The organism is Actinoplanes sp. NPDC049598, assembly GCF_040675435.1.
Lineage (GTDB): Bacteria > Actinomycetota > Actinomycetes > Mycobacteriales > Micromonosporaceae > Actinoplanes.
In genome coordinates, this window is the sequence record NZ_JBFAOX010000001.1 from 791,413 (window position 1) to 1,160,813 (window position 369,401).

A 369,401-nucleotide genomic window follows, 5' to 3' on the forward strand; every position below is an offset into this window, starting at 1 on the left:
CCGGCTGGCGGATCGTGTTCGGCGAGGACAGCCGCGCCGCCTGCCTCGACTACGTCGAGAAGAACTGGACCGATCTGCGCCCGAAGAGCCTGATCGATCGCATGGACGCCGTCTAAAGACGCCCGAACGCGGACCGCCGCACCGGATTCCGACCGGGGCGGCGGGCTCCGCCCTGCGCTCAGCACCGCAAGGAGCCACCACCGTGCCCGATCGACTCGAACTCTCCGCGGCCCAGGCGGGTGTCTGGTTCGCCCAGCACCTCGACCCGGGGCCGGCCTTCACCACGGCCGCCGCCGTCGATGTCGACGGCGACGTCGACCCCTCGCTCTTCGAGCGTGCGTTGCGCCGGGTGCTGGGCGAGGCCGAGGCGCTGCGCGCTCGATTCGGCGGTACGGCGGAGCAGCCGCGCCAGGAGATCGTGGCCGAACCCGAGTGGCAGCTTCGGATTCTCGAGCTCGACGACGCGGAAGCCGACCGGTGGATGCGGGCGGATCTGGCCACCCCGATCGATCTGGCCGCGGGGCCGGTCTTCGCCGAGGCGCTGATCCGCCGTGGCCCCGGGCGCTGGACCTGGTACCAGCGCTGCCACCACATCGTCATGGACGCGTACACGTCGGCCTTGGTGGCCCAGCGGGTCGCCTCGGTCTACACGGCTCTGGCGGCGGGGTCGGAGCCGTCGGCCAACCCGTTCGGGTCGCTGGCCGACGTGGTCGCCGAGGACGTCGCGTACCAGGGCTCGGAGAAGCGGGCCCTGGACCGCGAGTTCTGGCGCGAGCGCCTGGCCGGCGTGGAGGTTCCGGACCTCGCCGACGGGCCGACGCGACCCAGCCCCACCTTCCTGCGTCACCGCGTGCTGCTTCCGGCGGCCGCGGGGCGGGGGCTCAACGAACTCGGGGCGACCCGGGTCGAGGCGATCCTGGCCGCCACAGCCCTGTACGTGCACCGGCTGACCGGCAGCGACGAGGTCATTCTCGGCCTGCCCATGATGGGACGGCTCGGATCGGTCGCGGCCCGGGTGCCGGTGACCGCGGTCAACGTGGTGCCCCTGTGCATCCCGGTCAGCCCCGCCCAGAGCGCCGGCGACCTGATCCGCCGGGTGGCCGCGGAGATCAAGGCGATCCGGCCGCACCAGCGGTATCGCGGGGAGGACATCCGCCGCGATCTGGGGCTGGTCGGCGGCGAGCGGCGCCTGGTCGGGCCGTGGGTCAACATCAAGCCGTTCGGGGCTTCGCTGGATTTCGCCGGGATGCGAGGCACACCGCGCTACATCGCGGCCGGGCCGGTCGACGACCTGTCCATCACCGTGGACGACCGGGGCGGGGACGTCCTCGAGGTCGTGTTCGACGGAAACCCGGCCCGCTACTCGGATTCAGACCTCGCCGCGCACGCCGCCCGATTCGTCGCGCTGCTCGAAACGCTCGCCTCGACCGATCCGGGCGTGCCCACCGGCCGCCTCGGGCTGCTGGGAGCGCCGGCGGTCGACGACACCGTTCACGCCTTGCCCGCGGCGGGTTTCGACGCGCTCTGGCGCGAGCAGGCGGCCCGTACGCCGTCGGCGGTGGCCGTGACGACGCCGGGCGGGACGCCGCTGACGTACGCCGAGTTGGACGCCCGGGCCGGTGAGCTCGCCGCCCGTCTCGCCTCGTTGGGCGCGGCGCCGGGGCGCATCGTGGCGATCCGCCTGCCCCGCACGGCGGAGCTGCTCGTCACCCTGCTTGCGGTGCAGCGCACCGGGGCCGCGTACCTGCCGTTGGACCCGTCCTTCCCGGCGGACCGGCTGGCGTGGATGGTGGCCGACAGCGCCCCCGCCCTGCTGGTCGACGCGGAAGGCATCGCCGCTCTCGAGAACCCGGGATCGGTGAGCGCGGACGCGGCCTACGTTCTCTACACCTCGGGCTCGACCGGCCGCCCCAAGGGCGTCGTCGTCACGCGGCGCAACCTCGTCAACTTCCTGCTGGCCATGCGCGACTCGATCCCGCTGTCCGGCGACGACCGGCTGCTGGCGGTCACGACGGTCAGCTTCGACATCTCCGCCCTGGAGCTCTACCTGCCGCTGCTGAGCGGGGCGGCGGTCGTGATCGCGGCCAAGGAGGCGGTGCAGGACCCCGAGGTGCTGGCCGATCTGGTCGCCGCCACCGGGGCCACGGTCGTGCAGGCGACGCCGACGCTGTGGCGGGCGCTGACCGACGTGCCGGGCGGAACCTCGGCGGTGGCGGGCCTGCGCGTGCTCGTCGGCGGCGAGGCGCTACCGCCGGATCTGGCCGTGGCGCTGAGGGCGACGGCGGCCTCGGTCACGAACCTGTACGGGCCGACCGAGACCACCATCTGGTCGACTTCGTCCCCCATCGTGGGAGACACCGTTTCCGTCGGGCGGCCGATCTGGAACACCCGGGCCTACGTTCTCGACGCGGCGCTGCGGCCGGTGCCGGACGGCTTCCCGGGCGAGCTGTACCTCGCGGGCGAGGGCGTGGCGCTCGGCTACCTCAACCGGCCCGCGCTGACCGCCTCCCGGTTCGTGGCCGACCCGTTCGTGGCCGGCGAGCGGATGTACCGGACGGGCGACCGGGCCCGGCGCCTGCCCGGCGGCGACTTCGACGTGCTGGGACGCGTGGACCACCAGGTCAAGCTGCGCGGCTTCCGGATCGAGCTCGGCGAGATCGAGGCCGTGCTGGGCGCGGTGGACGGCGTGCAGCGGGTCGTGGCCGTCATCCGGGAGGACCGGCCGGGGGACCGGCGGCTCGTCGCCTACTTCGCCGGTACCGCCTCGATCACGGAACTGCGCCGGGTCGCCGGTGAGGCGCTGCCCGACTACATGGTGCCGTCGGCCTTCGTCGCGCTGGACGAGCTGCCGATGACACCGAACGGGAAGCTCGACCGCGCCGCGCTGCCGGAGCCGTCGTTCTCGGGCCCGGGCGCGGAGGACGCGTTGCGCACGCCGCAGGAGGAGATGCTCGCGGGCGTCTTCGCCGACGTGCTCGGCGTCCCGGCGGTCGGGCGGCGGGACGACTTCTTCGCGCTCGGCGGTCATTCGCTGCTCGCGGCCCGGGTGGCGGCACGGGTCCGTACCCTCTTCGGCGCCGACCTGTCGCTGCGCGACGTCTTCGACGCTCCGACGGTGGCCGCCCTGGCCGGCCGGATCGACGGCGCCCGCCCGGCCACGGCCATCACGCGCGGCGCCGGCAACGAGATGTCGGCCGCCCAGCGCCGGCTCTGGTTCCTGTCGCGGCTCGACGGGCCGAACGCGACGTACAACCTGCCCTTGGCCCTGGAACTCGACGGACCGCTCGACGTCGACGCCCTGCGGGCCGCGATCAACGACCTCGTCGCCCGCCACGAGCCCTTGCGGACGGTCTTCGTGGACCGGGACGGCGAGCCGCACCCCGTCGTCCGCGACGCGGTCATCGAGCTGCGGGCCGGAACGTCGATCGCCGAGGCCGTCCGCGAGCCCTTCGACATCACCGCCGAGGCGCCGATCCGGGCCCACCTCATCGAGAACGTGCTCCTGCTGGTGGTGCACCACATCGCCGGTGACGAGTGGTCGCTGACGCCGATGCTCGACGACCTGGCCACCGCCTACGCGGCCCGGGTGGCCGGGCCGGCGCCGGCGTGGCCGCCGTTGCCGGTCCGGTACGCGGACTACGCGGCCTGGCACAACCGGCTCGACCTCGAGCGGCAGCTGGACTACTGGCGTACGGCCCTGGACGGCGCCCCGGAGAGCCTGCGCCTGCCCACCGACCGCCCCCGGCCGGCGCGCGCGAGCCAGGCCGGCGGCGTCGTCTCGTTCCCGGTCGACCCCGCGGTGCGCGCGCTGGCCCGGCGGCACGGCGTCACCCTGTTCATGACCGTGCAGGCCGCCGTGGCCGCGCTGCTGAGCCGGATGGGCGCGGGCGACGACATCCCGCTCGGCACCCCCGTGGCCGGCCGCGGCGACGACTCGCTGGAGCGGCTCGTCGGGTTCTTCGTCAACACCGTCGTTCTCCGCACCGACGTGAGCGGCGATCCCACCTTCGCCGATCTGCTCCAGCGGGTCCGGGAGGCCGATCTGGCCGCGCTGGCCCATCAGGATCTGCCGTTCGAGCGGCTCGTCGAGGAGCTCAACCCGGCCCGGTCCCTGGCCCACCATCCGCTTTTCCAGGTGATGGTGTCCTATCAGGCGGCGCTGCCGGAGGTCGCCGGCTTCCCCGGCCTGACCGTGTCGCCGCGCCTCGTGGACACCGGCACGGCCAAGTTCGACCTGACCTTCGACGTCGCCGAGCGCCCGGAAGGCCTGGTCGGTTCCCTCGAGTACCGCGCCGACCTGTTCGACGCCGACACCGCCGCCGCGCTCGCGGACCGCTTCACGCGGCTCCTGTCGGCGGTCGCGGCCGCGCCGGACCGTCCCATCGGCGACATCGACCTGCTCTCCGAGGGCGAGCGGGAGGCGGTCTTCTCGCGCTGGCAGGGGGTACGCCGGGAGATTACGCCCCGCACCCTCGCCCAGCTCTTCGCCGACCAGGTCGCCGCACGGCCCGGCGCCGTGGCCGTCGAGGACGGCGAACGCTCGCTGACCTACGGCGAGCTCGATGCCCTTTCCAACCGGCTGGCCCACCGCCTGATCGCCGACGGCGCCGGCCCGGAGCGGGCCGTCGCCGTGCGCCTGCCGCGCTCGGCCGACCTGCTGGTGGCCCTGCTGGCCGTCACGAAGACCGGCGCCACCTACCTCCCGCTCGACGTGCACCACCCGGCCGACCGCATCGCCTACCAGCTCGCCGACGCCGGCCCGGTGCTCACCATCGACGGCGTCACCGATCTGAGTGACGACGACTCGACTCCGTCGGTGGTGGCTGATCCGGCCACCGCGGCGTACATCATCTACACCTCAGGCTCGACGGGCCACCCCAAAGGCGTCGTCGTGCCGCACGCCGGGCTGGCCGCGCTGGTCGCCTCGGTGCGCGAGACCTTCGGCGCCGGGCCGGGCTCGCGGGTGGCCCAGTACGTCTCGCCGACGGTCGACGTGGCCTTCAGCGAGCTGGCCGCCTCGATCCTGTCCGGCGGAACGCTCGTCATCGTGCCCGAGGAGGCGCGGCTCGGCTCAGCCCTCGGCGAGTTCGTCACCGCCCGCCGCCTGACCCACGCCGACCTTCCGCCGGCGCTGCTCGCCGCCCTGCCCACCGAGGCGATCCCGGCCGGCGTCACGCTGACGGTCGGCGGCGAGGCCACCTCGGCCGACGAGGTCGCCCGCTGGCGCCGGGGCCGCAAACTCATCAACGCCTACGGTCCGACCGAGGCCACCGTCACCGCCACCTCCTGGCCGGCGACCGACGGCCCGGTCCTGATCGGTCACCCCGATCTGAACCGCACCGCGCACGTCCTCGACGCCCGGCTGCGGCCGGTCCCGCCGGGCGTGCCCGGCGAGCTCTACCTGGGTGGTGACGGCCTGGCCCGCGGCTACCTGGGCCGCCCGTCGCTGACCGCGGCCCGCTTCGTCGCCGACCCGTTCGGCGCGCCCGGCAGCCGTCTCTACCGCACCGGCGACCTGGTCCGCCGCACGGCCGCCGGGGATCTGGAGTTCCTCGGCCGCACCGACGACCAGGTCCAGATCCGCGGCTTCCGCGTCGAGCCGGCCGAGATCGAAGCCGTCCTCGCCACCCACCCCGCCGTCACCCAGGTAGCCGTCGTCCCACGCGCCGGCCACCTCGTCGCGTATGTCGCCGCCCGCACCGCGCCCTCGAGCGGCAGCCGCGAGGAGGGTGACTCGGTCAGCGCGGAAGAACTGCGTGAGCATGCCGCCGCGGTGCTGCCGGCGCCGCTTGTGCCGGTGGTTGTGCTGCTCGATTCCCTGCCGCTGACGGCGAGTGGGAAGCTCGACAAGCAGGCGCTGCCCGAGCTGACGGCGGAGCCGGGCGCGACCGCCGCCGAGGCGCCGGTGGGGCCGGTGGAGACGGCGCTGGCCGGGATCGTCGCCGGTCTTCTCGGGGTGGAGGACGGCGCGGTCGGCCGCCATGACGGGTTCTTCGCGCTCGGTGGGGACAGCATCCTCTCGATCCAGCTCGTGTCGCGGGCCCGGACGGCGGGGCTGAAGATTGCGCCGCGGCAGGTGTTCGAGCACCAGAGCGTGGCCGAGCTGGCCCGGGTGGCCGAGGCGGCCGAGACGTCGGCGGTGGCCGAATCGGGTGTGGGCACCGTCCCCGAGACGCCGATCATCGCCTGGCTGCGCGAGCTCGACGCGCCGATCGACCGTTACTCGCAGGCCCTGCTCGTCCACACGCCCGCGGGCGTGGACATCGAACATGTCGTGCGCACGGCGCTGGCCCCGCACGACTTGCTGCGCGCACGCCTCGTCGCACGCACGGAGCCGGTCGGGGCCGAGAGCCCGGCGGCCTACGGGTCGGACGCCGACGGCTCGGCGGTCGAGAATTCGGCAACCGAGGGTGCGATGGCGTCGAAGCGGTGGGCGCTGCAGGTGCCCGACGGGCAGCTCGGGCTGACGGTGCGGGTGGTCGACGCGCGGGGGCGGGATCTGGCCGAGCTGGTCGCGGTCGAGCGGGAGGCGGCGGCGGATCGGCTTCGGCCCCGGGACGGCGTGATGGTGCAGGCCGTCTGGTTCGACCGGGGGGACGAGGCGGGGCGGCTGCTGCTCGTCGCCCATCACCTCGTCGTCGATGGTGTCTCGTGGCGCATCCTCGCCGAGGATCTGGCCGCCGCGGCGCGTGGCGGGCAAGTGCTCACGAGTGGAACTCCCTTCCGGGCCTGGGCGCTCGGGCTGAACGCCGCCGCAACCGACCGGGTCAGCGAGGCGGAGCGCTGGCGGGCCACGCTGGACGGACCGGTCACCCGCCTGGGCGGGCGGCCGCTCGACCCGGTTCGAGACACGGCGGGAACCCTGCGGCATGTCAGCGTGACGGTTGACGCGTCCATCACCGCGCCGCTTCTGACGACGGTTCCCGAGAGGTTCCGGGCTGGTGTGCAGGAGGTGCTGCTCGCGGGTCTGGCGCTTGCTCTCTCGCGCCGCACCGGTCCCGGATCCGAGCCGCTGATCGGTCTCGAGGGCCACGGCCGTGAGGAGCAGGTCGTCCCGGGTGCCGACCTCGTCCGTACGGTCGGCTGGTTCACCAGCGAATATCCGGTGCGGCTCCCGGCCGCGGCGGGAGGCCCGGCCGCGGCCGTCCGCGGGGTGAAGGAGCGCCTGCGCGCGATCCCGGACGGCGGCATCGGCTACGGCCTGCTGCGGTACCTCGGCTCGTTCGAGCCCGCCGCCGAGCCCGAGGTGCTGTTCAACTACCTCGGCCGTTTCGGGGCGGGGGAGACGGCCGACTGGGCGCCCGCACCCGAGCTGCCGGCCGCTCATGCGGTGGCGGAGCCGCGCATGCCCGTACGGTACGGGCTTGCTCTGAACGTCCTGGCCGTGGACACGGCGGACGGGCCGGTGCTGCGCGCCTCGTTCGACTATCCGGCCGGAGCCCTGGGCGAGCAGGACGTGCGGCGGCTGGCCGACGACTGGCTGGCGGCGCTGGTCGCGGTGCGGGCGGCCGCCAGCGAGCCCGGCGCCGGGGCGCTGACGCCGGCCGACGTGGCGCTGGCCGGCGTGGGGGAGAAGGAGCTGGCCGAGCGGTGGCCGGACGCGGTGGACGTGTTGCCGCTGTCGCCGCTGCAGGAGGGCCTCTACTACCTGGCCGGGCTGGAGGACGAGACCGATGTCTACACGGTGCAGCAGGTCTTCACGCTGACCGGGCCCGTCGACGCGGCGCGGCTGCGGGACGCGGCGGCCCGGCTGCTCGACCGCTATCCGAACCTGCGGGGGGCCTTCGATCGCACCGAGGACGGCCGGCCGGTCCAGGTCGTCCCCGGTGCCGTCGAGGTGCCGTTCGAGGTGGTCGAGACGGGTGACCTCGACGCGCTGCGGGAGTCGGAACGGCGGCGGCGCTTCGATCTGGCCGCGCCGCCGCTGCTGCGGTTCGTGCTGGCCCGGGTCGGCGAGGACGACCACCGGCTGATCCTGACCCAGCACCACCTGCTCATGGACGGCTGGTCGGGGCCGCTCGCGATGCGGGACCTGTTCGCCTTCTACGCCGGCGAGGCGGTCGCCGCGCCACGCCCGTACCGCGACTATCTGGCCTGGCTGGCCCGGCAGGATGCGGCGGCCACGCCGGCCGCCTGGCAGGAAACGCTCACGGGGCTGGCGGAGCCGACGCTGGTCGCGCCGGGCGCCCCGGCCATCACCACGCTGCCCGAGGTCGCCGAGATCGTCCTGGACGAGACGGCGACGGCCGCGCTGACGGCGGCGGCCCGCGGCCACGGGCTGACGCTCAACACGGTCGTGCAGGGCGCCTGGGCGCTGCTGCTGGCCGAGGTCACCGGGCGGACGGATGTCGTCTTCGGCGCCACCGTCTCCGGGCGGCCGGCCGCGCTGGCCGGTGTGGAGGACATGGTCGGCCTGTTCATCAACACCGTGCCGGTCCGGGTCCGGTTGCGGCCCGAGCAGACCTGGCCCGAGCTGCTGAGCCGGGTGCAGGCCGAGCAGGCCGCGCTGCTGGACCACCAGCACGCGAGCCTGGCCGAGATCCAGCGCCGGGCCGGGCTGGGCGAGCTGTTCGACACGCTGACCGTCTTCGAGAGCTACCCGAGCGGTACGGCCGTGCCGGACGCGGGTGGCCTGCGGATCGGCGGTGGCATCCCGGTCGACGCCACCCACTACCCGCTGAGCCTGGTCGTCGTGCCGCACGACCGGCTGCGGCTGCGCCTGGAACACCGGCCCGATCTGTACGACGCGGCAGCCGCCGAGGCCGTGCTGAATCGCTTCCGCGCCCTCCTGGACGCGTTCGTGGCCGCGCCCGGCACCACCATGGCGGCTCTGCCCGTCAACGGGCGACAGGCCGAGACAACGCTGGAGGTCCCGTCGACGACGGTGCTCGACGCGTTCGAGGCCCAGGACCCCGGTGCTGTCGCTCTGCGCTTCGGTGACGCTTCCTTGACGTACGGCCAATTGAATGCGCGCGTGGAGCGACTGGCTCGCGTGCTCGTGGCCCACGGGGCCGGCCCGGAGAAGGTCGTCGCGGTCCTGCTGCCGCGAACGGAGGACGCGGTCGTGGCGTGGCTGGCCGCGTTGAAGTCCGGTGGCATCTATCTGCCGATCGACGTGGATTATCCGCAGGAGCGCATCGACTACCTGCTCGAGGACGCCGCGCCGGCCGTAGTGGTGACGCCCGCGCTTCTCGACGAGACGGCCGACGCGCCGTTGCCGGTGGTTGATCCGCGAACGGGCGCCTATCTGATCTACACCTCGGGGTCGACCGGGCGGCCCAAGGGCGTGGTGGTCGAGCACGCGAGCCTGGCCAACCTGTTTCACCACCACCGGCTGCGGCTGATGGAGCCCATGGGCCGGCGGATCCGGGCCGCGTTGAGCGCCGCGCTGGTCTTCGACACCTCGTGGGAAGGCCTGCTCTGGCTGGCCGCCGGGCATGAGCTTCACCTGCTCGACGACGAGACGCGCCGCGACCCCGAGCTGTTCGCGGCCTACGTCGACGAGCACGCCATCGATTTCCTCGACGTGACGCCGTCGCTCGCCGGGCCGCTTGTCGCGGCCGGGTTGCTGGCCGAGGGCCGTCACCACCCGGCGATGGTCGCGCTCGGGGGCGAGGCCGCGGACCCGCGCATCTGGGCCGCCCTGCGGGAGGCCCCGGACACCAACGGCATCAACCTGTACGGGCCGACGGAGTGCACCGTGGACACGTTGATGGCGACCGTGTCGGACAGCGAGACGCCGCTGGTCGGCCGGCCGATCGGCAACACCCGCGCCTACGTCCTGGACGACTGGCTGCGCCCGGCCGAGACCGGCGAGCTCTATCTGTCCGGGGCCCAGCTCGGCCGGGGCTACAAGAACCGCGCGGGCCTGACGGCGACCCGTTTCGTCGCCGATCCGTGGCAGCCGGGGCAGCGGATGTACCGCACGGGCGATGTCGTGCGATGGACCGCCGACGGCCGGCTGGAGTACGTGGGCCGGGCCGACGACCAGGTGAAGATCCGCGGCTTCCGGGTCGAGCCGGGCGAGGTGGCCGCGCTGCTGAGCGAGCACCCGGCGGTGACGCAGGCGGTGGTCGTGGCGATCGAGGGGCGCTTGGTCGCGTACGTCGTGGGAAGGACCGACGGCCTGCGGGAGTGGGCCGCCGAGCGGATGCCCGACCACCTCGTCCCCGGCGTTGTCGTGGCGCTGGAGACGCTGCCGGTGACGGTGGCCGGGAAGGTGGACAAGCGGGCCCTGCCGGTGCCGGACTTCGGCGCGCTGACGGGTTCGGAGACGCCGCGCACGCCGGCCGAGGAGATCCTGTGCGGGCTCTTCGCGGAGGTGCTCGGCCTCGGAACCGTGGGAACGAACGACGATTTCTTCGCCCTGGGCGGGCATTCGCTGACCGTCACCTCGCTCGCCGCGCGGGTCCGGTCGGCCTTCGGCGTTCCGCTGTCGGTGCGTGAGGTGTTCGACGCGCCGACCGTGGCCGCGCTGGCCGCCCATCTGGAACGGACCGGGCCCCAGGCCGGGCTGCCCGAGCTGACCGTGGCCGAGCGGCCTGATCCGCTGCCGGTCTCGCCCGCGCAGCACCGGCTCTGGCTGCACCACCAGCTCAACGGCCCCGGCCCGACCTACAACGTGGCTTTCGCGCTGCGCCTGGAGGGGCGGCTCGACGCGCCCGCGCTGCGCGCCGCCCTGGACGATGTGCTGGCCCGCCACGAGAGCCTGCGCACGGTCTTCCCGACCGTCGACGGGCGGCCCGCCCAGCGGATCCTCGCCGACGCGCGGCCGGAATGGCGACAGGTCGAGTGCTCGGAGGACGAGCTGCCCGGGCTGCTCGCCGGCGCGGCCCGCCACGGCTTCGATCTGGCCGCGGAGCTGCTGGTGCGCCCGCACCTGTTCGTGCTCGGCCCCGACCGGCACGTGCTGTTGCTCCTGCTGCACCACATCGTGACCGACGAGTGGTCCGAGGGCCGGCTGCTGGCCGACCTCGGCCTCGCCTACGCGGCCCGGGCCCGGGGAGCCGAGCCCGACTGGGCCCCGCTGCCCGTCCAGTACGCCGATTACACGCTCTGGCACCACGACCTGCTCGGCCAGGTGCAGGAGCGGCAGCTCGACTTCTGGCGCGAGACCCTGGCCGGGATTCCGGCCGAGCTGGAGCTGCCGGCCGACCGGCCGCGGCCCGCGGTGGCCTCGCACGGTGGTGGCATCGTGCCGTTTGAGGTGGGGGCCGACGGCCATCGTCGCCTTCGGGAACTCGCCCGGCGTACCGGCACCACGCCCTTCATGGTCCTGCAGGCCGCCCTCGCGGCCCTGCTGAGCCGGCTGGGCGCGGGCACCGACATCCCGCTCGGCAGCCCGGTCGCCGGGCGCCCCGATCAGCGTCTCGACCGGCTCGCCGGGTTCTTCGTCAACACCCTCGTGCTGCGGGCCGACGTCAGCGGCGACCCGACGTTCGCCGAGCTGCTGCACCGGATCCGCGCCACCGATCTGGCCGCGTTCGGTCACGCCGACGTGCCGTTCGAGCGGGTCGTGGAGGCCGTCAACCCGGAGCGGTCGCTCGGCCGGAACCCGCTGTTCCAGGTGATGGCCGCCTTCCAGCACGTGCCGGCCGAGACGCCCGGGCTGCCCGGCCTCACCAGCACGCCGCTGCCGATCGACACCGGGGTGGCCCAGTTCGACCTCGGCGTGGTCGTCACCGAGCAGGACGGCGTGGACGGCCTGCAGGGCGTCATCGAATACAGCACCGACCTGTTCGACCGGGAGACCGCCGCGACGCTGGCCGCCCGGCTGGCGCGGCTGGTGACCGGCGCGGTGGCGGACCCCGCGCGGCGCGTCTCCGATCTCGACATCTTCGGGACCGAGGAACGGGAGGCGCTCGCCGCGGGGTGGCAGGGCGTTCGCGGAACCACGCCGGAGGTCACGCTCCCGGATCTGTTCACCGCCCAGGCCGAGCGCACCCCGGACGGGCTCGCCATCGAGGACGGCCCGCTGCGCCTCACCTACGCCGAGCTCGACCGGCGGACCAACCGGCTCGCCCGGCGGCTCAAGGAGTGCGGCGTCGGCCCGGACCGGATCGTCATGGTGCTGCTGCCGCGTTCGGCCGACCTGTTCGCGGCCGAGCTGGCCGTGTCCAAGGCCGGCGGCGCCTACCTGCCGGTCGACCCGTCCTACCCGGCCGAGCGGGTGGCCGCCCTGGCCGAGGACGCGACGCCCGTGCTGGTGATAGCCGCCCGGGGCACGGCCACCGTGCCACCCGGCGTGCCGGTCGTCCACCCCGGCGACCTGGCCGACGACGACAGCGAGGTGCCGCGGGCCGACCTGCGGGCCGCCCACGCGGCGTACGTCATCTACACCTCCGGATCGACCGGCAAGCCCAAGGGCGTGGTGGTGCCGCACGCCGGCCTGTTCGACCTGAGCGAGACCTTCGCCGAGCTGTGGCGGGTGAGCGAGGGGAGCCGGATCGCCCAGTTCGCCTCGCCGAGCTTCGACGTCACCGTGGCCGAGCTCGCGGTGTCGCTGCTGCGGGGGGCCACGCTCGTCATCACGCCCGAGGCGGACCGGCTGGGCGCGCCGTTCGCCGCCTTCGTCCGGGAGCACGGCATCACCAACTTCGCATTGCCGCCGGCCGCCCTCGGCGCGCTGCCCGAGGGCTCGCTGCCGCCCGGCGTGACCGTCGTGACCGGCGCCGACCGCTGCCCGCCGGAGCTGGTCCGGCGCTGGACGGCGACGCACCGGATGCTCAACGCGTACGGGCCGACGGAGGCGACCGTCAACTCGACCTACTGGGAATGCGAACCGGACGGCCCGGTGCTGATCGGCCGGCCGGACCGCAACAAGAGCGCGTACGTCCTCGACTCCGCCCTCAGGCCGGTCGTGCCGGGCGTTCCCGGCGAGCTTTATCTGGCCGGCGCGGGTCTGGCCCGCGGCTACCTCGGACAGCCGGCGATGACCGCGTCCCGGTTCGTGGCCGACCCGTTCGGCGCGCCCGGCGCCGCCATGTACCGAACCGGCGACCTGGTCCGGCGCACCCGCGACGGGCAGCTGGAGTTCCTCGGCCGGGCCGACGACCAGGTGAAGATCCGCGGCTTCCGGATCGAGCCCGGCGAGGTCGCCTCGGTCCTGGTCGAGCACACCGGCGTCCGGTACGCCGTGGTGGTCGCCCGCGAGGGCCGCCTGATCGGCTACGTCGAGGGTTCGGTGGACGCCGCCGCCGTCAAGGCGTGGCTCGCCCGGCGGCTTCCGGATCACCTGGTGCCGGCGGCCATCGTCGTCCTCGATGCCCTGCCCCGCACGACCGCCGGCAAGATCGACCGGACGCGTCTGCCCGACCCCGTTCTCGAGCGGGCCGTCGAGCGGCCCGCCACGGTGCTGCAGGAGCTGCTGGCCACGCTCTTCGCCGAGGTGCTCGGTCTGGACGAGGTCGGCGCCGGGGAGGGCTTCTTCGCCCTCGGCGGGGACAGCATCGTCGCCCTGCAACTCGTCGCCCGGGCCCGCGCGGCCGGTCTCGAGCTCTCGGCCCGGCAGGTCTTCGAGCACCAGACCGTCGCCGCGCTGGCCGAGGTGGCCGGGGCCGCCCCGGGGGCCGCGGAACCGGCCGCGGTGGCGGTCGGCGAGGTGCCGCTGACCCCCATCATGGCCTGGCTGCGCGAGCAGGACGCGCCGATCGCCTCCTTCAACCAGTCCTTGCTGGTACGGGTTCCGGGATCGCTGACGGTGGACGTGCTCGAGGCCGCTCTGCAGGCCGTGCTCGACCGGCACGACGTGCTGCGCGCCCGATGGACCGGGGACGGGCTCGTGGTGCCGCCTGCCGGTGTGACGCCCTCGCTGCGCCCGGCGCGCGGCAGCTTGCGGGAAGAACACGCCGCCGCAGTCGGTCGTCTCGACCCGGCCCAGGGACGAATGGTCGAGGCGGTGTGGTTCGAGGCGGACGCCCGGCTGCTTCTGGTCGCGCACCACCTCGTGGTGGACGGCGTCTCCTGGCGCGTGATCGTCGAGGACCTGGCCACCGCGGCCGAGGGCAAGACCTTGACCCGATCCGGTACGTCGTTTCGAGGATGGGCCCGGAGCCTGGAGTCGGCGGCGCGCGACCGGGCGGCCGAGCTGCCGTACTGGCTCGGTGTCGTCGACGGGCCCGCCGCGGCCATCGGCGCCCGCCCTATCGTCCGTGGGGACACCGTTTCGCAGTTGCGCCACCACACCCTGCGCCTCGCCCCGGACGAGACCGCGCCCTTGCTGACCACCGTGCCCGAGGCGTTCCACGCCGGCGTGCAGGACGTGCTGCTGGCCGGGCTGGCCCTGGCCGTGCGGCAGTGGCGGCCCGAGACGGCCCGGCACGGCGTGCTCCTGCGCCTCGAGGGCCACGGCCGGGAGGAGCAACTGGTGCCCGGCAGCGACCTCACCCGTACGGCCGGCTGGTTCACCACCGAGTTCCCGGTGCGGCTCGACCCGGGTGGCGACGACCCCGGCCCGGCCCTCAAGCGGGTCAAGGAACAGCTGCGGGCCGTGCCCGACAGCGGCGCCGGATACGGGCTGCTGCGCTATCTCCACCCGGGCTCGGCCGAGGCGCTACGTGGCCGGCCGGCCCCGGAGATCCTGTTCAACTATCTCGGCCGGATGGCCGCCGGCGACGGCGACTGGGTCGCGGCGGCCGAGAACGACACCCTGGGCGACGGGCTCGACCCCGCCTTCCCGGCCGGGCAGGCGCTGGAAGTCAACGCCGCCACGGCCGACCGGCCCACCGGTCCCGAGCTCGACATCCGCTTCTCCTACGTGGACGGAGTGCTCACCGGGGCGGACGTGACCGCGCTCGCCGAGCGCTGGCGGGCCGCCCTGGAGGGCCTCCGCGCCGCCGCCCTCGACGGTGGCGGCCACACCCCCTCCGACCTGCTGGTCACCCTCAGCCAGGACGAGATCGACGAGTTCACCGACGAGTGGAGGCTTCTGTGACCAGCCCGGGCGGACTGCAGGACATCCTGCCTTTGTCGCCGCTGCAGGAGGGTCTCTACTTCCTGTCCACCTACGCGGGCGACGGGCCGGACGTGTACGTCGTGCAGCAGGTGCTGACGCTCGACGGACCGCTGGACGCGGACCGGCTGCGGGCGGCGGCCCAGGCGGTGCAGGACCGGCACGCCAACCTGCGGGCGGCCTTCCGGCCCCGCAAGGCCGGGCAGCCGGTGCAGCTCATCCCGGCCGCGCTGGCCGCCGACTTCACCATCGTCGACCACGCGGGCGACCCCGATGAGCTGATCGCGGCCGAGCGCCGCCGGCCGTTCGACCTCGCGCGCCCGCCGTTGCTGCGCTGGACGCTTCTCGCGATGGGCGAGGAGCAGCACCGCCTGGTGCTGACCGCCCACCACATCCTGCTCGACGGCTGGTCGGCCCCGCTGGTCGTCCGCGACCTGCTCACCTTCTACGCGGGCGCCAAGCCGCCCGCGGCCCGGCCGTACAAGGACTATCTCGCCTGGGTCGCCCGGCAGGACCGGGACGCGGCGGAGCGGGCCTGGGCGTCGTCGCTGGCCGGCGTCTCCGAGGCCACTCTGGTGGCGCCGGGTGTCGAGCGGGCCGCCGCGGAGCCGGAAATCATCGAGCGTCAGGTGGACGTCGTCCGGGTCGCCGAGGTGGCCCGGGGGCTCGGCCTGACGCTGAACACCGTCGTGCAGGGCGCTTACGCGCTTGTGCTGGCCGAGCTGACCGGCCGGGACGACGTCGTCTTCGGGGCGACCGTCTCGGGCCGGCCGGGCGCGCTGGCCGGTGTGGAGGACATGGTCGGCCTGTTCATCAACACCGTGCCGGTACGCATCCGTCCTCGGCCCACCGACACCTGGGCGGGCTATCTCGCGCGGGTGCAGGCAGAGCAGGCCGCCCTGCTGGACCACCAGCACGTCGGGCTGGCGACCATCCAGCGGCAGGCCGGGGCCGGGGCGCTCTTCGACTCGCTGCTCGTGTTCGAGAGCTACCCGCTCGACGAGGACGGGTTGCGGACGCTGCAGGACGCGGCGGGCCTGCGCCTGGCCGCCGTGACGGGAACCGACGCCACGCACTACCCGCTGACGCTGACCGTGGTGCCGGGGGCCAAGGAGATCGCGCTGGGCGCGGAGTACCGGGCCGACGCCGTCGACCGGGACACCGCCGTCCGCGTGCTCGACCGGATCGCCGCGCTGCTCGAAGCCTTCGCGGCCGCACCGGACGGGCGACTCGCCGCGATCCCGCCGGCGGGATCGCTCGTCCCGATCGACACGGCGTTCCCCGTGCCGTCCTCCTTGCTGCTCGACGCGTTCGACGCCCAGGAGCCCGGTGCTGTCGCTCTGCGCTTCCGTGACGCTTCCCTGACGTACGGCGAGTTGCAGGCGCGCGTGGAGCGGTTGGCTCGCGTGCTCGTGGCCCACGGGGCCGGCCCGGAGAAGGTCGTCGCGGTCCTGTTGCCGCGCAGCGAGGACGCGATCGTCGCCTGGCTGGCCGCCCTGAAGTCGGGCAGCATCTATCTGCCGATCGACGTCGACTATCCGCAGGAGCGTATCGAGTACCTCCTGGAGGATGCCGCGCCCGCTGTTGTCGTGACACCCGCGCTCCTGAAGGAGACGGCGGACGCGCCGCTGCCGGTGATCGATCCGCGGTCGGGCGCCTACTTGATTTACACCTCGGGTTCGACGGGGCGGCCCAAGGGCGTGGTGGTCGAGCACGCGAGCCTGGCCAACCTGTTCCACCACCACCGTGAACGGATCTTCGCGGTGGACCGGCGCTTCCCGGTGGCGCTCTCAGCCGCCCTGGTCTTCGACACCTCGTGGGAAGCCCTGCTCTGGCTCGTCGCCGGGCACGAGATACACCTGCTCGACGACGAGACCCGGCGCGACGCCGACCTGTTCGTCGCCTACGTTCGCCGGCACCGCATCGAGGCGCTGGACGTCACCCCATCGCTCGGGCAGGAACTGGTCAACGCGGGCCTGCTCGGCTCCGGCCACGTGCCCGCCCTGGTCCTGATCGGCGGCGAGGCGGCCGGTCCCGCGCTGTGGGAAGCCCTGCAGAAGACCCACGGCGTCAACCTGTACGGACCGACGGAGTGCACGGTCGACACGCTGATGGCCCGGGTCTCGGACAGCGGGACGCCGATCGTCGGCCGGCCCATCGCCAACACCCGGGCGTACGTCCTGGACGGTTGGCTGCGGCCAGTCGCGCCGGGCGTCGCCGGAGAGCTCTACCTGTCCGGGGCTCAGCTCGGGCGTGGGTACAAGGATCGCGCCGGGCTGACCGCCACCCGTTTCGTGGCCGATCCGTGGGCGCCGGGCGAGCGGATGTACCGCACGGGTGACGTGGTGCGGTGGAACGCGGACGGCCAGCTGGAGTTCGTGGGCCGGGCCGACGACCAGGTGAAGATCCGTGGCTTCCGGGTCGAGCCGGGCGAGGTGGCCGCCGTCCTGAGCGAGCACCCGTCGGTGCGCCAGGTTGTAGTGGTGCCGCGCGACGGCCGCTTGGTGGCGTACGTCGTCGGGCAGCCGGACGGGCTGCGGGAGTGGGCCGCCGCGCGCCTGCCGGATCACCTGGTCCCGGCGGTGTTCGTCGGCCTGGACCGGCTGCCGGTCACCGTGGCCGGCAAGGTGGACAAGCGGGCCCTGCCGGCGCCGGACTTCGGCGCGCTGACCGGCTCGGCGGCCCCCCGCACGCCGGCCGAGGAGACCTTGACCAAGCTTTTCGGCGAGGTGCTCGGGCTGCCCGCGGTCGGGGTGGAGGACAGCTTCTTCACGCTCGGCGGTGACAGCATCGTCTCACTTCAACTGGTGGTGCGGGCCCGGCAGGCCGGGTTGCGCATCACGCCCCGGCAGATCTTCGAGCTGCGTACCGTGGCCGCGCTGGCCGCGGTGGCGGCGCCCGCCACCGTCCCGACGGTCTCGGACTCCTCGGCCGGGCTGGGTGACGTGCCGCTGACGCCGATGCTGGCCTGGCTGCGGGACAACGGACCGGCCGAGCGGTACAGCCAGTCCATGGTGCTGCGGGCGCCGGCCGCGCTGACCGCGGCCCGGCTGGAGGCGGTCGTGCAGGCGCTGCTCGACCGGCACGACCTGCTGCGGGCCCGCTGGACCCCCTCGGCCGGCCTGACCGTGCCGCCGCCCGGCTCGCTCACCGCCGCGACCGTCATCGGCGCGGACCGGCTCCGCCCCGGGGAGGGTGTTCCGCTGCGGGTGGTGTGGACGCCGGGGCAGGTCGAGATCGTCGTGCACCACACCGTGGTCGACGGGGTCTCGTGGCGGATCCTGCTGGCCGACATCGCTGAGGCGTGGGCTGCTGTGCTCGCCGGAAAGCCGATCGTGTTGCCGCCCGTGGCCACCTCGTTCCGCGAGTGGGCCCGAGCCCTCCGGCCCGATCCGGCCGAGCTGCCCTACTGGCGCGACGTCGTTGACGCCGACGAGCCCCTGCTCGGGGCCCGGCCGGTCGACCCGGCACGGGACACCGTGGCCACCGCCCGCACGGTCACGGTCTCGAGGGACGCCGCAGTCCTGTCCGGCGTGCCGGCCGCGTTCCACACCGGCGTCACCGAGGTGCTGCTGGCCGGGCTCGCCGTCGCGCTCGGCGGGCGGGACGTGCTCGTCGAGCTGGAAGGGCACGGGCGCGACAGCACCGAGGCCGACCTGTCCCGCACGGTCGGCTGGTTCACCACCGAGTACCCGGTGCGCCTGAGCCCGGGCGGCGCCGACCCGGCGACCGCGCTCAAGCGCATCAAGGAACAGCTGCGGGCCGTGCCCGGCCACGGCGCCGGGTACGGCCTGCTCCGCCCGCAGCTGGCCGGCGCGCGCGAGCCGCAGATCCTCGTCAACTATCTCGGCCGCTTCAGCGGCGGCGACTCGCTCAGCGAGGACTGGGCGCCGATCGGTGGCCTCGATGGCGACGCCGACCCCGCGATGCCTTTGGCGCGGGCCCTGGAGGTCAACGCCTCCTGGCCGGACGACCGGCTGACTCTCGCGCTGACCTATCCGGACGGCGTGCTCACCGAGGATGCCGTACGGGCCCTGGCCGATTCCTGGTTTGACGCGCTGGCTCGCCTCGCCGAGGCCCCGGGCGGGCACACCCCGTCCGATCTGCTCCTCGCCGGCCTGGCCCAGGACGAGGTCGACGCCCTTTCCCTGCGGGCCGGTGGCCTCGAGGACGTGTGGCCGCTGTCGCCGTTGCAGGAGGGCCTGGTCTTCCTCGCCGCGGTGGCCGACGACGTGGATCCGTACGTCGTGCAGCAAGTCATCGAACTCTCCGGCCCGGTCGACGCCGAGCGGATGGCGGCGGCGGGGCAGGCGCTGCTCGACCGGCATCCCTCGCTGCGCGCCAGCTTCGTGGCCGGCCCGGGTGGTGCGCTGCGGCAGGTTGTCGCGGCCGAGGTGTCGCTGCCCTGGCAGGTCCTGGACCTGACCGAGGACGAGTTCGCGCGGTTCGCGGCCGACGACCGGGGGCGGGCGTTCGACCTCGCGGCCGCCCCGCTGCTGCGCCTCACCCTGGTCCGGCTCGGCGAGCAGCGCCACCGGCTGGTGCTCACCAACCACCACGTGCTCCTCGACGGATGGTCGACGCCGCTGGCCGTCCGGGAGCTCTTCGACCTGTACGCCGGCCGGTCGCTGCCCGCGCCGCGGCCGTACCGGGACTACCTGCGGTGGCTCGCCGGCGCCGACCGGGCCGCGGCCGAGACCGCCTGGCGGGAGGCGCTGGCCGGGCTCGACCAGGCCACGCTCGTCGCGCCCGGCGCCGGCGCCGTCCTCGACAACCGGCCCGGCCAGCTCGACAGCGAGCTGCCGCGCGAGGTCACCGAACGGCTCACCGCGCTCGCCAGCGAGCGTCAGGTCACCCTCAACACCGTCGTCCAGGCGGCCTGGGCGGTCCTGCTCGTGCAGCTCACCGGCCGCACCGACGTCGTCTTCGGCACCACCGTCTCCGGCCGCCCGGCTACCCTGCCCGGCGTCGACGAGATGATCGGTTTTTTCATCAACACCCTGCCGGTACGGGTTCCGCTCGACCCCCGGGAGAGCTGGGCCGCCCTGCTCGATCGTCTCCAGGCCGGGCAGTCGAAGCTGCTGGAGCACCAGCATCTGCCTCTTAGCGACGTGCAGCGGATCGCCGGGATCGGTGAGCTGTTCGACACTCTGACCATCTTCGAGAGCTACCCGCTCGACACCGAGGCACTGCACGACGCGACGGGCTCGGCCGGGCTGCGGATGACCGGCGTGACCGGCGACGACGCCCCGCACTACCCGTTGACACTGGCCGTCGCGCCGGGAGAGCGGCTGCGGCTGGGCCTGGCCTACCGGACCGACGTCTTCACCGCCGGCGCCGCTTCGGAGATCCTCGACCGGTACGGCGCTCTGCTCGCCGAACTGGCCGCCGACCCGAACCGGCCGGTCGGGCGGGCTCTTCCCGACCGGCCGGCCGTCGACGTGGTCGAACTGCCGCCGGCGACGCTGCCGCAGTTGTTCGCCGACGCCGTGCGGGCCCACCCGGACCGGGTCGCGGTCGTCTTCGAAGACACGGAGCTGACCTACGCCGAACTCGACGCGCGGGTGGCTCGTCTGGCCGGCGGGCTGCGGGAGCTTGGGGCGGGGACGTCGTCGGTGGTGGCGGTGGCGCTGCCCCGGTCGCTCGACCTCGTTGTGGCCCTACACGCGGTGCATCGGGTGGGGGCGGCCTATCTGCCGCTCGACCCGTCGCATCCGCGAGAGCGCAACGACTTCCTGCTGGCCGACTCCGGCGCGACCATCGTGCTGACGCCGTCATCGGCCACCGCTACGGGCACGCCTGTCGCCGAGGCCCCGGACCTGCCGGGCGATGCGGCCGCGTACGTCATCTACACCTCGGGCTCGACCGGCCGGCCCAAGGGGGCCACGATCTCGCACCGGTCGATCGTCAACCGGCTGCTCTGGATGCGGGACCAGTACCGGCTCCAGCCCGGCGAACGGGTGCTGCAGAAGACGCCGGCCGGCTTCGACGTGTCGGTGTGGGAGTTCTTCTGGCCGCTCATCACCGGCGCCACCCTCGTCGTGGCCCGCCCCGACGGGCACCGCGACCCCGCCTACCTGGCCGACGTGATCACGCGCAACGACGTCTCCACCGTCCACTTCGTCCCGTCGATGCTGCGCGCGTTCCTGGCTGCCAGGCCCGATGTGGCCCCGCTGCGGCGGGTCATCTGCAGCGGCGAGGCCCTGCCCGGCGATCTGGCCCGTCGCTTCGGCGAGGTCCTGCCGGGGGTCGAGCTGCACAACCTGTACGGACCGACGGAGGCCGCGGTCGACGTCACGTACCACCGGGTGGACCCCTCCGCGGACGGCCCGGTGCCGATCGGCCGCCCGGTCTGGAACACCGAGGTGCACATCCTCGACCCGTGGCTGCGCCCCGTCCCGCCCGGCGTGACCGGCGAGCTCTACCTCGGCGGCGTCCAGCTCGCCCGGGGCTATCTGGGCCGCCCCGCCCTGACCGCGCAGCGCTTCGTGGCCAATCCCTTCGGCGCTCCGGGCAGCCGCCTCTACCGCACCGGCGACCTGGCCCGCTTCACGGCCACCGGCGACCTCGAATACGCCGGCCGCACCGACGATCAAGTCAAGATCCGCGGCCTCCGTGTCGAACCGGGCGAGATCGAGGCCGCCCTGACCGCCCTCCCCGGCGTCACCGCGGCCGCCGTCGTGGCCCGGGACGACGGCCCCACCCGCCGCCTCGTCGCCTACGTGGTCGCGGATGCCGCCCCCTCTGGCGTCGCCCTCACCCCTGGCTCCGTTTCCGACGATGGCCGTGGCGCCTCCTTCCGCCCGGTGACGTCCGACGGACTGGCCGAGGCGCTGGGCGCGACGCTGCCGGAGCATCTCGTGCCCGCCGCGTTCGTGTTCCTTGCCGAACTGCCGCTCAGCCCGAACGGGAAGCTGGACCGGCGGCGCCTGCCCGCGCCCGACTTCGCCGCCGCCACCGGGGACGACGAGCCGCGTACTCCCACCGAGGAGCTCTTCGCGGGGCTTGTCGCCGCTGTGCTCGGCCTCGACCGGGTCGGCATCCGCGACAGCTTCTTCACCCTGGGCGGGGACAGCATCCTCGCGCTGCAGCTGACCGCCCGGGCGCGCGCGGCCGGCTGGCGTCTGTCCGCCCGTGACGTCTTCGCCCGCCCGACCGTGGAGGGCCTGGCTGCGGCCGCCTCGCCCCTGGCTGTCGCGGGCACGGAAACGACTGCCGCCTTCGGCGACGTTCCGCTCACCCCGTTCATGCGGTCGCTCGACAACCCGGCCGACCCCCGGCTGACCCAGTCGATGGTGATCCGCGTACCGGCCGGCCTCACCCGGGTGGACCTGACGGCCCGTCTCCGGAAGCTGATCGACCATCACGACATGCTCCGGGCCCGCTGGACCGGCGCCGCCCTGCACGTCCCGCCGCCCGGCACGGTCAACGCCGCCGACCTGATCGACGGCGACCTGGCCCCGGCCGACGGGCGGATGGTCAACGCGGAGCTGCTCGACGGCGACCGGCTGCGGCTGACGATTCACCATCTGGTCGTCGACGCCGTCTCCTGGCCGATCCTGCTGGCCGATCTGGCGGCCGACGGGCCGCTGCCGCCCGTCGGCACGTCGTTCCGCTCCTGGGCGCTGGCCTTGGCGGCGACCACCCGCGACGAAGAACGTCAGCACTGGGATGCGGTCCGGGCCGGCCCGCCCGCCTACCTGGCCGAGGTCGAGCTCGACCCGGCCGCCGACACCCTCGGCACGCTCGAGCAGGTCACCGCGCGGATCCCGGTCGGGGGCCTGACCACCACGGTCCCGGCCGCCTATCGGGCCAACCCGCAGGACGTGCTGCTGACCGCCCTGACCGTGGCCGCCGGCCGCGACGTGCTGGTCGAGCTGGAGGGTCACGGCCGCGAGGAGCAGATCCTGCCCGGGGCCGACCTGTCCCGGACCGTCGGCTGGTTCACCACCAGCCACCCGGTCCGCCTCACCCCATTCGGCACCGACCCGGACGGCCTTACCCGGTGGCCGGCCGCCCTGAAGCAGATCAAGGAGCAACTCCGCGCCGCTCCCGACGCCGGCATCGGCTACGGCCTCCTCCACCGAACCGACCCCAGGCCGCCGATCCTCTTCAACTACCTCGGCCGAGCCGCCGGGGAGCAGCCGTCGCGCGTCATCGAGCGGCCGCTGCTTGCAGGAGCTGAAGGGGCTGCCGGGGAGCAGGGGTCGCGCGTCGTCGAGCGGCCGCTGCCTGCGGGTGCCGAGGGGGCCGCACGCGACAAGCTGCCGCCCGACGGTGTCGGAGGTGGCGGGCCTGGGGAAGGCGAAGGCGGCTCCGGGCGGCCATGGCAGGTCGTGGGCGGGCTCCGAGGGGATGCGAGTGACGAGCTGCCGGTGCGGCATGTGCTCAGCGTCGAGGCGACCGTGGTCGGCGGCGAGATTGTGCTGTCGGTGGCCTACCCGCGGCGGGTTCTGGCCGAGGAGACGGTGCGGGGGCTGGTTGCGGCCTGGGGCGCGGCGCTGGTCGAGCTGGATGCGGCACCGGGCGACGGTGGGCTGACGCCGTCCGATGTGCTGGCGCCGGTGGACCAGGGTGGGCTCGACGAGCTGGCCGGGCGCTATCCGGGGCTGGTCGACGTGTTGCCGCTGACGCCGTTGCAGGAAGGGCTGTTCTATCTGCACGCGCTCGACGGGGCGGGGGACGTCTATCTCGTACAGCAGCAGCTTGAGCTCGACGGCCCGCTGGAAGCCGAGCGGCTGCAGCGGGCCGCGGCGACGATGCTGGAGCGGCACCCCAATCTGCGGGCCGCGTTCACGACGACGGCTGGTGGGCGGCCGGTGCAGGTCATCCCGGCCCGGGTCGAGGTGCTGTGGCGCGAGGTCGTGGTGGACAGCCCGGCCGAGGCGGATCGGCTCGCCGATGTCGAGCGGGGCACGGCCTTCGCTCTGGATGAGGCGCCGCTGATGCGGTTCCTGCTGATCCGGCTGCGGGAGGGACGGCATCGGCTGGTGATCACCCAGCACCACGTGATCGTGGACGGGTGGTCGGGGCCGCTGATCGGCCGGGAGCTGCTGTCGGCCTACGCCGGGAAGGCGGGCCGGGCCGCGCGGCCGTACCGGGACTTCTTGCGGTGGCTCGCCGCGGCGGACCAGGAAGCGGCGCGTACGGCCTGGAGCGCGACCCTGGCCGGGGTCGCCGAGCCGACTCTGGTGGCGCCGGGGGTCACGGGACGCTCGGCCCTGCTGCCGGGCGAGGTGACGGCACAGCTGTCAGGAAAGGCCGTCGACTTCGCCCGGGAGCAGGGCGTCACGCCGAACACGCTCGTGCAGGCGCTGTGGGCGGTGCTGCTCGGGCGGATGACCGGGCGGGACGACGTCGTGTTCGGCGCGACCGTCTCGGGGCGGCCGCCGGAGCTGGCCGGGGCCGAGGAGACGATCGGGCTCTTCATCAACACCGTGCCGGTCCGGGTGAAGCTGGTGCCCGGCGAAAGCTGGGCCGATTTTCTCGGGCGGCTGCAGCAGGAGCAGGCGGGACTGCTGGTCCACCAGCACCTCGGGCTCGCGTCGATCCAGCAACTCGCGGGAGTGGGCGAGCTGTTCGACACGCTCCTGGTGTTCGAGAGCTACCCGGTGGACGAGGACGGGCTCGACGAGAGCCAGCGCGATGCCGGGCTCAAGCTGGCCGGAGTGACGGGCCGGGATGCGACGCACTACCCGCTGACGCTGGTAGCGGCGGAAGAAGGGCCTTCAGACCGGTCAGGGGCGGCTGGTGGGGCGGTTGAATGGGGTCTGCACCTGGCGCTCGAATACCGGCCCGACGTGTTCGACGAGGACACGGCTCGGCAGCTGCTCGACCGGCTCGTGGCGCTCGCCGAGGAAGTCAGCGAGCATCCGCGGCAGGCGGTGGACCGGGCCGACGCGCTGACGCCGGCCGAGCGGCACCGCGTGCTGGTGGACTGGAACGAAGGCTCGCTCCCGGTCACGCCGCGGACGCTGCCCGATCTGATGCGCCGGTGGAGCGGGCCGGCCCTGGTCGTGGGCGAGCGGCGCTGGAGCTACGCCGAGCTGGTGGCCGAGATGGACGCGCTGGCGTCGGCGCTGGCCGACCGGGGCGCCGGGCCGGGCCGGATCGTGGCCCTGCTGCTGCCGCGGGGCGAGCAGATCGTCCCGGCCATCTTCGGGGCGATGGCCTCGGGAGCGGCCTATCTGCCGATCGACCCCGACTACCCGGCGGCCCGGATCGCGGCCATGCTCGAGGACGCGCGGCCGGTCGTCACCCTGGTCGTGCGGGAGACGGCGCACCTGCTTCCGGGCGGGGCCCAGCATCTGGTGCTCGACGAGCCGTACGAGCCGGGACGGAGCACGCCGCAGGCGATCACGCCGGACCACCCGGCGTACGTCATCTACACCTCCGGATCGACCGGGCGGCCCAAGGGCGTGCTGGTGCCGCACCGGACGATCGCCAACCTGCGCGCCAGCCACACCGAACGGATCCTCGGCCCGGCCGCGGAGAGGCTCGGGCGGCCGCTGCGGGTGGCGCACAACTGGTCGTTCGCGTTCGACGCCTCCTGGCAACCGCTGCTCGCGCTGCTCGGCGGCCACGAGCTGCATCTGGTCACCGAGGGGCCACGCCGCGACCCGGATCTGCTCGCGAAGCTGTTGCGGGACAACGGGATCGACATGATCGAGGTCGCGCCGTCGCACCTCGACCAGCTGCTCGCGGCCGGGTTCGACGCGGCGGGGCTGGCCGTGCTCGGCGTCGGCGGCGAGGCGGTGCCGGATCCGCTCTGGGCCGGGATGGCCGCGCTGCCCGGCACGGAGTCGTACAACTTCTACGGGCCCACCGAGTGCACGGTCGACACCATCGTGCAGCGGGTCAAGGAGGTGCCGCGCGCGCTGATCGGGCGGCCGGTCGCCAACACCACGCTCTACGTGCTCGACGGCCGGCTCCGGCCGGTGCCGCCGGGCGTGGCCGGGGAGCTCTACATCGGCGGCGCGCAGCTGGCCCTGGGCTACCTGCATCAGCCCGGTCTCACCGCGACCAGGTTCGTTCCCGACCCGTTCGACCGGGCACCCGGCCGCCAGATGTACCGCACCGGTGACGTCGTGCGCTGGACCGCCGACGGCCGCATCGATTATCTGGGCCGCTCCGACGACCAGGTGAAGATCCGCGGTTACCGCATCGAGCTGGGCGAGGTCGCCACCGTGCTTTCACAGCACCCGTCGGTCGCGCAGGCGGTCGTGGTCGCCGATGCGGGCCGCCTCGTCGCGTACGTCGTGGGCCAGGCGCCGGGCCTCCGGGCCTGGGCGGCCGAGAGGCTTCCGGATCACCTGGTGCCGGCGGCCGTCGTCGAGCTGGCGGCGCTCCCGTTGACGGTCAACGGGAAGCTCGACCGGGCCGCGCTGCCGAGCGCCGTGTACGTCTCGGCGACGAGGAAGCCGCGGGGCGAGGCCGAGGAGAGGCTGGCCGCGCTCTTCGCCGAGGTGCTGGGGGTGCCGGTCGGGGCCGAGGACAGCTTCTTCGACGTCGGTGGCGACAGCATCGCGGCGATGCGGCTGACGAGCCTGGCCCGCGCCCGGGGTGTGCCGCTGCGGCTGGCCGACCTGGTGGCGCTGAAGACCGTGGCCGCGCTGGCGGAGGTGGCCCGATGAGCCCGTCCGTGCTGCTGCGCTGGGCCGTGCGCGACTCGGCCCGGGGTCTCACCGCCTCCTGGGTGGGTGGCCTCGGCTATCAGGCCGGTCTGATCCTGCTGCCGTGGTGCCTGGGCAAGGCGCTCGACGAGGGCATCACGCCGGGCGACCGGTCACCGCTGCTCTACTGGGCGGCGGCCACGCTGGTCGTCTCGGTCGCGCTCACCGGCGCGGAGTTCACCATGCGGTGGTGGGCCACGCTTGCGGGCGTACGGACCGGCAATCGTCTCCTGCTGCGGCTCAGTGAACGAGTCCTCGGCTGGGACTCCGCCACGGCCCACAGGTTCTCGGCCGGCGATCTCGTCACCCGGGGCACCCGCGACGTCGAGCAGATCACCATCTGGCTGTCCACCGTGCCCTCGCTGGCCAGCGGGGTGCTCGGCTTCCTGACCGTCCTGGTCGTGGTGGCCACCCTGGACCCGATGCTGGCGATCGTCGGGCTCAGCACGGTGCCGCTGCTGATCGCGGTCAACCTCTGGTACCCGCGCCGCTACGAGGGGGCCAACGCCGCGCTGTCGGCGGCCCACGGCGCCCGCGCCGACGCCGTGGAGGACCTTCTCTCGGCCAGCACGGCGGTCCGGGGTCTCGGCGGCGAGCAGGTGCTCATCGAGCGGCACCACGAGGTCAGCGCCACGGTCCGCGACCGCACCCTGGCCCTGGCCCGGATCGCCGCCGGCTGGGCCGCCAACGCGCCGTTCGTGCCGTGGCTGGCGACCGCGATCGGTGTCGCCTTCGGCGGCCTGGCCGTGCTGGACGGCCGTTTCTCGGTCGGCGGACTGGTCTCGTTCGCCAGCTGGATGACGCTGCTCGGCCGCCAGGTGATGATGCTGACGTTCCGCTTCGGCCAGCTCGGCGACGCCTGGACGGCCGCCGGGCGCATCGAGACGGTCCTGTCGGCCGCCTCGGGGCTGGCCGAGAAGGGGGAACCGGAGCCGCTGAAAAGCGGTGCGCTGGTGGCGGAGAACATCACCGTGGCGCTGGAGGACCGGGCGCCGCTCCGGCTGCCGGACATCGCCGTCCAGCCGGGTGAGATGGTCGCGGTGGTCGGCCCGGTCGGCACCGGCAAGTCGACGCTGCTGCGCCTGCTGGCCCGGCTCGCCGATCCGGCGACAGGTGCGATCCGTTACGGGGGTACGGATCTGCGCGACGCCGCCGTCGAGGACGTCCGCGACACCATCACGATCGTCGGCCAGCGCCCGCTCCTGCTCTCCGGCACCCTGGCCGAGAACCTGCGCCTGGGCCGCACCGAACTGACCGACGAGCAACTGCGGCAGGCGTGCCGGATCGCCGGGATCCTCGAGCACATCGAGTCCCTGCCCGAGGGGTTCGGCACCGTGGTCGGCGAGCGGGGCAGCACCGTCTCCGGCGGCCAGCTCCAGCGCCTCGCCCTGGCCCGCGGCCTGCTGCGCGGGGCGAAGGTGCTGCTGCTCGACGACGTCACCTCGGCCGTGGACGCCCGCACCGAGCAGCGCATCCTCGACGGGCTCCGCGGCCTCGACGTGACGATCGTCTTCGCCACGTCCCGTACGGCGGTGAAGGACCGCGCCGACCGGGTCGTCGACCTCGGCGTGCACGACGGAGAGCTGGTGTCCCATGGCTGACGTCCGCCTGCTGACCGAGGAGCCGGACCAGCGGCACGTGCTCCGCCGGGTCTGGCCCCACCTGCGCGAGCACCGCCGCTCGATGGCCGGCGCGGTCACGGTCAACCTGCTCTCCACGCTGTCGCTGACGCTGGTCCCGGTGATGATCGGCCGGGCGGTCGACGCCCTGCTCGACGGCGACCGTACGGGTCTGCTCGTCATCGCCGGTGTCGTGCTCGGCCTGGTGGTGGCCCGGACCGTGCTGTTGCGCTGGTCCGAGCTGCTGCTGACCCGGGTCGGCGAAAAGGTCGTGCACAGCCTGCGCGACCTGGTGGTCGAGCGGCTGGGCAACACCTCCCTGCGCTTCCTCGAGGCGCACCGCGGCGGCGATCTGCTGCAACGGGCCACCGTCGAGATCGCCGAGCTGGCCACCTTCGTCCGCAGTCAGCTCCCGGACCTGATCTCACTCGGCGGCTATCTGCTGTTCAGCGTGATCGTGCTGGTCTCCTCTTCGTGGCAGCTGTTCGGGTTGCTCGTGCTGGTGTTCGCGCCGCCGATGTGGTTCATCTCGCGGCGCTTCCGGCGGGCGGCCGCGAGCGCCTACCCGGCCGAGGCCGCCGCCCAGGCGACGCTGGCCGCCACGTTCTCGGAGAGCCTGCTGGCCCGGGAGCAGCTGCAGATCGACGGCGCCACCGGAACCTGGCTCGGCCGGCTGAGCCGGGACGCGGGTGCCTACCTGGAAACCGCCCGGGCCGCCCAGCGCGGGGCCACCTGGATCGACGCCACCTGGGTGGTGCAGGGCCTGACCAGCGCCGCGCTGCTGGTGGCGGGCGGCGTGCTGGCCGGCGAGGGCGTCGTCACCATCGGCGTCGTCGTCACCTTCGTCCTGGCCAGCCGCGACCTGTTCAGCTCCATCGACGACTTCACCCTGGTCGCCGGCGAGATGCTGGAGTCCCGCGTCGGCCTGGCCCGCCTGCTCGACCTGCTCGACGCAACTTCCGCCAAGAGCCCGGTAAATACCGAAAAATCGGGCACGGGAGGGGCGGCCCGGGGAACGGGCGCGGCCGCCGCGGCGGCGGAGGGCTCAGCGGGTGGCGCGGCGGTGGAGGGCGCGGCGGTGGGTCGGGTCGTCGGTGGTCTTGTGGCGTCGACGGCGGGGCTCAGTGCTGACGGGGTGAGCTACAGCTATCGGCCGGGGGAGCCGGTGCTGCACGGGGTCAGCGTGAGTTTCGGGCCGGGGGAGCATGCCGGCATCGTGGGGGAGACCGGGTCGGGGAAGACCACGCTGGCCAAGCTGCTCTGTGGGCTCTATCTGCCCGACAGCGGCGCGGTGAGGCTGGGTGGCGCCGGCCTCGCGAGCTTGGACGGCGGGGATCTGCGGCGGCGGCTCGTGCTGATCCCGCAGCAGGTGCACATGATCGCCGGGACCTTCGCGGACAACTTGGCGCTGACCCCGGGCCGGCCCGGGCCCGGGGACTTCGCGCGGGCGGCCGAACGGCTCGGGCTCGACGGGTGGGTGGCCGGGCTGCCGGGCGGGTTCGACGCCGAGCTGGGGCGGCGCGGCGAGCGGTTCTCGGCCGGTGAGCGCCAGCTGGTCGGGCTGCTGCGGGCCGCGATGACCGATCCCGAGGTGCTGATCCTCGACGAGGCCACGGCCGACCTCGACCCGGCGACTGCCCACCGCATCGAGGAGGCCCTGGCCCGGCTGCGCCGCAACCGGACCGTCCTGGTCATCGCCCACCGTCCGTCCACCATCGACCGTCTGCCCCGCGTCGTGCGCCTGCACGCCGGGCGGATCACATCCCCGGAGGGCTGAGAGATGCCTGTCATCGACGGCGTGCACTACCAGGAGACCGGCCGCGGTCCCGGCGTGCTGCTGCTCGCCGGCAACGGCGCGCGCGGGCGCACCTGGCACCTGCACCAGGTGCCGGCGCTGGTGGCGGCCGGCTACCGCGTCGTCACGTACGACGCCCGGGGCGTGCCACCCAGCGACACCCCGGAGGTGGTCACCATGCCCGGTCTGGTGGCCGACGCGGCCCGGCTCATCGAGCGGCTGGACCTCGGCCCGTGCCGGATCGCCGGCTCCTCCATGGGCGCGCGGGTGGCCGCCGAGCTGTGCCTGGAGCGTCCGGATCTGGTCGACCGGGCGGTGCTGATGGCCACCTTCGGCCGCCGCAGCGCCTACCAGGCCGCGATGACCGCGGGCGAGCGCAGCCTGCAGCAGGCCGGGATCGAGCTGCCCGACGCCTATCTCGCCGTCGTACGGGCCGCTTTCAACCTGTCGCCGCGCACGCTGGCCGACGACCGTGCGGCCCAGGACTGGCTCGACGTCTTCCAGATCCCGCTCCAGCCCAGCACGGTCAGGACGAGCAGGCAGGAGGCCGGCGCCGACGAGGATCGCCTGAAGGCGTACGGCGCCATTGAAGTGCCCTGCCTCGTCGTCGGCTTCGCCGATGACCTCATCGCCCCGGCGAAGGGTGCCCACGAGGTCGCGGAGGCCATTCCCGGCGCCCGGTACGCCGAGATCCCCGACGCCGGTCACTACGGCTACCTGGAACAACCCCAACGGCTCAACGCCGAGCTGCTCGCGTTCTTCGATGGAGAAACCGCATGAACACCACCGCCCGCGAGGTCGAACTCGTCTGGCACGACCTCACCCCGCGCCTGCTCGAGGTGCGCCGCGTCGAACGGCTCACCCCGGGCATGGTCCGGGTCACGCTCACCGGCGAGGACCTGGACGGCTTCAAGTACGGGGCCCCGGACGACCACGTGAAGGTCTTCTTCTGCGAGCCCGGCGCCGATCTGCCGGTCATGCCGACGATCGGCGAGGAGGGCCTGGAGCCGCCGCCGCCCGGCTCGCCGCTGCCGGTCTACCGCGACTACACGATCCGCTACGTGCGGCCCGAAGTGCGTGAGCTCGACATCGACTTCGTGCTGCACGAGCACGGCCCGGGCGGCTCGTGGGCGGCCCGGGCCGAGCCCGGCCAGCGGGTCGGGATCCTCGGGCCGCGGGGCTCCACTGTGGTCCCGTACACGTTCGACTGGTACCTGCTCGGCGCCGACGAGACGGCCCTGCCGGCGCTGGCCGCCTGGCTCGAGCAGCTCCCGGCCGACGCCACCGTGCTCGCCTTCGCCGAGGTGGCCGACGAGAAAGAGACGCAGGAACTGCCGAACGTGCGGTGGCTGTACCGCGATCGCGGCGAGACGCTCGGCGCGGCCGTCCAGCAGCTGACCCTGCCGGAGGGCGACGGCTACGTCTGGATCGCCGGCGAGGCCACCGGTCTCAAGCCGATCCGCCGGGAGATCCGGGCCCGGGGCCAGAACCGGAAGTGGACGGAGATCGACGGCTACTGGAAGAAGGGCGTCGAGAACCTGGACCACCACGAGGACGACGATGAGTAGCCCGCTGCCCGGTCTGGCGCCGCACAGCCTGCTGGTCTTCCTCCTGCAGGTGTCGTTGCTCCTGCTGGTCGCGCTGGCCCTGGGCCGGCTGGCGGTGCGGCTGGGCCTGCCGGCGCTGGTCGGCGAGCTGCTCACCGGCGTGATCCTCGGCCCGTCCCTGCTGGGCGCGCTGGCCCCGGGCGCCTTCGACTGGGTCCTGCCGGCCGACGCCGACCAGCTGCATCTGGTCGACGTGGTGGGCCAGGTCGGAGTTCTCCTGCTCGTCGGGGTCACCGGCGTCCAGCTCGACACCGCGATGCTGCGCCGGCGCGGCCTCACCGGCGTCAAAGTCAGCCTGGCCGGCCTGCTGCTGCCGCTGGCCCTCGGCATCGCGGCCGGCTTCCTCGTGCCGGCCGCCCTGCTGACCGGAACCAGCGACCGCGGCACCTTCGCGCTCTTCCTCGGCGTCGCGATGTGTGTGACGGCGATTCCGGTCATCGCCAAGACGCTGTCGGACATGGGCCTGCTGCATCGCGACATCGGCCAGCTGACGCTGGCCGCCGGGATGGTGGACGACGCCGTCGGCTGGTTCCTGTTGTCGGTGGTCTCGGCCGCGGCGACCACGGGCGTACGGGCCGGAGCGGTCACCCTGTCCGTGGTGTACCTGATCGGCTTCGTGGTGGCCGCGCTCGTCATCGGCCGCCCGCTCGTGCGCTGGGTGCTGACGCGGGCCGGCCGGGCGGGCGACGGCGGCCCGCGGGTCACCGCCTCGGTGGTGCTGATCCTGCTCGGCGCGGCGGCGACCCACGCGATGGGCATGGAGGCGCTGTTCGGCGCGTTCATCGCCGGCATCCTCATCGGCCAGGCCCGCGCCGCCGAGCCGCCCGACCCGCGGCCGGGACGCTCGATCTGGCAGGACCTGTCGCCGCTGCGCACCATCGTGCTCTCGGTGCTGGCGCCCGTCTTCATGGCCACCGCCGGTCTGAGGATGGACCTGACCGCCCTGGCCGACCCCAAGGTGCTGCTGGCCGGCATCGCTCTGCTGCTCGTGGCCGTCGTGGGCAAGTTCGCCGGCGCGTACCTCGGGGCGCGGGCCGGGAAGCTGTCGCACTGGGAGGGCATCGCCCTCGGGGCCGGCATGAACTCGCGCGGCATCGTCGAGGTCGTCGTGGCCGCGACCGGCCTGCGGCTGGGCGTGCTGTCCATCGCCACCTACACGGTCGTCGTGCTCATCGCCGTCATCACCTCGGTCATGGGACCGCCGATCCTGCGCTGGGCGATGTCCAAGGTGCAGGTCACCGAGCACGAGGAAAAGCGGGCGCTCGAGTTCGCCGGAGGACGGGCGTGATCGCGCTGGTCACCGGGGCGGGACAGGGCATCGGGCGGGCCGTCGCCCACGCGTTCGCCGCCACCGGGACCCGGGTCGCAGCCGTCGACCGGGAGCCGAAAGGCGTGGAAAGCCTCGCCGCGGAACACCAGAACATCACCGCGTACGTGGCCGATGTGGCGAGGACCCAGGAAGTGGAGGGCGTCGTCGAGGCGGTCGAGCTCGGCCTGGGCCCGATCTCGGTGCTGGCCAACGTGGCCGGCGTGCTGCGTACCGGCGCGGTCGTCGACTTCGCCGACGCCGACTGGGCGGCGCTGTTCGACGTCAACGCGGGCGGGGTCTTCCGGGTCAGCCGGGCGGTGGCCCGCCGGATGGTCCCGCGCCGGGCGGGGGTGATCGTCACGGTGTCGTCCAACGCGGCCGGCATCCCGCGCTCCGGCATGGCCGCCTACGCCGCGTCCAAGGCGGCCTCGACCGCCTTCACCAAGAGTCTGGGGCTCGAGCTGGCCCCGTACGGCATCCGCTGCAACGTCGTGGCCCCCGGCTCCACCGACACCCCGATGCAGCGGTCGCTGTGGGACCACAGCGGCCCCGAACCGGTCATCGCCGGGGATCCCACCACCTTCCGCACCGGGATCCCGCTGGGACGGCTGGCCGAGCCGGAGGACGTCGCCGACGCGGTGCTCTTCCTGGCCTCCGACCGCGCCCGGCACATCACCATGCACGACCTGTACGTCGACGGCGGCGCGACGTTGCGGGCCTGAACATTAGGGAGAACCATCCAGTGACTACCGTGTCTGCCGCGAAGCCCGCGACCTCCGGGGCCGAGCTGCTCGCGGGCTACCGCCCGGGCAGCTCCTCACTGTTCGCCTCGCCGAGCGGCACCCTGCTCGCCGAGGGTACCTACTTCGCGGTTCCGCCGTCGGGACGCCCGGACGGCCTGGCCGACCTCGCGCACCGGGTGGACGCCGTGCTCGGCGTGGCCGAGGCGGCCGGCCACGAGGTGCGTACGGTCGTCGGCGCGGTCCCGTTCGCGCCCGGGGCCGACGCTCATCTGGTCGTCCCGATGCGGTTGCGGCGGGGCGGCCCGCCGGTGGCCTCGGTGAGCGATGAGGCCGCCGCCCCGGTCAAGCAGATCCGGCCGGTGCCCGAGCCGGAGCGCTACGCGGCCGCGGTGGCCGAAGCGGTCCGGCAGATCAACGCCGGCCGCTACACCAAGGTGGTCCTGGCCCGCTCCCTGCGGGCCGACGCTCCCGGCTTCGACCCGGGTCCGGTGGTCCGCGCCCTGGCCGGCCGCGAGCCCCGCGGGTACACGTTCGGCGTCGACCTCGGCGGCGGGCGCACGCTGTTCGGGGCCAGCCCCGAGCTGCTGGTCTCCCGGCACGGCGCTCAGGTCACGGCCAACCCGCTCGCCGGCTCGGCCGCCCGCAGCGACGACCCGGCCGAGGACCGGCGCCGGGCCGAGGCGCTGCTGCGGTCGGAGAAGGACCGGCACGAGCACGCCGTGGTCGCCACCGCGGTCGCGGAGGGCCTCCGGCCGTACTGCTCGTCCTTGACCGTCCCGGCGGAGCCGTCGCTCGTCCGTACGGCCACCATGTGGCACCTGTCCACTCTGGTCACCGGCGTCGTGGCCGATCCGGCCGTCTCGGCGCTGCGGCTGGCGACCGCGCTGCATCCCACGCCGGCGGTCTGTGGGACACCGACGGCGGCCGCCCGCGTGGCCATCAGCGAGCTGGAGCCGTTCGACCGCGGCTTCTACACCGGCATGGTCGGCTGGGTCGACGCCACCGGCGATGGGGAATGGGCGGTCACCATCCGCTGCGCCACCGCCGACGAGGACGGCCTCGACCTGTTCGCCGGGGCCGGCGTGGTGGCCGGCTCGGATCCTCGGGCCGAGCTGGCCGAGACCACGGCCAAGCTCGGCACCATGCTCGCCGCCCTGGGATTGGAGCATTCCGATGTCGTTTGAGGATCTGTACCGTTCGCGCGGCTATTGGATCGGCCAGACGTTCGACGATCTTCTGACTGGATCAGCAGTGCGTCACCAGGACCGTATCGCCGTCGTCGACGGTGGCCGGGAGGTCAGCTACGCCCAGCTCCGGGACAACGCGCTGCGCCTGGCCGCGGGCTTCCACCGGCTCGGCGTGAAGAAGGGCGATCGTGTTGTCGTCCAACTGCCCAACACGGCCGAGTACTTCGACGTCATCTTCGCCCTGTTCCGGCTGGGCGCGCTGCCGGTCTTCGCCCTGCCGGCCCACCGTGCGGCGGAGATCGGCTACTTCTGTTCGCACACGTCGGCCGTCGCCTACGTGACCACCGACGTGCATGAGGGCTTCGACCACCGCACCCTCGCGGCGGCCGCCGGTGACGCCCGTACGGTCATCGCCGGTGACCCGGGCGAGCACACCGCCCTCGCCTCGCTCTACGCCGACCCGGTGGACCTGCCTGACGGCCCGGCCCCGGACGAGCTGGCCTTCCTGCAGCTCTCCGGTGGCAGCACGGGCCTGCCCAAGCTGATCCCGCGCACCCACGACGACTACCTCTACAGCGTGCGGGCCAGCGCCGGCATCTGCGGCCTGACCCCGGACAGCGTCTACCTCGCGGTGCTGCCGGTGGCCCACAACTTCACGATGTCGTCGCCCGGCGTGCTCGGCGTGCTGCACGCCGGCGGCCGCATCGTGCTGGCCCGCCGGCCCGACCCGGCCACCGTGCTGCCGCTGATCGCGGTCGAACGGGTCACCATCACCGCCGTCGTGCCACCGCTGGCGCTGCTCTGGGTGGACGCGGTCGAGGCGATGGACAAGAAGCCCGACCTCTCCAGCCTGCAGGTGCTGCAAGTGGGCGGGGCCAAGCTGGGCAGCACCGTCGCGGCCCGGGTCGAGCCGGTGCTGGGCTGCCGCCTGCAGCAGGTCTTCGGGATGGCCGAGGGGCTGGTCAACTACACCCGGCTCGACGACCCGGACGAGATCGTGCTGAACACCCAGGGCCGGCCCATCTCGCCCGACGACGAGATCCTGGTGGTCGACGACGCCGACGTCCCGGTCGAGCGGGGCCAGGTCGGCCATCTGCTCACGCGTGGTCCGTACACCATCCGGGGTTACTGGAACGCCGAGGAGCACAACCAGACCGCGTTCACGGCGGACGGCTTCTACCGGACGGGCGATCTCGTGCGGCACCGCCCCGACGGCTACCTCGTGGTCGAGGGCCGGGCCAAGGACCAGATCAACCGCGGCGGCGAGAAGATCGCGGCCGAGGAGGTGGAGAACCACCTGCTCACCCACCCGGCCGTGCACGACGTGGCGGTGGTGGCGGTCCCGGACGCCTATCTGGGCGAGCGGACGTGTGCCTTCGTCGTGCCCCGCCCCGGCGAGACGGTGACGCTGCCGCAGGTGAAGAAGTATCTCCGCGAGCGCGGCCTCGCCGCGTACAAGATCCCGGACCGGGTGAACGTGGTCGACGCGTTCCCGGTCACCGGCGTCGGCAAGATCAGCCGTCGCGAGCTGCGCGCGGCCCTGCGTGCGTCCCAGGAAGGATGAGCATGCTGCCGAGGATCACCCCCTACCCGCTGCCCACCGGCTTCTCGATGGCCGGCGCCCGCGTCGGCTGGCGACCGGACCCGAGCCGGGCCGCCCTGCTCGTGCACGACATGCAGAACTACTTCCTGGCCCCGTTCGGCACGGCCGACCACGCCCTGCTGGCCCGGGTCGTCGACAACATCGCGGCCCTGCGCAAGCACGCCCACGAACACGGCATGCCGGTCGTCTTCTCGGCCCAGCCCGGCGGCCAGAGCCTCGCCGAACGCGGCCTGCTGCAGGACTTCTGGGGCGACGGCCCGCCGCCGTCCGAGCACGCGCTGGCCATCACCGACGCCCTCACCCCCGGACCCGGCGACCAGCGGATCACCAAGCGCCGCTACAGCGCCTTCGCCGGCACGCCCCTGGCGTCCCTGCTGGCGGGCCGCGACCAGCTCATCGTCACCGGGGTCTACGCGCACATCGGCGTGCTCGCCACCGCCCTGGACGCGTTCATGCGCGACATCCAGCCGTTCGTCGTGGCCGACGCGGTGGCCGACTTCAGCCCCGCCCACCACCGCGACGCGCTGCGGCACGTCGCCGACCGTTGTGGCGTCGTGGCCACGGCGTCCGAGATCGCTGCCCACCTGTGAAAGGCAAGCCCATGTCTCAAACCGAAGAGCCGGTGTACGACCTCGTCGGCATCGGCTTCGGGCCGTCGAACCTGGCGCTCGCCATCGCCCTCCAGGAAAGCGACACCCCGATCAGCGCCGTGTTCCTGGAGAAGCAGGAGGACTTCGGCTGGCACCGGGGGATGCTCTTCGAGGACGCCACGATGCAGGTGTCGTTCCTCAAGGACCTGGTCACCATGCGGAACCCGGCCAGCGACTTCAGCTTCGTGTCGTACCTGCACGCGCACGACCGGCTGGCCGAGTTCATCAACTTCAAGTCGGTCTACCCGCTGCGCGTGGAGTTCCACGACTACTTCGTCTGGGCCGCCCGCCGGATGAGCCACGCCGTCCGCTACGGCCACACGGTCACCGACGTCGTGCCCGTGGCCGACGAGAACGGCGAGGCGTGGGCGGTCGACGTCGTCAGCTCCGAGGGCACCTTCCGGGCCCGCAACGTGGTCGTGGCGGTCGGCCTCGAGCCGAGCCTGCCGCCCGGGGTGACCCCCGGCCCGCGCGTCTGGCACAACCTCGACCTGCTGCACCGGGTGGCGTCGTTCGAGGTGGCCGAGCCGCGCCGGTTCATCGTGGTCGGGGCCGGGCAGAGCGCCGCCGAGTCGGTCGCCTTCCTGCACTCCCGCTATCCCACGGCCGAGGTCGACTCGGTCTTCTTCCGGTACGGCTACAGCCCCGCCGACGACAGCAACTTCGCCAACCAGATCTTCGACCCGGCCGCGGTGGACCTCTACTACGACGCGCCGGCCGACGTGAAGCGGATGCTGTTCGACTACCACCGCAACACGAACTACTCCGTGGTCGACGGCGAACTGATCGACGAGCTGTACCGCCGCTCGTACCGGGAGAAGGTGCTGGGCCGCAGCCGCCTGCGGATGATGCGCGCCTCCCGGGTGGCCGAACTCATCCCGGCCGCCGACGGCGTCACCGCGGTGGTCGAGGACCTGCCGACCGGCGAGCGGACGACCCTGGCGGCCGACGCCATCGTCTACGCCACCGGCTACCGCCCGGTCGACGTCACCCGCCTGCTCGGCACCGCCGGCCAGCACTGCCAACGCGACGAGGAGGACCTGCTGCGGGCCGGGCGCGACTACCGCCTGGTCACCGACGCGCAGCTGCACGCCGGGCTCTACCTGCAGGGCGGCACGGAACACGCCCACGGGATAACAGCCACCCTGCTCTCGGCCGGCGCCGTCCGGGCCGGCGAGATCGTCGCCTCGCTGACCGCGAGCCTGGCCGGCCGCCACCCCGTGCCCCCGGCCGGACCCCGCGACCTGGTGACGACCGGCTCAACTTCTCCGGATGGCCGCCGATAGGACGAACGTGCCGGAGCAGCTGTACCTGCTCGCGAACCTGGTCATCATGGTCGCCTACTCGGGGATCATGGTGGCCATCGTGGTGCCCGTCGGACGGGCGGGACAGCTGCGCACCAACCGGCTCGCGGTCGCCACCGCCTTGATCTTCTTCAGCTGTGCCATCGGCCACGGGCTGCACGCCTGGACGTCGTACCAGGCCATCACCGCCCAGGCGGGCCACCACGCCCTGGCCGGCAGCTGGGCGTGGACCCTCGCGGTGTGGGACGCGGTCACCGCCGGCGTGGGCGTCTACTACTGGTCGCTGCGCCGCCGCTACGGCATCCTGCTCGGCCGGGACGCCATGTACGTCTCCCTCGGCGAGCAGAACCGTGAGGCCGAGGCCGAGCGGGCCCGCTCGACGCTCGCCGCGGTCGTCGAGTACACCGACGACGCCATCATCGGGCTGGGCATGGACGGGCTGATCACCGCCTGGAACGGCGGGGCCGAACGGCTGTTCGGCTACCGGGCCGACGAGGCCCTCGGGCAGCCCGCCTCGATGCTGACCGACGAGGCCGGCCACGCCGAGCAGCAAGCGGTGCGCAGCCGCATCGCGAACGGCGAGCGGGGCGTCTACTACGAGGCCCGCCGGCTGCACAAGGACGGCTCACCGGTCGAGGTGTCGCTCAACGTCGCCCCGATCCGCGACAGCTCGGGCACGGTCACCGGCGTCTCGGTGGTGGCCCGTGACATCCGCGAGGCGCGTGAGGCGGCCGAGCGCCAGCGCGCGCTCGAGGAGCGCACCCATCAGGCGCAGCGCATGGAGAGCCTGGGCAAGCTGGCCGGCGGCATCGCCCACGACTTCAACAACATCCTGGCCATCATCGTCAACTACACCGAGTTCGCCCTCGAGGAGAGCGCGGACAACCCGGGCGTCCGCAATGACCTGACCCACGTGCGCACGGCCGCCGACCGGGCGATGGGGCTGACCCGTCAGCTGCTCACCTTCACCCGGGGCGACACCGTGCAGCCGCAGGACGTCGACCTCAACCTCGCCCTGGCCGAGGTCCGCGACATGCTGGAGCGCACCATCGGCGAGCACATCGCGCTGATCGCACGCCCGGCGGCCGCGCCGGTCGTCGTCCGCGCCGATCCCGGCCAGCTCCAGCAGATCCTGCTCAACCTGGCCATCAACGCCCGCGACGCGATGCCCGACGGCGGCTCGCTGGTGCTGGAGGCGGACGTCGCCGACGTCGACGGCAACGAGGTCAAGATGCAGCCCGCGCTGCCGGCCGGCCGCTACGCCCGGCTGCAGGTCAGCGACACCGGCGAGGGCATGCCGCCCGCGGTGGTCCAGCGCATCTTCGAGCCGTTCTTCACCACCAAACCCCGAGGGCGCGGTACGGGTCTGGGGCTGTCCACGGTCTACGGCATCGTGACCGAGGCCGGCGGCGCACTGAACGTCTACTCCGAGCCGGGGGTGGGCACCACCTTCCGGATCTACCTCCCGCTGGCCGCCGTCTCGGGCGACACCGCGGTGGCGGCCCGGCCGGCCGCTCCGCCGCCCGGCGACGGCCGCACGATCCTGGTCGTCGAGGACGAGGTCGACCTGGCCCGGGTGGTCACCCGCATCCTGACCGCCGCCGGCTACCACGTGCTGCTGGCCGACAGCGCGCCGCACGCCCTGGAGATCTTCGCCGAGAAGAGCTGCGACGCCCTGCTGACCGACGTCATCATGCCCGAGATCTCCGGCCCCCGGCTGGCCGAGCTGCTCCACGAACACCGCCCCGACCTGCCGGTGGTCTACATGTCCGGCTACAGCAACGGCCTGCTCGGCGAGACCCGCGTCCTCGACCCCGGCATCCCCTTCGTCGAGAAGCCCTTCACCCGCCAGGACCTGCTCCACAAGGTCCACGAAGCGCTCACCGTGGCCGTCGCCCATTGACCGCCGAGGACACTGCCACAACCGGGACCGCGCGGCCGGCTGAAGACGTACGGATCGATCGAAGGTGTGGTCCGAAGCGGAAACGGCAGCGAAGAGGCTCGACGTGCCGCTAGCGTCGCAGTCCTGATGATCTTCCGCGCGCGGTAACGGCAGCTGCCGCGCGCGGAGCAGGCGAATCGCCCGGGAGCCCACCGAAAGCTGGATGACCGGCCGGCCCAGGGGAATCCCGGGCGATTCGGTTCAGCTCACCGCGGGCACGCCGCCGGTGAGGGTCGCGAGCATCTCGTCCAGCCGGGGCACCGGCATCGCCTACGCGGCCACGCCCGGCCTCGGCCGCCGGGACGCCGCACAGCCCGAGTAGGTCCTTCCTCCGCGGCGACGACCTCTATGGCGACAGTAATCAATGGAGGAGGTGTGATGAACGAGTCGCCCTTGAGCCGCCGCGAGATCCTCGAGGCGATGCTGGTTCTGCGCGGCGCGGGCATCACCGCCGAGCAGTACCGCGACCTTGACCTGACCGAGCACTGGCGGTAGGCAGCCTCGAGGGTGAGTCCACCGGCCGGGAGCCGGCGTTCGCCGCGGCTCGCGCCCGGGCTGCGGACACCGGCGACGATGTCGAGGTGTGGCGGAGCTTCGGCCGGCACGACGACGGCGCCGAACGGTGGATCGTGAAGCCCGACGGGACGACCTGGTCGCCCGGATGATCTGCCTTCCCCCGGGGGACACCGGTCGCCGTGCTCAGCACCGGACGGAAAGCTGATAGTGCACGGCGGTGGGACGGAGGATGCTCAATCCACCCGAGACCGTCCGGGAGGGACGAACGTGCCGACTGAGCTCATGCGTGTGCAGGCCGACGACGGCAGCGCGGTGCTGATCGAGATCGACAAACCGGACTCCGGGTTCGGGGAGGTGGCCTTCGACGGGGCCGTCTTCAAGGCCCGGGAGACCCTCGAGCAGGCCCTGAACGGGGTGCGGACGGTGGCGCTGAAGGCGCTCGACGAGTTCCGGGCCGGGGACGGGCGGGGGCACGGGCCCGACTCCGTCGAGCTGGAGTTCGGTGTGAAGTTCAAGGCCGAGGCGGGGGCCGCGGTCTTCGCCCGGACGGCCGGGGAGGGCCACATCGTGGTACGGATGGCCTGGTCGGGCCGGGAGCATCCGGTCGGGCGGCCGGCGCTGGACGACGACGATGACGCCATTGGCGACGTCGAGGGGCCCCGGGCTTGACCGAGGCGTTCTGGCCGGCCCGGATCGAGATTCCCGGCACCGCCCGCCGGGGCGCCGGTTTCCTGGTCACCGACCGTCACGTGATGACCTGCGCGCACGTGGTCCGGGGGCACGACGGGGCGCGGGTGACGCTGCGCGACGGCACGTCGGCCATGGCCACGGTGGTGCGCGCCGGGCCGTGGTGGACGGAGACCGCGGCGGGCGCCGACGTCGCCGTGCTCGAGCTGCCGGCGGCGGTCGCGGTGCCGCCGGCCCGGCTGGCGCCGTACGCGGCGCTGGAGATCTATGCCGGGCAGACCCTCGACATCTTCGGGTTCCCGGACCAGTACGGCGTGGGCGGCGTGCACACCAACTATGTCGCCGAGCCGCACCACCTGGTCGGTGACGACATCCAGATCGAGGCCGAGGGTGCGACCGGGGTCCGGCTCCAGGAGGGTTTCAGCGGCGCCGCCGTCGTGCACCGGGCCACCCGGCAGGTGGTGGGCATGGTCCGGCGGGCCGCGACCGGCGACGAGCGGATCGGCCTGATGACGCCGGTGGCGAGTCTGGCCGGGCATTGCCCGGCGCTGGCCGACCGCATCCGGCTCGGCCTGATCGACCCCGCGGCGTACGGGGAGCTGCGGGCGGCCCTGCGGTCGGTCGATTTCCCCCGCGAGCGGTTCACGCAGCTGCTGACCTGGGTCCGCGGGAAGATCCCGAGCCTGCGCGAGGACCTGACCTCGGTGCCGGGCCTGGTCGAGGCGCTGGTGGTCGATACCGTCGCCGTCGACGACCGGGAGATGCGCTACCACCTGTCCGGCCTGTTGAGCACGTTCGAGAACGAGGACGTGAGCCGCTGGGCCGGGCGGCACCTGGGCCGGGTCGAGGCGCCGGCCGCGAAGCCGGTCCGTGACGGGGCGGTCGTGATCTGCCTGGAGCCGACGGCGCGGGAGGGCGGTGAAGCGTACCGCCTGAAGGTCTGGACCGTGACCGAGGCCGACGGCCTCCTGGAGGAGCCGGTGGCCGACGTGCCCGGCCTGAGCCGCGACCAGTGGCAGCCCGCGGTCGAGCGGGAGCTGGCGGCGGCGATCGACCGGATCCCGCGGTCGGTGCGGGAGGTGACCGTCGAGTTCGTCCTGCCGCGCATGTTCCTGGCCGAGCCGGTCGACGAGTGGCTCAACCTGCGCGACGACCGGACCCCGCTGGGCATCTCCAAGCCCCTGGTCGTGCGTGATCTCGACTGGTTCCAGGACGGCCCGCCCGACCTGGCCTGGCGGGCCGAGTCCCTGCGCGAGGGCAAGACCGGGCTGGCCGAGGTGCTGCGGGTCTGGGACTGCGGGCAGCCGTTGACCAAGCCGGTCGTCTTCAAGGCCAACCTGCGCAAGAACGGCGGCCCGCACGCGGTGTGCCTGGCCGGCGAGTGGGCGCTGCCGGCCCAGGTGAGCGTCGCGGTCGGCGCCCAGCCGCCGGTGCTGCTGTGGCGGCGTCACCCGTGCCCGCCGGGCCGGCACGCCGATTACGCCGAGTGTGTGAGCCAGCGCTTCGTCCGGGAGCTGACCGGGCACCTGGCCGGCGTCACGATCGACGACGTGGCGAGCCACGTGCTGGAGCTGCGGCGCGACTCCGTGGCCGGCGAGGACGAGACGCATTGCGGGAGCGGGCTGGTGCTGCTGCGCGACGACGCCCGGCGGCGCCCGATGCCGCTGGGATTCGCGGGATGAGGGGCGGTTCTCTTGGCTGACGACGCTTGGTACATCTACCGGGGTACCGGCGTGCCGCACACGCGGATCACCGACCTGCCCGATCCGCCGCCGTGGCGCGGTTTCGATCCCGACCCGAAGGACGAGCCGGAGTTCGTGCCGGAGACCCGCGACAAGGAGAAGCGGGCCGGTACGCGGTATCGGCCCGACGCGGAGACGGTCCGGCTGGTCAACGCCGCCCTCTACCTGCGGCGGCCGCTGCTGGTCACCGGCGCCCCCGGCACCGGCAAGTCCACCCTGGCCACGGCGATCGCCCACGAGCTGGGGCTGGGGCGGGTGCTGCGCTGGAACGTCACCAGCCGGGTGAGCCTGCGCGACGGCCTCTACCAGTACGACCCGCTCGCGCGCCTCTACGCGGCCAGCCGGCACGAGGGCGCCGAGGGGGAGTGGGACGAGGACCTCGGCCAGTACATCCGTCTCGGCCCGCTCGGCACCGCGCTGCTGCCCCGCAAGCGCCCGCGGGTGCTGCTCATCGACGAGGTCGACAAGGCCGACCTGGATCTGCCGAACGACCTGCTGACCGTCTTCGAGGACGGCGAGTTCGAGATCCCCGAGCTGCTGCGGCATCCCGAGCGCAACGCCGAGGCCGAGGTCGGCACGATCGACGGCACCCAGCGGGTCGTGGTCCGCAACGGCCGGGTCCGCTGCAGCCGGTTCCCGATCGTGGTCATGACCAGCAACAACGAGCGCGAGTTCCCGCCCGCCTTCCTGCGGCGATGCGTCCAGATCAAGATCGAGACGCCGGACGCGGTGAAGCTGCGCCAGATCGTCGAGGCGCACCTGCCGGGCATGGCCCCGGGCAGCGAACGCGAGATCCTGCAGTTCCTCGAGGGCCGCGGCGACGACCGGCTCGCCACCGACCAACTGCTCAACGCGATCTATCTGGTGCACGCGGCCGCGCTCGACACCGATCAGGCCCGCGAGGCCCTCGCCGCGGCCGTGATGGCGTCGCTGGTGCCGGAGTAGGCATGAGCCTCGACCACCTCGTCCAGGCGATGCACCGGGCCGGCCTCGAGCCGACGGCCCGGGAGCTCGCCGAGTCGCTGTGGCTGGCCACGCAGATGGCGGCGGCCGACCGCGGGCCGCCGGCCGCGCCGCCGACCTCGCCCCGGCCCCTCCCGGAGCCGGTGGTGGCCCCGCCGCCGGTTCATCTGCCCGAGCCGGCGCCGCCGGCCCCCGTACCTCTCTACTCGCCGCGACCGGCGCGCCGGCCGGAGCGCCCGCCGGGAGAAGCCCGCGCGGCGGGAACGGTCGAGGTGCCCAAGCCGATCGCCCTGGCCGACCGGCTGGCCTTCCAGCGGGCGCTGCGCCCGTTGCTGCGCCGCGTGCCCGCCCCCGGCCTGGGCACCCTCGACGAGGAGGCGACCGCCCGCCGGGCCGCCGACATGCCGGCCGGGCATCCGTGGCCGGCGGTGCTGCGCCCGGCCGACCGGCTCTGGCTCGACGCCGCCGTGGTGGTCGACCGCGGCGACTCGATGGCGATCTGGCAGGACCTGGCGGCCGACATCGTCGACGTGCTGCGCGAGTCCGGCGCGTTCCGCCAGGTCGCCCGGTACCGCCTGGCCGGTGCGGACGAGACGGGCGCGGCCGTGGTGACCGACTGGACCGGCCGGCCGCTGCCGGCGGCCCGCCTGATCGACCCGGGGAACCGCCGCGTCATCTTCGTCATCAGCGACTGCGTCGGCCCGGCCTGGCGCTCCGGCGGCGCGGCCCGGGTGCTGCACGAGTGGGGACACCACGGACCGGTCGCCATCCTGCAGCCGCTGCCCGAGCGGCTCTGGGCCCGCACGGCGGCCCGGACCATCGCCGGCACCCTGGTCGCGCCGCGCGCCTGCGCCCCGAACAGCACGCTCAAGTTCACCGCCTTCGGCGGGCGCGACCGTCCGCAAGGGACGCTTGTTCCGGTGCTCGAGGTCGACCGGACCTGGCTGCGCCGGTGGACCGGACTGATCGCGGGCGGCCCGGGGATCACCGCCGCGGTCACGGTGGCGACCGGGCGGCCGCCCGAGCCGGCGCCGGTGCCGCCGGCCCCCGCGCTCAGCGCCGAGCAGCGGGTACGGCTGTTCCGTGCGGCCGCCTCGGAGGAGGCGTTCCGCCTGGCCCGGTACGTGGCGGTGGGTGACCCGCAGATCGACGTGATCCGGCACGTGCACTACGCCATGTTCAAGCCGGCCTACCCCGCCCACCTGGCCGAGGTGCTGCTCAGCGGGCTGCTGCGGGTCGAGGACGGCCGCCACGGGTGGTACAGCTTCGTCGAGCAGGTGCCGGACGTGCTGCTCTCCACCCTGTCGATCAGCGAGACCGTGCACGCCACCCAGCTGCTGGAGGAAGTGTCGGCCTCGGTGAACCGGCAGATGGCCGGCAACCGGGCCCGCCTGAAGGTGCGGACCCCGGGTGAGGGCGCCGGGACGATCGGCGGGCACGAGGCGCCGTTCGCGGTCACGCCGCTGGCTCGCCGGCGTCTCGAGATGGCCCGGGCCCGGTTGCAGCGCCACGCCGAGCCGCCGCCGCTCCCGCCGCCCGACGACCGGGGCCCGGCCGAGCCGACGGAGAAGCCCCGGCCGGAGCGGGCGGTCGATCCGGCCGAGCTGGTCAGCCCCGGGGCCGCCGTCGTCCGCTTCGTTCAGCGCGGCGATGAACTCGATCGGATCCTGAACTGGGCGCGAAGCCCGGAGCCGGCGATGACCTTGTGGATCACCGGTCCGGCCGGGATCGGCAAGACCCGCCTGGCGCTGGAGGTGGCCGCGCAGCTCGGGGCGGACGGCTGGCGCGTCGCCAAGGCGGGCGCGCCGACGCCTCCGGACGACAACCCGCTGCTGATCATCGCGGATTCCGGCGACGGCGACCTCGCGGTGGACGACCTCATCGCGGAGGTGGACGACGGCGAACCGCGCGGCTCCACGATGATCGGCGCAGCGCCGGTGCGCGTTCTGGCGCTGGCCCGATATGCCACGGCGGCGGAGCAGGGCCCGCGGTCCACGCCGTCGGTCCGGCTCACCGCGCTCGACGGGAGCAGCTTCTACTGGACGGCTGTTACCGACCTCGCCGAGCATCTGGGGGCCGCCCAGCCGGCCAACCGGGACCACCATGGCGGGACGCCGGGCGCGGTCGTTCTCGCGGCGCTGGAAGCCGTGGACAGCTCACTGGCGAGCGCCGCCGCCGACGCGCTGGCGCAGCGCGAGCGGCTCCTGGCCGAACGCTCCACCGCCGGCACCGGCATCTCGTTCGCCGAGCACCGGCAGCTCGACGCCTACCTCGCGGCGGCGCAGCTGTTCGGCGCGCGCTCGGCCACCGAGGCCCGCGAGGTGGCGCGTCTGGCCGGCGGCCTCGAGTCGTACGAGGCGAGCCGTCAGGCGGCCGACTGGCTGCAGCGCCTCCACCCGGGGGAGGGCCAGGAGTACTGGCGGCTGCTTCCGGAGCCGTTACGGGAGCGCCTCGTCGTCCCGGCCCTCCTGCGCGACCCGGCCGTGCTCGGCCTGCTCCCGTCGGTCTCCGCGCAGCAGGCGGGCCGGGCGATCGAACTGCTCGTCCGCGCCGCCCGCGGCCGCCGTGCCCTCGCCGCCGCGGTCTGGGCGGCCGCCGTCCAGCGCCCCGAGCTCTGCACCGCCGTCCTCGACGAGGCCCGCCGCACCGGTGGCCCGGACGACGACCTGCTGGAGCTGGCCCGCGCCACCGTGGCCGACGAGAGCACCCCGGTGGCCGTCCTGCGCGCCGTCGTCGAGGGCGTCCCCGGCACCGAGGCGGTCTTCACCGGACAGTCGGCCGGGCGGGCCGCCGCGCTCGCCGACGGCTACCGGCGGCTGGCCGTGTCCAGCGCGCCGCACCGGTCGGCCCTGGCCGACGCGGCGTACCAGATGGGGATGATCGCCGAGCGCGACGGCCGCGACGACGAGGCCCTGCGCACCGTCGAGTGGGAGATCGATCTGCGCCAGCGGCTGGCCGGGGCCGAGCCGGGCAACAGCCGGGCCCAGGCGGCGCTGGCCCGCGCCCGCACCACGCACGCGGCCCGGCTCGACCGGGCCGGGCGGCCCGTGCAGGGCAACGCGGCGATCACCGGGGCGCTCGCGATCTACCAGCGCCTCGGCGACGAGTACGCCGACCAGGAGGCGTACGCCCGGGTGCGGCAAGCTCGCCTCCTGGCGCAACTCGGCCACCTGGCGGAGGCGGCCGAGGCCGCCCGCGAGGCCACCACCCGCTATCGGCGGCTGCGGTCGGAGGATCCGCGGCACGCCGCCGGGCTGGCCGGCGCGCTGCTGGTGGAGGCGGCCACGGCCCGGGCCCGCGATCAGCGCGACACCGCGGTCACCGCCGGGGCCGAGGCGGTCGACCTGTACGAGCGGCTGGCGGCCGACGACGCCGAGCGGTACCGGGCCCGGCTGGCCTACGCGTGCGCCGCCCACGGCATGGACCTGGGCGAGTACCGGTCGCACACCGCGGGTCTGGACCGGTTGGACCGGGCAGCCGGGCTCTACCGCGGCTTCGATCCGGCCGGCCTGGCTGCGGTCCAGCTCGGCCGGGGCCTGCTGCTGGGCGAGCTGGAACGCTACGACGAGGCCATCGGCGCCTTCGCCGAGGCCGTCGCGCTGCACCGCCGGCTCGGCCCGCGCGATCGGGCGCTGGCCGGTGCGCTGGCCGCGCAGGCCCAGGTCACCGCGGCGGCGGGCGGCGGGGCGGAGGCGGTCGCGCTGCTCACCGAGGCGTGCGTCCTGCGCGATCAGCTGCACGCCGCCGACCCGGTCGACGCCGGGTTGCGCCGGGAGGTGGCGACCGGATACGACCAGCTCGCCGCCCTGCACGAGCGCCTGGGTAACACGGAGGAGGCGGCCCAGGCCCGGGTCCGGGCCCGCCTGATGGGATAACGCGGCTTCGTGACGGAGTCAGGCGGCCAGCTTGGGATCGTCGAGGACCGTGGGTAGCGCCACGGTCAGCATCTTGGCCCGTACGGACCGCAGGAGCCGGCCCATGAAGAAGCCGCCGATGCCAGTGAAGCCGGTGTGTTCCCAGGTGAAGCGGGTGCCGCCGTCGATCGGCTGGAGGCGGTAGGCGACGAAGCTCGGCGCGGCCCCCTCGTCGCCGATCCACGAGTAGCGCAGCAGCGCCGGCGCGTCGACCTCCAGAACCTCGCAGTCGACGATGCCGCGCCAGCCGGCGACCGGCTTGGCGATGAACCGGAACTTCGTGCCCACGACCGGCGCGAAGCCCTCGGGGCGGCCGCCCTGGCCGGTCGTGGTCCAGCGCGGGACCAGCTCGGGGTCGGTGAGCACACGCCAGACGCGCTCGATCGGGTGCGGGTAGTCGCGGGTGATCCGGAACTCGCTCATCGCGGTCTCCTTTTTACTGTGACTGTAAAAATACTGTAGCAGTAAGATCGAGTGGTGAGCCTGCGCGAGGAAAAGAAGCGGCAGATGCGGCAGCAACTGTCCGACACGGCGACCCGGATGTTCGTGGAGCGCGGGTTCGACGGCGTACGGGTGGCCGAGGTGGCGCAGGCGTGCGGGGTGTCGGAGAAGACGGTGTTCAACTACTTCCCGACCAAGGAGGCGCTGCTGCTCGACCGGCTCGAAGGCACGACGACGGCCCTGCGGGAAGCCCTCGCCTCGAGCGGGCACACGCCGATCGAGGCCGCGCTGCGCCTGCTCGACGCCGAGCTCGACGGGTTCACCGGCGACCCGGAGGGCTACCGGCGCTTCGGCGAGCTGCTGGAGGCGGCGCCGTCGCTGCGGGCCTACCGCAACGACATGATGGACCGGTTCGTCGCGGTGGCGGCCGAGGCGCTGGCGGCCCGCGACGGAGTCGACCCGGCCGATCCGGAACCGCAGATCACGGCGGCCGCCCTGCTCGGCCTGTGGCGCGTGCAGTACGAGAGCCTGCGCCGCCATCCCGGCCGGCCGGCGACGGTCCGCGCGGAGGTGCGGCGGGCCGCGGACGTGCTGCGTAACGGGCTGGAGAAGCGGGCTTAGCCGTCGCGGCGGACGATGCGGCCGATCGCGCCGCGCGGGCGGACGTCGCGGATGTATTTGGCCCAGTCGGCCGGCCACGGGTCGGGCAGCAGGTCGATCTGTTTGTTGACCGCCTCCAGCCGCGAGCCCGACGCGCGCCGCGCGAAGTCGGTCACGGCCCGGCCGAGCTCCGCCAGCACCGCCCGTTGAGGATGCGAGAGCACGTGCTCGCGCCGGTCCGGGTAATAGCGGTCCTCCATCGCGTTGGTCTGCTGCAGGATGAAGGCGGTGGCCAGGTTGACCGCCCGCCACTCCTCGTAGAGCAGCTCCCGGGTGATCCGCTCGGCGTAGGCCCAGCGCAGCTCCAGCGTCTCGGTGAGCACGGCCAGCCGGGCGGCGGCGACCGGCGCCCGGACCATCGCGTCGAGCAGCGCGCCGGCGTGCCGGAGGACGACCCGGCCGGGGATGCGGCGCATCAACGCGGTGAGCCGGCGGGGCGGGGCCGACTCCCGGTCGAGCAGGTCCATCACTTGGCGGATGGCGCGCTCGTCGGCGATGCTGCGGCGCACCGGTTCCGCGGGCTGCCAGGCCGGAGGTTCGCCGGTCAGCGCGTCGGCCGCCTGGAAGTGCTCCTCCGCCACCTTGGGCTCGCGCATCGCGTCGGCCAGGATGGGGAAGTGCCCGGGCCCGAGGATGAAGTTCGGCGGCATCAAGCTGACCAGCCGTCGTGCCTCGGCCGCGGTCGGCGCCGTGCGCCGCCAGAGCACCACGGCGAGCCGGCCCAGGGCCGGCCCCGGATCGGGGCCGTTGCGGGCCTCCAGCAGCATCTCCTCGACGAAATCGGACCGCTGCCGCGCGTCCAGGCTGAGCATGGCGGCGCTGACGATCGCCCGGTCGAACTCGGTGTCCAGGTCGGCCGGCTGGGTCAGCAGCGACTCCCACCAGAGGTCGCCGAGCCGGTCCGTCTCGACCGGGTCGCCCGTGACCCGCCGCAGCAGCAGCCGGCGCAGCTTGCGCTCCACCTCGACCCCGTCGGCCCACAGCTCCGACCGGTAGTCCGCCTGCGGGTTGGCCGCCCAGAACGCGATGAAGCGCTCCAGACCGGGGTCGAGCAGGTTGTGGGCCGGGGCCAGACGGAACCGCGCGGCCAGCCGCAGCAGCCGCTCGAAGACCTCGGGCTCGGCCCGGCACATGGCCTCGGCGAGCAGGCCGGCGGCGGTGCGCTCGGCTTCCCGGTCCCACACCCGCGGATCGACGGCGGGCAACTTCTCCGTCCGTACGGCATGGGTCTGGCCCGTCTCCCGCAGCTCCGCCCGGAGCAGGGCGAGCCGGACCGAGACGGCCCGGCCGGGAAGGTTGCGGGCGATCGCGGCGTCCAGCCGGATCAGGTCCTCGGCCGGCCAGCGCGCCGCCTCGGTGAGCAGCCGGTCCACGAGGTCGTCGCCGTACCGGTCGATCAGGCCCGCCGGCGCGCCCAGCAGCCAGCCCACGATCGGCCGGATCGCGTCCGGCTCGGGCGGCCGGCCCAGCACCACGGCCAGCGCGAACGAGGTCTGGGCGGGCCGCAGCCCGGAGTCGGCCGCGGTCGCCTCGGCCGCCACCTCGACCGCGTCGGCGATGTCGTACGGATCCTCGGACAGGAACAGGTCGACCCAGCGGCGGCTGTCCGGGTCGTCGGCCAGCCGGGTCCAGCCGTTGCGCTCCAGGTCGATCACGACGAAGCCCTGCTCCTGGTCGAGACCGGCCGGGCCGCCGGACCACTCGGGATGCACGGCCAGGATCCGGTGGGCGGCGTAGGCGGGGTTCGGCGCGAAGACCTTGAAATCGATCCGCAGCGCCTCCCGATGGGGCACCAGCAGGGTGGCCGCGGTGATCCAGCGCAGCACGGCCTCGGCGTCGCGGGCGACGAACAGCACCCGCCGGGGGTCGCGGTCGCCGCGGCGCAGATGCGACAGCAGGGCGGTGAGCAGCGCCGGGCCCCGGTCGTGGGCGCGGACGAACTGCTGCGCCTCGGGGGCGCCGAACGGACCCGGCTGCCAGCCCGGCTCCAGCGGCGGGCACTGCTTGGCCGGCGCCGGCACCGTGGTCCAGAACGGGGCGCCGAACAGCTGGGCCGGGCGCACGAGCCCGTACGCGCCCGGATCGTCGGTCGCGATGGCGTGGGTGAGCTGGTTGCCCTCGCGGCCGCCGGTGGGCTCGCGGCCCAGATAGAGGCCGGCCCCGGTGGCGTAGAAGCGGTCGTGCACGTGGGCGAACGACGGCGGGTAGTCCGCGATCGGCCGCTGCTCGCTCATCCAGCGCACCGGCGCCTCGTACAGCAGGCGGTTGCGGATCAGCGGCATGGCGTGCAGGTTCGCCTCGGGCGACATGGCCTGGAACTGGAAGCCGGCCACCGACTCCAGGCCCTCACCGGCCCGGCAGTTGGTGTAGATGTAGGTGTCGAAGCGCCCGGTCACGGGCGTACCCGGGTGAGCAGCCCGGCCTTGTGCATCAACCAGAGCAGCGGCTCCTCGACGCGGTCGGGCCGCACGCCGGCCGAGTCGACCATGCCGCTCGCGTAATCCGGCTCGGCGCCGAGCGCGGAGACGAAGAAGTAGCGGTATTCGCGGTAGTAGCTGCGCAGGTAGTCGTTGATGGAGTCGCCGCCCCAGGCGTGCAGCAGCGACGCCATCTCGGCGTGGACGCGGCGGCCGGCCTCGTCGTCGTACCCGTGGCGCCGGCGCCGGCTGCGGCGCAGCGGATGGGTGTCACCCAGGTAGGCGTAGAAGGCGTCCATCTTGGCGAAGGCGACGGCCACGGGCACGGTCACCTGCTTGCCGTTCCAGTGGTGGCTGCTCTTGAGCACCTCGGTGATGTTCTTCAGCACGTCCCGGGTGGGCTCGGGCCGCCCGAACGGCTGGTCGACGGCGGCCGGCGGCAACGGCACCACGTCGCGTACCCCGGGCAGGTGGAACGGGTCGAGCAGCAGGATGAGGTAGTCGGCCGCGCTCAGGTAGTGCAGCTGAAAGGCCCGGTCGCCCTGCAGATCCTCGCCCGCGGTGTCGAAGAAGGACAGATAGTTGGTGCGCGGCCGGTCGCGGCCCAGCAGGCCGGGCTTGTGGCCGCGCCACTCGAGCACCAGCGGCTCCCGGCGGCCGTTCTCGGCCCGCTCCGTGGTGCGCAGGAGGCGCTTCTCCTCGTACAGCCGGTGAATGTCCTCGCCCAGCCACCGGGCGGGCCGGGCGAAGGTGTCCTCCCCGCCGCCGACCGGCTCGACGGTGGCCCGGAACTCGCCGGCCAGCTCGCCGCGCTGCAGCTCGTGGGTGAGCACGGCCAGGTAGACCGTCTTGCCGGTGCCGCGGGCGCCGACCATCGCGACCAGGGGGCTGGCGTCCGCGCCGAACTCGGCCGGCAGCCGCGTGTGGCAGTGCGGGCACGCCCGTACGGTCGTCTCGCCCTGACATCGCGGGCACCGGCCGGTCTTGCGCGGCGGCAGCAGCTTGTTGGGCTCGGTGAGCGGCGGGAAGCTCGGCAGCGCCGGCAGGGCGAAACCGGTGTGGTTGCGCCGGGCCTCGTCGATCACCGGGCGGCACGCCGGCCGGGCCGAGGTCGGCTTGCCCCGGCACTGGAACCACAGGTCGGAGCGCCGCTTGATCGCGTTGTAGCAGAACGGGCAGTGCAGGCTGGGACTCATCGGGTCCTCATCCGGTCGGGGTCCGGGTCGTCGGGGGCCACGTCGAACGGCGCGTGGAAGAAGCAACGGATCCAGTACGGCCGCTCGTCGCGACCCACCTCGGGCCAGGGCAGGGTGAGCCGCAGCGGGGTGCCGGCGGTCAGCGTCAGCCCCGGGCGGCGCGCCACCCGCCGCCCGTCGCCGGGGTCGCGTGGCATGAACTCGCCGACCGTCAGGACCACCTCCAGGTCGACCCCGGCGCAGTCCCGGTCCGCGGTCAGCGTGACGACCAGATCGGCGCCGGCCAGGCGGCGCTTGCGCTTGAGGTCGTACGCGATGACGGCCGGGGCCGGGGACAGGGAGGCGCTCACCGGCGCCGACCGGGCCAGTCCCTCACCCACCGGGGTGAACGCCCGCACCACGACGTCGCCGCCGGCTCGCGCCTCGCCGAAGCGCAAACCGTTGGCCGCCGTGTACTCCGATCGGGTCATGGCCCGGCGCTCGCCCGCGAACTCGGCCTCGATCGAGGTCGCCCGCTGCGGCCACTCCCACGAGACGAGCGCGCCGTCGCCGTCGCGGTCGATGCGCAGGTGCCGCACCGGCCGCGCGATGATCAGCCCGACCGGGCGGCCGGCCCGTTCCCGCTCGCCGTCGGCCTCGAACGGCTGGTAGTAGAGGTATCCCGTCCCGACGTCGGCCTCGAGCACCAGGTGGCCGCCGCGGCGGACCGGCTCGCCGGGCAGGACGGCGCCCCACTGATCCGCCTGCTCGGTGTCGACCACGGCGCCGTCGACGATCGGGGTCGGCCGGGGCGAGCACCGCACCCGGACTGCGACGCCGGTGTCGGGCCAGGTGAGCCGGACCCGGGCCCGGTCACCGGCGGCGGTCGTCTCCTCGACGCGCAGCCCGTCACCGTCCGTCCGCGGCTCCTCCTCGACGACGACGGGGCCGGCCGTGGTGGCGGTGGCCTGGCCCGCCGGGGCGCGGTCGAGCCGGGCCAGGGCGCTCCAGAACTGGGCCCGGACGTCCGACCGCCAGTCGTGGGGCCGGGCCGGGCCCTCCGCGGCCGCGGGAGCGTCGGCCGGCGATCCCGGCCCCGGCTCCTCGGTGACCGGGGAGAGGTGGGCCTGCTCGCGCCACCAGGCCGGGTCGTCCAAGGCGTCGCCGCTGGTGCGGCGCAGCTCCTCGTCGGCCCGGATCAGCAGCTTGCAGACCTCGGCCCGGAAGTCGGGGGCCCTGGCCCGCTCGCGCCACCAGGCCCGGATCTCGGTGAGGTGGCGGGCCAGCTCGGCCGCCTCCATGGCCGGGTCGACCGCGTAACGGGCCAGCAGGTCACCCGGCGGCAGGTGGCCGTGGGTGCCCCGCAACGGCCGCAGCACCTCACGGTCGTAGCGGGCGGCGTCGAACAAGAGCGACCTCACAACCGACAATGGGGAGGAGGACAGGCCACCACAGGGCGCGGAGTGATCGCAAGAGGACGAACGGTCGTCAGAGTGGCGTCTTCACGACGAAGGCCGTCGCCTGGGCCGGCGGCACCTCGGCCAGGTAGACGCCGCGCTCGTCGGCCACGAGGAACTGGCCCGGATAGTTGGTCGACTCCAGGACCAGGGACGAGCCGAGTGATCGAGGGCAGAAGGTGGCGTCCAGGCGGAACAACGGTGAATCGTCCTGCCGGTCGAGGCGCAGGATGAAGTTGCGGTGGCGCAGGAAATGACCGGGGAAGTTGACCGATTCCAGAGAAACGCAGCCGTGGCCGGCCAATCCGCTCCGGACGGTGAAACGGGAATCGGCGCGCCCGGCCTCGGTGCGGATCACCTCGACCCGGGCCCGGTAGTCGCGGTGGCGCAGGCGCCGGCCGGACTGGTCGGCCGCCTCGAGACCGATGGTGGCGCCGGGGATCAGGGCCGGGGCCGGGGGTTTCGTGGTCGGCGGGGTGGTGGCCGGGGGCTTTGTCGTGGCCCGCTCGGCCGGGGTCGTGCTCCGGCTGACCGGCTCGGCCGGTGGAGCGGCCGGTGGCGGGGGCGGCGAGGCGGAGGGGCTGGTCGGGGAGGGCTGGATCGAGACGGGGGCGGCCGGGGTGAACGGCGGCACGACCTCCTGCTGGGCCACCGGCGGCAGCGCGGGATCGTCGTCGCGCAGGGCCAGGGCGGCGCCGCCGGCGATGGCGATCAGCAGACCGGCGGCCGCGGCGAGCAGGGCCCGGCGGCCGCGCAGCGCGGAGCCGCCGTCGGCCGGTGACTTCGCGCCCGCGATGGCGGCGATCAGGGCGCTGCGGGCGAGCAGGGGTCTGGGCGGGTCGGCCAGCGGGGGGACCTGGCGCGGGGACTGCGGGGCGCGCTCGGCGGGGCCGTCGCGATAAGGTCCCCAACCGCCGATCGGCACGCCCGCGTTCTCGTCGTTTTCGGTCATGTGATTTCCACTCCGAGGGCGCCCGCTAAGACTTTCTTAAGCTGTCGAAAAGGCATTCTTACGGCGAAGGACGCCAATGGCAAGATTCCCCACGCGCTCGATCGTGATCGAACGATCCTCGGCTCCGGGCCGTACTCCCGGTCGACGGAGCCCGCACGAGGAGAGAACGCCATGGACGGCTCTGCCCCGCAGCAGCCCACGCTGGACCAGACCGCCAACTGGCCGAAGATTTCGGACTACTGGCCCGACCAAGCCGCCCCCGCTCCTTCCGCGCCGGAAGCCGATTCGGCCTCCGAAGATGCCGACCCGGCGCCCCGCCCGGCCCCGGCCCGCAGGCCGCGCCGCCTGACCCTGGCGGTCGCCCTGGTCGCCGGGGTGGTGCTGGTCGGCGTGAGCGGGGTCGTCCTGCTGCGCATGGCCACGACGTACGACCGTCCGGCCGCGACCGCGCCGACCGCCGCCACCAACCCGGAGATCGTCGTGCCGTCGCCGAGCCCGCCGGTGTCCATCGAGCCCGCCCCGGTCTCGCCCAGTGCCTCGGCGTCGGCCGCCCCCTCGTCCCCGCCGCCCTCCTCGGCGGCGCCGACCACGGCCGCGCCGCCACCGGCCGGGCCGGCCTTCCCCGCGGCCACGTTCGTGGTGGCGGGCGGGATGCGCGAGCTCACCGTCACGGCCGGCCGGCCGCCGACCAACGGCATCGCCCGGGTCAGCACGCCCGACGACAGCGGCGTGACCCCGGACGCGACCCTCAAGGGCACCGTCCTGACCCTGACCACCAAGGAGAACGGCAAGGACGGCGAGGCCCGGGTTGACGTGGTGCTCGACGAGCGGATCGCCTGGACGATCAAGACGACCCATGGCGTACGGCGGGCCTCGTTCACGCTGGCCGGCGGGAAGGTCGGCGCCTTCGACCTGCAGGGTGGCGCCAACAGCTTCGACATGACGCTGCCCCGGCAGAAGGCGGCCATCCCGCTGCGGATGTCGGGCGGCGTGCACACCTGGAAGATCCGTACGAAGGGATCCTTCCCGGTCAAGCTCGTGGTCGGCAAGGGCGTGGGGGAGTCCGAGCTGAACGGCCGGAACGACAAGGATCTGGGGCCCGGCGACACCCGGCGGGCGGGCGGCGACGACTCCTCGGGCGGCCTTGAGATCGACGCGGTGGGCGGGATCGGGACGCTGGACGTGGCGCCGCTCTAGCCGGCCCTTGACTTCGAGTGCGCTCGAACACCTAGCGTTCCCTCCCATGCAGACGATCGAATTGGGCCGTACCGGGCAGCAGGTCAGCCGGCTGGCACTGGGGGCCATGCAGATGGGCAACGCGACCAGTGAGGAGGACTCGGTCCGCATCCTCGACCGCTACCTCGACGTGGGTGGGTCGTTCGTGGACACCGCGAACTGCTACGAGTGGTGGGCCCGCCGGGACAGCCGCGGCGGCGAGAGCGAGGAGCTGCTCGGCCGCTGGATGCGCCAGGGCAACCGGAGGGACCAGGTCTTCCTGGCCACCAAGGCGACGGCGCTGCCGCACTACTCGCCCGACCTGTGGGCGGCCGACGGCACGCCGGACTGGGAACTGGCCCGGCGCACCTTCGAGGGCGCGGGGGCCGCCACGCTGCGGGAGGCGCTCGAGGGCAGCCTGCGCCGGCTCGGCACCGACCACGTCGACCTGTTCTACGTGCACGTCGACGACCGGAACACCCCGCTCGAAGAGACCCTCGAGGCCCTGGCGGGGCTGGTCCAGGCGGGGAAGGTGCGCCATCTGGGGTGGTCCAACGTCCGTACGTGGCGGCTGGAACGGATCCGCGGATTGTGCCGGGCCCACGGGTGGCCGCTGCCGGTGGCCGTCCAGCAGCAGCACTCGTACCTGCGCCCCAACGCCGGCGCCGACAGCCCGTCCATCGTCGACGGGGAGCAGCTGGACTATCTGCGGGAGCACGACGATCAGACGCTGGTCGCCTACTCGGCCATCCTCAAGGGGATCTACGACTCGGCCGAGAAGCGCAACGAGCACTGGGTCTTCAGCTCCTACGGCGGGCCGGACACCGACGCCCGGCTGGCCGCGCTGCTGGAGGTGGCGGCCGAGACCGGGGTGACACCGAACCAGCTGGTGCTGGCCTGGCTCATGCACCAGACGTCGCCGCCGGTGATCCCGCTGATCGGGCCGCGCACCCCCGCGCAGTTCGAGGAGATGCTGCCGGCGCTCGACGTCAAGCTGAGCGACGAGCAGCTGACCCGGCTGAACGAGGCCGGCGCCTGAGCCATCCCAGATGGTCGGCTCACGGCAGCCGGTGGGCTCACGGCAGCCGGTGGGCTCGCGGCAGCCGGTGGGCTCACGGCAGCCGGTGGGCTCACGGCAGCCGGTGGGCTCACCGCAGGCGGTCGGCGATCCAGTCGGCGACGGTCTCGGTGGAGGCGAAGACGGCGCCGTCGTGCGTCTGGCCGGGCAGCTTGTCGTAGCGGACCGGGCGGTAGTCGTCGAGCTGGTCGACCAGGATGTCGGTGACGGCGGCCGGAACGGCCTCGTCGGCGGTGCCCTGGACGATCAGGACGGACGCGCTCGGCGCCGACCGGCCGGGGTTGTCGTACTGCGCCAGCTTGGTCACCCAGGCCGCCGGGAGCTGACCGCCGTTCAGGAGCTGGGCGGCGGTCAGCGGGGCGTAGGCGGCCAGGATCTCGGTCAGGCAGCCGCTCTCCAGGACGCCGGCCCGCTGACGGGCCGGGGCGGCGAGCACGTCGGCCGGGCGGAACGAGGGCTCGACGGCGTTCAGGCCGTAGACGCCCATGACCAGGTAGCCCTGACCGGGCGTGCCGGGGATCTGCGGCGCCAGCAGGTCGACGTTGGAGACCGGGGCGATGCTGGCGGTGCCGCGCAGCTGCAGGTCACCGTCGTAGGCCGGGGCCAGCTGGTTGGCGAACAGGGCGCCCTGGCCGCCCTGGGAGTGGCCGGCGATGGCATAACGCGGGCCCAGGGCGGGGTTGAGGCGGCGGGCGGCCCGGACGCTGTCGATGATCGAGCGGCCCTCGCTGCCGCCGATCAGGTACGGATGCTGCTGCGGGGTGCCGAGGCCGGGATAATCGGGGGCGGCCACGGTCCAGCCGCGGCTGAGCAGCTCGGCGACGGCGGCCCGGGCCTCCGGCCAGAAGACGTCCGGGTGGGTCGAGGGCGCGCAGCGGTCGGCCAGGCCGGTGGTGCCGTGCGCCCAGACGACGACGTCGCCGGTGCGTTTGGCCCGCGGCGTCATCACCAGGCCGGTCGCCTGGATACGCCGGCCACGCACGTCGGTGGTGACGTACTTGACGTACTTACCGGTGGCGGCCTTGGCCAGCGCCCCGGGCAGGGTCGCGGCCGACGAGCTGACGACACTCCCGGGCGGCGCGCCATTGTGGCCGCCGTCGTGACCGCCGTTCTGACTGCCGGAGACGGGTTGCGGCCCGGCCTGATCATCGCCAGGGGTAGGGGTGGCGACGGGCGCGGGCCGACTCGTGCGGAGCGCTTCGGACCGCGCCACCCGATGGGCCGGGCCGGCCTCGGCGGCGGTCGGACCGGCCTCGGCCGCGGTCACCATGGCGCCACTGCCTATCAGCAGCGAGGCGGCCAGCAGACGGTGCACTCTCCTCATGCGAACTCCCCAGCGTGCGACATCAACGCTGGAGAGGGTAAGGGCGACGAATCCGAAATAGCCGCTTTATCACCCCGGCGCAGCGCGGCGAACCCGAAGGAGTGACCCCGGCCTCCGCCTGGCCGGCCCCCGCCTGGCCGGCCCCCGCCTGGCCGGCCCCCGCCTGGCCGGCCCCCGCCTGGCCACCCGCCACCCGCCACCCGCCACCCGCCACCCGCCGCGGGCCCGGGCCCGGGTGCCGCGCCCGCCCCGGTAGCGGTCTTCGGTCTCCTGGCCGGCACCGCCGCGGTGACGCGCGCATGGGGCCGCCCTGAAACATTGATGAATTACCCTCGTCCCGGTGGAGCTGGAGCTGCGCCACCTGCGACTGATCTGCGCGATCGCCGACGCCGGCAGCGTCACCAAGGCTGCCGCCGTGCTCGGCGTCGCCCAGCCGGCGCTCGCCACCCAGCTGCGCCGGGTCGAGCGCATGCTGGGCGGCCCGCTGTTCGAGCGCGGCCGCCGCGGGGTCCTCCCGACCGAGCTCGGCGACCTGGTCCTGGCCGCCCTGGCCACCGCCTCCTACCTGGAGATCGTCAACAGCCGCCCCCGCTACGCCGCCTGGCTGAAGGAGCACCCCGACTTCGGCGCGGTTCAGGGTTAGGCCAGCCGATGTCCTGGCCGAATGTGGCGGTGGTGGACGCGTGTGTCCGGCGGGACGGCCGGGGTGGCAGCCCTACGGCCGTCGCCGACGACGACCCGGCGGCGACGGACGCGGACCGGCGGGCCGTCGCGGTTGAGGCTGGCACCTCGCACGCGGCGTTCCTCGGGGCTGGGCGGACGCCGGACGGTGGCCGGCCGATCCGGTTCTTCACCGCCACTGCCGAACTGCCCGGCTGTGGCCATGGCACTGTTGCCGCCCAGGCCGTCCGGTTGACCCGCACCGCGCTGGGCGAGTTGAACGACCGCCAGCACACCGGTGGCCGCACCTTCGACACCGTCGCGATCCGCCGTCCCGCCGCCATCGAGGTGTGGTTCGACCAGGGACTCGTCGCCCTGCGCGACCCGGCGCCGGACGAGCTGGCCGCTGTCGTCGGCGCGCTCGGGCTCGACGCGAGCGATGCGCAAGCGTCGCGGATCGCCGCGCCCGGCGCGCCACGCATGCTGGTACCGGTCCACGATCGGCCGGCCCTGCTCCGACTCCGACCGCAGCTGGCCCGGCTGGCGTCGGCGTGCCGGCGGTACGGCCTGCTCGGCTGTTTCGCGTACGTGCCGCCGGTGGGCGATCGGCCTGGTGCGGCGCGGATGTTCGCCCCGGCGATCGGGGTCGACGAGGACATCGCCAACGCCAACAGCACCGGATGCCTGGCGGCCCACCTGCTCGACACGACAGGAGCCGAGGCGATCGCGATCGAGGTGGAGCAGGGTGACGCCCTCGGGCGACCGGCCAGTGTGCTCGCTTCGGCCCGGCGCCGGCCGGCGGGCATCACCACCCGAGTCGGCGGGTTGGCGGTGGTTCGCAGCCGGCCGCGGCCGGACGGTGTCAGAGGTCGTTCGAGGTCATCAGGGCCTTCAACAGGGTGACCCGCTCGGTGATGCTCTGGGCCGAGACCCACTCGTGGCGGGCGTGGGCGCCGCCGCCGCGGGGGGCCAGGCCGTCGACGGTGGGGATGCCGAGGGCGCCGGTGGTGTTGGTGTCGGCGGCGCCGTCGGCCGGCGAGCCGCTCAGCGTCTGGCCGATGGCGGCGGCGATCGCGGTGATGTGGTCTAGCAGGGTGGGGTCGCCGGGGCGCCAGGTGGGGCGATGGGCGAGCAGGGAGGCGCTGACCTCGGCCCGGGGACGTACCGGGGCGAGCGCTTGCAGGGCGTCCAGCACGGCTTTTTCGTTGTCCGGGTCGAGGAAGCGCAGGCCCAGGTCGGCGTGGGCGTGGCCGGCGACGACGTTGGTGCGGCCGCCACCGGTGATGGCGCCGGTGTTGAGCAGGACGGGGCGGCCGTCGACCAGGGCGCGGACGCGCAGCAGCTGGTCGATCAGCTCGTCGATGGCGTTGACGCCGGCGTCGGGGTCGAGGGCGGCGTGGGACTCGACGCCGGTGACCGAGACGCGGGCGCGGGTGCTGCCGCGGCGGCCGGTCTTGAGGTCGCCGTTGGGGTGGGGTGGTTCCAGGCCGAGGACGGCGGACGCCTTCGCCGCCTCCGAGCGGACCAGGGCGGTCGCGGTGGGGGAGCCGATCTCCTCGTCGGCCACGACCAGCACGCGGATCCCACGATCGAGGGAGGCTGTCTGCGACGACGCGGTCAGCAGCGCGGCCAGGCCGGCCTTGGTGTCGTACACGCCCGGGCCTTTGATCTCGTCGCCCGTGACCGACCAGGGCATGTCACGCAGTGTGCCCACCGGCCAGACGGTGTCGTAGTGGCTCAGGAACAGCAGCGGCGGCCGGGAGCCGCCCGGACGGGACCAGATCAGGTGCCCGTCCTCCCGGTCGGTGTGGAATCCGGCGCGAGCGGCGTCCGCGGACAGGACCTCGGCCAGCTGGTCGAGCGCCTTCCGGTCGCCGGTCGGCGACTCGATCAGCGTGTACGTCTGCAGGGCCTCGATCGGATCCATATACGAACGCTAAGTTCGCACCCCGGCGTTGTCAATGAACGCGGAAGGGAGCATCATGCCGGTTATACGTTTCGTAAAAGGAGGGCGGCGTGGTCCTGGTGCGCACGCTCGACGGGCTCGCCGAGTGGACGGCCGCGTCGGCGCTCTACCGGTCGGTGTTCGGTTACGAGCAGCCGGAGTACGGCCTCAGCCCCCGGCTGCTGGCCGCCCTGCGGGAGAACTCGGGCACGGTCCTCGGCGCGTTCGAGGGTGCGGAACTCGTCGGGTTCTGTTACGGCTTCTGCGCGGTCGAGGAGGGCGAGATCTACCACTACTCGCAGGCCGCGGCCGTCGCGCCCGGGCAGCAGGGCGCCGGGGTCGGCCGCCGGCTCAAGCTGGCGCAGGCCGAGGCGGCGCGGGCCACGGGAGCCCGGACGATGCGGTGGACCTTCGACCCGTACGCGTTGCGCAACGCCCACTTCAACCTCGCCGTCCTGGGCGCGACCGCGATCCGCTTCCTGCCCGATTACTACGACGACGGCAACTCGGACCGCCTGCTGGTCTCGTGGGACCTCGAGCGGCCGGCGCCCCGAGCGCCTGAACTGTCCACGGTGACCGCACCGGCCGATCAGCGATACGCCGCCCCCGCGGACGAGGATCGCGCCACGCTAAGAGGGCACCTTCAGGCTGCCTTCCGGGCCGGCGGACGGCTCGTCAGCGTCGAGCGGGAACACGACCGGGTGAGCTACACCTTCGTACGGACGCCGGCGTGACCACCCCCGCCGAGCGCTTCGACCGCAACGTCCAGCGCCGCTCGGCCCAGGTCCTCAAGCAGCGCGTCCTGGAGCAGCAGCGGGCCGAGTTCGGCAAGGCCCTGGCCTGGGCGGCCGAGCACGACGCCATCGAGCGGGCCGCCGCCCGCATCGTCTCCGCCCGGCGGCGCTACATCCTCGGCCACGGCAAGTCGCACGCGTACGCCGCGCTGCTCGCCGCCGACCTCAGCGCCGGCCTCTCCGGCGTGCATCTGGTCGACGGCGCGACCGTGCGCCCACTCGACATGCTGAGCGACCTGCGCCAGGGCGACCTGCTCGTCGCCGTCTCGATGGAGCGTTACCGCCGGGACACCGTCGACGTCGCCGCCGCCTACGCCCGGCACGGCGGCGAGCTGGTCCTGGTCACCGACTCGCCCGCCGCCCCGCTGACCGACGCGGCGACCACGGCCGTCGTCGTCGAACGCGACAGCGCCTCCTACGCCAACTCACCCACCTCGATCGTGCTCGCTCTGCACCTGCTCGCAACCCTGACCATCGCCAGCTCCAAGGGCGCCGGCCGCCGCCTGCACGACCGCGACGCCCTCGCCGCCGAGCTGAATCTGTATGTGGACGAGACATGACCCGAATCGACACCGTTCAACTCCGCCGTGTACGCCTGCCCCTGGTCCACGAGTTCCAGACCAGCTCCCACGCCAAGCGCGAGCTCGAGCACATCCTCGTCACCCTGATCGCCACCGACGGCGCCGTCGGCTGGGGCGAGATCGCCTCGCCCGGCGGCCCGTTCTACTCGGCCGAGACCGTCGAGTCGTGCTGGGCTGTGGCGCGCGATCATCTCACGCCGATCATGTTCAAGACCGAGTTCCCCGAGCCGTACGAAGTCACGACGGCGCTGGCCAAAGTGCGCGGCAACCAGTTCGCGCGGGCCGGTTTCGACATGGCCGCCTGGGCGCTGTGGTCGGCCGCCGCCGGCACGCCGCTGGCCACCGCGCTGGGCGGCACCCGGGCCCGGGTCGAGGCCGGCGTCTCCCTCGGCATCGAGCCCACCATCGACGACCTGCTGACCCAGGTCGCGCACCACGTCGGCGAGGGCTACCGCCGCATCAAGCTCAAGATCGCCCCCGGCTGGGACGTCGAGCCGGTCCGCGCCGTCCGCTCCGCGTTCCCCGCCGTCCCGCTGCACGTCGACGCCAACGGCGTCTACACCCCCGGCGACCTGCCGGTTCTCAAGGAGCTGGACGGCCTCGGCCTGCTGATGATCGAGCAGCCGTACGCCCCGCGGGCGCTGGCCGCGCTGGCCGACCTGCAGGCCCGGTTGGACACGCCGGTCTGCCTGGACGAGTCGATCGAGGAGCTCGACGACCTGCGGACCGCGCTGCGCCTGGGTTCCGGCCGGATCCTGAACATCAAGGTCTCCCGGATGGGCGGTCTGACCACGGCCGTCCGCGCGCACGACCTGGCCCGCGAGCACGGCCTCCCGGTCTGGTGCGGCGGCATGCACGAGTTCGGCCTGGGCCGGGCGGCCAACGTGGCCCTGAGCGCCCTGCCCGGCTTCACCCTGCCGTCCGACGTCTCCGGCTCCGACAAGTACTACGCCCGCGACATCACCACCAGCCCCGTCGTCAGCGTCGCCGGCCTGGTCGACGTGCCCACCGGCCCCGGCCTCGGCTTCACCCCGGACCTGGAGTTCATCGCCACGCGGACCAACGATTTTCTCGAACTCCGGCGAAGTTAATCGACGCATATTGATTCGTTCACGTCCGTGACGGAGTCTCTGAGCACCCCCCACCAAGGAGGCTCCGATGACCCGTCGCATCCTCGTCGTCCTACTCCTCACCCTCGGCCTCGCCGTGGCGCCCACCGGCGCCGCGCTCGCCGCCGACTCGAAGGCCACGGTGCTGTCCAATTGGACGCAGCCGACCGCGGCGAGCTTCACCGCCTGGAACGGTGCCAACAACAACCGCGGCGCGTGGGCGTCGTACGGCTTCGACTGGTCCACCGACTACTGCTCGTCGAGCCCCGACAACCCGCTGGGCTTCGCCTTCGAGACCCCGTGCGCGCACCACGACTTCGGCTACCGCAACTACAAGGCCATCGGCACGTTCTCCGCTAACAAGGCCCGCATCGACAGCACGTTCTACGCCGACCTGCAGCGTGTCTGTGCCGGCTACAGCTCGGCCGTCCGCCCCGCCTGCACCAGCCTCGCCTGGACGTACTACCAGGCGGTCAAGGTCTTCGGCTCGCTCACCGCCGTGCGGCAGGAGGACCTGGACCGCGCCGCCGCCCTCATCTGACCGCTTTCCCGGCGACGAACTTCGCGTGGGCCTGCTCGAGGCGCTGCCACAGGGCGGCGCGCTCGGGTGGCGTGACGTCGTCGAGGGTGAGGCCGAAGCGGTCGGCCAGGACGCCGAAATACTCGTCGGGGCCGGCCAGTTCCGTACGGCTGCTGCTGTCACCCACCCGGGTCAGGATGAGTCCGCGCAGCTCGTCGGCGCCGGTGGCGTCCCGGCGGGCCACGACCGCGGTGCGGACGAAACCCGACTCGGGTGAGGTGGACAGGTGGTGGTGCCGGTCCGCGAAGGCCGGCATCTCCACCGGCTCGGGACGGAAGTCGATGCCCAGGAAGGCCCCGCGCGGGTCGTGGACGAAACGCCAGCCGCCCGGCTCGGCCTCGGAGGGGGCCAGGCCGTACGTGAACGGGCCCTGCCGGTACGTGCCGGGGACCAGGGGCAGCGGCTCGTGCAGCCCGTCGCCCATGCCGAGGTCGACCAGCCACCGTCCGTCCGGCGCCTCGTCCGACGGCAGCCCCGACACGGTGAGCACCAGATGGTTCCCGTCGGCCCCGGCCGTGCCCGCCGTCCGGCTCTGCACCCCGCCGAAGTGGCGGTCGACGTGATAGCCGATCGTGCGCAGCAGCAGCGAGAACGCGCCGTTGAGGTGGTAGCAGTAGCCGCCGCGGCCCCGCAGGATCCGCTCGGCCGACTCGGGCGGCTCGACCGTGGTCGGCCGCCCGAGCCAGATCTCCAGGTTCTCGTACGGGACGCGTTCCGCGTGCGCCCGGTGCATCGCGCGCAACGCGGCCACGCTCGGCTCGTAGCCCACGCTCTCGTCGAGTCCGAGCCGCCGCAGATAACCAGGTACGTCGATCACCATGCGGCCAGGTTAGAGCCTGCCCGCCGGTGTCACCGGTCGGTGAGGTCGCACTCGCGGGGGTCGCGCACGGCCTCGGCCCGGGGCTTGGTCGTCCTCAACTGGGTGAGCAGGGAGCTCACCGACGCGCCGGCGATCTGCTTGCGCAGCGCCGACTCGCCTTTCTGGAACGAGGCGCGGGCCTGGTCGAGGCTCTGCACCCGGCCTTCGAACTCGCCGGCCCCGACGACCCCGGCGTCGTAGGGGATGGTGTCGCCCGAGCCGAGCCCCTCCCACGTGCCGACGTTCGGGTCGGCCGAGCACGGGTCGTCGACCCACTCGACGGCCTTGACGTAGGAGTGGCCCTTCTCCAGGCGCGAGGCCCCGCCCATGGCGAACTTCACGTCGCCGGCCCGGTTCCCGTGGTTGTCGAAGACCCAGCCGGCGACCGCCATCTTCAACGCCTTGGGCGCCGCCTGGGGCGCGTCCGGAGCCGACCAGAGGACCTTGTCCACGGTCAGCTGCGCGTTCCGGCCGATCATGCCTTCGCCGCGCTCGATCTCCTTCTTGCTGGGTTCGACGCGGCTCTCGGCGGTCACGGTGACCACCAGCACGTGGTCGGCGTAGGTCACCCAGTCCTGCACGGAGGAACTGGCCGTCCGGTCCCGGCCGTCACCGAGCACCACCCGCTGGACCGGGCCCTGGGCGACCGGGGACGGCCCGGCGGCCGGCGGCGCGGCCGGCGCGGCCGCGGTCTTCTCCGGGGCCGAGCACCCGGCGGCGCCGGCGATCATCGCACCGACCGCGAGGGTCAGGACCCCACTTCGCATTCGTCGCATGACATCCCTCCGATCAGTACGTCTGGTTGATGAAATAGACGTTGTTGGCGCCCAGCGCGGACGGGTTCTGATCCGCGTTGTTCATGCAGCCCACCGCCGCGCTGCCGTCCGAGATGGCAGGGTAGGCGTCCGACCCGTGGACCAGGCCGACCGCGTGCCCGGTCTCGTGACAGCCGATCGACCCGCCGTCGATACGGTAGCCGTCCGGCGAGTCGATCCGAATATAGGCCTGATCGCACTCGTAGTAGGCCGGCGCCTGGGTGTTGCACCACATGAAGCCGTAATAGCCCGACGGGATGGGCAGCGCGGCCTCCGCCTCCTGGTAGACGATGTCGGTCTGCGCGGAGCCGTCGAACACCGGCGTCGAGTCGTAGTGGATGGCCAGGTCGGTCGGCGAGTACTGGTTGGCCAGCATGGACCGGACGGCGTCCTGGTCGTTCTCCTCGAGCTCACCGGGGTCGTTGGAGTCCGCGTACCAGTAGACGTCCGCGTTGTCGGTCTGGCAGGGCGTGCCGTTGTCCGGTCCGGAGACGGTGAGACAGGCCCGGTCCAGGTTGCGGGTGGGGACGATGCCGTCGTAACTCGGTGCGGCCTGGGCCGGCGCGGTGACGGCGACGAGCGAGAGGATGATGCCGACGATGACCGTGAAGCGCAGGGTGTGGCGCAATCTGCCTCCTCTTGAGGTTCCTGCGCGGCAGCCTATTGTTCATTCACCGTTCACGATGCCCCAGGCGGCATTCCGGTCCTTTGTGGACGATCAACCGCGCACCGTCGCAAGGTGGCCCGGCCAGGCCTACGGCTGACCGAGGCTCTGCCTACCGGGAGGGGCGGCCGCCATGGTGGCCCTGCGGGCCGCCCGGCCCGCCGAGGCGAAGGGGTGGGGACATGGCTGGGGAGCGGGTTCTGGTCACGGGTGGGTCGGGGTTCATCGCCGGGCACATCATTCTGCGGCTGCTCGGGCGGGGCTTTCAGGTCCGTACGACCGTGCGGGCGCTCAGCCGGGCGGACGCGGTCCGCGGGGTGCTGCGGGCGCGGGCATGGTGAACGAGGAGGCGCGTGCTGGCGATGACCGAGCCGGCCGCGGCGGGGGAGCGGTTCCTGCTGTCCAGCGGGCCGGCCATCCCGCTCAGGGAGGTCGGGGCGCTGCTGCGGGCGAATCTGGGCGCCGCGCCCGGCCGGGGAGGCCGTCGTCGCCGCCGCCCGCAGCATGCTCGCGCTCAGGAGCTGAGGCGGGGGGCGGTCTGCGTGGCCGCCCAGACACCGGCGATGAACAGGGCCGGCACGAGCATCCAGAGGACGAAGTTGTCCTCGCGGCCGTCGCCGGCCAGCACGACGGAGAGGGCGAAGGACGCGGCGACCAGGCCGATCGCCCACGACGCGTAGAAGCGGCGCGAATGGGCCCGCGGCGCCGGCTCGTCGGTCACCCGGACGCCGGGGTTGAGCGCGATCCACTCCATCGCCACCTCGAGCGGCACACCCGGGATGCGCAGGTCGCCGAGGTGGGTGCGGACCGGCTGCTGCTGGGGCAGGCCGCGGCCCTGCACCGAGTCCCAGACCGGGCCGATCAGCGCGCCGAGCAGGGCGAGGGCCGAACCCTCGCGGACGGCGACGAACAGCAGGATCAGACCGATCGCGGAGATCGGTAAGGAAAGCGGGGCCAACCGGACATAGCGCCGGACGCTCCGGGCGGTGCGCGCGTCGACGGGGAGCCGCTGGGCGGGGCGGCGCCGGAACCGCCAGATGCTCATCGGCACGTCGACCCACTCCGGGCCGGCCGAGCCGTCCGTCACGGCCAGCGGCGGAATCTGCAGGCCAGGCAACGCCGAGGCGGGAACGACAAGATCCATGGTGGGTCCCAGCGTAGCGGGGTGCCGCTACGCTCAGCGCCATGCCGAGGGCCAGGGTCGAGGATGTGCACGAGCTGGCGACCGCGATGCCGGGCGTGACCGTCGAGGAGGGCGACTTCCCGGCGTACCGGGTCAACAAGAAGCTTTTCGTCGCCTTCCGGTCGCCCCGCCCCGATGCGCTCGACCCCGTCACCGGCGAGCGCCTCACCGACGTCATCGTGCTCTGGGTCGAGTCCGAGGCCGAGAAGCAGGCCCTGGTCCTCGACGAGAGCACGCCGTTCTTCACCACACCCCACTTCGAGGGGTACGCCTCCGTGCTGCTCCGGGCTTCCCGGATCGGCGAGCTGACCCGGGCCGAGCTGGCCGAGGCGATCCAGGACGCGTGGCTGTGCCGGGCCCCCAAACGGGCCGCCCAAGCCTGGCTGGCCGGCCGGTGATCGCGGCGGTCGTCCGGTGGCGGCGGGTCCTGCTGGTGACCGCGGTGGCCTTCGAACTGGCACTGGGTTTGTGGGGCGGCGACGGGCTCGTGACCGGCCTGGTGAACCTGGCTGTGGTCGGGTTCTTCTTCGTGCTCGGCCTCGTCGCGCTGGGGCGGCGCCGGCCGGCCGGCCTCGAGGTGATGGACGGGGCCTTCGCCGCGCTCATCACGCCGCAACCGATGATCACCGGGGTGGCGGTCACGCTGCTCGGCGTGGGCCTCGTCTACGACGACGTGGCCGACGCGTTCAACGGGGACCTCGAAGTCCTCAACACCGTGTTCGCGGTGGTGTACCTGATCCTTCTCGCCGTGCTGGGGGTCGTCGTGTGGTCGCCGCCGCGCCTGCGGATCACCCCGGAGGGGATCGCCGACCGGCGGGTCCTCGGGTCGCGGTTCGTGCCGTGGGAGGCGCTCGACCCGGCGTCCCCGATCACCGGCAAGCAGCTCGCCGTCGCACGCCCGGAGCTGGTCACGACGACCGGGCGCCCCGGGTCCTCGTACGCGCTGGAGACCGGAACCGACCCGGCCTTCCTGGCCCGCGTCATCTCCGATTACGTGGCCGCTCCGCGGACGCGCGCGGCGATCGGCACCCGGGCCGAGCTCAATCGGCTGAAAGTCGGATAACGGCCCACAGTTCCTTTTAGAGTCGGGAAAGCCGATCGAAAAGGGGTGCGCCGTGTTCGAGCTCAGCGCGGGCGGGGTCCAGATCGACTGGGCCGAGCCGGACGGGGTGCTCGCCACCTACGTCTCGCAGATGGACCGCCTCAGCGAAGCCGTCGACCCGGGCGTGCCGCTCGGGCTCAGCGTCGGTGGCCTGCTCATCAGCGGCGAGCTGATCCCGCAGTGGCAGTGGTTCGCCGAGGTGAGCGAGCTCAACGACCACGAGGACGCCTTCTACGTCGGCACCGCCGAGCACGTCAAGGAGCAGTCCGACCTGGCCCACGCGGCCACCAAGTCCCGCGACATCGGCGACGAGGTCACCCAGCGCCAGTACGCGGCCCTGATGGCCCCCACCCGCTTCATCCACCTGCGCAACGCCCGCATCCACTACCCCGGCACCCAGCCCACCAAGGGCCGCCTGTGGCGCGGCCGCCTGGCCGACATCTCCGGCTGGACCCCCGGCGCCAGCATCTGACGCGGCCCCACTCAACACCGGCGCAGCTGGACGGTGATCGTCGGGTCGGTGATCTTGTGGTCGGCGGCCAGCATGATGGCCTTGGAGAGGATCACCGAGAGCACCGGGTCGTCGTCGAACGGGAGCGCGACCTTCTTGGCCGGGCCGCGGCTCGGGACGATGCACAGATTAGGTGTCGTCGGGCTCCATCAGGATGTTGCCCGAGCCGAGATGGATGCGGTAGGCCCCGAGCTCGCCCCGCACCCGGAGGAACCGGTCCTGCAGCTCGCACCGCGGGCCGATGGCCAGGCGGGGCAGCAACCGGGCGAGCGCGTCCCGGCGCATCTCGCCGCCGGGCGTCAGGTCGGCGAACGCGGCCTGCCGCCGATAGTCGTGATGGCGGTCCTCACCGCGGTCCTGCCAGTCGTCGTCGGCGGCGATCGTGGTCACGCCGACGAACAGGTCGACGTCCCGCATGGCCTCGCTCAGCACCAACGGCGGCACCTCGGTCAGCGGGGCCGGCTGCCAGCCCCGGCCGTCGCGGCGGCCGAAGCGTACCTGGTCGGTCGTGCAGTAGGGCCGCTCCCACGTGCTGTCGGCGACCCAGTCGTGGAAGAAGACGGCCTGCCACTCACCGCCGCCGAGCTCCTTCTTCGCCTCGCCGTGGTAGCCGTCGTTCCAGCCGCCCAGATAGTTGGCGACCCAGCCGCGCTCGCGCATCAGCGCGTTGGTCTGCCGGTAGTGCAGGACATGCCCCGCGAACCGGTTGGAGTAGACCCGCGTCTGCTCCTCCGCCGGCGTCAACCGGTAGACCTCACGGAACGCCTGCTTGACCGGCTGCCGCACCCCCGCCGCAAGGACGCGGTCGCGCCAAAGGGCCACCTCCTCCGGCCCGGCCAGCGCCGGATGCCAGAGCCGCACCCGCCAGCCGTCCCCAGGCCGCACGCCGGGGCCGGCCGGATTCGCACCCTCGCCGGGTGGCACGCCGGGGCCGGGCGGGATCACGGCCGGGCCGAACAGGGTCCAGCCGGTGGTGGTTCGCTCCGGCAGCCCGGAGAACCAGGTCGTGCCGTCCGGGGTGGCCTGCCAGATCAGGCCGCGGGCGGTGATGCCGGTGATCGGGTGGTCGAGGTAGCGGCGGGTCCATGTCTCCCAGGACCACACCCTGTCCTGCTGGGAGAACAGCCCCTCGACGCGCAGGCGCTCCACGCCCAGCGACTGGTTGACCTCGGTGACGAGGCGACGGGCCGGGGCCAGCTCTTCCTTCCACGCCGGCGGCACGGCGCGCAGCGCGACCCCGTCCCGGTACGCCCGTAGCCGGGCCCGGCCGGAACCGGTCTCCACGACGGCCTCGCCGCCGTCGTCCATCCGCCAGGCACGCCGGCCGTCACGGTCGAGGCCGTGGTCGTCGACCGACAGCTCGAGCGCCTCGCCCGGGGTCCAGCCGCGCTGCCGCCCGACCCGGTCCAGGGCGTCCCGCACCCGCTGCTGCAGCTTGCCGCGCGTGGTCAGGCTCAACTGGGCCAGCACCGCCACCGGGACGTCGCCGGGTCGCTGGGCCAGCACCTCGACCGCGGCGGTGGCCGCCTTGGGGGCAACGGCCTCAGCCCCGCCACGCCGGACCGACGTGGCCACCGCGGCCGTCACGTCGGCGAGCAGCGCGGTCGTCTCGGCGCCGGGGTCGCGCGACGCCAGCCAGATGAGCCCGCGCAGCAGCGCGTCGACGTAGTCGTGGACCGGGTCGGCGCCGCCGCGATAGGCGCCGAGCAGGACCGCCACCGCTGTGACGGCCCGGGGCGCGGCGGCCAGCCGCTCGTCGGCCTCGCGCCGCCACGCCTTGGCCGGCACCGGTTTGGCCAGGTCGGCGGCGAACCGGAACACCTCCTGGACCTGGGCGTCGGCGAGCAGATCGCGCAGCCCCGCGGCGTCTCCGTGGGCGTAGGCGGCCGCGATCGACAGGTCGGCCGGCACACCCTGATCGAAGTGGCTCAGCGGGGTGCCGTAGAGCCGGGCCAGCCGCCGCAGACCGTCGGCCGCGGCGAACCGACTGTTGTGCATCGCGGCGAAGGCAGTCGACAACTGGCCCTCCAGACCGTCCAGCTCGGACGCCGGGAGCGCAGCGGCGATCAGCCCGGGCACCCAGAACGGCGCATCCGAGATGGTCTCCAGCGGCTCCTCACGCAGCAGCAGGGTCAGCGCCCAGACCAGGTCGTTGCGGGTCCACGGCGTGTGCATGAACTCGACGGGCGCCAGCGCCCGGCCGAAGTACCCGAAGTGCGACGAGTCCTCATCCACCACGTATTGGTGGATGAGCCGCAGGGCCCGGCGGCGTACGTCGGTGCCCTGGCCGGCCAGCACGTGGCCGTCCTCGCCGCGGATGATCAGATCCGCGAGCTCGCGCGCCGTGTCGAGGCGTTGGTCGGTCATCAGCCACCGACCAGCGGTGTCAGCTTGATGAAGGCCACGGCGTGCGCCCGCTCGAGGTCGACGACCTCGTCGAGATCCTCGATCTGCCGGTCTCCGGCGATCATCACGAACGCGTTCCGGGCGAACCCGGCACACGCGGCGTCGGCCTGCGCCTCCCAGTCGAGCCGCGTGCGCCCCGGATCGGAGGGCCGCACCAGCCCGGCGAACAGAGCCGGCGCCGCGTTGTGCCGGCCCACCTCCTCGCGCACGCGCAGCCGCACCAGCTCGCGGGCGCTGATCCGCTCCGGCAGGCCCGGCAGCACCCACTCCGTGATGGCCCGGCCGGCCATCGTCTCGTCGCGCACGACCACCTCGGCCATGGCACCTCCCCGTCCTCTGTGGGCGAGATGATGCCGCAGGGGTACGACACTTTCTACGAGGGGGCCGCCTCGAGGTCGAGGACGAAGATCGACCCACCGGTGGGGTTGGGGACGTGGCGGATGTCGCCCTCGTTGGCCCGGGCCAGGCCGCGCACGATGTAGAGGCCCAGGCCGGTGCCACGGACGCTGGTGGCGTCGCGTTCGGCCCGGGCCAGGCGTTCGAACAAGCGGGGGCGGAACTCGGCGGGCACTCCCGGCCCGCTGTCGGCGACGCTGACGAGCGCGCGAGAATCCGTACGGCTCAGGGTTATCGCAGTTGCCCCGCCGCCGTATTTGGCGGCGTTGGAGAGCAGGTTGGCCAGGATCTGCTGCAGGTGCCCGGGGTTGCAGAGAGCCCACCCGTTCTCACCGTGCACGGGCAGGTCGTCCAGGTCCATCGCCACGAGGGCCTGGGCGATCTGGTCCCGCAGATCAACTTCCTGCCGTACGGCCGTGAGCGAACCCGCGTCGATCGACACCATGGCCAGCACCTCCCGGACGATGTCGTCCAGCCGGCCGGCCTGCCGGGCGATCGCCTCGATCGCGCGTTCCCGCATGGCGTCGGTGGTGCCGTCGGTGAGGACCTCGGCGTACCCGCGGATCGAGGACAGCGGGTTGCCGATCTCGTGGCCGAGCATGCCGATGATGTCGAGCTTGAGCCGGTCGGCCGCCTCCAGTTCGGCGTTGCGCTCGGCCAGCGCGGCGGCCGAGCGGTCCCGGTCGGCCTCGGCGGCGCGGCGGGCCGAGATGTCGGTGAAGACGCCGATCAGGTGTTTGGGGCGGCCACCGGCCTCGCGGACCACGGAGAAGGTGGCCGACACGTCGACCCAGTGGCCGTCGGCGTGCCGCAGCCGGCTCTCCTGGGTGTAGGCGTCGCGTTCGCCGGTGAACAGGTCGGCCCGGTGGCGGCGGCTCTCGTGCAGGTCGTCGGGATGGACGAAGTCGCGGTCGGGGCGGCCCACGAGGTGCTCGACGGTGTGCCCGAGCATCGCCGCGTAGGCCGGGTTGACCGACATGAGCGAGCCGTCGAGCCCGTAGACGGCCTGCCCGGCCGCCGAGTGGGTGAACTGGGCCCGGAAGCGCTGCTCGCTCTCGGCCAGGGCCTGCTCGGCGGCGCGGGCCGCGGTCACGTCGGTGTTGATCTCCAGGACCTGGTCGGCCGGCAGGTGCAGCACCTGGCGGCTGAGCACGGTGACGACCCGGCCGGCCGCGGTCAGGTGCTCGAGCTGGCCGTCCCAGTGACCGGCCCGGACGAGGCCGTCGAGCGCGTCCTGGGCGGTGCCGTCGTCGGGGAAGACGGTGCGGAGCAGGCGGTGGATGTTCTTGCCGGCCACCGCGGCCAGCGGCCAGCCGTAGAGCTGCTCGGCGCCCGTGTTCCACCAGCGGATCGTGCCGTCGCGGTCGCGGACGATCACGGCGGCCGGGATCAGCTCGAGCAGGCGGGCCTGGCGGCGCAGCTGGGCCTCGGCCGCCCGTTGCGCGGTCACGTCCTCGATCTGGCTGACCAGGTAGAGCGGCCGCCCGGTGTCGTCGTGGACCTCGGCCGTGCGCGAGGACACCCAGACCTCGTGGCCGTCCTTGTGCAGGTAGCGCACCACTTCGCGGGAGGACCGGAAGTGCCGGTCGTCCGGGTGCACGAGGTCGGCGTACGTCATCCGCAGCAGCTCGCCGGCGCTGTAGCCGGTGATCGCGGTCATCGCGGGGTTGGCCTGCAGGTAGCGCCCGGGGACGCCACCGTCCAGGCTGATCAGGCCGAGCCCGAGCGGCGAGTTGTCGAACGTCATCCGGAAGCGGGTCTCGCTCGCCTCCAGCAGCGCGAGGGCGTGGGTGCGCTCGGCGAGCAGGGCCGAGTTGCGGGCGGCGTCGTCGGCGTGCTGCAGGGCCGAGCTCAGGCTGTCGGCCAGCAGGGCGAGCTGCTGCACCTCGGGCGGCCCGAACGCGCCGGTGCGGGCCGAGGCGACCTTGAGGCAGCCGATGACCCGGTTCTCGGCGTAGAGCGGGGCGATCATCATCGAGCCGATGCCGTGCCGTTCGCACGCGGCGCGGTCCACCCGCGGGTCGACCGAGGTGTCGGCGCAGTGGGCGGGGGCGCCGGTGGTCAGCACCTGGCCGCTGAGCGAGCCGGTCACCGGCACGCGGGCGTGTTTCGCGGCGGCCAGGGTGCCGGCCGTGGCGGCGTACACCAGGTCGTCGCCCTCGGCCAGCTCGACCGTGGCCCCGTCGGCGTCCTCGAAGAGCTCCACCGCGCGGGCCGCGACCACCCGCAGCGCCGCGTCCCGGTCGGCCGCGGCGGCGGTGACGTCGCGCTGCACCACCAGCGTGGCCCGCAGGCGCTGGCCCTCACGCTCGGCGGCCAGCGCGGCGTCCCGTTCGGCGGTGATGTCCTGCAGCTGCACGAGCCGCCAGCGGCGCCCGTCCGGGCCGGGGATCAGCGACAGGCTGACCCGGGTCCAGCTGATCCGGCCGTCGGCGTGCCGCAACCGGTTGTCGTACCGCACGTCGGTGGCCCCGCGCAGCAGCGCCAGCCGGGCCCGGGCGCTGGCCTCGATGTCGGCCGGGTCGGTGATCTCGCGGTGGGTGAGCCCGATCAGCTCCTCCACCGACCGGCCGGTCAGCGCGGCGGCGGCCGGGTTGGCCCGCCGGAACCGGCCGTGCTCGTCGGCGATGAGCAGACCGATCGGGCTGCCGTCGAACGCCGTCCGGAACTGCTCCTCGCTGCGCTCGTGGGCCTGCTGGGCGGCCAGGGTGGCGGTGACGTCGAGCAGCTGGGTCAGGAAGTGCGCCGGCGCGCCGTCGTCGTCGCGCAGCAGGGTGACGGTCAGCAGGCAGTGGGTCAGCCCGCCGTGGCGGCGCCGGTAGCGCTTGTGTGCCCGGTAGCTGTCGATCCGCCCGGCCACCAGATCGGCCGCCTGGGCGGCGTCGTTGTCGACATCCTCCGGGTGGACGACCGACTCCCGGCGGCGGGCCAGCAGCTCGGCCGGGGTGTAGCCGAGCATGGCGGCGATGGCCGGATTGACCCGCACCCACTCGCCGTCCAGGCTGACCACGGCCATCCCGATCGGCGACGACTCGAACAGCGCCCCGAACGAGGGTGGCGCGGCCGCACGGAGCATGCCTCTCTAATCGGCCACGCGCGGTCTTACGTGAGCCGCTCCCGGCCGAGCAGCTTGCGCAGCAGATCACGGCCGTCCTCGAGGATGTCGCCGGTCTCGGACACGACCCGGTCGCCCACGATCGCCCACTCGGCCAGCAGCGAGGCGACCCGGTCCATCGTGCGGCGGGCCTGCTCGAAGTCCTCGTCGTCGTTGCGCAGCAGCCACAGCCGGCGCGCCTGGTCCCACGCGTGCTCCCGGGTCGTGGTGACCAGCAGGCGCTGGCTCCAGTCGTCGAGCGGGCCGACGAACTTGTCCAGCCACAGCTGCCAGCGGTCGGAGAAGCCGCGCCGCAGCGGCGGGATCTCCTGGTAGAAGATGTCGTTGACCAGCAGGTAGTCCGGGTGGATGAGGTCGTCGGTGGGCGCGCCCTGGTCGGCCCACGTGGCGATCAGGGCGAGCGCGAGATCGTGGTTGATGTGCGCGTTGACGCCGAGCATGGCCGCGGTCAGGCGGGTCATCTCGACATCACCGGCCCGCTTGAACAACACCTCCCACACGTCGGGGGTGTCCTCGTTGTCGTTGTTCCACAGGTCGATCGCCGAGAAGTAGCGCCGGGCGAACTCGACATCGAGCTGCTCCAGGAAATCGGGCGAGTTGACCCCCTCGACCAGGGCGCCGTCGACCCGGCGGGTGATCTTCAGGTAGAGCTCGTTGAAGGCCGACACCCGGTTGTTGGCCGGGCTCGGCGGCAGCTCGTCCAGGATGCGCTGCAGGGTGACCAGCATCGTGATCACCTCGCCGATGGTGCTCGGCTGCTTCACCAGGCACTCGGTGACCTGATCGCCGAGCGGCGCCCAGCCCCGGCCGGTCGGGACGGCCAGGGCGGACAGCTCGATCCGCTTCGCGTGCACGAGCTCCGCGCTGCCCCGCGCGGCAGCACGATCGAACGTCGTAGTCATGGCGACAGCCTCCTGATCGCAACGCCGTTTCGCCACCAACTTGTCAGTAACTTGTCCCGCGACGTCGATCACAACCGGAAAACCGGTCGACCGGGGGACAACGGTCTCCTATGGTCGGCGGATGCCCACGCACGCTCTGATGATCGGGGCCTGGACGCCCGCGGCCCGGCTCCGCGCCGGTGTCCCGCCCTGGCCCGCGCTGTCTGACCTCTGACGTTTCGCCCCGCCAGGGCCTTCGCTGAGTCCACCCTCCTCAGCGGACGGGCCCCGACGACGCCTGTCCGCGTTTCCGCGAAGGATTCCCGGCCTTGGCCATCAACTCTGAGCGTGCCCGCAACCGGCGGGTTCTCGGGCAGAACTTCCTCAACGACCCGGATGCGGTACGGAACGTGGTCGACGCCGCCGATGTGAAGCGGGGCGAGCTGGTCTACGAGGCCGGCGCCGGCCGCGGGAGGCTCACCACCGAGCTCCTGCGGCGGTCGGCGCGCGTCGTCGCGTACGAGGTCGACCCCGGCATGGCCACCGCGCTGCCGCGACATGACCGGCTCAGCGTGCGCACGGAGGACTTTCTGGCGGCGAGGCCGCCGTCCGGGTCCTTCTCCGTGGTCGGCAATATTCCGTACGCGCTGACGTCAGCGCTCGTCACCTGGTGCCTGCGCGCGCCCATGATGCGGCGGGCCACCCTGGTCACGCAGTGGGAGTACGCCCGCAAACGCACCGGCGACTACGGCCGCTGGTCCAAATTGACCGTCCTGACGTGGCCCTCGCGGGTGTGGGAGCTCGCCGGGCACGTGCCGCGCTCGGCGTTCCGCCCGGTCCCGCGCGTGGACGGCGGCGTCCTGCGGCTGACCCGCCGCCCCGGACCGCTGGTCTCCTCGCTGTCGTCCTACGAGGCGATGGTCGAGTGCGGCTTCGGCGGCGCGGGGGGCTCGGTGCGGGCCTCGCTGGGCCGGCGTTACGGGACGCGACGGGCCGATGCGGCTTGCCGGGCCGTACGCCTGGACGCCGAAGCGGCGGGGGAGGTGTGGCCGGAGCAGTGGCTGACATTGTTCCGGCTCCTGTCATTCGAATAGCCGCCGGTTGTCCCGGCTCCACCGGATCCGCTCCGCCGTCTCGTCGAGGAACCCGGTCGCCAGCCACTCGGCCTGCGGCTGCTGCCCCTGCTCGGCGAGCCGGCGGGCCCGCTGCCAGACGGTCTCCTGCTGAGCGATGACCTCATCGACCAGGTTGCCGTCCGGGAGCCCGTAGGCCTCGGCGAAGATCTCCATCCGGCGCCGCCGATCCGGCGGCGCCGGGTAGGACAGCCACCGCAGGCACGTCTCGTCGTCCCGGAACGGAGCGACATACTCGAGCGCGTACGCCACGTCGTGGATCGGCTTCGCGGGCCAGGCATAGTCCCAGTCGATGATCCCGACCGGTTCGAGACCGCGCCACACCAGATTCCACGGCCCGAAGTCCCCGTGACAGACGACCTCGTCGCCGCCCATCGGCTCGTCCCGCCCGGCCCAGCTCGCCGCGGGCCGAAAGCCCCGCACCGCCTCGTGATACTCACGCAGCAGCCGCGCCATCGCGACAAGCCCTCGCTCGTCGACCACCTTGGCCCAACCGTCCGGCCCGGACTCCCCGTCGACGTAGGTGAGAACCTCGTGCCCGTCTCCGTCGACCCCACGCACGCGCGGCGAGCAGGGGAACCCGGCACCTTCCAGATACCGCAGGAGCTCGTGCACGGCCGGCGACCAAGGCTGCAGCGGCCGCCGCACCGTGTCCCCGACCCGCACCACCTGCCGATGAGGCTTGTCCTGCAACATCTCACGATCGGCCATGCTGCGACGCTACTGGCCGCGGCGGCTCAGCCGCGCGCGAGATACAGCGGTTTCCAGCTTCTCCGGCTTCGCTGCGCGCCGCTGCAGCAGGCGGGAGCGGACAAGCGATCGATCAACGTGTCGAGGCCTTCCAGGGCAACCTCGGCCCGATAGTCAGACGGCATGAGCGAGGCGGGCCACGGTGACGACGGCCCCGGTCACCGCTGGCCGCCGGCTGCCGGTCATCGCGTCGTCATCGCAGGCGCCCTCTAGGCTGCGATGGAGGAGAGCCGCCGAGGTGGTGCGGTCGCCGGCCCTGCAGCGGGGGCTGGTCGTCGCCGGTCTCTTCGTGTGGTCGATGGTCGTCTTCGGTCTGTCCATGGCCATGGTCGAGCGCGGCGTTCCGCAGTGGTGGGTCGTCCCGGTCTTCGGCTTGCTGATGGCCGTCGTCGCCGTGCTGGCCGTCCGCCGCGTTCCCGCGCCGGTGACCGCGGCCGAGGAACGTGTCGTGGGGAGGACGAGGGTGCCCGTCGAGCCGCTCAGCGCGCGGGACTGGTCTTCCTCGGTGACCGGCTCGACTTCGCCTCGGCCGAGCGGTCCACGACGCCGCTCACGGCGGCCGAACGGGCCCAGTTCGCCGAGGCGCTGCATGTCGACGACCCGCGCTGGATCCTCAACCTGCTCATCTTCGGTGTCTTCCTGGTCGCCGCTCAGACCACGAGGCGTACGGCCGAAGTGACATCCGATGCCGTGTAGGTGGGCGCGCAGCCGGCGAGGCTCCACGCCCGGCCGTTCGCGACCCACACGGTGCGCAGGCCGAGCGCGGCCGCGCCCGCGATGTCGGCCCGCGGCGAGTCGCCGATCATCCAGGCGCCGGCGAGGGGGAGCCCGGCCGTCGCGGCCGCGGCGTGGAAGATCTCGGGTTCGGGTTTGCGGCAGCCGGCCGCCTCCGACACGACCCAGCCGTGGACGAGCCGGTCCAGGCCGGTGCGGCGGATCTTCGCCTCCTGCTGGGCCGTCCGCCCGTTGGTGACGATCACACTGGTCCAGCCCCGCGCCCGGGCGTCGGTCAAGGCCCGGGCGACGGGCGGCTCGAGCACGACGCAATCGGCGGCGCCGGTGTCGAGCAGCGGCCGCGCGTCGACTCCGTACCTCTGGGTCAAGGTTGTCGCGACCTCGTCCCGGGGCACGAAGCCGCCGCCGTCGACGGTCATCACCCAGTCGACGTCGGCGGCGGGCAGCCCGTGCCCGGCCAGGAACGCCGTGACGGCCGCGCGGAACGCCGCGTCCCGGTCGATCAGGGTGTTGTCGAGGTCCAGCAGAAGGAGCGGCACGGTCAGGCGGTGACCTCGCGCAGCTTGCCGGTGGTCACGTCGTAGACGAAGCCGCGGACCGAGTCCTTGACCGGGATGAACGGGTCGGCCCGGATGCGGCGGATCGACTGGCGGACGTCCTCGTCGAGGTCGGTGAAGGCCTCGGCCGCCCACGGCGGGCGCAGGCCCACCTCCTGCTCGATGGCGGTCTTGAAGCCGTCGTCGGTGAAGGTGAGCATGCCGCAGTCGGTGTGGTGGATCAGGATGATCTCGGTGGTGGCCAGCAGGCGCTGGCTGATGGCCAGGCTGCGCAGCTCGTCGGCGGTGACGACGCCGCCGGCGTTGCGGATGACGTGGGCGTCGCCCTCCGAGAGGCCGAGCAGGCCGTACGGGTTCAGGCGCGCGTCCATGCAGGCGACGACGGCGACGTGTTTGGCGGGCGGCAGCGGCAGGCCGCCCTTGTCGAAGGCGGCGGCGTAGTCGGCGGCGTGGGCGAGCAGATCGTCGGTGATGCTCATACCGTCAACATACATCTCCCACCTAGAAAGTAGGAGACCCGAACCAGGACATGCCCTCGCCGTGGCCCTGCGTCCAGGCGAGCGGCTTGCCGTCCAGCGCCAGCACGTTCTTGTGCCGCGGCCCGCCCGGCGCCGGCGGCAGGTCGGGGTAGACCAGCACCTCCGGGTCCTCGACGGCGATCCAGTGCCCCGGCAGCGACCCGGCCAGCGTGGTGAACCGGCGACGGCGCTCGTCGGGCACCTGATACAGCACCGATGTGTGGAAAACGACGAGGGTGGCGTCCTTCGGCGCGGTGGCGGCCAGGGCCGGCAGATCGTCCACGAGGTCACCGCGTACCAGCCGGGGTGGATCGGCCGCGGCGATCGCCGCCGCCTCCCGGAGGCGGGCCCGGCGGTGGTCGTGCTCGGGCCAGATCAGGGCGTCGAGCCAGGCCAGGTCGTCCGGGTCGCGGACGTCGAGCGGGTTGAGGTCGATCCCGGCCCGCCAGACGACCGACGGCAGCGAGGTGGGCAGCGGCGGGCCGGACGCGGTGCAGGTCAGCAGCGGACCGGACGAGCCGACGCGGTGCTCGCCGTACTCGTACTCGCTGTATTCGTACGAGTAGCGGTCGGGGTAGAGGTTGAGGCCGGCCGAGCAGCCCACCTCGAGCAGCGCGAGCGGCTGCGGCAGCGCCGCGAGGACCGGCAGCAGCAGGGCGCAGCGGTTGACCTCGTTGGTCTGCGTGGCGCGGGTCAGCAGCTCGTGGGCGACGACCGGCCAGTGTGAACGGACAAAAGCGGCGAACGCGGTCGGGGAGTGGACCGGCCCGCCGAGCCGCCGGACGACGCCGAAGAGCAGGTTGGGCTGGCGCTTCGGCTGCGGCACCGTGTCGAGCAGGGCCAGCAGGCCGTCGTCGCGGGCGACCGAGCGGGCCAGACGCTCGTAGGTGAGGGAAACCCCGCGCGCCTGGCGCTCGGCGAAGTCGTCATACCAATCGGCGGCCGTCATGATCGGCATGATCGCAGACGCACGGGAAGAACGGTGCCCGCTCCATACTGGAAGCGTGACGCTCACCGGGCTCTACCTGGAGCCGGCCACCTCCGCCGGCGTGCTGGTGGCCCACCCCAGGGTGGCGGAGCGCTGGGCCACCCCGAGCGCCCTCGCCCGTCTCCGCGTCGGCCCGCTGGCCGCCCACCTGGCGAGCCAGCTGACCCAGGTGCCGCCGGTCCTCGACGCACCCGTCACCCACGAGCGCCTCTCGCTGCCGGACCATTTCGCGTAGTCAACGTGGACCGACGGCAATATTGACAGCGACATCAACACGTACATCCGTCAGCTGTCGGAGGAGGCAGCCGCGCCCGGCCCGGCCGCCAAGCCGAGTAGACCGACCCTCGCGTCTCATGCCACCTTGATGACAGCCTTGCCCGAAATATGACCGCTTTCGACGGCGGCGAGGGCGGCCGGCGCGTCGGCGAGCGGGTGGACCGCAGTGATGACGGGGGTGAGGACTCCGTCAAGGGCCAGCCGGGCGGCCCGCTCCAGACTCTCGCGGTCGAGGCGACGTTCGACGGAACGCCCACCGATCTCGGACACCGACATGTCATTCACGGCGATGACGTTGCGGGGATCCCTGGCCAGTGGGGCGACCGCCCGCAGCGAGGCGCCGCCGACCAGGTCGACGATCCCGTCGACGCCGTCCGGAACCAGCTCGCGGGCCGCGGCGACGACGTCCCCGGCGGTGTAGTCGATGAATCGCACCCCGATGGCCTCGGCCGGCTCGCGTTTGGTGCCACTGCCGGTGCCGATCACCCGCAGATCGCGCCCGGCGGCCAGCCGGGCGACGAGGAGTCCGACGCCACCCCCGACCCCGTTGACCAGGACCGTGGCACCGGCCGTGAGGCCGAGCTGGTCGAGCGCGTCCACCGCGGTCGTCCCGGCCACCGGCAACGTCGCCGCCACGGTCGCGGACAGGCCAACCGGGATACGAGCGGTGTGCGGTGCGGACAGCACCGTCGTCTCCGCGTAGGTACCACCACCGGTGAGCGCGAAGCCGAAGACCGGGTCGCCCACCTCGAGCCCGTCGACGCCCTCGCCCAGGGCGAGAACGGTTCCCGCTGCCTCCATGCCCAGAACGCGGGGAAACGGACGTCCGCTGTCGAGCCCGGGGAGCGGCGCCGAGCGCAGCACGTGGTCCATCGGATTCACGCCGGCGACGTCGACCCGGATCAGCACCTCGCCCGGACCGGGGACCGGGGCGGGACGATCGAAGAGCTCCTGCACCTCAGGCCCGCCGAACTTGCCGAAACCCCACGCCTGTCCCATGTGCTGCCGCCTCCGGTATGACCGGCCCGGTCGTTCCGGGCGCTGCGGCCATCCTCACCGCTCACATCGGTGTAAAGGGCAACTGGCTGAGGTGCAGGTCACAGCGTCAGACCCGCGGTGTCACCCCGGGACCGGGGCCGACGTCAGCTCCGCCCAGTACCTGCGGTTGATCCCGGTCAGTCCGTCGAGCGCATCCCGCGTCTTGAGCAGATGCGCGATGTCGGCGTCGATCCGGTCGCGCTCGTGCATCATCGTCACGAACGCGGACTCGGTGATGTCCGGGTCAGTCGGGGTATCCACGCACGGCAGCACAGACGCGATCACCCGGCTTGACATACCCGCGTCGAACAGCTGCCGGATCAGCGCCACGCGTTCGACATCGGCCTCGGAATAGTGACGCTGCCCGGCGTCGGAGCGTGAAGTGGTCAGCAGTCCCTGCTCCTCGTAGTACCGCAGAGAGCGCGGACTCACGCCCGTACGCTTGGACAAGTCGCCGATCCGCATCTCTGAACTCTACGCTCGCAAGATCCAGAGCTCAGGCGACCACGTCGCGGCGCAGGGGGAGGTCCATGGTCGCGCCGCGCTCGATCGGGCGTATGCCCGAAAGGCCCTGGTCCTTGGCGCGGGTGAGGAAGTCCGAGAGCGGGCTCTTCATGACCTTGTAGTCGTCGTAGTGGACGGGCAGGGTCAGGCCGGGGCGGATCAGGTGGGTCAGTTCGACGCCCTGGTGGCCGTCCATGGTGAGGAGCATTCCCAGAAGCCTGGTGCCGCCCAGGTGGATCACCATGGCGTCGATCTCGCCGAAGCGGCGGGGGACGGCGGCCAGCGCCGAGTCGAAGAGGGTGTCGCCGGTGATGTAGAGGCGCAGCGCGCACCGGCCGTCCACCTCGAGTTCGATCACCGTGCCCATCACGTCCGGGAGCAGGTGATCGGCCAGGCCGGGGCCGTGCCGGCCGGGGACCGCGGTGACGCGCAGGCGCTGGCGGTGCCGGGTCCACTCGTGGCATTCCCAGGTGGGCAGGCCGGTCGCGGCCAGGTAGCGGCGGCGGCGCAGGCGGCGGGCGGCCTGCGGGGTGGTCAGGATGGGCAGGGTGGGCTCGATGACGCGCCGGGCGGCCCGGTCGAAGTGGTCGCCGTGCAGGTGGGACAGGAGCATGGCGTCGACCTCGCGCAGGTCGACCGCTTCCAGGACCGGGTCGCGCAGGCGTTTGGACCAGGCGCCGTAGCCGAGGTAGACCCGGCTCCCAGCGGGGCCGAAGGCGGGGTCGGTGAGCAGCGTGAATCCGCCCAGCCGGAGGACGGTGGTGGCGTTGCCGACGAAGGTGATGCTGGCTTGCATCCGGCCCGGCTTCCCCGTTCCCGCCGGTTTACACCCGCAACGACGACTCGCCGGCTTCCCAGGCGCCCAGGACCGAGCGGGCCCACAGCTCGTCCAGCTTGAGCGCGCAGCGTGCTCCGAACAGGACGTCGCCGGCCAGTTCGGGCTCGGCCGCGGCGAACGAGCCGCACAGGTCGTAGGCGGCGATCTGCTCGTGGACGGCGTCGGCCTCCACGTGCTCGTCGTAGTAGACCGTGGACGAGTCGTCCCCGCCGAGGCGGCGCAACCCGTTGCCGTACGCCCGGTTGGGCAGGGTCGAGGTCATCTCGTACGCGGCGAGGTGCCCGATCATCGCCCCGCGCCAGCGCCGGTGCAGGCCGAACAGCGACATCACGTTGTTCACGGCCAGGGTGGGCGCACCCACCGAGTCCACGTACGTGCCGTAGGTGGTGTCGAGGCCGAACCACCGCATCGTGCGTTTGAACAGCTCCTGATGCATCTTGGGCAGCTCGCCGCCGCCGTACTCGTCGGCCTGGATCTCGATCAGCGCGGCCTTGGCGCGCCCGCCGAGCCGGGGGATGGCGAAGGTGTGCGGGTCGGCCTCGCGCAGCTGGTAGACGGAGCGGTGCGTGACGAACTCGCGGAACTGCTGGTGGGTGGCGCGGCCGCGCAGGTAGCCGGAGAGCGACGGCCCGTCGTCCGCCTCGACGGTCTTGACCAGCTCGGCGGGGACGGTCGCCGGGTCCAGGGTGGGGACCGGGCCGGCCAGTTCGATCAGATCCGACCAGAACGCGCGCTCGGCCGCGGCCCGCACCCGCAGCACGTCCGGGTCCCACTCCCACTGGTCGTCCACGCCGTCCCAGCCACGGTAGGCGAGCTCGTAGGCGACGAACAAGGTCAGGTGCAGGTCCTCGTCACCGTCGAAGACCGGCGCAACCGGCAGGGACCCACCCCGGCCGCTCAGCACGTCGATCAGTGCGGCCGAGACGGAGCCGCGAGCCGTGGGGAGCTTCATGCCGCCAAGGCTTCCCCACCACGACTTCCGTAAACGATCTGTTTCGTTCGCAGCTCAGTGGGCATCTGCCCGGCCATGACGACAAGGATCGTGCCGTACCAAGACGGCCCGCTGATCGTGCGGGGCGACTTCGAGCTGGAGACCCCCGACGGCGAGAAGATCGACCCGGGCCGCGGCACCATCGCCCTGTGCCGCTGCGGCCGGTCGGCCGTCAAGCCCTTCTGTGACGGCACGCACAAGGCCGTACGCTTCCGCGCCGGGACCGGCCGGGAGACGCCCGCCCCCCGCTGATTCCCAGGTTTCGCCGCGCCGCAAAGGGGTAGGCCGCTGCGGCGAATGAGGGAGCTGATGCGGGTGATCCCGTTTGGGGCGGTGTCCGGCCCGCCGGTCGACCGGGTCATGTGTGGCGACAGCCTGGGCCGGGCGCTGCTGGCGACGGTCGCCCACGATCACGGCGCTGTGCAGGGCCGGATCCCGCTGCTGGGGCGGCTCGGGCAGCTCCCGCCGGCGGAGCGCCGGGGCGAGATCGCCCGCGAGGCGCGGGCCGAGGCCGTGCCGCACTACGCGGCGGGGGCGATCGACGCCGAGGCCGTCGCGGAGTGGATCACCGGGCACTACACCGCGGCCACCTACCCGGCGGTGCTGCTCGGCTCGCCGCACGGGGCGGCCGTCCACCTGGCCGCGGCGCTCGGCGCGGCGTGGCTGCCGACCAGCTTCACCACGACCCTGACCTGGCCCGACGGCGACGCCGGGGACTGGCCGGCCGCCCTGCGGTGGGGCGCCGCGCTGGCCGAGCGGCTGCTCGCGCGCAATCCCGGCGTCAGCGTGCGCCAGGTGCACGACCCGCTGCGCGACGGGCCGCCCTGCGGCTCGACCGTGCGCCTCCATGTGCGCTGGCACCACATGCCCAGGGCGTACGAGCGCTTCCTGCGCGACCGGATGACCGAGAACGGCGCCTCCCTGCTCCTGCGGGACCTGCGCACCTGGCCGGTCCGGTCCCTGTCGGGCCGGCACAGTTTCCAGCTGGGCAGCCCGGTCGGCGGCTGGGAGCCGGAGGACTACTCGATCGGCAACCCGGCCTTCCGGGTCGTGCTCGACGACCTCGGCGTGGACCACTGGCCGGCCCCGGCCGAGGCGCCGCCCCGCTACGCCGAACGCTCGGGCGAGCCCGCCTTCGGCATGGACCTCAACCGGCTCTCCGTGCAGACCGGCCGGCCCTCGCACCGGGTGCTCTACGCGCAGCCGGAGACGCTGAGCGCCTGCGTGGCCGACCTGCTGCGGGAGGCTTCGGGGGCCGAGCGCTGCGTGGTGACCTGCGGGCGGCTGCTCGACCCGTGGCAGGCGCGGGCCGGCGGTCTCGTGCCGTACTGGTGCGAGTCGGCGGCCCGGCCCGCGGTCGAGGCGGCCGAGTGGTGGCTGGCCGGCGGTGAGGCGTTCGACGAGGTCACCGTGTTGCCGGAGGCGCCCGGGCACGACAGCGACCGGGTGGCCACGCTGGCCCATTGGCGCTCGCTGACCTCGTTCGGCCGACGGCGGGGCCGCCTCGACCAGCTCGTGGCCGGCCGGTACCCGATGCTGCCCCTGGCCCCGGGCCACGCCAGCCGGGTGCTCGCCTCGGCCGGCGAGGCGCGTCCGGCTCCACCGACGCTTCCCATGCCGTACGCGCTGACGCGGCTCCAGAGAACGGGGACCTCCCTGGGACTGTTGGTGAGCTGACGCTTCCCGCACAACAACCTCACAGGACGGCGCGGCAGATTGGGTCCACGCTTTGTAGTGGAGGAACTGTCGTGCACTTCTCGGGGCTCGTCACCGCGATCGTCGTCGGCCTGGTCATCGGCGCTCTGGGGCGCCTGGTGGTTCCGGGCCGGCAGAGCATTCCGATCTGGCTCACCATTCTCATCGGCATCGTCGCCGCCGTCCTGGGCACGTTCATCGCGGCCGCGATGGGCGTCGCCCACACGCCCGGCGTCGACTGGATCGAGCTGGTCATCCAGGTGATCCTGGCCGCGGCCGGGGTCAGCCTCGTCTCGGGCTCACGAAGCTACCGGTAACGACTTGGTCAGCCGTACGTCCTCCTCGCGGTAGCCGAGAGCCGCGTAGAAGGCCCGGGCCGTCGTGTTGGCGGCGCCCGTCTCCAGCGTGAGGCGGGTCAGGCCGCGCTCCCGGGCCCACTGCTCGGCGGCCCGCACGAGCAGCGTGCCGAGCCCGCGGCGCTCGGCCGCCGCGTCGACGACCAGCTCGCCCACGTAGGCGTCGGTGTCCCCGGTGAAGTGGCGGCGTAAGCCCAGCGTGACCAGGCCATCCACCCGGCCGTCGCGCTCGGCCACCAGGACCTCGCCACGGTCCACCGAGTCGCGGACCCAGCCGGTCACGGCCTCGCGGACGGCGTCCGGGTCACGCCACGGGGCGACCCCGATCCGCAGTCGTTCGGCCAGGGCCAGCGCGCGGTCCCGGTCGGCCGGTTCGTACGGGCGAATTCGGATGCCGGTCATCGGGTCATGATGGCAAGGTGGGGCCTCGTGAATAAAGCATCGCGAGTCTTCGGATCGGCCGCCGCGCAGTACGACGCCGGGCGGCCCGGCTATCACGACGGGCTGGCGGCGGCGGTGCTGGACTACGCCGGGCCGTCGCGGCGCACCGCGGTGGAGATCGGCGCCGGCACGGGCAAGGCGACCGTGCACTTCGCGGGCGCGCTTGCGCTGACCTGTCTCGAGCCGGACGCGCGGATGGCCGAGGTCCTGCGCGAGAACCTGGCGGCGTTCCCGTCGGTCTCAGTGGAGGTGACGGACTTCGAGAGCTGGCCGGCCCGGCCCGCCGGCATCCTGCTCGCCGGGACGTCGTGGCACTGGGTGGACCGGGCGCGTCGCTGGGACTTTGCTGCGAATGTGCTCGCTCCCGACGGCGTGGCCGCCCTGTTCTGGAACCCGCTGGGCATCGTGGACCCGGCTGTGCAGGCCGCGCTCGCCGCCGTCGAACGGGAGGCCGGCATCGACGAAGCGACGCTGACCCCGCTCGCGTCGTCGTTCGGCCCGCACGCCGGCGACTGGGACCACTCGGGCCTGTGGCCGGCCGGGTCGCTCGACCCGCGCTTCGGCGACGTCCGGGAGATCCGGTTCCGCGACGAGATGACGTACAGCACCGATGGTTATCTGGCCCTGCTCGACTCCACCTCGACCTACCGGCTGCTGGAGCCCGCGAAGCGGGCGCGCACCCTGGCCGCGGTGGCCGGCGTGCTCGGTGGCGACGGCCTGCGGCTGCTGCGGGTCACCGACCTGTTCCTGACCCGAATGCGGCCGTGAAGGCCGTCCGGTCGCCCAGGACGGCGAAGACGACCTCGTCGAACCAGGGGCCGTCCTGCAGCGCGACCTTGAAGGCGGAGGCGACGACGGCCGGGTCGTTGGCGAAGACGCCGCAGCCCCAGGCGCCGAGCACGAGCCGCCGATGACCGTGGGCGGCGGCCACGGCCAGCACCCGGGCCGCCCGCCGCTCGAGAACGGCCGGGATCCCGGGCAACAGCGCGGGCTGGTTACGGGCGATCGCGCCCGCGTTGGGCGCGGCGGCGGTCAGGAATGAGACCGCGTACGGCTCGCCGAGCAGTTGACCTTTGTCGTCGCGGAAGACCGGCACCGCGGGCGAGTAGATGATCCGGTCGGTGTAGGTCAGCTCGGTGTGCGCGCGGTGGTGGGCGTAGAACTCGGGGGCCTCGCGCAGGCAGGCGTAGAGCGCGGAGCCGCGGGCGAGGCTCTCCTCCTGCGCCTGCGCCCCGTTGAGGAAGCCGCCGCCCGGGTTGCGGGCCGACGCGAAGACCAGGCACGCCACATCGCCGCCGAGCCGGCGGGTGGCCTGCAGACTCGACTCACCGGTGACTTCGATCCGGGGAGCGGCCACGGTCGACGCTTTCGCCGCCGGGAGCGCGTCGGTGGGGCCGTACAGCCGGGTGCCCGCCTTCGCCCGCGCGACCTGATCGGCGATGCTCACCCCGGGGTAGGACCCGCGCTCGACGATGCTGACCGTCTCCTGGGCGATCGCCCGCAACCTGCTGCTCACGGCCGCCATCATCCCGGCCGGGCCGCCGCGGCCGCGAGCGCGTTTCCGGTGGCGCTTGCCGAAAGCCTAGTTTGGCTATAGGAAATAGCCATGGCCGTTCCCCTGTCGATCCTCGACCTCAGCCCGCTCGTCGCCGGTGGCACCGCCGGTGACGCCCTGCGCCGGACCATCGACCTCGCCCGCCACGCCGAGCGGTTCGGCTATCACCGGTACTGGGTGGCCGAGCACCACTTCACGCCCGGGGTGGCCAGCTCGCAGCCGGCGCTGCTGTTGGGGCAGATCGCGGCGTCGACGTCGCGGATCCGGCTCGGGTCGGGGGCCGTGCAGACCGGTCACCAGACCGCGCTGACCATCGTCGAGCAGTTCGGGCTGCTCGACGCGCTCTACCCGGGCCGCTTCGATCTGGGCATCGGACGCTCCGGTCAGCAGCGCACGGAAGCGCTGACGCAGAAGGAGAAGCCGGTCGAAGAGGAGCGGGTCGTCGACGGGCTGCTCATCCCGAAGCACTTCTCGTGGGCCCCGATCCACGCCTCCACCCGCTCGGCCCTGCTGGCGTCGTTGCTCACCCAGCCCGGGGCCACCCCGCTCGGTCTCGGCGAGATCCTGGACCAGATCGAGACGCTGCTGGCCGGACCGGCCACCGACGCCGAGGGCAACGAGGCCCGGGCGGTGCCCGGCGAGGGCGCCGACCTCGAGATCTGGATCCTCGGCAGCAGCGGCGGCGAGAGCGCCCGGGTGGCCGGCGAGCGCGGCCTGCCCTTCGCCGCCAACTACCACGTGGCCCCGGCCAAGGTGCTCGAGGCGGTCGAGGCCTACCGGGCCGCCTTCAAGCCGTCGGAGCTGCTGGCCGAGCCCCGCGTGATGGTCTCGGCCGACGTGCTGGTGGCGGAGGACGACGAGACGGCCCGGCGGCTGGCCGCGCCGTTCGGGCTGTGGGTGGCGAGCGTGCGCAGCGGCCTGGGCGCGATCCCGTACCCGAGCGTCGAGGACGCGCTGGCGCACGAGTGGACCGGCGAACAGCGGGCCCTGGTCGACGACCGGGTCCGCACCCAGTTCGTGGGGGCGCCGGCCACCGTGGCCGAGCGGCTGGAGACCCTGCAGCGGGTCACCGGCGCCGACGAGCTGCTGGTCACGACCATCACGCACGACCACGCGGACCGCGTCCGCTCCTTCGAGCTGCTGGCCGAGGAGTGGCAGTAGTAGCGCTACAGGCCCAGCACGGGTCGGCACTCCTCGACGCAGGACAGCTCGATGTCGGCCCGCCGCCGCGACTCCCACACGTCGCGCGGCAGCCGCCAGCGCAGCAGCTCGGCCGGCTCGCCGCGGCGGGTGGCCCAGTCGGTGCCGTTGCGCAGATAGCCGAGCGCCTCGGACACCCGGTTCGAGGCGTGGTTGTCGGTGAACGCGTCGCTGCCGGCCTCACGGGCGCCGAGGCCCTCGAACGCGAGGTGCAGAATCGCCGCCCGGGCCTCCCGGCCCAGCCCCCGACCGCGTACGCCCGGGGCCAGCCAGGAGAACGTCGTCACCGTGCCCAGCGCGGTGAAGTCACGCCCGACCAGGTCCTGCATGCCCACGGGCTCACCGTCGTCGCAGACCACGAAGTAGAGCCGCCAGAAGTCGGCCCCGACCCGCGAACGGCCGGCCCAGACGCGGCGCATCCACCCCCACTCGCGGGCCGGGCTGTCGTCGTAGAGCGTCATGGGGTCGTCGAACGGCAGCGGTGCGCCCTCGGTGACCACCCCGGCCCGCACGATCGGCACGAGCCGTTCCAGCATCTCGTCGGTGGCGGCGGCGAGCGTCAGCCGTGGCGTGCGCACGGCCAGGTTCAGCGGGGGGTACGCGGAAGGCATCCGCGCACGGTACCGCCGCGGTCAGGCGCCGGGCAGCCGGATTTCCGTGCTGTCGCGGAACGCCGGGACCCGGTACAGGTTCCGTCCGTACCGCTCCAGGTTCGGGTAGGCGCGCAGGTCGGCGCCCGAACGTGCCATCGGTCCAGCTCCTCGATCTCGTCGCGCAGACCCCGGGGGTACGTCTCGACGGGCTCGGCGGCCAGATGACGGAACCGGGTCGCCCGGTCGATGCCGATCGCCGTCGGGTCGTTGCCCGCCACCCGCGAGGTGAAGCGGTCCCACAAGGCCGGCACCCCGGCGTGGCCCTCGAACCCCTCCACCGTCGCCTCGTACGCCTGGCTGAGCAGCGTGAAACCGTTGACCAGGCCGGGGCCGCGGGTCGCGCGGAAGGCCCAGCCGCGCCCGTCACGCTCGTCGTCGACGTACGACATGGTGACGATGTCGTGCAGGCCGGCCAGCTCCCGGGTGATGGCCAGCCGGTGCGTCCACGGGCATCCGGACGTCGACGGGGCTCGCGAGGTGTGTTCGGGCGGACAGCTGCGGCACGAGGGGCCTCCTCCGGTCAACACTGACCCCGTCACCCTGGAGCACCACCGGCCAAAAGACAATAAACTCTATAGGCTAAGTAGGTAATCGGATCGGCGGAAATAGCTGGCGGGGAGTGTCTGCCGGTACCACCCTGGGGCGATGGAACCGCTGGACGCCGCCCGCGCGATCGTGCGCGACCGTTTCCCGTACGCCTCCTGGGCCATGCTGACCGGAAGCGTGCTGGGCCCGGACCGCACGGCCGGATCCGATCTGGACATAGTCGTCATGCGGGAGGACGGCCCCTCGTACCGGGAAAGCCTGTATTTCGAGGGCTGGCCGGTGGAGCTGTTCGTGCAGACGCCGCGCCGGCTCGAGGAGTTCCTCGGGCGTGAACTCGCCGCGCGCAAGCCCAGCACGCATCGCATGCTCGCGCGCGGCGTGGTCCTCACCGGCGACCCCGGGGATCTGCCGTCCCGCTGCGCCCGGGTTCTCGCCGCCGGCCCACCACCGCTCTCACCGGCCGAGAAAGACCGTTGGCGGTACGGGTTGACGGACGCGCTCGACGACCTGGCGCACGTGACCGACCCCGGCGAACGGCTGGTCATCGCCGCCGAGGTGTGGACCGAGGCCGGCCGGGCGGCGCTCGCCTTCGCCGGCCGCTGGATCAGTCGCGGCAAGTGGCTGCTGCGGGAGTTGCGCGAGCTGGACCCGGCCCTGGCCGACCGCTGGCTGGCCGCGCGCGACGAACCGGCGGCCTTCGCCGGCGAGGTCCTCAACCGAGGCGGCGGCCCGTTGTTCGACGGCTACCGCGCCTGAAGTCGGGCGATCGCCGGCAGGTCGGCGCCGAGGCGGAGCCGCTCCAGGAACAGCACGATGGTGGCGGCGACCGTGCGGCACGTCCGCTCATCAATCCGCTGGCCAGAACTGCGCGAGGATCGTCGCGCTGGGCAGCTGGTCCGGCTCGGCCTCGAGGGTGCGCCAGGCCAGCCGGGTGTGCCAGCGGCGGCCCGGTGGCAGCCGGTAGACGCCGGACTGCGCGCCCATGGTGATCTCGTCGATGCCGAGCAGGCCGGAGGGCAGCACGACCTCGACGACGTCGTGCGCCTCCCAATCGGTCTCGTCGAACGGCGCCGGACCGTCCCAGGTCTCGAAGCGTACGGCCGCGCCGAGCACCTCCTCGCCCGGGCATTCCAGATAGATGTTGCCGGGAGTGACGGCGATCCAGTCGCCCAGCGTGTGCGGCGACGGGGGTTTCTCGCCGCCGTCGCTCGCCTCGTCGACGATGCCGACGAGCCGGTGGTCGACGATCACATCGACGTCCTCGAAATTCGTGCGCTCCGTCATGGGTGACCAACCTAGTCCATGGAGTGGGAACCCATCTTGCTCATAGTCGATGGGTCGAGTAGGAATTAGGCGCCCGGTACGGACGTGCCTCCTGGAGTGTCCTGTGACGACTTCGCTCGATGCCCCACCCGCCCTCGCCGCCGAGGTCACGGCGCGGCGCGCCTCGCCCCTGGCCCCGTCCGGCGGCCGCCGGCGGCGGATCGCCCTACGGGTGCTGGCTCTGCTGGTCCTCTATGGACTATGGGAGCTCGCCGCGCGGACGACCAGGAATCCGACCTTCATCCCCTCGCCCGGCGCGGTCTGGCATCAGCTGATCGTCACCTCCAGCGTCCACGACGGGGTACGCGGGTACAGCGGGCACCTGCTCGTCGAGCACCTCGCGGTGAGCCTGCGCCGCATCCTGATCGGCTCGGCCATCGGCGTGGCCGGCGGCCTCGTGCTCGGCCTGCTGATGGGCACCGTGTCGTGGCTGCGGATCGTCACCGAGCCGGTCGTCACCTTCGTGCGGGCGCTGCCGCCGCTGGCCTACTTCAGCCTGTTCATCATCTGGTTCGGCATCGACGAGACCCCGAAGCTGTGGCTGCTCTCCATCGCCGCGCTGCCACCCGTGGCCGTGGCCACCGCGGCCGCCGTGCAGGGCGCTCCGACCGGTCTCGTCGAGGCGGCGCGGGCCCTCGGGGCGGGCCGCTGGCAGATGACCCGCGACGTGACCATGCCGCACGCCCTGCCGGAGATCTTCACCGGGGTGCGGCTCGCGGTCGGCGTCGCGTACAGCTCGGTCGTCGCCGCCGAGACCATCAACGGCGTGCCCGGCATCGGCGGCATGGTCCGCGACGCCCAGCGCTACTCGCAGACCGACGTCGTCGTGCTCGGGCTGTTCGCCATCGGCCTCTCCGGCCTGCTCATCGACGCCCTGCTGCGGACGGCCGAGAACCGGCTGATCCCGTGGCGCGGCCGCGCATAGATAGGGATCCTCTGATGAAGAAGTTGATTTCCGTGTTGGCCGTCGCGGCTCTTTCCGTGGCGGCGTGCGGCAACGGGGCCGCGAGTGGGGGAGCGAGCGCCGACAAGAAGACGATCCGCCTGGCCTACCAGGCCTTCCCGAGCGGCGACCTGATCGTCAAGAACCAGGGGCTGCTCGAGAAGGCGCTGCCGGACTACCAGATCACCTGGACCAAGTTCGACTCCGGCGCCAGCATCAACACGGCCTTCGTGGCCAAGAGCGTGGACATCGCGGCGATCGGGTCCAGCCCGGTGGCCCGCGGGCTCTCGGCGCCGCTCAACATCCCGTACAAGGTCGCCTTCGTCCTTGACGTGGCCGGTGACAACGAGGCGCTGGTCGCCCGCAACGGCAGCGGCGTGACCGACGTGAAGTCGCTGAAGGGCAAGAAGGTGGCGACGCCGTTCGCGTCGACCGCGCACTACTCGCTGCTGGCCGCGCTCGAACAGGCGGGCCTGCAGGAGAAGGACGTGAACATCGTCGACCTCGAGCCACAGGACATCCAGGCGGCGTGGACCCGCGGCGACCTCGACGCCGCGTACACCTGGCTGCCGTCCCTGGCCGAGATCAAGAAGACCGGCAAGGTGCTGATCGCCAGCCGCCAGCTCGCCACCGCGGGCAAGCCCACGCTGGACCTGGGCGTGGTGTCGGCGGCGTTCGCCGACGCACACCCGGAGGCGGTCGACGCCTGGCGCAAGGTGGAGGCGCAGGCCCTCGACACCATCGCCGCCGACCCGGCGGCGGCGGCCAAGGCGGTCGCGGAGGAGCTCAACCTGGACCCGGCCGACGCCGCCGACCAGCTCTCCCAGGGCGTCTTCCTCAAGCCGGCCGACCTGTCCTCCCCGGAGTGGCTGGGCACCGAGGCCGCCGTCGGCAAGCTCGCCGACAACCTGGTCAGCGCGGCCGGGTTCCTCAAGTCCCAGCAGAAGATCGACGCCGTCCCGCCCCTGGTCGACGTCCAGAAAGCCATCTACGTCAAGGGCCTGCCCGATGTCCTCGGCTGACCTCCCACCCGCCGTCGCCGGCCCCCGGTCCTCCGGCCGCCCCGCCTCATTGGCCGGCCACCTCGGCTCATCCTCCGGCCACTCCGCCTCATTGGCCGGCCACCTCGGCTCGTCCGCCGGCCACCCCGCCGGGGCTTCCGGCAGCCCCGGCTCGGGTGCGGGTGTCACGGTCGACGGCGTCGAGCACCGCTATGGCGATGTGACGGCGGTCGGCCCGGTCTCGCTGAGCGTTCCCCGGGGCGAGTTCCTCGTCCTCGTCGGCGCCTCCGGCTGCGGCAAGAGCACCCTGCTGCGCCTGATCGCCGGCTTCGAACAGCCGACATTCGGCACTGTCCGCGCCGGGGGCGAGCAGCCGGTGCCCGGGCGCGGTGCGGGGCTGGTCTTTCAGCAGCCGCGGCTGTTCCCGTGGCGCAGCGTGGGCGGGAACGTCGCGCTGGCCCTGCGGTACGCGGGGTTGCCGGCCACGCCGGACAGAGTCAACCAACTGCTTGAGAGAGTCGGGTTGCACGGCGTGGCCAAGCGCCGCACCTGGCAGATCAGCGGCGGCCAGCAGCAGCGGGTGGCCATCGCGCGGGCGCTGGCCGTGGACAACCCGTTGCTGCTGCTCGACGAGCCGTTCGCGGCGCTGGACGCGCTCACCCGCGAACGCCTGCAGGAGGACCTGCGGCGGGTCAGCCACGAGACCGGCCGTACGTGTGTCTTCGTCACCCACAGCGTCGACGAGGCCGTGTTCCTCGGCAGCCGGGTCATCGTGCTCACCCCGCGCCCCGGCCGCGTCGCCCTGGACCTGCCCGTCGACCTCCCCCGCGCCGGGCTCGCCCCGGACGAGCTCCGCGGCCTGCCCCGCTTCGCCGCCCTCCGTGCCGAGATCGGCGCGGCGGTCCGTTCCCGCTCTTCCGATCAGACCACTGAAGGGGTGTCCGCATGATCAAGGAGTACGAGCAGCTCGGCCCGCACTTCGGCGCCGTGGTGCACGGCGTCGACCTGGCCGCCGCGACCGACGACGACATCGCCGAGATCCGCGCCGCCCTGGTCGACCGCAAGTTGCTGTTCTTCCGCGACCAGACGCTCGACGACGACGGCCAGGTCACCCTGGGCCGGCGGATCGGCGAGCTCACCGCCTCGCACCCGGTGGTCGGCGGCGTCGACGAGGCCCACCCCGAGGTGTACGCCCTGGACAGCACCGACAACGGCTTCGCCGACGTCTGGCACACCGACGTGACGTTCATGCGGCGCCCGCCCCTGGGCTCGATCCTGCGCGCCGTGACCCTCCCGCCGACCGGTGGCGACACGAACTGGGCTGACAGCCAACTCGCGTACGACTCCCTGTCGGAGCCCGTCAAGCAGTTGGTTGACAAGCTCACCGCGGTGCATGACGGCACCCGCGAGTTCGGCTACTACCTGGCCCAGCGCCGTGGCGGCCAGGGCAACGAGTGGGACGGCGAAGTGGTCACGCGTCTCGACCCGGTCGAGCATCCGGTCATCCGGGTCCATCCGGAGACCGGCCGCAAGGGCATCTTTGTCAACCCCGGCTTCACGTCCCACATCACCGGCGTCTCCGAGTTCGAGAGCCGGGCCATCCTCGACCTGCTCTACGCCCACTTGACCAAACCCGAGCACATCGTCCGCCACCGCTGGCGCCCCGGCGACGTCGCCATGTGGGACAACCGCAGCACGGCCCACTACGCCAACCGTGACTACGCGGACGCCCGCCGCGTCATGCACCGCATCACGCTGCGGGGTGACGTCCCGCTAGGACCCACCGCCTGACCTCAGATATCCTCCGTGCGCGGCTGATGCGGCCCACCCGCCGCCGGTCCGGTCCCCGGCCCGGCGGCTCTTGCCGCTCGCTCCTGATCGCGGTTCGGCTGCCTTGGCGGGCAGCCCGACCAGGCGCTGCAGGGCGTCATGAGCAAGCGTTCAGCCTTGGGTTGATGACGTCCGATCGCGTGCCCCTCAGCTCAGAGGCTGTCCGGCCGACCGCGCCTCGTCCTGGTCGGTGCCGTTGATCAGGTTGGCCAGGCCGTAGGGTGCGCGGTCGCCGAAGATGAGGTCGACGGTCTCGTGCGCGGCGACTGCTTCGGCCTCGCTGCGGGCGAACATCACTTCCTCGTACGCGGCGAAGGCGGCCTCGATGTCGCCGGGGTGCGCGGCGATCGCCTCGCCGAGTTCGGCTCCGTCGAGCATGGCGATGTTCGCGCCTTCGCCGCCGGGCAGGGTGACGTGGGCGGCGTCGCCGAGCAGGGTCACCCCGGGCGTACGGATCCAGCGGTGCCGGTCGGGCAGCCGGTAGATGCTGCGCAGGATCGGCGCTGTGTCGGCGTGGACGATCAGGGCGGTCAGCTCCGGCGCCCATTCCGGGAACTCGGCCGCGATCCGCGCCTTCGTGGCGTCCGCGTCGGCGAAGTCGATCCCGGCGAACCACTCCACGGGCCGGTTGAGCACGACGTAGGTGTGGATGATGTCGCCGGCCTCTCGGTGCGCGAGGAAGCCCTTGCCGGGGACCAGCGCGTACATGGCGCCGGGGCCGACTGCTTCGGCCGTCGCGGGATGGCGGTCGTCGACCTCGTACAGGTAGGTGTCGATGTAGCTCATGCCCGCGTACGCCGGCTTCTCGTCCGACAGCAGGCCCCTCACCCGCGACCAGGCGCCGTCGGCGCCCACCAGAGTCTCCGTGGTGACCGTCGAGCCGTCGGCGAACGTGAGCTCGTGCCGGCCTCCGCCGAGGGGCGTCGCCGTGGTGAGCTTCTTGCCCCATTGCACGATGCCGGCGGGCAGTGACTCGATCAGGATGCGGCGGATGTCGCCACGCAGCGCTTCCGGCCGGGCCATGGAGCCGTCGTCGGGAAGCTCGGCGAGCACGGCGCCGTGCTGATCGAGCACCCGCTGGGCGCCGCCGCCCGCGTGGATGATCGCCCGGTATTCCTCGGTGAGGCCGGCGACGGCCAGGGCGCGCTGGCCGTTGTGCTCGTGCAGGTCGAGCTGGCCGCCCTGCGTACGCGCCGCAGCCGACGCTTCCGCGTCGTAGACGGTGACCGGGATGTCGTGCCGGTGCAGGACGCGGGCGAGCGTGAGGCCGCCGAGGCCGGCGCCGACGATCGTGATGTGAGGAGCCATGTTGTTCCTTCCGAAAGTTGGACCGGTGGTCCAATGCGCCAAGGTTGGACCGCCGGTCCAATTGTGTCAAGATGACGAACATGACCCTCCCTACGTCGCGGAACACCCGGCGCAGCGATGCGCTGTCCCGGGAGCGCATCGTCGAAGCGGCCGTCGAGATGCTCGACACGACGGGGGAGGGAGGCCTGACGGTCCGCGCGCTGACGGCGCACCTCTCGACCGGCCGCGGCGCGATCTATCACCACGTCGCCAACAAGGAAGAGCTGCTGGCCGCGGCCACGGACGACATCGTGGTCCGAGTGACGGCCGGCGCCGGTGATGACGAAGACCCGGTGCGGGCCATCCGCGCTCTCGCGCTCGGAATCTTCGACGCGATCGACGCGCACCCCTGGGTCGGTACTCAGCTGTCCCGGGAGCCGCAGCAACCCGCCGTCTTCCGGATCTGGACGGGCGTCGGCACGCAGTTGCAGCGCCTCGGCGTGTCCGGGCCGGCGCTGGCCGACGCCGGGTCGGCGCTCATCAGCTACGTGCTGGGTGCGGCAGCGCAGTACGCCGCCGGGGCCCGGCGGGTGACCAGCGACGCGGACCGCACGGCCTACCTGGAGACCCTGGCGGCACAGTGGGCGCAACACGACCCGGACCCGATCGTGCGGGAAGCGGCGTCTCAGCTCCAGGACCACGACGACCGTGAGCAGTTCCTCGCCGGGGTGGACATCTTCCTGGCCGGTGTCAGCGCCACCAAGACCCGCAGATAGTCATTGCGCCCGGAGGCCCGACGGTCCTCAGCGCGGGCTACTGGCTCCAGGGGCACCATCGCCAGGCTTCCTCGTTCGCACGCCCGTGTAGCGCCGGTGTCCTCGCCTCCGGCCCGCGCCGGCACCGCCCCCGGGGGACATCCGCCGCCGTGGCACCACTCCGAGATCCGGCCCGGTCGTTCTCGACGGTGGGGAACCCGGGGTGTGGATCTCGCGTCGGAGTCTTCGCATGGGTCGGCGGGGGAGGGGGACGGCGTGGTGAGACGGTGGGTTGTCGGGGTGATGGCCGTGGTGGCGCTCGGTGGCTGCGGTACGCCGGCGGCGGGGCCGGGTGAGGAGGCTCCGCCGGTTCCGGTGGATCAGCGGGCACGGGAGGTGCTGGCCGGCTATGAACAGGCGGCCGGGGCGGCCGGGGCGGCCGGTGGCGGCCCGCGCTTCGTACCGGCAGGTGGGTTGACCGGCTATGCCGGCGGGCTGGAGGAAGAGAACGAGGACTACAAGGCGGCGATCGGCGCCGGGCGGATCGAGGCGGCGGTGGTGCTGCCCGCGGCGCCCCGCGAAACGGGCACGGTGGTCTGGGACGGTGCCGCGAAGCTCATGGTGCCGCTGCTCGACGCCGACGAGGCGCTCCATCAGGTGGTCGCCGAGAACGGCGGCGAGTGCGCGGACTGCACGACAGTCCCGGTGACCGGCGCACGGCTGACCACGACCCGGATCTCGACCACCCGCGGCGAAGCCGAGGTGCCCGCGTGGGAGTTCGCTTTGAAGGACAGCGCCTTCCGGATCACGCGGGTCGCGGTTGCGCCGTCGGGGGCAATGACCTACACACCGCCGCCGGGGACCTCGGGTGGGCTGGCTGCCGAGTCGGTGACGGTGTCGGGCCGGACCCTGACCGTCCGGCTCACCGGCTCTCGGGGTCCGGCCAGCGAGCCTTGCGGCGCCGACTACTCGGCCCGGGTGGTCGAGTCCTCTCACGCCGTCGTGGTCATCATCGACGAGCGGCGGTACGGAGACGGCTATGCGGACGACGAACTGTGCACGATGGCCGGTTTCCCGCGCACCGCGACCGTCGAGCTGGCCGAGCCGCTCGGCGAGCGCGCCGTCCTGGACGTCCAGCAGGGAATCCCGATCCCCCTGTCGATCCAGCCGCGATAATCACACCGGCCGCCCCTGAGGACGCGCCGGCCGGTGGCTTCCATTCGTCAGCGGCATGGAGCGGCGGTGGAGAGCCGGTGGGGCCTTGAGGACGGGCCACGGTGGGTATTTGGGAAACCGCGGCCCGTTCTCGCAGGGCTCAAGCCGCGGTGACCGGCACCCTGACGGGGGCGTCGAAGAGGTAGCCGAGGGTGTTGAACCGGGCCACCTCGGGTTGGGTGTTCCCCCGTACGTCGGTGGCGCGGGCCAGCAGCACGTGGTTGCCGGCGGCCGGCCGCCAGTCGACGTGCCAGCGCTGCCAGGCGTTGTCGATGGACGGGCCGGTGAAGCGGGCGCGGCGCCAGGTGGTGCCGCCGTCGGTGCTGACGTCGACCCGCCTGATGCGGCCGGAGGCGGACCACGACCGGCCGGTCAGGCGGGTGCGGGCGCCGGCGGCGAAGGTGGCGCCGGGGTCGAGTTCGAAGGCGCTCTTGATGGACTGACGGTCGAACGGCCGGCCCTCGTCGGGGAAGCCGGGACCGAACAAGCGGTAGAACTGGGTGTTCCACGGGGAGAACAGCGGCTCGTCGGAGACTTCGATCCGGCCGACCCATTTGATCGAGGAAATGCCGATCCAGGAGGGCACGACCAGCCGTACGGGGTGGCCGTGATCCGGTGGCAGCGGGGCGCCGTTCAGCTCGTAGGCCAGGATGACATCGTCCAGCGCCTTGCTGACGGGCATCGGGCGGCGCACGGGACCCAGGTCCACGCCACTGGTGAGGTAGTTCGGGTCGAGGCCGGACGCCTGCACGTCGACGGCGTGCGGGCCGATCCCGGCCTGGCGCAGAACCGTGGAGAGCCGTACGCCCCGCCAGCGCCCGACCCCGACGGCGCCCAGGCCCCAGGCCGTGCCGGAGACGGTCTGGCCCTGCTGGGAGGCGAAGTAGCCGCGGCCGTTGCCGGCGCACTCGATGGTGACCGAGCGGGTGACCGACGGCAGGCGGCGCAAGTCGGCCAGGGTGAAGGTCCGCGGGCCGCCGCGCAGGCCGGCCCCGAACACTTCAAGCGACCAGGTGGCACTGTCAAGCAACGGTGTACTTGTGTGGTTGCGGACGAAGAACCGGTCCACCGGCACGTGGTAGCCGGCGTCCTTGAGGGCCGACCAGCGTGTCTCGGCGTTGGTGCCGAAAACGGTGAAGAGCGAGGGCGGCAGCGGTTTGACGATCGGCCCGGCCGCGAGCGCGGCGCCTGCCCCACCCGAACCGGCGGCGGAACCCGCGGCCGGGGGAGCAGCAGAACCCGCGGCCCGCGAACCGGCGGAGGCGGCGGCCGAAGCGGGTGCGGCCGCGCCGGCCAGACCGGCCGCGCCCACCGCCCCGGCCAGGGCGAAAAGGGTTCGGCGGGAGAAGCCGCGGGCCTGGCCGGCCCGCCACTGCCGGAGCCGCAGCGCATCGTATTCAAACTCATCCATGACCGTTAGCCTATCGATTCGATAGGAGATGGGGATAGGGTGGCGCCATGGACTTTCACTGGTTTCTGCCGACCAACGGCGACAGCCGGGACATCGTCGGCGGCGGCCACGGCGTGCCGGTCGGCGCGGCCGGTGGCGTACGCCCGCTGACCATCGGCTACCTGGGGCAGATCGCGCGCAGCGCCGAGCAGCTCGGCTTCGTCGGCGCGCTCACCCCGACCGGCGCCTGGTGCGAGGACGCCTGGATCACCACGGCCATGCTGAGCGAGGTCACCGAGCGGTTGAAGTTCCTGGTCGCGTTCCGGCCCGGGCTGATCTCGCCGACCCTGGCCGCGCAGATGTCGTCGAGCTTCCAGCGGCTCTCCGGCGGCCGGCTGCTGCTCAACGTGGTGACCGGCGGCGAGTCGAGGGAGCAGCGCCAGTTCGGCGACTTCCTGGACAAGGACGCCCGGTACGCGCGTACGGCCGAGTTCCTCGGGGTTGTCCGCGCGCTGTTCCGTGGCGAGACCGTCGATTTCGCCGGCGAGCACGTGCAGGTCGAGGGGGCCCGGTTGACCAAGCTGCCCGACCCGGCGCCGGACATCTACTTCGGCGGCTCGTCGCAGGCCGCCGGTCCGGTCGCCGCGGCCCACGCTGACGTCTACCTGACGTGGGGGGAGCCGCCGGACGCAGTCAAGCAGAAGCTTGACTGGATCAGGCAGCTCAAGCCGGACATGCGCTTCGGCATCCGGCTGCACGTGATCAGCCGGGACACGTCCGAGGCGGCCTGGCTCGAGGCCGACCGGCTGCTCAAGAACGTCGACGAGAGCGCCATCGCCGCGGTGCAGGCCGGGCTGCGCAAGAGCGAGTCCGAGGGCCAGCGCCGCATGCTCGAGCTGCACGGCGGCAACCGCGACGGCCTGGTCGTGGCGCCCAACCTCTGGGCCGGCGTGGGCCTGGTCCGCGGTGGCGCCGGCACCGCCCTGGTCGGCAGCCACACCGAGGTCGCCGACCGGATCGAGGAGTACGCGGCGCTGGGCATCACCGAGTTCATCCTCTCCGGCTACCCGCACCTGGAGGAGGCGTACTGGTTCGGCGAGGGCGTCCTGCCCGAGCTCGCCCGCCGCGGCCTCTGGCAACACCCCGCAGGCGGCAACGTCAGCGCCACAACCGCCATCCCGTTCGCGGGAGTGCCCAGCCCGTCGTGATGTGTTGACGGCGCTCAGGGCGCGTCATGTTGACGTGTTGACGGCGCTCAGGGCACGTCGTGTTGATCGGGTTGAGGGCGCGACCGTGTGGACATGCTGACCCGAGCTGACGGCGACGACCGGGATGTATCGGCCGCTGGGGAGCGATGGCCGGCGGGGCACAGGCGCCGAAGGCCGCCGCGGTGGATCGCGGCGGCCTTCGAGCGGGTCCGACAGCGGATCAATCCGTCGTGGTCGCGGGAGCAGGGGACGAAGTGGGGGCCGCCTTGGCGGCCGGGTTGCCGGGCCACCAGAAGCGGTCGCCGCAGAGGGCGGCCAGGGCCGGGACCAGGACCGTGCGGACCAGCAGGGTGTCCAGCAGGACGCCGATGCCGACGATGATGCCGATCTGGGTCAGCGTGATGACCGGCAGGACGCCGAGGACCGCGAAGACCGCCGCCAGCAGGATGCCCGCGCTGGTGATGACGCCGCCGGTCACGGCCAGGGCGTGCACCATGCCGTCCCTCGTGCCGCGGGCCGGGGTCTCCTCGCGGGCGCGGGTGACCAGGAAGATGTTGTAGTCGACGCCCAGGGCCACCAGGAACAGGAACGACAGCAGCGGTACGCCCGTGTGCAGCGCCCCGTAGTCCAGCACGTGCCGGAACAGCCACGATCCGGCGCCGAGGGCCGCCCCGAAGCTGGCGATGACCGTGAGCAGGAGCAGCACCGGCGCCACCAGTGCCCGCAGCAGCCCGATCAACACGAGCAACACGAGGATCAACACGACCGGCACGATCACGGTGAAGTCGCGCCGGGCCGCGTCGCGGTCGTCCAGATTGGCCGCCACGCTGCCACCGACCAGCGCCCCTTCGCCGCCGACCCGCGAACGCAGGGCCTTGATCGTGTCGTAGGCCGGCCCGGTGTCCGGCGCCGCCTCCAGCACGGCCGAGATGCTGGCCAGCGAGGCCGTCTGCTCGCCGATGCGGGCCTGCGCGACTCCGGGCGTCTTGGTCACCAGCGCCAGAACTTCGGAGGCACGCGAAGGGGTGGTGATGATCGTGGCCGGGTCGGTGGCCCCGGCCGGGAAGTACTTGCTGACCGTGGTCAGGCCGTCGACCGACTCGGCCTCGACCCGGAACTGTTCCGTCTGCGACAGCCCCAGCCGCGTACCGAACAAGCCCGAGGCCAGCGCGCCCAGAACGACCACCGAGGCCAGCAGGATCGCGACGGGACGTCGCGAGACGCCGCGGCCGACCCGGGCCCAGACGCCGCGCTCGGCCTCGACCCCGGCCTGGCCGACGCGGGGGATGAACGGCCAGAACAGCCCGCGCCCGCAGACCAGCAGCGCCGGCGGCAGCACGAGGAGCGCGAAGATCGCGGCGATGGCGATGCCCGCGGCCCCGGCCACGCCGAGCGCGACGTTGTTGCCGAGGCTGGCCAGCAGCAGTGTGAGCAGCGCCAGGATCACCGTGCCGGAGCTGGCCAGCACGGCCGGCCCGGCGCCCTTGAGGGCCCGGCGCATCGCCTCGAAGCGGTCCTCGTGCCGGTGCAGCTCCTCCCGGTAGCGGGAGATGAGCAACAGCGCGTAGTCGGTGCCGGCGCCGAAGACCAGCACGGTGATGATGCCGTTGGTCGAGGCGTCGATGGCCAGGCTCGTGTGCTGCGACAGCAGGGCCACCACGGAGCTGCTCAGCCGGTCGGCCAGGCCGACCACGGCCAGCGGGACCAGCCACAGGATCGGGCTGCGGTACGTCACGAGCAGCAGCAACGCCACCACGACGACGGTGACGATCAGCAGCCGGGTGTTGGCCCCGGAGAAGCTGTCGGCCAGGTCGGCGGTGAAGCCGGCCCCACCGGTCACCTGCGCGGTCACCCCGGCCGGGGTCTCGGCCCGGAGTTTGTCACGCAACTGGGTGACTGCGTCAACCGTCTGCTCAGCCGAGTAGTCGGCCGGCAGCGGGCGGGAAACCAGGGCCGCGTCCTTGCCGGGAGCCAGGATCGGTGTGCCGAAGCTCCCGATGGTTTCCAGCTCCCCGGCGGTGAACGGTCCCGATTCCTTGGCGAAGACGATCAGCGCCGGGTTGACCTGGCCGGACGGGAGCTGCTTCTCCAGCTCGGCCACCTTGGTCGACTCGGCCGAGGACGGCAGGGTGGCGGTCGGGTCGTTCGCCGTCTCGAGCGGACCGGCGAACGCGAGGACGGCACCCCCCAACAACAACGCCACCACGAGCGTCAGCCAGGCGCGTCGCATGAATCCTCCATGGTTAAGTATCTCGACGATCGAGAGTCTTACCCACCCGGAGGGAATCTGCAACACTGGCACGGTGGAAGATCGGGAACAGTTGCAGGCCGACGTGGTGGACCTGCTGCGCCAATACAGCATCGAGGCGCAGCACGTGGCGAGCGCGTTCGCGCACCTCCAGGGCCTGCACCACACCGATCTGCAGGCCCTGGCCGCGGTGATGCACGCCGAGCGCCGTGGCGACCCCCTGACGCCCGGCCGCCTCGGTCAGCAGCTCGGGCTCTCGTCGGGGGCCACCACGGCGGTCATCGACCGCTTGGAGCGGGTCGGGCACCTCAGGCGTACGAGGGAGAGCGCCGACCGCCGCGTCGTCCATCTCCGCTACGCCGAGCAGGCGATGGTCGTGGCCCGGCAGTTCTTCGAGCCGCTGGGCGCGCGCAGCCACGCCGTGATGGGGGACTTCAGCGTGGACGACCTGGCGATGGTGCGCCGGTTCCTCACCGGGATGCTCGGGGCGGTGACCGAGCACCATCGCTCCCTAACGCCTACCGGCGACGCCTGACCTGCACCCGGCCACCGGCCGATCCTTTACACAGTGACATCGAGGTGACTCTGCAGGGTGCGGCGGCTGTCCATGACGGCCGCCCGGTCGGCGGCGATGACCTTCTTGTCGGCGCCCGCCACGACGTCCGTGGTCAGTTGCAGGCAGTCCTTGCGCAGGTGAACCAGCGTTGCGTGGGTGGCCCAGGGGGAGGGGCCGATGCGCATGCTCATGGCGATTCCTTTCGCTCCACATTTGCAACCGCCTAGATCGGCGGCCCTGCGCGCCGGTTGAGCCCCCGCGCCGTGGTCTGCGCCACTTTCACGCGGGCGGGCCGCCGCATATCGCGAAGAGCCCGGGGTATGCGCCCCGCGTGAAACTCACTCTCCCCGGAATCGTGCTCGGCGTCGGCCTCGGCGGGTTCGTCGACGGCATCCTGCTGCACCAGCTGCTGCAGTGGCATCACCTGTTGACGAGCACGGACACCGACCGCGTGGGCGTCAAGTACTACTCACCGGACACAGTAGACGGTCTGCGCATGAACACGTTGTGGGACGGGGTGTTCCACACCTTCACCTGGCTGGCCGTCCTGATCGGGCTCGGTTTGCTGTACTCGCGGGTGACCGCCGGCCGGGGCCGCATGTGGGGGTCGCGGGCGCTGTGGGGCTGGATCCTGGTCGGCTGGGGCCTCTTCAACCTGGTCGAGGGGCTGATCGACCATCAGCTCCTCGGCATCCACCACGTCCGCTCGGGGCCGCATCAGCTCGCATGGGACCTCGCCTTCCTGGCCTTCGGGGCGGTGCTGATCGGGGTGGGCTGGCTCGTGCAGCGCAACGCCCGGGTGCTCGAACGCGCGTGAGCCACGTCCACCACCTCGACATCGGCCTGTTGCTGCTGCTGGCCGCGATCGGCTACGAGGCGCTGGCCACGGTCGCCCGGTTCCCGTGGTGGCGCACCGCGTTCTTCCTGACTGGTTGCACGCTGCTGGTTGCCGGTTTCGCCTTGCCGGGCGCCGATTTCGGCACGCACATGCTGCAACATCTGCTCATCGGCATGCTCGGCCCGCTGGGGCTCGTCCTGGGTGCGCCGGTCACGCTCCTGCTCCGTACGCTGCCCCGCCCGGCCGGCCGCTTCGCCGGCCGGCTGCTGCGGAACCCGTACGTCCACGTCATCTCCCACCCGCTGGTCGCGCTGACCCTGAACCTCGGTGGGCTCGCCTTGCTGTTGCTCACTCCTCTGTATGAAACAGTCACCCGCTCGGCCGGCCCGCACCTGCTCGTGCACGTGCACTTCCTGCTCGCCGGTTACCTCTTCGCCTGGGTGATCGCCGGCCCCGACCCCGCCCCGAACCGCCCGCCGGTCCCGGCCCGCCTGGTGGTGCTGGGCGTGGCCATCGCCTTCCATGCGGTCCTGTCCCAGCTGATCTACGCGGGCCTGGTCGACCTGCCCGTGCCGGCCGCCGACCGCCGGGCCGGGGCCGAGCTCATGTACTACGGCGGCGACATCGCCGAGCTCCTGCTGGCCGCCGCCCTCGTCGCCACCTGGCGCCCCCGCCGCGCCCCGGCCGGCCGGCTCGGGCGGGCCGTGGCTCCCTGACCGCACCCCGGGGGTACTCCAGCGGGACCCGGGCGCCACCGATCTCGTCTGGTGTGCGTACCGAACTTCTCCTCGACCGTGCCGGTGACCTGCTTGTCAGCGGTCGTGCCGGGCAGGCCGCGTCCCTGTTGGCGCCCGTAGTGGGGGCCGAGCCGGGCAACGCCGGCGCCTGGCTGCTGCTGGCCCGGGCCCACCTGGCGCTGGGGCGTCCCGGTGAGGCCCTCGAGGCGGCACGGGCCGCGCTCGGCCTGCGGCCGGGTGCGGTGGACGCCCTGTACTGGGTGAGCGCCGCCTACACGGCGCTGGGCCGGCACGAGCTGGCCATCAACGCGGCCACCGTGGCCGGGCAGGAGGACCCGGGCAATCCGCGGCTGGCCGAGCGGCACGGGCGGGCGCTGCTGGCCGCGGGCCGGGTCGCCGAGGCCGAGGTGCTGCTGGCCGCGCACGCCGAGTTCGCCCACTACGACGCGGATCTGCAGGTCGCATACGGCATGGCTCTGTTCGCCGCCGGACGGCCGTTGAGCGCGCGCGAGGCGTACGGCAAGGCTGTGAATCTCGAGCCCGGCCATCAGGCCGCGCTGGCCGAGCTGCGCCGTCTCGGCGCGGCCGAACGGAAGATCACCGACGCCGGCTCGCTGGTGCGCGTGTGCGACGAGTTCGCGGAGTCGCTGCGGATCCCGGCCGGTGGTGTCGTCCCGCCGCGGGGCGTCGTGGCTCACGTGGCCGGCGTGACCGTCGGGGTCAGCCTGGTCACCATGATCATCCTCGCCGTGCTGGTCCGGCTGGGCGGGGCCGACGTGCCGATGCCGCTGCTGATCGGCGTCTTCTCCCTGGCCGGGGCCGCGGCCTGCGTACGTCAGGTGTCGTCGCGCAGCTTGCCCAGGACGCGCAGCAGGTCCTGACGGTCGGCCGGGTCGAGGACGGCGAACAGCCGCGCGCTCGCCGCCTGCCGGGCCGCCTGGATCTCGGTGGTGACCGCCGTGCCGTGCGAGGTCAACGTGACCAGCACGGCTCGCCGGTCGTCCGGGTCGGGCCGCCGCTCCACCAGGCCGCGCTGCTGCAGATCGTCGACCACCTCGGTGGCCGAGCGCGGAGCGATCCGCAAATGCTCGGCCACGCTGCTCAGCCGGAGATCGCCGTGGCGGGCCAGCACGGTCAGGGCCCGGCCCTGGGACGGGGACAGGTCCCACGGCTCCAGCGCGACCTTCGTCCGATGCCGCAGCTGGCGCGCCACCGCCCAGAAGGCGTCGGACAGGCTCTCCTCCTCTTGCACGGGAATACCGTACCAGCGATTACCGTTGTAGCCTCATGTTGAGGTAACCTCAGTAATCATTCCCGTGGAGAGTAGGTCGCACTTGGAAAGCCCAACCGAAGGCCGCGGACGCGGCAAGAAGCTCACCCAGGCCGAGATCGCGCAGGCCAAGAACGTCTCCCTGCGCCGCATCGGCGCCCTGTTCACCGGACACCGCTGGCCGCTGGCCGTGGTCGTCCTGACCCTCGTCGCCTCGTCCGTCGTGGGCCTGGCCTCCCCGTTCCTGCTGCGCGAGGTCATCGACGTCGCGCTGCCGCACAGCGACATCCGGCTGCTGGTCTGGCTCGTGATCGGCATGGTCGTGGTCGCCGCGGTCACCTCGGCCCTCGGCGTGGTGCAGACCTGGATCTCGACCGCGGTCGGCCAGAAGGTCATGCACCGGCTGCGCGTCGACGTCTTCGCCCACCTGCAGCGGCAGTCGATCGGGTTCTTCACCAGGACCCGTACCGGCGAAGTGCAGTCCCGCATCACCAACGACATCGGCGGCATGGAGTCGGTGGTCACCTCCACCGCCACCTCGATCGCCTCCAACCTCACCACCGTGGTCGCCACCGCGGTCGCCATGGCCGCCCTGAGCTGGCAGCTGTCGCTGGTCACGCTGGTCGTGCTGCCGCCGGCCGTCTGGCTGACGCGCCGCGTCGCGACCATGCGCCGCGCCATCACCGCCCAGCGCCAGCGCGAGCTGGCCGACCTCAACGTGATCATCGAGGAGGGCCTGTCGATCGGCGGCGTCCAGCTGTCCAAGACGATGGGCACCGGTCCGGCTCAGGTCGAGCGCTTCACACAGTCATCCAGCCGTTTGATTGACCTCGAGCTGCGCTCCGAGCTGGCCGGCCGCTGGCGGATGGCCTCCATGAGCATCGTCTTCGCCGCCATCCCGGCCGTCATCTACCTCGCCGCGGGCCTGCCGTTCACCGCCGGCTCGATGAGCATCGGCACCCTGGTCGCGTTCACCGCGCTGCAGTCGAGCATCTTCCGCCCGCTCATGGGCCTGCTCAACGTGCAGGTCACGGTCACCAGCTCGCTCGCGCTGTTCGCCCGCATCTTCGAATATCTCGACCTGAAGGTCGAGGTCGAGGAGCCGGCCACGCCCGTGCGGCTGACGGCCCCGCGCGGCCACTTGCGCTTCGAGGACGTCACCTTCCAGTACGCGGGCAGCACGGCGGCCGCCATCGCGGGCGTCAATCTCGACGTTCCCGCCGGCACCTCACTCGCCCTGGTCGGGGAGACCGGCAGCGGCAAGAGCACCCTGGCCGCCCTGATCGCCCGTCTCTACGACCCGACCGCGGGCCGGATCACCATCGACGGCGTCGACCTGCGCGACCTGTCCTTCGCCGACCTCGCCGCGACCGTGGGCGTGGTCAGCCAGGAGACGTACCTGCTGCACACCACCGTGCGGGAGAACCTGCGGTACGCCAAGCCGGACGCGACCGACGCCCAGATCGAGGCCGCGGCCCGGGCCGCGCAGATCCACGACGTGATCGGCGCGCTGCCCGACGGCTACGACACGATGGTCGGCTCCCGCGGCCACCGCTTCTCCGGCGGGGAGAAGCAGCGGATCGCCATCGCCCGGACGCTCCTGCGCGACCCGCGGATCCTCGTGCTCGACGAGGCCACGAGCGCGCTCGACAACGAGACCGAGCGCGCCGTGCAGAAGGCTTTCGACGAGCTGTCGCGGGGCCGGACCACGGTGACCATCGCGCACCGGCTGTCGACGATCCGCGACGCCGACCAGATCGCGGTCGTCGACCACGGCCGGATCCTGGAATCCGGCACCCACTCCGCCCTGCTCGAGGGCGGCGGCCGGTACGCGGCGCTCGCCGCGTGAGCGGACCCCTCCGCCCGCGCCCACTCGGGCGCGGGCGGGCGAAAAGGTCACTTCTTCTTCTTGCCCTTCTTGCCGCCGGGCTCGCCCGGCACGGGCAGCGGCGGCGCGCTCTTGGCGTAGTCCACGACGATCGGCAGGCCGATCCGGACCAGCTCCTTGGCGCGCCGCTGCACGTCGTCCGGGGTCTGGGCGCGGGTCACCGGCACGTGGATGGCGACGTGACCGACGAAGTTGATCAGGTCGTCGACCGTGCCCGGGAAGATGTGGCACATCCGCGAGGCGGCCAGCAGCTGCGACTCCGGCACCCCGGCCACTTGCTCGGCCAGGCCGGCCTCCCACGCCGTCGGGTGCACCAGGTAGCCGGCCGGGAGCCGGCCCGGGCCGCCGATGCCGTTCAGCGCGTGGGCGCGGCTGCCCTTGCCCGGCCTGGACGCGCTCACGATGTAGAGGAAGCCCGCCCCGCCCAGGATCCCGCAGACGATCAGGGCCGCGGTCACGTTGTTCGCGCCCGCCATGATGATCAGGAACAGCACGACGATGATCAGCGCGCCCGCCATCATCTCCGGTGTGCCGTCGCGGGCCTCGTCGTCCTCCGCGTTGGCGACGCAGCGTTCCAGGATCCCCTCGTAGATCCGGTCCTGGGGTTTCCAGTGGTCCTCGCGCACCGGCATGGCGCGCAGCGTCGTCTGACCCATCCGTGGGTCCTCCTATATCGGCGGTCTTGTGACCACGGATATCGGCTGCCGCCGCGCCCTCTTTAGTTCTCCACGCAGAACTCGTTGCCCTCCGGGTCGCGCATCACGATCAGGCCGTTGACCTCCCAGGCGAACGTGGCGCCGAGCCCCTCGAGCCGTTTGCGCTCGGCCGGGATGTCGGCCGCGCGCAGGTCGAAATGCATGCGCAGCTTGCCCGTCTTGGGCTCGGGCACCCGCTGGAACCACAGGTTGGGCCCGCCCCAGCCGGGCGCCTCGACGAACGCCTTGTCGCTGGTCGAATCCTCGTCGAGTTCCCCGCCGAGAACCTCCGCCCAGAACCGGGCGACGACGAGCGCGTCCTGGCAGTCGAAGGTGATGCTCTTGACGTACGTCATGACTCCGTACGGTAGCGCTCGTGGAACACGACCTCCTCCAGAGGCCGCCGCTTCGGCTGGGACCACTTGCCGCGGGCCGGGTAGCCGAGCGGGATCAGCGCCATGGTCAGGGCGTCCTCCGGAAGACCGAGCAACTGCCGAACGTCCGCCTCGTGCCCCATGTAGAGGGTGGTCAGGGTCGACCCGATGCCGTACGCCCGCGCGGCCAGCATCAATTGCTGCACGGCCCCGTAGATGGACGAGCCCAGCCGCGGATTCTTGCTCGCGGCCGCCCCCAGCAGCACCGGGAAGACCCAGACCGGCGCCTCCTCCAGGTGGTTGGCGAGGTGGTCGGCGGCGCGGAAGCCGGCCGCGCTCATGCCGTACGGGTCATCGCTGTCGAGGATCTCCTCCCGCCGCGACCCGTAACTCGCCTCCCAGCCCTCCCGGTACCAGCCGGCGATCCGCTTCTTGACCGCGGCATCGCGCACGACGATCCAGGCCCAGCCCTGCCGGTTGCCCCCGCTGGGCCCCCGGATCGCGGCGTCGAGGATCGCCCGCACGATCTCGTCACTGATCGGCTCGGCCGACAGGTAGCGCCGAGCCGGCGTGGTGTGCAGGGCCTCGAGAAGCGGCAGATCATTCGACATGCCACCTACCTTTGCAGACGCCCGGCCGCGCCTGCTTCAGGCTCGGGTGTGTGCCTCTTCGGGGCCGAGGTCCAGGCTCTGGGCGAGGAGGGCCACCTGCTCGGCGTAGTGGTCGAGGAACTCGGGGTCCCGCGGATCGGTCCGGCAGAGTCCCGCGATCACCTGGGGCATCGTGGTGGGGGCCATGGCGGCGGCCATCAGCATGATCAGCAGGCAGTTCGGGTCGACGTCGGGGTTGTCGTCGCCGAGCCGCTCGGCGATCTGCCGGACGCCGTTCTCGAGCATCGCGGTCCGGGCCTCGCGGCCGGGGTCGTCGCCGTCGCGGCCGCCGGCGTACTGCAGGCCGCTCCACGCGAGCATCCGTACGCCCTCGGGGTTGTCGAGGTTCTCCCGCACGTAGCGGCGCAGCTGCTCGGGCAGGGGAGTGCCCGGCTCGGAGATCTCCGCCTGCCGGCGCCCCCACTGCTCGTTCATGGCCCGGAACAGGCCCTCCTTGCCGTCGAAGTAGTACGACAGCAGCTGCTGGTTGACGCCGGCGCGCTCGGCGATCGCCCGGATGCGCGCGCCCGCGAACCCGTGCGCCGCGAATTCCTGGGCCGCGGCATCGAGGATCTTCTGGCGCGTGCGCTCCGGGTCGCGCTGACGCTCTTGCGGCTTGGGTGACCTGCGGGGACCTGGCACGCCGCTGATTGTACGCATGAGCCAATCAACCATCTGCTTGACAAGATCAAGCATGCGGTTGATACCGTCAGGTCATGCGAATTCTCATAGCCGGCGCCGGCATCGGCGGTCTCGCCCTCGCCCACGCCCTGCGCCAGGGCGGCCTGGACGTCGCCGTGTACGAGCGCGACCCCGCCCCGCACAGCCGTCAGCAGGGTTACCGCCTCCACATCGACCAGAACGGCAACGCCGCGTTGCGCGCCTGCCTGCCCCCTTCGATCCTCGATCTCGTCCGCGACACCAGCGGCGCCCTGGGCGACCGGGTGGCCTTCTACACGCAGGACCTCGTGGAGATGTCGGCCCAGGTCTTCCCCGATCTGCCCGCCTCCGAGATCACCAATGTGGACCGGGACACGTTCCGCCGGGGCCTGCTGACCGGACTCGATGTCACCTTCGGGCGGGCCGTGAGCGGCTACGAGCTGACCGCCGCGGGCCGGGTGCGGGTCTCGTTCGAGGGCGGGGGCTTTGACGAGGGCGACCTGCTGGTCGGCGCGGACGGCGTCGGCTCGGCCGTGCGCCGCCGGCTCGTCCCCGATGCCACGCTGCGGGATCTCGGCCTGACCTGCCTGTACGGCCGGATGCCGCTGGACGGCGCCACCCTGCCCGCCGACTTCGACCGCGGCTTCTGCTGGGTCGCCGGCGCCAACGGCTACGGCGCCGGCTTCGCCCCCGTGCAGTTCCGCACCCCCACCGGCACACCCGACTACCTGATGACAACTCTGGTGGCGCCGACGTCCCGGCTCGCCCCACTCCCCACCGAGTCATCCGAGCTGAGGCAGATCTGCCTGAACGCCCCCACTGCCTGGCATCCCGCCGTCCACCAGCTCTTCGCCGCCGCCGACCCCACCTCGTTCTTCCCGATCACCATCCGCGCCGGCGCCCGCGTCACCCCCTGGCCCACCGTCCCGGTGACCGTGCTCGGCGACGCCATCCACACCATGCCCCCGGCCGGCGGCGTCGGCGCCAACACCGCCCTGCAGGACGCCGCCACCTTGGCCGCCGAGCTGCTCTCCGAAAAGCCGCTCCTCGCCGCCGTATCCGCCTACGAGCAGACCATGCTTCCCCGCGGCTTCAACACCGTCGACAGCTCAGTCCGCATGCTCGGCCACCTGGCCCCAGCACCGTCGTAGCTCGGGCCGTCGGGCGAAGACGTCGGCTCAGCTGAGTTGCGGTCACGCCGGTGGACGGCCGGCGTAGCGGCCGGACGGGCGGAAGCGGGACGGCCTGTCGCCGTACTCCTCGAGGGCGTGAGCGAGCCACCCGGCCGTGCGGGCGATGGCGAAGATGGTCTCGCCGGCGTCGGCCGGCATCCCGCTGTCCAGAGCGAGGGCGGCGAGCGCGAGGTCGACGTTGGGGTGGACGCCGGAGCGGTCCCACATCGCCTCGGCGATCTCCTCGGCGCGGATGGCGGCCGGCCCGTCGTCGAGCAGGTCGAGCAGGAGCTTGGCGCGCGGGTCGCCCGCCGGGTAGAGCCGGTGCCCGAAACCGGGGATCGTCTCGCCCGCCCGCAGACGGCTGGCGACCGCCTCGACCGAGTCGCGCCGCGACAGGGCGTCGGCCAGCAGCTCGTACGCCAGCCCGCTGGCCGCCCCGTGCAGGGGCCCGTCCAGCGCCGCCAGCCCGGCCCCGACCACCGCGTACGGATGGGCCCGGGTCGACGCGGCAACCCGCGCCGCCAGCGTCGACGCGGCGATGTCGTGGTCGGCCAGCAGCACCAGCGCGGCATTGAGGACCGCATGATCGGCCGGCGTCCCCGGGTTGCCGGTCAGCCGCTTCCACAAAGCGGCCGCCAGCGGCGAACGGACAACGCCTCCGCCCCGCCGGGCACCCACGACGGTGACCTCCCAGCCATCCACCGATTCGGCGCCGAGCGTCCTCGTACTCCCCGCGCCGGACCGCCCGATGTCATTCCCGCCCTCGGCATCGGCGCCGGACGATGTCGCGGCCGCATCCCAGTGGCGGCCGGGCGATCGCGAGAAGGGGCCGGCGAGATATGGCATGGCGGTGGCGGTGGGCAGGGCGGCGACCATGGTCGCGAGCAGGGTTCGCCCGGTGCTGACGACCGAGGCCGGGGTGATGTCGAAACGAAGAGGGTCGGCGGCGGCGGCCGCGGCGACGATCACGCGGAGGCGGTCGGTGTGGCGGGCCGCGGCGGGCAGGGGAGCGGTGACCGCGGTGGCCAGCTCGAGCAGGTCCACCGGGGCCAGGAGATCGGTGTGCTCGGGCTCGCCGGTCCACAGCAGATTGGCGACCGACTCGAAGCTGACGGTGGCGGCGAGGTCGACGGCGTCGCGGCCCCGGTAGTACAGGCCGCCGTCGGTGATCAGCGTGATCCCGGTCTGGATGCTCGGCGTCGCGCGGCCCTTGCGCTTGGCCTCGAACGCGTCCACGTCGGCCCGGGCGAACAGACTCACCTTGCCGTCGCCGTTTCGCACGCTGCGCAGCAGGCCCCGACTGACGTACGCATAGACGGTCGCGGGCTTGACGCCGAGCCGTTCGGCGACTTGTTCGGTCGTCAACGTGTCCATGTGCAGATCCTCTCATGTTGACTGGATCAACATTGACGTCAAGATGTACGGGCCGCATGGTGAGACGCATGCTGACTGTGAACCCAGGACTGGCCGGTGTCGTCGCTTTCGACACCGAGATCGCCGAGCCCGACCGAGACGGCGGCGCACTCCGCTACCGCGGTGTCGACGTCCATTCCCTCGCCGGCGTCGTCGGCTTCGGCGACGTCTGGGGCCTGCTCACCGACGGCGACTTCACCCGTCCGCTGACATCACCCCAGGCCGCCGCCACACCGGCGCCGCCGCGGACTGCGCCGTCCCGGACCGCCGCCACACCAGCGCCGCCGCGGACCGCGCCGTCCAGGACCGCCGCGACACCGGGTCAGCGGACCGGCGACGCGCGCGTGGACGTGCAGGCGCGGGCCGCGGTGCTGGCCGCCCGCTCCGGTCTGCGGCCGCTGATCGACATCGACCACGCACAGGCCCGCGCGGATCTGGCGCTAGTCTCGGCCGAGATGCTCGATCAGGTCGCGGTCTCGGCCCGGGGCGATTTGGCCCCGGTGCCGCAGCGGCTGGTCGACGAGGGCCGGGACGTCACCGAGCGGTTCATGATCCGGTGGCGGGGTGAGCCGGATCCGCGGCACGTGGCGGCGATCGACCGGTACTGGGTCTGCGCGGCCGAGCACGGCATGAACGCCTCGACCTTCACCGCCCGCGTCGTGGCCAGCACCGGAGCGGACGTCGGGGCTTGCCTCTCCGCGGCGGTCGCCGCGCTCTCCGGGCCGCTGCACGGCGGGGCGCCGGCGCGGGCGCTCGGCATGGTCGAGGCGGTTGAGCAGGGCCAGGACGCGAGGCGCTATGTCAAACAGGTGCTTGACAGTGGCAACCGGCTGATGGGTTTCGGCCACGCCATCTACCGGGCCGAGGACCCGCGGGCCACCATCCTGCGGGACACCGCCCGCGAGCTGGGCGCGCCCCGCTACGAGGTCGCGCTGGAGCTGGAGCGGGCCGCCCTGGCCGAGCTCCGCGAACGCAAGCCCGACCGCGTCCTGGCCACCAACGTCGAGTTCTGGGCCGCCATCGTCCTCGACTTCGCCGAGGTCCCGGCCGACCTGCTGGCCTCGGTCTTCACCTGCGCCCGGACGGCCGGCTGGAGCGCCCACATCCTCGAGCAGAAGCGCCTGAACAAGATCATCCGCCCTTCCGCCGATTACGTGGGCCCGCCCGAGCGTGCCGCCACGGACCTCCCCGGCTGGTCCGACACCCTCAAACGCCGCAGCGTCTGAGACCGGCGCCCGCGGTCCCTCAGGCCGCACTGCCGGGAGGGGTTGCTGCGGGTGAGGCGCGAAAGCCGCCGCGGACAGGCCCGGAGGGTGGGGTTGGGCGGACGGAGCCGGCGCAGCGGGCGACACGGGCAGGCTCGGGGTGACGGGTTGGGCGGACCGAGCCGGCGCAGCGGGCGACACGGGCAGGCTCGGGGTGACGGGTTGGGCGGGTGGAGCCGGCGCAGCGGGCGACACGGGCAGGCTCGGGGTGACGGGTTGGGCGGGTGGGAGCTGCTCCGGTGTGGCGGCGCGCGGTTGCCGGCGGGCGGCCCGCGGTGGGCGGTGGGTCGCGGTTGGTTCATGGCAGCAGGGCCGGTACGGCGGTGAGCGAGCGGACGCGGTACACCCCGGCGGGCGCGGGTGAGTCGGTCAAGCGGTCGATCCAGACCGCGGCCGCCAAGGCGGCGTTGTGGGCGCCGGCGACGTCGCTGACCAAGCTGTCGCCGATGTGCCAGGCGGCGCTCGGCGGGGCGCCCAGTTCGCGCAGGGTGTGGTGGAAGACCTCCGCGGCGGGTTTGGCGTGCCCGGTCTCGCCGGACGTGACGACCAGATCGAGGTGGGCGGTGAGGCCGGTGGCGGTCAGCTTCTCGTGCTGGGTGTCGGCGGGGCCGTTGGTCACGACGGCCAGCGCGTCGACGTGGTCGCGCAGGGTGGCCAGGGCGGCCGGGACGTCGGCGTACAGGCGGTAGCGGCTCAGCCGGTCGCGCCGGTACAGGTCGAAGGCCAGCTCGACCAGCGCCTCGTCGTCGTGGCCGTGTGAGGCGAGGGCCTCGTGCCAATGCTCCCGCCAGATGTCATGGCCGTGCGGGGATCCGCTCGGCGCAAGCATCACCGCGGATTCGGCTGTTCGCCAATGGGCGAGGCAGACCCGTTCGTACGTCACCGCGAGCGCCCCCGCGTCGATGCCCGGCACCGCCGCGGCCACACCGGCGCAGGTGGCCCGGACTGTGGCGCGCCAGTCGTCGTCGGAGTAGTCGAGCAGGGTCCCGTCGAGGTCCAGCAGGACGACTGAGATCACGAGCGGCCCAGGTCGATCCAGTAGCGGCGGACGGGGCCGTGCTCGGTGTCGCGGATCTCCTCGAGGACGCCGCCGTTGCGTTCGATGGTGCGGGCCGAGGCGAGGTTGCCGGCCAGACAGGGGATGAGGACGCGGTCAGCGGTCAGGACGGCGCGGGCCTCCGTCAGCATCTCGGCCAGGGCCCAGGACGCCACGCCGCGGCGGCGGGCCGACGGGCGGATGCCGTAGCCGATCTGCCCGAGGCGGTCGTCGTAGAGATGGCGCAGCGCGATGCCGCCCAGGACGCGGCCGTCCTCGACGATCCAGCGGTTGGTGGCGTGGCGTTCGGGCGGGCACGGGGCGCCGGCCGGGTGGGCCAGGCGAAGCCGGTCCCGCACCCAGGCCGCGAAGCCGCCGGGCGAGTCGACGTCGTCACCGGGGCCGAGACCGAAGCCGTCCTCGTGCAGGCCCGGGCCCCACTCGTCGCGGCAGTCGAGGAACGCGGCGTGCAGCCGGGTGGTCGGGGCGATCAGCTCAGGCATGCGGCCACCGTAGACACCGCCGGTGGCGGGCGGGCCCGGGCGCGTCACGCACACGCTTGGCTGTGCTTGCCGAACGCATGACTGCTTCAGGGCTGTACGTGACGGAGCCGCGCGGCGCTCTGCGGCGGGCTCACGGCCGTGCGCGGGCGGGGAACGGCGGGCGACCGGAGCCGGGCCGATGTGATCTGGGGCACTTTGAGGGAAGCGCCCCCATTCACTCACGTCGTTGTGATGGAGTGAGCGTTCCGTCCAGCCGCGTCACCACGGTCCCCCGCGGGAGAGACGGCCGGTCAGGGGCGGCATCAGAGGTTTGAAAGACCACAGATTCAGCAGGGGCGGATCGGGGAAGCAGAGCGGCATGAAAATCTGGCCCGGGAACCCCTACCCGCTGGGCGCGACGTACGACGGCGGGGGCACCAATTTCGCGCTGTTCTCGGAGGTGGCCGAGCGGGTCGAGCTCTGTCTCTTCGACGACGACGGCGTGGAGACGCGGATCGATCTGCCGGAGCGGGAAGCGCTGGTCTGGCACGGCTATCTGCCCCGGGTGGTCCCGGGGCAGCGGTACGGATACCGCGTGCACGGGCCGTACGACCCCGCGAACGGGCTGCGCTGCAATCCGAACAAGCTGCTGCTCGACCCCTATGCCAAGGCGATCGACGGGCGCAACGACTGGAACCAGGCGCTGTTCTCGTACAATTTCGGCGAACCGGACTCGGTCAACGACGAGGACTCGGCCCCGTACGCGCAGAAGTCGGTCGTCATCAACCCGTTCTTCGACTGGGGCAACGACCGGCCGCTGAAGATTCCGTTCCACCAGACGGTCATCTACGAGGCCCACGTCAAGGGCATGACGCAGCGGCACCCGGACATCCCCGAGGACGTCCGGGGCACCTATTCGGGGCTGGCCCACCCCGCGATGATCAAGTACCTGCAGAAGCTCGGCATCACCGCTGTCGAATTGATGCCGGTGCATCAGTTCGTGCACGACAGCACGCTGATCGACCGAGGCCTGACCAATTACTGGGGCTACAACACCATCGGCTTCTTCGCGCCGCACAACGGTTACGCGTCCTTCGACGGGCACGGCGGCCAGGTGCAGGAGTTCAAGTCGATGGTGAAGGCGCTGCACCAGGCCGGCATCGAGGTCATCCTCGACGTGGTCTACAACCACACCGCCGAGGGCAACCACCTCGGGCCGACCCTGTCCTTCCGCGGCATCGACAACCCGGCCTACTACCGGCTCGTCGACGACCAGAAGCAGTACTACTACGACACCACCGGCACCGGGAACAGCCTGAACGTGCGCCATCATGAGTCGCTGCGGCTCATCATGGACTCGCTGCGCTATTGGGTGACGGAAATGCATGTCGACGGTTTCCGCTTCGACCTGGCGGCGGCGCTGGCCCGGGAGTTCCACGCGGTGGACCGGCTGGCCGCGTTCTTCGACCTGGTCAACCAGGATCCGGTGGTCTCGCAGGTCAAGCTGATCGCCGAGCCGTGGGACGTCGGCGACGGCGGCTATCAGGTCGGCGGGTTCCCGCCCCTGTGGACCGAGTGGAACGGCCGTTACCGCGATTCGGTGCGCGATTTCTGGCGGGGCGAGCCGTCGAGCCTGGGCGAGTTCGCGTCGCGTTTCACCGGCAGTTCCGACCTGTACGAGATCGACGGCCGGCGCCCGATCGCGTCCATCAACTTCGTGACGGCGCACGACGGCTTCACGCTCAACGACCTGGTGTCGTACAACGAGAAGCACAACGACGCCAACGGCGAGCAGAACCGCGACGGCGAAAGCCACAACCGCTCCTGGAACTGCGGCGTCGAGGGCCCGACCGACGACGCCGAGATCGTCGCCCTGCGGGAACGCCAGAAGCGCAATTTCCTGGCCACGCTCCTGCTCAGCCAGGGCGTCCCGATGATCGCCCACGGCGACGAGCTGGGCCGCACCCAGGGCGGCAACAACAATGTCTACTGCCAGGACAACGAAATCGCCTGGGTCGACTGGGAGGACGCGCGCAACCAGGACATCCTGACCGGCTTCACCAGCCGCCTGCTGGAATTGCGGGCCAAGCACCCGATCTTCCGCCGCCGCCGTTTCTTCACCGGCGACCCGGTGACCGACGACAAGACCCCCGACATCGCCTGGCTGCGCCGCGACGGCCAGCCGATGACCGAGGCCGACTGGAACACCCGCAGCGGCATGACAATGACCGTCTTCCTCAACGGCCACGGCATTCCGGAACGCGACGCCCTGGGCGAGCTCATCACCGACGACTCGTTCCTCATCCTGTTCAACCCCCTCGAGGAACGCGTCGCCTTCACCCTCCCCGACCGCCAATTCGGCCGCACCTGGGAAGTCGTCGTCAACACCGCCGACCCCCTCCTGGCCGCCCGCCGCAAAACCACCAAAGCCGGCGGCCAATACGAAGTGAACGGCCACACCATGGTCGTCCTGAGGTGCCGCTACTGACAGGGCGAACCTCGGCGTAAGGCCGGCCCGAAAGCGAGAGTCAACCTCACGTCGTAGCGGGGAGACAGCCTTCAGTCCTGTCAAGGGCGGCGGTGGGGTGGTTGGTAGTGGGGTACAGACCGTCACTCCCGTCGAGGCCCGGGCGGGGCGAGCAGGGCGCTGCGCGCCCACAACGCTCACCCCACCCGGGCGGCCTGCGTGAGTGGTCACGCTCCCACCCCGAGCAGTCTCAAGCAGGCGGTTGACTCACTCATGCGCCGGCGCAAAGACGGCCGGGCTGGGGCCGAGCGGTTTGCGCTGCGGCGGCGCTCGTCATGCTCTGGTCCATGAACCTTTGACGCGGGGCACCGGCTCCCGGCAGATCGCGCGGCATCTCAACCAATGCGATTAGTCGCCGCAGAACCACAGGTACAGATGTTGACCTTTCTCGACCAGAGCCGCGAGCCGGTTGACGTCGGCTCGAGCGGATTCCGGGATCGATCCAGCCGGGAGCCGCTCCAACTCCGCCAGCAGGATGGGTATCTGACGCTGGTTGAAAATCGTGTCGAGATAGGCGCACAACCCGGCCAGCATCGGAAACACTGCGGGATCGAGATCGATGACCTCTTGAGTCCACTCGAAGCCACGCGCACGCGCCACGATCCGGCCGGACTCCGCACGCACCTGCAGGTCGATCACCGCACCACGGTAACGGCACCTTCCGACAAGATCGATCATGGTGTTCGCAGCAGCATCTGCACACCGCCTTGGGGGCTCGTAGCGCGTTCGCGGCGAGAAGTGGGTCGCACCGAGGGACGGCTCTGCCGACTTCCCGAGCATGGGGAGATCAGGCGCGACGCCCCATGCGCGGCGCTCGACCTCGGCACCGGCACCGGCGTTGTCTCGGCACAGGCACAGGCACAGGCACAGGCACAGGCACAGGCACCGGCACCGGCACAGGGACGGGCACAGGCACAGGCACCGGCACAGGCACCGGCACAGGGACGGGCACAGGGACGGGCACGGGCAGCGGCACCGGCACAGGGACGGGCACGGGCAGCGGCACCGGCACAGGGACGGGCACGGGCAGCGGCACCGGCACAGGGACGGGCACGGGCAGCGGCACCGGCACAGGGACGGGCGCCGGCACCAGTAGCTGGAGCCGCGATCGCGGCCCGGCACTCTGGGCGGGTGGCCAACACCGCCGCCGAGCGGGGTTCCGGGCTGTCGGGCGCATGCGGTCTGGGGCGGCGGTGCAGCGTGGCCGGCTGCAGTACCCGTCATGGCCATGGTCGAAGGCGGCTGTAGGGTCCTGCCACTGTCTATATGGGGGCGTGGCGTGTTCGAGCATGAGCCTGACGGGTATGTGTGCCCGTTCTGCCGGCTGGTGGGTGGGGGTGAGGACGCGCGGCGGATCAACACGCAGCGGGATGTGGTGCGGCGGAACGGGCGGGCCACGGCGTTCGTGTCGCCGCGGTGGTGGCCGGGGAATCATGGGCATCTGCTGGTGGTGCCCGACGCGCACCACGAGAACCTGTATGAGCTGCCGAGCGAATACGGGCATGCGGTGCACGATCTGGTGCAGGAGTGTGCGGTCGCGCTCAAGCTGGTCTACGAATGCGACGGGACGTCGGTTCGGCAGCACAACGAGCCGGGTGGGAACCAGGATGCCTGGCACTATCACGTGCACGTCTTTCCGCGGTATCACGGGGACGATCTCTACGGCGCGGCGCCCTATCCGGAGTTCATGGCGGCCGAGGAGCGGTGGCCTTACGCGGATCGGCTGCGGGCCTACTTCGAAGAAAAGGAACGAGTGGACCGCGGGTAAATCATGGAGCCCGGAGCCCGGAGCGAGTAGAGGCCAAGAACGCCGCGTGGCGGGGCGCGGCGAGCGGTGGGCGCTATGAGCGGCGGCGGCGGTCGATCTCGTTCATGACGGTGGGGTCCCACTTGGAGGCGTCCCAGTCGTCGGCGGTGACCAGGGGCCGGCGGGCACCCAGGGTGGGCTCGCCGGTGGTGCGGCGGATGCGGGCGCGGACGGTCAGGACGCCGGCGATCAGGAGGGCGGCGGCGGTCAGGCGCAGGGCCAGGTTGGTGCCGACGATGGTGGCGACCGTGGGCATCCGCTGGGGCAGGACGTAGGCGAGGGCGGTCAGGACGGCGAAGAGCGACACCGAGGCGTACGCCGTCAAGCCGGCGCCTAGGCGCTGGGCCGTCACCGCCCAGACGATGGTCGAGATGAGCAGGACCAGGACGCAGACCAGGGCGATCAGGCCGGTGACGCTGCCGAAGAGCAGCACCGAGGCCTGGGTGCCGACGTCGTTCGGGTCGGCGGCGCCGCTGCGGAGGGCGGCCGAGGCGGCCAGGGTGACCACGTGGACGAGCACGGTCAGGGCGGCGTAGATGCCGGCGAACAGGACCACGCGGCGGCCGGCCAGGGCGAACGTTTCGGTGGACATCAGAGGACGGAGAATCCCTTCGGCAGGGGCGCACGGCCGGTGAGAGCGAAGAGTACCGCGGGGCCCTCGCCGACGGCGGCCGCGATCCGGGCCGCCTGCACGGTGGTCTCGGTGACGGCGCCGTCCGGGAAGGCGACCGGCACCTCGGCGGCGGCCGCCACGTCGAGACCGTGCACCACCAACTCGAAGGTGCGGGTGGGCAGCCAGTCGCGCACGCGCATGCCGCCGACCGGCGTGGAGACCACGTCGTCGTCGCCGACGGCGGCCAGGGCCTGGGTGGCCCGGCCGGCCAGTTCGCCGATCAGCCCGGCCGGGTCGTCGCCCAGGTCACGGGCCGAGGCGCGGGCGAGCTCGGTCGAGGCGGCCACGGCGGCGGCGTACACCTCGGCGGGCACCGAACGGGCGTACGTCCAGTAGGCCTCGGGGGAGATGACTTCGGCCGAGGCGGCGGAGGCGGTGAGCACGCCGGGCACCTGGCGCAGGGCGGAGCCGGCCGTGTGGGCGACCAGCTCGCGCAGGGTCCACTCGCCGAGGCCGGGCGCGTCCCAGCGGCCGGCGGGCACCCGGGAGACGAGGTCGACGAAGGTGACGGCGGCGGCGCGGAAGGTCCGGCGGTAGTCCATGGCGACCAATCTGCCATCGGTCACCGCCCGGGCGGAAATCTCAGCGCGGGGTCGACTCGTCGGAGTCCGCGGCGCGGTGCCGTCCGCCGGAGGGGCGGTCATCGGCGGGGCGGTTGCCGTACGAGCGGGGGACGTATCCGGGCGTGTGGGGGAACCGCTCGGTCGCGTCCTGCCGGTCGCTGGGCGGTCCCGCCGAGTGCCGGCCCGAGTAGTCCGGCGGTTCGAGCTCGGGTCGCCCGGAGGGCGGGATCAGGCGCGGCGGGTAGGGGCTGCCCGGCGGCGGCACAGTCCTCGGAAGAGCGGCCTGAGGGTTCGGCGGAGGTGAGGGCGGCAGTGCGGACGCGAGGTTCGGTGCCGGCGAGTACGAAGGGGACGGCAAGGGTGAGGGGGCCGACGAGGACGAGGTGGGCGGCGAAGATGAGGGGGACGAGGACGAGGTGGGCGGCGAAGATGAGGGGGACGAGGACGAGGTGGGCGGCGAAGATGAGGGGGACGACGAGGGCGACGGTGATGACGAGGGCGACGCGGCGTCGGGCAGACCGGAGGGGCGGCCCGGGCGGTCCGGTTCGGTCGTGGGCCGGGCGGGCAGGCCGGACGGCATCGGCCCGCGGCGTTCCGGCTTGTTGGCCGCCGGCGGGGCCGCCGCGGCCGTCCGCGGGGCGGACGGGTCGATCGGGCCGGGGGCGGCCGGGAACGGCTGGCGGTCCGTATGGGCGTCGCCGGTCTCACCCGCGTACGGATCCGGGGTGAACCTGGCGGCGAGCCGCCGCAGCTTCACCACCCGCCGCAGGCAGACCATCGCGTAGATCACGGCGAGCACGGGCAGCGCGAAGACGTAGTAGAACGTGAACAGGTCGTCCGGCCGGGTGATCGCGAGGTAGCCGCCGTAGCCGAGGAAGCCGAGCCCGAGCAGCGCATCCACCCCGCGCAGGAACCCGGACTGACCGAGACCGGCCACGGCCAGGGCGAGCAGCACGAGGCCGCTGAGCCCCAGCAGCCCGATGTACGTCCAGAGTTGTCCGTCCGGCACACTTCACCGTAGGACGGTTTGCGACCTTGTGTGCCGGGAACTGCCAACACATGCCAGCGCGTGAGGAGATGCCGGCGACGCTGAAGCGCTCGCCGAAGAAAGCACAGGACACGTTCGCCGCGACCCACGACTCGGCGGTCGAGCAGTACGGCGAGGGGGAGCGGGCCCACCGCACCGCGTTCTCCGCCGTCAAGCACTCGTTCGAGAAGGTCGGCGACCACTGGGAGCCCAAGGCGAAGAAGGGCCCGAGCGACGCCAAGGCGGCCGGAGGCCGGGGCACGAAGGCCGAGGCCAAGGGCGGGGTCGACGCCAACGCCAGCAAGGAGCACCTGCTCCAGGTGGCCCGGAAGCTCGAGATCTCGGGCCGGTCGCGGATGACCAAGGCCGAACTGGTCGACGCGATCCAGAAGGCCAACAAGCGAGCCGACCGCAAGGCGTCATGAGCCTCGACCGATTCGTCCAGGCGCAGGGCGACGGCGTCTACGAGACCGCACGGGCCGAGCTGGCCGCGGGCCGGAAGCGCACCCATTGGATGTGGTTCGTCTTCCCGCAGCTGGCCGGCCTGGGGTCGAGTTCGACCGCCCAGCACTACGCGATCAGGGATCTGGCCGAGGCCCGCGCCTATCTCCAGCACCCGATCCTGGGCGCCCGCCTCAAAGAGTGCGCGGAAATCCTGAAAAATACGGATCAGACGGCGGCATCGATCTTCGGTTATCCCGACGACCTCAAGCTCCGCTCGTCAATGACATTGTTCGCGGAGGCAGCGGCCGAGCCGGCCCCGTTCCAAGCGGTGCTGGACCACCTCTACGACGGCCCCGACGACCGCACCCTGCAGCTGTTGAAAAGCTGAAAGCTGACTGTGGCGCGCGTCGCGTGTCGCCCCGCGCGGTTCTGGGGAAACGATCCGTCATGCAGCCAGAGAAGATCTCCCAGACCGAGTACGCCACCGAGCTGAACCGCCTGCACACCCGGCGCGAGGAGCTCGAGGAGACCGAGTCGACCCTGGTCAGCCACGACCACGGCGGCGGTCTGCCGCATGACGAGCAGAACCGGCTGGAGAAGGTGCGCGGCGAGCTCGCCGACGTGCTCCAGCAGATCGGCGACCTCAAGGACCGCTTCGCCGACTCGGGCGGCGCTAAGCCGGACCCCGAGGGTGCGCTCGGCGAGTGAAGGACGCGAACTGCACCTGGTGGCTGACCTGGAAGCCGAGCCGCTCGTAGAGCCGGATGGCGCCCTCGTTCTCCGCGGTGACGTGCAGGAACGGCAGGTCGCCGCGGTCGAGGATGCCGGCCGCGACGGCCATGGTGAGGCGGGCGCCGAGGCCGCGGCCGCGGAAGGCGGGGTCGGTGCAGACGGCGCTGACCTCCGTCCAGCCGGGGGTCTGCAGGCGCTCGCCGGCCATGGCGACCAGCCGGCCCTCGTGCCGCAGGCCCAGGTAGCGGCCGAGCTCGACGGTGCGCTTGCCGAACGGCCCGGGCTGGGCCCGCTCGACCAGGTCGAGGATCTCGGGCACGTCGGTCTCGCCGAGGACCACCGCCTCCTCGTCGGGCACGCCGGTCATGCCGTGGCCGACCATCTGCGCGCCGGTCACCACCCGGTGCGGCTCCCAGCCGTCCGGTGGCGTGATCTTCGGGCCGGTCAGGAACGCCTTGTCGGTCAGTTCGGCCAGATCGGCCCAGGCGGCCGGGTCGTCGAAGTCGGCCACCGCGCAGAACGGCGAGACGTCGGGCTGATAGCGGGCGGCGTCCCCGGACGCCTCGGCGAAGCAGGCCTGCGGCCCGGAGAGGGCGGCCCACACGGGATTCTCCAGCACGCCTCGACCCTGCCCTGTGGCGGCCCATGACCGCCAGCGATTAACCGGTATTACCCTCGGGCCGGGGACGCCACCAACGTCTGGGCGTCGTGGGCCAGGGCCGGGATCTCGTTCGGCCAGACCGGCTTGGCGAAGTGGTAGCCCTGTCCGTACGGGCAGTCCATCTCGATCAGCGCGGCCCGCTGCCCGGCGTCCTCGATGCCCTCGGCCACCACGGCCAGGTTGAGGTTGCGGGCGAGGGTGACGATCGCGTCGACGAGGGCCCGCTGCTGCTCGCTGCCGACGATCTCGTCGATGAACGACTTGTCGACCTTGAGAACGTCGACCGGCATCTGCCGCAGGTAGCTCAGCGACGAGTAGCCCGTGCCGAAGTCGTCGATGGCGATCCGCACGCCCAGGGCCCGCAGGGCCCGCAGGTCGGCCGCGACCTGGTCGGCGTCGCGCAGCAGCAGGCTCTCGGTGATCTCCAGGAGCAGCCATTCGGGTTTGGCGCCGGCCTCGGTGATGGCCCGGCGCACCTGGTCGACGAAGCCGGGGGTACGGAACTGGCGGGCCGAGACGTTCACGCTGACGTAGCGCAGGGTCATCGCCGGGTCGGCCGCCTTCCAGGCCGCCAGCTGGGCCAGGGCCTCGCGCAGGACCCAGCCGCCGATCTGGACGATGGCGCCGCTCTCCTCGGCCACCTCGATGAAGTGGTACGGGCCGAGCAGCCCCCGGCTCGGGTGCTGCCAGCGGACCAGCGACTCGACCGCGACGATCTCGCCGGTGCGCAGGTCGACGATGGGCTGGTACATGACCCGGAGCTGGTGGGCGTCGATCGCCTCGTGCAGGGCGGCCCGGGTCTCCAGGCGCTGCACCATCTCGGTGTGCAGCTCGGGGCGGTACCGCTGCCAGGTGCCCTTGTCGGCCCCCTTGGCCTGGTAGAGGGCGAGGTCGGCGTGGCGCAGGAGCTCGGTCGGGGCGTCGGCGCCGTCGCTGGTGGCCACGCCCACGCTGGCCGCGCCGCTGACGATGTGGGTGCCGCCGAGGCCGTCGCCGACCTCGACCGGCACGGCCAGGGCCTCGACGAGGCGGGCGGCCACGGCCTCGGCGTCGTCGCCGATCAGGATGGCGAACTCGTCGCCGCCCATCCGGGCCGCGGTGCCGGTGGTGCCGATGGTCTCGTCGATGCGCTTCGCCACCGCGACGAGCAGGTCGTCGCCGACCGCGTGCCCGAGGGTGTCGTTGACCTCCTTGAAGTCGTCGAGGTCGACGAAGAGCACGCCGATCTCCAGTCCGGACTCGGCGGCGGCGGCGAACGCCTCGTCGAGCCGCTGGCGGAACAGCACCCGGTTGGCCAGCCCGGTCAGGCCGTCGTGGAAGGCCAGGTGGGACAGGTCCTGCTCGAGGCGCCGGCGCTCGGTCACGTCGCGCACGGTCAGCACGACCCCGCGGACGGTCGGATCGTCGCGCAGGTCCCGCCCGGTGCACTCGACCTGCAGCAGGGAGCCGTCGGCGCGCAGCACGGCCAGGTCCGGCGCGTCGAGCTCGCTCTGGCCGTCGCGCAGGAAGCCGAGGATCTCGTGCATGGCGTCATGGTGGCCGACCGCGATCAGCGCCGAGAGCGGGGTGCCCTCGAGGTCGGGGTGGCCGAGCACGGTGGCCGCGGACGGGCTGGCGTAGCGGATCAGGTCGTCGTCGCCGACGATGAGGATGACGTCGGTCGCGTTCTGGATGAGCGTGCGGAAGTAGGCCTCGCTCTCGCGGCGGTTGACCTCGCCGGTCAGGCCGATGCGCTGCATCACGACCTCGATCTGGGCCAGGTACGCCTCGAACGAGGGCAGCAGCTCGCGCAGCACGGCGCCGTCGCCGCCGAGCAGACCGGCGCCGAGCCGGCCGGTGCCCGGCAGCGGCATCGTCGCGTACAGGAAGTGGTCGAAGCCGTGCGAGGGCACCCCGGCCGGAAGCTGCTCGGCGGTGATCAGCCGGAGGCCCGGCACGTGCGGGACCTCGCCGGCGTTCGCGGTCAGGCTGAGGCGGTACGGCTTGTCGGGCGGCATGAGCGTGGCCACGGCGTCCCGGACCGCGCGGGCCGCGTCCTGCTCGGTGGCGGCCGAGAACAGCATCGCGCCGGCCTGGCGCAGCGCCCGCTCCCGGGCCCGGGCCTGCCGCTGGGCGCTCGCGAGGCCGTTGACCCGGGCCAGCACGAGCAGGAACATCAGGGCGGCGGCGCCCGCGATGACCGGCGCGTCGACGACACCCTGCCGGGCCGCCTCGACCTCCTGGCCGTTCATCCACTCGATGTAGAGCACGACCGGCGCGATCAGCGCGGCCGCGGCCATCCAGACGATGCGGCGGGTGCCCAGGTCCGTACCGGCCTGCGGGGGAAGCTCTTCGGTGAGCTCGCGCATGGACGGCATCAGGGCCGTGTAGCCCATGACGGCGTAGAAGACGATCCAGCCCAGGTCGACCGGCCCGCCCAGCGTCCAGTCGCTGTTGAGCTGGGACTGGCCGTAGAAGACGTCCGAGACGAGCAGGCCGACGGTGGCGACGCCGATCGCGGTCAGCGCCCGCGGCCGCCGGCCCGGGCCGGTCAGCATGCGCAGGGTCATGGCCAGCGCGAGGACGTCGCCGAGGGGGTAGCCGATCGAGACCAGCTTCTCCAGCAGCGACAGGTCGTGCGAGCGGGTGAACGGTGCGATCCAGTAGACCCACGAGAGCAGGCCGAGGCCGACGGTGGGCACGAGCGCGTCGAGCAGCGCGGCCCGGTTGCTGCCGGTGCCCCGGTAGCGCACGAACAGCAGGAACCCACCGGTCAGCAGCGGGTAGACGAGCAGGTAGAACAGGTCGGCGAGGCCGGGGAAGCGCGGTTCGCGGCCGAACGCGAGGATCAGGTTGTACCAGGTGTCGCCGGTGGTGAAGAAGGCCAGCGCGGCCGAGATGAGGTACCACGGAAGCCGCCGGCCGGGTCGGTTGCGCCGGGCGCCGAGCAGCACGACGGCGGCGCTGGAGTAGCCGAGCAGGGCCCAGGTGTAGAGGTGGCTGTCCGGGAAGGCGTAATAAACCGCCATCAACGCGACAATCCACGCACAGAACCCCACGCGAGCGGCTCGCATCGTCATCCGCCCTCCGATCGGCTCCGCGGGACGGCCGGCTTGCCCCGTCCCGCGTCCCATCGGGTGCGGGTGGCGAGGTCTTAGCTTAAATCCACGGAGGGGCGTCAACAGCCACCGTCTCACCACTGTCCGCGGCCTCTTCGATCGCCAGCGCGACCAGGTGGTCGTGGGCGCCGTCGGCCAGCGGGTACGGCGGCGGGCCGTCCCCGCGCACCCAGGCGGCCATGCGCTGCAGCAGGGTGGCGATGGCGATCTCCTCGTCGTTCCAGCGGCGCCCGGGGAAGGGGTTGCGGAAGAGTACCCGCTCGCCGAACGCGATGGTGTCGGTGTCGAAGTCGTCCAGGTCGAGGTCGTATCCGGTCTGCCGGCGCACCAGCGGCGTCCGCACGATGGTGCGCGGCCCGGCCAGCCGGACGATCTCGTCGTCGCGCAGCTCCCCGTGGGTGCCGCGGACCAGGATCCGGCGGAAGCGGAGCTGGTTGTGCCACTGGTTGTCGGTGAAGTCGTACAGCCCGGACCGCCCGTCGCCGAAGTCGAGGGTGGCGATCGTGGTGACGGCCGGCCGCGGTTCCGCCGAGTCGGTCCAGCCGGCCCGGGTCAGGGGGTCGACCAGCGGGGCGGTGGTGCGCGAGGCCCGTACGGTGACCGGGCCCCGGCCCTGCCCGAGGTAGCCGCGGATCAGCGACACCGCGTGGTACATGTGGGTCGAGGAGACCTGGACCTGGGTCGGCTCGCCGATCAGCCCGTCGCGCACCGCCTGCAGCCGGGCCGCGTGCGCGGGGACCATCAGGTACTGCTCGGCCACCTGGACCAGGCCGGTGTCGCCGGTGAGCTGCCACAGCGCCCGCAGCTTGGCCTCGTCCGGCGCCGGCGGCGTCTCGGCCAGCACGGGCAGGCCCCGCTCGACCGCCTCCAGGATCACGCCCGGGTTGGCCTCCCACGGCACGGCGGTGACCACGAAGTCGGGCCGGATCTCGTCCAGCCCGCCGAAGGTGGGAACGGGCAGCTCACGAGGCGTACGGACCACGGCCCCGAGGCACTCGACGTCGGGCAGCGCCGCCGCCAGCCGCCAGAACATCTCGGCCCGCCAGCCCGACCCCACCACTGCGAACGACGTCATGGGAGACACACTAGATCCACGGTTATGGCCCTTTCCAGAAGGGAAAGGTGAACCGGTGACATCGGATCCCCAGCGCTGGCGCGCGCTCGCAGTCGCTCTCGTCGCCGGCTTCATGACCCTCCTCGACGTGAGCATCGTCAACGTCGCCCTGCCCTCGATCCGCGACGAGCTGCACCTGAGCTCGGGCGAGCTGCAGTGGGTCCTCTCCGGCTACGCGCTGACCTTCGGCCTGCTGCTGGTGCCGGCCGGCCGCTTCGGCGACGCCCGCGGCCGCCGCAACGTCTTCATCGCCGGGCTCGTGGTCTTCACGCTCTCCAGCGCGGCGGCCGGCCTGGCCACCAGCGCGCTGTGGCTGATCGTGGCCCGGCTCGTGCAGGGCGCGGCCGCCGGCGTGATGACCCCGCAGATCACCGGCCTGATCCAGGAGATGTTCGAGCCCAAGGAGCGGGCCCGCCCGTTCGGCCTGTTCGGGGCCACGGTCGGCATCTCCACCGCGGTCGGCCCGCTGCTGGGCGGCCTGCTCATCGCGGTCTTCGGCGAGGCCGAGGGGTGGCGCTGGATCTTCTACCTGAACATCCCGATCGGCGTCGTCGCGGTCGTCCTGGCCCTCCGGTGGATCCCGCTGCTCAGGTCGGAGAAGCGCCACGAGAGCCTGGATCCGGTCGGCGTCGGGCTGCTCGGTCTCGGCGTCGTGCTCATCCTGCTGCCGCTGGTGCAGGAGCGGGAGTGGCAGGGCAACGCCAAGTGGCTGCTCGCGGTGGCGGGCGCGCTCGTGCTGGGACTCTTCGTGCTCTGGGAGCGGCGCTTCGGCCGCACCAACACCGCTCTGGTCGAGCTGAGCTTGTTCAAGGTCCGGTCGTACGGGCTGGGCGCGCTCATCGGCCTGCTGTACTTCGCGGGCTTCACGACCATCTTCTTCATCTACACGCTGTACCTGCAGAGCGGCCTGGGTTACAGCGCGCTGATGGCCGGTCTGGCCGTGACCCCGTTCGCGCTCGGCTCGGCCGTGGGCTCGGCGGCCAGCGGCCGGTTCGTCAACAGGTACGGCCGCCAGCTGGTCGTGCTCGGCCTCGTGATGGTAGTGGTGGGGCTCGTCGCCACGGACCTCGTGCTGAACCTGGTCGAGGGGCGCGCCGGCGGCGCCGCGGCCGCGTTCCCGCTGCTGGTCGCCGGTCTGGGCAGCGGCTTGGTGATCAGCCCCAACCAGAACCTGTCGCTCTCCGAGGTGCCGGTGGCCCGCGCGGGCAGCGCCGGCGCGGTGCTGCAGACCGGTCAGCGCATCGGCACGGCCATGGGCATCGCCGCCGTCGGCGCCCTGTTCTTCGCCAAGCTGGCCGACACCCGCGGCGACTGGGGCCAGTCCTTCCGGGTCGCGCTCTGGCTGACGGTGGCCTTCGTGGTGGTCGCCCTGGCCGCCGCCCTCACCGACGTCCTGTCGTCGCGCCGCCATCACTCCGGGGAGGCTCACCGGACGCCGGATCACGGCCGGCATGAGCCCGGACGGCACGCCGCGTCGCAGCCGTGATCCGCTCGCGATCACCGGTGGCCAGCAGGTCGAGCAGGGCGCCGCGCAGCACCGCGAGCACCGCGGTCCGCTGGGCGGCGCCCTCGCCCGTCTCGCGCACCCCGGCCGGTTGCGCCGCGGCCAGCACGGCGAGCCAGTCGGTGACGGTCCGGGCGGCGAACCCGGCCCACGGCCCGTCCGGCGCCACCAGCGACCGCCCGTAGGCCTCCACCCACAGCCGCAGCAGCGGCCGGCGCTCGTCCGCGGCCAGCCACTCCCACAGCAGCAGGGCGGTGTGCTCCAGCCCGTCGGGCAGCTCGGTGGCCAGCAGGGTCAGCTCGTCGGCCCGGGCCCGGGCCAGCAGCGCCCGGATCAGGCCGTCCTTGCTGCCGAACAGGAACAGCAGGACCCGCGGGCTGGAGCCGATCGCGCCGGCCAGCGGGCGCAGCGACAGCTCCGCGAGGCCGTGCGCGCACACGTACGCGTACGCCCGCTCGAGCAACTCCTCGCGACGGCCTTGACCCATGGGGGTCGAGTATGCCTCACTGAAACGACTGTTTCAGTGGGAGGGCAGTCATGATCCGGGAACTGGGCCGGCCGGGTGACCTGGGCTGGGTGATCAAGGCACACGGCGAGCTGTACGCGGCGGAGCACGGCTGGGACGTGTCATTCGAGGCGCTGGTGGCGCGGATCGTCGCCGACTACGCCGGTTCACGCGACCCGGCGCGGGAGAACGCGTGGATCGCCGAGGTCCAGGGGCGCCGGGCCGGATGCGTCTTCTGCGTCGACGGCCGGGACGGCTCCGCGGTGCTGCGCATCCTGCTGGTCGACCCGGCCGCACGCGGGCACGGCGTCGGAGGTCGCCTGGTCGACACCTGCGTCGACTTCGCCCGCCGGGCCGGCTACGCCAGGATGCGGCTGTGGACGAACGACCCCTTGGTCGCCGCCCGCAGGATCTACCTGGCCCGCGGCTTCACGCTGACCGCGGAGGAGCCGCACCACAGCTTCGGCGCGGACCTGATCGGGCAGACGTACGAGCTGGCCCTCTGATCAGCCCGCGAGGGCGTCGACCAGGCGCCGGGCCGAGCCCGCGAGGTTCCAGCGCTCGGCCAGCTCGAGGAGCTTGTCCGGATCCTTGGGGGAGCGGGGCAGCTCCGGGTCGAACGAGGGCAGCTCGACGTCCAGCGCGACCTTGCAGACGGGCAGGGCCTTGCCGAGGTAGTCGCGGGCGTCGGCCAGCTTGGTTTTCAAGCCCGGGGCGAAGCCGGCGTCCGGGTCGTCGAGGGCGGCCAGGATCTGCTCGACGCCCCCGTAGCGGGCGATCAGGCGGGCCGCGGTCTTCTCGCCGACGCCGGGGACACCGGGCAGGCCGTCGCTCGGGTCACCGCGCATGGCCGCGAAGTCCGCGTACCACCGGGCGGGGACGCCGTACTTCTTCTCGACGAGCGCGTTGTCGGCGTCCTCCAGCTTGGCCACGCCGCGCCCGCAGTACAAAAGCCGCGTTTCACGTGAATCGTCAACCAATTGGAACAGGTCACGGTCACCCGACACGACCTCGACCGGGGCCGGCTGGGTCGCCGCGAGGGTGCCCAGCACGTCGTCCGCCTCGTACCCCTCGACGCCGAAAGCGGGGATCCCCACCGCGGCCAGCGTATCCAGCAGCACCGGGATCTGCCGCTCGAGCGAGGCCGGGACCTCCTCCACGTCGCCGTGGGCGACCCGGTGCTTCTTGTACGAGGGCACGAGCGCCACCCGCCACGCGGGCCGCCAGCTCGCGTCGAGCGCGCAGACCACCCGATCGGGGTGCCGGGTGCGGATCAGCTGGGCCAGCATGTCGAGAAAGCCCCGGATCGCGTTGACCGGCTCGCCGGCCGGGGTCTGCGCGGCCTTCTCCGGGATGCCGTGGAAGGCACGGAAGTAGAGGCTGGGAGCGTCGACGGCGAGCAGCGGCTTCACGAGGGACACAATAGGGTATCGCCCAACTTAATGAACGTTAGTTAAGCTGGCGGATGTGACGGTAGACCGGATCCTGCCCACGCCCGAGGCCCACGACCTGCTCGACCTGACCCGCGAGCTCGCCGACCGCGAGCTGGCCGGGAGGGCGGCCGATTTCGAGGCCCGCGGCGAGTTCCCCCGCGACGTGCTGCGCACGCTCGGCCGCTCAGGCCTGCTCGGCCTGCCCTACCCCTCCGACGTGGGTGGGGCCGATCAACCGTACGAGGTCTATCTCCAGGTCCTGGAGATCCTCGCCGGCAAATGGCTGGCCATCGCCGAGTCGGTCAGCGTGCACACCCTGGCCTGCTATCCCGTGTACGCGCACGGCTCCGCCCTCCAGCGGAAGATGCTGCCCGACATGCTCGGCGGAGAGCTGCTCGGCGCGTACTGCCTCTCCGAGCCCTCCGGCGGCTCCGACGCCGCCAACCTCGGGACGCGCGCGGTCCGGGAGAGCGACGGCTGGCGCCTGGACGGCACCAAAGCCTGGATCACCCACGCCGGCCAGGCCGACTTCTACAACGTCTTCTGCCGTACGGGTGGTCCGGGCGCCCGCGGCATCTCGTGCGTGCTCGTCGACGCGGACACGCCCGGCCTGCACCCGCAGAAGCCGGAGCGGACCATGGGGTTGCGGTCGTCGGCGCCCGCTCAGATCGTTCTGGAGGACTGCCGCGTCGACAGCGACCGCCTGGTCGGCGCGGAAGGAACCGGGTTCACCATCGCGATGGAGGCGCTGGACGCCGGGCGCCTGGGCATCGCGGCCTGCGCGGTCGGGCTGGCCCAGGCCGCGCTCGACTACGCCACGGCCTACGCCGGCGACCGTGTTCAGTTCGGCCGGCCGATCGGGGAGTTCCAGGGCGTCGGCTTCATGCTGGCCGACATGGCGACGCAGATCTCGGCCGCGCGGGCGCTGCTGCTCTCGGCGGCCCGGCTCAAGGACGCGGGGCGGCCGTTCTCGATCGAGGCGGCGAAGGCCAAGCTCTTCGCCACCGACGCCGCGATGCGGGTGACGACCGACGCGGTGCAGGTGCTCGGTGGCGCCGGCTATGTGGCCGATCATCCGGCCGAGCGGTGGTTCCGGGAGGCCAAGGTGCTGCAGATCGTCGAGGGGACCAATCAGATCCAGCGCATGGTGATCAGCCGGTCTCTGCTGCGCTCGCCTTGATCACGTAGTAGGCGGGCAGGTTCGCGGCGGCCGGGCCGAGCCCGGCGTAGAGGGCGGGCTCGGGCGCCTCCGTGAACGCGGTCAGCGTCAACCCGGCGCCGACCAGGGCAATGACGACGTCGCTGACCGGCCACACGAACATCCGGAACGTCTCGCCGTCGGTGCCTTTCGGCTTCTTGGCATCGTCCTGGTCGTGATTCGGCCGGCCGCGGCCGAAGTAGTCGCCGGCCACGGCCAGGTGGTCCCGGCCGCGGACGGCCAGCACCTCCCAGGCCGGGTGGTGGTCGCACAGCAGGACCGCGCCGCCCGGCTTGAGACGCCCGGCGAGCATCTTCGCGAAGGCGGTGAGGTCGGGCACCCAGCAGATCGCGCCCCAGCTCAGATAGATCAGATCCAGGCCGGTGAGATCCTCCGGCGGTACGAGCATGTCGCCCCGCCGGAAATCGGCGTCGATGCCCGCCTCGGCCGCGCGGGCCCGCGCCTTGGCGATCGCCACGTCGGAGATGTCGACCCCGGTGGCGATCGCGCCCCGGTTGGCCCAGGACAGCACCTCGTCACCGAACGAGCAGGCCAGCTGCAGCACCCGCCGGCCCCGGACGTCACCCGCCAGCTCCAGCTCGAAATCCTCCAGGGTGACCTCGCCGGCGCGCAGCCGCTCGACGGCGATGCCGTCCCGGCGCGGGGCGATGCTGTTCCAGCTGGCCCGGTTGGCCTCGGTGGTCGGCCAGTCGGTGTACGTGCCGTCGAACGGGTAGGCGCCGGCCTCGATCAGCGCGACCACCCGCTCGCCCTCGGCCCGGATGGCGTCGGCCCCGGCCCGGTCGAAGTAGAGCGGATCCCCGACGTGGCCCTCGAACTCGGCAGCGTCCTTCCACCGCCACTGACGGTCGGCCGAGACGACGATGTCCAGGACGGAGTCGGTGGTCTGCACGCCGTCGCCGGTCCGGGTGAAGGGCGCCTCCAGGTTGACGTACCAGCCGTCGAAGACCCCGTCGGCGAACATCCACCACACCGAGTGCGCCACCCCCGGCCGCATCAGCATCAGCACGTCGACGTGCTGCCAACTGCCCGCGACCAGCCGCGGCTCGCGCATCCGGTCCGGGCTCAGGTCGTGCCCGGTCCTCCCGTCCGCGTCCACCAGGGTCGCCAGGCGGCTGCCGACGGGCGCCCACAGCAACAGCCCCCGATCGTCGTCGGCGACGACCCGTACCGTCTGCTCCCAGGTGGTCCACGGCCCTCGCACGTACCGCCGGATGATCTCCTGGCCCTCCGTGAACCGCATAGCTCTACTGTTCTCCCGCCGTGGCGATGGTCAGAGAAGGAGCGGGCTGTCGCACCGAGCGTCGACGACCTCGGTGAGGGTAGCCCGGACCCGCGACCCGCCGGTCGGTGGCCGTGTCGTCGTAGGGTGCCGGGCATGACGCCGGACGACTTGGTCCAGGCCGCGCTCGAGGTGGCCGAGGACGGCCTCGGGCGCGGTGAGCTGCCGATCGGGGCGGTGGTCGAGATGGGCGGCGAGATCATCGCGAGCGCGCACACTCAGGAGGCCGCGCTCGGGCGGCGTCTCGTCCACGCCGATCTGCTGGCCATGACCGAGGCCGACGAGCGGCTCGGCCCGCGCCCGCACCCGCTGCGCCTCGCCGTCACCCTCGAGCCGTGCCTGATGTGCACGGCCCGGCCGCCTCGGTCGCGCATGCGTTGGGCGTGAGCTGTTTCGGGCGCGCGTGAAGGCGTACAGCCAAGGCGGCGCAAGCCGGCACTCGCCGCGAGAGGGACAGGGGGTTGAGAGTGGGGTTCGGTAGGGTGGCGGCCGTGGAAGAGATCGATCGGGCGATCGTCAGCGCCCTCACCGGGGACGGGCGTCTGTCGTACACCGATCTGGCCGAGCGGGTGGGGCTCAGCGTGTCGGCGGTGCATCAGCGGGTACGGCGGCTCGAGCAGCGCGGGGTCATCGCCGGGTATGCGGCCAAGGTGTCGTACGAGGCGCTGGAGCTGCCTTTGACGGCTTTCGTGGCGATCCGGCCGTTCGATCCGTCGCAGCCGGACGACGCGCCCGAGCGGCTGGCGCATCTGCCGGAGATCGACTCCTGCTACTCGGTGGCGGGGGAGGACTTCTACATGCTGCTGGTGCGGGTGGGCAGCCCGGCCGATCTGGAACGGCTGCTGCAGGAGATCCGGACCGCGGCGAACGTCACGACGCGCACGACGGTGGTGCTGTCGACGCCGTACGAGAACCGTCCGCCGCGGATCAATCCGGCGGTGACCGACCTGGCCGAGTCTTCCTAGGACGCTCTACACGGTGTGACAGCGCGTGCCCCGCGCCGGCACCACTCGATTGATCAGGTAGTCGTCGGCGACGTGCTCCATGCAGTCGCTGAGCGTGTACGAGCCGTGCCCGGTGCCGTCATAGACCACCAGCACGCCGCGCGGGCCGAGCTGCCGTTCGACGTGGCGGGCCCAATTGACGCCCGTCGCCGGGTCGTGGCGGGAATTGAGCAGCAGGATCGGCGTTGTGGTCCGCACCGAAAGGTCGTGCTGGGGGTTGGCCACGTGCGGCCAGCCGAGGCACATCGTCAGGGCGAAGGCCTGCGCCGGGAAATGCGTGTTCGGCGCGGTGCGGGACGCCGCGGCCAGGATCCGCTGATAGTCGGCGAACGAGCGCACCGGCAGCGACCAATCGGCGCAGAAGGCGGGGATGACCACGCCGAGATTGCCGACATGCTGTCCCGGCGCGCCGCCGTCCAAGGCGGCTATCTGCGCGGCCAGCCGCCCGTACTCGCCGTCCTTGATGAGCTTGTGGGTCATCGCGACGAGATCGAACCGCGTCATTCCGACCCGGCCCGGATCGGCGAACAGCCGCTGCCATTGCGGCCCACACGACGGGCAGGTCGTCAGGAAGTCGCCGAACGCGTCCTCGAAGGCCCACGCCTGTGCGCTGAGGAACGCCGTGGTGCTGCGGCTGCTGTGGTCGGTCACGCTTTCCAGGACCATGGCCCGTACGCGATCCGGGTAGCGGGACGCGTATTCCTGGCCCAGCAGAGTGCCGTAGGAACTGCCGTGGAACGAGATCTGCTTCACCCCGAGCGCTTTGCGCAGCGCCTCCACGTCCTTCGCGGTGCTGATGGTGTCGGCGTGCCGCCACACCGGCCCGGTTCGCGCCGCGCAGTCGGCCCAGAGCTCGCGGTTGTAGCGCAGCGTCTCCTCGAACTCCCGCTGCGATGTCAGCACCGGGTCGGGGGCGGCCTTCACCAGCTCGGGATCGCAGGTCATCGGCGCGCTGCCGCCCACACCCCGCGGGTCGAAACTGACGATGTCGAAGCGGGTGCGCAGCTCTTCGCTGAACCGGTCCCAGCCGTTCGTGACCCGGTCGACCCCGGAGTCACTCGGCCCGCCCGGCCCGAAGACCAGAGTGCCGACCTTGTGCGCCTGATCCGCGGCCGGCCGCCGGGCGATGGACAGGCCGAATGTCGCGCCGTGCGGCCGTGACCAGTCCACCGGCACGGTGAGGGTGGCGCATTGCGCGTCCTTCTTGGTGCCGCAGTCCTCCCAGGCCAGCTGGTTGGAGCTGGTGGCCGCCGGAACAGGGCCGGCGGCCACCAGGGCGAGTGCGAGAAACGTATGCATACCTCGAAGCTTCTCGATCCCGCCGTCGTTGCGGATCAGGAATGTCCCTTAGTGCTGACCCTCTTGTCGGGCATCACGAGCAGTACCGCCAGAAGCAGGATCAGCGCCAGGGTCACCACGTTGCCCACCTTGTGCGCCGTCGTGAAGACCCCGAGATGCAGCAGGTGGTACAGGAAATGCACCACCGCGAAGGTCAGCCAGGCCCACCCGGTGATCCGTAACTTCTCGATGGTCGGTGTCCGCCACGCCCACACCGTGAAGACGAGAAGCGCCAGCATGGTCGCCCCGAAATCCCGGAGCAGATGTTCGTTGTAGGGCCCGAGCAGCGACACCCAATGCCACCCGCCGATCGGGAAGTCGTTGTAGAACGAGAGCGGGAAACCACCCGCCCACACCCCGAGGACCGCCGCCAGGAAGGCGAGGATCGCCGCCACGATTCGCTTGCTTTGAAGAGTCACGCCCAACGGACGACCCCGGCCCGCCATTCGTGACAGCAATGTCAGTCGCTTGTGCACACCGTCACAATGAGCGCGGGGAGGTGGTCGAATGATCGTGCGGAGGGGCGGTGCGGCGGACGTGGCGGCTCTGGCCGAGCTGCGTGACATCGGCGCGGACGACCTGGAGGCGTACGCGGCCTGGGTCGTCGCCCACGCGGAGTCCCACCTGCCGTTCGTCGCGGAGGTCGAGGGACGCGTGGTCGGGGCGGCCTGGCTGCACGTCGCGGAGCGCGTGCCCGGCGGTGGGGCGCTGGAGCGGCCGTACGGCGACGTGCAGTCGGTCATGGTCGGTGAAGAGCACCGCAACCGGGGCGTCGGCGCGGCGCTGATGGCCGCCATCCTGGACGAGGCGCGGGCGCGGAAGCTGCTGCACGTGACCGTCCACTCGGGGCGCCGCGCCGTGGACTTCTATCTGCGCAACGGTTTCCGCCATCACCGCCAGCTCCTGCTCTGGGAGCCGGGCGATGCGGCGAGCTAGGCCGGCAGGACGATCGGCTGGGCCGGCGGGCCGTCGGCGATCAGGGCGGCCAGCGGCGTCACGAGGCCGCCCGGCCCGAAGAGGTCGTCGCCGCGATAGGCGGTGATCTCGGGAACGGTCCACCAGCGCAGCTCGGTGATGTTCTCGGCGGCCAGCTCGAGGTCGGTGAGCGTCCCGCGAGGCGTGAACATCTCGGTCCGTACGAGGAAGTAGTCCTGGATCGCCCCGTCGTAGCCCTTGATGTACGTGGGGTTGATGACCTCGCGGTGCCAGACATGCCGGGCCGCGGAGCCGAGCGTGAAGCCCACCTCCTCCGTCAGCTCCCGCCGCAGAGCGCCGAGCAGCGTCTCGCCCGCCTCGATCCTGCCGCCGGGCATGGCCCACACGGCCCGCCGGGGTGTCTCCGGCATGAGGTGCCGGCAGAGCAGGACCTGGTTGTCCGGAGTCAGCAGGATGGCGCGGACGGCGTGGCGGAGCCTCATGCCGGCGGGAGGACGGCGCGGGCGCACTCGGTGATGTAGGGCAGCTCGAACTCGGTGCGCCCGACCAGATCCGGGTGGGTGGCCATGAGCTTGCGGACCTCGCTGAGCAGAGCAGCGCGCTCGTCGGGAGCCAGCAGGATCACATAACTGCGGGACGCGATCATGTCGATGAGGCGTTCCGGGCCGATGATCTCGGTCCACTCGAAGCGGCGGATCTCGACCGGGCCGAACGGGGCGCCGACCGTGGCGTCGCGGTCGTTCTCCGGGCTGTTGATGATCTCGCCGAGCCGCCGGACCCAGTCGGACCGCTCGTCGCGCAGGTTCCACAGCAGACCGAGCCGGCCGCCGGGGGAGAGGACCCGGGCCACCTCGGGCACGGCCTTCGCCGGATCGACCCAGTGCCACGCCTGGGCCACGAGCACGACATCGGCCGAGTTGTCGGGCAGCGGGATCCGCTCGCCGCTGCCCTGCAGCGCCGGCACCCCGGGCACCGACTTGCGCAGCTGCTCAAGCATGCCCTCGGACGGGTCGACAGCCGCCACCGACAGCCCCCGCTCAAGCACCTGCCGGGTCAGCTTGCCTGTGCCCGCCCCCAGATCGACCACCCGCGGTTTCCCCGGAGGCAAGAGCCAATCAAGAGCCACGGCCGGGTACGAGGGCCGGCCGCGCTCGTAAATCTCCGCAGCAGGGCCGAACGATTGGGCATGAGCAGCGCGATCAGTCACCAGGGGATCTTATCTATCACAGTATCCTAGGATGCCCTACGCGGTGTGCGCCGCACCGCCCGCGCACGGTCAACCCCAAAAAGGAATCAACGGCATCCACCTGTCGAAGTCCTCGGCGGAGGAGGAGAGGCCGGCCGAGCTGTGGGCCGCGGGGGCGGGAACTGCGGGCCCGGCTCGACCCGGGGCGGCGGGTCCGGGGCCGGTGGGGTTTTGGAAAAGAAGGACCTGGGCACGTTCTTGAGCAGAACCGCACCGACCACGGAGGTTGTGACGATGAGCTTCACCGACAAGGTCAAGAACGAGACCGAGGAGCTGGCCGGTAAGGCCAAGCAGGCCGTGGGGCGCGCGACGGACAACGAGCGGCTGGTCGCCGAGGGGCAGGCGCAGGAGACCGCGGCCCACGCGAAGCAGGCGGGCGAGCACGTGAAGGACGCCGGCCGCGACGTCAAGGACGCCTTCAAGTAGCCAGCCCGAAGCGTCGGACACCCACGGCTGCGTGGGGTTCCGAAGGAGGACGGCCCCCGGGGAGAGATCCCCGGGGGCCGTTGCCTTGCCAGGTCAGGAAAGCGACGCCTGCTGTTTGCGCCACCAGTCCTGGCCGGACTCGGGGAGGGTGTCGATCGGGTCGTAGTAGGCGTGCAGTTTGGACAGGGCGTCGGCGTCGTCCTGTTCGATGGAGGTGCGGTAGTTCTTGGTCCAGTACGAGATGCCGTGTTCGCGGTCGTACTCGGCGACCATGTGGACCCAGCGTTTGCCGACGAACGGGACGTCGCAGACGATGCGGGGGGTGGCGTAGCCGGGCAGGTAGCCCATCATGTCGTGCTGCAGCTGCTGGGCGTGCCAGACGGGGACGCGCCAGTGTTCGGCGTGCGGGATCATGTCGCACATGTAGAAGTAGTAGGGCAGGATGCCGGCTTCGCCTTGCAGGGCGAAGCACAGGTCGAGCAGGTCGGCCGTGGTGGCGTTGACGCCGCGCATGAGCACGCCCTGGTTGCGGACGTCGCGGACGCCGACCTCCAGGAGCATCTGGGCCGCGCGGGCGACCAGCGGGGTCAGCGAGTTCACGTGGTTGACGTGGGTGTGCACGGCCAGGTTGACGCCGCGGCGCTGGGCGGTGATGGCGACGCGGTGCAGGCCCTCGACGACGTCGTCCTGCAGCCAGTGCTGGGGCAGGCCCATGAGCGCCTTGGTGGCCAGCCGGATGTCGCGCACGGTCGGCACCGACAGCAGGCCCATGAGGTAGGTCTCGAGCTGTTTCCACGGGACGTTGGCCACGTCGCCGCCGCTGACCACGACGTCGCGTACGCCCGGGTGGGCCTTGAGGTAGTCGAGGTGGGCCTGGTAGCGGTCGACCGGCTTGAGCGTCAGCTTGAGTTTGTCGACGGTGGGGGTGCTGTTGCCGACGAGGTCCATGCGGGTGCAGTGCCCGCAGTACTGCGGGCAGGTGGAGAGCAGCTCGGCCAGGACCTTGGTCGGGTAGCGGTGGGTGAGGCCCTCGGCGACCCACATGTCGTGCTCGTGGAGGCTGTCGCGGGTGGCGTGCGGGTGTGAGGGCCAGTCGAGGTGGCGGTCGGTGGCGACGGGGATCATGTAGCGGCGGATCGGATCTGCGTAGAACGCGTCCGTGGTGAGCTCGCCGACCGGCACCATGGTGTTGAGCATCTGCGGTGGCACCAGCATCGACATGGTGGCCAGGCGCTGCTGGTCGGTCTCGAGGTCGGTGTAGAAGCGCTCGTCGAGCCGGTCGCCCATGACGGCGCGCAGCTGCTTGATGTTCTTGACGCAGTTGACCCGCTGCCACTGCGCGGACTCCCACTGGGCGGCGGTGACGTCGCGCCAGCCGGGGAATCGGGTCCAGTCGGGCTCGACGAGGGGGCGGCGCGCGTAAACGTAGGGCTGGGTGTCGTCCACCGGGTCCTCCTGAGCGATCGTTTGGACCGCTTCAACGTACAAGATGATTTCCGGTCTAGAAACCATGTGCCCGGAGGATTTACGGTGTGGATACGAAGCGGGTCACTAAATTAGTGTGAGGCGGGTGTGATGGCGTCTGTTGGTCTTGATCGTGTGCGGGAGCCCGAAGGGGTGTTGCCGCAGGCGGCCTGGCGCCTCGATCCCGATCCGGCCATCGGGCCCGACGAGGTGCGGGTGCGGGTGGAGCGGCTGAACCTGGACGCGGCGAGCTTCCGCCAGCTCTCGGAGAAGCACAAAGGCGACGGCCCGGCCGTACGGGCGGAAGTGCTCGACATCATCGAGACGCGCGGCAAGATGCACAATCCGGTCACCGGCTCCGGTGGCATGCTGATCGGCGTCGTCGACGAGGCCGGCCCCGAATCGCCCCTGGGCGTCAAGGCCGGCGACCGCGTCGCCACCCTGGTGTCGCTGACCCTGACTCCGCTGACGATCACCGACGGGCTCAAGGACTGGGACGGCCGCAGCGAGCAGGTCCCGGCCGAGGGCACGGCCATCCTGTTCGGCCGCTCGATCATCGGCGTTCTCCCCGATGATCTGCCGCCCGAGCTGGCCCTCGCGGTCTACGACGTCTGCGGCGCGCCGGCGCTGACCGACCGCGTTGTCCGTCGATATCCGGACAGCCCGACGGTTGCCGTCCTGGGTGGGGCCGGCAAGAGCGGCTCCCTCGCGCTGACCGCGGCCCGGCTCGCGGGAGCCCGTACCGCCGGAATCGTCCGCAACGAGCAAGAGCGGGCGAGCCTGAAAGATCTCGCCGATGCTGCCGTGATCGCCGACGCGCGGAACCCGGTCGAAGTGGCCGAGAAGGTGACGCAGGCTCTGGGTGGACCGGCGACCATCACGGTCGTCTGCGTCGACGTCCCCGGCTGCGAGCACGGTGCGATCCTCGCCACGGCCGAGGGCGGCACGGTGATCTTCTTCTCGATGGCGACGAGCTTCCCGGCGGCCGCCCTGGGCGCGGAAGGCCTGGCCGCGGACGTGACGATGCTGATCGGCAACGGATATGTGCCCGGGCACGCCGCCTTCGCGGTCGACCTGCTGCGCCGCGTGCCGGCGGTCCGGTCGCTGTTCGAGGCCCGCGTCGCGGGACACTAACGCCCATGATTGAGGAAGTCCTCTACACCAACGGCCGCCTCTACTCTCCCGCCGACCCGAGGGCCACCGCCCTGCTGGTCCGCGACGGCAAGATCAGCTGGCTGGGCGACAAAGCCGGCGCCCCCAGCGCCGAGAAGACCGTGGATCTCGACAACGCCCTGGTCACGCCCGCCTTCGTGGACGCCCATCTGCACGCCACCGACACCGGTCTGGCCGCCGAGGGTCTCGATCTGAGCGCGACCCGGTCGGCCGGCGAGCTGCTCGACGCCGTGGCCGCGTTCGCCCGGACGCGCCCGGCCGACGGCGTGGTGCACGGGCACGGCTGGGACGAGTCGAGGTGGGCCGAGCAGACCCCGCCGACCGCGGACGAGCTCGAGCGCGCGGCTGAGGGCCGCCGGGTCTATCTCTCGCAGGCCTCCGTGCATTCCGCGCTGGCCAGCGCGTCCCTGCTGGGGGCCGCGGCCGGCGAGCCCGGCTTCGACGCTTCCGGCTGGGTGCGGGAGCAGGCCCACCACGCCGTACGGGCCGTGGCGCTCGGCTCGTTGACGTCGTCGCAGCGCGCCGGGGCGCAGCGGGCGGCCCTGGAGCTGGCGGCGTCCAAGGGGATCGCCGCGGTGCACGAGTGCGGCGGCCCCGGCACCTCCAGCGAGGAGGACTTCCAGTCGGTGCTGGCCCTGTCCGGTTCGGGCCGCCCGCAGGTGTTCGGCTACTGGGGTGAGCTCGGCGCGGCCGAGAAGGCCCGCGAGCTGGGCGCGCTCGGCGCCGCCGGTGACCTTTACGCCGACGGCGCGCTCGGTTCGCGGACGGCGTCGCTGCGCGAGCCGTTCCTCGACGGCGACCACGGGCACGGCGAGGCGTTCCTGACCGCCGAGCAGGCCGCCGAGCACCTGATCGACTGCGTGCGGGCCGGCGTGCAGGGTGGCTTCCATGCCATCGGCGACGCCGCCATCGAGACCGTCCTCGAAGGTTTCGCCCTGGCCGCCAAGCAGGTCGGGGTGGACGCGCTGCGCGAGGGCCGGCACCGCATCGAGCACGTCGAGATGATCGACAAGGCGATGATCGCGCGGATGGTGGAGTTCGGGGTGATCGCCTCGGTGCAGCCGGTCTTCGACGCGCTGTGGGGCGGGCCGGACAAGATGTACGCGCAGCGGCTCGGCGTGCCGCGGGCGATGGCGTCGAACCCGATCGGGGCGATGCACGCGACCGGGGTGCTGCTGGCCTTCGGCTCGGACTCGCCGGTGACCGCCCTGGACCCGTGGGCGGTCGTGCGGGCCGCGGTGGCCCCGAACAACCCGGTCTACCGGATGAGCGTGCGGGCGGCGTTCGCGGCGGCCTCGCGCGGCGGCTGGCGGGCGGCCGGGGTCGACGGGGTGGGTGTGCTGGCGCCGGGCGCCTCGGCCACCTTCGCGGTGTGGGACACGCCTGACGGCGTACAGCAAGGTCTGCCGAACTTGACCGGAGAAACGAACCCGGAGTGCCGGCGGACGGTCGTGCACGGCGAGACGATCTACGAAAAGGGATGACAGGATGGCGGGGAAGCTGGATCTGGATCCGCGGGTGGTGCGCGAGGCGCGCGCCCTCGCGGCACGGGCGGGGCAGCCCGTGGTCGACCTCGCGCGCTCGCACACGACGGTGTCGGTCGAGCGGGCGGTGCTGCGCCTGGCCGGGGTGCGCGGGGCCGACTCGGACGGCATCCCCTGGGTCAACCGGCTCGTCGACGCGGTGCGCGCGGACGTGGGGCTCGAGCACGGGGTGGCCGTGCCGGTGTTCCACGCGATGCGCGCCACCGGCGTCGACGACGTCACGGTGCTCGCCCAGAAGGCCGCGGCCGGTGCGGTCCGGTTCGACGTACCGGCCCGGAAAGCGGACGCCACGACGGCCCGCCGCCTGGCGCGGAGGGCGACCAACGACGGCCTGAAGACCGTCGACCGGCGGCGGGCCGAGCGGGACCGCCTGATCAAGCGGTACGGGGATCCGAAGCAGCGCCCGTGGATCTACCTGATCGTGGCGACCGGCGACATCCTGGAGGACATCCCGCAGGCGCAGGCCGCGGCGCGGGCCGGGGCCGACGTGATCGCGGTGATCCGCTCGACCGGGCAGTCGCTGCTGGACTACGTGCCCGAGGGGGCGACCCGGGAGGGCTTCGCCGGCACCTACGCCACGCAGGAGAACTTCCGGCTGATGCGGGCCGCGCTGGACGAGACGTCGAAGGAGCTGGGCCGCTACGTGCGGCTGACCAACTACGCGTCCGGGCTGTGCATGCCGGAGATCGCCGCCCTGGCCGGCCTGGAACGCCTGGACATGATGCTCAACGACTCGATGTACGGGATCCTGTTCCGCGACATCAACCCGATCCGCACCTTCGTCGACCAGCGCTTCAGCCGGCAGGTCCACGCGCGGGCCGGCATCATCATCAACACCGGCGAGGACAACTACCTGACCACGGCCGACGCGGTCGAGGCGGCCCACACGGTGACGGTGTCGCAGCTGCTCAACGAGTTCTTCGCGCACGAGGCGGGCCTGGCCGACTGGCAGCTGGGCCTCGGGCACGCCTTCGAGATCAACCCGGAGCTGCCGGAGTCGTTCCGGCTCGAGCTGGCGCACGCGCTGCTGGCCCGCGAGCTGTTCCCGGACGCCCCGCTGAAATGGATGCCGCCGACCAAGCACATGACCGGCGACGTGTTCCGCGGCAACCTGCTCGACGGCTTCTTCAACCTGGTCGGCGCCCTGACCGGCCAGGGCATCCTGCTGGTCGGCATGATGACCGAGGCCGTGGTGACGCCGTGGCTCTCCGACCGCGACATCGCCCTGCAGAACGTCCGCTACGTCCTGCAGGGGGCGGGGAACCTGCACGAGGACTTCGTCCCGGCCCCCGGCGGCTTCATCCAGCAGCGCGCCCATGCCGTCCTGGCCGAGGCTGTCGGCCTGCTGCGCCGCATCGAGGGCGACACCCTGCTCAACGCCATCGCCGACGGCACCTTCGGCATCATGAAGCGCCCCGCCGACCGCGGCAAGGGCCTCGAAGGCGTCGCAAGACACGCGGAGGACTATTACAACCCGGTGACGGAGGCTCTGGAGGTATGACCGACTGCACCGGAGCGAGCGGAGCGGGTGTAGGGCCAGGAGGGCATGCCAAGGGAGGCACAGCATGAGCATCGTTCGGCCCTACGGGGACACGACCGGGGACGGGATGGTGCAGCTGTCGTTCACGCTGCCCGTCGAGCATGACAAGCGGGCCGAGGGGGCCGCGATCCAGCTGGCCAACAAGATGGGGATGGATCCGGCGCTGCTGGTGCACGCCAAGCCGATGGGTGACGGGTTCACGTTCTTCGTCGTCTACGGGCGGGTCAACCATCTCGTCGACACCGATCAGGTGCAGGTCGTCGAGCGCGACTATCCGCTGCTGAGCGCCAAGGAGGTCAACGCGGTCATCAAGCGGCGACTGCGCCGGCGGCTCAACGTGGTCGGGGCCTGCATCGGCACCGACGCGCACACCGTGGGCATCGACGCCATCCTCAACCTCAAGGGCATCGCGGGGGAGAAGGGCCTGGAGTACTACCGGGAGCTGTCGGTGACCAACATGGGCGCCCAGGTGTCGGTGCCCGACCTGGTCGAGACGGCCCGCGCGCAGAAGGCCGACGCGGTGCTCGTCTCGCAGGTGGTCACCCAGCGCGACGCGCACCTGCAGAACACCCGGGCCATGTCGGCCGCCTTCCGGGAGGCGCTGCCGGCCGGCAAGCGGCCGCTGCTGATCGTGGGCGGGCCCCGCTTCGACGAGCTGATGACGGCCGAGCTCGGCGTCGACCGGATCTTCGGCCGGGGCACCACCCCGCGCGAAGTCGCCTCCTATCTCGTCCACGCACTCATCGGGAGCCCCTCATGATCACCGTCACGCACCGGCGCTACGTGCCGTACTCGCACGCCCACTACGCCGGGAACCTGGTCGACGGGGCGTACTCCCTGGGGTTGTTCGGCGACGTGGCCACCGAGGTGTGCATCCAGCTCGACGGCGACGAGGGATTGTTCGCCTCCTACGACGACGTGCAGTTCCGGGCGCCGATCCAGGCCGGCGACGTCCTGGAGGTCACCGCCACCGTCGTGCACATGGGCACCCGCTCCCGCAAGATCGAGTTCGCGTCGAAGGTGGTGTGCCGCGGCACCGGCGGGTCGGCGGCGATGGTTCTGGAGACGCCGATCGTCGCGGTGACGGCCACGGGGACGGTCGTCGTGCCGCCGAAGAATTGAGCCCGGCCACGGCGGTGTGCGTCGATGTCGGGTCGACGTACACCAAAGCCGCCCTGATCGATCTTGAGGGCGGGGGGCTGGTCCGGCGGGCCGAGGTGCCGACAACGGCCGCCAGCGACGTTCTGGCCGGGCTGGACGAGGCCGTCGCGGCCGTCGGGGGGTCAAGTTCCCGGCTGTACGTGTGTTCGTCCGCCGGCGGTGGGCTGCGCCTGGCCGTCGTCGGCTACGAGTCGCTCGTCACCGCCGAGGCCGGGCACCGGGTCGGGCTGTCCGCCGGCGCGCAGGTCGTGCACGTGGCGGCCGGCCCCTTGGGCGCTTCCGGCATGTCGGAATTGCGAGCGTCCAGGCCCGATGTGATCCTGCTGGTCGGCGGGACCGACGGCGGGGACGGCGACGTGCTCCTGCACAACGCGCGGCGGCTGGGAAACGCCCGGATCAAGGTGCCGGTGGTCGTAGCAGGCAACGCTTCGGTGCGCGAGGAGGCGGCGGCCCTGCTGTACGGCCCGGTCACCGTCGCCGGAAACGTCCTGCCCCGGATCGGTGTGCTCGATCCCGGGCCCGCGCGGGCCGCGATCCGTGAGGTCTTCCTGCGGCACGTGATCGGCGGCAAGCGCCTCTCGCGCGGCAAGCGCTTCTCCTCGCTCGTACGGGCCGCCACACCCGACGCCGTGCTGGCCGGGGTCGAGCTGCTGGCCGACGTCACCGGCGCCGGCGTGCTCGTCGTCGACGTCGGCGGCGCCACCACGGACGTGTACTCGGCCCTGCTGCCGGACGCGGAGAGCGAATCGGGACCGCGCCGCGACGTGGCGGGCACCCTGTGGCGCTCCCGGACCGTGGAGGGTGATCTGGGGGTCGCGGCCGGCGCCGACGGCACCCGCGCCGCGGCCAAGGTCGAGAAGTTGGCACTCAGCGACGACGGTGACCGTGGGTTAGCCGCGGCCGCCGCCGCGATCGCCCTGCGGCGGCACGCGCGCGGCCACTCGTCCGGTCCTGGTCAGCCCCGCACCGGCGGGCGCGACCTGCGAGACGTCCGTCTGGTGGTGGGCTCGGGCGGGGTGTTGCGGCACGGTGGCGGCGCATATGTGCTGGACGCGGTCCTGGGCGACACCGCCGGGGGCTGGGCCGCGCCGACGGGCGCGCGGACCGTCGTCGACCAGCAGTACGTGCTCGCGGCGGCCGGGCTGCTCACGAATGATCATCCTCACGTGGCGGCGACCCTGGTGAACAGCCTGTAGCTCGATCGGGTACGGGACATGACACGCCGGGGTACGCGACACGCCCGGGTCCGGGGGCGGCGATTGACAGGGGGGTGGGGGAGCGACGTACCGTCGTCCAATCCTGAGCACGGCAGCGGCTGATGTTCGCTCCGTTCCTTCACCCACTGGCCGCAGTCCTCGCAGGGGTCGCGCGTTCAGCCAGGTCCAGGGGGTGGGGGCCGGCGGGGCGGCGCGGACCGGCCGCGTCCACCGGTGGGGCAGGGGAACGAACGGCGCCAGTAGACAACGGCACGGAGCGGGCAGCCAGCCCGGTACGGGTCGGTCCGAAGGTGTCCGTGACCTCCGGCTGTTCCACCGGCCGTGTCCAGGAGACGGAACCACTTGCGAGGCGCGGCCTGCTCCCAGGCCGCGCCTCTTCCCCTTCCCCGGGCGTTTTCCTCGCGCGGCCGTGCGTTCGCGTCCCGGGCGTTTTCCTCGCGCGGCCGTGCGTTCGCGAAGCCGCGGGATCGCCGCGGCTGTCTTCGGGCGCTGTGCGCCGTGTCGTTATCGGGCCCGGGTAGCCTCTCGCGGGTGGAGATGACGTTGCAGCCCCCCGCTGCGCCGCTGGTCACGGCGCACACAGACCCGCCTCGCCCGATCCGGCGGCTCTGGGCCTACGCCCTGGCGGCGGCGGCCGGTCTCACGTTGCTGCTCGCCCTCCCGCCGTACGGCCTGTGGTGGCTCTCGCCCGTGGGCGTGGCCCTGCTCGCCGCCGCCACCCACCGCCGCCGCCTCGGCGGCGCCTTCGGCCTGGGCTTCATCGCCGGGGTGGTGCTGTTCGTGCCGCTGCTCGACTGGACCCGCATCGCCGCCGGCTGGCTGCCCTGGATGCTGCTGTCGCTGGCCGAGGCCTGCTTCTTCGGCCTGACCGGGCTGGCCGTGGCCTGGCTGTCGCCGCTGCTCGACCGGTGGCGCGCGCTGTGGCCGCTGGTGACGGGGTTGCTGTGGGTGGCCCAGGAGGCCGCCCGTGACCGGGCCCCGTTCGGCGGTTTCCCCTGGGGCCGGCTCGCCTTCAGCCAGGACGACGCGCCCGCCCTGCGCCTGGCCGCCTACGGTGGCGCCCCGCTGGTGACCTTCGCCGTCGCGGCCGCCGGAGGGGCCCTGCTCGCGGTGGTGTGGCGGCGGCGCTTCTCGCTGCCCGCCGCCGGCTACCTCGCGGCTCTGGCGGCGCTGATCGCCGGCCCGCTGCTCGTGCCCGTTGCCACCGCCGACGGCCCGACCCGGACCGTCGCCGTCGTGCAGGGCAACGTGCCCCGCCTCGGCCTGGACTTCAACGCCCAGCGCCGCGCCGTGCTCGACAACCACGTCAAGGCCACCAAGCAGCTGGCCCTCGACGTGGCCGCCGGCCAGCAGCCGAAACCGGACCTGGTCGTGTGGCCGGAGAACTCCAGCGACATCGACCCGCTGCGCAACGCCGACGCCGCCCAGCAGATCTCCGACGCCGCCGCCGCGATCGACGCGCCGATCCTGGTCGGCACCGTGTTGCGCACCGACAAGCCGGCCGACATCAAGAACGCCGGCATCCTGTGGAACCCGGGCACCGGCCCCGACCTGGCCCAGCAGTACGTCAAACGCCACCCCGTGCCGTTCGCCGAGTACGTGCCGCTGCGCCCGGTCGCCCGGCTGGTGACCGAGAAGGTCGACCTGGTGCGCAACATGCTCTCCGGCGACCACCCCGGGGTCATCCGTACGGGTGCTCTCACGCTGGGCGACGTCATCTGCTTCGAGGTGGCGTACGACGACATCGTCCGCGACACTGTGGTGGGCGGGGCGCAGATGCTGGCCGTGCAGACCAACAACGCGACCTTCAACGAGGCCGAGGCCCGCCAGCAGCTGGCCATGGTGCGCCTGCGGGCCGTCGAGCACGGCCGGGAGTCGCTGATGGTCTCCACCGTCGGGGTGTCCGCGTTCGCCGGGACAGCCGGTCAGGTGTACAGCTCGAGCGGCTTCAACGTCGGCTCGGTGATGGTGCGTGACATGCACGTGAGCGATACGACTACGCTGGCGACTCGTTTGGGCCATTGGCCCGAGATGGCCATGGTCGCGCTCGCGATCGTGGCCTTGGCCGGTGTGCTTCCGATGCGGCGCCGCCGGCGTACGACCAGCGACGATGCGGAGGCACGGTGAGCGAGGCGGAAGGCTACCCGGGGGTGGGACGGGTCCTCGTGGTGATCCCGACCTACAACGAGGCGGACAACATCCGCCTGATCACCGAGCGGGTTCGCCGCGCGGTGCCCTCCGTGGACATCCTGGTCGCCGACGACAACTCGCCGGACGGCACCGGCGCCATCGCCGACGAGATCTCCGCCGCCGACGACCACGTCTTCGTGCTGCACCGGGCCGGCAAGGAAGGCCTGGGCGCGGCCTACAAGGCCGGGTTCGCCTGGGCCAAGGACAAGGGCTACGACGCGGTCGTCGAGATGGACGCGGACGGCTCGCACGCCCCCGAGGAGCTGACCAAGCTGCTCGACGCGCTGCACGAGACCGACGCGGTGCTGGGCACCCGCTACATCCCGGGCGGCAGCGTGCACAACTGGCCGCTGCACCGGCTGCTGCTCTCGCGCGGCGGCAACATCTACATCAAGATGGCCCTGGGCATGCCGTTCAAGGACGCCACCGGCGGCTACCGGGCCTACCGCATGCCGGTGCTGGACGCGATCAACGTGGAGACGGTCGCCTCGACCGGCTACTCGTTCCAGGTGGAGCTGGCCTGGCGCACCTACAAGCAGGGCTTCCGGATGGCCGAGGTGCCGATCACGTTCACCGAGCGCGAACACGGCGTGAGCAAGATGAGCGGCAACATCTTCAAGGAACAGCTGCTCAGGGTCACGTTGTGGGGGGTGCAGACGCGCCGGGAGAAGCTGCGGGCCCGCTTCGGGCGGCGCCGCCGCGAGGGCTCGACCTGGCCGTGACCCGGCGCGGGCGTGGCATGCTTGAGCAGTCGCTCTGACCGGGAGGTCCCCATGCGTCGTCGAGGTCTGGCATTGCTGCCGGTGGGCCTGTCCGTGCTGGCCATCGCCGAGATCGTCGTGTTCATCCTCGTCGCCCACGCCATCGGCGGCGGCTGGGCGATCCTGCTGGCCGCGGCGGCGAGCCTGGCCGGCATGTCGCTGCTGCGCCGTGAGGGCATGAAAGGCTGGCGCCGCTTCCAGGCCGCGTCGGTCGAGGGCCGCCCGCCCGGCGACGAGGTGATCCGCTCGCTGGTCGGTCTCGGCGGCGCGCTGCTGCTGGCCATCCCCGGCTTCATCACCGCCGTCGTCGGTCTGCTCCTCCTGCTCCCGCCCGGCCGCCAGCTGGCCCGCCGCGGCGTCGAGCGCTACGCCACCCGCTTCGTCGGCTTCGACGCCTTCGGCCCCCGCAAGGTCCGCGTCCGCCCCGGCGACCCGGTCGTCGTCATCGACGAGCCGCAGACCCCGGCCGCCCGCACCCCCGCCGCCATCGAGGGCGAGATCGTCGAGGGCGAAGTCCTGCGCTGACCGCGCCTTTCAGACCACGCGAAAGGGCCGTCCCGGGTAATCCGGAACGGCCCTTTCGCGTTGTGGCCCGGGCTCAGCGGCCCCGGCGGGTCCGAACCTCTTGCAGGCGCTCGTTGAGGATGTCCTCGAGCTCCGAGATCGAACGCCGCTCCAGGAGCATGTCCCAGTGGGTGCGCGGCGGCTTCGCCTTCTTCTGCTCGGGCTCGCTGCCGTCGACCAGGCGGGCGACGCTGCCGTCGAACTTGCACTCCCAGGTGGTCGGCACCTCGGCGTCGACGGCGAACGGCACCTCGAACTGGTGACCCTTGACGCAGAGGTACTCTCGGGTCTGCCGGGGCGCCAGCTCCGTGTTGCGGTCGGACTCGTAGCTGACCGCGCCAAGTCGGCTGCCGCGCAGCATGCGTTCGCCCATGATTGGCTTCCCCTCGCTCGTGGTGCTGCCTTCGTTGGTGTAACGAAAGGGGCGGCCGCGGGATTCCTGCGGTCGCCGAGACTACAGCGCTCGATCTGACAGCACTGCCGTTGTGACGGCAGTGTTAACGCTTACGAGCGTAGCCGCCCGTGGCCCTTACCCGGCATACCGCACCCCCGCCGAAGTGGACCTTGGTCCATTTTATGGCCTATGGGTGTTCTACAGTTCCTGCGACTTCGGTCACTCGTTCGTGTAGTTCGCGAATCACCGCTGCGATTCGGCTCCTCGCCGGGCAATATTCGTCCGCCCGTCGCCCAAGATGAGCACTCTTCACTCGTCGAACCGCCACCCGCCCGGCGGCGGCGCCTGCCCTTTTGCCCCGTCCGCGCCCAACAGCGCCGACGCTTCGCCCAGCGCCACGTCGGCCATCCGGCGCAGCTTCACCAACCGTGGTGTGGATTCCGTCACGATTCGCCGCTCCTGCTCCGCGAGGAGCACGGTCAGCTCGCCCACGTAGTTCACCCGCCGCTTGCACGCCGCGTCCGCGACCGCCGTCCGCACCTCCTCGGCCGACCGGGTCCGCGCCCCGGCCCACCGCCCCTCAGCGTCGTCCGGCGACCGGTAGGACAGCGACGACTGCGCCATGCACGCGCTCCACCGCGCGTCCGCCCCCGCGGCCGCCGGATCGGCCCGCGCCCTGCTCGCCGCGAGCGCGGCGCTCTCCCGCAGCCAGGCGAACTCCCCGGCATCCCACCGCACCCGCCGCAACGCCTTGGTCAGACACGCCCCGGTCCGAGCCGACTCGCCGGGCGCCACCGCCGGCACCTCGTGATAACCGGTCGTGGACGCCGCCGCCGGGTCGGTGACCCCGAGCCGATTCCGCCGGTCCCGCCCCACCACATGCTCACCGACCGCGCCCGCGCTGCCGTCACACTCGGCGAGGAGCCGCCGAATCGCCCGGTCCACTTCCGACAGCTGCGCCACATTCGGGGTGTAGGCGTCCAACGGCAACGCCGCCTCCGCCACCAGATCCGGCGGCGGCCCCAGCACGGGATCGGCGGTTGCGATCCTCGGCGGGCTCGGCGCCGGGGCCTCCGCCTGCGTACAGCCCGCAGTCAGCATCACCACGACCGAAGCCACCGGAAGGACCCGCACGCGAGCACCCTAGCGGCCGGTCCGAGCCGACCCTGTCACCCTTTCAGGTGGTACGCGGCCAGGGGCCGGCCGGCGTCCTTGCCGCCTGCTTCGCCGAAGAGGGATGCGGTCAACGGCCGCCGCCGGCCTTCGGGACGACCCGGGGACAGGCCGACGGTCTGCGCGGGGGCCGCCCCTGGCGAGCCGCGAGCGTCCGACGGCCGGGGTCAGGAGCGGTAGCGGCCGCTCAGCACGCCGAGGACGTCGGCGTAGCGGCCCTCGGCCACGGCGTTGCGCTGCCACTTGGCGCGCTCGACGAGGATCTGCTCAGCTTCGGGGTCGGCCTCGAGCAGGGTCATCACCTCGTCGAGGAAGTCCTCCAGGGGCATGGCCACCTCGGAGTTCTGCTGATTCATCAGGGTGGTCCGGGTGGCCGGCGGGACCAGCTCGATCACCTGGACGTCGCTGCGGAAAAGCTGCACCCGCAGGCTCTCGGTGAAGGAGTGGATCGCGGCCTTGGTGGCGTTGTACGTCGGCGTGGCCGGCAGCGGCACGTACGCCAGGCCGGAGCTCACGGTCATGACCGTGGCCGCCGGCCGGGTGAGCAGGCCGGCAGGAAGGCGCTGATCAACCGGATTGGGCCGAGCAGGTTGACCTCGACGGTGCGCTCGGCGACGTCGAGCGACGCCGGGTCGCGCAGGTCCTCGGGCTCCATGATGCCGGCCATGGTGATCAGCGTGTCGAGCGCCGGGTAGCGGGTGGCGAGCTCGTCGCGGGCGGCGGTGATCGACGCCGGGTCGGTGGTGTCGACGGTGACCGTGCCGAGGCCGGGGTGCCCGGCGGCGATCTGCTCGAGCAGTGCGGTGCGCCGGCCGCCGACGATGACGGTGTTGCCCTTGTCGTGCAGGCGCAGGGCCAGGCCGAGACCGATGCCGGAGGTCGCGCCGGGGATGAAAACGGTGTTGCCGCTGATGTTCACGGGGTTCCTTCGGTGACGATTTTCGGGCACGCGGAAGCGTCCGCGCTTCCGCGGTGATGATTGAAAAGCGGTGGGACTCAGGCGAACTTCTGATTCCCCAGGACGTCCAGGAAGGCCATCTGCTCGTGGGCGTTGGATCCGGGCCGGGGCCGGAACAGAACGAGCCGGTGCCCGGTGGCCGGGCTCAGCACCACATCGCATTGCAGGTCGAGTTCGCCGACCACGGGATGCCGGATGAGCTTCGGCGCCGACGTCAGCGGCGCCACCTGCTGCTGCGCCCACACCTCGGCGAACTCGGCGCTGCGCTCGAGCAGGTCGGCGGCCAGCCCGTGCGCGAACCGGTCGCCCGGCGAGCGCTGCGCGATGCCGGCCCGCAGGTCGGCTGCGTACGCCCGCCCGATGCGCTCGTGCTCGGCCGGGTCGTTGCTGTCGTGTGAGGCCGGGTCGGCGAACCAGCGCCACGTGACGTTGGACTGGTAACCGGGCAACCCGGTCCAGTCGCCCCACAGGTTGCGGGCGGCGCGGTTCTGGGCGACGACCGTAAGCAGATCGTCGGTGACCTGGGCGGGCGTGGACCCGAGCGCGTCGAGCAGGTAGATCATGGCCGGGTCGACGTGCGCGAGGGGTGAACGCGGCTCCGGCGGCTGCTGCCCGGCCAGACGGAACAGGTAGTCCTGCTCGTCGCCGGTGAGCCGGATGGCGCGGGCCAGGCTGGCCAGCGCCGCCGGGGACGGGGTGCGTACCCGGCCCTGCTCGAGCCGGGAGTAGTAGTCCGGTGACAGCGCCGCCAGGCTCGCGACCTCCTCCCGGCGCAGACCGGGAGTGCGGCGCCGGCCGCCGCCGGGCAAACCCACATCCTCGGGCCGCAACCGTTCCCGGCGGTGGCGCAGAAATTCGCCGAACGCTTTGTCGTCCATTTCCACCCCCCTTCTTTCTGGCGTGCATTCAGCATCGCCGGAAAGAACCGGGACATGAAGGCCACGTTCAGCCTAGGTCCGGCACACCCTGGCTATCGCGCTTTCCTAGGCCGGCGAGCTGGGCTGGGTGGGGACGGTACGGGCGGTGCCGAGGGAGGCCAGAGCCGACGCCAAATCGCTGACCTGGGTCGACAATTGGGCGGCGCGGGTCTGGGCGGCTTCGGCGTCGGACTTGGCGGTGGCGAGGCGGCGCTCCAGGTCGGCGCGGTCGCGGGTGGCCCGGTCCAGCTCCTCGCGCAGGGCCCGCAGAGCGTCCCGTTCGGCCTGGGCCTCGGCCGTGGCGCGGTGGGCCTCGGCGATCTCGGCGTCGGCGGACCGGCGGGTGTGCGCGGCTTCCGCGCGTACCGCGGCCAAGGTCTTGTCGTAGGTCTCGCGCTGGTCAGTGGCCTCGCGGCGGGTGGTGGTCAGCGCGGCGTCGAGGCGGCGGGTCTCGTCGCGGGCGGTGTCACGCTCCTGGCGGAGCTCCTCGGCGCGCCGGGCGGCGGTCTCGGCGTCCTTCAGGGCGGTGGCCAGGTCACGCTCGGTGGCTTCCCGTTCGCGCCGTACGTCCTGCAGCTCCACCCGGGCGGCGGACAGCTCCTCGCGCGCGGTGTCCCGCTCGGCCTCAGCGCGTTCTTTGAGCGCGGCGGCGGCGGTGGCCTCGCGGCGGGCCTCGTCGCGGGCGGTCCGGGCTTCCTCGGCGTCGCGGGCGGCCTGCTCGGCCAGGCGCGCCGACTCCTCGGCCCGCTGCAACGCCTCGTCCCGTTCGGCGGCGGCCGCCGCGGCCAGCTGCTGCGCGGTGGAGGTCTCGGCGGCGGCCCGCTCGGCATCACGGCGGGCATCGTCGCGTTCGGTGTGGGCGGCGGCGATCTGCCCGGACGTCTCGGCCCGGATCTCGGCCACCTGCCGCTCCACGCCGGCGGGGGAGAGCTCCGAGTGCAGAGCCTCGCTCAGCGTCTCGGCCAGCTGATCCAGCCGGTCGACGACTTCCCAGGTACGGGCGACCTGTCCGGCCAGCCCCGGCGAGGAGCGATGCCGCATCCGCACGTTACGGGAGGCGCGCTGGCACTCGCCGTCGTTGTCCCGGCAGTACCGGAACGGCCGGCCGGCGGACGAGCGCTGCGGAACCGGCCGTCCACAGTGAGCGCAGGGACGGGTCTCGGAGACGGTGTCGTTCTCGTTCATCGCAAGGTCACCCTAGGCCCCGCATCCCGGAAGATCCCGCCACCACACCGAGCCAGAACTTCCATCCTAGGACGCTCTACGCGGTGTGCGCTCCGCCGCACGTCACGCACACCAAAGTCAAAAACAAAAAGGAATCAACAACATCCCGCCATTTGCCTTGGGCCGTTGCCGTCCGATCGCCGGACGGCAACGGCCGGCTGGACCGCCGCGGCATAGTTCTGCACCGGTTCGCGGACGGCGACTTACCGCTGTCGGCGGGCGACCGTGCCGGGGCGGACGTCCGTGGACGGCGGCGAGCCCATCCTGCCGTGGGCCGGATAGGCGATGTCGAAGCTGATGGGCCGTTAGTGCCCACAGCGAGGACCGCCCGCAGGCTCAGACGTCCGTGGTGGTGGTCGGCGAGAGTCTTCCCGCCGCCCGGGGACGACCGCCCTGGCCCGCGGCGCGTCAACGAGTGCCGCCTGCCAACGGGGGCCTTCACCGCGTGGTCAAGCCTCGTGCTCTGGGTTTCCGCCAGGGGATTGCTCGTCCCGGGAGCGCCGGTCGCATCGGCCGGCGACGGTGTGCAGCCTGGAGCCCCGACCACGCGTGCGGAGCGCTGGGGCGGGCGTGGATAGAGCGGCCCGCTGAGGCTTGGGGGTCGAGTCAGAGGGAGTTGAGGAATTGAGTCCAGTGGGCGGGGTCGGGTTCGGCGGCGGGTTCGAAGATCTGGTGGGCGGCGATCAGGGGGCCTCGGTAGCCACGGATGTAGCGGTGCAGGGCGGTGGGAGTGCGGATGCCGAGGGTGTGGGCGCTGGCGTGGTAGACCTCGCCGTCGTCCGTGGTCAGGTCGCCGGTGTGTGGGGTGGCGGGCAGGCCCAGTGCCTTGTGCAGGGCGGCCCAGGTGGTGGGCCAGTCGGTGACGGGTGGGCCGAAGGCGGTGAGCGGGGTGGCGGTGCGGCCCGGGAAGTGGCGCAGGTAGGTCAGCAGGGTGGCGTTGAACAGGGTGATGCCGTGGTTCATGGCTTCGTATTCGTCGGCCCAGTCGTCGCCGGGCAGGAATCCGCTGGTGACGGCGCGCAGGGTGGTGGCGCCGTCGTGGCTTTCGATGAGGAAGTCGAAGGCCTGGAAGCGGCCGTCGGGTGTGGTGTCGGTGCGGTGGGCGAAGTGGTGGGGCGGGTCGTGGCTGGTGACGGTGCCGGTCGGGAAGTCGGTGGGGCCGAAGGCGGTGTGGACGGTGCTGCCGTCGGTGTCGGTGCGGCCGATGTACCAGGAGGAGATGCCGGGGCCGGTGGCGATGGCGTCCCAGATCTGTTCGGGGTCGGTGTCGACGGTGGCGTCGAGGTGGATCTCGTACTCCTTTCCCATGGTCAGTGTTCCTTGGAGTCGAGGGCGGGGTGGACGGCGAGGACGAGGCGGTGTTCGCGGCCGGTGTCGCTGTGGTAGCGGGCGAGCAGGCCGGTGACGGTGGTGGTGAGTTCTTCGGCGAAGGCGGCGCGGTCGGCGGGGGTGGCGAAGCGGATCTCGCCGTCGAGGGCGAAGGTGGCGACGCGCTGTCGGGTGCGGCCGGCGCCGGTGAGCAGGGTGCCGACGTCGCGGACGAGGCGGGCGGCGAGGGCGAGCAGCCAGTGGGCGGAGAGCCGGTCGGGGGCGCGGTCGGGGTCGGGGGCGAGGGTGGGCAGGGCGGTGGGGGAGATGACGTAGGAGGCGGCGGTGGCTTGCATGACGCGTTCGGTGACGTTGCCTTTGCGGCGTTCTTCGATGAGGCGGACGAGGCCGTGTTGTTCGAGGGTGCGCAGGTGGTAGTTGATTTTCTGGCGGGGCAGGCCGATCTGGCCGGCGAGGGTGGTGGCGGAGCCCGGCTCGGCGAGGGCGGCGAGCAGGCGGCTGCGGATGGGGTCGAGGGAGATCTCGGCGGCGGCGGGGTCCTCGATGACGGCGATGTCGTCCATGTGATCAACCCTGGCACCGAAAAGAAATGTTGTCGAGCGGTGGGATCAGGGTGGCGGCGACGACGGCTCGCGTCAGCCGGGGGTCGGTCAGCAGGTCGGTGTTGTCGGTGATCTGGTCGGCGCAGCCGGTGTTGGGCAGGGCGCGGACGGCCGGGTCGGTGATGGCGTCGCGCAGCGCCTCGGTGTAGCGGCCGGCGCCGATGACGGCGTAGCCGCGGTCGAAGAAGGGGCGGCGGGTCGGTGGTTGCTCGGCGCACAGGCCGAGGTCGTTCTGGCGGGTGGCGGCCTCTTCGAGGGCGGTGCACAGGGCGTGCTCACGGTCGCGGGCGCCGGCGGCGTAGAGGGCGGCGAGCAGGGACGCTTTGGCGGGGTCGGCGGGCAGGGCCTGGGTGAGCCATTTGGAGTAGGGCGGCCAGCGGCGTTGCTGCAACAGCAGCAGGCGGGCGATGTCGCGGCAGAGGCGGGCGGTGAGCACGCGGGCGCCGAGTTCGTCGCCGGCTTCGGCGGCGCGGGCGGGGAAGGGCTCCTCCTGGCCGATGCGCTGCCATTGGCAGGCCAGGACGTGGCGCCAGAGATCGGGCGGGTACCACGAGAGGCTTTCGCGGGTGGCGGTGAGCACGTGGCCGGGGTCGTGGAAGACGGCGCCGCCGGTGAACTCGGCGAGGCGCTGCCAGCTGGTGGCGAGCCAGTCGAGCAGGCCGGCGCCGGCGGTGGGGTCGAAGCCGAGCAGGTCGCGGCTGAAGGCGGGCCAGGACAGGATCCGCACGTAGTGGTCGACGGGGCCGTCGGTGGGCTGCATGCAGCGCACACGGGCGCCGGGCGGGGTGAAGTGGGTGGGCCAGCCGCGGACCTGTTTGGGCAGGCGCTGCCGGAGCAGCTCGGGCAGGTCGCCGGGGTCGTTGACGAACAGCTCGAGGCGCGGGCCCCAGTCGTGGTCGGTGGATCGGGCGGTGTCGAGGCCGAGCACGTCAGAACCGGGGCCGAGGCGGGCCGCCGCGTGGGGGCGGTCGCCGAGCAGGGGGCGTACGGCTTCGAAGTAGAGGTGTCGGGCGAGGGTGAGGCCGGGCAGGAATTCGGGCATGCGGGCAACCTAGCGGCCGGTCCTGACATGATCCGGAGTTATCCACAGAGGCGGCGTTGTCCACAGGGGCTCCCACGGCCGGTGGCGAGGGCCGGTAGTCTCGGGCCCGTGCCAGCGCCTGACGATGTGATCCGTCCCGGTTGGAGTGTCGAGGAGCTGGAGCACAGCACCGCGAACGAGGTGACCGGCGGGGTGTGGCGGGTGCGGCGCGACAGCGGGCCGGCGGTGTTGAAGGTGGCGACACCGCGGCGTGACGGGGCGGCGGCGCACCTGGCGGCCAGTGACGACCCGGGTCACTTCAACTACTGGCGGCGCGAGGCGCAGGCGTACGCGTCGGGGTTGACCGCCTCGGGGTTGCCGGGGTTGCGGGGTCCGCAGTTGTACGAGGTGGTGGAGCGGGCCGACGGGTCCGTGGCGTTGTGGCTCGAGGACGTGCAGGGCCGACCTGGTCCGGCCGGCGGGCCCGGTCAGCTCGGTGAGGTGGCGTTGCGGCTGGGTGCGGCGCAGGCGGGCTGGCTGGGCAGGCCGCCGGTGTACGAGTGGCTGGCCCGGGACTGGCTGCGCGATTACACCCTGGCCCAGCCGGTGGCCGGCGAGCTCGACTGGGATCATCCGGTGATCGTGGCGGGGTGGCCGGCGCCGTTGCGGGCCGCGTTGCGGCGGTTGTGGGAGCGCCGGCACGAGATCCTGGCGGTGACCGACAAGTTGCCGCGTACGTTGTGCCATCACGATGTGTGGCCGATGAACCTGGTGTTCGCCGGGGCCGGGCCGGTGCTGCTGGACTGGGCGTTCGTGGGGCCGGGGGCGATCGGTGAGGACGCGGCGAACCTGGCCCTGGACTCGTTCTTCGACGGTCTGATCGACATCGGGCTGCTGGAGGAGGTCCTGACCGTCGTGGCCGAGCAGTATCGGCGGGGTCTCGACGGCGCGGTGGACGCCGAGACCGTCGGCCACGCGATCATGGCGTGCGGGGCGGCGAAGTATTTCTGGCTGGCCCCGCGGATGGTGATGGCCGCGGCGAGCGGGTGGGGCCGTAAGCCCGGCTACGACAGCCGCGGGATCGAGGCGATGGTAGCCGGGCGGGCCCCGGTCCTGGCGGTCGTCGCCCGCTGGGCCGGGGAGGTGCTCTAAACGGCGGCGGCGGTCTCGTGTTCCGGGGCGGGGGCCGGGGTGCGCCGGGCGGTGAGCAGCGCGGCGAACGCGAGACCCAGCGCGGTCCAGAGCACGGCCTGGGTGCCCAGCGACGCGATGCGGAAGCTCCACAGCAGGTCGGCCGGGAACGTGTCCGGCACCTCGTCGATGGTGGGCAGCAGGACGTAGCCCACGACCACCACGACCAGGAAACCGATCACCGCGGCGACCGCCTGGCGCCACTCCGCCCGCTGGGTGCGGGCGGCGACGACCCCGGCCCACACGGCGACCAGGCCGAGCACGAGGATCGCCAGGTAGCTGATGGTGCGCTGGTCGATCGTGGCCGGATTGCCGACGGCGGGCGGGTTGGGCGGGTACTTCACGTACGGCACCAGGACGACGCCGAGCAGGGCCGCCCCGGCCAGGCCGAGGGCGGCGCGGGTGTCGCTCGGGGTGCGCAGGCGCCGGCGCAGCAGGGTGTACGCGGTGGCGAGCAACCCGCCCATCGCCGCGCCGTACAGGGCGGTGGCCAGGAACAGGCCGCCCTTCTGCCCGTCGCGGCTGACCAGCTCCTCGTCGTGGTGGCCGTCATCGGCCTCGACGGCGCCGGAGGCGTGGGAGCCGGCTTCCTCGATGGCGATCGCGGCGTCCACCTTGGGTTCGCCGAACGCGTACGCGAAACAGCCGGCCAGCAGACCGGCGATGAGACCCGCGAGCAGGCCCCGCAGCAGCAGAGCGCCGTAGGACGGCGTGGGCGTGCCGCCGTTCAGTGGCACGGGACGCCGAGCAGGTGGCGGCCGTCGTGCATGAGCTCGTGCAGGTACATGCCGCTGCGCGAGACCGCACCCTGGTCGAAGGCGACCAGGTAGGTGATCAGCAGCATGAGGGCGACGACTGCCAGGGCGGTCCAGATCAGCCGCGCGGAGATCGCGGGGGCGCTGAGCGGGCGGACCGACTGTGCCTTGGGCATGGTGGAACAACCTCCTACCGGGATGACGCGTCCCGTTCGAACAGGCTGCGACGTGTGAGCGTCCTGACTCACCGCACCCGTTGCCGGATGCCGTTCACAGTGGCGCGACCGCACCGGACTCCCACCGGTTTCCCTCACACCGCCGCAGATGGTTCCCACAACCTAGCTGTGAGCGACCTGGACGCACAACCGGCGCGGGCCGAACTTGTCGCACCCTCCCGATACGATCGGCGCGAATCGGTGAAGGAGGTGCACGATGCGGTGGCGAGGGTGGCTGGCCGCGGCGACGGCGATCGCGGCGACCCTGCTCGGCCCGGCCCCGGCACGCGCCGCGGTGGTCTGCGAGCGCGCGGCGGTCCCGCAGAAGGTCGCCTCCGGCATCCCCTTGGAAGACCAGGTGTACGCGCCGAAGCGGCTCGCGGGTTTCGGCACCGGCAAGGGTGTGCGCGTCGCGGTGATCGACTCCGGGGTGGACGGCGCGCACCCCCAGCTGCGCGGGCATGTCGCGCCCGGCGCCGATTTCCTGCACGGCGACGACAACGGCCGGCAGGACTGCAACGGTCACGGCACCGCGGTGGCCAGCATCATCGGCGCGATGCCGGCCCGCGACACCGGTTTCCAGGGCCTGGCCCCCGATGCGGCGATCATCCCGATCCGGATCAGCGAGCAGCAGGAGATCGACGGCAAGGCGGTCGGCGACAAGGGCACCCCGGCGCAGTTCGCCCAGGCCATCGATCTGGCCGTCACTCAGGACGCCGACGTGATCAACATCTCGCTGGTGATGACCTCCGACAACACGGCCGTACGGGCCGCGGTGGCCCGCGCCATCCGGGCCGGGATCGTGGTCGTGGCCGCCGCCGGCAACAACGCGGGCAACGGCAACCCCGACCCCTTCCCCGCGAAATATCCCGGCGTGATCGGGGTCGGCTCGGTCAAGGCCGACGGCAGCATCGCCGAGTACTCGCAGCACGGCGACTACGTCGACCTGGTGGCGATGGGCGACGGCGTCACCGTGGCCGCCCGCGGCGGCGGGCACACCACCCTGCAGGGCACCAGCTTCGCCGCGCCGTTCGTGTCGGCCACCGCCGCCCTGCTCAAGCAGCGCTTCCCCGGCATCACCCCCGGCCAGGTCCGGCAGCGGCTGATCGCCACCACCGACCCCGCCCCCGGCGGCAGCGTCAGCTCCGAGTACGGCTTCGGCCTGCTCAACCCGTTCCGCGCGCTGACCGAGACCCTCGGCCCACCGGAACGAGCCCAGCCCGCCCCCGAGTCCATGACCATGCAGGACCCGGCCGTGGCCGCCCTGGCCGCCCGCCGCGCCGAGTCCCGCGACCGCGCCATGCTCTTCGCCGCCATCGGCGCCGGCATCGTGCTGCTCCTGGGCCTGACCGCCGTCATCGTCCGCCAGGGCCGCCGCCGCGGCTGGCACCCCGCCACCCCACACGCCCCCGACTGACCTGACCGCCGTCATCGTCCGCCAAGGCCGCGCCGCCGGGTCCTGGGAAGCAACGCGCCTTCGGACGGCTGCCACCCCGCAAGCCCCCGGCTGAGAAGTCGTACTCGTCGCGGGCGCCGGCGAACGGCGCGGCCCAGGCGGCCCGGTTCGGGCAGGGCCCGAGGCTTCGGTCAGGGCTGAGGCTTTCGGGCTTGTCCTCAACTGCGTGGCTCTATGGAACACCATCTATCTGAATCACGCGGTGGCCACGCTGAGAGAGCAGGGCTACCCGGTCCGCGACGCCGATGCGGGCCGCCTGTCGGTCTACCGGTATGCGCATCTCAACGTCCACGGCCATTATTCGTTCGTCCTGCCAGATCCAGGTGGAGAACGACGGGCTCTGCGCAATCCCGACGAGATGCCGCCTGCATAGCCGTCCCGAATTGCCGGACGCATCGTCGATCGCCGGATCAAGTTGCGGCGGCGCCGCGACCGTTGTCACGCTTTCAGGCCGTCATGGCCGCGATAGCAGCTGTCAGTTGCTGGGGGTGTGTCATGACGATGTTGTGCCCGGATGCGATCTCCACGAGGCGCCGCTGAGGTGTGGTCTTCACGATGGTGGTGACCTCGTCGCGCCGGTCCGAGTAGAAGCCGTGGCGGGCTAGAACGATGGTCATCGGGCAGGTGATCCCGTCGTAGACGTCGACGCTGGGATAGACCGGCGCGTCCGCTGGTGCGGTGGTGGTGGCCGCGATCTCCTCTGTCGTGGGCCTTCGGGTGAACACGCCGCCGCCGTCGCTGAGAAAGCTTCGTGCACCGACCGCGCGTACGAGTTCGGGATCAGCGCCGGCGTTGAGCCAGTCGGTGGGTGCGTCGGCCGCCTGTTTCTCGATCCAGGCGTCACGTTGGGCGGCATCGAAACGGCGTCCGTACCCGAACGTACGCCGCAGGTCCTCGGCGGCCTGCGTGGTCCGCAACTGCCCGAGCGCACGGGCGGCGGTCTGCCGGTCGTCCAGGACCAGCCCGTCGACGATGCAGATTCCGCTGGGCTCGACGAGGCCTGCGGCAGTGACCGCGGTGACGGCGTAGCCGCCGGTGGAGTGGCCGACCAACAGCGGACGTTCCCAACCCGATGCGGTAACGACAACGGCCAGATCGCGCCAATACTGTTCTGCGGTTCTCGACTCGGCGGTGCTGTGGCCGTGACCGCGCAGGTCGACGGCGATCACCCGATGTCGCGGTAGAAGGCCCGCTACTACCGCTTCCCAGGCGGCGGCGTTGTGCCCGCTGCCGTGCACCAGAAGCACGGGATGCCCGGCGCCACCGTGATCCAGGGCGGCCACCGTGCCGCCGTCAACCTCGAAAAAGATCTCCTCACTCACGCACTCTCGCCTTTCTCGACCGCGACCAAGGAACCGGTCTCCATCGCCACCCACACCAGACCGTCCCCGATCCATAACCCGTGCGGCTCTCGCCCGGGCAATTGGTGAAGGGTCACGTCGCCATCGGCGGTGATCCGGGCCAGCTGGGCAGAACCCCACAGCGTGACCCAGCATCCGCCGTCGGCATCGGCCGCGACGGCGTGTGGCCGACATACGGCGTCGGTGAAGCTGATCTTCTCTACCGAGCCGGACGGATCGACACGACCAACGCAGCCGCCGGCGATGTCCGCGTACCAGATCCCGGCCGCGGAGGCGGCGATGCCGACCGGTGCGGCAGGCGCCCTACCACCGGGTAGTTCGACAATGTGCACCGCACCGTCATTCACGTAGGCGAGGGCGCCGGCCGCGTTGAGCGCAACCCACGGCCGACCCGCAACGTCGATGGTGAGCATCGCCGCCCGCGCGTCTGGGACCGGCAGGTCGAGCATCGCGACATCACCTGATGCGGTGACCACCCTGCCGATCTGGTTGACACCCGGTGCAGTGAACCAGACTTCACCGTCAGGCGCAGCGGCGATGCCATAAGGCGCTGATCCGGGTGCCAGGTCGATCACCGTGTGGTCGCCGGAGGCGTCTCGTCTGCTCAGCCGATCGTCGGTGCGGGTGCACCAGAGCGAGCCGTCAGAGACGACGGCCAGCAGCATCGGATGACCGTCACTGCGAGGAAGGCACTCGTGCCGGAACGAGGAACCTGCCTCGCCGGCGACCGGAGTTTCGGCAGGTGTGAACCGCGCGAGTCCCGGCGGAGTCAGAACCGTCATCCACAAAGTCCCGGCGGCGTCGCCGGTCACGGCGTACGGTGCCCAACCCGGCGGCAGGACTACCTCACGACACAGTGCTGCCTCAAGTGGTGGCATCAGCCCTCCATCCGCAAACGCTACAGATGTAGCATTAGGCACATGATGTCAGATGCGCAAGTCCCTTCCGCCTTATCCGGGAAATCCCGGCCCGGTGGCCGGACCGCCCGCACCCGCGAACGCGTACTCGACGCCGTCGCGTCACTACTCCTGGAAGGCGGCTACGACGCCGTGACCATGGACGCCGTCGCAGCACGCTCGGGAGTCCACCGCACCACCGTCTACCGCCGCTGGCGCGACACCGGCGGCCTGCTCGCCGACTCCCTCGACGCCGCCCGCGAACACCCATGGGAACCGCCGGACACCGGCTCACTACTGGACGACCTGCTCGCCATCAACCGCCAGATCGTCGCCGCCCTGACGCAAGAACCATCAATCACCCGGGCACTCGTCGCCGCGTCGTTCCGCTCACCGGCCGCCGCCCACGCACTCCGCTCATTCTGGGAGAACCGCTACGCCCGCGCTGCCGTCGCCGTCCAACGAGCAGTCGGCCGAGGCGAGGCCATGGAAAACATCGACGCACGAACCGTACTGATCGCTTCCAGCGCGCCGATCTTCTACGAACTGGTGCTCATGCGATCCCCGATGCCAGAAGACATCGCCGAACGCTATGCCCGAGCAGGCGCCGCATTAGCGGCCGGTCGGCCCTGACCCCATCACCAACCCGAGCTACGCCGGCCAGGACACCTCTACGCACTCCGGTCGGCGATGTCGCGTACCTGTGAAGCTACTCTCGGCCGCCGGACGGCCGGCCGCCAACTCGGCCTCGGGCGCGGGCGGCGTCGAGGCCTTCGCGGGTGCCCTTGACGATCTGCTGACGCTGAAACTTCGCGACGGCGACGAACACCGGTGAAGATCAGCTCGTCGCTGGTGTCGAGCACGATGCCGTCGAGCGTGCGCAAGTGGCGGCCGTAAGCATGCAGGTCGTCCTCGACGATGGCCAGGAGTTCGCGGGTGTCGCGGCCGAGCCGGGTCAGATCGAACACGGCGAGGGTGTCGCCGCGGCGCATGTGGTCGAGGGCTGCGGTCGGGCCGGGGCGGTTGGTGCCCTTCTTGCGGAAGGCCTTGTCGAGGTAGATCCGGGCCCAGCCGGCCGCCTTGAGGGCGTCGATCTGGCGGGCGAGTTCCTGGGCGTCGGTGGACACCCGGGCGAGCCCGATGACTTCTCTGAGCATTGGCCCTCAAGGGCCGGGTCAGCGGGGGCCGCGCAGTTGGGGGAGGTTCTGGTGGGGTGGCACGTTGAACGTCTCGGCGGCCAGCAGCGGGCGTACCGCTTGTTCGAAGGAGGGGGTGACAAAGGCCCGCTTGAGCACGTCGTGGGCCAGGTGGTTGCCGAGGGCTCCCATGATCATGGACTGGTCCAGGGACAGGTAGCGCTTGGCCACGGTGGCACTGCGGACGGCGATCGCGTCGTAGAAGCCGCCGGGGCCGTACGCGTCGAAGTTGGTTTTGATCTTTGCGAGGTTGGTGCGGGCGGGGGTGGGGGCGTAGGGCAGGGCCAGGAAGGCGGCGTGGGGGGTGATGACGCCGTCGCCGTAGACCGGGGCCGGGCCCGGCGGGCGGCAGTCGCCGAAGCCGGCGTCGTAGGTGCCGCCCTCGATGTCGGAGGGGTAGCCGTTGGTGTCCATGCCCATGGCGTCGACGCCGTAGACGCCGTAGCCGCCGAACGGGTTGGAGGCGGGGGAGAAGCCCCAGTAGCCGTAGCGGGCGTCGGCCAGGCCGTGTTCGATCTGCGCGGCCACCGTGGCCGGGTGGTTGCGGCCCCAGCTGCGCGGGCCCCACGCCGTCTCGGGGACGAACAGGTCCGGCATCAGCGCCTCGAACATGTCGCCGCCCCAGCTCGGGACGAAGGTGATGCCGCGGTAGCGGTACGAGCCCTCGTAGACCGTGCGGCCCCGGTGGGTGGTGGTGAACCCGGCCGGGCGCATCTCCTGCCAGGCGTAGCCGCAGTCCTCGGGCAGGGTGCGCATCGTGTCGTAGTAGGCGGTGGCCGGGATCTGCCCGGCCGCGATGCCCAGGTAGGTGGCGATGCGCGGCTCGGTCACGGTGATGTCGTAGTGGTTGCAGGTGAACCAGACCCCGTTCTGCGGCACCGAGCATCCCGGCGGGGCGGTGTCCCAGAAGCCGCCGCGGATCAGCCCGCGCGTCCCGATCGGCGACGTCGCCGCCGGGTTGAAGAAGAACCCGAAGTTCATTCGGGACAAGACCGCCGAGGCGCGCGTACGCAGTGACGGGAAAGCACCCTGCACCACGCGCAGGGACGCGGCGAGCCATCCGTTGTCCACCGACGACAGGAACGGCGTCACCGAGGTCCCGTCCGGCAGCACGGTCAGCACCGCCCCGGTGTGCGGGTGGTACCAGTTGTAGAACATCCCCGACGGGCTGTGATGCCGCAGCGACGCCAGCGTGGCCAGCGTGCGCGATACCCGGGCCGTGGCCTCGGCCGGCGAGATGATCTTCAGTTCGCGGGCCACCACGGCCGACCACATGTACCCGCCGATGTTGGTCGGTGACGTGTAGGCCGACGGCGCCGACAGGTCCCCCGCGATGTTGTCGGCCACCAGCCCGGTCGCCGGGTCGGTCATGGCCACCAGCGACCGCCACGTGTCGCGGCCGTAAGCGCGCAGCGGGTCAGCGCCGGCCCGCGCCACGGTGCCGGCCGGCAGGATCAGGGCCAGCACGACCAGGGGTACGAGGATGCGTCGCATGATGCCTGGGAACGTAACGCTGTGCTCACCGGACCGGAACCGGTCGCCGACGGGCATTCACGATCTGCGATACGGACGCGCTCATGGCGTACGACCTTTCAGCGGCGCTACATCATCAAGAGAGGACAAATCAATGGACCTAAGTCGTGGGTGCTGCGAACCTGGCCCGATGCTGACCGGTTTGTACGTCCCGTTGATCACTCCTTTCGACGCCGACGGCACTGTGGCCGTCGACGCCCTGACCGCCCTGGCCCAGGAGGTGCTCGACGGTGGCGCCGCCGGGCTGGTCGCCCTGGGCACCACCGGCGAGCCGTCGGCGCTGTCCCCGGCGGAACGCGCCGTCGTGCTGCAGACGGTGGCCGCCGTGTGCACCCCCCGCAACGCCGGCCTGATCGTCGGCGCCAACGACGCCGCGGCCCTGGCGGCCGTGCCCGCGGGCGGCCACGCTCTGACGCTGGTGCCGCCGTTCGTGCGCGCCGGTGCGGACGGCGTGATCGCCCACCTTCAAGCTCTGGCCGCGGCCAGCCCGGTGCCGCTGGTGATCTACCACGTCCCGTACCGCACGGGTCAGCCTTTGACCGTCGGCGCTCTGCGCCGCATCGCCGCAATCCCGAACGTGGCCGGCATGAAGCTGGCCGTGGGCGGGATCGACGCCGACACCGTGGCGCTGATGGCCGACCCGCCGCCCGGCTTCGCCGTCCTCGGCGGCGACGACGTGGTCATCTCGCCGCTGCTGGCGATGGGCGCCCACGGCGGCATCCTGGCCTCGGCCCACCTGGCCACCCGCGCCTACGCGGACCTGGTCACGAAGTGGCAGCCCGGCGACGGCCACCGGCTGGCCCGCCTGTCGGCCGCGCTGTTCGCCGAGCCCAACCCCACGGTGACCAAGGGGGTGCTGTACGCCCAGGGGCGGATCCCGACCCCGGACGTACGCCTGCCCCTGCTGCCCGCCTCCGACACCAGCGTCCGTGCCGCGCTGTCCCTGCTCCCGGCCTCGCTGTGACCGACGGCAGGATGGCGGTCCCCCTGAGCGAACAGGACTATCTGCGCCACATCGAACTGCTCGCCCACGAGGTCGTCCGGGCGGCGCAGGACAAGAGCCGGCTGGACCGCGCGGTCGGCGAGCTCGCCCGGAGCCTGCGCCACGAGCACTTCGCCGGCGACGGCTGCGTCGAGCAAGAGCCGCTGATGCTGCACCTCGGCGGGGCGGCCCTGCTCACCCCGGCCGACCCGGTCTACGAGGCCGCGTGCCGGCGCCTCGGCGTCGAAGCGCGCCCCGAGGGCTGGGCCCTCTGGTACACCTGGGACGCCGAGGCGCGTGCTCACATCATGGTGACGACGGCGCTCGAGACCACGCGGACCTTGTTGAGGCAGTGGGCCGAGGGCCACGACGTCCACCCGGCCCAGCCCTCACGCGCCCAGGTCGCCGCCGTGGTCCGGGGCTGGCTGGGCCCGATGGTGCTCTCACCCAGCCACGCCCGGACGGTCGGCCTGTCCGGCCGGTGAGTCACCCCTCGGCGACGTAGGCGACCGCCACGGCGATGTTGTCGGGCGCGCCGGCGCCGTGCGCGAGCGTGATCAACTCGTCGACCGCCGCCTGCGGCGCGGCGGCTCCGGCCAGAGCACTCAGGATGGCGGCGGCCGGGACCACCGCGGACAGGCCGTCGGAGCACAGCAGGTAGCGGTCACCGGGCAGCGCAGTGCGCAGGGCCAGATCGGCCTCGCCCTCGGCGCCCCACCCGACCGCCCGCACCAGGACAGCGCGCCGAGGATGCTCGGCGGCCTCGGCCGGGGTGAGGGTGCCCTGGTCGATCTGCGTACGGACCCACGTGTGGTCCTGGGTCAGCTGGGTCAGCTCACCGTTGCGCAGCAGATAGGCCCGGCTGTCACCGACGTGCAGCAGCGCCAGCTGCGTCCCCCGGCGCAGCAGAGCCGTCAGCGTCGTCACCGGCCGGTTGTCCCACCCCGCGCCCGGTTCCCCGGCCGGCGGGGCGAGCTCGCGGACCGCCCGGTCGGCCGTCACCGCGGCCTGGGCCAGCAGCGGAAGCAGGTCCGCCTCGGTGGACTCGACCGCGCGGACCGCGGCGACCGCGGCGGCCGCCGCCTGTGCCCCACCCGGCCCGCGGGTGCCGTCGGCCACGGCGAGCAACTGCGACCCCGCGTACGCCAGGTCCTCGTTGGTGTCCCGCCCGGTCCCGGCGTCGAGGCCGGCGGCGAAACGGAAGTCGATCTGAGCCATGGTGGTGCCCCTTTCCGAAAGATCAGCCACGAGCAGGGAGGTCAGCCGGGCCCGGGCCGCCGTGTCGGCCGCGACCCGCCGCCCGTAGGCGCTGACCGCGTCGGCCGCCGCCCGCGGGTCGAGCGCGCACACCTCGGCGATCTCGGCCAGCGGCATCCCGATCCGGCGCAGCCCGGCGATCAAGTGCGCCCGCCCGAGCTGGCCCGGCTCGTAGAACCGGTAGCCCGACTCCGCGTCCACGGCCGCCGGGCGCAGCAGACCCATCTCGTCATACAGCCGCAGCGCCTTGGGCGTGAGCCGCGCCTGCCGCGCGAACACCCCGATGGTCAACAGCCCCACGATCCGATCCTCCTCGCACCGGCCCCGTCGGCCGGCCCCTTACACGCTGGGCCTTGCCCAAGGGTCAAGGTCAACCCCGGCCTACTGCCGCAGCAGACCGGTGGCCGGGATGGGGGCGACGTGACCGGTACGGGGGCGGTCGCGGTGCAGCGTGAGACCGATGTCGACCAGGGCGGCCCGCTCCAGGGTGGGCAGCTCGGCCAGGGCAATCCAGCGGGCCTCGTCGGTGGAGCCGTCCGTCTCGTGGCGCAGACTGCCGCCGGTGATGGTGACTGAGTAAAAGACGCCGATGGCGTGCAGGAGCCGGCCGGGTGGATCGCTGTAGTCCATCACGATCGTGCGCGAGTCGACGCCCAGCAGATCGTCGGCGCGGGCCTCGTAGCCGGTCTCCTCGCGCATTTCGCGGACCACGGCGTCGTACGGGTCCTCCAGTTCTTCCACGCGGCCGCCGGGCAGGGTCCAATGGCGGAGCTTTCCGTCGGGAGAGACGAAGCGGGCGAGCAGAATGCTGTCGTCGCGCCGGCAGATGGCGTACGCCGCAATGCGTTGCATCTCAAAGCCCAATCAGAGACAGCAGGTCGGTGTGGGTGGCGGAATCAGCGGCGATCAGCAGGCCGCCGCGGCCGGTACGGGGCGGGGAACCGTCGAGGGCGGTGACGACGCAGCCGGCCGCGCGGCACACAGCGATGCCGGCGGCGAAATGGACGCTGTCCTCGCCGTGGCCGTCGGTGACATAGGCGGCGCGGCGGCCCGCGGCGACCCAGGCCACCGCCAATGTGGTGGACACGACGCGAGGGCGGTAACGGGCGGCGAAATCACGGTTGCCGAGCAGGTCGACCGCGCGGAAACGGGATCCGTTGGGGAACGGGGGATCGAGGTTGACGTCCACCAGCGATGACGAAGGGGACGGGACCAATTGCTCGTCGGCGCCGTCACGGCGTACCCCCGCGGTCCGGCCGTCGGTCCAGAAGACCTCGCCGGTGAAAGGGTCGGCCGACGCGGCGGCGGCGCCGGACCGCAGGGCCACATTGACGGCGACCAGGTGGGTGCGGACGGCGTAGTTGAGGGTGCCGCACAACGGGTCGACCATCCAGGTCCGGTCGTCGGGAGCCGAGCCGGTACGCCCGGACTCCTCGCCGAGCACGGCGTCGCCGGGACGGTGGGCGCGCAGCAGGTCGACGATGACGCGTTCGGCCTCGACGTCGGTGTCGGTCGCGAAGTCGCCGCCGCCCTTGTCCAGGCGGGAATGCGCGGCCCCGAACCGCGAGCGGACGATTTCCGCGCCGGCCTGCGCGGCGGCGATGGCCAATTCCCCGTCGGTGATCACCGGGGGAGGATAACCGGCCGCCGCCAATCAGAGTTGTCGATGACCAGGCCGGCCCGGCGGTGCGGATCGCAGGCGGCGAAATAGAGGCGCTGACCGCCGATGTAGCGGGCCAGACCCGGATGGCTGGGATCGGCCGGCGAGCCGTCGCGCTCGGCCATCCGGGCGACGGTCACCGCGAACGGCGCGTCAAGAAAGATAGACAGGTCCCACACGCCGGCGAGCTCGTCGCGGTGCAGGAACAGGCCGTCGACGATCAGGACCGTGCCGGGTGGCGCTGATTCCCATTCCGGGTCCAGGACCTCGTCGGTCCGCAGATCGTGCGCGGCCCGGCGGAAACGGCGGGAACCACCCGGCGAGAACGGCTCGAGCACGTTGCGGGCCAGGGCGGGATAGTCGTAGCTGTCGTAGAAGAAACCGTCCGGGGAATCGCGGCCCCGGCGATAGCGAACGGACCGCGGATGGTGGAAATCGTCGGCCGACACGTGCACGACCGGGCGGCCGCGGCCGCGCAGCACGGCGGCGAGTTCGGCGGCGAACGTCGATTTGCCGGCCCCGTCGACGCCGTCCACGCCGACCCGCACGGCGCCGCGGGCAAGGTCGGCGACGTGGTTGAGCAACTCGGACCTCACGGCCGCAGACTATCGTTGCGCGGGAACTGAACGGGGGCCGGCGGTTTGAACGTGTTCGAAAGACTTCGGGAGGCCGCGGGGGCGGTCGCGCTGCTCGCGGTGCCGGGGATCCTGCTGGGCGCGTGGGCGGCCGGCGGTCTCACGCTGCCGGTCACCGTGGCCGGGCTGGTCGGGGTGTCGTTGCTGGTGGCGACCCTGGTGCTCGCGGTGGCCGGGCGCGCCTGGTGGGCGTACGGCGTGGTGGCCCTGCTTGTCGTAGTGACCGCGGTGGCGTTCACGCAGCTGCCGCGCACGCGTATCGGATCGGTGCCGGTCCTGGGCCTGCTGGCGGTGACCACCGTCCTGGCGGTGCTGCTCAACCGCCCGCGCCGCGGCCGGGACTGGTGGGGCCGGCTCGACGACCTGCTGGTGGGCCGCTACAACATCCCCCGCCGCCGGGCCGCCGAACTGGTCGCCCAGGCGCGTGCGGCCGCCGGTGACCAGCCGCCCCTTCCCTCGGTGGCCCGCTACGCGCGGGAACTGGCCGAAGCGGAACCGGCCCACCGCACCCCGTGGTGGCGTGACTCTCGGGTGTTCATGGCCCTCGCGGTCGCCGGCATCGTCATCAGCTCGGTCGCCGACGGCGAGTGGGTGCTGGCCGCGGCGGGCACGGCCGTGCTGGCCTGGGCGCTGTGGGACGTCCGGGCCGTCTTCCGGCGGTGACCGTCCCCGACTGGGCGCTGCGCCCCGCCCGCCCGGCCGACGTCGAGACCATCGCCGAGCTGCGGGCCGTCGCGCTGCGCCCCGATCTGCAACGCCTCGGCCGCTTCGACGAGCACCGGGTCCGGCAACGGCTGCGCGACGCGTTCACGCCCGAGCACACCTCGATCATCCTGTCCGCGGGCGCCTTCGCCGGCAGCGTGACCATGCGCCCGCAGGCCGGCGCCCACTGGCTCGAACACTTCTACCTGGCCCCGGGCCTGCAGGGCCGCGGTCTCGGCTCGGCCGTCCTGCGCACCCTGCTCGCCCGGGCCGACACCGACGCCGCCACGGTGCGCCTCAACGTCCTGCGGGGCAGTCAAGCCCTGCGGCTGTACGCCCGCCACGGCTTCACGATCGAGTCCGAGGACCCGATCGACGTGTTCATGATCCGCCGCCCCACGGCTAGCTCCCCGGCTCCCACTCGATGAGGCCCTCGAAGGGCCACCGGTCACCTTCGATTTTGAACGCGTCCAGCGGCAGCCGGCCGTAAAACAGCAGCACCAGATCGCTGGCCGTCCCCCACAACGCGGCGTCGGCCTCGCCCGGGCCCTCGGCCCGGCCCACCGATGCCCCGGCGGAGGACAGGCGCAGTCGCCAGGAGTCGCCCTCGGTGGCGTGGTACTCGACGGTCACCGGGTCGTGGGGCCACGGCAGGTCGGTGGCGACGCACGTGGCCAGGAACTCGTCGACACCGTCGAGGGCCACCGCGTCCGGCAGCGGCCGCGGTGCGCCCAGCGCGAGCTGGGCGTCGTAGGTGTGCACGGCCAGCTCCTGCACCTGGTGGCGGGCGGCGGCGCCGGCGGTCCGGGGCGACGGCGAGCGAGGCCACCACGTCCAGCACGCCTTGTCGGGGCCGGCCGCGCGCAGGGCGTCCACCAGTTCCTGCGTGGTCCGGGCCAGCTCGTCCGCGTCGGCGGCCGGCGGGGGCGGGGGCGCGTCGGCCGGGCCGGCGGCGACGATGGCGGCCCACTTGCGGCGGCCGACAGCCAGGTGCTGCGCGAGATCGGCCAGCGTCCAGCCCGGGCAGGACGGCACCGGCACGCCGAGGCCCGGCGCGTCGGCGATGGTGGCGCGGAAAGCGGCCGAGCGTTCGCCGATCAGCGTCAGCAGGGTCTCGTACTCCAAGGTCTTCGGCACCCGGGCTGTCTACCATCACGCCGAGCACACCGAAACCGATTTATGCGACCGGTAGCTGGAAGACGGGCCGAGCGCGTCGATGAGACAGCGATAGCCGCTCTCGTCGCGCCCCGCACCACCCCCACGCGAGCCCCCACACCACGCCGCCGCCGCGAAACCGCAGGAGAATCGTTCTGGCAGAACCGTTTCAGGCTCACGCCCGGTCGGACGCGGTGTCACCGAAACGGCCGGCGAGCAGATAGGCGCCGTGATTGTCGAGCTGGTCGCGGCGCCGGTCGTAGCGGCGGGTGGTCCGCGGATCGGCGTGCCCGGCGAAGTCCTGAGCCCGGCGCAGGTCGCCGCCGGTGGCGTCGAGGATCTCGGTGATCGCGGTGTGGCGCAGCGAGTGCGGGCTCAGCGCGCCCGCCGCGGCCAGCCCGGCGCTGCGGGCCAGCCGGCGGATCAGCCGGTACACGAACAGCTCGTAGATCGGCCGGCCGGACGGGGTGAGGAACAGCGGTCCCCCGCCCGGGGCGCCGCGCTCGGCCAGCATCAGGTCGATGGCGTGCGACAGCACCGGCGGCAACGGGACCCGGCGGCGGCGCCCGCCCTTGACGGTCAGGTTGAGCACCCGGTGGCCACGGTCGCTGCCGAGGTCCTCGATCCGCGCTCCGATCGCCGAACCGACCCGCAACCCGGCAACCAGCAGCAACAGGATCAGCGCGTGCGTTGTCAGGGAATCGGCGCGGGCCTCGCCGAGCAGCCGGTCGGCTTCCGGGCGGTCGAGGCCGACGGTGCTGCTGTCGTCCGGGTCGATGCGCGGCCGCGCGGCGGCCTGGGCCGGGTTGTACGTGATCAGCGGCTCCGGGTCACCGGCGGTGTTGACGACCAGGTAGTCGTACCAGGACGCGACCGCGGACAGCCGGCGGGCGATGGTGGACTCGGCGGCGGGTCTGCCGCGGGCTCCGGTCGCGCGCTGCTCGACGATCCAGGCGTCGAGGTCGGCGGCCCGGGCGGTCAGCGGGTTGCGGCCGGTGGCCGCGCACCACTCACCCCACTGCCACAGATCCCGCCGGTACGCGGTGCGGGTGTGCGCAGAACGTTGCCGGCTTAGCCACATGTTGGTCAGTTCCCCGAGCCGGGTCGGTGCCGCCACCGCGATCGCGGGCGCCGCAGCCGAGCCTGTGGGAACTAGTTCACTGCCGACCGTGCTTTGTGGTCCGTCTGTCACGCCCAAACCCTACCTGACGGATAACGGTCATTATCTTACGCCACGCCATGGGCGGCTGAGCGTCGTTCGGATGGCGATCCGGATTATTGAATTACCAGTATTTGCAATCCAATAATTAGGGGACAGAGCTGCTGTGAGGGCGGTACGGCGCTGAGCCGGCCGGCTGAGGTCCGGTACCTGAAAGCGGCACGTAGTGAGACGGCAGCGAGGCCGAGGGAAGTGTCCGGCGATGCGCTGGATCTGCGGGAGGGTCCAGCGCCCAGAGCCCCGTCGCGGACTCTCCGTTGCGTCAGCTTCACGGCGCGGCACCATGAACGAGCCGCATGACGAACGATCTGCGCCGCCGCCGCCGCCACCGGCCGGCACGGCCGAGGCCGAACGGGTCAGGCAGTGGCACGCAGGCCCCGCGACGTGGTGCCGAACGCCTCAGGCAGCGGGCACGCAGGCCCCGCGACGTGGGGCCGAGCGCCTCAGGCGGCGGCGCGCAGGCCCTCGGTGGTGGTGGCGCGCAGGCGGGTGGTCATGGTGGAGCGGGCGCCGATCTGGGCGGCGTAGACGGCGCGGCGGCGGGCCACGGCGCCGCCGGCCGGGGCGGCGGGGGTGCTCTTGGCCTCCATGTGGGTGGTCAGGCCGTCCTTGAGCAGGGCGAGGGCCTCGGTGCGCAGCTGTGAGACGCGGGACTCGGTGACGCCGAGCTCGGCGGCGACCTCGGACAGGGGGCGCTCGCGCAGGAAGGAGGACTCGACGACCAGGCGCAGCCGCTCGGGCAGCACGGCCACGGCGTCGTGCAGGTAGCCGATGCGCTCGCGGTGCAGCAGCATCTCCTCGGGGTTGAGGGCGGCGTCGGTGATCATGTCGTCGGCGGTGCCGGCGGCGAAGCCCTGCAGGGAGAGCACGGCGGCGCGCTGCACGTCGTCGTCGAGGACGGCCAGTTCGCTGACGGCGACGCCGAGCAGGGTGGCCAGCTCGCTGTCGCTGGGGGTGCGGCCGAGCTGGGCGGTCAGTTCGGTGCGGGCCTGCTGGGCGCGGCGGGCCCGGGCCCGTACGGAGCGGCTGGCCCAGTCCATGCCGCGCAGCTCGTCGAGCAGGGCGCCGCGCACGCGGGCGGCGGCGAAGCGGCCGAACGGGATGCCGCGGGCCGGGTCGTACGCCTTGGCCGCGGTGGTCAGGGCGGCGTAGCCGGCCGAGGCGAGGTCGTCGCGGTGCACGTGGGCGGGCACCTTGAACAGCATTTCGCGGACCATGTGGCCGACCAGGGCCATGTTGTCGCGGATCAGGGTCTCCTGGGCGCGGGTGACGGCGATCGTGGTCGTGTTCATGGTGGTTCCCCCCTGTCGTTGCTGACGGGGTGAACTTTTTCGTCCGCCGGGTGCAGCCGGCGGTCACTTACGGTTGCCGTCCGGTTGCACCGGGAGGGGAATTCTCAAGTGAGCAGCCAGCCGTTCTCCACGGCCAGGCGGACGGCTTCGGCGCGGGTGCGGGCGCCGGTCTTGCCGATGGCCGCGGACAGGTGGTTGCGGACCGTGCCTTCGGACAGGTGCAGCTCGCGGGCGATGTCGGCCACGGTGCCGCCGTCGCGGGCGGCGCGCAGCACACCGGTCTCGCGGTCGGTCAGCGGCGAGTCGCCCTGGGCCAGGGACTGGGCGGCCAGGGCCGGGTCGACCACGCGCAGGCCGTCGTGCACGCGGCGGACCGCGTCGGCCAGCTGCCGGGCCGGGGTGTCCTTGACGATGAACCCGCTGGCCCCGGCGGCCATGGCGGCGCGCAGGTAGCCGGCCCGGCCGAAGGTGGTCACCATCAGCACCTTGATCTCGGGGCGGGCCTGGCGCAGGGCCCGGCCGGCGGCTATCCCGTCCAGGCCCGGCATCTCCACGTCGAGCAGGGCCACGTCGGGGTCGTGGGCCAGGGCGGCGGCGACCACCTCGTCGCCGCGGCCGACCTCGGCCACGACCTTCAGGTCGTTCTCCATGTCGAGCAGGGCCGCCATGGCCCCGCGGACGAGGGCCTGGTCGTCGGCGAGCAACAGCTTGATCATGTCGGTACCTCCACGCGGACCCGGAACCCCGGGTGATCGTCGTCGCGCGCGCCGGCGACGAAAGTGGCTCCGGCGGCCTCGGCGCGGCGCCGGAGCCCGGTCAGGCCCTGCCCGGGGGCGCAGGTGTTCACGAAGGCCCCGTCGTCGAGGATCTCGACGCTGCCGGGGCCGAGGCGGACCTGGGCGTGGGTGGCCCGGCTGTGCCGCACGATGTTGGTGACGGCCTCGCGGATGGTCCAGGCGAACAGCTCCCGGTTGCGGCTGGGCACCTCGTCGGCCACCCCGGGCAGCTCGGCCTCGACGTTGGCGGCGGCCAGGGCCTCGCGGGCGGCGGCGATCTCGCCGGGCAGCGAGATGCCGCGCATGCCCATCGCGGTGGCCCGCACGTCGGCCAGGGCGTCGCGGGAGAGCGCTTCGAGGTCGCGCAGCTCGGCCCGGGCCTTGTCCACGTCGACGTCGAGCAGCCGCTGGGCCAGCTCGGCCTTGACCGCGACCACGGTCAGCGAGTGCCCGAGGATGTCGTGCAGGTCGGCCGCGATGCGGGCCCGTTCGTTCTGCACGGCCAGTTCGGAGAGCTCGACCTGGGCGGCGAGCAGGCTCTTCTGCCGGTCGACGGCCAGGCGGATGCCGTAGGTGGCGGCGCAGCCGAGCAGCACGGCCAGCCCGTAGCCGTTGTCGCTCCAGCCCGGCACGAGCAGCGGCAAGGCCTCGGCCAGCACGAACAGGGCCCCGGCGAACGGCAGGGCCTGCTTGAGCGGCAGGCAGATGACCGCCAGGGCGGCCATGTAGACCAGGCAGGGCAGGGCGTGGTTGCCGGCGCCGGGGATCTGCAGGGCGAACAGGGCCAGCATGAGCGCGATGCCGAGCCACATGTCGAGCACGAACCGCGGCGGGGGCGGCTGCAGCCGGGACAGGCGGGCCCGGCTGGCCAGCACGGCGTAGCTCAGGGCGAAGGCCACCACGGCGACCAGCCCGGTCCAGCGCCACCACAGGTCGTCGGTGTCGAGCAGGGCTTTGACGTTCTCGCTGAGGTAGAACAGCCAGACAGCGGCGAAGACCGCACCGTAGCGGCGGGCGGCGGCCGGGGACGCTGTCATGGCTGTGAACCTACCGCCGCGCTCAGACCCGGGCGGTGTCACGCCGGAAGCGCCACATCGCCCCGGCCGCGAACAACGCCGTCCAGACGATCACGTTGAGCGCGGCCAGCCACAGGTTCCCGTCGTGGGTCAGCGGGTAGCGGGCCAGCTCACCGACGCCGTACACCGGGGTGAACTCGGCGATCGTGGCGAAGGTCGAGCCGAGCTGATCGACCGGCACGAACAGCCCACCGGCGAACGAGAGCACGGCCAGCACCGGGCCGAGGATCTGCATGACGTTCTCGCTGGGCAGCAGGTAGCCCATGAACAGGCCGAACGCGGCGAACACGAGCGCGCACACCCAGGCCAGCAGCCCGCACAGGATCCAGGCCGAGGCCGGCAGCTGCGCACCCGAGGCGGCGCCGACCGCGAACGCCACGACCACCGACACCGCGCCGATGATCATCGCGATGACGATCTTGGTGGCGATGTAGGCGTACGGCCGTAGCGGGGTCAGCCGCAGCTGCCGGCTCCACCCGGCGGCCCGCTCGACCGCGACCATCGCGCCGCCGCTGGTGGTCGACAGCATCGCCCCGTACACGGCCATGCTGATCAGCACGTAGCCGGTGAGGTTGCCGCCGCCGACGCGTTCGGTCTTGTAGTCGGCGCTGGTGCCGAAGAGCAGGAAGAACACCGCCGGGAAGACCAGCGTGAAGATCACCGTGCGTTTGTTGCGCAGCATCCGCCGCAACTCGAGCTTGATCATGCCGAGGGAGAAGCCGCCGAAGCGCGGCAGCGTGCGGGTCATGACGGTCATTTCGTCTCCTCGTCCGCGGTCAGCGCCAGGAAGGCGTCCTCCAGGTTGCGGCTGGTGATCTCCAGGTCCCGGGCCGCCGTACGGGTCAGCAGGTAGCGGGCGATCTCGTCGCTGTCGTTGCCGTGCAGCAGGACGGTCTCCCCGCGGACCTCGGCCCGGTCGACCCCGGCGATCGCGGTCAGGTCGGCCTCGATCGCGCCGGGCAGCGTCGCGCGGACCGTACGGCCCGAGGCCATGGCCTTGACCTCGGCCGCCGTGCCGTCGGCGACGATGCGGCCCCGGCGCACGAAGACCACCCGGTCCGCGTACGCGTCGGCCTCCTCCAGGTAGTGGGTGGCGAAGATGACCGTACGGCCGCGGTTGGTGTCCTCGCGGATCGCCGACCAGAACTCGTGCCGCCCGCCGACGTCCATGCCGGTCGTCGGCTCGTCGAGGATCAGCAGCTCCGGGTCGGGCAGCAGGGCCATGGCGAAACGCAGCCGCTGCTGCTGCCCGCCCGAGCACTTGCCGACCAGGCGCCCCGCGACCTCGGTGAGCCCGGCCCGCCGCAGCGCCGCCTCCGCGTCGGCGCGGGACCGGCCGAACAGCACCGCGGTCAGCCGCACGGTCTCCTCGACCGTGTAGTCCTTGAGCAGCGCCCCGGTCTGCATGACGGCCGAGACCAGGCCCAGCTGGACCGCCTCGTGCGGCGCCCGGCCGTACACGCGCACGCTGCCTTCGTTCGGCTGGGCCAGGCCCAGCAGCATGTCGACCGTGGTGGTCTTGCCGGCCCCGTTCGGGCCCAGCAGGGCGACCACCTCCCCGGGCCGGATCGTCAGGCTGACGCCGTCGACCGCGGTCACCGCGCCGAAACGCTTGATCACGCCGTCGAGCTCGACCGCGGCCGGCGCGGTCGTGATGTCGGGTGAAGCTGTGAGGGTCATGCCACCAATCCTCGGGCGCGCCGACCGCCGATCCGTGGGCCGAGCGTCATCACCCGTCCATGACATCCGTCAGGGCACACTGTCGCGATGGAACCCACCCACAGCGCCCTGATCCTGGCCGTCGGCGAGGCCGAACCGGTCGTGGCCGCCCACCGCGAACGCCTCGACACCGCCGCCGGCTGGGGCGTGCCCGCCCACGTGACCGTCCTCTACCCGTTCCTGGCGCCTGAGCGCATCGACGAGCACGTCCTGGCCGTGCTGACCCGCACGGCGGCGTCGGTGCCGGCCTTCTTCTGCGCCTTCGAGCGCATCGAATGGTTCGGTGACACGGTCGTCTGGCTCGCCCCCACGCCGGCCACGCCGATCGTCACCCTCACGGCGGCGCTCGCGGCCCGTTTCCCCGACAATCAGCCGTACGGCGGTGAGTTCACCGAGGTCGTTCCCCACCTCACGATCGGCCACGACCACCCCCGCCCCGTGCTCGAGGCCGCGGCCGCCGAGATCGCCGGGCACCTGCCGATCCACAGCCGCGTCGACGCGCTGCGGCTGATCGCCGGGCGCCCCGAGCCGGGCGGCACGTGGGCGACCCTGGCCGAGTTCCCCCTCGGCTGATATTTGCGTTGCCGCCCGGCTCACCCGGCGAGAAGGATCGAACGCATGCGGCCTGAAATCCTCGACTACTACGAGCTCGGCGGTGAGACCAACCGGCTCGACGCCGGCACCGGGCGCCTGGAGTTCCTGCGCACCTTCGACGTTCTCGACCGTGAGCTGCCGGCCCCACCGGCGGCCGTGCTCGACGTCGGCGGCGCCACCGGCGTCTACGCCGGTCCCCTGGCCCAGCGCGGCCACCCGGTGCACGTCATCGACCCGGTCCCGGCCCACGTCGCCGCGGCCGCCGCCCGCCCCGGCGTGACCGCCGCCGTCGGCGACGCCCGCGACCTGCCCGCCGGCGACGCCGGCGTCGACGCCGTGCTGCTGTTCGGCCCGCTCTACCACCTGCTCGACTACCACGAGCGGATCACCGCCTGGCGCGAGGCCCGCCGCGTCCTGCGCCCCGGCGGCGTCGTGATCGCCGCGACCATCACCCGGTACGCGTCGCTGTTCGACGGCTTCGTCAAGAACTACGCCCTCGACCCGCGGTTCCGGCCCCGTATCGACCGGGTCCTCGACGACGGCCGGCAGGAAGCGGTCGGGCAGCTCGGCGGCGGCTGGTTCACCAGCTCGTACCTGCACCACCCGAGCGAACCCCCGGCCGAGGCCCTCGCCGCCGGCCTGACCGTGCGCCGCGTCGTCGGCCTGGAAGGGCCGATGGCCATGACCGGGCCCCGCCTGCACGAGATCCTGGCCGACCCGGCCGAGACCGCCCTGATGCTCGAGATGCTGCGCACCGTGGAGGAGGAGCCGAGCCTGCTCGGGGTCAGCAACCACCTGCTCACCATCGCGGTGCGCCCCTGACGTGCGGGCCCGGCACCCGGTTGTGGCACACTCCCCGCCGTGGACGCTGGCGCCCTGATCGTCGCCGACGGCGGCGAGTTCTCCGGACTGCTGTTCGACAACCCGATCGTCGGCCTGCCACCGGCGCTGACGTGGACCCTGCGGGTCCCCTTCGGACCGGTCGGCGGCGACCCGGTCCTGCTCGAGATCGAGTGGCTGCCCGACACGGCGAAAAGCTGGCAGGACATGACCGGGCTCAGCGTGTCCAGCCCCGCGTTCGCCGACCCGGCCGAGGCCGTCGTGCACCACCACGGCCACCACCGCTACGACCGGGCCGACGTACGCGTGCTCGACCAGGACGGCCCGATCGCGCACTTCGAGGTCGCCCTCGCCGGGGACCTCGACGGGCTCGGCCCCGGCGAGATCACCTTCGGCGCCCGGCTACGGTTCACCGGCATCGCCGTCCAGCTCACCGGGGCCACCACCGCCGCCGAGGCGCTCGAGCGGCTCGGCGGGCACACCGACACCACCGGCTTGATCGAAATCGACGACCCGCGAGGCATCGCGTTCCGCTTCGCCCCCGGTTAGCGTGAACCATGGCCGACGCAGTGGTGATCCCCGGCGGGCGCTACGGCCCCGTCGCCGGCATGCTCGCCTACGCCGGCACCGTCCCCGAGAAACGCGGCGCCACCGCCCACGCCCACGAGTGGAGCACCACCCCACCTGCGCACCAGACCCCCGAGATAGAAGCGTGGGTACGCGACCAGATCACCCCGGTCCTCGACGCCCTGCCCGGCCCGGCCCTGCTCATCGGCAAGTCCCTGGGCAGCAACGCCGCCTGCGTCGCGGCCGACCGCGGCCTGCCCGCCGTCTGGCTCACCCCGCTGCTGCACCTGCCCTGGGTCGTCGCCGCCCTGCACCGCGCCACCGCCCCCTGCCTGCTGGTCGGCGGCACCGCCGACCAGAGCTGGGACTCGGCCACCGCCCACCGCCTGAGCCCCTACGTGCTGGAAGTCCCCACCGCCGACCACGGCATGTTCGTGCCCGGCCCGCTCACCGACTCCATCGCCGTGCTGGCCCGCATCGTCGTCGCCGTCGAGGACTTCCTCGACGAAATCCAGTGGCCCTGACCGGCGCCGCCCCGGATACTTCACGCTCATGAGCCGCACCATCAGGGTCACCGTGCGTGGCAGCTTCGACAACCTCAGCGCCGAGCAGCTGGCCGAGCTGACCGCCGCCCAGGCCGCCCACGACTTCCTGCACACCCAGTACACCCCCGAGGGCCACCTGACCTACGACCTGCCCGCCCGGCCGTTCTTCACGTTCCGCTTCGCCGAGCAGGCCGCCGACGACGCCGACATCCCGAAGGCCGCCGCCCGCGCCGAGGCCAAGGCCGCGGAGTGGATGCGGTCACGCGGCTACGCCATCAAGAAACTGACGTCACAGACCGTCGACGTGGCCGAGATCCCCCTGGGCAAGCGGGGTAAGCGCGAGGCCGCCCGCAAGGCCTGAGCTCAGAACAGCGGCAGCTCTTAGTCGAGGTCGACCCGCTCCCCGGTCCGGGCGCCCCGCACGACCGGGTGGCCGGAACCCGGCCTTTCCACGAGGGCTTCGATCGCCGGGCGGTGGACTGAGGAGCTGATGCAGGCCTTCGGAGACTTCAACAAGGGCCGCCTCGGCGTCATCCCGCACCCCTGATCAGTTCCCGTACTCCAGCCAGTAGATAGTCACGTTTCCAGCCTTGTTGGTGATGGTCACGCAGTCGAAGGCGGCCCAGCCCCAGTCCCGGACTCGTTTCTGACCCTCAGTGGAACAGCTGTCGAAGGTGTGGTAGTACCGGTCGGGGGGAAGCTCGATGTAGTCGTTGCGCGGGTCGGCCTGGGCCGGTCCGGCGACGAGCGCGCCGCCCAGCGACAGGCCGAGGCTGACGGTGAGGATGGTGGCCTTGGTAGCCATGGTCTTACCTTTCCTCCGGGTTTGTTCGGGCGAGCAAAGGGGACCACCTCCACCCGGTCCGCGTACGCGGAACGAGTCGTGACCGGCCTTTCGGTCCGGTGGCTCGCTCCGAGCGGCCGGACTTGCGGCGTTCGGCGGCGCCTCGGGCCGTTACGCGGTAGAAGCCCAGGCCGGGGTGGGGTGGGCCGCCCAACTGGGTCAGATGCGGTCGAGGTCGGCCCAGTCGCGGGAACCGTCCGACAAGTCGTCATACTCACGGGCGGTCTCGTCGACGACGCTGGCCCAGTCGGCGCCGACCCGGGTGACGCGTGGCTGCGTGCGGCGAATCGTCGCGGCCGGGATCTCGTAGCGGGGATCCTCCGGCGGTGCCGGCGCCACGGCGTCTTCGCCGTCGCCAGGGACTCGAGCACCTCGTTCCAGCGGCGGCAGTCCAGGTGCACGGTGGAGGTCCGGCCCGGCATGAATGAGATTTTCGTCAACCCTGGAGGGGTGACGACGCCATGCGGGTCAAGGGCCAGAATACTGCGGCAGCGGTCAGAACGATCGGTAGATGCCTTCACCGAAAACTGACGGCGGTGCCGTGTAGCGAAGCACCCGCATCGTGCTGTCGTAGCGGTCGTGAACCGAAAGGTCCTGCCACGCCAGGGGCGTTGCCGTCAGCGGCCAGAGACGACGAAGCTCGTCAGCCCGTGCCGGTCCTCCTCGGGGACGAGGAGCCGATAAGGCTGGGTCACGTTGAGGTTCACCACCACCTTGATCAGCCAGCGGGCCAGGACCTCCGCGGTGTCGGCCGCAATGGCGCCGGTACTCGTCGAGCCCAGCAGAACCCGCTGGGCGCCAGCGTCGAGGCTGCTCATCCACCCGTTGTTGCATGTGGCGCAGACCTGCCCGTTCACGTGACTGGACAGCGGACGAGTACCCCGCTCCGATACCACCGCGCCGGTTTCGAGCCATCCCGGCGATGCCGCGCACTGAGAGCAAGACCTGCCGGGCCGGGCCGTTGCGGCCTGCGTGGCGCAGAGCAGGGGGCCGCATACTGCAGGGGTGGCTCATGGCGTAGTGCTTCGACCCGACCCGGACACCTCGGACGCTCTCATCGCGCTGTCGCAGGCGATCGGGGGCAGCTCTGAGCCGATCATGTTGCTGGGGGCGCAGGCGCCGCCGCATGTGTCGGTGCTGCACTGGGGGGCCGATGACAGCCTGGCCGAGGTTATGGGGCTGGCCGGGCGGTACCGGGAGAACACCTTCGAGGTCAGGATCATCGGGCTGCTGTACGCGGTGATCCCGGCCGGCGACTACTACGTGCCGCAGGGTGGGCACTACTTCGGTCTGGAGATCGTGCGCCGGCCCGGGCTCGACGCGCTGCACCACGCGTTCCTGGAGCTCGCCGCGGATCCGCTGGGGCAGGTCGGTCCCGACTTCCGGCCGCACATCACCCTGGGCGTCACCGCCCGTCCACCGGTTCTGCCGCCGCTGTCCGAGGTGCCCACCGGCATCCTGAGCACCACCATGGCCGCCGGGCCGGTCGGGCCGTACGGCACGTTCCCGCAGCTCGCGGCGGTCTGAAGGGTGCTGACGGTCAGAAGGTTCCGCCCGGGTGACGCCGGGGTGGTGTGGGCGCTGAACGCGCTGCCGAACATCGGCCACACCGCCGACGCGGCCGTGCCGGTCCCGCTGCCACCGGCGTCCGAGCCGCCCGCCGCCTTTCCCGATCTGGCCGATGTCACCGCGAGCTTTCTGGATCGCGGCGGCGAGTTCCTGGTCGTGGAGCTGGACGGTCACGTCGTCGGCATGGGCGGCTACCGGCCGGACCCGGACGGCAGCGCGCAGATGCTGCGGGTGCGGGTGCATCCGGCGACGCGGCGCCGGGGGATCGGGCGGGCCCTGATGGCCGGGCTGGAGGCGCGGGCGGCGCGCGGCGGGCTGACCGCGGCCCGGCTCGACACGGCGGCCAACCAGCCGGAGGCCATGGCGTTCTACCAGGCCCTGGGTTATCGCGAGACCGGCCGGGAACGCCGGCCGGACTGGACGTGGACGCTGGTGTACTACGTAAAGGCGCTCGCCGGCTGATCACGGAGCCGTGCGAGTATTACCGGCCTGATGGACAGCTCATCCTCACCGCGGGTTCCGCTCATGTGGCGGTTCATGCTCGTGCTCGCGCGCATCGTCGTCGTTCCGCTATGCCGGCTGCGGGTGGTCGGGACCGTGCCCGCGCACCTGCGGGGGCGGCCGCTGATCCTGGCCGCCAACCATGTCAGCCCGTTCGACCCGATCGTGATGACCGCCGCCTGCCACAAGGCCGGCATCGCCCCGCGGATCATGGCCACCGGAGGGCTGTTCGACGCGCCCATCGCCGGGGCGGCCATGCGCGCGGCCGGGCACCTGCGTGTCGACCGGCAGACCGCCCGCGTCGCCGACGCCCTGCCGGCGGCCACCCGGGCCCTGCTCGACGGGGCGATGGTCTTCGTCTACCCGGAGGGCCGCATCGGGCTGGACCCGTGGATGTGGCCCGAGCGCGGCAAGACCGGCGTCGCCCGGATGGCCTTCGCGGCCGGCGCCCCCGTGCTGCCGGTCGCCCAGTGGGGCGCGCACGCCGTGCTGCCCTACACCACCCCCGAACACCTGCTGCGCTCGCTGCTGCGGGCCATGCGGCACCGCCCGGTCGTGCACGTCCGCTTCGGCGACACCCCCGTCGACCTCAGCGGCGTCACCGGCACGCCGGGCGCCCGCGCCATGCAGGCCACCCGCCTGATCATGGACGGCATCCACGACACCCTGGCCGGCCTGCGCCCGGACGAGATGCAGACGCCGCACCACGTCGATGCGACCCGCCCACCGGACAGCTCCCGCGTGCGGCCGCGCCGCGACTCAGCCGGCCTCTCCTAACTCGGCCAGCCGCGCCTCCACCTCGGCCAGCTGCTCCCGCAGCCGCTGCGCCTGCGCCTCGGCCTCGGCCCGCTCGGCCGACAGGATCTGCTCCACCGCCTCCTGCACCCCCGGCACGTCGACCAGCGACACCATCCGCAGCGCCTCGGCCGGGCGGATCACGTACGGCTTGGCCAGCGCCTTGGACCCCTGGTTGGCGGCGACCGTCCACTCGCCTTCCGCGTAGGCCAGCGTCACCGTCAGACCGGGCGCCGGTTTCGCCTTGGCCGGCCGGGCCGCGGCCTTCTTCGCCGGCGGCGCGGGCGAGGGCGTCTCCTCGACCGGCTTGCGCGGCGCCGGCGGCTTGTCGAGCACGAACTCCGGGCCCGCCGGCACCGGATCGGGCTCCGGCGCCGGAGCGGGCGCCGCCTTCCTGGCCGCCGCCCCGCGCGGGGCCACCCGCAGGTCGGCGGGGGAGAACGGCAACTCGTCCTTGCCGAAGCGCACCACCACGAACTCGTCGGAGACCGCCGGATCCTCCAGGCCCACCACCTGCCCGATCTGACCCGCGATCTGCCCGGCCGACTCCGTGAACTGCACCCGCGGCTTACGCCCCGCGGCCAGAGCCTCCCGGAACGCCTGCAGCTCCTCCGGGCTCAGCCCCGCCTGCGCCGTCGCCACCATCTCTCGACCCCACCTCTTCGAACGTTTGTTTGAACAGTTCTATCAGGCCCCTCCGACACTTTCGGCGACGACACCCGGGGCCCGCCCGGTCACGCAGTACGCCCGCCCCACCGGATCCCGCAACGTCGTCCACTGACCCGGCACCCGCCGCACCACCGCCGCGCCCAGACCCACATGCCGGGCCACCTCCGCGTCCACGTCGTCACAGGCCAGATCCACGTGCAGACCCGCCACCGGCGACCCGACCCGCTGCACCAGCAACTTCAGCGGCATCCCGGCCCCGCGCCGCAGATGCTCGAACTCCGGGCGGTCCGAAGGCCGCCGCGGCCAGCCCGTCAGCGCCGCCCAGAAGCCGATCTCCGCCTCGAACAGCGCCACCGGCACGTCCACACACAACTGATCCACCACACTGCGCTGCCCACCCGGCCAGGCCACCGGCGCCGGGACCCGCACCTCGCCGAGCCACCGCACCAGGCAGAACACGACACCGGCGGGGGAGCGCAGCACCACCAGATCCCCCTCGTCCAGCACCACCGACGCCCCCAGCCCGACTGCCTCGGCCGCCGCGCCCGGCACCTCATCGACGTGCAGATCCAGATGCGTACGCGGGGGAGCGTCCCGCAGAACCTGCACCCGCAGGTACGCATCGCCGTCCCGCGGCACCAGCGTCGCGAAGTCCCCGCGCCGCGCCGACAACCGCGTACCCGTCACCGCCAGCCAGAACGGCTCCGCCACCCGCGACGGCGCATCCAGAAACCCCGTCACCCACCGCACCCGCACCCGCGCCACCCCCACAGCACCCGCCGAACCCGGAACAATACGGCCATGCACATCCGCCCGGCCGCCCCCGCCGACATCCCCGCCATCGTCACCGTCGGGCACAAGACCTGGCCCCGGACGTACGCCTTCGCCGGTCCCGACTACATCCGGCACGGCCTCGACACCTGGTGGTCCCCGCAAGCCGTCGAACGCAGCCTCACCACCACCTCCGTGCTCATCGCCGACCACCACGGCGCCATCGTCGGCACCGGCAACCTCGACCTGCGCGGCGACACCCCCACCATCTGGAAGCTCTACGTGCTGCCCGAAGCCCAAGGCGCCGGCGCCGGGCACGCCCTGCTCACCGCCCTGCTCGAGCTCGCCGGCGGCCGGCCCGTGCAACTGGAGTACACCGACGGCAACCACCGCGCCGCCCGCTTCTACACCGCCCACGGCTTCCGCGAACTGCGCCGCACCCCCGGCGAGCAGCCCGGATGGCCCGACACCGTCTGGCTCACCACCGCAAAGGAGCAGCCATGACCGACGCCGCCCACTACGACGCCCTCTACACCGCCCCCGAGCGCCCACCCTGGGAGATCGGCCGCACCCAGCCCGCCCTCGACGACATCCTGGCCGGCGAGATCCACGGCCGTACCGTCCTCGACCTCGGCTGCGGCACCGGCGAACTCGCCCTCACCCTGGCCCGCCGCGGCTACGACGTCACCGGCATCGACATCTCACCGGTCGCCATCGACCAGGCCCGCGCCAGGACCGCCGGCCTCACCGCCCACTTCGAGGTCCAGGACGCCACCACCCTGAACCTGCCCGGCCAGTACGACACCCTCATCGACTGCGGCCTGCTGCACAACCTGCACCGCGCCGGCGGCACCCACGCCGCCGACTACCTCGCCCGGCTCCCCGACCTGGCCGCGCCCGGCGCCGCCCTGTTCCTGCTCGCCGTCGCGCTCGAACCCGGCCAGGACTGGGGACTGACCGAGGACTACCTGTACGCCGCCTTCCCCGAACCCCCGTGGACCGGCACCCGCATCGAGCGCACCCGCATCCACGCCGAAGCGGCCGGACAACACCTGCGCCTGCCCGCCCTTCTCCTGCGTACCGCCAAGGTCTCTTAAATGCCTTTGATCCGCTACGACGACACCGACGCGCGCGCCTTCGCCGCCACCCGCCACCTCGACAGCGGCGCCCTCGACGGCTGGCGGGCCGCCATCGAACGCCACGCGCGCCCGCAGCGCCTGCTCGACCTCGGCGCCGGCACCGGCAGCTGGACCCGCGCCTTCCGCACCTGGTGGCCCGACGCCGAGATCACCGCCGTCGAGCCGTCACCGGCCATGCGCGCCGAAGCGGGCCAGCCCATGCTGGCCGGTCACGCCGCCGACATCCCCCTGCCCGACGCCGGCGTCGACACCGTCTGGATCTCCACCGTCATCCACCACATCCCCGACCTGCCCGCCGCGGCGGGGGAGATCCACCGGATCCTGCGGCCCGGCGGGCGCGTGCTGATCCGCTCGGTGTTCCGCGGCCGCCACCACGGCGTCACCCTGTTCCGCTACTTCCCGCAAGCCGTCGCCGCGCTCGAGCGCTACCCCCGCGTCACCGACGTCCAAGACGCTTTCAACAGCTTCACCACCACCGCCCTCGACACCGTCCCGCAGCAGACCGCCACCTCACTCACCGAGGTCGCCGACACGCTGCGCCGCGAGGCCCACACCCCACTTCAACTGATCACCGACCAGGCGTACGCCGAGGGCGCCGCCCGGCTCCGACAAGCCGCCCGAGACGCGCAGGGACCGGTCATCGACCACCTCGACCTGCTGGTGCTCAGCTCGGCTGCAGCAGACCAGCCGGATCCAGAACATCGAGAACGCGCCGCACCACGCCCTGCGCGCCCGTGACCCGAAAACCGATCGAGCGCCGGCCGGCGGCGACATAGCCGCCGAACAGCTCACCGACCGAAACCGCGTCGATGAACGTCACGGCTGACAGGTCGACCACCACGAACGCCGCGAGCCCACCGGAGACGACGCCGTGCACCGCCGCATGAAGATCATCGCGGGCGCCGACATCGAACTCTCCGCTCAGGCACACAGTCGCGACCGTCCGCCCGTCAGCACCGGGGACGACCGGCGGGCAGACGATGGCGTAGTAGGTGTCCGTCACAACTGTTGTCTATCAGCAAATATTGAACGGCACACCAACCATTCGGCAGCAATTCGAACACGTGTTCCCTCGACTGCGCTCCGTAGCCCACTACTCGTACCGGTACTTCAGCGCATCCCGCTCCGTCTGCTCGATCTCCGCAATCGTCAACCCCGGCAACCGCAACTGAGCCAACGTCACCTCCGCCGACGACGGCTGCGCATCCACCGCCAGCCACTGATCCGGCTTCCACGCCGCACCCCGCAGAAACGCCTTCGGACAGTGCGGATAAACCTCCTCAACACCTACCACCAGCGCACTCGCCGGCGGCTTACCCACCGGCGTCAACTGCGCCAACAACTCCGGCCGCGTCGACACACACGCCCGCCCATTGACCCGCAACGTCGTCGGCCGCCCCGGAATGACGAACAACAACGCCGCCCGGCCGGTCGCGACGACGTTCTGCAGCGAATCCAGCCGCTTGTTACCCGTCGCATCCGGCAAAGCCACCGTCCGCGAATCCAGCACACTGACAAAGCCCGCCGGACCACCACGGGGGGAGAGGTCACAATTGCCCGCGGCATCCACACTGGCCACGAAAACCAGCGACGCACACCCGATCAGGCGGCGCGTCTGCTCAGTGAGCTCGGACATCTGCTTGCGCACGGCCCCATCGTTGGGCATCTCGTACACCCGGCGCAGCGCGTCCTGATCAGCGACCGCGTCCACCCGCAGCGCGTCGAAGGCCGTGGCAGCAACAACTGAATCCATACACCGACCCTAATGGAGCAACGCGCCCGGCCGGGGACGCGCATCTTCTCGGCCGCCGCTTCAGCCTTGCCTCGCCGCCTACGCGGCGGGAGCCGGCATGTCCGAATAGTCGCGGTGGCCGGATTTCGAACGGGGGAGTAGGGCCGGGAATCGAGCGCGGGACCATTCCCTGCACAGGACTGCGCCGCCGCGAGTGATCAACAGGGGGTGGCAGCCATAAAGTGGCACAGGTGGTGCCCGGTCTGACGGGGACGCTGGCATCCGCCGATGGTGGTGAGCACCGCACGAAGGTCGCGGCGAGCCGGCCGAGGCGCTGCGGGCGCGTATAGCTGACCGACCAGCCGGATGCGCACGAGGCGGTAGCGCAATCGAACGCGATCGTCGCCGCCGGACATCGAGCGTCAAGCTGCGCACGTGAGTTGGTAGCGCGTGACGTCGACGTGTCGCCGGCTGACGCAAGCCGTCGTTGTCGCCCATGCCGGCCGAACAGCGCCTGGAGGCGGGCAAATGACGCTCAACCAGGCCCGTTTCCATCGACGATATCCCCGGTCGTTAATCGACATTATGTCAAGTAAGCGGAAATCCAGGGGTCGGGAGCAGCGGTACAAGATCGATGCCCTCGCCCCTGCCGGATGTTGCAGCCAGGACTTGTGGCAGGAGCGGGATTCACCGTTCCGACACGGTCTCCACAGCGAACCGGCGGCCTCGCAGCTGACAGCGCAACGGCCGATCTTCAGCAGCGGCAACTCCGGCACGAGCGGTCGAACCTCGACGCAAGTCGGGCCCTGAAGCTGGCCCGAGGCCGGCAGGCATGATCCCGCGTTTTCAAGCGTGCTCCAGAACGCACTGAGAAGCCCCGGCAGCAATCCCGCCCCGCAGCGCACGCGTCGCCGCCGGTGCCCGACCGCCTCTGAGCAAGCTTTGGAACGTGCTTGAACGCCCGCCGGACGCGCCCCGATCGCCGACGGCGGTCCACCCTCCCCAGGGGGCCGCCCCGGGTCCATTCTCCCGCCGACGCACTTGATCAGGTTCGGTTGGCCGGGCGCGCTGTGGACGACTTGCGCGCTGTGGACAGTCAGCGGAAACCGGTTATCTGTGCACATGCCGCCACGCAAAGCGCCGGATGACCGGTATCGACGCATTCGTCCATATCATGTATATTATCCCTTATGCATCCTAACCAGGATTATCCGGTCAAAGACCTCATCGAGGACTTCCTGGCGGCGCGGGCGACCCGAAAGCCCTCGGTTCACACCCTCCAGGCGTACCGCCGGGATCTTGGTTCGATCGTCACCCTGATCGCCGATGAGGGAGTCACTCTCAGTGACCTCTCCCCCAGGATGCTGCGGATCGCCTTTGCGAAGTTCGCCGGTGAGCGCGCGCCGGCCTCGGTAGCTCGGGCCTGGTCCTCCTGGAACGCGTTCTTCACCTTCTTGGTGACCGAGCAGGTGGTGGCCGGCAATCCGATGTCGGCGGTGGACAAGCCGCGGTTGGCGGCGCACTCCCCCAAGCCGTTGCGGGGTGAGGACACGCCGGAGCAGCTGCTCGATGCGGTGAGCCGGGCCGATGAGCGGCAGCGGGATCCGTGGCCGGAGCGGGATCTGGTGGTGCTGGCGCTGGCTCTGTGTGCGGGGTTGCGGTTGTCGGAGTTGCTGGCGTTGCGGATCGGGTCGGTGCTGGGGCGGCCGGGTGAGCGGCGGGTGGAGGTGGCCGGTAAGGGTGGGCGGCCGCGCAGTGTGCCGATCGAGCCGGAGTTGGATGCGGTGGTGGATCGGTATGTGGACAGCCGGCGGGTGCGGTTCGGGCGGGCCGATGCGGATGAGCCGATGCTGGTGGATCGGCGGGGGCGGCCGTTGCAGCGTGGTGGGCTGCAGTATCTGGTGCAGTCGTGTTACAGGCGGGCGGGGATCAATGATCGGGTGCCGCGGGGTGCGCAGTTGCATGCGTTGCGGCATACGTTCGCTACGCGGCTGGCGGAGGACGGGGCGAACGCGTCGGAGATCATGCGCCTGTTGGGGCATGCGTCGTTGGCGACGTCGCAGAACTACATCGAGGTGACGGCGGCGCAGCAGCGCGCGGCGGTGCGGGCGAATCGCACCAACCGCGCGCTGCGGGGTCTGGCCTGAAAGCCTAGGCGAGGTTGAGGGTGACCTCGATGTTGCCGCGGGTGGCGTTGGAGTAGGGGCACACCTGGTGGGCGGCTTCGAGCAGGGCGCGGGCCTCGTCTTCGGAGAAGCCGGGGATTTCGGCTTCGATGGTGACGTTGAGGACGAAGCCGGTGCCGTCGGGTTTGGGGCCCACGCCGACGTCGATGGTGATGGCGGTGTCGGTGAGGGTGACTTTCTGGTTGCGGGCGACGGCTTTGAGGGCGCTGTGGAAGCAGGCGGCGTAGCCGGCGGCGAATAGTTGCTCGGGGTTGGTGAGGGCGCCGCCGGGGCCGCCCATCTCCTTGGGGACGGCGAGGTCGAAGTCGAGGACGCCGTCGCTGGAGCGGACGTGTCCGTTGCGGCCGTCGCCGGTGGCGGTGGCGGAGGCGGTGTAGATGGCGGTCATGCGGTTCCTTTCATCGAGCGGACTTTGCCGAGCAGTTGGTGGAGCTGGATGAATTCGTCTTCGGTGAGGTCGACGGCGCAGGCGACCTGGGCGGGCAGGTCGGCCATGGTGGTGCGCAGGGCGTGGCCGGAGTCGGTGAGGTCGACGATGACGGTGCGTTCGTCGTGGGTGCCGCGGGTGCGGCGGACGTGGCCCTGGGTTTCGAGGCGTTTGAGCAGGGGCGAGAGGGTGCCGCTGTCGAGGTCGAGGATTTTGCCGAGGTCGCGGACGGTGGTGGGGCCGCGGTGCCACAGGACGCGCAGGGCGAGGTATTGGGGGTAGGTCAGGCCGTGGGCGTCGAGGGTGGGCCGGTAGACGGCGGTCATCGCGCGGCTGGCGGCGTAGAGCTGGAAGCACACCATCTGCTCGAGTCCGGTGGGTTCGACCATGGTCAGAACGGTAGTGCGCAATTGAGTTGTGCGCAACTAGAAAGGGTGGGCACGCTGTGTGATCATCGGCGCGTGCCGGACATCCGATTCGTACAGCTCTCCCCCGCCGTGCTCGCCGCTCTGGTCGACGGGGACCTGCAAACCGCCAGCGCCGCGGCCGGTCAGCCGCTGAGTCAGTACCTCGTCGACGAGGCGTGGTTGTGGCGGGTGCGCCTGGCCGACATCGAGCGCGACCCGAAGGCGGCGGACTGGATCGCGCGGGCGGCGGTCAACGCCGACGGCGTCGTGGTCGGTCACGGCGGTTTTCACGGGCCGCCGGACGACGAGGGCATCGTCGAGGTGGCGTACTCGGTCGATCCCGCGTACCGCCGCCGGGGTTATGCCAAGGCGATGCTGCGGGCGCTGCTGCGGCGCGCCGACGCCGAGGCGGGGGTGACGGCCGTACGGGCGAGCATCCGGCCCGACAACGTGGGGTCGAAGGCGACGATCGCCGGGTTCGGGTTCAAGAAGATCGGTGAGCAGTGGGATCCGGAGGACGGTCTCGAAGACGTCTACCTACGGCCGGTCGAGGTGCACGAGCAGGGGTAGGTGGTCCGAGATGTCGGCGCGCGGGGTGGCGACCTGGACGACCCGGCCGAGTGAGGAGACACCGCGCGGGTCGGCCAGGATGTGATCCAGCTGGGCCCGCGGGTTGAACGACGGGAATGTGGCGGCCCGGGCCAGGGGCCGCCACCCGCTGACGGCCCGGACGGGCCGCACGGGCATGTTCAGGTCGCCCAGCAGCACGCGGGGACCGGGCAGCCCCCGCAGGGCCCGTACGGCATGTCGCAGTTGCCGAAGATTCCATCCCGGCACGAACGACAGGTGGGTGGTCGCGACCGTCAGCGGCCCGGTGGGTGTCTCCAGCACGGCGGCCAGCAGCACCCGGGGCTCGTCCTTGAGCAGCCGCAGCCCGTTCTCGGGGTCGTAGAGCGGCGACCGGATCGGCGCGGCGGGAAGGGCGGTGATCTGCCACCGGATCACCGGGTAGCGGCTGACCAGCGCGATGCCGTACAGCGGGTGGGTGTTGTCGTCGTCGCTGCGCCAGGGCTGCCACTGCTCCCCCGGCGTGCCCACCACCGCCGCGGCGAAGCGGTGAACCGTGGCCCCCATGGCGTCGGCGGCCACCGCGGTCAGGTCGAGCAGGCCGCTGCGGGGCTGGGCCTTGTCAACCTCCTGCAGGCCCAGGACGTCGGCGTCGAGTTGAGCGACCGCCGTGGCGACGCGGTCGGCGTGTACCGTCCCGTCGGACAGCGATCGTCCGTGCAAGAGGTTGAAGGTGGCCAGGCGCACGAGTACGAACCCTAGCCAACGAGGAGGCCGTGGTGTTCATCAAGACGCTCTGCTGCTCGATGATGATCTTTGTCGCAGTGGCGTGGCTGGGGATCTGGTTGCAGCGCCGGCGCAACCGATAATGGCCGGCATGAGTGATGATCTGATCGCCGAGCTGCAGCAGCAGGAGCGTGACCTCGTGTTCACGCGCTTCGACAACACCGACGCGTGGCGGCTGGGCAGCCTGCTGGTGCAGATGGCGACCGAGCGGGGGCTGCCGGTGGCGATCGACATCCGCCGGGGCACGCAGCAGCTGTTCCACGCGGCTCTGCCGGGCAGTGTGGCCGACAACGACACGTGGATCGAGCGCAAGGTGCGCGTGGTCCAGCGGTACGGCGTGTCGTCGTACCTCAAGGGCCGTCAGCTGGCCGCGAGCGGTCAGCAGCTGGACGCCGGGATGGGGGTCGAGCCGGCGCTGTACGCGGCGCACGGTGGGGCGTTCCCGATCCGGATCGCCGACGTCGGGGTGGTCGGGGTGGTCACCGTCTCGGGTCTGCCCCAGGCCGACGACCACGCGCTGGTGGTCGAGGCCGTCCGCACATTCTTCGCTTAGGGCGATCAAGGCTTCCCAGCGGCGGTACGGGTTGTCAGAGTGCTGGCCATGAGGGTGCTGATTCTGGGCGGTACGGGTTTTGCCGGGCGCGCGGTCGCCGAGGAGGCCGCGCGCCGCGGTGACGAGGTGACGTTGTTCAACCGGGGCCGCCGCGGCGGGGCGTCGCTGACCGGGGACCGTCTCGCCGAGGGCGGGCTGGACGCGCTGAGGACCGGCGAGTGGGACGCGGTCGTGGACACCTGGTCGGCGCAGGGTGAGGCGGTGCGGCGTACGGCGGAGCTGCTGACCGGCCGGGCCGGGCATTACACGTACATCTCGAGCCGTTCGGTCTATCAGTGGCTGGCGCCGGGCCCGCTGACCGAGCAGACGCCTCTGGTCGAGGCGACCGAGCCGGGGTACGCGGGTGACAAGCTGCGCGGTGAGCTCGGTGCGGCCGCGTTCGGGGGCCCGGTGGTGCTGGCCCGGGCCGGGCTGATCCTGGGCCCGTACGAGGATGTGGGCCGGCTGCCGTGGTGGCTCAACCGGATCGCCCGGGGTGGCCCGACCCTGGCGCCGGGGCCGCGGGAGCTGCCGTTGCAGTACATCGACGTCCGCGACCTGGCCTCTTTCGTGCTCGACGTGGCGGCGCGGGGCGGGCAGGGCCCGTTCAATCTGGTCAGCCCGCCCGGGCACACCAGCATGGGTGAGCTGCTCGAGACGGCCAACGAGGCCACGGGCGGGCGGGCCGAGCTGCGCTGGACTGACCCGGCGGCGATCGTCGCGGCGGGTGTGGAGCCGTGGACGCAGCTGCCGATCTGGTTCCCGCCGGGCCCGGAGCACGAGTTCATGAACGGCGCCGACGTGACCAGGGCGGTCGAAGCGGGTCTGCGCTGCCGGCCCGTACGGCAGACGGTCTTCGACACCTGGTCGTGGCTGCGCAGCGTCGGTGAGGCGCCGCAGCGCGACGACCGGCCCCGGGTGGGCCTGGACGCTGAGGTGGAGCGGGAGCTACTCGGCCAGCAGTGAGGCCAGGCGGGCGGCGCCGACGTTCCCACCGGAGACGATCACGCCGATGCGGGCCGGCGCCGGGTCGAGGCGGCCGGCGAGCAGGGCGGCCAGGCCGCTGGCGCCGGAGGGTTCCATGACCAGCTTGAGCCGGTCGACGGCGAAGCGCAGGGCATCGCGCAGCTCGTCGTCACTGACCAGGACGATCCGGTCGACGAGGTCCTTGTTGAGGGAGAAGGTGAGCTCGCCCGGGGTGGGGGCGGCCTGCCCGTCGGCGATGGTGCGGGGCACGGCGATGGTGACCCGCTCCCCCGCTTCCAGGGAGCGTTTGGTGTCGTCGCCCTCGGCCGGTTCGACGCCGACGACTTCGATGCCCGGCTGCAGGCCCTTGGCCGCGATCGCGCTGCCGGCGATCAGGCCGCCCCCGCCGACCGGCACCACGATCGCGTCCAGCTCGCCGACTTCTTCCAGGAGCTCGAGGGCGGCGGTGCCCTGCCCGGCGATCACGTCGGGGTGCTCGTACGGGGGGATCAGCGCCAGCCCGCGGTCCTCGGCGAGTTTGTTGCCGATGGCGACCCGGTCCTCGGCGTACCGGTCGTATGTGATGATCTCGGCGCCGTACTCGCGGACCGCGTCGAGCTTCGAGGCCGGCGTGTCGGCCGGCATGATGATCACCGCGGTGGAGCCGAGCTCGCGGGCGGACAGGGCCACGGCCTGCGCGTGGTTGCCCGAGGAGTACGCGGCGATGCCGCGGGCCAGCTGCTCGGGCGAGAGCCGGGCGATGGCGTTGTACGCGCCGCGGAACTTGAACGCGCCGATGCGCTGCAGGTTCTCCGCCTTCAGGTACACCTGGGCGCCGACCCGCTCGTCGAGCGTGCGGGAGTGGATGACCGGGGTGCGGTGGGCGACCCCGTCGATGCGCTTGGCGGCTTCCCGGATGTCCTGCAACGTGACCATGGCGCCGATCCTAATCGAGCTGGTACTGCCACCCTTCGGGCCGCCACTGGAAGTCGGCGGCGACCAGCTCCCGCACGCTTCGCCCGGTCGTGGCCCGTTCCAGGGCCCGGTAGGTGGCCAGGTGCCCGATCACCATGACCCGCTGCCCGTCCCAGCGCGTCGGCAGATCGGCCAGGCAGCGCCCGTTGCGGGTGATCGCCTGAGTGTGGCTCTCACCCCCGCCCGGATAGGGCCGGTCGCAGAAGTCGAGACGGTCCCGCTTGACCTCGGCCCCCGGCGAGCCGTTACGCGCCCCGAAGTCGGTCTCCCGCAGCCGCCAGTCGTAGAGCACCGGAATGCCGCTGTCCCCGAACGCGATCCGCGCCGTCTGCACCGACCGCCACAGATCCGAGCAGAACACCGCCACGATCCCGTCGTCGCGCCGCCGCCGCCCCATCTCCACGGCGTTGCGGCGGCCCTGCTCACTGAGCCGCCCAGGCAGCCACCCGGTCGCCACGCCCTGCTCGTTGTCCTCGGTCAGCGCATGCGTCTCGAACACGACGCCGATCGCCATCACCGGCACCCGCGGCGCCGCGCCGCTCGCCATCGCCCAGTTGTCAGCACACCCCTGATCCTGCCGCAGCGTGGGGCAGAACTGCGCCCCGCCGTCCGGCGGCTCAATTCTCATTCACTCCGCCCCCGCGATCGGGGTATCGGCGGGCCGGCTGAACAGGCGCGGACGATAGGTCCGACCTGGGCATACGGGGTCGGAGCGGTAACCCGGCGGGCTGGCTGGAGCGGACTCCGGGACGGGTTCGGGGGAAGCGGGGTGCACGTGGTGGCGGTAATACTGCGGCCATGACTCAGGTTCTGGCCGGGTTGATGGATGAGGTGCGCGACGATCCCGCCGTGGTGGGGCTGGTGCTGACCGGTTCGCATGCGCGGGGGCTGGCCACGGCGAGGTCGGACGTGGACGCGTACGTGGTCACGCAGGGACCGGTGGGGTGGCAGCCGGTCTCGCCGGCGCCGCGGTGGGATCTGACGGTGCTCAGCGTGGACGAGCTGGCTGACGTCTCGGATACGGGACGCCGCTACGCCTACCGCGGGGCGCGGGTGCTGCTGGATCGGCTCGACGGTCGGGTGGCGGAGCTGGTGCGGCGGCAAGCGACGTTGAGCACGGAGGACGCCGACGCAATCGCGCGGGCGCAGCTGGGGCGGTATGCCGGGTTCGTGCGGCGGGCGGTTGCGCACCGGCGGGACGGGCGGGCCGAGGTGGCGCGGCTGGAGGAGATGGAGGCGGCCGGGGTCTTGCTAACGGCGCTGTTCGCGGTTTTCGGGCGTGTGCGCCCGTACAACAAGTATCTGCGCTGGGAGCTGGACCACTATCCGCTGCCGGACCCGTGGACGGCTGATTTCGTCCTCTCGCGGCTGGGTGAGCGGCCCTCGATGCTGCTGGGCCCGCTCGAGCGCACCGCGCGGGAACGCGGTTACCTTCTCGACGCGGCGCTGGTGTCAGGGTAGGCCGGACTCGGCGACGTCGAGCCAGTGCTCGACGCGCGTGTCGTCGTGGTGGCGGATGGACCAGTCGACCAGGCGCAGGCTCATGTGGGCCCAGTAGGCGTGCCGGCGCCGCTCGGAGATCGCGGCCAGGCGCTCGTCGAGGGGGCGCAGCACGGCCGGGTCGTGGCCGGTGAGCATGAAGCGCAGGGTGACCAGGTCGAAGTGGCGGTCCCCGCGGGTCGCGCCGTCCCAGTCGATGACGCCGGTGAGCCGGCCGCCGTCGACCAGGACGTTGCCGGGGTGGAAGTCGAGGTGCACCAGGTCGTCGCCGACCATGCCGGGGTGACCGGCGCCGATGCGGTGGATGCGCTCGAGCAGCCGGGCGGTGCGGTCGCTGTGCCGGGCCAGGGGCTCGTGCAGGCAGAAGCCGGGACCGTCGCCGGTCAGGTACAGGTCGGCCGGGGCCGGGGCGGGCTCGGCGGCCAGCAGCCCGGCGAGGCGGTCGTTGACGGCGATCATCTGCGCGATCAGGGCGGCGTCGGCGTGCTGGGGCGGGGCGCCGGGCAGGCGCTGCTGGACGATGACGCGGGCGCCGTCGATGTGCGCGGCCAGTTCTTGGCGGGCGGTGGGGACCCCGGCGGCGCGGGCCTTGTCGACCAGCGGGCCGGTGCGGGAGCGGCCCTCGGTGAGCACCGATCGGCGCCCGTCGGGCCAGCGCACGTACGCGGCCCCGACCTCCCCGCCCGGGGCGGGACCTTCCAGCTGCAGGCGCACGCCGGTGATGTCGGCGATGCGCTCGAGCACGTGGGCGGCGTCGATGCGGGCGCTGCGCGGCCACTCGTGGGTCATCACGCGGTCGGCACGTTGCACCCCAGGCCCCCAGTGACGGTAAACGCTTTCCGACCCATGACCGTAGCGGCCCGGTCAACCGGGTTTTGTCGCCTACCGGACTCTGTGGATCTTCAGATGGCGGCTGACCTCGGCGATCAGATCCTCTTCGGTCATGCCCGGCTCCACGGTGACCGCCGGCAGGTGTTCGCGGGTGAGCTCGTCGCGCAGCCGGTCGGTGAACAGGCGGTCGCGTTCCAGCAGGTTGGCCAGGGCCCGCTCGGGGTCGCTGGTACGCCCGGCGATCTGCCAGGTCGTCCCGCGGCTGTCGAACGCGGCCCGGCGGAACTGCGGCGTGGGCAACAGCCAGACCGCCTGACCGGCGGAGGGCAGGTGCGGCCGTACGAGGTGAGGCAGCAGCCGGAACCCCTCGGCGATCACGCCCGGCTCGGGTGGCAGGTCGCGCAGGTCGTCGACGATCAGCTCGAACGCCTCGCCGCGGTACCAGTGGAACGTCTCCAGCATGACCTCGGGCGTACGGTCGACCCAGCGCTCGTCCATCGTCATCGCCTTGAACGCGCTCTGCTGCGGGGCCGTGCTGCGCTCGGCGTGCGCGGGCATGACGGCGTCGGTGTCGTACACCTGCAGGCCGTGGCGACGGTGCTCTTGCCGGCGCCGCTCGCCCCGCCGATCCAGTACACATGAGACAGGGACACCCGATCATTGTCGCCGCCGCTACGGTGGACGTGTGGATCAGGTGCAGGTCGTCGTCGCCCACGCCGCCCGCGCGACCCTGCGGGTGGGTGAGGTGTTCCTGAAGGTCGACGGCGACCCGGCCCACACCGCCGTCGAGATCGAGGCGATCGCCCTGGCGCCGGTCCCGACCCCGCGGGTGCTGTGGCACGAGCCGCCGGTGCTGGCGATCTCCGCCGTGCCGGGCCGCGCTCTGGGGGTTCTCGGTGCGCCGTCGACCGCGTCGCGGGAAGCGTGGGCCGCGGCCGGGGCCGCCATCCGTGAGCTGCACGAGGCGCCGCTGCCGCCGTGGACGGCCCCCACCGTCGACGAGCTGGCCGATGAGCTCGACCGCGAATGCGCGTGGCTGGTCGACTCCGGCACCCTGCCGGCCGGCCTGGTCGAGGACAACCGGCGGCTCGCCGAGAGTGTGCTGCGGCCGTGGACGCCGGTGTTCATCCACGGCGACCTGCAGATCACCCACATCTTCACCGACGGCGACCGGGTCACCGGGATCATCGACTGGTCCGAGGCGGCCCGCGGGGACGCCCTGTTCGACCTGGCCACCCTCACCCTCGGGCACTCCGAACGCCTCGACGACCTGCTCGCCGGCTACGGCGCCGGCGTCGACGTCGACCTGATCCGCGGCTGGTGGTCGCTGCGCAGCCTGACCGCGATCCGCTGGCTCAGCGAGCACGGCTTCGACCCGGCCAAGCCCGGCTGCGAGATCGACGTCCTCAAAGCCAACCGGACAGCACGGCCCGGGCGATCTCCCGCACGGGACCCTGACCCGAGTCCACGGTGAAGTCCTCCACACCGGTCCGGTCGAGCACGGCGGCCAGCTCGGGAGCGCGGGCCAGATGCCAGCCGAGCGGCTCCGGGTCGCCGGTGTGCCGCCGGGCCAGCCGCTCGCGGTTGGCGCCGGCGGCCAGGGTCAGCCGGCACACCGTCAACGGGACACCGACCGCGGCTTGATACTCGTCGCGTTCGGCGTGGCTCTCGATCACCCCGGCCAGGATCAGGCGGTGCGCGCCGGCGGCGAAGAAGTTCGCGGCCACCGACCGCAGGTTGCGCACCGCGATCGCCCCGTTGAAGCGGTCACCCGGCGGGGCAGGCCAGCTGCGGCGCAGCCAGTCCACGTCGACGACCGCGTGGGCCACTTGTTCCTCGGCGAGCAGCTCGCCGACGGCCTCGGCGGTGGCGGTCTTGCCCACCCCGACCGTCCCGGTGATCAGCAGGGCCGCGCGCATCCGGCCAATCTAGACTCCCCGGCATGGCGTTCACGCAGCAGGAGATCGACTATCTGCGGTCGCAGCCCCTCGGGCGGCTGGCCACCGTCGGCGAGCACGGGCAGCCCGACGCCGTCCCGGTCGCCTTCGAGTTCGACGGCGCGTCCTTCTGGGTCGGCGGCCCCGGCGAGCAGATCCTGCGTACCCGCAAGTTCCGCAACGTGGCCGCCGGCCGCGAGCAGGTCGCCCTGGTCGTCGACGACCTCATCTCGCTGCAGCCGTTCAGCGCGCGCGGCATCCGCGTCTACGGCGACGCCGACGGCCCGATCGAGCGCACCGGCCTGACCGGCCCCGGCTACTACCTGCGGATCACCCCGACCGTCTCGTGGAGCTGGAATCTGGCCGGCGAACCGGCGGGCGAGAAGTGGTACGACACGCCGAAGACGGTCCACCAGGCGCCGTGAGTCCGGCCCGGCGGTGAGCGAACCAGCCCACGCGGCGCCGTGAGGTCGGCCCGGCGGGGCTCCGGGACGCTTCAACGCGGCGCGACGGCTCAGCGCGGGGGCAGGCCGGAACCGCGCTGGCGCAGGTAGGCCAGGACGGCCTCGCGGGTGGTGCGCACCCCGAACAGGGCGCGGGCCTCGGCGATGCGCCGGTTGGCGGTGCGCAGGGACAGGAACTCGGCGGCCGCCGCGGCGGCGATCGTGTCCCCGGCGGCCAGCCGGTCGAGCAGAGCCCGCTGCTCCGGCACCAGGTCGGTCACCCCGCTGCCCCCGGAGGGCAGCGGATCGGCGATGCCCTGCTGTACGGGGCCCAGCCGCGACAGATCGTCGACCAGCGCCCGCCCCAGCGGCGACTCGGTGTCGCACACGGCCACGATGCCGGCCCCGCGCGCCGCGGCCAGCACCGCCAGCTGCAACGAGTCACCGTCGGCGATGCGCCCGTGCAGGACCAGCCGGGTGCTGCTCACATCCCAGCCCGGGTCGGGCAGGGCGAAGCCGTCACGGGCCACCCAGCCGTCGCGGGTGAGCCGGCGCAGCACGGTGTCGGCGTCACCGGCGGTGGCGACGACGTGGCGGGGGGCGTCGGTCTGTCTGGTCACCGGCCATCCTTGAACGTCTCATGGGCGAAGGCGAGGGCGGCTGCTTCCGTACGGGTGCGGGCGCCGAGCTTGCGCATGCCGGCGCGGATGTGGGTGTCGACGGTCTCGGCCGAGATGCCCAGCTGCCCGGCGATCCGGCGGGTCGGCTCGCCCGCCGCGACCAGGCGCAGCACATCGGTCTCGCGGCGGGTCAGCTGGTCACCGGAACGCTTGCTGCGGGTGTCACGGTGCACGTGATGACGCCGCAACCCCCGCCGGGCCCGCCCGGCCAGCACGGTCAGCCCGGCCGCGTCGGCCAGTTTCTCCGCGCTCAGCAGCGCCTCCACCGCCCGTCCGGGGTCGGTGTCGGTCAACCCGGCCGCCAGCAGACACCGGATCCGCTCCCGCACCGCGATCGGCCGCCACCCCTCGGCCGCCGCGCCGAACCCGGTCCCGGTGGCCCACGCCGTCAACGTCCGCCGCGCCGCCGCCGGCAGCCCACCCGGCACCACCGGCGCGGCATCGGCGCCGAGGTCGTGCGCGGCCCACAGCGCGGTGATCGCCCGCAACCCGGCCAGCAGACCCCTGCCGGGCTCCCCACCGAGACGTACGGCCCGATCGGGTTGCCCATCAAGCCAGGCCGTCTCCTGCGCCACCCACGAGGTCGCCGGATGCCGCGGCCCTGCGTCCAGGTGCGCCCGGGCCGCCGCGAGCAGCCCGGTGTCCGCCTCGATCAGCGCCGTCGCGGCCGTAGCATACCCACGCGCCTCATCCGGCAGCGCCCGATCAGCCAGGTTCCCGGCCCGGCGCAACACTCCGTCGACCCCGTCCCACAACTCGGCGACGGTCCCGTCCGGTGCCGTGTCATCGCCGGTTTCGGTGGTGGAGCCGTGCAGGGCCAGGGCCCAGTCGGCGGCCGCGGCGAAGCGGGTCTGCCAGCCGTACGCCAGCTCGGCCGCGCTGTCTTTGGCGGCGCGCAACGCCACCGACGCCGACTCGGTGAGACGGCCGTCGGCGGCCAGCTGCTCGACGAGCAGCCAGGCCGCCCAGCGGCTGATCAGCGGATCTCCCCCGGCCGTGGCCGCCGCCCCCAGCGCGGCATCCCACCCGGGAGTGCGGAAGTGGGCCTGCACGGCGGCCAGCGCCGCCGCCACCCCGGCCGTCGGCCTCGGATGCCGGGCGGCGATCTTGTCGGCCAGATCCTGCGCCGCCGCCGGGTCGAGCGCCAGCTCCGCCAGCAGCAGCACCCGATCCCGCCCGGCCACCACCGGCACGGCCGCCGCGTCCGGCACCGACCGTACCGCCGCCCGGGCCGCCGCCGGGTCCCCGACCTGCAGCAGCGCCTCGCCGCGCAGAACATCCGCTTCCAGCTCGAGCGAACGCATGGCGTCGGAATCGCCACCCGGCCCCGCCGTAGCCCACCCACGAGACCGCACCGGCAGGCCCCGCTCCGCGATGCTCGAATCAGCCCCGGCGACAGGCGGACCCGACGAGCTCGGGCGGGCGCCGGGACCCATCGCGTGTGGTTTCTGATAGTCCCGGCCGGGACCGCGCGCCTCCGAGCCGGCGCGGTGGACCGCGGCGCGCTGATCGGGGAAGTCCAGCTCGGCGCACGGACCCGCCGCGGAGGGGTTGGGGAAGTCGAGCTCGGCGCCCGGGACCGCCGCGGAGGGGTCGGGGAAGTCGAGCTCGGCGCTCAGCGAGAGGGGAGACGCGACACCACCGTGGGAGCGCTCCCCGCCCGTGGCCGAGGGCCGGCCCGCTGGGACGAGGGCGTCGGCGGCGACGAGGACCCGGGCTGCAGCGGCGGGCCGGCCCGCGGACAGCAGGGCGTCGGCCGCGGCCAGGCGGACCCGCAGGTCGACCGGGACGTCGAGTTCGCAGGCGAACAGCAGCAGGGCGGCGCGGTCGCCGCCGGTGCTCTGGTCGGCGGCGACCAGAGCCCGGCGGTGCGCGCCGCGCAGGTCGCCGGCGGCGGCCAGGTGGCGGGCGGCCTCGGCCGGTGGGGTCAGCTCGGCCAGGCGGGTGTGCAGGTCGACGCGGGCGGCGGCGTCGAGCAGGCCGGCCGCGGTCTCGGCGACGTAGGTCGAGACGGGCAGCAGGGCGCCGTCGGGGTCCGCGACGACCAGGCCGGCCGTCTGCAGGTCGGCGGCGCCGGCGCCGAGCAGGGCGGCGGGCGCGGGGCGGCCGAGCAGGCCGAGCGCGGCCAGCGCCGTGCGGGCGGGGCGGGGCAGATCGGCCAGGGCGGTCGCGATCGCGTACGCCACCTGGTCGATGTCACCGCCGAGACCGCCGCTGGGACGGGCGCCGGAGGCGGCGTTACGCGCCAAAGCCGTCACCGCCAGGGGGTTGCCGCCGGCGCGGGCGACGACGGCGGCCAGGGTGGCCTGGTCGAGCTGGGGGGCGCTGCGGTGGGCCAGCTCGAGAGCCTCTTCGGTGCTCAGCGGGGGCACCGGGATCCAGGCCGTGGCCGCCTCGCGCAGGGCGGCTTCGGTGGCCGGGGGCAGCCGGTGCGGCGTACGGACCGCGGCCAGGACCCGGCAGTGGGCCGCCAGCAGCGGCAGGGCGGCCAGGGTGGCCGGGTCGGCGTAGTGCAGGTCGTCGATGACCAGCAGGCCACCGCGTACGCGGGAGCGGACCGCCTCGGCCAGCAGGTGCACGTCGTGGGCGGGAAGTTTTGCCCGTACGGCCCGGGACAGGGCGAGCGCGGGCACGGTCTGCAGCATCGCCAGGCCGCCGCCGGCGTGCACGGGGCCGGGCACCGCGCTGAGCCGGCGCAGCAGCGTGGACCGTCCGCAGCCGGGCGGGCCGGTCAGCACGACGAGGCCGGGGCGTTGCAGCACGGCGGCGGCCGGGTGCAGCGCTTCCGCCACCTGACCTCCTCCCCCTTGCGTCGCGGCCCGTGCTCGTGGCACGAACACGGGATCCCGTGCCCGGCCGCTGTCCGTAGGCTGGTGCCTGCGGCGGGTGCCCCTGCGCGCCCGCCCCCGAGCAACCGATGGGGAGGACGGCCGTGGTCTGCACATTCTCACCGACAGTGTGCCCGGCTGACGAGTCGCGGTGAGCGGCCCGCTCAGCGCCAGCCTAGCGACGCTGTGTGATCAACTGGCTGCTCGTGTCGGTCCGGAGGCCGGTAACCAGGTCAGACAGATCCACGATCGTCTCGGTGAGCCGTTGCGGGTGGCCATCGCCGGGCGCCTGAAAGCCGGAAAGTCGACACTCGTCAACGCGTTGATCGGGCGGCGGGTGGCCCCGACGGCGGTCGGCGAGTGCACGCGGGTGGTCACCCGGTTCCGGTACGGGCCGGCCGACCGCATCGACGTGGTGTGCCGCGACGGGCAGCGGCGCAGCCTGCCGCTCGACGACGACGGCATGATCCCGCAACGTCTCGGGGTGCCGCTGGCCCGGGTGGCGTACGTCGACGTGACCCTGACCAGTGAGAAGCTGCGCGAGCTGACCGTGGTCGACACGCCCGGGCTGGCCTCGACCGACACGGTGGTCAGCGACCGGGCGGCCGAGGCGGTCGGCACGGCCCCGTTCGACGCCGACATCGACGCCGACTCCGCCTCCGAGGTCGCCGCGGCCGAGGCCGTCGTCTACGTGTTCACCCAGGCCGTGCGGGCCGACGACGTCCGCGCTCTGGAGGCGTTCCGGGACGCCTCGGCCCGGCTGGCGTCGAGCCCGATCAACGCCCTCGGCGTCCTCGGCAAGATCGACACTCTGGTCGGGGGCGCCGGTGACCCGTGGCCGGCTGCCGAGCCCCTCGCCGGGCAGCAGGCCGCGCTGCTGGCCCGCACGGTCTCCGACGTGGTGCCGGTGGTGGGCCTGCTGGCCGAGACCGCCGAGGCGGGCCGGCTCACCGGCGCCGACCGTGACGCGCTGCAGCGCCTGGCCGGGCTGCCCGCCGGGGAGCTGCGGCTGCTGCTGGCCTCGGCCGACCTGTTCCGCACCAGGCCGGCGCCGGTGCCCGCCGACCGGCGCGAGCGGCTGCTGGGGCTGCTCGACCTGTACGGCATCGGTTTCGCGATCGCCCAGCTGACCGCCGAGCCGCAGGTCTCGACCGGGGAGCTGGTGCGCCGGCTGGTCGCCGCGTCCGGGTTCCCGCGGCTGCGGCACACCCTGGAGGAGACGTTCCGGTGGCGTTCGGACGCCATCAAGGCCGGGTGGGCGCTGTCGCGGCTCGAGCGCCTGGCCGGGCACACCCGCGACGAGACCGACCGGGAGACGTTGCGCGACGCCGTGGAGCGTCTGCTGCGCGACCCCGCCTACCACCGGCTGCGCCTGCTCGACGCGGCCCAGCGCGTGGCCACCGGCACGGTGGCGCTGCCGATCGAATGGGAGCAGGAGCTGACCCGGCTGGCCACCTCGGAGGACCCCCGCTGGATCCTGCGCCTGCCCGACGCCGGCGCGCAGGAGCTGACCGCGGCCGCGGTGGCCGCCGCCAACCGCTGGCGTGTCTACGCGGTCGCCGGGGCCGGGCCGGCCCAGTCACGGGTCGCGCAGGTCGCCCACCGCGGTTTCCAGCTGCTGGCCCAGCAGACCCGCGCCACCACGAGCACGCGGCCGGTCGGGCGATGACGGCCATCCGCACCACCGCCGGCGGCGACCTGGCCGGCGCCCTGGAGACGGCCGTTCGCGACACCCTCGCGTACGTCAAGGGTCATGACCCCGACGCCGGCGCCGAGCTGGCCGAGCTCAGCCGCATCCGCCTGACCCGCCCGCAGGTGGTGGTCGTCGGGGAGACCAAGCGCGGCAAGAGCTCCCTGATCAACGCCCTGCTCGGCGTCCCGGGCCTGTCACCGGTCGACGCGGCCGTGGCCACCGCCACCTACCTGCAGTTCGTGCCCGGCGAGTTCCAGGCTCTCGCCTGGCTGCCCGGCGCCGCCGACCCGATCGCCGTCGACGACCTGCGCGAGTGGGCCACCGGCGCGCAACGGGCCCGCCGCATCGAGGTCGCTTATCCGGCGCCGTTGCTGCGCTATGTCAGCCTGCTCGACACTCCCGGTGTCGGCGGCCTCGACCCGGCGCACGCCACGGTCGCGCTGGCCGCGGTCGAGCGGGCCACCGCGCTGATGTTCGTGGCCGACGCGTCGGCGCCGCTGTCGCGGCCCGAGCTGGACTTCCTGGTCAAGGCCAGCGAGCGGGTCGACGCGGTGGTGTTCGCGCTGACGAAGGTCGACGCGTTCCCGGGGTGGCGGCGCATCGCCGAGGACAACCAGGCCCTGCTGCGTGCGCACGCGCCGCGTTTCGCCGACGCGCCGTGGTTCCCGGTGTCGTCGCTGCTGGCCGAGCTGGCCGTGCAGGCCGGCCCGGCCGATCAGGCGGCGCTGGTCGAGGCGTCGCGGATCGCCGAGCTGCAGCACGCCCTGGTCGAGCTGGCCGGGCGCGGCCATCAACTGCAGCTGGCCAACGTGCTGCGGGCGGCGCGCGGTGAGCTCGTACGCCTGCAGGACGCCGCCGCCGACCGGGTCAGCGCCGCCGAGGCCGACCCCGCCCGGACCGCTCAGGTGCGGGCCGAGCGGGCCGCGCTGGCCGCCCGCAAGCGCACCGAGTCGCGGCAGTGGACGCTGCTGTTGTCCACCGAGACCCAGCGGGCCCGCGTCGAGACCGTCGGGCAGCTGCGCACCCGGATCGCGGCGATGCAGCAGGAGTTCTCGGCGCGCATCGACACCGGCCGCGGCGAGGCCCTCGCGCAGCTGCCGGACGCCCTCGACGCCGAGTTGCAGGCCCTGGCCGTCCAGCTGTCGCGGGGTCTGCAGGAGACGTTCGCCCAGGTCGGCGACCGGGTGCTGGCCTCGGTGTTCGACGCCGGCGAGCGAGCGGCGATGCTGGGGCAGCTCAACGCGTCGCTGCGGCACGCCATGGACGCCGCCCCGCCGCGTGACGGCGCCGCCGACAACCTGCTGATCGCATTGTCGGCCGGGGGGATCGCGTTCATGGCCGGGCGCGGCGCCATCCTCGGGGTGTCGATCTTCGCCGCGGGTGGGCTGCTGGTGCCGGTGGCCGGGATCGGCCTGGGCTTGGCCGCCGGCGGGTACGTGCTGTACCGCCGCCGGGTGCAGCAGGATCGCCAGCAGGCCCGGGTCTGGCTGCGCGACGTGCTCGGCGAGGCCCGGGCGGCGCTGGCCGACGAGATCGCCAACCGGTTCACCGACCTGCAGTACGCGCTGTCGGTGGCCGTCGACGACGCGGTGGAGAAGCGGCTGCGCGACCTGGACGCGCACATCGCCGAGATCGACGCGGCGGCCGCCGAGGACGCGGCCGGGCGCGGCAGGCGCCGGGCCGCCGCGCAACAGGAGCTGGAGACGGTACGCGCCCGGCTGCGTGCCGCCGACGCCGTGCTTGTCCGGGCCCGGGCCCTGACGCCCGTGCCCCACGACGAGGAGGACCGATGAGCGACCACCACGACTTCGGCGACCACGAGGACTTCCCGATCTTCGACGATCACCCGCTGCCCGAGCACGAGCAGCCGGTCTTCGAGCCGTACGAGCCGTACGAGCACTACGACACCTTCGACGTCGATCACCATGTGATCGAGGAGCCGGCGTACGACGCGCCGGAGCATGTCGATCACGGGGAGCCGGAGCCGCAGCCCGAGATACCGGCCGAGGACCCGCTCGACGTGTTCCCGCCGCAGGTCGACGTGGGTGAGCTGCCCGAGCCGGTCGACGGCTTCCCGTGGATCGACACCGGCAGCCTCGGCGTCGTGCCCGCCGAGGCCCTGGCCGAGCACACCGAGCCGGTACGCCCGGAGGAGCTGGCCGAGTACGCCGGTGAGCAGCTGCCGCCCGGCGCCGACCCGTGGGCCGCCCTGGCCGAATCGGAGGATCCGGCCACCAGCGCCCTGGCCCGGTGGTGGCAGCAAAACTGAGACTCCCGTTCGGTGCCCGCGGGTGCGATAGTTTGCCCGCCACCGATCGACATCCTGGAGTTTTGAACAACCATGGCCGCAACCGGCACCGAGCTGCCCGTTCCCACCGCCGGCCGGCGCGAGCGCCGCGGCTGGTATATCTACGACTGGGCCAACTCGGCCTTTCAGACCACGGTCATCACCGTGTTCCTCGGGCCGTTCCTGACCACGGTCACCGAGATCGCGGCCGGGTGCCCGCTGGGCACCGACGACTGCACGGGGCGGGTGCATCCGTTCGGCATCGCGGTGGCGGCCGGCTCCTTCTACCCGTACGTGGTCTCGCTGTCCGTGCTGTTGACCGTGTTCGTGCTGCCGGTCATGGGGGCCGTGGCCGACCGCGCCCCGCGCAAGAAGCCGCTGCTGGCCGCGGCCGCGTTCACCGGCGCCGCGGCGACCATCGCGATGGCGTTCGTGACCGGCGACCGCTACCTGCTCGGCGGGGTGCTGTTCCTGATCGCGAACATCTCGTTCGGCGCGGCCATCGTCGTCTACAACTCGTTCCTGCCGCAGCTGGCCGCCCCCGACGACCGCGACCGGATCTCCAGCCGCGGCTGGGCCATCGGCTACCTCGGCGGCGGCCTGCTGCTGGCGTTCAACCTGGTCGCGGTCACCGTCCTGTCGGTCGAGGGCGACGATCAGCGCACGCTGGACATCGCCCGCTGGTGCATCGTGTCGGCCGGCATCTGGTGGGCCGCCTTCACGGTCGTACCGCTGCTGTGGTTGAAGGAGCACCCCGGCGCGGCGGCGTCGGAGAACCACGGCAACGTGCTGACCGACGGTTTCAAGCAGCTCGGCCGCACGATCCGCGGCATCCGGGCCTACCCGCTGACCCTGTTCTTCCTGCTGTCGTACCTGATCTACAACGACGGCATCCAGACGGTGATCACCCTGGCCAGCCAGTACGGCACCGAGGAGCTCGACCTCGGACAGTCCACGCTGATCATCACGATCCTGATCGTGCAGTTCCTCGCGTTCGGCGGCGCCCTGCTGCTGGGCGCGATGGCCGCCCGGATCGGCGCCAAGAAGACGGTGATCTTCAGCCTGGCCCTGTGGCTGGTCGTGGTCGTCGCCGCCTACTGGCTGCCCGCGGGTGAGCCGCTGCCGTTCATGCTGCTCGGCGCGGCCATCGGCCTGGTCCTGGGCGGCAGCCAGGCCCTCTCGCGCAGCCTGTTCTCGCAGCTCATCCCGGCCGGCAAGGAGGGCGAGTACTACGGCTTCTACGAGATCAGCGACAGGGGCACCAGCTGGCTCGGCCCGCTCGCGTTCGGCCTGATCTTCCAGCTGACCAACAGCTACCGCGTCGGCATCGTCTCGCTGGTCGTGTTCTTCCTCGCCGGCGGGATCCTGCTGGCGTTCGTCCCGATGCGCCGCGCCATCGTCCAGGCCGGCAACACACCCCCGAAACTGATCTGATGGACATCACCATCGACCCCGGCTCCGCGGTCCCGCCCTACGAGCAGGTCCGGCTGCGCATCGCCGAGCTCGCCGCCACCGGCGCCCTGGCCGCCGGGGAGAAGCTGCCCCCCGTGCGCACCCTCGCCGCCGACCTTCACCTGGCGGCCAACACGGTGGCCCGCGCCTACCGCGAGCTCGAGACCGCCGGCCTGGTGGAGACCCGCGGCCGCGCCGGCACCGTCGTCACCTCCCGCGCCGCCGGCACGTCGGTCAAGGCCCAAAAGGCCGCCCAGACGTACGCCGACACGACGCGTTCCCTGGGCGTCGCGCCGGAGACCGCGCTCGGCCTCGTCCGGGCCGCCCTGGGGTTGTGACCGTCAGTCGGTGCTGAGCAGCATCGTCGAGAAGCCGGGCGGCGCGAACCAGGCCGCCCCGTCCGGCGCCTCGCTCGTCGCGATCCGCAGCCTCGCCAGCTCGTTGACCGCCGGCAGCTCCTCCGGCGCGAACCACGCCACTTCCAGCGACTCGTCCCCGTCCGGCCGGGCCCGCCCGCCCACCGCCCGGCACCGGAACCACACGGCCAGATACGAGCACCGGTCCCCGTTCGGGTAGGTCGCCTCGTGCACGGCCACCCCCGCCAGCCGCTCGATCTCCGCCCGAACCCCGGTCTCCTCGTAGATCTCCCGCAACACCGCCTCGGCCGGCTGCTCCCCCGGCTCGATCATCCCGGCCGGCAGTGCCCACTGCCCGTTGTCCGAGCGCCGCAGCAGCAGAATCCGCCCCTGATCGTCGCGGACCACCGCCCCCGCCCCCGGCAGCAGCAACAGGTCGTGCCCCACATGCGCCCGCATCTTCACCACATACTCAGGAACCGGCATACCGCGCACCGTAAAGGATCACAGCAACCAGTGACCAAGATCGAATACCATCGGACGGGCCCGTACGTGAGCCACGGGCAGGAGAACCAGCGGGGCGTGGACCTCGCCGTGGTCAGCCGCGCTGATCTGTGCTGGTACTACTTCTGGTCCAGCCTCTCGTTCACGATCGATGAGATCGACCTGAGCCCTCCGTGGTCATGGACACCCGTCTTCGACTTCATGTGGTCGGTGATGGGCGTGCTGGAGGATCTGGAGCGCGGCAAGGACTCGACGATCGGCTTCACCGAGAACGCCGAGCTGATCAGGTTCGTCCGCGACGCCGGTCGGGTGCGGGTCTCAGCCACCTACTCGACCGCCACGGCGGTCTGCGACATCGCCGACCTCAAGAGCGCCTGGCTCGACTTCCGCCACGCAGTACTGACCCAGCTCATCGCCGAGTACCCCCGACTCGCGACCAACCCGGCGCTCGCGGAACTCCGGCGCTGAACCTCGTCGTCCCTCGTCGGGATACCTCATGGCACACGGTCGTCTGGTTTTTTTTTATTCGCAAGTTCGGGGACCAGATTTTCGCGACTTTCGGCACCATCGAGATCTCACCTGTCTCGATTTTCGTGAATTTGGGGCCACCGCCAGTGAGCTCCCGCTCACGCATCGTTGGCCGGCTCAACCGCTTACGTACAGTGACAGCTTGCTGAGATGGGGCACGCTTGTCTGCGGCATGAGAGTGCGCCAGCCCTTTTACTGTTGAGCGCCGCCCCATGTCAGGTGACAATAGACGCATGCAAACGGTGTCGATCGTCCAGCTGGGGACTCTCTTCATTGCATTGATTGCGGCCGGCAGCGCTAGCTACGCCGCAATCATTACGGGAAGAATTCAGAAGAGGGCGGCAGAGACGCAGAGGCGCTGGGAATCAGCGCAAGCTGACCAATCTCGGGCATGGGAGCGGTTGGAGAGTGATCGAAAGCGAGGACTCGAACAGCTTCGCGAAGCATACGAGGGTGAGATCGAAGCGGTCACCAACATCGAGCAGTACGCCTGGTCAGGTATTCACAGACCACACTTCGGCGTTCAGGTCGTGGACGAGTTGTTCGACGCCAACCTGGCCGACCTGGCACGCAAGCACGCTGCCCGGCATTCCGTCGTGCAACTTTTAGGCTCACCCGAAGTGGTGGAGCAGACTGACCTCGTAGGCAGAGACATCACTTTGGTCATGAAGAAAAATGACAGAGCGGCGCTGAGAAATTTGGCGAACAGTCGCTCTGAGCTAATTCGCAGAATGCGTCAAGATCTTGGACTGCCGACAGCTAGATCGCTCGATGCCGACACGCTTTACGCCAGTAGCAAAAAAACGGATGTTGACTAAAAGGGCTTGGGGTCGCCGGGGGTGGAGCCGGAACGTGCCAAGGTGCGCCTTTCCGGGAGGATGCACCGAGCCGGCTTCGACCTCCTCCGCAAACGAGCCCTCCCGACGCTCACGGCATGACCGACGACGACGTGTGGGATCGAGTCCTGGACCGATTGATCGAAGCACTGGCGGTGCAGGTGGAGAACGCCGAAGACCGCGACTACTGCCGGTCGAGGTACGCAGCACCGTCCCAGGGTGGGCGAAGTCACTTACGTCGTCCGCTACGTCGGAGACGACCAAATTGACGTACAGCCAGACTGACGATGGAGTATCTCATCGAGACAGTTCCAGCAGTTGCTGTGCAGCCAGCTCCCAAACGAGGGACGACGCACCCTGAGTAGGCATTCGGACCTGCCGCGTCCAGCGGGACCCTGACCCGAAGATCGATCACTCTTGGCGGGACGGAACCACAAACTCGCGAACGGAGCCGTCTGGTCCTAGCGCTGCGGGTCGGCTGGGTGGGGTGGCAAGGGGCGCAGCTTGAAGATCAGGATGCCCAGGTACTTGTTCATCCACTCCTGCTTGTGCGGGTAGCGGCGCGCCGCCTCCTCGGTGAGCCGGGGCTCGACCGTGGCCTCGATCCACAGCCCGGCCGCGCTGAACGAGTTGAGCAGATCGGACATGGTGAAGGGGCGTTTGGTCAGCGCGATCCGCTCGTTCCAGCGCGCGCGATAGGTGTAGTCGGCCCCGGAGAAGTACTCCTCGCCCAGCGTCGTCCCATTGCGCTCGGTGCGCTCGACGGCGTACCGGATGGGCTGGGTCCTGGTGAGCAGAATGAACCCGCCCGGCTTCAGCAGGGCCCGAGCGGCCCGCAACGTGTGCACCGGATCCTCGGCATACCCGAACGACTGCAGGAACAGAACCCGATCGAACCTGCGGCCCTGCAGCCGCGGCACAGCCTCCGGATACGACAGGTCCCCCTGGATCAGCTCGACCCCGGCCGGTAGGTCGGAGACGAACTTCCCCGCGATGTCGACCCCCACCGAGTCGACCGCCCCCTCGCGCCCCAGCTCGGCCAGCTTGCCCCCGTTGCCGCACCCCAGGTCGAGAACCGAGCATCCACCGACGTCCCCGAGCAGTTCCCGCTGCGCCGGCCACTCGACCAGCCGGTCCAGCGAGTCCTCCCGGGCCCGCGCCACCTCGTAGTCCGCAGTGAGCTCCCGCCACGCCCGACCCGAATCCGGGGCGTCGCCCTGAGCCGCCGGCCGATCATGTCCCGTCATGCACGGCAGCGTAGTCGCCGCCGTCGCCACGCCCGGTCCCTCATCGACCGGGCGCACGGAACACCACAAGATCAAGCCGGTCGACAACCGGTAGGCCAAGACGTCCACTCTCGGCGTCGCTTCGCAGCGCCGACAGTCCCTGCTCGAAAACCTGATCGGGTACGCCGGCGAGAGGGCTCAACGACCGGGCCTCCACCTTCTTCAGCAGCTCGCCGGCGTCGTGCGCGAACGTCTGCTCGACCCGGACATGGTCCCCCATCACGAAACCGGCGTCAGCCAGCACACCAGCAACCCGCTCCAGGCTCAGGCGCACCGCGCTGCCCGGTGCCCAGGCCAGCGGAAAATACCTGTACAGCGGCAGCTCCCGCACCGGCCCGAACCCGCCCCGGATCAGCAGATGCCCCCGCGGCCGCAGAACACGGCGCACCTCAGCGGCGAACGCCGCCAAGTCCGTCACGTGGTGGACGACCTGAGAGGCCCAGACAGCATCGAAGACACCCCCGCAAAGCGGAGCAGCCTCAGCCGCCCCCGCCACCACCAGCGCCCCCGGAAGATTCGACCGAAACGCCACCCGCATGGCCGTCGACGGCTCACAGGCAACAACCCGAGCCCCGCACACCCGTGCGAGAGCCTCGCTGAACCTCCCCGTGCCAGCACCAAGATCAAGAACCCGTGCCTCCCACCGTCCACCGCAAGAGACCCCAACCCACTAAACGCGAGCGGCCCCCAGAACCCAATCCGACGTCTGCGCGATGAAGTCCTGCGGAAACCCCGCCTCGAACCCCGTCGCCGCTTCCAGCCGAGCACATTCCTCAGGAGTCAAACGCACCGACACCGCCCCCAAGTTGGAGACCAGCTGAGAGACCCGCCGCGCCCCCACCATCGGAAAGATGTTCGCTCCCCGGGCCATGGTCCATGCGATCGCCACCTGCGCCGCCGGCACCCCGCGCTGCGCCGCCACCTCGCCCACGACCCGGGCCACCGCATGCGCCCGCTCCCCGAGCCCATCCGGATCGAAGCGTGCCTGCTCCGGCCGCCCGTCACCGCTGTACTTCCCGGTCAGCACCCCACCCGCCAGCGGGCTCCACGCCGTAACCCCCAAACCGAGAGCCGACGCCATCGGCAGCAGCTCCCGTTCCACGTCGCGCTGCAGCAGGCTGTACGGAACCTGCAGCCCCACGAACGGGCTCCACCCCCGCCATTCGGCCAGGGTGTTGGCCCGCGACACCACCCACGCCGGCGCGTCCGAGATCTCCACGTACAGGATCTTGCCCGCGCGGACCGCGTCGTCGAGGGCGCGCATCGTCTCCTCGATCGGGGTGGCCTGGTCCCACATGTGCACCCAGTACAGGTCGAGGTAGTCCGTGCCGAGCCGGCGCAGGCTCGTCTCGAGCGAGGCCCGCAGGTTCTTGCGGGCGTTGCCGCCGGCGTTCGGGTCGCTGCGGTCTCGGGACACCGTGTACTTGCTGCCCAAGACGAACTGTTCGCGGCGCCCGGCCAGCAGCCGGCCGAGGATCTCCTCGCTGGCCCCGTCGCGGTAGTTGATCGCCGTGTCGATGGTGTTGCCGCCCGCTTCGGCGTACGCGTCGAGGATCTTCGCGCATTCCTCGATCGGGGCGCCCACGCCGCCCTGCTCGCCGAAGGTCATCGCGCCGAGGATCAGCTGCGAGACGCGCAGCCCGCTCGCGCCCAAGGTCCGGTAATTCATGCGCGCGAATCTACTCGCGCGCGGGTGGCGCAGGACACTGCCCGTGTTGTTGATGTTTCAACATTCCGAGCCGATGCTTGATCATATGACGGTCACTCGCACGGCGGCCACGGTCCGCACCGGCGTGGTGGTCCCGCTGGGCTTTCCCGACGGGTACGAGACCACGGCCGACGTCTTCACCTTCACCGGCCTGGCCGACGGCCGCGAGCACCTCGCCCTCGGCCTGGGCCCGTGGCGCGACACCACGGTCCCGCTGGTGCGCCCGCACAGCGAGTGCCTGACCGGCGACGTGTTCGGCAGCCGCCGCTGCGACTGCGGCCCGCAGCTGCGTGAGGCCGCCGAGCGGATCACCGCCGAGGGCGGCTTCCTGCTCTACCTGCGCCAGGAGGGGCGCGGGATCGGCCTGTACGCGAAGCTGGACGCCTACGCGCTGCAGGACCGGGGCCTGGACACGTACGAGGCGAACCTGGCGCTGGGCCGCGGCGAGGACGAGCGGGACTACACCGCCGCCGCGCAGATGCTGCTCGCGCTGGGCGCGGGCCGGATCCGGCTGCTGAGCAACAACCCCGACAAGGCCGCCCAGCTCGACCGGCTCGGCATCGTCATCGACGAGCAGCTGCCCACCGGCGTGCACCTGTCGCCGGCCAACGCCCGCTACCTGGCCACCAAACGCGACCACACCGCGCACACCCTGGATCTGCCCGTGATCCCCGGCCCGCGTACCGCCTGAAGGAGCCCGTGATGCACCCCTTCCAGCAGCATCTCGACCGGGTCGCCGGCCTGGCCCCGCACCGCGCGTGGACGCCCGCCGACGGTCCCCTGCCCTCGCTGTACCTGAGCCACGGCGCCCCGCCCACCTTCGAGGACGCGGCCTGGATGCGGCAGCTGCACGACTGGGCCCGCGCCCTGCCCCGGCCCACCGCGATCCTGATCGTCAGCGCCCACTGGGAGTCGGCCCCCCTCGCGATCTCCAGCTCCCGGGCCCGCACCGGCCTGGTGTACGACTTCGGCGGCTTCGACCCCATGTACTACCGCATGCGCTACGACACCCCGGACGCCGCCGGCCTGGCCCGTCAGGTCGCCGCCCTGATGCCGCAGAGCGTGCACGAGCACACCGGCCGCGGCCTCGACCACGGCGCCTGGGTCCCCCTGAAGATCATGTACCCGGAGGCGGACGTCCCGGTGCTGCAGCTGAGCATCCCCACGCACGACGCCACCACGCTGCTGGGCCTCGGTGAGCGGCTGCGCCCGCTGCGCGAGCAGGGCGTCCTGGTCATCGGCTCGGGGTTCATGACCCACGGCCTGCAGTTCCTGACCCGGGCCATGCTGGCCGGGCACGTGCCCGGCTGGTCGTCGGACTTCGACCAGTGGGCGGCCGAGGCCCTGGCCCGCGGCGACGTCGACGAGCTGGCCGCCTTCCGCGACCGGGCCCCCGGCATGCCGTACGCGCACCCCACCGTCGAGCACTTCACCCCGCTGTTCGTCACCCTGGGCGCCGCCACCGACCCCACCGGCCCGGTCCGCACCGCCATCGACGGCTACTCGATGGGCTTCGCCAAGCGTTCCTTCCAGACCGCATGAGCACCGCGCCGCGCTGGCTCGACGAGCAGGAGAGGGGCGCGTGGCTCGACCTCGCCCAGATCCTGATGCTGCTGCCGGCCGCCCTGGACCGGCAGCTGCGCGAGGACACCGGCATCCCGCACGCCTACTACCAGATCCTGGCCACCCTCAGCGCCTCCGACGGTAACTGCCTGCGCATGAGCGACCTGGCCAGAATGGTCGGCACCACCCCCAGCCGCCTCTCGCACGCCGTGGACAGCCTGCAGCAGCGCGGCTGGCTCGAACGCCGCGCCTGCCCCACCGACAAACGCGGCCAGGTCGCCCACCTCACCGACACCGGCCTGGACGCCCTGCGCGCCGCCGCCCCCGGCCACGTCGCCGAGGTCCGCCGCCTCGTCTTCGACCACCTGACCCCCGACGACCTCACCCACCTGCGCGCGGTCACCGCCAAACTGCTGCCCGCCCTGCACTGACCCTGATCCTCGACCCGTGGATCCGCCCGGTTGACGTCACCGCTTAAGGTGCCCGGCATGACAGACGGGTGGCCGCCGGCTCCGATCAGGACGCAGCGGCTGGTGTTGCGGGGCTCGCGGGCCGGGGACCGGGACGCCTTCGTCGAGCTGTACGGGTCGGCGCAGGTGGGCGCCTACGTCGGTGGGCCCAAGGCGCCGGAGGCGCTCGAGCAGCTGCCGGAGGTGCCGGGGCGGCGGCCCGGGGTGTTCGCCGTCGAGCTCGACGGGGCGATGATCGGCACGGTGATGCTGGAGCGGCGCAAGCTCGGGCCGCGGGACCGGGTGCAGGTCGACGTGGATCTCGGCTACCTGTTCCTGCCGCGGGCGTGGGGGCACGGGTACGCGTACGAGGCGTGCGCGGCGGCGCTGGAGTGGTTCGCCGCGGCGTTTCCGGGTGAGTCGGTGGTGCTCTGCACGCAGACCGCCAACGAGGCGTCGATGCGGCTGGCCGCGAAGCTCGGGTTCAGCGAGGTGCAGCGGTTCCAGGCGTTCGGGGCGCAGCAGTGGTTCGGCCTCGTAACACCAGGATGTGCCACAGGTACTTGAGCAGCTGCAGCACCTCGGCCCGGTCACCGAACACCGCCCAGGTGCCCGGCTCGTTCGCGGCCCGGCCCACCACGGCGGCGTCGAGCACCTCCCGGCCGTAGTGCGCGGCCACCGCGGCGGCCAGCGGCGGAACCGAAGGGCCGCGCAGATCGGCCGGGAAGTCCCGCGCGGGCAGCTCGAAACCGGGCGCCCAGCGCAGCGGCAGACCGAGCTTGCGCAGATGCGCTTCCACGGGCGTACCGCCGAAGGAAGGATCGACCACGACGGCCGTGACATCCGACGCCAGAGCCAGACCGCCGTGGATCTGCGTCTCGACGTAGTCGTCCAGGGCCCGCCCCGCGTCCGGGCGGGGCACGCCCAGAGCGCGCACCCACTCCTGCGGGCTGCCGGCGGCCAGGTTCAGCGCCCGGCCGGTCCGGGCCACCTCGTCGAGCAGCGCCTCCCACACCGCCCGGAACGTGGTCGCCGTGCCGACCGCCTCCGGTTCGGTGACGCTGTCACCGTGACTGAACGTCGCCCGCGCCGCCACGTCCGGGGCGAGCACGAGGTGACAGCTGCCGAAACGCGGTGACGCCCCGTCCGGATACCCGGCTAGGTTCAGCCCTCCGTAGACCGGCCGGCCCGCCGCACCCGTGTAGGCGCCGGCGAACATGCGGTGCTCCCAGCGTTCCCGGTCCCCGCCGAGCCCGCCGTTGGAGATGCCCGTCTCGAACTGGCTGCGGTACACGCCTTCGGCGGCCAGATGCTCGGCCACGCTCGCCCCGTCGGCCAGGGGCCGGTCCGGGTGGAAGTTGACCGTGATCGGCGCCGCCGGCACCGCCATCTCGGCCGGGAACAGCGCCCTCACATGGTCGACCGCTTTCACTGCGCCTCGATCGTGCCCGTCACCAGCAGGACCATCAGCAGCAGGCCCAGCACCACGCGGTAGAAGATGAAGATGCTGTACGAGTGCTTCGAGATGAACTTCAGCAGCCAGTTCACCGAGAAGTAGGCCACCACGAAGCTGACCGCCGTCGCGACCAGCGTGTTCACCCAGCCGACCCCGTTGGCGATGTTGCCGGCCTCCTCGTAGCCCTGCAGCAGCGACGCGCCGAGCAGAGCCGGGATGGACAGGAAGAACGACAGCTTGGTGACGGTGACCCGGTCGAAGTCGCGCAGCAGGCCGGCCGACATCGTCGCGCCCGAGCGGGACACGCCCGGGATCAGCGCCAGGCACTGCACCGTGCCGATGATCAGCGAGTCCTTCCAGGTCACGTCGTCCTCGTGGCGGACCTGGGTGGCCGCGTGGTCGGCGAAGGCCATCACCCCGGACCACAGGATCAGCGCCCCGGCCACGAACCACAGGCTGCGCAGCGTCGTCTCGACCTGATCCTTGAACAGCAGCGCCGCGATCACGATCGGGATCGCGCCCAGGATCACCGCCCACCCGAACCGGTAGTCCGGGTTGTCGCGCTTGGCCTTGCTGAACAGCCCGGCCAGAAACGCCGGCACGATCCGGATGATGTCCTTGCGCAGGTACAGGATGGTGGCCAGCACCGCCCCGGACTGGATGATCACCGTGAAGGCGGTGATGTCCGGGTCGTCGAGCTGGTACCCGAGCAGCTTCTCCAGGATCGTCAGATGGCCGGTGCTCGACACGGGCAGGAACTCGGTGAAACCCTCGACCGCTCCCAGCAGCACCGCTTCGATGATGTTCAAGACCTATGCCCACCCTTGATCCGCTTTGACGCCGCGGCACAGCATAGGGCTCGCTGTCACCCCTCGTTGCGGCGGACCCGCGCGGCGGCGATGGTGTACGCCGGATCACGATCGAGGTTGTGCCGGTCCCGGTCGTAGCGCCGCGTCGTGCGCGGATCGGCGTGCCCCATCGCGTCCTGCACATCTTCCAGCGGTACGCCCTCGGCCCGCGCCGTGGTCGCGAACGCGTGCCGCAGCGAGTGCGGCGACAACCGGTCCGCCCCCGCGATCCCGGCCACCCGGGCCAGCCGCCGCACCAGCCGGAACACCGCGTGCCGGTCCAGCCGCGACCCGGTCGACGTCATGAACAACGGCCCCTCCCGATCACCCCGGACCGCCAGGTACGCATCCAGCGCCGCCGACGCCCCCGGGGTCAGCGCCCGCCGCCGCGGCCGCCCGCCCTTGCCGATGAACCGCACCGTACGGTGCCCGCGCTCCCAGCCCACATCCGCGAAGTCCAGCCCGACCAGCTCACCGACCCGCAACCCCAGATCGGCCAGGAACGTCAGCGCCGCGAAATGCCGCGCCCCCGCCTGCTCGGCCGCCCGCAGCAGCGCGTCGACCTCCTCCGGCGACAACCCCACCGTCGAGGAATGGTCACGCTCCACATACGGCCGGTCCGCCCCACCGACCGGGTTCGCCTCGATCGCCCGCACCTTGACCAGGAAGTCGTACCAGCTCGACACCCCCGACAGCTTGCGCGCCACCGTCGCCGGGGCCAGCCCCTGCGCCTCCAGACCGCGGGCGTACGCGTTCACGTCCAGGAACGTGCACCGCAGCGGGTCGGCCTCGCGCTGCGCGCACCACGCCAGCCACGCCTGCACGTCACGCCGGTACGCGGCCCGGGTGTGCTCCGACAATCTCCGGTTGGCCAGCCACGCCTCGGTGACCTGCTCCGCCGGGCCGCCGACCGCGACCTCGCCACCCTGCCTCGGGACCACGAACATGGCCCTAATGGTGTCAGCTCTCGATCACTTCGCCGTCAGCGACATGCCAGCGCCGCCCGAACCCCACCGCCTCGGCGAAGTACCGGTCGTGGGTCACCACCACCAACGTCCCCTTGTACCGGCGCAACGCCTCCTCCACCACGTCCAGGGCGTCGAAGTCGAGGAAGTTGGTCGGCTCGTCCAGCAGCAGCACCCGCGCCGGGCTGTTCACCAGCACCGCCAGCAGCAGCCGCCGCAACTCACCGGCCGACAGGCTCCTCAGCCGGGCCTCCCACTGATCCGGCCCGAACTGGTGACCCTGCAACAGTTTCTCGGCGTCGTCCACGTAGACCGGCACGTGCTCCCGGAAGAACCCCATCACGCTCTGATCCGTACGAAGCCCGTCGCTGGTCTGCGGCAGCACCGCCGCCTCGACGTCCTGCCCGAGAGCTCGCAGCAACGTGGTCTTCCCCGCCCCGTTGCGCCCGGTGACCAGAATGCGGTCCCCGCGGCGTACGGTCAGATCCACCCCCGCCAGCAGCAGCTTCTCCCCCGCCTTGACCTGCAGCCCCCGCCTGGCGATCAGGACCTCACCCGGCTCGGCGGCGTCCTGCGGGAAAGCCAACGTCAAAGGAGGACGCGTACGCGGCTGAGCGATCCACCGCACCGACGCCATCTGCCGCCGCAACCGCCGCTCCCGGACCTTCGCCTTACGCGCCACCAACCGGGCCACCCGCCGCAGATGCGGCGCCTCCGCCCCCGAACGGACCGTGTTCTCCACACCCCGCGAGAACTCCTTCGTCCGCTCGATGTCCGCCTCCCACCGTCGGCGGTCCTTCTCCTGCGCCTCGAAATCCAGCAGCAACCGCTCCCAGCGACGCTGCTTCTCGGCCCGGTACGCGGTGTAGCCGCCCCCCGGATAGTCCTGCGGCACCTCGTCGATACCGTCCAGCTCGACCACCCGCGTCACCGCCGCGTCCAGAAACGCCCGGTCATGGCTGACGGTCAACACCCCACCCGGGTACGCGGCGAGCCACCCCTGCAACCACGCCACCCCGTCGGCGTCGAGATGGTTTGTCGGCTCGTCCAGCAACAACACACCCGGCTCGTCCAGCAACGCCCGCGCCAGCAACAACCGCGCCTGCTCACCCCCGCTGACCTCACGCAACGCCAACTCGTCGGGCAGCCCCGCGATGTTGAGCCGCTGCCGGATCTCCGCGACCCGCGCCTCGGCGCTCCAGCCCTCCAGAGCGGTCCAGCGCTCCTGCACCACCCCGTACTCCGCCAGCACGTCCTCGCCGGCGGCCAGCCGCCTCTCCAGCACCCGCATCGTCTGCGTCACCCGGGCCAGCTCACCCAGACCGCCGGTCAGGAACTCCCCGACCGTGCCCTCCGGATCCGGCATCTGCTGCGCGACATAACCCACGCGCGTCCCCGGCCCGTACGTCACACTGCCCGCCAACGGCGCGAGCTCACCCGCCAGGACCCGCAGCAACGTCGTCTTGCCGGCCCCGTTCGGCCCGACCACCCCGATCCGGTCCCCGTCACCGAGCACCAGATCAAAACCGGAGAACAACACCTCGCCGTCGTGGGCGCGGCTGAGGGAAACAGCTTTCAGCAAGGAGACCTCCAAGGGGCAGACACGACCGGGGGTACGCACTGACGTCGGTCCGCATCACATGGAGAAGGCCACTCCTCGCAGATAGGCAACAGAGGCGTGCCCAACGATGCCCCGCCCGCCGGCGGCCCGCAACCGCTTTCCCCGGTGGTGGCGCACTTCGACGGCGTCGCCGACGCGTACGACCAGGTCTTGCCGTTCTTCGCCGCCTTCGCCACCCAGGCCCTCCGCCACCTCGACACACCGCCCGGCACGAGAGCCCTGGACCTGGCGGCCGGGCGCGGAGCCTTCACCAGCCAACTCCTCCACCGCGGCTGCGACGTCACCGCCGTCGACGGATCACCCCGCATGATCGAACACCTGAGGCGGGATCACCCCGGCCTCGACGCCCGGGTGATGGACGCGACCCGCCTCGACCTGCCGGACGACACCTACGACCTGATCGTGTGCGGTTTCGCCATCCACATCATCACCGACCCGTACGCCGCCCTGGCCGAAGCCCTCCGCGTCGCCCTCCGCGTCGCCCGCCCCGGCGCCACCCTGGCCTTCACCGTGCCCGCCGCCGGCGTCAGCGACCCCCTCACCGACCTGTACGCGCACTACCGCCAGTACCAGCCCGACGGCTCCGGCCGCCACGGCAACGACCTCGACCTCACCCGAACTCGACTGGCCGGCCTCACCGAAACCCCGCTCGAAGTGAGCCTGCCCGTGCCCGACGGCGAAACCTACTGGCGCTGGAGCCGCTCCCACGGCTCCGGCCGCTTCATCGACGGCCTGCCCGCCGCCAAACGAACCGAGATGCACGACCGGTTGCTGCAGCGCCTCGCCGGCCGGACGGACTTCGCGCTCCGCCGCTCCGCCACCCTGTGGACCGCCCGCAAACCTTGACCGTCGCCGCTCCGCTCAGTTCTCGCCGTTTTCCCTCAGCCCGCGCTGTTTCGCTTAGTCCTCGCCGGAGAAGCGTTCCCACGCCGACTGCTTGGTGATCCCCAGCGCCTCCCCGATCGCCGTCCACGTCGTACCCCGCGACCGCAGCAACCGCGCGATCCGCCCGACCGCCCGGTCCACCTGATGCCGCAACGACGCCACGCGGACCATCGTCGCGATCAGCTCCTCATCCGACTGGTCCGCCCACAGGCGCACCCCTTCGAGCCGCTTCCCGGCCAGGACGTCGTTGCAGAGCCCGACACACTCGTCACAGATCGACGGCCCGGGACCCGCGATCAGCTGAGCCACCTCGTCCTGACTCTTCCCGCAGAAGGAACAGCGCAGTTCGAGCTCGTCGCGGGTCGCGCTGACAGCAGTCATGTCACCCTCCCTTTGGTCGTCAGGTCCACCCTGACGCTCGTCAGGCTAACCCTGACGAGCGCTTGGGGGCAAGGCTCGAAGCCGCCGCTCCCTAGCGCATCGCTCGGCGGCCCACGAGGTTTTCCACAGTCGCCTGCTGTCCACAGCCGCCCCGCGGAATCTCGAGCATTTCCGGCAGGGTGTTTCGATCGCCGGTCGCCGCTGTCCTTGGCGCGGCGGTTGAACCGCTCGATCGCCGCTTCCTGGTCGTCGAGCAGGGGAAGTCGGCCCCGTGCATGCGGGCGAGGTCCTCGAGTGCCGCGATCTCACCGAGCTGGCCGCGTTACTGAGGCACCGACGTAGCGCCCACCGTCCAGATGAGTGGCCGCCATCGCCCGGGCCAAAGATCACACAAGTGGCCACGTATCCGTCTGCTCGTGCTGTCATCCGCCGACCAGCCGGTGCCGGGCGTCGACATCGAGATTCAGGGTGCCCGGGTTCCGGTCGGCGAGAAGTGCCGACAGCGTGGACTCTCCGATGCCCAGCGAGTGCCCGGCTGACGAGTCGCGGTGAGCGGCCCGCTCAGCGCCAGCCGATGCGCGACGGTGGTCAAGGTCGGCGCCGTTCAGAGGGACGAGTCGCGCCATATCGGCCCTGACCTCTGGTCGCCGGATCTCCCGCGACGAAGGACTCCTTCGCGTTCGAGTCAGAGGTGTTGGCCCGTGCGTTGGTCGCGAATTCGGGTCCTCACGCCGCCCGGGTGGCGCCTCGCGCGCGGCTGATCGCGCGACCCGCCTGACCCTCAACGTGATCGTCTCGGTCGTTGTTCACGGCCTGCACGGCGATGCGCGCGGCCCGGGAGGCCCTCGCGCGCGGCCGTCCGGCTCTGCCGGGTCGTGACCGGCCGGGAGCGAGCGGACTCTTCGGTGGGGAGCCAGCCGACTGACCGCCGCTCCGGCGCGGCGATCCGACCGCCTTGCTCGGGCTGCTCGTCCCACCGAACGAGGGCGCGAGCCGGGTATTCACTCGCGCCGCCGACCACCCACTTCGCCTTCGTAGTGGCTGGCCACCGCGGCGGCGGGCGACGTGCCAGCGGGACATGAGCGCCGGACAACGATCCACATCGAGACGGGCCGGGCCACGAACGCCGCCTTGAGCCCATCAAAGGTGGGGATGTCGTTGATTCCTTTTTGTTTTTGACTTCGGTTTTGTGCGCCTATGCCTAGGCGCACACCGCGTAGAGCATCCTAGGATGGAAGACTGGTTACTGCGTTGTCGATCACGACGGGGTTGGGCGGAGGGGGCGGGGTGACCGCTTGGCGGAGAATGGACGCCGTGCCGCGACCTATCCCCAGCGCCTCGTCCGGCCGGCACACCGCCGGTCCCCTTCGGACGCGGGAGGAACTGCCGGAGCTTCGGCCTGACCTGCTCGAACGCTATGACGCTGCGCTGCCCTCAGCGCGCGCGGCGATCCTCGGCCGCCTTCTGGGCGCCGTGGAGCGGGAGGCGCTGCCAGGGCTGACCGGCCGCCGGGCCGGGGAGGCGACCTTCGCGCGAACGGCCGACGGCCGGCTTGGCACTCTGTGGGTTGGCCCTCAGGACAGCCACAAGCGAACCGGACACCACGAGCGGACGAGCTCGCCCACTGGATGGCACGAGCACGGCGGGTCGCTCGAGCAAGCCGGATGGCGTCGGCAAACAGGCCAGCGCCATCAGGAAGGCCGAGCCGACGGCACGACAACGCAGTGGGCAGGTCCGTCGGCCGAGCTCTCGGAGGGGCGACCAAACGCACACTCGTCCCGCTACGGCGACCAGAGAGACCCGCGCGCCGGCAACCTCGTGCTCCGATACGACCCCGAAACGGCCGCGCCGTTCGCCGCCGCGGAGGCCGGCCTCGCCGTCGAACTGACAGCTTTCGGACAGACCGGGAACGACGGGCCAACTACGCAGGCGGGAAAACCGTCGCTAGTGGATCCGGGTGAGCTGGTGCGGCTGCTCTGGGGTGACGTGCCGTTCGCCGCCGAGGTGGACAACAGCGTCGCCAACCTGGCCCTGGCCCGGGCCGCCGCCGCGGGCGTACCGCGCCTGCCCCGGCCTGGCCCGGACGCTCTGGGCCAGGTGGAGCAGCAGATCGTCGACGGGCATCCGCTGCACCCGTGCTGCCGGACCCGGGGTGGGATGAGCGTGGCCGACGTGCTCGCCTACGCGCCCGAGCACTCCCCCGTGATCCGGCTGCGGCGCCTGGCCGTTCCGCCGGGCCGCTGGTTCGGGGACGGGCCGCCCGTGCTCTACGCCCATCCGTGGCAGGCCGAGCGGCTGCGGGAGCGCTATGCGTGGCTCGAGGACGACGGCGAGACCCCGGCCGTACGGCCCCTGATGTCCCTGCGCACCGTCGCGCCCCTCGACGGCGGGCCGCACGTCAAGACGGCCGTCGACATTCAGATGACCTCGGCCGTACGAACCGTGTCGCCGGCCGCCGTGCACAACGGCCCGATCCTGTCGCGCCTGCTCGGGCACCTGACGCGGGATCTGCCGATCGACGTGCTGGCCGAGACCGGAGCCGGCGCGGTGATCGTCGACGGGGAGCCGCAGCGGCATCTCGCCCACCTGTTCCGGCAGGCGCCGCGTCTCGGCCAGGGCGAAGTGGCCGTCCCGTTGGCCTGGCTGGCCACGGCCCCGGTGCGGCACGACGCGTACGGCACCATGGGGTTGATCTCGAAGCTCTTGTTCGCCCCGGCCGTCGAGTTGCTCGCGCGCGGGGTGGCCCTGGAGGCGCACGGCCAGAACACGCTGCTGGTGCTCAAGGACGGAGAACCGGTCCGCGTCCTCTACCGGGACCTGGGCGGTGTGCGGGTCAGCCCGGCCCGGCTCAACCGCGCCACCGGCGTCGGCGCGCCCGAGCTCAAGGGCGACCTGCCCAGCGACGACCCGCAGGTCCTGCGCACGAAGCTGGCCGCCGCCATGCTCGGCACGGTCGCCCACCAGTTGATCACCGCGTGGAGCCGGCCGCCCGATGGCGAGCCGCAACCGGGCGCGGACCGGCAGCGTTTATGGGGCATCGTCGCCGCCGCCATCCGCGACACCGGCACCGAGGACTGCCGGCACCTGCTCCGCGACCCGCTGCCGATCAAGGCGACGACCGCGATGCGGCTGGCCGCCGACCCGCTGGACGACCTGTGGGCGTACGTGGACAACCCGATGGCCGAGCACGCATGAGAACAACCCGGACCACCTACCTGATGGTCGAGCTCGCATGAGAACAACCCCGACCACCGACCCGATGGCGGCACACGCATGAAGAACAGCGTTATGCGACCCGACCGGATCGCGCACACCGAGGCCGCCCTGGCCGTGCACGCGCCGGAGCTGGTCACCGGTTTCCTCGCCCACCTGCCGGAGGCGGCCGACACGGTCGGGCGCCGGCTGCGCGGGGCCCTGGTCCGCGAGGGAATCCGCGACATGGGCCCGGGCGCGCGGCACGGTTTCGGGCGGCTCGAGTACGCCACCAGCGGCGTGGCGGACCCGGTCGACCTGCTCGACGGCATCGAGGCTCCCGGTTTCGCCGCCGAACTGCGCAACGCCGTGCTCAACCTGGCCATCGCCATGACCCGCCCTGCGGCCCCGGTCGGCGACGACCCGGACGCGCAGGCCATCGCCCTGGAACGCCTCGCCGTGGCCGGGCACAACCTGCACCCGTGCGGCCGCACCCGGCTCGGCTGGGACACCGGCGACGTCCTCGCCCACGACCTGGAGACCGCGAGCACCCGGATCGGCTTCGTGGCCGTCCGCGAGGACCTCCACCTCGGTGACACCCTATTTCCTGAAATTTCGGACAGCGGCTTTCAAGCCCAGCCGGTTCACGCCTGGCAGCGCGACAACATCCTCAAAACCCGTTACGCCGAGTTGATCAGCGCCGGAATCATCAAGATCCTCGACCACGAGATAGACGCCATCCCCACCGCCGCCCTGCGCACTCTCCTGCTCCCGGACACGGGCCAATATCTGAAGGTTTCCCTTGACATCCAGGTCACCTCGACCCGGCGCAGCATCAGCGTGGCCAGCACGCGAAACGGCCCCGCCGTCTCCCGCCTGCTCCACCGACTCGTAGCCGAGGACCCCGCCGGCGACCGCCTCCTGCTCATGGCCGAAACCGCCGGCGCCGCCGTCCCCGTGGGCTCGGGCCGCGACCTGTCCGCCATCCGCCGCGACGGCCTCACCGGCCGCCTACGAGACGGCGAGCGGGCCATCCCCGGCGGCGCCCTCCCCTTCCTGCTCGGCGAGCTCGTCACCGGCGACCCGGCCCAATGGCTGCGCGAATACGCCGAACTGCTGATCCCCCCACTGCTGCGCTTCACCGCCCGCGGCGTCGCCCTGGAAGCCCACCTGCAGAACTGCCTGCCCACCTTCGTCGACGGCCGCCCCCACCGCCTGGCCCTGCGCGACTTCGCCGGCCTGCGCCTGCACCCGCCGCGCCTGCGCGCCGCCGGCCACGACATTCAGCTGTGGCCGGGTTCGGTGGTCGGCACCGATGACCTCGACGTGCTCCGCGCGAAGATCGGCTACACCATGTTCCAGGCCCACCTGGGCGAGCTGATCCTGCGCCTGGATCTCGACGAGGACCACGCCTGGCGGATCATCCGCGGCGTCGTCGACGAGCACGCCACCGGCGACGACCACGCCGCGTTCACCGCCCCCACCGTTCCGCACAAGGCCCTGGTCCGGATGCGCCTGGCCGGCGCGGGCGACATCTACGTCCCGGTGAGGAACCCGCTGCATGCTCCCGCCTGACCTGCCCCGACCGGTCTGCGCCTACCTCTACGACACCGCCACGCTGCGCGCGACGACCGCGTCGGTCCGGCGGGCGCTTCCGGCGGCGGCTTCCTTGCTGTACGCGGTGAAAGCCAACGGCCACCCCGACGTGCTCCGCGTCCTGGCCCGCGAATGTGACGGCCTGGAGGTCGCCTCCGGCGGCGAGCTGGCCCTGGCCGTGGCCGCGGGCGCCCGCCGGATCGTCTTCGGCGGCCCGGCCAAGACCGACGCCGAGCTGCGGGCCGCCCTCGACGCCGGCGCCCTGATCAACGCCGAGAGCCTGCACGAGTTGCACCGCATCGCCGCCCTGGCCGGCACCCCACCCGAGGTCGTGCTGCGGGTCAACCGCCCCGGCAGCCCGCTGCGGGGCAGCCACACGATGACCGGCACGCCCACCCCGTTCGGGGTCGACGAGACCCTCGTACCGCAGGCCCTGGCCGTGCCCGGCGTGACCATCATCGGTTTTCACCTGCACGCCGTCTCCAACAACCTGGACGGCCAGGCTCACGCCGCCTTCGTCCGCGACGCCCTGCGCTGGTCGCAGGCGCAGAACCTGCCCGGCCTACGCGTGGTCAACGTCGGCGGCGGCTTCGGCGTCGACTACCTGTCCTCGAACGCCATGGACCTGTCGCCGCTGCGGGACATCGAGGTTCCGTACGGCGTCGATCTGATCTTCGAACCCGGCCGTTACCTGGCCGCCGACGCCGGCCGCTACGCCGCCGAGGTCATCGACCTCAAGACCACCCACGGCCGTACGTTCGCGGTCCTGCGCGGCGGCACCCACCACTTCCGCCTGCCCGCCGCCTGGGGGTACTCCCACCCGTTCACCGTGGTCCCGGTCGACGACTGGCCGCACCCCTACCCCCGCCCGACGGTCACCGACACGCAGGTCGACGCGGTCGGCGAGCTGTGCACGCCGCGTGACGTGCTCACCCGCGGCCAGCACGTCGAGCGCCTGCGCGCGGGCGACGTGCTGGTCTTCGGGCGTACCGGCGCGTACGGCTGGGACATCTCCCACCACGACTTCCTGCGCCACGACCCGCCCACGTTCGTCGTCACCTGACCCTTCGGCCGCCGCCGAAGCCTGACCCGGGCATCATCGTCGAATGGACGACGCCTCCTCGCTCGCCGCCCGGGCCGCCCTGCTGGCCGACCGGACGCGGGCCGCGTTCTGCCTCGCGCTGATGGACGGCCGCGCCTGGACCATCAGCGAGTTGGCCCGCCACGCCGGCGTCGCCGTCTCCACCGCCAGCGAGCACGCCGACCGCCTGGTCACCGGCGGCCTGCTGGCCCAGCACCGCCAGGGCCGGCACCGCTACCTGAGCCTCGCCGGCCCCGAGGTGGCCGCGCTGATCGAGGCGGTCACCGCCACCACCGATCACCAGCCCCCGGCCGTACGCTCCCTGGCCGCGGCCCACCGCACCCGCAACCTCGCGTACGCCCGCACCTGCTACGACCACCTGGCCGGCACCCTCGGTGTCGCCGTGGCCACCGGCCTGACCACCACCGGCCTGGTGACCAGGACCGACGGCCTGGCCCTGACCCCCACCGGCCGCACCCGGCTCACCGCCCTGGGCATCACCCTGGCCGCCCCCGGCCGCCGCCCGCTGCTGCGCGACTGCCTCGACTGGACCGAACGCCGCCCCCACCTGGCCGGCATCCTCGGCGCCGCCCTGCTGCAGCACGCCCTGACCGCCGCCTGGGTCATCCGCATCGGCACCGGCCGCGCCCTGCGCGTGACCCCCACCGGCCGCGACGGCTTCGCCCAGCACTTCGGCGTGGACCTGGCCGGTCAGGCCCCGCCCGGGTAGGGCGCCGCCGCCCGCGCGGCCCGCAGAGCCTGCGCCCACCAGGACAACTGCTCGAACAGCGTCTTGGCGTAACCGGCCGCCTCGGCGTTGAGCGGCGCCCCGTCCTGCCAGGTGGTGAAGTAGTTCGGGAAGGCCAGCCCGTCGCGGATGGTCACCGCGTGCAGCTCGGTGAAGACGTTCTCCAGGTGCAGAACCGCGTGCCGCCCACCGGCCGCGCCGCCGTAGCTGACGAAGGCCACCGGCTTGGCCGTCCACTGCGTGAAGTGCCAGTCCACCAGAGCCTTGAGCGACGCCGGATAGCTGTGGTTGTACTCCGGCGTGACGACCAGGAACGCGTCGGCCCGCTCCAGCCGGCGCGTCAGCTCCCGCATGCCTTCGGGTCGCGGATAGCCGTCCCCGGCGTACTTCGGCGGCGCCGCCGGCAGGGCGAGCGGAATGTCGGCCTCAGCCAGATCGATCACGTCCACTTCGAACCCACCGTGCGCCCGCGCCTGCCCGGCCGCCCACGCCGCCACCACCGGCCCGAACCGGCCTTCCCGGACACTGCCGACGATCACCACGAGGTTGCTCTTGTCACTCATGCCGCCAACGATCGGCCCGGCACCCCCGCCCAACCAGCCCGCGTCCAGGCTGGCCCCCACAGGGCCACGCTATGGCCCGGCGCCCGGCCGTAGGCTCACCGCATGGGGACACCGCTGGGCAGTTTCATCCGAGCCAAGCGCGACGGCACCCGCCCGGAGGACCTGGGCCTGCCGGCCCACGACCGCCGCCGCGCCCCCGGCCTGCGCCGCTCCGAGCTGGCCGCCCGCGCCGGCATCAGCGTCGAGTACCTCACCCGCATCGAGCAGGGCCGCGACCGCAACCCGTCCCTGTCGGTCATCACCGCCCTGGCCACCGCCCTCGGCCTGGACCCGGCCGAGCAGAACCACCTCGGCTACCTCGCCAAGATCGCCGGCGGCGCCTGCCCCGGCCACCGCCGCCCGGCCCCACCCCCGCGCACGGTGCGCCCCGCCGTCCACCGCATCCTCACCCTGCTCGAGCCCGGCGTCGCCTACGTCACCAACCGCCTCGGCGACATCCTCGCCCACACCCCCGCCTTCGCCCGGCTCATGTCCGGCACCGGCCTGCTCGACCCGGCCGAACCCAACCTGACGCGTTACGTCTTCACCGACCCCCGCGCCCGCACCACGTTCCCCGACTGGCCGCAGATCGCCGACGAGCAGGTCTTCAACCTGTGGCTGGGCCCCACCGCCGCCAACTTCGACTGGTTCACCACCGACTTCGCCACCGAAGCCGGCCCCGAGTTCACCCAGCGCCTGCACCAGCACATCCCCCCGGCCCACCTCCCCCTGACGATGCACCACCCCGAAGCCGGCTCCCTGCGCTGGGACCGCGAAACCCTGGAGCTCCCCCTCACCGACGCCCAGCAGCTGGCCCTGCTCCTCCCCGCCGACGACCCCACCGCCACCGCCGCCGACCACCTGCTCCACCACCCACCCCACCGAACCCTGCGCGCCGTCTGACGCAGCCCCGGCGCTCACCGTGGGCGCCGCAGAAACGCCTCAAGGCGAAAATTCCGGGCTGCTCCGTCCGCCCGGGCCGCCAGATCGCACTCTCCCACCGGCCTCGTTGGGAATTCGGGGTGCCAGACGCCCGCGACTTTCGGCGCTACCGCGCCGCAAGGCTCCTAGGAAATGGCATGATCAACAGGTCTCGACCGCTGCAGTGGCGTCAACGGGAGTTTCCGAGACCGTTCGACACCCCGCGCGCAATCACTAATGATGCCTCGCGGGCGGCGAGCGCGCGGATTCGCCGAATTTGGTATGCCGGGTTCCGCGGCTGAGGCTTCTTTGCGAAATTTTCTTTCCGATCCGTTCGAGGGCGCGTGCCGTCGGCCCGGGACCGGAAATCAGGTTGGTGATCGGCTACAGCGAAAGCTTTCTGTTGCAGTGTGCCGACCGTCGGTAATTGTCTTTCGGGTTGCGGGGTAAGGCCGGCGAGGCCGGGCCGGCTCGCCTGAATGGGCGATAGAGTGACGTGCGTCTGCGACGGCGTGCGGCGCCTCCGAACAAGCCCGGCTGGCTTGATCAAGCGGCTGGGTGGGGCCGGGTGTGATCACCGTTGTGTCCAAGCCACTGCCCGACGCCGGCGTGACGGGCCCGGCGGGCGCAGACGCGCTCATGGCTGTCGCCGCTTCGCTCGCCGCCTGCGGGGGGCGCCTGGATTCGGTCGTCCCCGGTTCGTTCCCCGCCAGCGGGCGCGGCCCAGAATCGGTCGTTCCCGGCTCGCTCGCTGCCGGTGATCGGGGTGCGGGCACGGGTGTTACTGGCTCTGTCGCCGCTGGTGGGTGGGGTGCGGCTGTGGGTTCTGCCGGTTTCATCGCTGGTGGTTCAGGCGCGGGCTCGGCAGTGCCGGCTCGATGGCTGCTGGCGTGGGGGATGTCGGTGTGCGTGCGGCTGGCTGCGCGGTGCCTGGGTCTGAGGCGAGGGGCGTTTGCGTCGTGGTGGTGTTCTCTGCGGCAGGCTCGGCGGCGAGGGTCCAGCCGGGCGGAGGCGGGGGCAGGCGCCGCTCGCGGGCGCACCGGGCGAACTCGGTGGACCCGTACATGCGGCGCTGCTTCTCGGCGTGCCGTTGCGCTATCGGCGTTTTTTCAGAACACGCCGACTTTCTTCGTGCTCGGCAGAATAGTTTCTGGCCTTGGTCCGAACGAGCATTGCTGCCGTCTCGGCCCGGCCGAACAAAGACATCTGACCTCGCATACAAGAATTCTCCCGCACCCGAATCGATGACGTCATTTTATGATCATGCCAACTTCGCGGATTCGTGTTTCCGTCTTGCTCTTCAAGACGTGTCACCATTCGCGAACAAGGCTTCTCGCCCATGGACACGCCACGTCAGTGTGCGAATTTTCCGCAGGACAGCCCGCCACCCGTCACCTGCGCAATTGCCTTCGACACAAGCGCGGGTCCGACCGTGACCGCAGGCATGGCCTGACTTTGAGCGCAGCGAAATACAGCTGCTGCGCCGAGGACGCTGGGCTACGGTGCGCCGATGCACGCGGACACGGCCCGGCGGGCGACACGGGCAGCCATCTTAAGCGCCTCATCGCTCGGCTTGACCGCCGACGACACTGTCGTCCTGCACAACTCCAACAAGCTCACCCTGCGCCTTCAGCCCTGCGACGTGCTGGCCCAGGTGGCTCCGGCGGCGCACCAGAGCGCCCAACTCGAGGTCGATGTCGCTCGGCGGCTGTTCGAGCTCGGGAGCCCGGTGGCCGCGCTGACAACGCCCGAGGTCCTCGTCCGGGACGACTTCGTGATCACCCTGTGGACCTACTACGAACCGGTGACGCCGCAAGCGATTCCGTCCGCGGACTACGCCGCAGCGCTGGAGTGTCTGCATGCCGGCATGCGCAGGATCGATCGGCCCATCCCGCACTTCACGGACCGGGTGGCCGAGGCTCAGGAGCTCGTGGCCGACCACGATCGGACGCCGGGGCTGGCCGGCGCGGACCGGGTCTTTCTCGCCGAGACGCTGGATCATCTGCGCCGGGCGGTCGCCGGCAGTGGCCGCCCGGAGCAGCTCCTGCACGGCGAACCGCACCCGGGCAACCTGCTCTCGACCCGGATCGGGCCGCTGTTCGTCGATTTCGAGACGTGCTGCCGGGGGCCGGTCGAGTTCGACCTCGCCCACGCCCCCGACGAGGTCGCGCCGTTCTACCCGGATGTCGATGCCGAACTGCTCCGGGACTGCCGCACCCTGGTGCTGGCGATGGTCACCACGTGGCGCTGGGACCGCGACGATCAGTTCCCGGACGGCCGGCGGCTCGGCGTCGAGTGGCTGAGCGAGCTCCGGCGGGCGAACTTCAGGCCAGAAGGACCGGCGTCAGGGTCTGCCCTGCGGCGACCGCAGCGCTGAGTTGACGGCCGCCTCTGACTGCCACGAACTGCGCGGCTTTCTGGCGTACGGCTAGCTCGCCGTCCTTGGCAGTTGCCTCGTCGCAGCGGATGCGGGCCGGGTCGAGGTAGCAGCCGGGCCGGGCCGAGCCCGCCACCACCGCCTCGATCAGCGCGACGACCTGGTCCGGCTCGGCCCGGGTGGTGTCGCAGACCAGGTCGTAGTTGCTCAGCCTGGTCTTGTCGACGCCGTAGCGGGTCAGGAACCGCTGCCGTTCGCTCTCGCTGCGCCCGGCCAGCTGCCGGCACGCCTCGTCCAGGTCCGCATAGTTCTCCACCGCGTCGCCGGGGCGCCCGAGCACCCGCCGGGCCGCCACCACCGGATCGGTGATCAGGTGGACCTTCATCGCGCCGGCGAAGAAGTGCCACGCCAGCCGGCTGTCGACCACGAGCCGCTCCCCGGCCGTGGCCATGTCGTGCTGCAGCTGGTCGACGTAGTGGTCCACCTTGTCGTCGAGCTCGGCGTGCACGTTGAGCTGCAACGCCGTCATGCCCCGCTCGGCGGCCATCTGCCGGTAGAGGTCGCCGATGCTGACCCGGCGCACCCCCAGCCGCTCGGCCAGCATCACCGACACGGTCGTCTTGCCGCTACCGAGATCACCGTTGAACACGATCGTGCGGGAGGCCTCCATCGACCAACCCTAATCCAGCCGGGCGAGGGCGGCGGGTCAGCGTCCCGGCGGGGCCCGGCGAGGAAGGCGGGTCAGCGTCCCGGCGGGGCCGGGCGTACGCGGCGCAGCTCGCGCAGGGCCTGGCGGCGGACATCGCCGGTCAGGGTGTCGATGTAGAGCCGGCCGGCCAGGTGGTCGGTCTCGTGCTGCAGGGCGCGGGCCAGGAACCCGGTGCCGGGGATGACGATGGGCTCGCCGTGGCGGTCGAAGCCGCGGGCGACCACCGACAGGGCCCGCTTGGTCGGGAAGCCGAGCCCGGGCAGCGACAGGCAGGCCTCCTCGTCGTCCTGCTCGCCCGCGAAGTCGCTGAGCACCGGGTTGATCATGTGGCCGACCACGCCGCCGACGTTGTAGGAGAAGGCGCGCAGGCTGACGCCGATCTGGGGCGCCGCCACACCGGCCCGCCCCGGGACCCGTACGGTGTCCTCGAGATCGTCGATCAGCGCCCCCAGCTCCGCGTCGAACGAGGTCACGGGGTCGGCCTCGGTGCGCAGGACCGCGTCACCGAAGATCCGGATGGGCCGAACTGTCATGGCCAGCAGCCTATCCGGTCGTTACCCGAACAGGGCCAGCTGGTCGGCCGCCAGCAGCTGGCGCAGCTTGGCCAGCGACCGGCGGGTCTGGCTCTTGACCACGCTGACCGGCACCTCGAGCACGTCGGCCACCTGCTCGACGCTGTAGTCCTCGAAGTAGCGCAGGATCACGATCGCCCGGTCCCGCTCGGGCAGGTGACCGAGCGCGTCGAGCATGGTCAGCCGCAGCTCGGGGCTCTCAAAGTGCACCGGCTCGGCGAGCACGCCCGGCGTCGACTCCGTCGACGAGCGACGGCGGCGGTGGTCCAGGTAGCTGCGCAACAGGATCTTCTGGGCGTACGCGGTGAGGTTGTCCGCCTGTACGGCCTTGCGCCAGCTCAAATACAGCTTGGTCAGCGCGGTCTGGGTCAGGTCCTGCGCCAGATGCCAGTCCCGGCACATCATGAACGCGGTCGTGCGCAGCCGCTCGGCGTGCGCGTGCGCGAACTCGGCGAACTCCTCATCGGCGCTCATCCGGCGAACACCGGCAGATCCGGATACCGCTTGCCGCCGACGTCGACCAGGCTCGCGTCCATCTCCGTGCCCCACCGCGGATCGGCCGCGATCTTCGCCCCGATGTCCGGGTCGAGCATCGGCGGCGCCGGCACACGCCCGGTCCCGCCGTCCGGCAGGCACGCCGCGACGTCGAGCCGCACCTGCGTGCCGTCCGGCCAGCCCGCGACCACCGACGTGTCGCGGCGGCAGTCGTCCGGGAACTCCGCGATGCTCACCTTGGCCACCTGCCCCCGCTTCGGCACCGGCGGCCCGACGCCGATCCGCGTCACCTCGACGCTGACCATGCCCGGCCCCAGCCCGTTGTTCAGCATCGCGCGCACCCGCAGCTCCCCACCCGGCGCGACGCTGTAGTCCCCCGTCGCCGCGGACGGCAGCAGCTGCGACAAGAGGTAGACCATGGCCGCGGACGTCGCCTTCTTCCGCTTCTCGGCGGGACCGTACGTCCCGCTGGAGATCGCCAACGTACGGGTGCGGGCCGGGCTCACCGAGGGCGGCGGCGGGCTGATCGGCACAGATCCGGGAGACTTCCCGGCCGCCCGCGTCACGGGCACGCCACTGGGCACAGGCGCCGTGACAGCGGGTGCCAGCCCCGCCGCCACCCCGCCGAGCTCATCGGCCCCCGACAGCACACCGCCACCCACCACCAGCGCGAGCACTCCCACCGCCGCAGCCCCACCGCCACCCATCAGCCGCCGTCGCCGCCGGACCCGCCGCCCGTCCCGCATGGCCACGTCCACCAGGTCCCCCAGCGGCGGCGGCCGCTCCGCGTCGAGGTCGGCCCGCAGCAACCCCCGCAGGTCTTCGCCCACAACAGCCCTCCCACTCCGCGGCGCCCCCACAACCGCCTACCGGCGTAGACGCGCCAACCCCGCCTTTTGGTGACCGCGATCCAAGAGAAGATCCGAGCGCCCGAAATGTCCTCTCGCCAGGCACAGGGCAGCCGGTACCGGCTACGGCACAGCTGTGCCCTGCGGCGGAAGTAGGTCTACCGCTTCGGCCGCGAGCTGGTCGATCGTATCGACAGGCATGAGGAAAGCGATGTGCCACGTCTCGTCGTCCGCACCGACCAATGCCGAAACCGTGGCATCGCTGTCGACGCTCCAGTGAACCGGAACTCCACCGCACTCGCCGATATGCAGCGCACGCCGGGCGGCCCAGTCGGCCTCACGGATCGACCGCAACCGAGCGAGATCGGCGGGAGGGGCCCGGAAATGAAACTCCCACGACGGCGGGATCATCCCCATCCGCCTCGACCGACACGCTCACCACCCCAGCAGGATGGCATTCGAGGTGCTCCGCCGGCCGTCAAGGGCCGCGGGTGGCGTCAGGCAACCTCCAAGCCGGGGCGGACCGCCAATTCGCGTAGCGACAGAAAGTGCGCCGGCCGGTGTCGGGCAGCGGCTCAGCCGGGGTGGACCGCCGGTTCGAGCAGGGACAGGGTGCGCCGGCCGGCGTCGAGGGCTGCGCGCAGGCCGACCGGCATGGGCAGGTTGGGGCCGGCGTGGCCGAGGTCGACGTTGCCCAGGACGGGGATGTCGCGCGGGCCGAGGGCGTCGAGGACGAGCTCGGCCAGGGTCGGGGACGAGCCGGGGGCGAGACCCTCGATCGACTGCGGGACGCCGACGATCATGCCGGCGATGCGGTCGAGGATGCCGGCGTGGCGCAGCACGTGCAGGTAGCTCCACACGTACGCGGCCTGGCCGCCCAGCTCCTCCCAGAACAGCAGCGCGCCGTCGAAGCGGTCCAGCGGCAGCGCATACCGGGTCGCCTGGACCAGCGCGATCCGGTTGATCACGCCACCGACCAGGTGGCCCTCGGCCCGGCCGGGGCGCCAGCACTCCCACGACGGGCCCGCCGGCAGCGCCCCGATCGGCTCGGGACTGGTCAGCAGCTTCGCGTAGAGCGACTCGAGCTGCGCCTGGCGCGCGGCCGGTGCCGCCGGCCAATGGCCGCCGAAGCCGGGAACGGCCATGTCGGCATGGAAGCCGACCAGCCCGGTGCGCGCGTAGAGCACCAGGTGCAGCAGCGAGATGTCGCTGTAGCCCAGGATCGGCTTGGGGTCGGCCCGGATCGCCTCGACGTCGATCAGGTCGAGGTAGCCGAACACCGTCTGACCGCCGTCACTGGCGACGATCGCCCGCACCTCCGGATCACGCAGCAGCCCGTTGAGCTCGGCCGCGATCTCCCCCGGCGCCGCCGCGCTCCACCACCGCTGCCGCCCGGCTTCGAGCAGCGGCGCCCGCCGCACCCGGAACCCCATCCGCCGCAGCACGCTCTCCGTCTGCGCGACATTGGACTCGTACGCCACCGGCAGCGCCCCGGACAGCGCCGCGATCACGACGAGCTCCCCGGCCTTCAACGCCCGCGGCCGCAGCAGCCGCTCCCACCCGCTATCGATCACCGGCGCAGTGTCGCTGCCCCCGCCCGAGACCCGCCACGCATTTACGTTCGGGCTGCTCGACGACGAACGCGAGTTCCTCCTCGGCGTCGACCACGGCTGGGCGCGTGTCCGGCCGGCCGGCGAATGAGACCTGGCCGGCAGCGGCTCACCCGCGCTGCGCAGCCATTTCGGCGCGGTGTTCGCCCCACGCCTCGTCCCCGAGTTCACCATGATGTCGCTCGACCAGAAGAGGGTCCTGAACACGACGGTCTGGGGCGACGCCACCGTGAGCACGATCGCCGTCCGCCCCGACCGGGTCCGATGAGTCAGGACACGGGTGGGCCGACGGCGTACGTCAGGTAGGCGAACTGGCCGCGCCGGCTCAGGTCGGTCAGGGTGAGGCGGCGCGAGGTGAGGCGGCGTGGGAGCAGTGGGGCGCCGGCGCCCAGGGTCACGGGGGCGACGCCGACGATGATCTCATCGAGGAGGGTGGCGTCGGCGAAGGCGCCGGCCAGGTCGCCGCCACCGACCAGCCAGATGTTCTTGCCGGCGGCGGCCTTGGTCATGGCCTCGTGGACCGGGCGGACGTCACCCTGGACGAACGTGACGTCGGCGCCGGGGATCGGGGGCAGGTCGCGGTGGGTGAACACCCAGGACGGGACGTCGCCGTAGTACTCGGCCCATTTGGCTGGGTTGTCCAGCAGCGCCTCGTGCTCCAGCACCCACTCGTAGGTGGTGGCGCCCATGGCGAAGGCCCCGACCCCGGCGAAGAAGGACTCGAACGGGCTCACGCCGGTCTCGTCGGCGCGGTCCTGGTCGGCCTCGAAGAGCCAGTCGAGGGAGTTGTGCTCGTCGGCGATGTACCCGTCGAGCGTGGTCGCGGTGTAGTACTGCGTCTTCGGCACGGGCATCACCCTGCCACGGGGGTCTGACAAAACCGCCGGACCTGCGGGGCGACCGGTGCCAGGGGCGGCGCTGATCTACGCCGGGGGCCGGCGAGGGGCCAGCGCCGCGCGGATCGGGGCCGCCTTGGACGCGGCCTCGGCGACCTCGTCGTCCGGGTCGCTGTCCCAGGTGATACCGCCTCCCGCCCAGGCGTGCAGGCGGGCGCCGTCCGCGGCCACCGTACGGATCGTCAGCCCCAGATCGAGATGGTCGTGCCCGACCCAGCCGGCCGCGCCCATGCTGACCCCGCGCCCGACCGGCTCGAGCCGGGCGATCTCGGCCAGGGCGGCCAGCTTCGGCGCCCCGGTCACCGACCCGCCGGGGCAGACCGCCCGCAGCAGATCCGCCAGGTCGAGCCCGCCCAGGACCGGGGCCGACACGACCGACTCGGCCTGCCAGAGACCGGCCCACCGGCGTACGGCGAACAGCTCGTCCACCGTGACCGGGCCGAGCCCGGGCAGCCGGGCCAGGTCGTTGCGTTCGAGGTCCACGATCATGACGTGCTCGGCGCGTTCCTTGGCCGAGGCGAGCAGCTCCGCCCGGCCGGCGGCGGTGGCGGGGCGGGTGCCCTTGATCGGCCGGGTGATGACCCGCCCGTCCCGGACCTCGACCAGCGTCTCCGGCGACGCCGTGGCCAGCGCCCACCCCGAACCCGCCAGAACGCCGCCGTAGCGCGCGCCGGGCAGTGAGGCCACCCGGTGCAGGGCCGCGGCCGGCGAGCCTGTGTACGGCGCGCTGGCGTGCCCCACGACGTTGGCTTGGTAGACGTCGCCGCGCCCGATGGCCTCCCGAACGGCCTGAACCGCTTCAGCGTGCGCGGTCCCGGACCAGCTCGGCGTCCACGATCCCAGCGTGTAATCGCCAGGTTGCGCAGGGCTCGCACTATCGGTGGTGTGGACGTACACGACCGCGTAGACGTCGGGAATGGACGGCACCGGAGAGGCCGCGCCCAGGGTGCCGCCGGCCATCACGCAACCGGCATCAGCCGACACGTAGAGTGCCGCCCCGCAGACGGAGCCAGCGCCGGTCGGGCGAACCTGGGTGGCCGTTCGGCCAATATTTCGCACCGGCAGTCCGTTGGCTCCGAAGAACTCAGCGACAAGCTCGGCAGGGTCACCACCGTCACACCGGTACCACTGCAACACTGTTGACGCACGGTGACGGCCCTGGCAGGACGCCGGAGCGCCCGGCGGCGACCCCGAAAGAGGTGCCGAGAAGTGGTCGATCGGAGGAGTTCCGTGGACCATCGGAACCGAGGATTCTTTCAATGGGACGCCGTCACCCGCCCGATCCAAGGTCGTTCGGATTGAGGTAACGTCCGTCACCGTCGTTGTGAGTCTTCACACAACCCCCGACCGGAGAATCACGATGTTGTGCCAGCACACAGACCAATGTCCCAACGCCGAGGCCGTCGACCGCGAGGCCGCACGGACCGTCGCCACGTTCCGCGAGCAGGGCTGGAGCCTGCTCTGCAACGGCGTCATCGTCTTCGAGGACACGGGTGAGATCCTCCCCGACGGCACCATGATCGAGCCGCACCGGGGCCCCGCCCGGCACGCCCTCGCGGCGTAGAACAAAGCGGACATTTCAAGGTTACTCAGAGTAGCCAGAACACGACAGCCCTGGTGCGGAGGATCGACCCCCACACCAGGGCAAACCGAAATCAGTCCTCGAACGCTTCGGGCGCCGGGCACGAGCAGACCAGGTTCCGGTCGCCGTACGCCCCGTCGATCCGGCGCACCGGCGGCCAGTACTTCGCCGTCCGGTCCACTCCCGGCGGGAAGCCCGCCACCGACCGCGGGTACGGGTGCTCCCACTCGTCCGCCGTCACCGCCGACGCCGTGTGCGGGGCGTTGGACAGCGGGTTGTCCCCGGCCGGCCACACCCCCGCCGCCACCTGATCGATCTCCGCCTTGATCGCGATCATCGCGTCGCAGAACCGGTCCAGCTCGGCCAGGTCCTCGCTCTCGGTCGGCTCCACCATCAGCGTGCCGGCCACCGGGAACGACATCGTCGGCGCGTGGAAGCCGTAGTCGATCAGCCGCTTGGCCACGTCGTCGACCGAGACGCCGGTCGCCTTGGTCATCGGCCGCAGGTCGAGGATGCACTCGTGCGCGACCAGCCCGTTGTTGCCCGCGTAGAGCACCGGGAAGTGCTCGCTGAGCCGCGAGGCCACGTAGTTGGCCGTCAGCACCGCGGCGCCGGTCGCCGCGACCAGCCCGTCCGGGCCCATCATCCGCAGGTAGGCCCACGAGATCGGCAGAATGCCCGCGGAACCGTGGGCGGCCGACGACACCGAGGAGGACGTCAGCGGGTCGCCCGGCAGGAAGGACGACAGGTGCGCGCGGACCGCGACCGGGCCCACACCCGGGCCGCCACCGCCGTGCGGGATGCAGAACGTCTTGTGCAGGTTCAGGTGCGACACGTCGGCCCCGAACCGGCCCGGCCGCGCATAGCCGACCAGCGCGTTCAGGTTCGCCCCGTCCACGTACACCTGACCGCCGGCGTCGTGCACCGCCGCGCACAGGTCGGCGATCGACGTCTCGTACACCCCGTGGGTCGACGGGTAGGTCACCATGATCGCGGCCAAGTTGGCCGCGTGAGCCGCGATCTTCGCGTGCAGATCCGCCATGTCGACGTTGCCGTTCTCGTCGCAGGCCACGACGACGACCTTCATGCCGGCCATGACCGCGCTGGCCGCGTTGGTGCCGTGCGCGCTCGACGGGATCAGGCACACGTTGCGGTGCTCCTCACCCCGCGACCGGTGGTAACCCCGGATGGCCAGCAGGCCGGCCAGCTCACCCTGGGATCCGGCGTTCGGCTGTACGCTCACCGCGTCGTACCCGGTGATCTCGGCCAGCCAGCCCTCCAGCGACGACACCAGGTGCTCGTAACCGGCTGTGCGCGACGCCGGCGCGTACGGGTGGATGTCGGCGAACTCGGACCAGGTCACCGGCTCCATCTCGGTGGTGGCGTTGAGCTTCATCGTGCACGAGCCCAGCGGGATCATGCCCCGGTCCAGCGCGTAGTCGCGGTCCGAGAGCTTGCGCAGGTAGCGCAGCATGCTCGTCTCCGAGTGGTGGCTGTGGAAGACCGGGTGGGTCAGATACGGCGACGTACGCCCGAGGGGCCTGGCCCCGCAGGCGGCCGGCGCCGCCGCCGGAACTCCGAACGCGGTCAACACCGTGGCCAGATGCGCCGCCGTCGTGGTCTCGTCGCACGCCACCGACACGTGATCGGCGTCGACCATCCGCAGGTCGACCCCCTCGGCCGCCGCAGCCGCCACGATGTCGGCCGCCCGGCCCGGCACCACCGCGGTCACCGTGTCGAAGAAAGCGTCGCTGGTCACCGAGATCCCGGCCGCGGTCAGACTGCCGGCCACGGTCAGCGCGTGGTCGTGCACCCGCTTCGCGATCGCCTTCAACCCGGCCGGGCCGTGATAGACCGCGTACATGCTGGCCATGACCGCGAGGAGCACCTGGGCCGTACAGATGTTGCTCGTCGCCTTCTCCCGGCGGATGTGCTGCTCGCGGGTCTGCAGGGCCAGGCGGTACGCCTGAGCGCCGTCGGCGTCCTTCGAGACACCCACGAGACGGCCCGGCAGCGACCGCTCCAGACCGGCGCGCACCGCGAGGTACCCGGCGTGCGGGCCACCGAAGCCCAGCGGCACCCCGAAGCGCTGGGTCGTACCGGCCGCGATGTCCGCCCCGATCTCGCCCGGCGCCCGCAGCAGCGTCAGCGCCAGCAGATCGGCGGCCACCGTGACCAGCGCGCCGGCGGCGTGGGCCCGCTCGACCAGCGCGGCGTGGTCGCGGACAGCGCCCGACGCGCCCGGGTACTGCAGGTGAAGCCCGAAGTACTCGTCGGGCAGGGCGGCCGTCTCGTCATCGAGGTCGACCACGTGCAACTGAATACCGAGCGGCTCGGCCCGGGTCCGCAGCACGGACAGCGTCTGGGGCAACGTGTCCGCATCCACCACGTACACCCCGGACTTGACCTTGGAAGCCCGCCGGGCGAGGGTCATCGCCTCCGCCACCGCCGTGCCCTCGTCCAGCATCGACGCGTTGGCCGTGGTCAGACCGGTCAGATCGGTCACCATGGTCTGGAAGTTCAGCAGCGCCTCGAGCCGCCCCTGGCTGATCTCCGGCTGGTACGGGGTGTACGCCGTGTACCAGGCCGGGTTCTCCAGCACGTTCCGCTTGATCACGGCCGGCACGTGCGTGCCGTAGTAGCCGAGCCCGATCATCGAGGTCGTCACCGTGTTGCGCGCCGCGATCGCCCGCAGCTCGGCGATCGTCTCCTCCTCGGAGGCGGCGGCCGGCATATCCAGGCTGCCGTGCCAGCGGATCACCTCGGGAATGGCGGCGTCCATCAGAGCGTCCAGCGACGCGTACCCGATGGTCTTGAGCATGTGGGTCTGCTCGTCCTGGTCCGGGCCGATGTGCCGGGATGCGAACGTCATGACGGCTCCTAGGAGAGGTCGACAAGGCGGCCTCCCCCTCTGTCACGCCGTCTGAGAGAACGCGCGCTTCAGAGTCGCCTGCCCATGCGGTCCTTTTGCCTGAGAGGTTCCGGGGAGGATTTGCCCCTTCGGCGCCGCCGGTAACCCCGGCGATCTCTCCCGCATGGCTAAGCACCAAACTACCAGTGGATACAGCACAGCCAGGAAACCGGAAGGGTAGGACTGTGACCTACACCCCCGCGGGCGACCGCTACGACACCATGACCTACCGGCGCGCCGGCCGCAGCGGACTCAAACTCCCCGTGATCTCGCTCGGCCTCTGGCACAACTTCGGCCACGAGCGCCCCTGGCAGCGCCAGCGCGACATCGTCCGCCGCGCCTTCGACCTCGGGGTCACCCACTTCGACCTGGCCAACAACTACGGCCCGCCGCCCGGCAGCGCCGAGGAGAACTTCGGCCGCATCCTGAACTCGGATTTCAAGAACCACCGCGACGAGCTCGTCGTCTCGACCAAGGCCGGCTACTACATGTGGCCCGGCCCGTACGGCGAGTGGGGCAGCCGCAAATACCTCATCAGCAGCCTCGACCAGTCCCTGCAGCGCCTCGGCCTCGACTACGTCGACATCTTCTACCACCACCGGCCCGACCCGGACACCCCGATCGAGGAGACCATGGGCGCCCTCGACGCCGTCGTCCGCGCCGGCAAAGCCCAGTACGTCGGCATCAGCAACTACAACAGCGCCCAGACCGCTGAGGCCGCCCGCATCCTGCGCGAGCTCGGCACCCCGCTGCTGATCCACCAGCCGTCGTACTCGATCCTCAACCGCTGGATCGAGAAGGACAACCTGCTCGACACCCTGGAGACCGCCGGCGCCGGCGCCATCGGCTTCAGCCCCCTGCAGCAGGGCCTGCTCACCGACCGCTACCTCGGCGGCATCCCCGACGACAGCCGCGTCCGCACCAGCAACTTCCTCAACGAGAGCGACCTGGACAAGGGCACCCTGGCCCGCATCCACGCCCTCAACGACATCGCGAAGCGCCGCGGGCAGTCCCTGGCCCAGATGGCCCTGGCCTGGGCCCTGCGCGACCAGCGGATGACCAGCCTCATCATCGGCGCCAGCAGCGTCGAGCAGCTGGAGAACAACGTCGCCGCGACCAGCAACCTGTCGCTGACCGACGAGGAGATCGGCGAGATCGACGGCACCGTCCTCGACCTCTAGGCGCTATCTTCTCGACCATGATCGACCTGGTCGAGAAGCACACGATCCTGCGCGTCGTGGTCGGATCCCGCGCCTACGGCCTGGCCGGCCCGGATTCCGACCACGACCGCCGCGGCGTCTACGCCGCCCCCACCCGCCTGTTCTGGCCCCTCGACAAGCCACCGACCCACCTCGACGGCCCGCTCGAGGAGCAGTTCTCGTGGGAGCTCGACCGCTTCTGCACACTCGCCTTGCAGGCCAACCCCACCGTGCTCGAGGTCCTCTGGTCACCCTTGATCGAGCACCTCACCCCCGACGGGGAGGACCTGCGGGGCGTACGCCAGGCGTTCCTCTCCCGGCGCCTAGCCGAGACGTACGGGTCGTACGCCCGTGACCAGCTCGCCCGCGTCACCACCCGCCGCGAGCGTACCGGCGAGACCAACCACAAGCAGGCCATGCACATGATCCGCCTGCTCATGGCGGGCGCCCACGTCCTGCGTACCGGCCAGGTGTTGGTCGATGTGTCCTTCGCCCGCGACCGTCTCCTCGCCGTCAAGCACGGCCACGTCGCATGGCCCGACGTGACCGCATGGGCCGCCGACCTCCAAGCCGACCTCGCCACCGCGGCCGCCACCACCGCCCTGCCGCCCGAGCCCGACCGCACGACCATCGATCAACTGCTGGTGCGCGTACGCGAGAGAGGCCTGACATGACGCTCGACGTGCCCCCGTGGTCGGCGGAGATCATCGCCACCCTCCCCCACGAAGTGATCTTCCGCAACGGTCAGCGGCGCCCACCTCTACGGTTTCCCCTCCACCAACTCCGACCTCGACCTACGCGCCGCCCACCTGCTGCCCGCCACCGCGGTCGTCGGCCTGCACACCGGCCCCGACACCGTGCAGACCGGCGGCTACCGCGACGGCGTCGAACTCGACGTGGTCAGCCACGACCTGCTCAAGTTCGCCCGGCTGCTCAACAGCCGCAACGGCTACGTCCTCGAGCAGCTGCTCTCCCCGCTGATCGTCACGACGTCGCCGCTGCACGCCGCGCTGAAGGAATTGGCGCCCGGCCTCATCACCAGCAACCACGCCCACCACTACTTGGGCTTCGCCACCACCCAGCAGAAACTGTTCGACAAGACCGGCGATCTCAAACCGGCCCTGTATCTGCTGCGCGCGCTCCTCACCGGCCGCCACCTGATGCGCACCGGCGATTTGGAAACCGACCTGAACATCCTGAGCACCGGCCTTTCCTATGTGGCCGAACTCATCGCCCAGAAGCGCTCGGCCGAACACAGCCCCTTCCCCACCGAATGGATTCCGCGCCTCCGATCGGACGCGGACGCCCTGCGTACGGACCTGGAAGAGGCCCGCCAGGCGTCGTTCCTGCCCGCGATGCCGGCCGCTTCCTCGGTCGCCGCTTTGCACGACCTCGTCGTACAGGCCCGCCTCTCAACGGTCTGAAATCGCCGGTCGGCGAAGCCGTCGTATTTGTCTTTGGTGCGGCTCGCCGCACTGCCCCTAAAGCTTCCTAGGACTCTAGGAATTCAGTTCCGCAGCGGTTGGTCGTCTACTCTGATCGCATGCGCGCCACTCTTGCCCACATTCACCTCGCCCGGCCCCACCGGCCGGTCCTCGTGGCAGGCACCCTCGGCGAGCTCAGCGGCCCCACCACCGGCCTGGTCGAGCTCCCCCTGCGTCTCTGGTGGGGCCCGCAGCGCGCCTTCGACCTGTCCGAGCCCACCATGCTGGCCTGGATGTACGAGAACGTCCTCCGCGAAGCCATCCGCATCGACGAGCTCCGCACCTACCTGCACGGCCCCACCCTCATCCGCGTCTGGCCCGACCTGAACCTCCCCCGAGCCGTCCGCGCCGCCTGGGAAACCCGCCACCCCCACCTGCGTCTAGCCGCCGCCCGCCGCGCCGCCGACCACTTGGCCGCAGCCACCGCCGGGTCCCGCTGACTCAAGCCCGCCCGACCGGTCCCCTGGCGCCGCAGCCGACCTCGTCCCTCCGACCGCGGCTCGAGCGCGACCCCCAGGGGAACTCGTCGCTCCGACCGCGGCCTGAATGCGCAGGCCGACACCGGTCAGCGCGTCGCGCACGGCCGTCTTGTCGACCGTGCCGGGATCTCCCGCGTTTTCCGGGTCAGCTCCAATAAGCATCCGCCCACCGACTCACCAGCGGCAAAAGGACCCGACGGCGGCGCGCCACAGCGCCTGGGCGGCGCGCCAAACCTCGGCGGTTCGCACGGCGTGGGTAGCGGCCCCGCCTGGCACTCGAGCGCCGGAACCCCCGAAGGCCGGCCCACGCGGTGCCGGCTACACGGGGCCGACCGGCCACCACGCCCACCTTCGCCGCCACGGTGGAGGCCACCTCACCAGCTGTCTCGGCCATGTTGCTCATCGGCGGCAGCGAGACCCGACGCCGGCGCGCGGCCCGCTCGGACCGCCACCGCGGTCAGCCGGCCGACCATCTTCGCCGTCACGACGGAAGCAACCCTCTTCAGCTCCTCGGCCATGTTGATCTGATGGACTGAGGAGGTGTCTCCGCTGTCCCGTCGAGCCTGGAAAACTCTCGCTGTTCTGGGGGCGTTGATGGTCGTCGGCGGCCTGCTGATTTCCTCCGACTACCTCGTCGCCGTGAAGGTGCCGTTCCTGGCCTCCGCCCTCACCTGCTCCGGCGGGGTCCTGTGCGGCTTGGTCTGGGGCCGCGCTAGCAAGTCCAACCTGGCCCGGTCGACCGATAAGCCACCGTCTGCCCCACCGGCCCGATCCACAGGCCGGCTTCGTTTCCGCATTGGCTCAAGCGTGGCCAAGTTCAGCACCCATGAGGTCCCCCCCCTCCTCGATGTGGGGTGCTACTTCTCAGTGAGTACCGGTTCGCGGCCGCCAACAGGTGCGACGCTAACTCAAAGTAACGTATGGCGAAGCCGGGCGTCCCCTGTCTATGGCAGGTCCGTACACATTAGCGCGGCCGCGGCCATGGCGCGATAAATCTTGTCAGCGCATCGTGAAAAGGCTCGAATCCCGAGGTTGGCATGATCCAACGCTGACGTCACCGTCTCGGGTGCGGGACAATTTCTGTATGCGAGGGCAGATGTCATTGTTCGGCCGGGCCGAGACGACAACGATGCGCGATCGAACCAAGGCCAAGAACTATTCTGCCGAGCACGAAGAAACCCGGCGTCTTCTGAAAAAGCGCCGCGATTGGGGATTAGCGCAACGGCACGCCGAGAAGCAGCGCCGCATGTACGGATCCGTGGAGGCGGCCCGGGCCGAGTTCGCCCGGTGTGCCCGCGAGCGGCGGATGCCCCAGCCTCCGGCCGGCTGGACGAGCGCCACCGAGAACACCACTGCGACACGACCGCCCCGCGCCTCAGAGCCGGGCACACCGCAACCATCACCACTCACACGGACATCCCTCGCGCCAGCAGCCATCGAGCCGGCAGGGCCCGGGCCCGGGCCTGAGCAACCAGCGATGATGGAACCGGCAGAAGCCAGCCGCACGCCACCTGCCAGCAGCACCTATGCCCGCGCCCCGGTCACCGGCGGCGGCCGAAGCGGCGAAGCCGAACTCGGGCCCCGCCCACCGGCGGCGAGCGAACCGGCAACAGCCGAACCCAGGCCCCATCCCCTGTCGGCGAACGAACCGGCGATGACCGAACCCGGGCCGCACTCGCTGGCGGCGGCCAAAGCGGCGACGTCCGTGACCGCGTCTGCGCCCGGCGAGCCCGTCACGTCGGCGCCGGCCGGCGGCTCGGGCACCACGGTGATCGCACCCGGTCCCGCCGACCCGTTTGATCAAGTCAACCGGGTCTGTTCGGAGGCGCCACCCGCCGCCGCACACGCACGCCACTCTATCGCCTATTCAGGCGAGCCGGCCCATCCCCGTTGGCCCTCCTCCGCTACCCGAAAAAGAATGACCGACGGTCGGCACGCTGCAACAGAACGCTTACGCTGTACCCGATCACACCACCGGAAACGTATCGGAACCAACCTTGATTTCCTGTCTCGAGATAACGGTACGCATCCTCGAACTGATCGGCACAAACAAATCCGCAGAGAGAAGCCTCAGCCACGGAGCCCGGCACACTAAATTCGACGAAGCCGCGCGCTCTCGTCCCGCGAGGCTTCATGGCCGCTTGCACGGAGCGTGAACGGCTCGGAAGTGGCCACTGACGCCTCCGGGCGGTCATCATCGGATGGCCGGCGCCGTATCGGATCGGGCCGGCTGCTCGTCGGCCGGTACTGTCGGGCGGGTGACGGACGGGCCGTGGGACAGCTACGACCGGGGCAAGCTGCGGGCCGGCTGGTCCTACCCGGTCGGGCGGACGATTGTCGAGGAAGCGGTGCGGTCCGCCCGTGTTCATCTGCTCTCGCTGGATTTCAGCGTGCCGGCCGGGGGCACGGAGGCCGGTCTCCTCCTGGTCCGGGCCGCCCGGTACAGGGACCTCGGCAACACGTACTACCTCGCCCGCGGGACTCCCGGCAACTCGCGCTGTGTGCTCCACATCTACGCCGTGCCGAGTGAAGTCCGGGCCGAGGCACGCGCGATGCTCACGACGGGTGGCGGGCTGGAGCGGGCCTGCAAGTGGCTTGCGGCCACCGACTCGGCGGACCCGACGTGGCATGACAAGTCGCGCCGCTGGGAGGCTTACCTGATCGACGGCGGGCTGCGCGAGGCCGAGGCGGTGGGCTGAGGGGCGGGCCCTACCGTCTCCGGGATGCAGGCCGGGCACCGGGACCTCAACTGGAACGAGCGCGAGGACAACTGGCTCGCCAGCAACTTGCGGGTCGCGGCCGCGCTGGGCGAGTTGGGGTATGACTTTCGGCTCGCGCTGGGCGACGGCGGGCGCAACCCCGACCACGGCGGGGTGCGCGTTGCGGTGGCTGTTCAGGGCTGGTAGCGGTAGCCCATCCCCGGCTCGGTGATCAGGTGGCGGGGGCGGGTGGGGTCGTCCTCGAGTTTGCGGCGCAGGCGGGCCATGTACTGGCGCAGGTAGTTGGTCTCGGTGCCGTACTGGGGGCCCCAGACGTCGTGCAGGAGGCTGCGCTGGGTGATCAGTTTGCCGGGGTTGCGCAGGAGGCGTTCCAGCAGCTGCCACTCGGTGGGGGTCAGGCGCTGGTCGGGGGTGATGGTGTGGTCGGTCAGGTCGATCGTGTACTGGCCGAGGGTGACCGTGGCCGGGCCGCTGCCCTCGGTGGTGTGGGCGCGGCGGGTGACGGCGCGGATGCGGGCCAGCAGCTCGTCGACGCCGAAGGGTTTGGTGACGTAGTCGTCGGCGCCGGCGTCGAGGGCGGTGACCTTGTCGGTGCCCTCGGCGCGGCCGGACAGGACGATGATCGGGACCGTGGTCCAGCCGCGCAGGCCGCGGATGACGTCGGCGCCGTCCATGTCGGGCAGGCCCAGGTCGAGCACGACCAGGTCGGGTGGGTGGGCGGCGGCCGTCTTGAGGGCGGTGGCGCCGTCGGGGGCCAGGTCGACGTCGTACTGGCGGGCGCGCAAGTTGATCCGCAGGGCGCGGGCGATCTGCGGGTCGTCGTCGACCACCAGGATGCGCGTCATGACGTTCCCATCGGCAGCGAAAGGATCATGGTGAGGCCGCCTCCGGGGGTGTCCTCGGGGGTCAGGGTGCCGCCCATCGCCTCGGTCAGGCCGCGGGACAGGGCCAGGCCGAGACCGACGCCGGTGTGGTTGTCGCGGTCGCCGAGCCGCTGGAAGGGCAGGAACACGCGCTCGCGGTCGGCGACGGGGATGCCGGGGCCGTGGTCGACCACGCGCAGCTCGACCCGGCCGTCGAAGACCCGGCCGGTGATCTCGGGCGGGTGGTCCGGGGGCGAGTAGCGCAGCGCGTTGCCGACGACGTTGACCAGGACCCGGTCCAGCAGGCCGGGGTCGGCCCGGACCACGGCCAGGTCGTCGGGCAGGTCGACGGCGACGCGGCGGCCGGGCGGGCCGAGTTCGTCGAGGGCGCGCGGGACGATGTCCTCGAGGCCGACGTCGACCGGGACCATGCCGAGCGTGCCGGCCTGCAGGCGGCTCATGTCGAGCAGGTTGGCGACCAGGGCGGCCAGCCGGTCGAGGGACTCGTCGGCCGTTTCGAGCAGCTCGTGCCGGTCCTGCTCGTCGAACGAGACTTCTTCGCTGAGCAGGCCCGCCACCGCCGCCTTGGCCGAGGCCAGCGGGGTGCGCAGGTCGTGGCCGACGGCGGCCAGCAGGGCCGTACGGACCCGGTCGCCCTCGGCGGCGAGGGCGAGCCGCTGCTGCCGCAGTGCCACCGCGGCCTGCGCGGCGAACGCCCGTACCACCTGCCACTCATCCGCGGAGGGAGCGCGGCCGCGCAGGACCAGGGTCAGCGAGCCGTCCACGGCGATCGCGGCGTCACCGTCGACCGCCGGATCGCCGGCGCTGGCCACGGGCGTACCGGCCTCGACCAGGGTGACCGAGTCGAGGCCGTAGCTGTCGCGCAGCTCGGTCAGCAGCCCGTGCAGCGGGTCGGGGCCGGTCAGCACGCCGCCGGCCACCGCGGCCAGGGTGCGGGCGTCGGCGGCGGCCCGGTCGGCCTGGCGGGTGCGGCGGGCGGCCAGGTCGACCACCCACGAGACACCGAAGGCGACCCCGAAGAAGACCAGCAGGGCCAGCAGGCCCTCGCCGGTGTTGACCTCGAGGGAGTACAGCGGCGCGGTGAAGTAGAAGTTGAGCAGCAGGAAGCCGCCGACCGCGGCCATCAGCGCCGGCCACAGCCCGCCGAGCAGGGCCACCACCACGACCGCGGCCACCAGCAGCAGGACCACATCCGGCAGGGCCAGGTCGATGCGGTAGGCGAGCAGGGTGAGCAGGGGAACGCCGGCCGCGGCGGCGACGAGACCGGCGATCAGCCGCCGCCGCGACAGCATCAGTGCGGGCCGACGGCCGTGACCACGATCGCCGCCGCGCCGGCCTCGTCCGAGGCGGCCAAGTCGATCGTGGCGTCGATGCCCCAGTCGTGGTCGCCGTTCGGGTCCTCGAAGACCTGCCGCACGTGCCACGCCGTCGGGGTCTGTTCGATGTGCAGGAACGCGGGACCGCGGGCGGCCGGGCCGGTGCCGATCTCGTCGTACTCGTCGAAGTATTCCTCGATGGCGTCCTGCCAGCGGTCGGCGGTCCAGCCGGCCTCGGCGTCCATCTCGCCCAGCAGGTCCCACCGGCGCAGCGCGGCCAGCTCGACCCGGCGGAACATCGCGTTGCGCACCAGCACCCGGAACGCGCGGGTGTTGCGCGTGACCGCCGGGGGCTTGTCGTCGAGGCGTACCTCCTCGATGTCGAAGTTGGGGTTGCGCAGCCGCTCCCACTCGTCGAGCAGGCTGGAGTCGACCTGGCGGACCAGCTCGCCCAGCCACTCGATCAGGTCGGTGAGCTCCTCGGTGCGCCGGTCCTCGGGCACGGTCTGGCGCAGCGCGCGGAACGCGTCGGCCAGGTAGCGCAGCACGAGCCCCTCGGAACGCGACAGGCCGTAGAACGACACGTACTCGGTGAAGGTCATCGCCCGCTCGTACATGTCGCGCACGACGCTCTTGGGCTTGAGCTCGTAGTCGGCCACCCACGGGTGACCCCGGCGGTACGTCTCGTACGCGTTCTCCAGCAGCTCCAGCAGCGGCCGGGGATGCGTGACGTCCTCCAGCAGCGCCATCCGCTCCTCGTACTCGATGCCCTCGGCCTTCATCGCGTTGACGGCCTCGCCGCGCGCCTTCTGCCGTTGCGCGGACAGCACCTGCCGCGGGTCCTCCAGGGTCGACTCGATCACCGAGACCACGTCCAGCGCGTACGCCGGGTCCTCGGGGTCGAGCAGCTCCAGGCTGGCCAGCGCGAACGGCGACAGGGCCTGGTTGAGCGCGAAGTCCAGCTGAAGATCTTCGGTCAGGCGGTACGTGCCCTCGGGTGTCCGCTCGATGACGCCGCCGGCCAGCAGCGCCCGGGCGATGGCGATGGCCCGGCGGATGTGCTTGCGCTGCGCGCCCGGCTCCTCGTGGTTCTCGGTCAGCAGGTGCCGCATGGCCGCGAACGGGTCGCCGCCGCGCGAGATGACGTTGAGCAGCATGGCGTGCGACACCTGGAACGAGCTGGTCAGCATCTCCGGCTCGGCCGCCACGAGCCGGTCGAAGGTGGGCTGGCCCCAGCCGATCGTGCCCTCCGGCGGCTTCTTGCGGACCACCTTGCGGCGCTTCTTGGGGTCGTCGCCCGCCTTGGCCAGCATCCGCTCGTTGTCGATGACGTGCTCGGGGGCCTGCACGATGACCGTGCCCAGGGTGTCGAAGCCGGCCCGGCCCGCCCGCCCGGCGATCTGGTGGAACTCGCGCGCCTTGAGCAGGCGGGTCTTCACGCCGTCGTACTTCGACAGGCCGGTGAACAGGACCGTGCGGATCGGGACGTTGATGCCGACGCCGAGCGTGTCCGTCCCGCAGATCACCTTGAGCAGACCGGCCTGGGCCAGGGTCTCGACCAGGCGGCGGTACTTCGGCAGCATGCCGGCGTGGTGCACGCCGATGCCGTGGCGGACCAGGCGGGACAGCGTACGGCCGAAGCCCGCGGTGAACCGGAAGTTGCCGATCGCCGCGGCGATCTTGTCCTTCTCCTCGCGGGTGGCCATGTTGATGCTCATCAGCGACTGGGCCCGCTCCAGGGCGGCGGCCTGGGTGAAGTGCACGATGTAGACCGGGGCCTGCTTGGTCTGCAGCAGCTCCTCGATCGTCTCGTGCAGCGGGGTCATCGCGTAGGAGAACAGCAGCGGCACGGGCCGCTCGACGCTGCTGACCACGGCGGTGGGCCGGCCGGTGCGCTGGGTCAGGTCGTCGACGAAACGGGTGGTGTCGCCGAGGGTGGCCGACATGAGGATGAACTGGGCCTGCGGCAGCTCGATGAGCGGCACCTGCCAGGCCCAGCCCCGGTCGGGCTCGCTGTAGAAGTGGAACTCGTCCATCACGACCTGGCCCACGTCGGCGTCCGCGCCCTCGCGCAGGGCCAGGTTGGCCAGGACCTCGGCGGTGCAGCAGATGATCGGGGCGTCCGCGTTGACGCTGGCGTCGCCGGTCAGCATGCCCACGTTGTGCGCGCCGAAGACGGCGCACAGGGCGAAGAACTTCTCGCTGACCAGCGCCTTGATCGGCGCGGTGTAGAAGGTGGTGCGGCCGTCGGCCAGCGCCACGAAGTGCGCGCCGGTGGCCACGAGACTCTTACCGGAGCCGGTCGGGGTGTTCAGGATGACGTTCGCCCCCGTGGCGACCTCGATGAGCGCCTCTTCTTGATGGGTGTAGAGCGCCAGGCCCTGCTCGGTCGCCCATTTCTGGAAGGCGTCGAAGACGGCGTCGGGCTCGTTGGTGCCGGGAAGACGATCGGTCAATGTCATGATCTGCCAACTATATTTGCTACGCGCGCGGCCATTCCGCGAGGCGTTGCCGCAGCGCTGTGATTTCCGCCGGGCCGAGGCCGTAGAGCGCGAACCGCGCGTCGTCCAGCCGATCCAGATAACGCCCGGCGTCGGCGATGTCTTCCGGGTCGAGCGCGGGGTCGGCTGTTCTTCCCAAGTCCAAGATCGTCCGCAGCGGGTAGCGTTCCAGCGCGGCCGCCACATCGATGTAGTCGCGCACCTCGCGCCGGTTGACCAGGGCGGCGACCTTGGTGGCGACAAGATCATCCAGATGCATCACGGGGCCGACGTCCATCACCACGGGTGCCCGCTGCCGGTCCAGCCGGCACAGGGTCAGACGGAGCGCCTTCTTGTCCGAGGCGACCAGGAATTCCTGGATGTCGGCGGACATCCCCTCGAAAAGCTCGTCACCCTCCTCGGCCACGACCCGGAAGCCGGCGCGCCGCAGAGCTGAGGTGACCTCGCCCGCGGCGGCCACCACCCCGCCGGGCGCGTCGGTGAACAGGTCGACATCCTCGGTGGGGCGGGCCACCAGGCCGTTGACCAGCCAGGCGACACCGCCCCCGAGAACGAACCCGTGCTTGGTGGCGACCGCGAGCGCTATCCGCGCGACATCACGGTAGAAATCGTCGACGCTCGCCACCGCACCAGGCTATCCGCCGATCTTCTGCAGCACGAACCGCTGCGCCGCCGCGTTGTACTTGCGCGTGTAACCCAGATGCGTGGCCAGGCTCGCCCCGCGCGCGCAGAAGTTGTCCCCCGTGTCGCAGTACGACTGGGTCCGCGCCGCGAACGCGTCCAGCGCCGCGTCGTTGCCCCGCGCGAACAGCCCCGCCGTGCGAGAAGTGCCCGCGTTGAACGACTTGTTCGGCACGTACCGCGGGTCGCCCATCAGGATCACCGCGGTCACCCGCGCCGCCAGCTGGGCGTTCAGCGGCTGGTTGACCGTCGTGACCGCCTGCCGCCCGCTGCCGGCCAGCACGTCGCCGATCACGTGCGCCCCTTGCGAATACCCCATCAGGACCAGCTTGGTGCCCGGGCACTGCGCGGCCTTGGCCGTGATCTGCCCGGTCAGCGCCCGCACGCCCGCGGTCACGCTCGGTCCGTACGGGTTGAGCACCGCCGGGTAGTCGGTCGCCTCGGTGCTCACCGTCTGCCGGCTGGCCCGCTGCACGCTGCTGACCAGCGACCCGATGATCCCCGCGCCCGGCCGCTCGGTCGACGCCCGTGTCGCGATGATGTGCACCGCCGCGCACTGACCGTTCGGCGCGGCCACTTTGGTGTTGGTGCCACCGAACGCCTGCGGCGCGGCGAACAGCCCCACCGCGACCAGCGCGACTCCCGCCCCGATCGCGGCGATCTTCGTCTTGCTCTTGCTTCTGCGCATCTTGCTGCCCCTTCCGCCAAAAAAGCACTGCGAGTGCAGATAGCTGCCGGGTGATACGCAGGGTGGCGGCCTCGCGGTTCAACACCCAGGGGTGAACTCTTCGGCCCGGCGGCTCTCTCACTCTGGGTGACATTGAAGCTTGTAGAAGTACGCCTCCACGGCCGGCGCGCCAAATCTCCGCGCGACCTGGGCGGTGGTCCCGGCCGCCCGGCGCCTTTCGCGTGTGTCGGTGGCAAACTGCAACCCCATGCCGATCCGCCCTTTCCTGGGCCCGCCACCGCCCAGCACCGATCCGGCCGTCGAACTCCCCGTGCGCGTCGACTGCGGCCGCTACGCCCGCGAGAAGATCCGGTACTCCGTCACGCCGGGCGCGATCGGCTGTGGAGTCGCGGGGCCGAGGATCTCTTCGCGGCCACCCAGCACACGCCGGGCGGCCGCGTCGAGTTGGCGCTCTACGAGGCAGGGCACGTCTTCACGGCCCCGATGCGCGAGCGGGCGTACGAATTTCTCAGGGAACGCGTGTGAAGCCGAAGTCGGCGGACACGCGGCCGGTCAGGCGGTGGGTCGACGTGAGGCGGCCGTCGGCGACGAGACGGCGTACCTCCGAGACCGGGACCGCCAGGCCGGCCGACAGCAGCTTCGTCACGTGGATCGGGATGCGCGCGGCGAAGCGGACCCGCACGTCGGGCGATTCGGCCGCGGTCTTCTGGATCGTCCAGGCGCCCGTCCAGTCCAGGGTGACGTTGGTGCGGCGCTGCCAGGCCGGGTCGGCGAGCACCCGGGCCGCAAGCTCCGGATCGTTGTCATGAAAGCGATCCAGGGTCGACGGGTCGATGGCGCGCACGGTGGCCCGCTCCAGGACGGTCAGTTTGATGGTCTGCCCGCAGCCGGCGCACAGGGCCAGCAGCCAGACGTCCAGGAGCTTGTGGTTGGCGTTGACTCGGAACTTGCCGTGGGCGCGGAAGAGCTGCGAACTGCAGCTCGGACAGCGCCGGCGGATGAGGGGCAGGGCCGTCGGGAGGACGACCCACTCTTCGGGTTTGGTCACCGGTGGGGTTACCGATCTGCTGCGACACGTCCGGGCGGAGACGGGGCTCCGCGGGGAGGATCCGCGCATGACGGAGAAGCGAGGGGCGGCCGGGTGTCACGACGGCGCGCCGCATTCGCCTGGTCCATGCGGGATCGTCAGTACGCGAGCGGGCACAACGGCCCACGGCTCGCGCGGTGGAGGTGTCAGCAGGTGTACAAGGGACCGCCCTTCGTCCCGGCGAAGCTAACAGCGCCGCCGAGCAAGGCTCCACCTATTTTTGATCAGCAGGTCAGGCCGGGCATGTGGTGGGTGGCGATCGTGGTGGCCAGCTCCTGCAGCAGTCGCTGATCGCCGGGGCTGAGGTCGGCGGCGAGGTCGGGCAGGCGCTTGGCCACGTCGGCGTAGAGCGACTCGGCGATCTGCTTGCCGGCCGGCGTGACGTCGAGGGTGATCACCCGCCGGTCGGCGCCGGGGCTCTCGCGCTGGACCAGGCCGCGGCGCTCGGTGCGGTCGACGAGCTGGCTCAGCGCGTTCTTCGACATGCCGATCGAGGCGGCGAGCACGGCCATCCGCTGCGGCCCGTCCTTGATCGTGCACAGCAACTGGGCCTGGGCCGGCATTCGACCCCCACGATCTGAGCGGCCGCAAGCTGGCCAACCGCATCGCCATGGCCCCGATGACCCGCAGCCGCGGTCAAGCCGGCCGGCCAGGTCTTCACCCACGAGGGCCCGCAGGAGATGGTGACCCCGAAGGAGCTGACCGAGGACGAGATCGCCGAGACCATCGCCGATTTCGCCGGTGCCGCCCGCAACGCGATCGTCGCCGGCTTCGACGGGGTGAAGCTGCACGGCGCCAACGGCTATCTCATCCACCAGTTCCTCTCGGCCAACGCCAACCGGCGCACCGACGGCTGGGGCGCCTCGATCCCGGGCCGGATCCGCTTCGGCGTCGAGGCCGCGACCGCGGTGGCCGCCGCGATCGGCGCCGACCAGGTCGGTTTCCGGATCTCGCCCGGCAACCCCGCCAACGACATCACCGAACAGGACACCGCCGAGCTCTACAGCGCCCTGGCGGCCGGCCTGGCCCCCCCCTCGGCCTGGCCTACCTGCACCTGGTCGAGAGCCGCCGCCGTCCGCGGCGGCGACCCGGGCCCGAACACCCTCGTGCTCATCACCGTCGGCCGCAAGTCCGGCGCCACCCGCGAGACCCCGGTGATGTCCTTCGACCAGCCGGACGGCTCGGTGCTGATCGCCGCCTCCGCGGCCGGCCCCGAGCGCGATCAGGCCTGGGAGCGGATCTGCGCCGCGGCGCCCACCTTCGCCCAGTACGAGCAGGCGACCGACCGCCGGATCCCGGTCATCCGCCTGACCGCGCGGTAGCCTGACCCATTGTGGACAGCTCCGACCCGACGATGACCCGGATCGCCCACGCCGTTCAGCTGCACCACGGCCAGGGCCGGCGCGCGGACGCCCGCGCCGAGTTCGCGCGCATCTGGTCCGACATCGGCGAGGAGCAGGGCGACCCGCTGCACGTCTGCGTGCTCGCCCACTCGATGGCCGACGTCCAGGACGACGTCCACGAGGAGCTTCTGTGGGACCAGCGCGCCCTCGACGCGGCCGCCCACCTGACCGACGACCGCACCGCGGCGGCCGGCGTGCCCATGCCGGTCGCCGCCCTCTACCCGTCCCTGCACCTGAATCTGGCCGACTGCCACCGCAAGCTCGGCGACCTGCCCCGCGCCCGCGAGCACCTGGCCCAGGCCCGCGCCGGCATGACCGCCCTGGGCGACACCGACTACGGCCGCCTGATCCGCGACGGCCTCGACCGGCTCACCCAGCAGCTGAACCCCGGGTAGACCGGGGGAACAGCCTGCACAAGCGGGGCAGGCTGTTCCCCCGTCGACCCGCGAGGGCCGGGGCGGCGGGCCGGTGGTGACCCCGGGCGCTCGACGCGTCGTAGATGCCTTCTTGCTCACCCGTGACCCGGTCATAGGCGCTGGGGGCCCCGGCGGTCAGATCCTCCCAGCAAGGCCACTCGGCGTTGGTCCACTCCGCCGGGCGGCGACCGGCCAGGGCTCGTACGGCGGGAACCGGCGCTCCAGCCAGCCGGCCCGGCGCTGCGGGTTGCTCTCCCGCACGCCGGAGCGCTCCAGGAACTGCCAGAAGTCCTCGACATCCACGGCGAGGACCTTCCGTGGCAGGCTCGTGCCCCATGATCGATGACTTCGCCCGGGACTACCTGCACGGCGAGATCCGGGATGTCCGGGAGGCGCTGGCCGGGAAGCTCGAAGGCCTGTCCGAATACGACATCCGCCGACCGCTGACGGCGACCGGGACCAACCTCCTGGGCCTGGTCAAGCATCGGGCGACGTCCGAAGCCCGATACCTCGGCGAAGTCTTCGGACGGCCGTTCCCGGAGCCGCTGCCCCGCTGGCAGGACTCCGACGGCAGCGACTTCTGGGCCACCCCCACCGAGAGCCGCGCCCAGATCCTCGGCTTCTACCGCCGCGCCGCCACCCACGCCGACGCCACGATCACGGCCCTGCCCCTCGACGCGCCGGGGCACGTGCCGTGGTGGCCGCGGCCGGACGTGCGCCTGTTCGGCATCATGGTCCACGTCCTCAACGACACCACCCGTCACGCCGGGCACGCGGACATCTTGCGGGAACAACTCGACGGCCGGACCGGGAGCTCAGCCGAGCGAATCGACACCGCCGCGCGGGAAGCTCACTGGACCATGATCGAGCGGGCGGCCCGGGCAGCAACGCAGGGGCCATGATCGCCGGCGCCGGCGGCTACCCTGGCCGGCATGGTCATCGCCCGGCTGCCTGTCATCGCTGTCGACTGTCCCGATCCTGGGGAGCTCGCCCGGTTCTACGGTGCGCTGCTCGGGTGGAAGGTCGACGTCTCGGACGAACGGGCCTCGGCCTGCCCCGAGGAGGGGCAGTGCATCGCCTTCCATCGGGTGGCCGACTACACGCCGCCGAGCTGGCCCGGGCCGGAGCGGCCCCAGCGGATGCACTTCGACATGCTCGTCGACGACCTCGACGTCGCGGAGCGAGCGGTGGTTGCTCTCGGCGCGACCAGACATCCGCAGCAGCCCGGCCCCTCCTACCGGGTGTTCCTGGACCCGGCCGGTCACCCCTTCTGCCTGTGCCTGGAGTGACCGCCGAGCGGCTGGCCCGGGCCGGCATCGACGGCGTGATCCGTGTTGAGCCGGTCAGCGGTGGACTGGCCGCGCTGGCCGGGATCGCCGTACGCGAGAGTGCGCCGCCGGTCTTCGTCAAGACATTCGCCGACGCCACGGAAGAAGGCGCCTTCGTCGCGGAAGCGGAAGGGCTGGCGGCCCTGCGCGATCTCGGCGGGATGGCGACCCCCGAGGTGATCGCGGCGAACGACGAGCTGCTGGTGTTGTCGCTCCTGCAGCCGAGGCCGGCCGGCGAGGCTTTCTGGGAGCAGTTCGCCCATGCCCTCGCGCGGCTGCACACCAGCACCGTCCATCCGCGCTTCGGGTGGCACCGCGACAACTGGCTCGGCCGCCGGCGGCAGGTCAACCCCTGGACCCGGGACGGGTACGCCTTCTTCGCCGAGCACCGGCTGCTGCGCTGGCTCACCGAGCCCCGCGTCGAGGCCGCGCTGGAACCCGAAGATCGGGTGGCGTTGGAGCGGCTGTGCGACCGGCTGCCCGAGTTGCTGCCGGAGCGGCCGGCCTGCCTGACCCACGGCGACCTGTGGGCGCAGAACGTGCTGGCCACCGCGGACGGGCAGGCGGCGCTGATCGACCCGGCCGTGTCCTACATGTGGGCCGAGGTGGATCTGGCCCATCTGTGGATCACGGCGCCGCCCCCGGAGGCGCAGCGGTTCTTCGACATCTACGCCGAGCTGACCGGCCTCGACGACGGCTGGCAGCAGCGCATGCCGATCATCCAGCTGCGTCAGCACCTGGCCGTCGTCGCCCAGTTCGACCCCGACTGGGGCGCCGCCGACACGATCCGGGCCACCCTGGCCCCGTTCCGCGCGCGAGCCTGACGGGGCGCAACGCGCGAGCCTGACGGGGTGAAAGCCGCAGAACCGGACTGATCAGGGCCAGGACCGGACGGTCGCGGCCATGTGCTCGGCGAAGCGGACGCCGGCCTCGGTCAGATGCCCGCCGGTCAGCAGCGCGCCGACGGCCTCGGTGGTCCAGGCGCGGTGCCGGCGGTAGCGGGCCTCGTCGCCGCGGCGCCGCCACAGATCGGCCACGGCCAGGTGGGCGTACGCCCCCTGCAGCACCGCCTCCACCGGGCGCGGGTCGGCCCGCCAGCCCACCGGCAGCCGGGCGGCCGGGGTGGCGACCAGGTCGATCAGGTCGAGCAGCGCGCTCAGCTTCGTGTGCTGGAACTCGTGGACCAGCAGCACCGCGGCCGCGGCCGGATCGCCGGTGCGGGACAGCCCGAGCGCGCCGAACGCGTGCCGGGAGCTGGCGCTGCGCAGGCCGCCGGCCGGATCCTCGGCCAGCGGGACGATCGCCCGCAGGCCGTGCCGCAGTCCGTCGAGCTGGCCGGGGGCGTCGTCGGCGATGTGCTGCCACGCCTGCGCCAGCAGGGCCGCCCAGTCCTCGTGGGCCGCGGCGTCGAGCCGGCCGGCCGGGGCGTACGTCAGGTGCTCGCGGTACGGGTCGGCGTCCTCCAGCTGCACCCGTACGCCGTCGAGGGTGACCCAGCGCGCGGCGTGCCAGCCCGGCCCGTCGCGGCCGCCGGTGGCCGGCAGCTCGGCCCGCCCACCCGGCCAGCGCAGCACGAACAGCGACGGCCCGACGGTGACCCGCACCTGCGGCGCCGGCGCCTCGAAGACCCCGACCGTGGGCAGGTGGACCAGGCCGTCGTGGGCGTGCACCTGCACGTCGGCCACGATCCCGGCGCGCACCGCGACGGCGGCCGCGATCGCCGCCGTACGGTCGGGCTCGGCCTTTCCGCCGTCGAAGCAGGAGACGGCCCACGCGCGGACGAACGGGTGGCTCAGCACCGCGTCGAACGTCTCCGGGGCCTCGCGCTCGACCTCGGCCAGCAGCTCGCCGCCGGCCGCCGTCTCGGCCAGGATCTCGCTGACCAGGGCCCGGTTGACGGCCAGCTCGGCCGCGGCCAGCAGGTCGAGCGCCTCGCCGTCGCCGTAGCCGTCGGCCAGCCGGTCGAAGACACCGTCGGGCAGGGTGCCGAGGGCGCCGGCGAGCGTGGTGGCCACCGGCGGGGTCAGATCGCCGCGGTGAAGCGGGTCACCCCGGACCGCAGGACCCGCCGCAGGATGGGCGCCGAGGCGACCGGGGCGATGCGGTCGATGGGGGTCCGGCGGATCTCGTCGAGCGACTGCGGCTTCGGTGTCTTCTGCACAACGCTCCCCCAAAGCGGCGGTGGATGCCGGGCAAGGGAAGCATAGACAACACTGGAGGTCATGTCACTGACACGTTGGGTGTCCGACAGTCAGTGGCGATTCGTGCCGATCACCCGGAACCGCCCGGTCAGCTCGAGCACCCGCGGCTCCTCCACGTCGTTGTCGCAGAGCAGGGCCACCGGCTGCCGGGGCAGGTTCGACACCTTGTCCGGCAGCCAGCCCACGACCAGCCAGATCTTGTCGTCGGCCGGGCTCGCGCCGGCCTCCCGCAGATAGAGCGGGAAGTGCTGCGGGATCATGACCTGACGGTACGCGGCGTCAGCCGCACAGATCCTCGAAACGGCCACGGCGCTTGTTCGACACCCGGGCCGGTACGCTCACCGGCCGCCGCCCGGCCGCGTAGTCGTCGAACAGCGCCAGGTCGATCTCGTCGCCCGGCCCCGGCATCGGATCCCAGGCGTCCCACGGCAGGGCGGCCACCCCCTGCTCCGCCACCCGGTCCTTGAGCACGTCACCGGCCACGAACCACTCACCCTTCTGCTCGGCGCTGTGCCCGAACGCCTCGGCGTCGGCCCCGCCCTCCCGCACGAGCCGCCATGCCTGCCGCCCGGTCAGGAACGCGCCGGCCGGCAGGTCGAGCGGGTCGAACGTGATGCCCAGGAAATCGCGCTGCAGGTCGTCGAGCTGCGGGTCGGCCCACCGGCCGTCGCCGTACCGCACGGTCCAGTGGCTCTCGTACCAGCCCGGCTGGAAGTAGGTGGCGAAGCCGCACCGGGCCTGGGCCGGAACGCCGTGCAGGCGCAGCATCGCGGCCAGCAACACCGAGTAGCCCCGGCACATGGTGGGCACCTTCGCACCATCGCCGGCCAGGTCGAGCAGGTCCTCGACGCCGCGCACATGGACGGTGTCCGGATCCTCGCCGACATCCACGCCGTACTGGTCGGCCCAGGCCTCGTGGATGAACCGCTCCTGCAGCCAGGCGGTGAGGGAGGCGATGTCGCCCGGCAGGGCGGCGATGGCGGCGGCGTGACGGCCCAAGGAGGTCATGCCGCCATTGCAGTGCCTGACATGGTGTCAGGGTCAAGCGCGGCGCAGCTTGACGGTGCTGTCGGTGCGCATCCGGCCGAGGTGCTCGCGGGGGTGTTCCTCGGCCAGCAGGACCTCCCAGCCCTCCCCCAGCTCCAGCGACGCCACGATCTCGGCCGGGGTCTGCAGGACCAGGTCGTCGTGCGGGTGGTGCGGGTCGTCCATGTGACCCTCGATCAGCAGGACGCCGCCCGGGGCCACCGCGGCCGCCGCCCGGCGCAGCACGGCCGTCCGGTCGAACTCGCCCCGGTGATAAAGGAACTGGGCGCTGACCAGGTCGTACGTCCCCTCGGGGAAGCTTTGCGACAGATCGTGCCGCTGCCAGTCGATGGTGAGGTCGCCCGCCTGCTCGGCGGCGCGGGCCAGGGCCACACCGGAGACGTCCACCGCGGTGACGTGCCAGCCCTGCCGGGCCAGCCAGATCGCGTCGCCGCCCTCACCGCACCCGAGGTCCAGCGCGCGGCCCGGGGGCAGGGCGGACACCTCACGGACGAGGACGACGTTCGGGTCGCCGCTGAAGACGCGCTCGGCGTAGCGGGCGTCCCACTCTGCTTCGATGCTCATGATCCGAGCCTGCGGCCTGGCGGGAAGACCGACAACGTTCCTTGCCGGAGCGGCAAAAGTCAGCCCGCGCGGCGGCGGGCCCGGCGGGCGGCCAGCTCGTCACCGGCCGACGGCTCGGGGGCCTGACCGACCGGCTGCGGCACGGCCGGCTCGGCCGGCAGGTTGAGCAGCGAACCCTGGATCTCCTTGAAGGCGCCGCCGATCGCGATGCCGAAGACACCCTGACCGCCCTGGAGCAGATCGACGACCTCCTCCGGCGACCGGCACTCGTACACCGTCGTGCCGTCGGAGATCAGCGTGATGCCGGCCAGATCCTCCACGCCGCGCGACCGCAGCGTCTCGATGGCCCGGCGGATGTTCTGCAGCGACACGCCCGCGTCGAGCAGGCGCTTGACGACCTTGAGCACGACCAGGTCGCGGAACGAGTACAGCCGCTGCGTGCCGGAGCCGGACGCGTCCCGGATGCTGGGGACCACGAGCGTGGTCCGCGCCCAGTAGTCCAGCTGGCGGTAGCTGATGCCGACCGCCTGGCAGGCCGTCACCCCGCGATACCCTACTGAGCCGTCCTCGCCGACGAGGGGGCCTTCTTGATGTTCAAGAGGCTGCTCGTGCACGCGACCACCTCCCCGCTGCGCGGTGCCGCCGCTTCACCTGGACTTCACGAGCGTATATCTCAGGCGTCGCGGAAACAGCTAGGTAACGCCGCGACACGCCGCGTCCGAGCGAGGCAAGTGTCGATCTTCAACCTCCTCGGAGGACGCCGTCAGCCGGCGAAGTCCTCCGGGCGGACCTGGTCGAGGAACTCGCGGAACTTCTCCACCTCGTCCTCCTGCTCGTCCGGGATGACGATGCCGGCCTCGGTCAGCACCTCGTCGGCGCAGCGGATCGGCGCGCCCACCCGCAGAGCGAGGGCGATCGAATCGCTGGGCCGGGCCGAGACCCGCAGGCCGTCCCCGATCAGCAGATCGGCGTAGAAGACGTTGTCCTTGAGCTCGGTGATCTCGACCGCGGTCAGCGGCGCCTGCACGGCCGCCAGGATGTCCCGCAGGAGATCGTGGGTCAGCGGGCGCGCCGGCTTCACACCCTGCTGCTCGTAAGCGATCGCCGTGGCCTCGACAGCGCCGATCCAGATCGGCAGGTACCGATCACCGTCGACCTCCCGCAGCAGGACGATCGGCTGGTTGCTGGGGAGCTCCACACGAACTCCGACCACGCTCAGCTCGCGCACCGCCCGCCTCCGTGTCGTCTATTTGTTGCGCCGCCCCCGCAACGGCTGCCCCTATCCTGCACCGTACACGCACACCGTCCGGATCCCACGAGTGCGGCATACCCACCTCGCGCTCGCCGAACCGGTGTCAGCGCCCCAGTTCTCCCCGCAGCCCCGCGCGCACCAGCGCCGCGTGCAGCCGCTGCGAAAGCGCCTGCAGGTCGCGCGCCGTCTCGGCCGCGCGGGCCCGGGCGGCCGGGTCGCTCTGGCGCACCAGGGGCGCCAGGAGCTGCGTGAACAACCCGACCTCGCGGTCGGAGGCGGCCCGGAACCCGCGCAGGTGGCGGACCTCCAGGCCGTACTTCGTCAGCCCGACCACGGCCTCCACGATGACCACGGCGTCGCCGTCGTACCACCCCGGCGGCCGCGCCGTGACCAGGCCCATCCGCTCGAGCTCGTCCAGCAGCTCGGCCGGCGCGCCCGTGCGTTCGATCACATCCTCGCGGGGGACCCGGGTGTCCGACGGGTCGGCCGCCTTCTCGGCGCCGACCGCGACCAGGTTGGGCCGCGCCGGCGGCGCCGGCTCGGACTCCATCCGGTCCAGCTGCTCCCGGATCACCCGTAGCGGCAGGTACTGATCGCGTTGCGCGGTCAGCACGAACCGCAGCCGCGCGACGTCGTTCATCGAGTACTTGCGGTACCCGGAGGCGGTGCGCTGGGGATCGACCAGCCCCTCCGCCTCCAGGAACCGCAACTTGGAGATCGTGGTGTCGGGGAACTCGGTGCGCAGATGGGCCAGCACCTCCCCGATGCTCATCAGCGCAGGCTCGCGCCCACCCTGGGGACGCGAGGCCCCCGGGTCGCGCGCGGCCGCCCCCGACGGGTTCACGCCCCGCTACCCTCGCCCTCCGGCCGCGGGCCGGCGATGAACACCAGACGGAACTTGCCGATCTGCACCTCGTCGCCGTTGCTCAGCGTCGCCGCCTCGACCCGCTCCCGGTTCACGTACGTGCCGTTGAGCGAGCCGACGTCGCGCACGGTGAAGGTGCCGCCGTCGCGGTGGAACTCGGCGTGCCGGCGGGACACCGTCACGTCGTCGAGGAAGATGTCGCTGTCGGGGTGCCGTCCGCTGGTCGTCACGTCGTGATCGAGCAGGAACCGCGCGCCCGCGTTCGGGCCGCGGCGCACCACGAGCAGCGCCATCCCGGGCGGGAGCGAGCCGGACATGCGGCTCGGCACCACGTCGGACTCCGGCGCCTCGAGCAACTCGTCGAGCGCACCGAGGTTCAGCGTGGACGTGACGTCGAGTGGGGGGAACTCGTCGTCTGGGCGCGTCATCGGACCACCTCACGGATCAGTTGGTCGCCGCCATGCGGCACGGGATCACCCCCGCCGCGGCCATATGGCCCGGACACACGACTATCGGTTTCAAAGGCATAACATTTGTTGTGCCCCGCGAGCCTAGTGAAGGCCAATATCGCGGGGCAACCGGACGCGCGGGCGAACGCGCGCCGGTCGATAAACAGCTCAGCTCTCGGTGATCGCCTGATAAGCGCTCGCGTCGAGCAAAGCCTCCAGCTGCGCGGGATCCGACGGCGCGATCTCGACGAGCCAGCCCGCCGCGTACGGCTCGGCGTTGATCAGCTCGGGCTCATCGGTCAGCGACGCGTTCTTGGCGACCACCGTGCCCGAGATGGGCGCATAGATCTCCGACACGCTCTTGGTCGACTCGATCTCGCCGAGCGAGTCACCGGCCGCGAGCTCCGCGCCCTCCTCGGGCAGGTCGACGAAGACGATGTCGCCCAGCGCATCCTGCGCGAAGTGGGTGATGCCCACCCGCACGGGCCCGCTGCCGTCTCCGGCCACCCACTCGTGCTCAGCCGTGTACCGCAGGTCCTCAGGAATCACGCAATCTCTCCCGTTGCCCGAATATCCGTTAGTAGCGCGAACAACTATGAAGCCGGCCGCGCGTATCGCAATGTCGTGGCGTCGCGGACCGCGGTCACCTCGACCATGGTCCGTTGTTCCATCGTCACGCTACCGCCGCCGCTGTTCACCGACGCGACCACCCCGCCGGGGATTTGCAACGCCGTTTGCATGGTCTGCGGCACACCGATCACGGTGAGCGTATAGGGACCCGTGAGACGCTGCCCGTCGGCGATGATCCCGCCCCCTTCGGCGTCCACGAAATAGCTGGACGCGACGATTCTCACCGTTCCGCCGCCGGAACCGGCGATCTGCATCACCTCGCCGCCGGCGCCGCGCAACTCCTGCACGGCGTTGAGGACGGCCGACGCCTTCACCTTGTTGACCGAGATCACCAGACCCGGCCCGCGGCCCGGCAGCGTGCCCGCCAGCAGACCCAGCTCGGCCGTACGCTTGTCCGCCTCCTCCAGGGCCGCCTGCCGCCCGGCCACGCCGGACGTGAGCTGGCGCTGGCTGGTCTCCAGGGCGCTGATCTCGGACTGCAGGCGGGCGTCGCGCGCCTCCAGGTCGGACAGGATCCGTACGAGGTCCTCCTGGCGCGCGGTGGCCAGCCCCTCGTCGTCGTTGTTGCTGCGCAGCTGCACCACCAGCGTGAAACCGAACAGCGCGAGCAGCACGGCGATCAGTGCTCCGGCACTCGAGGCCTTGCGGCGGGGCTCTGCTCCGGTTGCGGCTTCCGGCTGTACGGGCTCGGGCGGCGGCCCGCCGTCGGACGGCGTCACCGGATCGGGTGACGGCGGGTCCTCCGGCGTCCGGCTCAGCGGCCGCGTCGGGCCGTCGAGATCAAGCTCGGGCCGGGCCGTCTCCACCGTCGGACCTTCCTCGATCTCGGTTTCGGCGGGCTCGGGCTTGCGGCCCGCGATGGGCAGCTCTTCGCGCTTCTCGTCGTCGCTCATGTCGTTCATGCCCGGAAGAGGTGCCGGCGGATCGCCGCGACGTTGCCGAAGATCCGCACGCCGAGGACGACCACCACCCCGGTCGAGAGCTGACCGCCCACCCCCAGCTGGTCGCCCAGATAGACGATGAGCGCGGCCACCAGCACGTTCGAGATGAACGAGATCACGAACTGCTTGTCGTCGAAGATCCCGTCGAGCTTCGCGCGCACCCCACCGAAGACGGCGTCGAGCGCGGCGACCACCGCGATCGGCAGGTACGGCTGCAGCGCGGCCGGAACCGTGGGGTGGAACACGATGCCCAGGACGACACCGGCCAGCAGGGCGAGTACGGCGATCATCGGCCGCCTTCCGACGAGGGTGGGGGTGAGATCGGGGCCGAGGAGGCGACCGGCGGCTCCGACGGCTCGGCGACCCGCAGCTTGAGCTCGGTGGCCGCTTCCAGGGTCACGTCGCCGACCTCCTTGGCCTGGAACGACATGCCGTACTTGGCGCCCAGCTGCTCGAAGAACTTGCCGGCATAGCCGTCCCGGAAATCCCCGGCCAGGTCGTCCGGGCCGATCGCGACCACCTCGTACGGGCTGGTGACCGGCCGGAAATCGACCAGGATGGCCTCGCCCGCCTGGCGGATCGTGGTCGTCGCGGTCAGCCGCTGCCCGTTGATGGCGATGGCCTCGGCCCCCAGCGACCACAGCGCGTTGGTCGCGAGTTGAAGATCACTGTCCTTGACCCGGGCCACCGTGTTCCGCTCCCCCGTCACCGGGTTGATCGGGGTCGGCCCGTCGCCCACGGTGATCCGCACCGCCGAGCCGGTCACCTGGGCCAGCCCGGTGGCCGCGGCGAGCTCCCGCTGCCGCTGCACGGTGGTGCTGCCCAGCTCCCGCTCCCGCAGACCGGACACCTCGTCGTTGAGCTTCTCGGCCCGGTCCTGCAGGCCGGCGGTCTCCTCGCGCCGCTTCTGCACCTGGTCGACCAGCTCGGCCCGCGCGGTGGTCCGGGCCGGCTCGTCGGCCACGGTCTGCTGGTACGCCACCACGAGCAGGAACCCGAGCACGACCAGGGTGACCGCCAGAACCCCGCTGGACATCGCCTTCTTCGCCCCGGCCGGCTCGCCGTCGCGGGCCTTGCGGGCCGCCGCGTCGGCATAGCCGGGATCGAGCGGGTTCCGGAACAGCTCCGTGAGGAAGTCCGGCGCGTACACGCGCTTGGCCGGTGCGGCAGCCTCCGCGCCGGCCGCGCCAACCTCGCCGCCCCCGCCGGCCGCGCCGCCCCCGCCGGCCGCGTCGGCCGCGCTTCTGTCCTCGCCGCCGCTCGGGTTCGGCTCGGCGGCGTGCTGCGCTGCGGGTGACGATCCGGGCATGTCGCTTTTGCCGGGCGCGGTGGTCTCCGGGTCGTCCGGCGGGCGGCGATCCGGGGGATTCGGGGCGGTCATGCCGTCCGCGCTCCGGCCGCGGCCCGGTCGGCGCGCAGCAGACGGGCGGTCTGGATCAGGTAGAGAGCGCCGGCGGCCCAGTACAGGGCCAGCGCCCACCAGGCGAGACCCCAGCCCACCGGCCCGGCCCAGGAGTCCCAGGACGGCACGGCCTTGCCCAGCAGGATGATCGGGAACGCCGCGAGCAGCACGAAGGTGCCGGTCTTGCCGACGTAGTGCACCGGCGGCGGCCCGTAACCGTGCCGCCGCAGGACCAGCAGCGCGACCCCGAGCACCAGCTCACGCAACAACAGGGCGCCGGTCAGCCAGTACGGCACGACGCCGCGAATGGTGAAGCCGATCAGCGTGGCCAGGATGTAGAGCCGGTCGGCGAACGGGTCCAGCAGCGTCCCCAGCCGGCTCACCGAGTTCATCCGGCGGGCCACGTAGCCGTCGACCCAGTCCGTCGTCCCGCCGACCGCGATCACGATCACCGCGGCCACGTCGTGATGCGGCCCCAGCAACAAGTAAAGGAAGAGCGGAACCCCGAGCAGCCGGATGAAGCTGATCACGTTGGGGATCGTCCAGATCCGATCAGAGGCAGCGATGGACGGCGCAGGCTGCTGCGACATCGCGGTTTCCTCTCCCCCTACGGCGGCGCCGGGCACGCCACAGCCCCACCCGGCGCAGCGCGCCTGAGCAGACCATGCACCCGTTGCGGGTGGCTGCGTCCCCCGAACGTCCGGACCCCCTGCCCGGCCACTCGCCGAGCAACTATAACCATCCGCACGTTCCCGCTCACGGACCCGTAGCGCGACGCACAGCGTGTCCGCCATCCTAGGAACCTAGCTTTCCGCCGGGATCAGCGGGGTCAACCCGGCAAAGGGCTCGAGCCGCGGGCAGAAGCCGAACCCGCCACCCGGCTCGCGACGCCGGGTGGCGGGTTCGGCCATGCTCCTGTGGGGTTCGGCCCTGGTTGCGTACCTCTGCGGTCTTAGCGGCCTCTCCGGGCCCGGACGTAGTCGTCCACGACGTAGCGGCCCAGCTCCTCCGCATCGGGGCTGAAGACGCGGCCGCCGTTGCGTTCGGCGACGGCGGCGACGAAACGCTGCAGGCCCGGGTCCTCGCCGAGCATGAAGAAGTTGAGCGTGGCGCCGGCGCGGGTCAGGTGGTCGACCTCCTGGATGGTGGCCTGGACCGTCTCCGGCAGCGGCGGCCACCAGAACATGGCCTCCCCGTCCGGCTCCAGGTGGGCCGTGGGCTCGCCGTCGGTGACCACCAGGACCACCGGCTCGGCGCCGGGGTGCCGGCGCAGGTGACGGCCGGCGAGCTTGAGGGCGTGCTGGAGGTTGGTGCCCTTCTCCATGGTCGGGTCGATCGCCGCCAGCTCGCCCTGCGACAGCGTGGCGGCGTGCAGCCCGAAGCCGATGATCTGCAGCGAGTCCTGCGGGAACTGGGTCGCCACCAGATGCGAGAGCGCGAGCGCGGTCTGCTTCATCGGCCCCCAGCGGCCGTCGGCGTACATGGAGTAGGACAGGTCGACCAGCAGGGCCACCGCGGCCGAGGCGCGGCGTTCGGTCTCGGCCACCTCGAAGTCGTCCGGCTCGAGCCGCACCGGCAGCACGCCGACGTTGCCCGAGGAGGCCTGGCGCCGCACGGCGTTGCCGATCGTGCGGACCACGTCCAGCGGCTGCTCGTCGCCGAACTCCCACCGCCGGGACGAGCCGATGAGATCGCCCGCGGCCCCGGCGTCGCGCAGGTCGTGCTGACCCTGCTTGCGGCCGGACAGGTCGTCGAAGACCTTGGCCAGGGCGGTCCGGCCGAGCCGGCGCAGCGCCTTCGGCGAGAGGGTGAGCCCCTCGGCGTCGCGGGTGACCCAGCCCTGCCGGCTCAGCTCGCGTTCCAGCTCGCGCAGCCGGCGCACGTCGTCGGCGGCCGAGCGGCCGAGCTGGCGCTCCACCATCTCGACGTCGACGTCGTCCAGGGTCGCCCCCGGATGGCCCTGGCCGAGCTGGTCGAGCAGCTCGTCCAGCTCGCCGATCTCGCCCAGGGCGGCCGCCGCGTCGCCGTAGCCGAGATCGTTGGGCCCGCGCATCCGCTCGCCGCGACCCCAGTTCAAGCCGGGGCGCAGCGCCCGCAGGTTGTCGGTCATCTGCGCCATCTGGGCCCGCAGCGGGCCGTCGCCGAGCGCCTGGTCCATCAGGCGCGACAGCTCCTCCTGCTGCTGCGGCGAGAGTGAGCGCATCAGCCGTTCGGCCGCCGCTGCCCGCCGGGCCAGGGAGTCGATGAGCTCGTCGACGTCCTTGGGGTTCTCCGGGAAGAACTGCCCGTGCTTGTCCATGAACTGCCGGAAGGCGTCGTCGGTGTCCTCGCCGCGGGCGTGCTTCTCCAGGAGCTGGTTGAGGTCGGTCATCATCTCCTGGACCGGGCCGAAGTCGCCGTTCTCCAGGGCCTGCTTCATGCCCGCGAACCGCTGCTCGACCACCTCACGCCGCAACCCGTCGAGGATCTGCTGATAGAGCTGCCCCGCCTCGTCCGACGTCCAGTGGTAATCGGACAATTCCTCCACGGCGCGGGATGTCGAGCGGGGCAGGTTGTCCAGCATCGCCTCGTTGAAGCGGGCGTCGTCGTCATCCCGGCGGCGCAACTCGTCGCGCTCGGTCGCCACAGCCTGGTCGAGCAGCTGCTGCGCCCGGGTCACGGCCCCGTCGAGGTTGCCCCGGCGCAGAGCATCCCGCCGAAGCCGCCTCGCCCGGTCCCGCAGCTCGTCCAGCCCGCGACCGGACTGCGGCCCGCGCCGGATCAGATCGCGGAGCACGTCCCGCAGGCTGTCGCCCGCGAGCACCCGCTCCCCCACCTCGTCGACGGCGGCCCGCACGTCGTAGGGCGGCGCGAGCGGATCGGGCCCGTCCCGCCAGGCCCCGTACCGGAATCGGTTTCCCGCCATGATCAGCTCCCGTACAGGGTGCGGCCGTCGTCGGTGAGCTCCTTGGCCAGCCGCCGCGTCAGATGCAGCCCCTCGAGCACGAACTCGACGCCGGCCGCCGCCTGCCCGGGCGACGGCGCGTCACCCACGCCGAGCCGGTCGAGCACCTTGGCCAGCCCCGGCACCGGGCCGATCTGGCCGAGCAGCTCCTCGGCGCTGACCAGGTCACCGGTCTCGATGATGGCGCCCTCGGCGACCAGCCCGGTGAAGCCGGACAGGTCGAGCCCGCCCAGCCGGTCGCGGAACGTCTCGGCCGTGGCCACCCGCAGCAGGTGGGCCAGGACCTCGGTCTCGCGCCCCTCCTCGCCGCTCTCGAACTCGACCTTGCCCCGCAGCGTGGAGGTCACCGACGGGGTGTCCCCGATACGCGCGACGGCCTCTTTTTCGTTACGCAGGCCCGCCCGGCGCAGGGCCGACGCGGCCACCGTCTCGGCGGCCGCGATCGCGAACCGGGCCGAGATGCCCGAGCGGGCGTCCACGGCCGGCGACTCGCGCACGCCCCGGGTGTAGCGCGCGAGCACGTCGATCAGGTGGTCGGGCACGGAGGCGACCAGCGCCGCCTCCTGCCGGATCAGCTCCGTCTCGAGCGACAGGTCGACCGGGTAGTGGGTGCGGATCTCGGCGCCGAACCGGTCCTTGAGCGGCGTGATGATGCGCCCGCGGTTGGTGTAGTCCTCCGGGTTGGCCGAGGCGACCAGCAGCAGGTCGAGCGGCAGCCGCAGCTGGTAGCCGCGGACCTGGATGTCGCGCTCCTCGAGCACGTTGAGCAGCGACACCTGGATGCGCTCGGCCAGGTCGGGCAGCTCGTTGACGGCGAAGATGCCCCGGTTGGTGCGGGGAACCAGGCCGAAGTGGATGGTCTCGGGGTCACCCAGGGCACGCCCCTCGGCCACCTTGATCGGGTCGACGTCGCCGATCAGGTCGCCGACGCTCGTGTCGGGGGTGGCCAGCTTCTCCCCGTACCGCTCGGAGCGGTGCAGCCAGGAGATGGGCAGCAGGTCACCGGTCTCGGCGGCCAGCCGCCGCGAGGCCGGGGTCAGCGGATGGAAGGGATGCTCGTGCAGCTCGGAGCCGGCGATGAACGGCGTCCACTCGTCGAGCAGGCCGATCAGGCCCCGGATGAGCCGGGTCTTGCCCTGGCCGCGCTCGCCGAGCAGCACCATGTCGTGCCCGGCGAGCAGCGCGCGCTCCACCTCGGGCAGCACCGTGTCGTCATAGCCCACGATGCCCGGGAAGCGCGGCGCGCCGGAACGCAGCCGCTCGAGCAGGTTGTCCCGCAGCTCCTGCTTCACGCTGCGATAGGCATGACCGGTGGCCCGCAGCTCGCCCAGCGTGCGCGGAAGGTCGGAGGGAATCTCGGGCGTGATCGCAACTGGTGCATCTGTCACGCCGAAGACGCTACTCCGGCGGTGTGACAAGTTCATGTGACGAAGATCCAGACCCCGGCGGTACGCCTTCCGCCCGCCCCCGTTCGTCTTCGGCGCCCGCCCCGGGCCGAACCCGCCGCGCGGCGCCGGCTGAGCGGCTGGTCCCGGCCGCAGCGCGCCTTTCGCGTGGGGCGCGTGACCGGCGGTGTGACCGGGGCCACAGCCGGACCCCTACTTTTGGCTCTGTTCGCCCCGCCCGCCCCGGCGGCAGGCTTGCCCCATGACGGAGATCGAGCGGTGGGTGGCCTTCAGCGACGACCCGAAGGGCGGCAACCCGGCCGGGGTGGTGCTCGACGCGGGTGGTTTGGACGAGGCGGCGATGTTGGGCATCGCGGCCGAGGTCGGCTACTCGGAGACGGCGTTCGTGACCGGCGAGGCCGAGGGGAAACGGCGGGTGCGCTATTTCAGCCCGCTGGCCGAGGTGCCGTTCTGCGGGCACGCCACGGTGGCCACGGCGGTGGCGCTCGGCGACGGGGAGCACTTGTTCGTGACCAACGCCGGCGAGGTGCCGGTGAGCGTCGCCGGCGGGGTGGCCACGCTGACCAGCGTCGCGCCGCGGGTGGGGCCGCTGGCCGCCGAGGACCTCGAGGCGCTGCTGTCGGCGCTGCGCTGGTCGGCCGGCGAGCTCGACCCCGAGCTGCCGCCCCGGGTCGCCTACGCGGGGGCGTACCACCCGGTCCTGGCCGCGGCGAGCCGGCAGCGCCTCGCCGAGCTCGAGTACGACGAGCCGGCGCTGAAGGCGCTCATGGAGGAGCGCGGCTGGACCACGGTGCAGCTGGTCCACCGGACCGGGCCCGGCCGCTTCGATGTGCGCGACCCGTTCCCGGTCGGCGGTGTCTACGAGGATCCGGCCACCGGCGCGGCCGCCGCAGCCTTCGGAGGCTACCTGCGGGCGCTCGGACTGGCCGCCGACGACGCCACGATCGAGCTGCGGCAGGGTGACGACCTCGGGCGGCCGAGCCGGATCACGGTGCAGCTGCGGCCCGGGGAGCAGGGCGTCCGGGTCCGCGGGGCGGCGGTGCCGATAACCGGTTGAGCAGGCCCCTAGGATCTGGGGCGAGATGAGTGCCACGATGATTGCCCGCGAGCTCGCTGCGGGGCACGGTGACCGGACGCTGTTCAGTGGGCTCGACCTGGTGGTCGCGCCGGGAGACGTGATCGGGCTCGTGGGGGTGAACGGGGCCGGCAAGACGACGCTGCTGCGGACGCTGGCGGGAATCCTGCCGGTCGAAAGCGGAGCGGTGTCGCTGAGCCCGCCCAGCGCGAACGTCGGTTATCTGCCGCAGGAAAGGGAGCGGCGCTCCGGGGAGACCGTGCGGGATTTCCTGGCCCGGCGGACCGGGGTCGGGCCGGCGCAGCGGGCGCTGGACGAGGCGACCGAGGCGCTGACCGAGGGGCGGCCGCGCTCGGACGACGAGTATGCGGTGGCGCTGGAGCGGTGGCTCGATCTGGGCGGGGCCGATCTCGATGAGCGGGCGGCCCAGGTCGCGGCCGAGCTGGGGCTGGAGGTGGCGCTCGACCATCCGATGACGGCGCTCTCGGGTGGGCAGGCGGCGCGCGCCGGCATGGCGTCGCTGCTGCTCAGCCGGTACGACGTCTTTCTGCTGGACGAGCCGACCAACGACCTCGACCTGGACGGGCTGCGGCGGCTGGAGGAGTTCGTCACCGGGCTTCGGGCGGGGACGGTGCTGGTCAGCCACGACCGGGAGTTCCTGGCCCGCACGGTGACCAAGGTGCTCGAGCTCGACCTGGCCCAGCAGCAGGTCAGGCTGTTCGGCGGCGGCTACACGGCCTACCTGGAGGAGCGGGAGCGGGCCCGGCTGCACGCCCGGGAGCAGTTCGAGGAGTACGCGGAGAAGAAGGACGACCTGCTCGAACGGGCCCGCATGCAGCGCGGCTGGATGGAGAAGGGTGTCCGCAACGCGCACCGCAAGGCGCCCGACAACGACAAGATCGGCAAGAAGTACCGGGCCGAGGCGAGCGAGAAGCAGGCGGCCAAGGCCCGGCAGACCGAGCGCCTGATCGAGCGGCTCGACGTGGTCGAGGAGCCCCGCAAGGAGTGGGAGCTGCGGATGGAGATCGCCGTGGCCCCGCGGGCCGGGGCGGTCGTGGCCACCATGCGCGAGGCCGTGGTGCGGCGGGGCGGGTTCACACTGGGGCCGGTCACGCTGCAGATCGACTGGGCCGACCGGGTGGCCATCACCGGGGCCAACGGCTCGGGCAAGTCGACGCTGCTGGCCGCGCTGCTCGGGCGGCTGCCGCTGGACGAGGGCAGCGCCGCGCTCGGGCCGGGTGTCGTCGTCGGCGAGATCGATCAGGCCCGCGGGCTGTTCCTGGGCGACGAGACGCTGGCCCGGGCCTTCGGTTCGGCCGTGCCCGAGTTCTCCGACGCCGACGTGCGCACGCTGCTGGCCAAGTTCGGGCTCAGGGCGGCGCACGTGCTGCGGCCGGCGGCCACGCTGTCCCCGGGCGAGCGGACGCGGGCGGCCCTCGCGCTGCTGCAGGCCCGCGGGGTCAACCTGCTCGTGCTGGACGAGCCGACCAACCACCTCGACCTGGCCGCCATCGAGCAGCTGGAATCGGCCCTGAGCTCGTACAGCGGGACGCTCCTGCTGGTCACCCACGACCGGCGGATGCTGGAGGCGGTCAGCACCAACCGCCACCTCGAGGTGGCCGCCGGCAAGGTCATCGGCTGACGATCACCCGCACGCTGTCGCGGAACAGGTCGTCCGCCGTACGGCCGTCGAGGTAGTAGTCGCCGATCGCCGCCACCACCGTGGGGTGGCGGCGGGTGAACGCGTCCACGTCGAAGGACCCGGCCGGCGGTGGCTGCTGCTCCTCGAGGACGTAGCCGACGGTGAAACGCTCCACGACGAGCACGGTCAGCCGGGCCTGGCGCAGCGTCAGCCCGTGGGCGAACAGGGTGCTCATGGCGAGCTCGGCGACACCGGACAGGGTCTCGGACAGCTGGGCCGAGGAGACGACCCGGGCCCCGTCCGGGTGGGCGAGCATCGCCGCCCGAAGCCGCTCGGCCACCCCGACCAGCCAGTCGTCCCACGGTTCCCCGGCGGCCGGCCCGCGCAGCTCCCGCAGGCCGGCCAGGATCGCCTCGGCCACCGCCATGATCAGGGCAGTCTTGTCCTTGACGTGCCAGTAGAGGGTCGGCGCCCGCACCCCGAGCCGGTCGGCCAGCCTGCGCAGCGTGAGCCCGTCCAGCCCGCCCTCATCGAGTAGAGAAACCGCCGCCGCAACGACCTTCTCCCGGTCCAGCGCCACCCCGAACCTGCTCTCTAACGCCGTTAGAGAAAGACTCTAACACCGTTAGAATTACCTGCTCATCACCCCTGTAGAAGGTCGAGTCGCTCCTGCCAGCGCAACTCCTCAGCTTGAGCCCTTTTCTTGTCGGCGAGCGAAGCAGTGGGGTCCGCGAACGCCCTGCGCGACTGAACCTTGGCGGCCTCGAGGTAGACCTCCGCCTGCATGATGTCGAGATCCGGATGTTCGAGGTTGTGGTGGCCGCTCTGCAGATCGGCGAGATACACCTTCGCTGCCTCGAGCTTGTAAGCCAGAATGTTGATCTCGTAGGCGTAACGACCTTCGACCTGACCTTGCCGATATTCGTCCTCGGCCTCCATGACGGCGGCCTCGGCGTCGGCGAGCTCGGCCGGCGAGATCACATCCTTCGGCGGGGGTGCAGGCGTCACAATCGTCGACGGCGTCCGAGAGACGGCTGGTTTCGGTGTCCTGCCGGCCTCGGCCGGCGCTGATGACGGCGTCGGCTTGCGCGTCGGGGTCGGCTGCGAGGCAGGAGCACCGACGCTGGGTGTGACGACCGGCAGGACCACCGCCTTGGCCGGCGTGATGGATGCCTCCTCGCCTGCGAACAGCACCCCGACAACCGGCAGGCCGCACTCGTCCTGGGCCACCCGCGCCGAGATCTCGATGTCGTCGTCCAGCGCCGCACTCCCGGCCGTCTGCCGCTTCTTCTCGTCGGCGGCGAGATCCTGGACGGCGTGCCGCAGGTCGCGGTGCAGCAGAATCAGGGGGGCGTGCCGGCCGAAGTCCGCCTTCACACTGTCGTAGCCCTCACCGGCGACCCCGATCCCGCTGATCTCGTCGCAGGTCGCCTGGGTGGCGTACGTGTCGCCGAGGAACGTCGCCGCCCCCAGCACGCCGAACGTCACCGCCGCCGTCACGAGCGCCGTCCGGTGCCAAGCCGGTCGCGGCCCGCGTGTGAGCGCACCCGGCGCCCGCACCTGCTCCCGCTCTGCTGCCACGTTTCCTCCCCCGGCCGTCCCCCGCTGTCGGACCTACCTTGTCGGCATCGGTCCGGGCCGACTTGAGGGACCTCGGGCGGGAACGCTGCGGGCGAGCCCCACGGGACCTCGGGCGGGAACGCCGCCGACGAGCGCCACGGGACCTCAAGCGGGAACGCCGCGGGCGGGCGCCAGGGGATCTCAGGCGGGAATGCTGCGCGCGAGGCGGAAGCCGACGTCGTCCACGCGGAAGGTGGGGTGGCTGCGGCGGCGGACGGAGGCGCGGCAGCTCCAGTGCTCGTCGAACCAGCCGCCGCCGCGCAGGACGCGGTAGGGGCCGTAGACCGCCGGGTCGTACAGGTCCCAGCACCAGTTCCAGACGTTGCCGAGCATGTCGTGCAGGCCCCAGGCGTTGGGCGCCCGCGTCCCGACGTCATGCCGACTTCCGCCCGAATTATCTCGGTACCAGGCGATGTCGTCGAGGTCGCCGTACCGCGGGCCGACAGTGCCGGCGCGGCAGGCGTACTCCCACTCGGCCTCGGTGGGCAGGCGGTAGCCGTCGGCCTCGCGATTCCAGTCAACATCAAGATCTTTGATGCTGTACGCCGGCGCGAAGCCGTCGGCCACGGAGCGCTCGTTGCAGTAGCGGACCGCGTCGAGCCACGACACCTCCACCGCGGGGAGCTGGGATCCCTCCTCGGTCACGGGCAGCGCGGCGATCTCGAAGGCGGCCACGTCGACCGCCCAGCGGCGCTGGGTGCGCCGGTCGGCCAGCACGACCCGCCCGGGGGCGAGCCGGATCACCGCTCGAGCCGTTTGAGGGGCACGACCGCCCGGTGGGCCGGGATGCCCGCCGCCGGCCAGGCCACCAGCAGCTCCAGGTCCTCGGCGGTGTCGACCGCGAACTCCTCGGTCGCGTGGAAGACCCCGGCCCCGCCGCTGAACCCGCCCTCGTAGGCGCGCAGCGGGAACGCCGCCTCCCCGCGCAGCAGGGCGACCGTGGGCCGGACCCGGACGAAGTCGTCGCGTTGGGGCGAGTCGACCCGTTCGAGCCGGTCGGCCGCCTCGCCGCGGGCCAGGCTCTCCACCTCCAGGGCCAGGATCGGGCCGGAGCGGGTGACCCGGGACAGCACGATCACCGCGTCCCGGTCGCGGACCAGCACGCACGGGTCGGCGGCGAGCCGGCCCGCCTCGATGCGGGGCGCGCCGGGGTCGCCCATGGCCGGCGGCTCGGGCAGCTCCGACGTGTCGCCGGGCCGGGCCGGGCTCTCGCTCGTGTCGGCCCGGGTGGCCACCGGGGGCGCCTCCCAGATCGAGGAGCTGCCGCGGCGTACAGCCACCTGGTCCGGCAGGGCCAGCGCGATCACCGCCTCGGTGAAGCCGATCTCGGGCCAGGCCAGGACCAGCGACAGGTGGTCGAAGGTGGGCGGCAGCTCGACGGTGGTCCGCACCTCGACGTAGCGCCCCGAGTAGACCGAGGTCGAGCCGTAGACCCAGTGGGCCCGGCCGGCCGCGTCGAGCCAGCCGACCCGCAGGTGCATGCCCTCGTCGTACGCGGGCAGCAGCACCCGGGGCGCGGGTGGCACGCCGTTGGCCCCGGGGCGCAGGTCACCCCACTCGTCCAGGCACGGGCGCACCTCGCCCGGCTCGGACGGGTGCCGCGCCACGAGCCGGATCTCCAGCCCGGTCGGCCGGGAGACGATCATCGACACGCCGATGCTGAGCTCGGGACGCTCGACCAGCAGGCCACCGGGGTGGGCGACCACACCGAGGGTTTCGCTCACCACCATGCCGCTCAATCTAAGGCACAGTGTGGCGGTGTTCACTCAGCGCCCTCCCTGGCGCGTGGCGCCCGTCGCACTTCGGCACGCGGTGGCCGCGATCGGCCGGGCACCCGTGGTGAGCTGCCGGGACGTGCACGGCGGCATGACGCCGGGTCCGGCCGCCGTGCTGGGCCTGGCCGACGGCCGGTCGGTGTTCGTCAAGGCGGTGCCCGAAAGCGCGCCCGGGTCGTACCGCGCGTACCGGCGGGAGGCCCTCGCGCTGGCCGCGCTGCCGCGAGCCGCGCCGGCCCCGGAGCTGGTGGGGACGGCCGGCGCCGAGGGCTGGTTCGCGCTGGTCATGTCGGTGGCGCCGGGGACGGCGGCCGGTCCGCCGTGGAGCGACGACGGCACGCGGCTGGTCGGCGAAGCCTGTGCGGTGGCCGGCGGCTTGCGGGCGCCGGACGCGCTGCCGCGGATCGGGGAGCTGCTGACCGACCTGGACGGCTGGGACCGGCTGGCCGGGCTCGACGACTGGGAGCGCGAGCACGTCGCCACCCTGGCCGGGCACGCTCAGGGCTGGCGCGACTGGACGGCCGGGAAGTTCCTGGTACATCAGGATGTACGCGGTGACAACGCGCTGGTCGACGTCGCGGCCGGCCGGGCGACGCTGGTCGACTGGAGCTTCGCCTGCGCCGGGGCGTCCTGGCTGGACCGGGCCCGGCTGGCCGCCGATCTGGTCGCGGCCGGGCACCGGGACGGGCCGGCGGCGGCCCTGCGCGCGGCCGGTGAGGTCCTGTCCGGGCTTCCGGAGGGGGCGTCGCGGTTCGTGGTGGCGCTGGCCGGGATGTGGCGTTACCGCTCGACCCTGCCGCCACTGCCCGGGCTGCCCGGGCTGCGGGACTGGCAGGCGGCCCGGGCCCGGGCGTTGCGCCCGCTGCTGGCTCGCCTGATCAGGTGAGGGACTCGCCGCCCGCGTACGGCCTTTCGGGTGCTTGCCGACATCCCGTACACCTGGAAGCGGAAGTGGGACGCCTGAACGCAACCACCGCGGGTATAGGCGTGGCGGGAGGAATAGATGTCGGTGAAGGCGTGGCGGATTTCCGCTGTCGTGGTCGTGCTGATGCTGGCGGCGTGCTCGTTTCCGTCCTTGGAGGACGAGCCCGATCCGCAGCGCGCCTCGGACACGGTCACGAGGGCATTGAAGGACGTGGAACGGTTCTGGGGGGCGCAGTTCCCGGAGCTGACCGGCGGGAAGAGGTTCCAGCCGGTGCAGGGTGGCTATTACCCGTACACGAAGAACGACCCGGCGCCGGCCTGTGGCGGGCAGCAGGCGGGGTACGAGCCGAACGCGTTCTACTGCCCGTCCGACGACTTCATCGCGTGGGACGCGCAGACGCTGATCCCGTCGCTGGAGTCCGACTACGGGCCGGCGCTGGTCGGCGTGGTGATAGCACACGAGTACGGGCACGCCATTCAGGCCCGGATCGGGCCGGCCGATCAGCCGACGGTCGTGCTCGAGCAGCAGGCCGATTGTTATGCCGGGGCGTGGCTGGCCGATGTGCTGGCCGGGCGGTCGGAGGCGTTCAAGAAATTGACGGCCCAGCAGCTCGACGCGACCGTCGCGGGCCTGCTGTTGCTGCGGGACCAGCCGGGCATCGCGGCCGCGGCGGAAGGGGCCCACGGCAACGCGTTCGACCGGATCCGCGCCCTGCAGGAGGGCGTGGAGGATGGCGTCGGTCAATGCGCCAAGTACCGCGCGAACAATCTGCCGGTGACCGAGGTGCCGTTCTCGACCCAGGAGGAGGCCGACACGGGCGGCAACCTGCCGTACGACGACGCGGTCCAGCAGCTGGCCGCGGACGCGCAGGGCTACTGGCAGCGGACCTACCCCGAGCTCGCCGGCCGGCAATGGCCGCAGCTGCAGGTGCAGGCGTTCGAGGCGGGCTCGCCGCCGGCCTGCGAGCGGCCGGACGCGTCGGCCGGCGGGGCGGCGTTCTACTGCCCGGACGGCGACTTCGCGGCCTTCGACACCACCGATCTCGGGCCGCAGCTGCACGACCGGATCGGCGACTACGCGGTCGGCATGCTGCTGGGCGACCTGTTCGCGCGGGCCGCGCAGGACCGGCGCGGCGTCGAGACCCGCGACAAGGCGGGCCAGCTGACCGTGGACTGCCTGGCCGGGTCGTGGACGAACGACATCCTGACCCGCCGGCAGACCACGGACTCGCTGCGGCTGTCCCCCGGCGACCTCGACGAGGCGGTGTCGGCGCTGCTGGCCTTCGGCCGGGCCTCGGAGGGCGGCGGGCCGACCGCCTTCGAGCGGATCGCCTCCTACCGGTCCGGAGTGCTGCAGGGGCTGTCCGCGTGCCGTGCCTAGACTTCCCGGGTGCCGGAGATCGTTGAGCTGCTCGCGTCGCCCGTCCACCGCTTCGAGGGCCGGCCCGCCGACGGGCCGGCCCCGGCCCCACCGGGCGAGCTGGCGCCGTTCGTGGAGATCCGGGCGGGGCTGGGCATCGTCGGCGACCGCTACTTCAACCGGCCCGCCCACCGCGACGCGAGCATCACGGTGATCAGCCAGGAGTCGCTGCCGGCCGGGATCGGCCTGGCCGAGGTCCGCCGCAACGTTCTCCTGGCCGGTCTGATCGTGGACGACCTGATCGGCGAGGTGCTCACGCTCGACTCCGGGGACGGGCCGGTCCGGCTCAAGGTCAACCGGCGGGCGCACCCGTGCGCGTGGATGGACGTGACCGTGGGGCCGGGCGCGTGGAAGGCGCTGCGCGGCAAGGGCGGGATCCGCTGCGAACCGCTGGACGACGGGATCCTGCGGGTCGGGCCGGTCAGCGCAGAAATTCGATGATCCGGGCCGCCGTGGCCGCGGGGTCGCAGTCCCGCCGGATCTCGATCATGACGGCCTCGACGGCGGGGTCCACTCCGTAGTACTTCAGCGGCACGTAACAGCCGGCGAAGGGCGAGTCGAGCGACATATCCGGGAATGCCGCTTTCGCTCGGTCGATCAACGCGGCCGGAGTGTGGAACGTATCGGTGCCGAGGCAGATCGGCGGGCGCGGCCCGTCGCCGTGCAGCTCGTACGGCAGCGCGTGGACCGGGTACGAATGCACGTCGACGATGACGACCCGGCCGATCGCGGCGAGCCGCTCCCCCACGAGGCGGGTCATCCCGGCGGCGTACGGCTCGAAGTGCTCCCGGATCAGCCGGGCGTCCCGTTCCGGATCGCTGCTCCGCAACCGCCGCCCCGCATAGCCGTGCGTATAGACCGCGCCCATCCCGGCCGCGAGCATCTCCTCGCGCTCATCGGGAAACCGCTCCGGATCCACCACCAGCCGTGACCAGCGGTTCTGGAAGACCCAGGCCCCCGTCGAGGCCGCCACCGACGCCGCGACGACGTCCGTGTGGGCGTCGGTGAGATGGTCCAGCTCGTCGGCCAGCTCGGCGTCGTCGATCACCAAGGACGAACGGGCGAACGCGGTCAGCTCCCGCGAGGCGTGCGGCACGTGCAGGATCACCGGTGACGCCGCGTCACCGGGCCGGACCTCGAAGATCACGTGCGCTCACCCCCGTACGCCCGGGAAGCGCGACCGCTCCCCGGGCGTGACCTTACGTCAGGCCAGGGCCGAGCAGACGGTGTCGATCAGCAGGCGGGTGACGACGTACGGGTCGCAGTTGGCGTTCGGGCGGCGGTCCTCGATGTAGCCCTTGCCGTCCTTCTCGACCTGCCACGGGATGCGCACCGAGGCGCCGCGGTCGGAGACGCCGTAGCTGTACTCGCTCCACGGGGCGGTCTCGTGCATGCCGGTCAGCCGGTGCTGGATGTCGGCCCCGTAGCCGGCGATGTGCTCCTCCACCTTGCCGTCCTTGCCGAGCGACTCGGCCGCGGTGATGATCGCGTCGTAGTTCGAGCGCATCGCGTTGGTGGAGAAGTTGGTGTGCGCGCCGGCGCCGTTCCAGTCGCCCTTGACCGGCTTGGGGTCGAGGGTCGCGCTGACCCCGAAGTCCTCGGCGATGCGGTAGAGCAGCCAGCGGGCCATCCACAGCTCGTCGGCCACCAGCGGGGCGGCCACCGCGCCGATCTGGAACTCCCACTGGCCGGGCATGACCTCGGCGTTGATGCCGGACAGGTGCAGGCCGGCCTCGAGGCACAGGTCCATGTGCTTCTCGACGATGTCGCGGCCGAAGACCTCGTCGGCGCCGACGCCGCAGTAGTAGCCGCCCTGCGGGGCCGGGAAGCCGCCGCCGATGGGGAAGCCGAGCGGGCGGCCCTCCTGGAAGAACGTGTACTCCTGCTCGATGCCGAAGATCGGCTCCTGGTCGGCGAACTTCGCGGCCACCTCGGCGCAGGCGAACCGGGTGTTGGTCGGGTGCGGGGTGCCGTCGATCAGCATGACCTCGCACAGGACCAGCTTGTGGTCGCCGCCGCGGATCGGGTCGGGGGTGACGAAGACCGGCTTGAGCACGCAGTCCGACTTGTCGCCGGGCGCCTGGTTGGTGCTGGAGCCGTCGAAGCCCCAGATCGGCAGCTCCGCGCCGTCCTCGACGATCTTCGTCTTGGACCTGAGCTTGGCGGTCGGCTCGGTGCCGTCGATCCAGATGTACTCAGCCTTGAACGGCATCAAAAAGCTCCTAGAAGAACACGAGGGGAACGATCGGCGATGCTACCGAGCGAAGATCATCGGGAGCGTGTTCCGACGGTGAGAGGATCACCACCGTCCGCGTTAACCGCGCGGAAATAAATCGCGTATCGCAGCTTCCGGCCGGTTGCGGGGGTTTCGGCGAATTTCGCCCCGTTAAGTGATCACCGTTCTACCGTGAGGCGATCGGTTCGGGTGCGAAGGGAACGTACGATGCCTGATCGCGGTGGTTTCGCGACCACGATTGAGCGCAAGCCGCTGACGGCGTATTTCGCCGATCGGAGCCTGCTGGCCAAGACCATCGCCGCCGCGGTCTGCATGGCGGTCGTGGCCGTCGTCGTCACCATCGTGTCCATCAACCGGATGGCCACCCTGGGCGACGATCTCAAGATCATGAAGGCCCAGCACGTGGACAGCCTGCAGGAGGTGGCCAACATCCGCGGCGGGCTGGCCGAGATGTTCCGGGGCATGGTGCTGGTCTCCAGCGCGACGACTGATGCCGGCCGGGCCGCGGGCCGGCAGTCCATCGAGGCCGCGGACGAGGTCACCGACACCGCGATCAAGGGCTACACCGCCATCACCGCCGGCTCGGCCGCCCGGACCGAGGTGCTCGACGAGTTCACCGACGCGCTCGGGCACTACCGGGCCCTGCGCGACTACGCGTTCTTCCGGACCCCGATCCCGTCGAAGTACGAGACGCCGGCGCCGGCCGATCTGCTGAAGGCGTTCAACGACACCGAGACCGTCATGGCCACCGACATCAAGAAGCTGCAGGCGGCCGAGGACACCGAGTCGGACGCGATGGCCACCGCGGGTGAGGCCGCCTACAAAAAGGCCCGGACCGTCACCCTGACCGGCCTGGGCATCGGGCTGCTGCTCGCCCTGCTGGTCTGCGTCGGCGTCATCCGCCTGATCCGGCCCCAGCTGGCCACGGTCTCGCGCGCGCTGGAGGCAGTGGCCGAGGGCGACCTCACGGTCCCGGCCGACGTGCGCTCCCGCGACGAGCTGGGGGCCATGGCGTACGCGGTCAACCGCGCCCGCGACGGGCTGCGCACCACGGTCGACGCCCTCAACCACGGCGCGGCCACCCTCGGCGAGGGCACCCAGCGGCTCGCGGCCATCAGCAACCAGCTCGCCGAGGGCGCCAGCGCCGCCGCCGACCAGGCCAACATCGCCGCCGCGGGCGCCGGGGACGTCTCGACCAGCGTGCAGTCGGTGGCCGCGGGCAGCGAGCAGATGGGCGTGTCGATCCGCGAGATCGCCGAGAACGCCAACAACGCGGCCCAGGTCGCCTCGCGCGCGGTCGGCGTCGCCCAGAACACCAACGACACGGTGGCCAAGCTCGGCACGTCGTCCGAGGAGATCGGCAACGTGGTCAAGGTGATCACGCAGATCGCCGAGCAGACCAACCTGCTGGCCCTCAACGCGACGATCGAGGCGGCCCGGGCGGGCGAGGCCGGCAAGGGCTTCGCCGTGGTCGCGACCGAGGTCAAGGACCTGGCCCAGGAGACCGCCAAGGCCACCGAGGACATCTCCCGCCGGGTCGAGGCCATCCAGGAGGACACCTCGAGCGCGGTCGACGCGATCGGCGAGATCTCCCGGATCATCTCCGAGATCAACGACTACCAGGTCACCATCGCCTCGGCGGTCGAGGAGCAGACGGCCACCACCAACGAGATGAGCCGCAGCATCGGCGACGCCGCCGGCGGCAGCTCCAGCATCGCCGGCAACATCAACATCGTCGCCGACGCGGTGCAGGCCCAGACCAGCGCGCTGGCCGAGGCTGACGCGTCGGTCAACGAGCTGTCCCGGGTCTCCGACGAGCTGCGGTCGGTGGTGGCCCGCTTCCGGATCTGAGCGGCTCGCTCAGAGCGGTTGCATCTGCTCCCGCAGCTTCGTGAGGTCGTGGTGGTGCGCCTTGACGATCGGGGCCGACGCCTTGGCCAGCTGCACCACGCGCGGGTCGGTGCCCTCCTTGACCTCGGTCTCGCCGTTGTTCATGGCGACCTGATGACCGACGAGCTGGGTGAGGACGTAGAGCAGGTCGAAGCGGGCCGTCTCGAAGCTCTCGTACTGCCCGAGGCGGCGGCGCTGGTCGGCGGTGATCCCCTTCGGCAGGGCCACGCCGGCCCGGCGGGCGACCGCGGTGAGGTCGGCGTCCATCGCGGTGTGGTCGCGGATCAGCCGGGCGGCCAGCGCCTTCACCTCGTCCGAGGTGGCCCGGCGCTGCGCGATCCGCGCTCCGGCGATCTCGGCCACGTGCGACTGATGAGCCGTACGCAGGAAGGTGCGGTCCTGCTTGCTGGGGCGGGCCACCTCGCTCAACTGGTAGGCCGCCCCACTCGGCTGGGCCGGCTGGGTGGCGGCCGCGCTCGCAGGCAGGACCGGCTGGATGGCGGCCGCGCTCGCGGGCAGGGCAGGGGTCATCAGGGTGCCAGCCACCGCGAGCGCGGTCACAGACTTGAGCATTACGTTCTTCTCGGGCTTGATCATGCTTCCGATTTTCCCGTTTTGCGGGTGTTCATGTGGCCGGAAATAGCTCGCTCGCCGGAACCGTTGGCAGCTTCGTGAAGAAGAAGATCGGATTCTTGTCGTTCGGCCACTGGCGCGACGCCGCCGGATCGCAGACCCGCACCGGCGCCGACGCCCTGCTGCAGACCATCGAACTGGCCGAGGCGGCCGAACAACTCGGCGTCGACGGCGCCTTCGTCCGCGTGCACCACTTCGAGCGCCAGCTGGCCTCGCCGTTCCCGCTGCTGGCGGCCATCGGCGCCCGCACCTCGAAGATCGAGATCGGCACCGGCGTGATCGACATGCGCTACGAGAACCCGCTCTACATGGCCGAGGAGGCCGCCGCGGCCGACCTGATCAGCGGCGGCCGCCTGCAGCTGGGCGTCTCGCGCGGATCCCCGGAGACGGCGCTCAACGGCGCCCACAACTTCGGCTACATCCCGCCCGAGGGCACCACCGCGGCCGACCTGGCCCGCTCCAAGACCGAGTTCTTCCTCGAGGCCGTCTCCGGCGAGGCCGTGGCCCGCACGGACCCGGCCCGCACCGGCGGGATCAGCGGCGGCCTGGCCATCCAGCCCCAGTCCCCCGGCCTGCGCGACCGCATCTGGTGGGGCGCCGGCACCCGGGCCACGGCCCAGTGGGCGGCCGAGCTCGGCGTCAACCTGCAGAGCTCCACCCTGCTCTCGGAGGACACCGGCGTGCCGTTCGACCAGCTGCAGGCCGAGCAGATCCAGCTCTACCGCGACGCCTGGGACAAGGCCGGCCACACCCGCACGCCACGCGTGTCCATCTCCCGCAGCGTCCTGCCGATCACCGAGGACATCGACCGCGTCTACTTCGGCACCCAGGACCAGGGCGACCAGGTCGGCTTGCTCGAGGGGGTCCGGTCCCGCTTCGGCCGGACGTACGCGGGTGAGCCCGACCGCATCGCCGCCGAGCTCGCCGCCGACGCCGCCGTCCAGGCCGCCGACACCATCCTGTTCACCGTCCCCAACCAGCTGGGCGTCGCCTACAACGCCCGCATCCTGGAGACCATCACCAAGCACATCGCCCCCGCCATCGGCTGGACCCCGGCCTGACCACCCGGCCGTACCGCCCAGCCCCGCCGACCGCCCAGCCCCGCCCAACCGCCCGGCCCCCCACCGGACCGCCCAGCCCCACCTAACCGCCCGGTCCTCGCCCGACCGCCCAGCCCCCGCCGTGCCGCCCAGCCCCGTCCGACCGCCCAGGCCCCGCTGGGCCGCCCAGGCGGGGCTTTTATTACGCGATTACATTGTTACAGCGGTCTATGGTGGAGGCATGACGGTCGAGTACATCCGCTACCGCATTCCCGGTGACCCGGACGCATTCGAAAGTGCCTACGCCCGCGCGGCCGGTTTGCTGGCCCAGGCCCCGCAGTGCGTCGACTACGAGCTGAGCCGCTGCACCGACGACCCCACGGCGTACATCCTCCGCATCACCTGGACCTCGGCCCGCGACCACCTGGAGGGCTTCCGCGGCGGCGACCTGTTCCCCGCTTTCCTGGCCGCGATCCGCCCGTACGTGGACGCCATCGACGAGATGCGCCACTACGAGGCCACCCCCGTCCGCGGCCCCGGCGGCGCCACCCCCACCCTTTACGAGTGGGCCGGCGGCACCGAGGCTTTCGAGCGCCTCACCGAGCGTTTCTACGAGAAGGTCACCGCCGACGATCTGATCGGCCCCCTCTTCGCCCACATGGACAAGGACCATCCCCGCTACGTCGCCATGTGGCTGTCCGAGGTCTTCGGCGGCCCCACCCGCTACACCACCGACCGCGGCGGCTACCCCCATATGCTCTCCCACCACCTGGGCAAGGCCATCACCGAACCGCAGCGCCGCCGCTGGGTCACCCTTCTCACCGACGCCGCCGACGAGGTGTCCCTCCCCGGCGACCCCGAGTTCCGCGCCGCCTTCATGTCCTACATCGAGTGGGGCACCCGCCTGGCCGTAGCCAACTCCCAGCCCGGTGCCACCCCACCCGAACGGGCCCCCACCCCGCGCTGGGGCTGGGGCGTCGCTCCGCCCTACCTGGGCTGAACCCCGTTTGCCCGGGGGCGACGGTTGCAACCGGTACCTGGGTACAGGCTTACCGTCATGGCATGACCACTACGGGAGAACAGGAGTGGGTGCCCGAGGCGTGCACCCTGCCGGTCGTCGAGCGGCCGCTGCGGCGGGCCGAGTTCGATGACTTGTTCGCCACCGCGTTGCGCGGCCAGCAGCGCTTGTCGACCACGGCGCTGCGCTGGGACCTCGATCCGGCCTACGAGGCGACAGCCCGGGACCTGACTGCGCGGGAGAGCGATTGCTGCTCGTTCTTCACCTTCGGCTTCGTCCCGGGGGGCGTGGCGCTGCGGCTCGAGGTCACGGTGCCGGCGGCCCACGCCGCGGTTCTGGACGCGTTGCAGCTGCGGGCCGCTGACCGGATGCGTTCGTGAGCGGGCTGCGCAGCGGTCAGGTCGCGGATGCGGCCGGCGTCAACCGGCAGACCCTGCGGTACTACGAGCGCCGTGGCCTGCTGCCCGAGCCGGAGCGCAGTCTCGGTGGGCACCGGCTCTACCCGGCCGAGACGGTCACCGTGCTGAAAGTGATCAAAGCGGCCCAGCGGCTCGGGTTCACCCTCGACGAGGTCGCCGACCTGCTGGCCAGCGGAGGGCACCGGCACGGCCGCCCGGACGCCGGGCTGCGGGAACGGGCGACGGCCAAGCTGGCCGAGGTGGAGGCGAAGATCGCCGACCTCCAGGTCATCGCGGCGACGCTGCGCGCGGCCGTCGCCGCCGGCTGCGACGACCTGGTGGTCTGCGCCGCCCAGCAGTGCTGCCCCATCCCGTTCGCCACCATCCCGACAGGAGCACCCGACGCCGGCCCTCGCTGACCGTGCTCGCCACTGCTGTCCTCCGGCCCGGCCGGCGCCGCCTGCTGCGCGATCCCGAGGCGGCACGCAGTGGACCTGGGTAGTCACGGCCCGAAGCTCATCGGCGGGCAGGTTGCCGAGCACGACCACTGTCCGGCCGCTGCTGTCGTTCGTCCGGGCCGCCTCGGTCAGCGCCGAGCAGCGGGTGGGACGCGATCCGCCGTTGCTCAGGGCCCGCTGACCAGGGTGGACAGGGTGCGGGGCCAGAGGTCGGCGGGGTGGGGACCGGGTCGGAAGCCGTACGCCTCGGCCATGGCGGCGGCGTCGGCGAAGCCGTGGGCGACGGCGTCGGGCAGGTGGGCGTCGCTGCCGAAGCTGACCGCGTCGCCGCCGGCGTCGCGCCACCAGCCGAGGATGGTGGCGTGCAGGGGCAGGCGGGTGTTGATCTCCAGGGCGCGGCCGGAGCGGGCGGTCTCCCGCAGCGCGTGCCGGAACTCGTCCTCGAACTCGGCCGGGTCGAATCGGCCGGGCCAGAACCGGACCGGGTAGTCGATGTGCGCCACCACGCTGAACGGCAAGCTCGTGGCAACCATGTCGGCCACCCCGGCCAGGTATTCGCGCATCACCTCGGCCGGATCGCGATGCTCGAAGACCCCCCACGGCTCGGCGAACCTGTCGCCGTCGGTCACGACATGCGAGGAGCCGAGCACCCGGTCGAAGCGCCCCGTGGCCAGCACCTCCCCGAACGCGGCGACATGCCGGTGCGGCTCACCCATCTCCAGCCCGGTGAAGATCCGCAGCTCCGGGAAGCGCTCCCGGCAGCGCTCGACCGCCGCCAGATAACCGGCGGCGTCGAACGGCGGCGGCCGCACCATCCCGTCCGCGTCGCAGAACGTCGTGAAGTACTCCGAGCCGTACGGCCCCTGCAGGTCAGCCCACCACACGGTGTGATCGAAATGCTCGGTGAAGGCGATCCCGGGCAGCCCCAGCGCCACCGCCCGCTCACACGAGCCCTCCATGTCACCGACGGCGGTGTCCCACGACCACTCGGTGTGGACGTGGCTGTCCGGTGGCATCACCATCCCCGCCTCACAGCTCACTCAGAACCGCGACGACCCGCCCCACGATCGTCCCGTCGCCTTCGAAGAACCGCACCACAGTCGCACCACCCGTCATCACGGCGACGATGTCGCCCGGCCCGGCCGTAGCCTGCCGCCGGACCACCGCCAGGTCACCGTCCCGAATACCCGCTTCTTGCATGGCATCACCGCGAACCCGCAGCATGAAATGGCTCCCCTCGCCGACCACCGCCCGCGGCAGGGCGAGCGCGCCGTCCGGACCCCGGGGCCAGGTCAGCTCGCCACCCACATCCTCACCCGCCACGAGCGGCCGGCCGCGCTCGTCTCCCCGCTCGCCGCGAAGCGGACGGTCGATCGGCCGGCCGCGCTCGTCCGCTCGGCCGGCGGAAAGCGGGTGGTCGATCGGCCGGCCGCGGTCGGCCGCTCGGCCGGCGGAAAGCGGACGGTCGATCAGCCCGCCGCGCTCGTCCCACCGGTCGGCCAGGAGCGGACGCCCGGCGCGGCGCCGGAGATGGCCCTTCCGCTCCAGCTGCCGCAGCTGATACGCCACGCTGGACGACGACGTGAGCCCGACCGCGTCACCGATCTCCCGGATCGTCGGCGGATACCCATGGCGGCCCGTCCACTCCCGCAGGAAGCTGAGAATCCGCCGCTGCCGCGCGCTCAGATCCTCATCGCCGACAAACTGCGCCGGAATCACAGAATCCTCCCCTCCCGGCCACCCGATCCCACTCCGCGGGCCCCTGCCTCACCGTTCGGCGCTCGAGCGTCCACACTAATGCGCAATCCGCCGGCATCCCGGCCCGTCCCGCCGGCATCGACCGCCGTTCCTGATTCCCTGACACCACCCCGGCCCTCCCCGAGCCCGTCCGTCCCCGCGCTCAGCCCGCGACCACCCGGGCCCGAGCCCGGCCCGCCGCCGGGGCCCGCACCGGACCGGTACACACCCGGCCTCGCCGCGGAACCCCGCTCGTGAACGTCCGGGGCCGGCTCACGGACCACGGCGCGGACGTCGGCAGCCGGCCCGCGGACCGCGGCACGAGCGCTCCCGGCCGACTCGCGGGCCGCGGCGCGCGAGTCGGCGGCGGCCAGGCCGGCGCGGAGGGCCTCCTGCTCACCCGGCTTCCACGGGCCCGAGGAGGTCAGCGGGATGTCGGCCAGAAAGCGGCGCTCCGACGAGGGGATCCGGGCGGCGACGAGATCCGGATCGGCGGCGGCCGTCGCACACAACGCGGGGCCGTCCGCGTAGAACGGGTCGATGATCACGACGCGGCCGTCGGCGGCGCGCATGATGTTGGACGGGTTGGTGTCGAGGGGGCCGCACCACGGCAGCTCCCGCCGGGCGCGCTCGTGGACGCGCCCCACGATGGCGGCGAGCTCGGGCGCCCAGGCGAACACGGCGGCCTCCTCCGCCGGGGCCGGCTGAAGGAACTCCATGACCTGCAGATCACCGCCGCCGACGAGGCGCCGGTGGTCGAACAGAACCGGGACCTGGCCCGTACGGGCGGCCTCGCGATAGAGCAGTGCGGTATAGGGCCCGGTCGGGTCGAACGGGCTGATCCGGGCAGCGGCCGACCCGTCCGGGGAGCGCAGCGCGATCGCCCAGTCGCCGGCCCCGCACGGCGTCCAGCCGCCGTCGAGAAGCGCCCGCTCCACCTCCCGATGGTCGCCGCGCACCTCACCAAACGTCATGCCCCGAGGCTAGACCGGGGGTATGACACTTTTGGACGGTCAGCGGCGCCGGGCCGCCCCGATGATGGCGATGACCAGGCCGATCACCACGAGGAGACAGATCACGAGATGCCACGGCTTGATCGCGCCCATCGCGACACCGTACCGGAACGGGACAGGCCCCGATGGCCGTTGTCATCGGGGCCTGCCGGCGGCCCGGGCCGCGCGAGCGTCGGGGGCCTCCCCGCGCGGTGGGTGTGCGGGCCGCTTCGCGTCGCACCTAAGCTGCGAGCGTGACGGAAGCGTCGGAGCGGGCGAGGCGGATCGGACTCCTGACCGACGTGGCGCGGGCCATGGTGGCGAGGGGCGCCGACCCGGATCAGATCGCCGGTGAGCTGCTGCGGCGCAGTGACTCGCCGATCTCGGTGATCAAGGCGGTCAAGGACGCCACCGGCATGACGTTGGGCGACGCCAAGTGGGTTGTGCACCGGAACCTGGCGCCGGAGGTGCGGGCGGCGGCCGAGAACTTGTGGCATGACCTGGTGGATGGGCTCGACGATCAGCTCCGCCGGGAGTAGGCAGCTCGGTCAGCTTTCCCAGGTGGGCTTGTGGGGCTCGTCGTTGTGAACGACGACGTCGGCGTGGTCGGTCGGCCGGGCGGTGGCGAAGTAGAGCTGCTGGGAAGGGATGTAGCGTTCGCGCCAGCGCCGTTCGACGGCCGAGCTGGGCCGGTGGCCTTCCCGGACCACGGCCCGGTCCACCGTCTTAGCCAGATCGATCGACACGAAGATGCTCAGCTCCCAACGGTCGATCAGCTCCGGCCGCAGCAAGAAGACGCCGTCGAAGAGCAGCACCGCGTCGGCGGGCGCGATCGTGACGGGCGGCGACAGCACTGAGTCTGTCGTGTGGTCGTAGACCGCGGTCCGGAATCGCCGGTCGCCACCCGGGCCCAGCGGATCGAGCAGCACTCGGGTCAGCCCGCTGTAGTCGTGAGTGTCGTAGTAGCAGCCCTCGGCCGAGTGTTCGCCACGCCGGTAACGCCGCTCCCGTGGAAACAGGAAGTCGTCGATCGTCGCGCGGACGACGTGACGGCCCCGGGACCGCAGAACGGCGGCCAGCTCGTCGGCGAGCGTGGTCTTGCCCGCGGCGGGCGGTCCGTCGACGGCGACCCGCGCCGGGTGGCCGAGCGCGATGGACCCGACCGCGTCGGCCAGGTCGGCCAGCAGGTCGTCGCGAGTCCCCCACTTCATGTCCGCCCCATCCTGACCCCGAGACCGCCGCCGGGCCGGGCCGACCCTACCCGGCCGCGCCCCGGCCTGGACCCGTGACCGCCGTCGGGCGTACCTGTGCGGCCGCGCCCCGGGCTCATCGAACGGTCTCGGCTGACCCCGCTGCCGGTGTTTCGGCGGGCGCAGTGGATCATGTCGCGGTCAATGCGGAACGCAGGAGGCTTCAGGTGTCCGTCCAAGTCCACATTCCCGCCTCGTACATCACGTCGGGCTGGGGCACGCCGAGCGTCTGCGCCCGTCACGGCGAGCCGGCCGTCGAGCACAAGAAGACGCGCTTCATCTCCCGGGTTCAGGGCTGGGCCTACCTGTTGCTGCTGGCCGGCGCGCTGCCGTTCCTGATCTTCGTCCTGGCCACCCGTAAGACGGTCGAGGCGGCGGCGTGGCCGTTCTGCGCCCGGTGCGCCCGGGACCGCAAGAAGGGGCTCGCCATCGGCCTCGCCCTGCTCGCGGTCGGAGTCGTCGGCATCTTCCTGGCGTCGGCCGTGCCCGACGCGGCGGCCGGCCTGGTGGCGATCGTCGCCGTCGTGGCGCTCGTGGCCGGTTACATCGTCGCCCTCCGCAGCGCCTCCCGCATGCTGGTGGCCGGCGGCCAGGCCGACGAGCGCGGCCAGTTCGTCACCTTCCGCAAGGCCCACGAGGCCTTCGCCGCCCAGGCCACAGCCGCCCTGCACGCCGCGGCGCAGCACCACGCCGCCCAAGCTGCTCAATTCCAAGCCGCGCAAGCCGCCCAGGCCGCGCAGTTCCAAGCTGCCCAGGCCGCGCAGTTCGCCCCGCCTCAGCACTACAGCCAGCACCACCCGCCGCAGGGCTACGTCCAGCCCAGCCCACCGCAGGCCGCCGCCGGTGGTCCCGTGCCCACCGATCCCCCGGTCTGAGGGGACCCGGCGGTCGCACCTGCCCAGGAGCGGCGTCCTCCCCACGCCCCGCGTGCCGCCCGCAGGTTGGCCCACCACTGACGCCCGGTCAGCGGAGCTGCCGTGAGCCGGCCCCACGGCAAAGGCCAGGCGCGAGGCAGATCACGCTACCCGGGCCGTCAGCGGCCCAGCCGCGAAAGCGCCGCGAACAATGGCCGGCCGCCAGGCGGGGGCGAATCACGCTACCGAGCCGTCAGCCGCCCAGCCGGGAAGGCGCGGCGAACAAAGGCCGGCCGCCAGGCGGGGGCGAATGACGCTACCGGGTCGTCAGTGGCACGGCTGTGAAAGCGCGAAGCACGAACGTCGGCCGTTGGACGGGCTCGGCGGTCAGGGCCAGGTGGGGCGCGTGGTCGAGCAGGGCGGTCAGGGCGGCCTGCAGCTCGAGGCGGGCCAGTGGGGCGCCCAGGCAGAAGTGCAGGCCGGCGCCGAAGCCCAGGTGCGGGTTGGGGTGGCGGCCGATGTCGAAGGTGTCGGGGGCGGGGAAGGCGGCCGGGTCGCGGTTGGCGGCGCCGAGCAGGGCGGCGACCTCGGCGCCGGCGGGGATGGTGACGGGGCCGATCTGGACGTCGGCGGCGGCGGTACGGATGAACATGTGCAGCGGTGGGTCGTAGCGGATCATCTCCTCGGCCGCGGTGTCGATCAGGGAGCGGTCGGCTCGGAGCCGGGCCAGTTCGGCGGGGTGGCGCAGCAGGGCCACGACGCCGCCGCCGAGGGCGTTGACCGAGGCCTCGTGGCCGGCGTTGAGGAGCAGGATGGCCGAGGCGACCAGTTCGTCCGAGGAGAGCCCGTCCCGGATGGCGACCAGGTGGCTGATCATGTCGTCCTGCGGGTCGGTGGCGCGCTGGGCGGCGAGCCATCGGAGGTAGTCGGCGAAGGACCGGCACGCCTCGAGGGCGGCCGCCTCGTCCGCCGGGGTGCGCGTGACCTCGTACATCTTGACGATGGCGGCGGACCACGGCCGCAACCACCGCCGGTCCGAGGCGGGGACGCCGAGCAGTTCCGCGATGACCGTGACCGCCAGGGGCTCGGCGACGTCGGCCATCAAGTCGAACTCCTGGCCGGCCTCCAAGAACAATGCGGCGGCGGACGACGCGACGGCGGGGCGGAGGCGGGCGACGTGGCCCCGGGCGAAGGCCGAGGCGACCAGCGAGCGCAGGCGGGTGTGGGCCGGCGGCTCGTTCTCCATCATCTGGTTGCGGTGCAGCAGGTTGAACGGCTCCCACACCGCGGCGGGCGAGCGGTCGGTCCAGAAGCGGCCGAGGCGGCGGTCGCGCAGCACGGCGTTCGCGGTGGCGTGGCTGGCGGCGAGCCAGCGGCCGGTGGGCTCGTGCCAGGACAGCGGGTCCGTTTCCCGCAGCCGGGCCAGGGCCGGGTACGGGTCGCGGATGAAGCCGGGATCCGAGAAGACGATCATGGCGAGGAAACGAAGGCGATCATGGCGGTGGGAACAAGTCGTCGAAGACGGCGGCGCGGTCGAAGGTCATCGCGTAGTCCCGGGCCCGTTTCTCCATGTCCGCCTTCTCGGCCTCCGACAGGTCGAGGACCGCTTGGTCGACCGCCTCGGCCAGCGCCGTGATGTCGCCCGCCTCCACGATGATCGCCGTGTCGCCGACCGCCTCGCCCGTGCCCCCGGTCAGCGTCGTGATGATCGGCCCGCCACCGGCCAGCGCCTTCTCGGCCAGCGCGATCCCGAACGTCTCCACGAAGTCGGGCTCGGGCTTGGTCGGCAGCGCGTACGCCGCGCACCCGCGCATCAGCAACGGCTTCTCCTCGTCCGACACGTCGGTCAGGAAGATGATCTGATCATCCTCCTTGGCCATGGCCTGCACATGTTCAAGGGCCGGCCCGGTGCCCGCCACGACCAGCTTCACCCGCTCCCGCGAGCGCATCTGCCCGTACGCGATGACCAGATCGTAGATCCCCTTGGCCCGGGCCACCCGCGACAGGAACAGCACGTACCCGCCACGCACCAACCCCCGCCGGGTCAGCGCCTCGTCCACCGCCGACTCGGAAACATCCAGATAGGCCGACGAGTCGATCGGCGGATAGCTGACGGTGACCCGAGAACGGCATTGAGCCGCGAACGACGTCCCGCACGACTCGTCCACCTCAGCCGCCGACGCGATGATCTCGTCCCGGGTGTACTCCGAGACCGCCACCACCTCGTCGTTCGCCAGGAACGTGGTGAACAGGACCGTCGCCGCTCCGAAGCGCCCCTCGCGCAGGCACGACCGGATGACGTTGGTGACGTCCGAGCCGACCGCCTTGGCCACCGTGTGCACGTCGACCGGGAAGCCGGCCGCGCGGGCCGCGTCGACCGCGTCCACCACGACCTGCGTGTGCGGCACCAGGTACATCGACAGGCACACGGTCGGCACGCCGTCCGACAGCAGCTCCACCAGGCGCCCGGTCAGCCCGGCCAGGTGCCGCCCGTCCGGCACGCGGTAGTCACCCACGGCCTCCGGCCGTTCCACGGTGATGCCCTCGCTGTACGGCAGCAGCGAGTCGAGCGGCTTGAGCGGCAGACCGGCCTGCTGCAGCACGCCGATGGGCCAGGTCAGCAGCCGTACGTCCGTGAAGCCCCGGGTCAGCGCCACCTCGGCCAGGTTGCGGGCCTCGCCGGAGTGGCCGCAGATCACCGGGTCGGCGCGGACCACGATGACGAGTCGGCGATCGGGCTTGCTCAACGTTCCTCCGGTGGGGACGGGTCGGACAGGGACGGCGGGCGGTTCCCGCGCCCCCAGTTCGCCGGCTCCGGGCCGAGCCGCAGGTGCAGCCGGCCGCCGCGGTGCACGGAGGCGGCGCTCAGGTGGGTGGCGTCCAGGGGCCGGCCGTTGAGGGTGGCCGACTGGACGTACTGGGCCGGCAGTTCCCGTTCGAGGCCGTCGGAGCCGATCGGGTGGTCGCGCAGGCCGCTGGTCTCGATGACGAACTCGCCGCCGGGCATCTGGATCGCGGCGCGCTCGAAGGCGGGCGCGTTGATCAGGAACCGTTGCTGGCCGGCCACCGGGAACAGGCCGATCGAGGCCCACACGTACCAGGCGCTGAGGCCGCCGGAGTCGTCGTTGCCGGGCAGGCCACCCGGTCCGGTGCCGAACTGCCAGGTCAAAGCCGACTGCACAACCTCGGCCGTACGGTCGGGACGCCCCGCCCAGTGATAGGCCCACGGCGCTTCCATGTCGGGCTCGTTGTTCAGCCCCTCGAAGCGGTTGAGCGCGTAGCCGGCCGCCATCTCGGCCGCCGTCGGGCGCTGCCCCGGCTGCTTGACCGGGTCGGCGCCGTAACCGAAGAACTCGTCGAGCTTGCCCAGGAACGCGGCGTCGCCGCCGGCCAGCGCGATCCTGGCCGCCATGTCGTGGACCAGGCGGAACGAGTAGTTCCACTTGCCACCCTCGTAGAACTCCGAGTCCTTCAGCAGCCCGGTCGCCGGGTCGAACGCGTTGACCCAGCCCTTGGCCCGCTCCTGCAGGTCCTCGGCGAGCCGGCGGTCACCCAGCGCGCGGGCCACCCGGGCCGTGCACTGGTAGGCGTAGGCCAGGTCGAGGGTGTGGGTGATCGGGTGGACCACGCCGTGCTCGTAGAAGTCCTCGCCGTACATCCGGCGCAGGTCGTCGACCATGTGCACCAGCGCCCAGGACCAGTCGATCTCGGCCCGGCCCAGCGCCTGGGCGTCGGCGATGGCGGTGTGGGCGAGCGCGCTGGCCTGCCGGAAGAACCGGTCGGCGCCGCGGGCCATCCGGTAGCCGATCGGGAAGTTGCCCTCCTCCTCGCAGACCCGGATGAGCGACTCCAGCAGGTCGGCCGAGCGGTCGGGGGCGATCGCGGCCAGCAGCGGCAGCTGGGTCTTGTAGATGTCCCACATCGTGCAGACGTCGAACGCGTACGGCCCGGAGGTGGGCCAGAACGGGCTCTCGTCATCGGCGAAGCACGGCTTGATCAGCGAGTGGTAGAGCGCCGTCGAGAACACGGTGCGGCGTCCCTGCGTACCGCCGTCGACCTGGACCTTGTCGAGATGCTCGCGCCAGCGCACCCGGGTCGCCGAGCGGACCCGGTTGAACGACGGGCCGTCCTCGCCGCACTCGCGCCGCAGGTTGTCCCGGGCCTGCTCGCCGCCGCGCAGCGAGAAGCCGAGCCGGACCTCGACGGTCTGCCCGGCCCGGGGCTTGCCGCGGAACAGCATGCCGAACGGGCGCAGGTTGGTGTGCCGGATGCTGTCGAAGTCGAGCCGGGTGCCGCCGTCGATGAGCCGCCGGTCGTACCAGAGCATCTGCCGCCAGCCGGGCGCGTCGACCTCGGCGTACACGCTGAGCGGCACACCCTCCATGACCACCGTGCCCTGCGCGCGGCCCAGCCCCATGCTCTCGACCTGGGCCCGCAGCGGGACCGTACGGCCGAGCTCGACCGCGAGCCCACCCATCGACATGTCGATCACGACGCGGGCGCTGCTGCTCTCCGGGAACGTGTAGCGGTGCACGGCGACCTTCTCGCCCACGGTGATCTCGCAGCGGATCCCGGTGTCCAGGGTGGCCGCGTAGTAGCCGGGCGAGGCCTGCTCGTCGGTCAGCTCCCACGACTGCCCGAGCTCGTCGAGCGGCTGCACCATCGGGGTGACCCGCACGTAGTTGTAGTACTTGCGGATCGCGCCGGTGCCCGACTGCTGGAAGTGGGTGAACCCGGAGGCCTGCAGGCGGTCGAACATCTCCTCCGGCACCCCCTCGGTGTTCTTGCTGTAGAGCCCGTACCCGGTCGGGTACGCGCCGGAGTACGCGCAGGCCGAGACCATGCCCAGCGGCGACGTGGCGCCCGGGTGCGTGTTGCCGACCTGCGGTTTCGGCCACCACCAGGTGGCGGCCAGCCCGCGGGGCGGCGCCAGGTCGGTCGCCGCGGTGCCGATGAAGGGATCAACGTTGTCAAGAATGGCGGGACCATACCCATCGCTCTGTTCGGTGGAGGTTTCCGTCCGGTGAACTCCGCCCGAGAAACTGATCAAGGCCCGGCTCGGCCCGATGATCCATACTGTCGCAAATCCGCCTCCCGTTGCCGCTGAGTGCTTTCCGACGTTCGTGCGGCAGCCGTTCCTTGCGGAGCAGCGGGCCCGGTCTGACACGCGGCTGACGCCGCACTGCCGGGTTGACGTTTCACAGCCTCCTGCCCGCCGGGGCGGGTCCTCTGGATGGCTCCACGTCCTGCCACCGGGCCACTCCCGGCGGGATCACATGTCGCCGCGAGGGCGGCGAGGTTACGGGCGGCGTTCACATCCCGATCCAGGACCAGCCCGCAACCGCTACAGATGTAAACACGCTCGGCAAGGGTGAGTTTGGTTGTCACCGCACCACAGGCCGAGCAGGTCTTGCTGGAGGGAAACCAGCGGTCAGCCACCACGAGCCGGCCGCCGGCCCACTGGGTCTTATAGGCCAGCTGACGGCGAATCTCGGCGAATCCGGCATCGGCGATCCGCCGCGCCAACCGCCGGTTTTTCAGCATTCCGCTGACGTTGAGATCCTCCACCACGACCGTCGCGTGCTCACGCGCCAGGCGGGTGGTCAGCTTGTGCAGCCCGTCGCGGCGCAAGTTCGCCACACGGGCATGCGCCTTGCGCAGCCGCGCCGACGCTCGCTGCCACCGCTTCGAGGGCTGCTGCCCAGTGCGCCGGTCTGGGCCTTGCCGACGCGACAGGGCGCGCCCGAGCGCCCCCAGCCGAGCCCCCGCCACGTCCAGGTGCTTGGGATTCGGGATGAGTTCGCCGGTGGAGAGCACGGCGAGATGTTTGATGCCGACATCCACTCCGACCACCGAGTCGCGCTCGGGCCCGGTCCTGGCACGGACCACGCGCTCGACCTCGACGGTGAACGAGACGAACCAGCGCTGCCCCTCACGGCGCACCGTCGCCGACATGATGCGCGCCGTACCCGCCTCCAAACGACGAGCCAACTTCCGCGCAGACTCGTGCAACTTCAGCCGGCCCAGCCGCGGCAACACCACATGCATCCGGTCCGGCTCCACCCGCATCGCCCCGGTCGTAAACCGGATGCTAGGCGCCGAACGGCGCCGGGACTTGAATCGCGGAAACCCGACCCTGCGCCCTGCCCGTACTTCCTTGCAGGAGGCCGACCAATTCTTCAACCCGCGCGCCAAAGCGTCCAGGCCGGTGTTGAACGCCTCCTTCGACACCTGCGGCCACCACGGCGCCACTATCGCCTTCTCGGCGTTCCACGACCGGCGCAACGCCGGCAACGACCAGCCCAACGCCGGCGTCAGCACCTCATCGCCCAGACCATACGAACGTTCCGCAGCCCGCTGATCCATGACAGCCTTCACCCGCGCCAACGCCCAGTTATAGGCCTTACGAGCCGCACCAACATGGGCTAGCACCGCACGCTGCTGGACCGGGGTCAGATCAAGCGCGAACCGATACGCCTGCACCGTCTCCACACCCATCACCCCTCCCAGATCAGACTCATGACCATCCTCGGCCAGGGGTACGACACTTCCGATACCACCCGCTCACCCCAGCGCATCATCGAGCGCTGAAGCACACTCAACCGGCAGCAGTTGTAACTTGACTGTGCCGATACCCGTTCGGGCAGGGGTGTCGGCGGGCCGACTCTGGAAGCATCGTGACGTGGATTCGACCTACTCCCTGGGCATCGATCTCGGCACCACCCAGACCGCGGCGGCGGTCCGGGAGGGCGACGGGCGCATCGACGTCGTACGCCTCGGCACGCGCCGGGCCGAGATCCCGTCCCTGGTCTTCGTGGCCCCCGACGGCGGCCTGCTGATCGGCGAGGCGGCCGAGCGGCGCGGGCAGGCCGAGCCCGACCGGCTGGCCCGCGAGTTCAAGCGGCGCATCGGCGATCCCGTGCCGATCCTGGCCGGGGGCGTGCCGTTCTCGGCCCACGCGCTCACCGCGAAGCTGCTCCGGCACGTGCTCGACACGGTGCTCGCCCAGCGCGGCGCGGCGCCGGCGGCTCTGACGGTGACCCGGCCGGCGAACTGGGGACCCTACAAAAGGGAGCAGTTCGATCAGGCTGTACGGCTGGCTGACGCCGGCCCGGTGCTGTTCCGGAGCGAACCGGAGGCGGCCGCCCTCCGGCACGCGACCGCGCGCCGGATCGGGCCGGGCGAGACGGTCGCGGTGTACGACCTCGGCGGCGGCACGTTCGACGTGGCCGTGCTACGGCGCGAGGGCGACGGGTTCGCGCTGCTCGGGGAGGCCGAGGGGATCGAACAACTCGGCGGGGCCGACTTCGATGAAGCCGTGTTCGCGCACGTGGTCGAGGTGCTCGGGGGCGCGGTCGAGGAGCTCGACACCGACGATCCGGAGGTGGTGACGGCGCTGGCCCGGCTGCGGCGCGACTGCGTCGAGGCCAAGGAGGCGCTGTCGTTCGACACCGAGACGATGATCCCGGTGGCGCTCCCCGGGATCCACCGGCAGGTGCGGCTCAACCGGTCCGAGTTGGAGTCGATGATCGCGCCGGCGCTGGCCGACACGGTCGACGCCACCCGGCGGGCCCTGCGCGGGGCCGGGGTGTCGCCCGGGGAACTCAGCGCGGTCCTACTCGCGGGCGGCTCGTCGCGGATCCCGCTCGTGGGGCAGGTCCTGTCGGACGAGCTCGGGCGACCCGTGGCGGCCGACCCGCACCCGGAGCACAGCGTGGCGCTCGGAGCCGCCCTGGCCGGCGCGCCGTTCGCCGGCGCGCAGCCGGTCCCGCGGCAGGCGGCCGCGCCAGTCACCGCGGCGCCCACTCCGCGCACAAATCCGACAAGTCCGAATGTTCGGTTCTCCCCGGGCGCCGCCTCGGTACCGGGCGCCGCCCCGCTGACCAGCACCCGAGTCTTCGACCCATCGCCCACCGGGTCCGTGCCGAGCGAGACCGCGTCATTCCCCACGGCGCCCACCGAGCCCGTGCCGCACCGGACCGCGTCATTCGCGACGGCCTCGATGCCGCCCGGTCCGAGCGCGCCCGGCGCCAGCGCGCCCGGCTATGGCGGCGTGGCCTTCAACGGGACCGAGTCGCCGAGGAAGAGCCGCCGCGCGCTGGCCGTCACCGGCGCCTTCGTAGCCGCCCTGCTCGCCGCCGGCGCCGGTGTCTTCTTCGTGCTCAACCAGGACGACGACGGCGACAAGAACACCGCGACACCTCCGGCCGGCGCGCCGGCCAAGCTGCAGACCGTCGCCTACCCGACCGACAAGAAGATCCTGGTCCGGGTCGACACCGGGGCCATGTCCGGCTTCCAGCGCACCTCGAAGATCTACTCCTTCCAGCCCGGAGCCGACACACCCCGTACCCTCCTGGCCGGCACCCAGCCCGGCGACGTCCTGCCGAAGTGGTCGCACGACCGCAAGCGAATCGCCCTCACGCACAACACCGCCGGCAGCCCGACGAGCGAGATCTTCGTGATGAACGCCGACGGCTCCGAGCGCCGCAAGCTGATCGGCGGCGTGACCGGCGGCCGGGTCACGTGGTCGGGCGACGACCAAAAGCTGGCCTTCGTCAAGAAGGTCGGCACCGTCAACCAGATCTTCACCGTGCCGGTCGACGGCGGCGCCCCGACGCAGATCACGTTCGCCCGGGACGGCAAGGACGACCCGTTCTGGTCGACCGACGGGAGCACCATCACGTACTGGGTGGAGCGCGGCGGCGTACGGCAGATCTTCGAACTCGACGCGGCCGCTCCGAAGGAGCCCGGCCGTCAGATCACCACGCCCGAGATGGGCGAGACGAACGACCCGGCCCCGTCGCCGGACGGCGAGCGCATCCTTTACACGCGTGAGGTCGACCAGGACAACTCCGACATCTGGATCGTCGACCGGGACGGCTCGAACAACCGGCGCCTGACCACCGACCCGGCCCGCGAGATGGACCCGTCCTGGTCACCCGACGGCTCGTGGTTCGCCCTGGTCCGCGGCCCGTACGAGCGGCCGGCAATCGTCTTGCTCAAGCCCGACGGCACCGGCGAGACGGTGCTGACCAAGCCCGGTCAGCGCGAGGCCCACCCCTGCTGGTTCTGACCGGCCAGCAGACCCTCGCAGGTGCGGGTCACCGCCCGCGCCGCCGTTCGCAGGTCGCGGGCGGAGAGGGGATGCTCGGCGATCCGCTGCCAACGGGCCAGGGCCTCGCGCGCCCGCTCCGCGATCTCCTCGCCGCTTGCTTCCACGGTCAGACCCAGGCGGGCGTACGCCTCGACGCCGCGCCCGCCGATCAGCCGGTCCATCTCGGCGAGCTGGGCGTCCTTGCCCGGCACCCGCCCCGACCGCACCAGGCGCAGCAGCCGCAGCTCGACCAGCTCGTGCGCCCCGGCCCGGATCCGCTCGGCCTCCACCGCCGCCCGCGACCCGGGCGCCACGCACTCGTCGAGCACGGCCAGCGCCGACCGGGCCTTGAGCACCTCGGCCCGCCCGGCGAACTGCGCGGTCAGCACCTCGCGGAGCCGCCCGATCCCGCTCTCCGCGGTCAGGGCCGCGGCCAGCCCCGGCGCGTCGGCCACGGCGCCGTCCTTGATCAGGCGCACGGACACGCGTACGCCGAAGAGCCCCAGCCGCCCCAGGAGCCGCCGCCGATCCTCGCCCGAGGCCGCGAAGCGGTCCGCGGTCAGCAGCAACTCGACCACGTCGTCCATCGGCAGCGCCGCCACCTGGGCCAGAATGCGGAACTCGTCCTCCCGGAGGGTCGCCCCGGCCGCCCCGAGCAGACCCGCCACCGGCACGATCACCGGGCACAGCCGCCGCAGCCGCTCGTCGGCCGCGTACCGCTCGGCGATCCGCCCGGCCGCCACCATCGCGTCGAGCCGGCACCCACCGATCTCGTCGGCCCGCGACAGCACGCCGACCGCGTTGACCGGCGTCCCCTCGCTGATTCCGTCCGCGTGGAACGACTCGAGGAAGCGCACATCGCTGCCGTGCATGTGCCGCAGCAGGTACAGCACGGCATCGGTCTGCGCCGCCCGCTCCCCCTCGGCATCCAGGAACGCCATGGTCCGCAACGACACGTCCGCCGACAGCGAGGCGATCCCCGGCGTGTCGATCAGCGTGTGCCGCCGCAGCCGGCTGCTCGGCACCCGCACCTCGAGCCTCTCGACCTTCTCGGCCTTGCGGCCGAGCGAGACCTCCAGCGCCCCGTTCCGCCGGGTGAAGGGCCGCTCCTCCCTCGAACCATCACTGCCGTACGCGGTCACGCCATACCCCGGCCCGTCCACATACCAGGTGACGACCTTCGTGCACTCCCCCGCGTCCGTGGGCGCCAGCTCCTCCCCCACGAGCGCATTCAGCAGCGTCGACTTCCCGGCCTTGACCCGCCCGGCGATGGCCACCCGCAGCGGCTCGTCCACCCGTCGGCGCGCCGCCACCAGCCGCCCTTGCCCGGTCTCGGCGATCGCCCCATCAAGCAGCGCCCGCACTTGGCCGAGCAGCGTGCTCGCGCTCATGTCTCCACCCGCCCCCATCCGCCACTCACCGGGCCGCCCCACCCACGCCCGACGCGGCCAAGCCGTCGAGTTTGCGGCGCTGGTCGGCCAGCGCCGCCATGCGGGATTGCTTGTCCTGAGTGGACAGCTGCGACGCGCCGCGGACGGCGGCTTCCGTGGCGGTGGCGGAGCGTTCGATGGCGCGGGCGCGGCTGGTGAACTCGTCACGGAGCAGGCGCTGGGTGCGGCGTACCGCCTCGCGGCAGTCGCGGCCCAGGTGGAACCCGACGTCGTCGATGTACTTGCGCAGCTCCGACAGCGCCAGCTGACGGCGCTGCTGGACCTGGCGTTCCTTCTCCATCTTCATCAGGCGGCGGCCGAGCGTCAGGCCCGCGATCAGCCCGAGCGGCGCCGCCCAGGCCACGCTGAACAGCGCGCCGACCGCGCCGAGCAGATAGAAGCCGCCGTACGAGACCCGGGCCGCCGTGAACGCGCCGAGGAACTGCTGCATGCGGGTCTGCTGAAAGCTCACGTCGAGCTCGGCCGCCTTGCCCAGGGCCAGCTCGGGCGCGGGCAGATCGAGCTCGAGCCGGTCGCACTCCAGCCCGAAGCGTTCGGCCACCTCGGCCGCGAGTTGCTCGGTCCGGGCGACCAGCAGCATCAGGTTGTCGGCGGCGGCCGCCGCGGCCTCCCGGGCCGCCCACGCCTGGAAGTCCGGCCAGGTGTCGCGCGGATCCGAGCCGGCCAGCACGTCCTCGCCGTTGCGGATGATCAGCCGGAGCCGTTCGCGCAGGTCGTGGTCGACGTCCGCCGCGAGATCCTGGATGCCGTCGCCCAGCAGGGTCTGCCAGGTGCCGTGGGCCAGTCCCGCGCTGCGGCGGGCCTTCTCCTCGTACCGCTGGACGACCTGCGGCACCCCCCTGATCGCGGCGCCCTCGGCGTCGACGCGTTCGCGCAGCCGCTCGACCACGAACGACAGCTCGGCCTTGGCCGCGGCGATCCGGTCCTGCATGGCCGCCTCGAGGACGTCTCGGCGCAGCAGATCGACCAGGCGCGGGTAGCCCGACTCCTCGTTCAGCGCGGTGTCGTCCCGGGCCTGGGCCCGCGCCCGCAGGAACGACGACACCGGCACGATCGGCAGGTCCAGGCCGGCCCGCTTCAGATGACCGGCGTTGATCTCGGCGATGCGCCGCCACTCCACGTACAGATCGGTCTTGGTCAGGACCACGAAGGTGCGGGGGCAGCGCTCGACCGTACGCCGCAGGAAGTCGACCTCGGGCGCGGTCAGCTCCTGCGCCGCGTCGGTGACCAACAGGGCCGCCCCGGCCGTCGGCAGCAAGGCCAGGGTCACATTGCCCTGGGCCGAATCGAGCCCGCCCACCCCCGGTGTGTCGACGATCGCGAGCCCCGCCCCGAGCAGGCGCCGATCCAGGCGTACCTCCACGGGTCCTTGAAGGTGTTGACCGATCTCCGCCAGCTCGATCGGCGCGCCGTCCGCGAACGCCGCCGGCGGCCGCCCGAAGCGCAGCGTCATCGGCGCCGCGGTGACGATGTCGGCCCCGACCGGGCACACGTCGGTGCGCAGAAGGGCATTGACCAGCGTGCTCTTGCCCTGCTTGAACTCACCGACCACGGCCACGGCGATATCGGCCGTACGCAACTGGGCGGTCGCCCGGTCCACCCGCGCGACCAGGTCATCGGCCCCGCTCCCGGCCGCGAGCGCCCGCGCGCCGGCCAGCTCGGCGAGCACGGTCAACGGCTCTCCTCCGCTCCGCTTCCTCACTCCCAGCGACCGACCGCACGACCCTACACAGTGCCCGCCCCTGGTCGACCCCTCCCCACGGACGGATTTCCGACAAGCGCCCACCCCGGCCGGTGTGCGATGTTGTGCGCCGAAGCACCCCAGACCCTCCGCACGCGCCCCGCGGAACGGCACCCCGCGCGGCGCGTGCGGAGCCCTCACCGGCCCCGCGGCTGTCGTGGTTCCACGGGATGCGTCGCTCTGCGTGATCAGCTTCCGATATTGTCGCCTTTTTGCTCCGTCAGCGGGCATGATTGCGTTACCGTGGGCGTCCCTCCGCAAGCCTGGTCATGACATCTCAGGAGCCGCCGCGTGCCCGACGAGAGCACTCCCGAGGTTTACCACGAATTGTCGGGACACGATGTCGTCGACGGCATCGAAGCGCAGTTGAGCACCGGCAACTTCGTTCTTCCGCCCGTGGCATTGCCTGCCGGGGATCACCGTCACTTTCCGACGACGATGCAATTCTGGCAATCCCTGCTCAGCGAAGAGGCCCGAGCAAGTCATACCGTTACGCTCGAGAATGTTCTGCTTTCAGAATGGTTCCCGAGATCACCAGGACTGTTCCACACCGAGGAGGCGGAGCGTTGGCGCGAGTACGCTGCTCCCCATCTCCTGAGGCTGACAACCGAGCAGCAGGCCGCCTATGACGCGACCCTTCCACCTAATCCGACCGTTTTCGATCTGCACGGCAAAATAGAGATGCTTCGAGGCGGAATTGGATGCGTGCGACTGAACAGGAAGCTGACCAGTGAGGGGCACCTCTGGTTCATGTCGGCGTCGACCAACCGGTCCGCCGACGAGGGCGTACCCCTCGCGCTCACCGACGAAATCTACGCCCAGCACATTGACTACTTGTCCGAGCACGGTGTGCTGCCTTGCTCATTGACTGGAAAACTCGTCGTCATGCCCGACTTCCTGCTGACGCTGTATCATGGCTCCATCAGCGTGCCACGTGTCTATCTGCATGTGGAGGAGATCCGCCCGAACCGAGGCCCTACGATTCTGCAGGACGGCCCTCCGGTAGTGAACGTCGCCGTGATGTTCGAGTCCCCAAGCTCATACCTCCCCGTTTCGGCTAGCTATATCGAATTCGTGCCGGGCCGAAGAGGCACCATGAGAAAGCGCCTTCCTTGGCTTGAATACTACGTCGAAAAGCTACACGCCGGCGTCATCATCACGGATTTCGACGAGCAAATGAGTCACTTTTCCGATGCGATCTTCTCGCTGCAGAAGATATCCCATCAGTCGTTGCAAGAGCCGCAATTGAAGCGACTTTCCCGGCAGCTGGAAGAAGCATATTACCCCGAGTATCCGTTCGTGCGACTGATCGAACGTCAGCGTGAGTTGAGCATCATCATCCAGAACTACTCAAAGGACGGGGTCATCGTGGGAGACCACATCACGGCCGGCGCCAACGCGATCATTGTCAACCGGTCAACGCTTGAGAATGCCCTCAATACCGTACAAAGTTCTCCGGGAACGGAGATCGCAGCCGCGTTGCGGGAACTCGCCGGAGTTGTGGAACGCTCCGGGGATCCTCGCGCGCGCGACAACTTCAATGCGCTGACCGAGGAGCTCGCCAAACCGGAACGCAACGACAACCGCGTCAAAGTGTGGCTCGATGCGGTCGTCGCCGCGCTGCCGGGGATCGCGCAGGCAACCACGGCGGCCGCTACCATCAGCCAGGCAATCGCTCAGTAGGGTAAGACCTGAGCGCCTCCTCATAGGCCGATCGCAACGGGGGCGGACGGTGTTCCGGCGGTCAGCAACCCGGTCAGCAGTGGGGCGAGGGCTCGGGGCGAGAACAAGTCGGGTCCGGTGTGGGCGGCGATCTCGGGGATCGGCCACCACCGGAAACCGGCGAGGAGCTCATCCGTCGCGAGGTGGTCGTCGCTGAACTCGCCCCGGGGCTCGAAGCGCTCGGCCCGCACGAGGAAGTAGTCGTTGACGATGCCGTCGAGGCCGGACGGGGCATTCGCGCCCGCGATCACCTGATGCCACACGTGCGGCGGCTCCGCCTCGGTGACCAGACCGGTCTTCTCCCGCAGCTCACGACGCAGAGCGGTCAGCCCGTCCTCGCCGGGCTCGATGCCGCCACCCGGAGCCGCCCACACGGCCGGGACACCTTCCGGGACCGCCGGATGGGGCGGAACGAATCGGCACAGCAGGACGTGGTCCTCCGCGTCGAGGACGATCGCGCGGGCGGAGGCCCGGAGGTTCAGCGACATGCAGCTCCTGATTCCGGTGCGCGAGGTACCGCGTTGATCGACGTGACGGTAACGCGTCCGCGCGGTGACGGCGCTCGGCCGATATCGTCCTACCATGGCCGAGACGCAGCGTAAGCCCGTGCCCCGTAACGACGATGGTGAGATTGATACGGCGCTGGCCTTTCTGGACTTTGCGCGGGAGTCGGTGCTCAAGAAGGCCGAGGGGCTCGGTGACGAGCAGCTGCGGAAGGTTCTGGTGCCGACCGGGACCAATCTGCTCGGGCTGATCGCTCACCTCACCGATGGGGAGCGGTACTGGTTCGCCTACACCGTCGCCGGGGAGAAGCTGGACGAGCCGGATTTTGAGATGGCCGTGCCCGAGGGCGTCAGCCCGGCCGCGGTGATCGCCGGCTATCAAGCCGCGATCGAGCACAGCAACGCGATCGTCCGGGCCGCGGGAGACGTCACGGCGCCGGTGCATCACCCCGTGGACGGGCAGTTTCTGAGCCTGCGGTGGGTGCTGGCGCACATGACCAGTGAGACGGCGCGCCACGCCGGGCACGCGGACATTCTGCGGGAGCTGATCGACGGGACCACCGGGCGATAGCGCCGCAAGTTACCTGCGAGTTACATTGCCGGGGTGACGCACGAGGTGTTCAACCAGGCGCCCCCGCTGGTCGACTACGACGTCTCGGCCGACGCGGCGCTGCTCGCGGCCGTGGCCCGGGAGGGGGCGCCGTGGGCGGTGGGTGATCTGCACCGGCTCGGGAAGCTGGCCGGGACGGCGGAGCCGCAGCGCTGGGCCGACGAGGCCAACCGGTACGAGCCCCGGCTGGTCACCCACGACCGCTACGGGCACCGGGTCGACGAGGTCGAGTTCCACCCGTCCTGGCACCGGCTCATGGACGTCGCCGTCGCCGAGGGGCTGGCCGGCGCGCCCTGGGCCGACACCCGGCCCGGCGCCCACGTGGCCCGGGCCGCGGGCGTCTTCCTCTGGTCGCAGGTCGAGGCCGGGCACGTCTGCCCGATCTCCATGACGTACGCCGTGATCCCCGCCCTGCGCAACAATTCCGACTTGTCCGCCACCTACGAGCCGCTGCTCACCGCCAGGACGTACGACCCGGGCCTGCGCACCCCCACCACCAAGCAGGGCCTGCTCGCCGGCATGGGCATGACCGAGAAGCAGGGCGGCTCCGACGTCCGCGCCAACACCACAAAAGCGGACAAAAACCAAGATGGCACCTACCGCCTGACCGGCCACAAGTGGTTCACCAGCGCGCCCATGTCCGATTTGTTCTTGGTGCTCGCCCAGACCACCAGCGGCCTCTCCTGCTTCCTCGTCCCCCGGGTGCTGCCGGACGGAACAAAAAACATCTTCCGGATCCAGCGCCTCAAGGACAAACTCGGCAACCGCAGCAACGCCTCCTCGGAGCCGGAGTTCGACGGCACCACGGCCTGGCTGGTCGGCGAGGAGGGCCAGGGCGTCCGCACCATCATCGAGATGGTCGCCATGACCCGCCTCGACTGCGTCACCGGCTCCGCCTCCGGCATGCGGGCGGCGCTGAACCAGGCGATCCACCACACCCGCCACCGCGGCGCCTTCGGCGGCCCGCTGGCCGACAAGCCGGTCATGCGCAACGTGCTGGCCGACCTGGCCCTCGAGTCGGAGGCCGCGACCCTGCTGGCCATGCGGCTCGCCGGCGCGGTCGACCGGGGCGAGCAGGCATTCAAGCGGCTGGCCATCGCCGTCGGCAAGTTCTGGGTGTGCAAGCGCCAGCCGGCCGTGGTCGGCGAGGCCCTGGAGTGCCTGGGCGGCAACGGCTACGTCGAGGAGTCGGGGCTGCCCCGGCTCTACCGGGACGCCCCGCTCAATTCGATCTGGGAGGGCTCGGGCAACGTCCAGGCCCTGGACGTGCTGCGGACGCTGCGCAAGGAACCGGACGCGCTGGCCGCCTACTTCGCCGAGGTCTCGGCGGCCGCCGGGGCCGATCCCCGGCTCGACGCGGCGATCACCGGGCTCAAGAACGAACGGCCCGAGGAAGCGGATGCCCGCCGCGCCGTCGAGCGCCTGGCCGTCGTACTGCAAGGGTCTCTGCTCGTCAGGCACGCGCCGCCCGAGGTGGCCGACGCCTTCTGCGCCACCCGGCTCGGCGGGGACTGGGGCCACACCTTCGGTACGCTGCCGCGCGGCGCCGACACGGCGGCGATCGTCAACCGGGCCGCACCCGCGTAGCAACCGCGCAAAAGGCCGAGCTGCGCCGGCTGGGCCACCAGTTCGCCCAGGGCTACCACTTCGGCCGGCCCGTGGCGTCCCCGGAATTTCCGGGTGCTGACCCGCTAAGGTGCCCCGGTGGCGCTGGGCGAGGACTTCCGACGGCTCTGGACGGCGTACGGGATCAGCGAGCTCGGCACCGGTGTCGGCTTCGGCGCGATCCCGCTGGTGGCCGTGCTCGTGCTCGAGGTCGGCGAGTTCCAGGTGTCGCTGCTGGCCGCCCTGGCCGGGGTGGCCGCGGCCGCGCTCGCCCTGCCGGCCGGCCCCTGGATCGAGTTCCGCCGCAAGCGGCCGGTGATGATCGCCGCTGATCTGGCGCGGTTCGGGGCGCTGATCACCGTCCCGCTCGCGATGGCGGCCGGCGTGCTGACGTACGTACAGCTGTGTGCCGTGGCAGTTGTCCAGTCGGCCGCCGCCATCGCCTTCGCGTCGGCCAGCGGCTCGCACCTGAAGGCCCTGGTCGGGCCGGCCGACCGGGTCACGGCGACCAGCCGGTTCGAGGCCACGTTCTGGACCGCCTACAGCGCCGGGCCGGCCCTCGGCGGCGCCCTGACCTCGTGGTTCGGCGCGGCCGTGACGATCGCGGTGGATGCGGTGAGTTTCCTGCTCTCGGCCCTGGGCGTACGGGCCCTGAGGAGCCCGGAGCCCGATCCCCCGCAGCGAATCAAACCCACCGGCAAATGGTCCGAGATCGCGGACGGCTGGCGCTACCTGATCGCCCATCGCGGGCTGCGGGCCGTCTTCCTGAACCAGCAGATCTTCGCCGGGGCCATGATGGCCGCCTCACCCCTGCTGGCCGTGCTGATGCTGCGCGAGCTTGCCTTCCCGCCGTGGCAGTACGGCCTGGCCTGGGGCGCGTCGTGCCTGGGCGGGATCCTGGGCGCGCTGGCCATGCGCCCGCTCACGGACCGCTTCGGCGCCCATCGGGTGCTGCTCGGCTCGGGTGTCTTCCGCGCGCTCTGGCTGGCCCCGCTCGCGTTCCTCCCGGCCGGTGTCCCCGGCCTCGTTCTCATGATCGCCCTCGAGGTGCTGGCGCTGTTCGGATCGGGCGTGTCCAACCCGTCCGTGGCCACGTACCGGATGACCGAGACCGACGACCGCCACCTGTCCCGGGTGATCGCCTGCTGGCAGATCACCTCCCGGACGGCCCAGCCCGTCTGCATCGCCCTCGGCGGCGCGCTGGCCGCCGTCACCAGCGTGCGGACCGCCCTGCTGGTGTGCGGGCTCGGCGTGCTGGCCAGCTCGGTGCTGCTGCCGTGGCGGGAACCCGTCAGCGCGGCCCCGATCTGATCACCGACGGCCAGTGGGTCACCGCCGTCGTGGCGGTCGCCGGCACCGGCGCCGTCACCTACCAGGTCCGCAACCAGGAGAAGACGCCCGTCGCCTAGCGGCCGGCCAGGCCGCGGACGCTGGCCAGCAGCTCCTCCTGCGAGATCGGGCTGACCTGGCCGCCGGTCCGGGCGTCCTCCATCGCCTTGGCCAGCTGCACCCGGCGCAGCACCTCCTTGATGTCGGCCCCGGTCATGCCGTGGCTGGCCGCGGCCAGCGCGGTCAGGTCCAGGTCGTCGGCGAACATCTGGAATCCGGGCTCCTCGTGCGCGGCGATCAGGGCCCGGATCATCTTGCGGAAGATCTCGGCCCGGCTCGCCTCGTCCGGCTTCGGGATGCTCAGGTGCACGTCGAAGCGGCCGGAGCGGATCAGCGAGTCGTCCACCCGGTGCGGGAAGTTCGTGGTGGCCACCACGATCACGTTCGGGTTGGCCTCGATCAGGTCGTTCATCTCCTGCTTGAAGATGCCGGCCACGGCGTTGATGGCCTGGCTGGCCGCGTCGCCGCCCGACCCGGCGTAACTGATGATCGAGTCGAACTCGTCGAACAGCATCAGCGTCGGCACCCGGTACCGCCGGGCGTCGCGGAAGATCTGCTTGATGTTGCGCTCGGAGCCGCCGAGCCACTTGTCGAGGATCTCCGGCGTACGGATCTCGCGGAAGTCGGCGCCGATCTCGTTGGCCAGGGCCCGGGACAGCATGGTCTTGCCGGTTCCCGGCGGCCCGTACATCAGGATGCCCTGCGGTCGCTGCGCGCCCCACCGCGCCATCGAGTCGGGGTGCCGGAAGGACACCGCGATCTCGCGGAGCTGGTTGACCTCCCTGGTGAGGCCGCCGACCATGTCCAGGGTGACCGTCTTGGTGGTGGCCGGCACGGTCGAGACGTTCTCGCGGCTCACCACGTAACGCCGGCCGGTCAGCGCGTCCGGGCCGGTCAGCTCGAGCACCGCCTGCAGGGTCAGGCCCACGAAGGCCTGCAGGTGGGCCGGGGTCACCTCGTCCCGCGGGACCTCGGCGGCCAGGCGGACCACGGTGCCGCTCTCGTCGTACGTCACGGTCGCCTGCAGACCCACGACGGCGTCGGCGATGGTCCCGGGCTGGCGGCTCGCCGCCGGCTTCTCCGGGCGGTCAAGACCCAGGCGGCGGTACGCGGCGGCAGCGGCCGCTCCCACCCCGTCGACGATCCTCGTGGCGATCGGGTCGCCCGCCTCGATCCGCTTGGCCAGCAGCAGCCCGACCGGGTCGTTGCCCAGCACGAGCTTGCGGATCCGCTCCTTCGACAGCGGCTCGTCGGCCGTGCTCACCGCGGCCGTGAACGTGTGCACCGGCCCCTGAGGCCGGTCGGCGCTGGACACGGTCAGGTCGACCCGCTGCACCGGGGCCGGCCAGGCCGAGCTCCGCAGCAGCTCGATCGGGTTGACCCGGGCCGCCGCCAGGACGGTGGCCGCGTCGATGAGCTCCACGGTAGCGCCCGCGTACTCGAAAACCTCACCGCGTGCTCGCGCTTCGGACATGCTCAACTCCCCGGCGTAAACGGCAGTCTCTTCAGCAAGAGTGACACGCTCCCGCATTTACGCACGCGGCCCGAGCGCGACCAGGGTGTCCCCCTCCTGGTAGACCAGCCGGTCACCGGCCGGAACGAAGACCGCCGACGCCGTCTCCGAGCGCCACCGCACCCCGCGCAGCCGGTCGTAGAGCACGACGCCCTGGCCCGAGGCGAGCAGCCACCCACCGGGCGCGCTCCGGCCCCAGGGTTTGCCGTCCCCCGGGGGCGCGACCGGGAGGAGGACCGGATCCCGATCCCACACCCGGTACCCGGCCACCGGCGACCAGGAGAGCGACCCGTCGACCACGTACTCGCCCGGGTTGAGCGGCGCCGTGCTCCCGGTCCCGCGATATTCGTCGAGCACGACCATCTGGCCTGTGGTCGGAACCGTGTTCCCTGCTCTCTCCGGGTCGAACGTGCACGGTTTCCACAGCGCGCCCTCGTCGTGCCAGACGAACTCGTGCGACCACTCGATCCCGCCCTCGTCCACACTGCGCACCACCGCCACACACTCCGGCGGCGACGGCGGCGTGATCACGGTGAGCCGGTAGGCGCCCGGCTTGAGGACGGGCGCGCTCTTCCCTGGGATCGTGTCGGTCCATCTCGTCCGGCCACTCTCGGCGAGCATCTCGGTGATCGTCGATCCCGCGACCGCGTAGAGGCAGCCGCAGTCGTCCCCCTGCGAACTGATCGTCGTGCCGGCCTTGGTGGGTTTGACCCACTTCGACCGGCCGGTCGCCGCATCGAAGGCGAGCAACTCGCACGCCTCGGCCGTGCAATGCGACCGCACCACGACCGGCTCGACGTCACCCCCGGAGATCACCGTCTCCCCGGCCGGGACCGCCCGCTCCCACGCCGTCGTGCCGTCCTCCAGGGACAAGGTCAAGATCTTCGACCGCGCCGGTACGAAGAGACGGCCGCCCCACACCCTCGCCTGACCCGCGTCGTAACCCGTGGGCAGATCCCGCGCCCACCGCACGCGGCCCGCCTCGAAGTCCATGGAGGCGACCCGCCGGCCCTGCCCGATCACACCGCTCCGCTGGTCGGCCAGCGCCCACTCGCGCCCGCCACCCGCGATCGGCGACCGGATCCGGTAGACCTCGACCAGCGGGTCGTCGGCGATGGTGGGCGGATCGGGCCGGCCCATGCAGCCGGACATCGCCAGGAGCGCACCTGCCAGCGCACAAGCGATCGCTTTCCCCCGAACCACCGTCTCACCCTGACAGCGCCCCGCCCACCGGTCGACCCACCGGCCCACATGGATACCGATCAGTTACCGCCCCGCGCCTCAGACCGCGCCCCACCCGCCGTCGACCGCAGGACGACGCCGGTGATGTTGCCGGCGGCGACCGTGTCGGCTTCGGCCAGGCCGCCCACGGGCCGGGGTGAAGACGATCGCGCCGCACCTTCTGCGCGGCAGCCCCCGCGCCACACGTTGGCGTCGAATCTTCTACGCCGGCTGGAGCCGCAGGGTCGTCGCCGCCGCCTCGGCCGACACCATGGCCGCTACGGTCCCGGCGCCGTAGCGGCCGTACTTGACCTGGTAGGCCTCGTCGACGTCCTCCCGCAGCCGTCCCGGCCCGGCCCCGACGTCCTCGACGGTGACGTCGACCTGCAGTCCCGGGACGCGCACGCTCGCGGCCCCGGACTCCAGCACCTGCCCGAACCAGCCGGTGCCGCGCCGATACCAGCTCCGCACATACACCTGCCCGTCCACGGCCACGACCCAGATCGGCAGCCACCGCCGCAGCGTCCCGTCGAGACGCCGAACAGCGATCTCCAGCTCGTCGGCCACCCCGATCCGCCCCAGTTCCGCCGGCGTCCAGGCCCTCGTCGTGTCGCCCATCCCCCGATCGTGACGGCACCGCGGCACGAGACCAACACCCTCCGGGTCACACGCCATACCCGTCCGGTATCGATCAGAGCCTCGACCTCACCAGCTCGCCGCCATCCAGCCGCCCCGCGAGAATTCGGCCATCGCGCGGCCGGCCGCGGGTGAGCTTCGGCCGCCGCGCGCCGGGGCCGAGCGCCCCTCCCAGACCTCAGCCGCCCCGCCTGGACCCGGCCGCCCCGCCTGGAACCCGGCCGCCGCGGTCGGGAACCCGGCCGTCATCCGTGTCTCCCAGCCGCTCCACCTGAAACGGCCGCCGCGGCTGGCTCCGGGCCGCCTCGCCTGGAACCCGGCCGCCGGGAGGGACCCGACCACCATCCTCGGGTCCCAGCTGCCACGCGCGGGGGCCCGGGTTCCGGCGGGAAGCGGTAGGGTCGGGGATGTGATGCTCCGCAAGCTCATCGGCCAGGTGCTGCGTCGTGTGCGCATGGCTCAGGGCAAGACCCTCCGTGACGTGTCCGACCTGGCCGGCGTGTCGATCGGCCACCTGTCCGAGGTAGAGCGGGGCCGCAAGGAGCCCTCGTCGGAGCTCCTCGACGCCATCTGCCGCGCGCTCGGCCTGACGCTGTTCGACCTTCTACTCGCCGTCCTGCGCGAGGCCCAGCAGCAGCCGCAGCACATCGACCTGCGCCACGGCCACTTCGACCTGGCCCGCCGCCCCCAGCAGCGGCCCGCCCACCGCAGCGACTTCCGCCTGGCCGCCTGACCCCGCAACGCCCATTCCGCGCGGCTCCCGGACAGAGACGCCGGCGCGGCGCGGCAAACACCGGAACGGCGCCCTACGCCCGGCCCCGCCCGTGGGCAGCAGCGCGGCGGGTGCGGCCGCGGGGAGTCAGTTCCGGCTCGGATTGGCCACGCTAAATCGCCGGCCCGGTCTCGGCCGCACTGAAACACCGGCCCGGTCTCCGCCGCACTGAAACACCGGCCCGGTCTCCGCCGCGCTCAGGCGCCGCCCGGCCTCGGCCGCTCAGGTTCCTGCCCCGGCTCTCGGCGGGGTCAGTCGTCGGCTCGGGCGGCGGCGCGGCTCCCGCTGATGCCGCCGACGATCACGAGCACCAGCATGAGGGCGACGCCGGCGAGCACCCAGGCGGTGTTGTCGACGGCCAGGGCGACGACGCCGGCCACCACCGCGGCGAGGCCACCGGCGACGACAGCGGGGCCGGCCACGCGGTTGCCCACGGTGAAGGCACGCGCGCTGCGCATGGTGCTCTTCGTGCGTACACCCACCAAGCTGTTGCGAGGCAGCCTGCCGAGCCAGCCCAGAAGCCCAGCCGCAGCCACCAGCGCACCCGCCACCATCACGATGATCGGCCCGGCCATCGGCTGACTCCTCCCGTGCCGGCAAGCGTAACCCCGCGCGTCAGTTGCCGATCCAGTCGAACAGCCGGAAAGCGGCGTCGCGAGCCACCAGGAAACCGACGATGCCCACGATCCACGACAGGGCGTTGCTGCGGGCCAGCCGATCCCCGATGCGCGTCAGCAGCGGCGTCAGGCTGTCCCCACCGGCCAGCCGGACCGCGAGCAGCAGCAGGGCCGGCAAGATCATGACCAGGCAGTACGCGGCCATGACGCCCGCGATCGCCGGCGGCGCGAGGTCGGCGCTGGTCAGCAGGCCGATCGCGGCCAGGTAGGGCAACATCGTCGTGACCTCGGCCGCCGCGGCCGCGAGGGCCAGCCCGGCCAGGCCGCCCGCGCTGCCGTCGTTCAGCGCGCGTTCCCGCCAGCGGGCCAGCCGCCCGCCGCCGGGGTTGCGGCGACGGTCGAGCCGGAAGCTCAGGAAGAACAGCCCGACCCCGACCACAAGCTGCACCCACGACACCGCCCGCATCTCCAGCAGGCGGCTGATCCGCGGCAGAACAGCATCGGCCCCCAGCGCGACGGCCATCCCCACCACGAAGTAAAACGAGGCCACTGTCCCGAGAAAGACCAGCATCCGGCCCGCCTGCACCCGCCCCGGGTGCATGAGGAGCCAGATCGGGATCAGCAGCGTCCCGAAACTGGTCGAGTCGATCAGCGCCAGCACCGCCAGCGAGCCCAGAAGCGTAACGTCCATACCTGGACCGTCCCGCGCGCCCTGGCCCGCACGCGTCGCTCGAAGGATGTCCACCCGCGTACATCTTTCGTCGGACGCCGCCGTGGACCGGTCGTGGTGGGATGGACGCGTGAGGGCGGCGATCGAACAGCGGTGGCGGAGCAGCCCGTCGTTCCGGGACCGGGTGACCGCCGGGTTGACGTTCGCCGCGGGCCTGGCGCTCAACCTGGCCGGCCTGACCGGCGTCTGGATCGATCCGGGCATCGATCGGCTGGCCGGGGCGTCGGTCTGGTGGCACACGGTCCCGCTGGTCGTGGGCTGCGCCGCCATGCTCGGCAAGCGCCGCCATCCGCTCCCGGCCCTCGGCGTCGGCGTGCTCGCCGCCCTGGCCGATCTCGCGCTCGGGGGCAGCATCGCCCTGGTTCTGGTGCTGTTCGACCTGATCTTCTCGGTCGGGCAGTTCGCCTCGGACCGGGCCCGCCGCGCCGTCACCACCGCCGTCTTCGTCATCATCGGGACGGCAGGCGTGGTGGGTGGCCTGGCCGCCGGCGAGTTCCGGATCGCCGTCTTCATCGCGCTGCAGCTGACCACGCTGCTCTTCGTGCCGCTGTGGTGGTCGGCCAACATCCGTCAGCAGCGCCGCCTCGGTGAGATGGCCGCCCAGGAGGCCGTACGCGCCGAACGCGCCGCCATGGCCCGCGACCTGCACGACGTCATCGCCGCCCACCTGTCGACCACGGCCCTGCACTCCGCCGCCGCCCTGGCCGCTCCCCCGGACACCACCCGCGACCGGGCCGCGCTTCAGGCCGTACGCACCAGCAGCCTCGCCGGTCTGGAGGAGATGCGCACCATGATCATGCTGCTGCGTGACGCCCCCGGTCCCGACCCCACCGCCCCCGGCGGCCTGGACCGCCTGCCCGACCTGGTCCGGGCGGCCACCGCCGACGGCCTGAAGGTCACCGCCACCCTCCCCGAGATCACCGGCGTTCCCGTGGTGGTCGCCCACACCGTCTACCGCATCGTCCACGAATCCCTGACCAACGCCCGCAAGCACGCCCCCACCTCGGACGTACGCCTGGACGTGCGCCGCACCCCCGCCGAGCTCACCGTGACCGTGGCCAACACCCTGACCCAGCCCACCCCGCTCGGCCACGACGCCCTGAGCGCCGGCACCGGCCTCCCCTCCATGCGCGAACGAGCCACCCTCCTCGGCGGCTCCCTGACCGCGGGCCCCGACGGCTCGTCCTGGCGCGTCCACGCCACCCTCCCCGTGGCGGTCACCAGATGAGCCCGCCCGCGCCGGCGTCGACGGAGACCGCCATCGCGACGACGCCGGCCGGCATGCCACCAAGGCCCAGCCGCGACGCGTCCCGTCGTGCCGACCGGCCGGGCCGCGATGGGGTGGCCTCGGCATGAGTGAGCCTGGAATCCGTGTCGTGCTGGCCGACGACCACGCCGCCATCCGGGCCGGCCTGCGGCTGATGCTCGAGCAAGCGCCCGACATCGAGGTGGTGGGCGAGGCCGCCGACGGCGCGGTCGCGCTGCGCCAGGCCACCGCGCTTCGCCCCGACGTGGTCCTGATGGACATCCGCATGCCCGGCACCGACGGCATCAGCGCCACCCGGGCCATCACCTCGGCCGGACTGGCCGACGTCCTGATCCTGACCACCTTCGACCTGGACGAGTACGTCTTCGGCGCCCTCCGCGCCGGCGCCGCCGGCTTCCTCCTCAAGTCCGTCGAGCCGGCCGACCTGCTCACCGCCGTACGCCACGTGGCCGCCGGTGACGGCGTCATAGCCCCTTCGTTGACCCGCCGCCTCCTGGCCGCCTTCGCCACCGAGAAGCCCGAGCCACCATCCCCACCCGCCCTGGCCACCCTGACCACCCGCGAGCGAGAGATCCTCACCGCCCTCGGCCACGGCCTCTCCAACGCCGATCTGGCCAGCACTCTGTCCATCACCGAAGCCACCGCCAAGACCCACGTCTCCCGGGTCCTGGCCAAGCTGGGCTGCACCTCCCGCGTCCAGGCCGCCATCCTGGCCAAGGAAGCCGGCCTGGCCTGACGGAGCCCGCCCGAACGTCAGGTCCCAGCTCCAGCCCCAGCCCAGACAGAACCAAGCCCAGCCGGAGGGCCGGCGCTGAACGCCGAGCATGCGCGCGGCGGGCGCGGGGCGCCGGCAGGCACCGGTGGGCGCGCGATAGCAAGCTGACCGGCCGGGCGGACGGGCGCCGGACGGACAGCGGACGGACGGACAGCGGACGGGCGGACGGACAAGCGGCGGGCGAACGCGCGGCGCGAGACGGCGCGAGACGATCGGCGGCGGCCGACGCAGGGCGGGCGGCGGCGGGTGCGGCTGGCGGAAGTGGCGAGGTCAGACAGGCACGCGACGGGGCCGAGCTGACGAGAGGACGCACGCGGCGACCGCAAGGGTGGGTGGCCGCCACGCGCGCCGTCGCCGCCGCCCGCCACCTCGACGGCGGCGCTCGGACCACCGAGCGAGGGCGCGAGGATTGAGATTCAGCGAAAGCTGCGGCCACGTCGCGCGAAAGGCACCGTGCACGGCGCGCCGCCGACAGACGGACGCGATGGGAACGACCGCGGGGTACGCCGCGGGGTACGCACCGGCGCAAGGCAGACCGTGAGCGCAAGGCGAGCGGCGACCGCAAGGCAAGCGACCAGCGCAAGGCGGGTTTGGGCAAGCGGGGCGGCCGTGAGGTGGGCGGGGCGGAAAAATCCGGTTTCGCTGAGGGGGTGGAGGCGGCAGACTGCGCGCGTGCATTCGGCGATTACGGTTACTCCCGGGCAGCTGCCTGGGCTGCTGCTTCATGTGGCGGTCGTGCGGCCTGTTTTCGTGTGGGGAGCGCCCGGGATCGGCAAGAGCTCGCTGGTGCGCGACTTCGCGGCGTCGCTCGGGCTCGATTGTGTCACGCTGGTCGGCACCCAGCTCGCGGCCGAGGATCTGATCGGCGTGCCGGAGCTGCGGGACGGGCGGAGCCGGTTCGCGCCGCCGGAGATGATTGCGCGGGAGGAGCCGTACTGCCTGTTTCTCGATGAGTTGAACGCGTCGAGTGCGGAGGTGCAGAAGGCGTTCTACTCGCTGATCCTGGACCGGCGCATCGGGGACTACGAGTTGCCGGCCGGGTCGATCGTGATCGGGGCCGGTAACCGGGCCAGTGACAACGCGCTGGCCCGGCCGATGGCTTCGGCGCTGGTGAACCGGCTCGTCCACGTACATCTGCGGGCCTCGCACGCCGATTGGAGCGCGTGGGCGCTCACCGCCGGGATCCACCCGTGGGTGCTCGACTACCTGGCCGAGCGGCCCGATCATCTGTGGTCGGCGCCGCCCAAGACCGAGGAGGCGTTCTCGACGCCGCGCAGCTGGCACATGCTCTCCGACGCGCTGCGGTCCTACGGGGACGGCATCGACGAGGAGACGGTACGGCTGCTGGCCGCCGGGACGCTCAGCCCGGTGCACGCGAGCGCGTTCGGCGGGTACGTGAAGCTCGTGCGGCACCGGTACGGGCTGGACGCGATCCTGCGCGGGGACGCGGGCTGGCCGTCGCGTCCGGCCGACCGGGATCTGCTGTACTTCCTGGCCGAGACGTTCCGGGCGCGGCTGGTCAAGGAGCTGCCGGCCGACAAGGACCACGCCCCGGCGGCCGTACGGCATTTCGCCCACCGGGCCAAGGCGCTGCTGGTCGAGCTGGCCGAGCTGTCCTTGGAGTGCGGCCGCCTGGTCATCGCGGCCGGGGAGGACGGGTCCCCCGTACTGCCCGCCTGGTTCCTGGTAGAGGTCAGCCGCGACCTGCCCCGGTTGGTAGCAGCGCGAGCATGAAGAAAACCAAGAAAGAGCCCGACCCGAACACTGCCGCCTTCGAGAAGGCGTGGAAGACGCTGGCCGCGCACCCGATGTTCGCGCCGATGACCTCGGCCCGGTACCCGCAGATCAGCGCGACGGCCAAGCTGGTCGACGAGCCGGGCATCGGTTACGCCATCGTCGGCCCGGCCGGGTCGATCCGGGCCAACCGCACCCGCAAGCTCGACCAGGACGGCTGGCAGTGGGTCCTCGCGCACTGCCTGCTGCACCTGGGCTTCGGGCATCACGCGCGGGAGTGGGACGACGTGGCCTGCCTGGCCGTGACCCGGTTCCAGCGCGCGGTGAAGCTGGGCCGCGAGCCGTTCCCGCTGCCGGCCGAGCTGCCCGCGGCCGACGAGGAGCAGCTGCGCCGCAATGGGCTCAAGGCGGAGTTCACCGACTGCGGCGCCGGGTCGCCCGACCTGTCGTACGAGCACATCAGAGATGATCCGCAGTGGCCGGACCGGTTCGCGCTCGGGCTGTCGGCCGCCGCCACCGCCGCGGTCGACGTGGCCGGCGGCGCCCGCACCTCGATCACCGACCCGGCCGCCCGGCGGGCGCCGTGGCAGCGGGCGCTGAGCTGGTTCATCGGTTCCTATCCGCTGCTCGGCGCGATCGCGGCCCGGTTCACGTTGGTGGCCGACGCCGAGCTGGCCCGGGGCCTGGACATCTCGGTGGCCGCCGTCTCTCCGGAAGCCGGCGAGATCTACGTGAACCCGCAGCGCCGGCTGGACGACGAAGAGTGGCGTTTCGTGCTCGCCCACGAGATGCTGCACGCCGCGTTGCGCCACGGGGACCGGGTCGGCGGGCGCGACCCGTACCTCTGGAATGTCGCCTGTGACTTCGTCGTGAACGGGTGGCTGGTCGAGATGGGGGTCGGCCTGCTGCCCGACGGGACGCTGCACGATCCGGCGCTGGCGGGGCTGTCGGCCGAGGACGTCTACGACCGGATCGCCGGCGACCTGCGGCGGATGCGCAAGCTGGCCACCCTGCGGGGCACCGGCCGGGGCGACATCATCGGCCCGCCCGGCGCCCGGCCCCGCGCGGTCGACCTGGACGAGTACTGCCGCCGGGCCCTGCTCAGCGGGTACGCGTACCACCTGAGCAGCGGCCGCGGTGTGCTGCCGGCCGGGCTCGTGGCCGAGATCCGCGTGCTGGAGCAGCCGCCGCTGCCGTGGGACGTGCGGCTGGCCCGCTGGTTCGACGAGCACGTCCCGTCGCCGGAGTGGCAGCGGACGTACGCGCGCCCGTCGCGCCGCCAGGCCGCCACCCCCGGCATCCCGCGCCCCGGCCGGCACCTGCCCGAGGAGGTCGTCCGCCGGTGCACGTTCGGCGTCGTCGTGGACACGTCGGGCTCGATGAACCACGAGCTGATGGGCAAGGCGCTGGGCGCGATCGCCTCCTACGCCACCGCCCGGGACGTGCCCGCCGCCCGCGTGGTGTTCTGCGACGCCGCCGCCTACGACGCCGGCTACCTGCCGGTCGACGACATAGCCGGGCGGGTGCGGGTCCGCGGCCGGGGCGGCACCGTCCTGCAGCCCGGCGTCGACCTGCTCGAACGGGCCGTCGACTTCCCGCCCACCGGACCGATTCTGGTCATCACCGACGGCGAATGCGACGTGCTGCGCGTCCGGCGCGAGCACGCCTACCTGATGCCGGCCGGAGCGCGCCTGCCGTTCACCCCGCGCGGCGAGGTCTTCCGGCTCAGCTGAGCTCCCGGACGCCGACCCGCTGGTCGCCGCTGCGCTCACCGGTCAGCTTGAAGCCGAGCCGGAGGTAGAAGTCCTCCGGGCCGCCGGCGCGGGGTTCCCACGTGACGTACGCCCGGGTGCCGCCCCGCGCGCGAATCTCCCGGCAGACCGCCTCCACCGCGTACGTCCCGAAGCCCCGGCCCTGCTCCTCCGCCGCGATGTTGAGCCGCCAGAGCCCGGAGCGCCGATCGTCCGGTTCGCGCTCGGGATCCCAGGGGAGGTCGAGGAACGCCATCAGGAAGCCGACCACGCGATCGCCGTCGTAGATCAGCCACGGCCACGCGTACTCGCGGAAGACGAACGCCTCCGCGAGGGACGTGACGACCGGCTCGACCAGGTCCTCCTGATCGGGCCGCACCCGCACGGCCAGCGCGGCCTCGTAGTTGTCCGGGGTGATCGCCTCGAGACGCATCCGCGCACCCTAGCCGATCACTCCTTCAGCTTGGTGGGATCGAGGGTCGTCTCCTCGTGGCGGACGTTGCGGTTGTAGAGGTACGTGATCAGCCAGAGCACGACGCCGATGACCAGCAGGATGCCGGCCACGCGGTAGTCGGCGCCGGCCCGGCCGGACAGCGGGCTGGCCAGGTACGCGCAAGTGACGGCGCCGATCACCGGGATCACCGTCGGGGCCTTGAAGTGCTCGTGCTCGACCGGATCGCGCCGCAGGACCAGCACCGCGATGTTGACGACGGTGAAGACGCAGAGCAGCAGCAGCGAGGTGGTTCCGCCCAGGGCGGCCAGGTCGGCGAACCAGACGAGGCCGAAAGCGATCACCGTCGTGAAGACAATTCCCACCCAGGGGGTACGCCTCGTGCGGTGCACCCGCCCCAGCACCCGGGGCAGCACCCGCTCGTTCGCCATGCCGTACAGCAGCCGGCTGGCCATCAGCATGTTGATCAGCGCCGAGTTGGCCACCGCGAACATCGTGATGAAGGCGAAGATCCACAGCGGGAACCCGGACGCGCCCGCCTGCACCACCTTGAGCAGCGGGGCGTCGCCCTCGCCGAGCTCCTCCGGCGACACCAGCGCCACCGACGAGATCGAGACCAGCACGTAGATGACGCCGGTGATGCACAGCCCGGTGAGCATGACCTTGGGGAAGATCCGGACCGGGTCCTTGGTCTCCTCGGCCATGTTGACCGAGTCCTCGAAGCCGACCATGGCGAAGAACGCGAGCGCCGTGGCCGCCGTGACCGCGAAGAAGCCGCTCTCCCCCTCGGCCGGGGTGAAGTCGGTCAACCGGGACAGGTCGCCGTCGCCGCCGCCGAGCGCCCACGCGCCGATGCAGATGACGATCAGCAGGCCGGAGAGCTCGACACAGGTCAGCAGCACGTTGAGCTTGACGCTCTCGCCCACCCCGCGGAAGTTGATCAGCCCGACCAGCACGATGAACCCGAGCGCGATGGCGGTCAGCGCCGCGCCGTCCTCCCACGACAGGTCGAACGCCTCGACGAAGTTCGACGCGAACGCCTTGGAGGCGCTGGACGCGCTGGTCAGACCCGAGCACATGACGGCGAAGGTGACGATGAACGTCAGGAAGTGGATGCCGAACGCCTTGTGCGTGTAGAGCGCCGCCCCCGCCGCGCGCGGGTACTTGGTCACCAGCTCCAGATAGCTGAACGCGGTCAGCACCGCGACGATGAACGCGATGAGGAACGGCAGCCACACCGCCCCGCCGACCTCGGAGGCGACCCGCCCGGTGAGCGCGTAGACGCCCGTGCCGAGGATGTCGCCGACCACGAAAAGCAGGAGAAGCCCGGGGCCCATGACCCGCTTGAGGGAGGGCTGTTCCGTCGTCACCGCATCCGCCATGAACAGAGCGTCATACATCTTGAACGTTCTGTCGAGTCGACACTATCGACGCGTCACGATCGCCGGGTAGCGTCTGCTCATGCGCATCGTGGTAGCCGCCAAGCCCGAAGCCGACACCCCGTGGGTCGCCGACGCCGTGATCGGCCTGGCCAAGCAGACCGGCGCCACGGTCGCCGTGGTGGCGGCGGACGAGGTCGAGCTGGAGCGCCTGGCCTCGGTCCCGCGCAGCGTCTTCGCCGACAAGGCCTACCAGTCGGCCTCGGCCCTGGCCCAGCGCCTGGCCGAGGCCGGCATCGAGGCCAGCGTGACCGTCGTTCCGGGCCGCCCGGTCCCGGCCGTCCTCCAGTTCGCCGAAACCCAGCAGGCCGACCTGATCGTGACCGGCTCGACCAGCCGCCCGGCCGTGGCCGAGCGCCTGCTGGGCAGCGTCCCCCTGGATCTCATCAAGCAGTCGTCCCGCCCGGTCCTGGTGGTGACCCACCCGGGCCAGGCCCGGGCGTAGCCAGCGCCGAAAACCAGCTCACCGACCCGCTGGCGCCTATTGTCACGGCCGTGGCGACGGTGCGGGTGGAAGCGGTCATCGACGTCTCGGCGGCGCGGGTGTGGGACGCGGTGGCCGATGTCGTCGAGGGGCAGCGGATGCCGCTGACCTACCACCACGCCTCGTTCCAGGTGTTCGGCGAGGGTGACGGCTGCCGGCTGGTCTGGGTGACCGATGTGCTGCCGCACGCGATGGCGCCGATGGTGCGCGGGGTCGTCGAGCGGGGTATCACGGAGATCAAAGAGACCCTCGAGTCGGGAAGCTGACAGGGCCCGTACGGCCTCGGCGGAGCGGTCGAAAAAGGGCGCGGCAGTCTTCCGGGACAGATGCTTGAAGGCAATAGTAAACGCCGAAATTGCCCGGTCGGTGGGTACACATGGGACCGATCGCGGTCGATGCGGGTGGATCAGTCCGGTCACCCATCCATAACAGACGATATGCAGACCGTGACCGACACGACAGGGTGGATCTCGCTCGACGGGTGCGGGGGACACGAAGGGGACGGTCAGTGGTGAACGCGGTGATATACGTGCGGCCGGAGAACTACGGGGCGAGCGCCAGCCGCTGTCTCGAGTACTGCGCGGCCCGCCGGTACAACGTGGTCGGTCTGATCCAGGGCGACTGGCCCGCCGCCTCGCGCATGCTCGCCGAAGGGCTGGCGTCCGTGGTCGTGGTCTCCTCCTCGGAGCAGCTCGACCCGCACCTGGAGCCCCGCATCGAGGTGGTGCCCAAGCCGCGCCGCCAGCGCCGCTCGTCGTCCTCGGCCGCCCAGCCGGGCCGCCGGTGGGCGTCCGACAACCCGGGCTCGTCGCTGCACACCTCCACCGATCCTGCTCCGCGCAGCGGGGTACCGGCCCGCCCGGTACCCCGCAACCTCTTCCGCTCCTAGCCGTCCCACCACCGCGGGGCCAGGTCGTCGGGAGTGTCCGGGCTCGCGAAGAAGAACGGCACGCCGAAGCGCTCGGCCAGGGCCCGGCCTTGTTCGGTGGCCCGCCCGCCCTCCGGCCAGGGCGGCGCTTGGCCGTTGAACAGCCGGATGTCGCCGCCTCCGTCGACCGCGGTGAGGAAGACCTCGTCAAGCCCGGGACGCCGGACGATGGCGACCAGCCGGACGTACCAGCCCTGCGTGTCGCCGTCCCAGTAGGCCTCGACGGCCGCGACCGGCGCCCCGACGGCTTCCACCTTCTCGATCAGCTGCTCGATGGTCGGCGGCGGTGGCTCCGGCTGGACGAGACCCTGCCGGTCGAGTTCCCGCTGCCGCGCGAGCAGGAGGTCCTGAGCTTCGTAGAGACCGGGCGGGGGCCGCAACCCGCCTTCGTCGCGAAGGTGGACGACGGCCGGCAGGAGCTTCCGTTCGCCCAGCAGCTCGTCGATCCGAGCCCGGTGCGCGGGGCTCAGATCGTCCCACCAGCTCACAAGACGAAGCGGGTCTGTGAATACGGCTCGCCCTTGCCGAAGGCGAGGACCGTGGCCGGGCGGAGGGCGAAGACCAGCGCCTCGTTGCCCTCGTCGCCGACGAACAGGCCGTCGACGGCGCGGAAGTCCCAGCCGTGGCGCGTTTTCCAGAGGCGGGCCAGGTGGCCGGTCGCGGCGACCTGAGTGGCGACGCCCTCCACGACCACGTCCAGGCCCTCGTCGGCCGGCGCCGTGCCGGTGGTGATGGCGCACTGCGGGCTGCGGGCCAGGTTGCGGAGCTCGGCGCGCATCGAAGCATGGTAACGGCCGGTGCTGCGGGAGGGCGGGGGTCTCGGCAACGACCCCGGGCCGTCCACCCGCAGCACGTTCATGGGCCCGTACGGCCAGCATGCCCGCCGCGTGTTACAAAAAGCGCCATGACCTTCTCGATCGTTGCCCGCTCGGCCGACGGTACGGCCGTCGGCGTGGCCGTGGCCAGCAAGTTCCTCGGTGTGGGGGCGGCCGTGCCGGCGGCGCTGGCCGAGGTGGGGGCGGTGGCCACCCAGTCGTACGCCAATCTCGCGTACCGCCCGCAGGCCCTGGCCCTGCTCGGCACCGGCACGAAGGCCACCGAGACGGTCAGGGCGCTGATCGCGGGTGACGCCGGCCCGGTCGCGCACCGCCAGGTCGGTGTCGTCGGGATGGACGGGCCGGGCGCCACCTTCACCGGCGACCAGTGCCATCCGTGGGCGGGCGGCGTGGCCGGTGACGGCTACGCGATCCAGGGCAACATGCTCGCCGGTCCGGAGGTGGTCGCCGCCATGGAGGCGGCCTGGACGAAGCGGGCCGGCGAGAAGATCCAGTACCGGCTGCTGGCCGCCCTGCAGGCGGGTGACGCAGCCGGCGGTGACCGTCGCGGACGGCAGAGCGCCGCCTTGTACGTCGTCGCCAAGGGCATGGGCTACGGCGGCACGAGCGACGTGCTGGCCGATCTGCGGGTCGACGACCACCCGGAGCCGGCCAAGGAGCTGGGCCGCCTGCTCGACCTGCACACCCTGTACTTCGAGCGCCCCGACCCGGCCACCCTGATCCCGCTCACCGGGGAGATCGCCGACGAGGTCCGCACGCGGCTGGCGAGCGCCGGCCACCGGGACGACGACCTCAACGACGCCCTGGCGAGCTGGGCCGGCGTCGAGAACCTCGAGGAGCGGCTGGTGGCGGACAACATCGACCCGAAGGTGCTCGAGATCCTACGAAAAGCTTAGGGCGGGCACGGTGCACAACGCCGCCAGCGACGGGACGAGCGCCGCCGGATCGGCGTTGGCGGCCAGCCGGCGTACGGCCTCGGGGTCCAGCGGAGGCACCGGGACGTGGGAGATCAGCGGGTGTGACGGCCGCCGGTCCTCCTCGCCCGTGCCGAACAGGACCTCGCCCATCTTCTCCCCCGGCCGCAGCCCGGTGTAGACGATGTCGACCGGGGCCGGCGCCAGCTCGACCATCTGCCGGGCCACGTCGGCGATGCGCACCGGCGAGCCCATCTGCAGCACGAGCGCCTCGCCCCCGTGCCCGATCGCCGCCGCCTGGATGACCAGATGGCAGGCCTCCTGGATGGTCATGAAGTAGCGGGTCACGTCGGGGTGGGTGACCGTGATCGGGCCACCGTCGGCGATCTGGGCGGCGAACCGGTCGAACACCGAGCCGCGGCTGCCCAGCACGTTGCCGAACCGCACGCTCAGGAACGTTCCCCGGCGCTGGGTGGCCACGTGCGCGGTGAGCCTTTCGGTGATGCGCTTGGAGTAGCCGAGGACGCTGGCCGGGTCGGCCGCCTTGTCGGTGGAGATGTTGACGAAGCGTTCGACCGACGACGCCGCCTCCAGCACGGCCAGCGTGCCCCAGATGTTGGTCTTGACGGCCTCGCCCGGGTAGCGCTCGAGCAGCGGCAGGTGTTTCAGCGCGGCCGCGTGGAAGACCACCTCGGGCCGCCGGTCGCGGAAGATGGCCTGGATCCGGTCGACGTCGCGCAGCGACGCCAGGATCACCGCCGGGTCGCTGAGGGTCGCCCTCGGGTCGAGAGACAGCTGTACGGCCTGGAGCGCGCTCTCGTCCCGGTCGAGCATCATGAGCTCGGCCGGCGAGAACCGGTTGATCTGCCGGCACAGCTCCGAGCCGATCGACCCGCCGGCCCCGGTCACCAGCACCCGCTTGCCGGTCAGGTAGCCGGCGATGGCGTCGAGGTCGGTCTCGATCGGCACCCGGCCCAGCAGGTCGGTCACCCGCACCTCGCGCAGGTCACGCACCCCGATCTCGTGGTCGAGCAGCTCGCTCATGGCGGGCACGACCAGGAAGCGGACACCGGCCGCGTCGGCGAGCGCGCGGATCTCCCGTACCAGCGGGGCCCCGGCGTTGGAGACGGCGAAGACCACGGTGGTGGCCCCGGTCCGGGCGACCATGGCGGCCAGGGCGGTGCGGTCGCCGAGCACGGGCACGCCCGCCACCCGGGTCCGCTGCTTGGCCGGGTCGTCGTCGAGCACGCCGACCGGCACGTACCGGCTGCGCGGGTCGAAGAGCATGCTGTGCAGCAGATCGCGGGCGGCGCTGCCCCCGCCGAAGAGCAGGGCCCGCGTCTTGAGCCCGGCGGACGGCCGCGAGCGCCACCGCTCGTAACGGGTGGCGAGCATGTAGAGCAGATTCTCGCCGCCGGCCACGGACACAGCCTAGAGCTGCGGGTACGGGCGGCGCGCAAGTTCCGAATAATGCTTCGCGTTATGGAACGAGCCCCTAGATTCCAAGCGTGGAGCTGCGGGACTACCTCCGGGTCGCCCGGCGTCAATGGTGGGTCGTCGCGCTCACCGTGGTCGCCGCGATGGGGATCGCCTCGGTGTACACCGCGCACACCACGCCCCTGTACGCGTCGTCCACGCAGTTCTTCATCGCCACCGCCAACGCGGAGGGCTCGAGCGCCCTCGAGGGGTCGATGTTCGCCACCAACCGGCTCAAGACGTACGAGGCGGTCCTCAAGGGCGAGCGCCTGGCCAAGCTGATCGCGGCCAACGACAGCCTCGACCTGAGCCCGGCCGAGATCCAGGAGCGCATCTCCGTGGTCACCGACTCGGCCACCGTGCTGATCGAGGTCAGCGTCGAGGACGCCGACCCCGCGCTGGCCCAGGCGGTGGCCGAGGAGCTGGCGGTGCAGTTCCCCGCGCTCGTCAAGCAGCTCGAGCTGCCGGACAGCGGCAAGACGGCGGCGGCCACGATCGAGACGATGGAGCCGCCCCAGGTGGGCGAGAACCCGGTCGTGCCGCGGCCGATGCACAATCTGGCCCTGGCCGTCGCGATGGGCCTGCTCATCGGCACCGCCCTCGGGGTGGTCCGGGAGATCGCCGACTCGTCGATCCGTGAGCCGGGCCGGCTGGGCGAGCTGGCCGGCGCGCCCGTGCTGGCCTGCATCCCGGTCGACCGCAGGGCGGCCCGGCGCCGCGGCGGCGGCCCGTTCCTGTCCGACCGCGACTCGAAACGGGCCGAGGCGCTGCGGCAGCTGCGCACCACCGTCCAGCACGCCTCTCCGGACCGCCCGGTCAAGACCCTCGCCATCACCAGCGCGATGCCCGGCGAGGGCCGCTCGGCCACCGCGTGCGGGCTGGCCATCCTGTTCGCCGAGGCCGGCCAGCAGGTGCTGATCGTCGACGCCGAGCTGCGCCGCCCGCGCCTGGCCGCGTTCCTGGGCCGCGAGGGCTCGGCCGGGCTGACCACCGTGCTGGTCGGGGCGGCCTCGCTCGACCAGGTGCTGCAGCCGTGGGGGGCCGGGCTGTGGCTGCTCTCCAGCGGGCACCCGCCGCCCAACCCGAGCGAGCTGCTCGGCTCGCAGCGCATGGGCGACCTCCTGGACGAGCTGCGGGGCCGCTTCGACCTGGTCATCCTCGACTCGCCGCCGCTGCTGCCGGTGGCCGACGGGGCGGTGGTCGCGGCCCGGGCGGATGGCGCGCTTCTGCTCGTACGCTCCCGCAAGACCACCCAGGCCCAGGTGACCGGCGCCGTACGGGCGCTGAAGCAGGTCGACGCCCGCCTGCTCGGCTGTGTCTTCACGATGGTCAAGTCCCGGCAGGCCTGCTGTGTCTGATAGAACCGCGCCCGGCAGCTTCCAGACCGCCACCGAGAAGCTGGTGCCGGCCAGGATCGCCGAGGTCTTCCAGAACAGCCCGGACGACCTGCCGACCCGGCTGGCCACCATGGCCCGCTACGCCCGCCGCAGCCAGGTCACCCGCTTCGCCGCGCTCTACGAGCTGTTCAAGCTGGCCCTGCCGGTCAAGGGCTCGATCGTCGAGTGCGGCGTCTTCCGGGGCGCCAGCTTCATGACGTTCGCTCAGCTCAGCGCGGCCCTCGAGCCGACCAACCTGACCCGGCGGCTGTACGGGTTCGACTCGTTCGGCGGCTTCCCGTCGGTGTCGGCCGGCGACAGCCCGGACCGGACCGGGGCCAAGCCGGGCGATCTGGCCGCCGACAGCTACGACGAGCTGACCCGGCTGCTGGAGATCTACGACACCGACCGCTTTCTCGGCCACCTGCCCAAGGCCCAGCTGATCCGCGGCGACGTCACCGAGACCATTCCGGCCTTCGTCGAGGACAACCAGCATCTGGTCGTCAGCCTGCTCTTCCTCGACCTCGACCTGTACGAGCCCACGCGCGTGGCGCTGCAGCATTTCCTGCCGCGGATGCCCAGGGGCGCCGTGCTGGCCTTCGACGAGCTGGACAACCCGCTGTGGCCCGGCGAGACGAAGGCGGCCCTGGACGAGGTCGGGCTCAACCGGCTGGAGCTGCGGCGCTTCGACTTCGACCCGTACATCGGATACGCCGTCCTATGACCAGCGCCGACCTCGCCCGCGCGGTGCGCCGGCACGTGCTGCGGATGACCAATTCGGGCCGCAGCTCCCATGTCGGCTCGGCGCTGTCCTGCGCCGACATCCTGGCCGTGCTCTACGCCGAGGTGCTCCAGGTCGATCCGGCCCACCCGGACCGGCCCGACCGGGACCGCTTCATCATGAGCAAGGGCCACGCCGGGGCCGCCCTCTACGCGGTCCTGGCCGAGCGCGGCTTCTTCGACACCCGGCTGCTGACCCAGCACTACCGCAACGGCTCGTTCCTCTCCGGGCACGTCAGCCACGTCGGCATCCCGGGCGTCGAACTCTCCACCGGCTCGCTCGGGCACGGCCTGCCGGTCGGCGCCGGCCTGGCCTGGCAGGCCCGCCGGACGGGCAAGACCTGGCGGACGTACGTGTTGCTGGGCGACGGCGAGTGCGACGAGGGCACGATCTGGGAGTCGGCCATGTTCGCCGCGCATCACCGCCTCGCCAACCTGGTGGCCATTGTGGACTGGAACGGGCTGCAGTCGATGGGCACCACCGAGGAGACCCTGGCGCTGGAGCCGTTCGCCGACAAGTGGCGCTCTTTCGGCTGGGACGTGGCCGAGGTCGACGGCCATGATCATCCTTTGCTGGCCCGGGCTCTCCGCGAGCCGCACGAGAAGCCGCTTGCGCTGCTGGCCCGGACGGTCAAGGGCAAGGGCGTGTCCTTCATGGAGAACCAGGTGCTCTGGCACTACCGCCCGCCCGACGACACCGAGCTGGCCGGGGCGATGAGCGAGGTGGCCCGATGAGGAGCCGCTTCTTCGACGAGCTGCTGGCCGCGGCCGAGACCGACCCGAACGTCGTGCTCATCACCGGCGACATCGGCTTCGGTGTGGTCGAGGAGTTCCGGAAGAGCCGTCCCGGGCAGTTCGTCAACGCCGGGGTGGCCGAGCAGAACATGACCGGCTTGGCGACCGGCATCGCGCTGGGCGGGGCGCGCGTGTTCACGTACAGCATCGCGAATTTCCCGACCCTGCGCTGTCTCGAGCAGATCCGCAACGACGTCGCGTACCACCACGCCGACGTCGTCGTCGTCGCCGTCGGCGGCGGTCTCTCCTACGGCGCGCTCGGCATGTCCCACCACGCCACCGAGGATCTGGCCATCATGCGGGCCATCCCGGGGCTGGCCGTGGCCGCGCCGGGCGACGCCGCCGAGACGAGCGCGGTGATGGCCGACCTCGTCACCAACGGCGGTCCCGCGTACCTGCGGCTCGGCAAGTCCGGCGAGCCGATGGTGCACCGGGCGCCGATCCAGCTCTGCCGCGGCGAGTCGATCGCGCTGCGCACCGGCGGCGACATCGCGCTGTTCAGCACCGGCGCGATCCTGGAGTCGGCCCTGCGGGCCGCCGATCTGCTGAGCCAGGCGGGCGTACGGGCCGACGTGCGCTCCTTCCCCTGGGTCGACCCGATCGATCTGGTGGCCATCCACGACGCCGCTCACCGCTACCCCACCATCGTGACCGTCGAGGAGCACTCGGTCGTCGGCGGGCTGGGCAGCGCGGTGGCCGAGATCCTGGCCGAGCTGCCGCACTCGGCCTCGCTGATCCGGGTCGCGCTGCCGCCCCGCTTCTCCTCGCTCGTCGGCGACCAGGACTACCTGCGCGGGGCGCACGGCCTCGACCCCGCCTCGATCACCCACCGGGTGCTGGAACAGATGGAGGTCAACCGTGGACTGGCGAGTCAGGTTCGTTGACTATCCCGAGCAGTGGCGCCGTCAGCGCGACGGCCTGCTGCCCGTCATCGAGGAGACCATCGCGCGCGGCGACCTCATGCTGCGCCGGCAATTGGCCGACTTCGAGACCCACCTCGCGTCGTTCAACTCCTCGGCCCGGGCCGTCGGCGTCAGCAACTGCACCGACGGCTTGCGGCTGCTGGCCCATGCGCTCGACATCGGGCCCGGCGACGAGATCGTCACGGTGGCCCACACGTTCGTGGCCACGATGTCGCCGTTCGTGCTGCGCGGGGCCACGCCGGTGCTGGTCGACATCGGCGACGACCACCTGATGGACACGTCCCGGCTGGCCGAGGCGGTCACGCCCCGGACCCGCGTCATCATCCCGGTGCACCTCAACGGCCGTACGGTCGACATGACCGCGGTCCAGGAAGCGGCCTCCTCGGTCGGGGCCGTGATCGTCGAGGACGCCGCCCAGGCGCTCGGCGCGACCCTGGACGGGCGTACCTCCGGGACCTTCGGCCTGGCCAGCACGTACTCGTTCTACCCGGCCAAGATGCTGGGCGCGCTGGGCGACGCGGGCGCGGTGCTGACCGACGACCCGGCGCTGGCCGACCGGCTGCTGGCGCTGCGCGACCACGGGCGGGTGGCCAAAGCCGAGCTCGACGGGTGGGGCTACAACTGCCGGCTGGACAACCTGCAGGCGGCCGTCCTGGACTGGCGGCTGGCCCGGCTGCCGTCGTGGATCGACCGCCGCCGGGAGATCGCCCGGCTCTACACGTCACTGCTGGGCGACGTGCCGGAGCTGCAGATCCCGGTCGGGCCGGACGACGACCCGCGCCGGCGCGACGTCTACCAGAACTACCCGGTCACCTGCGAGGCCAGGGACCGGCTGGCCGCGCACCTGCGTGACGACGGGATCGAGACGCTGATCTCGTGGCCGATCCCGCTGCACCGGCAGAAGGGGCTCGGGCTCTCGCACTGGCAGCTGCCACGCACCGAGAAGCTGTGCGACGAGGTGCTGTCGCTGCCGATGCAGGTCGAGCTCACCGACGACCAGGTCTCGTACGTGGCGGCCAGCGTCCGGAAGTTCTTCGGCCGATGAGCGCGCATCCGTTCGTCAGCGTCGTCGTCCCGTGCTGGAACGAGCGCGACTTCATCGAGGGCTTCCTCGACGCCGTCGAGCAATTCGACTACCCGTCCTTCGAGGTGCTGGTCGTGGACGGGATGAGCGGTGACGGCACTCGCGACATCCTCCGCGACCGCGACGTCCGGATGATCGACAACCCCGGCCACAGCAAGCCGGCCGCCTTGAACCGCGGCATCGACGCCGCCCGCGGTGAGATCATCGTCCGCCTCGACGTGCACGCCGACTATCCACCGGACTACCTGTCGAAGTGCGTCCAGGGCCTGCTGGACCACCCGGACGCCGACAACGTCGGGGGCGTGCGCCGCTCCGAGCCCCGCGACGACAACCTGCTCGGCCGCGCCATCGCCCTGTCCACCACGGACGCCTTCGGCGCCGGCAACACCAAGTACCGCATCGGCGCGGCCGAACCCCAATGGGTCGACACGGTCTTCGGCGGCTGCTACCGCCGCGAGGTCTTCGACCGCATCGGCCACTTCGACGAGGCGCTGACCCGAGCCCAGGACCGCGAGTTCAACCAGCGCCTCCGCGCGGCCGGCGGCAAAATCCTGCTGCTGCCCGACATCACCTGCACCTATTACGCCCGCAGCGACTACCGCGAGTTCTGCTCCTGGATCTTCGAGGGCGGCTACTGGCCCTTCCGCGCCAGCCGCGCCGTAGGCCGCTGGATCGGCGCCTGGCGCAACGTGGTCCCCCTGGCCTTCGTCCTGACCGCCTCCACCGGCCTGGCCCTCTCCCCCTTCTCCCGCCACGCCCGGCGCCTGACCTCCGCCCTGCTGGGCACCTACGGAGCCGCCGCCCTCTTCTCCAGCGCGCGCATGGCCCGCAAGCACCACGACCCCCGCCTCCTGGTCGTCCTGCCCGTCATCTTCGCCACCACCCACGTCATCTACGGCGCGGGCTCGATCTGGGGCATCCTCGACCCCTCCGCCCGGCGGCCCTCATGACACCCGCGCCGGCAAAACCCGCCACCGGACCGACGGCCCTCGGGACATCCGCGCCGGGAGAGCCCACTGGCGGGGTGACGGTGCCGTGACCGAGTTCCTCTACTACCGCGGGCGGGTGGCGCTCCACGCGATCCTGCGCGGCCTCGGCGTCGGGCCCGGCGACGAGGTGATCGTGCAGGCGTACACATGCGCGGCGGTCATCGAACCCCTGCAGCGCCTGCGGGCCAAGCCGGTGTTCGTCGATGTGGAACGTTCCAGCTTCACGATGGACCTCGACCACCTCGCCGCCGCCATCACCGACCGGACCCGTGCGATCGTCGTGCAGCACACGTTCGGCACGCCGGTCGATCTGGCGCGGGTGGCCGCCATCGCCGGGAGTGTGCCGATCGTCGAGGACTGCGCCCACGTCACCGAGCCCGACGACCGCGGCCCGGTCGGCGCGACCGGGGTGGCCGCCTTCTACTCCTACGAGTGGGGCAAGCCGGTCGTCGCCGGGGTCGGCGGCAAAGCGGTGGTCAACGACGAGCGGCTCGCGGCCGTCATGCGCGAGCAGTACGCCGCCTACGTCCCGCCGCCGTCGCGCCGCGAGGCCGTGATGACCGCCCAGTTCCTCGCCCACCAGCTGGCGACCGGCCTCGGCGTGACCTGGCGCCTGCGCGCCCTCTACCGCCGCCTCTCCCGCCTCGGCCTGGTGGTCGGCTCCTACGCCGAGGACGTCCCCGCCAGCCCCGAATACCAGTGGCGGATGACCCGCTCGGTGCAGCGGCGCCTCACCCGCCGTACCGAAGAGGCCCGCCGCCAACTCTCCCGCCGAACCGCCGTCGCCGCGAGTTACCGAGCCGGCCTGACCCGCCTCGGCTTCACCGTGCCGGCAGTCCCCGCCGGTCCCGCCGCGCCCCGAACCACCCCCGCCACTCCGCCCAGCGACCCCAGCACCTCCTCCGCCGGCCCCAGCGCTTCGCCCGGCAACGCCGAAGCGACCGCGACAGGCCCCGGCACTACGCCCGGCAATGACGAAGGATCCGCAGGCGGCCTCGGCGTTCCTCCCGCCACCCACGGAGCGTCCGGAGGCACCGCCGGTGCGTCAGCACGCGGGCGCGGGGCTGGAGCGGCCGGCGGGCCGGTGCCGTTGCGGGTGCCGGTGGCTGTGGGGGACAAACGCGGCCTGCTGGAGGCGGCGGCTCGGCTGCGGGTCGAGATGGGTGACTGGTTCGGCACGCCGGTGCATCCGTTGAGCGGGGCCGCGTTGGAGGCGACGGGTTACCGGCCCGGCTCGTGTCCTAATGCTGAGTGGGCGGCCGAGCATGTGGTCAGCTTCCCGGTTCGGGGGGATGTCGGGCCGCAGGATGTGGAGCGGGGGCTGCGGCTGCTGGGGGCCACGGCCGGGACGCCCGGGAGCGGGGGCGGGATCCGGATCATCGGGGGGCCGTTCAGCGACGGGCAAATTCGGGCGGTGGCGGAGATGCACGCTACCGAGGTGGCGCACGGGTTCCTGTCGTCGCTGGGGGTGCCGGCGCTCGAGGTGCTCTATCGCCATGTTGCAGCCAGTCACCATTGCGCGCTGTTCCTGGCCGTCGAGGGGAACCAGCCGGTTGGTTACATCTGCGGCAGCCTCGACACGTCGGCGCTGGTGCGGGAGTTCGTCCGGCGGCGATGGTGGGTGGCCGGGCCGGCGCTGGTGCCGAAGCTGCTGCGGCCCGGGCGCATCTTCCGGGCCATCGAGACGTTGCGGTACGCGCAGGCGGGCGACGGCCTGCCGCGGGCCGAGGTCATCAACTTCGTCGTGCGGCCGGGGGCGCGCGGACACGGGGTGGCCCAGCAGCTGTTCGAGCGGCTGATGGGGTGGTTCGACGAGCACGGCGAGACGGCGGTCAAGATGGTCACCGGCGAGCAGCAGCGCCGCGCCCACGGCTTCTACCGCAAGGTCGGCGCCGAGCTGCACGGGCACACCTCGATCCACAGCGGCACGGCCTCGCGCGTCTACCTCTACCGGACCGCCCTGAGCGAACAAAAACCACAAACCACCCCTTAGAGGTACGCTCCGCCGATACGCTGACGGCCGTGGGTAAGCTATGACCGCGCGCTACGAACTGGCCAAACGCGCCCTCGACATCGCCGGGGCGGCCGGGATCCTGCTCGTCACGGCGCCCGTGTCGGCATACGCGGCGTGGCGCATCAAGCGGGAGGACGGCGGCCCGCTGCTCTACCGCGGCGAGCGGATCGGCCGGCACGGCAAGCCGTTCGCCATGCTCAAGTTCCGCAGCATGGTCCTCGACGCCGAACGCCTCGGCGGCCCCTCGACCGCCGACGACGACCCGCGGCTGACCGTCACCGGCCGCATGTTGCGCCGCTACAAGCTCGACGAGCTGCCGCAGTTCCTCAACGTGCTGACCGGCGAGATGAGCCTGGTCGGCCCGCGGCCCCAGGTCGCCTCGGACGTGCGCCGCTACACCGAGCGGGAACGCCTGCTGCTCAGCGTCCGGCCCGGCATCACCGACTGGGCGTCCATCGCCTTCCGGGACGAGGGCGCCATCCTGGCCGGCCGCCCCGACCCCGACGCCGCGTACGACGAGCTCATCCGCCCCCGCAAGATCGCGCTGGGACTGGCGTACGTCGAAAGCCGCACCATGCGGACAGACCTGAAGATCCTCGCCCTGACCGCGATGGCCATCGCCGGCGTAAGCCGCGCCGACAAGATGATCCCCGCCGTCGACACCGCCGGCCACTCGCCCACGTCCGGCCCCTCGCTTGCCTGAGGCGCTCCGCTCCCTGTTCCGCAGCGTCCCCGCCGTGGTCCGGCGGGACTACGTCTCGTCCACCGCGATCCACTGGCTCACCCTCGCGTCCGGGCTGCTGCTCTTCCACCTGGTGGCCCGGCGTGCCGGGCCCGCCGGGTTCGCCTACTACCAGGTGGCCCGGGGTGTGGTGGCCACGCTGCAGCCGTTCGCCCTGCTCGGCCTGGTGCCGGCCCTGCACCGTTACCTGCCCCGGGCCGGCGCGTCGGCCCGGGTGCTGGCCCGGCAGTCGTTCCTCACCCAGCTGGTGCTGATGGACCTGGTCGGCCTGCTCGGCCTGGTCGTGGCCGACGACCTGGGGCGGCTGCTCGGCATTCCGGGCGGGGCCACGTCCGTACGCGCCGTCATCGTCCTGCTCGCCGGCAACTGCCTCTGCGTCATCGCGGTGGCCGCCCTGCGCGGCTGCGGCCAGATCACGGCGGCCAATCTGGCCTGGCTCCTCGGGCTCGGTGTCCTCCCGGTCGCCGCCTTCGCGCTGACCGACCGGATGGAGCTCTTCCTGGCCCTGCAGGGCATCGCCATGGTCGCCGTCGCGGTGGCCGGCATCGCCGTGACCCGTTCCCCCCGTACGGAATCGGCGCGCTCACCCGCGTACCGCACGCTTGTGACTTTTGGTCTTCGCCGGGCCCCCGGCGACATCGCCCTGCCCGCCCTGTTCTCCTTCCCCACGTTCTATGCCGCTGCGGCGGCCGGCCCGGGTGACCCCGACGCCGGGTACGTCGGCTTCGTGACCTCGGCCATCACTCTGCTGTGCTCGCTGTTCGGCATGCTCACCCCCGTGCTGCTGCCCCGGCTGAGCGGGGCCTTCCACACCACCGGCGTCGGCGCCGAGCTGGGCCGCGGCCTCAAGACCCTGCCCGTCGCCGCCGCCCTGCTGACCACGCCGGTGACCGCCCTGCTGTTCCTGGCCGCCCCCGCCGTCGTGCACAACTTCCTGGGGCTCGACTTCACCGACGCCGCCGGCGCGCTGCGGCTGGGCCTGCCCGCCGCCATCCCGTTCGCCGTCTTCTACGCGGCCCGCCCGACCCTGGACGCCCTGGCCGACTCGCCCGTCGTCAGCCGTCTGCTCCTGGGCTGCCTGGCCCTGCAGGTCGTGAGCACCCTCGCCCTGGGCCGGCTGCTGTCCCCGTCCACCGCCGCCCTCGCCGGCCTTGCCCTCGGCGCGGTGTGTCTCGGCGCGTCGTCCTACATCGCGCTGCTGCACACGATCCCGGCCCCGCGGTCAGCGGCCGCATCCCGGGCCGCCGGCCGCCGGTGATTCGCGGGCCCGTTGGGCGGTCGGCCGCCCGTCCCGGCGCGGCCACCCGTCCGGGGAGTCCCTCCCGTCCTCCCGCCGGCCGTGGACGGTCATGCCGGGGATGCCGTACGAGGCCGCCATGGGTTCCACGCCACGACCGCCGGTCCAGGACCCCGGCCCCGCAGCCCTTCGACGCCCCGCTCTCCGATGTCATGTCCCTCGGACGACCGAAGCCAACCGTCGCCGGGACGACGTCCGTACGGCGCCGATGTTGGCCGCGACGACCAGCGCGATGGCGAGCCCTTCAACCGGGCTGAGCCGCTGGTCCAGGACGAGATAGCCGGCGATCGCGGCGACGGCGGGCCCCAGGCTCATCAGCACGGCGAAGGTCGTGGTGGGCATGCGGCGCAGGGCCAGCAACTCCAGGCTGTACGGAAGGGCGGAGGACAACAACGCCACGGCAAAGCCCATGACCAGGACGTACGGGTTCAGAAGCGCGCTTGCTGCCGTGCCGGCGCCCAAGGGGAGGGTGACGACGGCGGCCGCGGTCATGGCCAGAGCCAGACCGTCGGTCTTCGGGAAGCGCTGCCCGGCCCGGGCACTGGCCATGATGTATCCCGCCCAGACCGCGCCGGCCGCAGCCGCGAAGCCGATCCCGGCCGGAGTGAGCCGGTCGAATCCGGTGCTGCTCAGCACCGCCACGCCGGCGGCGGCCAGGCCGGCCCACAGCCAGCTCGCCGCACGGCGGGCGGTCACCACCGACAGGACGAGCGGCCCCAGCACCTCCAGCATCACCACGGGACCGAGCGGGATCCGCGCGATCGCGTGATAGGCCAGCGTGTTCATGCCGGCCAGCGCCGCCCCGAACCCGCCGATCAGCAACCAGTCCGCGCGCCGGTATCCCCGCACGCGGGGCCGGCACACCGCCAGCAGCACGAGCGCCGCGATCGTCAGGCGCAACGTGACGACTCCGTCCACGCCGACCCGGGGGAACAGCAGCGCCGCGACCGCGCCGCCGAACGGGCCGGACAGCAGCGCTCCCAGTACCAGCCCCACCGATCCCATGCGGTCGACGCTATAAATCACCCAGCGGCCACGGAAATGCCGAATGTGCTGGGATTATGCTCCGGGGTTATGACCGTGGAGCTGCGGCATCTGCGCGCTTTCCTCGCCATCGCCGCCGAAGGCACCATCACCCGGGCCGCGGCCCGGCTGCACGTGACGCAGCCCGCGCTCTCCCGCACCCTGCGCCAGCTGGAAGACCACCTCGGCGCCCGCCTGATCGACCGGTCCACCCATCACCTGCAGCTCACCGCCGTCGGGCAAGCGTTCCAGCCGCGAGCCGCCGCCGCGGTCACCGCCGTCGACGAGGCCCTCGACCCCGCCCGCGCCGGAACGTGGCCGCTGCGCCTCGGCCACGCCTGGTCGGCCCTGGGCGAACACACCACACCCCTGCTGCGACGCTGGAACCAGGAGCACCCGGACACGCCCCTGAGGCTGCTGCGCGTCGACGACCGCACCGCCGGCCTCGACCGCGGCGCCGTCGACGTCGCCGTCATCCGGGGCGGGACCGACCTGCCCGCCGAGCTCCTCCTGCTCGAACCGCGCGTCGCCGCCGTCGCCGCCGACAGCCCGCTCACCCGGCAAGCCCACCTGACCCTGCACGACCTCGCCACCGAGCCGATCGCCGTCAACACCATCGCCGGCACCGCCAGCCTCGCCCTCTGGCCCCCGCACGACACCCCGAAGACCACCGTCGAGGTCGCCAACACCGACGACTGGGTCGCCACCATCGCCGCCGCCCACGCCGTCGGCATCACCACCACCGCCACCGCAGCCACCTACCCGAACCCCGCCGTCGCCTACATCCCCCTCCTCGACGCACCAGCCGTCCCGGTCCACCTGGCCTGGAAGCAGCCCCCGAGCCACCCCGCGGTGCCGGCTTTCGTCGCCCTGGCCCGCCGGCTCATCCCGCCCCCACCCGCCACGAATTGATCAGCATCAGCCGACGACAACTGCGGGCGTCGATCGAGCCGGTGTTGCCGCCGCGGCCGCAGAAGGCGCCGACTCCGGACCGGCCCTGCCGGCAAGGCACTGGGCGTCACACCGGACTCGGCTGCAAAGAACTGCCGCCGGAGCCGCGCTTCGCTCCGGGATGACCTGCCGGCGGCATCCCACCGCGAACGCGGCATCCGGACCGGTGTCAGCCAGCCGAAACGCGCGACATCAAGGGCAACGGCAGGCTCCGCGCAGGCCGGGAGGGTCTCCGGCGCTTGCTCCGCGAAGCACATTCAGATGCCGAGGATCCGGCCGCCCTCAACGCCAGGGACCGCCCACCATGAATCAGCAATATGACCTTCCGGACGGCATTTTGCCGGCCCGGATTTGCCGGGCCGGCGCGCGGTCATACCATTGACGCTCCTGGTCGGCGGGCGAGGCGGGATGGGCGGGGGTTCATCCGGGCACGACTGCTGGAAGTCGAGGTAGATGCGCCGCGCATGGCGTTGCGCCTTGCCATGGTCACGGCGGATTTTGTGGTCACGGCGGAAGGCTTTCTCTCCCGGCCAATAGTTGCGGCGCTTTGCCGGGTCACGCATTGCCGCCAATTCCGCACGACTGAAGAAAGAGAGTTGCGACATGGCGGATGCCAGCAAAGGATCACTGCGAACCATTTCGGAGTTGCCACTTTTCGGTGCCGGCAATCGATATCGATGGAGCCTGCCGGACGGGTGCCGGGGATGCGGCGCGACGGTTGAGAGCCTGGGCTGGTGGGTCTGGCCGGCGGCGGGGCGAGGGCTGGGGATCATGCTGGGATAGGTTGGCCGGCATGGCGGATGACAATCGGCGCTCGGTCAGCCTGCGGCGCACGAGCCTGGGACAGTACGAGGTGCGGAACGCGCGCGGCGGGACCATCAGCATCGGGACCGGGGACGGGGCCGAGTTCACGCCGGTCGAGCTGCTGCTGGCGGCGCTCGGGGGCTGCACGGGGGCCGACGTCGACTACATCACGAGCAAGCGGGCGGAGCCGGACGGCTTCGTCGTCCACGTGAGCGGCAACAAGGTCAAGGACGAGGCCGGCGGCAACCGGCTGGCCGACCTGGTCATCGACCTGCACGTCACGTTCCCGGAGGGCCCGGACGGCGACAAGGCCCGCGAGGCGCTGCCCCGGGCCGCGAAGATGTCCCACGACCGGCTCTGCACCGTCTCCCGCACCGTCGAGCTCGGCACCCCGGTCGACACGCGCGTCGCGCCGGAATGACCACGGTCGCGGCCCGCGTGCGATCCGCGGTGGCCGCAGCCGGCTTCGTCGTCGAGGACTTCGTGGAACTGCCGGATCTGCCGCCACCGATGGCGGTGTGGAAGCCGTTCCTCCTCGCCTCGGCCACACCGGCCGCGCGAATCCCTTGCGGCGACCCCGACCACGACGACCAGGTGGACCGCGCCTGGTGGGGGCTCAGCTCGGGTGACGGCACGATGGTGCTCTCCGTCGAGGGCGCCGGCGGCCTGCCTTGGCTGCGGGCTCGAACGAACGGAGGACGGCCGCGCGCCAGTGCGGTGGGACTCCCCGGGCACAGCAAGGGGTTTGCCGCGCTGTCACTCGACGGTCGGGTCAGCACCGCCGTGAGCAGCGAGGAATGGGAGACCTGGATCTTCGCGGGTCAGCCGGTCCGCCGGTCCGAGGGCCCGGCGAGGAGCCGGAGCGGCTAGGGTGCGCGCGTGGCGGAAACTACGGATCTGTCGAGCCCGGCCCTGCGGCGGGAGGCGCTTCGGCGTGTGGACGTGGATGATCCGCGGCCGCACCACGGGATGCTGCGGGAGATCTTCGACCTGGAGCGGGTCTGGCGGGAGGGGCCGGAGATCGGCGAGGACGACGAGTTCGAGCAGATCTATCTGGCCGCGTTCCTGCTCTTCCTGATCGGCGACCCGGCGGATTCGCTGCGGCTGTACGACGCGAAGTTCCGTACGCGTGACATGGATCTGGGAATCGGCTTCGACGCTCAGGCGATCTTCGGGGCGGGGCGGGCCGAGACACTCGGCTGGCTGCTGGAGAACGGGCACGCCGAGGAGCACGCGGAGCTGCTCGAGTGGTTGCGGCCCTGGGAGAACCTGGATCTTGAGGAGTGGGCCCGGTACAAGCGCGAGTACTTCTACTCACCGGACGGCGCCCTGCTGCTGGAGGTTCTGTAGGGCATGCGGCTGGAACTGGTGGCCCTGGTGGTCGACGACTACGACACGGCGATCGCGTTCTTCACCGGAGTGCTCGGGTTCGAGCTGGTCGAGGACTCGCCGTCGCTGACCAACGACGGGCGGGCCAAGCGGTGGGTCGTGGTGCGGCCGCCGGGCGCGCAGACGGGGCTCCTGCTGGCCCGGGCCGACGGCGAGCGGCAGGCCGCGGTGGTGGGCGACCAGACCGCCGGCCGGGTCGGGTTCTTCCTGCGCGTCGACGACTTCGACGCGGCCTACGAACGGATGCGCCGGGCCGGGGTGCGCTTCGTCGGCGAGCCGCGCGAGGAGGCGTACGGCCGGGTCGTGGTCTTCCTGGACATCGCGGGTAACCGGTGGGATCTCCTCGGATCGGGGCGAACCGGCTGATCAGGTCGTTTAGCGTTTGCGGGGATGAGCGTGCGGCCCAGTCTGCTGCTGGTCGGGGTGGCTTTCGTGGCGACGCTGGCCGGTCATTTCACGCTCGAGCGGCTCGGGCTGAGCATTCCGGTCCTGAACGACGTGCGGGTGCTGCTGTTCACGGCGGTCGTGCTCTGTTTCCTGCTCGAGCAGCACCACGCCGGCGACAAGGCGCGGTGGCCGGACCGGGGGCCCGGGCGCGCGCTCTATCCCGTACTGCTGCTGTTGGGTTATCAGACGCTCTCCGCGTCCTGGTCGCCGCGCGGGGCGATCATCGACGACGTGCTCAGCGACCTCATCGCGATGGGGGTCATCCTGATCGTCTACGCCAATCTGGCGGTCTGGGACCGGGATCGGGTCGTCAAGGTCACCTTCGGGTTGCTCTATCTGGCGGGGTGGCTCTACTTCCTGTACGCGGCGTCGGGGCGTGGCCACACCGCGAGCGGCCGGTGGGCGGCGTTCGGCGGCGGCCCCAACGTGTTCGTGCGCGTGATGGTGCTCGGGATCTTCGCCGCCGCGTACTTCTACTTCCGGTACAACGGGCGGCTCGTCTGGCTCGTCGGCGTCCCGCCGTTCCTGGTCGGCGCGCTGGCCTCGGGCTCCCGGGGCGGCCTGGTCGCGCTGGGCATCGCCACGGTGGTGGCGCTGCCGTCGCTGTGGCCGACGATCCGCTCGATGCGTTTCGTCAAGGCCGTCGCGGCGCTGGCCGTCCTGCTCGGCGTGCTGTGGAGCCTGATCGGGGCGATGGTGACCGACCTGCTCAACAACCGGCTGGTCGCCACCACCCTGCAGAACCGGTACACCTCCGACCGGGACGTGCTCTACGAGAAGGGCGTCGAGGTCTTCACCGAGCGCCCCATCTTCGGCTCGGGCGTGCACGGCTTCTACGCCATCACCAACCTCGGCCCGGGCGAGCGATACGTGCACAACCTGCCCTTGGCGGTGGCGGCCGAGGGCGGCGCGGTCGGGCTGGTCCTGCTGCTGTTCGCGTTCTGGGCGCTGCGTACGGAGTACGCCCGGCTCCCGGTGCGGGAACGCTCGCTGGAGAGCCGGGCCGCCGTCTACGCGGGCATCTTCGTGCTCGGCGCCAGCCTGTTCTCCGGCGACTACTACGACGCCCGCTTCATGTGGATCCTGTGGCTGCTGGCCGCGATCCACCCGGTCACGACCGGCGCGGCCCCGGCGATCGAGTCGAGGCGCCGCCGGGTGAACCATCCCGCGGCGCCGTGATCCAGTGGTCGCCGGACCACCCACCCGATGCCACCGTCCGCGGCGATGCCAGCGGTGGCGTCGAGGGGCTGCGCCGGATTGCCTAGATGCTCGCGCAACCCCGGCTCGTCCTTCGCGTCGAGAAGCGTCACGTTTTCCCGGCGTACCGGCGAAGGGGTCCCGGGATGCGGAGGACCGTCGCCGCGGGCGGCGAGAAAGACGGCGACAAAGGTCAGAAGAATTGCTCGCCTCACGTGCGTCCAGACGTTGTCGAGGCTGGTGGCCCGGCGGCTGTAGCGGTAGGCGAAGCTCGCCCAGTAGTTCACGTTGATCCACGACCAGGTCTGGTTGAGCCGGTTGTACCACCAGTTCTCCGCTCCGGTAGCAACCGCGGTTGTGATTCCGGAATATCACTTCAAGGGCTTGTCGCACATTGGCATATGTAATGACGATGTTCGAATCGGCGCGGCAAGATATCTAACAGGACGTGTAACAACACCGAAACGGAGGGTTTCTCAGGTTCGCGCGGGATGGTGGGATGAGACGGCCGCCACACCAGAAGGGAACGCCCGCATGCTCAACCTCTCGATCCTCCTCGAGGACAGCGCCCGAAACTTCCCGGAGCGGGCGGCGGTCGTGCTCGGCGAGCGGCGCCTGACGTACGCGCAGGTCGACGCAGCCGCCAACCAGGTGGCGAACCTGCTGGTCAGCCGGGGCGTCCGGCCCGGCGACAAGGTCGCGCTGTCGTGCCCCAACCTGCCGTACTTCCCGGTCGTCTACTACGGCATCCTCAAGGCCGGCGCGGTCGTCGTGCCGCTCAACGTGCTGCTCAAGGGGCGCGAGATCGCCTACCACCTCAAGGACGCCGAGGCCAAGGCGTACCTCTGCTTCGAGGGCACGCCGGAGCTGCCGATGGGCGCGGCCGGCTTCGAAGGCTTCGGCCAGGCCGACGGCTGCGAGACGTTCTTCCTGATCACCGCCGACCCGGCCGCGCCGTCCCCGATCGAGGGCGCCGAGACGCTGGGGGCGGGTCTCAAAGATCAAGCGCCGGTGTTCGAGGCCGTGCTGCTGCCCGAGACCGACCCGGCGGTCATCCTCTACACCAGCGGCACGACCGGGCAGGCCAAGGGCGCCGAGCTCTCCCACTCGAACCTGCTGCTCAACGCGCTCACCTGCAACCGCCTGTTCGGCAGCCCGGTCGGCACCGACACGCATCTGCTGGTGCTGCCGCTGTTCCACTCGTTCGGCTCGAGCGTGAACATGAACGCCGGCTTCGCCACCGCCTCCACGCTGGTGCTGCTCCCCCGCTTCGACGCCGCGGCCGCGGTCAAGCTGCTGGAGAGCGAGAACGTGACGTTCTTCGCCGGTGTGCCGACGATGTACTGGGGCCTGCTCAACGCGCTGACCGACGACGTCGACGTGGAGCGGATCGCCCGCAACATGCGGGTCGCGGTCTCCGGCGGCTCCAGCCTGCCGGTCGAGATCATCAAGGAGGTCAAGGAGCGCTTGGGGGTGACCATCCTGGAGGGGTACGGATTGAGCGAGACCTCGCCCGTGGCCACGTTCAGCGACCCGCACAGCGATCCCCGGCCCGGCTCGATCGGCATCCCGATCTGGGGCGTCGAGGTGAAGCTGATCGACCCGGAGTGGAACACGATCGAGGGCGCGGACGAGATCGGCGAGATCGCCATCCGCGGCCACAACATCATGCGGGGCTACTACAACCGCCCCGAGGCGACCGCCGAGGTGATCCGGGACGGCTGGTTCCGCAGCGGCGACCTGGGCCGGCGCGACAAGGACGGCTTCTACTACATCGTCGACCGGGCCAAGGACATGATCATCCGCGGCGGCTTCAACGTGTACCCGCGCGAGATCGAGGAAGTGCTGATCACCCACGAGGCGGTCTCGCTGGCCGCGGTGATCGGCGTGCCGCACCCCAGTCACGGCGAGGAGATCAAGGCGTTCGTGATCCTCAAGCCGGGCGCCACCGCGACCGAGGACGAGCTGGTCGCGTGGGGCAAGGAGCAGATGGCGGCGTACAAGTACCCGCGCGTGGTCAGCATCGTCGAGTCGCTCCCGATGACCGCGACCGGGAAGTTGCTCAAGCGCGAGCTGAGTTAAAAAGACTTGCGCCGATGCAGCACAGTGGGACCGCACAACAGCATCCGGGACGGGGGAAAGCTTGAGCACTGCGTTGGCCACCCGGCCCGAACCGCCGGGCCTGTTCAAACGAGTCGGTAACCTGCGGCACACGTCGCCCGGCCGGCTCAAGCTGCTGCTGGCCACGCTGCTGACCCTCGGGCTGCTGGCCGGCCTGGTCGCGACCGTGGCCGGCCAGTCGGCCCGTTCCGGCACCGACGACCTGGGCCGGCGGGCCCAGCCGCTGCTGGTCGAGGCCGAGACGATCTACTCGGCGCTGGCCGACGCCGACACCACCGCGGCCCAGGCGTTCCTGGCCGGCGGGCTCGAGCCGGCCTCGCTGACCCAGCGCTACGACGACGACCTGCAGCGGGCCTCGACCGCCCTGACGTCGGCGGCCCGCCGCACACCGGACGACGCGGTGCGCACCCTCTCGGCCGGTGTCGCCGAGTACTCGGCGCTGGTCGCCACCGCGCGGGCCAACAACCGCCAGGGGCTGCCGGTCGGCGCGTCGTACCTCTCGGTGGCCTCGAAGCTCAACCGGGAGACCCTGCAGCCGCAGGCCCGGGCGTTGTTCTCCACCGCCCAGTCCGAGGTCAACGACGGCTACGGCCGGGCCGCCGCGCTGGGCTGGATGCTGTTGCTGTTGTTGCTCCTGGCCGGGCTGGTCGTGGCCCTGCTCGGCACCCAGCGCTACCTGAGCCGGCGGACGCACCGCACGTTCAACGTGCCGCTGCTCGCCGCGACCGCGGTGACCCTTGTGCTCGTCATCGGCGCGTTCGGCGTGATCGTCAATCAGCAGCGCCACCTCGACCGGGCCAAGAACGAGGGCTCCGGCCCGATCGCCTCGATCGCCGAGAGCCGCATCCTCGCCCTGCAGGCCCGCGGCGACGAGGCGCTGACCCTGGCCGCGCGGGGCAGCGGCGCCGCCTACGAGGCCGATTTCGACGCGGTCAGCGACCGGCTCACCGTGCGCGGCGGGCCGCTCGTCAACTCGTACGGCGCCCTCGATCCCGAGCTGGGCCGGGTGATGGACCGGGCGGCCGAGTCGTTCCGGCAGTACGTGAAGGCGCACGACCAGGTGCGGGCGCTCGACGACAACGGCAGCTACGACGGCGCGGTCGACCTGGCCATCGGCTCGAAGACCACGCAGACGTTCGAGAGCCTGCGCAGCGACCTCGACTTCGCCCTGGAGGACCGCAAGGCGGCCTTCACCGGCGAGATCGGCGCCGCGTCGGGCGGGCTCGGCCTGCTCACCGTCCTCGGCCCGCTGATGGCCCTGCTGATCGCCGCCCTGGCCTACACCGGGCTGCGACCGCGACTGGAGGAGTACCGATGATCCGCCGGACCGTCGCCGGCGCCACCGCCGTCCTGCTCGCGATCGGCCTGGCGGCCTGCTCGGCCGACTCGTCGCCGCTGCCCGGCGGCATGGCCACCCAGCCGAAGATCGATCAGGCCCCGGCCGGCGCGCCCGCCCAGGGCGCCCCGGCCGCGCCGGCCTGCAACGCGCGGGCCAGCCTGCGCCCCACCGGCGCCCTCCCCCAGCCGGGGAGGATGCCGGCCGGCAGCTACATGGCCGAGATCCAGAAACGGGGCCGGCTGATCCTCGGCACCAGCCAGGACACGCTGCTGTTCAGCTCGCGCAACCCGTTCACCGGCCAGATCGAGGGCTTCGACGTGGACATGGGCCGGCAGATCGCCGCCGCCATCTTCGGCGACCCGGGCAAGCTCCAGATCAAGGTCATCGGGTACGACCAGCGCGTCTCCTCCGTGGTCAACGGGAGCGTCGACATCGTCGCGGACACCATGACCGCGAACTGCGAACGCTGGCAGGACGTGAACTTCTCCAGCGTCTACTACGAGGCCGGGCAGAAGGTGCTCGTCTCCACCAGCTCCCAGGCCAAGTCGATCGAGGACCTCGGCGGCAAGAAGGTCTGCTCGGTGCAGGGCTCGACCTCGTTCGACAACATCAGCAAGGTCAAGTCCAAGCCGGTCCCGGTGGCGCGGTCGGCGTTCGGCGACTGCCTGGTCGCGTTCCAGCGCAACGAGGTGGACGCGGTCACCACCGACGACACGATCCTGGCCGGGATGGCCGCCCAGGACCCGTACGCCAAGGTCATCGGCCCGCGGTTCACCGAGGAGCCGTACGGTATGGCGATGCCCCGGCAGCACAGGGAGTTCACCCAGTTCGTCAACGCGGTCCTCGACCAGAACCGCGCCAACGGCACCTGGACCAGGACGTACGAGAAGTGGCTGGGTGACTTCGGGGCCGCCCCGCAGCCGCCGGCGGCCCAGTATCGATGACGGCTGGGTATCGATGATGGCGCCGACCTATGCCGCGGCCGAGGCCGAGTTGCTCCGCCTGGAGACGGCGGTCGCGGCGATCTCCACCAACCTCGTGGACCTGGACGACAACCCGGCCCGCAAGGAGCTCGACCGGACCCGGCTGACCGGGCGGACCGCCGCCGCCTGGGCCGACGCCTCGGACGCGCTGACCCGGCTGTGGGACGGCTACCGGCTGCTCACCGACCTGATCACCCGGGCCCGGTCGATCAGCGGCCAGCGCCGGATCAGCGACGCCGAGCGGGCCGGGTTCGTGCACGAGGTGCTCGGCGAGTCGATCACCCTGTCGACCGAGGTGGTGCCGCTGGCCCAGCGCGGGCTGCTCGGCCCCGGGCACGTCACCACGGTCTGCACCCCGGCCGAGCTGCTCTCGGCGATGGAGCGGGCGTTCACCACCGCCGTCGCCGTGGCCACCCGGGCCGGCGAGGTGTGGGACAAGATGCTGCCCGCGGCCGCCGACGCGGCGGCCGCCCTGGAGAACGTGCGCCGGCTCGGCGGGGACGCCGTCACCCTGGCCGAGGCCGATCGGCGGCTCGGCGCGTTCACGGCCACCCTGGCCGGCGACCCGCTGTCCGTCGACGAGAAGGACCTGCAGGCCGTACGCGTCCTGATCGACCGGGCCGACGCCGAGCGCACCTCCGCCGCCGAGCTGCGGTCGGCCCTGGAGCAGCGGCTGGCCGACGCGCGGCGGTTGCTAGCCGACCTAGCGAGCGCCGCCGGCGCGGCGGCCAAGGCGGAAGAGGCCGCGGCCGACCGGTTCCTGCCCCGCGACCTGTTCGTCGTCGGCGGCGGCGACCTGCGGCCCGACCTGGCCGCGATCGAGGCCCTGGCCGGGGCCGGGCACTGGTCGCTGATCAGCCCGCGGCTGGCCGACTGGACCCGCCGGGCCCGCGAGCGGCTGGCCGCCCTGCGCGACGCCACCACCCACAACGCCGGGCTGCTGGCCGCCCGCAACGAGCTGCGCGGGCGGTTGGACGCGTACCACGCCAAGGCCCTCAGCCGCGGCCTGGGCGAGCAGCCGGCCCTGGTCCTGCTGCACGACGCGGCCCGCACCGCCCTCTACACCGCACCCTGCGACCTGACCACGGCCCGCGCCGCCGTCAACGCCTACCAGGACGCGCTCACCGCCACGATCGCGAGGAACTCCCGATGAAGTGTCAGCGCAACTGCCCCGGGACCATCGAGGACGGCTACTGCGACACGTGCGGGATGGCGCCGATGACCGCGCCGGTCACAGCGCCGTCGGCGGTCGCCTACAAACCGGCGCCGGTACCCGTGCAGCGCACCGCGACCACACCGACCGGGCCGTCGGCGCGGACGGGGGCGCTGTCGACGCGTACCGGCGGAAGCGGGCGCGCCGGCAGCTCCCGGACCGGCTCCCGGCGCCGCTTCGGCGGCGGCCTCGTCGAGGTCGAGCCCATCGTGCAGGCCGACCCGTCGACCGCGGTGATGGCCACGGCCGAGGTGCCGGAGGACAAGCGGTACTGCGCCAAGTGCGGCAACCCGGTCGGGCGGACCCGCGGCGACCGGCCCGGGCGCTCGTCCGGCTTCTGCCCGAGCTGCGGCGAGCAGTTCAACTTCACCCCCAAGCTGGTCAAGGGCGACCTGGTGGCCGGGCAGTACGAGGTGGTGGGGCCGCTCGCGCACGGCGGCCTGGGCTGGATCTACCTCGCCGTCGACAAGAACGTCTCGGACCGCTGGGTGGTGCTCAAGGGCCTGCTCAACTCGGGCGACGACGACGCGCTGGCCGCGGCCGTGGCCGAGCGGCGCTTCCTGGCCGAGGTCGAGCACCCGAACATCGTCAAGATCTACAACTTCGTCGAGCACGACGGCGCCGGCTACATCGTCATGGAGTACGTGGGCGGCGAGTCGCTCAAGGGGATCCTCAAGGAGCGCCGGCCCGATCCGCTGCCGGTCGACCGCGCGCTCGCCTACCTCCTGGAGATCATGCCGGCCTTCGGCTACCTGCACGACCGGGGCCTGATCTTCTGCGACTTCAAGCCCGACAACGTGATCCAGTCGGGTGACCAGATGAAACTGATCGACCTCGGCGGCGTCGTGCGCTTCGACGACATGGACGCGGCCATCTACGGCACGGTGGGTTATCAGGCGCCCGAGATGGCCACGGCGGGCCCGTCGATCGCCTCGGACCTTTACACCATCGGCCGTACGCTGGCCGTGCTGACCACGGATTTCCGGGGCTACCAGAGCACGTTCAAACATTCGCTGCCCGACCGCGGCGAGTTCGAGGTCTACCGCCGGTTCGAGTCGTTCTACCGGCTGCTGCAGCGGGCCACCCGCACCGACCCGGCCGAGCGGTTCGTCGACGCGGGTGAGATGACCGAGCAGATGCTGGGCGTGCTGCGGCAGGTGCTGGCCGCCGACGGAGCTCCCCGCCCGGCCACCTCGCGGCTGTTCACCGGCGAGATGCGGACCGACCTCAAGTCGGACGCGCCGCGCTGGCAGGACCTGCCGACCCCGCTGATCGACCTGGCCGACCCGTCGGCGGCGTTCCTGGCCTCGGTCACGGTGACCGACCCGGCCGAGGTCCTCGCGCTGCTCAAGGGCGCCCCGGTCACCACCCTGGAGGTACGGCTGCGGGCGCTGCGGGCCGAGATCGACCTGGGCGAGCGCAACGGCTACTTCGACGACGCCCGGGCCGCGCGGGACGCGCTGATCCGCTCCGAGGGCGCCGACTGGCGGGTGGCCTGGTACGACGGGCTGCTCGGGCTGGCGGTCAAGAACTACCAGTACGCCCGGGAGCGGTTCGACGCCGTGTACTCGGCGCTGCCGGGCGAGCTGGCGCCGCAGCTGGCGCTCGGGCTGGCCCTGGAGCTGGCGGGCGACCCGGCCGCGGCCGGCTACTACGACGTGGTGAGCCGCACCGACCCGGCGTACACGGCGGCCGCGGCCGGGCTGGCCCGCTGCCGGCTCAGGACGGGCGACCGGGCCGGCGCCGTGGAGGCGTACAACCGGGTCCCCGGCACCTCCGCGGCCTATCGCAGCTCGCAGGTCGGGGCGGTGCTGGCCCTGGTCCAGTCGCACCCGACGGCGGCCGCCGACGTCGACTCGCTGGCCGCGGCGGCCGCGCTGATCGAGCGCCTCGAGGTGGAGGCGGCCCAGCTGGCCGCGCTCCGGGTCGAACTGCTCGAACAGGCCCTGGAGACCATCAAGGGCGGGGCCAAGCTGCCGGCGGCCGTGCTGGGCGCGGCCCACACGGGTGAAGTGCGCGAGCGGGAGGTTCGGTTCGCGCTCGAATCGGGGTACCGCGAGATGGCCCGCGCCGCGCACGGGCCGGACAAGATCGCGCTCGTCGACCTGGCGAACGCGGCCCGCCCCCGGACGCGCACGTGAACGGCGTACTCTCTGCAAATTTGCACCACTACGACGGCGAGGCCCGATGACGATGACCGAGTGCGCCTCGTGCGCCGATGAGCGCGCCGCCGGCGCGGCCTTCTGCGAGAGCTGCGGACGGGCGCTGGCCACCGGGCCGGCCTGCCCGCACTGCGGAACGGCCGGGGCCATCGGCGAGGACGGCTACTGCGGGCAGTGCGGCATGCTGGCCGTACGGCCCCGCGACCACCTCGAGGTCGACGCGGGCGAGGTGGCGGCGGCCGTCACCGACCGCGGGCACCGGCACCACCGCAACGAGGACGCGATGTGGCTGGCCACCCGCGGGACCGACGTCGACGTGGTCGTCTGCGACGGGGTGTCGTCGTCGTTCGACCCGGACGTGGCCTCGGCGACCGCGGCCGGCACGGCCGGCGAGCTGCTCGCGGACGCGGACGAGGTGGGGGCGGCCATCCTGGCCGCCAAGCAGGCGGTGGCCGAGCTGGCGGCCGACGGTGACCCGCGCCGGGCGGTGTCCAACCCGGCCTGCACGATCGTCGCCGCCGTGGTGCGGGGGCCCGAGGTGACGTACGGCTGGATCGGCGACAGCCGGGCCTACTGGATCCCCGTCGACGGGCCGGCCGAGCAGCTCACCGAGGACGACTCGTGGGCCACGCACGTGATCGCCCTCGGCGTCGATCCCGAGGTGGCCATGCGCGACCCCAAGGCGCACGCGATCACCGGCTGGCTCGGCGCCGACGCCGGCTCGGTGCAGCCCCGCTCGGCCTCGTTCACCGTCACCGAGCCCGGCCATCTGGTGGTCTGCAGCGACGGGCTGTGGAACTACCTGACCGACCCGGCCGCGTTCGCCGCCGCCGTGCGGACCGGGTTGCACGAGCACGGCACTCTGATCGATGCCGCCCGGTACCTCACCGACTACGCCAAGAACGCCGGCGGCGCCGACAACATCACCGTCGCCCTGGTCCCCGTCCAGCCCCTCGTCGTCACTCAGGAGTAGGGATGTCGTACACCGCCGAGGCCTTCCAGAACGAGTACCTCGCGCTCGGCGCGGCCGAGGTCAACGCGATCGTCACCGTCACCTCCTCCGGCGCCGAGGGCGGCCGCCGCACCTCCGGCGCCACCGAGATCATCATCGTCGACGCCTCCGGCTCCATGCAGGCCGAGGGACGCATCAGCGCCGCCCGCCAGGCGGCCAAGGCCGCGGTGGCCTGCATCGACGACGGCGTGCACTTCGCGATCATCGCCGGGGTCGGCACGGCCCAGCAGCTCTTCCCGGCCCCCGGCCAGCTCGCCGTGGCCTCGCCGCAGACCCGCAACGAGGCGTCCTGGTCGATCGACCGCCTGCAGGCCAGCGGCGGCACGGCCATGGGGGCGTGGCTGCTGCTGGCGGCGCAGCTGTTCGCGCAGCGGCCCGGCGACATCTCGCACGCGATCCTGCTCACCGACGGCGACAACGGCGAACGTCAGGGCTATCTCGAAAGCGTGCTCGACTCGATCGCGGGCCGCTTCACGGTCGACTCCCGCGGCGTCGGCACCAACTGGAAGGTCTCGGAACTCCGCAAAATCGCCGACTCGATGCTGGGCACGGTCGACATCGTGGCCCAGCCGGCCGGCCTGACCGCGTCGTTCGAGCAGATGATGACCAAGGCGATGGGCAAGACCAGCGCCGACGTGCAGCTGAAGGTGTGGACGCCGGTCAACGCGACGGTCCGCTTCGTCAAGCAGGTCGAGCCGCAAGTGGCCGACCTGACCGGCAAGCGCGTGGCCGACGGGCCGCGGGCCGCGCGCTACCCGCTCGGCTCGTGGGGCCAGGAGAGCCGCGACTACCACATCTGCGTCGACGTGACCCCCGGCAACGCGGGCGACGAGATGCTGGCGGCGCGGGTGTCGATCGTCGAGGGCGACACCGTGCACGCGCAGTCGCTGGTCCGCGCGGTGTGGACCGACGACACGGCGCTGTCGACCCGGATCAACCGGCAGGTCGCCCACTACACCGGGCAGGCCGAGCTGGCCGACGCGATCCAGGCCGGCATCGAGGCCCGCAAGGCCGGCGACGACCGCACGGCCACGTTGAAGTTCGGTCGGGCGGCGCAGCTCGCCCACGCCAGCGGCAACACGGCGACGGAGGAGCTGCTGGCCACGGTGGTGGAGATCGAGGACGCGGCCACGGGCACGGTCCGGCTGAGGCGCAAGGTGGCCGCGGCGGACGAGATGGCCCTGGACACCCGGTCCACCAAGACGGTGCGGGTGGGTCGCGGCCAGTGACGACGTACGCCTGCCCCAAGGGCCACGCCTCCGAGACCGACGACTTCTGCGACACCTGCGGCGCCAAGATCGCCGGCGCCGGGCCTGGCCTCGGCTCCGGGCTGGGCTCCGGCGGCGGGCCGGGCTCCGGGCTGGGCTCCGGCGGCGGGCCGGGCTCGGGGCTGGGCTCGGGCGGCGGGCCGGGCTCCGCGGCCGGCTTTGACGCCGCCCCCAGCGGGACCATCGACGTTTCGTCCCTTTCGTCCGCACCGGCGGCCGGGGGGACCCCGTGCCCCAACTGCGGCACCCCGCGGGCGGGCGTGTCACGCTTCTGCGAGGACTGCGGCTACGACCACAGCACCGGCCGCGTGCCCACCCTGGCCGTGCCGGAGGCCGTCGCCGCCGCCCCCACGCAGGGCTGGACCGCCACCATCGAGGCCGACCGCAAGTATTTCGAGGAGAACGCCATCGAGGGCATCGAGTTCCCCGCGACGGCCGCCTCCCGCACGATCCCCCTGCCACCCCCGCAGATCCGGATCGGCCGCAAAAGCACCTCGAAGGGCACCCACCCCGAGGTGGACCTCTCCGACGACGACCCCGGCGTCTCCCACAGCCACGCCCTGCTGACCCTGAGCGTCGACGGCGTCTGGCTGGTCTCCGACCTGGGCTCCACCAACGGCACCTACGTCAACGACGAGCAGTCCCCCCTGACCGCCGGCGACTCGCGGGCGCTGAAGGACGGCGACCGCGTCCACGTCGGCGCCTGGACCACCCTCACCCTCCACGCCCCCACAACCTGACCCCACCCGGCACGCCCCCTGCCAGTCCACCAGCACCGCCCCACCACCCACCGCCGGACCGGCAGGGCCCAGCACCTGACCAGCGTCGCCCCATCACCCGACTCATCTCCAGCACGGCTCCGCCCGCGACACCTCACCCCCGCCCGGCCCCGCCCGCGCCGTCCTGACGGCTCGTCCGCCCAGGCCGTCCTGACTGCTCGGCCCACGGCCCCCGCTGTGCGGAACCGACGCCCCCGCCCGCGCCGTCCTGACGGCTCGCCTGCTCGTGCCGCCCTGGTTGCTCGGCCCACGGCCCCCGCTGTGCGGAACCGTCACCCCAGCCCGGCCCGCCAGCGCCGTCCTGACGGCTCGCCCGCCCAGGCCCCGTGCGGAACCGACATCCCCGCTGCGCCGTCCTGACGGCTCGCCCGCCCCGGCCGTCCTGACTGCTCGGCCCACGGCCCCGCTGTGCGGAACCGACGCCCCAGGCCGGCCCGGCTCCGCTGGCGCCGTCCCGACGAATCGCCCACGGCCCCCCAGCGCGGACCCGACACTCCCGCCCGGCCCCGCCAGCGCCGTCCTGACGGTCGCCTCGCGGCCACGCGGCGTTTCGGACTGGCCGGGCGGGTTGCAGGGCGGCTTGTTCGCTCCGGGGGCGCGACGGTCGGGTGACATGTGGTGGGAGGTGGCGGTGGGGACGGGATTCGGTCGGGCAGGATGGCGTTGTGGAGACGGATCTTCAATTGGCACAGCGGGCGGCTCTGACCGGGGCGGCGGTGGCCCTGCCTCATTTCGCGGCTCTGGCCGAGCTGCCGCGGGAGCTCAAAGCGGACGGGTCGGTGGTGACGGCGGCCGATCGGGCGGTGGAGGCGGCCGTCCGGGAGGTGCTCGGCGAGGCGCGGCCGGGGGATGCCGTCCTCGGTGAGGAGGAGGGCCAGACCGGGTCGGGCGACGGCCGCCGGTGGATCATCGATCCGATCGACGGGACGGCGCTGTTCGTGGCCGGGGACACCCGCTGGCTGATTCTGATCGCGCTCGAGGAGCACGGCGAGATGACCACCGCGGTGGCCGCCCACCCGGCCCAGGGCAGCCTGTGGTGGGCGTCCCGCGGCGCCGGGGCCTTCGAGGGACGCATCGTCGGCGGCCGCGTCGTCGCGGACACCCCGATCAGGGTCACCGCGTCCGGGGACGGGGCGCTGGAGGGCAGCCGCTTCGCCGTCGTGCCGGAGGAGTGGGGCAGAGAGCTGGTCGCGCCGATCAAGGCCGTGACCCCGGCGATCCCCTGGCCCATCCACCCGGCCCTGATGATCGCCCGGGGCGACCTCGACGTGGCCGTGCAGACCGGCGGCCAGATCTGGGACTTCGCCGCCACCTCCCTGATCGTCCAGGAGGCCGGCGGCTCCTACAGCCGCATCGACGGCCAGCCCACCCCCGGCTCCGGCGCCTCCGTCTACGCCCGCAACGACGCCCTGCGCCGCACGGTCGTCGACCTGGTCAACACCCCCGACCCGGTGGGCTGACCACCCGGGGATGATCGCGCTGCGGGCAGCGCCCGAACGCGCGGGACCAGGAATTCGCAAGGCGGCACCCTAGGGCACAGCACTCGGTCACGCTTAGAACGGCGACCGTGGCCGCGGACGCACGGTTCGCGCGGCGTCGACCGAAGGTGCGGACTGAAGGTCTCGCTGGGTTGCGGCACTCGCGCGCAAAGTGACCGCCCCGCGGGGTGGCACCAGTCGCGCGGACTCACGGTCTCGCCGCAAGGCGGCATTCCAGGATGCGGACTCACGGTCTCGCGAGGTGGCAGCACTCGCGCGTCCTCGAGGTCTCGCCGGGTGGCGGCACTCGGTCCCGCGGACTCACGATCCCGCCGCAAGGCGGCATTAAATGGCGCGGACTCGTGGTCTCGCGCGGGGTGCAGCTGAGGGGTGCGGGCCGCGGTGGTGGTCCTCCACGTCCCGGGCGATGATCACCAAGGCGACCACATCGAACTCAACACATGGAAGACTTCCCTCCTATGACGACACCGCAGCCGGACCGGCCCTCGACCACCCAGCCGGACGCCACTCCCCCGGCGTCGTCGCCCGCGAACGAAGCCGGCCGCTCGTCCACACCGGCCGCTCCGACCGACGCCACCGCCGGGCCGGCCCACGAGCGGACGCCGTCATCCGGCGCGGCGCCCTTCTCCGAGTGGGCCCGTCCCGACCCCGCCACCTCAGCGGCACCGGAGCCGGTTTCGACCCCTCCGACTCCGAGCCCGATCCCCTCGGCTGCGGACCCGGCGGCTCCTTCTTCATACTCCGCGGCTGCAGGTCCAGACTCTGCGGCTCCGGCTGCGAGTTCCGCGGCTGTGTCTCCGGCCGTGACGGCTCCCGTCCCAGCGGAGACCGCCGCCGGTTCGGTCGGGGCGGGCCCCGCGCGGTCCGGCTGGGAAGCGCCACCGACGTGGTCCGGTGCGCCCGCCCCGGAAGACCACCTCGCCGGCGCGGAAAGCCAGTACCTAGGGGAAGGCCAATTCCCCGGGGCGGAAAGCCGGTACCCCGGCGCGGGAGACCAATACCCCGGCGCGCCCGGTCGAGCCGCGGGCGGTTCCGATCACTTCAACTCGGCGCTCGGTCACTTCGGCAGCGGGCCCGGGCCGGGTGGCCACTACCCGCCGGGGCCGGTCGCCGGCGGCCAGTTCGCCGGTGGGCCGTCCTACCAGGGTGAGGCGCCGCGCAGGCGTACCGGCGTCTTGCCCTTGGTGTTGACCGGAATCGGCGGTGTGCTGGTGGGGGCCCTCGTCATCGGGCTCATCTGGGCGGCCGGCTCCAAGCTGGGCGGCACGGACTCGAACGCGGAGGCCGACGCCCAGGCGGCCTGCGGGGTCTTCGAGCGGCTGCCGGGGACCTGGACGCGGGAGAACTACCAGATCACCAACATCAACCGGATCGCCGGGGCGTTCGCCCTGGCCTCGTCGGCGGCCAAGGAGGACAGCCGGTACCAGCCGCTGTCCGACGCTGCCCAGCAGGCCCACCAGGCCGCCCTCACGTTCCAGTTCGACATCCTCGCCATCCGGATCCGGGACGCCCGCAACCAGTGCGACAAGCTGTGACTCGCGCTTAGATGGCCGGATGGAGATTCTCGCCGGCCCGGCCATCACCGAACTGCCCGAGCGGCCCACCGTGGGCATCCGGCTCGGGACCCCGTTCCGCGGCATGTTCGCCGTCCGGGACGAGCTCATGCGGGAGCTGTACGCGTGGCTCGACGACCACGGTCTGAAGCACGGCCTGACGTTCTTCCGGCTGCACGTCGTCGACATGGAGGGCCAGATGGAGATCGAGGTCGGCGTGGTCACGGACGCGCCGGTCGACCCGGCCGCCCTCGATCAGCCCGGCGAGGACACCGGCCGGGTCGCCGCGGGGGTGCTGCCCGCCGGCCGGTACGCCACGATGACGTACGTCGGGCACGGCCGCCGGGCCAACGGCCACCTCATCGACTGGGTCCGTGCCGGTGAGGAGACCTTCGACTGCGTCGAGGACCCGGCCGGCGATCGTTTCGGCTGCCGGTACGAGGCCTATCCGACCGATCCCCGTACCGAGCGCCTGAAGACCAAGTGGCAGATCGAGCTGGCCATCCGCCTGCGGGACTGACGGGGTATTCTGGCCGACTTTGATCGTTCCGGGAGGTTGAGATGGCCGAGTTTCCGCCAGAGATCACGCAGCGCTTCGAGGGCACCCCCGAGCAGAACGCGACCGCCCTGGTCCGCGAGCCCCCGAAGGGCTGGCGGCCGATAGCCATCGAGGATTACGACCCGGCCTGGGCCGAGCGGTACGCCGCGACTTGCTCCTCGCTCCGTGAGATCCTCGGCGACCAGATCCTCGGGGTGGAGCACGTCGGCTCGACCTCGGTGCCGGGGCTGCCGGCCAAGGCCATCGTGGACATCGATCTGACCATCGCCGACACCGGCGACGAGTCGCGGTACGTTCCCGCGCTCGAGGCGGCCGGTTACTTCCTCATCCTGCGTGAGCCTTGGTGGTACGGCCATCGCATGCTGGTCGACGCCGAGGAGGACATCCACTTGCACGTCTGGCCGCAAGGTGCCCCGGAGGCGACCCGGCACCTGCTGTTCCGCGACTGGCTGCGCACCCACCCGGAGGACCGGGACCTGTACGCCGCGACGAAGCGGCGCCTGGCGCTCGAGACCGGGCTGGGCCGCGGCTACACGATGGCCAAGAGCGACGTCATAGACGACATCTTCGGCCGGATCTTCACGGCCGGGCCGTCCGCAGGGCGCTGAGCACCGCGGTGATCTCGGGTCGCGGGGCGGCCGGGCGGCGTACGGCCGCAGTGATCCTCCGGGTCACCGAAGGTGACAGCGCGCGGGTGACCACCCGGTAGCGTGGGTCGATCGCCAGCCGCGGCAGCAGGGCGATCGACCCGCCGTTCTCCACGTGCTGCAGGGCGAGCATGTAGTTGTTGAAGCGGCAGATCACGGCCGGCTCGAAGCCGGCTTCCCGGCACAGGCGAGTGCCGAGCTCGGACATGTACGAGCCGTCGACGTCGAACGTCCAGCGCTGGTCGGCGCAGGCGGCCAGCGGTACGGCGTCGTGGGCGGCCAGCGGATGGGACGGCGGCAGCACGAGCACGACCTCGTCCGAGCCGATCGGGACGAGGTCGATGGCCGGGTCGAGGGAATGGCCGACGTAGTCGGTCGTGGTGATGATGACGTCGGCGTCGCCGCGGCGCAGGGCCGGCATGCTCTCGTGCGGTTCGAGCTCGAGCAGCACGACGGTGACGTCCGGGTGCTTCTTGGACAGATGGAGGACGGCCGGCGAAGCAAGCGCGTGCACCGCGCTCTGGAACGCCGCCAGCCGGACCGTGCCGGCCGGTTCGTCGGCCAGCCCGCGCAGCTCGGCCGAGGCCGCGTCCATCAGGGCCAGGATCTCCCGGGCCCGGCCGGCCAGCAGCACCCCGGCCGCGGTGAGCCGCACGCGGCGCCCGGTGCGCTCCAGCAGGGCCGTCCCGGTCTCCCGTTCCAGCGTCGCGAGCTGCTGCGACACGGCGGACGGGCTCAGGTTGCCGCGCTGGGCGACGGCGCGCACCGTCCCGTACGTCGCCAGGTCGGCCAGCAGCCGCAGCCGCCACGGGTTGAGGGTCACGACCGGAGACTGTACGGCTTTGCTTAACAGCACCGGCGAAAATGGGAAATGGACGCGTTCAGCAAAGAGTGGCAGCGTCGAGGCCATGGACGACTTCTGGGGCGACGCCGAGCGTCATCTGATCCGCTACAACGGCGCCGGGCGCTTCGTGCCGGAGATCATCGCCGGGGCCGAGGGCAGCTTCGTCCACACCGAGGACGGCCGCCGCCTGCTCGACTTCACCTCGGGGCAGATGAGCGCGATCCTCGGCCACTCGCACCCGGCCGTGGTCGCGACGATCCAGCGCCAGGCGGCCACCCTCGACCACCTGTTCAGCGGCATGCTGAGCCGCCCGGTGGTCGACCTCGCGCGCAACCTGGCCGCGACGCTGCCCGAGCCGCTGAGCAAGGTGCTCCTGCTGACCACCGGGGCCGAGTCGAACGAGGCCGCGATCCGGATGGCCAAGCTGGTCACCGGCCGCCACGAGATCATCTCGTTCGCCCGCTCGTGGCACGGCATGACCCACGCGGCCGCGGCGGCCACCTACAGCTCGGGGCGCAAGGGGTACGGACCGGCCGCGCCGGGCAACTTCGCCATCCCCACGCCGAACGCGTACCGCCCCGACTTCACCACGGCCGGCGGCGAGCTCGACTGGCGGCGGCAGCTGGAGTTCTCGTTCGAGATGTTCGACGCGGAGTCGGTCGGGGCGCTCGCGGCCTGCATCGTCGAGCCGATCCTGAGCTCGGGCGGCGTCATCGACCTGCCGCCGGGCTATCTGGCGGCGCTGCGCGACAAGGTCCACGAGCGGGGCGGGCTGCTCATTCTGGACGAGGCCCAGACCGGCTTGTGCCGGACCGGCGAGTGGTACGCGTTCGAGCGCGACGGGGTGGTTCCCGACATCCTCACGCTCTCCAAGACGCTCGGGGCCGGGCTGCCGCTGGCCGCGGTCGTCACCACGCCCGAGATCGAGGAGACGGCCCACGAGCGTGGCTTTCTGTTCTTCACCACGCACGTGTCCGATCCGCTGGTCGCCGCGGTCGGGAACACTGTGCTGGACGTGCTGAGCCGGTTGGATCTGGCGGAGCGGGCGGCCGAGCTCGGAGCGTACCTCCGCCGGGGTTTGAACGATCTGGCCGAGCACCACGACGTGATCGGGGATGTCCGCGGGCGAGGGCTGCTGGTGGGGTTGGAGCTGGTCGAGGACCGGGTGTCCAAGAAGCCGGCCGACGAGCTGGGGCAGGCGGTGACGCGGCGCTGCCTCGAGCTGGGCCTGCACATGAACGTGGTGCAGCTGCCCGGCATGGGCGGAGTCTTCCGGATCGCGCCGGCGCTGACCGCGACCGTCGACGAGCTCGACCTCGGCCTGGAGATCCTGGACAAGGCTCTTACTGATATTCGGTAGCCGGATGTCACCACGGCGGGGAAGATCACCGGGTGCCGCTGCATGAGGACGAGATTCCGGTCTCCGAGGCGATTGTCCGGTCGCTCATCGTTGCGCAGTGCCCGCAGTGGGCCGATCTGCCGCTCTCCCCGGCCGGCGGCGGCACCGAGAACACGATGTACCGCCTGGGATCGTCGCTGTTGGTTCGGTTGCCGCGCAGTGTCGGCCGGGCGGCTCCGCTGTTGACCGAGCAGCGGTGGCTTCCTGTTCTGGCGCCGCTGTTGCCGTTGGCTGTCCCGGCGCCTTTGTATGCGGGCCGGCCGTCGTCGGCGTACCCCGCCGCTTGGTCTGTTCTTCGGTGGATCGAAGGTGCGCCTCCCGCTCAGGGGAACGTCGACGACTGGCGTGCTTTCGGCCGCTCGTTGTCCGAGTTCGTCGGTGCTCTGCAGGACATTCCGGTCGGGGCCGGGCCACGGTGGTATCGCGGTGGCCCCCTCTCGGCCTGCGACGAGTGGGCTCGCAAGGCGCTCGACGACTGCCGCCCGCTGGTCGGCGACACCATCGACATCGACCGGCTTCACCAGGTGTGGGCTTCGGCGGTCGCGCTGCCCGCGCCGACCGCGGCCGAGGTCTGGCTGCACACCGACCTCAGACCCGGCAACCTGCTGGTACGCGGTGGAGAGCTGGCCGCCGTGATCGATTTCGGCGGGTTGTCGATCGGGTATCCCGACGCCGAGCACGCGCCGCTGTGGGACTACCCGCCCGCGGCCCGCCAGGCTTACTGGGACGCGGCCAACCTGGACGACCTGACGTGGCAGCGGGCCCGAGCCTGGGCCATCGTCGTCGGCGCCAGCGGGATCCCGTACTACTGGAAGACGTTCCCGTCGTTCGTGGACGAGTGCCGCCGCCGGCTGGAAGCGATCGCCTCCTCCTCTTAAATACACCACCGCGCGGACGAAAGAAACAGACTGTTTCTTTTACCGGTGGGCCAGAACCATAGGTGCCATGCAATGGACGCCTGACGCAACCATCAAGAACGCGCTCTGGATCGGCGGCGGACAATGGGCCGGCAAGACGACGGTCGCCGGCATTCTGGCCGAGCGGCACGGCCTCGTGCAGTACTACTACGATTTCCACGCCGCCCGCGGTCACGACGACCGCCGGGTCGCGACCGCCGTTCGCCAAGGCACGCCCTATCAGCCGCCGGATTGGGAGAAGGTGTGGATCGGCCCCACCCCCGCGCAGATGGCGGCCGACGTCCTGGCCACGTTCCCCCAATACTTCGAGTGGGTGCTCGACGACCTGCGCGGCATCGGCACGACCCACCCCGTCCTGGCCGAGGGCTGGGGCCTGCGCCCCGAACTGGTCGCCGCCGTCACCGACCCGGCGCGCATGGTCGTCATGGTCCCCACCGATGAGTGGCGCCGGCACCAGCTGACCCACCTGCCCCGCGCCGGCGCCGTCTCCCACCAGGTCAGCGACCCCGCGCTGGCGAACCGCAACCGGGTCGCCCGCGACCGCCTGATCGCCGCCGACGCCGTCGCCTCCGCCCGCGCACTGGGTGTCCGGGTCATCGAAGTGGACGGTTCGCGCCCGGCCACCGCGATCGCCGACGAGATAGCGGACCACTTCCGGCTATAAACGATCCATGAGCGCTACCGTCCGACCCGCCGCCCCGGCCGACCGCGACCTCGTCACCGCCCTGCTGACCCGCTCCTGGGGCACACCGATCATGGTCGCGGCCGGGGAGCAGTTCGACGCCTCCGCCCTGCCGGCCCTGATCGCCTGGCGCGACGACAAGCCCGTCGGTCTGCTCACCTACCGCCTGCACCCCGACGGCCTGGAGGTCGCCACCATCGACGCCTTCACCCGCCACGAGGGAGTCGGCTCGCTCCTGCTGGACGCCGCCATCGGCACCGCCCGAGACCACAACGCTCCCCGCCTCTGGCTCATCACCACCAACGACAACCTCGACGCCCTCCGCTTCTACCAGCGCCGCGGCCTCCGCCTGACCGCCCTCTCCCCCGGCGCCGTCGACGACTCACGCCGTCTCAAGCCCTCCATTCCCCTGCTCGGCGACTACGACATCGAGATCCACGACGAGCTCACCCTGACCCTGGAACTGCGTCCACAATCGCCTTCCGGACAGATTCAATGAGCATCTTTACCAGTTCGGGCCCGTAATTCTTCCTGCCGAGTAGGCCCCCTGAACTGCGAAGGTTCTGGCGGCGGAAAAATCCGCCGACCGGATTCAGGGGGGAACGAGCAATGAATGTCGGAGCGATCCGAAATCGACGGGTACTCGTCCGCGGCGCGGTTCTGGCCGGGCTGGCGACGGTGCCCGCCCTGGTGTTGTCGGCGCCGGCGTACGCCGCGACGGGTACGGCCAAGGTCGGCAACACCATCCAGGTCACCGCGGCCAACAACCGGGCCAACAACATCACGATCACCCGGGCCGGGGCCTTCTTCCTCATCACCGACCTCGGTGACACCCCGGCCGCGGGGGCGGGATGTGCCGTGGCCGGGGCCCGCACGGTGCGTTGCACGGCCGGCGGGGTGGCCCGGCTCGTGGTCAACACCGGCAACCTCAACGACCGGGTGAACAACCTGACCAGCACCGCGTCGCTGCAGAACGGCGGCACCGGCAACGACAACCTGTTCGGCGGCACCGGCAACGACACGCTGGTCGGCGGGCTCGGCAACGACAACCTGTTCGGGCGGGCGGGCCGGGACATCGCCGCGGCCCAGAACGTCGTCGACGGGCGCGACCTGTACAGCGGCGGACCCGGCGTCGACTCGACCCACTACGGCAACCGGGCCGCGCGGGTGCTCGTCTCGCTCAACGGGGCCGCGAACGACGGCGCCGCCGGCGAACAGGACAACAACCTGACCGACGTCGAGGACATCGTCGGCAGCCGCGGGCCCGACAACCTGGCCGGCAACGCGTCGGCCAACAACATCTCCGGCCTGGCCGGCAACGACGTCATCAGCGGGCTGGCCGGCAACGACCGGCTCACCGGCGGGCTCGGCACCGACACGCTGGTCGGCGGTCTCGGCAACGACACGGCCGTGGCCGGAAACGTCCGGGACGGCCGGGACACGTTCAGCGGCGGCGCGGGCGTCGACACGACCGACTACTCGGCCCGGGTGCTGCCGGTCAACGTCTCGCTCAACAACGTCGGCAACGACGGTTCGGCGCCGGAATTCGACAACAACCTGACCGACGTGGAGAACGTCTTCGGCGGCCGCGTCTCGGACACCCTGACCGGCAGCACCGCGCCCAACCGCATGCTCGGCCTGGGCGGCGCGGATGTCATCCTCGGCGGGGCGGGCCCGGACACGCTGATCGGCGGCGCCGGCGGCGACCGCCTGTTCGGCCAGGCCGGCAACGACACCCTCAACAGCGTCGACGGCACCCGCGGCAACGACCGCGACGACGGCGGCCTCAACACCGACCGCTGCGTCGCCGACCTGCTCGACGTGAAGATCAGCTGCGAACTATAAACCCACCCAGCGAGGGCGTGGCCGGCCCCGGCCGCGCCCTCCCCATGCGTGCGTGCGCACGCACTAGCTGTGATGTCCAGCCAGGTTGTTCAACCGGCTGACGGGTGGGTTCTTGCCGATCGCGGTGTGGGGTCGGTGGACTCTTCTATGTCTGTCAAGCAGCCTGCGGGCAAGCGTCCGGCTCGGTGTGGAGCCTTTCGAGGGTCCGATAGAGCTGACGGGCGAGGT

Annotated in this window: 354 protein-coding genes, 9 pseudogenes and 2 riboswitches (1 of these 365 running past the window's edge); of the genes and pseudogenes, 190 read left to right on the top strand and 173 right to left on the bottom strand. The window is 72.1% G+C overall.

Going from position 1 to position 369,401, the window contains the following annotated elements; genetic code table 11:
• The 18 genes from AB0J66_RS03985 to AB0J66_RS04070 form a co-directional block, all read left to right on the top strand.
• A protein-coding gene (locus tag AB0J66_RS03985; RefSeq protein ID WP_364655444.1) for an MbtH family protein crosses the window boundary here: on the top strand, window positions 1-116 show its 3' portion. It extends 100 nt beyond the left edge of the window; 116 of the gene's 216 nt are visible here — the last part of the coding sequence; its start codon lies beyond the left edge, outside the window; it ends in the stop codon at window positions 114-116.
• 86 nt (window positions 117-202) lie between these two features.
• Window positions 203-14,932 carry an amino acid adenylation domain-containing protein gene (locus AB0J66_RS03990; RefSeq protein ID WP_364655445.1) on the top strand — a complete coding sequence of 4,910 codons (14,730 nt, stop codon included), beginning with the start codon at window positions 203-205 and terminating at the stop codon, window positions 14,930-14,932.
• A complete protein-coding gene (locus AB0J66_RS03995; protein ID WP_364655447.1) occupies window positions 14,929-26,583 on the top strand; it encodes an amino acid adenylation domain-containing protein in 11,655 nt (3,884 codons plus the stop codon). The genes AB0J66_RS03990 and AB0J66_RS03995 overlap by 4 nt, the downstream gene beginning before the upstream one ends.
• Window positions 26,580-28,223 (top strand): ABC transporter ATP-binding protein, encoded by a 1,644-nt coding sequence (locus tag AB0J66_RS04000; RefSeq protein WP_364655448.1) that lies wholly within the window; start codon window positions 26,580-26,582, stop codon window positions 28,221-28,223. The genes AB0J66_RS03995 and AB0J66_RS04000 overlap by 4 nt, the downstream gene beginning before the upstream one ends.
• The gene (locus tag AB0J66_RS04005) at window positions 28,216-30,018 is read left to right on the top strand and encodes an ABC transporter ATP-binding protein (RefSeq protein WP_364655449.1); all 1,803 of its coding nucleotides are present in this window, start codon (window positions 28,216-28,218) and stop codon (window positions 30,016-30,018) included. The genes AB0J66_RS04000 and AB0J66_RS04005 overlap by 8 nt, the downstream gene beginning before the upstream one ends.
• Window positions 30,019-30,021: 3 nt before the next feature.
• Window positions 30,022-30,816 carry an alpha/beta hydrolase gene (locus AB0J66_RS04010; protein ID WP_364655450.1) on the top strand — a complete coding sequence of 265 codons (795 nt, stop codon included), beginning with the start codon at window positions 30,022-30,024 and terminating at the stop codon, window positions 30,814-30,816.
• A complete protein-coding gene (locus AB0J66_RS04015) occupies window positions 30,813-31,604 on the top strand; it encodes a siderophore-interacting protein (RefSeq protein ID WP_364655451.1) in 792 nt (263 codons plus the stop codon). Before AB0J66_RS04010 ends, AB0J66_RS04015 begins: the two co-directional genes overlap by 4 nt.
• Window positions 31,597-32,931, top strand: coding sequence for a cation:proton antiporter (locus AB0J66_RS04020; RefSeq protein ID WP_364655452.1), 1,335 nt, complete (start codon window positions 31,597-31,599; stop codon window positions 32,929-32,931). Before AB0J66_RS04015 ends, AB0J66_RS04020 begins: the two co-directional genes overlap by 8 nt.
• Window positions 32,928-33,674 carry a 2,3-dihydro-2,3-dihydroxybenzoate dehydrogenase gene (locus AB0J66_RS04025; protein ID WP_364655453.1) on the top strand — a complete coding sequence of 249 codons (747 nt, stop codon included), beginning with the start codon at window positions 32,928-32,930 and terminating at the stop codon, window positions 33,672-33,674. The genes AB0J66_RS04020 and AB0J66_RS04025 overlap by 4 nt, the downstream gene beginning before the upstream one ends.
• A gap of 29 nt (window positions 33,675-33,703) precedes the next feature.
• Complete coding sequence (locus AB0J66_RS04030) at window positions 33,704-34,879, top strand: isochorismate synthase (protein ID WP_364655454.1); 1,176 nt, start codon at window positions 33,704-33,706, stop codon at window positions 34,877-34,879.
• Window positions 34,869-36,446, top strand: coding sequence for a (2,3-dihydroxybenzoyl)adenylate synthase (locus AB0J66_RS04035; RefSeq protein ID WP_364655455.1), 1,578 nt, complete (start codon window positions 34,869-34,871; stop codon window positions 36,444-36,446). The genes AB0J66_RS04030 and AB0J66_RS04035 overlap by 11 nt, the downstream gene beginning before the upstream one ends.
• Window positions 36,447-36,448: 2 nt before the next feature.
• On the top strand, window positions 36,449-37,075 hold the full coding sequence (locus AB0J66_RS04040) for an isochorismatase family protein (RefSeq protein ID WP_364655456.1): 627 nt from the start codon (window positions 36,449-36,451) through the stop codon (window positions 37,073-37,075).
• Window positions 37,076-37,086: 11 nt separating this feature from the next.
• The gene (locus AB0J66_RS04045; protein WP_364655457.1) at window positions 37,087-38,421 is read left to right on the top strand and encodes a lysine N(6)-hydroxylase/L-ornithine N(5)-oxygenase family protein; all 1,335 of its coding nucleotides are present in this window, start codon (window positions 37,087-37,089) and stop codon (window positions 38,419-38,421) included.
• Window positions 38,408-40,342: an ATP-binding protein gene (locus tag AB0J66_RS04050; RefSeq protein WP_364655458.1), complete on the top strand. Its 1,935-nt coding sequence runs from the start codon at window positions 38,408-38,410 to the stop codon at window positions 40,340-40,342. The genes AB0J66_RS04045 and AB0J66_RS04050 overlap by 14 nt, the downstream gene beginning before the upstream one ends.
• Before the next feature lie 822 nt (window positions 40,343-41,164).
• Window positions 41,165-41,566, top strand: coding sequence for a CU044_2847 family protein (locus AB0J66_RS04055; protein ID WP_364655459.1), 402 nt, complete (start codon window positions 41,165-41,167; stop codon window positions 41,564-41,566).
• Window positions 41,563-43,266 (top strand): trypsin-like peptidase domain-containing protein, encoded by a 1,704-nt coding sequence (locus AB0J66_RS04060; protein WP_364655460.1) that lies wholly within the window; start codon window positions 41,563-41,565, stop codon window positions 43,264-43,266. Before AB0J66_RS04055 ends, AB0J66_RS04060 begins: the two co-directional genes overlap by 4 nt.
• 12 nt (window positions 43,267-43,278) lie before the next feature.
• Window positions 43,279-44,271 carry a MoxR family ATPase gene (locus AB0J66_RS04065; protein ID WP_364655461.1) on the top strand — a complete coding sequence of 331 codons (993 nt, stop codon included), beginning with the start codon at window positions 43,279-43,281 and terminating at the stop codon, window positions 44,269-44,271.
• Between the two features lie 2 nt (window positions 44,272-44,273).
• Window positions 44,274-48,164, top strand: coding sequence for an SAV_2336 N-terminal domain-related protein (locus AB0J66_RS04070; RefSeq protein WP_364655462.1), 3,891 nt, complete (start codon window positions 44,274-44,276; stop codon window positions 48,162-48,164).
• A gap of 18 nt (window positions 48,165-48,182) precedes the next feature.
• Here AB0J66_RS04070 and AB0J66_RS04075 read toward each other — a convergent pair whose 3' ends face one another.
• The gene (locus AB0J66_RS04075; RefSeq protein WP_364655463.1) at window positions 48,183-48,626 is read right to left on the bottom strand and encodes an SRPBCC domain-containing protein; all 444 of its coding nucleotides are present in this window, start codon (window positions 48,624-48,626) and stop codon (window positions 48,183-48,185) included.
• A gap of 54 nt (window positions 48,627-48,680) precedes the next feature.
• Here AB0J66_RS04075 and AB0J66_RS04080 point away from each other — a divergent pair, with 54 nt between their 5' ends.
• Window positions 48,681-49,265 carry a TetR family transcriptional regulator gene (locus tag AB0J66_RS04080; protein ID WP_364655465.1) on the top strand — a complete coding sequence of 195 codons (585 nt, stop codon included), beginning with the start codon at window positions 48,681-48,683 and terminating at the stop codon, window positions 49,263-49,265.
• Here AB0J66_RS04080 and AB0J66_RS04085 read toward each other — a convergent pair.
• From AB0J66_RS04085 to AB0J66_RS04100, 4 genes are all read right to left on the bottom strand, one after another.
• Window positions 49,262-51,700, bottom strand: coding sequence for a GTPase-associated protein 1-related protein (locus AB0J66_RS04085; RefSeq protein ID WP_364655467.1), 2,439 nt, complete (start codon window positions 51,698-51,700; stop codon window positions 49,262-49,264). The genes AB0J66_RS04080 and AB0J66_RS04085 overlap by 4 nt on opposite strands.
• Window positions 51,697-52,917, bottom strand: coding sequence for a hypothetical protein (locus tag AB0J66_RS04090; protein WP_364655468.1), 1,221 nt, complete (start codon window positions 52,915-52,917; stop codon window positions 51,697-51,699). The genes AB0J66_RS04085 and AB0J66_RS04090 overlap by 4 nt, the downstream gene beginning before the upstream one ends.
• Window positions 52,914-54,317, bottom strand: a complete 1,404-nt coding sequence (locus AB0J66_RS04095) for a hypothetical protein (RefSeq protein WP_364655469.1) — start codon at window positions 54,315-54,317, stop codon at window positions 52,914-52,916. Before AB0J66_RS04095 ends, AB0J66_RS04090 begins: the two co-directional genes overlap by 4 nt.
• Window positions 54,318-54,384: 67 nt before the next feature.
• On the bottom strand, window positions 54,385-55,305 hold the full coding sequence (locus AB0J66_RS04100; RefSeq protein WP_364655471.1) for an AbfB domain-containing protein: 921 nt from the start codon (window positions 55,303-55,305) through the stop codon (window positions 54,385-54,387).
• 171 nt (window positions 55,306-55,476) lie between these two features.
• Here AB0J66_RS04100 and AB0J66_RS04105 point away from each other — a divergent pair, with 171 nt between their 5' ends.
• Together AB0J66_RS04105 and AB0J66_RS04110 are read left to right on the top strand one after the other, a co-directional pair.
• Window positions 55,477-56,502, top strand: coding sequence for a hypothetical protein (locus tag AB0J66_RS04105; protein ID WP_364655472.1), 1,026 nt, complete (start codon window positions 55,477-55,479; stop codon window positions 56,500-56,502).
• 46 nt (window positions 56,503-56,548) lie between these two features.
• Window positions 56,549-57,559, top strand: a complete 1,011-nt coding sequence (locus AB0J66_RS04110) for an aldo/keto reductase (protein ID WP_364655474.1) — start codon at window positions 56,549-56,551, stop codon at window positions 57,557-57,559.
• A 109-nt stretch (window positions 57,560-57,668) separates the two neighbouring features.
• Here AB0J66_RS04110 and AB0J66_RS04115 read toward each other — a convergent pair whose 3' ends face one another.
• Window positions 57,669-58,922, bottom strand: coding sequence for an alpha/beta fold hydrolase (locus AB0J66_RS04115; RefSeq protein WP_364655476.1), 1,254 nt, complete (start codon window positions 58,920-58,922; stop codon window positions 57,669-57,671).
• 340 nt (window positions 58,923-59,262) lie between these two features.
• Here AB0J66_RS04115 and AB0J66_RS04120 point away from each other — a divergent pair.
• Together AB0J66_RS04120 and AB0J66_RS04125 are read left to right on the top strand one after the other, a co-directional pair.
• A pseudogene (locus AB0J66_RS04120) lies at window positions 59,263-59,466 on the top strand (LysR family transcriptional regulator); the annotation flags it as partial.
• 107 nt (window positions 59,467-59,573) lie between these two features.
• A complete protein-coding gene (locus AB0J66_RS04125) occupies window positions 59,574-60,485 on the top strand; it encodes a PhzF family phenazine biosynthesis isomerase (protein ID WP_364655477.1) in 912 nt (303 codons plus the stop codon).
• Here AB0J66_RS04125 and AB0J66_RS04130 read toward each other — a convergent pair.
• Entirely contained in the window at window positions 60,445-61,509 is a 1,065-nt protein-coding gene (locus AB0J66_RS04130) for a M20/M25/M40 family metallo-hydrolase (protein ID WP_364655479.1), read from the bottom strand. The two genes, AB0J66_RS04125 and AB0J66_RS04130, sit on opposite strands and share 41 nt — an antisense overlap.
• Window positions 61,510-61,598: 89 nt before the next feature.
• Between AB0J66_RS04130 and AB0J66_RS04135 the strand changes: the two genes are divergently transcribed.
• The 4 genes from AB0J66_RS04135 (at window position 61,599) to AB0J66_RS04150 (ending at window position 64,552) form a co-directional block, all read left to right on the top strand.
• On the top strand, window positions 61,599-62,261 hold the full coding sequence (locus AB0J66_RS04135) for a GNAT family N-acetyltransferase (RefSeq protein WP_364655480.1): 663 nt from the start codon (window positions 61,599-61,601) through the stop codon (window positions 62,259-62,261).
• On the top strand, window positions 62,258-62,881 hold the full coding sequence (locus tag AB0J66_RS04140; RefSeq protein ID WP_364655481.1) for an SIS domain-containing protein: 624 nt from the start codon (window positions 62,258-62,260) through the stop codon (window positions 62,879-62,881). The genes AB0J66_RS04135 and AB0J66_RS04140 overlap by 4 nt, the downstream gene beginning before the upstream one ends.
• Window positions 62,878-63,993, top strand: a complete 1,116-nt coding sequence (menC, locus tag AB0J66_RS04145; RefSeq protein WP_364655482.1) for an o-succinylbenzoate synthase — start codon at window positions 62,878-62,880, stop codon at window positions 63,991-63,993. The genes AB0J66_RS04140 and menC overlap by 4 nt, the downstream gene beginning before the upstream one ends.
• Before the next feature lie 67 nt (window positions 63,994-64,060).
• On the top strand, window positions 64,061-64,552 hold the full coding sequence (locus AB0J66_RS04150) for a phospholipase (RefSeq protein ID WP_364655484.1): 492 nt from the start codon (window positions 64,061-64,063) through the stop codon (window positions 64,550-64,552).
• On the opposite strand, the gene AB0J66_RS04155 is transcribed toward AB0J66_RS04150, so the two are convergent.
• The 3 genes from AB0J66_RS04155 to AB0J66_RS04165 are packed head-to-tail and all read right to left on the bottom strand — an operon-like array spanning window position 64,545 to window position 66,893.
• Window positions 64,545-65,411 carry an arylamine N-acetyltransferase gene (locus tag AB0J66_RS04155; protein WP_364655485.1) on the bottom strand — a complete coding sequence of 289 codons (867 nt, stop codon included), beginning with the start codon at window positions 65,409-65,411 and terminating at the stop codon, window positions 64,545-64,547. The two genes, AB0J66_RS04150 and AB0J66_RS04155, sit on opposite strands and share 8 nt — an antisense overlap.
• A 29-nt stretch (window positions 65,412-65,440) precedes the next feature.
• Window positions 65,441-66,226, bottom strand: coding sequence for a hypothetical protein (locus tag AB0J66_RS04160; RefSeq protein WP_364655487.1), 786 nt, complete (start codon window positions 66,224-66,226; stop codon window positions 65,441-65,443).
• Window positions 66,227-66,239: 13 nt separating this feature from the next.
• Window positions 66,240-66,893 carry a hypothetical protein gene (locus tag AB0J66_RS04165; RefSeq protein ID WP_364655488.1) on the bottom strand — a complete coding sequence of 218 codons (654 nt, stop codon included), beginning with the start codon at window positions 66,891-66,893 and terminating at the stop codon, window positions 66,240-66,242.
• A gap of 218 nt (window positions 66,894-67,111) precedes the next feature.
• Here AB0J66_RS04165 and AB0J66_RS04170 point away from each other — a divergent pair, with 218 nt between their 5' ends.
• Window positions 67,112-67,270 carry a hypothetical protein gene (locus AB0J66_RS04170; protein ID WP_364655489.1) on the top strand — a complete coding sequence of 53 codons (159 nt, stop codon included), beginning with the start codon at window positions 67,112-67,114 and terminating at the stop codon, window positions 67,268-67,270.
• Between the two features lie 173 nt (window positions 67,271-67,443).
• Here AB0J66_RS04170 and AB0J66_RS04175 read toward each other — a convergent pair whose 3' ends face one another.
• Entirely contained in the window at window positions 67,444-68,073 is a 630-nt protein-coding gene (locus tag AB0J66_RS04175) for a hypothetical protein (RefSeq protein ID WP_364655490.1), read from the bottom strand.
• 41 nt (window positions 68,074-68,114) lie between these two features.
• Here AB0J66_RS04175 and AB0J66_RS04180 point away from each other — a divergent pair, with 41 nt between their 5' ends.
• From AB0J66_RS04180 to AB0J66_RS04190, 3 genes are read left to right on the top strand one after another with little or no spacing between them, the layout of a single operon-like run.
• Window positions 68,115-68,510 (top strand): MmcQ/YjbR family DNA-binding protein, encoded by a 396-nt coding sequence (locus AB0J66_RS04180; RefSeq protein ID WP_364655491.1) that lies wholly within the window; start codon window positions 68,115-68,117, stop codon window positions 68,508-68,510.
• Entirely contained in the window at window positions 68,507-69,175 is a 669-nt protein-coding gene (locus AB0J66_RS04185) for a PH domain-containing protein (protein ID WP_364655493.1), read from the top strand. Before AB0J66_RS04180 ends, AB0J66_RS04185 begins: the two co-directional genes overlap by 4 nt.
• Before the next feature lie 52 nt (window positions 69,176-69,227).
• On the top strand, window positions 69,228-69,686 hold the full coding sequence (locus tag AB0J66_RS04190; RefSeq protein WP_364655494.1) for a hypothetical protein: 459 nt from the start codon (window positions 69,228-69,230) through the stop codon (window positions 69,684-69,686).
• Window positions 69,687-69,854: 168 nt separating this feature from the next.
• On the opposite strand, the gene AB0J66_RS04195 is transcribed toward AB0J66_RS04190, so the two are convergent.
• The 4 genes from AB0J66_RS04195 to AB0J66_RS04210 are packed head-to-tail and all read right to left on the bottom strand — an operon-like array spanning window position 69,855 to window position 76,544.
• Window positions 69,855-72,092 (bottom strand): DUF4132 domain-containing protein, encoded by a 2,238-nt coding sequence (locus AB0J66_RS04195; RefSeq protein WP_364655496.1) that lies wholly within the window; start codon window positions 72,090-72,092, stop codon window positions 69,855-69,857.
• Entirely contained in the window at window positions 72,092-72,451 is a 360-nt protein-coding gene (locus AB0J66_RS04200; RefSeq protein WP_364655498.1) for a hypothetical protein, read from the bottom strand. The genes AB0J66_RS04195 and AB0J66_RS04200 overlap by 1 nt, the downstream gene beginning before the upstream one ends.
• 53 nt (window positions 72,452-72,504) lie before the next feature.
• On the bottom strand, window positions 72,505-75,603 hold the full coding sequence (locus tag AB0J66_RS04205; protein ID WP_364655500.1) for a PAS domain S-box protein: 3,099 nt from the start codon (window positions 75,601-75,603) through the stop codon (window positions 72,505-72,507).
• Window positions 75,604-75,629: 26 nt separating this feature from the next.
• The gene (locus AB0J66_RS04210) at window positions 75,630-76,544 is read right to left on the bottom strand and encodes a DUF5995 family protein (RefSeq protein ID WP_364655501.1); all 915 of its coding nucleotides are present in this window, start codon (window positions 76,542-76,544) and stop codon (window positions 75,630-75,632) included.
• Between the two features lie 308 nt (window positions 76,545-76,852).
• Here AB0J66_RS04210 and erm point away from each other — a divergent pair, with 308 nt between their 5' ends.
• On the top strand, window positions 76,853-77,617 hold the full coding sequence (gene erm, locus AB0J66_RS04215) for a 23S ribosomal RNA methyltransferase Erm (protein ID WP_364655502.1): 765 nt from the start codon (window positions 76,853-76,855) through the stop codon (window positions 77,615-77,617).
• Here the strand turns inward: erm and AB0J66_RS04220 are convergent.
• The 5 genes from AB0J66_RS04220 to AB0J66_RS04240 all read right to left on the bottom strand — a co-directional run bounded on the left by AB0J66_RS04220 (window position 77,606) and on the right by AB0J66_RS04240 (window position 81,165).
• Window positions 77,606-78,367 carry an aminoglycoside phosphotransferase family protein gene (locus AB0J66_RS04220; RefSeq protein ID WP_364655504.1) on the bottom strand — a complete coding sequence of 254 codons (762 nt, stop codon included), beginning with the start codon at window positions 78,365-78,367 and terminating at the stop codon, window positions 77,606-77,608. The two genes, erm and AB0J66_RS04220, sit on opposite strands and share 12 nt — an antisense overlap.
• 153 nt (window positions 78,368-78,520) lie before the next feature.
• On the bottom strand, window positions 78,521-78,997 hold the full coding sequence (locus tag AB0J66_RS04225) for a hypothetical protein (RefSeq protein ID WP_364655505.1): 477 nt from the start codon (window positions 78,995-78,997) through the stop codon (window positions 78,521-78,523).
• A gap of 59 nt (window positions 78,998-79,056) precedes the next feature.
• A complete protein-coding gene (locus tag AB0J66_RS04230) occupies window positions 79,057-79,680 on the bottom strand; it encodes an HAD family hydrolase (protein WP_364655507.1) in 624 nt (207 codons plus the stop codon).
• A gap of 2 nt (window positions 79,681-79,682) precedes the next feature.
• Complete coding sequence (locus AB0J66_RS04235; RefSeq protein WP_364655509.1) at window positions 79,683-80,177, bottom strand: carbonic anhydrase; 495 nt, start codon at window positions 80,175-80,177, stop codon at window positions 79,683-79,685.
• Between the two features lie 22 nt (window positions 80,178-80,199).
• Window positions 80,200-81,165: a DUF2332 domain-containing protein gene (locus AB0J66_RS04240; RefSeq protein ID WP_364655510.1), complete on the bottom strand. Its 966-nt coding sequence runs from the start codon at window positions 81,163-81,165 to the stop codon at window positions 80,200-80,202.
• A 55-nt stretch (window positions 81,166-81,220) separates the two neighbouring features.
• Here AB0J66_RS04240 and AB0J66_RS04245 point away from each other — a divergent pair, with 55 nt between their 5' ends.
• Window positions 81,221-81,439, top strand: a complete 219-nt coding sequence (locus AB0J66_RS04245) for a hypothetical protein (protein ID WP_364655513.1) — start codon at window positions 81,221-81,223, stop codon at window positions 81,437-81,439.
• 116 nt (window positions 81,440-81,555) lie between these two features.
• Here AB0J66_RS04245 and AB0J66_RS04250 read toward each other — a convergent pair whose 3' ends face one another.
• The 4 genes from AB0J66_RS04250 to AB0J66_RS04265 form a co-directional block, all read right to left on the bottom strand.
• A complete protein-coding gene (locus AB0J66_RS04250) occupies window positions 81,556-82,479 on the bottom strand; it encodes an NADP-dependent oxidoreductase (RefSeq protein WP_364655515.1) in 924 nt (307 codons plus the stop codon).
• Between the two features lie 120 nt (window positions 82,480-82,599).
• Window positions 82,600-82,983 carry a MerR family transcriptional regulator gene (locus tag AB0J66_RS04255; RefSeq protein ID WP_364655517.1) on the bottom strand — a complete coding sequence of 128 codons (384 nt, stop codon included), beginning with the start codon at window positions 82,981-82,983 and terminating at the stop codon, window positions 82,600-82,602.
• 31 nt (window positions 82,984-83,014) lie between these two features.
• The gene (locus AB0J66_RS04260; protein ID WP_364655519.1) at window positions 83,015-83,818 is read right to left on the bottom strand and encodes an MBL fold metallo-hydrolase; all 804 of its coding nucleotides are present in this window, start codon (window positions 83,816-83,818) and stop codon (window positions 83,015-83,017) included.
• A gap of 28 nt (window positions 83,819-83,846) precedes the next feature.
• Window positions 83,847-84,812: an iron-containing redox enzyme family protein gene (locus AB0J66_RS04265; protein WP_364655520.1), complete on the bottom strand. Its 966-nt coding sequence runs from the start codon at window positions 84,810-84,812 to the stop codon at window positions 83,847-83,849.
• A 75-nt stretch (window positions 84,813-84,887) separates the two neighbouring features.
• On the opposite strand from AB0J66_RS04265, the gene AB0J66_RS04270 reads away from it, so the two are divergent.
• The 3 genes from AB0J66_RS04270 (at window position 84,888) to AB0J66_RS04280 (ending at window position 86,863) form a co-directional block, all read left to right on the top strand.
• Entirely contained in the window at window positions 84,888-85,103 is a 216-nt protein-coding gene (locus AB0J66_RS04270) for a CDGSH iron-sulfur domain-containing protein (protein ID WP_364655522.1), read from the top strand.
• A gap of 63 nt (window positions 85,104-85,166) precedes the next feature.
• Window positions 85,167-86,528 carry a hypothetical protein gene (locus tag AB0J66_RS04275; protein ID WP_364655523.1) on the top strand — a complete coding sequence of 454 codons (1,362 nt, stop codon included), beginning with the start codon at window positions 85,167-85,169 and terminating at the stop codon, window positions 86,526-86,528.
• Window positions 86,529-86,599: 71 nt separating this feature from the next.
• Entirely contained in the window at window positions 86,600-86,863 is a 264-nt protein-coding gene (locus AB0J66_RS04280; RefSeq protein ID WP_364655525.1) for a GlsB/YeaQ/YmgE family stress response membrane protein, read from the top strand.
• Here AB0J66_RS04280 and AB0J66_RS04285 read toward each other — a convergent pair.
• Window positions 86,846-87,304 (bottom strand): GNAT family N-acetyltransferase, encoded by a 459-nt coding sequence (locus AB0J66_RS04285; protein ID WP_364655526.1) that lies wholly within the window; start codon window positions 87,302-87,304, stop codon window positions 86,846-86,848. The genes AB0J66_RS04280 and AB0J66_RS04285 overlap by 18 nt on opposite strands.
• 27 nt (window positions 87,305-87,331) lie before the next feature.
• Between AB0J66_RS04285 and AB0J66_RS04290 the strand changes: the two genes are divergently transcribed.
• Window positions 87,332-88,111 carry a class I SAM-dependent methyltransferase gene (locus tag AB0J66_RS04290; RefSeq protein WP_364655528.1) on the top strand — a complete coding sequence of 260 codons (780 nt, stop codon included), beginning with the start codon at window positions 87,332-87,334 and terminating at the stop codon, window positions 88,109-88,111.
• Here the strand turns inward: AB0J66_RS04290 and AB0J66_RS04295 are convergent.
• Complete coding sequence (locus AB0J66_RS04295; protein ID WP_364655530.1) at window positions 88,077-88,859, bottom strand: TIGR02452 family protein; 783 nt, start codon at window positions 88,857-88,859, stop codon at window positions 88,077-88,079. The two genes, AB0J66_RS04290 and AB0J66_RS04295, sit on opposite strands and share 35 nt — an antisense overlap.
• Before the next feature lie 90 nt (window positions 88,860-88,949).
• Here AB0J66_RS04295 and AB0J66_RS04300 point away from each other — a divergent pair, with 90 nt between their 5' ends.
• Window positions 88,950-90,059 (top strand): LLM class flavin-dependent oxidoreductase, encoded by a 1,110-nt coding sequence (locus AB0J66_RS04300; RefSeq protein ID WP_364655532.1) that lies wholly within the window; start codon window positions 88,950-88,952, stop codon window positions 90,057-90,059.
• A gap of 5 nt (window positions 90,060-90,064) precedes the next feature.
• On the opposite strand, the gene AB0J66_RS04305 is transcribed toward AB0J66_RS04300, so the two are convergent.
• Window positions 90,065-90,709: a GNAT family protein gene (locus tag AB0J66_RS04305; protein WP_364655534.1), complete on the bottom strand. Its 645-nt coding sequence runs from the start codon at window positions 90,707-90,709 to the stop codon at window positions 90,065-90,067.
• Window positions 90,685-91,278 carry a hypothetical protein gene (locus AB0J66_RS04310; RefSeq protein WP_364655535.1) on the bottom strand — a complete coding sequence of 198 codons (594 nt, stop codon included), beginning with the start codon at window positions 91,276-91,278 and terminating at the stop codon, window positions 90,685-90,687. Before AB0J66_RS04310 ends, AB0J66_RS04305 begins: the two co-directional genes overlap by 25 nt.
• A gap of 118 nt (window positions 91,279-91,396) precedes the next feature.
• On the opposite strand from AB0J66_RS04310, the gene AB0J66_RS04315 reads away from it, so the two are divergent.
• Complete coding sequence (locus AB0J66_RS04315; RefSeq protein ID WP_364655537.1) at window positions 91,397-92,053, top strand: nucleotidyltransferase domain-containing protein; 657 nt, start codon at window positions 91,397-91,399, stop codon at window positions 92,051-92,053.
• A 90-nt stretch (window positions 92,054-92,143) separates the two neighbouring features.
• On the opposite strand, the gene AB0J66_RS04320 is transcribed toward AB0J66_RS04315, so the two are convergent.
• A complete protein-coding gene (locus AB0J66_RS04320) occupies window positions 92,144-92,581 on the bottom strand; it encodes a hypothetical protein (RefSeq protein WP_364655538.1) in 438 nt (145 codons plus the stop codon).
• A gap of 103 nt (window positions 92,582-92,684) precedes the next feature.
• Here AB0J66_RS04320 and AB0J66_RS04325 point away from each other — a divergent pair, with 103 nt between their 5' ends.
• Genes AB0J66_RS04325 through AB0J66_RS04340 form a run of 4 tightly spaced genes read left to right on the top strand, consistent with a single transcriptional unit; the run spans window position 92,685 to window position 96,355 of the window.
• Window positions 92,685-93,545, top strand: a complete 861-nt coding sequence (locus AB0J66_RS04325) for an ABC transporter permease (protein WP_364655540.1) — start codon at window positions 92,685-92,687, stop codon at window positions 93,543-93,545.
• Window positions 93,546-93,559: 14 nt separating this feature from the next.
• The gene (locus tag AB0J66_RS04330) at window positions 93,560-94,585 is read left to right on the top strand and encodes an ABC transporter substrate-binding protein (protein WP_364655542.1); all 1,026 of its coding nucleotides are present in this window, start codon (window positions 93,560-93,562) and stop codon (window positions 94,583-94,585) included.
• Window positions 94,572-95,513, top strand: a complete 942-nt coding sequence (locus AB0J66_RS04335; RefSeq protein WP_364655543.1) for an ABC transporter ATP-binding protein — start codon at window positions 94,572-94,574, stop codon at window positions 95,511-95,513. Before AB0J66_RS04330 ends, AB0J66_RS04335 begins: the two co-directional genes overlap by 14 nt.
• Window positions 95,510-96,355: a TauD/TfdA family dioxygenase gene (locus AB0J66_RS04340; protein WP_364655545.1), complete on the top strand. Its 846-nt coding sequence runs from the start codon at window positions 95,510-95,512 to the stop codon at window positions 96,353-96,355. Before AB0J66_RS04335 ends, AB0J66_RS04340 begins: the two co-directional genes overlap by 4 nt.
• A 186-nt stretch (window positions 96,356-96,541) precedes the next feature.
• Here the strand turns inward: AB0J66_RS04340 and AB0J66_RS04345 are convergent, their stop codons facing one another.
• Complete coding sequence (locus AB0J66_RS04345) at window positions 96,542-97,702, bottom strand: NAD(P)/FAD-dependent oxidoreductase (RefSeq protein ID WP_364655547.1); 1,161 nt, start codon at window positions 97,700-97,702, stop codon at window positions 96,542-96,544.
• 80 nt (window positions 97,703-97,782) lie between these two features.
• Between AB0J66_RS04345 and AB0J66_RS04350 the strand changes: the two genes are divergently transcribed.
• Both AB0J66_RS04350 and AB0J66_RS04355 read left to right on the top strand, forming a co-directional pair.
• A complete protein-coding gene (locus AB0J66_RS04350; RefSeq protein WP_364655548.1) occupies window positions 97,783-98,457 on the top strand; it encodes a TetR/AcrR family transcriptional regulator in 675 nt (224 codons plus the stop codon).
• Between the two features lie 258 nt (window positions 98,458-98,715).
• Window positions 98,716-99,612 carry a hypothetical protein gene (locus tag AB0J66_RS04355; protein WP_364655550.1) on the top strand — a complete coding sequence of 299 codons (897 nt, stop codon included), beginning with the start codon at window positions 98,716-98,718 and terminating at the stop codon, window positions 99,610-99,612.
• 139 nt (window positions 99,613-99,751) lie between these two features.
• Here the strand turns inward: AB0J66_RS04355 and AB0J66_RS04360 are convergent, their stop codons facing one another.
• The gene (locus AB0J66_RS04360; RefSeq protein WP_364655551.1) at window positions 99,752-101,062 is read right to left on the bottom strand and encodes a sulfite oxidase; all 1,311 of its coding nucleotides are present in this window, start codon (window positions 101,060-101,062) and stop codon (window positions 99,752-99,754) included.
• A 47-nt stretch (window positions 101,063-101,109) separates the two neighbouring features.
• Between AB0J66_RS04360 and AB0J66_RS04365 the strand changes: the two genes are divergently transcribed.
• Complete coding sequence (locus tag AB0J66_RS04365; RefSeq protein WP_364655553.1) at window positions 101,110-102,249, top strand: LLM class flavin-dependent oxidoreductase; 1,140 nt, start codon at window positions 101,110-101,112, stop codon at window positions 102,247-102,249.
• A gap of 220 nt (window positions 102,250-102,469) precedes the next feature.
• Here AB0J66_RS04365 and AB0J66_RS04370 read toward each other — a convergent pair whose 3' ends face one another.
• Window positions 102,470-104,479, bottom strand: coding sequence for an MMPL family transporter (locus AB0J66_RS04370; RefSeq protein ID WP_364655554.1), 2,010 nt, complete (start codon window positions 104,477-104,479; stop codon window positions 102,470-102,472).
• Window positions 104,480-104,552: 73 nt separating this feature from the next.
• On the opposite strand from AB0J66_RS04370, the gene AB0J66_RS04375 reads away from it, so the two are divergent.
• A complete protein-coding gene (locus AB0J66_RS04375) occupies window positions 104,553-105,032 on the top strand; it encodes a MarR family transcriptional regulator (protein WP_364655556.1) in 480 nt (159 codons plus the stop codon).
• Between the two features lie 26 nt (window positions 105,033-105,058).
• Here the strand turns inward: AB0J66_RS04375 and AB0J66_RS04380 are convergent, their stop codons facing one another.
• Window positions 105,059-105,244 (bottom strand): hypothetical protein, encoded by a 186-nt coding sequence (locus AB0J66_RS04380; RefSeq protein WP_364655557.1) that lies wholly within the window; start codon window positions 105,242-105,244, stop codon window positions 105,059-105,061.
• A 140-nt stretch (window positions 105,245-105,384) separates the two neighbouring features.
• On the opposite strand from AB0J66_RS04380, the gene AB0J66_RS04385 reads away from it, so the two are divergent.
• From AB0J66_RS04385 to AB0J66_RS04395, 3 genes are read left to right on the top strand one after another with little or no spacing between them, the layout of a single operon-like run.
• Window positions 105,385-105,870 carry a DUF2243 domain-containing protein gene (locus AB0J66_RS04385; RefSeq protein WP_364655559.1) on the top strand — a complete coding sequence of 162 codons (486 nt, stop codon included), beginning with the start codon at window positions 105,385-105,387 and terminating at the stop codon, window positions 105,868-105,870.
• Window positions 105,867-106,607, top strand: a complete 741-nt coding sequence (locus AB0J66_RS04390) for a cytochrome c oxidase assembly protein (protein ID WP_364655561.1) — start codon at window positions 105,867-105,869, stop codon at window positions 106,605-106,607. The genes AB0J66_RS04385 and AB0J66_RS04390 overlap by 4 nt, the downstream gene beginning before the upstream one ends.
• A 53-nt stretch (window positions 106,608-106,660) precedes the next feature.
• The gene (locus AB0J66_RS04395) at window positions 106,661-107,509 is read left to right on the top strand and encodes a tetratricopeptide repeat protein (protein WP_364655563.1); all 849 of its coding nucleotides are present in this window, start codon (window positions 106,661-106,663) and stop codon (window positions 107,507-107,509) included.
• Here AB0J66_RS04395 and AB0J66_RS04400 read toward each other — a convergent pair.
• The gene (locus tag AB0J66_RS04400; RefSeq protein ID WP_364656038.1) at window positions 107,464-107,886 is read right to left on the bottom strand and encodes a MarR family winged helix-turn-helix transcriptional regulator; all 423 of its coding nucleotides are present in this window, start codon (window positions 107,884-107,886) and stop codon (window positions 107,464-107,466) included. The two genes, AB0J66_RS04395 and AB0J66_RS04400, sit on opposite strands and share 46 nt — an antisense overlap.
• Before the next feature lie 76 nt (window positions 107,887-107,962).
• Between AB0J66_RS04400 and AB0J66_RS04405 the strand changes: the two genes are divergently transcribed.
• The gene (locus AB0J66_RS04405; RefSeq protein WP_364655565.1) at window positions 107,963-109,747 is read left to right on the top strand and encodes an ABC transporter ATP-binding protein; all 1,785 of its coding nucleotides are present in this window, start codon (window positions 107,963-107,965) and stop codon (window positions 109,745-109,747) included.
• Window positions 109,748-109,794: 47 nt separating this feature from the next.
• Here the strand turns inward: AB0J66_RS04405 and AB0J66_RS04410 are convergent, their stop codons facing one another.
• The 4 genes from AB0J66_RS04410 to AB0J66_RS04425 all read right to left on the bottom strand — a co-directional run bounded on the left by AB0J66_RS04410 (window position 109,795) and on the right by AB0J66_RS04425 (window position 112,147).
• Window positions 109,795-110,442: a hypothetical protein gene (locus tag AB0J66_RS04410; protein WP_364655567.1), complete on the bottom strand. Its 648-nt coding sequence runs from the start codon at window positions 110,440-110,442 to the stop codon at window positions 109,795-109,797.
• 62 nt (window positions 110,443-110,504) lie between these two features.
• On the bottom strand, window positions 110,505-110,837 hold the full coding sequence (locus tag AB0J66_RS04415; protein WP_364655568.1) for a VOC family protein: 333 nt from the start codon (window positions 110,835-110,837) through the stop codon (window positions 110,505-110,507).
• Entirely contained in the window at window positions 110,834-111,466 is a 633-nt protein-coding gene (locus AB0J66_RS04420) for a nitroreductase family protein (protein ID WP_364655570.1), read from the bottom strand. Before AB0J66_RS04420 ends, AB0J66_RS04415 begins: the two co-directional genes overlap by 4 nt.
• Window positions 111,467-111,502: 36 nt before the next feature.
• Complete coding sequence (locus tag AB0J66_RS04425) at window positions 111,503-112,147, bottom strand: TetR family transcriptional regulator (RefSeq protein ID WP_364655572.1); 645 nt, start codon at window positions 112,145-112,147, stop codon at window positions 111,503-111,505.
• A gap of 74 nt (window positions 112,148-112,221) precedes the next feature.
• On the opposite strand from AB0J66_RS04425, the gene AB0J66_RS04430 reads away from it, so the two are divergent.
• Window positions 112,222-113,316, top strand: coding sequence for an NAD(P)/FAD-dependent oxidoreductase (locus AB0J66_RS04430; protein ID WP_364655573.1), 1,095 nt, complete (start codon window positions 112,222-112,224; stop codon window positions 113,314-113,316).
• Between the two features lie 42 nt (window positions 113,317-113,358).
• On the opposite strand, the gene AB0J66_RS04435 is transcribed toward AB0J66_RS04430, so the two are convergent.
• The gene (locus AB0J66_RS04435; RefSeq protein ID WP_364655574.1) at window positions 113,359-114,714 is read right to left on the bottom strand and encodes a citrate synthase; all 1,356 of its coding nucleotides are present in this window, start codon (window positions 114,712-114,714) and stop codon (window positions 113,359-113,361) included.
• Window positions 114,715-114,782: 68 nt separating this feature from the next.
• Here AB0J66_RS04435 and AB0J66_RS04440 point away from each other — a divergent pair, with 68 nt between their 5' ends.
• Window positions 114,783-115,979, top strand: coding sequence for a citrate synthase 2 (locus AB0J66_RS04440; RefSeq protein ID WP_364655576.1), 1,197 nt, complete (start codon window positions 114,783-114,785; stop codon window positions 115,977-115,979).
• Window positions 115,980-116,316: 337 nt separating this feature from the next.
• On the opposite strand, the gene AB0J66_RS04445 is transcribed toward AB0J66_RS04440, so the two are convergent.
• Entirely contained in the window at window positions 116,317-117,036 is a 720-nt protein-coding gene (locus AB0J66_RS04445) for an HAD-IA family hydrolase (RefSeq protein ID WP_364655578.1), read from the bottom strand.
• A complete protein-coding gene (locus AB0J66_RS04450) occupies window positions 117,033-117,557 on the bottom strand; it encodes a GNAT family N-acetyltransferase (RefSeq protein ID WP_364655580.1) in 525 nt (174 codons plus the stop codon). The genes AB0J66_RS04445 and AB0J66_RS04450 overlap by 4 nt, the downstream gene beginning before the upstream one ends.
• 358 nt (window positions 117,558-117,915) lie before the next feature.
• On the opposite strand from AB0J66_RS04450, the gene glgX reads away from it, so the two are divergent.
• Window positions 117,916-120,024: a glycogen debranching protein GlgX gene (gene glgX / locus AB0J66_RS04455; protein WP_364655582.1), complete on the top strand. Its 2,109-nt coding sequence runs from the start codon at window positions 117,916-117,918 to the stop codon at window positions 120,022-120,024.
• 387 nt (window positions 120,025-120,411) lie between these two features.
• Here the strand turns inward: glgX and AB0J66_RS04460 are convergent, their stop codons facing one another.
• Window positions 120,412-120,702, bottom strand: coding sequence for a hypothetical protein (locus tag AB0J66_RS04460; RefSeq protein ID WP_364655583.1), 291 nt, complete (start codon window positions 120,700-120,702; stop codon window positions 120,412-120,414).
• Window positions 120,703-121,285: 583 nt separating this feature from the next.
• Here AB0J66_RS04460 and AB0J66_RS04465 point away from each other — a divergent pair.
• Complete coding sequence (locus tag AB0J66_RS04465) at window positions 121,286-121,831, top strand: HIT family protein (protein ID WP_364655585.1); 546 nt, start codon at window positions 121,286-121,288, stop codon at window positions 121,829-121,831.
• Window positions 121,832-121,904: 73 nt separating this feature from the next.
• Here the strand turns inward: AB0J66_RS04465 and AB0J66_RS04470 are convergent, their stop codons facing one another.
• From AB0J66_RS04470 to AB0J66_RS04480, 3 genes are read right to left on the bottom strand one after another with little or no spacing between them, the layout of a single operon-like run.
• Entirely contained in the window at window positions 121,905-122,462 is a 558-nt protein-coding gene (locus AB0J66_RS04470) for a hypothetical protein (RefSeq protein ID WP_364655586.1), read from the bottom strand.
• Window positions 122,462-123,085 (bottom strand): maleylpyruvate isomerase N-terminal domain-containing protein, encoded by a 624-nt coding sequence (locus AB0J66_RS04475; protein ID WP_364655588.1) that lies wholly within the window; start codon window positions 123,083-123,085, stop codon window positions 122,462-122,464. Before AB0J66_RS04475 ends, AB0J66_RS04470 begins: the two co-directional genes overlap by 1 nt.
• A 40-nt stretch (window positions 123,086-123,125) precedes the next feature.
• Complete coding sequence (locus AB0J66_RS04480) at window positions 123,126-124,115, bottom strand: hypothetical protein (protein WP_364655590.1); 990 nt, start codon at window positions 124,113-124,115, stop codon at window positions 123,126-123,128.
• Between the two features lie 50 nt (window positions 124,116-124,165).
• Between AB0J66_RS04480 and AB0J66_RS04485 the strand changes: the two genes are divergently transcribed.
• The 3 genes from AB0J66_RS04485 to AB0J66_RS04495 are packed head-to-tail and all read left to right on the top strand — an operon-like array spanning window position 124,166 to window position 125,285.
• Window positions 124,166-124,558: a ChaB family protein gene (locus AB0J66_RS04485; protein WP_364655592.1), complete on the top strand. Its 393-nt coding sequence runs from the start codon at window positions 124,166-124,168 to the stop codon at window positions 124,556-124,558.
• The gene (locus tag AB0J66_RS04490; protein WP_364655593.1) at window positions 124,555-124,965 is read left to right on the top strand and encodes a DUF1810 domain-containing protein; all 411 of its coding nucleotides are present in this window, start codon (window positions 124,555-124,557) and stop codon (window positions 124,963-124,965) included. Before AB0J66_RS04485 ends, AB0J66_RS04490 begins: the two co-directional genes overlap by 4 nt.
• Window positions 124,966-125,024: 59 nt before the next feature.
• Window positions 125,025-125,285: a hypothetical protein gene (locus AB0J66_RS04495; protein WP_364655595.1), complete on the top strand. Its 261-nt coding sequence runs from the start codon at window positions 125,025-125,027 to the stop codon at window positions 125,283-125,285.
• Here the strand turns inward: AB0J66_RS04495 and AB0J66_RS04500 are convergent.
• The 3 genes from AB0J66_RS04500 to AB0J66_RS04510 form a co-directional block, all read right to left on the bottom strand.
• On the bottom strand, window positions 125,251-125,928 hold the full coding sequence (locus AB0J66_RS04500; protein WP_364655597.1) for a GNAT family N-acetyltransferase: 678 nt from the start codon (window positions 125,926-125,928) through the stop codon (window positions 125,251-125,253). The genes AB0J66_RS04495 and AB0J66_RS04500 overlap by 35 nt on opposite strands.
• 50 nt (window positions 125,929-125,978) lie before the next feature.
• Window positions 125,979-128,978, bottom strand: coding sequence for an EAL domain-containing protein (locus AB0J66_RS04505; RefSeq protein WP_364655598.1), 3,000 nt, complete (start codon window positions 128,976-128,978; stop codon window positions 125,979-125,981).
• A 130-nt stretch (window positions 128,979-129,108) separates the two neighbouring features.
• A complete protein-coding gene (locus tag AB0J66_RS04510) occupies window positions 129,109-130,143 on the bottom strand; it encodes a gfo/Idh/MocA family oxidoreductase (RefSeq protein WP_364655599.1) in 1,035 nt (344 codons plus the stop codon).
• 55 nt (window positions 130,144-130,198) lie between these two features.
• Here AB0J66_RS04510 and AB0J66_RS04515 point away from each other — a divergent pair, with 55 nt between their 5' ends.
• Entirely contained in the window at window positions 130,199-131,668 is a 1,470-nt protein-coding gene (locus AB0J66_RS04515) for an MFS transporter (protein WP_364655601.1), read from the top strand.
• Here the strand turns inward: AB0J66_RS04515 and AB0J66_RS04520 are convergent.
• Entirely contained in the window at window positions 131,565-132,173 is a 609-nt protein-coding gene (locus AB0J66_RS04520) for a TetR/AcrR family transcriptional regulator (protein ID WP_364655603.1), read from the bottom strand. The two genes, AB0J66_RS04515 and AB0J66_RS04520, sit on opposite strands and share 104 nt — an antisense overlap.
• Window positions 132,174-132,223: 50 nt before the next feature.
• On the opposite strand from AB0J66_RS04520, the gene AB0J66_RS04525 reads away from it, so the two are divergent.
• Window positions 132,224-132,697 carry a GNAT family N-acetyltransferase gene (locus AB0J66_RS04525; RefSeq protein WP_364655605.1) on the top strand — a complete coding sequence of 158 codons (474 nt, stop codon included), beginning with the start codon at window positions 132,224-132,226 and terminating at the stop codon, window positions 132,695-132,697.
• Here AB0J66_RS04525 and AB0J66_RS04530 read toward each other — a convergent pair whose 3' ends face one another.
• Complete coding sequence (locus tag AB0J66_RS04530; protein ID WP_364655607.1) at window positions 132,698-133,612, bottom strand: 5'-3' exonuclease; 915 nt, start codon at window positions 133,610-133,612, stop codon at window positions 132,698-132,700.
• A 46-nt stretch (window positions 133,613-133,658) separates the two neighbouring features.
• Between AB0J66_RS04530 and AB0J66_RS04535 the strand changes: the two genes are divergently transcribed.
• Entirely contained in the window at window positions 133,659-134,804 is a 1,146-nt protein-coding gene (locus AB0J66_RS04535) for an acyl-CoA dehydrogenase family protein (RefSeq protein ID WP_364655608.1), read from the top strand.
• On the opposite strand, the gene AB0J66_RS04540 is transcribed toward AB0J66_RS04535, so the two are convergent.
• Window positions 134,776-136,086: a methyltransferase domain-containing protein gene (locus AB0J66_RS04540; protein WP_364655610.1), complete on the bottom strand. Its 1,311-nt coding sequence runs from the start codon at window positions 136,084-136,086 to the stop codon at window positions 134,776-134,778. The genes AB0J66_RS04535 and AB0J66_RS04540 overlap by 29 nt on opposite strands.
• Before the next feature lie 135 nt (window positions 136,087-136,221).
• Here AB0J66_RS04540 and AB0J66_RS04545 point away from each other — a divergent pair, with 135 nt between their 5' ends.
• Window positions 136,222-136,512, top strand: coding sequence for a deaminase (locus tag AB0J66_RS04545; RefSeq protein WP_364655611.1), 291 nt, complete (start codon window positions 136,222-136,224; stop codon window positions 136,510-136,512).
• A gap of 104 nt (window positions 136,513-136,616) precedes the next feature.
• Window positions 136,617-137,090 carry an Lrp/AsnC family transcriptional regulator gene (locus tag AB0J66_RS04550; protein WP_364655613.1) on the top strand — a complete coding sequence of 158 codons (474 nt, stop codon included), beginning with the start codon at window positions 136,617-136,619 and terminating at the stop codon, window positions 137,088-137,090.
• A 6-nt stretch (window positions 137,091-137,096) separates the two neighbouring features.
• On the opposite strand, the gene AB0J66_RS04555 is transcribed toward AB0J66_RS04550, so the two are convergent.
• Together AB0J66_RS04555 and AB0J66_RS04560 are read right to left on the bottom strand one after the other, a co-directional pair.
• Window positions 137,097-138,428 (bottom strand): alpha/beta fold hydrolase, encoded by a 1,332-nt coding sequence (locus AB0J66_RS04555; RefSeq protein WP_364655614.1) that lies wholly within the window; start codon window positions 138,426-138,428, stop codon window positions 137,097-137,099.
• Between the two features lie 35 nt (window positions 138,429-138,463).
• Window positions 138,464-138,862: a hypothetical protein gene (locus AB0J66_RS04560; protein ID WP_364655615.1), complete on the bottom strand. Its 399-nt coding sequence runs from the start codon at window positions 138,860-138,862 to the stop codon at window positions 138,464-138,466.
• A 112-nt stretch (window positions 138,863-138,974) separates the two neighbouring features.
• Here AB0J66_RS04560 and AB0J66_RS04565 point away from each other — a divergent pair, with 112 nt between their 5' ends.
• On the top strand, window positions 138,975-139,403 hold the full coding sequence (locus tag AB0J66_RS04565; protein ID WP_364655617.1) for a GNAT family N-acetyltransferase: 429 nt from the start codon (window positions 138,975-138,977) through the stop codon (window positions 139,401-139,403).
• Here AB0J66_RS04565 and AB0J66_RS04570 read toward each other — a convergent pair.
• A complete protein-coding gene (locus tag AB0J66_RS04570) occupies window positions 139,400-139,885 on the bottom strand; it encodes an NUDIX domain-containing protein (protein ID WP_364655618.1) in 486 nt (161 codons plus the stop codon). The genes AB0J66_RS04565 and AB0J66_RS04570 overlap by 4 nt on opposite strands.
• Window positions 139,882-140,610: a class I SAM-dependent methyltransferase gene (locus AB0J66_RS04575; RefSeq protein WP_364655620.1), complete on the bottom strand. Its 729-nt coding sequence runs from the start codon at window positions 140,608-140,610 to the stop codon at window positions 139,882-139,884. The genes AB0J66_RS04570 and AB0J66_RS04575 overlap by 4 nt, the downstream gene beginning before the upstream one ends.
• 273 nt (window positions 140,611-140,883) lie before the next feature.
• On the opposite strand from AB0J66_RS04575, the gene AB0J66_RS04580 reads away from it, so the two are divergent.
• Window positions 140,884-141,075: a CsbD family protein gene (locus AB0J66_RS04580; RefSeq protein ID WP_364655622.1), complete on the top strand. Its 192-nt coding sequence runs from the start codon at window positions 140,884-140,886 to the stop codon at window positions 141,073-141,075.
• A 93-nt stretch (window positions 141,076-141,168) separates the two neighbouring features.
• Here AB0J66_RS04580 and AB0J66_RS04585 read toward each other — a convergent pair whose 3' ends face one another.
• The gene (locus AB0J66_RS04585; RefSeq protein ID WP_364655623.1) at window positions 141,169-142,521 is read right to left on the bottom strand and encodes a lysine 2,3-aminomutase; all 1,353 of its coding nucleotides are present in this window, start codon (window positions 142,519-142,521) and stop codon (window positions 141,169-141,171) included.
• 129 nt (window positions 142,522-142,650) lie between these two features.
• Between AB0J66_RS04585 and AB0J66_RS04590 the strand changes: the two genes are divergently transcribed.
• The 9 genes from AB0J66_RS04590 to AB0J66_RS04630 all read left to right on the top strand — a co-directional run bounded on the left by AB0J66_RS04590 (window position 142,651) and on the right by AB0J66_RS04630 (window position 152,650).
• On the top strand, window positions 142,651-143,673 hold the full coding sequence (locus AB0J66_RS04590) for an L-erythro-3,5-diaminohexanoate dehydrogenase (protein ID WP_364655625.1): 1,023 nt from the start codon (window positions 142,651-142,653) through the stop codon (window positions 143,671-143,673).
• Window positions 143,674-143,678: 5 nt separating this feature from the next.
• Complete coding sequence (locus AB0J66_RS04595) at window positions 143,679-145,196, top strand: amidohydrolase family protein (RefSeq protein WP_364655627.1); 1,518 nt, start codon at window positions 143,679-143,681, stop codon at window positions 145,194-145,196.
• 4 nt (window positions 145,197-145,200) lie between these two features.
• Window positions 145,201-146,757 (top strand): lysine 5,6-aminomutase subunit alpha, encoded by a 1,557-nt coding sequence (locus AB0J66_RS04600; RefSeq protein WP_364655629.1) that lies wholly within the window; start codon window positions 145,201-145,203, stop codon window positions 146,755-146,757.
• A gap of 64 nt (window positions 146,758-146,821) precedes the next feature.
• Window positions 146,822-147,556: an OAM dimerization domain-containing protein gene (locus tag AB0J66_RS04605; protein ID WP_364655631.1), complete on the top strand. Its 735-nt coding sequence runs from the start codon at window positions 146,822-146,824 to the stop codon at window positions 147,554-147,556.
• Window positions 147,553-147,918 (top strand): hotdog domain-containing protein, encoded by a 366-nt coding sequence (locus tag AB0J66_RS04610; RefSeq protein WP_364655632.1) that lies wholly within the window; start codon window positions 147,553-147,555, stop codon window positions 147,916-147,918. The genes AB0J66_RS04605 and AB0J66_RS04610 overlap by 4 nt, the downstream gene beginning before the upstream one ends.
• Window positions 147,915-149,153, top strand: a complete 1,239-nt coding sequence (locus AB0J66_RS04615) for a glutamate mutase L (protein ID WP_364655634.1) — start codon at window positions 147,915-147,917, stop codon at window positions 149,151-149,153. Before AB0J66_RS04610 ends, AB0J66_RS04615 begins: the two co-directional genes overlap by 4 nt.
• Before the next feature lie 558 nt (window positions 149,154-149,711).
• Window positions 149,712-151,301, top strand: coding sequence for an apolipoprotein N-acyltransferase (gene lnt, locus AB0J66_RS04620; protein WP_364656039.1), 1,590 nt, complete (start codon window positions 149,712-149,714; stop codon window positions 151,299-151,301).
• Window positions 151,298-152,086 carry a polyprenol monophosphomannose synthase gene (locus AB0J66_RS04625; RefSeq protein ID WP_364655636.1) on the top strand — a complete coding sequence of 263 codons (789 nt, stop codon included), beginning with the start codon at window positions 151,298-151,300 and terminating at the stop codon, window positions 152,084-152,086. The genes lnt and AB0J66_RS04625 overlap by 4 nt, the downstream gene beginning before the upstream one ends.
• Before the next feature lie 51 nt (window positions 152,087-152,137).
• Entirely contained in the window at window positions 152,138-152,650 is a 513-nt protein-coding gene (locus AB0J66_RS04630; RefSeq protein WP_364655638.1) for an FxsA family protein, read from the top strand.
• A 73-nt stretch (window positions 152,651-152,723) separates the two neighbouring features.
• On the opposite strand, the gene AB0J66_RS04635 is transcribed toward AB0J66_RS04630, so the two are convergent.
• The 8 genes and pseudogenes from AB0J66_RS04635 to AB0J66_RS04670 all read right to left on the bottom strand — a co-directional run bounded on the left by AB0J66_RS04635 (window position 152,724) and on the right by AB0J66_RS04670 (window position 160,328).
• Window positions 152,724-153,062, bottom strand: a complete 339-nt coding sequence (locus tag AB0J66_RS04635) for an RNA polymerase-binding protein RbpA (RefSeq protein WP_020517072.1) — start codon at window positions 153,060-153,062, stop codon at window positions 152,724-152,726.
• 330 nt (window positions 153,063-153,392) lie between these two features.
• Window positions 153,393-154,217 (bottom strand): hypothetical protein, encoded by an 825-nt coding sequence (locus tag AB0J66_RS04640; protein ID WP_364655639.1) that lies wholly within the window; start codon window positions 154,215-154,217, stop codon window positions 153,393-153,395.
• 206 nt (window positions 154,218-154,423) lie between these two features.
• A pseudogene (locus AB0J66_RS04645) lies at window positions 154,424-155,205 on the bottom strand (SDR family NAD(P)-dependent oxidoreductase).
• Window positions 155,206-155,252: 47 nt separating this feature from the next.
• Window positions 155,253-156,092 carry a helix-turn-helix transcriptional regulator gene (locus tag AB0J66_RS04650; RefSeq protein WP_364655641.1) on the bottom strand — a complete coding sequence of 280 codons (840 nt, stop codon included), beginning with the start codon at window positions 156,090-156,092 and terminating at the stop codon, window positions 155,253-155,255.
• Window positions 156,093-156,197: 105 nt separating this feature from the next.
• Window positions 156,198-157,316, bottom strand: a complete 1,119-nt coding sequence (locus AB0J66_RS04655; protein ID WP_364655643.1) for a serine/threonine protein kinase — start codon at window positions 157,314-157,316, stop codon at window positions 156,198-156,200.
• Between the two features lie 645 nt (window positions 157,317-157,961).
• The gene (locus AB0J66_RS04660; RefSeq protein WP_364655644.1) at window positions 157,962-158,663 is read right to left on the bottom strand and encodes an SRPBCC domain-containing protein; all 702 of its coding nucleotides are present in this window, start codon (window positions 158,661-158,663) and stop codon (window positions 157,962-157,964) included.
• 2 nt (window positions 158,664-158,665) lie between these two features.
• Entirely contained in the window at window positions 158,666-159,247 is a 582-nt protein-coding gene (locus AB0J66_RS04665) for a helix-turn-helix domain-containing protein (RefSeq protein ID WP_364655646.1), read from the bottom strand.
• A gap of 4 nt (window positions 159,248-159,251) precedes the next feature.
• Window positions 159,252-160,328: a DUF4037 domain-containing protein gene (locus AB0J66_RS04670; RefSeq protein WP_364655648.1), complete on the bottom strand. Its 1,077-nt coding sequence runs from the start codon at window positions 160,326-160,328 to the stop codon at window positions 159,252-159,254.
• Between the two features lie 108 nt (window positions 160,329-160,436).
• Here AB0J66_RS04670 and AB0J66_RS04675 point away from each other — a divergent pair, with 108 nt between their 5' ends.
• Window positions 160,437-161,459, top strand: coding sequence for a phosphotransferase (locus tag AB0J66_RS04675; protein ID WP_364655649.1), 1,023 nt, complete (start codon window positions 160,437-160,439; stop codon window positions 161,457-161,459).
• Here AB0J66_RS04675 and AB0J66_RS04680 read toward each other — a convergent pair.
• Together AB0J66_RS04680 and AB0J66_RS04685 are read right to left on the bottom strand one after the other, a co-directional pair.
• The gene (locus AB0J66_RS04680; RefSeq protein ID WP_364655650.1) at window positions 161,456-162,235 is read right to left on the bottom strand and encodes a CbtA family protein; all 780 of its coding nucleotides are present in this window, start codon (window positions 162,233-162,235) and stop codon (window positions 161,456-161,458) included. The genes AB0J66_RS04675 and AB0J66_RS04680 overlap by 4 nt on opposite strands.
• Window positions 162,226-162,429 (bottom strand): CbtB domain-containing protein, encoded by a 204-nt coding sequence (locus AB0J66_RS04685; RefSeq protein WP_364655651.1) that lies wholly within the window; start codon window positions 162,427-162,429, stop codon window positions 162,226-162,228. The genes AB0J66_RS04680 and AB0J66_RS04685 overlap by 10 nt, the downstream gene beginning before the upstream one ends.
• A 38-nt stretch (window positions 162,430-162,467) precedes the next feature.
• A riboswitch (cobalamin riboswitch) is annotated at window positions 162,468-162,604 on the bottom strand.
• An 81-nt stretch (window positions 162,605-162,685) separates the two neighbouring features.
• Here AB0J66_RS04685 and mycP point away from each other — a divergent pair.
• Both mycP and AB0J66_RS04695 read left to right on the top strand, forming a co-directional pair.
• Window positions 162,686-163,885 carry a type VII secretion-associated serine protease mycosin gene (gene mycP, locus AB0J66_RS04690; protein ID WP_364655652.1) on the top strand — a complete coding sequence of 400 codons (1,200 nt, stop codon included), beginning with the start codon at window positions 162,686-162,688 and terminating at the stop codon, window positions 163,883-163,885.
• Between the two features lie 175 nt (window positions 163,886-164,060).
• Window positions 164,061-164,297: pseudogene (locus AB0J66_RS04695) on the top strand (Tn3 family transposase); the annotation flags it as partial.
• Window positions 164,298-164,370: 73 nt separating this feature from the next.
• Here the strand turns inward: AB0J66_RS04695 and AB0J66_RS04700 are convergent.
• Window positions 164,371-165,246, bottom strand: a complete 876-nt coding sequence (locus AB0J66_RS04700; protein WP_364655654.1) for an alpha/beta hydrolase — start codon at window positions 165,244-165,246, stop codon at window positions 164,371-164,373.
• Entirely contained in the window at window positions 165,243-165,950 is a 708-nt protein-coding gene (locus AB0J66_RS04705) for a hydrolase (RefSeq protein WP_364655656.1), read from the bottom strand. Before AB0J66_RS04705 ends, AB0J66_RS04700 begins: the two co-directional genes overlap by 4 nt.
• A gap of 255 nt (window positions 165,951-166,205) precedes the next feature.
• On the opposite strand from AB0J66_RS04705, the gene AB0J66_RS04710 reads away from it, so the two are divergent.
• Window positions 166,206-166,814, top strand: coding sequence for a TetR/AcrR family transcriptional regulator (locus AB0J66_RS04710; protein WP_364655658.1), 609 nt, complete (start codon window positions 166,206-166,208; stop codon window positions 166,812-166,814).
• 38 nt (window positions 166,815-166,852) lie between these two features.
• On the opposite strand, the gene AB0J66_RS04715 is transcribed toward AB0J66_RS04710, so the two are convergent.
• Both AB0J66_RS04715 and AB0J66_RS04720 read right to left on the bottom strand, forming a co-directional pair.
• Complete coding sequence (locus AB0J66_RS04715) at window positions 166,853-167,338, bottom strand: recombinase family protein (protein WP_364655660.1); 486 nt, start codon at window positions 167,336-167,338, stop codon at window positions 166,853-166,855.
• Between the two features lie 18 nt (window positions 167,339-167,356).
• Window positions 167,357-168,871, bottom strand: coding sequence for a glucoamylase family protein (locus tag AB0J66_RS04720; RefSeq protein ID WP_364655662.1), 1,515 nt, complete (start codon window positions 168,869-168,871; stop codon window positions 167,357-167,359).
• Window positions 168,872-169,040: 169 nt separating this feature from the next.
• Between AB0J66_RS04720 and AB0J66_RS04725 the strand changes: the two genes are divergently transcribed.
• Both AB0J66_RS04725 and AB0J66_RS04730 read left to right on the top strand, forming a co-directional pair.
• Window positions 169,041-169,874 (top strand): dihydrodipicolinate synthase family protein, encoded by an 834-nt coding sequence (locus AB0J66_RS04725; protein ID WP_364655664.1) that lies wholly within the window; start codon window positions 169,041-169,043, stop codon window positions 169,872-169,874.
• 11 nt (window positions 169,875-169,885) lie between these two features.
• Window positions 169,886-170,377 carry a hypothetical protein gene (locus tag AB0J66_RS04730; RefSeq protein WP_364655666.1) on the top strand — a complete coding sequence of 164 codons (492 nt, stop codon included), beginning with the start codon at window positions 169,886-169,888 and terminating at the stop codon, window positions 170,375-170,377.
• A 1-nt stretch (window position 170,378) separates the two neighbouring features.
• Here the strand turns inward: AB0J66_RS04730 and AB0J66_RS04735 are convergent, their stop codons facing one another.
• From AB0J66_RS04735 to AB0J66_RS04750, 4 genes are all read right to left on the bottom strand, one after another.
• The gene (locus AB0J66_RS04735) at window positions 170,379-171,449 is read right to left on the bottom strand and encodes a MerR family transcriptional regulator (RefSeq protein ID WP_364655667.1); all 1,071 of its coding nucleotides are present in this window, start codon (window positions 171,447-171,449) and stop codon (window positions 170,379-170,381) included.
• 81 nt (window positions 171,450-171,530) lie between these two features.
• Entirely contained in the window at window positions 171,531-172,001 is a 471-nt protein-coding gene (locus tag AB0J66_RS04740) for an NUDIX hydrolase (protein WP_364655669.1), read from the bottom strand.
• Window position 172,002: 1 nt separating this feature from the next.
• Window positions 172,003-172,776 (bottom strand): inositol monophosphatase family protein, encoded by a 774-nt coding sequence (locus AB0J66_RS04745; protein WP_364655671.1) that lies wholly within the window; start codon window positions 172,774-172,776, stop codon window positions 172,003-172,005.
• The gene (locus tag AB0J66_RS04750) at window positions 172,773-173,405 is read right to left on the bottom strand and encodes a uridine kinase (protein ID WP_364655673.1); all 633 of its coding nucleotides are present in this window, start codon (window positions 173,403-173,405) and stop codon (window positions 172,773-172,775) included. The genes AB0J66_RS04745 and AB0J66_RS04750 overlap by 4 nt, the downstream gene beginning before the upstream one ends.
• Before the next feature lie 51 nt (window positions 173,406-173,456).
• Between AB0J66_RS04750 and AB0J66_RS04755 the strand changes: the two genes are divergently transcribed.
• Window positions 173,457-174,107, top strand: a complete 651-nt coding sequence (locus AB0J66_RS04755; RefSeq protein ID WP_364655674.1) for a hypothetical protein — start codon at window positions 173,457-173,459, stop codon at window positions 174,105-174,107.
• Window positions 174,104-174,574, top strand: coding sequence for a GNAT family N-acetyltransferase (locus AB0J66_RS04760; protein ID WP_364655676.1), 471 nt, complete (start codon window positions 174,104-174,106; stop codon window positions 174,572-174,574). Before AB0J66_RS04755 ends, AB0J66_RS04760 begins: the two co-directional genes overlap by 4 nt.
• Here AB0J66_RS04760 and AB0J66_RS04765 read toward each other — a convergent pair.
• The 7 genes from AB0J66_RS04765 to AB0J66_RS04795 form a co-directional block, all read right to left on the bottom strand.
• Complete coding sequence (locus AB0J66_RS04765; RefSeq protein WP_364655678.1) at window positions 174,549-175,283, bottom strand: maleylpyruvate isomerase family mycothiol-dependent enzyme; 735 nt, start codon at window positions 175,281-175,283, stop codon at window positions 174,549-174,551. The genes AB0J66_RS04760 and AB0J66_RS04765 overlap by 26 nt on opposite strands.
• A 193-nt stretch (window positions 175,284-175,476) precedes the next feature.
• Window positions 175,477-176,493, bottom strand: a complete 1,017-nt coding sequence (locus AB0J66_RS04770) for a tyrosine-type recombinase/integrase (RefSeq protein WP_364655680.1) — start codon at window positions 176,491-176,493, stop codon at window positions 175,477-175,479.
• A 470-nt stretch (window positions 176,494-176,963) separates the two neighbouring features.
• Window positions 176,964-177,812: a sigma-70 family RNA polymerase sigma factor gene (locus tag AB0J66_RS04775; protein WP_364655681.1), complete on the bottom strand. Its 849-nt coding sequence runs from the start codon at window positions 177,810-177,812 to the stop codon at window positions 176,964-176,966.
• A gap of 104 nt (window positions 177,813-177,916) precedes the next feature.
• Entirely contained in the window at window positions 177,917-178,528 is a 612-nt protein-coding gene (locus tag AB0J66_RS04780; RefSeq protein WP_364655683.1) for a response regulator transcription factor, read from the bottom strand.
• A complete protein-coding gene (locus AB0J66_RS04785) occupies window positions 178,525-179,625 on the bottom strand; it encodes a histidine kinase (RefSeq protein ID WP_364655684.1) in 1,101 nt (366 codons plus the stop codon). Before AB0J66_RS04785 ends, AB0J66_RS04780 begins: the two co-directional genes overlap by 4 nt.
• A 22-nt stretch (window positions 179,626-179,647) precedes the next feature.
• Entirely contained in the window at window positions 179,648-180,421 is a 774-nt protein-coding gene (locus AB0J66_RS04790; RefSeq protein ID WP_364655686.1) for an ABC transporter permease, read from the bottom strand.
• The gene (locus AB0J66_RS04795) at window positions 180,418-181,344 is read right to left on the bottom strand and encodes an ABC transporter ATP-binding protein (RefSeq protein ID WP_364655688.1); all 927 of its coding nucleotides are present in this window, start codon (window positions 181,342-181,344) and stop codon (window positions 180,418-180,420) included. The genes AB0J66_RS04790 and AB0J66_RS04795 overlap by 4 nt, the downstream gene beginning before the upstream one ends.
• A gap of 87 nt (window positions 181,345-181,431) precedes the next feature.
• On the opposite strand from AB0J66_RS04795, the gene AB0J66_RS04800 reads away from it, so the two are divergent.
• The 5 genes from AB0J66_RS04800 to AB0J66_RS04820 are packed head-to-tail and all read left to right on the top strand — an operon-like array spanning window position 181,432 to window position 184,290.
• The gene (locus AB0J66_RS04800) at window positions 181,432-181,956 is read left to right on the top strand and encodes a 2'-5' RNA ligase family protein (protein WP_364655689.1); all 525 of its coding nucleotides are present in this window, start codon (window positions 181,432-181,434) and stop codon (window positions 181,954-181,956) included.
• Window positions 181,957-182,001: 45 nt separating this feature from the next.
• Window positions 182,002-182,799, top strand: coding sequence for a class I SAM-dependent methyltransferase (locus AB0J66_RS04805; protein WP_364655691.1), 798 nt, complete (start codon window positions 182,002-182,004; stop codon window positions 182,797-182,799).
• A 39-nt stretch (window positions 182,800-182,838) separates the two neighbouring features.
• Window positions 182,839-183,366, top strand: a complete 528-nt coding sequence (locus tag AB0J66_RS04810) for a hypothetical protein (RefSeq protein ID WP_364655693.1) — start codon at window positions 182,839-182,841, stop codon at window positions 183,364-183,366.
• 8 nt (window positions 183,367-183,374) lie between these two features.
• The gene (locus AB0J66_RS04815) at window positions 183,375-183,908 is read left to right on the top strand and encodes an alpha/beta hydrolase (protein ID WP_364655695.1); all 534 of its coding nucleotides are present in this window, start codon (window positions 183,375-183,377) and stop codon (window positions 183,906-183,908) included.
• A 28-nt stretch (window positions 183,909-183,936) separates the two neighbouring features.
• A complete protein-coding gene (locus tag AB0J66_RS04820) occupies window positions 183,937-184,290 on the top strand; it encodes a DUF6204 family protein (RefSeq protein ID WP_364655696.1) in 354 nt (117 codons plus the stop codon).
• 186 nt (window positions 184,291-184,476) lie between these two features.
• Here AB0J66_RS04820 and AB0J66_RS04825 read toward each other — a convergent pair whose 3' ends face one another.
• The 3 genes from AB0J66_RS04825 to AB0J66_RS04835 form a co-directional block, all read right to left on the bottom strand.
• On the bottom strand, window positions 184,477-184,734 hold the full coding sequence (locus tag AB0J66_RS04825) for a hypothetical protein (RefSeq protein WP_364655698.1): 258 nt from the start codon (window positions 184,732-184,734) through the stop codon (window positions 184,477-184,479).
• Between the two features lie 198 nt (window positions 184,735-184,932).
• Window positions 184,933-185,112: a hypothetical protein gene (locus AB0J66_RS04830; protein WP_364655699.1), complete on the bottom strand. Its 180-nt coding sequence runs from the start codon at window positions 185,110-185,112 to the stop codon at window positions 184,933-184,935.
• A 278-nt stretch (window positions 185,113-185,390) separates the two neighbouring features.
• Window positions 185,391-185,591 (bottom strand): hypothetical protein, encoded by a 201-nt coding sequence (locus AB0J66_RS04835; protein ID WP_364655701.1) that lies wholly within the window; start codon window positions 185,589-185,591, stop codon window positions 185,391-185,393.
• Window positions 185,592-185,778: 187 nt separating this feature from the next.
• On the opposite strand from AB0J66_RS04835, the gene AB0J66_RS04840 reads away from it, so the two are divergent.
• From AB0J66_RS04840 to AB0J66_RS04850, 3 genes are read left to right on the top strand one after another with little or no spacing between them, the layout of a single operon-like run.
• Entirely contained in the window at window positions 185,779-186,300 is a 522-nt protein-coding gene (locus AB0J66_RS04840; RefSeq protein WP_364655703.1) for a hypothetical protein, read from the top strand.
• Between the two features lie 3 nt (window positions 186,301-186,303).
• Window positions 186,304-186,804, top strand: coding sequence for a GNAT family N-acetyltransferase (locus AB0J66_RS04845; RefSeq protein WP_364655705.1), 501 nt, complete (start codon window positions 186,304-186,306; stop codon window positions 186,802-186,804).
• Window positions 186,805-186,834: 30 nt separating this feature from the next.
• On the top strand, window positions 186,835-187,620 hold the full coding sequence (locus AB0J66_RS04850; RefSeq protein WP_364655707.1) for a lysophospholipid acyltransferase family protein: 786 nt from the start codon (window positions 186,835-186,837) through the stop codon (window positions 187,618-187,620).
• Here the strand turns inward: AB0J66_RS04850 and AB0J66_RS04855 are convergent.
• A complete protein-coding gene (locus AB0J66_RS04855; RefSeq protein WP_364655708.1) occupies window positions 187,603-188,283 on the bottom strand; it encodes a hypothetical protein in 681 nt (226 codons plus the stop codon). The two genes, AB0J66_RS04850 and AB0J66_RS04855, sit on opposite strands and share 18 nt — an antisense overlap.
• A 42-nt stretch (window positions 188,284-188,325) precedes the next feature.
• The gene (locus tag AB0J66_RS04860; RefSeq protein ID WP_364655709.1) at window positions 188,326-189,048 is read right to left on the bottom strand and encodes a VOC family protein; all 723 of its coding nucleotides are present in this window, start codon (window positions 189,046-189,048) and stop codon (window positions 188,326-188,328) included.
• Window positions 189,049-189,108: 60 nt separating this feature from the next.
• Between AB0J66_RS04860 and AB0J66_RS04865 the strand changes: the two genes are divergently transcribed.
• The 3 genes from AB0J66_RS04865 to AB0J66_RS04875 are packed head-to-tail and all read left to right on the top strand — an operon-like array spanning window position 189,109 to window position 190,955.
• Complete coding sequence (locus tag AB0J66_RS04865) at window positions 189,109-189,582, top strand: GNAT family N-acetyltransferase (RefSeq protein WP_364655711.1); 474 nt, start codon at window positions 189,109-189,111, stop codon at window positions 189,580-189,582.
• The gene (locus AB0J66_RS04870; protein ID WP_364655713.1) at window positions 189,579-190,175 is read left to right on the top strand and encodes a class I SAM-dependent methyltransferase; all 597 of its coding nucleotides are present in this window, start codon (window positions 189,579-189,581) and stop codon (window positions 190,173-190,175) included. Before AB0J66_RS04865 ends, AB0J66_RS04870 begins: the two co-directional genes overlap by 4 nt.
• A complete protein-coding gene (locus AB0J66_RS04875; protein ID WP_364655715.1) occupies window positions 190,176-190,955 on the top strand; it encodes a class I SAM-dependent methyltransferase in 780 nt (259 codons plus the stop codon).
• Here AB0J66_RS04875 and AB0J66_RS04880 read toward each other — a convergent pair.
• Together AB0J66_RS04880 and AB0J66_RS04885 are read right to left on the bottom strand one after the other, a co-directional pair.
• Window positions 190,882-191,220, bottom strand: a complete 339-nt coding sequence (locus AB0J66_RS04880) for an STAS domain-containing protein (protein WP_364655717.1) — start codon at window positions 191,218-191,220, stop codon at window positions 190,882-190,884. The genes AB0J66_RS04875 and AB0J66_RS04880 overlap by 74 nt on opposite strands.
• A 90-nt stretch (window positions 191,221-191,310) precedes the next feature.
• Window positions 191,311-191,970, bottom strand: a complete 660-nt coding sequence (locus tag AB0J66_RS04885; protein WP_364655719.1) for an MSMEG_1061 family FMN-dependent PPOX-type flavoprotein — start codon at window positions 191,968-191,970, stop codon at window positions 191,311-191,313.
• A gap of 1,169 nt (window positions 191,971-193,139) precedes the next feature.
• Here AB0J66_RS04885 and AB0J66_RS04890 point away from each other — a divergent pair.
• Window positions 193,140-194,096, top strand: coding sequence for a tyrosine-type recombinase/integrase (locus AB0J66_RS04890; RefSeq protein WP_364655721.1), 957 nt, complete (start codon window positions 193,140-193,142; stop codon window positions 194,094-194,096).
• Between the two features lie 4 nt (window positions 194,097-194,100).
• Here the strand turns inward: AB0J66_RS04890 and AB0J66_RS04895 are convergent, their stop codons facing one another.
• Window positions 194,101-194,523 (bottom strand): organic hydroperoxide resistance protein, encoded by a 423-nt coding sequence (locus AB0J66_RS04895; protein WP_364655723.1) that lies wholly within the window; start codon window positions 194,521-194,523, stop codon window positions 194,101-194,103.
• The gene (locus AB0J66_RS04900; RefSeq protein ID WP_364655725.1) at window positions 194,520-194,951 is read right to left on the bottom strand and encodes a MarR family transcriptional regulator; all 432 of its coding nucleotides are present in this window, start codon (window positions 194,949-194,951) and stop codon (window positions 194,520-194,522) included. Before AB0J66_RS04900 ends, AB0J66_RS04895 begins: the two co-directional genes overlap by 4 nt.
• 72 nt (window positions 194,952-195,023) lie before the next feature.
• On the opposite strand from AB0J66_RS04900, the gene AB0J66_RS04905 reads away from it, so the two are divergent.
• A complete protein-coding gene (locus AB0J66_RS04905) occupies window positions 195,024-195,539 on the top strand; it encodes a GNAT family protein (protein ID WP_364655727.1) in 516 nt (171 codons plus the stop codon).
• On the opposite strand, the gene AB0J66_RS04910 is transcribed toward AB0J66_RS04905, so the two are convergent.
• Window positions 195,507-196,283, bottom strand: a complete 777-nt coding sequence (locus AB0J66_RS04910; protein ID WP_364655729.1) for an endonuclease/exonuclease/phosphatase family protein — start codon at window positions 196,281-196,283, stop codon at window positions 195,507-195,509. The two genes, AB0J66_RS04905 and AB0J66_RS04910, sit on opposite strands and share 33 nt — an antisense overlap.
• A gap of 130 nt (window positions 196,284-196,413) precedes the next feature.
• Between AB0J66_RS04910 and AB0J66_RS04915 the strand changes: the two genes are divergently transcribed.
• Both AB0J66_RS04915 and AB0J66_RS04920 read left to right on the top strand, forming a co-directional pair.
• Window positions 196,414-196,875, top strand: coding sequence for a heme-degrading domain-containing protein (locus AB0J66_RS04915; protein WP_364655731.1), 462 nt, complete (start codon window positions 196,414-196,416; stop codon window positions 196,873-196,875).
• Window positions 196,876-196,923: 48 nt separating this feature from the next.
• Window positions 196,924-197,880, top strand: coding sequence for an NAD-dependent epimerase/dehydratase family protein (locus AB0J66_RS04920; protein WP_364655732.1), 957 nt, complete (start codon window positions 196,924-196,926; stop codon window positions 197,878-197,880).
• On the opposite strand, the gene AB0J66_RS04925 is transcribed toward AB0J66_RS04920, so the two are convergent.
• Window positions 197,863-198,816 (bottom strand): pyridoxal-phosphate dependent enzyme, encoded by a 954-nt coding sequence (locus tag AB0J66_RS04925; RefSeq protein WP_364655733.1) that lies wholly within the window; start codon window positions 198,814-198,816, stop codon window positions 197,863-197,865. The two genes, AB0J66_RS04920 and AB0J66_RS04925, sit on opposite strands and share 18 nt — an antisense overlap.
• Window positions 198,817-198,826: 10 nt before the next feature.
• A complete protein-coding gene (locus AB0J66_RS04930) occupies window positions 198,827-199,483 on the bottom strand; it encodes a histidine phosphatase family protein (protein WP_364655735.1) in 657 nt (218 codons plus the stop codon).
• A gap of 170 nt (window positions 199,484-199,653) precedes the next feature.
• On the opposite strand from AB0J66_RS04930, the gene AB0J66_RS04935 reads away from it, so the two are divergent.
• Complete coding sequence (locus AB0J66_RS04935; protein WP_364655736.1) at window positions 199,654-200,316, top strand: nucleotidyltransferase domain-containing protein; 663 nt, start codon at window positions 199,654-199,656, stop codon at window positions 200,314-200,316.
• Here the strand turns inward: AB0J66_RS04935 and AB0J66_RS04940 are convergent.
• Both AB0J66_RS04940 and AB0J66_RS04945 read right to left on the bottom strand, forming a co-directional pair.
• Window positions 200,308-201,144 carry a phosphotransferase gene (locus tag AB0J66_RS04940; RefSeq protein ID WP_364655738.1) on the bottom strand — a complete coding sequence of 279 codons (837 nt, stop codon included), beginning with the start codon at window positions 201,142-201,144 and terminating at the stop codon, window positions 200,308-200,310. The genes AB0J66_RS04935 and AB0J66_RS04940 overlap by 9 nt on opposite strands.
• 93 nt (window positions 201,145-201,237) lie before the next feature.
• Window positions 201,238-201,765: a hypothetical protein gene (locus tag AB0J66_RS04945; protein ID WP_364655740.1), complete on the bottom strand. Its 528-nt coding sequence runs from the start codon at window positions 201,763-201,765 to the stop codon at window positions 201,238-201,240.
• A gap of 106 nt (window positions 201,766-201,871) precedes the next feature.
• Here AB0J66_RS04945 and AB0J66_RS04950 point away from each other — a divergent pair, with 106 nt between their 5' ends.
• Window positions 201,872-202,660 carry an aminoglycoside phosphotransferase family protein gene (locus AB0J66_RS04950; protein ID WP_364655742.1) on the top strand — a complete coding sequence of 263 codons (789 nt, stop codon included), beginning with the start codon at window positions 201,872-201,874 and terminating at the stop codon, window positions 202,658-202,660.
• On the opposite strand, the gene AB0J66_RS04955 is transcribed toward AB0J66_RS04950, so the two are convergent.
• Window positions 202,593-203,105: a hypothetical protein gene (locus AB0J66_RS04955; RefSeq protein ID WP_364655744.1), complete on the bottom strand. Its 513-nt coding sequence runs from the start codon at window positions 203,103-203,105 to the stop codon at window positions 202,593-202,595. The genes AB0J66_RS04950 and AB0J66_RS04955 overlap by 68 nt on opposite strands.
• A 23-nt stretch (window positions 203,106-203,128) precedes the next feature.
• On the opposite strand from AB0J66_RS04955, the gene AB0J66_RS04960 reads away from it, so the two are divergent.
• Window positions 203,129-203,548, top strand: coding sequence for a PPOX class F420-dependent oxidoreductase (locus tag AB0J66_RS04960; protein WP_364655745.1), 420 nt, complete (start codon window positions 203,129-203,131; stop codon window positions 203,546-203,548).
• A gap of 89 nt (window positions 203,549-203,637) precedes the next feature.
• On the opposite strand, the gene AB0J66_RS04965 is transcribed toward AB0J66_RS04960, so the two are convergent.
• The gene (locus AB0J66_RS04965; protein ID WP_364655747.1) at window positions 203,638-204,186 is read right to left on the bottom strand and encodes a LuxR family transcriptional regulator; all 549 of its coding nucleotides are present in this window, start codon (window positions 204,184-204,186) and stop codon (window positions 203,638-203,640) included.
• A complete protein-coding gene (locus tag AB0J66_RS04970; protein WP_364655748.1) occupies window positions 204,183-207,038 on the bottom strand; it encodes a LuxR C-terminal-related transcriptional regulator in 2,856 nt (951 codons plus the stop codon). The genes AB0J66_RS04965 and AB0J66_RS04970 overlap by 4 nt, the downstream gene beginning before the upstream one ends.
• Window positions 207,039-207,345: 307 nt before the next feature.
• Here AB0J66_RS04970 and AB0J66_RS04975 point away from each other — a divergent pair, with 307 nt between their 5' ends.
• The 5 genes from AB0J66_RS04975 (at window position 207,346) to AB0J66_RS04995 (ending at window position 212,844) form a co-directional block, all read left to right on the top strand.
• Window positions 207,346-208,743 (top strand): dynamin family protein, encoded by a 1,398-nt coding sequence (locus AB0J66_RS04975; RefSeq protein WP_364656040.1) that lies wholly within the window; start codon window positions 207,346-207,348, stop codon window positions 208,741-208,743.
• Window positions 208,740-210,560 (top strand): dynamin family protein, encoded by a 1,821-nt coding sequence (locus AB0J66_RS04980; RefSeq protein WP_364655750.1) that lies wholly within the window; start codon window positions 208,740-208,742, stop codon window positions 210,558-210,560. Before AB0J66_RS04975 ends, AB0J66_RS04980 begins: the two co-directional genes overlap by 4 nt.
• Window positions 210,557-211,036, top strand: a complete 480-nt coding sequence (locus tag AB0J66_RS04985; RefSeq protein WP_364655751.1) for a hypothetical protein — start codon at window positions 210,557-210,559, stop codon at window positions 211,034-211,036. Before AB0J66_RS04980 ends, AB0J66_RS04985 begins: the two co-directional genes overlap by 4 nt.
• Window positions 211,037-211,108: 72 nt before the next feature.
• Window positions 211,109-212,488 (top strand): MFS transporter, encoded by a 1,380-nt coding sequence (locus AB0J66_RS04990; RefSeq protein ID WP_364655753.1) that lies wholly within the window; start codon window positions 211,109-211,111, stop codon window positions 212,486-212,488.
• Window positions 212,488-212,844 carry a GntR family transcriptional regulator gene (locus AB0J66_RS04995; RefSeq protein WP_364655755.1) on the top strand — a complete coding sequence of 119 codons (357 nt, stop codon included), beginning with the start codon at window positions 212,488-212,490 and terminating at the stop codon, window positions 212,842-212,844. Before AB0J66_RS04990 ends, AB0J66_RS04995 begins: the two co-directional genes overlap by 1 nt.
• Before the next feature lie 3 nt (window positions 212,845-212,847).
• Here AB0J66_RS04995 and AB0J66_RS05000 read toward each other — a convergent pair whose 3' ends face one another.
• Complete coding sequence (locus tag AB0J66_RS05000; protein ID WP_364655756.1) at window positions 212,848-213,348, bottom strand: NUDIX domain-containing protein; 501 nt, start codon at window positions 213,346-213,348, stop codon at window positions 212,848-212,850.
• A gap of 30 nt (window positions 213,349-213,378) precedes the next feature.
• On the opposite strand from AB0J66_RS05000, the gene AB0J66_RS05005 reads away from it, so the two are divergent.
• Both AB0J66_RS05005 and AB0J66_RS05010 read left to right on the top strand, forming a co-directional pair.
• Window positions 213,379-213,834, top strand: coding sequence for a hypothetical protein (locus AB0J66_RS05005; protein ID WP_364655758.1), 456 nt, complete (start codon window positions 213,379-213,381; stop codon window positions 213,832-213,834).
• Between the two features lie 293 nt (window positions 213,835-214,127).
• Window positions 214,128-214,712 carry a hypothetical protein gene (locus AB0J66_RS05010; RefSeq protein ID WP_364655759.1) on the top strand — a complete coding sequence of 195 codons (585 nt, stop codon included), beginning with the start codon at window positions 214,128-214,130 and terminating at the stop codon, window positions 214,710-214,712.
• Between the two features lie 479 nt (window positions 214,713-215,191).
• Here AB0J66_RS05010 and AB0J66_RS05015 read toward each other — a convergent pair whose 3' ends face one another.
• From AB0J66_RS05015 to AB0J66_RS05025, 3 genes and pseudogenes are all read right to left on the bottom strand, one after another.
• A complete protein-coding gene (locus AB0J66_RS05015; protein WP_364655761.1) occupies window positions 215,192-215,977 on the bottom strand; it encodes a class I SAM-dependent methyltransferase in 786 nt (261 codons plus the stop codon).
• 40 nt (window positions 215,978-216,017) lie between these two features.
• Window positions 216,018-216,641, bottom strand: a pseudogene (locus AB0J66_RS05020) (class I SAM-dependent methyltransferase); the annotation flags it as partial.
• A 45-nt stretch (window positions 216,642-216,686) separates the two neighbouring features.
• Entirely contained in the window at window positions 216,687-217,685 is a 999-nt protein-coding gene (locus AB0J66_RS05025) for an aldo/keto reductase (protein ID WP_364655762.1), read from the bottom strand.
• An 85-nt stretch (window positions 217,686-217,770) separates the two neighbouring features.
• Between AB0J66_RS05025 and ribA the strand changes: the two genes are divergently transcribed.
• The 4 genes from ribA to AB0J66_RS05045 are packed head-to-tail and all read left to right on the top strand — an operon-like array spanning window position 217,771 to window position 220,303.
• A complete protein-coding gene (gene ribA, locus AB0J66_RS05030) occupies window positions 217,771-218,415 on the top strand; it encodes a GTP cyclohydrolase II (RefSeq protein WP_364655764.1) in 645 nt (214 codons plus the stop codon).
• Window positions 218,416-218,426: 11 nt separating this feature from the next.
• Window positions 218,427-219,266 (top strand): class III extradiol ring-cleavage dioxygenase, encoded by an 840-nt coding sequence (locus tag AB0J66_RS05035; RefSeq protein ID WP_364655765.1) that lies wholly within the window; start codon window positions 218,427-218,429, stop codon window positions 219,264-219,266.
• On the top strand, window positions 219,263-219,718 hold the full coding sequence (locus AB0J66_RS05040) for a MarR family transcriptional regulator (protein WP_364655766.1): 456 nt from the start codon (window positions 219,263-219,265) through the stop codon (window positions 219,716-219,718). The genes AB0J66_RS05035 and AB0J66_RS05040 overlap by 4 nt, the downstream gene beginning before the upstream one ends.
• A gap of 57 nt (window positions 219,719-219,775) precedes the next feature.
• A complete protein-coding gene (locus tag AB0J66_RS05045) occupies window positions 219,776-220,303 on the top strand; it encodes a GNAT family N-acetyltransferase (RefSeq protein WP_364655768.1) in 528 nt (175 codons plus the stop codon).
• Here the strand turns inward: AB0J66_RS05045 and AB0J66_RS05050 are convergent.
• Genes AB0J66_RS05050 through AB0J66_RS05065 form a run of 4 tightly spaced genes read right to left on the bottom strand, consistent with a single transcriptional unit; the run spans window position 220,221 to window position 224,587 of the window.
• The gene (locus tag AB0J66_RS05050) at window positions 220,221-221,168 is read right to left on the bottom strand and encodes a DUF3626 domain-containing protein (protein ID WP_364655770.1); all 948 of its coding nucleotides are present in this window, start codon (window positions 221,166-221,168) and stop codon (window positions 220,221-220,223) included. The two genes, AB0J66_RS05045 and AB0J66_RS05050, sit on opposite strands and share 83 nt — an antisense overlap.
• The gene (locus AB0J66_RS05055) at window positions 221,165-222,001 is read right to left on the bottom strand and encodes an undecaprenyl-diphosphate phosphatase (protein ID WP_364655771.1); all 837 of its coding nucleotides are present in this window, start codon (window positions 221,999-222,001) and stop codon (window positions 221,165-221,167) included. Before AB0J66_RS05055 ends, AB0J66_RS05050 begins: the two co-directional genes overlap by 4 nt.
• Window positions 222,002-222,057: 56 nt before the next feature.
• Window positions 222,058-222,987: a tyrosine-type recombinase/integrase gene (locus AB0J66_RS05060; RefSeq protein WP_364655773.1), complete on the bottom strand. Its 930-nt coding sequence runs from the start codon at window positions 222,985-222,987 to the stop codon at window positions 222,058-222,060.
• Window positions 222,988-223,000: 13 nt separating this feature from the next.
• Window positions 223,001-224,587 carry an ABC-F family ATP-binding cassette domain-containing protein gene (locus AB0J66_RS05065; protein ID WP_364655775.1) on the bottom strand — a complete coding sequence of 529 codons (1,587 nt, stop codon included), beginning with the start codon at window positions 224,585-224,587 and terminating at the stop codon, window positions 223,001-223,003.
• 96 nt (window positions 224,588-224,683) lie between these two features.
• Here AB0J66_RS05065 and AB0J66_RS05070 point away from each other — a divergent pair, with 96 nt between their 5' ends.
• Window positions 224,684-225,472: a class I SAM-dependent methyltransferase gene (locus AB0J66_RS05070; RefSeq protein ID WP_364655777.1), complete on the top strand. Its 789-nt coding sequence runs from the start codon at window positions 224,684-224,686 to the stop codon at window positions 225,470-225,472.
• Between the two features lie 276 nt (window positions 225,473-225,748).
• Here AB0J66_RS05070 and AB0J66_RS05075 read toward each other — a convergent pair.
• Window positions 225,749-225,892, bottom strand: a pseudogene (locus AB0J66_RS05075) (ClpX C4-type zinc finger protein); the annotation flags it as partial.
• 1,965 nt (window positions 225,893-227,857) lie between these two features.
• Here AB0J66_RS05075 and AB0J66_RS05080 point away from each other — a divergent pair.
• The 4 genes from AB0J66_RS05080 to AB0J66_RS05095 all read left to right on the top strand — a co-directional run bounded on the left by AB0J66_RS05080 (window position 227,858) and on the right by AB0J66_RS05095 (window position 232,491).
• Window positions 227,858-229,087, top strand: coding sequence for an IucA/IucC family protein (locus AB0J66_RS05080; protein ID WP_364655778.1), 1,230 nt, complete (start codon window positions 227,858-227,860; stop codon window positions 229,085-229,087).
• A gap of 78 nt (window positions 229,088-229,165) precedes the next feature.
• Window positions 229,166-230,659: an IucA/IucC family protein gene (locus AB0J66_RS05085; protein ID WP_364655779.1), complete on the top strand. Its 1,494-nt coding sequence runs from the start codon at window positions 229,166-229,168 to the stop codon at window positions 230,657-230,659.
• On the top strand, window positions 230,646-231,743 hold the full coding sequence (locus AB0J66_RS05090; RefSeq protein WP_364655781.1) for an alanine racemase: 1,098 nt from the start codon (window positions 230,646-230,648) through the stop codon (window positions 231,741-231,743). Before AB0J66_RS05085 ends, AB0J66_RS05090 begins: the two co-directional genes overlap by 14 nt.
• A gap of 43 nt (window positions 231,744-231,786) precedes the next feature.
• A complete protein-coding gene (locus tag AB0J66_RS05095) occupies window positions 231,787-232,491 on the top strand; it encodes a winged helix-turn-helix domain-containing protein (RefSeq protein WP_364655783.1) in 705 nt (234 codons plus the stop codon).
• On the opposite strand, the gene AB0J66_RS05100 is transcribed toward AB0J66_RS05095, so the two are convergent.
• On the bottom strand, window positions 232,473-233,072 hold the full coding sequence (locus AB0J66_RS05100; protein WP_364655785.1) for an NAD(P)H-dependent oxidoreductase: 600 nt from the start codon (window positions 233,070-233,072) through the stop codon (window positions 232,473-232,475). The two genes, AB0J66_RS05095 and AB0J66_RS05100, sit on opposite strands and share 19 nt — an antisense overlap.
• Window positions 233,073-233,174: 102 nt before the next feature.
• Here AB0J66_RS05100 and AB0J66_RS05105 point away from each other — a divergent pair, with 102 nt between their 5' ends.
• Both AB0J66_RS05105 and AB0J66_RS05110 read left to right on the top strand, forming a co-directional pair.
• On the top strand, window positions 233,175-234,014 hold the full coding sequence (locus AB0J66_RS05105; RefSeq protein WP_364655787.1) for a helix-turn-helix transcriptional regulator: 840 nt from the start codon (window positions 233,175-233,177) through the stop codon (window positions 234,012-234,014).
• Between the two features lie 1,591 nt (window positions 234,015-235,605).
• Window positions 235,606-236,409 (top strand): phosphotransferase, encoded by an 804-nt coding sequence (locus AB0J66_RS05110; protein WP_364655789.1) that lies wholly within the window; start codon window positions 235,606-235,608, stop codon window positions 236,407-236,409.
• Here AB0J66_RS05110 and AB0J66_RS05115 read toward each other — a convergent pair.
• The 6 genes and pseudogenes from AB0J66_RS05115 to AB0J66_RS05140 form a co-directional block, all read right to left on the bottom strand.
• A pseudogene (locus AB0J66_RS05115) lies at window positions 236,387-237,079 on the bottom strand (AAA family ATPase); the annotation flags it as partial. The gene AB0J66_RS05110 and the pseudogene AB0J66_RS05115 overlap by 23 nt on opposite strands.
• Before the next feature lie 71 nt (window positions 237,080-237,150).
• Entirely contained in the window at window positions 237,151-237,651 is a 501-nt protein-coding gene (locus AB0J66_RS05120; protein WP_364655791.1) for a peptide deformylase, read from the bottom strand.
• Between the two features lie 21 nt (window positions 237,652-237,672).
• Window positions 237,673-238,164 carry a SigE family RNA polymerase sigma factor gene (locus AB0J66_RS05125; protein ID WP_364655793.1) on the bottom strand — a complete coding sequence of 164 codons (492 nt, stop codon included), beginning with the start codon at window positions 238,162-238,164 and terminating at the stop codon, window positions 237,673-237,675.
• Window positions 238,161-239,015 carry a hypothetical protein gene (locus AB0J66_RS05130; RefSeq protein ID WP_364655795.1) on the bottom strand — a complete coding sequence of 285 codons (855 nt, stop codon included), beginning with the start codon at window positions 239,013-239,015 and terminating at the stop codon, window positions 238,161-238,163. The genes AB0J66_RS05125 and AB0J66_RS05130 overlap by 4 nt, the downstream gene beginning before the upstream one ends.
• A gap of 141 nt (window positions 239,016-239,156) precedes the next feature.
• Complete coding sequence (locus tag AB0J66_RS05135) at window positions 239,157-239,444, bottom strand: hypothetical protein (RefSeq protein ID WP_364655797.1); 288 nt, start codon at window positions 239,442-239,444, stop codon at window positions 239,157-239,159.
• Between the two features lie 164 nt (window positions 239,445-239,608).
• Window positions 239,609-240,607, bottom strand: coding sequence for an LD-carboxypeptidase (locus tag AB0J66_RS05140; protein ID WP_364655799.1), 999 nt, complete (start codon window positions 240,605-240,607; stop codon window positions 239,609-239,611).
• Window positions 240,608-240,782: 175 nt separating this feature from the next.
• Between AB0J66_RS05140 and AB0J66_RS05145 the strand changes: the two genes are divergently transcribed.
• Window positions 240,783-240,911, top strand: a complete 129-nt coding sequence (locus AB0J66_RS05145; RefSeq protein ID WP_364655801.1) for a hypothetical protein — start codon at window positions 240,783-240,785, stop codon at window positions 240,909-240,911.
• A 1-nt stretch (window position 240,912) separates the two neighbouring features.
• Here AB0J66_RS05145 and AB0J66_RS05150 read toward each other — a convergent pair whose 3' ends face one another.
• Window positions 240,913-241,491, bottom strand: a complete 579-nt coding sequence (locus AB0J66_RS05150; RefSeq protein ID WP_364655803.1) for a dihydrofolate reductase family protein — start codon at window positions 241,489-241,491, stop codon at window positions 240,913-240,915.
• Window positions 241,492-241,566: 75 nt separating this feature from the next.
• Complete coding sequence (locus AB0J66_RS05155; protein ID WP_364655805.1) at window positions 241,567-242,676, bottom strand: chorismate-binding protein; 1,110 nt, start codon at window positions 242,674-242,676, stop codon at window positions 241,567-241,569.
• 226 nt (window positions 242,677-242,902) lie between these two features.
• Here AB0J66_RS05155 and AB0J66_RS05160 point away from each other — a divergent pair, with 226 nt between their 5' ends.
• Window positions 242,903-243,103, top strand: coding sequence for a DUF5999 family protein (locus tag AB0J66_RS05160; RefSeq protein WP_364655807.1), 201 nt, complete (start codon window positions 242,903-242,905; stop codon window positions 243,101-243,103).
• Window positions 243,104-243,194: 91 nt separating this feature from the next.
• Here the strand turns inward: AB0J66_RS05160 and gcvP are convergent, their stop codons facing one another.
• Window positions 243,195-245,993: an aminomethyl-transferring glycine dehydrogenase gene (gene gcvP, locus AB0J66_RS05165; protein ID WP_364655809.1), complete on the bottom strand. Its 2,799-nt coding sequence runs from the start codon at window positions 245,991-245,993 to the stop codon at window positions 243,195-243,197.
• Between the two features lie 77 nt (window positions 245,994-246,070).
• A riboswitch (glycine riboswitch) is annotated at window positions 246,071-246,165 on the bottom strand.
• 52 nt (window positions 246,166-246,217) lie between these two features.
• Here gcvP and mgrA point away from each other — a divergent pair.
• The 4 genes and pseudogenes from mgrA (at window position 246,218) to AB0J66_RS05185 (ending at window position 249,155) form a co-directional block, all read left to right on the top strand.
• Window positions 246,218-247,213: an L-glyceraldehyde 3-phosphate reductase gene (gene mgrA / locus AB0J66_RS05170; RefSeq protein WP_364655811.1), complete on the top strand. Its 996-nt coding sequence runs from the start codon at window positions 246,218-246,220 to the stop codon at window positions 247,211-247,213.
• Between the two features lie 17 nt (window positions 247,214-247,230).
• On the top strand, window positions 247,231-247,905 hold the full coding sequence (locus AB0J66_RS05175; RefSeq protein WP_364655813.1) for a nucleotidyltransferase domain-containing protein: 675 nt from the start codon (window positions 247,231-247,233) through the stop codon (window positions 247,903-247,905).
• Window positions 247,902-248,655: pseudogene (locus AB0J66_RS05180) on the top strand (nucleotidyltransferase domain-containing protein). Before AB0J66_RS05175 ends, AB0J66_RS05180 begins: the two are co-directional and overlap by 4 nt.
• A gap of 119 nt (window positions 248,656-248,774) precedes the next feature.
• The gene (locus tag AB0J66_RS05185; protein WP_364655814.1) at window positions 248,775-249,155 is read left to right on the top strand and encodes a hypothetical protein; all 381 of its coding nucleotides are present in this window, start codon (window positions 248,775-248,777) and stop codon (window positions 249,153-249,155) included.
• Window positions 249,156-249,568: 413 nt separating this feature from the next.
• Here AB0J66_RS05185 and AB0J66_RS05190 read toward each other — a convergent pair whose 3' ends face one another.
• On the bottom strand, window positions 249,569-249,712 hold the full coding sequence (locus tag AB0J66_RS05190; RefSeq protein ID WP_364655816.1) for a hypothetical protein: 144 nt from the start codon (window positions 249,710-249,712) through the stop codon (window positions 249,569-249,571).
• A 1,740-nt stretch (window positions 249,713-251,452) separates the two neighbouring features.
• Here AB0J66_RS05190 and AB0J66_RS05195 point away from each other — a divergent pair.
• Entirely contained in the window at window positions 251,453-251,893 is a 441-nt protein-coding gene (locus AB0J66_RS05195) for a hypothetical protein (RefSeq protein ID WP_364655818.1), read from the top strand.
• Between the two features lie 24 nt (window positions 251,894-251,917).
• Window positions 251,918-252,125: pseudogene (locus AB0J66_RS05200) on the top strand (hypothetical protein); the annotation flags it as partial.
• Here AB0J66_RS05200 and AB0J66_RS05205 read toward each other — a convergent pair.
• The 7 genes from AB0J66_RS05205 to AB0J66_RS05235 all read right to left on the bottom strand — a co-directional run bounded on the left by AB0J66_RS05205 (window position 252,088) and on the right by AB0J66_RS05235 (window position 259,634).
• Complete coding sequence (locus tag AB0J66_RS05205) at window positions 252,088-252,759, bottom strand: response regulator (protein WP_364655819.1); 672 nt, start codon at window positions 252,757-252,759, stop codon at window positions 252,088-252,090. The pseudogene AB0J66_RS05200 and the gene AB0J66_RS05205 sit on opposite strands and share 38 nt — an antisense overlap.
• Complete coding sequence (locus AB0J66_RS05210) at window positions 252,756-254,090, bottom strand: ATP-binding protein (RefSeq protein ID WP_364655821.1); 1,335 nt, start codon at window positions 254,088-254,090, stop codon at window positions 252,756-252,758. Before AB0J66_RS05210 ends, AB0J66_RS05205 begins: the two co-directional genes overlap by 4 nt.
• Complete coding sequence (locus AB0J66_RS05215; RefSeq protein WP_364655823.1) at window positions 254,090-256,576, bottom strand: DUF3516 domain-containing protein; 2,487 nt, start codon at window positions 256,574-256,576, stop codon at window positions 254,090-254,092. The genes AB0J66_RS05210 and AB0J66_RS05215 overlap by 1 nt, the downstream gene beginning before the upstream one ends.
• A gap of 19 nt (window positions 256,577-256,595) precedes the next feature.
• Window positions 256,596-257,240 (bottom strand): nucleotidyl transferase AbiEii/AbiGii toxin family protein, encoded by a 645-nt coding sequence (locus AB0J66_RS05220; RefSeq protein ID WP_364655824.1) that lies wholly within the window; start codon window positions 257,238-257,240, stop codon window positions 256,596-256,598.
• A gap of 9 nt (window positions 257,241-257,249) precedes the next feature.
• Window positions 257,250-257,984, bottom strand: a complete 735-nt coding sequence (locus AB0J66_RS05225) for a cutinase family protein (RefSeq protein WP_364655826.1) — start codon at window positions 257,982-257,984, stop codon at window positions 257,250-257,252.
• A 508-nt stretch (window positions 257,985-258,492) separates the two neighbouring features.
• The gene (locus AB0J66_RS05230; RefSeq protein ID WP_364655827.1) at window positions 258,493-259,032 is read right to left on the bottom strand and encodes a DUF1062 domain-containing protein; all 540 of its coding nucleotides are present in this window, start codon (window positions 259,030-259,032) and stop codon (window positions 258,493-258,495) included.
• A 263-nt stretch (window positions 259,033-259,295) separates the two neighbouring features.
• Window positions 259,296-259,634 (bottom strand): MarR family transcriptional regulator, encoded by a 339-nt coding sequence (locus AB0J66_RS05235; protein WP_364655828.1) that lies wholly within the window; start codon window positions 259,632-259,634, stop codon window positions 259,296-259,298.
• Window positions 259,635-259,751: 117 nt separating this feature from the next.
• Here AB0J66_RS05235 and AB0J66_RS05240 point away from each other — a divergent pair, with 117 nt between their 5' ends.
• Window positions 259,752-260,393, top strand: a complete 642-nt coding sequence (locus AB0J66_RS05240; RefSeq protein WP_364655830.1) for a nitroreductase/quinone reductase family protein — start codon at window positions 259,752-259,754, stop codon at window positions 260,391-260,393.
• Between the two features lie 11 nt (window positions 260,394-260,404).
• Window positions 260,405-260,869, top strand: coding sequence for a hypothetical protein (locus AB0J66_RS05245; RefSeq protein WP_364655831.1), 465 nt, complete (start codon window positions 260,405-260,407; stop codon window positions 260,867-260,869).
• 156 nt (window positions 260,870-261,025) lie between these two features.
• Here the strand turns inward: AB0J66_RS05245 and AB0J66_RS05250 are convergent, their stop codons facing one another.
• Complete coding sequence (locus tag AB0J66_RS05250; RefSeq protein WP_364655833.1) at window positions 261,026-261,193, bottom strand: hypothetical protein; 168 nt, start codon at window positions 261,191-261,193, stop codon at window positions 261,026-261,028.
• A 32-nt stretch (window positions 261,194-261,225) separates the two neighbouring features.
• On the opposite strand from AB0J66_RS05250, the gene AB0J66_RS05255 reads away from it, so the two are divergent.
• From AB0J66_RS05255 to AB0J66_RS05265, 3 genes are read left to right on the top strand one after another with little or no spacing between them, the layout of a single operon-like run.
• Window positions 261,226-261,792: a DinB family protein gene (locus tag AB0J66_RS05255; protein ID WP_364655834.1), complete on the top strand. Its 567-nt coding sequence runs from the start codon at window positions 261,226-261,228 to the stop codon at window positions 261,790-261,792.
• Window positions 261,793-261,822: 30 nt separating this feature from the next.
• Window positions 261,823-262,179 (top strand): VOC family protein, encoded by a 357-nt coding sequence (locus tag AB0J66_RS05260; protein ID WP_364655836.1) that lies wholly within the window; start codon window positions 261,823-261,825, stop codon window positions 262,177-262,179.
• A complete protein-coding gene (locus tag AB0J66_RS05265) occupies window positions 262,167-263,042 on the top strand; it encodes a fructosamine kinase family protein (protein ID WP_364655837.1) in 876 nt (291 codons plus the stop codon). Before AB0J66_RS05260 ends, AB0J66_RS05265 begins: the two co-directional genes overlap by 13 nt.
• A 51-nt stretch (window positions 263,043-263,093) precedes the next feature.
• On the opposite strand, the gene AB0J66_RS05270 is transcribed toward AB0J66_RS05265, so the two are convergent.
• The 16 genes from AB0J66_RS05270 to AB0J66_RS05345 all read right to left on the bottom strand — a co-directional run bounded on the left by AB0J66_RS05270 (window position 263,094) and on the right by AB0J66_RS05345 (window position 275,901).
• Window positions 263,094-264,233, bottom strand: a complete 1,140-nt coding sequence (locus tag AB0J66_RS05270; protein ID WP_364655839.1) for an HEXXH motif-containing putative peptide modification protein — start codon at window positions 264,231-264,233, stop codon at window positions 263,094-263,096.
• Between the two features lie 8 nt (window positions 264,234-264,241).
• Window positions 264,242-264,379, bottom strand: a complete 138-nt coding sequence (locus AB0J66_RS05275; RefSeq protein WP_364655841.1) for a hypothetical protein — start codon at window positions 264,377-264,379, stop codon at window positions 264,242-264,244.
• A 90-nt stretch (window positions 264,380-264,469) separates the two neighbouring features.
• A complete protein-coding gene (locus tag AB0J66_RS05280) occupies window positions 264,470-264,679 on the bottom strand; it encodes a hypothetical protein (protein ID WP_364655843.1) in 210 nt (69 codons plus the stop codon).
• Window positions 264,680-264,698: 19 nt separating this feature from the next.
• Window positions 264,699-265,427: a hypothetical protein gene (locus AB0J66_RS05285; protein ID WP_364655845.1), complete on the bottom strand. Its 729-nt coding sequence runs from the start codon at window positions 265,425-265,427 to the stop codon at window positions 264,699-264,701.
• A 33-nt stretch (window positions 265,428-265,460) separates the two neighbouring features.
• Window positions 265,461-266,030, bottom strand: a complete 570-nt coding sequence (locus tag AB0J66_RS05290; protein WP_364655847.1) for a methyltransferase domain-containing protein — start codon at window positions 266,028-266,030, stop codon at window positions 265,461-265,463.
• 59 nt (window positions 266,031-266,089) lie between these two features.
• Window positions 266,090-266,644: a MerR family transcriptional regulator gene (locus AB0J66_RS05295; RefSeq protein WP_364655849.1), complete on the bottom strand. Its 555-nt coding sequence runs from the start codon at window positions 266,642-266,644 to the stop codon at window positions 266,090-266,092.
• A gap of 149 nt (window positions 266,645-266,793) precedes the next feature.
• Window positions 266,794-267,258: a bifunctional nuclease family protein gene (locus AB0J66_RS05300; RefSeq protein ID WP_364655850.1), complete on the bottom strand. Its 465-nt coding sequence runs from the start codon at window positions 267,256-267,258 to the stop codon at window positions 266,794-266,796.
• Window positions 267,259-267,385: 127 nt separating this feature from the next.
• Window positions 267,386-268,054, bottom strand: a complete 669-nt coding sequence (locus AB0J66_RS05305; protein WP_364655851.1) for a MerR family transcriptional regulator — start codon at window positions 268,052-268,054, stop codon at window positions 267,386-267,388.
• Window positions 268,055-268,122: 68 nt separating this feature from the next.
• On the bottom strand, window positions 268,123-268,575 hold the full coding sequence (locus tag AB0J66_RS05310; protein WP_097321281.1) for an FHA domain-containing protein: 453 nt from the start codon (window positions 268,573-268,575) through the stop codon (window positions 268,123-268,125).
• A 189-nt stretch (window positions 268,576-268,764) separates the two neighbouring features.
• Window positions 268,765-269,145, bottom strand: a complete 381-nt coding sequence (gene gcvH / locus AB0J66_RS05315) for a glycine cleavage system protein GcvH (RefSeq protein ID WP_364655852.1) — start codon at window positions 269,143-269,145, stop codon at window positions 268,765-268,767.
• Window positions 269,146-269,189: 44 nt separating this feature from the next.
• Window positions 269,190-270,128 carry a DUF881 domain-containing protein gene (locus tag AB0J66_RS05320; protein ID WP_364655854.1) on the bottom strand — a complete coding sequence of 313 codons (939 nt, stop codon included), beginning with the start codon at window positions 270,126-270,128 and terminating at the stop codon, window positions 269,190-269,192.
• Window positions 270,125-270,457 (bottom strand): small basic family protein, encoded by a 333-nt coding sequence (locus tag AB0J66_RS05325; RefSeq protein WP_364655856.1) that lies wholly within the window; start codon window positions 270,455-270,457, stop codon window positions 270,125-270,127. The genes AB0J66_RS05320 and AB0J66_RS05325 overlap by 4 nt, the downstream gene beginning before the upstream one ends.
• Window positions 270,454-271,548 (bottom strand): DUF881 domain-containing protein, encoded by a 1,095-nt coding sequence (locus tag AB0J66_RS05330; RefSeq protein WP_364655858.1) that lies wholly within the window; start codon window positions 271,546-271,548, stop codon window positions 270,454-270,456. The genes AB0J66_RS05325 and AB0J66_RS05330 overlap by 4 nt, the downstream gene beginning before the upstream one ends.
• A complete protein-coding gene (locus AB0J66_RS05335; RefSeq protein ID WP_364655860.1) occupies window positions 271,545-272,159 on the bottom strand; it encodes a CDP-alcohol phosphatidyltransferase family protein in 615 nt (204 codons plus the stop codon). Before AB0J66_RS05335 ends, AB0J66_RS05330 begins: the two co-directional genes overlap by 4 nt.
• 362 nt (window positions 272,160-272,521) lie before the next feature.
• Window positions 272,522-274,474: a VWA domain-containing protein gene (locus AB0J66_RS05340; RefSeq protein ID WP_364655862.1), complete on the bottom strand. Its 1,953-nt coding sequence runs from the start codon at window positions 274,472-274,474 to the stop codon at window positions 272,522-272,524.
• A gap of 2 nt (window positions 274,475-274,476) precedes the next feature.
• Window positions 274,477-275,901: a sigma 54-interacting transcriptional regulator gene (locus tag AB0J66_RS05345; protein ID WP_364655863.1), complete on the bottom strand. Its 1,425-nt coding sequence runs from the start codon at window positions 275,899-275,901 to the stop codon at window positions 274,477-274,479.
• A 259-nt stretch (window positions 275,902-276,160) separates the two neighbouring features.
• On the opposite strand from AB0J66_RS05345, the gene AB0J66_RS05350 reads away from it, so the two are divergent.
• Together AB0J66_RS05350 and AB0J66_RS05355 are read left to right on the top strand one after the other, a co-directional pair.
• Window positions 276,161-276,976 (top strand): PhzF family phenazine biosynthesis isomerase, encoded by an 816-nt coding sequence (locus AB0J66_RS05350; RefSeq protein ID WP_364655865.1) that lies wholly within the window; start codon window positions 276,161-276,163, stop codon window positions 276,974-276,976.
• A 25-nt stretch (window positions 276,977-277,001) separates the two neighbouring features.
• On the top strand, window positions 277,002-278,636 hold the full coding sequence (locus AB0J66_RS05355; RefSeq protein ID WP_364655867.1) for an ABC-F family ATP-binding cassette domain-containing protein: 1,635 nt from the start codon (window positions 277,002-277,004) through the stop codon (window positions 278,634-278,636).
• Here AB0J66_RS05355 and AB0J66_RS05360 read toward each other — a convergent pair.
• The 4 genes from AB0J66_RS05360 to AB0J66_RS05375 all read right to left on the bottom strand — a co-directional run bounded on the left by AB0J66_RS05360 (window position 278,626) and on the right by AB0J66_RS05375 (window position 281,986).
• Entirely contained in the window at window positions 278,626-279,216 is a 591-nt protein-coding gene (locus AB0J66_RS05360) for a TetR/AcrR family transcriptional regulator C-terminal domain-containing protein (RefSeq protein WP_364655869.1), read from the bottom strand. The two genes, AB0J66_RS05355 and AB0J66_RS05360, sit on opposite strands and share 11 nt — an antisense overlap.
• 62 nt (window positions 279,217-279,278) lie before the next feature.
• Window positions 279,279-280,136 (bottom strand): hypothetical protein, encoded by an 858-nt coding sequence (locus tag AB0J66_RS05365; protein WP_364655871.1) that lies wholly within the window; start codon window positions 280,134-280,136, stop codon window positions 279,279-279,281.
• A gap of 261 nt (window positions 280,137-280,397) precedes the next feature.
• On the bottom strand, window positions 280,398-281,000 hold the full coding sequence (locus tag AB0J66_RS05370; RefSeq protein ID WP_364655873.1) for an SUMF1/EgtB/PvdO family nonheme iron enzyme: 603 nt from the start codon (window positions 280,998-281,000) through the stop codon (window positions 280,398-280,400).
• The gene (locus AB0J66_RS05375; RefSeq protein ID WP_364655874.1) at window positions 280,997-281,986 is read right to left on the bottom strand and encodes a hypothetical protein; all 990 of its coding nucleotides are present in this window, start codon (window positions 281,984-281,986) and stop codon (window positions 280,997-280,999) included. Before AB0J66_RS05375 ends, AB0J66_RS05370 begins: the two co-directional genes overlap by 4 nt.
• Before the next feature lie 28 nt (window positions 281,987-282,014).
• On the opposite strand from AB0J66_RS05375, the gene AB0J66_RS05380 reads away from it, so the two are divergent.
• The 3 genes from AB0J66_RS05380 to AB0J66_RS05390 all read left to right on the top strand — a co-directional run bounded on the left by AB0J66_RS05380 (window position 282,015) and on the right by AB0J66_RS05390 (window position 284,816).
• Window positions 282,015-282,917, top strand: a complete 903-nt coding sequence (locus AB0J66_RS05380; protein ID WP_364655876.1) for a phosphotransferase — start codon at window positions 282,015-282,017, stop codon at window positions 282,915-282,917.
• 117 nt (window positions 282,918-283,034) lie between these two features.
• Window positions 283,035-284,336 (top strand): neutral zinc metallopeptidase, encoded by a 1,302-nt coding sequence (locus tag AB0J66_RS05385; RefSeq protein ID WP_364655878.1) that lies wholly within the window; start codon window positions 283,035-283,037, stop codon window positions 284,334-284,336.
• Window positions 284,337-284,345: 9 nt separating this feature from the next.
• Window positions 284,346-284,816: a molybdenum cofactor biosysynthesis protein gene (locus tag AB0J66_RS05390; RefSeq protein WP_364655880.1), complete on the top strand. Its 471-nt coding sequence runs from the start codon at window positions 284,346-284,348 to the stop codon at window positions 284,814-284,816.
• On the opposite strand, the gene AB0J66_RS05395 is transcribed toward AB0J66_RS05390, so the two are convergent.
• Complete coding sequence (locus tag AB0J66_RS05395) at window positions 284,797-285,522, bottom strand: N-formylglutamate amidohydrolase (protein ID WP_364655882.1); 726 nt, start codon at window positions 285,520-285,522, stop codon at window positions 284,797-284,799. The two genes, AB0J66_RS05390 and AB0J66_RS05395, sit on opposite strands and share 20 nt — an antisense overlap.
• Window positions 285,523-285,579: 57 nt before the next feature.
• The gene (gene glnII / locus AB0J66_RS05400) at window positions 285,580-286,587 is read right to left on the bottom strand and encodes a glutamine synthetase (protein WP_364655884.1); all 1,008 of its coding nucleotides are present in this window, start codon (window positions 286,585-286,587) and stop codon (window positions 285,580-285,582) included.
• Window positions 286,588-286,818: 231 nt separating this feature from the next.
• Between glnII and AB0J66_RS05405 the strand changes: the two genes are divergently transcribed.
• Complete coding sequence (locus tag AB0J66_RS05405; RefSeq protein WP_364655885.1) at window positions 286,819-288,462, top strand: methyl-accepting chemotaxis protein; 1,644 nt, start codon at window positions 286,819-286,821, stop codon at window positions 288,460-288,462.
• Between the two features lie 9 nt (window positions 288,463-288,471).
• Here AB0J66_RS05405 and AB0J66_RS05410 read toward each other — a convergent pair whose 3' ends face one another.
• Entirely contained in the window at window positions 288,472-289,098 is a 627-nt protein-coding gene (locus tag AB0J66_RS05410; RefSeq protein WP_364655887.1) for a DUF4142 domain-containing protein, read from the bottom strand.
• Window positions 289,099-289,172: 74 nt separating this feature from the next.
• Here AB0J66_RS05410 and AB0J66_RS05415 point away from each other — a divergent pair, with 74 nt between their 5' ends.
• From AB0J66_RS05415 to AB0J66_RS05430, 4 genes are all read left to right on the top strand, one after another.
• A complete protein-coding gene (locus AB0J66_RS05415; RefSeq protein WP_364655889.1) occupies window positions 289,173-290,195 on the top strand; it encodes an LLM class flavin-dependent oxidoreductase in 1,023 nt (340 codons plus the stop codon).
• 220 nt (window positions 290,196-290,415) lie between these two features.
• The gene (locus AB0J66_RS05420) at window positions 290,416-291,174 is read left to right on the top strand and encodes an antibiotic biosynthesis monooxygenase (protein ID WP_364655890.1); all 759 of its coding nucleotides are present in this window, start codon (window positions 290,416-290,418) and stop codon (window positions 291,172-291,174) included.
• A gap of 62 nt (window positions 291,175-291,236) precedes the next feature.
• Window positions 291,237-291,572 (top strand): hypothetical protein, encoded by a 336-nt coding sequence (locus AB0J66_RS05425; protein WP_364655892.1) that lies wholly within the window; start codon window positions 291,237-291,239, stop codon window positions 291,570-291,572.
• Window positions 291,569-292,009, top strand: a complete 441-nt coding sequence (locus AB0J66_RS05430) for a MerR family transcriptional regulator (RefSeq protein WP_364655894.1) — start codon at window positions 291,569-291,571, stop codon at window positions 292,007-292,009. Before AB0J66_RS05425 ends, AB0J66_RS05430 begins: the two co-directional genes overlap by 4 nt.
• Before the next feature lie 206 nt (window positions 292,010-292,215).
• Here the strand turns inward: AB0J66_RS05430 and AB0J66_RS05435 are convergent, their stop codons facing one another.
• The 3 genes from AB0J66_RS05435 to AB0J66_RS05445 are packed head-to-tail and all read right to left on the bottom strand — an operon-like array spanning window position 292,216 to window position 294,759.
• Window positions 292,216-293,070: a PHP domain-containing protein gene (locus AB0J66_RS05435; RefSeq protein ID WP_364655896.1), complete on the bottom strand. Its 855-nt coding sequence runs from the start codon at window positions 293,068-293,070 to the stop codon at window positions 292,216-292,218.
• Window positions 293,071-293,077: 7 nt separating this feature from the next.
• Complete coding sequence (locus tag AB0J66_RS05440; protein WP_364655898.1) at window positions 293,078-293,767, bottom strand: S24 family peptidase; 690 nt, start codon at window positions 293,765-293,767, stop codon at window positions 293,078-293,080.
• Window positions 293,764-294,759 carry a hypothetical protein gene (locus AB0J66_RS05445; protein WP_364655900.1) on the bottom strand — a complete coding sequence of 332 codons (996 nt, stop codon included), beginning with the start codon at window positions 294,757-294,759 and terminating at the stop codon, window positions 293,764-293,766. Before AB0J66_RS05445 ends, AB0J66_RS05440 begins: the two co-directional genes overlap by 4 nt.
• Before the next feature lie 272 nt (window positions 294,760-295,031).
• On the opposite strand from AB0J66_RS05445, the gene AB0J66_RS05450 reads away from it, so the two are divergent.
• On the top strand, window positions 295,032-295,316 hold the full coding sequence (locus AB0J66_RS05450) for a hypothetical protein (RefSeq protein ID WP_364655902.1): 285 nt from the start codon (window positions 295,032-295,034) through the stop codon (window positions 295,314-295,316).
• 9 nt (window positions 295,317-295,325) lie between these two features.
• On the opposite strand, the gene AB0J66_RS05455 is transcribed toward AB0J66_RS05450, so the two are convergent.
• On the bottom strand, window positions 295,326-295,988 hold the full coding sequence (locus AB0J66_RS05455; RefSeq protein ID WP_364655903.1) for an AAA family ATPase: 663 nt from the start codon (window positions 295,986-295,988) through the stop codon (window positions 295,326-295,328).
• Window positions 295,989-296,194: 206 nt separating this feature from the next.
• On the opposite strand from AB0J66_RS05455, the gene AB0J66_RS05460 reads away from it, so the two are divergent.
• Window positions 296,195-296,902 carry a hypothetical protein gene (locus AB0J66_RS05460; protein ID WP_364655904.1) on the top strand — a complete coding sequence of 236 codons (708 nt, stop codon included), beginning with the start codon at window positions 296,195-296,197 and terminating at the stop codon, window positions 296,900-296,902.
• A gap of 295 nt (window positions 296,903-297,197) precedes the next feature.
• On the opposite strand, the gene AB0J66_RS05465 is transcribed toward AB0J66_RS05460, so the two are convergent.
• From AB0J66_RS05465 to tnpB, 4 genes are read right to left on the bottom strand one after another with little or no spacing between them, the layout of a single operon-like run.
• Window positions 297,198-298,355 (bottom strand): cytochrome P450, encoded by a 1,158-nt coding sequence (locus tag AB0J66_RS05465; RefSeq protein WP_364655906.1) that lies wholly within the window; start codon window positions 298,353-298,355, stop codon window positions 297,198-297,200.
• A gap of 19 nt (window positions 298,356-298,374) precedes the next feature.
• A complete protein-coding gene (locus AB0J66_RS05470) occupies window positions 298,375-299,628 on the bottom strand; it encodes a glycosyltransferase (RefSeq protein ID WP_364655907.1) in 1,254 nt (417 codons plus the stop codon).
• Complete coding sequence (locus tag AB0J66_RS05475) at window positions 299,625-301,931, bottom strand: GH92 family glycosyl hydrolase (RefSeq protein WP_364655908.1); 2,307 nt, start codon at window positions 301,929-301,931, stop codon at window positions 299,625-299,627. Before AB0J66_RS05475 ends, AB0J66_RS05470 begins: the two co-directional genes overlap by 4 nt.
• Window positions 301,928-303,379, bottom strand: a complete 1,452-nt coding sequence (gene tnpB / locus AB0J66_RS05480) for an IS607 family element RNA-guided endonuclease TnpB (protein ID WP_364655910.1) — start codon at window positions 303,377-303,379, stop codon at window positions 301,928-301,930. The genes AB0J66_RS05475 and tnpB overlap by 4 nt, the downstream gene beginning before the upstream one ends.
• Before the next feature lie 184 nt (window positions 303,380-303,563).
• On the opposite strand from tnpB, the gene AB0J66_RS05485 reads away from it, so the two are divergent.
• On the top strand, window positions 303,564-305,954 hold the full coding sequence (locus AB0J66_RS05485; protein ID WP_364655911.1) for an Hsp70 family protein: 2,391 nt from the start codon (window positions 303,564-303,566) through the stop codon (window positions 305,952-305,954).
• Here AB0J66_RS05485 and AB0J66_RS05490 read toward each other — a convergent pair.
• Both AB0J66_RS05490 and AB0J66_RS05495 read right to left on the bottom strand, forming a co-directional pair.
• Complete coding sequence (locus tag AB0J66_RS05490) at window positions 305,924-307,366, bottom strand: dynamin family protein (RefSeq protein WP_364655913.1); 1,443 nt, start codon at window positions 307,364-307,366, stop codon at window positions 305,924-305,926. The two genes, AB0J66_RS05485 and AB0J66_RS05490, sit on opposite strands and share 31 nt — an antisense overlap.
• Before the next feature lie 25 nt (window positions 307,367-307,391).
• Window positions 307,392-309,095 (bottom strand): dynamin family protein, encoded by a 1,704-nt coding sequence (locus AB0J66_RS05495; RefSeq protein ID WP_364656041.1) that lies wholly within the window; start codon window positions 309,093-309,095, stop codon window positions 307,392-307,394.
• A gap of 363 nt (window positions 309,096-309,458) precedes the next feature.
• On the opposite strand from AB0J66_RS05495, the gene AB0J66_RS05500 reads away from it, so the two are divergent.
• Window positions 309,459-310,850 (top strand): hypothetical protein, encoded by a 1,392-nt coding sequence (locus tag AB0J66_RS05500; protein WP_364655915.1) that lies wholly within the window; start codon window positions 309,459-309,461, stop codon window positions 310,848-310,850.
• Window positions 310,851-310,870: 20 nt separating this feature from the next.
• On the opposite strand, the gene AB0J66_RS05505 is transcribed toward AB0J66_RS05500, so the two are convergent.
• Window positions 310,871-311,377, bottom strand: coding sequence for an NUDIX domain-containing protein (locus AB0J66_RS05505; protein ID WP_364655916.1), 507 nt, complete (start codon window positions 311,375-311,377; stop codon window positions 310,871-310,873).
• A 94-nt stretch (window positions 311,378-311,471) separates the two neighbouring features.
• Here AB0J66_RS05505 and AB0J66_RS05510 point away from each other — a divergent pair, with 94 nt between their 5' ends.
• The 4 genes from AB0J66_RS05510 to AB0J66_RS05525 all read left to right on the top strand — a co-directional run bounded on the left by AB0J66_RS05510 (window position 311,472) and on the right by AB0J66_RS05525 (window position 315,016).
• A complete protein-coding gene (locus AB0J66_RS05510) occupies window positions 311,472-311,963 on the top strand; it encodes a DinB family protein (protein ID WP_364655917.1) in 492 nt (163 codons plus the stop codon).
• A gap of 33 nt (window positions 311,964-311,996) precedes the next feature.
• Window positions 311,997-313,589: an acyl-CoA dehydrogenase family protein gene (locus AB0J66_RS05515; protein WP_364655918.1), complete on the top strand. Its 1,593-nt coding sequence runs from the start codon at window positions 311,997-311,999 to the stop codon at window positions 313,587-313,589.
• 117 nt (window positions 313,590-313,706) lie between these two features.
• Window positions 313,707-314,918: an MFS transporter gene (locus AB0J66_RS05520; protein WP_364655920.1), complete on the top strand. Its 1,212-nt coding sequence runs from the start codon at window positions 313,707-313,709 to the stop codon at window positions 314,916-314,918.
• Entirely contained in the window at window positions 314,885-315,016 is a 132-nt protein-coding gene (locus AB0J66_RS05525) for a hypothetical protein (protein ID WP_364655922.1), read from the top strand. Before AB0J66_RS05520 ends, AB0J66_RS05525 begins: the two co-directional genes overlap by 34 nt.
• Here the strand turns inward: AB0J66_RS05525 and AB0J66_RS05530 are convergent.
• The 3 genes from AB0J66_RS05530 to AB0J66_RS05540 form a co-directional block, all read right to left on the bottom strand.
• Window positions 315,013-316,470, bottom strand: coding sequence for an ATP-binding protein (locus tag AB0J66_RS05530; RefSeq protein WP_364655923.1), 1,458 nt, complete (start codon window positions 316,468-316,470; stop codon window positions 315,013-315,015). The two genes, AB0J66_RS05525 and AB0J66_RS05530, sit on opposite strands and share 4 nt — an antisense overlap.
• Window positions 316,471-316,527: 57 nt before the next feature.
• On the bottom strand, window positions 316,528-317,661 hold the full coding sequence (locus tag AB0J66_RS05535; protein ID WP_364655925.1) for a PQQ-binding-like beta-propeller repeat protein: 1,134 nt from the start codon (window positions 317,659-317,661) through the stop codon (window positions 316,528-316,530).
• Window positions 317,662-317,952: 291 nt separating this feature from the next.
• On the bottom strand, window positions 317,953-318,348 hold the full coding sequence (locus tag AB0J66_RS05540; protein WP_364655926.1) for a DUF2255 family protein: 396 nt from the start codon (window positions 318,346-318,348) through the stop codon (window positions 317,953-317,955).
• A 430-nt stretch (window positions 318,349-318,778) separates the two neighbouring features.
• On the opposite strand from AB0J66_RS05540, the pseudogene AB0J66_RS05545 reads away from it, so the two are divergent.
• A pseudogene (locus AB0J66_RS05545) lies at window positions 318,779-318,973 on the top strand (helix-turn-helix transcriptional regulator); the annotation flags it as partial.
• Window positions 318,974-319,389: 416 nt separating this feature from the next.
• On the opposite strand, the gene AB0J66_RS05550 reads toward AB0J66_RS05545, so the two are convergent.
• On the bottom strand, window positions 319,390-319,713 hold the full coding sequence (locus tag AB0J66_RS05550; RefSeq protein ID WP_364655928.1) for an SdpI family protein: 324 nt from the start codon (window positions 319,711-319,713) through the stop codon (window positions 319,390-319,392).
• 40 nt (window positions 319,714-319,753) lie between these two features.
• On the bottom strand, window positions 319,754-320,446 hold the full coding sequence (locus tag AB0J66_RS05555) for a GAP family protein (RefSeq protein ID WP_364655929.1): 693 nt from the start codon (window positions 320,444-320,446) through the stop codon (window positions 319,754-319,756).
• Window positions 320,447-320,555: 109 nt separating this feature from the next.
• Between AB0J66_RS05555 and AB0J66_RS05560 the strand changes: the two genes are divergently transcribed.
• From AB0J66_RS05560 to AB0J66_RS05575, 4 genes are all read left to right on the top strand, one after another.
• Window positions 320,556-321,713, top strand: coding sequence for a histidine kinase (locus AB0J66_RS05560; protein WP_364655931.1), 1,158 nt, complete (start codon window positions 320,556-320,558; stop codon window positions 321,711-321,713).
• Window positions 321,714-321,837: 124 nt separating this feature from the next.
• Window positions 321,838-322,488, top strand: coding sequence for a response regulator transcription factor (locus AB0J66_RS05565; RefSeq protein ID WP_364655933.1), 651 nt, complete (start codon window positions 321,838-321,840; stop codon window positions 322,486-322,488).
• Between the two features lie 711 nt (window positions 322,489-323,199).
• Window positions 323,200-324,261, top strand: a complete 1,062-nt coding sequence (locus AB0J66_RS05570; RefSeq protein WP_364655935.1) for a MoxR family ATPase — start codon at window positions 323,200-323,202, stop codon at window positions 324,259-324,261.
• Window positions 324,258-325,994, top strand: a complete 1,737-nt coding sequence (locus AB0J66_RS05575; RefSeq protein ID WP_364655936.1) for a hypothetical protein — start codon at window positions 324,258-324,260, stop codon at window positions 325,992-325,994. The genes AB0J66_RS05570 and AB0J66_RS05575 overlap by 4 nt, the downstream gene beginning before the upstream one ends.
• Here AB0J66_RS05575 and AB0J66_RS05580 read toward each other — a convergent pair.
• Together AB0J66_RS05580 and AB0J66_RS05585 are read right to left on the bottom strand one after the other, a co-directional pair.
• Window positions 325,987-326,445: a GNAT family N-acetyltransferase gene (locus tag AB0J66_RS05580; protein ID WP_364655938.1), complete on the bottom strand. Its 459-nt coding sequence runs from the start codon at window positions 326,443-326,445 to the stop codon at window positions 325,987-325,989. The two genes, AB0J66_RS05575 and AB0J66_RS05580, sit on opposite strands and share 8 nt — an antisense overlap.
• Window positions 326,446-326,462: 17 nt before the next feature.
• Complete coding sequence (locus tag AB0J66_RS05585) at window positions 326,463-327,863, bottom strand: APC family permease (RefSeq protein ID WP_364655939.1); 1,401 nt, start codon at window positions 327,861-327,863, stop codon at window positions 326,463-326,465.
• Window positions 327,864-327,924: 61 nt separating this feature from the next.
• On the opposite strand from AB0J66_RS05585, the gene AB0J66_RS05590 reads away from it, so the two are divergent.
• The 3 genes from AB0J66_RS05590 to AB0J66_RS05600 all read left to right on the top strand — a co-directional run bounded on the left by AB0J66_RS05590 (window position 327,925) and on the right by AB0J66_RS05600 (window position 329,275).
• Window positions 327,925-328,347: a universal stress protein gene (locus AB0J66_RS05590; protein ID WP_364655941.1), complete on the top strand. Its 423-nt coding sequence runs from the start codon at window positions 327,925-327,927 to the stop codon at window positions 328,345-328,347.
• A 50-nt stretch (window positions 328,348-328,397) separates the two neighbouring features.
• Window positions 328,398-328,652: a hypothetical protein gene (locus tag AB0J66_RS05595; RefSeq protein WP_364655943.1), complete on the top strand. Its 255-nt coding sequence runs from the start codon at window positions 328,398-328,400 to the stop codon at window positions 328,650-328,652.
• Window positions 328,653-328,897: 245 nt separating this feature from the next.
• Window positions 328,898-329,275, top strand: coding sequence for a hypothetical protein (locus AB0J66_RS05600; RefSeq protein WP_364655945.1), 378 nt, complete (start codon window positions 328,898-328,900; stop codon window positions 329,273-329,275).
• Here the strand turns inward: AB0J66_RS05600 and AB0J66_RS05605 are convergent.
• Together AB0J66_RS05605 and AB0J66_RS05610 are read right to left on the bottom strand one after the other, a co-directional pair.
• Complete coding sequence (locus tag AB0J66_RS05605) at window positions 329,272-329,802, bottom strand: hypothetical protein (RefSeq protein ID WP_364655947.1); 531 nt, start codon at window positions 329,800-329,802, stop codon at window positions 329,272-329,274. The two genes, AB0J66_RS05600 and AB0J66_RS05605, sit on opposite strands and share 4 nt — an antisense overlap.
• Window positions 329,799-330,092, bottom strand: a complete 294-nt coding sequence (locus tag AB0J66_RS05610) for a hypothetical protein (protein ID WP_364655949.1) — start codon at window positions 330,090-330,092, stop codon at window positions 329,799-329,801. Before AB0J66_RS05610 ends, AB0J66_RS05605 begins: the two co-directional genes overlap by 4 nt.
• 126 nt (window positions 330,093-330,218) lie before the next feature.
• On the opposite strand from AB0J66_RS05610, the gene AB0J66_RS05615 reads away from it, so the two are divergent.
• Window positions 330,219-331,046 carry a DUF1028 domain-containing protein gene (locus AB0J66_RS05615; RefSeq protein WP_364655950.1) on the top strand — a complete coding sequence of 276 codons (828 nt, stop codon included), beginning with the start codon at window positions 330,219-330,221 and terminating at the stop codon, window positions 331,044-331,046.
• Here the strand turns inward: AB0J66_RS05615 and AB0J66_RS05620 are convergent.
• Window positions 331,032-332,459, bottom strand: coding sequence for a nucleoside-diphosphate sugar epimerase/dehydratase (locus AB0J66_RS05620; protein WP_364656042.1), 1,428 nt, complete (start codon window positions 332,457-332,459; stop codon window positions 331,032-331,034). The genes AB0J66_RS05615 and AB0J66_RS05620 overlap by 15 nt on opposite strands.
• 113 nt (window positions 332,460-332,572) lie before the next feature.
• Between AB0J66_RS05620 and AB0J66_RS05625 the strand changes: the two genes are divergently transcribed.
• From AB0J66_RS05625 to AB0J66_RS05665, 9 genes are all read left to right on the top strand, one after another.
• Window positions 332,573-333,898 (top strand): polysaccharide biosynthesis tyrosine autokinase, encoded by a 1,326-nt coding sequence (locus AB0J66_RS05625; RefSeq protein WP_364655952.1) that lies wholly within the window; start codon window positions 332,573-332,575, stop codon window positions 333,896-333,898.
• The gene (locus tag AB0J66_RS05630) at window positions 333,891-334,640 is read left to right on the top strand and encodes a TylF/MycF/NovP-related O-methyltransferase (protein ID WP_364655953.1); all 750 of its coding nucleotides are present in this window, start codon (window positions 333,891-333,893) and stop codon (window positions 334,638-334,640) included. The genes AB0J66_RS05625 and AB0J66_RS05630 overlap by 8 nt, the downstream gene beginning before the upstream one ends.
• A complete protein-coding gene (locus AB0J66_RS05635; RefSeq protein WP_364655955.1) occupies window positions 334,637-335,431 on the top strand; it encodes a transketolase in 795 nt (264 codons plus the stop codon). The genes AB0J66_RS05630 and AB0J66_RS05635 overlap by 4 nt, the downstream gene beginning before the upstream one ends.
• On the top strand, window positions 335,428-336,375 hold the full coding sequence (locus AB0J66_RS05640) for a transketolase C-terminal domain-containing protein (RefSeq protein WP_364655957.1): 948 nt from the start codon (window positions 335,428-335,430) through the stop codon (window positions 336,373-336,375). The genes AB0J66_RS05635 and AB0J66_RS05640 overlap by 4 nt, the downstream gene beginning before the upstream one ends.
• The gene (locus AB0J66_RS05645) at window positions 336,350-337,459 is read left to right on the top strand and encodes a DegT/DnrJ/EryC1/StrS family aminotransferase (protein ID WP_364655959.1); all 1,110 of its coding nucleotides are present in this window, start codon (window positions 336,350-336,352) and stop codon (window positions 337,457-337,459) included. Before AB0J66_RS05640 ends, AB0J66_RS05645 begins: the two co-directional genes overlap by 26 nt.
• A complete protein-coding gene (locus tag AB0J66_RS05650; RefSeq protein WP_364655961.1) occupies window positions 337,456-338,448 on the top strand; it encodes a glycosyltransferase family 2 protein in 993 nt (330 codons plus the stop codon). The genes AB0J66_RS05645 and AB0J66_RS05650 overlap by 4 nt, the downstream gene beginning before the upstream one ends.
• A gap of 85 nt (window positions 338,449-338,533) precedes the next feature.
• Entirely contained in the window at window positions 338,534-340,480 is a 1,947-nt protein-coding gene (locus AB0J66_RS05655) for a bifunctional aminotransferase class I/II-fold pyridoxal phosphate-dependent enzyme/GNAT family N-acetyltransferase (protein WP_364655963.1), read from the top strand.
• A 40-nt stretch (window positions 340,481-340,520) separates the two neighbouring features.
• On the top strand, window positions 340,521-341,204 hold the full coding sequence (locus AB0J66_RS05660) for a sugar transferase (protein WP_364655965.1): 684 nt from the start codon (window positions 340,521-340,523) through the stop codon (window positions 341,202-341,204).
• Complete coding sequence (locus AB0J66_RS05665; protein WP_364655967.1) at window positions 341,197-342,501, top strand: hypothetical protein; 1,305 nt, start codon at window positions 341,197-341,199, stop codon at window positions 342,499-342,501. The genes AB0J66_RS05660 and AB0J66_RS05665 overlap by 8 nt, the downstream gene beginning before the upstream one ends.
• 189 nt (window positions 342,502-342,690) lie before the next feature.
• Here AB0J66_RS05665 and AB0J66_RS05670 read toward each other — a convergent pair whose 3' ends face one another.
• Window positions 342,691-343,545 (bottom strand): EamA family transporter, encoded by an 855-nt coding sequence (locus AB0J66_RS05670; RefSeq protein ID WP_364655968.1) that lies wholly within the window; start codon window positions 343,543-343,545, stop codon window positions 342,691-342,693.
• 69 nt (window positions 343,546-343,614) lie between these two features.
• Between AB0J66_RS05670 and AB0J66_RS05675 the strand changes: the two genes are divergently transcribed.
• Entirely contained in the window at window positions 343,615-344,475 is an 861-nt protein-coding gene (locus AB0J66_RS05675; protein WP_364655970.1) for a LysR family transcriptional regulator, read from the top strand.
• A 296-nt stretch (window positions 344,476-344,771) separates the two neighbouring features.
• Here the strand turns inward: AB0J66_RS05675 and AB0J66_RS05680 are convergent, their stop codons facing one another.
• Window positions 344,772-345,152 (bottom strand): hypothetical protein, encoded by a 381-nt coding sequence (locus AB0J66_RS05680; protein WP_364655972.1) that lies wholly within the window; start codon window positions 345,150-345,152, stop codon window positions 344,772-344,774.
• 155 nt (window positions 345,153-345,307) lie between these two features.
• Between AB0J66_RS05680 and AB0J66_RS05685 the strand changes: the two genes are divergently transcribed.
• From AB0J66_RS05685 to AB0J66_RS05765, 17 genes are all read left to right on the top strand, one after another.
• Window positions 345,308-345,739: an OsmC family protein gene (locus tag AB0J66_RS05685; protein WP_364655973.1), complete on the top strand. Its 432-nt coding sequence runs from the start codon at window positions 345,308-345,310 to the stop codon at window positions 345,737-345,739.
• Window positions 345,736-346,188 carry a hypothetical protein gene (locus tag AB0J66_RS05690; protein ID WP_364655975.1) on the top strand — a complete coding sequence of 151 codons (453 nt, stop codon included), beginning with the start codon at window positions 345,736-345,738 and terminating at the stop codon, window positions 346,186-346,188. Before AB0J66_RS05685 ends, AB0J66_RS05690 begins: the two co-directional genes overlap by 4 nt.
• A 9-nt stretch (window positions 346,189-346,197) precedes the next feature.
• Complete coding sequence (locus tag AB0J66_RS05695) at window positions 346,198-346,668, top strand: hypothetical protein (protein WP_364655977.1); 471 nt, start codon at window positions 346,198-346,200, stop codon at window positions 346,666-346,668.
• Window positions 346,669-346,671: 3 nt separating this feature from the next.
• Window positions 346,672-347,073, top strand: a complete 402-nt coding sequence (locus AB0J66_RS05700; RefSeq protein ID WP_364655979.1) for a VOC family protein — start codon at window positions 346,672-346,674, stop codon at window positions 347,071-347,073.
• 24 nt (window positions 347,074-347,097) lie between these two features.
• A complete protein-coding gene (locus tag AB0J66_RS05705; protein WP_364655980.1) occupies window positions 347,098-348,333 on the top strand; it encodes an O-antigen ligase family protein in 1,236 nt (411 codons plus the stop codon).
• A 552-nt stretch (window positions 348,334-348,885) separates the two neighbouring features.
• Window positions 348,886-350,433 carry a long-chain fatty acid--CoA ligase gene (locus AB0J66_RS05710; protein ID WP_364655982.1) on the top strand — a complete coding sequence of 516 codons (1,548 nt, stop codon included), beginning with the start codon at window positions 348,886-348,888 and terminating at the stop codon, window positions 350,431-350,433.
• A gap of 61 nt (window positions 350,434-350,494) precedes the next feature.
• Window positions 350,495-351,790, top strand: coding sequence for a hypothetical protein (locus AB0J66_RS05715; RefSeq protein ID WP_364655983.1), 1,296 nt, complete (start codon window positions 350,495-350,497; stop codon window positions 351,788-351,790).
• Window positions 351,787-352,755: a glutamate ABC transporter substrate-binding protein gene (locus tag AB0J66_RS05720; RefSeq protein ID WP_364655985.1), complete on the top strand. Its 969-nt coding sequence runs from the start codon at window positions 351,787-351,789 to the stop codon at window positions 352,753-352,755. Before AB0J66_RS05715 ends, AB0J66_RS05720 begins: the two co-directional genes overlap by 4 nt.
• Before the next feature lie 16 nt (window positions 352,756-352,771).
• Window positions 352,772-353,947: a hypothetical protein gene (locus tag AB0J66_RS05725; RefSeq protein WP_364655986.1), complete on the top strand. Its 1,176-nt coding sequence runs from the start codon at window positions 352,772-352,774 to the stop codon at window positions 353,945-353,947.
• Entirely contained in the window at window positions 353,944-356,148 is a 2,205-nt protein-coding gene (locus tag AB0J66_RS05730) for a tetratricopeptide repeat protein (RefSeq protein WP_364655988.1), read from the top strand. The genes AB0J66_RS05725 and AB0J66_RS05730 overlap by 4 nt, the downstream gene beginning before the upstream one ends.
• 46 nt (window positions 356,149-356,194) lie before the next feature.
• Complete coding sequence (locus AB0J66_RS05735; protein ID WP_364655990.1) at window positions 356,195-357,142, top strand: protein phosphatase 2C domain-containing protein; 948 nt, start codon at window positions 356,195-356,197, stop codon at window positions 357,140-357,142.
• Window positions 357,143-357,144: 2 nt separating this feature from the next.
• On the top strand, window positions 357,145-358,410 hold the full coding sequence (locus AB0J66_RS05740; RefSeq protein WP_364655992.1) for a VWA domain-containing protein: 1,266 nt from the start codon (window positions 357,145-357,147) through the stop codon (window positions 358,408-358,410).
• Entirely contained in the window at window positions 358,407-359,189 is a 783-nt protein-coding gene (locus AB0J66_RS05745) for an FHA domain-containing protein (RefSeq protein ID WP_364655994.1), read from the top strand. The genes AB0J66_RS05740 and AB0J66_RS05745 overlap by 4 nt, the downstream gene beginning before the upstream one ends.
• A 704-nt stretch (window positions 359,190-359,893) precedes the next feature.
• The gene (locus tag AB0J66_RS05750) at window positions 359,894-360,688 is read left to right on the top strand and encodes an inositol monophosphatase (protein ID WP_364655995.1); all 795 of its coding nucleotides are present in this window, start codon (window positions 359,894-359,896) and stop codon (window positions 360,686-360,688) included.
• A 1,223-nt stretch (window positions 360,689-361,911) separates the two neighbouring features.
• Window positions 361,912-362,262 (top strand): hypothetical protein, encoded by a 351-nt coding sequence (locus tag AB0J66_RS05755; protein ID WP_364655997.1) that lies wholly within the window; start codon window positions 361,912-361,914, stop codon window positions 362,260-362,262.
• Between the two features lie 19 nt (window positions 362,263-362,281).
• On the top strand, window positions 362,282-362,800 hold the full coding sequence (locus AB0J66_RS05760) for a GyrI-like domain-containing protein (RefSeq protein WP_364655998.1): 519 nt from the start codon (window positions 362,282-362,284) through the stop codon (window positions 362,798-362,800).
• Between the two features lie 41 nt (window positions 362,801-362,841).
• Window positions 362,842-363,447, top strand: coding sequence for a GrpB family protein (locus AB0J66_RS05765; RefSeq protein WP_364656000.1), 606 nt, complete (start codon window positions 362,842-362,844; stop codon window positions 363,445-363,447).
• Here AB0J66_RS05765 and AB0J66_RS05770 read toward each other — a convergent pair.
• A complete protein-coding gene (locus AB0J66_RS05770; protein WP_364656002.1) occupies window positions 363,419-364,309 on the bottom strand; it encodes a LysR family transcriptional regulator in 891 nt (296 codons plus the stop codon). The two genes, AB0J66_RS05765 and AB0J66_RS05770, sit on opposite strands and share 29 nt — an antisense overlap.
• A gap of 85 nt (window positions 364,310-364,394) precedes the next feature.
• On the opposite strand from AB0J66_RS05770, the gene AB0J66_RS05775 reads away from it, so the two are divergent.
• The 5 genes from AB0J66_RS05775 to AB0J66_RS05795 all read left to right on the top strand — a co-directional run bounded on the left by AB0J66_RS05775 (window position 364,395) and on the right by AB0J66_RS05795 (window position 369,173).
• Complete coding sequence (locus AB0J66_RS05775; RefSeq protein ID WP_364656003.1) at window positions 364,395-365,690, top strand: aspartate aminotransferase family protein; 1,296 nt, start codon at window positions 364,395-364,397, stop codon at window positions 365,688-365,690.
• Between the two features lie 32 nt (window positions 365,691-365,722).
• Window positions 365,723-366,607: an aminoglycoside phosphotransferase family protein gene (locus AB0J66_RS05780; RefSeq protein WP_364656005.1), complete on the top strand. Its 885-nt coding sequence runs from the start codon at window positions 365,723-365,725 to the stop codon at window positions 366,605-366,607.
• Window positions 366,608-366,674: 67 nt separating this feature from the next.
• Window positions 366,675-367,310: a hypothetical protein gene (locus tag AB0J66_RS05785; protein WP_364656007.1), complete on the top strand. Its 636-nt coding sequence runs from the start codon at window positions 366,675-366,677 to the stop codon at window positions 367,308-367,310.
• Between the two features lie 7 nt (window positions 367,311-367,317).
• Window positions 367,318-367,827, top strand: coding sequence for a GNAT family N-acetyltransferase (locus AB0J66_RS05790; protein WP_364656008.1), 510 nt, complete (start codon window positions 367,318-367,320; stop codon window positions 367,825-367,827).
• A 110-nt stretch (window positions 367,828-367,937) separates the two neighbouring features.
• A complete protein-coding gene (locus tag AB0J66_RS05795) occupies window positions 367,938-369,173 on the top strand; it encodes a calcium-binding protein (protein WP_364656009.1) in 1,236 nt (411 codons plus the stop codon).
• Window positions 369,174-369,401 lie beyond the last annotated feature (228 nt).

What these genes read in the sequence shown, in the direction of transcription:
- AB0J66_RS04000 (WP_364655448.1), top strand. Translation starts at nt 26,580, where the DNA reads ATGAGCCCGTCCGTGCTGCTGCGCTGGGCCGTGCGCGACTCGGCCCGG.
- AB0J66_RS04005 (WP_364655449.1), top strand. Translation starts at nt 28,216, where the DNA reads ATGGCTGACGTCCGCCTGCTGACCGAGGAGCCGGACCAGCGGCACGTG.
- AB0J66_RS04010 (WP_364655450.1), top strand. Translation starts at nt 30,022, where the DNA reads ATGCCTGTCATCGACGGCGTGCACTACCAGGAGACCGGCCGCGGTCCC.
- AB0J66_RS04015 (WP_364655451.1), top strand. Translation starts at nt 30,813, where the DNA reads ATGAACACCACCGCCCGCGAGGTCGAACTCGTCTGGCACGACCTCACC.
- AB0J66_RS04020 (WP_364655452.1), top strand. Translation starts at nt 31,597, where the DNA reads ATGAGTAGCCCGCTGCCCGGTCTGGCGCCGCACAGCCTGCTGGTCTTC.
- AB0J66_RS04035 (WP_364655455.1), top strand. Translation starts at nt 34,869, where the DNA reads ATGTCGTTTGAGGATCTGTACCGTTCGCGCGGCTATTGGATCGGCCAG.
- AB0J66_RS04040 (WP_364655456.1), top strand. Translation starts at nt 36,449, where the DNA reads ATGCTGCCGAGGATCACCCCCTACCCGCTGCCCACCGGCTTCTCGATG.
- AB0J66_RS04045 (WP_364655457.1), top strand. Translation starts at nt 37,087, where the DNA reads ATGTCTCAAACCGAAGAGCCGGTGTACGACCTCGTCGGCATCGGCTTC.
- AB0J66_RS04050 (WP_364655458.1), top strand. Translation starts at nt 38,408, where the DNA reads ATGGCCGCCGATAGGACGAACGTGCCGGAGCAGCTGTACCTGCTCGCG.
- AB0J66_RS04070 (WP_364655462.1), top strand. Translation starts at nt 44,274, where the DNA reads ATGAGCCTCGACCACCTCGTCCAGGCGATGCACCGGGCCGGCCTCGAG.
- AB0J66_RS04075 (WP_364655463.1), bottom strand. Translation starts at nt 48,626, where the DNA reads ATGAGCGAGTTCCGGATCACCCGCGACTACCCGCACCCGATCGAGCGC.
- AB0J66_RS04090 (WP_364655468.1), bottom strand. Translation starts at nt 52,917, where the DNA reads ATGAGTCCCAGCCTGCACTGCCCGTTCTGCTACAACGCGATCAAGCGG.
- AB0J66_RS04100 (WP_364655471.1), bottom strand. Translation starts at nt 55,305, where the DNA reads ATGACCGAAAACGACGAGAACGCGGGCGTGCCGATCGGCGGTTGGGGA.
- AB0J66_RS04105 (WP_364655472.1), top strand. Translation starts at nt 55,477, where the DNA reads ATGGACGGCTCTGCCCCGCAGCAGCCCACGCTGGACCAGACCGCCAAC.
- AB0J66_RS04110 (WP_364655474.1), top strand. Translation starts at nt 56,549, where the DNA reads ATGCAGACGATCGAATTGGGCCGTACCGGGCAGCAGGTCAGCCGGCTG.
- AB0J66_RS04115 (WP_364655476.1), bottom strand. Translation starts at nt 58,922, where the DNA reads ATGAGGAGAGTGCACCGTCTGCTGGCCGCCTCGCTGCTGATAGGCAGT.
- AB0J66_RS04125 (WP_364655477.1), top strand. Translation starts at nt 59,574, where the DNA reads ATGTCCTGGCCGAATGTGGCGGTGGTGGACGCGTGTGTCCGGCGGGAC.
- AB0J66_RS04130 (WP_364655479.1), bottom strand. Translation starts at nt 61,509, where the DNA reads ATGGATCCGATCGAGGCCCTGCAGACGTACACGCTGATCGAGTCGCCG.
- menC (WP_364655482.1), top strand. Translation starts at nt 62,878, where the DNA reads ATGACCCGAATCGACACCGTTCAACTCCGCCGTGTACGCCTGCCCCTG.
- AB0J66_RS04150 (WP_364655484.1), top strand. Translation starts at nt 64,061, where the DNA reads ATGACCCGTCGCATCCTCGTCGTCCTACTCCTCACCCTCGGCCTCGCC.
- AB0J66_RS04155 (WP_364655485.1), bottom strand. Translation starts at nt 65,411, where the DNA reads ATGGTGATCGACGTACCTGGTTATCTGCGGCGGCTCGGACTCGACGAG.
- AB0J66_RS04160 (WP_364655487.1), bottom strand. Translation starts at nt 66,226, where the DNA reads ATGCGACGAATGCGAAGTGGGGTCCTGACCCTCGCGGTCGGTGCGATG.
- AB0J66_RS04170 (WP_364655489.1), top strand. Translation starts at nt 67,112, where the DNA reads ATGGCTGGGGAGCGGGTTCTGGTCACGGGTGGGTCGGGGTTCATCGCC.
- AB0J66_RS04175 (WP_364655490.1), bottom strand. Translation starts at nt 68,073, where the DNA reads ATGGATCTTGTCGTTCCCGCCTCGGCGTTGCCTGGCCTGCAGATTCCG.
- AB0J66_RS04180 (WP_364655491.1), top strand. Translation starts at nt 68,115, where the DNA reads ATGCCGAGGGCCAGGGTCGAGGATGTGCACGAGCTGGCGACCGCGATG.
- AB0J66_RS04195 (WP_364655496.1), bottom strand. Translation starts at nt 72,092, where the DNA reads ATGACCGACCAACGCCTCGACACGGCGCGCGAGCTCGCGGATCTGATC.
- AB0J66_RS04200 (WP_364655498.1), bottom strand. Translation starts at nt 72,451, where the DNA reads ATGGCCGAGGTGGTCGTGCGCGACGAGACGATGGCCGGCCGGGCCATC.
- AB0J66_RS04205 (WP_364655500.1), bottom strand. Translation starts at nt 75,603, where the DNA reads ATGCTCCGTGCGGCCGCGCCACCCTCGTTCGGGGCGCTGTTCGAGTCG.
- AB0J66_RS04210 (WP_364655501.1), bottom strand. Translation starts at nt 76,544, where the DNA reads ATGACTACGACGTTCGATCGTGCTGCCGCGCGGGGCAGCGCGGAGCTC.
- AB0J66_RS04220 (WP_364655504.1), bottom strand. Translation starts at nt 78,367, where the DNA reads ATGGCCGATCGTGAGATGTTGCAGGACAAGCCTCATCGGCAGGTGGTG.
- AB0J66_RS04225 (WP_364655505.1), bottom strand. Translation starts at nt 78,997, where the DNA reads ATGCAGCGCCTCGGCGAACTGGGCCCGTTCGGCCGCCGTGAGCGGCGT.
- AB0J66_RS04235 (WP_364655509.1), bottom strand. Translation starts at nt 80,177, where the DNA reads ATGAGCATCACCGACGATCTGCTCGCCCACGCCGCCGACTACGCCGCC.
- AB0J66_RS04240 (WP_364655510.1), bottom strand. Translation starts at nt 81,165, where the DNA reads ATGACGGCCGCCGATTGGTATGACGACTTCGCCGAGCGCCAGGCGCGC.
- AB0J66_RS04250 (WP_364655515.1), bottom strand. Translation starts at nt 82,479, where the DNA reads ATGGGACAGGCGTGGGGTTTCGGCAAGTTCGGCGGGCCTGAGGTGCAG.
- AB0J66_RS04255 (WP_364655517.1), bottom strand. Translation starts at nt 82,983, where the DNA reads ATGCGGATCGGCGACTTGTCCAAGCGTACGGGCGTGAGTCCGCGCTCT.
- AB0J66_RS04260 (WP_364655519.1), bottom strand. Translation starts at nt 83,818, where the DNA reads ATGCAAGCCAGCATCACCTTCGTCGGCAACGCCACCACCGTCCTCCGG.
- AB0J66_RS04265 (WP_364655520.1), bottom strand. Translation starts at nt 84,812, where the DNA reads ATGAAGCTCCCCACGGCTCGCGGCTCCGTCTCGGCCGCACTGATCGAC.
- AB0J66_RS04270 (WP_364655522.1), top strand. Translation starts at nt 84,888, where the DNA reads ATGACGACAAGGATCGTGCCGTACCAAGACGGCCCGCTGATCGTGCGG.
- AB0J66_RS04285 (WP_364655526.1), bottom strand. Translation starts at nt 87,304, where the DNA reads ATGACCGGCATCCGAATTCGCCCGTACGAACCGGCCGACCGGGACCGC.
- AB0J66_RS04300 (WP_364655532.1), top strand. Translation starts at nt 88,950, where the DNA reads ATGGCCGTTCCCCTGTCGATCCTCGACCTCAGCCCGCTCGTCGCCGGT.
- AB0J66_RS04305 (WP_364655534.1), bottom strand. Translation starts at nt 90,709, where the DNA reads ATGCCTTCCGCGTACCCCCCGCTGAACCTGGCCGTGCGCACGCCACGG.
- AB0J66_RS04315 (WP_364655537.1), top strand. Translation starts at nt 91,397, where the DNA reads ATGGAACCGCTGGACGCCGCCCGCGCGATCGTGCGCGACCGTTTCCCG.
- AB0J66_RS04320 (WP_364655538.1), bottom strand. Translation starts at nt 92,581, where the DNA reads ATGACGGAGCGCACGAATTTCGAGGACGTCGATGTGATCGTCGACCAC.
- AB0J66_RS04330 (WP_364655542.1), top strand. Translation starts at nt 93,560, where the DNA reads ATGAAGAAGTTGATTTCCGTGTTGGCCGTCGCGGCTCTTTCCGTGGCG.
- AB0J66_RS04335 (WP_364655543.1), top strand. Translation starts at nt 94,572, where the DNA reads ATGTCCTCGGCTGACCTCCCACCCGCCGTCGCCGGCCCCCGGTCCTCC.
- AB0J66_RS04340 (WP_364655545.1), top strand. Translation starts at nt 95,510, where the DNA reads ATGATCAAGGAGTACGAGCAGCTCGGCCCGCACTTCGGCGCCGTGGTG.
- AB0J66_RS04345 (WP_364655547.1), bottom strand. Translation starts at nt 97,702, where the DNA reads ATGGCTCCTCACATCACGATCGTCGGCGCCGGCCTCGGCGGCCTCACG.
- AB0J66_RS04350 (WP_364655548.1), top strand. Translation starts at nt 97,783, where the DNA reads ATGACCCTCCCTACGTCGCGGAACACCCGGCGCAGCGATGCGCTGTCC.
- AB0J66_RS04360 (WP_364655551.1), bottom strand. Translation starts at nt 101,062, where the DNA reads ATGGATGAGTTTGAATACGATGCGCTGCGGCTCCGGCAGTGGCGGGCC.
- AB0J66_RS04365 (WP_364655553.1), top strand. Translation starts at nt 101,110, where the DNA reads ATGGACTTTCACTGGTTTCTGCCGACCAACGGCGACAGCCGGGACATC.
- AB0J66_RS04370 (WP_364655554.1), bottom strand. Translation starts at nt 104,479, where the DNA reads ATGCGACGCGCCTGGCTGACGCTCGTGGTGGCGTTGTTGTTGGGGGGT.
- AB0J66_RS04380 (WP_364655557.1), bottom strand. Translation starts at nt 105,244, where the DNA reads ATGAGCATGCGCATCGGCCCCTCCCCCTGGGCCACCCACGCAACGCTG.
- AB0J66_RS04410 (WP_364655567.1), bottom strand. Translation starts at nt 110,442, where the DNA reads ATGGGTCAGACGACGCTGCGCGCCATGCCGGTGCGCGAGGACCACTGG.
- AB0J66_RS04415 (WP_364655568.1), bottom strand. Translation starts at nt 110,837, where the DNA reads ATGACGTACGTCAAGAGCATCACCTTCGACTGCCAGGACGCGCTCGTC.
- AB0J66_RS04420 (WP_364655570.1), bottom strand. Translation starts at nt 111,466, where the DNA reads ATGTCGAATGATCTGCCGCTTCTCGAGGCCCTGCACACCACGCCGGCT.
- AB0J66_RS04430 (WP_364655573.1), top strand. Translation starts at nt 112,222, where the DNA reads ATGCGAATTCTCATAGCCGGCGCCGGCATCGGCGGTCTCGCCCTCGCC.
- AB0J66_RS04435 (WP_364655574.1), bottom strand. Translation starts at nt 114,714, where the DNA reads ATGGACACGTTGACGACCGAACAAGTCGCCGAACGGCTCGGCGTCAAG.
- AB0J66_RS04440 (WP_364655576.1), top strand. Translation starts at nt 114,783, where the DNA reads ATGCTGACTGTGAACCCAGGACTGGCCGGTGTCGTCGCTTTCGACACC.
- AB0J66_RS04450 (WP_364655580.1), bottom strand. Translation starts at nt 117,557, where the DNA reads ATGCCTGAGCTGATCGCCCCGACCACCCGGCTGCACGCCGCGTTCCTC.
- glgX (WP_364655582.1), top strand. Translation starts at nt 117,916, where the DNA reads ATGAAAATCTGGCCCGGGAACCCCTACCCGCTGGGCGCGACGTACGAC.
- AB0J66_RS04465 (WP_364655585.1), top strand. Translation starts at nt 121,286, where the DNA reads ATGGCCATGGTCGAAGGCGGCTGTAGGGTCCTGCCACTGTCTATATGG.
- AB0J66_RS04470 (WP_364655586.1), bottom strand. Translation starts at nt 122,462, where the DNA reads ATGTCCACCGAAACGTTCGCCCTGGCCGGCCGCCGCGTGGTCCTGTTC.
- AB0J66_RS04475 (WP_364655588.1), bottom strand. Translation starts at nt 123,085, where the DNA reads ATGGACTACCGCCGGACCTTCCGCGCCGCCGCCGTCACCTTCGTCGAC.
- AB0J66_RS04485 (WP_364655592.1), top strand. Translation starts at nt 124,166, where the DNA reads ATGCCAGCGCGTGAGGAGATGCCGGCGACGCTGAAGCGCTCGCCGAAG.
- AB0J66_RS04490 (WP_364655593.1), top strand. Translation starts at nt 124,555, where the DNA reads ATGAGCCTCGACCGATTCGTCCAGGCGCAGGGCGACGGCGTCTACGAG.
- AB0J66_RS04495 (WP_364655595.1), top strand. Translation starts at nt 125,025, where the DNA reads ATGCAGCCAGAGAAGATCTCCCAGACCGAGTACGCCACCGAGCTGAAC.
- AB0J66_RS04505 (WP_364655598.1), bottom strand. Translation starts at nt 128,978, where the DNA reads ATGGCGGTTTATTACGCCTTCCCGGACAGCCACCTCTACACCTGGGCC.
- AB0J66_RS04510 (WP_364655599.1), bottom strand. Translation starts at nt 130,143, where the DNA reads ATGACGTCGTTCGCAGTGGTGGGGTCGGGCTGGCGGGCCGAGATGTTC.
- AB0J66_RS04520 (WP_364655603.1), bottom strand. Translation starts at nt 132,173, where the DNA reads ATGGGTCAAGGCCGTCGCGAGGAGTTGCTCGAGCGGGCGTACGCGTAC.
- AB0J66_RS04525 (WP_364655605.1), top strand. Translation starts at nt 132,224, where the DNA reads ATGATCCGGGAACTGGGCCGGCCGGGTGACCTGGGCTGGGTGATCAAG.
- AB0J66_RS04540 (WP_364655610.1), bottom strand. Translation starts at nt 136,086, where the DNA reads ATGCGGTTCACGGAGGGCCAGGAGATCATCCGGCGGTACGTGCGAGGG.
- AB0J66_RS04545 (WP_364655611.1), top strand. Translation starts at nt 136,222, where the DNA reads ATGACGCCGGACGACTTGGTCCAGGCCGCGCTCGAGGTGGCCGAGGAC.
- AB0J66_RS04555 (WP_364655614.1), bottom strand. Translation starts at nt 138,428, where the DNA reads ATGCATACGTTTCTCGCACTCGCCCTGGTGGCCGCCGGCCCTGTTCCG.
- AB0J66_RS04565 (WP_364655617.1), top strand. Translation starts at nt 138,975, where the DNA reads ATGATCGTGCGGAGGGGCGGTGCGGCGGACGTGGCGGCTCTGGCCGAG.
- AB0J66_RS04570 (WP_364655618.1), bottom strand. Translation starts at nt 139,885, where the DNA reads ATGAGGCTCCGCCACGCCGTCCGCGCCATCCTGCTGACTCCGGACAAC.
- AB0J66_RS04580 (WP_364655622.1), top strand. Translation starts at nt 140,884, where the DNA reads ATGAGCTTCACCGACAAGGTCAAGAACGAGACCGAGGAGCTGGCCGGT.
- AB0J66_RS04590 (WP_364655625.1), top strand. Translation starts at nt 142,651, where the DNA reads ATGGCGTCTGTTGGTCTTGATCGTGTGCGGGAGCCCGAAGGGGTGTTG.
- AB0J66_RS04595 (WP_364655627.1), top strand. Translation starts at nt 143,679, where the DNA reads ATGATTGAGGAAGTCCTCTACACCAACGGCCGCCTCTACTCTCCCGCC.
- AB0J66_RS04600 (WP_364655629.1), top strand. Translation starts at nt 145,201, where the DNA reads ATGGCGGGGAAGCTGGATCTGGATCCGCGGGTGGTGCGCGAGGCGCGC.
- AB0J66_RS04605 (WP_364655631.1), top strand. Translation starts at nt 146,822, where the DNA reads ATGAGCATCGTTCGGCCCTACGGGGACACGACCGGGGACGGGATGGTG.
- AB0J66_RS04610 (WP_364655632.1), top strand. Translation starts at nt 147,553, where the DNA reads ATGATCACCGTCACGCACCGGCGCTACGTGCCGTACTCGCACGCCCAC.
- lnt (WP_364656039.1), top strand. Translation starts at nt 149,712, where the DNA reads ATGACGTTGCAGCCCCCCGCTGCGCCGCTGGTCACGGCGCACACAGAC.
- AB0J66_RS04630 (WP_364655638.1), top strand. Translation starts at nt 152,138, where the DNA reads ATGCGTCGTCGAGGTCTGGCATTGCTGCCGGTGGGCCTGTCCGTGCTG.
- AB0J66_RS04635 (WP_020517072.1), bottom strand. Translation starts at nt 153,062, where the DNA reads ATGGGCGAACGCATGCTGCGCGGCAGCCGACTTGGCGCGGTCAGCTAC.
- AB0J66_RS04650 (WP_364655641.1), bottom strand. Translation starts at nt 156,092, where the DNA reads ATGGACGACAAAGCGTTCGGCGAATTTCTGCGCCACCGCCGGGAACGG.
- AB0J66_RS04655 (WP_364655643.1), bottom strand. Translation starts at nt 157,316, where the DNA reads ATGAACGAGAACGACACCGTCTCCGAGACCCGTCCCTGCGCTCACTGT.
- AB0J66_RS04660 (WP_364655644.1), bottom strand. Translation starts at nt 158,663, where the DNA reads ATGGGAAAGGAGTACGAGATCCACCTCGACGCCACCGTCGACACCGAC.
- AB0J66_RS04665 (WP_364655646.1), bottom strand. Translation starts at nt 159,247, where the DNA reads ATGGACGACATCGCCGTCATCGAGGACCCCGCCGCCGCCGAGATCTCC.
- AB0J66_RS04670 (WP_364655648.1), bottom strand. Translation starts at nt 160,328, where the DNA reads ATGCCCGAATTCCTGCCCGGCCTCACCCTCGCCCGACACCTCTACTTC.
- AB0J66_RS04685 (WP_364655651.1), bottom strand. Translation starts at nt 162,429, where the DNA reads ATGCCCAAGGCACAGTCGGTCCGCCCGCTCAGCGCCCCCGCGATCTCC.
- mycP (WP_364655652.1), top strand. Translation starts at nt 162,686, where the DNA reads ATGCGGTGGCGAGGGTGGCTGGCCGCGGCGACGGCGATCGCGGCGACC.
- AB0J66_RS04705 (WP_364655656.1), bottom strand. Translation starts at nt 165,950, where the DNA reads ATGCTGCTGGCCGTCGTCTCTGACGGCTCGCTCTGGTGCACCCGCACC.
- AB0J66_RS04710 (WP_364655658.1), top strand. Translation starts at nt 166,206, where the DNA reads ATGATGTCAGATGCGCAAGTCCCTTCCGCCTTATCCGGGAAATCCCGG.
- AB0J66_RS04715 (WP_364655660.1), bottom strand. Translation starts at nt 167,338, where the DNA reads ATGCTCAGAGAAGTCATCGGGCTCGCCCGGGTGTCCACCGACGCCCAG.
- AB0J66_RS04720 (WP_364655662.1), bottom strand. Translation starts at nt 168,871, where the DNA reads ATGCGACGCATCCTCGTACCCCTGGTCGTGCTGGCCCTGATCCTGCCG.
- AB0J66_RS04725 (WP_364655664.1), top strand. Translation starts at nt 169,041, where the DNA reads ATGCTGACCGGTTTGTACGTCCCGTTGATCACTCCTTTCGACGCCGAC.
- AB0J66_RS04730 (WP_364655666.1), top strand. Translation starts at nt 169,886, where the DNA reads ATGGCGGTCCCCCTGAGCGAACAGGACTATCTGCGCCACATCGAACTG.
- AB0J66_RS04740 (WP_364655669.1), bottom strand. Translation starts at nt 172,001, where the DNA reads ATGCAACGCATTGCGGCGTACGCCATCTGCCGGCGCGACGACAGCATT.
- AB0J66_RS04775 (WP_364655681.1), bottom strand. Translation starts at nt 177,812, where the DNA reads ATGAACACGACCACGATCGCCGTCACCCGCGCCCAGGAGACCCTGATC.
- AB0J66_RS04780 (WP_364655683.1), bottom strand. Translation starts at nt 178,528, where the DNA reads ATGATCAAGCTGTTGCTCGCCGACGACCAGGCCCTCGTCCGCGGGGCC.
- AB0J66_RS04785 (WP_364655684.1), bottom strand. Translation starts at nt 179,625, where the DNA reads ATGACAGCGTCCCCGGCCGCCGCCCGCCGCTACGGTGCGGTCTTCGCC.
- AB0J66_RS04790 (WP_364655686.1), bottom strand. Translation starts at nt 180,421, where the DNA reads ATGACCGTCATGACCCGCACGCTGCCGCGCTTCGGCGGCTTCTCCCTC.
- AB0J66_RS04795 (WP_364655688.1), bottom strand. Translation starts at nt 181,344, where the DNA reads ATGACCCTCACAGCTTCACCCGACATCACGACCGCGCCGGCCGCGGTC.
- AB0J66_RS04800 (WP_364655689.1), top strand. Translation starts at nt 181,432, where the DNA reads ATGGAACCCACCCACAGCGCCCTGATCCTGGCCGTCGGCGAGGCCGAA.
- AB0J66_RS04805 (WP_364655691.1), top strand. Translation starts at nt 182,002, where the DNA reads ATGCGGCCTGAAATCCTCGACTACTACGAGCTCGGCGGTGAGACCAAC.
- AB0J66_RS04815 (WP_364655695.1), top strand. Translation starts at nt 183,375, where the DNA reads ATGGCCGACGCAGTGGTGATCCCCGGCGGGCGCTACGGCCCCGTCGCC.
- AB0J66_RS04820 (WP_364655696.1), top strand. Translation starts at nt 183,937, where the DNA reads ATGAGCCGCACCATCAGGGTCACCGTGCGTGGCAGCTTCGACAACCTC.
- AB0J66_RS04825 (WP_364655698.1), bottom strand. Translation starts at nt 184,734, where the DNA reads ATGGCTACCAAGGCCACCATCCTCACCGTCAGCCTCGGCCTGTCGCTG.
- AB0J66_RS04835 (WP_364655701.1), bottom strand. Translation starts at nt 185,591, where the DNA reads ATGAGCAGCCTCGACGCTGGCGCCCAGCGGGTTCTGCTGGGCTCGACG.
- AB0J66_RS04850 (WP_364655707.1), top strand. Translation starts at nt 186,835, where the DNA reads ATGGACAGCTCATCCTCACCGCGGGTTCCGCTCATGTGGCGGTTCATG.
- AB0J66_RS04855 (WP_364655708.1), bottom strand. Translation starts at nt 188,283, where the DNA reads ATGGTGGCGACGGCGCAGGCGGGGCTGAGCCCGGAGGAGCTGCAGGCG.
- AB0J66_RS04865 (WP_364655711.1), top strand. Translation starts at nt 189,109, where the DNA reads ATGCACATCCGCCCGGCCGCCCCCGCCGACATCCCCGCCATCGTCACC.
- AB0J66_RS04870 (WP_364655713.1), top strand. Translation starts at nt 189,579, where the DNA reads ATGACCGACGCCGCCCACTACGACGCCCTCTACACCGCCCCCGAGCGC.
- AB0J66_RS04875 (WP_364655715.1), top strand. Translation starts at nt 190,176, where the DNA reads ATGCCTTTGATCCGCTACGACGACACCGACGCGCGCGCCTTCGCCGCC.
- AB0J66_RS04885 (WP_364655719.1), bottom strand. Translation starts at nt 191,970, where the DNA reads ATGGATTCAGTTGTTGCTGCCACGGCCTTCGACGCGCTGCGGGTGGAC.
- AB0J66_RS04890 (WP_364655721.1), top strand. Translation starts at nt 193,140, where the DNA reads ATGCATCCTAACCAGGATTATCCGGTCAAAGACCTCATCGAGGACTTC.
- AB0J66_RS04895 (WP_364655723.1), bottom strand. Translation starts at nt 194,523, where the DNA reads ATGACCGCCATCTACACCGCCTCCGCCACCGCCACCGGCGACGGCCGC.
- AB0J66_RS04900 (WP_364655725.1), bottom strand. Translation starts at nt 194,951, where the DNA reads ATGGTCGAACCCACCGGACTCGAGCAGATGGTGTGCTTCCAGCTCTAC.
- AB0J66_RS04915 (WP_364655731.1), top strand. Translation starts at nt 196,414, where the DNA reads ATGAGTGATGATCTGATCGCCGAGCTGCAGCAGCAGGAGCGTGACCTC.
- AB0J66_RS04920 (WP_364655732.1), top strand. Translation starts at nt 196,924, where the DNA reads ATGAGGGTGCTGATTCTGGGCGGTACGGGTTTTGCCGGGCGCGCGGTC.
- AB0J66_RS04925 (WP_364655733.1), bottom strand. Translation starts at nt 198,816, where the DNA reads ATGGTCACGTTGCAGGACATCCGGGAAGCCGCCAAGCGCATCGACGGG.
- AB0J66_RS04930 (WP_364655735.1), bottom strand. Translation starts at nt 199,483, where the DNA reads ATGAGAATTGAGCCGCCGGACGGCGGGGCGCAGTTCTGCCCCACGCTG.
- AB0J66_RS04935 (WP_364655736.1), top strand. Translation starts at nt 199,654, where the DNA reads ATGACTCAGGTTCTGGCCGGGTTGATGGATGAGGTGCGCGACGATCCC.
- AB0J66_RS04940 (WP_364655738.1), bottom strand. Translation starts at nt 201,144, where the DNA reads ATGACCCACGAGTGGCCGCGCAGCGCCCGCATCGACGCCGCCCACGTG.
- AB0J66_RS04955 (WP_364655744.1), bottom strand. Translation starts at nt 203,105, where the DNA reads ATGCGCGCGGCCCTGCTGATCACCGGGACGGTCGGGGTGGGCAAGACC.
- AB0J66_RS04960 (WP_364655745.1), top strand. Translation starts at nt 203,129, where the DNA reads ATGGCGTTCACGCAGCAGGAGATCGACTATCTGCGGTCGCAGCCCCTC.
- AB0J66_RS04980 (WP_364655750.1), top strand. Translation starts at nt 208,740, where the DNA reads ATGACGGCCATCCGCACCACCGCCGGCGGCGACCTGGCCGGCGCCCTG.
- AB0J66_RS04985 (WP_364655751.1), top strand. Translation starts at nt 210,557, where the DNA reads ATGAGCGACCACCACGACTTCGGCGACCACGAGGACTTCCCGATCTTC.
- AB0J66_RS04990 (WP_364655753.1), top strand. Translation starts at nt 211,109, where the DNA reads ATGGCCGCAACCGGCACCGAGCTGCCCGTTCCCACCGCCGGCCGGCGC.
- AB0J66_RS04995 (WP_364655755.1), top strand. Translation starts at nt 212,488, where the DNA reads ATGGACATCACCATCGACCCCGGCTCCGCGGTCCCGCCCTACGAGCAG.
- AB0J66_RS05000 (WP_364655756.1), bottom strand. Translation starts at nt 213,348, where the DNA reads ATGCCGGTTCCTGAGTATGTGGTGAAGATGCGGGCGCATGTGGGGCAC.
- AB0J66_RS05010 (WP_364655759.1), top strand. Translation starts at nt 214,128, where the DNA reads ATGCAAACGGTGTCGATCGTCCAGCTGGGGACTCTCTTCATTGCATTG.
- AB0J66_RS05015 (WP_364655761.1), bottom strand. Translation starts at nt 215,977, where the DNA reads ATGACGGGACATGATCGGCCGGCGGCTCAGGGCGACGCCCCGGATTCG.
- AB0J66_RS05025 (WP_364655762.1), bottom strand. Translation starts at nt 217,685, where the DNA reads ATGAATTACCGGACCTTGGGCGCGAGCGGGCTGCGCGTCTCGCAGCTG.
- ribA (WP_364655764.1), top strand. Translation starts at nt 217,771, where the DNA reads ATGACGGTCACTCGCACGGCGGCCACGGTCCGCACCGGCGTGGTGGTC.
- AB0J66_RS05035 (WP_364655765.1), top strand. Translation starts at nt 218,427, where the DNA reads ATGCACCCCTTCCAGCAGCATCTCGACCGGGTCGCCGGCCTGGCCCCG.
- AB0J66_RS05040 (WP_364655766.1), top strand. Translation starts at nt 219,263, where the DNA reads ATGAGCACCGCGCCGCGCTGGCTCGACGAGCAGGAGAGGGGCGCGTGG.
- AB0J66_RS05045 (WP_364655768.1), top strand. Translation starts at nt 219,776, where the DNA reads ATGACAGACGGGTGGCCGCCGGCTCCGATCAGGACGCAGCGGCTGGTG.
- AB0J66_RS05060 (WP_364655773.1), bottom strand. Translation starts at nt 222,987, where the DNA reads ATGTTCGTGGTCCCGAGGCAGGGTGGCGAGGTCGCGGTCGGCGGCCCG.
- AB0J66_RS05085 (WP_364655779.1), top strand. Translation starts at nt 229,166, where the DNA reads ATGAAGAACAGCGTTATGCGACCCGACCGGATCGCGCACACCGAGGCC.
- AB0J66_RS05090 (WP_364655781.1), top strand. Translation starts at nt 230,646, where the DNA reads ATGCTCCCGCCTGACCTGCCCCGACCGGTCTGCGCCTACCTCTACGAC.
- AB0J66_RS05095 (WP_364655783.1), top strand. Translation starts at nt 231,787, where the DNA reads ATGGACGACGCCTCCTCGCTCGCCGCCCGGGCCGCCCTGCTGGCCGAC.
- AB0J66_RS05100 (WP_364655785.1), bottom strand. Translation starts at nt 233,072, where the DNA reads ATGAGTGACAAGAGCAACCTCGTGGTGATCGTCGGCAGTGTCCGGGAA.
- AB0J66_RS05105 (WP_364655787.1), top strand. Translation starts at nt 233,175, where the DNA reads ATGGGGACACCGCTGGGCAGTTTCATCCGAGCCAAGCGCGACGGCACC.
- AB0J66_RS05120 (WP_364655791.1), bottom strand. Translation starts at nt 237,651, where the DNA reads ATGACAGTTCGGCCCATCCGGATCTTCGGTGACGCGGTCCTGCGCACC.
- AB0J66_RS05125 (WP_364655793.1), bottom strand. Translation starts at nt 238,164, where the DNA reads ATGAGCGCCGATGAGGAGTTCGCCGAGTTCGCGCACGCGCACGCCGAG.
- AB0J66_RS05135 (WP_364655797.1), bottom strand. Translation starts at nt 239,444, where the DNA reads ATGATCCCGCCGTCGTGGGAGTTTCATTTCCGGGCCCCTCCCGCCGAT.
- gcvP (WP_364655809.1), bottom strand. Translation starts at nt 245,993, where the DNA reads ATGACGTTCGCATCCCGGCACATCGGCCCGGACCAGGACGAGCAGACC.
- AB0J66_RS05175 (WP_364655813.1), top strand. Translation starts at nt 247,231, where the DNA reads ATGATCGACCTGGTCGAGAAGCACACGATCCTGCGCGTCGTGGTCGGA.
- AB0J66_RS05185 (WP_364655814.1), top strand. Translation starts at nt 248,775, where the DNA reads ATGCGCGCCACTCTTGCCCACATTCACCTCGCCCGGCCCCACCGGCCG.
- AB0J66_RS05190 (WP_364655816.1), bottom strand. Translation starts at nt 249,712, where the DNA reads ATGGCCGAGGAGCTGAAGAGGGTTGCTTCCGTCGTGACGGCGAAGATG.
- AB0J66_RS05205 (WP_364655819.1), bottom strand. Translation starts at nt 252,759, where the DNA reads ATGACGCGCATCCTGGTGGTCGACGACGACCCGCAGATCGCCCGCGCC.
- AB0J66_RS05210 (WP_364655821.1), bottom strand. Translation starts at nt 254,090, where the DNA reads ATGCTGTCGCGGCGGCGGCTGATCGCCGGTCTCGTCGCCGCCGCGGCC.
- AB0J66_RS05215 (WP_364655823.1), bottom strand. Translation starts at nt 256,576, where the DNA reads ATGACATTGACCGATCGTCTTCCCGGCACCAACGAGCCCGACGCCGTC.
- AB0J66_RS05225 (WP_364655826.1), bottom strand. Translation starts at nt 257,984, where the DNA reads ATGCGCAGAAGCAAGAGCAAGACGAAGATCGCCGCGATCGGGGCGGGA.
- AB0J66_RS05235 (WP_364655828.1), bottom strand. Translation starts at nt 259,634, where the DNA reads ATGCCGGCCCAGGCCCAGTTGCTGTGCACGATCAAGGACGGGCCGCAG.
- AB0J66_RS05240 (WP_364655830.1), top strand. Translation starts at nt 259,752, where the DNA reads ATGGTGACCCCGAAGGAGCTGACCGAGGACGAGATCGCCGAGACCATC.
- AB0J66_RS05255 (WP_364655834.1), top strand. Translation starts at nt 261,226, where the DNA reads ATGATCGATGACTTCGCCCGGGACTACCTGCACGGCGAGATCCGGGAT.
- AB0J66_RS05260 (WP_364655836.1), top strand. Translation starts at nt 261,823, where the DNA reads ATGGTCATCGCCCGGCTGCCTGTCATCGCTGTCGACTGTCCCGATCCT.
- AB0J66_RS05280 (WP_364655843.1), bottom strand. Translation starts at nt 264,679, where the DNA reads ATGATCCCGCAGCACTTCCCGCTCTATCTGCGGGAGGCCGGCGCGAGC.
- AB0J66_RS05285 (WP_364655845.1), bottom strand. Translation starts at nt 265,427, where the DNA reads ATGACCTCCTTGGGCCGTCACGCCGCCGCCATCGCCGCCCTGCCGGGC.
- AB0J66_RS05290 (WP_364655847.1), bottom strand. Translation starts at nt 266,030, where the DNA reads ATGAGCATCGAAGCAGAGTGGGACGCCCGCTACGCCGAGCGCGTCTTC.
- AB0J66_RS05305 (WP_364655851.1), bottom strand. Translation starts at nt 268,054, where the DNA reads ATGAGCATCGGGGAGGTGCTGGCCCATCTGCGCACCGAGTTCCCCGAC.
- AB0J66_RS05310 (WP_097321281.1), bottom strand. Translation starts at nt 268,575, where the DNA reads ATGACGCGCCCAGACGACGAGTTCCCCCCACTCGACGTCACGTCCACG.
- AB0J66_RS05320 (WP_364655854.1), bottom strand. Translation starts at nt 270,128, where the DNA reads ATGAACGACATGAGCGACGACGAGAAGCGCGAAGAGCTGCCCATCGCG.
- AB0J66_RS05325 (WP_364655856.1), bottom strand. Translation starts at nt 270,457, where the DNA reads ATGATCGCCGTACTCGCCCTGCTGGCCGGTGTCGTCCTGGGCATCGTG.
- AB0J66_RS05330 (WP_364655858.1), bottom strand. Translation starts at nt 271,548, where the DNA reads ATGACCGCCCCGAATCCCCCGGATCGCCGCCCGCCGGACGACCCGGAG.
- AB0J66_RS05335 (WP_364655860.1), bottom strand. Translation starts at nt 272,159, where the DNA reads ATGTCGCAGCAGCCTGCGCCGTCCATCGCTGCCTCTGATCGGATCTGG.
- AB0J66_RS05340 (WP_364655862.1), bottom strand. Translation starts at nt 274,474, where the DNA reads ATGGCGGGAAACCGATTCCGGTACGGGGCCTGGCGGGACGGGCCCGAT.
- AB0J66_RS05350 (WP_364655865.1), top strand. Translation starts at nt 276,161, where the DNA reads ATGACGGAGATCGAGCGGTGGGTGGCCTTCAGCGACGACCCGAAGGGC.
- AB0J66_RS05355 (WP_364655867.1), top strand. Translation starts at nt 277,002, where the DNA reads ATGAGTGCCACGATGATTGCCCGCGAGCTCGCTGCGGGGCACGGTGAC.
- AB0J66_RS05375 (WP_364655874.1), bottom strand. Translation starts at nt 281,986, where the DNA reads ATGGTGGTGAGCGAAACCCTCGGTGTGGTCGCCCACCCCGGTGGCCTG.
- AB0J66_RS05385 (WP_364655878.1), top strand. Translation starts at nt 283,035, where the DNA reads ATGTCGGTGAAGGCGTGGCGGATTTCCGCTGTCGTGGTCGTGCTGATG.
- glnII (WP_364655884.1), bottom strand. Translation starts at nt 286,587, where the DNA reads ATGCCGTTCAAGGCTGAGTACATCTGGATCGACGGCACCGAGCCGACC.
- AB0J66_RS05405 (WP_364655885.1), top strand. Translation starts at nt 286,819, where the DNA reads ATGCCTGATCGCGGTGGTTTCGCGACCACGATTGAGCGCAAGCCGCTG.
- AB0J66_RS05410 (WP_364655887.1), bottom strand. Translation starts at nt 289,098, where the DNA reads ATGATCAAGCCCGAGAAGAACGTAATGCTCAAGTCTGTGACCGCGCTC.
- AB0J66_RS05420 (WP_364655890.1), top strand. Translation starts at nt 290,416, where the DNA reads ATGACGGTCGAGTACATCCGCTACCGCATTCCCGGTGACCCGGACGCA.
- AB0J66_RS05425 (WP_364655892.1), top strand. Translation starts at nt 291,237, where the DNA reads ATGACCACTACGGGAGAACAGGAGTGGGTGCCCGAGGCGTGCACCCTG.
- AB0J66_RS05435 (WP_364655896.1), bottom strand. Translation starts at nt 293,070, where the DNA reads ATGGTGATGCCACCGGACAGCCACGTCCACACCGAGTGGTCGTGGGAC.
- AB0J66_RS05445 (WP_364655900.1), bottom strand. Translation starts at nt 294,759, where the DNA reads ATGACGTTTGGTGAGGTGCGCGGCGACCATCGGGAGGTGGAGCGGGCG.
- AB0J66_RS05455 (WP_364655903.1), bottom strand. Translation starts at nt 295,988, where the DNA reads ATGAAGTGGGGGACTCGCGACGACCTGCTGGCCGACCTGGCCGACGCG.
- AB0J66_RS05465 (WP_364655906.1), bottom strand. Translation starts at nt 298,355, where the DNA reads ATGATCGTCTTCTCGGATCCCGGCTTCATCCGCGACCCGTACCCGGCC.
- tnpB (WP_364655910.1), bottom strand. Translation starts at nt 303,379, where the DNA reads ATGGGTGTGGAGACGGTGCAGGCGTATCGGTTCGCGCTTGATCTGACC.
- AB0J66_RS05490 (WP_364655913.1), bottom strand. Translation starts at nt 307,366, where the DNA reads ATGAGCGCGAGCACGCTGCTCGGCCAAGTGCGGGCGCTGCTTGATGGG.
- AB0J66_RS05505 (WP_364655916.1), bottom strand. Translation starts at nt 311,377, where the DNA reads ATGTCGCTGAACCTCCGGGCCTCCGCCCGCGCGATCGTCCTCGACGCG.
- AB0J66_RS05510 (WP_364655917.1), top strand. Translation starts at nt 311,472, where the DNA reads ATGGCCGAGACGCAGCGTAAGCCCGTGCCCCGTAACGACGATGGTGAG.
- AB0J66_RS05530 (WP_364655923.1), bottom strand. Translation starts at nt 316,470, where the DNA reads ATGTCCGAAGCGCGAGCACGCGGTGAGGTTTTCGAGTACGCGGGCGCT.
- AB0J66_RS05535 (WP_364655925.1), bottom strand. Translation starts at nt 317,661, where the DNA reads ATGTCCGGCTGCATGGGCCGGCCCGATCCGCCCACCATCGCCGACGAC.
- AB0J66_RS05540 (WP_364655926.1), bottom strand. Translation starts at nt 318,348, where the DNA reads ATGGGCGACACGACGAGGGCCTGGACGCCGGCGGAACTGGGGCGGATC.
- AB0J66_RS05550 (WP_364655928.1), bottom strand. Translation starts at nt 319,713, where the DNA reads ATGGCCGGGCCGATCATCGTGATGGTGGCGGGTGCGCTGGTGGCTGCG.
- AB0J66_RS05555 (WP_364655929.1), bottom strand. Translation starts at nt 320,446, where the DNA reads ATGGACGTTACGCTTCTGGGCTCGCTGGCGGTGCTGGCGCTGATCGAC.
- AB0J66_RS05565 (WP_364655933.1), top strand. Translation starts at nt 321,838, where the DNA reads ATGAGTGAGCCTGGAATCCGTGTCGTGCTGGCCGACGACCACGCCGCC.
- AB0J66_RS05575 (WP_364655936.1), top strand. Translation starts at nt 324,258, where the DNA reads ATGAAGAAAACCAAGAAAGAGCCCGACCCGAACACTGCCGCCTTCGAG.
- AB0J66_RS05580 (WP_364655938.1), bottom strand. Translation starts at nt 326,445, where the DNA reads ATGCGTCTCGAGGCGATCACCCCGGACAACTACGAGGCCGCGCTGGCC.
- AB0J66_RS05585 (WP_364655939.1), bottom strand. Translation starts at nt 327,863, where the DNA reads ATGTATGACGCTCTGTTCATGGCGGATGCGGTGACGACGGAACAGCCC.
- AB0J66_RS05590 (WP_364655941.1), top strand. Translation starts at nt 327,925, where the DNA reads ATGCGCATCGTGGTAGCCGCCAAGCCCGAAGCCGACACCCCGTGGGTC.
- AB0J66_RS05610 (WP_364655949.1), bottom strand. Translation starts at nt 330,092, where the DNA reads ATGCGCGCCGAGCTCCGCAACCTGGCCCGCAGCCCGCAGTGCGCCATC.
- AB0J66_RS05615 (WP_364655950.1), top strand. Translation starts at nt 330,219, where the DNA reads ATGACCTTCTCGATCGTTGCCCGCTCGGCCGACGGTACGGCCGTCGGC.
- AB0J66_RS05620 (WP_364656042.1), bottom strand. Translation starts at nt 332,459, where the DNA reads ATGCTCGCCACCCGTTACGAGCGGTGGCGCTCGCGGCCGTCCGCCGGG.
- AB0J66_RS05635 (WP_364655955.1), top strand. Translation starts at nt 334,637, where the DNA reads ATGACCAGCGCCGACCTCGCCCGCGCGGTGCGCCGGCACGTGCTGCGG.
- AB0J66_RS05640 (WP_364655957.1), top strand. Translation starts at nt 335,428, where the DNA reads ATGAGGAGCCGCTTCTTCGACGAGCTGCTGGCCGCGGCCGAGACCGAC.
- AB0J66_RS05650 (WP_364655961.1), top strand. Translation starts at nt 337,456, where the DNA reads ATGAGCGCGCATCCGTTCGTCAGCGTCGTCGTCCCGTGCTGGAACGAG.
- AB0J66_RS05660 (WP_364655965.1), top strand. Translation starts at nt 340,521, where the DNA reads ATGACCGCGCGCTACGAACTGGCCAAACGCGCCCTCGACATCGCCGGG.
- AB0J66_RS05670 (WP_364655968.1), bottom strand. Translation starts at nt 343,545, where the DNA reads ATGGGATCGGTGGGGCTGGTACTGGGAGCGCTGCTGTCCGGCCCGTTC.
- AB0J66_RS05675 (WP_364655970.1), top strand. Translation starts at nt 343,615, where the DNA reads ATGACCGTGGAGCTGCGGCATCTGCGCGCTTTCCTCGCCATCGCCGCC.
- AB0J66_RS05680 (WP_364655972.1), bottom strand. Translation starts at nt 345,152, where the DNA reads ATGGTTCGCAGTGATCCTTTGCTGGCATCCGCCATGTCGCAACTCTCT.
- AB0J66_RS05685 (WP_364655973.1), top strand. Translation starts at nt 345,308, where the DNA reads ATGGCGGATGACAATCGGCGCTCGGTCAGCCTGCGGCGCACGAGCCTG.
- AB0J66_RS05690 (WP_364655975.1), top strand. Translation starts at nt 345,736, where the DNA reads ATGACCACGGTCGCGGCCCGCGTGCGATCCGCGGTGGCCGCAGCCGGC.
- AB0J66_RS05700 (WP_364655979.1), top strand. Translation starts at nt 346,672, where the DNA reads ATGCGGCTGGAACTGGTGGCCCTGGTGGTCGACGACTACGACACGGCG.
- AB0J66_RS05705 (WP_364655980.1), top strand. Translation starts at nt 347,098, where the DNA reads ATGAGCGTGCGGCCCAGTCTGCTGCTGGTCGGGGTGGCTTTCGTGGCG.
- AB0J66_RS05710 (WP_364655982.1), top strand. Translation starts at nt 348,886, where the DNA reads ATGCTCAACCTCTCGATCCTCCTCGAGGACAGCGCCCGAAACTTCCCG.
- AB0J66_RS05720 (WP_364655985.1), top strand. Translation starts at nt 351,787, where the DNA reads ATGATCCGCCGGACCGTCGCCGGCGCCACCGCCGTCCTGCTCGCGATC.
- AB0J66_RS05725 (WP_364655986.1), top strand. Translation starts at nt 352,772, where the DNA reads ATGGCGCCGACCTATGCCGCGGCCGAGGCCGAGTTGCTCCGCCTGGAG.
- AB0J66_RS05730 (WP_364655988.1), top strand. Translation starts at nt 353,944, where the DNA reads ATGAAGTGTCAGCGCAACTGCCCCGGGACCATCGAGGACGGCTACTGC.
- AB0J66_RS05735 (WP_364655990.1), top strand. Translation starts at nt 356,195, where the DNA reads ATGACGATGACCGAGTGCGCCTCGTGCGCCGATGAGCGCGCCGCCGGC.
- AB0J66_RS05740 (WP_364655992.1), top strand. Translation starts at nt 357,145, where the DNA reads ATGTCGTACACCGCCGAGGCCTTCCAGAACGAGTACCTCGCGCTCGGC.
- AB0J66_RS05760 (WP_364655998.1), top strand. Translation starts at nt 362,282, where the DNA reads ATGGAGATTCTCGCCGGCCCGGCCATCACCGAACTGCCCGAGCGGCCC.
- AB0J66_RS05765 (WP_364656000.1), top strand. Translation starts at nt 362,842, where the DNA reads ATGGCCGAGTTTCCGCCAGAGATCACGCAGCGCTTCGAGGGCACCCCC.
- AB0J66_RS05775 (WP_364656003.1), top strand. Translation starts at nt 364,395, where the DNA reads ATGGACGACTTCTGGGGCGACGCCGAGCGTCATCTGATCCGCTACAAC.
- AB0J66_RS05785 (WP_364656007.1), top strand. Translation starts at nt 366,675, where the DNA reads ATGCAATGGACGCCTGACGCAACCATCAAGAACGCGCTCTGGATCGGC.
- AB0J66_RS05790 (WP_364656008.1), top strand. Translation starts at nt 367,318, where the DNA reads ATGAGCGCTACCGTCCGACCCGCCGCCCCGGCCGACCGCGACCTCGTC.
- AB0J66_RS05795 (WP_364656009.1), top strand. Translation starts at nt 367,938, where the DNA reads ATGAATGTCGGAGCGATCCGAAATCGACGGGTACTCGTCCGCGGCGCG.